Annotated in this window: 367 protein-coding genes, 5 tRNA genes and 1 riboswitch; of the genes, 144 read left to right on the plus strand and 228 right to left on the minus strand. The window is 63.9% G+C overall.

Annotated elements, in window-relative coordinates; genetic code table 11:
- From tuf to ftsH, 5 genes are all read right to left on the minus strand, one after another.
- The coding region (tuf, locus tag JJ896_12700) for an elongation factor Tu (GenBank protein MBO6780506.1) at nucleotides 1–128 on the minus strand (128 nt) is incomplete at its 3' end.
- Between the two features lie 43 nt (nucleotides 129–171).
- Nucleotides 172–2,268: an elongation factor G gene (gene fusA, locus JJ896_12705; GenBank protein MBO6780507.1), complete on the minus strand. Its 2,097-nt coding sequence runs from the start codon at nucleotides 2,266–2,268 to the stop codon at nucleotides 172–174.
- 36 nt (nucleotides 2,269–2,304) lie between these two features.
- Nucleotides 2,305–2,772: a 30S ribosomal protein S7 gene (gene rpsG / locus JJ896_12710; GenBank protein MBO6780508.1), complete on the minus strand. Its 468-nt coding sequence runs from the start codon at nucleotides 2,770–2,772 to the stop codon at nucleotides 2,305–2,307.
- A 52-nt stretch (nucleotides 2,773–2,824) separates the two neighbouring features.
- Nucleotides 2,825–3,193 carry a 30S ribosomal protein S12 gene (locus JJ896_12715; GenBank protein MBO6780509.1) on the minus strand — a complete coding sequence of 123 codons (369 nt, stop codon included), beginning with the start codon at nucleotides 3,191–3,193 and terminating at the stop codon, nucleotides 2,825–2,827.
- Nucleotides 3,194–3,484: 291 nt separating this feature from the next.
- A complete protein-coding gene (gene ftsH, locus JJ896_12720; protein ID MBO6780510.1) occupies nucleotides 3,485–5,608 on the minus strand; it encodes an ATP-dependent zinc metalloprotease FtsH in 2,124 nt (707 codons plus the stop codon).
- A 135-nt stretch (nucleotides 5,609–5,743) separates the two neighbouring features.
- On the opposite strand from ftsH, the gene JJ896_12725 reads away from it, so the two are divergent.
- Nucleotides 5,744–7,582: a hypothetical protein gene (locus tag JJ896_12725; protein ID MBO6780511.1), complete on the plus strand. Its 1,839-nt coding sequence runs from the start codon at nucleotides 5,744–5,746 to the stop codon at nucleotides 7,580–7,582.
- Here the strand turns inward: JJ896_12725 and JJ896_12730 are convergent.
- The 3 genes from JJ896_12730 to pyk are packed head-to-tail and all read right to left on the minus strand — an operon-like array spanning nucleotide 7,569 to nucleotide 13,260.
- Nucleotides 7,569–8,384, minus strand: a complete 816-nt coding sequence (locus JJ896_12730; GenBank protein MBO6780512.1) for a hypothetical protein — start codon at nucleotides 8,382–8,384, stop codon at nucleotides 7,569–7,571. The genes JJ896_12725 and JJ896_12730 overlap by 14 nt on opposite strands.
- The gene (locus JJ896_12735) at nucleotides 8,381–11,788 is read right to left on the minus strand and encodes a tetratricopeptide repeat protein (protein MBO6780513.1); all 3,408 of its coding nucleotides are present in this window, start codon (nucleotides 11,786–11,788) and stop codon (nucleotides 8,381–8,383) included. The genes JJ896_12730 and JJ896_12735 overlap by 4 nt, the downstream gene beginning before the upstream one ends.
- Before the next feature lie 56 nt (nucleotides 11,789–11,844).
- Nucleotides 11,845–13,260: a pyruvate kinase gene (pyk, locus tag JJ896_12740; protein MBO6780514.1), complete on the minus strand. Its 1,416-nt coding sequence runs from the start codon at nucleotides 13,258–13,260 to the stop codon at nucleotides 11,845–11,847.
- Between the two features lie 265 nt (nucleotides 13,261–13,525).
- On the opposite strand from pyk, the gene JJ896_12745 reads away from it, so the two are divergent.
- The 3 genes from JJ896_12745 (at nucleotide 13,526) to JJ896_12755 (ending at nucleotide 15,619) form a co-directional block, all read left to right on the plus strand.
- Entirely contained in the window at nucleotides 13,526–14,035 is a 510-nt protein-coding gene (locus JJ896_12745) for a hypothetical protein (GenBank protein ID MBO6780515.1), read from the plus strand.
- Between the two features lie 148 nt (nucleotides 14,036–14,183).
- On the plus strand, nucleotides 14,184–14,597 hold the full coding sequence (locus tag JJ896_12750; protein ID MBO6780516.1) for a hypothetical protein: 414 nt from the start codon (nucleotides 14,184–14,186) through the stop codon (nucleotides 14,595–14,597).
- Nucleotides 14,594–15,619: a serine hydrolase gene (locus tag JJ896_12755; GenBank protein MBO6780517.1), complete on the plus strand. Its 1,026-nt coding sequence runs from the start codon at nucleotides 14,594–14,596 to the stop codon at nucleotides 15,617–15,619. The genes JJ896_12750 and JJ896_12755 overlap by 4 nt, the downstream gene beginning before the upstream one ends.
- 1 nt (nucleotide 15,620) lies before the next feature.
- On the opposite strand, the gene JJ896_12760 is transcribed toward JJ896_12755, so the two are convergent.
- The 4 genes from JJ896_12760 to JJ896_12775 form a co-directional block, all read right to left on the minus strand.
- Nucleotides 15,621–16,655: a hypothetical protein gene (locus tag JJ896_12760; GenBank protein ID MBO6780518.1), complete on the minus strand. Its 1,035-nt coding sequence runs from the start codon at nucleotides 16,653–16,655 to the stop codon at nucleotides 15,621–15,623.
- Nucleotides 16,656–16,727: 72 nt separating this feature from the next.
- The gene (locus tag JJ896_12765; protein MBO6780519.1) at nucleotides 16,728–18,332 is read right to left on the minus strand and encodes a DUF1501 domain-containing protein; all 1,605 of its coding nucleotides are present in this window, start codon (nucleotides 18,330–18,332) and stop codon (nucleotides 16,728–16,730) included.
- 2 nt (nucleotides 18,333–18,334) lie between these two features.
- A complete protein-coding gene (locus JJ896_12770) occupies nucleotides 18,335–20,068 on the minus strand; it encodes a DUF1800 domain-containing protein (GenBank protein MBO6780520.1) in 1,734 nt (577 codons plus the stop codon).
- 98 nt (nucleotides 20,069–20,166) lie between these two features.
- Entirely contained in the window at nucleotides 20,167–21,573 is a 1,407-nt protein-coding gene (locus JJ896_12775) for a hypothetical protein (GenBank protein ID MBO6780521.1), read from the minus strand.
- 101 nt (nucleotides 21,574–21,674) lie between these two features.
- Between JJ896_12775 and JJ896_12780 the strand changes: the two genes are divergently transcribed.
- From JJ896_12780 to JJ896_12800, 5 genes are all read left to right on the plus strand, one after another.
- Complete coding sequence (locus JJ896_12780) at nucleotides 21,675–24,005, plus strand: DPP IV N-terminal domain-containing protein (GenBank protein MBO6780522.1); 2,331 nt, start codon at nucleotides 21,675–21,677, stop codon at nucleotides 24,003–24,005.
- Between the two features lie 3 nt (nucleotides 24,006–24,008).
- A complete protein-coding gene (locus JJ896_12785) occupies nucleotides 24,009–25,688 on the plus strand; it encodes a hypothetical protein (GenBank protein ID MBO6780523.1) in 1,680 nt (559 codons plus the stop codon).
- Between the two features lie 103 nt (nucleotides 25,689–25,791).
- The gene (locus tag JJ896_12790) at nucleotides 25,792–26,196 is read left to right on the plus strand and encodes a hypothetical protein (GenBank protein ID MBO6780524.1); all 405 of its coding nucleotides are present in this window, start codon (nucleotides 25,792–25,794) and stop codon (nucleotides 26,194–26,196) included.
- Complete coding sequence (gene rsgA, locus JJ896_12795; GenBank protein MBO6780525.1) at nucleotides 26,193–27,233, plus strand: ribosome small subunit-dependent GTPase A; 1,041 nt, start codon at nucleotides 26,193–26,195, stop codon at nucleotides 27,231–27,233. The genes JJ896_12790 and rsgA overlap by 4 nt, the downstream gene beginning before the upstream one ends.
- A complete protein-coding gene (locus JJ896_12800) occupies nucleotides 27,233–28,021 on the plus strand; it encodes a TSUP family transporter (GenBank protein MBO6780526.1) in 789 nt (262 codons plus the stop codon). The genes rsgA and JJ896_12800 overlap by 1 nt, the downstream gene beginning before the upstream one ends.
- 10 nt (nucleotides 28,022–28,031) lie before the next feature.
- Here the strand turns inward: JJ896_12800 and JJ896_12805 are convergent, their stop codons facing one another.
- Nucleotides 28,032–28,853, minus strand: coding sequence for an alpha/beta hydrolase (locus JJ896_12805; GenBank protein ID MBO6780527.1), 822 nt, complete (start codon nucleotides 28,851–28,853; stop codon nucleotides 28,032–28,034).
- A 71-nt stretch (nucleotides 28,854–28,924) separates the two neighbouring features.
- On the opposite strand from JJ896_12805, the gene JJ896_12810 reads away from it, so the two are divergent.
- Nucleotides 28,925–29,001 (plus strand) — tRNA-Arg (locus JJ896_12810).
- Nucleotides 29,002–29,067: 66 nt separating this feature from the next.
- Entirely contained in the window at nucleotides 29,068–29,529 is a 462-nt protein-coding gene (locus tag JJ896_12815; protein ID MBO6780528.1) for a hypothetical protein, read from the plus strand.
- 480 nt (nucleotides 29,530–30,009) lie between these two features.
- Here JJ896_12815 and JJ896_12820 read toward each other — a convergent pair whose 3' ends face one another.
- Nucleotides 30,010–31,173: a T9SS type A sorting domain-containing protein gene (locus JJ896_12820; protein MBO6780529.1), complete on the minus strand. Its 1,164-nt coding sequence runs from the start codon at nucleotides 31,171–31,173 to the stop codon at nucleotides 30,010–30,012.
- Nucleotides 31,174–31,308: 135 nt separating this feature from the next.
- Between JJ896_12820 and JJ896_12825 the strand changes: the two genes are divergently transcribed.
- Together JJ896_12825 and JJ896_12830 are read left to right on the plus strand one after the other, a co-directional pair.
- Nucleotides 31,309–32,343: an FAD-binding oxidoreductase gene (locus JJ896_12825; protein MBO6780530.1), complete on the plus strand. Its 1,035-nt coding sequence runs from the start codon at nucleotides 31,309–31,311 to the stop codon at nucleotides 32,341–32,343.
- An 86-nt stretch (nucleotides 32,344–32,429) separates the two neighbouring features.
- The gene (locus tag JJ896_12830) at nucleotides 32,430–33,509 is read left to right on the plus strand and encodes a class I fructose-bisphosphate aldolase (protein MBO6780531.1); all 1,080 of its coding nucleotides are present in this window, start codon (nucleotides 32,430–32,432) and stop codon (nucleotides 33,507–33,509) included.
- Between the two features lie 90 nt (nucleotides 33,510–33,599).
- Here the strand turns inward: JJ896_12830 and JJ896_12835 are convergent, their stop codons facing one another.
- Together JJ896_12835 and JJ896_12840 are read right to left on the minus strand one after the other, a co-directional pair.
- Nucleotides 33,600–35,096 (minus strand): hypothetical protein, encoded by a 1,497-nt coding sequence (locus JJ896_12835; GenBank protein MBO6780532.1) that lies wholly within the window; start codon nucleotides 35,094–35,096, stop codon nucleotides 33,600–33,602.
- A gap of 4 nt (nucleotides 35,097–35,100) precedes the next feature.
- Nucleotides 35,101–36,720, minus strand: coding sequence for a CotH kinase family protein (locus JJ896_12840; protein MBO6780533.1), 1,620 nt, complete (start codon nucleotides 36,718–36,720; stop codon nucleotides 35,101–35,103).
- A 103-nt stretch (nucleotides 36,721–36,823) separates the two neighbouring features.
- Between JJ896_12840 and JJ896_12845 the strand changes: the two genes are divergently transcribed.
- The gene (locus JJ896_12845; GenBank protein ID MBO6780534.1) at nucleotides 36,824–38,779 is read left to right on the plus strand and encodes an ATP-binding protein; all 1,956 of its coding nucleotides are present in this window, start codon (nucleotides 36,824–36,826) and stop codon (nucleotides 38,777–38,779) included.
- Nucleotides 38,780–38,782: 3 nt separating this feature from the next.
- On the opposite strand, the gene JJ896_12850 is transcribed toward JJ896_12845, so the two are convergent.
- Nucleotides 38,783–38,983 carry a type II toxin-antitoxin system Phd/YefM family antitoxin gene (locus tag JJ896_12850; protein ID MBO6780535.1) on the minus strand — a complete coding sequence of 67 codons (201 nt, stop codon included), beginning with the start codon at nucleotides 38,981–38,983 and terminating at the stop codon, nucleotides 38,783–38,785.
- A 117-nt stretch (nucleotides 38,984–39,100) separates the two neighbouring features.
- On the opposite strand from JJ896_12850, the gene JJ896_12855 reads away from it, so the two are divergent.
- From JJ896_12855 to JJ896_12870, 4 genes are all read left to right on the plus strand, one after another.
- Nucleotides 39,101–39,379, plus strand: a complete 279-nt coding sequence (locus tag JJ896_12855) for a hypothetical protein (GenBank protein ID MBO6780536.1) — start codon at nucleotides 39,101–39,103, stop codon at nucleotides 39,377–39,379.
- A 238-nt stretch (nucleotides 39,380–39,617) separates the two neighbouring features.
- Nucleotides 39,618–41,327 carry an amidohydrolase family protein gene (locus JJ896_12860; GenBank protein MBO6780537.1) on the plus strand — a complete coding sequence of 570 codons (1,710 nt, stop codon included), beginning with the start codon at nucleotides 39,618–39,620 and terminating at the stop codon, nucleotides 41,325–41,327.
- Between the two features lie 4 nt (nucleotides 41,328–41,331).
- Nucleotides 41,332–42,687 (plus strand): amidohydrolase family protein, encoded by a 1,356-nt coding sequence (locus tag JJ896_12865; GenBank protein MBO6780538.1) that lies wholly within the window; start codon nucleotides 41,332–41,334, stop codon nucleotides 42,685–42,687.
- 13 nt (nucleotides 42,688–42,700) lie between these two features.
- On the plus strand, nucleotides 42,701–44,029 hold the full coding sequence (locus tag JJ896_12870) for an amidohydrolase family protein (protein MBO6780539.1): 1,329 nt from the start codon (nucleotides 42,701–42,703) through the stop codon (nucleotides 44,027–44,029).
- Nucleotides 44,030–44,125: 96 nt separating this feature from the next.
- Here JJ896_12870 and mazG read toward each other — a convergent pair whose 3' ends face one another.
- Nucleotides 44,126–44,938 (minus strand): nucleoside triphosphate pyrophosphohydrolase, encoded by an 813-nt coding sequence (mazG, locus tag JJ896_12875; protein ID MBO6780540.1) that lies wholly within the window; start codon nucleotides 44,936–44,938, stop codon nucleotides 44,126–44,128.
- Between the two features lie 292 nt (nucleotides 44,939–45,230).
- Here mazG and JJ896_12880 point away from each other — a divergent pair, with 292 nt between their 5' ends.
- The 6 genes from JJ896_12880 to JJ896_12905 all read left to right on the plus strand — a co-directional run bounded on the left by JJ896_12880 (nucleotide 45,231) and on the right by JJ896_12905 (nucleotide 52,245).
- Nucleotides 45,231–45,707 (plus strand): single-stranded DNA-binding protein, encoded by a 477-nt coding sequence (locus JJ896_12880; protein ID MBO6780541.1) that lies wholly within the window; start codon nucleotides 45,231–45,233, stop codon nucleotides 45,705–45,707.
- 173 nt (nucleotides 45,708–45,880) lie between these two features.
- Nucleotides 45,881–47,248, plus strand: coding sequence for a sodium-dependent transporter (locus tag JJ896_12885; protein MBO6780542.1), 1,368 nt, complete (start codon nucleotides 45,881–45,883; stop codon nucleotides 47,246–47,248).
- A 39-nt stretch (nucleotides 47,249–47,287) separates the two neighbouring features.
- Nucleotides 47,288–48,661 (plus strand): HlyC/CorC family transporter, encoded by a 1,374-nt coding sequence (locus JJ896_12890; GenBank protein MBO6780543.1) that lies wholly within the window; start codon nucleotides 47,288–47,290, stop codon nucleotides 48,659–48,661.
- A 78-nt stretch (nucleotides 48,662–48,739) separates the two neighbouring features.
- Entirely contained in the window at nucleotides 48,740–50,242 is a 1,503-nt protein-coding gene (locus tag JJ896_12895) for an amidophosphoribosyltransferase (GenBank protein ID MBO6780544.1), read from the plus strand.
- A 402-nt stretch (nucleotides 50,243–50,644) separates the two neighbouring features.
- Nucleotides 50,645–51,862, plus strand: a complete 1,218-nt coding sequence (locus tag JJ896_12900) for a glycosyltransferase (protein MBO6780545.1) — start codon at nucleotides 50,645–50,647, stop codon at nucleotides 51,860–51,862.
- A complete protein-coding gene (locus JJ896_12905; protein MBO6780546.1) occupies nucleotides 51,859–52,245 on the plus strand; it encodes a co-chaperone GroES in 387 nt (128 codons plus the stop codon). The genes JJ896_12900 and JJ896_12905 overlap by 4 nt, the downstream gene beginning before the upstream one ends.
- A gap of 121 nt (nucleotides 52,246–52,366) precedes the next feature.
- Here JJ896_12905 and JJ896_12910 read toward each other — a convergent pair whose 3' ends face one another.
- Both JJ896_12910 and JJ896_12915 read right to left on the minus strand, forming a co-directional pair.
- Nucleotides 52,367–53,329, minus strand: a complete 963-nt coding sequence (locus tag JJ896_12910; GenBank protein MBO6780547.1) for a stage 0 sporulation protein — start codon at nucleotides 53,327–53,329, stop codon at nucleotides 52,367–52,369.
- The gene (locus JJ896_12915) at nucleotides 53,319–54,485 is read right to left on the minus strand and encodes a hypothetical protein (protein MBO6780548.1); all 1,167 of its coding nucleotides are present in this window, start codon (nucleotides 54,483–54,485) and stop codon (nucleotides 53,319–53,321) included. Before JJ896_12915 ends, JJ896_12910 begins: the two co-directional genes overlap by 11 nt.
- A 73-nt stretch (nucleotides 54,486–54,558) precedes the next feature.
- Here JJ896_12915 and JJ896_12920 point away from each other — a divergent pair.
- Nucleotides 54,559–54,632 (plus strand) — tRNA-Met (locus JJ896_12920).
- A 305-nt stretch (nucleotides 54,633–54,937) separates the two neighbouring features.
- Here the strand turns inward: JJ896_12920 and JJ896_12925 are convergent.
- The 4 genes from JJ896_12925 to JJ896_12940 all read right to left on the minus strand — a co-directional run bounded on the left by JJ896_12925 (nucleotide 54,938) and on the right by JJ896_12940 (nucleotide 61,185).
- Nucleotides 54,938–56,266: a T9SS type A sorting domain-containing protein gene (locus JJ896_12925; GenBank protein ID MBO6780549.1), complete on the minus strand. Its 1,329-nt coding sequence runs from the start codon at nucleotides 56,264–56,266 to the stop codon at nucleotides 54,938–54,940.
- 520 nt (nucleotides 56,267–56,786) lie between these two features.
- Complete coding sequence (locus tag JJ896_12930) at nucleotides 56,787–57,827, minus strand: rod shape-determining protein (protein ID MBO6780550.1); 1,041 nt, start codon at nucleotides 57,825–57,827, stop codon at nucleotides 56,787–56,789.
- A gap of 43 nt (nucleotides 57,828–57,870) precedes the next feature.
- On the minus strand, nucleotides 57,871–58,926 hold the full coding sequence (locus JJ896_12935) for an N-acetylmuramoyl-L-alanine amidase (GenBank protein ID MBO6780551.1): 1,056 nt from the start codon (nucleotides 58,924–58,926) through the stop codon (nucleotides 57,871–57,873).
- 135 nt (nucleotides 58,927–59,061) lie between these two features.
- Complete coding sequence (locus JJ896_12940; protein MBO6780552.1) at nucleotides 59,062–61,185, minus strand: elongation factor G; 2,124 nt, start codon at nucleotides 61,183–61,185, stop codon at nucleotides 59,062–59,064.
- Between the two features lie 135 nt (nucleotides 61,186–61,320).
- On the opposite strand from JJ896_12940, the gene tsaB reads away from it, so the two are divergent.
- The 4 genes from tsaB to JJ896_12960 all read left to right on the plus strand — a co-directional run bounded on the left by tsaB (nucleotide 61,321) and on the right by JJ896_12960 (nucleotide 66,898).
- Nucleotides 61,321–61,992 (plus strand): tRNA (adenosine(37)-N6)-threonylcarbamoyltransferase complex dimerization subunit type 1 TsaB, encoded by a 672-nt coding sequence (gene tsaB, locus JJ896_12945; GenBank protein MBO6780553.1) that lies wholly within the window; start codon nucleotides 61,321–61,323, stop codon nucleotides 61,990–61,992.
- Between the two features lie 18 nt (nucleotides 61,993–62,010).
- Nucleotides 62,011–62,865 (plus strand): acetyl-CoA carboxylase carboxyltransferase subunit beta, encoded by an 855-nt coding sequence (locus JJ896_12950; protein ID MBO6780554.1) that lies wholly within the window; start codon nucleotides 62,011–62,013, stop codon nucleotides 62,863–62,865.
- 562 nt (nucleotides 62,866–63,427) lie between these two features.
- The gene (locus tag JJ896_12955; GenBank protein ID MBO6780555.1) at nucleotides 63,428–64,855 is read left to right on the plus strand and encodes a SpoIID/LytB domain-containing protein; all 1,428 of its coding nucleotides are present in this window, start codon (nucleotides 63,428–63,430) and stop codon (nucleotides 64,853–64,855) included.
- 51 nt (nucleotides 64,856–64,906) lie between these two features.
- Nucleotides 64,907–66,898 carry a TonB-dependent receptor gene (locus JJ896_12960; protein ID MBO6780556.1) on the plus strand — a complete coding sequence of 664 codons (1,992 nt, stop codon included), beginning with the start codon at nucleotides 64,907–64,909 and terminating at the stop codon, nucleotides 66,896–66,898.
- Here the strand turns inward: JJ896_12960 and JJ896_12965 are convergent, their stop codons facing one another.
- From JJ896_12965 to JJ896_12980, 4 genes are read right to left on the minus strand one after another with little or no spacing between them, the layout of a single operon-like run.
- Nucleotides 66,899–67,777 (minus strand): GNAT family N-acetyltransferase, encoded by an 879-nt coding sequence (locus tag JJ896_12965; GenBank protein ID MBO6780557.1) that lies wholly within the window; start codon nucleotides 67,775–67,777, stop codon nucleotides 66,899–66,901.
- 8 nt (nucleotides 67,778–67,785) lie between these two features.
- Nucleotides 67,786–69,066, minus strand: a complete 1,281-nt coding sequence (locus JJ896_12970) for an MFS transporter (protein ID MBO6780558.1) — start codon at nucleotides 69,064–69,066, stop codon at nucleotides 67,786–67,788.
- Nucleotides 69,059–71,983 (minus strand): hypothetical protein, encoded by a 2,925-nt coding sequence (locus JJ896_12975; protein MBO6780559.1) that lies wholly within the window; start codon nucleotides 71,981–71,983, stop codon nucleotides 69,059–69,061. The genes JJ896_12970 and JJ896_12975 overlap by 8 nt, the downstream gene beginning before the upstream one ends.
- Nucleotides 71,976–73,475 (minus strand): family 10 glycosylhydrolase, encoded by a 1,500-nt coding sequence (locus JJ896_12980; protein ID MBO6780560.1) that lies wholly within the window; start codon nucleotides 73,473–73,475, stop codon nucleotides 71,976–71,978. The genes JJ896_12975 and JJ896_12980 overlap by 8 nt, the downstream gene beginning before the upstream one ends.
- An 82-nt stretch (nucleotides 73,476–73,557) precedes the next feature.
- Here JJ896_12980 and JJ896_12985 point away from each other — a divergent pair, with 82 nt between their 5' ends.
- Complete coding sequence (locus tag JJ896_12985) at nucleotides 73,558–74,193, plus strand: lysoplasmalogenase (protein ID MBO6780561.1); 636 nt, start codon at nucleotides 73,558–73,560, stop codon at nucleotides 74,191–74,193.
- Here JJ896_12985 and JJ896_12990 read toward each other — a convergent pair.
- Nucleotides 74,179–75,150 carry an isoaspartyl peptidase/L-asparaginase gene (locus JJ896_12990; GenBank protein MBO6780562.1) on the minus strand — a complete coding sequence of 324 codons (972 nt, stop codon included), beginning with the start codon at nucleotides 75,148–75,150 and terminating at the stop codon, nucleotides 74,179–74,181. The two genes, JJ896_12985 and JJ896_12990, sit on opposite strands and share 15 nt — an antisense overlap.
- 32 nt (nucleotides 75,151–75,182) lie before the next feature.
- Here JJ896_12990 and JJ896_12995 point away from each other — a divergent pair, with 32 nt between their 5' ends.
- Complete coding sequence (locus tag JJ896_12995) at nucleotides 75,183–75,923, plus strand: phosphatase PAP2 family protein (GenBank protein ID MBO6780563.1); 741 nt, start codon at nucleotides 75,183–75,185, stop codon at nucleotides 75,921–75,923.
- A 459-nt stretch (nucleotides 75,924–76,382) separates the two neighbouring features.
- On the opposite strand, the gene JJ896_13000 is transcribed toward JJ896_12995, so the two are convergent.
- The 5 genes from JJ896_13000 to JJ896_13020 form a co-directional block, all read right to left on the minus strand.
- The gene (locus JJ896_13000; GenBank protein ID MBO6780564.1) at nucleotides 76,383–77,318 is read right to left on the minus strand and encodes a threonylcarbamoyl-AMP synthase; all 936 of its coding nucleotides are present in this window, start codon (nucleotides 77,316–77,318) and stop codon (nucleotides 76,383–76,385) included.
- A 23-nt stretch (nucleotides 77,319–77,341) separates the two neighbouring features.
- Complete coding sequence (locus JJ896_13005) at nucleotides 77,342–80,389, minus strand: efflux RND transporter permease subunit (GenBank protein MBO6780565.1); 3,048 nt, start codon at nucleotides 80,387–80,389, stop codon at nucleotides 77,342–77,344.
- A gap of 2 nt (nucleotides 80,390–80,391) precedes the next feature.
- Entirely contained in the window at nucleotides 80,392–83,646 is a 3,255-nt protein-coding gene (locus tag JJ896_13010) for an efflux RND transporter permease subunit (GenBank protein MBO6780566.1), read from the minus strand.
- An 18-nt stretch (nucleotides 83,647–83,664) separates the two neighbouring features.
- On the minus strand, nucleotides 83,665–84,744 hold the full coding sequence (locus JJ896_13015) for an efflux RND transporter periplasmic adaptor subunit (GenBank protein ID MBO6780567.1): 1,080 nt from the start codon (nucleotides 84,742–84,744) through the stop codon (nucleotides 83,665–83,667).
- A gap of 150 nt (nucleotides 84,745–84,894) precedes the next feature.
- A complete protein-coding gene (locus JJ896_13020; GenBank protein ID MBO6780568.1) occupies nucleotides 84,895–86,262 on the minus strand; it encodes a polysaccharide deacetylase family protein in 1,368 nt (455 codons plus the stop codon).
- Nucleotides 86,263–86,348: 86 nt separating this feature from the next.
- On the opposite strand from JJ896_13020, the gene JJ896_13025 reads away from it, so the two are divergent.
- From JJ896_13025 to kynU, 3 genes are read left to right on the plus strand one after another with little or no spacing between them, the layout of a single operon-like run.
- A complete protein-coding gene (locus JJ896_13025) occupies nucleotides 86,349–87,626 on the plus strand; it encodes an HD domain-containing protein (protein MBO6780569.1) in 1,278 nt (425 codons plus the stop codon).
- A complete protein-coding gene (locus JJ896_13030) occupies nucleotides 87,626–88,321 on the plus strand; it encodes a cyclase family protein (protein MBO6780570.1) in 696 nt (231 codons plus the stop codon). The genes JJ896_13025 and JJ896_13030 overlap by 1 nt, the downstream gene beginning before the upstream one ends.
- Nucleotides 88,322–89,542, plus strand: a complete 1,221-nt coding sequence (gene kynU / locus JJ896_13035; GenBank protein ID MBO6780571.1) for a kynureninase — start codon at nucleotides 88,322–88,324, stop codon at nucleotides 89,540–89,542. It abuts the gene before it with no gap.
- Here the strand turns inward: kynU and hpt are convergent.
- The 8 genes from hpt to JJ896_13075 form a co-directional block, all read right to left on the minus strand.
- The gene (hpt, locus tag JJ896_13040; protein ID MBO6780572.1) at nucleotides 89,539–90,105 is read right to left on the minus strand and encodes a hypoxanthine phosphoribosyltransferase; all 567 of its coding nucleotides are present in this window, start codon (nucleotides 90,103–90,105) and stop codon (nucleotides 89,539–89,541) included. The two genes, kynU and hpt, sit on opposite strands and share 4 nt — an antisense overlap.
- Before the next feature lie 21 nt (nucleotides 90,106–90,126).
- On the minus strand, nucleotides 90,127–91,455 hold the full coding sequence (tilS, locus tag JJ896_13045; GenBank protein ID MBO6780573.1) for a tRNA lysidine(34) synthetase TilS: 1,329 nt from the start codon (nucleotides 91,453–91,455) through the stop codon (nucleotides 90,127–90,129).
- Nucleotides 91,452–93,263 carry a DNA mismatch repair endonuclease MutL gene (gene mutL / locus JJ896_13050; protein ID MBO6780574.1) on the minus strand — a complete coding sequence of 604 codons (1,812 nt, stop codon included), beginning with the start codon at nucleotides 93,261–93,263 and terminating at the stop codon, nucleotides 91,452–91,454. Before mutL ends, tilS begins: the two co-directional genes overlap by 4 nt.
- 16 nt (nucleotides 93,264–93,279) lie before the next feature.
- Nucleotides 93,280–93,480 (minus strand): hypothetical protein, encoded by a 201-nt coding sequence (locus JJ896_13055; protein ID MBO6780575.1) that lies wholly within the window; start codon nucleotides 93,478–93,480, stop codon nucleotides 93,280–93,282.
- A 114-nt stretch (nucleotides 93,481–93,594) separates the two neighbouring features.
- Nucleotides 93,595–94,389 (minus strand): phosphatidate cytidylyltransferase, encoded by a 795-nt coding sequence (locus tag JJ896_13060; GenBank protein MBO6780576.1) that lies wholly within the window; start codon nucleotides 94,387–94,389, stop codon nucleotides 93,595–93,597.
- On the minus strand, nucleotides 94,386–94,742 hold the full coding sequence (locus tag JJ896_13065; GenBank protein MBO6780577.1) for a hypothetical protein: 357 nt from the start codon (nucleotides 94,740–94,742) through the stop codon (nucleotides 94,386–94,388). The genes JJ896_13060 and JJ896_13065 overlap by 4 nt, the downstream gene beginning before the upstream one ends.
- Entirely contained in the window at nucleotides 94,739–95,683 is a 945-nt protein-coding gene (locus JJ896_13070) for a CPBP family intramembrane metalloprotease (protein MBO6780578.1), read from the minus strand. The genes JJ896_13065 and JJ896_13070 overlap by 4 nt, the downstream gene beginning before the upstream one ends.
- A 106-nt stretch (nucleotides 95,684–95,789) precedes the next feature.
- Nucleotides 95,790–96,605, minus strand: a complete 816-nt coding sequence (locus JJ896_13075; protein ID MBO6780579.1) for a hypothetical protein — start codon at nucleotides 96,603–96,605, stop codon at nucleotides 95,790–95,792.
- Nucleotides 96,606–96,750: 145 nt separating this feature from the next.
- Between JJ896_13075 and JJ896_13080 the strand changes: the two genes are divergently transcribed.
- A tRNA-Arg gene (locus JJ896_13080) sits at nucleotides 96,751–96,824 on the plus strand.
- A 359-nt stretch (nucleotides 96,825–97,183) separates the two neighbouring features.
- On the opposite strand, the gene JJ896_13085 is transcribed toward JJ896_13080, so the two are convergent.
- Complete coding sequence (locus JJ896_13085) at nucleotides 97,184–97,354, minus strand: hypothetical protein (protein ID MBO6780580.1); 171 nt, start codon at nucleotides 97,352–97,354, stop codon at nucleotides 97,184–97,186.
- A 65-nt stretch (nucleotides 97,355–97,419) separates the two neighbouring features.
- Between JJ896_13085 and JJ896_13090 the strand changes: the two genes are divergently transcribed.
- On the plus strand, nucleotides 97,420–98,382 hold the full coding sequence (locus tag JJ896_13090; protein ID MBO6780581.1) for a galactose mutarotase: 963 nt from the start codon (nucleotides 97,420–97,422) through the stop codon (nucleotides 98,380–98,382).
- Here JJ896_13090 and JJ896_13095 read toward each other — a convergent pair.
- The 11 genes from JJ896_13095 to JJ896_13145 all read right to left on the minus strand — a co-directional run bounded on the left by JJ896_13095 (nucleotide 98,349) and on the right by JJ896_13145 (nucleotide 116,736).
- Complete coding sequence (locus JJ896_13095; GenBank protein ID MBO6780582.1) at nucleotides 98,349–99,653, minus strand: dicarboxylate/amino acid:cation symporter; 1,305 nt, start codon at nucleotides 99,651–99,653, stop codon at nucleotides 98,349–98,351. The two genes, JJ896_13090 and JJ896_13095, sit on opposite strands and share 34 nt — an antisense overlap.
- Nucleotides 99,654–99,774: 121 nt before the next feature.
- Nucleotides 99,775–100,740, minus strand: a complete 966-nt coding sequence (locus tag JJ896_13100; protein MBO6780583.1) for a hypothetical protein — start codon at nucleotides 100,738–100,740, stop codon at nucleotides 99,775–99,777.
- On the minus strand, nucleotides 100,721–101,389 hold the full coding sequence (locus JJ896_13105; GenBank protein ID MBO6780584.1) for a TlpA family protein disulfide reductase: 669 nt from the start codon (nucleotides 101,387–101,389) through the stop codon (nucleotides 100,721–100,723). Before JJ896_13105 ends, JJ896_13100 begins: the two co-directional genes overlap by 20 nt.
- 1 nt (nucleotide 101,390) lies before the next feature.
- Nucleotides 101,391–104,726: a PD40 domain-containing protein gene (locus JJ896_13110; protein MBO6780585.1), complete on the minus strand. Its 3,336-nt coding sequence runs from the start codon at nucleotides 104,724–104,726 to the stop codon at nucleotides 101,391–101,393.
- Nucleotides 104,723–107,833, minus strand: coding sequence for a hypothetical protein (locus JJ896_13115; protein MBO6780586.1), 3,111 nt, complete (start codon nucleotides 107,831–107,833; stop codon nucleotides 104,723–104,725). Before JJ896_13115 ends, JJ896_13110 begins: the two co-directional genes overlap by 4 nt.
- A gap of 59 nt (nucleotides 107,834–107,892) precedes the next feature.
- A complete protein-coding gene (gene porV / locus JJ896_13120; GenBank protein MBO6780587.1) occupies nucleotides 107,893–109,074 on the minus strand; it encodes a type IX secretion system outer membrane channel protein PorV in 1,182 nt (393 codons plus the stop codon).
- 83 nt (nucleotides 109,075–109,157) lie between these two features.
- Complete coding sequence (gene porU / locus JJ896_13125; GenBank protein ID MBO6780588.1) at nucleotides 109,158–113,252, minus strand: type IX secretion system sortase PorU; 4,095 nt, start codon at nucleotides 113,250–113,252, stop codon at nucleotides 109,158–109,160.
- Between the two features lie 98 nt (nucleotides 113,253–113,350).
- Nucleotides 113,351–113,608 carry a hypothetical protein gene (locus JJ896_13130; GenBank protein MBO6780589.1) on the minus strand — a complete coding sequence of 86 codons (258 nt, stop codon included), beginning with the start codon at nucleotides 113,606–113,608 and terminating at the stop codon, nucleotides 113,351–113,353.
- A 20-nt stretch (nucleotides 113,609–113,628) separates the two neighbouring features.
- Nucleotides 113,629–115,197 carry a hypothetical protein gene (locus JJ896_13135; GenBank protein MBO6780590.1) on the minus strand — a complete coding sequence of 523 codons (1,569 nt, stop codon included), beginning with the start codon at nucleotides 115,195–115,197 and terminating at the stop codon, nucleotides 113,629–113,631.
- 61 nt (nucleotides 115,198–115,258) lie between these two features.
- A complete protein-coding gene (locus tag JJ896_13140) occupies nucleotides 115,259–116,104 on the minus strand; it encodes an MBL fold metallo-hydrolase (protein MBO6780591.1) in 846 nt (281 codons plus the stop codon).
- Nucleotides 116,101–116,736 (minus strand): LON peptidase substrate-binding domain-containing protein, encoded by a 636-nt coding sequence (locus JJ896_13145; GenBank protein ID MBO6780592.1) that lies wholly within the window; start codon nucleotides 116,734–116,736, stop codon nucleotides 116,101–116,103. Before JJ896_13145 ends, JJ896_13140 begins: the two co-directional genes overlap by 4 nt.
- Nucleotides 116,737–116,836: 100 nt before the next feature.
- Here JJ896_13145 and JJ896_13150 point away from each other — a divergent pair, with 100 nt between their 5' ends.
- Nucleotides 116,837–118,090, plus strand: a complete 1,254-nt coding sequence (locus JJ896_13150; protein ID MBO6780593.1) for a hypothetical protein — start codon at nucleotides 116,837–116,839, stop codon at nucleotides 118,088–118,090.
- 6 nt (nucleotides 118,091–118,096) lie between these two features.
- On the opposite strand, the gene nadA is transcribed toward JJ896_13150, so the two are convergent.
- From nadA to JJ896_13165, 3 genes are all read right to left on the minus strand, one after another.
- The gene (nadA, locus tag JJ896_13155) at nucleotides 118,097–119,086 is read right to left on the minus strand and encodes a quinolinate synthase NadA (GenBank protein ID MBO6780594.1); all 990 of its coding nucleotides are present in this window, start codon (nucleotides 119,084–119,086) and stop codon (nucleotides 118,097–118,099) included.
- 96 nt (nucleotides 119,087–119,182) lie between these two features.
- Nucleotides 119,183–121,810 (minus strand): ABC transporter permease, encoded by a 2,628-nt coding sequence (locus tag JJ896_13160; GenBank protein ID MBO6780595.1) that lies wholly within the window; start codon nucleotides 121,808–121,810, stop codon nucleotides 119,183–119,185.
- On the minus strand, nucleotides 121,807–122,142 hold the full coding sequence (locus JJ896_13165; GenBank protein MBO6780596.1) for a helix-turn-helix transcriptional regulator: 336 nt from the start codon (nucleotides 122,140–122,142) through the stop codon (nucleotides 121,807–121,809). The genes JJ896_13160 and JJ896_13165 overlap by 4 nt, the downstream gene beginning before the upstream one ends.
- A 164-nt stretch (nucleotides 122,143–122,306) precedes the next feature.
- Here JJ896_13165 and JJ896_13170 point away from each other — a divergent pair, with 164 nt between their 5' ends.
- Nucleotides 122,307–122,681, plus strand: a complete 375-nt coding sequence (locus tag JJ896_13170) for an arsenate reductase ArsC (protein ID MBO6780597.1) — start codon at nucleotides 122,307–122,309, stop codon at nucleotides 122,679–122,681.
- Here the strand turns inward: JJ896_13170 and JJ896_13175 are convergent.
- Nucleotides 122,661–123,458, minus strand: a complete 798-nt coding sequence (locus JJ896_13175) for a DUF1295 domain-containing protein (protein ID MBO6780598.1) — start codon at nucleotides 123,456–123,458, stop codon at nucleotides 122,661–122,663. The two genes, JJ896_13170 and JJ896_13175, sit on opposite strands and share 21 nt — an antisense overlap.
- Before the next feature lie 67 nt (nucleotides 123,459–123,525).
- On the opposite strand from JJ896_13175, the gene JJ896_13180 reads away from it, so the two are divergent.
- Nucleotides 123,526–124,875, plus strand: coding sequence for a DUF2254 domain-containing protein (locus JJ896_13180; GenBank protein MBO6780599.1), 1,350 nt, complete (start codon nucleotides 123,526–123,528; stop codon nucleotides 124,873–124,875).
- Between the two features lie 14 nt (nucleotides 124,876–124,889).
- On the opposite strand, the gene JJ896_13185 is transcribed toward JJ896_13180, so the two are convergent.
- The 4 genes from JJ896_13185 to rho form a co-directional block, all read right to left on the minus strand.
- Complete coding sequence (locus JJ896_13185; protein ID MBO6780600.1) at nucleotides 124,890–126,164, minus strand: glycosyl hydrolase 53 family protein; 1,275 nt, start codon at nucleotides 126,162–126,164, stop codon at nucleotides 124,890–124,892.
- Between the two features lies 1 nt (nucleotide 126,165).
- Nucleotides 126,166–127,602, minus strand: a complete 1,437-nt coding sequence (locus JJ896_13190) for a glycine--tRNA ligase (GenBank protein ID MBO6780601.1) — start codon at nucleotides 127,600–127,602, stop codon at nucleotides 126,166–126,168.
- A 153-nt stretch (nucleotides 127,603–127,755) separates the two neighbouring features.
- Nucleotides 127,756–128,424: a DNA repair protein RadC gene (radC, locus tag JJ896_13195; GenBank protein ID MBO6780602.1), complete on the minus strand. Its 669-nt coding sequence runs from the start codon at nucleotides 128,422–128,424 to the stop codon at nucleotides 127,756–127,758.
- Between the two features lie 62 nt (nucleotides 128,425–128,486).
- Entirely contained in the window at nucleotides 128,487–129,608 is a 1,122-nt protein-coding gene (rho, locus tag JJ896_13200) for a transcription termination factor Rho (protein ID MBO6780603.1), read from the minus strand.
- Between the two features lie 359 nt (nucleotides 129,609–129,967).
- Here rho and JJ896_13205 point away from each other — a divergent pair, with 359 nt between their 5' ends.
- From JJ896_13205 to JJ896_13220, 4 genes are read left to right on the plus strand one after another with little or no spacing between them, the layout of a single operon-like run.
- Entirely contained in the window at nucleotides 129,968–130,720 is a 753-nt protein-coding gene (locus JJ896_13205; protein ID MBO6780604.1) for an alpha/beta fold hydrolase, read from the plus strand.
- Complete coding sequence (locus tag JJ896_13210) at nucleotides 130,717–132,297, plus strand: UDP-N-acetylmuramoyl-tripeptide--D-alanyl-D-alanine ligase (protein ID MBO6780605.1); 1,581 nt, start codon at nucleotides 130,717–130,719, stop codon at nucleotides 132,295–132,297. The genes JJ896_13205 and JJ896_13210 overlap by 4 nt, the downstream gene beginning before the upstream one ends.
- The gene (locus tag JJ896_13215) at nucleotides 132,297–132,965 is read left to right on the plus strand and encodes a ribonuclease HII (GenBank protein ID MBO6780606.1); all 669 of its coding nucleotides are present in this window, start codon (nucleotides 132,297–132,299) and stop codon (nucleotides 132,963–132,965) included. The genes JJ896_13210 and JJ896_13215 overlap by 1 nt, the downstream gene beginning before the upstream one ends.
- Complete coding sequence (locus JJ896_13220) at nucleotides 132,962–133,981, plus strand: glycosyltransferase family 2 protein (protein ID MBO6780607.1); 1,020 nt, start codon at nucleotides 132,962–132,964, stop codon at nucleotides 133,979–133,981. Before JJ896_13215 ends, JJ896_13220 begins: the two co-directional genes overlap by 4 nt.
- On the opposite strand, the gene JJ896_13225 is transcribed toward JJ896_13220, so the two are convergent.
- The 7 genes from JJ896_13225 to JJ896_13255 form a co-directional block, all read right to left on the minus strand.
- Nucleotides 133,941–134,870 (minus strand): DMT family transporter, encoded by a 930-nt coding sequence (locus JJ896_13225; GenBank protein ID MBO6780608.1) that lies wholly within the window; start codon nucleotides 134,868–134,870, stop codon nucleotides 133,941–133,943. The two genes, JJ896_13220 and JJ896_13225, sit on opposite strands and share 41 nt — an antisense overlap.
- Nucleotides 134,867–135,274 (minus strand): DUF4293 family protein, encoded by a 408-nt coding sequence (locus JJ896_13230; protein ID MBO6780609.1) that lies wholly within the window; start codon nucleotides 135,272–135,274, stop codon nucleotides 134,867–134,869. The genes JJ896_13225 and JJ896_13230 overlap by 4 nt, the downstream gene beginning before the upstream one ends.
- Before the next feature lie 2 nt (nucleotides 135,275–135,276).
- Nucleotides 135,277–136,293, minus strand: coding sequence for an isocitrate/isopropylmalate dehydrogenase family protein (locus JJ896_13235; protein ID MBO6780610.1), 1,017 nt, complete (start codon nucleotides 136,291–136,293; stop codon nucleotides 135,277–135,279).
- A 111-nt stretch (nucleotides 136,294–136,404) separates the two neighbouring features.
- Nucleotides 136,405–136,854, minus strand: a complete 450-nt coding sequence (locus JJ896_13240) for a biopolymer transporter ExbD (GenBank protein MBO6780611.1) — start codon at nucleotides 136,852–136,854, stop codon at nucleotides 136,405–136,407.
- A 26-nt stretch (nucleotides 136,855–136,880) separates the two neighbouring features.
- Nucleotides 136,881–137,438: a biopolymer transporter ExbD gene (locus JJ896_13245; GenBank protein ID MBO6780612.1), complete on the minus strand. Its 558-nt coding sequence runs from the start codon at nucleotides 137,436–137,438 to the stop codon at nucleotides 136,881–136,883.
- Nucleotides 137,439–137,484: 46 nt separating this feature from the next.
- Nucleotides 137,485–137,757: a hypothetical protein gene (locus JJ896_13250; GenBank protein ID MBO6780613.1), complete on the minus strand. Its 273-nt coding sequence runs from the start codon at nucleotides 137,755–137,757 to the stop codon at nucleotides 137,485–137,487.
- A 30-nt stretch (nucleotides 137,758–137,787) separates the two neighbouring features.
- Nucleotides 137,788–138,489, minus strand: coding sequence for a MotA/TolQ/ExbB proton channel family protein (locus tag JJ896_13255; protein ID MBO6780614.1), 702 nt, complete (start codon nucleotides 138,487–138,489; stop codon nucleotides 137,788–137,790).
- Nucleotides 138,490–138,829: 340 nt separating this feature from the next.
- Between JJ896_13255 and JJ896_13260 the strand changes: the two genes are divergently transcribed.
- On the plus strand, nucleotides 138,830–140,287 hold the full coding sequence (locus tag JJ896_13260) for an SUMF1/EgtB/PvdO family nonheme iron enzyme (GenBank protein ID MBO6780615.1): 1,458 nt from the start codon (nucleotides 138,830–138,832) through the stop codon (nucleotides 140,285–140,287).
- A 19-nt stretch (nucleotides 140,288–140,306) separates the two neighbouring features.
- Here JJ896_13260 and JJ896_13265 read toward each other — a convergent pair whose 3' ends face one another.
- On the minus strand, nucleotides 140,307–141,950 hold the full coding sequence (locus JJ896_13265; GenBank protein ID MBO6780616.1) for a S41 family peptidase: 1,644 nt from the start codon (nucleotides 141,948–141,950) through the stop codon (nucleotides 140,307–140,309).
- Between the two features lie 102 nt (nucleotides 141,951–142,052).
- On the opposite strand from JJ896_13265, the gene JJ896_13270 reads away from it, so the two are divergent.
- Nucleotides 142,053–143,783, plus strand: a complete 1,731-nt coding sequence (locus tag JJ896_13270) for a penicillin acylase family protein (protein MBO6780617.1) — start codon at nucleotides 142,053–142,055, stop codon at nucleotides 143,781–143,783.
- 44 nt (nucleotides 143,784–143,827) lie between these two features.
- Here JJ896_13270 and pckA read toward each other — a convergent pair whose 3' ends face one another.
- Nucleotides 143,828–145,444, minus strand: coding sequence for a phosphoenolpyruvate carboxykinase (ATP) (pckA, locus tag JJ896_13275; protein MBO6780618.1), 1,617 nt, complete (start codon nucleotides 145,442–145,444; stop codon nucleotides 143,828–143,830).
- A 150-nt stretch (nucleotides 145,445–145,594) separates the two neighbouring features.
- The gene (acs, locus tag JJ896_13280; GenBank protein MBO6780619.1) at nucleotides 145,595–147,535 is read right to left on the minus strand and encodes an acetate--CoA ligase; all 1,941 of its coding nucleotides are present in this window, start codon (nucleotides 147,533–147,535) and stop codon (nucleotides 145,595–145,597) included.
- 236 nt (nucleotides 147,536–147,771) lie between these two features.
- Between acs and JJ896_13285 the strand changes: the two genes are divergently transcribed.
- The 9 genes from JJ896_13285 (at nucleotide 147,772) to JJ896_13325 (ending at nucleotide 155,630) form a co-directional block, all read left to right on the plus strand.
- Nucleotides 147,772–148,482 (plus strand): esterase family protein, encoded by a 711-nt coding sequence (locus tag JJ896_13285; GenBank protein MBO6780620.1) that lies wholly within the window; start codon nucleotides 147,772–147,774, stop codon nucleotides 148,480–148,482.
- A 29-nt stretch (nucleotides 148,483–148,511) separates the two neighbouring features.
- Nucleotides 148,512–149,462, plus strand: coding sequence for a hypothetical protein (locus tag JJ896_13290; GenBank protein ID MBO6780621.1), 951 nt, complete (start codon nucleotides 148,512–148,514; stop codon nucleotides 149,460–149,462).
- Nucleotides 149,463–149,468: 6 nt separating this feature from the next.
- A complete protein-coding gene (locus JJ896_13295) occupies nucleotides 149,469–150,827 on the plus strand; it encodes a hypothetical protein (protein MBO6780622.1) in 1,359 nt (452 codons plus the stop codon).
- 23 nt (nucleotides 150,828–150,850) lie between these two features.
- Nucleotides 150,851–151,687, plus strand: coding sequence for a hypothetical protein (locus JJ896_13300; GenBank protein ID MBO6780623.1), 837 nt, complete (start codon nucleotides 150,851–150,853; stop codon nucleotides 151,685–151,687).
- 114 nt (nucleotides 151,688–151,801) lie between these two features.
- Complete coding sequence (locus JJ896_13305) at nucleotides 151,802–152,059, plus strand: hypothetical protein (protein MBO6780624.1); 258 nt, start codon at nucleotides 151,802–151,804, stop codon at nucleotides 152,057–152,059.
- A complete protein-coding gene (locus JJ896_13310; GenBank protein ID MBO6780625.1) occupies nucleotides 151,990–152,256 on the plus strand; it encodes an ATP-dependent Clp protease adaptor ClpS in 267 nt (88 codons plus the stop codon). The genes JJ896_13305 and JJ896_13310 overlap by 70 nt, the downstream gene beginning before the upstream one ends.
- Nucleotides 152,257–153,006: 750 nt before the next feature.
- Nucleotides 153,007–153,225, plus strand: coding sequence for a hypothetical protein (locus tag JJ896_13315; protein MBO6780626.1), 219 nt, complete (start codon nucleotides 153,007–153,009; stop codon nucleotides 153,223–153,225).
- A gap of 66 nt (nucleotides 153,226–153,291) precedes the next feature.
- Complete coding sequence (locus tag JJ896_13320; protein MBO6780627.1) at nucleotides 153,292–154,824, plus strand: M28 family peptidase; 1,533 nt, start codon at nucleotides 153,292–153,294, stop codon at nucleotides 154,822–154,824.
- The gene (locus tag JJ896_13325) at nucleotides 154,824–155,630 is read left to right on the plus strand and encodes an ankyrin repeat domain-containing protein (GenBank protein ID MBO6780628.1); all 807 of its coding nucleotides are present in this window, start codon (nucleotides 154,824–154,826) and stop codon (nucleotides 155,628–155,630) included. The genes JJ896_13320 and JJ896_13325 overlap by 1 nt, the downstream gene beginning before the upstream one ends.
- 37 nt (nucleotides 155,631–155,667) lie before the next feature.
- On the opposite strand, the gene JJ896_13330 is transcribed toward JJ896_13325, so the two are convergent.
- Nucleotides 155,668–157,050, minus strand: a complete 1,383-nt coding sequence (locus JJ896_13330) for a Gfo/Idh/MocA family oxidoreductase (GenBank protein ID MBO6780629.1) — start codon at nucleotides 157,048–157,050, stop codon at nucleotides 155,668–155,670.
- Between the two features lie 101 nt (nucleotides 157,051–157,151).
- Between JJ896_13330 and JJ896_13335 the strand changes: the two genes are divergently transcribed.
- Nucleotides 157,152–157,829 carry a DoxX family membrane protein gene (locus JJ896_13335; GenBank protein ID MBO6780630.1) on the plus strand — a complete coding sequence of 226 codons (678 nt, stop codon included), beginning with the start codon at nucleotides 157,152–157,154 and terminating at the stop codon, nucleotides 157,827–157,829.
- Here JJ896_13335 and JJ896_13340 read toward each other — a convergent pair.
- A complete protein-coding gene (locus JJ896_13340) occupies nucleotides 157,771–158,541 on the minus strand; it encodes a nucleotidyl transferase AbiEii/AbiGii toxin family protein (GenBank protein MBO6780631.1) in 771 nt (256 codons plus the stop codon). The two genes, JJ896_13335 and JJ896_13340, sit on opposite strands and share 59 nt — an antisense overlap.
- Before the next feature lie 66 nt (nucleotides 158,542–158,607).
- Here JJ896_13340 and JJ896_13345 point away from each other — a divergent pair, with 66 nt between their 5' ends.
- Nucleotides 158,608–160,380: a Na+:solute symporter gene (locus JJ896_13345; GenBank protein MBO6780632.1), complete on the plus strand. Its 1,773-nt coding sequence runs from the start codon at nucleotides 158,608–158,610 to the stop codon at nucleotides 160,378–160,380.
- Entirely contained in the window at nucleotides 160,356–162,056 is a 1,701-nt protein-coding gene (locus JJ896_13350; protein MBO6780633.1) for a T9SS type A sorting domain-containing protein, read from the plus strand. Before JJ896_13345 ends, JJ896_13350 begins: the two co-directional genes overlap by 25 nt.
- Here JJ896_13350 and JJ896_13355 read toward each other — a convergent pair.
- A complete protein-coding gene (locus JJ896_13355; protein MBO6780634.1) occupies nucleotides 162,053–163,300 on the minus strand; it encodes a hypothetical protein in 1,248 nt (415 codons plus the stop codon). The two genes, JJ896_13350 and JJ896_13355, sit on opposite strands and share 4 nt — an antisense overlap.
- A gap of 56 nt (nucleotides 163,301–163,356) precedes the next feature.
- Between JJ896_13355 and JJ896_13360 the strand changes: the two genes are divergently transcribed.
- Nucleotides 163,357–165,048 (plus strand): D-aminoacylase, encoded by a 1,692-nt coding sequence (locus JJ896_13360; GenBank protein MBO6780635.1) that lies wholly within the window; start codon nucleotides 163,357–163,359, stop codon nucleotides 165,046–165,048.
- A 96-nt stretch (nucleotides 165,049–165,144) separates the two neighbouring features.
- On the opposite strand, the gene JJ896_13365 is transcribed toward JJ896_13360, so the two are convergent.
- Nucleotides 165,145–166,299 (minus strand): PQQ-dependent sugar dehydrogenase, encoded by a 1,155-nt coding sequence (locus JJ896_13365; protein ID MBO6780636.1) that lies wholly within the window; start codon nucleotides 166,297–166,299, stop codon nucleotides 165,145–165,147.
- 141 nt (nucleotides 166,300–166,440) lie between these two features.
- Here JJ896_13365 and JJ896_13370 point away from each other — a divergent pair, with 141 nt between their 5' ends.
- Nucleotides 166,441–166,878 carry a hypothetical protein gene (locus JJ896_13370; GenBank protein ID MBO6780637.1) on the plus strand — a complete coding sequence of 146 codons (438 nt, stop codon included), beginning with the start codon at nucleotides 166,441–166,443 and terminating at the stop codon, nucleotides 166,876–166,878.
- Nucleotides 166,878–167,090, plus strand: a complete 213-nt coding sequence (locus tag JJ896_13375; GenBank protein MBO6780638.1) for a helix-turn-helix transcriptional regulator — start codon at nucleotides 166,878–166,880, stop codon at nucleotides 167,088–167,090. The genes JJ896_13370 and JJ896_13375 overlap by 1 nt, the downstream gene beginning before the upstream one ends.
- A gap of 13 nt (nucleotides 167,091–167,103) precedes the next feature.
- Here the strand turns inward: JJ896_13375 and JJ896_13380 are convergent, their stop codons facing one another.
- Nucleotides 167,104–168,519: an MATE family efflux transporter gene (locus JJ896_13380; protein ID MBO6780639.1), complete on the minus strand. Its 1,416-nt coding sequence runs from the start codon at nucleotides 168,517–168,519 to the stop codon at nucleotides 167,104–167,106.
- A gap of 416 nt (nucleotides 168,520–168,935) precedes the next feature.
- Between JJ896_13380 and JJ896_13385 the strand changes: the two genes are divergently transcribed.
- The 9 genes from JJ896_13385 to JJ896_13425 are packed head-to-tail and all read left to right on the plus strand — an operon-like array spanning nucleotide 168,936 to nucleotide 178,469.
- Nucleotides 168,936–169,445 carry an NADH-quinone oxidoreductase subunit J gene (locus tag JJ896_13385; GenBank protein ID MBO6780640.1) on the plus strand — a complete coding sequence of 170 codons (510 nt, stop codon included), beginning with the start codon at nucleotides 168,936–168,938 and terminating at the stop codon, nucleotides 169,443–169,445.
- A gap of 10 nt (nucleotides 169,446–169,455) precedes the next feature.
- Complete coding sequence (nuoK, locus tag JJ896_13390; GenBank protein ID MBO6780641.1) at nucleotides 169,456–169,761, plus strand: NADH-quinone oxidoreductase subunit NuoK; 306 nt, start codon at nucleotides 169,456–169,458, stop codon at nucleotides 169,759–169,761.
- Nucleotides 169,762–169,766: 5 nt separating this feature from the next.
- On the plus strand, nucleotides 169,767–171,767 hold the full coding sequence (gene nuoL, locus JJ896_13395) for an NADH-quinone oxidoreductase subunit L (protein ID MBO6780642.1): 2,001 nt from the start codon (nucleotides 169,767–169,769) through the stop codon (nucleotides 171,765–171,767).
- Between the two features lie 18 nt (nucleotides 171,768–171,785).
- Nucleotides 171,786–173,387 carry an NADH-quinone oxidoreductase subunit M gene (locus tag JJ896_13400; GenBank protein MBO6780643.1) on the plus strand — a complete coding sequence of 534 codons (1,602 nt, stop codon included), beginning with the start codon at nucleotides 171,786–171,788 and terminating at the stop codon, nucleotides 173,385–173,387.
- Between the two features lie 24 nt (nucleotides 173,388–173,411).
- A complete protein-coding gene (locus tag JJ896_13405) occupies nucleotides 173,412–174,953 on the plus strand; it encodes a sodium:proton antiporter (protein ID MBO6780644.1) in 1,542 nt (513 codons plus the stop codon).
- Entirely contained in the window at nucleotides 174,940–175,248 is a 309-nt protein-coding gene (locus JJ896_13410; GenBank protein MBO6780645.1) for a 4a-hydroxytetrahydrobiopterin dehydratase, read from the plus strand. The genes JJ896_13405 and JJ896_13410 overlap by 14 nt, the downstream gene beginning before the upstream one ends.
- Nucleotides 175,249–175,259: 11 nt before the next feature.
- On the plus strand, nucleotides 175,260–176,744 hold the full coding sequence (locus JJ896_13415; GenBank protein MBO6780646.1) for an NADH-quinone oxidoreductase subunit N: 1,485 nt from the start codon (nucleotides 175,260–175,262) through the stop codon (nucleotides 176,742–176,744).
- Between the two features lie 3 nt (nucleotides 176,745–176,747).
- Nucleotides 176,748–177,326 carry a hypothetical protein gene (locus JJ896_13420; GenBank protein ID MBO6780647.1) on the plus strand — a complete coding sequence of 193 codons (579 nt, stop codon included), beginning with the start codon at nucleotides 176,748–176,750 and terminating at the stop codon, nucleotides 177,324–177,326.
- 42 nt (nucleotides 177,327–177,368) lie between these two features.
- Complete coding sequence (locus JJ896_13425) at nucleotides 177,369–178,469, plus strand: NAD-dependent epimerase/dehydratase family protein (GenBank protein ID MBO6780648.1); 1,101 nt, start codon at nucleotides 177,369–177,371, stop codon at nucleotides 178,467–178,469.
- Between the two features lie 36 nt (nucleotides 178,470–178,505).
- Here the strand turns inward: JJ896_13425 and JJ896_13430 are convergent, their stop codons facing one another.
- Both JJ896_13430 and JJ896_13435 read right to left on the minus strand, forming a co-directional pair.
- Nucleotides 178,506–179,588, minus strand: coding sequence for a PepSY domain-containing protein (locus JJ896_13430; protein ID MBO6780649.1), 1,083 nt, complete (start codon nucleotides 179,586–179,588; stop codon nucleotides 178,506–178,508).
- A gap of 25 nt (nucleotides 179,589–179,613) precedes the next feature.
- A complete protein-coding gene (locus JJ896_13435; protein MBO6780650.1) occupies nucleotides 179,614–180,564 on the minus strand; it encodes a DUF1460 domain-containing protein in 951 nt (316 codons plus the stop codon).
- Nucleotides 180,565–180,722: 158 nt separating this feature from the next.
- Here JJ896_13435 and JJ896_13440 point away from each other — a divergent pair, with 158 nt between their 5' ends.
- On the plus strand, nucleotides 180,723–181,334 hold the full coding sequence (locus JJ896_13440) for a superoxide dismutase (GenBank protein ID MBO6780651.1): 612 nt from the start codon (nucleotides 180,723–180,725) through the stop codon (nucleotides 181,332–181,334).
- Nucleotides 181,335–181,388: 54 nt separating this feature from the next.
- Entirely contained in the window at nucleotides 181,389–182,045 is a 657-nt protein-coding gene (locus JJ896_13445; protein MBO6780652.1) for a 4'-phosphopantetheinyl transferase superfamily protein, read from the plus strand.
- Here JJ896_13445 and JJ896_13450 read toward each other — a convergent pair.
- The 4 genes from JJ896_13450 to JJ896_13465 are packed head-to-tail and all read right to left on the minus strand — an operon-like array spanning nucleotide 182,012 to nucleotide 185,487.
- Entirely contained in the window at nucleotides 182,012–183,373 is a 1,362-nt protein-coding gene (locus JJ896_13450; protein ID MBO6780653.1) for a glycosyltransferase family 2 protein, read from the minus strand. The two genes, JJ896_13445 and JJ896_13450, sit on opposite strands and share 34 nt — an antisense overlap.
- Entirely contained in the window at nucleotides 183,366–184,253 is an 888-nt protein-coding gene (locus JJ896_13455) for a hypothetical protein (protein MBO6780654.1), read from the minus strand. The genes JJ896_13450 and JJ896_13455 overlap by 8 nt, the downstream gene beginning before the upstream one ends.
- Nucleotides 184,253–184,984 (minus strand): YaiO family outer membrane beta-barrel protein, encoded by a 732-nt coding sequence (locus JJ896_13460; protein MBO6780655.1) that lies wholly within the window; start codon nucleotides 184,982–184,984, stop codon nucleotides 184,253–184,255. Before JJ896_13460 ends, JJ896_13455 begins: the two co-directional genes overlap by 1 nt.
- Nucleotides 184,972–185,487: a DinB family protein gene (locus JJ896_13465; GenBank protein ID MBO6780656.1), complete on the minus strand. Its 516-nt coding sequence runs from the start codon at nucleotides 185,485–185,487 to the stop codon at nucleotides 184,972–184,974. Before JJ896_13465 ends, JJ896_13460 begins: the two co-directional genes overlap by 13 nt.
- A 76-nt stretch (nucleotides 185,488–185,563) precedes the next feature.
- Here JJ896_13465 and blaOXA point away from each other — a divergent pair, with 76 nt between their 5' ends.
- The 10 genes from blaOXA (at nucleotide 185,564) to JJ896_13515 (ending at nucleotide 199,247) form a co-directional block, all read left to right on the plus strand.
- Nucleotides 185,564–187,033: a class D beta-lactamase gene (gene blaOXA, locus JJ896_13470; protein ID MBO6780657.1), complete on the plus strand. Its 1,470-nt coding sequence runs from the start codon at nucleotides 185,564–185,566 to the stop codon at nucleotides 187,031–187,033.
- A 72-nt stretch (nucleotides 187,034–187,105) separates the two neighbouring features.
- On the plus strand, nucleotides 187,106–188,701 hold the full coding sequence (locus JJ896_13475) for an NAD(P)/FAD-dependent oxidoreductase (GenBank protein ID MBO6780658.1): 1,596 nt from the start codon (nucleotides 187,106–187,108) through the stop codon (nucleotides 188,699–188,701).
- A 121-nt stretch (nucleotides 188,702–188,822) separates the two neighbouring features.
- Nucleotides 188,823–189,311: a DinB family protein gene (locus JJ896_13480; GenBank protein ID MBO6780659.1), complete on the plus strand. Its 489-nt coding sequence runs from the start codon at nucleotides 188,823–188,825 to the stop codon at nucleotides 189,309–189,311.
- A gap of 26 nt (nucleotides 189,312–189,337) precedes the next feature.
- Nucleotides 189,338–190,132 carry a hypothetical protein gene (locus JJ896_13485; protein MBO6780660.1) on the plus strand — a complete coding sequence of 265 codons (795 nt, stop codon included), beginning with the start codon at nucleotides 189,338–189,340 and terminating at the stop codon, nucleotides 190,130–190,132.
- Between the two features lie 77 nt (nucleotides 190,133–190,209).
- Complete coding sequence (locus tag JJ896_13490) at nucleotides 190,210–190,578, plus strand: hypothetical protein (GenBank protein ID MBO6780661.1); 369 nt, start codon at nucleotides 190,210–190,212, stop codon at nucleotides 190,576–190,578.
- A gap of 61 nt (nucleotides 190,579–190,639) precedes the next feature.
- Complete coding sequence (locus JJ896_13495) at nucleotides 190,640–191,854, plus strand: amidohydrolase (protein MBO6780662.1); 1,215 nt, start codon at nucleotides 190,640–190,642, stop codon at nucleotides 191,852–191,854.
- A gap of 105 nt (nucleotides 191,855–191,959) precedes the next feature.
- A complete protein-coding gene (locus tag JJ896_13500; protein ID MBO6780663.1) occupies nucleotides 191,960–192,346 on the plus strand; it encodes a hypothetical protein in 387 nt (128 codons plus the stop codon).
- A 1,015-nt stretch (nucleotides 192,347–193,361) separates the two neighbouring features.
- Entirely contained in the window at nucleotides 193,362–196,805 is a 3,444-nt protein-coding gene (locus JJ896_13505) for a methylmalonyl-CoA mutase family protein (protein ID MBO6780664.1), read from the plus strand.
- Nucleotides 196,806–196,914: 109 nt separating this feature from the next.
- Complete coding sequence (locus tag JJ896_13510; GenBank protein MBO6780665.1) at nucleotides 196,915–198,639, plus strand: tetratricopeptide repeat protein; 1,725 nt, start codon at nucleotides 196,915–196,917, stop codon at nucleotides 198,637–198,639.
- Nucleotides 198,636–199,247, plus strand: coding sequence for a response regulator transcription factor (locus tag JJ896_13515; protein ID MBO6780666.1), 612 nt, complete (start codon nucleotides 198,636–198,638; stop codon nucleotides 199,245–199,247). The genes JJ896_13510 and JJ896_13515 overlap by 4 nt, the downstream gene beginning before the upstream one ends.
- Nucleotides 199,248–199,274: 27 nt before the next feature.
- Here the strand turns inward: JJ896_13515 and JJ896_13520 are convergent, their stop codons facing one another.
- Both JJ896_13520 and JJ896_13525 read right to left on the minus strand, forming a co-directional pair.
- On the minus strand, nucleotides 199,275–199,955 hold the full coding sequence (locus JJ896_13520) for an alpha/beta hydrolase (protein MBO6780667.1): 681 nt from the start codon (nucleotides 199,953–199,955) through the stop codon (nucleotides 199,275–199,277).
- 1 nt (nucleotide 199,956) lies between these two features.
- Nucleotides 199,957–200,490, minus strand: coding sequence for a DinB family protein (locus JJ896_13525; GenBank protein MBO6780668.1), 534 nt, complete (start codon nucleotides 200,488–200,490; stop codon nucleotides 199,957–199,959).
- A 57-nt stretch (nucleotides 200,491–200,547) separates the two neighbouring features.
- Between JJ896_13525 and JJ896_13530 the strand changes: the two genes are divergently transcribed.
- Together JJ896_13530 and JJ896_13535 are read left to right on the plus strand one after the other, a co-directional pair.
- Nucleotides 200,548–202,086, plus strand: coding sequence for a cryptochrome/photolyase family protein (locus tag JJ896_13530; protein ID MBO6780669.1), 1,539 nt, complete (start codon nucleotides 200,548–200,550; stop codon nucleotides 202,084–202,086).
- 131 nt (nucleotides 202,087–202,217) lie between these two features.
- Nucleotides 202,218–204,638: an ABC transporter permease gene (locus JJ896_13535; protein ID MBO6780670.1), complete on the plus strand. Its 2,421-nt coding sequence runs from the start codon at nucleotides 202,218–202,220 to the stop codon at nucleotides 204,636–204,638.
- Nucleotides 204,639–204,691: 53 nt separating this feature from the next.
- Here JJ896_13535 and JJ896_13540 read toward each other — a convergent pair whose 3' ends face one another.
- The 7 genes from JJ896_13540 to JJ896_13570 all read right to left on the minus strand — a co-directional run bounded on the left by JJ896_13540 (nucleotide 204,692) and on the right by JJ896_13570 (nucleotide 215,159).
- Nucleotides 204,692–207,139 (minus strand): ABC transporter permease, encoded by a 2,448-nt coding sequence (locus tag JJ896_13540; GenBank protein MBO6780671.1) that lies wholly within the window; start codon nucleotides 207,137–207,139, stop codon nucleotides 204,692–204,694.
- 96 nt (nucleotides 207,140–207,235) lie between these two features.
- Nucleotides 207,236–207,520 carry a hypothetical protein gene (locus JJ896_13545; GenBank protein MBO6780672.1) on the minus strand — a complete coding sequence of 95 codons (285 nt, stop codon included), beginning with the start codon at nucleotides 207,518–207,520 and terminating at the stop codon, nucleotides 207,236–207,238.
- A 12-nt stretch (nucleotides 207,521–207,532) separates the two neighbouring features.
- Complete coding sequence (locus JJ896_13550) at nucleotides 207,533–209,893, minus strand: ABC transporter permease (GenBank protein MBO6780673.1); 2,361 nt, start codon at nucleotides 209,891–209,893, stop codon at nucleotides 207,533–207,535.
- Between the two features lie 65 nt (nucleotides 209,894–209,958).
- Nucleotides 209,959–210,663 (minus strand): ABC transporter ATP-binding protein, encoded by a 705-nt coding sequence (locus JJ896_13555; protein MBO6780674.1) that lies wholly within the window; start codon nucleotides 210,661–210,663, stop codon nucleotides 209,959–209,961.
- The gene (locus JJ896_13560; GenBank protein ID MBO6780675.1) at nucleotides 210,664–213,078 is read right to left on the minus strand and encodes an ABC transporter permease; all 2,415 of its coding nucleotides are present in this window, start codon (nucleotides 213,076–213,078) and stop codon (nucleotides 210,664–210,666) included.
- The gene (locus JJ896_13565) at nucleotides 213,078–213,770 is read right to left on the minus strand and encodes an ABC transporter ATP-binding protein (GenBank protein ID MBO6780676.1); all 693 of its coding nucleotides are present in this window, start codon (nucleotides 213,768–213,770) and stop codon (nucleotides 213,078–213,080) included. The genes JJ896_13560 and JJ896_13565 overlap by 1 nt, the downstream gene beginning before the upstream one ends.
- A gap of 30 nt (nucleotides 213,771–213,800) precedes the next feature.
- On the minus strand, nucleotides 213,801–215,159 hold the full coding sequence (locus tag JJ896_13570; GenBank protein MBO6780677.1) for an HlyD family efflux transporter periplasmic adaptor subunit: 1,359 nt from the start codon (nucleotides 215,157–215,159) through the stop codon (nucleotides 213,801–213,803).
- A gap of 388 nt (nucleotides 215,160–215,547) precedes the next feature.
- Between JJ896_13570 and JJ896_13575 the strand changes: the two genes are divergently transcribed.
- Nucleotides 215,548–216,936, plus strand: coding sequence for a sigma-54-dependent Fis family transcriptional regulator (locus JJ896_13575; protein ID MBO6780678.1), 1,389 nt, complete (start codon nucleotides 215,548–215,550; stop codon nucleotides 216,934–216,936).
- Nucleotides 216,933–218,264, plus strand: coding sequence for a GHKL domain-containing protein (locus tag JJ896_13580; protein MBO6780679.1), 1,332 nt, complete (start codon nucleotides 216,933–216,935; stop codon nucleotides 218,262–218,264). The genes JJ896_13575 and JJ896_13580 overlap by 4 nt, the downstream gene beginning before the upstream one ends.
- A gap of 180 nt (nucleotides 218,265–218,444) precedes the next feature.
- Here the strand turns inward: JJ896_13580 and JJ896_13585 are convergent, their stop codons facing one another.
- On the minus strand, nucleotides 218,445–218,861 hold the full coding sequence (locus JJ896_13585) for a DUF1761 domain-containing protein (protein ID MBO6780680.1): 417 nt from the start codon (nucleotides 218,859–218,861) through the stop codon (nucleotides 218,445–218,447).
- 71 nt (nucleotides 218,862–218,932) lie between these two features.
- Here JJ896_13585 and JJ896_13590 point away from each other — a divergent pair, with 71 nt between their 5' ends.
- Both JJ896_13590 and JJ896_13595 read left to right on the plus strand, forming a co-directional pair.
- Nucleotides 218,933–219,994: an alpha-hydroxy-acid oxidizing protein gene (locus JJ896_13590; protein ID MBO6780681.1), complete on the plus strand. Its 1,062-nt coding sequence runs from the start codon at nucleotides 218,933–218,935 to the stop codon at nucleotides 219,992–219,994.
- Nucleotides 219,991–221,151 (plus strand): FAD-dependent oxidoreductase, encoded by a 1,161-nt coding sequence (locus tag JJ896_13595; GenBank protein ID MBO6780682.1) that lies wholly within the window; start codon nucleotides 219,991–219,993, stop codon nucleotides 221,149–221,151. The genes JJ896_13590 and JJ896_13595 overlap by 4 nt, the downstream gene beginning before the upstream one ends.
- 1 nt (nucleotide 221,152) lies before the next feature.
- Here the strand turns inward: JJ896_13595 and JJ896_13600 are convergent, their stop codons facing one another.
- The 6 genes from JJ896_13600 to JJ896_13625 form a co-directional block, all read right to left on the minus strand.
- A complete protein-coding gene (locus tag JJ896_13600) occupies nucleotides 221,153–221,872 on the minus strand; it encodes a response regulator (GenBank protein ID MBO6780683.1) in 720 nt (239 codons plus the stop codon).
- Entirely contained in the window at nucleotides 221,869–222,969 is a 1,101-nt protein-coding gene (locus JJ896_13605; GenBank protein MBO6780684.1) for a histidine kinase, read from the minus strand. Before JJ896_13605 ends, JJ896_13600 begins: the two co-directional genes overlap by 4 nt.
- A 68-nt stretch (nucleotides 222,970–223,037) precedes the next feature.
- Nucleotides 223,038–224,270, minus strand: a complete 1,233-nt coding sequence (locus tag JJ896_13610; GenBank protein ID MBO6780685.1) for an SMP-30/gluconolactonase/LRE family protein — start codon at nucleotides 224,268–224,270, stop codon at nucleotides 223,038–223,040.
- A 97-nt stretch (nucleotides 224,271–224,367) separates the two neighbouring features.
- Nucleotides 224,368–225,453 carry a hypothetical protein gene (locus JJ896_13615; protein ID MBO6780686.1) on the minus strand — a complete coding sequence of 362 codons (1,086 nt, stop codon included), beginning with the start codon at nucleotides 225,451–225,453 and terminating at the stop codon, nucleotides 224,368–224,370.
- On the minus strand, nucleotides 225,450–226,526 hold the full coding sequence (locus JJ896_13620; GenBank protein MBO6780687.1) for a DUF1611 domain-containing protein: 1,077 nt from the start codon (nucleotides 226,524–226,526) through the stop codon (nucleotides 225,450–225,452). Before JJ896_13620 ends, JJ896_13615 begins: the two co-directional genes overlap by 4 nt.
- Entirely contained in the window at nucleotides 226,523–227,626 is a 1,104-nt protein-coding gene (locus JJ896_13625; protein ID MBO6780688.1) for a dipeptide epimerase, read from the minus strand. The genes JJ896_13620 and JJ896_13625 overlap by 4 nt, the downstream gene beginning before the upstream one ends.
- Before the next feature lie 77 nt (nucleotides 227,627–227,703).
- Between JJ896_13625 and JJ896_13630 the strand changes: the two genes are divergently transcribed.
- From JJ896_13630 to JJ896_13665, 8 genes are all read left to right on the plus strand, one after another.
- Entirely contained in the window at nucleotides 227,704–228,924 is a 1,221-nt protein-coding gene (locus JJ896_13630) for an Nramp family divalent metal transporter (protein MBO6780689.1), read from the plus strand.
- A 77-nt stretch (nucleotides 228,925–229,001) separates the two neighbouring features.
- Nucleotides 229,002–229,844, plus strand: coding sequence for a hypothetical protein (locus JJ896_13635; protein MBO6780690.1), 843 nt, complete (start codon nucleotides 229,002–229,004; stop codon nucleotides 229,842–229,844).
- 98 nt (nucleotides 229,845–229,942) lie between these two features.
- Entirely contained in the window at nucleotides 229,943–230,491 is a 549-nt protein-coding gene (locus tag JJ896_13640; protein ID MBO6780691.1) for a hypothetical protein, read from the plus strand.
- Nucleotides 230,492–230,544: 53 nt separating this feature from the next.
- Nucleotides 230,545–231,708: an aminotransferase class V-fold PLP-dependent enzyme gene (locus tag JJ896_13645; protein MBO6780692.1), complete on the plus strand. Its 1,164-nt coding sequence runs from the start codon at nucleotides 230,545–230,547 to the stop codon at nucleotides 231,706–231,708.
- A gap of 72 nt (nucleotides 231,709–231,780) precedes the next feature.
- Nucleotides 231,781–232,416, plus strand: a complete 636-nt coding sequence (locus tag JJ896_13650; protein MBO6780693.1) for an outer membrane lipoprotein carrier protein LolA — start codon at nucleotides 231,781–231,783, stop codon at nucleotides 232,414–232,416.
- An 18-nt stretch (nucleotides 232,417–232,434) separates the two neighbouring features.
- The gene (locus tag JJ896_13655) at nucleotides 232,435–233,454 is read left to right on the plus strand and encodes a flippase-like domain-containing protein (GenBank protein MBO6780694.1); all 1,020 of its coding nucleotides are present in this window, start codon (nucleotides 232,435–232,437) and stop codon (nucleotides 233,452–233,454) included.
- Nucleotides 233,451–235,769 (plus strand): hypothetical protein, encoded by a 2,319-nt coding sequence (locus JJ896_13660; protein ID MBO6780695.1) that lies wholly within the window; start codon nucleotides 233,451–233,453, stop codon nucleotides 235,767–235,769. Before JJ896_13655 ends, JJ896_13660 begins: the two co-directional genes overlap by 4 nt.
- 169 nt (nucleotides 235,770–235,938) lie before the next feature.
- Nucleotides 235,939–236,199 (plus strand): hypothetical protein, encoded by a 261-nt coding sequence (locus JJ896_13665; GenBank protein MBO6780696.1) that lies wholly within the window; start codon nucleotides 235,939–235,941, stop codon nucleotides 236,197–236,199.
- A gap of 85 nt (nucleotides 236,200–236,284) precedes the next feature.
- Here JJ896_13665 and rlmB read toward each other — a convergent pair whose 3' ends face one another.
- Nucleotides 236,285–237,058 (minus strand): 23S rRNA (guanosine(2251)-2'-O)-methyltransferase RlmB, encoded by a 774-nt coding sequence (gene rlmB / locus JJ896_13670; GenBank protein ID MBO6780697.1) that lies wholly within the window; start codon nucleotides 237,056–237,058, stop codon nucleotides 236,285–236,287.
- Between the two features lie 85 nt (nucleotides 237,059–237,143).
- On the opposite strand from rlmB, the gene JJ896_13675 reads away from it, so the two are divergent.
- A complete protein-coding gene (locus JJ896_13675) occupies nucleotides 237,144–237,953 on the plus strand; it encodes a hypothetical protein (protein MBO6780698.1) in 810 nt (269 codons plus the stop codon).
- A gap of 2 nt (nucleotides 237,954–237,955) precedes the next feature.
- Here the strand turns inward: JJ896_13675 and JJ896_13680 are convergent, their stop codons facing one another.
- From JJ896_13680 to JJ896_13710, 7 genes are all read right to left on the minus strand, one after another.
- Nucleotides 237,956–239,134: an MFS transporter gene (locus tag JJ896_13680; protein MBO6780699.1), complete on the minus strand. Its 1,179-nt coding sequence runs from the start codon at nucleotides 239,132–239,134 to the stop codon at nucleotides 237,956–237,958.
- A 97-nt stretch (nucleotides 239,135–239,231) separates the two neighbouring features.
- Nucleotides 239,232–241,712: a zinc-dependent metalloprotease gene (locus JJ896_13685; protein ID MBO6780700.1), complete on the minus strand. Its 2,481-nt coding sequence runs from the start codon at nucleotides 241,710–241,712 to the stop codon at nucleotides 239,232–239,234.
- Between the two features lie 49 nt (nucleotides 241,713–241,761).
- Nucleotides 241,762–243,051, minus strand: coding sequence for a DUF5103 domain-containing protein (locus JJ896_13690; protein MBO6780701.1), 1,290 nt, complete (start codon nucleotides 243,049–243,051; stop codon nucleotides 241,762–241,764).
- Nucleotides 243,048–245,057, minus strand: coding sequence for a hypothetical protein (locus JJ896_13695; GenBank protein ID MBO6780702.1), 2,010 nt, complete (start codon nucleotides 245,055–245,057; stop codon nucleotides 243,048–243,050). Before JJ896_13695 ends, JJ896_13690 begins: the two co-directional genes overlap by 4 nt.
- A gap of 10 nt (nucleotides 245,058–245,067) precedes the next feature.
- Nucleotides 245,068–245,943, minus strand: coding sequence for a DUF3078 domain-containing protein (locus JJ896_13700; protein MBO6780703.1), 876 nt, complete (start codon nucleotides 245,941–245,943; stop codon nucleotides 245,068–245,070).
- A gap of 97 nt (nucleotides 245,944–246,040) precedes the next feature.
- A complete protein-coding gene (locus JJ896_13705) occupies nucleotides 246,041–246,214 on the minus strand; it encodes a hypothetical protein (protein ID MBO6780704.1) in 174 nt (57 codons plus the stop codon).
- A 135-nt stretch (nucleotides 246,215–246,349) separates the two neighbouring features.
- Entirely contained in the window at nucleotides 246,350–247,003 is a 654-nt protein-coding gene (locus JJ896_13710; GenBank protein ID MBO6780705.1) for a hypothetical protein, read from the minus strand.
- 115 nt (nucleotides 247,004–247,118) lie between these two features.
- On the opposite strand from JJ896_13710, the gene dnaE reads away from it, so the two are divergent.
- The 5 genes from dnaE (at nucleotide 247,119) to JJ896_13735 (ending at nucleotide 254,727) form a co-directional block, all read left to right on the plus strand.
- Nucleotides 247,119–251,954, plus strand: a complete 4,836-nt coding sequence (gene dnaE / locus JJ896_13715; GenBank protein MBO6780706.1) for a DNA polymerase III subunit alpha — start codon at nucleotides 247,119–247,121, stop codon at nucleotides 251,952–251,954.
- A 30-nt stretch (nucleotides 251,955–251,984) separates the two neighbouring features.
- The gene (locus JJ896_13720; protein ID MBO6780707.1) at nucleotides 251,985–252,731 is read left to right on the plus strand and encodes a phosphatase PAP2 family protein; all 747 of its coding nucleotides are present in this window, start codon (nucleotides 251,985–251,987) and stop codon (nucleotides 252,729–252,731) included.
- Between the two features lie 47 nt (nucleotides 252,732–252,778).
- Nucleotides 252,779–253,552 (plus strand): cell wall hydrolase, encoded by a 774-nt coding sequence (locus JJ896_13725; protein MBO6780708.1) that lies wholly within the window; start codon nucleotides 252,779–252,781, stop codon nucleotides 253,550–253,552.
- 412 nt (nucleotides 253,553–253,964) lie between these two features.
- Nucleotides 253,965–254,237 (plus strand): membrane protein insertion efficiency factor YidD, encoded by a 273-nt coding sequence (yidD, locus tag JJ896_13730; protein MBO6780709.1) that lies wholly within the window; start codon nucleotides 253,965–253,967, stop codon nucleotides 254,235–254,237.
- The gene (locus JJ896_13735) at nucleotides 254,221–254,727 is read left to right on the plus strand and encodes a molybdenum cofactor biosynthesis protein MoaB (GenBank protein MBO6780710.1); all 507 of its coding nucleotides are present in this window, start codon (nucleotides 254,221–254,223) and stop codon (nucleotides 254,725–254,727) included. The genes yidD and JJ896_13735 overlap by 17 nt, the downstream gene beginning before the upstream one ends.
- A 10-nt stretch (nucleotides 254,728–254,737) precedes the next feature.
- Here JJ896_13735 and JJ896_13740 read toward each other — a convergent pair whose 3' ends face one another.
- The 3 genes from JJ896_13740 to JJ896_13750 are packed head-to-tail and all read right to left on the minus strand — an operon-like array spanning nucleotide 254,738 to nucleotide 258,001.
- Entirely contained in the window at nucleotides 254,738–255,955 is a 1,218-nt protein-coding gene (locus JJ896_13740; GenBank protein ID MBO6780711.1) for an ABC transporter permease, read from the minus strand.
- Between the two features lie 2 nt (nucleotides 255,956–255,957).
- On the minus strand, nucleotides 255,958–256,707 hold the full coding sequence (locus JJ896_13745) for an ABC transporter ATP-binding protein (protein MBO6780712.1): 750 nt from the start codon (nucleotides 256,705–256,707) through the stop codon (nucleotides 255,958–255,960).
- Between the two features lies 1 nt (nucleotide 256,708).
- Nucleotides 256,709–258,001 carry an efflux RND transporter periplasmic adaptor subunit gene (locus JJ896_13750; GenBank protein ID MBO6780713.1) on the minus strand — a complete coding sequence of 431 codons (1,293 nt, stop codon included), beginning with the start codon at nucleotides 257,999–258,001 and terminating at the stop codon, nucleotides 256,709–256,711.
- 209 nt (nucleotides 258,002–258,210) lie between these two features.
- Here JJ896_13750 and JJ896_13755 point away from each other — a divergent pair, with 209 nt between their 5' ends.
- Together JJ896_13755 and JJ896_13760 are read left to right on the plus strand one after the other, a co-directional pair.
- Nucleotides 258,211–259,704 carry a cysteine--tRNA ligase gene (locus JJ896_13755; protein ID MBO6780714.1) on the plus strand — a complete coding sequence of 498 codons (1,494 nt, stop codon included), beginning with the start codon at nucleotides 258,211–258,213 and terminating at the stop codon, nucleotides 259,702–259,704.
- A 23-nt stretch (nucleotides 259,705–259,727) separates the two neighbouring features.
- A complete protein-coding gene (locus JJ896_13760; protein MBO6780715.1) occupies nucleotides 259,728–260,234 on the plus strand; it encodes a hypothetical protein in 507 nt (168 codons plus the stop codon).
- A gap of 122 nt (nucleotides 260,235–260,356) precedes the next feature.
- On the opposite strand, the gene JJ896_13765 is transcribed toward JJ896_13760, so the two are convergent.
- The 7 genes from JJ896_13765 to JJ896_13795 form a co-directional block, all read right to left on the minus strand.
- Nucleotides 260,357–260,590 (minus strand): hypothetical protein, encoded by a 234-nt coding sequence (locus tag JJ896_13765; protein ID MBO6780716.1) that lies wholly within the window; start codon nucleotides 260,588–260,590, stop codon nucleotides 260,357–260,359.
- A 116-nt stretch (nucleotides 260,591–260,706) separates the two neighbouring features.
- Nucleotides 260,707–262,209 (minus strand): potassium transporter, encoded by a 1,503-nt coding sequence (locus tag JJ896_13770; protein ID MBO6780717.1) that lies wholly within the window; start codon nucleotides 262,207–262,209, stop codon nucleotides 260,707–260,709.
- Nucleotides 262,209–263,561: a Trk system potassium transporter TrkA gene (gene trkA, locus JJ896_13775; GenBank protein ID MBO6780718.1), complete on the minus strand. Its 1,353-nt coding sequence runs from the start codon at nucleotides 263,559–263,561 to the stop codon at nucleotides 262,209–262,211. The genes JJ896_13770 and trkA overlap by 1 nt, the downstream gene beginning before the upstream one ends.
- A gap of 41 nt (nucleotides 263,562–263,602) precedes the next feature.
- The gene (locus JJ896_13780) at nucleotides 263,603–267,562 is read right to left on the minus strand and encodes a HAMP domain-containing protein (protein MBO6780719.1); all 3,960 of its coding nucleotides are present in this window, start codon (nucleotides 267,560–267,562) and stop codon (nucleotides 263,603–263,605) included.
- Nucleotides 267,559–268,047, minus strand: a complete 489-nt coding sequence (locus tag JJ896_13785; protein MBO6780720.1) for a DUF4783 domain-containing protein — start codon at nucleotides 268,045–268,047, stop codon at nucleotides 267,559–267,561. Before JJ896_13785 ends, JJ896_13780 begins: the two co-directional genes overlap by 4 nt.
- Before the next feature lie 7 nt (nucleotides 268,048–268,054).
- Entirely contained in the window at nucleotides 268,055–270,424 is a 2,370-nt protein-coding gene (locus tag JJ896_13790) for a Smr/MutS family protein (protein MBO6780721.1), read from the minus strand.
- Nucleotides 270,425–270,436: 12 nt separating this feature from the next.
- Nucleotides 270,437–271,435, minus strand: a complete 999-nt coding sequence (locus tag JJ896_13795) for a hypothetical protein (protein ID MBO6780722.1) — start codon at nucleotides 271,433–271,435, stop codon at nucleotides 270,437–270,439.
- 104 nt (nucleotides 271,436–271,539) lie between these two features.
- On the opposite strand from JJ896_13795, the gene JJ896_13800 reads away from it, so the two are divergent.
- From JJ896_13800 to JJ896_13820, 5 genes are all read left to right on the plus strand, one after another.
- On the plus strand, nucleotides 271,540–272,259 hold the full coding sequence (locus tag JJ896_13800; GenBank protein MBO6780723.1) for a TIGR00730 family Rossman fold protein: 720 nt from the start codon (nucleotides 271,540–271,542) through the stop codon (nucleotides 272,257–272,259).
- 223 nt (nucleotides 272,260–272,482) lie between these two features.
- Nucleotides 272,483–273,325 carry a tetratricopeptide repeat protein gene (locus tag JJ896_13805; protein ID MBO6780724.1) on the plus strand — a complete coding sequence of 281 codons (843 nt, stop codon included), beginning with the start codon at nucleotides 272,483–272,485 and terminating at the stop codon, nucleotides 273,323–273,325.
- 82 nt (nucleotides 273,326–273,407) lie between these two features.
- The gene (locus JJ896_13810) at nucleotides 273,408–274,211 is read left to right on the plus strand and encodes a hypothetical protein (GenBank protein ID MBO6780725.1); all 804 of its coding nucleotides are present in this window, start codon (nucleotides 273,408–273,410) and stop codon (nucleotides 274,209–274,211) included.
- A 54-nt stretch (nucleotides 274,212–274,265) separates the two neighbouring features.
- A complete protein-coding gene (locus tag JJ896_13815) occupies nucleotides 274,266–275,414 on the plus strand; it encodes a DegT/DnrJ/EryC1/StrS family aminotransferase (protein ID MBO6780726.1) in 1,149 nt (382 codons plus the stop codon).
- The gene (locus tag JJ896_13820; protein MBO6780727.1) at nucleotides 275,414–276,430 is read left to right on the plus strand and encodes a Gfo/Idh/MocA family oxidoreductase; all 1,017 of its coding nucleotides are present in this window, start codon (nucleotides 275,414–275,416) and stop codon (nucleotides 276,428–276,430) included. The genes JJ896_13815 and JJ896_13820 overlap by 1 nt, the downstream gene beginning before the upstream one ends.
- A gap of 42 nt (nucleotides 276,431–276,472) precedes the next feature.
- Here the strand turns inward: JJ896_13820 and JJ896_13825 are convergent, their stop codons facing one another.
- The 4 genes from JJ896_13825 to JJ896_13840 all read right to left on the minus strand — a co-directional run bounded on the left by JJ896_13825 (nucleotide 276,473) and on the right by JJ896_13840 (nucleotide 282,267).
- Complete coding sequence (locus tag JJ896_13825) at nucleotides 276,473–279,859, minus strand: type II/IV secretion system protein (protein ID MBO6780728.1); 3,387 nt, start codon at nucleotides 279,857–279,859, stop codon at nucleotides 276,473–276,475.
- Between the two features lie 43 nt (nucleotides 279,860–279,902).
- On the minus strand, nucleotides 279,903–281,258 hold the full coding sequence (locus JJ896_13830) for a type II secretion system F family protein (protein MBO6780729.1): 1,356 nt from the start codon (nucleotides 281,256–281,258) through the stop codon (nucleotides 279,903–279,905).
- A 6-nt stretch (nucleotides 281,259–281,264) separates the two neighbouring features.
- The gene (locus JJ896_13835; protein MBO6780730.1) at nucleotides 281,265–281,675 is read right to left on the minus strand and encodes a hypothetical protein; all 411 of its coding nucleotides are present in this window, start codon (nucleotides 281,673–281,675) and stop codon (nucleotides 281,265–281,267) included.
- 145 nt (nucleotides 281,676–281,820) lie between these two features.
- Nucleotides 281,821–282,267 carry a hypothetical protein gene (locus tag JJ896_13840; protein ID MBO6780731.1) on the minus strand — a complete coding sequence of 149 codons (447 nt, stop codon included), beginning with the start codon at nucleotides 282,265–282,267 and terminating at the stop codon, nucleotides 281,821–281,823.
- A gap of 281 nt (nucleotides 282,268–282,548) precedes the next feature.
- On the opposite strand from JJ896_13840, the gene JJ896_13845 reads away from it, so the two are divergent.
- The 3 genes from JJ896_13845 to JJ896_13855 are packed head-to-tail and all read left to right on the plus strand — an operon-like array spanning nucleotide 282,549 to nucleotide 284,689.
- Nucleotides 282,549–282,854, plus strand: coding sequence for a DUF4342 domain-containing protein (locus tag JJ896_13845; GenBank protein MBO6780732.1), 306 nt, complete (start codon nucleotides 282,549–282,551; stop codon nucleotides 282,852–282,854).
- A gap of 30 nt (nucleotides 282,855–282,884) precedes the next feature.
- Nucleotides 282,885–283,883, plus strand: coding sequence for a threo-3-hydroxy-L-aspartate ammonia-lyase (locus JJ896_13850; GenBank protein ID MBO6780733.1), 999 nt, complete (start codon nucleotides 282,885–282,887; stop codon nucleotides 283,881–283,883).
- Nucleotides 283,880–284,689, plus strand: a complete 810-nt coding sequence (locus JJ896_13855; GenBank protein MBO6780734.1) for a TIGR02757 family protein — start codon at nucleotides 283,880–283,882, stop codon at nucleotides 284,687–284,689. The genes JJ896_13850 and JJ896_13855 overlap by 4 nt, the downstream gene beginning before the upstream one ends.
- 245 nt (nucleotides 284,690–284,934) lie before the next feature.
- Here the strand turns inward: JJ896_13855 and JJ896_13860 are convergent, their stop codons facing one another.
- The 6 genes from JJ896_13860 to JJ896_13885 all read right to left on the minus strand — a co-directional run bounded on the left by JJ896_13860 (nucleotide 284,935) and on the right by JJ896_13885 (nucleotide 290,756).
- Nucleotides 284,935–285,456, minus strand: a complete 522-nt coding sequence (locus JJ896_13860) for a flavin reductase family protein (GenBank protein ID MBO6780735.1) — start codon at nucleotides 285,454–285,456, stop codon at nucleotides 284,935–284,937.
- Nucleotides 285,453–286,622 carry a molecular chaperone DnaJ gene (dnaJ, locus tag JJ896_13865; GenBank protein MBO6780736.1) on the minus strand — a complete coding sequence of 390 codons (1,170 nt, stop codon included), beginning with the start codon at nucleotides 286,620–286,622 and terminating at the stop codon, nucleotides 285,453–285,455. Before dnaJ ends, JJ896_13860 begins: the two co-directional genes overlap by 4 nt.
- Nucleotide 286,623: 1 nt before the next feature.
- A complete protein-coding gene (locus JJ896_13870; protein ID MBO6780737.1) occupies nucleotides 286,624–287,163 on the minus strand; it encodes a nucleotide exchange factor GrpE in 540 nt (179 codons plus the stop codon).
- 21 nt (nucleotides 287,164–287,184) lie between these two features.
- The gene (gene hrcA / locus JJ896_13875; GenBank protein ID MBO6780738.1) at nucleotides 287,185–288,282 is read right to left on the minus strand and encodes a heat-inducible transcription repressor HrcA; all 1,098 of its coding nucleotides are present in this window, start codon (nucleotides 288,280–288,282) and stop codon (nucleotides 287,185–287,187) included.
- A 155-nt stretch (nucleotides 288,283–288,437) separates the two neighbouring features.
- A complete protein-coding gene (locus JJ896_13880; GenBank protein ID MBO6780739.1) occupies nucleotides 288,438–290,120 on the minus strand; it encodes a hypothetical protein in 1,683 nt (560 codons plus the stop codon).
- Between the two features lie 174 nt (nucleotides 290,121–290,294).
- The gene (locus JJ896_13885) at nucleotides 290,295–290,756 is read right to left on the minus strand and encodes a hypothetical protein (protein MBO6780740.1); all 462 of its coding nucleotides are present in this window, start codon (nucleotides 290,754–290,756) and stop codon (nucleotides 290,295–290,297) included.
- A gap of 73 nt (nucleotides 290,757–290,829) precedes the next feature.
- On the opposite strand from JJ896_13885, the gene sppA reads away from it, so the two are divergent.
- Complete coding sequence (sppA, locus tag JJ896_13890) at nucleotides 290,830–292,602, plus strand: signal peptide peptidase SppA (protein MBO6780741.1); 1,773 nt, start codon at nucleotides 290,830–290,832, stop codon at nucleotides 292,600–292,602.
- Here the strand turns inward: sppA and JJ896_13895 are convergent.
- Both JJ896_13895 and nth read right to left on the minus strand, forming a co-directional pair.
- Nucleotides 292,599–294,116 carry a 2,3-bisphosphoglycerate-independent phosphoglycerate mutase gene (locus JJ896_13895; GenBank protein MBO6780742.1) on the minus strand — a complete coding sequence of 506 codons (1,518 nt, stop codon included), beginning with the start codon at nucleotides 294,114–294,116 and terminating at the stop codon, nucleotides 292,599–292,601. The two genes, sppA and JJ896_13895, sit on opposite strands and share 4 nt — an antisense overlap.
- The gene (gene nth, locus JJ896_13900; protein ID MBO6780743.1) at nucleotides 294,106–294,993 is read right to left on the minus strand and encodes an endonuclease III; all 888 of its coding nucleotides are present in this window, start codon (nucleotides 294,991–294,993) and stop codon (nucleotides 294,106–294,108) included. Before nth ends, JJ896_13895 begins: the two co-directional genes overlap by 11 nt.
- 107 nt (nucleotides 294,994–295,100) lie before the next feature.
- Here nth and JJ896_13905 point away from each other — a divergent pair, with 107 nt between their 5' ends.
- The gene (locus JJ896_13905; protein MBO6780744.1) at nucleotides 295,101–296,276 is read left to right on the plus strand and encodes a DUF4105 domain-containing protein; all 1,176 of its coding nucleotides are present in this window, start codon (nucleotides 295,101–295,103) and stop codon (nucleotides 296,274–296,276) included.
- A gap of 43 nt (nucleotides 296,277–296,319) precedes the next feature.
- Here JJ896_13905 and JJ896_13910 read toward each other — a convergent pair whose 3' ends face one another.
- From JJ896_13910 to JJ896_13950, 9 genes are all read right to left on the minus strand, one after another.
- A complete protein-coding gene (locus tag JJ896_13910) occupies nucleotides 296,320–298,728 on the minus strand; it encodes a P-loop NTPase (GenBank protein ID MBO6780745.1) in 2,409 nt (802 codons plus the stop codon).
- 19 nt (nucleotides 298,729–298,747) lie between these two features.
- On the minus strand, nucleotides 298,748–299,944 hold the full coding sequence (locus JJ896_13915) for an undecaprenyl/decaprenyl-phosphate alpha-N-acetylglucosaminyl 1-phosphate transferase (GenBank protein MBO6780746.1): 1,197 nt from the start codon (nucleotides 299,942–299,944) through the stop codon (nucleotides 298,748–298,750).
- An 11-nt stretch (nucleotides 299,945–299,955) separates the two neighbouring features.
- Nucleotides 299,956–301,179, minus strand: a complete 1,224-nt coding sequence (locus JJ896_13920; protein ID MBO6780747.1) for a glycosyltransferase family 4 protein — start codon at nucleotides 301,177–301,179, stop codon at nucleotides 299,956–299,958.
- A 268-nt stretch (nucleotides 301,180–301,447) separates the two neighbouring features.
- Nucleotides 301,448–302,437 carry a GNAT family N-acetyltransferase gene (locus tag JJ896_13925; GenBank protein MBO6780748.1) on the minus strand — a complete coding sequence of 330 codons (990 nt, stop codon included), beginning with the start codon at nucleotides 302,435–302,437 and terminating at the stop codon, nucleotides 301,448–301,450.
- Complete coding sequence (locus JJ896_13930; GenBank protein ID MBO6780749.1) at nucleotides 302,431–303,336, minus strand: polysaccharide deacetylase family protein; 906 nt, start codon at nucleotides 303,334–303,336, stop codon at nucleotides 302,431–302,433. The genes JJ896_13925 and JJ896_13930 overlap by 7 nt, the downstream gene beginning before the upstream one ends.
- Nucleotides 303,337–303,373: 37 nt before the next feature.
- Nucleotides 303,374–304,267: a glycosyltransferase family 2 protein gene (locus JJ896_13935; protein MBO6780750.1), complete on the minus strand. Its 894-nt coding sequence runs from the start codon at nucleotides 304,265–304,267 to the stop codon at nucleotides 303,374–303,376.
- Nucleotides 304,264–305,550, minus strand: coding sequence for a hypothetical protein (locus JJ896_13940; GenBank protein MBO6780751.1), 1,287 nt, complete (start codon nucleotides 305,548–305,550; stop codon nucleotides 304,264–304,266). Before JJ896_13940 ends, JJ896_13935 begins: the two co-directional genes overlap by 4 nt.
- Nucleotides 305,543–307,156, minus strand: coding sequence for an O-antigen polysaccharide polymerase Wzy (gene wzy, locus JJ896_13945; protein ID MBO6780752.1), 1,614 nt, complete (start codon nucleotides 307,154–307,156; stop codon nucleotides 305,543–305,545). Before wzy ends, JJ896_13940 begins: the two co-directional genes overlap by 8 nt.
- Complete coding sequence (locus tag JJ896_13950; GenBank protein ID MBO6780753.1) at nucleotides 307,153–309,414, minus strand: alginate lyase family protein; 2,262 nt, start codon at nucleotides 309,412–309,414, stop codon at nucleotides 307,153–307,155. The genes wzy and JJ896_13950 overlap by 4 nt, the downstream gene beginning before the upstream one ends.
- Before the next feature lie 115 nt (nucleotides 309,415–309,529).
- Here JJ896_13950 and JJ896_13955 point away from each other — a divergent pair, with 115 nt between their 5' ends.
- Together JJ896_13955 and JJ896_13960 are read left to right on the plus strand one after the other, a co-directional pair.
- Nucleotides 309,530–310,489, plus strand: a complete 960-nt coding sequence (locus tag JJ896_13955; GenBank protein ID MBO6780754.1) for a glycosyltransferase — start codon at nucleotides 309,530–309,532, stop codon at nucleotides 310,487–310,489.
- Nucleotides 310,480–311,742: an oligosaccharide flippase family protein gene (locus JJ896_13960; protein ID MBO6780755.1), complete on the plus strand. Its 1,263-nt coding sequence runs from the start codon at nucleotides 310,480–310,482 to the stop codon at nucleotides 311,740–311,742. Before JJ896_13955 ends, JJ896_13960 begins: the two co-directional genes overlap by 10 nt.
- On the opposite strand, the gene JJ896_13965 is transcribed toward JJ896_13960, so the two are convergent.
- Genes JJ896_13965 through JJ896_13975 form a run of 3 tightly spaced genes read right to left on the minus strand, consistent with a single transcriptional unit; the run spans nucleotide 311,648 to nucleotide 314,716 of the window.
- Nucleotides 311,648–313,156 carry a hypothetical protein gene (locus JJ896_13965; GenBank protein MBO6780756.1) on the minus strand — a complete coding sequence of 503 codons (1,509 nt, stop codon included), beginning with the start codon at nucleotides 313,154–313,156 and terminating at the stop codon, nucleotides 311,648–311,650. The two genes, JJ896_13960 and JJ896_13965, sit on opposite strands and share 95 nt — an antisense overlap.
- Nucleotides 313,153–314,025, minus strand: a complete 873-nt coding sequence (locus tag JJ896_13970; GenBank protein ID MBO6780757.1) for a glycosyltransferase family 2 protein — start codon at nucleotides 314,023–314,025, stop codon at nucleotides 313,153–313,155. The genes JJ896_13965 and JJ896_13970 overlap by 4 nt, the downstream gene beginning before the upstream one ends.
- Nucleotides 314,018–314,716 (minus strand): hypothetical protein, encoded by a 699-nt coding sequence (locus tag JJ896_13975; protein MBO6780758.1) that lies wholly within the window; start codon nucleotides 314,714–314,716, stop codon nucleotides 314,018–314,020. Before JJ896_13975 ends, JJ896_13970 begins: the two co-directional genes overlap by 8 nt.
- Nucleotides 314,717–314,925: 209 nt before the next feature.
- Here JJ896_13975 and JJ896_13980 point away from each other — a divergent pair, with 209 nt between their 5' ends.
- From JJ896_13980 to JJ896_13995, 4 genes are read left to right on the plus strand one after another with little or no spacing between them, the layout of a single operon-like run.
- On the plus strand, nucleotides 314,926–315,921 hold the full coding sequence (locus JJ896_13980; protein MBO6780759.1) for a hypothetical protein: 996 nt from the start codon (nucleotides 314,926–314,928) through the stop codon (nucleotides 315,919–315,921).
- Nucleotides 315,922–315,925: 4 nt separating this feature from the next.
- Nucleotides 315,926–318,202 (plus strand): TonB-dependent receptor, encoded by a 2,277-nt coding sequence (locus JJ896_13985; protein ID MBO6780760.1) that lies wholly within the window; start codon nucleotides 315,926–315,928, stop codon nucleotides 318,200–318,202.
- A gap of 22 nt (nucleotides 318,203–318,224) precedes the next feature.
- Nucleotides 318,225–320,486 carry a TonB-dependent receptor gene (locus JJ896_13990; protein ID MBO6780761.1) on the plus strand — a complete coding sequence of 754 codons (2,262 nt, stop codon included), beginning with the start codon at nucleotides 318,225–318,227 and terminating at the stop codon, nucleotides 320,484–320,486.
- Nucleotides 320,483–321,352, plus strand: a complete 870-nt coding sequence (locus JJ896_13995; protein MBO6780762.1) for a hypothetical protein — start codon at nucleotides 320,483–320,485, stop codon at nucleotides 321,350–321,352. The genes JJ896_13990 and JJ896_13995 overlap by 4 nt, the downstream gene beginning before the upstream one ends.
- 77 nt (nucleotides 321,353–321,429) lie before the next feature.
- Here JJ896_13995 and JJ896_14000 read toward each other — a convergent pair whose 3' ends face one another.
- From JJ896_14000 to JJ896_14020, 5 genes are all read right to left on the minus strand, one after another.
- Nucleotides 321,430–323,835: an FAD-dependent oxidoreductase gene (locus JJ896_14000; GenBank protein MBO6780763.1), complete on the minus strand. Its 2,406-nt coding sequence runs from the start codon at nucleotides 323,833–323,835 to the stop codon at nucleotides 321,430–321,432.
- Between the two features lie 79 nt (nucleotides 323,836–323,914).
- The gene (locus tag JJ896_14005) at nucleotides 323,915–324,919 is read right to left on the minus strand and encodes a Type 1 glutamine amidotransferase-like domain-containing protein (GenBank protein ID MBO6780764.1); all 1,005 of its coding nucleotides are present in this window, start codon (nucleotides 324,917–324,919) and stop codon (nucleotides 323,915–323,917) included.
- Nucleotides 324,920–325,783, minus strand: coding sequence for a mechanosensitive ion channel family protein (locus JJ896_14010; protein ID MBO6780765.1), 864 nt, complete (start codon nucleotides 325,781–325,783; stop codon nucleotides 324,920–324,922).
- 3 nt (nucleotides 325,784–325,786) lie between these two features.
- Nucleotides 325,787–327,085 (minus strand): M20/M25/M40 family metallo-hydrolase, encoded by a 1,299-nt coding sequence (locus JJ896_14015; GenBank protein ID MBO6780766.1) that lies wholly within the window; start codon nucleotides 327,083–327,085, stop codon nucleotides 325,787–325,789.
- 37 nt (nucleotides 327,086–327,122) lie between these two features.
- The gene (locus JJ896_14020; protein MBO6780767.1) at nucleotides 327,123–327,473 is read right to left on the minus strand and encodes a hypothetical protein; all 351 of its coding nucleotides are present in this window, start codon (nucleotides 327,471–327,473) and stop codon (nucleotides 327,123–327,125) included.
- 73 nt (nucleotides 327,474–327,546) lie between these two features.
- Here JJ896_14020 and JJ896_14025 point away from each other — a divergent pair, with 73 nt between their 5' ends.
- Nucleotides 327,547–329,295, plus strand: a complete 1,749-nt coding sequence (locus tag JJ896_14025; protein MBO6780768.1) for a T9SS type A sorting domain-containing protein — start codon at nucleotides 327,547–327,549, stop codon at nucleotides 329,293–329,295.
- A 17-nt stretch (nucleotides 329,296–329,312) separates the two neighbouring features.
- Here the strand turns inward: JJ896_14025 and JJ896_14030 are convergent, their stop codons facing one another.
- The 7 genes from JJ896_14030 to JJ896_14060 form a co-directional block, all read right to left on the minus strand.
- A complete protein-coding gene (locus JJ896_14030) occupies nucleotides 329,313–330,278 on the minus strand; it encodes an NAD-dependent epimerase/dehydratase family protein (GenBank protein MBO6780769.1) in 966 nt (321 codons plus the stop codon).
- Nucleotides 330,279–330,800: 522 nt separating this feature from the next.
- A tRNA-Glu gene (locus JJ896_14035) sits at nucleotides 330,801–330,873 on the minus strand.
- Between the two features lie 33 nt (nucleotides 330,874–330,906).
- Nucleotides 330,907–330,983: transfer RNA gene (locus tag JJ896_14040), tRNA-His, on the minus strand.
- 112 nt (nucleotides 330,984–331,095) lie between these two features.
- Nucleotides 331,096–333,423, minus strand: a complete 2,328-nt coding sequence (locus JJ896_14045) for a hypothetical protein (protein MBO6780770.1) — start codon at nucleotides 333,421–333,423, stop codon at nucleotides 331,096–331,098.
- Nucleotides 333,423–333,884 carry a 6,7-dimethyl-8-ribityllumazine synthase gene (locus JJ896_14050; protein MBO6780771.1) on the minus strand — a complete coding sequence of 154 codons (462 nt, stop codon included), beginning with the start codon at nucleotides 333,882–333,884 and terminating at the stop codon, nucleotides 333,423–333,425. The genes JJ896_14045 and JJ896_14050 overlap by 1 nt, the downstream gene beginning before the upstream one ends.
- A 125-nt stretch (nucleotides 333,885–334,009) precedes the next feature.
- Complete coding sequence (locus JJ896_14055; protein MBO6780772.1) at nucleotides 334,010–336,322, minus strand: choice-of-anchor B family protein; 2,313 nt, start codon at nucleotides 336,320–336,322, stop codon at nucleotides 334,010–334,012.
- Nucleotides 336,323–336,403: 81 nt separating this feature from the next.
- Nucleotides 336,404–337,225: a PHP domain-containing protein gene (locus JJ896_14060; GenBank protein ID MBO6780773.1), complete on the minus strand. Its 822-nt coding sequence runs from the start codon at nucleotides 337,223–337,225 to the stop codon at nucleotides 336,404–336,406.
- Between the two features lie 47 nt (nucleotides 337,226–337,272).
- Between JJ896_14060 and JJ896_14065 the strand changes: the two genes are divergently transcribed.
- Both JJ896_14065 and JJ896_14070 read left to right on the plus strand, forming a co-directional pair.
- Nucleotides 337,273–337,773, plus strand: a complete 501-nt coding sequence (locus tag JJ896_14065; GenBank protein ID MBO6780774.1) for an HIT domain-containing protein — start codon at nucleotides 337,273–337,275, stop codon at nucleotides 337,771–337,773.
- On the plus strand, nucleotides 337,770–338,840 hold the full coding sequence (locus JJ896_14070) for a DUF72 domain-containing protein (GenBank protein MBO6780775.1): 1,071 nt from the start codon (nucleotides 337,770–337,772) through the stop codon (nucleotides 338,838–338,840). Before JJ896_14065 ends, JJ896_14070 begins: the two co-directional genes overlap by 4 nt.
- 227 nt (nucleotides 338,841–339,067) lie before the next feature.
- Here the strand turns inward: JJ896_14070 and JJ896_14075 are convergent, their stop codons facing one another.
- The 16 genes from JJ896_14075 to JJ896_14150 all read right to left on the minus strand — a co-directional run bounded on the left by JJ896_14075 (nucleotide 339,068) and on the right by JJ896_14150 (nucleotide 354,055).
- Complete coding sequence (locus JJ896_14075) at nucleotides 339,068–339,439, minus strand: hypothetical protein (GenBank protein MBO6780776.1); 372 nt, start codon at nucleotides 339,437–339,439, stop codon at nucleotides 339,068–339,070.
- Nucleotides 339,440–339,487: 48 nt separating this feature from the next.
- Entirely contained in the window at nucleotides 339,488–339,844 is a 357-nt protein-coding gene (locus JJ896_14080; GenBank protein MBO6780777.1) for a phosphomannose isomerase type II C-terminal cupin domain, read from the minus strand.
- Between the two features lie 3 nt (nucleotides 339,845–339,847).
- A complete protein-coding gene (locus tag JJ896_14085; GenBank protein ID MBO6780778.1) occupies nucleotides 339,848–341,728 on the minus strand; it encodes a Na+/H+ antiporter NhaC family protein in 1,881 nt (626 codons plus the stop codon).
- A 1-nt stretch (nucleotide 341,729) separates the two neighbouring features.
- Complete coding sequence (upp, locus tag JJ896_14090; protein MBO6780779.1) at nucleotides 341,730–342,365, minus strand: uracil phosphoribosyltransferase; 636 nt, start codon at nucleotides 342,363–342,365, stop codon at nucleotides 341,730–341,732.
- A 3-nt stretch (nucleotides 342,366–342,368) separates the two neighbouring features.
- Nucleotides 342,369–344,090: a sodium:alanine symporter family protein gene (locus JJ896_14095; protein MBO6780780.1), complete on the minus strand. Its 1,722-nt coding sequence runs from the start codon at nucleotides 344,088–344,090 to the stop codon at nucleotides 342,369–342,371.
- A gap of 257 nt (nucleotides 344,091–344,347) precedes the next feature.
- Nucleotides 344,348–345,037, minus strand: a complete 690-nt coding sequence (locus JJ896_14100) for an ATP-binding cassette domain-containing protein (protein MBO6780781.1) — start codon at nucleotides 345,035–345,037, stop codon at nucleotides 344,348–344,350.
- Nucleotides 345,038–345,064: 27 nt separating this feature from the next.
- Nucleotides 345,065–345,832 (minus strand): class I SAM-dependent methyltransferase, encoded by a 768-nt coding sequence (locus JJ896_14105; protein ID MBO6780782.1) that lies wholly within the window; start codon nucleotides 345,830–345,832, stop codon nucleotides 345,065–345,067.
- The gene (pdxA, locus tag JJ896_14110) at nucleotides 345,829–346,761 is read right to left on the minus strand and encodes a 4-hydroxythreonine-4-phosphate dehydrogenase PdxA (protein MBO6780783.1); all 933 of its coding nucleotides are present in this window, start codon (nucleotides 346,759–346,761) and stop codon (nucleotides 345,829–345,831) included. The genes JJ896_14105 and pdxA overlap by 4 nt, the downstream gene beginning before the upstream one ends.
- Before the next feature lie 30 nt (nucleotides 346,762–346,791).
- Nucleotides 346,792–348,291 (minus strand): leucyl aminopeptidase, encoded by a 1,500-nt coding sequence (locus JJ896_14115; GenBank protein ID MBO6780784.1) that lies wholly within the window; start codon nucleotides 348,289–348,291, stop codon nucleotides 346,792–346,794.
- A gap of 9 nt (nucleotides 348,292–348,300) precedes the next feature.
- Entirely contained in the window at nucleotides 348,301–349,371 is a 1,071-nt protein-coding gene (locus JJ896_14120) for a bifunctional oligoribonuclease/PAP phosphatase NrnA (GenBank protein ID MBO6780785.1), read from the minus strand.
- 126 nt (nucleotides 349,372–349,497) lie between these two features.
- Nucleotides 349,498–350,310 (minus strand): SDR family oxidoreductase, encoded by an 813-nt coding sequence (locus tag JJ896_14125; protein MBO6780786.1) that lies wholly within the window; start codon nucleotides 350,308–350,310, stop codon nucleotides 349,498–349,500.
- Nucleotides 350,310–350,639 (minus strand): SCP2 sterol-binding domain-containing protein, encoded by a 330-nt coding sequence (locus tag JJ896_14130; GenBank protein MBO6780787.1) that lies wholly within the window; start codon nucleotides 350,637–350,639, stop codon nucleotides 350,310–350,312. The genes JJ896_14125 and JJ896_14130 overlap by 1 nt, the downstream gene beginning before the upstream one ends.
- A 5-nt stretch (nucleotides 350,640–350,644) precedes the next feature.
- Entirely contained in the window at nucleotides 350,645–351,301 is a 657-nt protein-coding gene (pdxH, locus tag JJ896_14135; protein MBO6780788.1) for a pyridoxamine 5'-phosphate oxidase, read from the minus strand.
- Nucleotides 351,298–351,984 carry an ABC transporter ATP-binding protein gene (locus JJ896_14140; protein ID MBO6780789.1) on the minus strand — a complete coding sequence of 229 codons (687 nt, stop codon included), beginning with the start codon at nucleotides 351,982–351,984 and terminating at the stop codon, nucleotides 351,298–351,300. Before JJ896_14140 ends, pdxH begins: the two co-directional genes overlap by 4 nt.
- The gene (locus JJ896_14145) at nucleotides 351,971–353,359 is read right to left on the minus strand and encodes a sigma-54-dependent Fis family transcriptional regulator (protein MBO6780790.1); all 1,389 of its coding nucleotides are present in this window, start codon (nucleotides 353,357–353,359) and stop codon (nucleotides 351,971–351,973) included. The genes JJ896_14140 and JJ896_14145 overlap by 14 nt, the downstream gene beginning before the upstream one ends.
- A 3-nt stretch (nucleotides 353,360–353,362) precedes the next feature.
- Nucleotides 353,363–354,055 (minus strand): tetratricopeptide repeat protein, encoded by a 693-nt coding sequence (locus JJ896_14150; GenBank protein MBO6780791.1) that lies wholly within the window; start codon nucleotides 354,053–354,055, stop codon nucleotides 353,363–353,365.
- Between the two features lie 265 nt (nucleotides 354,056–354,320).
- Between JJ896_14150 and gap the strand changes: the two genes are divergently transcribed.
- Both gap and JJ896_14160 read left to right on the plus strand, forming a co-directional pair.
- The gene (gene gap / locus JJ896_14155; protein ID MBO6780792.1) at nucleotides 354,321–355,334 is read left to right on the plus strand and encodes a type I glyceraldehyde-3-phosphate dehydrogenase; all 1,014 of its coding nucleotides are present in this window, start codon (nucleotides 354,321–354,323) and stop codon (nucleotides 355,332–355,334) included.
- Nucleotides 355,331–356,512 (plus strand): phosphoglycerate kinase, encoded by a 1,182-nt coding sequence (locus JJ896_14160; GenBank protein MBO6780793.1) that lies wholly within the window; start codon nucleotides 355,331–355,333, stop codon nucleotides 356,510–356,512. Before gap ends, JJ896_14160 begins: the two co-directional genes overlap by 4 nt.
- Nucleotides 356,513–357,057: 545 nt before the next feature.
- On the opposite strand, the gene JJ896_14165 is transcribed toward JJ896_14160, so the two are convergent.
- Nucleotides 357,058–357,549, minus strand: a complete 492-nt coding sequence (locus JJ896_14165) for a tryptophan-rich sensory protein (GenBank protein ID MBO6780794.1) — start codon at nucleotides 357,547–357,549, stop codon at nucleotides 357,058–357,060.
- Nucleotides 357,550–357,788: 239 nt separating this feature from the next.
- Between JJ896_14165 and JJ896_14170 the strand changes: the two genes are divergently transcribed.
- The 4 genes from JJ896_14170 to JJ896_14185 are packed head-to-tail and all read left to right on the plus strand — an operon-like array spanning nucleotide 357,789 to nucleotide 361,343.
- Complete coding sequence (locus tag JJ896_14170) at nucleotides 357,789–358,706, plus strand: ABC transporter ATP-binding protein (protein ID MBO6780795.1); 918 nt, start codon at nucleotides 357,789–357,791, stop codon at nucleotides 358,704–358,706.
- Nucleotides 358,707–358,708: 2 nt separating this feature from the next.
- The gene (locus tag JJ896_14175; GenBank protein MBO6780796.1) at nucleotides 358,709–359,578 is read left to right on the plus strand and encodes a hypothetical protein; all 870 of its coding nucleotides are present in this window, start codon (nucleotides 358,709–358,711) and stop codon (nucleotides 359,576–359,578) included.
- The gene (locus JJ896_14180) at nucleotides 359,554–360,456 is read left to right on the plus strand and encodes a hypothetical protein (GenBank protein MBO6780797.1); all 903 of its coding nucleotides are present in this window, start codon (nucleotides 359,554–359,556) and stop codon (nucleotides 360,454–360,456) included. Before JJ896_14175 ends, JJ896_14180 begins: the two co-directional genes overlap by 25 nt.
- A complete protein-coding gene (locus tag JJ896_14185; GenBank protein MBO6780798.1) occupies nucleotides 360,453–361,343 on the plus strand; it encodes a hypothetical protein in 891 nt (296 codons plus the stop codon). The genes JJ896_14180 and JJ896_14185 overlap by 4 nt, the downstream gene beginning before the upstream one ends.
- Before the next feature lies 1 nt (nucleotide 361,344).
- Here JJ896_14185 and JJ896_14190 read toward each other — a convergent pair whose 3' ends face one another.
- Both JJ896_14190 and JJ896_14195 read right to left on the minus strand, forming a co-directional pair.
- Nucleotides 361,345–361,965, minus strand: coding sequence for a VanZ family protein (locus JJ896_14190; protein ID MBO6780799.1), 621 nt, complete (start codon nucleotides 361,963–361,965; stop codon nucleotides 361,345–361,347).
- On the minus strand, nucleotides 361,965–363,344 hold the full coding sequence (locus tag JJ896_14195) for a hypothetical protein (GenBank protein ID MBO6780800.1): 1,380 nt from the start codon (nucleotides 363,342–363,344) through the stop codon (nucleotides 361,965–361,967). The genes JJ896_14190 and JJ896_14195 overlap by 1 nt, the downstream gene beginning before the upstream one ends.
- A gap of 220 nt (nucleotides 363,345–363,564) precedes the next feature.
- On the opposite strand from JJ896_14195, the gene JJ896_14200 reads away from it, so the two are divergent.
- Both JJ896_14200 and JJ896_14205 read left to right on the plus strand, forming a co-directional pair.
- Nucleotides 363,565–363,861 (plus strand): hypothetical protein, encoded by a 297-nt coding sequence (locus tag JJ896_14200; protein MBO6780801.1) that lies wholly within the window; start codon nucleotides 363,565–363,567, stop codon nucleotides 363,859–363,861.
- Nucleotides 363,858–367,283, plus strand: coding sequence for a S8 family serine peptidase (locus JJ896_14205; protein MBO6780802.1), 3,426 nt, complete (start codon nucleotides 363,858–363,860; stop codon nucleotides 367,281–367,283). Before JJ896_14200 ends, JJ896_14205 begins: the two co-directional genes overlap by 4 nt.
- 19 nt (nucleotides 367,284–367,302) lie before the next feature.
- On the opposite strand, the gene JJ896_14210 is transcribed toward JJ896_14205, so the two are convergent.
- The 16 genes from JJ896_14210 to JJ896_14285 form a co-directional block, all read right to left on the minus strand.
- On the minus strand, nucleotides 367,303–367,878 hold the full coding sequence (locus JJ896_14210; protein ID MBO6780803.1) for an RDD family protein: 576 nt from the start codon (nucleotides 367,876–367,878) through the stop codon (nucleotides 367,303–367,305).
- Between the two features lie 33 nt (nucleotides 367,879–367,911).
- Nucleotides 367,912–368,646, minus strand: coding sequence for an SIMPL domain-containing protein (locus tag JJ896_14215; GenBank protein MBO6780804.1), 735 nt, complete (start codon nucleotides 368,644–368,646; stop codon nucleotides 367,912–367,914).
- 90 nt (nucleotides 368,647–368,736) lie between these two features.
- Complete coding sequence (locus JJ896_14220; GenBank protein ID MBO6780805.1) at nucleotides 368,737–369,072, minus strand: hypothetical protein; 336 nt, start codon at nucleotides 369,070–369,072, stop codon at nucleotides 368,737–368,739.
- On the minus strand, nucleotides 369,069–369,701 hold the full coding sequence (locus JJ896_14225) for a hypothetical protein (protein MBO6780806.1): 633 nt from the start codon (nucleotides 369,699–369,701) through the stop codon (nucleotides 369,069–369,071). Before JJ896_14225 ends, JJ896_14220 begins: the two co-directional genes overlap by 4 nt.
- 8 nt (nucleotides 369,702–369,709) lie before the next feature.
- Nucleotides 369,710–370,132, minus strand: a complete 423-nt coding sequence (locus JJ896_14230; protein ID MBO6780807.1) for a hypothetical protein — start codon at nucleotides 370,130–370,132, stop codon at nucleotides 369,710–369,712.
- Between the two features lie 59 nt (nucleotides 370,133–370,191).
- Nucleotides 370,192–373,041 carry a hypothetical protein gene (locus tag JJ896_14235; protein ID MBO6780808.1) on the minus strand — a complete coding sequence of 950 codons (2,850 nt, stop codon included), beginning with the start codon at nucleotides 373,039–373,041 and terminating at the stop codon, nucleotides 370,192–370,194.
- The gene (locus JJ896_14240; GenBank protein ID MBO6780809.1) at nucleotides 373,038–374,036 is read right to left on the minus strand and encodes a ThuA domain-containing protein; all 999 of its coding nucleotides are present in this window, start codon (nucleotides 374,034–374,036) and stop codon (nucleotides 373,038–373,040) included. The genes JJ896_14235 and JJ896_14240 overlap by 4 nt, the downstream gene beginning before the upstream one ends.
- Nucleotides 374,036–376,069 (minus strand): TonB-dependent receptor, encoded by a 2,034-nt coding sequence (locus tag JJ896_14245; protein MBO6780810.1) that lies wholly within the window; start codon nucleotides 376,067–376,069, stop codon nucleotides 374,036–374,038. The genes JJ896_14240 and JJ896_14245 overlap by 1 nt, the downstream gene beginning before the upstream one ends.
- A 129-nt stretch (nucleotides 376,070–376,198) precedes the next feature.
- Nucleotides 376,199–376,591 (minus strand): hypothetical protein, encoded by a 393-nt coding sequence (locus JJ896_14250; GenBank protein MBO6780811.1) that lies wholly within the window; start codon nucleotides 376,589–376,591, stop codon nucleotides 376,199–376,201.
- Entirely contained in the window at nucleotides 376,588–377,253 is a 666-nt protein-coding gene (locus JJ896_14255; protein ID MBO6780812.1) for an endonuclease/exonuclease/phosphatase family protein, read from the minus strand. Before JJ896_14255 ends, JJ896_14250 begins: the two co-directional genes overlap by 4 nt.
- Before the next feature lie 187 nt (nucleotides 377,254–377,440).
- Nucleotides 377,441–378,019, minus strand: a complete 579-nt coding sequence (locus tag JJ896_14260) for an AAA family ATPase (GenBank protein MBO6780813.1) — start codon at nucleotides 378,017–378,019, stop codon at nucleotides 377,441–377,443.
- A 3-nt stretch (nucleotides 378,020–378,022) separates the two neighbouring features.
- On the minus strand, nucleotides 378,023–378,343 hold the full coding sequence (locus JJ896_14265; GenBank protein ID MBO6780814.1) for a hypothetical protein: 321 nt from the start codon (nucleotides 378,341–378,343) through the stop codon (nucleotides 378,023–378,025).
- Between the two features lie 43 nt (nucleotides 378,344–378,386).
- Nucleotides 378,387–378,860, minus strand: coding sequence for a metal-dependent hydrolase (locus JJ896_14270; GenBank protein MBO6780815.1), 474 nt, complete (start codon nucleotides 378,858–378,860; stop codon nucleotides 378,387–378,389).
- Nucleotides 378,861–378,867: 7 nt separating this feature from the next.
- On the minus strand, nucleotides 378,868–380,085 hold the full coding sequence (locus tag JJ896_14275) for a hypothetical protein (protein ID MBO6780816.1): 1,218 nt from the start codon (nucleotides 380,083–380,085) through the stop codon (nucleotides 378,868–378,870).
- A 100-nt stretch (nucleotides 380,086–380,185) separates the two neighbouring features.
- A complete protein-coding gene (locus JJ896_14280; GenBank protein MBO6780817.1) occupies nucleotides 380,186–380,485 on the minus strand; it encodes a hypothetical protein in 300 nt (99 codons plus the stop codon).
- Between the two features lie 11 nt (nucleotides 380,486–380,496).
- A complete protein-coding gene (locus tag JJ896_14285; GenBank protein MBO6780818.1) occupies nucleotides 380,497–380,889 on the minus strand; it encodes a hypothetical protein in 393 nt (130 codons plus the stop codon).
- Nucleotides 380,890–381,068: 179 nt separating this feature from the next.
- Between JJ896_14285 and JJ896_14290 the strand changes: the two genes are divergently transcribed.
- Both JJ896_14290 and JJ896_14295 read left to right on the plus strand, forming a co-directional pair.
- The gene (locus tag JJ896_14290) at nucleotides 381,069–384,257 is read left to right on the plus strand and encodes a PD40 domain-containing protein (GenBank protein MBO6780819.1); all 3,189 of its coding nucleotides are present in this window, start codon (nucleotides 381,069–381,071) and stop codon (nucleotides 384,255–384,257) included.
- A 71-nt stretch (nucleotides 384,258–384,328) separates the two neighbouring features.
- Nucleotides 384,329–384,523 carry a hypothetical protein gene (locus tag JJ896_14295; GenBank protein MBO6780820.1) on the plus strand — a complete coding sequence of 65 codons (195 nt, stop codon included), beginning with the start codon at nucleotides 384,329–384,331 and terminating at the stop codon, nucleotides 384,521–384,523.
- Here the strand turns inward: JJ896_14295 and JJ896_14300 are convergent.
- From JJ896_14300 to JJ896_14325, 6 genes are all read right to left on the minus strand, one after another.
- The gene (locus JJ896_14300) at nucleotides 384,520–384,942 is read right to left on the minus strand and encodes a hypothetical protein (GenBank protein ID MBO6780821.1); all 423 of its coding nucleotides are present in this window, start codon (nucleotides 384,940–384,942) and stop codon (nucleotides 384,520–384,522) included. The genes JJ896_14295 and JJ896_14300 overlap by 4 nt on opposite strands.
- 32 nt (nucleotides 384,943–384,974) lie before the next feature.
- A complete protein-coding gene (locus JJ896_14305) occupies nucleotides 384,975–386,072 on the minus strand; it encodes a VCBS repeat-containing protein (GenBank protein MBO6780822.1) in 1,098 nt (365 codons plus the stop codon).
- Complete coding sequence (locus tag JJ896_14310) at nucleotides 386,069–386,251, minus strand: hypothetical protein (GenBank protein ID MBO6780823.1); 183 nt, start codon at nucleotides 386,249–386,251, stop codon at nucleotides 386,069–386,071. Before JJ896_14310 ends, JJ896_14305 begins: the two co-directional genes overlap by 4 nt.
- Nucleotides 386,248–386,610, minus strand: a complete 363-nt coding sequence (locus tag JJ896_14315; protein ID MBO6780824.1) for a VOC family protein — start codon at nucleotides 386,608–386,610, stop codon at nucleotides 386,248–386,250. The genes JJ896_14310 and JJ896_14315 overlap by 4 nt, the downstream gene beginning before the upstream one ends.
- Before the next feature lie 63 nt (nucleotides 386,611–386,673).
- Nucleotides 386,674–389,034, minus strand: a complete 2,361-nt coding sequence (locus JJ896_14320; GenBank protein MBO6780825.1) for an ABC transporter permease — start codon at nucleotides 389,032–389,034, stop codon at nucleotides 386,674–386,676.
- A gap of 114 nt (nucleotides 389,035–389,148) precedes the next feature.
- Entirely contained in the window at nucleotides 389,149–389,448 is a 300-nt protein-coding gene (locus tag JJ896_14325) for a hypothetical protein (GenBank protein MBO6780826.1), read from the minus strand.
- 101 nt (nucleotides 389,449–389,549) lie between these two features.
- Here JJ896_14325 and JJ896_14330 point away from each other — a divergent pair, with 101 nt between their 5' ends.
- Both JJ896_14330 and JJ896_14335 read left to right on the plus strand, forming a co-directional pair.
- On the plus strand, nucleotides 389,550–389,888 hold the full coding sequence (locus JJ896_14330; protein ID MBO6780827.1) for a helix-turn-helix transcriptional regulator: 339 nt from the start codon (nucleotides 389,550–389,552) through the stop codon (nucleotides 389,886–389,888).
- Nucleotides 389,876–390,574, plus strand: a complete 699-nt coding sequence (locus JJ896_14335; protein ID MBO6780828.1) for a hypothetical protein — start codon at nucleotides 389,876–389,878, stop codon at nucleotides 390,572–390,574. Before JJ896_14330 ends, JJ896_14335 begins: the two co-directional genes overlap by 13 nt.
- Before the next feature lie 2 nt (nucleotides 390,575–390,576).
- On the opposite strand, the gene JJ896_14340 is transcribed toward JJ896_14335, so the two are convergent.
- The 6 genes from JJ896_14340 to JJ896_14365 all read right to left on the minus strand — a co-directional run bounded on the left by JJ896_14340 (nucleotide 390,577) and on the right by JJ896_14365 (nucleotide 395,741).
- A complete protein-coding gene (locus JJ896_14340) occupies nucleotides 390,577–391,545 on the minus strand; it encodes an aldo/keto reductase (protein ID MBO6780829.1) in 969 nt (322 codons plus the stop codon).
- A 103-nt stretch (nucleotides 391,546–391,648) separates the two neighbouring features.
- Nucleotides 391,649–392,290 (minus strand): YdeI/OmpD-associated family protein, encoded by a 642-nt coding sequence (locus JJ896_14345; protein MBO6780830.1) that lies wholly within the window; start codon nucleotides 392,288–392,290, stop codon nucleotides 391,649–391,651.
- Between the two features lie 44 nt (nucleotides 392,291–392,334).
- A complete protein-coding gene (locus JJ896_14350) occupies nucleotides 392,335–393,420 on the minus strand; it encodes an alpha/beta fold hydrolase (GenBank protein ID MBO6780831.1) in 1,086 nt (361 codons plus the stop codon).
- 101 nt (nucleotides 393,421–393,521) lie between these two features.
- A complete protein-coding gene (locus tag JJ896_14355) occupies nucleotides 393,522–393,890 on the minus strand; it encodes a DUF2200 domain-containing protein (protein ID MBO6780832.1) in 369 nt (122 codons plus the stop codon).
- A 136-nt stretch (nucleotides 393,891–394,026) separates the two neighbouring features.
- Nucleotides 394,027–394,995 (minus strand): hypothetical protein, encoded by a 969-nt coding sequence (locus JJ896_14360; GenBank protein ID MBO6780833.1) that lies wholly within the window; start codon nucleotides 394,993–394,995, stop codon nucleotides 394,027–394,029.
- Nucleotides 394,992–395,741 carry a crotonase/enoyl-CoA hydratase family protein gene (locus tag JJ896_14365; GenBank protein MBO6780834.1) on the minus strand — a complete coding sequence of 250 codons (750 nt, stop codon included), beginning with the start codon at nucleotides 395,739–395,741 and terminating at the stop codon, nucleotides 394,992–394,994. The genes JJ896_14360 and JJ896_14365 overlap by 4 nt, the downstream gene beginning before the upstream one ends.
- A gap of 175 nt (nucleotides 395,742–395,916) precedes the next feature.
- Between JJ896_14365 and JJ896_14370 the strand changes: the two genes are divergently transcribed.
- Both JJ896_14370 and JJ896_14375 read left to right on the plus strand, forming a co-directional pair.
- Nucleotides 395,917–396,252, plus strand: coding sequence for a PadR family transcriptional regulator (locus tag JJ896_14370; GenBank protein MBO6780835.1), 336 nt, complete (start codon nucleotides 395,917–395,919; stop codon nucleotides 396,250–396,252).
- The gene (locus JJ896_14375; GenBank protein ID MBO6780836.1) at nucleotides 396,249–398,834 is read left to right on the plus strand and encodes an ABC transporter permease; all 2,586 of its coding nucleotides are present in this window, start codon (nucleotides 396,249–396,251) and stop codon (nucleotides 398,832–398,834) included. Before JJ896_14370 ends, JJ896_14375 begins: the two co-directional genes overlap by 4 nt.
- A 75-nt stretch (nucleotides 398,835–398,909) precedes the next feature.
- Here JJ896_14375 and JJ896_14380 read toward each other — a convergent pair whose 3' ends face one another.
- The 6 genes from JJ896_14380 to JJ896_14405 all read right to left on the minus strand — a co-directional run bounded on the left by JJ896_14380 (nucleotide 398,910) and on the right by JJ896_14405 (nucleotide 402,960).
- Nucleotides 398,910–399,539, minus strand: coding sequence for a hypothetical protein (locus JJ896_14380; GenBank protein ID MBO6780837.1), 630 nt, complete (start codon nucleotides 399,537–399,539; stop codon nucleotides 398,910–398,912).
- A 226-nt stretch (nucleotides 399,540–399,765) separates the two neighbouring features.
- Nucleotides 399,766–400,290, minus strand: coding sequence for a GrpB family protein (locus tag JJ896_14385; GenBank protein ID MBO6780838.1), 525 nt, complete (start codon nucleotides 400,288–400,290; stop codon nucleotides 399,766–399,768).
- A gap of 14 nt (nucleotides 400,291–400,304) precedes the next feature.
- On the minus strand, nucleotides 400,305–400,727 hold the full coding sequence (locus tag JJ896_14390) for a hypothetical protein (GenBank protein ID MBO6780839.1): 423 nt from the start codon (nucleotides 400,725–400,727) through the stop codon (nucleotides 400,305–400,307).
- Nucleotides 400,720–401,391 carry an O-methyltransferase gene (locus tag JJ896_14395; protein MBO6780840.1) on the minus strand — a complete coding sequence of 224 codons (672 nt, stop codon included), beginning with the start codon at nucleotides 401,389–401,391 and terminating at the stop codon, nucleotides 400,720–400,722. The genes JJ896_14390 and JJ896_14395 overlap by 8 nt, the downstream gene beginning before the upstream one ends.
- Nucleotides 401,391–402,323, minus strand: a complete 933-nt coding sequence (locus tag JJ896_14400) for a hypothetical protein (GenBank protein ID MBO6780841.1) — start codon at nucleotides 402,321–402,323, stop codon at nucleotides 401,391–401,393. Before JJ896_14400 ends, JJ896_14395 begins: the two co-directional genes overlap by 1 nt.
- A gap of 55 nt (nucleotides 402,324–402,378) precedes the next feature.
- Nucleotides 402,379–402,960: a YdeI/OmpD-associated family protein gene (locus JJ896_14405; GenBank protein MBO6780842.1), complete on the minus strand. Its 582-nt coding sequence runs from the start codon at nucleotides 402,958–402,960 to the stop codon at nucleotides 402,379–402,381.
- 362 nt (nucleotides 402,961–403,322) lie between these two features.
- Here JJ896_14405 and JJ896_14410 point away from each other — a divergent pair, with 362 nt between their 5' ends.
- A complete protein-coding gene (locus JJ896_14410) occupies nucleotides 403,323–404,405 on the plus strand; it encodes a hypothetical protein (protein MBO6780843.1) in 1,083 nt (360 codons plus the stop codon).
- 22 nt (nucleotides 404,406–404,427) lie between these two features.
- Here the strand turns inward: JJ896_14410 and JJ896_14415 are convergent, their stop codons facing one another.
- The 6 genes from JJ896_14415 to JJ896_14440 all read right to left on the minus strand — a co-directional run bounded on the left by JJ896_14415 (nucleotide 404,428) and on the right by JJ896_14440 (nucleotide 410,242).
- Nucleotides 404,428–404,634: a hypothetical protein gene (locus JJ896_14415; GenBank protein MBO6780844.1), complete on the minus strand. Its 207-nt coding sequence runs from the start codon at nucleotides 404,632–404,634 to the stop codon at nucleotides 404,428–404,430.
- 68 nt (nucleotides 404,635–404,702) lie between these two features.
- The gene (locus JJ896_14420; GenBank protein MBO6780845.1) at nucleotides 404,703–405,575 is read right to left on the minus strand and encodes an alpha/beta hydrolase; all 873 of its coding nucleotides are present in this window, start codon (nucleotides 405,573–405,575) and stop codon (nucleotides 404,703–404,705) included.
- Nucleotides 405,576–405,578: 3 nt separating this feature from the next.
- Nucleotides 405,579–406,667: an alpha/beta fold hydrolase gene (locus JJ896_14425; protein MBO6780846.1), complete on the minus strand. Its 1,089-nt coding sequence runs from the start codon at nucleotides 406,665–406,667 to the stop codon at nucleotides 405,579–405,581.
- A 110-nt stretch (nucleotides 406,668–406,777) separates the two neighbouring features.
- Entirely contained in the window at nucleotides 406,778–407,809 is a 1,032-nt protein-coding gene (locus JJ896_14430; GenBank protein ID MBO6780847.1) for a T9SS type A sorting domain-containing protein, read from the minus strand.
- 14 nt (nucleotides 407,810–407,823) lie between these two features.
- Complete coding sequence (locus JJ896_14435; GenBank protein ID MBO6780848.1) at nucleotides 407,824–408,933, minus strand: SMP-30/gluconolactonase/LRE family protein; 1,110 nt, start codon at nucleotides 408,931–408,933, stop codon at nucleotides 407,824–407,826.
- 160 nt (nucleotides 408,934–409,093) lie between these two features.
- The gene (locus JJ896_14440; GenBank protein ID MBO6780849.1) at nucleotides 409,094–410,242 is read right to left on the minus strand and encodes an AraC family transcriptional regulator; all 1,149 of its coding nucleotides are present in this window, start codon (nucleotides 410,240–410,242) and stop codon (nucleotides 409,094–409,096) included.
- A 155-nt stretch (nucleotides 410,243–410,397) separates the two neighbouring features.
- On the opposite strand from JJ896_14440, the gene JJ896_14445 reads away from it, so the two are divergent.
- Together JJ896_14445 and JJ896_14450 are read left to right on the plus strand one after the other, a co-directional pair.
- Nucleotides 410,398–410,988 (plus strand): winged helix-turn-helix domain-containing protein, encoded by a 591-nt coding sequence (locus tag JJ896_14445; GenBank protein ID MBO6780850.1) that lies wholly within the window; start codon nucleotides 410,398–410,400, stop codon nucleotides 410,986–410,988.
- A gap of 6 nt (nucleotides 410,989–410,994) precedes the next feature.
- On the plus strand, nucleotides 410,995–412,398 hold the full coding sequence (locus tag JJ896_14450; GenBank protein ID MBO6780851.1) for a T9SS type A sorting domain-containing protein: 1,404 nt from the start codon (nucleotides 410,995–410,997) through the stop codon (nucleotides 412,396–412,398).
- An 11-nt stretch (nucleotides 412,399–412,409) separates the two neighbouring features.
- On the opposite strand, the gene JJ896_14455 is transcribed toward JJ896_14450, so the two are convergent.
- The gene (locus JJ896_14455; protein MBO6780852.1) at nucleotides 412,410–413,852 is read right to left on the minus strand and encodes a serine hydrolase; all 1,443 of its coding nucleotides are present in this window, start codon (nucleotides 413,850–413,852) and stop codon (nucleotides 412,410–412,412) included.
- 147 nt (nucleotides 413,853–413,999) lie between these two features.
- Between JJ896_14455 and JJ896_14460 the strand changes: the two genes are divergently transcribed.
- Nucleotides 414,000–414,440 carry a hypothetical protein gene (locus JJ896_14460; GenBank protein ID MBO6780853.1) on the plus strand — a complete coding sequence of 147 codons (441 nt, stop codon included), beginning with the start codon at nucleotides 414,000–414,002 and terminating at the stop codon, nucleotides 414,438–414,440.
- Between the two features lie 22 nt (nucleotides 414,441–414,462).
- Here the strand turns inward: JJ896_14460 and JJ896_14465 are convergent, their stop codons facing one another.
- Together JJ896_14465 and JJ896_14470 are read right to left on the minus strand one after the other, a co-directional pair.
- Entirely contained in the window at nucleotides 414,463–414,864 is a 402-nt protein-coding gene (locus JJ896_14465) for a VOC family protein (GenBank protein ID MBO6780854.1), read from the minus strand.
- 21 nt (nucleotides 414,865–414,885) lie between these two features.
- Nucleotides 414,886–416,625 carry a hypothetical protein gene (locus tag JJ896_14470; protein ID MBO6780855.1) on the minus strand — a complete coding sequence of 580 codons (1,740 nt, stop codon included), beginning with the start codon at nucleotides 416,623–416,625 and terminating at the stop codon, nucleotides 414,886–414,888.
- Nucleotides 416,626–416,775: 150 nt separating this feature from the next.
- Between JJ896_14470 and JJ896_14475 the strand changes: the two genes are divergently transcribed.
- Together JJ896_14475 and JJ896_14480 are read left to right on the plus strand one after the other, a co-directional pair.
- Nucleotides 416,776–417,150 carry a winged helix-turn-helix transcriptional regulator gene (locus tag JJ896_14475; protein MBO6780856.1) on the plus strand — a complete coding sequence of 125 codons (375 nt, stop codon included), beginning with the start codon at nucleotides 416,776–416,778 and terminating at the stop codon, nucleotides 417,148–417,150.
- A 2-nt stretch (nucleotides 417,151–417,152) separates the two neighbouring features.
- Complete coding sequence (locus JJ896_14480) at nucleotides 417,153–417,638, plus strand: SRPBCC domain-containing protein (GenBank protein ID MBO6780857.1); 486 nt, start codon at nucleotides 417,153–417,155, stop codon at nucleotides 417,636–417,638.
- On the opposite strand, the gene JJ896_14485 is transcribed toward JJ896_14480, so the two are convergent.
- From JJ896_14485 to JJ896_14530, 10 genes are all read right to left on the minus strand, one after another.
- Nucleotides 417,607–418,620 (minus strand): NAD(P)-dependent alcohol dehydrogenase, encoded by a 1,014-nt coding sequence (locus tag JJ896_14485; protein ID MBO6780858.1) that lies wholly within the window; start codon nucleotides 418,618–418,620, stop codon nucleotides 417,607–417,609. The genes JJ896_14480 and JJ896_14485 overlap by 32 nt on opposite strands.
- 50 nt (nucleotides 418,621–418,670) lie before the next feature.
- On the minus strand, nucleotides 418,671–419,129 hold the full coding sequence (locus tag JJ896_14490) for an RES family NAD+ phosphorylase (GenBank protein ID MBO6780859.1): 459 nt from the start codon (nucleotides 419,127–419,129) through the stop codon (nucleotides 418,671–418,673).
- Between the two features lie 5 nt (nucleotides 419,130–419,134).
- Nucleotides 419,135–419,593, minus strand: a complete 459-nt coding sequence (locus JJ896_14495; protein MBO6780860.1) for a DUF2384 domain-containing protein — start codon at nucleotides 419,591–419,593, stop codon at nucleotides 419,135–419,137.
- A gap of 104 nt (nucleotides 419,594–419,697) precedes the next feature.
- Nucleotides 419,698–420,087: a hypothetical protein gene (locus JJ896_14500; GenBank protein ID MBO6780861.1), complete on the minus strand. Its 390-nt coding sequence runs from the start codon at nucleotides 420,085–420,087 to the stop codon at nucleotides 419,698–419,700.
- On the minus strand, nucleotides 420,084–420,902 hold the full coding sequence (locus JJ896_14505) for a prolipoprotein diacylglyceryl transferase (GenBank protein MBO6780862.1): 819 nt from the start codon (nucleotides 420,900–420,902) through the stop codon (nucleotides 420,084–420,086). The genes JJ896_14500 and JJ896_14505 overlap by 4 nt, the downstream gene beginning before the upstream one ends.
- 78 nt (nucleotides 420,903–420,980) lie before the next feature.
- Nucleotides 420,981–422,465: an alpha/beta fold hydrolase gene (locus JJ896_14510; GenBank protein ID MBO6780863.1), complete on the minus strand. Its 1,485-nt coding sequence runs from the start codon at nucleotides 422,463–422,465 to the stop codon at nucleotides 420,981–420,983.
- A 183-nt stretch (nucleotides 422,466–422,648) separates the two neighbouring features.
- The gene (locus JJ896_14515) at nucleotides 422,649–423,509 is read right to left on the minus strand and encodes a hypothetical protein (protein ID MBO6780864.1); all 861 of its coding nucleotides are present in this window, start codon (nucleotides 423,507–423,509) and stop codon (nucleotides 422,649–422,651) included.
- Between the two features lie 175 nt (nucleotides 423,510–423,684).
- Nucleotides 423,685–424,359: a hypothetical protein gene (locus JJ896_14520; protein MBO6780865.1), complete on the minus strand. Its 675-nt coding sequence runs from the start codon at nucleotides 424,357–424,359 to the stop codon at nucleotides 423,685–423,687.
- A 31-nt stretch (nucleotides 424,360–424,390) separates the two neighbouring features.
- Nucleotides 424,391–424,870: a hypothetical protein gene (locus tag JJ896_14525; protein MBO6780866.1), complete on the minus strand. Its 480-nt coding sequence runs from the start codon at nucleotides 424,868–424,870 to the stop codon at nucleotides 424,391–424,393.
- Between the two features lie 67 nt (nucleotides 424,871–424,937).
- Complete coding sequence (locus JJ896_14530) at nucleotides 424,938–427,409, minus strand: TonB-dependent receptor (GenBank protein ID MBO6780867.1); 2,472 nt, start codon at nucleotides 427,407–427,409, stop codon at nucleotides 424,938–424,940.
- Nucleotides 427,410–427,452: 43 nt separating this feature from the next.
- Nucleotides 427,453–427,547: riboswitch (TPP riboswitch) on the minus strand.
- A gap of 394 nt (nucleotides 427,548–427,941) precedes the next feature.
- On the opposite strand from JJ896_14530, the gene msrP reads away from it, so the two are divergent.
- Together msrP and JJ896_14540 are read left to right on the plus strand one after the other, a co-directional pair.
- On the plus strand, nucleotides 427,942–428,976 hold the full coding sequence (gene msrP / locus JJ896_14535; protein ID MBO6780868.1) for a protein-methionine-sulfoxide reductase catalytic subunit MsrP: 1,035 nt from the start codon (nucleotides 427,942–427,944) through the stop codon (nucleotides 428,974–428,976).
- Complete coding sequence (locus JJ896_14540; GenBank protein MBO6780869.1) at nucleotides 428,976–429,791, plus strand: alpha/beta hydrolase; 816 nt, start codon at nucleotides 428,976–428,978, stop codon at nucleotides 429,789–429,791. Before msrP ends, JJ896_14540 begins: the two co-directional genes overlap by 1 nt.
- On the opposite strand, the gene JJ896_14545 is transcribed toward JJ896_14540, so the two are convergent.
- The 3 genes from JJ896_14545 to JJ896_14555 all read right to left on the minus strand — a co-directional run bounded on the left by JJ896_14545 (nucleotide 429,788) and on the right by JJ896_14555 (nucleotide 432,014).
- Nucleotides 429,788–430,852 (minus strand): alpha/beta fold hydrolase, encoded by a 1,065-nt coding sequence (locus JJ896_14545; protein MBO6780870.1) that lies wholly within the window; start codon nucleotides 430,850–430,852, stop codon nucleotides 429,788–429,790. The two genes, JJ896_14540 and JJ896_14545, sit on opposite strands and share 4 nt — an antisense overlap.
- 29 nt (nucleotides 430,853–430,881) lie before the next feature.
- Nucleotides 430,882–431,364, minus strand: coding sequence for a hypothetical protein (locus tag JJ896_14550; GenBank protein MBO6780871.1), 483 nt, complete (start codon nucleotides 431,362–431,364; stop codon nucleotides 430,882–430,884).
- Nucleotides 431,365–431,510: 146 nt separating this feature from the next.
- Nucleotides 431,511–432,014: an HNH endonuclease gene (locus JJ896_14555; GenBank protein MBO6780872.1), complete on the minus strand. Its 504-nt coding sequence runs from the start codon at nucleotides 432,012–432,014 to the stop codon at nucleotides 431,511–431,513.
- Nucleotides 432,015–432,479 lie beyond the last annotated feature (465 nt).

Below are 432,479 nucleotides of genomic sequence, written 5' to 3' on the forward strand. Positions count from 1 at the left end.
TTGCCCTCCACGCGCTTGGCGAGCACGGTCGTGATCGCCGCCGTCAGGGTCGTCTTGCCGTGGTCCACGTGACCGATGGTACCCACGTTCACGTGCGGCTTTGTACGCTGAAATGTCTCCTTTGCCATGGCTGTGTCTTAGCCTGTTTCGCTGTGTTTAGAGCCTGACGGGTCAGGCCGTGACGCCCCGTGCCGTCGAGATGATCTCATCTGCGACCGCTTTCGGAACGGCTTCATAGTGGTCAAACTGCATGCTGTAGATCGCGCGTCCCTGCGTGATCGAACGCATGTCGGTGGAATAGCCGAACATGTTCGAGAGCGGCACAAACGCCTTGATAACCTGCGCGTCCTGGCGCTGGCCCATGCTCTCGATGCGACCGCGGCGGCTATTCAGGTCGCCGATCACATCGCCCATGTACTCCTCGGGAGTCACGACCTCGACCGCCATGATGGGCTCCATGATCTGGGGCTTGGCCCGACGTGCCGCCTCGCGGAAGGCCATGCGGCCCGCGATTTCGAACGCGTTCTGGTCGGAGTCCACGTTGTGGAACTTGCCGTCATAAAGACGGGCGCGCACGGCCTCGACCGGGTAGCCGGCCAGCGGTCCCTGCTCCATGGCGGACTTGATGCCCTTCTCCACCGAGCCGATGAACTCACGCGGGATGGAGCCGCCCTTGATCTCGTCCACCCACTCGAGGCCCTGCTCGGCCTCCTGGGCAGGTCCGATCTCGACCCATACCTCGGCAAACTGGCCTTTACCACCGGTCTGCTTCTTGTGCGTGTAGCGCTCGTCCACTGCGGTGGTGAGTGCCTCGCGGTAGGCGACCTGCGGCTTGCCGACGTTGGCTTCCACCTTGAACTCGCGCTTCAGGCGATCCACGATGATCTCGAGGTGCAGCTCGCCCATGCCGGCGATGATCGTCTGCCCGGTCTCGTGATCCACGGAGACCTTGAACGTCGGATCTTCCTCGGCCAGCTTCTGGAGGCCAACGCCCAACTTGTCGTTGTCGGCTTTGGTCTTGGGCTCGATGGCAATCCGGATAACGGGCTCCGGGAATTCCATCTGCTCCAGAATGATCTGGTTGTTCGGGTCACAGAGCGTATCGCCCGTGTAGACCTCCTTCAGGCCCACGGCAGCGGCAATGTCACCGGCGCGTACCGTTTCGACATCCTCGCGGCTGTTCGCGTGCATGAACAGGATGCGGCCGATGCGCTCCTTCTTGCTCGTGGACGTGTTGATCACCGCCGTGCCCTTGTCGAGCGTGCCCGAGTAGACGCGGATGAAGGTGATCTTGCCGACGTAGGGGTCGGTGGCAATCTTGAATGCGATGGCGCTGAACGGGGCAGACGGGTCTGCCGGACGCTCCTGCTCCTCGTCCGTCTTGGGCACCACGCCGGTGATGGCGGGCACGTCCAGCGGGCTGGGCAGGTAGTCGATGACGCCGTCCAGAAGGCGCTGCACGCCCTTGTTCTTGAACGCCGAACCGCAGAAGACCGGGGTGATCTCCATCTCGAGGGTGGCTTCGCGCACAACGGCTTTCAGCTCCTCGGCGGTGATCTCCTCGCCCTCGAGGTACTTCATGAGGAGGTCATCATGCTTCTCGGCCACGGCCTCGAGCAGATTGATGCGCCAGTGGCGCGCCTCCTTTTTCAGGTCGTCAGGGATGTCGATCTCGTCCCAGGTGGCGCCTTTGGACTCATCGTGCCAGACAATCGCCTTGTTCTGGATGAGGTCGATGACGCCGCGGAACATGCTGCCCTCGCCGATCGGCACCTGCACCGGCACCGGATTGGCTTTCAGACGCTCCTTCATCTGGTTGATGGCCGCCTCGAAATCGGCGCCGGTGCGGTCCATCTTGTTGACGAAGGCGATGCGGGGCACGCCATACTTGTTGGCCTGGCGCCAGACCGTCTCGGACTGGGGCTCTACGCCACCCACGGCGCAGAAGAGTGCCACGGCGCCGTCGAGCACGCGCAGGGACCGCTCCACCTCCACGGTGAAGTCAACGTGACCCGGCGTGTCGATAATGTTGATCCGGTAGTCCTTCCAGAAGGCCTGGGTAGCGGCGGAGGTAATCGTGATACCACGCTCCTTCTCCTGCTCCATCCAGTCCATGGTCGCACCACCCTCATGCACCTCACCCATGCGGTGCAGGCGCCCGGTGTAAAACAGGATGCGCTCGGTCGTGGTGGTCTTACCGGCATCGATGTGGGCCATGATGCCGATGTTGCGCGTGCGCTCCAGGGCAAAACCGTTGTTCGATGACATCTATCTCTACTCTACTTTAGTCGTTCAGGGGTCTCCCTAGAAACGGAAGTGGGCAAAAGCCTTGTTGGCTTCGGCCATGCGGTGCGTGTCGTCCTTCTTCTTCATGGCACCACCCTCGCCTTTGGCCGCGGCCATCAGCTCGGCGGCAAGGCGGTTGGCCATGCTCTTGTCGTTCCGGGCCTTGGCATACTGGAGAATCCAGCGGAACGCGAGGGCCGTGCGGCGATCCGGACGGACTTCGACAGGAACCTGGTACGTGGCACCACCGACACGGCGGCTGCGGACTTCCACGAGAGGCGCAACATTGTTGACAGCCTTGCGGAACACTTCCACACCCGGCTCACTGGTGCGATCCTCGATGAGGTCGAAGGCCTGGTAGATCAGGTTCCTGGCCACGCTCTTCTTGCCGCTTTCCATTACGGCATTGACAAACCGGGTGACCAGGATGTCTCCGTAGACCGGGTCGGCAATCGGGGTCCGGCGTTCGGCTCTTTTCTTACGCATGTTCTGATCTCGCTCGGGGCGACGCGCTGTCGCCCGGGGGCTTGGTTAGTGCTTACGGGCGCTTGGCGCCGTACTTGGACCGCGACTGACGTCGGTCGGCGACGCCGGAGGTGTCGAGAGCTCCGCGCACGATGTGGTACTTCACACCGGGGAGGTCCTTCACACGACCGCCGCGCACCAGCACAATGGAGTGCTCCTGAAGATTGTGCCCTTCGCCCGGGATGTAGGCGATGACTTCGACACCGTTGGTGAGGCGCACCTTGGCGACCTTACGGAGTGCCGAGTTCGGCTTCTTCGGCGTGGTGGTGTACACACGGGTGCACACACCGCGGCGCTGCGGGCACGACGCGAGTGCCGGGGACTTGGTCTTCTTGACCTTGTCGTGGCGCCCTTTGCGAACGAGCTGCTGGATTGTTGGCACGAGGTTTTCCTTGGCTTTGCGACCCCCACGGGGCCGGCTTTCAGATGGACTCGCGACGGCCAGCCGCGAGTTGTTTCAGCCTTCCAATATAAGGGGTCAAACCGCCGTGCCTTTGCGGGCACCGTGAAGAAACCTAGATGGGCGATGGGCGGATCAGCGAAAACGGCCTCCTGAGGCCGGATCGCGGTTCCTTCACAAACTCAAGTCGTGTGAGCGATCTATAACGTTATATCGCGTTATATTCTGCTCACACCGCTCACGCCCTCCTCATGGCAGGCCGGCCCCGTTGAATCAGGATCCGGGATCCCGGGCGGCGTCAGTCCCTTCTGCATCGGGCGCCCCGGCCTCGGCCACGTCTGCGTCGGCAACGCCGGCATCGGCCACATCCGTGTCGGGCAACTCGGCTGCCGCACCGTCGCCTGCCGCCGTGCGCCCGTTGCTGTGGAAGTGATCCACCTGTACGTACTCCCCATGCGGGCGGGCTCCCAGAATCTCGATCAGGTCCCGGGGGCCGAGGATTTCTTTCTTGAGCAGCGCATCCGCCATGTCATCCAGGAGGTGTCGCTTCTCCTCAAGGAGGACACGAGCGCGGGCGCGCACATCCTCAATGATGGCCCGTACCTCTTCGTCGATGGCGCGTGCGGTGTCGTCCGAATACGGCTTCTCGAACATGGGGCTCTCCGAACCGTCGCGCGACATGTTGAACGAGACGTAACCAATGCGCTCGGACATGCCGTAATCCACCACCATGGCATAGGCCATTTTCGTGATGCGCTCGAGGTCGTTCTGGGCACCTGTCGATATGGCTCCGAAGATGATCTCTTCAGCCACGCGGCCGCCCATCGCCATAGTCATGCGGTCCAGCAGCGCCTCGCGCGTATAGAGGTAGCGCTCCTCCGGCAGGTATTGCGCGTAGCCCAGCGCCGCCAGTCCGCGCGGCACGATAGACACCTTGACCACGGGGTCGGTGTACTTCAGGAACCAGCCCGTGATGGCGTGTCCCGCCTCGTGGTAGGCGACAATCTTGCGCTCTTCCGGAGAGATGATCTTGTTCTTCTTCTCGAGGCCCGCTATCACGCGATCGTTGGCCTTCTCGAAGTCGGACATCTCGATGGCCTCCTTGCCGAGCCGAGCGGCCAGCAGGGCGGCCTCATTGCAGACGTTGGCAATCTCGGCGCCCGCAAACCCAGGCGTCTGACTGGCCAGCACGTCCACGTTGACGTCGTCTCCCAGGATGAGGTCGCGGGTGTGCACCTTGAAAATCTCGGCGCGCTCCCGGCGATCCGGCTTGTCGATCAGGATCTGCCGGTCGAAGCGACCCGGTCGCAGCAGCGCCGAGTCCAGCACGTCGGGCCGGTTGGTGGCGGCCATGATGATCACACCCTTGTCGGTGTTGAAGCCGTCCATCTCGACCAGAATCTGGTTGAGCGTATTCTCGCGCTCATCGTTGGCGCCCATCATCATCCCGCGTCCACGGGTTCGCCCAACGGCGTCGATCTCGTCGATGAAGATGATGCACGGGGCCTTTTCCTTGGCCTGCCGGAAGAGATCACGCACGCGAGCCGCCCCCACACCGACGAACATCTCGACGAAATCAGAGCCCGACAGTGAGAAGAAGGGCGTGCCGGCCTCCCCAGCCACGGCCTTGGCCAGCAGGGTCTTACCGGTGCCGGGCGGGCCCACCAGCAGAACACCCTTGGGCAGCTTGCCGCCGAGCTTGGTGAACTTCTTCGGCGTCTTGAGAAACTCCACGACCTCGGCCACCTCCTCCTTGGCCTCCTCCAGTCCGGCCACATCCCGGAAGGTCAGTTTCTGATCGGCCATCGCATCGAACAGGACCGCCTTGTTCTTGCCGATGTTGAGCACCTGCGATCCCGGATTCATGCGGCGAAGCAGGAAGACCCAGAGTGCGATGATGATTGCCAGGGGGAAGAGCCATGTCAGCAGGCCGCCGAACCAGTTCTCCTGCTGGTCCGCATCGAACGCCACGACCGCATCGCCCTGGGCGCGCGCGCGATCGTTGTAGTCCATGAGATAGGTTACCAGTTCATGATCCGCCGGCTTGGTGGTCAGAAACTGGTTGGCCGCTTCCTCCGGTGTGCCGCCGAACAGATCCTGGCGCGGCTGCCCCAGCTTGACGCGGTTGTCCTTGACGGCCGATTCCGTGTACGTGCCCTCAACGCGGGAGTCGTTGATGATGACGACCTCCTCCACGTACCCCTGGTCCACGTATTCCAGGAAGGTGGAGTACTCGACCTCGTTCGGCGTCTGGGCGCCGACAAAGAGGAAGATGTGGACCATGATGGCCATGAAAATGGCCAGATAGATCCACAACGCCAGACGCGGACGCCCCCCCGGGCCCATCGGGCCCTGGCCGGGCTTGTTGGAAGTGTTCTGCTGGTCGTCCTGACCCATAAACCCTGTACTCGGCGTGTCGCTGATGACGCGAAAGAGAAGCCAATCCCGTACAAAAGGGGATTCTGATGGTTCCTACGCAGGGCCTTGGCATGTGGATGCGCCGGTCGCCCCTCCAGGCATTAGTTTCATCGTATGGTCTCATCCCGTTCCCTCCTGCTCGCCGCGTCCATCGTCACCCTGACAGCCTGTGCCGGCTCGCACGAGTTGGTGCCCTCCGACGCAGACGTGGTGCTCGCAGAGCACCTGCTTGATGCTCCGGATCCGGCCCAGCCCGGCCCGTTCCAGGTGCGCGCGCTGTACTACGGATCCGGTGAGGACAAACGACGCCCGGAGTTCCGCGATTCGGTAGCCGTGGTCACCGACTCCGTGGACGCCAGCAAACTGGTGGACCTGGGCTCGTCGGAAGGGTCGAGGACACGGTATTGGGGATTCGGCGCGGAGGCGTTTCCGATCAACGGCCGGGTCTGGCACCCGGAGGGTGAAGGGCCCTTCCCGCTCGTGTTGGTGGTGCACGGCAACCACAACATGAAGGACTTCTCCGACCCGGGGTACGCCTACCTCGGGCGACACCTGGCGTCCCGCGGGTTCATCCTGGTCTCGGTGGACATGAACTTCATCAACGGGGGGGTGCGCCAGGAGAACGATGCCCGCGGCTGGCTGCTGCTGAAGCACCTTGCGGCCTGGCGGTCCTTCAACGAAGACCCGGAGCATCCACTGCACGGCCTCGCCGACCTCGACCGCGTTTCCCTGATCGGGCACTCGCGGGGTGGTGAGGCCGTCGGCCACGCCGCCGCGTTCAATCGCCTCTCCCACTACCCCGACGACGGCTCCGTCGAGTTCGACTTCAACTTCGGGATTCGCTCCATTGCGGCCATCGCCCCCGTGGACGGGCAGTATCTGCCCACCGGGCGGCATGTGCCGGTTTCCGATGTCAGCTACCTGGTGTTCCATGGCTCGCATGACGGAGACGTGACGAGTTTCCACGGACTCCGGCAGTACCAGCGCACGGAGCTGACTCCAGGGACGGATCAGTTCAAGGCTGCGGTGTACATGTACCGGGCCAACCACGGTCAGTGGAATGAGGTGTGGAACTCCAGGGACTGGGGTCCCCGAAGCGGCCGCACGCTGGACCTGTCGGTACTCATCGAGCCGGAGGCACAGCGGCACATGGCGCTGGTCTACCTGACGGCGTTCCTGGAGGCCACACTCAAGGACAACCCGGCCTGGTTACCCCTCTTCCGCGACCATCGTGTGGCCGGAGACTGGCTGCCCGACACGATCTACATCACCCGGTATCAGCACAACTCGTTTGTGCCGCTGGCCGACTTTGAAGAGGACATCGACCTCACCACAGGATCGACTGCGGGCGTGCACATCGCCGCAGACAGCCTGTCCACCTGGCGCGAGGAGCCCCTGGTACTGCGATCGCGCAACCGCACCTCGACCTCCAACCAGCAGCAGACCCAGGCAGCCCGGCTCTCCTGGGAGCAGGATTCGACCGATGTGGTCCCGGAATACAGGATTGCGTTCGACGATCCCCCTCGAGAGCTGCGTGCAGAAACCACGCTCGACCTGTTGCTTTCGCCTGACGGTGGTTCCGAACCGGACTCGCTGGCCACGCCGGGAGCCTTCACCGACCTCTCCGTGCGCGTGACCGATGCGCAGGGCAACCAAACGAGCGTTCCCCTCTCGGCGTACGGTCCCATTCGTGCTCCCCTGGAGATCGGCGTGATGCGGCGGAACATGGACAAGAGCCGCTTCGGCCGAACCTGGGAGATCGTGCTGCAGTCCTTTTCGATTCCCCTGGGAGATTTCCACGGGATCGATCCGGCTTCCATCCGGGAAGTGGCCCTGGTCTTCGACCTGCGCCCGAAGGGCACCGTCATCGTCGACGAGATCGGGTTTGCCGAACCCGGGCCGGCATTCCTTCGGGCTCGTCTTCCTCAGCCGCTGCCGGCTAGCGCCAACTGATTCCGAATCGGTGGGTCGTAGCGCCCAGGTACTCGGAGCGGGCCCAGGAAAACGTCAGCAGATCGCCTGTGTAGGAGGCGCCAAAGGTGGGCGCGTCCTGCCCGAACTGGCGCTGCCAGCCGCCAAGCACGCGGAACGTGCGCCCCCTGACGGGCCAGTAGGCGAGCTCCCCACCAACTCCACCGTGGAACGCATCCTGATAGCGGGCCAGGTGACCGGCAAAAGCCACATCGAGCGGGCCCACCTCACCTCGCAGACTGGATACGTTCAGTACGGTCGCTACCTCCCGCGGTACGACAGGTGGCACGATGGGCGCGTCCACACCCCGGCCCAATCCCACCACCGAAAGCCCGACATCCAGGGAACCCAGTCGCCGGGAGACGCCAAGATCAAGCCTCATGGCGCGGTCTTGCCCTCGCGCCGCGTCCTGCTCGACGAGGTGAAGTCCGGCACCGAGCCGGAAGCCCTTGAGTTCGTGCGATGCGGCCCCGCTGACTGCGAGAGCCGAGACGCCGTCGGCCGACGGGAGTTGGCGCGCGCCGAATACGAACCGGTCGACGGCCGCGGCCATGAAGATGTCCATCGCCAGGTCATCGCGATAACGCACAGAGACGGAGCCGCCGTCGGCCCAGGCCGCGGAGGCGGGATTGACCCAGGCCGCTTCCGGAGCACGCAGGCCGAGCGTGACTGATCCTCCCATCGCGGCCGCCCGTGGTCCCGGTGCAACCGAGGTGAGCCAGGACTGCCCCGAGGCCGGCCAGGCGATAATCCCCACGAGTACCACAGCTGCGATGCGCATCATGGATCCGGCGTCAGAATGTGTAGCAGAAAGGCGTCAAGAGGCAGATTCGTGCCGAGAGATGCCGCAAAGCGCACGGCTTCCTGACGGGTCTCGAAGCGTCCTGCCGTCACCAGGATACCGACCTGATCCTGCCAGGCACCTGTCCAGATTTCCGGCTCGGCCTGGCCCTGAAGAATCGGTCGGAGATTGTCACGCACTTCTGGTGCAGCTGCCAGGTCCCGCAGCTCCGACAGGGCGACCGTCCACCCGGACCAAGCGGTCTCCTCTTCCTCCTCGGTGGGCTCGAGCGGCTGCAGCGCATCCGTTTCCACGATCCGCATCTCCGTGGACATGCCCTGCACGGCGTCCCGTGCCCCGGCCATACCCACAGGCACCTGACGGACCAGCACCGTGTCCGCAGCGGCCTCTTCCACCTCGACCTCCAGGTCAGTGGCGGCTTTCAGGCTGTCTGCAGGCACCTCGGCCGGAGCGGGAGCGGCCAGACTGTCGGGCACCGCGGCGACGAGCGACGAATCAGGAAGCAACGCCGCAAGCGAGTCCAGTCGCGCCTGCTCGATGGCCGCTTCGATGGAATCGATGCGCGCCTGCTCCTCGGCCTCGATGTCCTCTATAGCGCCCAGGATGTCCCCTGCGCGCTGCGCGTAGTCACTTCCGGCATAGCGCTGTGAGATGTGCGCCATGAGTTCCTTGAGCGTGAGCTCATTCCACGCGCGCTCCGGCTCCACAGGGACCGGCTCCGGCTCTTCCACAGGCAGGGTGTCGGCTTCGGCAAGTGTGGCCTCGGGCTGCGCGGCCTCAGTCGGTGCGGCTTCAGTCTGTGCGCTTTCGGCCCCGGAGCCTTCCGGAAGGGCGCCGCCGGCCGCCGCCAGCGAATCGGCGGATGCCGCAGTCCCTCCTTCAGAAGCCACGCCCGCCCCAGACTCCAGGTCCACGGTCAGTGAGTCGTTCGACACCGGCTCCAATTCCGCCTGACCCGCTGCGGTCGAGTCCTGTGCTGCCAGGGAGTCTGCCGCCGCAGGCAGGCCCTCTGACGCCGACTCGTCGTCCTCGGAACCCGGCAGAAGCGCGGCTCCCAGCGAGTCCGCCTCCGCCGGCGTACGCAGGGAGTCGGCTGCGACCGCTCCGAGCGAATCGGGCACGATCTGCCCAAGCGAATCCAGTGGCACAGACATCGTGTCCGGCTCGGGCGGCGTTACCACACCGGTGCGGGCAAGCAGAGAGTCGGCCACGGTCAGCGGAAGCGGCGCACGCAGATTGAGCGTGTCCCGGTCCGCCCACTCGAGGAATATCGAACCGGCGGCGAGCAGCGCCTTGGGCACGATGGCCGTGCTCGGGTAGGTGCCTGCCACCTCGACCATGCCGTTCATGGCTTCGCGGTAGGCCTCGTCGTCCCAGCGCTGGAAGTAGCGGGCGTACAGCGATTCCGCAAGCGCCAGACTGTCGGGAACGACCTCGTCATCCTCCACGCCGAAAAGCTCCCGCACGCGGTCGGCGAACTCGGAGTCCGGGTACTGATCCAGAACCTGCTGATAGATGCCGTTGGCCGCCAGCGAATCTCCAAGCGCGCGCTGGATTTCGGCAAGCGCGTACAGCGCCCGGCGGGACACCTCTTCCTCAGGCGTGTCCTCGAGCACCATGCGGAACCAGGAAGCCGCCGAGTCAGGCCGACTGATGCCCAGAAAGAGTGCCGTTCCGACATCATAGCGGGCCAGGGCGAGCGCGGACGCCATCTCCGCCTGTGAAAGCGAGTCCCGTGGTACTGCGGACACATCCACCTCGGGCAGCTGGTCCTCGGCCAGCTCCACCTCAAACTCTTCTTCGGTCCCGTCTTCGCCGGTGAGTTGGGCACCTGCGACAGCTTCCATGCGCCGCCAGTTCGGGACCAGCGGCCGATCGCCCCACCGGCGCGCAAAACTCAGCCGTCCCTCCTGACGCATGACCGGATCATCGTGGAAGAGGAATCCTGACTCGCCGCCCGCCGCGTTTCGGGACGGGATGACCTTGCCCTCCGGCAGGCCCCTGTTGTCCAACGGACTGGCCCCGGAGTTCTGCTGGAAGGCGCGCTCGATCTGACGCTCCTCCTGCTGGCGCTGTCGCTCTGCGAGTTCTTCTGCCCGGGCGCGCCGCAACTCGAGCACCTTCGCGGCAAAGGTCGAATCATCCATCTGGCCCAACCAGAGCAACGAGTCCAGGCGATCGACTTCGCGGAACGCCCCGGCATAGGCGCCGAACGCTTCTTTCAGTTCCTGAGCGTCCTCAATGGCCTCCGGGGCGAGCATGGTCTGGTCGGGCGCAGTGGACGCTCCGGGCTGGGGCACGCCGATGCGCAGCCCCGAGGCCGCCGTGTCGAAATGCGCGGCCGCCATCACGTAGTTCTCGTCCAGGTCCCGGTAGAGCTCACCGAGCGCGTAGTGGATGCGCCCGCGCAACGACGACACCTCACTGGCAAAAACCGGGTCGTACAGCAGCTCATCGTACACGTTGAAGGCCTCATCGGCCAGACCTCCTGCCCGGAGGATGTCGGCCCGCAGGACCGCGAGCTCCGCGCGATAGGAAAAGTGCTTGTCGTCACGCTCCATGCGGCGCAGCAGCCTCAGGGCCTCCGCCCGATCGCCGTGCTGTCCTTCCAGGCGGATGGCGCTGTACTGGGCCGCATAGGACAGTTCGTAGTGGGGCCGGTAATCCAGTGTGCGCCGATAGGCCTGCACCGCATCATCCCACCGCTCGAGGGTTTCCAGTACCTGCCCCAGCAGGAACGCTGCCCGCGCACCGGTTTCGTTGTCCCGCACCACCTCGAGACCGGCCGCCAGCTCCTGCGCCGCGGCTTCCCAGTCCGCCTGCTTCACCCGAAGCTCGCCGAGGGCCAGCCGCAACGGCGCACGCCATTCCCGATCAATCTCGCCGGCAAGGGCCTCGCCGATTGTCGTCTCAGCCTGGTCGAAGTCACCGCTTGCGACAAACGTGCGGGCCAGCCAGAAGCGCGCCTCGTCCTCCAGGCCGGTTTCCAGATCAATGGCCTCTCGGAATTTCTGCTCCGCACCGACGTAGTTCTTCTGGAAGAAGTAGGACTTTCCGATGAGCAGGAGCGCATCGTCCACCCATTTGGAGTCCGGGTGCTCGCGCAACACATCGGCGCTCTTGAGCACGGCCTCTTCGAACTCCCGGCCTCCGCCGGCCGCGTCCGACTCGGTAAAGACCCCCATGTACCGGGTGCGGTCTACCTCTTCGTTGGTGCGCTGCCGGTTGTTGACGCCGTCTCGAAAAGAGCGCTTGGCGTTGTAGAAGGTGTTGTAGTACGCCGTGAAGTTGTCGTACCGCTTGCCCACGAAGGACGACGATTTACACCCCGCCAGCGAGACGGATACGACCAATACCAACCCTATGCCGAGGGCACGCGATCTCATAAGCAGCAACCTGTTCAGATTGTAGCGCGTGGTTCGGCGAGCAGATGCGGAGTTGGTTAGACGCGTGTGACGTGCACCATGTTGGTGCGGCCCCTTGCGGGGAGCGGCATGCCGGCAGTCATCACGACGAGATCGCCGCTGCGTGCCAACTTGTTCTCCCTGAGCACCTGGTGCACCAGGGTGATGCCGTTGTCAGTATCGGCCTGAAAAGGGATCGCAAAACCCTTTGTTCCCCAGGAGACGCCCAGTTGCCCCACCACACGATCGTCGTCGGTGAAGGCGTAGACGGGTACCCGTGGGCGGTGTCGCGCGATGCTGCGTGCGGTGGTGCCGGTGGCCGTCAGACAGACGATGGCCACCGCTCCGACTTCGCGGGCCAGCTCGAACGCGGTCTTTGACACCGCTTCCGTCACTTCATGCTGTCTGGGCTGCTCCAACTGCCAGGCTCCGCTCTCCCAGAAAATGGATTCGGCCTCCATGATGATGCGATTCATCACCTCAACCACGTGCACGGGATCGCGTCCCACGGCCGTTTCTCCGGACAGCATGACCGCGTCGGTCCCGTCCAGTACCGCGTTGGCCACGTCGGACACCTCCGCGCGGGTCGGCCGGGGGTTCGTGATCATCGATTCCAGCATCTGCGTCGCCGTAATCACGGGTTTGGCCGAGGTCCGACACTTGCGAATGATGCGCTTCTGGATGCCGGGCAGCTTGGACAGCTTCATCTCGATGCCGAGATCCCCCCGCGCGACCATCAGCCCGTCTGCCTTGCTAAGGATCTGATCCACCCGATCAACGGCTTCGGGCTTTTCGATTTTCGCGATGATCGACACGCGATTGCCGGACTCCCGCACCCGCCAGATGAGGTCGGCCACATCCGACTCGTCCCGGACAAAGCTCAACGCGATGATGTCCACGCCCTCCGACAGGCCGAACGACAGGTCTTCCAGGTCCTTCTCGGTCAGCGCAGGGGTCGAGGTCTTGATGTTCGGCAGGTTGACCCCCTTTCGCGACCGCAGCGGACCACCGACCACCACCTCGGTGACCACCTCCCGTTCCCGCACCCCCGTGATGAGCAGCTCCAGGGCCCCATCGTCCAGGAGAATGGAAGCACCCTCCTGCACGTCTTCAATGAGCGTCGGGTAGTTGATATAGACCCGGTCACTGGTGGATTGGGCGATGGGCTCGGTGGTCAGGACAAGCTCCTGCCCGACCTCGATGTCGACCGCATCGCCCTCCATCTGACCCACGCGGATCTTGGGACCCTGCAAATCCTGCAGAATGGGTACCACCCGGCCGGCCTCCTTTGCCGCGGCCCGGACGCGCTGAATCACCTGACGATGGTGTTCGTGTGTGCCGTGGGAAAAGTTGAGCCGGGCCACATCCATACCCGCCTGCACGAGGCCTCGAATGGCTTCTTCACTGGATGAAGCAGGCCCGAGCGTGCAGACAATTTTGGTTCGGCGTTCCATATGACGGGTTGGGTTGGCGGCGCTGCGGCAAACTACAGCCGCAGCCCGGCCGGACAAACGAATCCTGGGTTACTTCCGCGGTCGATTCACGGCAATATGGACACGGTTCGGCGCACGCACGACACCATCTGCGGTGCCACCGCATCCTGCGAGCGCTTCCATCGTAGGGAGACTCAGAAACCGGCAGCCACGCCCACCGCCGGCTTCAGGGTGCGTCCTCCCGCGATGCCCGATTGAGCAAGTCACACTATCGCAGGAGAACGTCATGAAGACCCTGACCGTATTGTCCATTCTGCTGGTCGCCGTTCTGGCCGCCGGCCCCGCGTTTGCCACCGACGATCCGCTGGCTGAACTGCAGCACCGCATGGAGGAAGCAAGGACTTCCGTCGTCACCGCCGAGGATGTCGCTGCCATTTCTGATGCCCTTTCGCAGGCGCTGACCTCCGACCACCGGGGACTCGAGTCGGCCGCGCTCCGCCTGGTGATTGCGTATGGCGGCGTCATTGAACTGAACAGGGCCGCTGTGATCGAAATGGTCCGCCTGTACCGTGATCACAAGGACAGTCGCGTTCGACAGATGGCCGTGGTTGCCATCGCAGCTACCGGGGACAACTGGGGTATCGACTTCCTGGAACGCAGCGAGGCCTACGAGGCCGACCCGGCCGTGCTGCGGACCCTGAAAGCCAGCCTGGCCGCGCAGCGCGCTGAGGTGGTGGCTGAGTCGGCCGCTGCCGAGCGGCCCCTCTGGGCGCGCGGCACTCCTGTGCAGGCATGATCGCGCCTGCGTGAGGTATTACGACACTCCCGTGCAGACATGACCGCCCCCTCCGAATCCGAACCGCAGTCGGTCGCCCCGCCCTTGCGCGGGGCGACCTTCCCTTTCGGGCATCGGGTATATTCCGGCACAGTCAGCCGATCCCCCCATGCCCTCCCGACTTGCTCTCCTGCATCGGATCATCGGAATCGCAGCCGTGATCATGTTTCTGGCCACAGGTCAGTACATGGACCGGGTGCACGCCCACCTCGAGGGCATGGCGGACGCGCAGCGCATGCTGTTCCGCTCAACCCACCTGTACATCCTGTTCACGGGCCTGATGAACCTCGGACTGGGGATTTACCACCAGCCTTTTCGCGACCGGCTCGCTCGACCCCTTCAGAACGTGGGATCGCTGCTGTTGCTGGCTGTGCCCGTGCTGATCACCGTCGGCTTCTTCACGGAGCCGTTTCTGACCGAGTTCGCCCGGCCCTACACGCGACCGGCCGCGTACATGAGTCTTGCGGGCGGAGTCCTGCTGACCGCCGGCTACGTCATCGACTGGGCCGGTCGGCGTTCATGAGACTCGGGATTGCGGCATGTGGCCTGATTCTGCTGTGCGGTGCCTTGCGCCCCGCCGCTGCGCAGCACCCGGACTTCGACGCGGTGGTGGAACGCGCCCGGGAGTTGGCCCCGATGAACTCCCTGATCATCTGGCATCGGGATTCCCTGGTTGTGGAGAGCTACTTCCGCGGCATGGCGCGGGATCGCCGGGCCAACATCAAGTCGGCCTCCAAGACCGTGCTCTCGGCCCTGGTGGGCATGGCCGTTGCGGACGGGGACATCCCGTCACTCGACACTCCGCTGGCCGAACTTCTGCCCGACTACTTCGACGACGTTCCCGAGGAGAAGCGAGACATCACGCTGCGGCATGCGATCACCATGCGCACCGGACTGGAGACCACCAGTTTCCGCAACTACGGGGCATGGGCATCGTCCCGAGACTGGGTAAGATTCCAGGTCGATCAGCCCATGGAATGCCGGCCCGGAGGCTGCTGGTCATACAGCACCGGGACGTCTCATCTGGTGGGGGTCGTGCTGGCCCGCGCCACCGGCGAGAGTCTGCTGGCGTACGCGCGCCGAAAGCTGTTTGAACCGCTGGGTGTGCGACTGGCGCCCTGGGATCGGGACCCACAAGGCAACTATCTCGGCGGCAACAACATGCAGCTCAGACCGCTGGACCTGGCGCAGTTCGGTCGCCTGTTTCTCGCGAACGGGCGGTGGCAGGGGGAGCAGCTCGTGCAGGCGTCCTGGATCGAGGAGTCATGGGACCGCTACGGCCGCTCGCCGTGGAACGGCAATGGGTACGGGTTCTACTGGTGGAACCGGCGAATCGCCGGCGAGAGCGCCTGGTTCGCCTGGGGCTATGGCGGGCAGTTCGTATTCGTGGTGCCCCGATTGGACCTGGTGATTGCCACTACCGCATCGCTCGTCAATCGGCCACGTGGCGTCAACCACAACAACGCGGTTTACCGATTCCTGGGGCAGTACGTGATTCCAACCGTGCGGGAGCGCGGCCCGAGCTACACCGCGCCGGCGCGGTAGGTCAGACCTTGCGCAATCCGGGGGTGCGACCCAGTTCGGGGGCCACGATCCCGTCGAAGTCCGCGAGCCAGCGATCCCGATCGGCGGGATCCATGATGGCGACCTCGAAACCTGCACGGGCGACTCTGGCCAGGCCTGCACGGTCGAATCCCATGGGCCCGGCCAGCATGCGGTATTCGTCCAGCAGCACGTTGCCGAACGAAATCGGGTCATCCGTGCTGACGGTGCAGCGAATGCCTGCGTCCATCAGCCGGGCGATGGGGTGGTCATCATACGCCGATGCGACCTGCAGCTTGACGTTGCTGATCGGTGCCATGTCCAGGGTGACGTCCCGGTCAGCCAGGAGCGCCATCACCTCCGGGTCTTCGGCCGCACGCGCCCCGTGCTGGATTCGTGTCACGCCGAGTACCTCGACCGCCCATCGCACGAAATCCGGACCTGCAAACTCGCCGGCGTGGGCCTTGGTGTATTTGCCTTCATCGCGGGCGCGCGTCCAGTAGGACTCGGCCCAGGGTCCGACGGGAGTGGTTTCCGTCCCGTGCAGATCGATGCCGTCCAGCGCCTGCCACGTCAGCGCATCGTCGATCCACCCCTTTGTGCCCTCGTGGTAGCCGTCATGGTGAATGCCCATGAACAGGCGCACGTGCAGGCCTCGGGGAGCCGCGGACTTGATGGCCTCGGCTACGGCCTTGCCGTCCAGACCAAGGGCTTCGACGACGCCGGAGGCAAAGCTCGTCTCGACGTAGTGCACATTCTGCTTGTACACCAGGCCCTCAAAAACCTGTTTGGCCGCATCGTGGTAGCGCTCGGGAGAGGTATACCAGAGGCCGGCCATGTGCAGCAGTTCGCGCTCGAAATCGGCAAATGACCCGAATCGAAAGTCCTGCCGCCAGGACGCCGGTGGATGCGCGAACTCCTCGGGGGCAACCTTCTGCAACAACTCCAGGGGCAGAGCGCCCTCCAGATGAAGGTGCGTTTCCGTTTTGGGCAGGTTGCGAATGAAGCGGAGCGTGCCGCTGTCGACGTCGAATTCCATGGGCTCCAGGTCGGGGCCGAAAGGTAGCCGATGAGCGCCTCTCGCGCGCGACCGCCGTCCCGGTGCGCGGCCCTAGATTTTCACGAACGTGCGGGTCTCCGTGTGTGCTCCCAGTCGGACTCGCATGAAGTACGTGCCGGCCGGCAGTTGGTCCACCCGGGCCTGCACTTCATGTCTTCCGACGACCGTAAGCGGCGTGCCCGGCGTGAGGACCCGGCGGCCGCTCGCATCGAACACCTCGACGCGGAGCTCGGCGGGAATCGGCGCCTCGAGCGCCACGCGCACTGCGCTTGCGGCCGGGTTTGGGAAGGCCGCTCCGAGCCGGAATCCCTGCGGGAGATCGGACCGCACCGTGGAGACGCTGTCCGAGAAGAGGCTGAGCCGCTCAAACGGTCTGCCCAGCGTCTGGTCGACCAGGCCTTCCGGAACGCGCAGCCACTCCTCGAGCACCGTGGCATAGACCCGGCGGAAGTCGATGATATGCTCGAGGTCGCCAAACTCGTTGACCACGTCGAGGTCAGGCATGATGCCTATGGACGACGACGCCAGACCACCACCGAACAGGAACATGGGGGCCACGGTGGCATGGTCCGTGCCCCGGGCGCCGTTCTCGGCAACGGTGCGACCGAATTCAGAAAAGGTCATGACCAGCACATCATTCGCGCGTCCTCCCGCCTCGATGTCGGCCAGGAAAGCCGTTGTGGCCGTAGCAAACTCGGACAGCAGCGCCGGATGTGCGTCGATCTGAAGTGCGTGCGTATCGAAGCCGCTCAGGCTGACGTGGTAGACCCGGGACCCCAGTCCGCCCTTGATCAGGCGCGCCACCATGGCCAACTGCTCCCCCAGTGATCCATCGGGATATCCAGCCTCATTGTTGCCGATTCCGGCAGCGTCCTGAAGCGCCGCGGCGTACCGGTAGGACTGGTTGGCGATCTCCCTTGTGAGGGACATCAGGCGTCCCGGGCGGGAGTCCGGAACGGCCGTGGGGTCGTAGTTCACCCCACCCTCAGCCAGTCGGGCGAGTTGCTCGGTGTTGCGGAAGCTGGCCCCCACGTTCGCCTGGTCGCCCCGGAACATCATGGCGGCTCCGCCGATCTGGACCGCCAGCGGGCTGGAGGGCGGATCGGCGATGATCGTGGGCCAGTTGGTCTCGACGGCCCGCCCCACCCACCCGGTGCTCAGCATCTGCTCCGAGTCACTGGCCGTGACCCAGATATCCGTGGAGCGAAAGTGCGAGAGATCGGGACTGTCGTACCCCACGGCGTGCACCACCTGCATGGTGCCTTCCGAGAGCCGATTCGCGAGCGGAGCCAACGCATTGTTGAGCCGGAAATCGAGTCCGACATCCAGCGCGTCGGTCTTGGGGATGGACAACACCGGCCGATTTCGGTAGTAGCGATCATCATCGACGGGGATGACCGTGTTCAGGCCGTCATTGCCGCCTTCCAACTGAATCAGCACCAGAACCCGGTCCGAATTTGCGGCCGCAAGCGGATGTATGACCGGCGCACCAAGCACGGCTCTGGCGGGAAGGCCGCCGGCCACGAAGGTGCCAAGGCCTGCGAGGCCCAGCGTGCTCATGAACTGCCGCCGGGTCCACGCTTCGTGATCCCGGGAGTGCGCCGATCCGTCTTCCAGCCGGGCGCCCGTGCGGAGATGCCTGTCGTGACTGCACATGGCTACATCAGCTGGTATTCAGGCCGCTGCACGACACCGCTCAGAAAAAACCGCACCAGGGCGAGCGCGCCCGGATTTGTGATGTCCCATTCGTACCACGGCAATCCGGAAAGCATGTCGGACGCGAGAGCAACCGCCTCCCGCGGCAGTTCCGAGCGCACCGTATCCGGAATGGGGAACTGGACGAGGTCGCCACCGAACCCGGACGGACGCGTGGGCAGGTTCAGATGCTGCCACGGCACGCCGATGAAGTGCTGCACCATGGCGAGTGGCAAATGGAACGCCTGGGTCGCATCCGTAGGCGGCGCGAGCCGATTGCACCACGCGATGAGCGCGTCGTTGGCCTCCTGGCCGCCGAAGTAGGTCAGCCAGGACGAGGAGTTCCAACGCGCCGGCAGCGAGCTTGTATTGAGCCAATCCTGGTGGCCGGTCCACCCCGCCACGTTCGGAGGGAAGAACACCTGTTGGCCTGCTTCGGTCGACTCCCAGTAGAGGGCCTCTGCCAGCGAGCCGCCCATCGGCATGTCGTATTCACGAACCTGCCCGACCAGCAGTTCAATCGGACTCTTGATTCGGGCCCCCACTGTGCCTTCACTGTCCCAGAAGTACTTGGACTGTAGCAGTGTGCGCAGCAGGTTTCCTGTGATCAGCCCGCCGGCCTGGAACTGTTGTGCCATCGCGGCCACCACGTCCGGGTCGGGCTCCTGGTGGGCAAACTCCCGAAAGATCTTCTCGGTGATGAAATGCGCCACCTGCCTGCCACGCACCGTGAATATCAGGTCGACTGCTGTCTTCGCGGTCCAGCCACCAGGCCTCCCGAAAATGGTCTTCGACTCGGTGTCGAACAGCGCCGGATAGAAGTCCGAGCTCAGCGTAGTAAGGTTCACCGTCCACCCCGTCATGGCCCGGGCCAATTCGCTGATGTCGTTCTCGTCGTAGTTCGGCGTGCCCTCCGGGCTGGTGCGTCCCATAGTGAACAGCTCCAGCAGCTCCCGTGCGTAGTTCTCGTTGGGCGCGTGCTTGTCATTCAGGAAGCCGTCCAGGTAGTAGAGCATCGCCGGGTCAATGGTGATGGCATGGATCATCACCTTGAGGTTGCCGAGCGCATGCGTGCGAAGCAGCTCCATGTGCCGCACTGCGAAGGCGGCGAGCTCATACTTGTTGTAGGAGGTCGCGAAGTGGTCGTGCCAGAACAGCATCATGCGCTGCCTGGGGCCGCCGATCGCCCACTCGTTGATGAGGGAGCCCACGTACAGCTCCATCCAGGCATCGTTGAGCTCGAAGAATGCTTCGAAGGCCGCGTCCGAAGCGTGCTCATGGGGAGGCCGCTCATCCGCCCAACCCGGGCGGCGGTAGACCGAGTCGTTGAAGGCATCGCCCAGAACCTGTGCAACGGCCTCGTTTGCGGGCGTACCAATGAGCTGTTCCACATGGCTGGCACGGGCTCCGAAACTGGTGCGCCGCAACAGATGGCGCGCCATGTCCGCCGTCAGCGGTTCCTCAACCGGGGTGAGGTCCGGAGGACTGACGGCCCCGCGCATCCCGATCTCCAGGCGAGCCCGGCGGCCGGCCGGGTCAGGGCCGACTTTCGCGCCGGTCGAACCTGCAGACTTTCCCGCGACCTGATCCCACGGTCTGGACGGAGCCGGCGCCGTGCGGCGCAGGTTGTCCGCCCGCTCCCTGGCGGTCTTGTCGGAGAATCGGCGCTCGCGCCGGAAGGAGGGCTCGTGGCTCACGCGCAGTCTGTCGGTTCCTGCATGAGGGTAGGCTGAAGGGCCCACCTTCGACGCGCGGGGTCAGCCGAGCGGCTGCAATACGAGTCCGAACCGACGATTTAGCGAATCAGAACGACCTGTTTCATTTCCGGCGATTTACCCACGTCCACAAGCAGGAAATACAGCCCGGCCGGGGCGCCGGCGCTCGTTCCCGCGCCCGGATTCCAGCGGAACTCGTGCGGACCCGCCGGAAGGCGCTCATGCAGGAGCGGCCCCCATCGGCGACCCAGCGCATCGATCACCTCGATGCGCACGTCGGCGTCCCGGTCCAGGTGAAACGGGAGGGTTACCGGGCCGGGCGACGGATTGGGATAGGCTTCACCGAGATGAAACGCCTCCGGGACCGGCGTGCCCAACACGGCGGTCGCGGCATCAGCTCCCGTCCATCGATACACCCGTTTTCCCACCGCAAGGGCGAGCGAATCGTGCACGACAATGAACCGGTTCACAGCGCCGTCCAGTTGACCTTCCGGCGAGGCGGTGACGGTACCGTCGTTTGACGATCTGACCTCCGGAGCCCAGTCCAGGAGCTGCGACCACGTGACACCTCCATCGGTGGTGATCGAAGTCACCCCCCGACCGCTGGCCCACCCTGTGCGCTCATCGAGGAATCCGATGCCCTGCAGGCCTGCGCGCGAGACACTGCCGTCCACGTCGATTTCCGTCCAGGTAACGCCAGCATCGTCCGTGCGCAAGACTCGGGCCGGGTGCCCATCGGAGTTGGAAGCGTACTCTATGGAGACGTATCCGGTCTCCGGAGTCGGAAAGGAGATCTTCCATCCCCACTCCCCGTCGGTGCCGGATCGCTTGTCCGACTCGTACACGCGGGTCCAGGTCTGGCCGCCGTCGGTCGTGCGAATGACCACCGCGTTGCCGCGAAGCGACTCGGACGTGCCGCCTACGGCGATGCCGGTCAACTCGTCAAAGAAGTGCACGTCAATCAGCGTGGCTGCTGCCGGCTTTACCGAGCGGCCGGTCCAGGTCTGGCCCCCATTGGACGTCTTGATGACCGTCGCACTGCCGTGGAAGGCGCCCACACCGTAGGCGACGCGGCTGTTGACCACGGACATGCCGCAGATGCCTACCGGCTTGGTTCCTGAAATCCGGTTGGTCACATCGGTCCAGGTGTCTCCTCCATCCGATGTGGCGAACAGCACGGAGCCTGGCGTTTGCACCGTACCTGTAAACACGTTTCGCGGGTCGATCACCGCCAGGGCCCGAAATGCATAGCGGGCACCGGTGTCGAGCTGCAGATCCCAATGGTCGCCGGCGTCGTCCGTGCGCCAGATCTGTCCCCGCGTGTTGACGAGCCAGCCGGTCTCCGCGGTCGCGAACTTGACGTCATCGTGTCTGCCGCGACCGCCCACGGCCTCCGGGCCGGAAGTCGCGGGCACCCAGCGGGCCTGCGCAGATACGTCGCAGGCACAAACGACGACGAGCAGGAACAGAGTGGACGATCGAATCATGCAAGGCGGCCGGTTGAACGGTGCGCATGGTACGGACAGCAAGACCGCATCGCCCGAAAATACCCCGTTTTTGCCCTTCGAGTCCCGCATTACCCCTGCCCATGAAGCGCTCCCTCATTCTCCTGTTGGCGGCCGTGACCGCTCTTCCGGTCCTGGCCCAGGACGTCACCGAAGCCGACTATATGCGCGCCGAGCGCATGCTGCGGCAGCATACGACCCCGATGGTGTACCGCAACGCGGTGTCGCCCAACTGGATGGAAGACGGCACCTTCTGGTACCGCGTTCGCTCCGCGGAGGGCGCAGAGTTTGTGCGGGTATTTCCGGAGGCTCGTCGCAACAAGCGGCGACCTGCGTTTGACCACGCACGGCTGGCGGAGGCGCTCTCGCAGGTGAGTGAGGCGGACTACGATGCCTGGTCCCTGCCGTTCTTCTCGTTCGAATTCCAGGATGGCGATCGTTCGATTGCCTTCACCGCGGAGGGCAGCCCGATGGTCTGCGATTTGCGCAGGTATCGCTGCGAGGCCGGCGAAGCGCTCGAGGAGGAAACCGCGGCCACGCCCTGGTGGAGAAGCACGGATATCGTCTCTCCCGATGGGGCCAGGGAGGCCTTCGTAAAGGATCACAACCTTTGGGTCCGGGACAAGGAGACCGGTGCCGAACGCCAGATGACCTTCGACGGCGAAGAGGATTATGCCTACGCGACCAACAACGCCGGCTGGACCAAGTCGGACCGCCCGGTGGTGCTCTGGTCACCCGACTCCGAGAAAATCGCGACGTTCAAGCACGATGGCCGCGGCGTCTCGATGATGCATCTGGTGAACACCCAGCAGGGTGCACCGGAGCTAGAGTCGTGGCGTTATCCGTTCCCCGGCGACTCGCTGATCTTCCGCATCGAGCGTGTTGTGATTCACGTGGACGATGCGCGAGTGGTGCGCCTGGACATGCCCGCCGATGATCATCGCTCGACCATCACCGACCACATCGTGGACGGCGGTCAATGGGCCGACATCGAGTGGAGCGACGATTCCAGCCGACTGTTCTTCGTGTCCTCCAGCAGGGATCACAAGCGTGCGCTTCTGCGGGAGGCCGACCCTGAGACCGGCTCGGTGCGCGACATCCACGAGGAGGTTGAGGACACCTTCTATGAGTCCGGGTACAACCAGATCAACTGGACCACCTTCCCGGAGGAGAATGAGTTCGTCTGGTACTCGCAGCAGGATGACTGGGGCCATCTGTACCGGCATGATCTGGGCTCGGGTGCCCTGAAGAATCGCATCACGTCCGGCCCCTGGAAAGTGCTCGCCGTACGGAATTGGGACCACGCGGCGGACCGGATTCTGTTTACGGGCGCGGGCCGAGAAGCCGGCGATCCGTACTTCCAGTACCTGTACTCGGTACGCTTCGACGGCTCCGATCTGAAGCTGCTCACCCCGGACAGCCTGAATCACAGCGTGACGTTCTCGCCGGACTACCGGTACTTCATCGACACGGCCTCATCGCCCACCATGCCGCAGGTAATCACGCTGCGTCGTACCGAGGACGGCAGCGCGGTCGTGGAATTGGAGCGGGCGGACATCTCGCAGCTGGTCGCATCGGGCTGGAAGCCGCCGATTCCGTTTCAGGTCAAGGCTCGGGACGGCGAGACGGATCTGTTCGGGCTGATGTACACACCCACCAACATGGATCCGACGCGCAAGTACCCGATTCTGAACTACCTCTATCCCGGTCCGCAGAGCGGGAGCGTTGGCAGCCGCAGTTTCGTGCCGTCCCGCAGTGACAAACAGGCCGTCAGCGAATTGGGATTCATTGTGGTGGAACTGGATGCGATGGGCTCTCCGATGCGCTCCAAGTCCTTCCATGAGGCCTACTACGGCAACATGGGCGACAACGGACTTCCGGACCAGAAGGGAGGCATCGAGCAGCTCGCGGCCCGCCACGCGTTCATGGATCTGGACAAGGTTGGGATCTGGGGCCATTCTGGCGGTGGATTCGCTTCGACGGCCGGGCTGCTTCGCTATCCCGATTTCTACAAGGTGGCCGTTTCCGGGGCCGGCAACCACGACAACGCCACCTACGAGGACGACTGGGGCGAAAAGTGGCAGGGCCTGCTTGAGCGCTATCCGGACGGCACCACCAACTACGACAATCAGGCCAACCATCTCCTGGTGGACAACCTGAAGGGAAAACTGCTGATCGCCCACGGCAGCATGGACAGCAACGTGCCGCCCAACAACACCCTGCTGCTGGCAGAGGCATTGATGAATGCCGGCAAGGACTTCGACATGCTCATCTTCCCGAACAGTCGCCACGGATTCCGGCAGGGTGAGTACTGGATGCGGAGGCGGTGGGACTACTTTGTTCGTCACCTCAAGGGTGTCGAGCCTCCGAAAGAGTTCCAGTTCGGACAGCAGCAACCACGCCAGAGCATGTAGCCTGTGCGTGCAGCGCTTCTTTGCTTGCTGATGATGGGGGCGGCGTCCTGTGCGCCGGCCCCCATCGTGTTTGACGGGGATCCGTATCCGCGGGTGGCCGGAGAGACCCGGGCGCTCGTCCTCTGGGTGCGCTTTGCCAGTGACGATACCGCCTGGCCCGGGGTCACTGCGGCCAATCGAGGATGGCAGGGGCCCGACGATTGGCCTGCGATAGCAGATTCAATCCTGTCGCCGTCCGTCGAACGGCCGACCGGCCTGACCCGCTACTTCCTCGATCAGTCAGACGGGGCGTTTCGCCTTACCGGACGTTCCTACCCGGAGGTTCTGGTGACCCGCGAGCCCGAACGCGCGTACCGGTCGGGCGATGGAACGCTGGATCAGGCGCGGCTGACGCGCGAGCTGCTCGAGAGCGTGGACGCCTCTGATCGGGTGGATCTCGACGACTTCGATGCGGACCGGGACGGCTACATCGACTATCTGTTCGTGGTGGTGCGTCGCATGCAGGAAACGCTGCTTTTCCGCACCCACGCCTTCGGCATCTCAGACCTGGGCTACTCCTCTGAGGTAGCCGAATTCGGCGCGAGCAAAGCGCGCCGGGTGGACCGCCACGCCAGCGGGTCCTATGTGCGCTACGACAACGCCGGAAACATCTTTCCAGAGGTGGACCTGGTCCGCCTGATGGCGCACGAGATCGGTCACGACCTGTGGCGGGGCTTCGTGCATCTGCAGCCGGTAGAACCCGCCGCCGGCATTCCGTCTTTCCCCGATCGCCGGGTGGGCTACGTGCTCATGTCGGGGCCGTCCGATGCTCGTGGCGATGAGACCATTTCGGCCTTCGAGAGGGACCTGCTTGGATGGATTGACTGCCGACCCCTGACCCGGGACACGGTGGTCACCGTGCAGGATCTCTATTCCGGAGACGCCGACCAGTGCTTTACGTACGATGCCGTGCGCCTGTCCCGAACCGGTGGACTTCGGCGCCTGTACCTCAGCAATCGCCAGCGCGTGGGTCCGTTCGACCGGCTCATGGTGGAGCGGCATCCCCAGGCGCGCAGCGAGCAGGGACTCATGGATACGGGCGTTCTTGTGATGGCCACGGAGGGCGACGGGCGCGTGGGCGTGGTGCCGGCGGACGGCAGCCTGGAGTTGTCCCCTCGGGCGGCGCCCTACCGGGGCGATCTCCTGAGGCCCGGCGACCGCCTGACACCTTGGACGCACCCCAACAGTACCGGCTATGTGGGATTTCCCGCGAGCGGACCGCGCGTGCACGAATCCCAGACAGACCTGTTGTACCGCGGTGTGCATGTGCTATCGCGCACGGGCGATGCGCTCACGGTCAGATTCACCACAGACGAGCGACACAACGCCCGTTTCCTGGACAGTGATGTCATTCCGGTGTTGCCGGACCTCGAGTTCAGCGGACTGGCTGTGGTCCGGGGCACCGTTCGGCTGGACGGCAGTGCCCGATTCGACTCTCTGCGTGTGCTGCCCCTGAGTCGCCTGATCGTGAACGGCGCACTCGAGACCGCTCATCTGTCTCTGGGACGTAACTCGATGCTGGTTGTGGACGGCGTGGCACAGGCCTCCGAGGGCGAGCGTGAATGGGGAGCCCGACTGGTGGTCGACGGCGGCCGCATCGTTGGCACACCCCTGGAAAACTGGCTGGCCGAAGACATCCGCTAGGACACCGGTGGCGCAAGTCTGGCGACGGTTTGCCTGCTGGAGCCCGGTAGCCACGTGTCGCATGCGCTACCTACCTTGCATGCACGATCTCTCTGCGAAACCCATGAGACTGCTGTTGACCCTGGCTGTGGCATTGGCCTGGCCGGGCTGCGACTCGAACCTTCCTCCCGTCGACGACGATCAGCCCGAAACCTACCGGGTGCTGTATCGCGTGGAGGGCGATGTGGTGCGCGCCGATTCGGTCAAGTATCAGCTCGGTACCGGCGAGGTGATGCACGCGGAGTCCGTGGACATCCCGTTCGCAGAGACATCCACGTTGCAGCCCGGCACTGTCGCCAACCTCTGGGTGAATGCTACCCCCTTCAACCCGTGGCAGCCCATTCCGAACAAGGAGGTCACCGTAATCGGGTCAATTCTGGTGAACAACGAGGTGGTAGCCTCAGACACCGTGCGGGGTTCGAGGTCCGAGAAGCTGGCCATTTCGCTGACGGCCACCATGCCGCAGTGAGCCTGCTGGAGACGTTCGGGAGGTCGACGTTCGATCCGGCCCCGGCCCCGGACCTGGAGCCCGGGCGGGTGCTCGCCGTGCATCGCACGAATCTGTCCGTGATGACCGAGTCCGGCCTGCGGCAGGCTGAGTTGACGGGCAGGCTGCGCTTCACCGCTGAGACGGAGGACGATTTTCCCGTAACCGGAGATTGGGTCTGGGTGCGCGCACTGGATGACCTGGCCATGGTCTCGGAGGTCCAGGCCAGGCAAGGTGTGCTGCGGCGCCGGAGGCCCGGTACTTCCTCCGGGCTTCAGATCATGGCCTCCTGGGTGGACGTGGCGTTGCTGGTGCACGGGTGCAATCTGCCGGTGAATGTGCGCAGGTTGGAGCGTTTTGCTGCTGCGGTACGGGACGGGGGCATCGAGCCTGTCGTCGTGCTGAGCAAGGTCGATCTACTGGACGATGAGGAGCGCAAAGAGTCCATCGCCCAGTGCGCACATATCGGCCCGGTGGTAGCTGCGAGTTCGGAAGTTTCCGGTGGCTTTCTGGAGGTGCAGGGTCTGCTGGAGGCCGGCCGCACGTTTGTACTGATCGGGCCGTCGGGAGCCGGCAAGACCACGCTGCTGAACGGGCTTTTGGGATCCGAGACGTTTGCCACCGGGGCGGTCCGTGACGTCGACGGCAAGGGGCGACACACGACGACGCGGCGGGAGTTGGTGCAGCTTCCGTCGGGGGCGCTGCTTATCGACACACCCGGGGTGCGCGAAATGGGCATGACCGATATGCAGGGTGGCATCGAAGACACCTTTGATGAGATTGCCGTGCTGGCGGAAACATGCCGGTTTGCCGACTGCCGACATCAGGAAGAGGTCGGGTGCGCTGTGCTGGCGGCCGTGGAGACGGGCGACCTGGCGGCCGAAACACTGGCGGCGTACCATAAACTTGAGCGCGAGGCGGCCCACTTCGAGCGCTCGATTGCGGAACGACGCCGACGGGATCGCGGGTTCGGCAAGATGGTCCGCGAAGTCATGAAGCATAAAAAGGACAGGCGCTGATGGAGTATGTAATCGTCGCGGTCGCGGCCGCTGTGGCCTCCGGGCTGACGATGTACTCCGGATTTGGACTCGGCACCATTCTCCTGCCGGTCTTTGCGCTGTTCGTTCCGGTGGAATGGGCTGTGGCGGCCACTGCGGTGGTGCACGCGGCCAACAATGTGCTGAAGGTGTCCCTGCTCGGCAAACTGGCCGATCGCGACGTGGTCATCCGGTTTGGTGCGCCTGCGGTGTTGGCGGCCTTTCTCGGTGCCTGGCTCCTGGCCGTGGTGGCCGAGATTCCGGGGAGTGTTTCCTGGCAGCTGGCGGGAGTTCAGGGCGAGATCACGGCAATCAACGCCGTCATCGGGGTGCTGATGCTGGGTTTCGCCGTGTTCGAATTGAGCCCGCGATTTGCGGGCGTGGAACTGGATGCCCGATGGCTGCCGGTGGGCGGCGTGCTCTCCGGGTTCTTCGGGGGGCTCTCCGGGCACCAGGGCGCGCTGCGTTCGGCGTTTTTGGCGTCGACCCGCATCACCGCGAAGGCCTTTGTGGGAACGAACGCGGTGATCGGACTGGCCGTGGACCTGATCCGCATCGGGGTGTACGGGGTGCTGGTCTTTGGGGCCGACGTTTCGGTCCTGTTGGGCGGAGCGTCCGGCAACCTCGTGCTTGTTGGCACACTGGCGGCGTTTGCCGGAGTGCTCGTGGGGCGGCGCTACCTCAACAAGGTGACGATGGACGGCGTGCGCAGACTCACGGGCGGCATGCTGCTTGTCATTGCAGTGCTCCTGATTGCGGGGGTGGTGTAGCCGACGGTGTCTACCGAAGCCGGCTGTGGAAGGCGCGGAACGCATCGACCACCTGCTCCGGATTCTCGACCTGGGGATAGTGCCCCACGTCGAGGCGAGTCACGTGCACGCCGGACTCGAGGGCCTCGACCGCATCGGCCACCGCCTCGCCTGACACGGGATCGTGCACGCCGCAGATGAGCTGCATCGGCACGGGAGGGTGCCGCAGCGGCTCCATCCATCGGTCCGCATGGCGTTTCCGTTCGTGCAGATAGCGGATCACGTAGGGCAACGACGCACGGCCGCCTCCGGCCAGCAAGGTCTGCCAGCTTTCGTGGAGAAACTGCTCCGATGGCGCCGTGTGCGGACCGAAGATTCGGTGCATGTTGCGCCGGAACAGGCGCTCGGAGGCGACGCGTGCCACCAGCGGACCAGCGGGCCCGGCAAGGAGTTTCTGGATGGGTCTGGGTCGATAGGCGCCCGGCACAATCCCTCCGTTGAGCATGACGAGCGACTGCCAGTCCCGGTCGCGGTGCAGGAGTTCCAGCGCCACCGTGTTTCCCAGGTCGTGGGCCAGCATGTGCGCACACGGGACACCGTGGCGATCCATCAGTTCGAGGGCGATGTCCGCGATCTGCGGGATCGTGACGTGCCGGCGGGGCTTCTCCGACCGGCCGAGTCCCGGAAAGTCGAAGGCGAGCACGCGGAAGTCCCGTGTCAGTGCCGACCAGATGGGATCCCAGTCCGCGGAGGAGGTCGGGAAACCGTGCAGCAGAAGCAGGCCGGGACCCTGGCCGCCGATGCGGAGGTGGAGGGTGAGGCCTTGCACGGTCACTGCCGCGTCAGCCGGCATGACTCCAGCGAACTTTCATTTTTCCAATCCAGGCCATCTCCGTATAATATGACTCTGCGCCCAGCGCACGTGTGCCCGTAGCTCAGCTGGATAGAGCGGCTGACTACGGATCAGCAGGTCAGGGGTTCGACTCCTCTCGGGCACGCCAAAAAAGGGCCTCTCATGGATCATGAGAGGCCTTTTTTCGTTTCAGCAATGACTAAGAAACATTGCGATGCCCATCTCATCAACCAAGCGCTGTGGCCGTTGCGCACGCATCAAGTCACGAGAGGAGTTCCATCGAAATCGTGCTCGCAAGGATGGCCTTCAGAGTGCCTGCAAGGAATGTCAGCGCTCATATGTCCAGGCGCATTTTGATGCAGATCCCGCGTACTACCGCAAGAAGGCATCCAAACGCAACCGGGTGGTCCGGGCCGATATCCGGAAGCTGATTCGGGGAGCGAAGGCCGTTCCGTGCTCGGACTGCGGGGTGCGGTACCCCTACTACGTGATGGACTTTGACCACGTACGAGGCAAAAAGCGCTTCAACGTTGGCGAAGGCCTTGCGACACACTCACCTGCCGTCGTTCGGCGTGAGATCGACAAATGCGATGTTGTCTGTGCCAATTGCCATCGCACGCGCGAACATGTCAAGCGCGTCCGCAAGCGGGCAGCACAGGGCTGGCCCGAGGACTAAGCGAGGCATCTGCGTTGGTGATCCGGAGACATTCAGCCTCTTCCATCGGTGGGATGGTGCCCATCCAAGGCTGAGCGTCATGCCCGCTGACAGGACCCCGCGCGCTAGGGGCCACGGCCCCGGCTCCGACATGGAATCGTGGGCGTCGTTTACACGTGTCGGCCGCTTCGATCGCACCCGACGTGGAAAAAGCAGCCCCAGTCGACTACCGACGTGCCTTTCGGGGGCTCGAAGTGGAAAACCGGCCCCTGCTTGCACTTGGCGGCGCAGGGGGCAGCCGCGAGGGCCGACGCGGGGCCCTCGACGCACCTCGCGGTCGCGGCTCCGGCCGGCTGCACATGGTCGCGCACCAGCGCCCGCGTCCCAGCGATCGCGGCTCCGGCACCAGCGCCCGCGGGCGGCCGCGGCTCCGGCGCGAGCGATCGCGCCCCAGCGCCCGCGGCCTCGCCGGCGGCTTCGATCACCTCCCCAGGTGCCCGCCTACCGCCGCACCACCTTCACCGCCGGCAATCCGGGGCCGACCAGGAAGTACACCCCGGCCGGCAGGGCCGACAGGTCCGCGCTGCGCGAAGCGGCGGGAATGCGGCCTCGCTCGCGTCCAAGCACATCAACGATAGCGAGTTCTACGGGGAGTGCGGCAAGCCAGACGCGGCCGGCCGTCGGGTTCGGGTACACCGCGAGATCCGGCAGCGACTCCGGCACGGCAACCGATACAGGTGCGACGACCGACAGATACACGGTCGCCTCATTGGAGACGGCCGATGCGGGTATGTCCCCCATCGCAACGATTTCTCCGGTGATATGCAGGTCTGCGGTATTTCCGGAGAGGTCCACCGACTCCTGAAGGTCCACGTTGAGGATGAGCCGCTCCTCCCCACCCACACCGGGCCCCAACAGCCCGGCCAGCTCCGTGGTGAGCGACGTATCAAACTGCTGGTCCCCAGTCGGCACGAGTCCACCGAGCGGACCAGAGCCCGTGACGCCGACCTGACCGGCGACGCCCACCTCGTTTCCGGCCTGCTCAAACAAACCGGCAAAGCCCGGCACCACCGCTGCGCCCGGGTGAGGCAGGGAAAGCCGAATGCCGCCGGCCGCCGCGTCCAGGGTCACGGTGAGCACAGTCAACCCCAGGTCCCCATAGTTGAAATCCAGGGTTGCCGCGGCCGAGTTCTGAAGATCCAGCCCCCGGACCTGGAGCGAATCAAACGGTGCGCGATCCGGCCAGGCTGCCGCCGCAACGGTCCCCTCGATGAACAGCTGCTCCTCATCGGACGCCGTGCCGACATTCGGCAAGGTCAAGTCCACCTGGAAGGTCAGCGAAGACGCGGCCGTGTCTACCGTCATCACAGCCTCCGGCACGGTGCTGAACCGGTAAATCAGGCTGTCCGGCCCGATGTAACCCATATCCGGCCGGTAGACCAGCGAGTCCTCTACCACCGTCAGGGTGCCGTGTCGCGGCCCTGAAACCACCTCGAGCAGCACGGGTCCGCCACCGGAATCGTCGTTCCGCAGCAGGTCTCCTGCGGCGAGCGCCAGCTCCACCCCCGTCTCGGTCTGCAGCGTATCGGACCGGGCCTCCTGAGCCCCCGCGTGCGGAGCGCAGATGCCCCACATTGCAATAACGGATATCCATATCCTTCTCATGGGGCTGCAATTGCCACCCGGTGGCCGCGTTCCCGCGCGCGCTGCTCTGCCACCCCGTTTCCGCATTCCCGAACGCCGATCTGCCGGTGCCCAAGGCCCGACCGCATTCTCCCCCGTCCACCCGATATTCCCGGTATGGAAGAACCCATGGTGGTCGTCGGCGGAGGGCTCGCGGGGCGTGCGGTGGCAAGCGCCATGACCGGACGGTGCCCGCTCATCTGGGCGGACAGCCCATCGCCCGAATCCGCGACTCCGGCCGCTCAGGCGCTTCTGGCGAACCCAATGATGTCCCAGAAAGCCAACCCGGTCTGGCGCGCCCGCGAGGCGATGGAAGCGCTCGGTGAATGGCACAGCGAGCACGGCGTGGAACCCGTGGCCCGAGGTGTCTTGCGGCCTGCCCGAGACTGGAAGCAGATGGACATCTTCCGGGGCCGCTCGGAACGCCACGCCGACCTGGCCAGCTATCACTCACAGGCCGAATCCCGGGAGCGATGGCCGTTCCTCCACGCCCCACACGGCACCCTGTTTGTCCCTTCCGGACTGGCATTCCGGCCTGAGGACTTCCGGAGCCCATCGCCCAGTCGAGCCTGGAAACTCACCGGATTCGCCGAGGCTGCCGGAGAGGTTACGTCCACCTTCGAGACGCCGGACGGCCCGGGCACGGTGCGCAGCGGCGTACTGGTTCTGGCGATGGGATCCGCGCTGGCCACGATGCCTGGTACCGCTTCCCTGCCATTGCATCCGATCAAGGGGCAAACGGCGCACACGCCCGTGCGTCTGCCGGAGCGCGCACCATGCATTTCGGGCGGTGGCTATACGGTGCCCGTGCCGGACGGGACCGTTGTTGGAAGCACATTTGAACACCAGTTTGAGGACCCCCACCCCAACCCGGCCGCTGCCCGGGATCTCGTGGCACGCGCCGCGAACAACCTTCCCCTGCTGGCCGATGCGCCCGTGGACCGTATGCGGGCAGGTGTGCGAGTCACGGTGCCAGGAACCAGGTTGCCGATGGTCGGGCCGCTTCCGGGGCACAGCCGGGTATGGATCGTCACCGGACTGGGCTCCAAAGGCCTGTTGATGTCGGCGCTCATTCGCCGTCATTTCGCCGATTGGCTCGCTGCACCGGACTCCATCCCGCACGAGATTCGCGTCCGGGAGAGATCGGCGTGAAGAAAGCGGTTCCACGCAGTGTTTTGGCTAGGCAGGGCCTGACGCTCCCGTTATTTTTGCCGGACACCACTCTGTGAGAATCCGCCATGGCCGAAGTCATCAATTCGAATACCGCAGAAATCCTGGGCAACGAGGCCGGATACCTGCTGGATCACTCCTGCAAGACGATTTCAAAGGACCAGTTGCACCTGCCGGGTCCTGACTTCGTCGACCGCATTTTTGCGCAGTCGGACCGCAACATCCAGACGCTGCGCTCCCTTCAGACGCTCTTTGGCACCGGTCGCCTGGCCAATACTGGCTACGTGTCGATTCTTCCAGTGGACCAGGGCATTGAGCATTCCGCTGGCGCCTCCTTCGCCAAGAACCCGATCTACTTTGACCCGGAGAACATCGTCAAGCTGGCCATCGAAGGCGGCTGCAATGCGGTAGCCTCCACCTACGGCGCCCTCGGATCCGTGGCGCGCAAGTATGCCCACAAGATTCCGTTCATCCTGAAGTTCAATCACAACGAACTGCTCACCTACCCGAACACGTTCGACCAGATTCTCTTCGCACGCATGGAAGAGGCCTGGAACATGGGCTGCGTGGCAGTTGGTGCTACGATCTACTTCGGATCGGAAGAGTCGAACCGGCAGATCCAGGAGGTCTCCGAGGCCTTCGCGGTGGCGCACGAAATGGGCATGGCGACCATCCTCTGGTGCTACATGCGCAACTCGGGTTTCAAGGTGGATGGCGTCAATCACGAAGGCAGTGCAGACCTGACCGGCCAGGCCGATCACATCGGAGCTACCCTCGAGGCTGATATTGTCAAGCAGAAGCAGCCGACGTCCAACTACGGCTACAAGGCGCTCAACTCCGGCGACTCCAGCTACGGCAAACTGGACGAGCGCATCTACAGCGAGCTGGCCAGCGATCACCCCATCGACCTCACCCGCTACCAGGTCGCCAATGCCTTCATGGGCCGCGTCGGCACAATCAATTCGGGCGGCGCCTCCGGTGCCAACGACCTGCAGCAGGCGGTGAAGACGGCCGTGATCAACAAGCGCGCCGGCGGCATGGGTCTCATCTCGGGCCGCAAGGCGTTCCAGCGTGCGATGGACGAAGGCGTCGGCATTCTGAATGCGATCCAGGACGTCTACCTGGACGACAGTGTCACGATCGCCTGACGCAACTCGAAGCACACCGACGGCCTGACAGCCCCGTCAGGCCCGCGTTCCACTCTCAGGGCCCGGCCGAACCTTCGGTCGGGCCCTTTCCTATTGCCCGACGAGCCAACCGACCAGCGCTGCCCGGCTCTCGGGGGCTGGATACTCCGCCGGAGTTCCGTCAACCAGGTCGCCCCATCCTCGGTCGGTTGCCCAGGCGAGCGCACCGCCGGTGCCGAACGTCTCGAGGCGGAATTCGTGCTGCAGCTTGGCCCAGAGCGAAGCGCCTTCCACGTGAATCTCTACGTTCTGCCAGCTTCCGTCTCTGGGTGTTCCGGGGGCATCGGTGACCCTCGCAGGCGTCAGCCCAGCCGCCACCCTGCTGTTGTTGATCAGTTCCACTCCCCGCGCGCCACTCCTCAGCAGGGCCTCCGCCTGCAGCAGATCCATTTCCGCCTTCACCATGTGCGGCATGGGACCGCTGGAGGTCACTGAATACTCCTGCCACCGCACAAACTGCACCCGGCTCACGAGATACGGCCCACGGGAGGCCGCGAAATAGTGGGTGTCGAGCTGCGCGAAGTACGCCCCCGGAGGTGAGTCGAAGCCCCGTCTGAACTGAATGCGCCGATCGTCCGTCTCGATGTCGAAGGGCCGGCGCTCCACGGCCGGTGCGGCCAGCCAGCGAGCGTATCGGCCACTGAGGTCCGCCGGGCCGACAGTGCGATAGTCGGCCATGGAGCGCTGGGGAATGTGGGCCCAGTAGGTCAGGTCTGTGAACTGGTTGTCCCGGTTGATGTCGCCGACAGGCGCAAAGTCCACCTCGATCCCGGACGCGGCCAGCCTTCGGATCTCCTGCCAGTCGGCGGCTTCCCGGCCGGCAGGGGTCCGGGGGACTGCCGCCATGTATCGGGCGGCGAAGCTGTTGGCCAGTCTGACAAGTCCCTCCGAATCCAGGTCGAGGCCGTAGATCCACTGCTCATCAGCCGGGAACGAGAGCCTGCTACTGGTGGCGAGTCCGATCGACTGATACAACTCGTCGACTGCCGCGGCCTGCAGCTGCTCCCAGTTGCGCTCACGCAGCGTGGAATCGGCCCCGACTTCGTAAGCGGTCTCGTACCGCATCGCCAGCGTGCCCAGACACAGGCCCCGCACGAAGCGCGAAAACGCCGCGATGCGCAACCTTGACTCGCCGGCCGCCTCGAAGACAGCCTCTGGCTGCAGCGTGGCCCGCAGCGCCACCGTGGCCGCCGCCTGACATCGATGGGCAAGGCGCCAGGGCTCCAGCGTGAAGTCATACCACGTGCTGGCCGAGTTGGGCACCCACCCTCGGGGCTCCTCCCCGGACACGCGGAGGCCGTAGGCAGAGCTGGTGGACGTGATCTCGTCCGCCTGCGCTGACCATCCGAGGCCTCCCCAGCCGCCCATGTTGGCCTGCCAGTAGTCGGCCCAGGCCGCCCTGGCCAGCTCAGCGGCCCGCGTCGGCGTCACGAGTGGCGGGAGTTCGGTGCCGGCAGGGGGATCCTCTTCGGGAATGCTGCCCGAGGGTTCCACGCACGCGGCCAGCAGGCCGGTCAGGAGCAGTGCGATGATCGAAAGCGGACGCATGGGATTATCGCACAATATGCAGCGCGTGCGTGATCAACCGGCCGGTAGACCTGATCCGAAGGAAATGCAGACCATTCGGCAGGCCGGTGGTATCCAGGATCAGCTCCTGAAAGGCATCGGACTCAGGAAAACCGCGAAAAACCTGCCTCACTTCGCGACCCAGGACGTCATGTAGCGTGACGACCATCCAACCGGACGGCGACAACCCCACCACCAACCGGGCGGTCCCGGAGACCGGATTTGGGTAGGGCCCGGTCACGGTGATCTGTCCGGCCACGAGCTGGGGTGCCCCGTCGGGCACGCCGCTCCCCGGATCCAGTGCGTCGTCCATCCAGGCCAGGCGGGCCAGCAACCAGCTCTTCAGATAGGCGACCTCATCGTCCAGATCCTGCCCGACGAATACGTTGGGCCAAATGTATCGACCGAATTGCCCCCAGCGGAGGCGGTCCCGCTCGTAGGCAGCGCGGATGGTTTCGGCGTGGCCATCGATGCGCGCCAGCAAGGAGTCCGTGTGCAGAAAGCTGTTCCGCAGTTCCGCCCAGCGCGTCCGGGCCAGGTCCTGAAACGAGTCCTGCCGAAACACGCGTCGAAAGAACGCGGGGGGCTGGAAGTCGCCGTCTGGCAGTCGATACTGCACGCGCCAGTCCCGGGTAATGCGCCCGTCGTAATAATCCGCATTTCCGAACGCGAGATTGAAGTCCCAGACCGGCCCCAATCGCAGCCGCGGTTCGTCGTCATCATCCCGATCCTTGTGCATGAAGGTGCTCAGGCGATACGAGTCCACATTGTGGGTCAGCTCGTTCAGGAGCAGGTAGTCGACCGCGGCAGACGGCTCGAGATACTCCTGCCAGCGCTCGGGTCGGGACGCCATCTCCTCCTCAAAGCGTGTCATCCACTGCTGGATCCAGGCCTTCTGCACGTCCACCAGGTCGGCGCCCTTGGGGTAGTGATACTGAAACACAACCCGATCAGCGGAGCCGATCCGTGGCGGCACAGCCGAGGTCCACCCGTCGTTTCCGGCGCCATCAAGCTTGTCCACCTTGATGATGTAGCCTCCGCTCACCTCGGGTTCGAGCACCTCCTCGGGCCGAAGCCGGGAGACGTCGACCCGCGCGGAGTCCCGCTTGATGCGCTCCATGAGCACGTAGAGTCCGTGGTAAGCGTTGTTCAGAAACACCTCCACGAACCGCGTGCGACTGGCATATTGGCCCATCGCCCGACTCAACTCCATCGCAAGCACATTGCGCATGTAGGTGCGATCCGAGTACGGACCGTGAAGCACCCAGTCCTCCTCCGGCGGAAGGCCCAGCAGCGAAGCATCGGTGTCTGAACCGTTTTCGTCCTTCAGCTCTATCGCAAAGGATTTCTTCGGGAACAGCACTCGGGAGGAGGAGCCGCGAAGCTCAATGGCCATGGGGCCGTCATAGGCGGCCGGGTCGGTGCGCCGATTCTCCGCGCCCGCCCCGCCATCGACGATGCGGATACGCCCCGGGACCTTGGGCTCATCCGGAATGTCGCCGCTGACCTCGATTTCGATGATCGGCAGGTTGGACCAGAGGAAGACCTGCGCCGCGGCCGTCGACGGCAGCGCCAGCACGACGAGTATGCCGATCACGGTTCGCATCGGCGCTCCCAACCGGGGAGTTCGCGTGCGGATCCACCTCCAACGAAACCCGAAGGCAGCCGAGCGTATACTGGCCCCATCCTCCCAGATCCCGACGCTGCTGATGTCCGAAAACGCGCCCAAAGACACCGCCGAAGCCACCGAAAACGGCACGGCCGCCGAGCAGGCGGCAACCGACACCGACACCGCTGCGGCGACGCCAGAAGTCGCACCGCCGGTCGCGGACACGGACGCGGAGAAAACCAGCCAGCCCGCAAGCTCCGACGGCGCATCGGGCGCGGCTACGCAGACCGTGCAGATGAGCGTGCCTTCTCCGGCCGCTCCCAGCCTGCTCGATCAGTACACGGCGCACTATCCGGAGTGGGCCCGCGAATTCGCGCGCAAGTACCTGACCAAGACCATGAACCAGTTCCTGCTGTACGGCAACGTGCGGGATCTGGTACCCACCGGCGACGAAGAGACTCCGTACTGCTCCCTGCACGAGTTCATGGTCGATGACCTCTTTGCGTCCCGGGACATCGTGCTCTTCTATGACCGCTCGCAGGGCATCCACTTTGCCGACAAGGCCTCCCAGAAGGACTTCAACCGCGCCCTGAGCGGGTACGACACGATTTTTGGCACCGACTACGCCAAGAAGCTGCCGAAGGACCCCGTCCGGGTCATGGCGGTGCTGCAGAACTACTTCCGCATCCGTCTCGGAGAGGGCAAGCGCATCGCCTGCATCTTCGATTACGCGGAGACGCTGATCCCCATGGCAGAGGCGTCGATGTACTCGGCCGAGGACCGCAACGCCATCGTCTTCCTCCAGAAATGGAGCCACGACCCCCTCTTCCTCGAGAGCGACTTCACGCTCATGCTGGTGGCCGAAAACCTGACGGAACTCAACCAGCAGATTGTGCAGAGCCCCTACACGGCGGAGATCAAGATCCCGATGCCGAATGAGGCCGCGCGCAAGAAGTACGTGGACTGGTTTCTGACGGATCAGGAGGACGATTTCCGGAAGCATTCGGAAGTCCCGCCGTCCGGTCTGGCCGCCAATACGGCCGGCCTGGGGTACATCCAGATGCGCACGATCCTCGCGGACGTGCTGGAGAACCGCACGGAACTCACCTACGAGGTGCTCTCCGAACTCAAGAAGGAGTTCATCGAGGCCGAGGCCCACGGCATGCTCGAGTTCGTGGAGACGGACTGGAGCCTGGACATCGTGGCAGGTCACAAGGAGGCCAAGGCGCACCTGCGTCAGGCGGCACGGGCCCTGAAAGCCGGCTACTCGGATGTGCTTCCGATGGGCTATCTGGTTTCAGGACCGGTCGGCACGGGCAAGACCTTTACGATTACCTGCTTCGCCGGCGAAATCGGAATCCCGATGGTGAAGCTGAAGAACTTCCGTTCTCAGTGGCAGGGCCAGACCGAAGCCAACCTGGAGCGCATTCTGGGACTGCTGGAAGCCATGACGCCGGTTGCGGTGATGATCGACGAGGCCGATGCGGCCCTCGGCAACCGGGACGCGCAGGGCGATTCCGGCGTGTCGAAGCGCGTTTTCGGGCAGATCGCCAGCTTCATGAGCAACACCAAGAACCGGGGCCGCATCATCTTCTTCCTGGTGACCGCACGACCCGACTACATGCCGGTCGACCTCAAGCGCCAGGGACGCGCCGAAGAGCACATCGCCCTTTTCTATCCGTCTGATCGGGAAGAGCGGGAAGAGCTACTTACCGTGATGATGCGAAAAACCGGTGTCGATCTTGCCTTGGAGGACGTTCCGGAGTCGCTGCTCAACGGGGACAAGACGTTCAGTGGTGCCGACATGGAGGCCCTCATGACGCGCGCCAAGTTCCGCGCGGCTGCCGAGGAGCCGCCGACCAAGGTAGACACACGCATCCTGCAGGAGGTGGTGGACGACTTCATGCCGCCCACCTACCCACTGGAGGTCGAGCTTCAGACCCTGACGGCCGTGCTCGAATGCACATCGCGCGCGCTCCTGCCGGAGAAATTCCGGAGCATGGACCGCGAGGCCATCGTGCGTCGGGTGGACGAACTCAAGCGACTCGTCCGGTAAGGCCTACTTCTTTTTGCCCCGCTTTTCCTTCAGGTTGAGCAGGCGGATGTACTCGTCGTAGCTGATCAGCACGGCGTACGGCTCGTTGTTCTTCTGAATCAGGATGCCGCGCTTACTGGTCCTGGCGTGTTCGAGCAGCTCTGACGTGTTGGAGCGCAACTCGGTAATCGTGGCGACGGCTTCGATGCCGCGGGTACTGTACATGGGCGCGATGGGACTCTTTCGGGGGCAGATCACTATAGGTTGCCCCATGTATTTGAGGCAATATTGTTTGTAGAACTCGCGACGCGCGGTCAGGCGAAATAGCCCTATCATCCCCCCATGCGTCTATGTCGCGTCACAGGAACGACGGTCGCCACGCGCAAGGCCGAGGCGTTTCGCACCAGCAAGCTGTTGATCGTGCAGCCCGTGGATCTGGACGGTTCCGATCTGCCTGAACGGGATAAGCTGGCGCTCGACCCCGGCTTCGGCGCCGGTGAGGGCGATGTCGTTCTGGTGGCCAAAGAAGGCGCGGTAGCCCGTCAGGTCACCGGCCAGGAGGATCTGCCGGCCAATCTGGTCGTGCTGGGCGTGGTCGACGCCTGGTCCGTGGACGAGTAGGCGCCCCGCGCGGTTAGCCGCCTGCCGGCTCGCGTGGTAAGCGGCCTGGCCGCCTGCCGCCGTGGATGCAGCCCGCCCGCCGCCGTGGATGCAGCCCGCCTGCCGCGCCGGGCCCAGCCCGCAGAGTCCCTGTGAATAGCCCGCGCCCGCGGTTGTGGCAGATACGCCCTGCAACTACTTTTTTCAGACTCCCCGGTCACCGGTCCTCACCGGCCCTACCCACCCTCTTCTTTTGGTTATGAGGCTTTCCCGCACGCTGCGCCTGACGGCGCTGCTCCTGCTGTGGGCACCCCTGGCCAACGCCCAGACGGGCGTGGCCCCGCCCACCAACGCACTTGCCATCACCGGAGCCACTGTGGTCCCGGCTCCCGGGCAGGTCATCGAAAACGCCACCCTGGTCATTCGGGATGGCATCATCACTGCCGTCGGCGCCGGCGCGGATATCCCCTGGGATGCCCGGGTCGTGGAAGCCGACTCCATGTTCCTCTACGCCGGCTTTATCGACCCACTCTCCTACGTCGGCCAGGAGCCGCCTCGTCAGGGGGGTGGCCAGCAGGAACCGGTTGCCGATCGGGACAACCCGCCCTTCGACCGGGCGGGCCTTGAGCCCTACCGCTCCGTGCGGAACATGCTCGACCCGGCGCATGCCAGCGTGAAAAGCATGCGCGAGGCCGGCTTCACGGCGGCCCACGCCGTACCGCGTGGCCGTATGCTTCCTGGCGCCGGCGCTGTGGTTCGCCTTGACGGCGAATCGGCCGACGACATGGTGCTCGTCGCCGATGTCTCGCTGTTTGCCCAGTTCCGCGGCGGCCAGGGCGTCTACCCAGGCACGCCCATGGCCATGATGGCCAAGATGCGCCAGCTGTATCGCGAGGCCGAGCGGCGTCATGCGCTCACCGAGGCCTATCAGGATGATCCTTCCGGGATGACAGCTCCGCCCGTCGACCCGGTTCACTCGGCGCTCTTCCCCCTCATCGAAGGCGACAAGCCTGTGTTTTTCCTGGTGGACGATGCGCTCGAGTCGCACCGTGCCCTCACGCTCCGGGAAGACCTTGGATTCCGCCTGGTCCTGGCCGGCCTGCCTCAGGGCTATGACCTGGCCGACAAACTGGCTGCGTCCGGCGTGCCTCTGGCAGTCACGACCGACTTCCCGCGCAAGCCCGGCTGGATGGCCAAACTGAAGCGTGACTCGCTGTTGACGGTCATGGACAACTACGATCCGGATGTGCGCACCGCCACCTGGCGTGACACGGAAGCGGAGGTGCGCAACCTGGAGGCCCGCCAGGCGCTGGCCCGGGAGGACTACCTGGAGAATGCAGCGACCCTCGCTGAGGCGGGAGCGCGGTTTGCATTCACCCACATCGAAACGTCGGCCGGGGACATCCACAGCAACATCGGTGAGATGCTGGCTGCGGGTCTGGACACGACCACGGCGCTCGCCGCCCTGACCACCAACGCCGCGGACGTCATCGGCATGTCGCGGGCGATGGGCTCCCTGGAAGCCGGCAAGCTCGGCAACGTGGTGATCACCTCAGGCCCCCTGTTCGCAGAGGGTACCGAGATTCGGCACGTCATTATCGAGGGCAAAATTTTCGATATCGAGAGCAAGGCGTCATCGCCCGGCGGCGGCGGTGATGGAGACAACTCCGACAGCATCGCAGGTCTCTGGGACATGGTGGCCAGCACACCGGACGGCGACATCGGCGGCACGATCGAATTTTCGGGATCGCCCGGCAGCATGACCGCCGTCGTGACCTACGACGGAGCCCCACAGGGCATCGACGTGAGTTCGGTGGAAGTGGACGGCAACTCCGTCGCCTTCTCGTTCCAGTCTCCGAACGGCTTCATCACCATCAGTCTGGAGCGCAATGGCGACTCGATGTCAGGCAGCGCCACCCTCGACGGGCTGGACTCCATTCCGCTCACCCTCACGCGCGACCCGAGCTAACACCATGAAGACACTACGTTTCACCTCGCTGATCGTCTGTGCGCTGCTGGTCCTGCCCGCGGCCGCGCAAGACGTGTTGATTCAGGGCGGCACGGTGCTGACCGTCACCAACGGCACGCTCACCGGCACGGACGTGCTGATCCGTGACGGGCGCATCGCCCGAATCGGTACCGGCCTCGAAGCCCCGGAGGGTGTCGATGTCGTCGATGCGTCCGGCAAGTATGTGATGCCGGGCATCATCGACGCCCACTCGCACATCGCCCTCACCTCTGTCAACGAGGGCACCTCACCCGTCACTGCTGAAGTCCGCATGGAGGACGTCGTCGATCCCTATGATCTCGGGATCTACCGCGCCCTGGCAGGCGGCGTGACGGCCGCACACCTCATGCATGGCTCCGCCAACGTGATCGGAGGCCAGAACGAGACCATCAAGCTGCGCTGGGGCATCACGGACCCCGACGGCGTGCGCTTCGAGGGCGCTCCGCGCACGATCAAGTTCGCCCTCGGTGAGAACCCGACTCGCGTGCACGGTCTTCGTGGCGCCAGCGGTGGCGGTCGCCCCGCCATTCGCCCGGCCAGCCGCATGGGCGTCGAAGCGGTGCTGCGCGAGACGTTTGAGGCCGGCAAACGGTACATGGAGGCCCAGGATGCCTACGAGGCCGAGCGCCGCCGCAATCCCCGTGCTGTGCCGCCGGTCTACAACCAGCGCCTGGAAACCATGGCCGAGATCCTGCGCGGTGAGATCCTGGTCCATTGCCACAGCTACCGGGCGGACGAGATCCTGATGCTCATGCGCGTGCTCAAGGACTACGGCGTCGACAAGATCACCTTCCAGCATGCCAACGAGGCCTTCAAGGTGGCGCCCGAACTGGCCGAGTTCGGCGCCTACGCCTCGGTGTTCTCGGACTGGTGGTCCTACAAGTTCGAGGTCTACTACTCGACGGCCTACAACGCTGCCATCCTGACCCGGAACGGCGTCACGACGTCGGTCAACTCCGACTCCGGAAACCTCATCAGGCACCTCTACCACGAGGCAGCCAAGGCGCAGCGGTACGGCGGTCTCTCGGACGATGAGGCCCTGGCGCTGATCACCATCAACCCGGCCATTCAGCTGGGCATCGAGGAGCGCGTAGGCTCCATCGAAGTAGGCAAGGACGGAGACATCGCAGTATTCGACGCCCACCCTCTGTCGATCTACGCGACGCCGCTGATGACGTTTGTGGACGGCGTGCGGTACTTCGACCGCGCCATGGACGTGGACGACATGCGCCTGGAGGTCAACGTGACCACGGATCCCTCCGACGAGCGCACCGAGGCCGAACGGCATACGCACGGGCACTCGCACTCACCGCACAACTAACCGGAATACCGCCATGAAACTGATAATCGGACTCATGATGATGGCTGCATTCCAGGTGCAGCCGCAGGAGGTGCCCAAAGCCAAGCAGGGCACCTACGCCATTACCAACGCCCGTATCGAGACAGTCACCAACGGCACGATCGAGAACGGCACCATCGTGGTTGAGGCAGACCGCATTGTCGCGATTGGCGCCGATGTCGCCATTCCCGAAGGTGCCGAGATCATCGACGCTGCCGGTCGCGAGTTGTACCCGGGCATGATCGACAGCGGCACCACGCTGGGCCTGACCGAAATCGGCTCGGTGCAGGAAACCAACGACAGCCAGGAGGTCGGTGACATCACGCCCCAGATGGAGGCGTTGACGGCCATCAACCCTAACGCCGTCGCCATTCCGGTCACACGCGTATCCGGTGTCACGACGGTCGTTGCCGAACCCAGCGGCGGCACGCTGCCGGGCCGCGCCGCGGTCATCAACCTCGTGGGCTACACACCGGAGCAGATGAGTGCCGGCGGCGCCAAGCTGCAGGTTCTAAGCTGGCCGACCAGTGGCCGCCGCGGCTGGTGGGACCAGCGTCCACAGTCGGAGATCGACAAGGCCGCCAAAGAGGCCATGGACCGCCTGAACGACGTATTCGATGACGCGGAGCTCTATGCCCGCATCGACTCGACCTACCAGGCCGGTGGTGGCGACAGGCCTCCCGCGTTCGCGCCGGAGATGGCTGCCCTGCTGCCGGTCGTGCGCGGCGAGATGCAGCTCATGATTCGCGTGAACGGCGCCAAAGACATCGAAAAAGCCCTGGACTGGGTCGACGAAAGGGGCTACCGGGCCGTGCTTTCGGGCGTCTCGGAAGGCTGGCGCGTGGCCGACAAGATTGCCGAGTCCGGAGTGCCGGTGATCGTCGGCCCTGTGATCTCCATGCCCACCCGCCCAGGTGACCGCTATGACCGTGCCTACGCCAACGCCGGATTGCTCGCGTCGGCAGGCGTTACGGTCGCACTGCGTTCCGGGGAGTCCGAGAACGTGCGTAACCTGGCGTGGAACGCCGGCTTTGCCGCCACCTATGGTTTGGGGCGCGAGGATGCGCTCAAGGCCGTGACCATCAACGCCGCGCGCGCCCTCGGAATCGACGCCGACTACGGCTCGCTCGAGGTCGGCAAGAAGGCCAATTTCCTCCTGTCGAACGGCGATCCCTTCGAGCCTGCCACGGAGATCACCGAGGTGTTCATCGACGGTTTCAGGGTGCCCATCGACAATCGACATATCCAGCTGTACAAGGAGTTCCTGAACCGGGACTCCGGTCGCCTGCAGCCCGTGGAAATCGTGCCTCCGGCGCGCAACTAGGGCGGACTGGCACCAGACTGCCAAACGGGCGGGGCCACCTCAGGCCTCGCCCGTTTTTTGTCGGGCGATTTGGTCCGGCGCTGGGCGCCCGTCGGCTTAGAGCCCCGCCGCTTTCGCCTCGTCCCAGTACCGGTCCATTTCTTCGAGATCGGACTCGTGCAGCCCGCGGCCCTGCTCGCGCAGTCGCTTTTCGATGTGCTGGAAACGGCCGGTAAACTTGGCATTTGTGCGGCGGAGCGCATTTTCGGCGTTGAGATCCGTAAAGCGCGCATAGTTCACGAGCGCGAAGAGCACATCGCCCAGCTCGTCCTCCAGGGCTTCCGCAGAGCCCCCCGAGCGGGCCAGGGCGCCGAACTCCCTGATCTCCTCCTCCACCTTGTCCCAGGCACCTGCGGCTTCCGGGAAATCGAAACCGACGCCGGCCGCTTTCTCCTGGATACGATGGGCTCGCAGGAGCGCAGGCAGCTGTCCGGGCACGCCATCCAGAGCGGACTTGCGCCCCTTCTCTTTCATTTTGATCTGCTCCCAGTTGGTGAGCACCTCACCGACGCCATCGACGCGGGTGTCGCCAAAAACATGGGGATGCCGCACGATGAGCTTCTCCGCTTCGGTCTCGATGACCTCCTTCAGCGTGAAGCGGCCGCCCTGCTCCGCGATCACCGCGTGAAACACCACGTGCAGGAGCAGATCTCCGAGCTCCTTGCGTAACTCGGGCCAATCCTCGGCATCGATCGCATCGACCGTCTCGTACGCCTCCTCGATGAGCAGATGCTTGACGGACTCATGGGTCTGCTCCCGATCCCACGGGCAGTCACGACGCAACTGCCGCACGATGGCCACAAAGTCGGCGTACGACTCGACGGCGTCTGCGGCCTCGGTGAACTGGGGATCGAAAATCTTCTCGGACATGCAGGTTCGGGCGATGGGTTCTGCGGCAGGCTTCGGTACACGGAATCGGCCGGTCCGGGTGCCTGATCGGCCTGCGAAAGTTGTCCACAGTGACACTGAGGTGTCACCTGGGCAGCGTATCATCTTCGTGTCAATGCTGCGGATCCGGTTGCAGAACGGGGGTCTTGGTCCTCTATCTGATGCAGCCGGCTCGCGACAGCGATTCCGTTACATCTCCTGGCTCACACGTGTGATATCGCCAGGGGTTCATGTACATCGGCTGCTTCAGCTTAACTACAGGAGGTGTAATTCCATGGCACGAGGCATTAACAAGGTCATTCTCGTAGGCAACCTGGGGCAGGACCCCGAACTGCGCTACACCGGCAGCGGCACGGCCGTCTGCAACTTGCGGCTGGCCACCAACGAGTCCTACAAGGACGCCAACGGAGACTGGGTCGAACGAACCGAATGGCACAGCATTGTGGCGTGGAGCCGGCTGGCGGAGATCTGCAACGAGTACCTGCGCAAGGGCTCCCAGGTCTACTTCGAAGGCTCCCTGCAAACCCGCTCCTACGAGGACCGGGACGGCAATACCCGGTACACCACCGAAATCAAGGCCCGCGAGATGATGATGCTCGGCGGCCGCGAGGAGGGTGGATTTGGTGGAGGGGCACCGCGCAGGCAGGCCGCCCCGGCCGCGGCGGCGGCTGCTCCGGCCGGCAATGGCAAACCTGCATCCACGTCAGGAGACGACTACACATTCGAACCAGACGACGACCTGCCCTTCTGAGGCAGGACGAACGTGACCGCATGCACAGGCCCGCTGATCGCCGCGCTTTCCGCGCCGGCGGCAGCGGGCCTGCCTTGCTTTTATTCGGTACCTTGAAGGTTATTCCCGTCCGTCTGTGCGCAGTGGTTTGCGCGCGCACTCCCCTCACCCTCTAGCACCAAACCCCTACCACCATGGCGATGGCGTCACGCGGCCAATGGAGCGGCCGCATGGGATTCATCTTTGCTGCCGCGGGCTCGGCAATCGGGCTCGGCAACATCTGGCGTTTCCCCTACAGTGCCGGCGAGAACGGAGGCGGTGCCTTCGTGCTCATCTACCTGTTCTTCGTCGCCGCCATCGGCGTACCTGTCGTGCTCTCGGAGTTGGCCATCGGGCGCCAGACGGAGAAAAATCCGGTCGGTGCCTTCAAGGCGCTGGTACCCAAGTCCTTCTGGCCCTGGGTGGGCGGACTGGGCGTGGCGACGGGCTTCGGCATCCTCGCTTTCTACGCGGTGATCGCTGGGTGGACGCTTTCGTATTTCTGGGGCGCGCTTACCGGGGTGTACGGAGGTACCATGACCGCCGAAGAGAGCGGAGCGCTGTTTACGCAGCTCATCGGTGACCCGGGCAAGGCGATTTTCCTGACCGGAGCGTTCATTCTGCTCACCGTGCTGGTAGTACGGGGTGGCGTCTCCAACGGCATCGAGCGGGCTACCAAGGTCCTGATGCCACTGCTCCTGGTGATCCTGATCATTCTTGCCGTTCGCTCGGTGACGCTGCCAGGCGGCATGGAGGGACTCGCGTACCTGTTCCAGCCTGACTTCTCCAAGATCACGGTGAACGTCGTGATGAGCGCCCTGGGCCAGGCCCTGTTCAGTCTGTCCCTCGGCATGGGTGCCATGATTACGTATGGCTCCTACTTCCCGAAGGACGAGAACCTGCCGAATGCCGCCGTTACGGTGGCGATCTTCGACACCGGCATCGCCATCCTGGCCGGCCTGATCATATTCCCGGCTCTGTTCTCGGTGGGCGTGGAGCCCAATGCGGGTCCGGGTCTGGTATTCGTCGTTCTGCCGTCCATCTTCGGCAGCCTGCCAGCCGGCAACCTGTTTGCCATCGCGTTTTATGCGCTACTCTCCATTGCGGCCCTGACGTCCACGATTTCCCTGCTTGAGGTGGTCGTTTCGTACTTCGTCGACGAGAAAAACTGGAGTCGCAACAAGGCGGCCTGGCTGCTCGGCGCGGTCTGCTTTGTGTTCGCAATTCCGTCGGCGCTCGCCAGCGGCGCGTCGGGAATGTTTACGGACTTCCTGGGGACAGGTGTGGACTGGCTGACGCTCAACAACAACATCTGGGGCAATTACTCGCTGTCGCTGGGAGCGCTTGCCCTGTGTCTCTTTGTGGGCTACAAGTGGGGCGTGCCCAATGCTCTGGCGTCGCTTGAGGCGTCCGGCCACAAAATGCCCGCTTCGGCTCTCTTTGGAATCCTGGTGCGGTACGTGTGCCCGGTGGCCGTAGGCGCCGTGCTCGTGTACGTCATCGTTACCGGCAATTACTTCTAGAAGCGCCCATCAACGTGGAGGTTTTCAGCCTGCCTGACCGTGGACCCCGACCCTAACTGGGCCCATACCGTCGGTTTGCTGTTGCAGGACGCGCCAGACCCGGGCAGCCTGCTGACAGGCCTCGGTGTTCTGCTGACACTGCTGCTGTTCTCCGCACTGTTTTCGGGGTCGGAGGTGGCACTGTTTTCACTGGAAGCCACCACGCGCGAGGAGATGGCGCTGGAGCCGGACCGAGCCGACCGGCGCGTACTCCGGCTACTGGAACGGCCCGGCGCCCTGCTCATCACCATCCTGATTCTGAACACGGTGGTGAACGTCGGGGCGGCGATTCTGGCTGCAGTCATCACGCACGACCTGGCACAGGCGTACGAGTGGAATCCGGCGCTCACAGTGTTCGGTGAGGTGATCGTGCTGACGTTTGTGCTCCTCATCGTCAGTGAGATCTCGCCGAAGCTCCTTGCCTCCACAAATGCGCGGGCGTTCAGCAGACGTATCTCGGGATTCCTGCTGCTCTTCCATCGCGTGCTGCTGCCGCTGTCCGGCTGGGTGGCGCAACGCATGCAGGCCTTCCATGGCCGATTTGAGTCGACAGGGACCCGGCTCTCCGCGGACGACCTCAAGACCATGGCCGAGATCGGAGAGGCCCATGGTACCATTCAGGAGGACGAACGCGAGTTGATCCATTCGATCGTCGAGTTCGGTGAGACGACGGTGCGGGAAATCATGATTTCCCGGCTCGACATCATTGCGATCTCGTCGGAGGCCTCGCTGGAGCAGGCCATCGAAACCATCCGCACGTCTGGCCACTCCCGAATCCCCATGTTCGCGGGGCACCTGGACAATATCCTGGGAATCCTCTACGCCAAGGACATCCTTCGCCTGCTGCACTCGGGCAGACGACCGCGCTCCATGGACTGGGCCCGGTTTGTTCGCCCTCCATTTTTTGTGCCCCAGGGCAAGAAACTGGATGACCTGCTAACGGATTTCCAGACGCGCAAGACCCACATCGCCCTGGTCGTGGACGAGTACGGCGGCACCGCGGGACTCGTCACCCTGGAGGATGTGCTGGAGGAAATCGTCGGGGAGATCCAGGACGAGCACGACGATGCCGAAACCGCGTTGTATGAGGCACTTTCCGACGGGTCCTACCTGTTCGACGCGCGCATTGACCTGGATGATCTCAACGAGGTGCTTGGGCTCTCGCTGGATACGGCATCGTTCGATTTCGAAACGTTGGGAGGCCTCATTTTCCATCTTGCCGGTGCCATCCCGGAGGAATCCGACGAACTGGTGTTCGAGAACCTCCGGCTGCGGGTCGAAACCGTCGAAACGAATCGCATCGGCCAGGTGGCGCTGAGTATTGATCCGGACTCGGGGGCGCTTCCTGCAGATCAGAGTGTGGAAGATCTGTGATGCCGCCCTCCTCGCCGAAACCTGCCCCGGCCGCCTCTATTCAAGCACACTCCCGTCCCAGCACCTCCGGGCCCTGACATGGCCGAAGAACTACGAGAATACTGCGGCGTCTTCGGCGTCTTCAACGCACGAAACGCGTCCCAGCTGACCTATCTGGGGCTGCACGCGCTGCAACATCGAGGCCAGGAGAGTGCCGGCATCGTCACTGCCACCTATGATGAGGCCCGCGGGAGACGCGTGATGCCCATGGTCAAGGGGCCCGGGCTGGTTCTGGATGTGTTCAAGGACTCCAGCGTGTTCGATACAAAGCTGCTGGGCACGGCGGCCGTTGGACACAACCGCTACTCCACCGCAGGGTCCGCGGACAACGCCGCGAACATCCAGCCTTTCGTGGTGCATTATCGCGGCGGTAACGTGGCCATTGCCCACAACGGAAACCTGTCCAACGCCCGGGAGCTGCGGGACTCCTTCTCGCAGCGCGGTACGATCTTCCAGACCACCAGCGACACCGAGCTGATTCTGCACCTGATTGCCCAGAGCCCGCGGCGCAAGCAGGTTGATCGCATCATCGATGCCCTGGGACAGGTGGAGGGTGCGTTCTCGCTGGTATTGCTGACGGACGAGCAACTGATCGCCGTACGCGATCCCAATGGATTTCGGCCTCTGGCGCTTGGCCGGAAGTCAACCGGCGGGCCGGACGGAAAGACGGCATGGTGCGTGGCGTCGGAGACCTGCGCGTTCGACCTCATTGGAGCCGAGTACGTCCGGGACATCCAGCCAGGCGAGGTGCTGGTCATCGACCAGGACGGCATCGACCGGGGCACGTTCAGCCATTATCAGCTCGCCCAGAATCACGGGGTCAGCCAGTGCGTGTTTGAGTATGTCTACTTCTCGCGTCCGGACTCCCGGATTTTCGGCGAGAACGTGGACAAGGTGCGACGCAAGCTCGGCAAACAGTTGGCGCACGATGCGCCGGTGCCGGAGGATCACACCGGCGGCAGGCCCATCGTGATCAGTGTGCCGGACTCTTCCAACACGGCCACCCTCGGATATGTGACCGAGTGCCGCAAACTCGGGAGAAAGGCCCGGTACGAAATCGGACTCATCCGCAATCACTACGTTGGGCGCACCTTCATTGCGCCGGGCCAGAGCCGCCGGGAAACGCGGGTGCGGAGCAAGTTCAACACCGTGCAGGGCGTGCTCCAGGACCGTGTCGTGGTCATGGTGGACGATTCGATCGTTCGCGGCACCACGGCGCGCCAGCTGGTTCGCATGGTCCGGGATGCGGGAGCACGCGAGGTACACTTCCGGGTGGCTTCCCCGCCCGTGATCAGCCCGTGTTTCTACGGGATGGACTTCCCTTCCCATGATGAGCTGCTGGCCAACAAGTTCAGGGGCGACATCGGCGCGATGGCGGAGTGGCTGGAAGTTGACAGCCTCGCGTATCTGACGCCGGAAGGCCTGATGAAGGCGGTACGCGAAGCCAACGAGTCCAAGGCGGGCTATTGCAACGCCTGTTTCACCTCGAACTACCCGGTACCCGTCGAAATGGGGGTGACCAAGGAGGAGAACGAGTGGTAGCCCGGTCGGTGAGTCGATCCGGGTCGTACCTAACGCCAGTTTGTGAAGAGACGATGAATTGCCCATAAACGGGCTTTTCGGGCGCACGAAGTGATTGTGAAGCCGCCCCGGCTGCGTTTCCTTCCGACAAACCCCCTCCCCCTAACCGACCCCCTTACAGCCAACGGATGCGCAATCCTGTAGACAGCGCGATCCGGGCGATGACGCTTGGGGCAGGCGTCGTCGGTCTGATCGTATTGACTGTCTTCCAACTGCTCTAGCCCCTGCGGTTTTTCCGGGTAAGAAAGGCTCACTCTTTCCCCGGATCGACAGCTCTTCAGAACACGGCCACTTCCGGGTGGCCGTGTTTTTTTGTGGGTTCTCTGCACGTGCGCTGGCGGTAGCGCGTATTGTTGGCGCGCCATGCGGTTGCTTGTCGTCGTCAATGTGTTTGACCCGGACCTGGGAGGAGGCGTGCTGTTTGCCGACTTCTGCCGTGGCCTGAGCACGCGGGGGTTCGAGGTGGAAGTCATGTGCGCCGTGCCGTACTACCCGGAATGGACGGACAAGCGGGGCCAGAACGGACTTGCGATACACCGGGAGCATGGACATCGGTCCGTACGCGTGCTCCGACATGGGCTATTCATTCCCCGGGATCCCGGATCAATGGTCCAGCGGCTGATCTACGAGGGATCGTTCTTCGCATCGCTGGTGCGCACGTTGCCGGCGCCGGGGTCGTACGACCTTGTGATGGCCTATTGCCCACTTGTAGGAGGTGTTGGTTATGGTGCGCTGGCGGCACGCCTGGCAGGGTGCCCCCTCTGGCTGAACGTGCAGGATCTGAGTGCCGAGGCGGCCGCGGCGGCTGGCATTGTTCGCAGCTCTCGAGCCGCCGAATGGTTTCGAGGGATACAGCGGTTCCTGTTCAATCGTGCGGACGTCTGGAGCACGATTTCTCCTGTGATGCAGACCACACTGGCTCCCCTGGCTCGGCGCGGGCAGACCGTACACATGCTGCCCAACTGGTTGCACGGTTCGCTGGCGGAGACGTTGGCGCACGCGCCGTCTCAGGCCCACCTCAACGGCGGCCCGGTGCGCCTGCTCTATTCCGGCAACATTGGTGGAAAGCAGGATCTGATTCGTTTCTGCAAAGCCCTGGCGCGGACTTCTGCGCGCTTCGAGTTCGATATCCGAGGCGGTGGCGCGGACGCGGAGGTGGTGGAACGTTGGGTCCAGGATACCGGCGATGCGCGATTTCGCTTCGGACCGCTTACGGATGAGGCGGAGCTCGCGGCCGGGTTGGCCGGGACGCACCTGTTCGTGGTCACCGAGAAAGAGGGCGCCGGGGGCTCGTTCATTCCGAGCAAGCTGCTGCCAGCCTACGGATCGGGCACCGCCATCCTGTCGGTGTCTGATGCCGGGTCGCCACTCGGCCGCGAGATGGCACAGTCGGGAGCCGGGCCCCGCCTGGGGTGGTCTGAAGTTTCCACACTGGGCAGCCTGATCTCCGGCCTTGAACCGGGTGTGCTGAACGGCTGGCGTCAGGCTTCGCGAGCGCGCTCCAGGGCTTTTGACCGGGAAGAGATCATCGACCGTTACGCCGCGTTGATGCGCGAAGCTGTAGACAGACACAGGGTATGAGCGAAATCATTCTTGTTGGCGACCGCATCCTGGTCGATCCGGACTCGGGAGAGCGGCAGACCGAATCCGGACTGGTGTTGCCGGCAAGCGTCGCTGAGCGGGACAAGGTGCGCGGCGGCCGCGTAGTCCGCGTAGGTCCCGGCTACATCATCCCGAATCCTGAGTTTTCCGAGGCGGAAATGTGGGCTCAGAAGCAGGCCGTGCGGTATCTGCCCCTGCAGGCCAAGCCAGGCGACTATGCCTTTTTCCTGCGCAAGGAGGCCATCGAACTCACCTTCCAGGATCACAACTACGTGATTGTGTCGCACGGCGCCATCCTGGCGTTGATACGAGAGGAGCCCGATGACCTGCTTAGCGGCATCAAGCCGGACGCGGAGGCCTGAGGGCGGGCGCGGGCTGAGGTCGGACGAGAGGTCGCGTCCTGAGGTCGGACGCTGAGGGCGCGGGCTGAGGTCGGACGGGAGGTCGCGTCCCGGCTCGCGGGCGCGGAGGCTGCTCTTTTGATCAGTTCGAGCGCCCTTTGCCCATCGAGGACCGCACCGATTCCAGATCTCGCTCGATCCACCCTCCGCGGTCCAGCTGCATCCACACCAGGTCGCGGAAAATGTCCACCTTGCGCACAATGGCAGAGCCCTCGGGCAAGGACACTCTGGAATCGATGCGGGGAAAGCGCCGCAGCGCCGTCATGTACTGCTCCAATTCGTAGTTGAGGCAGCATTTCAATCGCCCGCACTGTCCCGACAGCCGCACCGGGTTCAGCGGCAGGTTCTGGGTCTTGGCAGCCTGAGTCGAAACCGGCTTGAACTCCTGCAGCCAGGTCGAGCAGCAGAGTTCGCGCCCGCATGACCCGATGCCCCCGATGCGTGCAGCTTCATCCCTGGCTCCGATCTGGCGCAACTCGACCCGGGTCCGAAAGCGCCTCGCCAACCTGCGCACGAGCTCCCGAAAGTCGACGCGATGGTCTGCGGTGAAGTAAAACGTGACCTTCTTCCCATCGAACTGCCACTCCACATCCACCAGTTTCATGGGCAGGCCCATGCGGTCGATGGTGCGTCTGCCGATGAGAAACGTTTCGGTTTCCTTCTCCTTGTTCTCCTCCCAGCGCTGCAGGTCGTCCCCGGTGGCTCGGCGGACGACCTCAGGAAACTCGCCATCGGCATCCAACGACTTGGATCGTAGCCGAATGCGCACCATTTCTCCGGACAGGTGAATGGTGCCCAGATCAACCCCTCGGTCTGCCTCTACGATAATCTGTTCGCCGGTCTGAACGTCGAGCTCGGGGCTCTTGCGATAGAAGCCCTTGCGCCCGCCCTTGAACTGGACCTCCAGAATCGGGAAGTCGACCGTCGCCACAGGGGCGCCCATGTCGGTCAACCAGTCAGCCGGCTGATTGGACGGGCACGCGTCGGTGCCGCAGTCACCTCCACATCCCCCGGCGCCTCCGTTTCCACAGGACTCACACGCCATCGGTCAGAGGCTCGGTCAGGTGTCCGCGGTGCCGGCCGCGCATGGCGTCGCCCAGCGATTGCGCCAGCACGGTAAGCAGGAGCCGGGGGTTGGCATTTCGATCGATGCGCGACACCGCCTCTTCGACCAGGTCAGCCATGTGCTCCGGATCAGCGTGCTCGAGCCTCGCCGAGAACTTGCTGATTTCCGTCTGCTGATCCACGTTCACAATAGGGGCATGAGGGCCAAGGACACGAATGAGGGCAAGATCACGAATCCAGCCGAGCATCAGTTCCAGCGTGAACTTGATCTGCTCCCGGCCCTGGCGCGCCAGGCGCTCCACCTGATCGGCCATCTTGTCTGAGGCAGACCAGGCCTGGTACGCGTTGCGCAGGAAGGACAGCACCTCGCTCCGGGAAGCCATGAGTTCCTCGGACGCCGACAGATCCAGGGCACGCGCAAAGGATCCGTCTGCCATGCGGGCGATGGCCCCTGCGGCTGCCTGATCGATGCTCAAGCGGGCCAGCAGCCCCCGCTCGATCGTGTCGGTCGGCAGGCGATCGAACCGAACATGCTGACACCGAGACAGAATTGTCGGGAGCATGCGGTCGGCCCGCGCCGAGAGCAGCACGAAGACCGTCTGGGGCGACGGCTCCTCAAGCAGCTTCAGGAACGCATTCGCCGCCTCCTTACGAAGCAGATCCGCATCGGAGAGGACGGCGATTTTATAGCGTCCCTCGACCGGGCGAAAGCTCATGACCCGGCGCAACTCCTCGTTGATTCGGGCGACGCTGTACTGGACCTGCTTGTTGGAGGACGATCCGGGGTCGCTGAGCTTGGCCCGCCGGGTGTAGTCGATGGTCGCGTAGGGCTCTTCAACCAGGCGGTGAACGCGTTCCTGCACTTCGGCCGGCTTCGCGTCATTGGTCTGGGCGATGAGCACGTGCAAATCCGGGTGGATCAGCTTCGACGTCTTGTTGCAGGCCCCGCAACTACCACAGGGTGCGGCTCCGCCCGCCTCGCAGAGGAGCGCTTGTGCAAAAGCCAGCGCGGTGGCCCGCTTTCCCACGCCTTCCGGGCCATGGAACAGATAGGCATGCGCCACCCTGCCCCGCTCGATGGCCGACTGCAGGGTCTCGACGGCCCGTTGTTGTCCGAGAAGTTCGTCCCAGTGCATGTCCGTGAAGATACGGAAGGGTTAGCTGGGTACGTTGACGAAGGTTGGCGGGCGGGGTAGTTTTGCCGGTCTTGGCGCGGTAGCTCAGTTGGTTAGAGCGACGGACTCATAACCCGTAGGTCGGCGGTTCAAATCCGCCCCGCGCCACTGGGACGACGATAGCCGGCGCATTGCGGCGTTGGGCGTCGGACTCGGCTCCCTGCGGCGTACGGATGTACGCCTCAGTCGCCTCGCCTCGCCCGCCTTGCACTGCACCGACTCTCGTCGCCCCAGTGCCGGTGAGTGAGGCTTTTTTGTGTGGGGTCGACGGGGCCTTCGGCCCCTGGACCCGGGAGGCCGGGCGCCGCCTTCGGCGGCTGGGCCTCCCTCGGGCCAGGTTGGCGCAATTCTTTGGGCGCAGCGCCCTCCTCGTGGTGGGGGCATTGGGGCGTTCGCCCCTCGCCCCCCGGTGGTTACTTCAGGAGGGTGAGGGTATTGGTGAGCGTTGTGCCATCGAATGTGAGGCGGACTAGGTAGGCGCCACTTGGTGCGTTGGGGGCGCTCCAGGTTGATTCGAACTGGCCGGCGGGGGTGTGGGCGTCTCGGAGGACGGCTATCTCTCGGCCGGTCACGTCGTGGATGGACAGGCGGAGGTGGCCGGGGCGGCTCAACTCGTAGGGTATGGTGGTCTGGGGATTGAAGGGGTTGGGGTAGGCGGCTCCCAGACGGAATGACTGGGGCACGTCGGCCTCGGCCTGGTTGGAGGTGTTGGTCGCGGCGAAACCGAATTCGGAGACGGGGCGGGCGTAGAGGCCGTAGCCGGTGTGGATGCCCTGATTCCGGTCATTGCTGAGCAGGAGCAGGTAGGCGGTGTCCCCTGCGATTTCGAACCGGATTGCGGCGGATTCACCCGTGTCGTCAGGCACGATGCCGGCGCTGGCGTCTTCCCAGGTCACGCCATCATCCGTGCTGAGATAGAGCCGGTCATTTGCGCTGAAGAGCAGGTTCGGGCCGTTGACGTAGATGGCCGCCGCCATCCTCAAGGGAGACTTGCGACCCTGGAAACCCTTGTTTGGAGCGGCAAAGAGCTGCTCAAAGGTGGCCCCGCCGTCCCGGCTCCGGAAGAGCCCGTTTGAAGGAGTTACGACGCCGATGTTCACGTCTTTCGTGTAGTACAGATCTCCGTTGGGTGCGACAAACCCACCGGTTGGCCGGCCCTGACCAAGATTGGCCCAGGTCTGCCCGCCGTCCGTTGACAGGTGCAGCGCACCCTGTGTGCCGTTGTATCCGGTCAGCACGATGTCGCCCTGGGCGTGCACAAAGGTCAACTCGCTGTCGGACGACGAGAGCGGCGCGTTCACCCAGGTCTGGCCGCGGTCGGAACTGATGAGCAACACATAGTTCTGCGTCGTGGCGAAGACACGATCCGCAATCGGATCGTAGAACATCTGGGTGGTTTTGGCCACATCGTAGCCGCCCCAGTCGTTGGGGGTCCACGATTGCCCATCGGGCGTGCCGTCAAATTTGGTGTTCAGTTCCGCCAGGATGAACCCATCTGGCGTGGCCAAAACGTTTCGACCTTCAGCCGCAGACACCAGGGACCAACTCTGTCCGCCATCCGCGGACACGTGGACCTCGTGCGACGCCGCAGGAGAAATGGTCGACGCCCCCGACACCACGATCCGGCCGTCCAGGATGGCAAAATCGGTGGGCTCAAAGTCCTGCGACACGAAGGTCCACTGCGCGTGCGCCGAAAGAGCCAGAAAGCAGAAGGCAAAGAATACCGTAGCGAAACGATGCATGGCGATCTCGGGATGATTGGCAGTCTCATCCTAGAAATCCCCACGACCCGCGCATATACCCACCAGCGGGTATTCTCAGCCGTTGCTGCCGCTTTCTGCGGCCGGCCCGGGGCGTGTCGGCCGACAGGTTGCCCTCGAAGGTGGAATGCCGAGGCCCTATTCCACCTTGTGCCCACCCGGCAAGCGGAGGGACATGGGATACAGGCCCTCATTACACCTTAGCCTCCGTAATTCGGCGCTGTTAGTGTAATCCGGCGGTGCTTTTCCACCTTCAGGCTCTCGCGGGCACGAATCGGCGGCCCCGCAGCCGCCGCAGCGAGCCCGCAGTCGAAGGACAACGCAGCAATGCGCCGGATATCCAACGCCGCCCACCTCCAACCCCGAAGGCGTTGGAGAGGTAGTACGATGCAAGGCGTCCGAGGCGGCCCGAGGGAGGCGTACCCAGGTACGCCGCACTGAGTGGACGTCCGAAGGACAACGCAGCAGCGTGCTGCCTATCCGACGCCGCAACGCTCCCACCCTACATGTCTTCCCAGTACTCCTCCGGCATATCCTGCGCCAGCGCCAAAGCACCCTCTGCCCCCGCATACAACGGATCGTCGATGGGCCGGATCTTGAACGCACCGAACTCCTTGAGCTCCTCGGCGAGCGCATCGGGCAGGCCGCGGATCTGGCTGCCGCCACCGGCGAGGAAGACGTTTTGCTTGACCTCTTCCTGGAAATCGGGCTCGTAACGGGCGATGAGGTCCATGGTGGCCTCAGCCAGCACAGGCACGATGCCCTCGCACACGGCGCGCACGTCATTGGTCACGTCCAGCGCGGTCGAAACACCACCGATCGGCACCTTGACCTTCACGCGTTTGGTATTGCCGCCGACGAAGCCGTACTCCTCCTTGAAGGACCGCACCATCACCTCGCTGAATGAAGCGGTGGGGTGGTGCTCGTTGAGTCGGTCAAGCAGCTGCTGGTCCAGGTAGTCGCCAGCCACGGTAATCGTGCGCTGGTCTTCCTCGCCCGGCATGGTGCCGTGCATGATGCAGAAGTCCGCGGTGCCGGCCCCGATGTCGATGATCAGTGCGTTGTTCAGCGTTCCCAGGCCATAGGCCACAGCGAAGGGCTCCGACACCACCATGAGCGAGTCTGCATACTCCTTGACGGCATTCCGGATGGCGAGTTTGTTCACGCGCAGGGCTTCAGCCGGCACGCCCACCGCGGCGTAGATCTCGGTGGCCTTGCCGGGATTGACCTGTTCGATGAGATGGTGCACGAGCGCGCGCACGGCCTCTTCGTCGCGCTGGGTTCCGTCACGGATGACGCCCTGCTCGAGGGGCCGCGTAAGCCGGAGCGAAAGGCGATTTTCAAGCGCATCAGAGCCGAAGAGCACATCGCGCCCCAGCATCTTCTTGGCCACAAAATCCTTGGGCCAACCCACGTAGCTCTGCACCCACTCGCGCTTGCCGTTGCTGGCAACGATGGCGCTTCGTGACGTGCCCAGGTCGATCCCTATGTAGAGGGTGCGGTCCGCCGTACCGTTGGTCGACGTCTTCTTCTTGGCAGGCATGGTTGTCTATGTCAGGATGTCCGGCAGCTGCCGGTGGTGGGGATTACTGAGGGGATGGAGTTTGGGATTGGCCTCGAGCCACGAGGTAGTTGAGGATGCCTTCCTCGAGGTACACGGCCAGTTGCTCGCGATGGGCATCGGACCGCAGCCGATCCACCTGCCCCTGATTGCTGAGCACGGAAATCTCCGCAAGCACACTTGGAGCATCGGAGCCCAACAGCACCACAAACGGACCGGGCTTCACGCCCCAGTCCTGGATGCCGGGCTGCTCGACGCGGTTGCCGGCGACCATCGATTGCTGAATGGCCACGGCCAGACGGCGCGACTCCTGCAGCTTCACCGTGCTGGACAGGCGGCGAATCATGTCGTTGAAGTCTGCCAGGGTATAGTCCGACCCCTGGTTCTCAGCCTCTGCAAGCCGCAGCAGGGCCCGTTCCGTATTCGCGCCGAAGTAGTAGGTCTCCAGCGCATTGGCCCGGCGGTCCGGAAAGCTGTTGGCATGGATGGAGACAAAGAGGTCGGTCGGCTGCCGGTTGGCGAACTCGACGCGCTCCCGAAGCGTCAGCGTGGAGTCACCCTGCCTGGTCATGAGCACGGCATAGCCGCGCGCCTCAAGCCGCCGGGCCAGTCGAAGGCCGACGTCCAGCGTGACGTCCTTCTCCAGCACATCCGACAGTCCCACGGCACCGGGGTCTTCCCCGCCGTGCCCGGGGTCAATGACGATGGTGCGTACCTGCAGGTCGAACAGGTCCACGATCGGTGTGGGGCCGGCCAGCAGTCTCCGGAACTCGGCCGGATCCACGGCCGGTACATCTTCCTGGCCGGTGTCGATCACGGGCAGGTTTGCCCCAAGAATGGTATTCGCCCCTAGCGCGGGAGCGGCCGGCGCTTCCGCCTCGCCTCCGCCGGGCAGAAACTGGATCCCGACGACGACCAGAAGCGCAACCACCAGTGTGGCAACACTCCACACGGTAGCCTGTCGCCTGCGCCGTTCGGCGTCCGCCACACCGCCGTCCTTGATCTTGCGGTTGTCCTCGTAGACGCCGCGCAGCATCGAGGCTCTGGCCTTCTTGGATGGCTCAAACCGATCCGTTTCCACGCTGCCTATTACTACTCAGTAGTATTTTTCCGTCTGCACGAATCAACAAATGTAGTAAAAAGGAGGACTTTAGCAACGAAAACGGGCCGGCCCCCACCACGGAGACCGGCCCTGATCGCCAATTCCTTGAGGTTTCTAGGCCTCGGCCAACGCTTCCGCGTCTGCCACCACCTGCTCCTGAACGTGCCGCGGCATGGGCTCGTAGCTCGCAAAGGCGTTGCGATGCAGCCCCCTGCCCTGCGTCATCGAGCGCAGGGAGGTCGAGTACCGGTAGAGCTCGGCCTCGGGCACGGTCGCGATGATCTTCTGGAACGGACCTTCCGCTTCCATGCCCTGAATCCGGGCGCGGCGCGTATTCATGTCGCCCATCACATCGCCCGTGTAGTTGTCCGGAACGAGCACTTCCACGTGGTGGATGGGCTCCAGGATCACCGGTCCGGCCTCGCGGAAGGCGTCTCGGAAGCACATGCGCGCGGCCGTCTTGAACGCCGCCTCGTTGGAGTCAACCGAGTGCATGCCGCCGTCGAAGATGACGATGCGCACATCGCCCACCGGATAGTTCGCGACGGGCCCGTTCTGGAGCGCCTCGGCCACACCTTTCTGGATGGCCCCGAAGAAGCGCCGCATGTCGATCACGCCACCCACAATGGCGTCGATGAACTGGATCTTGGAGCCCCAATCCGTTGTGTGGTCGTCGACCGAACGCACCTTGATGTCATCCGGAGGCTGAAAGTCGCCCTGCAGGGGCTCGACCAGCATGCTGATGTCCGCAAACTGGCCGGCGCCGCCCGTCTGCTTCTTGTGTCGGTACTTGGACCGCGCGCGACGCGTCACCGTCTCGCGATACGCCACCTTCGGCTTCAGGAACTCAATGTCCACGCCGAACCGGTTCTTCAGCCGATACTGCGCAATCTGCAGGTGCATTTCACCCTGACCGCCGAGTGTCATCTGTGACAGATGCGGGTCGTGGGTAATGTTGAGCGACGGATCCTCCTCATGCAGTTGGTGCAGCCCCTGCGCCAGCTTGTCCTCCTCGCCCTCTCTCGCGGCCACAACCGCCGTCGTATATCGCGGCATGGGGAATCCGATGGGCTGGATGACAGCGTTTGATCCCTTGGGATGCAGCGTGTTGTTGGTGTGTGTGTTGCGCAGCTTGACCAGGGCACCAAGGTCACCGGCCACCATCTTCTGCACGCTGTCACGCTCGTGGCCGTTGATGGAATACAACTGGCCCAGGCGCTCCGTCGCTCCGGTGCCTGCGTTGACCAGGTCCATGCCGGGCTCCAGCGTACCCGAGTACACCCGGAAGAAAGAGTAGTCGCCCACGTGCGCCTCGGCCATGGTCCGGAATATGAGCGCAACCGGCTCGCCGCCCGGGTCTGCTTTCAGCGTGCCGCCGCCAACCAGCTCAGCCTCCGGCATTTCCGGCGGGCTGGGGCAGACGTTGTCGATGAAGGACATCAGGCGACTCACGCCGATGTTCTTTGTCGCGCTGGTCACAAAAATGGGGTAGAGCTGCCGCTTCAGCATCGCCACGTGCAGGCCCTTCCGCATCTCATCTTCTGAGAGGGTGCCCTTGTCGAAGTAGAGCTCCATGAGCCCTTCGTCGTTCTCGGCGATGTTCTCGATCAGCTCGTTGTGCAGCGATTCGGCCTCGTCCTTGAAGTCGGCAGCGATATCGCCGTCGGCCATCTTGCCGCTGCCCTCCTCAAAAGTGAGCTGCTTCATGCGCAGCACGTCCACAATGCTCCGCGTACCCGGGCCACCCGGAATCTGAACCACAGTCGCCCCGCGGCCAAAACGGTCCTGGATCTGCGAGATCACCCCCCGGAAGTCCGTGTCCGCCTTGTCCAGATGGTTGATCACGAACATGGCCGGCTTGCCCAGCTCCTGGGCCGTCTTCCAGGCCAGTTCGGTGCCCACCTGCACGCCCTCTGCGGCATTGATCACGAAGATCGCGCAGTCGGAAACCGTGAGGGACGCCACTACCTCTCCGACAAAGTCCGGGTATCCGGGCGTGTCGAAGATGTTGACTTTGTACCCCTTCCACTCGGCGTGCACCAGCGATGAGAAGACCGACATCTGCCGCTCCTTCTCCGAAGGGTGATAGTCACTCACCGTGGTGCCTTCTTCAATCGAGCCCATGCGCTGCAGGGCCCCCGACGTCAACAACATGGCTTCGGCCAACATGGTCTTACCTGCACCCTGATGGCCTACCAGCGCGACGTTGCGGATGTGCCCCGCGTCATACACCTGCATAAATCCTGCTCCTCGTTTGCTCTGTGAAGAATTGGAAAGGGCCGAAAAGATAACGGAGACCCTACCCTTGTCAAACCCTGTCGGCCTGCTGAAATCGCCGGAACAATCCCTTCAGGCCCCGTTATGGCAGCCGCGATGCCCCCCTCCGTTCTGGCCATAGAAACTTCCGGCGCCGTCTGCTCCGCGGCCGCTCTTTCGGGCGATGCGGTCTGTACTCGTTCCGTCCGTGGTGGCAGGCGACACGATGCCGAACTGATGGGCATGATTGACGCGGTACTGGCTGAGTCGGAGCTCGCGCGCGGAGATGTGCACGCCATCGCGGTATCGGCCGGCCCTGGCTCCTACACCGGCCTGCGCATCGGCGTAAGCGTGGCCAAGGCGCTTGCCGAGGCCCTCGGACGGCCGCTCGTGGCCGTACCGTCCCTGGTCGCCTGCGCACTGGCCTCCGAACTCGAAGGCAACCTGCTTGTGGCGTTTCCCTCCCGGCGTAAGGAGGTGTTCGCAGCCCGGGTGTTGGTATCCGAGAGGACCGCGCGGCAGGTCGGCGATACGCTCGCCGGCGAACCGGCAGCGATCCTGAGCAGCCTGGCCGATGGGCTCACTGCCGTCGTCGGACCGGGCGCGGACCGCATCGACCGTGAGCGGGCCCGCGTTTCTGAGTGCGATGCGGGCGCGGTGGCACGGGTCGGCGCGGCTATGCTGAGCATTGGTGAAGTCGTAGACCCCGAACTCTTCGAGCCGTATTATTTGAAGGAATTCGTCGCAGGCACACCCACCACCTCCGTGTTTGCACGACTGCCTTTCTAGGCACCATCCCGAGGAAGCATGGCCTGGTTTCGCCGCACAAAAGCGGGCATCAATACCGAGCTGAATGACCAGATCGACGTGCCCGAGGGGCAGTGGATCAAGTGCAACAGCTGTGGCAGCACGCTGAACCGCCGTGAGGTGCTCCGCAACCACCAGGTTTGCTCGGAGTGCGGTCACCACTTCTCCATGTCCAGCCTCGACTACTACCGGCTGCTGTTCGACAACGGGGAGTTTGAACTCGCGGACGACAACATCGTGTCGAAAGACCCGCTGGAGTTCACCGACCGCAAGCCCTACTCGCGTCGACTGACGGAAGCGCAGCGCAAATCCGGACTGATGGATGCAGCTACGGCTGCCGTCGGCAACATCGGTGGGCATCGCACCTCGGTCACCGCAATGGACTTCAAGTTCATCGGCGGCTCCATGGGCTCGGTGGTCGGCGAAGTCATCTCCCGCGCCATCAAGCGCGCCTACACGGAAGAGATGCCGCTCATTATCATCACCCAGAGTGGTGGTGCCCGTATGATGGAAGGAGCGCTCAGCCTGATGCAGCTTGCCAAAACGAGCGCACACCTGACCAGGCTTCACGAGAAGGGACTACCCTTTATTGTTATCCTGGCCAACCCGACCACGGGTGGCGTGACCGCATCGTTCGCCATGCTGGGCGATGTGCACCTTGCCGAACCCGGCGCGTTGATCGGGTTTGCCGGCCCGAGAGTCATTCGGGAAACCATGGGCCAGGATCTGCCTGAAGGGTTTCAGCGCTCCGAGTTCCTGAAGGAGCACGGTTTCGTGGATCAGATTGTGCCACGAAGCGAGATGAAGCAGCGCATCGCCGACCTGTTCGATCTGCTGCTCGAGAAGGAAGCATAGGCTTCTGCCCGCGCGGCGCCTGAGGCGTTCGCACCGACACGCCAACACGGCCACCAGAGGCGTCGCCCGGCCGCGCCAAGCCGGCGCCTGACGCGTCGCACCGACACGCCAACACGGCCACCAGAGGCGTCCCGCGGCCCCCGCATCCCCCGCGTCCTGTCTCCCGCTTCGTAGGCCAATCTGCGCACTGGTGACCACCGGACTGGGCACCCGATCTCCTGAGGGGGGGCGGCTGAAAACGCCGATCCTTAAGCGCGAACAGCCACGCTTCACACGGTCTTCACGCGACCAATTTAAGTTCTTAAGTCCCGTGGCCGATAGGGGAAGAGCCCCGCGTATGCATTGTCGGACAAAGCGGCTTTTCGGGCCCATTAAGGCCTGTTTTGCGGCTCCGGCGATGCGGACTCGGTGTTCTTTTTCAACCGGTGTCTCCGGGCGGAATGGCCGCCCGAATGCGGCCAATTCCGGCCCTGCGCACCGTGCAATGTTCTCCTATTGTCGCTCCCAACGGGCGTCGTGGCAGCACTGTTGCCAGGACACCTGTGCGACGCCACTGTAACTGATGACCAGAACGTCCCTCCGTTCGATAGCCCTGTTAGCCGCGATGCTTTTTTGCACCGCGGCTTCTGCTGCTTCCGGACCGGATCTCCGTGGAACGCTTCGCATCCGGCTGCTTGAGCCCATGACGCCCAAAGAGGCGACGGTTCAGGCCGGCCCCTACGGACTTGCCGTCTATCTGAACAATGAGCGACAACCACGCTACCAGATTGGTCCGGACGGCACGCTTTCGCTGAGCATGCGCCGCGACGAAGTCACGGTCTCCAGTCAACACGGCACGCAGGGGGTGAAGACCCTCCGGCTCATGCCTCTCGGACCCGGCGACATGACGCTGAACGTCAAGGGCACGACCCGCAGTTATTCGGGCAGCCTTGCCGTCACCGCTGACCGGGGTGAGGCGCTCAGACTCATCAATCACGTGCCGCTGGAAGACTATGTGGCGTCGGTCGTGGCCAGCGAATATGGACTCTCCGACCTCGAAGGCTCCAAGGCGATGGCAGTGATTGCCCGCACCTACGGCCTCAAGGTGATCAACAGCTCAGACGACAGCTACGACCATGTGGACCACACCGCCTCGCAGGTGTACCGCGGGTCGCGCGCCGTGACCTCGTTGGCCCGGCAGGCGGCCCAGGCTACCGCCGGCCAGGTGCTGACGTACGACGGTCGACTTATCGAGGCCGTGTATTCCTCCAGCTCGGGAGGTCACACGGCCAACAACGAAGACGTGTGGTCATCCGACCCACACCCCTACCTGCGAGGGAAGCCGGATCCCTGGGATCGCGTGTCCAAGTATCACCGATGGGAATACTCGGTCTCCGAGGATGATCTGCATCGAGCCATCGAGCAGTCGCTGGGTCTCAAGCCTAGGTCCATCTCCGTGGCAGAATCGGGGCCGGACGGTCGGGCGAAGCGCATCGCGCTGGAGCCGCACAGTGGCCGCACCCGCACAATCGCCGCGGACGAGTTTCGCAGGATTGTGCGCGGCGCCCTGGGCGAGGCGGGGCTGCGCTCTACCCGATTCACCATGAAGCGCAAGCGCGGCACGTACAGGTTTGAGGGAGGTGGCTTCGGCCACGGGGTCGGTCTGAGCCAGTGGGGTGCCCACGGCATGGCCAACGCCGGCAAGTCCTACGACGAAATTCTGAACTTCTACTACACCGGCGTTCGCATCGATCAACGGCGCGTTCAGGGAGCCTCGACGCCGGCGGCCGGCCTGTTGGCATCCGCGAGAGCCGCGCCTCCAACGGTGCGTCAGGTGAATGCGCCGCCGCCTGCATCGGCAGTTACGTCGGGTCGTTCGCAACCAGCCGACCGCGCTGCTCAGCCCGTGCCGGAGCACCGAGCCACTGAGCGAAAGACGGTGGCCGCCTGGAACGAGTCGAGCAATCGGCGAGCGGCCAAGCGGACAGGCAAAAAGCGAAGGGGTTGGTAGTGCGGCCTTGCGGGAGGGGCGATATTCCGGGCTCCGGAATGCCTCCTGCCCATGCGCGTCTTACTGCCCGCCTTTCTCAGCCTTCTGATTGTAGCCCCACTGCGGGCGCAGGACACCCTGGAGGTTGTTTTACCTCCTGTTCGGGTGGAAGCATCGCGCGGTTCGTTCAGCAGCGGCGATGCGCCTGCCGCAATTGCCGTGGAGGTTCGCGGACCCGAGAGGCGGGCCGTTGAGCCCGCCCTGGCTCTGGAGGACGTGCTCACAGAGCTGCCCGGACTCTGGATTGCGGACCGTAGCCACTTCGCCATCGGGGAACGACTGGTCGTGCGTGGCCTGGGCAGCAGGGCAGCGTTCGGCGTCCGCAGTGTCGCCGTCCTGCTCGATGGCGTCCTGCTGACCATGCCGGACGGCCAGGCCGTGCTGGACCCTGTCGAGCCCTCGGTCCTCGCCCGTGCCGAGCTGTTGCGCGGCCCCGCTTCCCGATTCTGGGGCAATGCCGCCGGCGGTGTGCTGGCCCTCGAATCCGAAGCTCCCGGCGAAGCCGTCAGTCAGTCGGTACGAATTCTGGCCGGCTCCCATGGCAGTCGCCAACTCACCGGACGCGTCGGAATCGCCGAAGGCCGGCAGAAAACCTCGGCCTTCGCTTCTGTCCTGGATCAAACGGGGTTCAGGGAGCATGCCGACGGCCGCATGGCGAGGGTCGGTCTCCGAACAACCCGGGCACTGGACTCTGGCGCCGTCGTGGCGTTTTCGATCGCAGCCTCGGACCTGGACACCCGTAGCCCTGGATCCCTGACCGCGGAGCAGTGGGAAGCCGATCCCGCTGCGGCGGACGCGCGGTACATCAACACGTCCTCGGGCAAGCAGGCCACCCAGATCCAGAGTTCACTGGGACTGACCGCACCCCTGTACGGCGGCATCCTGAGTACCAGCCTGTTTGCGCTCCAGCGCTCCCTCGACAACCCCCTCCCCTTCGCGTGGGTGGGGCTTGAGCGGCTCGCATTCGGAATGCGGGCGGACTGGCGGGTGGCGCGTGAAGGGCTCGAAGTCGGGGTGGGCGTTGATACCCGGCGCCAGGCAGACGATCGCATCAACACAAACAACGCCGATGGCGGGCGCGGAGACAATCTGCGCCTGGACCAGCGCGAAACCGTCACCGGTTCGGGGGCTTCGGCGCTCGCTACCTGGAACGGACCGATGACCGTGACTGCCGGTCTTCGCGTTGACCGGTTGACCGTGCGTCTGGAGGACCACCTGGTGTCCAACGGAGACGACTCGGGCAAGGAGGCTTTTTTTGCGGCGAGCCCGTCTTTGGGCGTGCGACTCGATAGAGGCGCCACCACGCTCTTCGCATCCGTGTCCACGGCATTCGAGATTCCTACGACTACCGAGTTGGTCAACAACCCGGACGGAAACGCGGGATTCAATCAAAACCTGGAGCCGCAGCGCATCACGGGACTGGAGTTCGGCCTGCGACATGTCCAGGCAGACCTCGACCTGGACCTAGCTGCCTACTCCCAGACACTGACCAATTTTCTGAGCCCATACCAGTTGGAGTCCGCCCCTGGACGCACGTTCTATCGCAACGTGGGCGAGGTGGCCTACATGGGTCTGGAAGGCAGGGCGCGCGTGCGGCTGACCAGCTGGGTGGCCATGGTCGGAACGGCGTCCCTGCAGCGCTTTGAGTTCGCTTCCGGAACGCTGGACGGCAACAGGGTCCCTGGCATTCCAATGCGATTCGGCTCCCTGCGGCTGGACGTCGATCGCTCCGGGACTCTGGCTTCCGTGCGCATCAGGGCAGCCGGTGCGCAGATGGCCGATGATGCGAACACCGTCGAGATTGACGGATTCGTATCCCTGGACGTACGTGTGGCCCGCACAGGACTCGTCATCGGCAACGCGACGGTCGCACCATTCCTGGAAATCCGGAATCTGGGCGATGCAAACTACGTGGTGTCGATCATCCCCAATGCCCGGGGCGGGCGGTACTATGAAGGACTTCCCGGCCGCAATCTGCGTGGTGGGTTCTCCCTGACGTTCTAGTCAATCCGGGGAGTCCTGACCCAGGACCGACTCGCGCTTGAGTCGAACGAACCGGCGGTCGACACGGGCACCGACCGCATCGGCATAGAATTCGATCGGGCCTACCCAGGGAATGACGGCCTGCTCCTGGCCTCCCCGCCTGAGGTCGAGCAGGCTCCGCACGAGCAGCTCCCTGCCCAGCCCGCGACCACGATGGTCGGGATCGGTACCCATGGGCCCGAACCATCCGGTACCCCGATTATTGGCGTCATGGGCGGAAAATGCTGCGACCGCATCGCCCGTCCACGCGAGAAACAGACCTGGGAGACTCCGACGCAAAGCGGCCTCCACTTCCCCACGCCAGGCCGGCCAGATCCGTTCGATGAGCTCCAGCACGGCCGCCCGGTCTGACGGCTGTGCTCGAGCCAGGCGAAAGCCCGGCACATTGCCGGCGCGGGGCAGATTGCCCAGGTCGACCCGGAGGTTGACCGTCCTGCCGAACTCACGGAACCCCAGCGTTTCGAGGAAGGCCTGGCTCCCCTCGTCCCGCACATCAAGCCCCGGCGTCAGATAGTTGGGCGCACTCTCGGCAACGCGTATTTCCCGGCTCCACCCCGCCAGTACGCGGTGGGCCAGCCTCGACCCTATCCCCTTCCGACGCCATTCCGGGCGCACCACGACCGACTTCAGCACGTCGAAGGCCGGCCTGGAAACGGCCTGCGCGAACCCCAGCACGGCTTCGCCTTCCCTCGCCACCACTGTGCGTGATTCCTCCAGTCCGGGGTCTTGCCAGACCTTCTCCTCCAGCAAGGCAGGAGTCAGCACGTCAAACAGGGAGCCCGCATTCCAGCAGTCCAGAATGCCATCGGAGTCTCGGGACTGTGCCTCGACCACCGTCATGCCGGTTGTCAGGTCGCCTCCTTCTTGCCGAACTCTGCGTCCAGCGGCACGAGACCGGCCACAATGAATCCGGGGATCGTGGCAATCAGCACCCAGACGAAGAACCAGTCGTAACCGATCCACTCCTGGATGGCACCGCTGAACATGCCGGGAATCATCATTCCGAGCGCCATGAAGCCCGTGCAGATCGCAAAATGACTCGTCTTCTGCGGCCCGTCTGCCACATAGATCATGTACAGCATGTAGGCAGTGAATCCGAAGCCGTATCCGAACTGCTCGATGGCCACCGCGATATTGACCGCGATGAAGCTGTCCGGCTGGGTAAAGGCCAGAAGTACATACACGATGTTCGGCAGGTTGATGGCTGCCACCATCCACCACAGCCAGGCCTTCAACCCGCTGCGGGAGGCCACGATGCCGCCCAGGATGCCGCCGACCGTCAGCGAAGCCAGACCGACCGTGCCATACACAAAGCCGAACTCCTGGGTGGAAAGGCCCAGTCCCCCCTCGGCCACATCGCCCACAAGAAACAGCGGAGCCACCTTTACCAACTGCGCCTCCGCGAAACGGTACAGCAACAGAAAGGCCAGGATGAGGCCGATGCCCGGCTTGCGGAAGAAGCTTGCGAACGTCTCCAGGAATCCGCGCCAGACGTTGCCGGCCGACTCCGCCTGTGTCGGAACGTCCTCGGCGGGACGCGGCATCGCAAAGAAGTGCCAGGCCGCCAGAGCCACGAATGAACCGGCCAGAATCAGAAACACGATGGACCAGGCAAGCGGAATGTTGCCGGTTGACTGCTCCAGGTACCCTGCCAGGATCACAAGCAATCCCTGGCCCGTCAGCATGGCCAGGCGATAAAAGGTCGAGCGGATCCCCACAAAAAACGATTGCTCGCCCTGCGAGAGGCCAAGCATGTAGAAGCCGTCGGCCGCGATGTCGTGGGTGGCCGAGCTGAACGCCAGCAGCCAGAGGAACGCCAGGCTGTAGCGGAAGAAGTTGTCTCCCGGCAGCGTCAGGGCCACGCCGGCCAGTCCCGCCCCGATCAACAGCTGCATGGACACGACCCAGAAGCGCTTGGTGCGGATCAGATCCACGAAGGGGCTCCACAGGGGCTTGATGACCCACGGCAGGTACAGCCATCCCGTGTAGAGCGTGACCTCGGCATTTCCGATGCCCAGGTTGCTGTACATCACGACCGACACGGTCATGACGATCACGTACGGGAGTCCCTCCGCAAAGTAGAGCGTGGGAATCCAGAACCACGGACGGGTCAGGGTGCGATCAGTCATGATGTCCGGTTGCTTGCAGGGCGGCTTGAATAAGGGCGATGCGCTCCCGCCGATCCGTCACCGATTCCAGCGGAAACCCGAAGACGGCCACACCGGTGGCGGCCACTGCCGCCGACATGTTGGAGTCTCCATATCGCAATACGGTGACCGTCTCCCTATCGCCCGGCATGATGGCTTCGGGAGCCTCCACGGCATAGACCGAGCCGCCCCTGTCGGTGTTGAAGCGGGCGCTCAAATCGGAAAACGGACCGGATACTCCTCGCAGAGTACCGCTTCGCGAGGCGCGTTCGGAGCGATGGACGGCGCGGAGCACCTCCCGGGCGAAGGCCTGTTCTTCCTCCGTGCCACGGGTGAGTTCCTCGGTGACGTAGGAGCCGGACACGAGCACGGTTCGGCCCCGCTCACGGGCGCCCCGCAGGGCTTGACGCAGTCCGGCGGAAAACGGCCGAAACGCCTCCCGCACGGGGTGCCCCGGCACGGCTGCCCGCTCCTCTCCCAGGAGGACGTAGATCACGTCATACCCGGTCGCGAGGCCGGGTTCCTCCGCCAGGCGCTCGTCGCTGATCACGTCGAAGGCCGACCCGGCCCCGGCAGCCAGCAGATCGGCGCCGGCCGAGGCCGCGAAGTCGAACGTGTTACCCGGCTCCACGCTGGTCTCCCAATCGGCATGGCTCGCGCCGTGCCCCGGTTCGTCGTCGTCGCGCCAAACCACGCGGGTATCAAACTGGTGCTGCGCGCCCACGTATTCCAGCGCCATGCCGTCCGGCACGCCGTGATCCAGATATTCAGGAAAGCCCCGCCATCCCCCCACGTCTACCGCCGCGGGAGGACCGATGCGGTCAAATGCACTCACTACCAGGACCCTCGCCCCCCCTCCGGCAGCTCGTGCCGTGACCACTTCCGACGGTCGACTTTCGCCGCCACCATTGAGAGCGGTCACTCGCATACCCGTGATCGTCGAGTCAGCCGGAATCACGGTGGAAAGCCCCTGAACGGCGCGTCCGTCGTCGAACCCGCGGATACCACGACGCAGATACACCCGAAAGGACTCCGGCATGGCGGACGGCTCGAGCGGGTCCGTGTTCGGCTGCCAGGAGAGTTCAATTCCGGCGGCCGTGGCAACTGCTGAGAGATGGGTCGGCGCCAGCGGCTGAATGACCGGCTCCGGCTCGCCGTACTGGAGGGCGACGAACCGCAGTACGGCCTTGTAGATGGCGCGACTGACATGAAAGCGGAACTGCGGATCCAGCGCAAAGCGCATGTCCGCGAAATTCTGGTGGCTCAGGAGTTCCAGCAACGCGGACGGCATGTTGGGCCGGTAGGCCTCGCTGTAGTCGCGGTCCCAGATCGGCCGGCGCGTCCAATCGGCGTCGTAGAGGTCGCGGAGATCGGCCACGATCTGCTCCTGGAGCAGATCCGCAAAATCTCGGTTGGCGAACCGGGACATGCCGTCGCCAAAGGTGCGCACTTCGGACCCGTCGTCCCCGAATCCCCTGGACGAGTAGATCAGCAGCGTGCCGATGGTGGTGCTGTCCGGCGTGATGCCTGCGTCCGTGTGGAAGGCAATGGAAACGTCCACAGGAACGCCCAGCCCGGGATTTAACTGATCCTTGTTTGGACCCAGCGGAGCACCGCGCAGGAAGTTGACCCATTCTCCGCGGTTGCGGTAGTCGTCCACGTAGTCGTTGGCCGGCTGCTCGGTGACGTTGTAGACGAGTGCCGCCGGCATGCCGTCGAACTGCAGGGCGTATCGCGCCCCTTCAAGCCAACGGGCCCGGCCCGATGGACGTCCTCCTCGTTCGATGAGACCCATGCCTCCCCCAAACCGCACCGCATCGGCAGAGATTGCCGCGCCAGTGGCGCCGGCAGTGGTCAGGGTCACGGCTGCGGAGGCGTCAAACTCAAAGTGCCCCAGGTATACCCACGTTCCCGGTGCCATGCGCTGGTCTACCACGACACGGGTATCACCGCCCGCATGAGAAACGGTGTAGGTCACCATGCCAGGGCCGGCGGAACGACCGTAGCCCACATACACCGCGTAGCTGCCAGCCTCAGGAAGTCGGGACTGCCAGGTTGCGGTGCATGGTCTGTCAGTAACGTCGATGCGGCGCGCCGTGCCGTCCTGCCACGGATTGTGGCCGGTTTCGTACGGCGGACTGCCCATCGCAAATCCGGACCCCCCGACACTCCAGTTACAGGTCTCCCGGTAGCCGGAGTTCGCGTCGTCGTTGTCGACCACCACCATGTGGGGTTGCACATCCCGTTCGCGTGGCATCCAGACGTGCGCTCCCGCCCGTTCCAGCATGGGTGCCAGGTAGGGCAGGACAAACGACGTCGGCAGCACATCTTCCACGGTCGTGAACAGCCGAGCGCGCTGCCACTCCCATCGATCAAGCGCGGGTTCGTAGTACCAGCCATGGCTGCCCCAAATGGCCACATGACGGCCGAACAAGCCGTTTGAGGGCGCGGGTGCGCGATCGGGATACTGCACCATGGGGCGTGGCCTCGGCGGTGCGGCGGGTCTGCGGTCTTCGTCCACGGCCAGTGCCGTCCTGAGGTGATTCGGCACGAGCTCCCGCACGGGCACCCCCAGCGCCGTGACCAGCACCGAATCCGCCTCGGGAAACAACGCCTTCAGGCCGGACTCCATGGCCAGCACGTCAGACTCGCGGGTGGGCTCTTGGGCGTAGGCCGCGTTGAGCCGAACCTCAACCAGGCCCTCCAGCGTGATCAACGTGTCCACGTCCGCCCCCGGGTCCATGGGGTAACCACAGCCCTCGTTGACGCAGTTCCTGACGAACTCAGAGGCCAGCTGCCTGGGTGTCGGCAGCGGTTCCTCGGGTTCGACCACCACCGGAGCAGCGGACCCGCAGCCCAGGCTGAATACCAGCGCCGCTATGCAGGTGCGCCTACTCAACGGGCACCCGGCGAATCGCCCAGGCTGGTGCCGACTCCAGGCCCAGCGGGGACACCGCTGACACGACCACGTAGGTCGGAGGAGTGCCGTCAAAGATCAGGCGACGGACGGCACCAGGCACCACGCGTATGGACCACGTGTCGCGCCACTCGCGCACATGCCAGACGGCGGGGTCGGTGGTGCCCGGATCCAGCAGGAGCACATCGCCATCCCAAGAGGGAATCGGCACGTCCGGGGTGGCGCCTCCCAACCAGGTGGTGGCCGGCACAAGGGCGGGACCGGTATACACACTGTCTCTGAGCAGGCTGCCCTGCCCGGTGCCGGGCATGAGGGCTTTCATGCTGAAATGCACGTTCCCCGTGGCCTGCTGTACTTGTCGTGTGTGCCTGACCTGACGCACCAGTTCCTCCGGCTCCCAGTAGGCCGATCCCTCGAGAATGACGCGGCTCGCATAGTTGCCGGGCCACAGGTGGCGGTTGTGGATGTTTTCTCCGGTCCACCAGTCCAGCAGCGCGGCGTATGGCTGGCCCTGCGAGTCCATCGCCCAGTACAGCTGCGGCGTGTAGTAGTCCACCCAACCCTCGCGCAGCCACTTCCTCGCGTCGGCGTACAGCCCTTCATACTGGTCGAAACCCGTCACACCTTCCGGATAGCCGGGACGCCAGATGCCGAAGGGGCTGATACCCACCTTGACTTCGGGGCGCACGGCCTTGACGGCATCGTAGAGCGTCTCCACGAACGTATCCACATTACTGCGCCGCCAGTCCGACAGCGAACCATTGAACCCGCTCGCCCGCCACGCGATGGAGTCCGGGAAGGGAATCTCGGCCCCGGTGGAATCAAGCGCGGCGTACGGGTAGAAGTAGTCGTCCATGTGTACGCCGTCGATGTCGTAGCGCCGCACGACGTCCAGCATCACGGACAGACTGTGATCCCGGACCTCCGGAATGCCAGGATCCATCCACTTGAAGACCCCGTAGTCGTGCACCCATGCCGGCTGCGTTACGGACACATGGGACGAATCGTAGGCTCCTTCATGCGTAGGATGGCCGGCCCGGAACGGGTTGAACCAGGCATGCAATTCCAGCCCGCGGGCGTGGGCCTCCTCGATGGCCAGTGCGAGCGGATCGTACCCCGGATCTCCCCCGGCCTGTCCGGTGAGATAGATCGACCAGGGCTCCAACCCGGACGGATACAGCGCATCGGCCATCGGCCTGACCTGAAACACGACGGCGTTCAGGGACAACTCGACTGCGCGATCGAGCATGCCTCTAAGTTCGGCGCGCTGACTGTCCGCCGAGAGGCCGGGTTCTGATGGCCAGTCGATATTGGCGACCGTCGCGATCCAGGCCGCCCTGAACTCCCGTGGCGCCTCCGGCGGCTCGACAGTCGGCATCGGTGCGGTCGTGAAGCGCATGACCTCGGCGGCGGGCGCACAGCCGGACCCCAGCACCACGGAGACGAGGGCCAGGCCGGCCAGGACACGCAGCATCACGAGATGGCCGCAGGGATAGAAGTGAGCTTCACCATGGAGCCGCCTAATTTATCCCGACCCCCCGCCTGCTACAACCCGAATGACCGTCCCTCTGCTTTCGATTCTGGCCCTCATGAGCCTGGTCGTTCTCCTGCGTGCGTACCGGATCGAATACGATGCCGTGGTCTACGCGGCAAAACCGCTGACGCTGCTCGCCATCGGCCTGATTGCCTACTTCAGCTGGCCGCCGGTCTCCACGATGTATCAGAAGGCGATTCTCGTTGGTCTCGCGGGGGCTCTTCTGGGCGATGTGCTCCTGATGCTCCCGAAGGATCGCTTTCTCGCGGGGCTGGCTGCGTTTCTGATCACGCACGTCGCGTACGGAGCCGCGTTCGTCTCCCGACTGGAGCTGATTCCTGTGCTGCCGTTCCTGCCGTACACGGTAGCCTCCCTGTTTGTGCTGCGTCTGCTGTGGCCGCACACCAAGGGCGTGCGCTTTCCGGTCGCGCTGTACACGATCGCGCTCGCCGCCATGGCCTCGCTTGCATTCGGAGTGGCCATGACCGTTGGTGGTGCTTCCGCCTGGTTCGCGGCGGCGGGTGCAGCCCTGTTTGTGCTGAGCGATGCGGCGTTGGCGTTCGACCGGTTCGTAGGGGCCTTCGGCGCGGCTCGTACGGTGATACTGACCACCTATTTCGCCGGCCAGTGGCTGATTGCCCTCTCAGTCGGTCTTTGAACGAAACTCCAGCTTGCTCCAGGCCCCGGATCCCGGAGACCAGCCTGCACGGGCCATGCGCGGCGTATTGTATGCCCAGGCCCCGTCTCCCTCCGCGGTCAGCAAAATGATTCCTGCGGTGGCGTGATCACCCTGGGGATTGCGAATCCGGTCCCTCAGCCGCGTCAACTCGTCCAGGACGGCGGCCTCCGGAGCTGCGCCGCGCGCGACCTGCTCCACGGCCCTCCCGCACAGGCCTGCCGCGGCGATGGCCTCACCCCACCCCGTGCCGCTGGCGGCAGCCGAGTGATCGGCGTAGTACCCGCTACCCGGAAGCGGAGAATCCCCAACCCGGCCCTCCGGGCGGAACGGCGTGCCGCCCGTGGACGTCGCGGCAGCCAGGCGGCCCTGGTGGTCCCGAACCACACAACCCACCGTGCCACGAGGCATGGGCGTCTGGAAGGCGTGTGAAGTGTGGAAACCCGCCTCCTCCCGAAGGCGGTCCCAGCGCTCTCGTTCGCGCGGGTGAACCAGCGACTCCGGGTCGCACACTTCGGCTCCGTGGGCTGACAGGAAGGTCTCGGCAAATGAGCCCGTCATGAGTCTCACCTGACCGTGTCCGGCGTCGCGCAATAGCGCAGCCGCGCGGATCGGATGCCGCAACCGGGACACCGCAGCCACCGCTCCAAATGCGAGATCCTCTCCCGTCATCACCCCCGCATCCATCTGGACGAGGCCGTTTCGTGTCAGGACGGACCCCGCTCCCGCATCAAACACGCCGCAAGCCTCCATGTGACTGACGGCCGCGACGGCAGCAGAGAGGGCATCGCCCGCCTCTTCCACAACGCGGCGAGCCTCCTGCAGCGCAGCTTCCATGCCCTGCAGGTGGGCCGTGGTTTCATCGGCGGGAATGTCCCAGGCACCTCCGTGCACCAGCACGGCGGGACCGGGATCAAGAGCAAATACGCCGGAATGCATGACCTTTCCTCGCACGGGGCTAATATATCGGCGTGCGTCTCGTTCTGCCGCTCATACTGCTGCTTCAGGTTGCCGGCCAGGCCCGCGGTCAGGCGCCCAACGATCCGTTTCGATTTGTGGTCTGGCCGGTCGAGGATGTGCGAGCGCTGACCGGCAGCGTGTCAACGCGGACGGTGATTGCGGTGACCGGAGCGGCAGCGATTGTCGGGGTGTCCGCACGATTCGACGATCAGTTTGCCGGACCCGCCCGGCGTTGGGACGGCAGTCCGGTGCTGCGCGTCGCGCAGGAACTCGGGCATGCACGTGCCATGCGACCCGCGCTGGCCGTCCTGTTTCTGGGGTCCCTGATGCAAAATGATACACGCCTCCAGGACGCCTCTTTCACCGGATTGGAAGCGGTGATCGTTGCCAACCTGGTCACCAACTCGTTCAAGGCCGCCTTTGGGCGCTCGCGGCCCTACGAGGGTGACGGATCGCGGCGGTTCGCCCCGTTTTCGGGCCACCGATCATTTCCCTCCGGCCATGCGACCACTGCATTCGCGGCGCTGACGCCATTCGCCAGGTATTATGGTGGTGTGCCGGCGGTGGTGCTGTACGGTGCGGCGGCGGCCACCGCATTCTCCCGGATGGCCATTGGTGTGCACTGGTTCTCCGACGTCCTGGCCGGCAGCGCCATCGGCTTTGCGACCGCCAGCGCACTGACGCGACTGCACCGTGGGCGGATCCGGCTGAGCGCGGGGCCGGGCGGAGCGGTGCTTGCGGTGCGACTGTGAGGCCTTTGGGCGAGGCACCAAAAAAGAAAAACCGCTGACCCCACGAAGGGAGCCAGCGGTTGATCTATCTATCTGAAGAGCGCCTAGCCAACCAGAGCGGCGAGGGCGGTCAGCACCACGATGGTGGTGCCGACATACGCCAGCTGCTCGGGACCAGTCTGCATGCGCTCGCGCTGTGATGCGGCGTGCATGATGTCCTCACTCGTTATATGTAAAAGAAATCGGGCGCACTTCCCTCCCCGGGAGCGCACCCGCTTTATGTAGATCACATGCCTGTGATACGCTCCGAAATCCGGGATGTAACAGGGCGATCCGAATGTTTGCCCGAATGCACGGACCCTTCATCCTGAGGCGTGAAGGGACCTGGAAGCGCTTTTGCACAGCGGCGCCGTCCGTGCCGGGCCAAAACAGCCGGCGGCCTCCGCGGCCCGAGTCAGCCCGCGGCCTCAGCGGCGCAACTCAACCCGCGGCCTCGGCGGCCCGACGTATCCGGTCCCGAAGTGCCGTGCCCAACCCGCCCTCGGGAGGAAGCTGACAGTGCACTTCGGCGAGGCCTGCCGCGTCCACCTGCCGGAAGAAGTCATATAGCTCGTGGGCGTACTGCCGCTCGGACTCGACGACGAGCTGCATGGCGTAGCCAGTCGGGGGAGTCACCATACCTACCCAGGCCGCGCTCGCATCGGGGCGCGCACCCTCGACGATCCGTACACGCGCACGTGGCGCGTAGTGGGGATGCCGTGTGCCCGGGCTGGCCTGTTCGCGATCCCCGCGCGCCTGGACACCTGCGATGACCGAACGCAGAGACTCCAGGCTGATGCCCCCGGCTCGAAGGATCGCAGGAGGATCCACGACGCAGTCCACCACCGTAGACTCAATACCCACACCGGATCGCTCCCCACGCAAAACGGCGTCCACCCGCCCGTGCAGTTCTTCGGCGGCGGCCTGCCACGTCGTCGCGCTCGGACGACCCGACCGGTTGGCGGACGGTGCGGCCACCGGCACCTGGGCCGCACGAATGAGAGCCAGCGCAGTCGGGTGAGCCGGGATGCGCACGCCCACCGTGCCCAGACCCGCCGTTACACCCGGAGCCAGCCGCTCATCGGCCGGCACCACCACCGTAAGAGGCCCTGGGGCAAAGACTTCCAATAGCCGGGATGCAGAGGCGGAATGACTGCGAGACACCGAGGCCAGGTCCGCCGCATCAGACAGATGCACAATCAACGGGTTGTCGGCAGGACGACCCTTCGCGGCAAAGACCGCATCGACAGCCTGCGCCTGCGTCGCATCGGCTCCAAGGCCGAACACGGTTTCCGTGGGAAAGGCCACAAGGCCACCGCCGCGGATGATTGCGGCGGCCTCCTGGACATCGTCCGTGATGATCGTCTTGCGTGACACGGGCGCATATACGCCCGGCCGGTTCAGCGGATGCCGCCCTGCTGGACCCGTGCTTCCCGCGCCGTCCGCACGCCCCAGCGACGCACATCGTCCAGGAAGACATAGATCGCCGGCAGGATGACCAGCGTGACGAGCGTCGAGAATGTCAGCCCACCCACAATGGCCCGGGCCATCGGGAAGTACGGCGGACCGTCACCTCCGATCTGGGTGGTGCCCAGGCACAAAGGGACCAGGCCGAGCACCGTAGTCGCTGCCGTCATGATGATGGGCCGCATGCGGTCCCGGCCGGCCTGCACAATGGCCTCGTGACGCTCCAGGCCCTCGGACCGCAGGTGGTTGATGTGATCTATCAGCACGATGCCGTTGTTGACAACCACCCCGATCAGTACCAGAATGCCGATCCAGGCCATAATCTGGAACGTGGTGCCGGTGGCCAGGAAGAACCAGAACACACCCACAATCGCAAAGATGATGGACGTCCAAATGGCTGCCGGGTGGATCAGGCTTTCGAACAGGGAGGCCATCACCAGATAAATGAGGACCAGCGCCATGAGCAGATTGACCAGCATGATCTGTTGGCTCTGCGCCTCGTCGTCGAAGCGACTGCCGTACCCCCAGCCGTAGCCCGGCGGCAGCTCCATGCGTTCCATGGTCTGACGAATGCGCGCGTACCCCTCATCCTGCGTGATGCCGTCCAGGAAGAGGATCACGCCCATGGAGGTCACCCTGTTCTCGCGGTTGATGCCGCGTCGCGCCTTCCGGGACTGGAAATCTGCGAGCGCCGCCAGACGAACCTGCTCCTGGTCCGCCGTCTGCAGCGGCAGATTCCGAAGGTCATCCATAGAGCGCTGGTCCCGGTCCTGAAACTCGATGCGCAGGTCCACTTCGCCTTCCGGCGTGCGAATGCGACGCAGGTTCTGCCCACGCATTGCCGTGGATACGGTCTGGGCCACCGCCTGCGTGCTCAACCCGTGAATGCGCGCCCGGTCCCGGTCCACGACCACCTGGATTTCCTGGTCGTCAATCTCGGCCTGCGAACGCACGTCCTTGAAGCCCTCCATGCGATCAAACATCTCCGCCACCTCGCGCGAGAGTTCGACCAGTTTTTCGCTCGACTCTCCGTGCAGCAGCACGCGGAGATTCTCTCCCGTGATGCCGGAGGACCAGTCGAAGGCCGGACGGGCCAGCGCCAGCTTGGGGAAACCCTCCCGGATGCGCTCTTCCAGGACCTCGATGTCCGTGTCGCTGTCCGGATCCAGCAGCAGATCTGACTCCGCGTAGTTGCCGGTGTAGAAGCTGTAGACATCCTTGATCTCGAAGCGCTCCTTGTTGGCAAAGAGATACTCCTCCATCTCGTCGACCACCTTCTCCACCTCCTCGACCGTGTACTGGCCCTGGATGTTGTAGATGATCTCGATTTCCCGCTCCCCTTCATTGTCGGGGAAGAAGTCCATGTTCACGAGCGATGCGGGGATCGCCACACTGAGCAGCGTACCCACCACCACGGCGGCGGCGAGCTTCGGCTTGCGCAGCAGGCGATCCAGCAGTGTGGCATAGCGCTCGGTCAGCCAGTCGATGGAACTCGCCTTGGCGGTTTCCGGCGGAGGCTTCAGCCGTGACGCTAGCAGCGGCACGACCGTCAGCGAAATCAACAGCGATACCACCAAGGACACGTTGATGGAGACCGCCACATGCTTGAGGAAGAGCGTGACCTCGTCAGCCTGACTCACAATCATGGGCAGGAAGACAATCGCCGTCGTCAGCGTGCCCGCCGTGACGGCGAGAGCGACTTCCTTCACTCCGCGCAAGGTGGCCTGCATCGGGTTGCCCGGGTCCATGCGTTGATGACGATGGATGTTCTCCGTCACCACGACGGCGTTGTCCACCAGCATGCCGACCGCCAGCATGAGGCCCATCATGCTCAGGATATTGAGCGAGAAGCCCAGAAAGTAGAGCGCGCCGACCGTCACGAGGATGGAGATCGGCACCGCCAGCGTCACCACGAGCGTGGTGGACAGACGCCGGAGGAAGAAGAAGAGCACGATGAGTGCAAAAAGGCCACCCCAGGCTCCGGACTCGAGCAGATCCGTCAGCGAAGAGGTAATGCCGTCGGCCGCGTTGCCCATGAAATAGATGGAGATCCCGGCCATGTCGGGATCTTCCCCAACCTCCTCGAGCGCGACCTTGATGCGATCGGATACGGCCACTGTGTTCGCACCGGCCTCCTTGCGGACGTCGAGCCCCACCGCGTACCGGCGGTTGAGGTGTCGACCGTGATCCAGTTCCGGATCATCCAGCGTGACCTCGGCCACATCGCCCAGTCGCAGACCGTCCCTGCGAATGACCAGGTCCCGAACCTCATCAGCCGTACGGATCTCTCCCAGCGGACGAATCAGATAACGCCTCGGGCCGTCCGTAATCCGCCCGGCAGTCACAGAGAAGTTGGCGGTCTGCAGTTGCCCCAGCAGCATCTGCAGATCCACGCGGTGCGCGGCTACACGGTCGGCAAGCAGCTCGATGCGGACTTCACGGCGATTCACACCGTACAACTCCACCTGTGAGACGCCTTCCACGCGCTCCAGCACCTGCTTCAGCTTGCGATCCAGGAGTTCGTACGCGCCGGAGAGGTCTCGTTCGGAGGACAGTCTCAGCTGCAGAATCGGAGCGTCCGCCATGTTGAAACGCTGCACGAACATGCGCTCCACATCGGCCGGGAATTGATCCCTGACCGCATCCAGTCGTTCGCGAACCTGGATCGCCTTCAGATCGGTGTCGGCGCCCCAGTCGAACTCCATGAAGATGTTCGCGCCGGACTGTCCTGAGTTCGAGTTCAGGCGCTTCAGGCCGGGCACCGTGGCCAGGACCTCTTCCGCCGGACGCGTGATTTCCCGTTCCACCTCCTCGGGTGTTGAGCCCGGGTATGGAATATTGATGTTCAGAAACGGCGCCGAGACCTCAGGAAACAGCTCCAGCGGAACCAATCGGCTCGAGATGAGGCCGATGACAACCATGCACACGAAGACCATCATGGTGGTCACCGGGCGCTTCATGGCGAGTTCTGGCAGGTTCATGGCTACCTCGTTCTGTCGAGCACCGCGTACATGGTCGGAATGACCAGCAGCGTCAGGGCCGTGGATACCACCAGACCGCCAATCACGGTGATCGCCATCGGTGCGCGGATCTCCGCGCCTTCTCCGAAACCGATCGCCAGGGGCACAAGGCCGAGCGTGGTCGTCAGGGTGGTCATCAGAATGGGCCGGAGCCGCTGGGAACCGGCCTCGATGATCGCCTCAACCTTCTCCATGCCACCCGTGCGCAGCTGGTTGATCAGGTCCACCAGTACGATGGCATTGTTCACCACAATGCCGGCCAGCAGGATGAGGCCGATAAAGACGACCACGCTTACCGTAGATCCGGTCACCCACAAGGCCAGGATGGCGCCGACAGCCGCCAGGGGGATGGAAAAGAAAATGACGAAGGGGTGCAGCAGGCTCTCAAACTGCGAAGCCATGACGAGATAGACCAGGAAGACCGCCAGCAGGAGCGCCAGAATCAGCGAACGGAAGCTGTCCGACATCTCCTGGTTCTGTCCTGCAATGCGCACCGAGGTACCGGGAGGCGTGCGCACGGACGCCATCGCGGCAGACAATTCCTCTGCGGCAGCGCCGAGATCGCCGTAGCTCAGATTGGCGGTGACCAGGGCCACACGCTGCTGGCTTACTCGGCGGATCTCACTCGGACCGAGGCCGACTTCGAGGTCGGCAATCGCGTTCAGCGTCACAGGACGCTCCGACTCGGGATTTACGATCAGGTCGCGCAGCTGATCGACCGAGGCGCGATCCTCCTCACGGGTGCGCACCAGCACATCGATCTTGCGATCGTTCCAGGAGTAGCGCGTCGCCACGGACCCGCGCACATTGGAGACCAGACGGTCCGCCACATTGGAAACAGATAACCCAAGTGCAGCCGCCCGCTCCCGGTCGAAACGGATCTGGACCTCCGGATGACCCACCTCCATGGTGGATTTGACGTCGGTGAAGCGGTCTGATTGCCGTAGCCGGCCCGCAAGCGCCTGAGAGACCAGTTTGAGGTCATCGAGGTCGTACCCGGTGACCTCCAGCTCGACCGGGGTACGGAAACTGAAGAGTGTCGGTCGGGCAATCTTGTACTGAAGCCCCGGAATGCGACCGAGCTCGCCGCGAATCGTATTGACCGCCTCGGCCTCGCCGAGCTCACCGGATCCGGTGGCCAGGGCCACATGCAGCTCACCCCAGTTCTCCCCGCCCTCTTCAGGGTTGGAGTCCATGCGGTTGCCGCTGCCCGATACGGAGAACGATGCGCGCACGTTGGGTGCGGCTGCGGCCACGCGCTGCACGCGAGCCATCGCCGCGTCCGTCTCGGTCAGGGGCGTGCCCGGGGCAAGCTGCATCTCCACATTGAACTCGTCCTGCGCGAGCTGCGGGATCAGTTCGATGCCCAGGCTTGGAATCAGGGCGATGGATCCTGCGAAGATGCCGATCGCTACCAGCAGCACGCCGGCCCGGTGGTCAAGCGACCATACCAGCGCGGGTTTGTAGCGCGCGGCGATCATATCGAAGCCGCGGTTGAAGCCGCCTGCAATGGGCTTCATCACAAAGCCGGACGCCTTGCCGATCCCCTTTCCGGCGAGGAAGGCGCCGCGTGCGATGTAGAACGGAATGCGATTGACCAGCACGTGCCGAACCTTGCGCACCCCCCGGCCGAACCGGGTCCTGGCCGGCGGCCTTTCCGGCACCTCGAACACCTTCTCGGCCCGGCCGCCGAGCGAAGCGAGCATGGGAATGAGAGTGATGGCGACGATCAGCGAGGCCAGAAGCGAAAAGGTCACGGTCAGCGCCTGATCGCGGAACAGCTGCCCGGCAATACCCTGCACGAACACCAGCGGGAAGAACACGGCCACCGTGGTCAGCGTGGAGGCGATGACGGCGCGACCGACTTCGCTCGCGCCCTTCCTGGCGGCCTCCAGTGGCGGCTCGCCGCGCTCCCGGTGTCTCGAAATGTTCTCGAGCACGACAATCGAGTTGTCTACCAGGAGGCCGATTCCAAGCGCCAGTCCGCCAAGCGACATGATGTTCAGGGTCAGGTCGTACCCGTACATCATGTTGAATGTGGCGATGACCGAGACCGGTATGGACACCGAAATGATCAGGGTCGCCGCGAGATTCCTCAGGAACAGGTAGAGCACCAGTACTGCAAGCAGACCACCGACAATGCCGGCATTGACCACATCGTCCACCGCACTGCGGATGAAGGTGGACTGGTCGTACACGTTCTCTATGCGTACCCCCTCGGGGAACAGGTTCTGGGTGCGATCCAGGCGTGACTTGACGGCATCAGCCACGGAAACCGTGTTCGCGTCACCTTCCTTGTAGACCGCGAGTTCCACGGCCTCCCGGCCGTTGATTCGCGTGATCGCTTCCCGCTCCTTGTAGCCCATGCGCACATCGGCCACGTCCCGCAGGTAGATCGGCCGGGCCTGCCGGGTCTCGACTATGACGTCGCCGATCTGGGAAACCGTCTGAAACTGATTGACCGTGCGCACCAGGAACTGCTGCACACCTTCCTCCAGCCTGCCCCCGGACAGGTTGACGTTCTCCGCGCGGATGACCTGGACGATGCGTTCGATGGGGATTCCGAGCTGGGCCAGCTTCTCTTGGTCCACCAGAATCTGCACCTCATCCTCGAGCCCGCCGCTGATCTTGACGGCAGCCACGCCGAGCGCAGCCTCCAGCTCTTTCTTCAGCTGCTCGTCCGCGAAGCGTCGAAGCACCTTTAGGTCCTCGGTGTCTTCGCTCGCATCCTCAAGTGCCACGGTTTGAACCGGGTTCTCTCCCGCGTCCGCCCGTCGCACGTCAGCCTCCATGTAGAGGGCGTAGCGCATCACCGGGTCAAACGAAGGATCGAACCGAAGCAGGACCGGCCGCGTGGCCTCCAGCGGAAGCAGCAATGCGTCCAGGCGCTCTCGCACATCGATGGACGCCATATCCATGTCCGTGCCCCACTCGAATTCGAGCACGACATCGGACTGACCGGTTCGGGAGACGCTGCGCATCTCCTTGACGTTCTTGACGACGCCGAGGGCCTCCTCAACCGGCTTGGTCAGGAGGTTTTCAATCTCGACCGGCGCGGCGCCTTCATACTCAGATCGAATGGTCAGCGTCGGATACGACAGATCCGGCAACAGATTCAGATTCAGCCGGGACAGGGAAACCGAGCCGAACAGGGCCACGGCCACCGTGAACATGGCAATGGTCACCCTTCGCCGCGTGGCGACGTCAATAATCTTCATGGCCTGCTGGGCTTCAGGTCAGCGAATGACCTCGACGCGCGAGCTGTCGCGCAAGTTGGTCTGACCGGTGGTGATGATCTCCGTGCCCGCGGTGACTCCGCTGAGCACTTCCACAAAGCGGTCATTCTCGAATCCTCGGACCACCAGCTGCCGGAAGGCAGTGTCATTCTGCACGACGAATACGGCGGACTCGTCATCCTGGGTGAGCACGGCCTGTTTGGGCACCAGTACGGTCTCTGCATGCGTGTCGTAGACAATGCCGATGCGACCGAACATGCCGGGTTTCAGGCTGCCGGAGCGGTCGCGAATCTCAACCGTGACCTTGAATGTGCCCGTGGACGCATCGACCACGGGGGCAATGCGCAGGATGCGGCCCTGAAATACCTGCTCCGGCAGTGCATCAACACGCACCGTAGCGTCCTGGCCCACCTGGAGTTTGTTCAGCTCGCGCTCCGGCACGTGCATTTCGGCCAGGAGCGGATTGAACGACGTAATGCGGAAGGTGGGCGAGAAGGTCTGCACCATGTTGCCCACTTTTACCATGCGACTGGAAACCACGCCAGCAATCGGGGCGCGCACCGTCGTGTGCTCCAGGGCCAGCTTCGCCAGATCGAAGGCGGCCTTCTGGGTGTCGAAGGCATACTGCGATCGCTCGATCTCTTCGGCGGAGATCAGCTGGCGCTCGAAGAGCAGCTTGTTGCGCTCCAGCTCTCCTTCCAGGCGCTTAAGCTCGGCCTCGGCGCGTGCAACCTCGATGGCCAGACGCTCATCATCCAGTTGAGCCAGCGCCTGTCCCTTGCGGACGTAGCCGCCTTCTTCCACATAGATGGCTGTGACGATGCCGCCACTCTTGGCGACCACGTCGGTTTCGTCATCGGCCGTCAGGGTGGCAGTGCCGGAGAAGAACGCAGAGATATCACCTACGGAAGCGGCGGTGGTCTCTACAGGAAGCGCCGGTACTTCCTCTTCTTCCTCGGTGGGGGCTCCTTCGGCGTCACCGTTGCAGCCCGAAATGATCAGCGTGGATCCAGCGAGCAGGGTGACCAGGAACAGGGAGAGCAGGGCCTGCGGGGCGGGCCGGCGAATGGGTTCGTTCATGGGGAGCGCAGTGCGTGGGTCGGTGTGCAAGGCACGTGGACTACGGGTGGCCTCCGCGAAGTGTTACAGAAGGGGTGTCCGCAAACGGGCACTTTGTGGTGCTCGAGGCGGCAATCAGCACCAGCTGTCGGCGCCCGTGCGACGGTGCCGTCAGCCCCAGACGGTCAGTGCTCCGGCAAGGGATTCGATGGTTGCCTCCTGCTGGATCGCCAGATCCAACGTTCCCAGAAAGTGACTCCCCCATCCGGGATAGTCCATCTCGTCCCAGAGCACATTGTGCCAGAGCGCCACGCACGCACCGCCGTGCAATCGCACACGATCGATGAGCTTCGCCGTGGCCTGGAGTGCATACTCAGCATTCAGGCCGCGGCGGTTGAAGAGGGCCGACTCCATGAGCGCCAGGGGCAGCTCCTGAATCGGCTCAGGCTCATTCCTGACATGATTCCAGGGCCGAAACGGCAGACAGGTTCCGTTCCTGAATCCGGCCGCGTCAGGAAAGCCCAGCGTGGAGTCCACCCCAAACCCGGCTTCGGCATAAGCAGCCGCCGTAGTAGCCTCCTGCCAGCGAAGATAGTGGGAGCGCACACTGCGCAGAGGCTGCTGCACGGCCAGCCGCAAGGCCTCCACCTCCCGGCGCAAGTATGCCGGATGATTGTAGGCGTGAAAGGATGGGTGCAAGCCGATGTCGTGGCCGCCGGCCTTCAGGGCCTGCACTTCTTCGAGCGCGAATGGGCTATCGAGCCGGTACTCCACGTCGTGTGCGCTCGTCGCTCCCGTCTTGAACAGGACCGAGAGCCTGCCTGATCGGGCCTCAACCTCCTGCCGCATGCGTCGCAGGGCACGCTGAAACGGATCCTGGCCCGGCAGACTCTCCCTCAGCCCCCGAACCAGACGGCCCGGTTGACGCCCTGGACCTCTCCCGAGCAGGAGGTACTCGACCAACTCGCGCCACCAGATGCCTGCCCTCCATTTGCGCAGGTAGTCGACATCCGTGGTGGGCACCAGGCACCAGCTGTTCGTTCCCCACCGCCGCCGCTGCACGGGCACACCGATTGCCCGCAGCCGCTCGGCCAACCAATCCCGCAGCTGATCCACCGGCGCCTCCTTTAGGAGACCGCGCTCCTCAAGCAAGCTGCCGGCTGCGGTCACCCGCCCAAACCGATCGCGGCTCGGGTTGGCCTGGTAGTCACATCCTGCCAACCAGTAGAATGCACTGGCGATGGGGTCTCCGGCAAATACCCACGCCGGAGCCCCGGCCGAATCGGTGCCTCGAACATTTGACGTTATGCGACCCGGCGTATCGGGGTCGAGAGGAATGTGGAGGTAGTGATCGCCGGGCGGCTGCCCGGTCCCGTACCAGATACCGCCGTCAAGGTCTGCGTCCGGCCTCAGGTCGAGCGGCAGCAGCAGGGTTTCCAGGGCGTACCAGGCCTGCGCCCTGTACGGCTCCCCGGCCTGCACTCGACAGCCGATGCGCTTTCTGGCTTGCAGTGGGGCTGTTGGGGCGTGTTTGGGCACTGAGGGCTACCTTCTGTCCGGGATTCGGCCGTTGGCCGGCCTGAGCCGGGGCGTAAAAATCCGTATAACAGTCCGCCACGCCAAACTTGTCGAGTCGAATCACGCTTTTCTCCGATCCGGTGCACGGTTTCGTCTCCGTGCCCCGTGGCGATCTGTTTGACCTGATACAGACGCCGGAGGTGCAGCGGCTGCGCCGCATCCGCCAGTTGGGCGTTGGGTACATGGTATTTCCAGGCGCGGAGCACTCTCGCTTCGGGCATGCCCTGGGTGCCATGGCGCTGATGCGGGACGCCCTGAAGACGCTGCTCGACAAAGGCACTGACATTCCCCCGGAAGAGATCTTTGCAGCCTCCGCCGCCGCGCTGCTGCACGACATCGGCCACGGACCCTTTTCCCACACGCTGGAGGACGTGCTCATCGAGGGCTTTGAACACGAAGCCATGAGCCGTGAGCTCATTGTGTCCCTGAATGAGCGCTTCGGAGGCAGACTGGGGCTGACGCTGCAGATCTTCGACGGCGACTACCACCGTCCCTTCCTGCATGAACTGGTATCAAGCCAACTGGACATGGATCGCCTGGACTACCTCAGGCGGGACTCATACTACACCGGCGTGGTGGAAGGACGCGTCGGCATCGGCCGGATCGTGAAATCGCTTCGCGTGACGCCGCAGCAGATGCTTGCCGTGGAGCACAAGGGCCTGTACGCGGTGGAGAGTTTCCTCATCGCGCGGCGCCTGATGTACTGGCAGGTATACCTGCACAAGACCGTGGTGGCCGGCGACCAGGTCCTTCGCTCGGCGCTTCGGAGAGCCCGGGATCTCGCCTGCGAGGGCCACCCGGATGTGCTCGACGCGGCCGCTCCGCCGCTGAGACCGTTCATCAGCACGACAGTGAACGCCGCCGATATCAAGGAGCCGGAGATTCGGGATGCGTATGCCTCCCTGGACGACTCGGACATCCTCTACTCGCTCAAGCGATGGGCTGACTCGCAGGACGCCATCCTGGCAGACCTGGCCTCCCGCTTCCTGGATCGCCGATTTTTCCGCACGGCCGTCATGCCGCGACAGCCCCGCCCCGCCCATCTCGAGGAGTACCGCGACCAGGTCCGCCGATGGATGTCGGACCAGGGACTACCGGTCGATTCGGAGCGTGATTGCGACTACTACTGCAATTCGGGTTGGCTGCGCCACAGGGCTTACGATGCTGAACAGCATCCCATCCGGGTTCGCATGGAGGAGGGCATTCAGGAGCTGACCGCTGCGGCCGACTCGGAGGCCATCGCCTCGCTGGCCAACGTGGAAAAGAAGGCCTTCGTATGCGGACCGAAGGAGGTCCCCTTCCGCACCAACAGGGTGCCGGCCTGATGCCGCTTTCGCTGGTCCGTTTCTACATCAACGGCGCCGCCTGGGTGGCTGACCTGACCCGACCCGCCGTGCTGGCGCGCCCCGTCGCGTTTGAGGGCGATCGGGAGACCTGGATGGGAGCCCATCCGGCCGGAAGTGAGCCGATGCGCTCCGGAGATTTCGTGGGCAGCGTAGCACAGGGTGGCCCGGTAAATGCCGCTGTACTCACGCTCACACCGCATGGCAACGGCACCCACACCGAAGGCATCGGGCATATCACGCGTCGAGCCGACCCGGTTCGCGTTCCCGCGGCTCCATTGCCTGCGTCCCTGGTGACGCCCCGGGGAGATCTGGTCGCAGCGCTGGACCGTGCCGAGTCCGGGTTTCTGGAGGCCGTCGTCCTGCGCACGGGCGCGCAACCGTTGGACCCGGACCACATGCGCACACTGCTCAAGGCAGGTGTGCGGCATCTGATCGTTGAAGCGCCCTCCGTGGATCCCGAGGATGACGGGGGTGCCTTGCTGGCCCATCGGGCCTGGTGGGGGGTTGAGCCGAGCGGGACGGCGACGCACTCGCCGCGGACCATCACGGAGCTCGCGGCGATTCCTGCTTCTCTGGCAGACGGGCCGTACCTGCTCAATCTTCAGGTCCCTGCCCTTGAGACCGATGCCGTTCCCAGCCGTCCCATCCTCTACCCCGTGGTGCGAAGTCGATAGATGGACCTTACGCTGGAATCGGCCTACGAACTCGATGCCGGGGATGCACTCTGGCGACAGCGAGCACGCTTCCTGCGTCCGGGCGACGACGTGATTTACCTGGCCGGAAACTCCCTCGGACTCCAGCCTAGAGGCGCGCGCGCACTCCTGGATCACCGTCTGCGGGAATGGGGCGAGGCCGCGGTGCTGGCCTGGCACGACTCTGACTGGATGGAGGTCGAAGACGCCGTTGCGGCGAGTATGGCACGAATCGTCGGTGCCCGCCCCCACGAAGTCGCAGTCACCGGCACGCTTACGGTGAACCTGCACCTCTTGATGGCATCGTTCTACCGCCCCGCAGGCACGCGGACGGCCATCCTCATGGAGCCAGACGCGTTTCCCAGCGACCAGTATGCTGCCGCAGGACAGGCCGCCTGGCACGGCCTGACTCCCTCGGAGCACGTACTGACAGCCGAGGCCGGTACGGACGAGGGACTGATTGAGGCACTGGACAGATTCGGAGACCGCATCGCCCTGGTGCTTCTGTCGGGTGTCAACTATTACACGGGACGGGTCTTTGATATGCAGCGCGTGACTGAGCACGCGCGTGCTGCGGGCTGCCTGGTGGGCCTGGACCTGGCCCACGCCGCGGGCAATGTGCCGCTCTACCTGCATGACTGGGACGTGGATTTCGCAGCCTGGTGTGGATACAAGTACCTGAACGGGGGCCCGGGCGCGCCGGCGGCGTTGTTCGTTCACGAGCGCCATCACACGGCGGACCTGCCTCGCCTGGCCGGTTGGTGGGGCCACGATCCGGCGTCCCGATTTCAGATGCCGGACAGATTCCTCCCGGCCCGCGGAGCATCCGGTTGGCAGGTCAGCACGCCCTCGGTGCTCGCGCTTGCACCCCTTCAGGCATCCATGGCCATGTTTGACGAGGTCGGCATGCCGGCACTCCTGGAGAAAAGCCGCAAACTGACGGGGTTTCTCTCGGAGCTCATCGTCCACAAGTCACCGGCTGTCGAGATCATCACGCCTCAAGCCCGAGGTGCACAGCTTTCCCTCAAGGTGCCCGGGGGACGCGCCACGTTCGACGCCCTCAGGGCGCTGGGCGTTGTCTGCGACTGGCGGGAGCCCGACGTGATTCGGGTCGCTCCCACACCCTTCTACAACGGCTTCGCCGAGATGGTGCGATTCGTCGATCGACTGGAGCGCGCGCTTTCCGAGGCCGGACGCCCCTAGTCGTCGTCCAGGATGTAGATGTCCGCCAGCTGACGACCTACCTGCGCATAGTCCAGGCCGTAACCGACGACAAACAGGTTGTCGATCTCGAAGCCGACGTAATCGAGTGACAAGGGAATGCGGGTGGCATCCACTTTGTGAAGCAGCACGGCCGTGCGTACTGAAGCCGGCTTCAGTTCCTGCATTTTGTCCATCAGGAACTGCATGGAAAGGCCCGTATCGACGATGTCCTCCACCAGGATGACATGACGCCCCTCGATATCGGCATCCAGTGACTTGAGTTCGTGCACCTTGCCACTCGAGATCTTCGCGGCACCGTAGGAGGACAGCTTGAGGAAGTCCACCTCACACTCGATCGAGAGCTCACGCATGAGGTCGGCAAGGAAGATGAACGCTCCGTTCAGCACGCCGACCAGGATCGGCACGGTGCCATCCAGGTCCCGGTCTATCTGTGCGGCGATCGCACGCACGCGGTCGGCGATCACATCGCGTGTCAGGTAGGGGCGGAACCGATCGCCGTTGATGACGACGGAGTCAGAGGCGGTCTTCAAAGTGGACTGCATGGAGCAAGGTATGAACAGCTGTTATTCGGCAAGCGCAGAGAGACGAACCCAGGTGGTGCCGGATTTCTCCGCGTCCGATAGCCACATGGCCCGAATTCCCGGAATCCAGACCACCTGACCGTTCACTTCGACCACCGGAAACGATGCGCGGGCGAACGAGGGTACCCGCGAGTCGGTCAGCACGTCCTTGACCTTGGTCGAGCCGTCGCGAATCGCGATGCGATCTCCCGGCCTCCAGGGGCGCACCAGAAACGGTCCCTGAAACGGCACCGCCGCCCCCCAGGAGACTGGCTCAAAGTAGTACGATGCGCTTTGCGCCCGGAACGCCAGGCGACCGAAGCTGGCACCACGACCCCGCTCGAAGAGAAGCTCGGAGTCGGGATGTGTTGCCCGCGAGAGAACGGCCAATCCCTCCCGCTCGCGCCACACCTCACCTGATCCGACCGTCACGCGGCGGCCCGGCTGCGCGTCCAGCAGGCCCAGCACGGACAAGGCGGTATTTTCGTCGCGAGGGCCATCAATACCGGCCTCCTGAAGAGCTTCAAGGACCAGACGGCCTTGCCATTCCAGGGATTGCGCCGCCAACCCGTCGAGGTCCAGCAAGACGCCTTCGGCCTCCAGATGGGTATCCGGAAGCGGCCGCATGACCTCGTTGAGCAGGGCTTCAGACATCGGGTTCAGGGTATCGTCGAGTAGTCCACGGAGCAGTCGCGCCGATCGGGCGACCGCTTCGGGTGCGTGCTCGCCGAAAATATCACGCACAACCGGCATGACGCGGGCTCTCAGGGCGTTTCTGCGGTAGCGAAGGTCGGAGTTCGACGGATCTTCGACCGTCGGCAACCCCAGCCGCTCCACGACGGCCCGCAATTCCGACTTCCTTGCCTCCAGAAGGGGACGAATCAGAACCAGATCAGGCGATCCGGGCAGGGGCGACACGGGCGCCATCCCGGCCAGCCCGTCCGGTCCGGTACCGCGGAAAAGGTTCAGCAGGACGGTCTCTGCCTGGTCCTCAAGGTGGTGTGCGGTTACGACATGGAATGCTCCGTGCTCGGCAGCCGCGTCGGCCAACGCGCCATATCGAGCATGCCTCGCTGCCGCCTGAGGCGACCCCTGGACGGGCACGTCGACGCGCCGCAGGTCAAACGGCACTCCGAGCGCGCGTGCAACCGCCTCGGCAGTCTGGGCGTCCGCGTCCGCGGATTCTCGAAGACCATGGTGCACGTGTACACACACAAGGTCCCGGTCGTCATCGGCCAGCAGGGCAGCCAGCGCCACCGAGTCCACGCCCCCCGAGAGAGCCACGATCAAACGCCCGCCGTTCGGCAGCGTGCTGCGGTCGAGCAGACTCACGCCCGTGAGCCGAACCGCCTGGCCAGCTCCTCAGCGGTGATGCGGATCAGGGTCGGGCGGCCGGCAGGACTCGTGTAGGGCTCCCTGCACTGGAAGAGCTGATCGATGAGCGAACGCATCTCGCGGGGATCCAGCGGTGCATCACTGGGCACCGCGCTGCGGCGGGCCATCGCCCGGGCCAGCATCTCCCGAGGCGACAGGCGCAGCCGCTGCACGAACGACTTGTACTGATCGAGCACCTCTCCCAACACACCGCGCTCATCGCCAGGCCGGATGTCTGCGGGCAAGCCACGCACCATCACGCTCTGACCGCTCAGGACGGCCAGGTCGAACCCGATGGCACGCAGATCAGGCAACAGACCCTCCAACAGAGCGAAATCCGCGGCGCTGAAATCCACCACCGTCGGGAAGAGGAGCTGCTGACTCAGCCCGAACCCATCTTCCAGCGCTTTCAGCGCACGCTCAAAAATGACGCGTTCGTGAGCCGCATGCTGGTCCACGATCAGCAGCCCGGATCTGATCGGCGCGACCACGTACGATCCCAGAATCTGCCAGACGAGGCGTTCAGGCTCGACGACGGCATGCTCTTCGGCCTGCTCGGCGGGCTCCGGGCCCGCTGTCGGGGCGTAGAGGGCCTCCGACACCGAACCGGGATCCGCAGCGCGTGGTGTCGTCGGCGACGACAAGGCCGGGTACCCATCTTCAGACGATTCAGAGCCGGCCAACAGATCTACCGCGCCGGCATCGTCAAAGCGCAGTACGCCTGCCCCCTCGGACAGGGCCCGGCCCACCACCGCCTTGAGCATGCTGTAGACCCCCCGCTCGTCATCGAAGCGAACCTCCGACTTGGTCGGGTGCACGTTGACGTCCACATGCCGGGTGTCGACGTCCAGCACTATCGTGAAGAACGGGAACGTGCCCTCGGGAATGAGGCCGCGATACGAGTTGTAGACGGCGTGCTCCAGATAGCGACTGCGGATGGGTCTGCCGTTCACCAGGAGGAACTGCTCTCCCCGATTGCGCTTCCGGACTTCAGGTTGCCCGATCCAACCGCGCACGCTCAGGTAACTGGTTCGCTCCTCGACCCAGAGCAGTGACTCCTGCTCGTGGGCAAACAAATCCCGAATACGTCCGGCCAGGGCAACGGGCCCATCGCCCGTGCAGGCCTGAAGGGCGAGCACCTCCCTGCCGTCCGCCGCCAGGCTGAATCCCACCGAGGGGTGCGCCAGCGCCAGCATTTGCACCGTATCGATGATGTGGCTGAACTCGGTAGCCTCGGATTTCAGAAAAGCCCGGCGCGCGGGCACATTGTAGAACAGCTGCCGCACGGCGACGGACGTTCCTGTGGGTTGCGCACATGGCTCGACGGCTCGCTCGTGACCACCCTCGACGCGCACCAATGTGCCCACCTCGTCCTCTGCACGTCTCGTTTTCAGTTCGACGCGGGCCACAGCGCCGATGGATGCCAGGGCTTCACCCCGAAAGCCGAGTGTGTGAATGCGCTCCAGATCGTCGAAGTCCCGGATCTTGCTGGTAGCGTGTCGCTGGAAGCACCGCACGGCATCCCCGGCCGACATCCCCGATCCGTTGTCGACCACCTGAACCAGCGAACGGCCGCTGTCTGCGACAATGATGTCGATGCGGGTGGCGCCCGCATCCAGGGCGTTTTCCACCAGTTCCTTGGCGACCGATGCGGGGCGTCCGACCACCTCCCCTGCGGCGATCTTGTTCGCCAGGACATCCGGCATCACCCGGATGATGCCTTGCTCGGAACTCGAAACGTCTTTCTCTTCGGTCTGCCCGGTCATCAAGGGCGGCGGAGGGTCAGAGGGTGAGGTACATCCAGACGGCAAGACCCAGCAGCAGGAGGAAGTAGATCAGCCCCGCAGGGCTGCGGCGACGCACTTTGGACTGAATCCTCATGCGACGTTTGAGGCGCTCCTCTTTCTCGGGGTTGTAGTACCGCGGCTCGTAGGAAAACTTGCGATGCCGGGCGCGTTTTCCGGGCGTAAACAGACCCATCATTCCCTCCCTGCAGGATCAGGTTCGGCTTTACCGGAAGACCCGCGCATCGTTCCGTAGTTGCCCCGCGATGTGGGTAAATCGGGGGTAACGCGGTTGTGGCGGCGAGCGCCGCTGCTAGCGGGCCAGCGTAAACAGGTAGGCCGCCGCTACCGGAGCAACAAACATCAGGGCATCAAACCGGTCCAGAACGCCACCGTGTCCTGGCAGGATGCTCGCGGAGTCCTTGCGGTTCGAAGCGCGCTTGAAGCCGCTCTCGAACAGGTCTCCGGCAGGGCCCAGCACCGAGACGATGGCCGCCAGCGCCAGCCAGTGCGGGTATGCCAGTCCTCCGCTCCATACCGTGGACAGCACTCCCGCGGTTATGAAGGCACCCAGGGCACCTCCGATGGCCCCCTCCCAGGTCTTCTTGGGGGAAAGCGTCGGGGCCAGAGCGCGCTTGCCGAACGCGCGGCCGGCGTAGTAGGCGGCTGTGTCGCCGACCCACATCAGAATGACCAGCCCCATCGTAACCGGGAACGGATCCCACGCGACCGGCGAATGCGGAATGCGAATGACAACCAGCGCCGCCAGGAACGCACACGGGTAGATGATGCCGAAGAGTGAGCCTGACAGGGTCGAGAGCCAGAGCGGACCCTGTGCGCGGTTGAGGTACCAGGTGAGGGAAAGGATGATGAGCGGCGGAATGAGCCAGATGGCGGGCGGCCATGCGGGCGCGAAGATCATGGACAATCCGGCCAGATAGGCCGGGAGGTTTCCGGGGGGGGACCCCTCCTCGGAGAACAGCGCGAACGCCTCTTTCTGCCCGGCGAGAGCGATGACCGCAATGAACCCTACAAACGGCCATCCCCCCAACCATGTCAACGCTACGAAGAGCGGAATGCCGATCAGGGCCGTGACGATTCGCTTCAAGCCGGGTCCTCCGGGGGACTCAGGTTGATGTGCTCGGCCCCGCTGTCAGCGATCACGTCTCCCTTGGGCGGGGATTCCGGATCGGCGGCCAGCGCGACCGCTGCCAGTTCGTCGTCTGTGAGCGGCTCCGCGGACATGACATGCCGCACGGCATCCACCTGGTCCTCCGGCACGTAGACGTGGACACGCGATAGGGAGCCGTGTGTCAGGTTGAAGGCGTGATCGCGCAAGGTCAGGACGACCGCCGGGATCCCCGAGTCATCGAGTCGATCACGAACCAGATCCGCCTCATAGTCCGTGCCCGAGTTGAATACGGACACCCACCCCTCGATTTCGCGCGTTCCCTTGCTCATGCGCCTTCCTCCGCTCTGCCCATGCGGTGCATGGTCCTGACGATCAGTCCGAACACCACGACGGCTCCGAGCACAATATAGATCGGCACGTCCATGGTTTCGATGTCCTCCAGGGACATCCCGTCAGAGGAAGAAATCCAGGCTCCAAGCGCTACGGCAAAGCCATTGTTCGCGAGGTGTACGAGAATGCCCGGCACCAGGCTGTTGGACCGCCAGACGACATAGGCCATGTACACGCCGAGCATCGAGAGCGGCAGGGCCTGCGTAATCCGGAAGTGATACAACCCGAACACTACACCGGAGAAGATGATCGCCGCGAGCCAGCCCGAAAACATGCGCTCCGCCTGCCGTTGGATATACCCCCGGAAGAACAATTCCTCGCAGAGGGCCGGCGTAATGGCCATCGTGAACAGGGTGAAGAAGAAGCCCAGGTTGGTCGCAAGGACCTGCTCGATCAAATCCATCTGCATCTGCTCGAACTCGCGGATCCCCTCCGGCCAGGGCAGGCCGTCCATGATGGAACCGGCCCACTGCACGATGGGAAACAGCGCAACAAGTCCTGCGAGCGAGAGCAGGGTGATTGCAAGACCAGACCCTCGCAACCTCAGCATGGCAGCGGGCCTGGAAGTGTGGAGTCGGGCAAACAGCCAGCCGAGTCCGAGCAGGCCGAGAAACTGGCCCACCGTGTTGGCAATCAGGAACTCTGAGGCAAAGGTGGCCACGAGCGTGGACGTGTCCATGCCCGCCATCTCGGTCAGCTGGCCGGTTGCCGCGAGCACGGCGACCAGGACCACGAGAGAAATGCCCTGAAAGGCGACAAACCCCAGGATGAGCCCGACCGCAATGGTCAGACCCGGCCCGATGCGATTGCGCTCAAGCACGCCGTCCAGGGGAAAGGCGCGGTCTTCGGAAACGGGAGCTACCTCCGGAATGGGCTGCATACGGGTTCGGGTTTGAGGCGCGAACATACGGACGCGCCCGACGGGAGGTCCCACCGGGCGCGTCTCACGTGGAGAGGCTCAGACCCCACGTCCATGGTAGCTGTTGTCAGGCCACGCCGTTGCGTACGCGGGTGTCGCTCATCTGGCGGCGCAGGCGATTGACGATGGTGCGCAGGCGGGTGTAGACGTATTTCTGGTTGTCGAACTTCATGACCTTGGCTATCTGGTTCGCACGCATGCCCTGCTCGTAGCGGAGCTGGATCAGGAGTTGGTCCTCGGCATCCAGACTGCCGATGGCGCGCTGCAGGTTGGCCAGGTTCTCTTCATCGACCCCGTCGCCCTGTGCGTCCAGCAGGGTGGACTTGTCGACAGGCTGGATGCCAGCCTCGGCCAGGTCCTCAAACGAGACCATGGGGCGGTTGGCTCGGAGCGCGGCGAGCAGGTGCCAGCGCTTGTTGACGGACAGGAGTTCATTGATCGTCTGCACGTCGCGGGAGACGTCCGACGTGGTGCACGGCATGCGGTGTTTGCTCTTGATGAGCTCCGCGATGTCGTCGTGCGGCATCTGCTCCTGGTAGTAGTATTTGAAGACGTGGCGCTGCCGCTCATTGAGCTTGGAGATCACCGACTGGGGAGCGGAGACCACACGCTGCTTGCGGAAACGGTCCCGGCAGGCGTTGGCGACAACCACGCTGAGCCACGGCGTGAGCTCGCTGTTGATGCGGAAGTTGCGCAGGGCCTGAAAGTCGGCGTTTCGCAGACGTTCGCAGATGGCCGTATAGGTTTCCATGATGTCGTCCGGATCCTTAAGGAACCGGCGAATCATGCGCAGGATGACGGGGGTGTACTGGTCCAGCAATTCGTGGTAACCAGTTTCAGGATCCGTCTTGAAACGCTGGATGAGGGCTGTATCGCTGCTCATAGACTGCGGAAGAGCCCCGCTTGCGCCGGCACCGGAATGCCGGGGTACATCGGCCGGTTGGTAACGCAAGTCGGGAACGGTTTCGGGTTTTGCTCACAATCCGCTCCTTGACCACCCTCAGTCGATCACGCTATTTTGCCCATCTGCGCTTGTAGCTCAGTTGGATAGAGCGTTGGATTCCGGTTCCAAAGGCCGGGGGTTCGAATCCTCCCAAGCGCGCATGGTGAAGCCCGATCCGCCGTAGGCGGGTTGGGCTTTGCCATATTTTGCTGGGCGGATGAGAACCCCAACCAGGGTTCGTGACGAGCGGCTGCGAAGCAGACGCGACTCACGAGCCGAAGGCGAGTAATCCTCCCAAGCGCGCTGCTAAATCCTTGTCCGCCATCGGCGGGCGAGGATTTTGCATTTTGTCTGGGCGGATGAGAACCCCACCAGGGTTCGTGACGAGCGGCTGCGAAGCAGACGCGACTCACGAGCCGAAGGCGAGTGGCCGAGCAGACGCGACCTGCAGCATGACGCAGGTCCCATCACCCGAGCCGCAGCGACCAAGGGCCGCACCCGGAATCCAAAAGGGTGTGTCAAGGAACTGCCCGATCCGTGACGAACTTGGTGCCAGCGTCCTCCCTTCCTCCCTCCGGGGCGCGGTCGTACCAGTATTTGTCGCTTTCCTGCTGCTCGACCTCCGATTCGTGACCGATGTCCGATTTCTGGTAGCCCGAATTCTCGCTTCGGGACCCAGATTGAGACATCTTCTCACCGCTCGATTTCGCGCCGGTCTCATGGCCGGCACCACGAAACCTCTCTGCGTCCCCAGGTGAGACTCGATCGTATCCAATTGCGGCTTCCGAATGGCTTCTGCGCAGAGCTGACCAGTCTGGGCGCCACCCTGATGGGCCTCTATGTGCCCGGAGTCTCCCACTCCCTGGTGCTGGGCCTGCCGGAGCCGGAAGACTACGCGGGGCCGCACCCTTTCATCGGTTCGACGGTCGGGCGATACGCCAATCGCATCGCACACGGCCGTTTCTCGCTGGATGGCAGGGACTATGTGCTGCCGACAAACAACGCACGGCACCATCTGCACGGCGGGCCGGAAGGATTTCATGCCCAGATCTGGCGCACGCTCTCCCAATCCGATCACGAGGTCGTGTTTGCTCACACCAGCCCGCACGGGCACGCTGGATATCCCGGCAGACTCGACGCCCGGGCCACGTATCGCCTCGAGGAGCCTTTTCGGCTTGTGATCGAATTTGAGGCACGCTCCGACCGGCCCACTCCGGTTTCATTGACGCACCATGCCTACTTCAACCTGGCGGGAGCCGGCGACGTACGCGATCACGAGCTGACACTGTCCGCCACACACTACACCCCGACGGATGAAGAACTCATCCCCACCGGTGAGCGGGCGCACGTGGCGGGCACGGTGCTCGACTTTCGTGAGCCGGCGGTGATCGCGGATCGCGTCGGCGCTGAGGGCCTCGACCACAATCTGGTGCTCCCTCCGGATGCCTGCGTTCACGCCCGGCTGCTTCACCGGGAATCCGGAGTGGGCCTCACTATCCGGACCAGCGAGCCGGCCATGCAGATTTACACCGGCCAGCACCTGGATGACCCGGCCGCCGGCGCCCACTTCCCGGCCTACGCCGGTCTGTGCCTGGAGCCGCAACAGTATCCGGACGCGCCGAATCAGCCCGCCTTCCCATCGCCCGTACTCAGGCCGGGTGATGTCTACCGAAGTCGAACGGTCTACGAGGCCTCAGCCAACGCCCCCGCGAACTGATCCTCGCTGGCCGCGACGACGGTCGCCACCGTCAGGTCACCGGTCACATTGGTCACCGTGCGACACATGTCCAGAATGCGATCGACCCCCAGGATGAGGGCAATGCCTGCTGCGGGCACGCTCACCGATTCCAGAATGATCACGAGCATCACGATCCCGGCACTCGGCACGGCGGCTGTCCCGATGGATGCGAGGACCGCCGTGAATACAATCGTCAGCTGCGCACCCAGGTCCAGGCCGAGGCCCAGTGTCTGTGCAATGAAGACGGCCGCGACCGCCTGATAGAGGCCGGTGCCGTCCATGTTGATGGTCGCGCCGAGCGGCAGCACGAAGCTCGATACTTCTTCCGAAACGCCGAGCTCCTTCTCGGCCGTCTCCATGGTCACCGGGAGCGTGGCTCCACTTGAGGACGTAGAGAAGGCGACCAGCTGCACCGGAGTAATCTTGCGCAGGAAGTCGCGCAGCTTGATGGGCGTCAGGAAGCGCACCATCGAGAAATAGGTCAGGCACATGTGCACCACAAGGCCCAGAAGAACCGCGATGCAGTAGTAGCCCAGCGCCGTCAGGAGCTCGATGATCTCCCTCAGGTCGTCGCCCGCAATCGACACGATGGTGTCGGCCATGAGCGCGAAGACACCAATGGGCGCCATGATCATGATGATCTCAACCAGCTTGATCACCAGGTCGTTGAACGCCTCAAAGACATCGTATAGCGTCTTGGCCTGCGCCGCCGGGATCATCAGCATGCCGATGCCCAGGAAGATCGCCACAAAGACCACCTGCAGCATGTTGCGGTTGTTGGCGGCCGAGCCGAAGAAGTTTTCCGGCACCATGTCCACGATGGGTTGCAGCGGCCCCCGCTCCTGAGCCTCCAGCGCGGCCCCGGTGCGACTCATGGCATCCTCGGCGTAGGTCTCCTGCAGCTGATCTCGCATTTCCGGCGGAACCGTGTCGCCCGGACGCATGAGGTTCACGACCGTCAGTCCAATGATCAACGCGATGACCGTCGTGGCAATGTAGATGGCGATGGTCTTTCCCCCGATCCGGGACAGCTTCTTCAGGTCCGACAGGGACGCCACGCCGGTCACCAGCGAGACGATGATCAGCGGTACGGCAATCAGCTTCAGCAGATTGATGAAGATGACCCCGAACGGCGAAATCCAGTCCGTGGTGAAGTCACCCCAGCCCGACGACGCGGCCACGATGCCGAAAAACACCCCCAGGACGAGACCGATGATGATTTGCCAGTGGAGCTTCTTGTACCAGGGCATGGTCGAGGGGCTTGGGCTAGAGTGGGACCGCGGAAACGGGTAGACCGGCCAAGAAACGTTGACGGGCCCCGTGAATCAACCCGTCTCCTTTCGGCGCCGGCGGACAGCACCAGGCGTTCCCTCAGAAGCGCAGGGTCAGCGAAACGCTGGGCTCCGGAGGTCCGTCGGGCACGTACAGCAACGCCATGTTCGCCCCGAGGCGATCGTTGTGCAACTTGGCGGAAACCGCCGCATCGATGGCTGCAACGAGGTGGTTCACCACAAACAGCGTGGACATGCGGGAAGCCGTACGCAACAGATCCTGCGCATGGGCATGATCCTCGGCGTACCGGTAGAAGGTGCTGGACACATTGGGCTTGCTACCCCCGTTTCCGGTCAACTCGGGGTCAATGGCCGCCGTGAAGTTGCCCTCGCCGTCCACCCAAGCGGGATAGTCCGCCCATCCGGGAGCAAACTGGAAGTACTTGCCGATCAGTTCGTAGTACTGTTGCTCACCGAATCCTGGGAGTTGGTGCGAGAAGGTCGCACCAGTTTCGGGGTGGAACACCTGACGCTCGATCGCCTGGATCTGGCGGAAGAAGCTGGTCACGGCAGCACGCTGATCTGCGGACCAGCCGTCCGGATTCGTGAAGTCCACCCCACTCGGGGCCTGGGCGGCGGGTGCGGACACCGCGTGCCCGAAGTCAGCCTGCAGATATGCCACGTAATCGTTCAACCAGCCCGCGTACTGCACCGGATCCCATTGTGCGTGGGCAAAGGCTCGGAAATCATCCTCAGCCGACAGCCCGTCCGAACGCTTCAGCGACCAGACCGTGAACACGGCGGCCTCGAGACCAATCGCGACGGCCGCCTTGATCCAGTTGCGGTTGTACGCCTGACCCGCTCCGGGAGCCAGGGCGGAGAGCCCGAACGCCAGCGGGATGCTGCGCTGATCGGCGCGAATTCCATTCGGGGCGACCGCTTCCGTGGGAGCCAGGAGCCCCGCGCGGATCTCTGCGTGCGATGGCAGCGCCTCCTGCGCCGAACTCGGTGCGGCGGCCAGCGCCCATGCGCCGACGAGGATCAGACTAGATATACGGCTGAACAAATCGCTCGAAGATGTCAAAGCTTCGCTGTCCGAGCAGGTAGCGGCGGACCACGCCTTCCCGGTCAATTACGAAGCTCGTGGGACGAATGTTGAACGCGTCGGAGAACGGCGCGGGAAGGGGTGATCCGGCTTCGACGAATGCCGAAAACGTGCGCAGTTCAAGGAATTCCTCAAAGCCCTGCAGCGTGGCCGGGTCCTCGTCACTGAGGGATAGCACCACGAGATCGTCGGGATACTTGTCCGCCAAGCGATTCAGTTCGGGGATTTCCTGAAGACAGGGTGCGCACCAGGTAGCCCAGAAGTTCAGCAACACCACCTTGCCCTCGAGACTCGCCAGATCCAGCTCATCGCCATCATCCACGCCCCGGAAGGCAAAATTGCCGGCCTCTGTGGACAGCGCCATGTCCACAATTTCCGGCTGCTCGGTGCCTTCTGCGACGAACATGACGGGGTCGTCGCCAGAGCGCTGCAGGGTGACCAGGATCAACGCAATCGAGGACAGGATCAGCAGCGACGACAGCACGGCCCCGGCCCACTCGGTCGGGTCCTGCGGTTTGAAGCCGGGCTTTCGGGAAAGCAATAGCCACAGGAAGACCAATCCAACCGTCAACATGAGGACGGCCGCCGCGAGGATGATGCTCAGGTCCATGTCAGAAGAGGTCGAAACCGAACAGCACGCCGACATGCCACTGCACGCCACCACCGTACTGCACGGTGCTCTGGCCGTCCGGCGTCACGAAGCCGTCGTCCAGTTGAAAGTCAAACGTATCCAGTCCGTACGTACCGCTTACAAAAACGGCCGTCGGCAGGAGATAAAACGAGCCCAGTCCAAGGCGAAGTTCCGCGCCCACATCCTTGCGGATGGACCCCGCCCCGGGGAACGCGCCGCGCCAGGCACTGACGGCGTCCGCGTAGACACGTGCGAACAGCTTGTCCGCGTAGAGGAATCCCATCTGCCGGTCGATGCGAGGCAGCAGCGGGAAGGTGTACGCCATCTGGGCCCACGCCGTACGGTTGCCGCCCAGCGCATAGAATGGATAGCCTCGTGCACCCGTCAAACCACCGATGTAGTCGTCGTAGAAGTCGTTCACTTCACCGCCAAGCACCATGCTGGTGCGTACGCGCGCTGAGATTCCGTGGGGCAACGGCCGCCGAACCAGATGCCTGGCCACTCGCGCATCCAGGGTCAGCCTCGTAATCGCGTCGGAGGTGTAGACCGGCGTGAGAATGCCGTCCTCCACATCGAACTCCTCAAGCAGCCGGCCACGCTCACGTTCGAGCGTAGCCTCCACCTTGATGCCCTCCGGCACCACGTCCATGTGGCGATGCGGCTCGAAGGCCTCGAAGTACGCCTTGAGGCGCACGGACCGGCCGATGAAGTAGCGTGACGAGGTCTCGGGAATGGCCTGCGCCAGCTCTTTCGAGAAAAAGCGCTCTGTGGTCACGCGGTACGGGCTGTATCGCACACCCGCCTCCAGGAGCAGCGCACGGTTGATCTTGCTGCGAGCCGCCAGATCCACCTCCCAGAGGTTGTAGGCAAGATCCGCCAGCGTAGTGTCCGGATAGCAGGCGGTACAGGGAAATTCCTCGATGCTGAGGCCGTTCTCCACATTCCGGCGCACGTTGAAGAGTTCCAGCGACCACTGCGGAGCCCATCGTTTGTCCAGGATGCCCAGGCTTCGCCGCAGTTCGAACTGCAGGAACAGGTCGCGCTCCAACTTGAGCAGCGACGACGGACTGAAGAAGTCCGCAGGCGACTCCGCAGCGCGCGATCCAGGCGCGAGCAGCAGCCCGCCGAACATGGTCAGGCCGTTCATGATCTCCCGGGAAGCCGCGTACGCCCCAATCTTGGTGTTGCGCAGCAGGGTCTCCCCACGCGTGCGATCCTTGATGCGCACGTCCGTCCTGCTCCGCTTGCGGGACACGTATCGGTCCAGCCGCAACACCGGCAGGAAACTGAACGACGTAAAGACGCTCGAATACTCGCTGAGCTCGGCAGCCCGATCCGAATCCGTGGACCAGGCCAGGCCGCTCAGTTCCACTCCAGAGCTGTCTGCCGCCAGATTCAGCGTCTCACGGGCGATGGGGCCCAGATCCGAGTCGTCGTACGAGTTCGCACTTGGCGTGTTGGCCTTGGTCAGCACGCGCGGCGGCGTGTAGGCAGGGGCCGATCCCACCACCTGGGGATTCTCCAGCAACGCGAGGCTGTAGCCGTCCCAATCGTATCGTGCGAAAGCCACCTGACCGCCTGGTGCCACGTCCGGCATGAAGGCTCCGCCAACCACGTTGGTCATGCGTTCCGGTGCCGAAGCGCCGTCTCGCAGTCGATACAGGTTGAAAATCCCGTCCCGATCGGAGGCAAACCAGACGCCGTCGGTCGAGGGCACAGGTGAGCGTTCGTCGGATTCAGTAGCAAGCACCTGCTCAACTGACCCACCCTGAGCCCGCACGCGCGCCAGGTCGTATCCGTGCCTGTCGAGCTGCGAGAAGTACACCCAGGCCCCATCGGCGGAGAACCGCGGTTCGGTGGCCTGCTGCCCGGACGCGAAAGCGGTCAAGGGCGCGACTTCCCCCGAAGCCGGATCCAGCAGCACGATGTTGGTTGTGCCATCTGACTGCCGCACCGCCGCAATCCGGTCACCATCGGGCGACCAGGCCGGATCCGAGAGGCGCTGCTCCCGGGTGATCCGTGTGCTCTTTTCCTCCTCCAGCGAATAGCTGTAGAGGTCGTTGAACAGGCGTCCTTCCGGCGTCTCGCGGGACCGCGTGTAAACCACGCTGCCGCCGTCCGGACTCCAGGTCACCGCGCCGGTGGCGGGGCCGGCCAGACGATGCCCCAGCGCACACACATGACCGGGCGCTACGTCAAAGGCCACTTCAGCGATCTCCTCGCCGGAGGCCACATCCATAATGTGCAGGTATTGGCGAGAGAAGTCCTCGCCCTTGTTGGAGAGCCACGCTATGCGCGAGCCGTCCGGCGAAAAGCGCGGGTACTGGTTGTAGAACCCATCGTCCTCCAGCACGCGACCCGCAACCAGCGTTTCCATGCGCTCCTGCATGGAGGCCGTGTAGTCCGCCTCCAGACTGGAAACCCAGTCCTGCCAGACGTCCCCTCCATCGCGACCGACGGCATCCCGCGCGGCGCGCTCGAAGTTCCAGTTGCTCCACTGCCCGAGACTGCGGGTCACATCCGCCAGCGCCTGCTCGCCATACGTGGCCGCCAGATACTGCGACAGCGCAAAGCCCTGATTGTAGACGGTCTCGCGCTCCAGGCTGGTGTGGGAGTAGAAGCCGCCCATCTCCTCGATGGTCAGGGTCTCCCCCGCAAGCACACGGGTGCGCAGGATCATGTCGCGATGGGCATCCCAGCGGTCGTAGTCCAGACTCGCCCGCTGGTACTGGGCTGTACCCTCGGCCAGCCATGCCGGATTGTTGAGCACGGGTACCGGGTACGAAGCGATCACGTTCGGATAGCCGTACAGCACGTCCGGCCTGCGCACGTCCTCGTAGTCCAGGTACTGGAGGTACACAAACGGCACCCGGCGGCCGGACTTCATGCTGGCCTGCACCTGCACGATATGCGCGAACTCGTGTGTGATCACATTGCGCAGCCACGCGTGTGCGCCGCGCAGGGGCGTATTCAGTGCCGGGGCCCAGATCTCAATCAGGTTGTCGAAAAAGTAGGCTGCGCCGTTGGAGTAGTCCTCAAAGTCCTTGAGCACGATGGAAACCTTCGTGTCCGGCTCCAGGCCGTACAGCTCGGTCATAGGTCCGTAGATCTCCTCGGCGATACGTGCCGTGACCTGGGCAGAGCGCGACGAGCCGCTCCCGTCCGGATCCGCGTGGAAATGCACCAGAAAGTGCTCCGTCTCGATGGTGTACCAGTCGAGATCGGAGCGCACATAGTCGTACAGGTTGGGAGAGACCTGTGCAGCAGCCGGCAGCGCGCTCCAGATGAGCGCCATGAATGCAAAGAACCGCCTCATCGCATCACCGCCACTTTGATCAGCTGGTCCTCGGTCCGGCCATCGGTAGAGGTGGCCCGCACGCGCGCGAAGTAGACGCCGCTTTCGGCGTCGGTGCGCCACTCCAGCTCGGACGGCACTTCGGCCGGGGCCATGTCCAGCTCCAGCGTATCGATCTCGCGGCCAGACGCATCGAGAATGCGCACTGAGATCGCGCAGTCGACGGTCGGAAATACGCGAAATCGCGTCACGCCGTCCCGGATCGGATTCGGCCAATTGTACGTTTCTCCGGGCACGAGCACCGCTTCCGTTTCGAGCAACGTGGTGGTAAACGGGGCGGTTTCGCCGTAGGACGAGTTGCCGAGATTGCCGAGTGCTCGCGGGCCTCGAAGCAGGCCAAATCGGTTTGTGCCGAAGCTCACGATCTGCCCATCGCCACTGAGCACGGCCAGATGCACGCGCTCCGGCGCTTCGTCGTTGAGCCGGAAGGCAGGGCCGGCGCCTGCAGCCGTGCCAACCGAAAGCGGGAATCCGTCCGGCTGCCGGTCTGTCCCGGGCTGGTAGGCGTCCAGCTGCCCATCGCGGGATACGGCAAGAATGGTGATCGCGTCTGCGTCCTCGGCTGATTCCAGAACGATGGGAAATCCGACAATCCCCTGCCGGAGCCGAATCGGGAATCCTCGGGCCACGGCGCCCGTGCGAGAGAACGCCCACAAGTGCCCCTCATCCGGCACCAGGGCGTCAAGAAGCCCGTCATTGTCGACGTCCGCAAGGGCTACGCGACCCGAGATCGGCCCCTCAAACCGGCCGTCCACCCGCACCGAGAAGCTGCGCGAAGTCCCGTCCGGCAGCAACATGCGTAGTGACGACGACTCCGGGTCCGGCACCACGCCCATCAGACCCTCCCGGTCGCTGGCAAATTGTGGCCGGAGCCCCGATTGCGGATTCACGGGCTCAAATGTCCACTGCACCTGATCCTCCAGGTCCCGCACCTCGGAGGTCAGCACACGCAGCTGGCGGGTGGCAGACAACTGGATGATGCCCAGGACCGGCGCGGGTTGTGGCTGCATGCCGTTGCTGGAAAGCACCAAGGGACCCATGGGCCCATCCACGCCTACGGCCAGACCTGTGCCACGGGGACCCACGAAACCCACCACGGGAGTTGTCGCCTCGGTATAGACGCCCGGGCCGAAGGTCGGGCCCTGGATCACGCCGCCGCCCCCGGTCACCCCGCGAAATGCCACGCCCCCGTCCACCGGGCCGAACGCCCAGATGGCATTGCCGGCGATGGCTGGCTCTGCGGCACTGAGCCCTTCGAGCCGACCGATCTCCGTGTTGTCCGCAAACAGGGAAAGCACTCCCTGTCGGGCAGACCACGCGAGCAGGCCGTTCAGCCCGACAAAACGCACCACCGAGGGCCCCACAAAGGAGGATTCGGGCGATGGGACCTGCACCGTACCCAGGGGCACCAGTCCACTCTGGGTCGGTCGCGCAAAAGAAACGGTCATCTCACGCCCGGGGGCACTAAACCCGGACAGCTCCACAAACCCCGGTCCGCCATCGTTGGCCGTAGCGGCAGGCTGTGTATCCGGCCCAAACCGGTTCTGGTACAGACTGACCTCGCGTCCGCTGGAGGTGATGGTGACGACCGGATTGCCTTCGTACCAGAAGTCGAACGGGCTGCCGAGATCGAAACTCGGTCCAAAGAGTCCGCCAACAGGGAATCCGATGTCCTGGGCCCCGTCGGCCTCCTCCAGGTCGACGCCCCGGCGCCCCGCGTCGGCGTTCACACTGTTGTCGGCCAGGTTGGCCGCGATGACGCGCTCGTCGATGTGCCAGATCAGCGCACCCCCAATCAGCGGCACGTTGTCTTCATCCTTCCCGCCCGGCAGCGCAAAATCGTACTGGTCCACAGACACCACCACGCCGCCGGGAAAGCCGCTTACCGTAGCGCTATTGAAGGTCTCATCGCCATTGGGGAAGCGCACCTCGGAAACGACGCCGTCCTTCCAGACCTGCATGCGCACGCCGTCCTGCTCCGGGTCGCGATGCCGGTTCTCGACCAGAAAGTACTCGGCGGGGGAAATGCTGGCCCGAGCCTGATCCGAACCCGAAGGGTCCCCGGCATAGCTGAGCCGAATCGGGAAGCCAGGCACCATCTCTACAGGGTCGGCCCAGCCCAGGTAGTATTTGGTCCAGGCCGTCGGCTCGGGAGGAAAGAGGCCCGAGAAGGCAAAAATTCCCAGGCCGTCCATGAGACCGAACGGACCGATGGCACTCTTGCCGGTCTTCGTGTCGAAGAGATCCGGAACGCCGAGATAGTTGAAGAAACTGGCGGCGAGCAGCCCGTTGACCGAGAACTCGGCCAGGAAGTTCTCTCCCGCCAGGGCATTGAACCCCTGCCGGGTCTCCGTGCGGGGTACGATGATGCCGTGATTCACGGGCACGCCCAGCACACTCGGTCGAGCGCGCGGATCCAGGCGATCCAGGGCGGCCTGGTCAAAGTACAGTGACGGAAGATCCTCCGGGGTTTTGTCCAGCGTGGTGCCGACCAGTTCCAGGTCCCTTCCAACACCGGCGTGGAGGATCAGGAAGGCCGTATTGTCCGCGCTCAGGGCCGGAAGTCCGGCGAACCAGGCCGGATCAGCCATGGACCAGGCTTCGGTGGAAAGTCTGGCCAGTTTGGCCAGTTCCGCGTCCGAGTCCGAATCGGGGCCCGTCGGGCTGTAGTCTCCCATGGTGCCGGAGACACGCACCACGCCCGGCAGCAGCCAGGTATCGACGACAGTCTGGCCGTCCGACACCCGCGCCACGTAGTCTTCCAGGAAGGCGAGGTGGGCCGAGAAATAGCCCTCGTTGTGCGGCAGGGGATCGATGGACGGGGTCATGCCGTCGGTAAACAGGGGGCCGGCGAAGGTCCCATCGCCTGTTGTGAACCGCGTGGTGTCCGGCTGAAACTCCACTCGCAGCGCTACCACGTTGTAGTGCGGCCTGGCGAGGCGGCGGAACGTGGTGCCGGCGGCCGCTCCCGCGGCCTCCACCCCCGCCGCGGCCCGCAGGCGGGCCGTGTCGGGCTGCAGCCGGGCCTGGCCGGAGGCGCCGGACACAAACGCGGTGCTGCTCGCCAAGGCAAGCAGCACCGGGATTGTCAGGCGCCTGAAGAGGGGACGTCGAAGACGCAACGGGCCTACCGGCCGAAGTTGATCAGCAGCGAGAACCGCATTGTATTTGCCAGCGGGGAGTTCTCCTCGAGGGCATAGATGTAGGAGAAGTCGATACCGATGATGTTGTATCGAACGCCGGAGCCCAGCGTCATGAACTTCCGATTCCCGTTGTACGGGTTCTCGTAGAAGTACCCGCCGCGAATGGCAAACAGGTTGTTGTACCAGTACTCGAGACCGGCACCGATGGTCATCTGGTCGAGAACGCCAAGCGTTTCCAGTTCGGCCTGCGACTCATTCAGTGCGTTGGTCTGGACCTCGATCGGGCTCCAGGAACTGAAGATGGCCTTGTAGAAGGGATCCGCCTCCCGGCCGGTGGAATCTGAATCCGAGTAGTGGATGAGGTCCTTGTTGAAGTCCGTCACCAGGGTCAGCGAGTTGTACTCGTCGAAGTCCATGGTGAACGCGTAACCGAGGCGCAGATTGGTCGGGATGGGGTCCGCTTGATCGTTGTCCGAATACTGGATCTTCGGGCCCATGTTGGCCAGGTTGAAGCCGAGAGACAGCTGACCTTTGGTGCTGCCCATGTTGAACTTGCGCGTCCTGTAGAGACCTGCGAGGTCGAACGACGTGGATACGCCGGCCTTGGTCTCCTGTGCACCTACCACCTGCCCGGGGGCGAGGTTGGAGTAGATGAAGCGCAGGCTCGTACCGAGGCCAAATCGCTCGGTGAGCTTCACGCCGTACGACGCGCCCAGCGCCAGGTCATACGACTTGAACGTGCCGGTCGGGTTGTTCTGCGCATCACGACCCTCATGCTCCCCAAGGAACAGGTAGGTCAGATGGGCGCCGAACGTGCCCCAACCCGGGACATGATGTTTGGCGGTCAGGTACTCGTAGAACAGACCGGCATTGAACTCCGGCAGCCAGTTCGAGTGCGTGATCGCGGCTTCGGTGCCTTCCTGGAAGGCAAGTCCGGCCGGATTCCAGAAAATTGCGCTGGCGTTGTCAGCGAGTGCGACGCCCGCGTTACCCATACCCGCGGCACGGGAGTCAGGCTCGATTTTCAAGAAGACCACCGCGGATCCGCCCACCTGGGCAGCAGCGGTGCCGGCAAGAACTCCGGCTGAAAGCACGAGGGCTACAGCAAGCAGCGTCAGGCGCACCGGAAAGGGGCGTTTGGCTGCTGTATGCTTCAAAAAGGACATGTCGTTCGGATCGACTGGTTGTTCACGTGGCCGAGGCGATCAGGGTCGCCTGTTCGTATCAAGCTCGATGCGTTTCCTCTCTCTTAGCGAATTACGGCCAGTTTCTCGACGACTTCGGAGGTCTGGGTCGTTCCGTCGGGTTGATCCACTTCCACGCGTAACTGGTAGAGGTAGATCCCCGTCGCAATGCGATCCAGGTCGTCGTCCATTCCGTCCCACAAGATCTGTACCGGTCCCGAGTTGAGAACACCGCCCGGCAAGGCGGTTTCTTCGGCGATTGTCTTGATGGGCGTACCGTTCAGGGTAAAAATCCGAACCCGAACCCGAGCAGGCGTGCCTGGCGCCTGGTTGTGTTCAAACACAAACCGCGTACGGCGGCTCATGGGGTTGGGATAGTTATACACGTTGGCGAGGCGCAGTACCTCATCCTGCCGAACCACAAAGTCGAGTTCGGCCGTTGCGGAATTGTTGAGTACGTCCCAGGCACGCACTGAAAGGCGGCCCGGACCTTCGCCCTCAAGCTCGAGCGGCCAGCGGATCTCGCCCTCCTGGTACGAATCCGGAGCACTCTCAAATGCCGCGCTGATGTCTTCGGCACCGGACTCGTCTCCGTTGACGACCAGCAGTACTTCGTGCCCTACTCCGGCCCCGACGGTATTGATGCCGCTTTCGTCGTAGAGCCTGACGATCAGTTCGGTGTCTGCCGGCGTCGTGGAGCCGGCCGTAAACGTCGTGTCGTTCAGGAACAGGCGCATGGAAGGCCCGGCCGCGTCATTTGGCGGGTTGTCCGATGTGCCCCCGACCAGCAGGCGCTCCGTAAAGCCGATGCCGTGTTCGGTGGCCGACCGCGCGTAGGTGGAAATGCGACCGGCAAGATTGCTGTACGAGATGTCCTTCGGCACCACAAACGTGGCGCTCCATCGGCCTTGCGTGGCAGTCACCTGACCGCGCCAGATCAGGTCCTCGCGGATCTCGTAGTACGGGCGCGGCATGCGGCGCTGCTTGACGAGCGGCACGTTGCGTTCGGCATCGAACACCGTTACCTGCACTAAACCGTCAAACGTGGGGTCCGGCGCGCCGAAAGCGTCGAGCACCGACCCTTCCACGGTCACCCGGTCCAGAGCGCGCAGACGCCCGTCGGTTGTGGCCAGCTCCGTACCGTTCAGTCGCTCCACAGCCACCTGCCGCGTCGGCAGGCCCAGGCGCATGGAGGGGTCACCAAGCAGGTTGAACTTGCGGCTGTTGCCCTGGAGGCCGACCGGCGTGTTCTTGGTCAGCTGGAGCGCATCGCCCAGTCGCCTCGGCAGTCCATCCTCGGCCTCTCGGAAGAGTTCGATGTTGAGGGCGCGGTTCAGGCCCGCGTTCAGCGATGTGGTATCTCCGCTGGTGTAGACCAGGCGCACCGTGGTAAGCAGCGCCACGGCGCCACCCTCAGGATTCAGCAGCAGCGCCTCAGCCCCTGACTGGTCGTTCTGCAAGTCCCACCAACCAAACGAGCACGTGGCGGTCACGAAAACGGCCAGCTTGTCCTTGTTGGTCAGGGCGATTGCGTCTTCCTTGGTGAAGATCTCTTCCTGCGCCAGGCCCTCCGGCCCGCCGTGGCCACTGTAGTTGAACAGGAGCGTGCCGCGGTTGAGCGCAGCGTTGATCTCCTCCTTGGCGTCCGGAATCCGGAAACCATTCAGAAAGACGCGGTCGAAGCTCTCCGCATACACCTTGCGCACGTTGATCTCTGGATAGAGCCCCCCGCGAATGAGTTCGGCTACCTGATCCACGTTCTGCACGTGCAGGTCGGCATCGTCCTGCTGACCAGTCTGTCCGGTCGGTCCGTCATCTGCCACGAATACGTACTCAGTGCGCCAGGATCCGAACGTTTCCGGGGACTCATAGCGGCGGATTTTGTCAACCAGCATGCGGGCTTCGGCCAGCGATTGCGCCGGCAGTCGACCCACGCCGATGTCCACGCGCTCGAACGACGAGGCGAAGTACGTGGTGTATCGCCAGATCCCCTCGTTCGGCGACAGCAGGCCGAAGTAGTCGTCACTGGAGTATGTGGCGTCCGTATTCAACGACTCCTCCGTCTCAAACGGGAAGACCCAGTTCTCCAGCGACCCCTCACGGGTCGCCAGACCACGGAAGTCGTAGTGTCCGTCACCAAACAGCAGGCCGTAGCGCAGCGTCTGGTCCTCGGTTGGTCCGCGGTCATACAGGAAACGGAAATAGTCCCGCACCGCCCGCATGTCCGGGATGCCTCCGGAAAACTCGTTGTAAATGTGGGCCGTCTGAGCAACGACCACCTCCAGCCCGTCCGCACGACGCATCTCCGCCAGCTCTTCGGCCGCCTCGAGGAATTCGGGAGGGGTCACGATGGCCAGGCCCGGGAATCCGGTAAGTCCGTGCAGATTCTGATTGGGCACGCCGGCGATCAGTTCGGCCTGCAGTGGACGCGCCGCGGACTCCACAAACGCGACCAATTCGCGTGGCCGCTCGCCCTCGGACCGATCGATGCGCACGTGGTTGACGCCCACAAAATCCTCCTGGCCGAGCTCTCGGATAAGGCGGGGATCGGTCACATCCCAGATGAACGGACGACCCGAAAAGCCCGAGAACTCCAGCACATGGGGCCCGGTGACATCGTCCGGTGCGGCGACTCGCAGGTAGCCGGTGCTGCCATCGAGCGCCTGCGGATAGAACGCCTGCACGTAGTCAATGGCGGCCTGCGGCTCGTTGATCTGATCCAACAGGCGCACCGTCAGGTCCAGAGCCCTCCCGGCTGACAGCGAGTGCGTGAACGTAGTCGTGGCCGGCGAAGCGGCGGGCTGCTCCGAGCGGTCCACAATAATGGAGGGAGCCAGCTGCTGCGCGATGACCTGGCCCCCGGACTCATAGTTGAGCATCGCTCGCGGATTGGACGCTATCGCCGAGCGTGCGCGATACACGACCTCTCCCGCTTGCAGGCCCGGAGGCGTCACGTTGTCCAGCAGCCGACGGGTCCCCTGCGCCCGAATGGCGTTGCTCATCCAGTCAGAACCGGATTCGTGGTCCCTGCTCCAGATCTGCTCCTCAAAATCGACGACGTGACGACCCGTGACTGAGGAAAGCACCGGCATGTTGCCGGCGGATACGAACGGAGCCGTGCTGATGCGGGCACCAGGACCGGAGCCGACTTTCAGGAAATAGGCATTCTCGACAGAGTATGGATGCACCGTGTGCTGCCATCCGGAGGCATCCCAGGACCAGGAAATCGGACCGGCGGCATAAAACAGGAGCACATCGCCCGAATCGAACCGGCCGTCCCCTCCGCCGCGCACCAGTACCGGATTTTCGGCCAGATCCGCAATGCGGGGATCGCTGTTCAGGGCCGGCACCGGTGCGCCTCCATTGCCGAAGATCTGCAGGTTGTTCGGCTCGATCTGATCCGGGTTGAGTCCGATCGCCGAAAGCAGGGCACGATCGATGCGGTAGATGCCCTCCTCCGTGATCGGGATGCGATAGACCGTGCCATCGGCCAGTACGCTGCGGGTGATCTGCAGATGAGGATTCGAGATGCCGCCCGTGACCCGCGCGGACGGTTGCTGCACGCCCGTTACGCGAATGGCGAGCGAATGGTAGCGACGTACGGTTCCGGTGCCAGGGTCATAGGTCGCGGCCGGTCCGATCACGGACGCCACGGCACGCTTGCGATACATGCCCGGGGCCTCGACACGCGCTTCGGTGGAAGGACCTGCAAGAGCCTCGGGGCCCGCAGGGAGCCGGATCTCGTCGAATCCCGCTCCGGTCACGCGCACGGATGGCGGCGTCAGCGACGGCAGATCCACGAGCTCCGTGACCTCCAGCATGCCCCCGGCGATGCGCGCCAGATCATGCCGTCCCATCACCTGGACCTCGAGCGAATCCACCGTCTCGCGCAGCGTGCGCGGCCAGGTCATGGAAAACCGCACCTCCAGTTCGGAATCCGACAGCCAGACCACTTCCGACGAGGCCTGCTGGGCCTGCGCCGGAATCGGGGCCATGGCCCACAGGGCTACCAGAAAAAAAACGGCCGTACGCAGCACGAGACGGATCGGGAGGTTGAGGTCCAGACGTAGTTCGGCGGGCTTCCGGAGACCCGGGCTGCCGAAATTCGTATCCGTTCGTGCTATAGGCTGCTGGTTCGTAGCGATGACGCTGGCGGGCATCAGATAATACGCGCGATTCCTGCTGGTTCGGGATTCAACGCGGCCGGTTCTAGCAGAGGCTGCGCGGTTGGTTCCTCCGTTCAGGCGAACGGATGCGCTCATTCAGGGCCGTTCTCCAATCGCTCGTCGATCAGTCGGCGGATGGTCATCAAATGCTGCATGGGCTGATGAAATCCGGCCAATGCTGCGTGGGCGTCGTCGATGGAGTCCAGCAGTTCCTCGGGCGGTGCTCCGGCCTTGCGGAGCTCGGCGATGAGCTCGAGGTTTCCCTGCACGATGGCGAGCGGATTGCTGATGTCGTGGTATGCGCGGCCCAGTTCGGCTTTCACGCGGCGCAGGAATTCGGAGTCAGTCACGGATCAGGTGTTCGTTGCCGTCAATCTACGTGCAAGCCTTCGTCCGTTTCCGTCTCCTCCCCGGTTTCACTCGGCTGCGTTTCTGCCGTCCGGTTGCGAAACAGATACCGTCGGCGTGCGAGCGATACGCGGCGCGCCGGCCGGTCTGGATCAGGCATGGGCGAGGCGATACCAAACAGGGCTCCGCCGACCACGCGGCCCTGGTGACGCAGTTCGCGTGCTGTCCAACGCACGCGATATACGCTCCCTTCGGCGGAAGCGCACTCTATCTCCAGGGGCTCCAGCTCGGGACGCGCATCCATCCAATCGTGGAACGCCTCCTGCGCCGAGGCCGTCGAGAACAGATGATCCACGGCCGATCTGAGATCCGGCACCTCATCGAGGCCCGCGCGACAGAAGCGCTCGGCAGCTGCGTTCCAGACCAGGGTCCGGGTATTGCCGTCGAAGGCGATGATAATCTCCTGGGCGCCCTGCAGCAGTTGCTGTTCCAACCCCTCCGCCTCGCGATCGATGGCCGTCGAATCTCCGGCGTCGTTGACGGCCTCGATGTGCGCCATGTAGGCGGGCACACCACGGAACGCTACCGCGCGGATCGAGGCCCGCATGGCAGGACGCTCGCCGTCTGCCTCGCTGACAGGCAAGTTGTCGAAGGTGACACCACGGGTCCGGGACTTCTCGGCAGCCGTGTGAACGCGGGCCAGCGGGAGTTCCGGCAGCAGGTCCTCGACGGAGCGCCCCACCTGCGACTCGGGACCAAGGCGCTGCCTGAGCAGGGGTCCGGCATACAGCAGCGCACCGTCATAGGAGGCCAGGTAGGCAATTCCGGGCAGCAGTTCCACGGCAAGGCTGAATCGGCTCTCGGCCTCGTTGGCGCGGATGGCTCGCTCCTGCATGCGCTCGACGAGCTGCAGCACCATGCCTGCGGGCCCAAACCCGTCCATGGCGGGCCGCAGCCGCGCCAGGGATGCGGGCGCGGAGACTTCACCCCGCAGCGCCCGGCTGGCCACGAGATCGGAGACATCGAGCGCTCTGCCCACCGTTCGGCGAATCACCGCTATCACGGTGCCGGCCACGATCAGCCAGATCGTGAGACTGAAGAGCAGCAGCGCGGCAATGCGGGCCGTTGCAGAAAAAATGGGACTGTCCAGATCGGCGATGGCCATGGCCCACGCCCCACGCTCGATGTCGTGGTAGGCCACCTGAACATACCTGCGCCCGCCCCAGGTCTGGCTACGCCTGACACGTCGCTGATCCGTCGGCAAGTCTTGCCACCAGATGTCGTCCACCAGGCCGTTTACTTCCGCCCCCCGGTTGGACGCCAGGATGCGACCTGTGGCCGAGACAATCCACAGCCGGTCGGCCTCCACCCACTCTGCCGTGCGCGTGAGCACGCCGCTGGCTGGAGGCTCGGACATGGCCAGCGCCTGCACCATGCCGTCCATACGGTCATAGGCCAGCTCGCCGGCGGTTCTGTTGGCCAGAATGACCAGGTAAACGGTCACCAGTATCTGGATGACCGACAGGGGAATCAGGAGGGCGCGAACGAGTCTGGAGGAGGGGCGGTTCAGCAGTCGGGTGAGACGAGACACAGGCCTTGGGGACTTCGATGGCGGGGGTGTCCTTCTCCGATCAAACACTATGCCGCCGGGCTCAGCCCGCCTCCACGAGATCGTCGAGCTGGGGCTTGCGGCCACCCTGCGTCACAACTCCGCTTTCGACAAACGGGTCGTGCTCGAAGAACAGGCGCCACCCGCCTTCCGCCGCACGAGCCAGAAACTGCTCCTTTTCGCTGATCGTGACCATGGGTCGGATGTCGTAGGCCATGCCCCATACCGGCGGGAGATGCGCGGAAGTCGGGATGAGGTCCGCTACGTAGACCAGGTGTTCATCCCCTGCTCCATCGATGTGCACAATCTGCTGCGCCTCGGTATGTCCGTTCACGGCCTCGACGGAGATGCCGGGAAACAGATCGACATTGCCGTCGAGCAGGTTGAGCTGCCCTTCTGCTTCCAGCGGTAGCAGGTTTTCCGGAAGGAACGACGCCTGCTCCCGGGAATTGCCGGCCTGGGCCCACTCCCAGTGTGCACGCTGCACATGATGCACGGCGCGGTCGAAAATCACGCGGGACGCCCCGTCCCTGAACGTTGTCGCCCCGCCGCAGTGGTCAAAGTGCAGGTGGGTCAGCACTACATCGGTGACGTCCGAAGGCGCAACGCCCATCGCCCGTAATCCGTCAACGAGCGACGGGCCCTGCTCCATCGCGTAGATGCCGCGGTGCTTGGCGTCAAACTTGTCTCCGATGCCCACATCGATGAGGATCAGCCGACCCTCCCCCTGCAGAAGCAGGCAGCGCGTGGACAGCGGAATGCGCCCGGCATCATCCGGCTGCGTTTTCCTGCTCCAGAGAGGTCGGGGAACGATGCCGAACATGGCGCCGCCGTCCAGGCCGAATCGGCCGGCCTCCACGGCACGCGCCTCATAGCTGGGTGCACTCATGCGTCGGGGGGAAAGTCTGGAAAATGTCCGTTTGAGGAGATCTTTCGACGCAGTGTTTCTGCCTCTTCCACGCGCGGAATGAACTCCGACATGTGCTTGATGAGGAAGGCAATGCGAGCCTCCTCATCCCCGAGTTCGAGCATCACCTGTTTCTGATCCAGCGACAGGCCCGCATTCAGAGCAATGAAGAACGAGAGCTCTGCGCGGTTCTGATATACGCTCGGGGAGGGCGTGCGGCCAGCCAGCTCGAGCAATTTGATGTGCTGGGTGATGACGCGCTCCCGGCCCGGCAGGTCCTCTGGTGGTGTGCGCTCAACGACCGGCTCGGCATCTGCCTGGAGATAGGACCGCTGCCGATTGATGTCCAGGACACGAAATCTGCCCTCGCCCGCGACCACAATATCCATGCGACCGTCTTCGTAGCGTCGAACAACCTCCCTGATGCGCGCCGTGCAACCGATTCGGGACATCTTGCCCTCCTGGAAGAGCACAATGCCGAAAGCGCTCTCGGCCTTCAGACAATCGCGCACCAGGTCCCGATACCGCTGCTCAAATATGTGCAGCGGAAGCAGCTCGTTCGGATAGAGCACCAGACCGAGCGGAAAGAGTGGAATCAGCTGGGAGGAGGTCATCGTCGGAAGAACGAATCGCAGACGCAGTTGGGTCCCCCGGGGCAGGAGCAGGTGGCTATCTTCCGGGATCCGGGTCTGCCCTCTCATAGCGCTCCTGCTCTTGCTGCTGCGGCCACCTGCCGGACAGGCTCAGTCCCATCTGTTCGGCAGTCTCGACGATCCGCTTGAGGTGCCGGCGGCAGCGTGGTGGGCACGCACATCACATGCCGAGGCGTTGTCCGGGCTTTCGCTGGTAGGTGCCCAGTGGCGTAGCGCCGCACGGCTGCGCGCCCGACTCGTTTCGCGCAGAGCTGCGGCTGAGATTGATGGTTCTTTTCGCGCCGGCATATACGGACGCTATGCGCCCGAAACGGACGAGCCATACGATGCCCTGCGCGCTTTGTCGTATGCGCGGGTGCAGACGGAAGGCGCCTATCTGAGGGCCGGCACGCCGACTCGAACCCGGATGGGATCGGGCCTGCTTGTCGACTTCTATCATGGAGGCGCCGCGTGGGACGAGCGGTCTGTGGGTCTGGAAGCCGCGCTCAGCGGGCGCCTGCTGGGGATTCGGGCGATGGCCTCTGATGCGCGCCTGGACGCGCTCGTATCCGGCCGCGCCGAGCTGTATCTGGGGCGGGTCACCCTGGGAGCGGGACTGACGGCGGATCGCCGGCTTTCGCTGGACGCGGAGAACGCGCCGACGGCGCGAGAGGCAGACCTGCGAGTGATCGCCGCGCGCTCCGGCGGGTTCACCCTGGAGCCGTTCGTCTCCGCTGCGGAGTTTCTGCGCTACGGGCGCGGGATGATGGTGGGTGCCGATCTGGGCACCCGGAATTTCATCGATCTGGCCCGATTCCACGTCCGCCTTGCGCTTCAGTACGCCGAGGACCGGTTTATCCCGGGTTACTTCGGCAGCTTCTATGAGGTGCACAACCCTCTGGCAGTGATCGCGTCGGGAGAAGGTATCGGCGAAACGGAAGGCGTGGCCCTGGCTGATGCCGCGGCTGCCACCTACCTGCTGTCGGAGCTCCGACTGATGTTCTTCGAGCGGTTCGAGCTGTGGTACGCCTTCAGGCGGCACTACGGCGCAGCGCAGCGGTCCACATTTCATCTCCGGGTGTTTCTGCGCAGTGAGCGCCTGCTCTTTGCGTACGGCGAGGACCGCGGTGGGCTGCGCAGCGTCTTTTCCCTGCTTGATGACGTCGGCCTCCAGTCCGTGATGTCCTTCCGCGTGGACTACCGTCTCACGGGCCCGCTCTGGATGCGCGTGGATGCACGGTACGGGTACACGCCGCTGTTCGAGTCCGAGGGCGTAACGCGCTACTCGGTGCAGCGGCGATTCGAGCCTTACGTGGGCCTGCGAGCCACGTTTTAGGCGATCCTAGCGAATGGCCGCGCTCATCTCCAGCATGCGCTCGATAGGAGCCAATGCACGGAGGCGCAACTCTTCATCCATGGTGATCTCCGGAGCCTCGTGCTCCAGGCAGAGGTAGAGCTTCTCGATCGTGTTGAGCCGCATGTGCGGGCACTGATTGCAGGAGCAGCCACTCTCCGGCGGTGCCGCGATAAAGGTCTTGGAAGGATTGTCCTTCCGCATCTGGTGCAGAATGCCTTCTTCGGTCGCCACGATAAAGGCCTCGTGGGCATCCTCGGTGGCAAATCGCCTGATCTGGGAGGTCGAACCCACAAAGTCGGCGTGGCGCAGCACTTCGGGCTCACATTCCGGATGGGCCAGCACGGGAGCATCGGGGTAGCGCACCTTCAGGCGCACCAGCTTCTGCTCGGAGAACGTCTGGTGCACAATGCACACGCCGTCCCAGAGCACCATGTCCCGACCGGTCTGTTTGATCAGGAAGCGCCCCAGATTGCGGTCGGGCGCGAAAATGATGCCCTGATCCTCCGGAATCTGGCGAATGATGTGCTCCGCGTTCGAGGACGTGCAGATGATGTCGCTGAGGGCCTTGGTCGCAGCCGTGCAGTTGATGTATGAGACCACAATGTGGTCGGGGTGCTGCGCCTTGAACGCCGCGAATTCGTCGGCAGGACAGGCATCGGCAAGCGAACATCCAGCATTCAGGTCCGGCAGCAGCACCTTCTTCTCCGGGCTCAGAATCTTGGCCGTCTCGGCCATGAAGTGAACCCCCGCAAAGACAATGATGTCCGCGTCCGTGCCGGCCGCCTGTCGGGACAAACCCAGCGAATCCCCGATATAGTCGGCGATGTCCTGGATGGCCGGCTCCTGGTAGTAGTGGGCCAGCAGGATGGCGTTCTTTTGGCGCTTCAGACGCTCGATCTCCTCGAACAGATCGAGGGACCGGTCTACCGGACGGTTGACGTAACCGATGGCGGGGTCCAGAACGGGTAGCTCCATGGGGGGGGGCTGAATGGTGCGTTGGCGATACTGCCGGCCGGGTGTGGCGTTCCGCGGAGTTCACGTGCAGGCTGCCCCCCCCCGGGGATCCCCGCCCTACTCGCTCCGCAGCGTGCGCACCGGATCCAGCCGCGCCGCCAGCAAGGCTTGCCCGGCCACGGTAGCCAATGCGACGATCAGCGCACCCGCGCCCGCGGCCACAAAGAACCAGGGTGACAGCGAAATCCGATATGCGAATGTGTCGAGCCACCGAGCCATGGGCAGCCAGGCGAGCGGGACGGCCAGTACCAGCCCGACGGCCAGCTGCAGGCTGTACTCTCTGGAGAGCAGTCCCACGATGCCGACCGAGCTGGCACCCAGCACTTTTCGGATTCCGATTTCGCGGGTGCGGCGGGCTGCCGAATGGGCGGCCAGCCCAAACAGGCCCAGGCATGCCACGAGTATCGCCAGCACAGCAAACACTCCAATGATGGCCCTCAGCGTGTCTTCCCTGCGATAGAGCGCCTCAATCTCTCCCTGCACAAACGAATACGAGAGATACTCTCCCGGCAACAGTTCGGTCATGGCCTGGCGCGCCGATGCGAGCAGATGCTGTCGGTCGTCGCCCGCAAATCGCAGCAACACGTTGCCCCCCTGACCCGGCCGGAGCGGAATAACAAGCGGCTCCACCTCGGCGTGCAGGGACGCAAAATTGAAGTTTCTCACCACGCCCACCACGGGGGCCTGGTAGTTACCCCAGATCAGCTCCTGCCCGACGATTTGGTTGCCCCCCAGCAGAGCTGCGGCGGATTCGTTCAACACCCAGGCGGCCGTATCCCTCGGGGCCGAGTCGCGAAAGCTCCTGCCCGCGACGAACTGCAAACCCAACGCCTCCGGGTACGCATGGTCGGCCCGCCAGGCCACTCGCATCAGGTGCGACTCATCGGAGCCACGGAGCCGCATGGGCTCGATGCTGTACCTGCTTCCCGGCGTATCAGAAGCCTGCGATACAGCCAGGATACCCGGAATCTGCTCCAGGCGGTCCCGAAATACTTCGGGGCCCTCCGTCATCGCTCTGGCCCCCGGCGTGGACAGGCCGATTCGCAGCACGTGCTCCTGATCAAAGCCAAGTTCAGCCGTTCGCAGATACGAAAGTTGACTCCAGACGACCGCTGAGCTGACAAGCAGGGTGACGCAGAGCGCGAACTGAACCGTTACCAGGGTTTTGCGCAGCGCCGTGCCGCCGACCGGTGTTGCGCCCTTACCCGCGGCCCTGGCCGGACGAAACCGGGCGAGCACCAGCGCTGGATAGGCGCCCGCCAACAACCCTACCAGCAGCGAGACACCCGCCAGGGTCAGAATGACCGGGGCTGCGAGCAGCGACTCAATGGGTACGGAGATGCCGGAGACCTGCTGAAACAGCGGCAGGACCGCCAGCGACAGTAGCACGGAGACCAGGAACGCGGCCAGCGCGAACAAGGCGCTTTCGATCAGAAACTGCCGCACCAGTTGCACCCTTCCGGCTCCGAAAGTTTTTCGTACGCCGATCTCCATGCGACGCAGGGCGGCCTTTGCCGTGGCAAGGTTTACAAAATTGAAGGCAGCGATCAAAAGCACCAGAACCGCCACCAGACTGAAGGTGCGCACGTAGCGCATGTCGCTCCCTGCCAGGTACTCCTTCTCAAGCCCCCGGGCCAGGTGGATATCCGGCACCGGCTGCAGGACCAGGCTGGCCGACTCGGAGGGTCGGCCCTCTCCCACGCCTTCGAAAAACCGATCGATGAAGGCCGGCAGGGCGGCTTCAAGCACGGGCAGATCCCCCGCCTCCTGCAGCCGGACATAGGTCAGAAACGCGGACCAGGTGCGCGCAGAGGCCAGCCACTCCTCGTTCCCCCGGTAGAACGTGGACATGGCCATCACCAACTCGACCGGCATGTGCGTGGTGGGCCGGGAATCCTCGATGACGGCGGAGATGCGAGCCGGCGGAAACCCTGCGAGGGGTAGATCCTCCCCAACCACATCCGTTCGGCCGAAGGCGGCCATCGCCACGCTCCGACTGATGACGGCTTCGCCGAACTCATCCAGGGCAGTGCTCGGGTCTCCGGCAACGAACTGGTGGGAGAACATCTCGAAGTAGTCCGCATCCGCGAAGCCCGCCAGGCGCACCTCAACCTGGCTGCCCGGCGGGCCGACAACGGCTGGCGATTCCGTCGGAAAGAACCGGACCATGGTTTCAATCTGGGGAAACTCGGCCTGCAGGGCCTCCCCCACAGGCGGGCCGATGGGTGCCCAGTGCCGGTCATTGCTTTCAAAACGAGCGGTGACGCGGTACATGGCGTCGGCACGCTCGTGATGTCGGTCATAAGCCAGTTCGTGGCGCACGTAAAGGCCGATGAACTGGGCGCAGACCAACCCGACGGCCAGGCCGCCCGCGTTCAGGAAGGCAAATCCGGCGCGCTTGCGCATTAGCCTGCCTGCAAACACAAACTCATAGCGCATCAGGGCTGCCTGGGCCGACACCCGCTGGCTCAGGGAACGGCGGCTGCGCCGCCAGAAGCGGGGCCTCATGCAGATGGAGAGCACGTCCCGTACATAGGCGCGCGTCGCCGCGGAACGCCCGGTCCGGTCAAGGCGAATGGCAAACAACTCTTCCAGTTCGTCCGCCATTTCGGCGGCGCGGTCACCGGCAACAATGGCCTCGAGCAGCCACCGGGCCCAGCCGGGAGGTCTCTCAGAGCGTTTCATAGGCTGTACCCAAGTCTGCCTGCCATCTCGGGCGTTAGCCGCGCCACGAGCCCTTCCCTGCTCGCCCGTGTTGTCGACAGCGCCGCCAGCCCCGTTCCGGTGGGCTCGTAAAACCGGCGAGCCTTGCCGCCGGGCCGGCCGAGAGACGGCCCCATGCGGCTTCTGAGCAGCCCCTTCTTCTCAAGGCGATCCAGCGTGGCATAGACCGATCCCATGGATGCCTCCCGTTTGCCGCGCTCCGTGATTTCCTGCTGGATGGGGACTGCATATGCCCCGTCACGCAGGCCGCACACCGCCAGCAGTACCAGTTCCTCAAACGCACCCAGGGTCATGGCAGACTATATTTTCGTGTTTGTAAGGAATACAGAGACAAGACGTGCTGGTAACACAAAGGTTACACCGGCACGCTAGCTTGAGTCATCCAACTGTCCCCCGTCCCGTTTTGAGCAAACCATCTGTCCTGTTTGTCTGCACACACAATTCTGCCAGGTCCCAAATGGCAGAAGGCCTCCTGCGCGCACGACACGGCGAGCGTTATGAGGCCTTGAGCGCCGGCACCGAGGCCACGCGGGTCAAGCCCGAAGCCGCCCAGGCCCTCGAGGAATTGGGGATCGATGCGTCCGGCCATTACTCCAAGACCGTCGATGACCTCGGCGATGCCGTGCCGGACTATGTCGTGACGGTGTGCGACGCGGCCAAAGAGGCGTGCCCCTACGTACCGGCGCGCAGTGGCCGCGTGCACCGGGCGTTCGCTGACCCGTCTGATGTCACAGAAAGCCGGGAGGAACGCATGCAGGCCTTCAGGGACTCGTGCGCCGAAATCCAGGACTGGATCGACGCAACGTTCGGCTCAGTCCCTCCCCGTTTTTGATCGCGGTGGCATGGGAATGAAGGCACTCGTGCGAGCCATGTAGTCGGCGTATCCCGGCTTGCTTGATTCCAGGTGCCGGTCCAGCATGGCGACGCCGGATACGCGGATCACCAGCCAGATCATCAGGGCCGGGGCGAACAGCAGCATCCATCCCCCGGGCAGATTGATGCTCCAGAAAGCCACGCCGAGCCAGATCACGCATTCACCGAAGTAGTTGGGGTGGCGACTGTATCGCCACAGGCCCGTGTCCAGCACTCCGCTGCGTTCAGGGTCGCTCTTGAACGACGCCAGCTGCCGGTCAGCCACGGCCTCGATGCCCAGGCCGGTCACGAAAATCAGCGCACCGACCAGGTCGAGTCCCGTCAGGACCGTCGGCATCTGCCACGTGACCGCGGCCTGCAGAGGCAGCGATACGGTCCACAGGATGCCCCCCTGGAGCAGGAATACCTTGAAATAGCTCCACCACCACCACTTCGCTCCAGACTCCCGCCGCCACTTGTTGTAGCGCGCGTCTTCCGGTTCGCCCAGATTGCGCCGGCCGATGTGCGCCGCAAGTCGCATCGCCCATACACCAAGTGGAACCAGCACCAGCCAGATCCGGGCCTCCACGCCGGGCTGCAGCCAGGCCGCCAGGCCGACCGCCAGCACAAAACCCGGCCCCCAGAAGATGTCCATGATGCCCGAGTCCTTCAGGCGCAGACTGAGCAGCCAGACCAGCGTCACGTAAAGCCAGGCTGCGGCAAGGCTCCAGAGGGCGGGTTCCAGGTAGAGAGGCATCCCGCAAGATCGTCGCCACTACCCATCGCGGCCACCCGTATTCTCACGGGTACCTGTTTGCGCGCCTGTGAATTTGCTCAAGTACTGGGACCGCCTGCGATCGAGCTTCTGGTTCGTGCCCGCCGTGATGACCCTGGCGGCGGCCGGCCTTGCCTCGGGCATCGTCAGCCTCGACCGATCGGAGAGCCTGGCGTGGCTGCACAGGCTGCCCATGATCTACACCGGCACGCCGGAGGGGGCCTCGTCTGTCCTGTCCGGGATATCCAGCGGCATGATCACGATTGCGGGCGTGGTGTTTTCCATGACGCTCGTGGCGCTCTCGCTGGCGTCCGGCCAGTTCGGTCCGCGCCTCCTGCGCAACTTCATGCGGGATACCACCAATCAGGTGGTGCTCGGAACGTTTGTCGCCACGTTCCTCTACTGCCTGCTGGTTCTGCGCAGCATCCGATTCGGTGAAGGCGACGCGGCTTTCGTACCCGACCTGGCCGTGACGCTGTCCATCGTCGGCGCCGTGGGGGCGATGGGCGTGCTGATCTACTTCATCCACCACGTGGCCATCTCCATCCAGGCGGACCACGTGGTGGCCCGGGTCGGCGAAGAGTTTGTGGACCAGGTGGACATGCTGTTTCCAGAGCATCTCGGCGATCCGGATGGGGACACCGATCCGGAGGAAGAGGATTTCGATGCGGTTGCAGCACGCTTCTCGGCGACCGGGGACCGGAATCGGTCCACCGTGTGCCTGGAACGGGACGGCTATCTGCAGGCGATTGATGCCGAGGAGCATCTTCAGATAGCACGTGAGGCCGACCTGCGCATCAAGCTCCTGACAGCGCCCGGAGACTATGTGATTGCCGGCGTTCCCGTTGCGGTAATCCATCCACGGCCCGATGACGAGACGCTGCGTGCCCTTCGGAAGGGGTTCATCCTTGGCCGGGAGCGCACGACCCTGCAGGACCCCTCGTTCCCGCTGGACCAGTTGGTGGAAATGGCCGTGCGTGCGCTGTCGCCGGGGGTAAATGACCCGTTCACGGCCGCCCGATGCCTGGATCGGCTGACGTCCGGGCTTGTGCGCGCCGGCCGAAGAAGGCGCCCGTCGGCAGTCCGGCTCGACGCGGAGGGCGTACCTCGTGTCTGGGCACCGCTCCGGGACTTCCAGCACCTCCTCCATCGGGCTTGCGACGGGATCCGGCCACACACAGCCGGAAGCGCCCAGACCATTCAGGATTTGATGCGCATGCTGGCTACCCTCGCCGGTGAGGTTCGACGAGCCGAAGACGCCCAGGCCGTTCGGGAACAGGCTGCAGCGCTTGTTCGGGTCGGTCGGGATAGCCTGACGGAGCCGCGGGACCTGGAACGGTTGGAGGGCCTGTATGCGGGTGTCAGCCAGACGATGCGCATACCGGCTGAGGTCGACTAACCGGTCAGCCCCGGCTACTGCACGACGAACAGTTTCCGGGGCAGGTTTCCGCACCGCGCCACATAGACCCCCGCCGCCAATGCGACGCTGGACACCGGTCGCCCCTGCAGGTCGAACACTTCCAGGTGCTCCGGACAGGTAGATTGCGGAAGTCCCGCAGAAGGGTTGGGATAGACGGACCAGGCCGGTTGCCCGGGCGTGGCCTCGACGCCCGTCAGTCGCTCGGCGTGGTGCCAGGCCCCATCCTCGTCAAACAACGCCAGGTTCTCCCAACTGCTTCCGAAACCCGGTGCCGCAATCCACTCTGGAGCCCAGTAGATCCAACCGCGCCCGGACTGCAAGGCCACAGTCTCATCCAACGCGACCAGGAAATCGCGCTGCCCGGCCGGCGTCGCCGGATATCCGTCCGGCAGGGACGCCCCGCTTCCGACCAGGTTGTGGGTATTGTCGTACCAGGAGAACGTCCAGGGGTAGGCGGTCTCCAGCACGATGGCCGGCACACCATACCGGGAGGAAACGCGCTGCAGGGTATCCCGCAAGTCCTGCAGGCTGCCGTGCCACCATGGGTAATATGACAGACCCAGCATGTCCGGGGTGTATCCGGCCGCCGTGAGATTGTCCATAAACCACTGGGTGCCCGCGGCATCACCACCGCGGTCAATGTGCACAATCACCGGGACATCCGGCAGAACCTCCCGCACGGCACTGTGCGCATGCCGAAGCACCTCAGCCAGTCTTGCCCAGGACGCCGGTGTGTCGAACGATCCGCCGACCCTTGCCACGTCCCAGAGCATGCCACTGGTGATCTCGTTCCCAATCTGCACCGCCGCGGGCGACACGCCCGAGGCGCTCAGGTGTCGCAGTACCCGGTTCGTGTACGCCAGAACACTGTCGGCCATGGTCTCGACATCGAGCCCCGCCCACGCCGCCGGTGGGGTCTGCGTGCCCGGATCGGCCCAGGAGTCCGAGTAGTGGATGTCCAGCAGCCAGGATCCGCCCGCCCCGACGATGCGCTGCGCCAGGGCCGTTGTGTAGGCAAGCCCGTTCGTGCCGCCCGCCGGCGTGTGCCACAGCCGAAGCCGGAAGGTGTTGAATCCCTCGGACACCATCTGGGCGATGGGATCCACGCCGGACCCCATCGCAGAGAAGGATGCACCGCCCTCTTCAACGCGGGTCAGGAAGGAGACATCCGCGCCGACCACATGCTCGGGCAACTGCGCGGTGGCGGAAGTCGCCAGCACCAGCATGCCGACCGCCAGAAGTCCAAGCGACTTCCGGACACTACGCACGTTAGTCGGCCTTCCAGGCACTCATGCGCTCCAGCACAAACCCTGCGACCTTTTCTGCCGGCATGCGGGTCTGCTCCATGGAATCGCGCTCACGCACGGTAACGGTGCCGTCTGCCGTGGAGTCTCCGTCCACGGTGACGCAGAACGGCGTTCCGACTTCGTCCATGCGGCGATAGCGGCGTCCCACGGCGCCTTTCTCATCGTAGGAACAGAGGAAGTGCTGCTGCAGGTCCGCCTCGATCCGATGCGCCATTTCCGGCATGCCGTCCTTCCTGACGAGCGGAAAAATGGCCACCTTGATCGGTGCAACGGCCGGGTGAAACTTCATCACCGTGCGGGTCTCTTTCTCCAGCTGCTCCTCTCGATACGCCTCACAGAGGAGCATGAGAACCGTGCGGTCCAGACCCACCGACGTCTCGACGACGTACGGGATGTACTTCTCGTTGGTGTGCGGATCCCTGTAGTGCAGGTTCTTGCCTGAGTGCTCCTCGTGCCCCTTCAGATCGAAGTCGGTGCGGGAGTGGATGCCTTCCACCTCCTGCCATCCGATCGGGAACTCGTACTGCACGTCAAATGCCGCATCTGCGTAGTGCGCCAGTTTCTCGTGTTCGTGCCAGCGCAGCTTGTCGGCACGAATGCCGTTGTCCAGGTGCCACTGCATACGACGTTCGCGCCACAGCTCAAACGCCTCCTTCTGCTCGCCCGGCTTTACGAAGTACTGCATCTCCATCTGCTCGAACTCGCGCATACGGAAGATGAACTGGCGGGCCACAATCTCATTGCGGAAGGCCTTGCCGATCTGCGCGATGCCGAACGGCACCTGCATACGTGCCGACTCGCGCACATTGTGGAAGTTGACGAAAATGCCCTGCGCCGTCTCCGGCCGCAGATACACCTTGTCGCTGTCGCCGGCCAGCGCCCCGAGCCGCGTCTCGAACATCAGGTTGAACTGACGCACGTCCGTCCAGTCGGCGACGCCGGAGTCCGGAGACTTGATCTCCTCGGCAATAATGATGTCGTACAGGGCCTTGGCGGCGTCATCCGCATGAAGCGCAGCCACCAGGTCTTCATAGACGCGCCCGGCTTCGGAGTCCTTGCCTTTTTTTCGCAGCCGCTCGATGTGATTCTCGATCAACTGGTCCGCGCGATACCGATTCTTGGACGTCCTGTCGTCGATCATCGGATCATTGAACGCGTCCACATGACCGGACGCTTTCCACACGGTCGGGTGCATCAGGATGGCGGCGTCCAGTCCCGCAACGTTGTCGTTCCGATAGACCATCGCGTTCCACCAACGCTGCGTCACGTTTCGCTTCAGCTCGACGCCGAGCGGCCCGTAGTCATAGGTAGCCGCGAGGCCGCCGTACACCTCGGAAGACTGGAAAATGAAGCCCTTCCGCTTGGACAGCGAAACGATTTTGTCGAGGACGTCGGCCATGTAGACTACTGCGCGTGGCAGCGATGCGGTTGCTGGATCGAGCGGCGGAAAATAGCCTCTCTGGCCCCGCATTCCGTTGAAATGCGGGTGGAAACGGGCGATGGGCAAGGTGCCTCGGCCTTATGCGACCGGCGCCTCCTCCCAGGCATGGCGCTATACCAGTCCCCTCCGCGCGAACGAAGTGAACGTGTCCCCCGCCACAATCACGTGATCCCGAACCGGAATGCCCACAATCGCTCCCGCATCCACCAGCTGGCGCGTCACCGCCACATCCTCCGCACTCGGCTCCGGGTTGCCCGATGGATGATTGTGCACGCAGATCACGGAAGCCGCCGACTGCAGGATGGCCTGCCTGAACACGGAGCGCGGCTCAACAATGGAGGCGGCCAGTCCACCACGGCTCACGAGGTACTCTCCGATGACGCGGGAGGCCATGTTGAGCAGCACGACCGAGAATTCCTCCTGGGTAAGGTCTCTGAGGCGGGGTGCCTTCAGGCGTGCGATGTCTTCCGGGCCGCGGATCACGGGCCGTTCGGCGAGCGGCTCCACCGCCACCCGGCGGCCGATCTCGAAGGCGGCACCCAATCGACCGGCAATCGCCGGTCCTATTCCGCGCACCTGCATCCACTCCCGGGGATCTGCGCCGGACACGCGGCGCAGCGAACCGAAACGCCGAAGCAACCGTCGCCCCACTTCGATGGCCGCCTGGCTCGCTGTTCCGGAGCCGATCTGCAGGGCGAGCAGCTCGGCATCGGACAGGTGTCGCGCACCGGATTCGAGCAGCCGCTCGCGTGGCAGGTCTTTGATGGCCGACGGGGTCATACCCCTTAGAGCCGGCTCGCGCGCAGTCTGTAACGCCCCGCTGTACGGCAGCAGTGGATGCCTCAGTCCATCTCGGCCGGAATCAGCTGATCCAGCAGGTCGTCGTTCGTGCGACTGCCCTGAATGTGTCGCAACAGGGCCTGCATGGCATCGATGGGCCCGCGGCTGTTCAGCACACGGAAGAGCCTGCGGTGCTGCTCAATCTTGTCCTTCGGAATGAGGAGCTCCTCATTCCGGGTGCCCGTCTTGCGCAGGTTGATGGCCGGATAGATGCGTTTGTTCGCCATCTCCCGGTCCAGCACGATCTCCGCGTTGCCAGTGCCCTTGAACTCCTGGAAGATCACTTCATCCATACGAGAGCCGGTGTCGATGAGCGCCGTCGCCACGATGGTAAGGGATCCACCACCCTCGATGTTGCGCGCTGCGCCGAAGATCTTGCGTGGGATCTTGAGCGAGTTGGCATCCAGACCACCCGAAAGCGTGCGACCGCTACCGCCCATGAACATGTTGAACGTGCGGCCCAGGCGGGTCAGCGAATCCAGCAGAATGACCACATCGCGCTTCATCTCGACCAGCCGCTTGGCGTAGGCCAGCGCCAGTGTGGCGACACGCACGTGGTTGTCCTCCTCCCGGTCGTTGGAGGATGCAAAGACGGTCGCCTTCGTGGTGCGCTTGATGTCCGTCACCTCTTCCGGTCGCTCGTCTACAAGCAGGGCCACAAGCTCCACCTCCGGATGGTTCTCCGTGATCGCCGCAGCCATTTCCTTGAGGATGTAGGTCTTGCCTGCCCTCGGGGGCGCCACAATCAAGGCGCGCTGGCCCTTGCCGAGCGGTGCGGACAGGTCGACCACGCGCATGGTAAAGTTGCGCGGACTGGTCACCAGGTTCAGTTTTTCATCCGGGAAGACGGTCTGCCCGGACTCGAACCGCTTGAACTTGGTCCAGGTCTCGAGAGGCACGCCCATGACGGTGTCAATGCGGGACACCTGCATGTCGCCTTTCCGGCCCGGCCGGAGATCACCGGTCATCAGGAGGCCGTCTCGAAGCCGCCACTTCTTGATGATCTGGGGTGCGACAAAGGGATCGGAGTCCCCCTTGGGCATATCCGATCGGAATTCGCGGATAAAGCCGAATTTCTTGTCCCCGATCAGTTCGAGGATCCCGTCGAATCGTTTTTCCGACATCTGTATCGGTTTTTGGCCAGTCCCACGCACCACATCGGCACGGAAGGCCTGCACGGGGTTGACCAGTTAGGGGTCGACTGTCATCGACATACCGGATTGCGGCTTCGTCATTCACGCAGGAATGGACAAAACGCTATCTTCCGCCTCGATCCAGGATCTGTCCGATGCCCGGCTGCAATCCCGACAACCTGTGTTCAGCCTGCGGGTAGCGAGGGGGTAGAAAGCGGACCCCACCGGGGGTCCTTGCCGCATCTCCACTGGTACGGCATTCAAGATAGACGGTTTCTAAACACACCACAATGCCCGCCTTGCGGGACACGCCTTTGCAGCAGGATCCGGCCGAGAGCCCGCTACATGTCATGAGTTCAGGCCCTTCCGGGGGGCCGCCCGTGCTGATCCTGCACGGCTGGGGTAGTTCGGCGGCTGTGATGCAGGGCTTTGCACAATCGCTGGAAGACCGGTACCGCGTGCTTAATGTGGATCTGCCGGGGCATGGTCTCGCGGCCGCTCCCCCGGAATCGATGGACATGGAGGCGCACGCCGAGGCGGTCGCCGGGCACCTCGTCGGGCCAGCGCACGTAATCGGTCACTCGAACGGAGGCCGCATCGCCCTGTACATGGCCGGTTCGGACCGCTACGCCCACCTCATCCGGTCACTCACACTGATCTCCCCTTCCGGTGTGCGTCGTCCCCGAACGGCGGCCTACCACGTGCGGCGCACGGTAGCCACCGTGCTCAAGGCGCCCTTCCGGCCGCTGCCAACCTTCCTGCGCGAGCCCGGTCTGGACTGGCTGCGGCACTCGCTGGTCTGGCGACTTCTGGGTTCGTCCGACTACCGCAAACTGGAAGGACCCATGCGGGAGACCTTCGTGCAACTGGTCAACACGTACGTCGAGGAGCGCCTGGACCGCATCGCCGCGCCCACCCTGCTCTTCTGGGGCGATGCAGACCAGGCCATCCTGAAAGCCCAGATTGATGTGCTCATGGCAGGTATCCCGGAGATCGGTCTGGTCACACTTGAGGGAGCCGGCCACTACGGCTTCCTGGACCAGCCGGCCACTGTCTATGCAGGCACCCGTCACTTTCTGGATCAGCTGGAGGAGACGGCATGATCCTACCCCTCGCACTGCTTGCGTCGGGCTTTGCCCTGTGGCGGATTGGCAGAAGGCTCCAGTTCTTTCTGCACATTCACCAGTTGGAGGGTTACAAGCGCTCTGGATTCCTGCGCTGGGTCGGAGCGCGCCCGTTCGACGCCTGGCTGCGTCTCTCCCACCTTCTGGGCGCCGTGCTGCTGGCCGTGCACTGGCTCGGTGGACTGCCTGTCTGGGCGCTCCTTCTACTGTGGGCTGCCTGCTTTGCGTCCAGCCGGCGGTACCGCAGAGACCGGCCCAAGAAGCCGCTGGCCATGACGCCCCGCATGACGCGAGAGGCAGTAACAGCCGGACTCCTGGCCCTGTTGCTGCCCGCGGTTACCCTGTCCCTCCTACAAACCGGTTTTTGGTCGGCCTGGCTGACCGGATTGCTGGCGGCAGATCTGCTGGCACCAGGTCTGGTGCTCGGCGGCGCGACACTGATGGCCCCCGTCGAGGCGTACATCCGGGAGGGCTTCAAGCGACAGGCCCGCCGCAAGCTCGCCTCCCGACCCGATCTGCGCATCGTCGCGATCACAGGCTCCTACGGCAAAACCAGCGTCAAATTTGCGGTCGCGGAAGTGTTGGCCCAGCGCTATCAGGTGCTGGCCACGCCTGGATCCTTCAACACGCCCATGGGCATCTGCAAGGTCATCAACAACGACCTGAAGCCTCACCACCAGGTATTGGTGCTGGAGATGGGCATTCGGCATCCGGGCGACATCGCCGAGCTCTGTGCCATTGCCAGACCCCACGTCGCCGTGATCACCGGTATCGGCATCGCCCATCTGGAGACCATGGGCAGCCAGGACGCCATCGCCCGCGAGAAGGGGTCGCTGCTCGATTTCCTGCTTCCGGGTGGTTCGGCTGTGCTCAATGCCGACGACCCGTACTACGAAGCGTTTGCCTCCAAGACTCGGCATCTGGCGGTATCCACGGGAGGAACGTCCGCCGATCTTGTGGCCTCGGAGGTGGACTACGGGGCTGAGGGCACCCGATTCACCGTGCGCGCGGACGATGAGGTCGTACCCGTCACCATGCGCCTGCTGGGCCGGCACAACGTGGGCAATGCGCTGCTGGCCCTCGCCGTCGGCAGGCAGATGGGCATACGGCTGCGCGCAGGAGCGCGAGCATTGTCTCGCCAGGACCCAGTGCCGCACCGGCTCGCCCTGCGCGAAGAAGGCGGCTTGCTGGTGCTGGACGATGCGTTCAACAGCAACCCGGTGGGGGCTCGCAATGCGGTGGAGGTGCTTGGGGCCTTCGCCCCGCGTACCCGATTCGTCATCACGCCGGGCATGGTCGAACTGGGTGACCGGGAATACGAAGAAAACCGGGCCTTCGGGGCCGCGATGCACGGGCACGTAGATCACGCAATCCTGGTAGGCCCCGCGCGGACCGTAGCGATTTCTGAGGGACTGCGGGACGCTGGCATGCCGGCCGAGCGCATTCATGTGGTCGGCACGTTGTTCGAGGCACGCGAACTTCTGGCTTCCCTTGCGTCCTCCGGAGATGTGGTTCTGTATGAGAACGACCTCCCGGACCAGTACACGGAGGCCTGATGCTGCCAGGCCTCGAACTGCTTCCCCTGGACGGGCCGCTCCCTGAATGTGCAGACGATGCCCTCGAGCGCGCCGTGCGCGACGCCGGCTACGGCGTGGTGGCCGGTGTGGACGAAGTGGGCCGTGGTTGCCTGGCGGGCCCGGTGGTGGCGGCGGCGGCGATCCTGCCGGCCGGCTTCGTTCTGGAGGGCCTGACCGACTCGAAGAAGATGTCCCTGGAGGCCCGAACAGCGGCCGATGCGGCCCTGCGGCAACAGGCAGCCGTGAGCGTCGGCATCTGCACGGTCAAGGAGATCGACCGGTGGAATATCCTCCGGGCCTCGCTGCAGGCCATGCAGCGTGCGCTGCAGGGGCTGGGCACGCAACCTGACTTTCTGTTGGTAGACGGCAACCAGACGCTTCCGGGGATGTCCTGTCCGCAACAGACGGTGATCAAGGGCGATGCCCGCTGCGTCTCCATTGCCGCCGCGTCCGTGGTGGCCAAGGTGGCCCGTGACCGCATGATGGCCGAGTTGGCTGCCGAGTACCCGGAATATGGCTGGGAGCGCAATGTCGGCTATGGCAGCGGCGAACACCTGGATGCCCTGAGACGGCTTGGGCCTACGCCGCACCATCGGCGCAGCTTTCGCCTGGGAATCGAGGACCAGTCCCAGACCTCCCTGTTTTGAAGCCGCAGGTCTCGGTCATCATCGTGTCGTGGAATGCGCGGCACCTGCTGGAGCGGTGCCTGCCGAGCGTGGTGGCGACCGCCTACGAGAACGTGGAAGTCGTTCTCGCCGACAACGGATCCACCGACGACTCAGTCACCTGGGTCCGGCAGCACCATCCGTCCGTGCGTGTCATCGAGCACGGCAGCAACCTGGGATTCTGTGCGGGCAATAACCGCGCGATTGAGCAGACCGACAGCCCCTACGTGGTGCTGCTGAACAACGACGTGGAGGTCGAACCCGATTGGCTGGATCACCTGATCGATGAGGCAGAAGCCCAGCCGAAGGTGGCTGCACTGCAGCCCAAGGTGCTCCAGTTTGACGAACGTCACCTGTTCGAGTATGCGGGTGCCGCCGGCGGTCATTTGGACCGCTTCGCGTATCCGTTTGCCCGAGGCCGCATCTTCTTCGATCTGGAGGAAGACCTGGGGCAGTATGACGAACCTGCCGATGTCTTCTGGGCCACCGGTGCAGCCATGCTCCTGCGCCGAAGCGCACTGGACACCGTCGGCCTGCTGGATGAGGCGTTTGAGTTCCACATGGAGGAAATCGACCTCTGCTGGCGGCTGCAGAGAGCAGGATTTCGGGTCCGTGCCGTGCCGGCCTCGAAGGTCTACCACATGGGCGGCAGCAGCCTCGCGCAAGGATCGCCCCGCAAGACCCGCTACAACTTCCGCAACAGCCTGCTGATGCTCTACAAGAACCTGCCTCCGGCGGAATTCAGACGGGCGTTTGCAGGCAGACTGGTGTTGGACTCACTGGCCGTGATCCGTTTTCTGCTGCGTGGAGAATGGCGTTCGGCGACTGCGGTGATCTCCGCTTTCGCCCAGGCTCACCGGATGAAATCATTCTACGAACCGGCGCCCCCGGGCCAGGCCCGGCCCTCATTCCACGGCAGCATCGCGTGGCACTACTACGCCAGGCGCAGGATCAGCTTCAGTCAGCTGCCGCCGGAGCGACTTCAGGTTTCTCGGTAAGGGTACTGCCGACGGCCACGAGAATGATCACCATGCCGACGACGGCCAGGGGTCCGGGCAATTCGTCAAACAGCAGCAATCCCAGCGCGGCAGCGCCAATCGGTTCGAGCAGACTCACAAGCCCCAGGAACGCGGCGGGGTAGAACTTCACGGCGTAATTGAACGAGCCGTGCCCGAGAATCTGTGGAAATACGGCCATGGCCACGCACAGCAGGTAGACGAGCATCGGGTAGCCGCCCAGCGGCGTGCCGCTGCCGACTGCGAAAGCCAGAGTCGTGAGCCCGGCGACCACGTACAACGGGAAGACGTAGGGCAACCAATCGACCCGCCGACGAACCACCCGTCCAATCAGCAGGTAAAGCGCCCACACCACGGCTGCACCCAGGGCCAGCGCATTTCCGAGCAGCGGGTTGCCGTCAATCGGTGGGTTGGACTTGCCGCCGGCCAGCCCCAGCAATACGCTCCCCGCCACGGCGGCGAAGATCGCCAGCGTGGTGCGCCGACTGATTCGTTCGCCGAGGAGCAGGAAACCGAACAGGGCCATGAAGATCGGGCCAGTGGCGACCAGGACCGCAGCGGAAGCGACGCTCGTGTAGTAGATCGAACTGATCCACATCACAAAGTGGATGCCCAGCAGAAACCCTGCTCCGAGGATCAGCCATACATCCCTCCTGCCCAGGTTGCGCCACACCTTCATGGTGGCGGGGATGCCCACAGGCGCCAACAGCAGGATCGCGAAAGACGTGCGCAGAGCCGCTACGGCCATACCCGGTGCTGCCGAAGCATACCGCACCAGAATTGCGCTGCCGGCAAAACAGAGCACCCCTGCCATCACCAGGGGCAGCACCCAAACCGGTTTGGCTTCGCCGTCCGGCGCGCCGACTGTCATCGCAGCCGGTCTACCGACTTGAGCAGCTTGATGTCGGATTCCACGCCGCGTCGCCCCTGGCGGAACAGCACAAAGCCGACCAGCGGGAGTGCCACAAAAACCCAGTCTGTGGTCGTGAGCGCCGCCATGTCGGCTGCCTGCGAATGCTGCCACAGACCAAATGCCGCCGCTCCAAGCGCCAGCAGCACCACATACTGCGCCCCCAGAGCGACCTTGCGCTGGGTATCACGGTTCTGATAGAGGAAAATGGCTGCCACTCCGAGCAGCCCCGCGAGACTGAAGCCTGCCAACGCAGCCGTGGCCACCCACTCCGCCGAACCAGGCGCGGTAGAGTGCATCCAGGCGCCGTAGGCGCAGGCCACGGCTCCCAGCAGAAGCCAGACTGTCTGTATACGCTGAATCATCGTCAGGCGTGTGTGGCTACGCGGTCGGCCAGCCGATCCGCAAATTCTGTGGTTGAAGCGGAGCCGCCGAGGTCACCGGTCAGGTGCTTGCCTTCGGTGTAGTGATCGATCAGGCCGGCGTGCAGGGCATCCGCTGCGGCGAACTCTTCCAGGTGCCGAAGCATCATTTCCGCGGACCGGATCAGCGCGGTCGGGTTCGCCTTGTTCTGCCCGGCAATGTCAGGCGCCGATCCATGCACCGCCTCGAACACGGCGTACTCGTCGCCAATGTTTGCGCCGGCGATAACACCCAGCCCGCCGACCAGGCCGGCCGCCAGGTCGCTCAGGATGTCTCCGAACAGGTTAGTGGTGACAATGCAGTCGTACTTGTGCGGTCGCACGACGAGCTGCATGCACATGTTGTCTACAATGCGATCGTTGAACTCCACAGACGGGTACGCGGGAGCCACCTCTCGCGCCACCCGCAGAAACATGCCGGAAGTCAGCTTGAGGATGTTTGCCTTGTGCACCACCGTCACCTGCCGGCGCCCCTGCCGCTTGGCATAGTCGAACGCGAACCGGACAATGCGCTCGGACCCGGCCTTGGAGATGCGGGCGATGGAATCGGCGATGTCGTGACGCTCGTCGTAGGACTCCAACCCGGAATAAAGCCCCTCGGTGTTCTCCCGGAAGATCACCATGTCCACGTCCTTGAACGGCGTATCCAGGCCGGGAAGTGACTTGGCAGGCCGCACGTTCGCGTACAGGTCCAGCTTCTGACGCAACTGCACGTTCACGCTCTTGAAGCCCTTGCCTACGGGCGTCGTGACCGGTCCTTTGAGGGCAACCTGGTTGGTGCGGATGGACTCCAGCACCGTTTCTGGAAGTGGAACCCCGTGGCTGTCCATGGCCGCGACACCCACCTGGTCCTGTACGTCCCAATTGAATGAGCAGCCGGTGGCTTCCAGAACCTTGACGGTGGCTTCGGTGACTTCCGGGCCGATGCCGTCGCCGGGGATGAGCGTGATATGATGCGCCATAAACGTGAGTAGCCGGGATTGAACCGAAAGCTATAACAAGAAAAGGCCCCGCCGGAGCGGAGCCTTTTCAATTCTGAACCAAAGTTTTTCAGCGGGGCGAACCCCGCCCGGTCAGGACACCTGACGTTTGGTCGAGTAGTTGATGCGCAGCGTGCCCGCCTCGCGCAGCTCCTGCTGCACGTCAAGCACCGAGCCCATTTCGGCTTCCTGGTCCACACGCAGCGACACAATCAATCGCGGCTGCTCGACGAGCTTCCGGTACATGATGGTGCGCACGTTGGTCAGTTCATCGATGAGGGCATCGTCAATCTGCACGGCCGTATCACCAACCCGGTTCGCTTCCAGCTTGCGGGGACCGATCCAGACGTACGACACGAGCCGTTTCTGGTCGATTTTGGTGATGGCTTCAGCCTGCGGAAGCAGCGTACGAACCTGAACCGTCTGCTCGCGGAGCACCGTACTGACCATAAAGAAGATCAGCAGCATGAAGATGATGTCCGGGAGCGAAGCGGTAGGGATATCCTGCTTCGTCGTGTTCTTTTTCTTGAAGTGACCCGACATAGGTAGCGCTGGTCAAAAGGTGAGGATTAGGCCGCGTCCGGCTCGGCGATGGAGATGGCGGGCTTGATCTTCTCCCGTATCTCGTTCTCCGCTCCGTTCTGTTCGATGGCTTCGACGTAGGTCGCGTAGTCGGCATAACCCAACTGACGCGCCTCCGAATCCCACATCTCGAAATAGGCCATCCAGACCTCGTCCAGCACCTCTACGTAGTTCTCGTAGGGTGTCTGTCGGGCGGTCTTGATCGACACGAGCGCCTTGCCCGGGGCTTCCGAGTAGGCCAGATCCGCCCCGTTGTTCAGGACGTGCTTCTTGACCTCGGCCCGCACCAGGTCAGCGGCGGACGGCTGATCCTCCATGAGGACCATGCCGGTCTCGTTGACCAGGATCTTGAGCACGTTGCGCTCCTTGATCGGCGGCGGCTCCACATCTTCCTCCAGCTTCGGCGGCAGCACCATGCCGATGCCGGTGTCGACATCGATGGTGGTGGTCACCAGGAAGAAGATGAGCAGCAGGAAGGCGATGTCCGCCATCGATGATGTCGGGATTTCCGCCTCTGTCCGCTTCTTTTTCTTTAGCAGTGCCATGATTGTGGTTTCGTTTTAGGGTTGTCGGGTGATTCGGCGATGCGAATCAGCCAAACAGACCCTTGACACCCGAGAGCAGCAGGGCCGCCGTGGTGAGCACGAGCGAGATGAGGAACGTGTACACGCCCGCAACCGCCCAGTCACCCAGCGCAAATCCGAGCACGACCAGCAGGACCATCGGGATGCCCGACAGCACGATCGTGGAAGGATTCACCTTGCCGTGGCTCAGGTTTCTGATACCAAACAGCACGATAGCCACCATGCCAAGCCCGACAAGCGCGAGCACGAGGTAGATGGCGTAGGGTACCATGGTTTCCATGAGAGACCTCCTAGATCAACAGTTGCAGGGTCAGGCGTTCTCCGATACCGGGCGGCCGGCCTGCAGGAGCACCAGCGAATCGATCAGCTCGATCGAGGCCTCCTCCATGTCGATGACGATGCGGTCAATCTTGGAAACGACGTAGTTGTAGAAGAACTGCAGGATGATGGCCGTGATGAGACCGAACACCGTCGTGAGCAGGGCAACCTTGATACCACCGGCCACGAGGGACGGGGAAATGTCACCGGCGGACTCGATGGCGTCGAAGGCCTCGACCATTCCAACAACCGTTCCGAGGAAGCCGAACATCGGAGCCAGGGAGATGAACAGCGACAGCCACACGAGCCCTCGCTCGAGGAAGCTCATCTCAATGGAACCATAGGAAACGACGGCTTTCTCTACGGCTTCGATTCCCTCGTCATGGCGAAGGAGACCAGCCTGGAAAACGGAAGCAACAGGGCCGCGCGTATTGGCGCAGATCTCTTCTGCTGCGGAGACGCCACCTTCTTCGAGGGCCCCCTTGACGTTCACGATGAACTTGCGCGTGTTGATGTCCGCGCGGTTGAGCGTGATGATGCGCTCAAAGGCGATCGCGAGTCCGATGATCAGCGAAATGAGAACCGGCCACATGTACTCGCCGCCCTCATTGAACCGCTGAACAAGTGCATTGACGAAACTGTCGTCGGCAGCCACTTCCTGCGGCAGCATGAGGAGCAGACTAAGAAGATTCATGGACGCTATTTCCTCCTGGAGCGTTGTTTGTTTTGCGTTCCGACGGCCAGCGGGCACGATGCCCGGCGACCGCTCGCCCGGCCAGATCCGGCCTCAGTTAAGGATCGGCTTTGTCGCGTTTGGTGGGTTTGAAAAGCCGATTCAAAATGATATTCAACGTTTCCGGCATTGTCAATCAAGGTTTCCGTCTCGGAGCAGACCTCACCGGTTATGCAAAAGACACGGCGCACACTGTGAAGTTGCCCCGCCCGGGGGACCCAAAAAACCCGCCCTCCTGCGGCGGCGGACAGCCCCTATGTTGGGCACACTCGCTCCCTCGCACCAGGACCCCATCGCCCGTATGTGCAGTCGAACAGACTCCCTGCTCGCCCCTCTTCTCGTTGCACTGGTTGCCGTTGCCCTGTCCGCCTCCGGCGTGCGCGCCACGGATATTCGTGTTGAGCATGTAGAGAGCGTGCGCAACCCGCTCGACGCCCGTAGTCCCTTTGTCGCTGTGACGGTGAGTTGGGACAACGCCTGGTTCAACGAACGCAACCATGACGCAGCCTGGCTTTTCTTCAAGGTGCTGCGTCCGTCCGGCTACCAACACCTGTACTTGATCCCCGAATCCGGCGTACTGCTTGCCAAAGGAGAGGTCGCCATGCCGGATGCGGACGTGCTTGTGGCGGACGACGGGACCGGGGCATTCGTCCGACCTGCCTCGACGTGGCGGGGTCGCCTGCAGTATCGCGTGCTTCTTCGGCAGGACGCCGAGCGCACACCGCTGAATGCGGGCACCGAGATTGCGGCCTACGCCGTGGAGATGGTGTACATCCCGGAGGGTCCCGTAGAGCTTGGGGACCCCGACCCTCGAGCGCTGGACTACGGGGCCTTCTTCCGCTCGGATGCAAGCGGCCGGCCGGCGGGCACTTTTCGCATCACGGCTGCCGACCAGGAAATTCCGGTCGGTCCGGACGCGGGCAGCCTGTACTACCAGGTGCGCCGGGACATTTACCAGGGGGACCAGTCAGGCCCCATCCCAGGCACGTTTCCAAACGGGTTCGCAGGGTTCTACCTCATGAAATACGAGGTATCCCAGGGGGAATATGCCGCCTTCCTCAGCAGCCTCGCGGGCTGGCCCGGGGCGGGCCACCGGGCGAACGTCGGGGATCCACTCTACCGTGAGCGCGGAGGCAGTATTCGCATGACGCAGGGTCGCTTCGTGGCCGACCATCCGGACCGGCGCAATGTGTTCTGGCACTGGGACGACATGATGGCATTCACCGACTGGGCGGGCCTGCGCCCCTACACGGAGTTTGAGTTCACCAAGGCAGCGCGCGGACCGCTCGAACCACAGCCCCTGGAGTACCCCTGGAATTCAGCGGACTTCGATGTCATGCAGCGGCGCATTCACCCGGAATCGCAGGACGCCGTCATGCTTAATGGCCTGGACGAGAGCGACATGACGGAGGCCAACCGGGCCCAGTTCGGGGCCAGCTACTACTGGGTGATGGACCTCGCGGGCAGCATGTGGGAGAAGGTCGTCACGGCCGGCGACGAAGTCGGTCGGGCATTTACGGGCAATCATGGCGACGGCACCGTCGATTCCTACGGAGACGCCGATGTGGCGGGATGGCCGTCAGGGTACAAAGCGTCCAAGGGCTATGGGTACCGGGGCGGCGGCTACTACGGTCGCGCCGTCAGTCAGTCCGACTTCAATCCGTTCAGCCCGATTGCGCTCCGCACGTATGGAGCCTGGAGTGGCGGCCCCAGGAACGCGGCCTACGGATTCCGGGCCGCTCGCACGGCCCCTCGCTAGGTCTCAGAGCGACCAGGAGCTAGCGCGTGGCGTAGGACTGCGCCAGATCCTCAGCGTGGTGCCACATCTCGCGAGCCTGGCGCAGGGTGCCGTCCACTGGGTGGAATGCGGGATACCACGCCGACTGGTCGTACAGTCGGCGGGCAATGCGGCCTTTCATCAGTGCCTTCAGAGCGGCCTCGTTGATCTCCTGCCGATCGAACGCCTCGCCATCCTCGTTGAGCACACCATTTTCCTCGGCAAACCGGTAGAGGTCCTCGAGGTCCTTGTCGCTGAGATCGAAGCCCGCATTGAAGGCCCACTGATCCTCGAAGCGGTTGCTGATGGCCTGACCGTTCTGGTCCAGCCAGCTGCGGACGAACTGGCGCTCCAGGCCGCCTCGCAACAGGCCGCGCGTGAAGTAGTCGAGCGTGTCGGCATGCACGATGAAGTCCGGCAGGATGCCGCCACCCGCGATCACCGTACGACCGGCCGTGGTCCTGAACTTCAGGGAGTCCGGCACCTCCGCGAGCAGATCCTCGAGCGCGAGTGCTCCGTCGCTGCGCTGGCGTTCCCGTTTCTCTTCCAGATAGGCGCTGCGATCTCCGTCGGCGTAGGCCGTCTGAATCAGGCGACCGCTGGGGGTGTAGTACCGGGCGACCGTCACGCGCATGGCGCTGCCGTCGTTGAGCATGAACTGGTTCTGAACCAGCCCCTTGCCGAACGTGCGGCGCCCGACTACCAGGCCACGGTCGTGGTCCTGCAGCGCACCGGCAACGATTTCACTGGCAGAGGCGGAATTCGCATCAACCAGCACCATGACGGGGCCCTCTTCCCACAATCCACCGTCGGTCGAGCTGTACGACTCGTTGGTGTCTCTCGTGCGTCCGCGCTGTGAGACAATCAGTTGGCCATCGGCCAGCATTTCGTCCGCCACCCGCACGGCCATGCTCATGTAGCCGCCGCCGTTGCCTCTCAAGTCGAGCACAAGGCGTTCCATGCCCTGCTCCTTGAGCTGGCCGAGGGCACGCCGGAATTCGGAGTGGGTGGTTCGGGCGAAGCGATTCAGTTTTACGTACCCGGTGCCCTCTTCGATCATGTAGGCGATGTCGACCGTCACGATCGGAACGCGGTCGCGGGTAATCTGCACATCGAAGGTGTCCTCTTCCCCTGGGCGCATGATGGTCACCGTCACATCCGACCCGCGCGGCCCCTTCAGGTGTGCCCGGACCTGTTCGTCGTTGAATCCGATGGACGATTTCCCGTCCACGGCCACGATGCGGTCGCTGGTGAACAGACCCGCTTCTTCGCTGGGACCGCCCGGAATGACCGACACCACGGCAATTGTGTCCTGACCGGACTCGCCTCGGATCAGGTCGTAGGAGATGCCGATACCCTCAAAGGATGCGTCGAATTGCTCCGTTTCCCGGCGCATGCGCTCGGCATCGAAATACATCGAGTGCGGGTCCAGGGCCTCCAGCATGCCGTAGATGGCGTCTTCGGCCATTTCCTCGTGGTCCACATCCTCCACGTAGCGCTGGGCGATGAGCACGAAAGCGTCCTCCACCTTGCGCAACGATTTCGAGATGTCGCTGTCAAGCAGGACGCCCCCCAACTGAACGCCGGCCAGGACCCCGGCTACCAGAATCAGTACCCCTGCGGAAACGAGCTTGCGAGTGGACATCAGGTCGAACGGTGTATTTGTGAGGGAACGGTTAATTGAGCACACCGGATCCCCGGCAAGGAGCGTGCCGCCCCCATGCCGACGATTACCTTTCCGCCGGCGATGCGATCCGTCCTGCTGACCATATTTTGGATTCTTGCTTCGCTGGTTGTCATGGCGGCTGCGGCGTGGCATCTGGCATTCAGACAGGGTGTGACCCCCCCTGCCGGCGTGCAAGCACCGACCTCCGCGCCGTGGACCATCCAGTGGCACGAAGGCGGTGACGCTGTCCTGAACGTGGCCTCCGGGGAAGACGTGGAAACTGCCCTGGGTGTTGCGCACGGACTCGGCCACCCGTGGATCATGGCCCTTTATCGGCAGGCAGCGCTGGGTCGGCTGTCGGAATGGTTCGGCCCGGAGACCATACCGTTTGACACGCACGTACGCACGCTCGGCGTCGCTCCGCCTGAGCACACACCCATTCCTGCGGCCCTGGATCGGTACGCGGCCGGCGTGAGGGCCGCCCAGGCCGGCGGTGAATGGTCGCTCCTTCCCGTGCCGACAGAACTGGGCCTGAATCCCGAGCCCTGGCACGCGCGGCACTCCATAGCCGTCGAGCGACTTGTGACCTGGTTGTCGACCACCGTCGGTCCGGAAGCACATCCGCTGGCCGTCGCACTCGATCAGGAGCGCCACGCTCTGGCGGAGTTTCTCGGCCTGCATGCGCTGAACCAGGCGGCCCTGTGGGTGACCGAACAGCACGGTCTTTTTGCCAGACTCACCCTGGGGAATTCCGGCGCTCCCGCACTCGCCACCTATCGCATCGTGCAAGGAGGCCGACAGCTGTATGCCGGAGCCACCATACCAGGACTGCCCTACCGCTTCTGCGGCAGCTCCGGGGCGGCAGCCTGGTGTAAACCGTTCAGCTCCTCGGCGCGAGTGGAGACGGATTCGACGGCGACCACCACCTCCTACTTCGCGGTCCAGGTGGCCGACGGTTCACAGGTCGCAGGAAGCCGCACCACCACGGACAACGGAATCTCATTCGACGAGGAGGTCCTGCGATGGCCGGGTTTGCGCGTACACACGGACGCCGAACAGTGGCTGTCCCTGCCAGACGCCAACGGGTTCGCGCTCGCCACCGGACTGGGACTGGCAGTGTCGCAGGGCACGGTATCGTTGTTGGGCGACACGCCTCTGGTGCGAAGTGGCTCGGTGGTTCTGCAAACGATGGGTCCCGAGGCCAATCTTCTGGCCGCGCGCATTGATGCCGTGGACGACACGCTGCGGTGGGCACCGGGCCTGTTCCTGGACACCGGAAGCGTGCTGACGGATTCTGTGGCCCTCTCCGTTGAGGACGAGGCTGTCGACTCCTATCTGCGAAACTGGGACGGACGCTTCGAAGGCTCGTCCATTGCCGCCTCGGTGTACGATCTCGCGACCATGTTCGGGCCGGACGCGGCACTCGACTCACTCCGGGCATGGTTCGGCACCGACACCAGAACCTGGCGCTGGGAACTGGATCCGGCCCTGCAGCTGCGCTATCCCGGCGCGCAGCCCGCCGGACTGTCCGGCCGCTATGGACCGGTCCAGTGGCTGCGCTCCGGGCATCCGTCCTCGCCGTCTTTTGCGCCCAGCCGAGCCTGGTCGCAGGACATGTCAGCGTATCGACCGGCCGCTGCATGGGAAAGCTGGCTGGGCAGCAGAGATGGCGCACTGGCCTATCGCCGGCCCTATGTCCCGTACGAGCGGTTCCTTGGGCGCTACCGAGTCGCGCCGGTTCGTGCCGACCTGCTCGAATTCAGTGAGGCACCCGGACCCACCACGCGGGTGAGCCCGGGTCCCCGGAATTGACCGTGCGGTCTGCGGCCGACCCCGAGGCCGGCCACCCGACTTGATCAGGCGTTCGCCGCCTCAGTATGAGGGCCGGCGTTGATAATGGCGTCGCTGGAGCCTTCCTCGAACTGCTTGAAGTTCTTCACGAACAGACCAGCCAGCTTGCGCGCCGTGGTGTCATATGCCGCCTTGTCCGACCAAGCGTTACGCGGGGTGAGGATTTCGGTCGGCACGCCCGGGACTTCGGTCGGCACGCCAACGCCGAACACGGGATCAGCCACGGTGGGCATATCGTCCAGCTTGCCCTCGTGGATGGCGTCGATGATCGCACGGGTATGCGGCAGACTCATGCGTTTGCCCACGCCGTAGGCGCCGCCGGTGAGTCCGGTATTGATGAGCCACGCCTTGGCGTCGTGCTTCTCCATCTTCTGTGCGAGCAGCTCCGCATACCGGCTGGGGTGCATGATCAGGAAGGCCGCCCCGAAACCGGCCGAGAACGTCGCCTGAGGCTCGGTAACCCCCATTTCCGTGCCCGCCACCTTGGCGGTATAGCCGGAAATGAAGTGGTACATCGCCTGTTCGGGAGACAGCCGCGAAATGGGCGGCAACACGCCGAACGCGTCGTAAGTCAGGAAAATGATGTGGTTCGGATGCCCGCCGACGCAGGGGATCTTGGCATTGTCGATGTACTCGATCGGATATGACGCGCGCGTGTTCTGCGTGATCGACACGTCGTCGTAGTCCACCTGACGGGTGGTTTCGTCATAGACCACGTTCTCGAGTACGGTGCCGTAGCGAATGGCGCCGTAGATCTCCGGCTCCTTCTCCTGCGACAGACCGATGGCCTTGGCGTAGCAACCGCCCTCGATGTTGAAGACCCCATCGTCCGTCCAGCAGTGCTCGTCATCGCCAATCAGATGACGATGGGCATCTGCAGACAGCGTGGTCTTGCCGGTCCCCGACAGGCCGAAGAAGAGCGACACGTTGCCGTCGTCTCCCTCGTTGGCACTGCAGTGCATGGAGAGCACATCCTGCTTGGGCATGATGTAGTGCATCACACTGAAGATACCCTTCTTCATTTCGCCCGCGTACTCGGTACCGAGGATCACGAACTCACGCCGCTCGAAGCACAGATCCACACTCGTCTTGGACGTCATGTAGCTGGTGTGGCGGTTGGCGGGGAAACGACCAGCGTTGTAGACCACGTAGTCCGGCTCCCCGAAGCTCGCCAGGTCTTCCGCGCTCGGCCGGATCAGCATGTTGTGCATGAACAACGCGTGGTACGGCCTGGTGCAGATGATGCGCACCTTGATCCGGTACTTCGGATCCCAACCCGCAAAGCCGTCCATCACGTAGATCCGGTCGCAGGTGTTGAGGTAGTCGATGGCACGCTCCCGATTGACGTCGAACGTGTGCTCGTCCACCGGGATGTTGACGTTGCCCCACCAGATGTCGTCGTGACTCTGCGGCAGGTCGACGATGCGCTTGTCGCTGGGGCTGCGGCCCGTCTTCTTGCCGGAGCGCATCATCAGCGCACCGGTGTTGGAAATGGCGCCCTGGTCGTACAGGACGGCATGCTCATACAGCGCCCCCACCGGAGCGTTGCGGATGATGTTCTGTACGGTGATACCGTACTGTTCCAGATTGAAATCGGCCATGGATGCGGAAGCAGGATTCATGTGCCCGGTGGACCGGAAGCGGTTCCAGCGGGAATGCAAGAACGGGCGTTTTCGACGGATCCGGGTAATCTACGGGGCTCAACACCGCTCTGGGTGAAGATGCCCGCAAAAGGCCGTTACGAAACCGTGCCCCCGGCCCAGGAGGCCGGCCTACCGCACCTTGCGGTTCTCGATGAGGGAATCCACCACGCTCGGATCCGCCAGCGTGCTGGTATCGCCGAGATTGTCGAAGTCGTTGGCAGCAATCTTGCGCAGGATGCGCCGCATGATCTTGCCACTGCGGGTCTTGGGCACCGCCGGAGAAAACTGGATGTGATCCGGCGTGGCGATGGGTCCGATGTGCTCCCGAACCTGCAGTTTGAGCTGCTTTTCCATGTCTTCGCTGGGCTCAATGCCCGCGTTCAGGGTCACGTAGCAATAGATGCCCTGACCCTTGATGGGATGCGGGCACCCCACGACGGCGGCCTCGGCGACCGCTGTGTGTGCTACCAGGGCGCTCTCCACCTCAGCCGTGCCCATGCGATGGCCGGACACGTTGATCACGTCGTCGACTCGGCCGGTGATCCAGTAGTAGCCGTCGGCGTCCCTCCGGCACCCATCGCCCGTGAAATACCTGTCCTGGAACTGCGAGAAGTAGGTATTGACGAACCGGTCGTGGTCCCGGTAGACCGTGCGAGCCTGGCTGGGCCAGGAGGCCTTCATCACCAGAAGCCCCTCAGCCTCTCCCTCCAGCACCCGACCGTCCTTGTCCACGATCTCCGGCTGGATGCCGAAGAACGGCACGGTGGCGCTGCCGGGTTTGGTGTCGATGGCACCGGGAAGTGGTGTAAGCAGGATGCCGCCGGTTTCGGTCTGCCACCAGGTATCGACAATGGGGCAGCGCCCATCGCCCACCACCTCGTGATACCATCTCCAGGCCTCCGGGTTGATGGGCTCTCCCACCGTGCCGAGCAGGCGAAGGCTCTTGCGGCTTGTGCGGGTCACGAAGTCGTCGCCCTGGCGCATCAGCGCACGAATGGCCGTCGGCGCCGTGTAGAACTGCGTCACGCCGTGCTTGTCCACCACGTCCCAGAATCGCGATGCGGTTGGGTACGTGGGCACGCCCTCAAAGAACACCTGCGTGGCGCCGTTGATGAGCGGCCCGAAGATCATATAGGAGTGTCCGGTGATCCACCCGATGTCGGCGGTGCACCAGAAAACGTCTCCCTCGTGGTAGTCGAACACGTACTGATGGGTCAGCGACGTATAGACCTGATAGCCCCCGGTGGTGTGCAGCACCCCCTTGGGCTTGCCGGTGGAGCCGCTGGTGTACAGGATGAAGAGCGGGTCCTCCGCGTCCATGGAGGCACAATCGCATTCGGGCGATGCGGTCTCGCGCGCCTCGTGGTACCAGATATCCCGGCCGTCGTGCCACTGGACTGATCCGCCGCTGCGCTCCACGACCACGACAGTGTGCACGTCCGGGCAACGCTCCAGCGCCGCATCAGCGTTGGCTTTGAGCGGGACTCGCTTGCCGCCGCGAATGCCCTCGTCCGCGGTCAGCAGCACGTGGGAGTCGCAGTCCAGGATGCGGTCCGCCAGGGCGTCCGGAGAGAAGCCTGCGAACACCACCGAGTGGATTGCTCCGATGCGTGCACATGCCAGCATGGCGGCCGCCGCCTCCACAATCATCGGCAGGTAAATCGTAACGCGGTCTCCCCGCCTGACGCCGCGAGTCTTGAGCACGTTGGCAAACCGGCAGACCTCCTCGTGCAGGTCGCGGTAGGTGACGTGACGCGCGGGCTGGTTGGGATCGTCCGGCTCAAAAATGAGGGCAGTCTGGTCGCCTCGGGCTTCCAGGTGGCGGTCCAGGCAGTTGTGCGCGACGTTCGTCTTGCCGCCGAGGTACCACTCGATGGAGACGTTTTCCGGCGAAAACGACACCTTGCGCACCGTGTGGAACGGCTCGAACCAGTCGATGCGTTCGGCCTGCTCTGCCCAGAAGGCATCCGGGTTTTCGACACTCCGGCGATACATCTCTTCGTAGGCGCTGAGGGAGCCAAGGTGGGCACGGTCAGCAAAGGTCGCGGCAGGAGGAAAGAGCTCGGACATGCGCGGGCGGGTGGGTTTTCCGCAGGATAGGGCAGTCGGCCCGCACGCTCAACGCGACTCCCCGGTGAGGCCTGCCGAAAGCGCTTTTAGAACGAATGACCTAGAGCGGTCGAATGTTCGTCGAATCCGCTCTCCGTGGCTGATCCGGTCAATTCTCCAGTGGTATAAGGGAGATTCCACACACGGATTTGCCCCCGGCCACGCGGGCAACGATCCATTTCCGGGTTTATAGATAGATGAAGCGCGAACACCTCTCCTGGTGGAGCCCCAGTCTCGGGCGCCACATGGAACTCCTGGCCTTCGGGCATGCCGGCACCCCCATCCTGGCATTTCCCAGCAGCATGGGCCGCTATTTCGAGTGGGAAGACTTCAAAATGGCGGATTCGCTCCGCTACCAGCTCGAAGGCGGACACAACCAGCTGATCCTGATTGACTCGGTAGACTCGGAGTCGTTCTACAACAAGCATGTCGACCCGTACGTGCGCATCAAGCGGTACCAGCAGTACGAGGACTACGTCATCAATGAGGTCGTGCCGTTCATCCGCACGCGCACCGGGTCGAGCTTCATCATTGCCGCCGGCGCCAGTTTCGGTGCCTACCACGCCGCCAACCTGGTATTCAAGCACCCGCATCTCTTCGGCAAACTGATCGCGCTGTCGGGAGCCTTTGACATCAAGTCGTTCATGGACGGCTTCTACAACAACGATGTCTACTTCAACAACCCCATCGACTATATGTCGAACCTGGGGGACTCCGGGCTCATCGACGCGATCAATCGCAACCACATCGTGCTTACCATCGGCGAAGGGGACCCCTGCCGCGACGCCAACATGAGCATGAGCGCTATTCTGCGCTCAAAGGGCATTGACCACAAGCTGGACGTCACCCCCGGTTTCGGCCACGACTGGCCGTTCTGGCGGGATCTCATCCGCAAGCACATCGCCTGACCAAGCTTCCTCCGCTCACCCACACGGACATGGCCAAGAAGAAGAAAACCAACCGACGCATCGGAATCCTGCGCGGGATGGAAACCACGTTCCCGGACGCACTCGTCCCGCATATCAACAACACCTACGGTCACCTTGGTGTAACCGCAGAGTTCGTGCAGCTCGACCACGTGCGCACGGATGCGGAGCCGGACTACGACGTCATCCTGGATCGCATTTCCCACGAGGTGCCCTTCTACCGCTCGTTCCTCAAGTGGTCGGCGATCAAGGGGACCTACGTGGTCAATGACCCCTTCTGGTGGAGCGCGGACGACAAGTTCATCGACAACCTCATCGCCCAGGAAGCGAACGTGGCCGTGCCGCGCTCGGTCATCCTGCCGCACAGGGACCACCCGCCGCGTACCGAATCGACCTCGTTTCGGAATCTCAAGTTTCCGGTGGACTGGGAGGACATCGTCGGATACGTGGGCTTCCCGGCCTTCCTGAAGCCGCATGACGGCGGTGGCTGGCGTGGGGTCTCCCGCGTGGAGACCATGGACGAGCTGTTCGAGGCGTACAACGAGTCCGGAGACGACTGCATGATGCTCCAGGAGGGCATCGAGTTCGAATCCTACTTCCGGTGCTACGGCGTGGGTCGGGAGCATGTGCGCATCATGCGGTACAACCCGCTGGCGGAGCCCCACCTGCGCTACAAGGACGTGCCGAGCGATCCCATCTTCCCGGATCTGTACAAGAAGATCGAGCGCGATGTCCTGGCGATCTGCACGGTGTTGGGTTACGACCTGAACACGGTGGAATTCGCCGTGCGCGACGGTGTGCCGTACGCCATCGACTTCATGAATCCGGCTCCCGACGCCGATTATCACTCTGTGGGCCACGAGAACTTCGAGTGGATCGTCAAGACCATGGCGGAGTTCCTGGTCAAGAAAGCCCGCCAGAGCAATCGCAAGCGGCAGTGGTCCGGCACGATCATCCCGTAGGCTGCCATGCGTGCTGAGATCAAACCGGCTGTTACCTACTTCAACAGCCTGATCGAGAAGGACCTGACGGCCGCGGATAATGAGCACGCCATGCTCATGGACCTGCAGCGGGACCGCCGTGCCCTGTTCGGAGACAGGCCGATGGCGCATTCACTGCGCCCCACGTTTCTGGGCGAGTCCATGTATGCCGAGGTGCAGGACACGGTATATCTGATTCGTCAGGCTGTGCTGCGCATCGCGGCGAGGTTTTTCGCGGATCCGGACCTGCTGCGCAATGAGCTCGGCCTGAAGGACTGGGAAATCGAACTGGCGGCCATTCCCACGAATGTCATCCGGCTGTCTGCTACGTCCCGGATGGACTCGTTTCTGACAGCGGACTCCTTCAAGTTCGTAGAGATCAATGGCGAGTCTCCTGCCGGCATCGCCTATCTGGACCAGCTCGCGGGCATTTATCGCGAACTGCCCACATTCCGGAAGTTTACCGAGCGGTATCCGGTCCGCTTCGTCAATCCCCTGCACCACACGGTCGATGGGCTCCTGCGGGTCTATCACGAGGAGTTCGAGGGCGAAGAGCTGCGGCCGACATTTGCCATCGTGGACCATCTGGATGTGCCCACGATCCATGAGTTTCACCTCGTCAAGGAGTACCTGGCGCGCCTCGGCATGGATTGCGAAATCTGTGACCCACGCGAATTGGAGTGCAAGGACGGCTGGATCTATGCCAACGGCAAGAAGATCGACATCCTGTACCGCCGGCTGCTGCTGAACGAGTACTACGCCATGAAGGACGAGTGTCCGGCGTTTCTGGAGGGGTACAAAGCGCAGAAGACGTGTTATCTGAACACGTTCAGAACCAAGCTGGTGCACAAGAAGGCCCTGTTCGCCATTCTGACGGATCACAAGTACACGGATTTTCTCTCTCCTGAGCAGAAGTATGCGATCGGCGCCCACATACCGTGGACCCGGCTGCTGAAGCCGTCCCGCACGTCGTTCCGCGGGCTGCCCATCGACCTGGTGGAGTTTGTCCGTGCGAACCGGCAGTTCTTTGTGATCAAGCCCAATGACGAGTACGGAGGTACGGGCGTGACGCTCGGCTTCGCGGCATCGCAGGGCGAGTGGGATACCGCCATCCAGACGGGTCTGGAGCACGGTCATGTTGTGCAGGAGACCGTGGACATTCATCGCGAGCCGTTCCTGATCAAGACCGGCTCGGACTGGAAATCGGTGCCGTCGGTCATCGACCTGGACCCGTACCTGAACGGTCCCCTTCTGGGAGGCTGCCTGACCCGAACGTCGGCGACAAACCTCGCCAACGTGACGGCCGGCGGCGGCACCCTTCCCATGTTCATCCTTCGCTACCACTAGCAGTCTCACCAGGCACCGGGCCCTTGGCGTCACCCCGCATCCGCGTCGCGGTCATTGATCTTTACAATCGCATCCAGAACGAAGGGATGCGTGCCATCCGGGAGTTGCTGGAGGCCAACGCGGACCTTTCCGGCCCGGACGGCTTCGAGGTAGAGGTCTTCGAGACCCGGTTCGACGGATCGGTGCCGGACACCTCGTTCGACGCCTACATATCCACCGGGGGGCCTGGCAGTCCGTGGGACGGCGAAGGCAAACCGTGGGAGGCGCGGTATTTCCGCTGGCTGGACAGCGTGCGTGACCACAACGCACGCGGGACTGAATCGCCGCGGAGCGTGCTCTTCATCTGCCACTCGTTCCAGATGATGGTGCGCTATTTCAAGCTGGGTTCGGTGATACCCCGCGGGAGCCGATCCTTTGGCATCTTCCCCGTTCACCTGACAGCTGCCGGAGCGCAGGACCCCCTGTTTGAAGGCCTTGAGGACCCGATCTACGCGGCCGATTTCCGGGACTGGCAGGTCGTGCAGCCCAACCACGACCGCATCGACGAATTGGGCGGCTCCATTCTGGCCCTGGAGAAAAAGCGGCCCCATGTACCGCTGGAGCGCGCCGTCATGGGCATCCGGATTTCAGAGCATATGGTCGGGGTGCAGTTTCATCCCGAGGCGGATCCGCCAGGCATGATCCGGCACTTCAGGAAGCCCGACCGCGCCGACAAAGTGGTCATGGAACACGGCATCGAGAAGTACAAGCGCATGCTGGCCCGCATGGAGGATCCGAGTTTCCTCAAGCGCACGCATGATGCGGTGATTCCGCGGTTTCTCGCCCGCGCCGTAGCGAAGGCCCGCCCGGAGCTGGTATGAGGCCGCGGCTGGCGGGATTCGGCGCTTGGGGTTCGCGTTCGGGGCTCAGGGCTTTTGGCGCGGCCGGGGCGTTCGCGCGGGCTGGGGCGCTCGGGGGCGCCGGGGCGTTCGGGGGTGCCGGGGCGTTCGGGGGCGCCGGGGCGTTCCGGGGCGCCGGGGCGTTCCGGGGCGCCGGGGCGTTCCGGGGCGCCGGGGCGTTCGGGGGTGCCGGGGCCGGGGCGACCGTCATTCCGCAGCTTGCCGTCGAGGAGCCGGAGGTCGAAGTCCTCATTGAGGAGGAATTCGAGAGCCGCACGTTTCAGGTGCCTCGGTTTCACGTCATCCTGTTTGATGACGATGCGCACACCTACGAATACGTCATCGAAATGCTGATGGACCTGTTCGGGCATCCGATGGCGACAGCCTTCCGCATGGCCCGCAAGGTGGACGCCAACGGCTGGGTCATTGTGGACACCACCACGAAGGAGCGCGCGGAACTCAAACGCGACCAGATCCACGACTACGGTGCGGACTGGCGCATCGAGACCTGCCAGGGGTCGATGTCCGCCACGGTGGAAGCCGCGGAGTAGGGGCCGGCGGCGCGGGGGCAGCGGGGCCCGGGCCGATCTCGTGCGGGGCGGCTGGCGATCTGGCGCAAACGTGGAATCGAGGGGGCTGAGTCCACCTTCGGATCGCGGCTCGCGATGTCGATGTGCAATCTGGGCGCGTATTCCACTTGTCGGCGGATTGAGAAGGTCCTGACGTGTACTCCAGGGCCGATTTTCCACGTTGGCGGCAAATCGGGAGCTGCTGCGCAGGGCCGATGACGCGGAGAGGCGGATCAGCGGCGGCGGCCGGGCTGCGGAAGACCTCATGCGGCGCAGCCCGCGATCTGGCGCAAACGTGGAATCGAGGGGGCTGAGTCCACCTTCGGATCGCGGCTCGCGGGGTCGATGTGCAATCTGGGCGCGTATTCCACTTGTCGGCGGATTGAGAGCGCCCGAACGTGTACTCCAGGGCCGATTTTCCACGTTGGCGGCAAATCGGTAGCTGGCCGCGGGCTTGCGCCCATCGCCTGCCCGGCACGGAGCCAATCGCCCGCCCCGGCGCGGAGCCCAGCGCCCGCCCCGGCACGGAGCCCAGCGCCCGCCCCGGCGCGGAGCCCATTGCCCGCCCCGGCGCGGAGCCCAGCGCCCGCACGGCGCGGAGCCCACCGCCCGGCCCCCAGACTACCGTCCCCCACCCACGCAACCCCAGCAGGATTTCACGGCCGCTGCACCCGGGAATGGCCGAGAGCAATTACGTTTAAGTCATTGTTTTCATTATTCCTGTTTGTTGTCATGAATGCTAAATCCATTGTTGGGGTAGTCCTGATTGTGATCGGTGTCATCGGATTCATCTTTGGCGGAATCCCTTACACCTCAAACGAGACGGTGCTGGACGCCGGCCCCATCGAAATCGAAGCCGAGCAGGAGAAGAGCTTCCCGATCGCGCCGGTCGCCTCGGGTCTGATGCTGGTCGGTGGCGTCTTTCTCCTCGCAGCCGGCCGCAAGAGCTGATCCGGGACCAGGGGCCCAATCACGGGCCCCTGAATCCTTTTCCCCGCCCGTCCGTCTTCATTGGGCATGAAGCGGATGATCCTGGTCTTTTCGCTGCTGTTGCCAGTCGCGGCCGCAGCCCAGTCCTCCCAGGTGGTGGATGCCATTCACCGCGACGGGATGGAGCGCTCCGAGGTCATGGCCATGGCCCAATATCTGGCGGACGTGATCGGCCCGCGCCTGACCGCATCGCCCGCCCACGAGCAGGCCATTGACTGGGCGATGGGCTCTCTGGAGTCCTGGGGCATCGCGTCCCGAAGGGAAGCCCAGGGCACGTGGCGAAGCTGGAAGCGCGGATTTGTCAGCCTCGATCTGATCGAACCGCGAACGCGCAGCCTGGAGGGACAACTCCTTACCTGGAGCCCCGGCACAGAGGGCTCTGCGGAGGGTCCGGTTGTGCTCCTGCCCGATCTGCGCGGCGCCGAGCAGTTCAGCAATTGGCTGCCGAGCGTGCGCGGCAAGTTCGTCATGCTCACGCCCTACGAGCCGACGTGTCGCCCGATGGAGGTCTGGCAGGACTACGGCGGCACGGCTACACGCAGTGCGTTCGAGACCTGGCGAAAGGCTGAGCGACAGGCCTGGGAGTCACGGGTCAAGAACCTCGGGCTCTCGCGTCAGGAGATCATCGATGCGCTGGAGAATGCCGGAGTGGCCGGCTTTCTGACCAACCTCTGGACCGGAGAACGCGGTACCGACCGCATCTTCCCGCTGACCTACTCTTTCCAAGCGATGAACCGCCGCGCGGCGGCGTTCAACCTGAGCTGCGAGGACTACGGTCTGCTCTACCGCCTGGCCAAGAACAATCAGGGGCCTGTGCTTCGCGCATACGGAGAGGCCGAGTCACTTGGTGAAGCTCCGGCACACAACCTCATCGCCCGAATCCCGGGACGGGAATTGCCGGACGAGTACGTGGTGCTGTCCGCGCACTTCGATGCGTGGGACGGAGCGAGCGGAATGACCGACAACGGCACCGGCAGCGTGGTCATGCTGGAGGCGATGCGCCTGCTCGCGATGCACTACCCGCAGCCACGCAGGACCATCCTCCTGGGCCTCTGGAGTGGTGAGGAGCAGGGCCTGAACGGGTCCCGCGGCTTTGTGGCAGACCACCCCGAAGTAGTCGACGGCCTGCAGGCGCTGTTCAACCAGGACAACGGCACGGGGCGCATCGAAACCATCGACATGCAGGGCCTGAGTGCAGCCCGGCCGTTCTTCGATCGCTGGTTCAACAGGATTCCGGCCCACCTCGTGGACGGCATCGAGTTGGTGGCTCCCGGCACGCCGGGCCAAGGCGGCAGCGACTACGTGAGCTTTATCTGTGCAGGGGCCCCGGCCTTCAACCTGGCAAGCCACGAATTCGACTACCGATTCGGTACCTGGCACACCAATCGCGACACCTTTGACAAGGTCTCGCCGGCCGATTTGCGCGCAAACGCGACCCTCGTGGCACTGCTGGCCTATCTCGCGGCCGAGGATGAGCGACTGCCCCGAATCCGCGCTGCCGAGCATGCCTGGCCGGAGTGTCGGCTGCCGGACCGCTCGACGGGAGACCGTTTCCGCTAGTGCACCACGAACTGGACTGGGAGTATCCCGGGGACGAATGGCTGCGCGGCCAGATTGCGGCAGGCGCCGACCTGGAGGCCCGTTACGGCCCCTTCAACGAGACCCCTCTCCTGGTCGCAACTCGAAGGCGCAGGCTTGAGGCCGTCGAAATCCTGCTTGAGGCCGGCGCAGACGCCGAGGCCCGCAACCATGGCGACAAGACGGCCTGGCAGCACGCGGTGCGTCGCGGGTTCACCGAAACGGCCGCGGCGCTCATGGTGCACGGAGTGTCTACCGCACTGACCCCTGCCGATCGGCTGGCGGTAGCGTGTTCGATGCGGGATTTGCAGGCCGCGCGGGACGTGCTGGCCGAGCACCCCGGCGCTGCGCGCACAGGCAATCCCGAGGAGGACCGGCTCCTCGCGGACATGGCCGGGCGCGACGCCGCCGCGTTCGTGACTCTGCTCATTGATGCGGGCGCCGATGTGGCGGCTCCCGGCCTGGACGGCGGCACCCCACTGCATCAGGCTTGCTGGTTCGGACAGCCCGAAATGGCGCGAATTCTCGTCGCCGCCGGGGCGCCACTCGACGTGTTCGACCCTGTGCATGAAGCCTCACCCATCGGCTGGGTCACTCACGGCTCTCGCTACTCCGGAGGTGCCGATGAGCGCCAGGAGGCGTACGTCCAGCTTGCAGAAATCGTCACCGGTGCCGGCTGCTCGTTCCGCTATCCCGGGGATGACACGGATGCCTACCTCCAACGGCTGCTGCGGGATGCAACGCCGCCGGTGGCGCGGGTGATTCGAGCCGCGGCGGACAAGGCGTAGGCGCCCCCCTCGGGACGAGCCGCGCCGCGGCGGCGTCCTAGTACTCGTCCCCCATCGCAAAGTCCTGCCGCCGTTTCATCCACAGCCCGCGCGTGAAGTCGGGAAACGCCTGCGGCGCATTGCCTGCAGCAATCGACATCTCGCTAAGTGGCGTTACGGCAGACCAGGCCGCCGCGTCATAGGCATCCAGCGGCGTCTGTTCGCCACGCTTGCAGGCCTCCACGAACGCGTGCAGCACAAAGAAGTCCATGCCGCCATGGCCCGCGCCGGTGGCGCGCTCTTCATAGCGCTGCCAGAGCGGATGATCATGCTCCGCCAGCAGGGGCGCCGCCTCCTGCCAGCGATGGGCCGGCTCCATGCCTTCCAGGTAGATGGAGCGATTGATGTCCATCCAGATTCCCTTGGTCCCCTGCACGCGAAAGCCCAGTGAGTACGGCCGGGGCAGGTTGGTATCGTGGCTCACGATGATCGACTCCCCGTTCTGCGTGCGGATCACGGTGGTGATCACGTCTCCGAGCTTGAACTCGACGCTCGCGTTCGGGTGGTCGGGTCCACCCTGCGGGTGATTGACGATGTAGTCATGCAAGCCCCGGGCCTTGGTTGCAGTCGACGTCAGGCTCACGAACCGGTTGCCGCGGTTGATATCCAGGTACATGCCCACCGGGCCCAGCCCGTGGGTCGGATAGATGTCAGCGTTGCGATGCACCGAGTGCGCGGTGCGCCAACGGGCCTCCGAGAAGCCCTTCTCCCCGAACTCGACGCCTCCGCCGTAAGCCTGTCTGCCGTCGTTGAACTTCACATGCCGCAGATCATGCTGGTAGCCGCACTCGCAGTGGATCATCTCGCCGAAGAGCCCCTTGCGCGCCATGTTCAGTACCGCCATCACATCGCGCCGGTAGTTCACGTTCTCCAGGATCATGACCGGCACGCCGGTCTCCTCATGCACGTTGACCAGGTCCCAGCATTCCTCCAGGGTGTTGGCTGCGGAGACCTCTACGCCGGCGTACTTGCCCGCCTTCATGGCGGCCACCGCCATACGCGTATGCCATAACCACGGCGTGGAAATGATCACCGCATCGACATCATTGCGCGCGAGGAGGTCCATGAAGGCGTAGTCCCCGTCGCCGTAGCTGGCCGGGGCCGCCCAGCCGGCATCAGACACCATCTTCTCCGCCGCCGCCAGCGCGTCCGAGTCGACGTCACAGAGCGCGGTCACGGCTACATCCTCCCGCCGCAGGGCCAGCCCCAGGTGCCCGCGACCTCGCAGCCCGGTGCCGATGAAACCAAGCCGGACCGTGTCGCTCGGGGTGCGGCGTTTCAGAATGCCGGGTCCGGATTCGGGCGATGCGCCCTGAGCCGTGCCTGTCGCCGCGGCCATGCCGGCCAGTGTGCTGGTTGCGATGAACTTGCGTCGATCCATGAGAACGTGGGATGATGGGCTGTCAGATTACGGTCGGGAGCGCAGTCACGAAACTCCGGCCGCCGACCTCCCGTCAAGCACCCAGCACATCGCCCCCCGCCATGCTGAATACCCTGGATCGCGCCTTTGTCTGGGTGCGCGAGCGCGCCTTCTTCTACCGGTTTGCCCTGTTCACGCGCCTGATGATGGCGGCGGCGTTCATCCCGACCGGCATGGTGAAACTGCTGGGCAGGCGGTTCACGCTGATCGGCCCCGGCAATCCGGTCGGCGACTTCTTCGAAGCCATGTTCCAGACGGGACTCTACTGGCAGTTCATCGGGCTCAGTCAGGTGCTGGCCGGGCTGCTACTTCTGACACCGCTGACCGCCCACCTGGGGGCAGCACTCTTTTTCCCGATCATCGTCAACATTGTGGTCATCACCGTCGCGCTGCCCTTCACGGGCACCCCGATGATCACGGTGCCCATGATGCTGGCCGTCACGTATCTCTGCTGCTGGGACTGGCACCGGTTCCGAGCCCTGTTCACCCTGCGGCCCATGGAGGCTCCAGTCCCGCAACCGCGTCTGGACCCCTGGGAACGGGTAGGGTTCGGGGTGTTTGCCGTCGCGTTGCTGGGATTCTTCGGCGTCACCCGCAGTCTGGTCCCGGGCTGGTGGAGCGCAGCCTTTGTGTCCCTGGGTCTGGCGGCAGGCCTGTTCACGCTGAGCCGATTCCTGTGGCTTACAGTCCGTAAGGATTTCCCGGCGGCGGATCCTTCTCCTGCGCCACAAGCTCCCTGAGCCGGTCCATCCGCTCCGGGTCTTCAATCATGGCAAGGAGGGGCGCCAATTCCTCCCACACGAGATCCCAGTCCATCGCGCGCCCGCTGCGCTGAATGATGCGCTTCAGGTCCACCCAGTCCTGACCGCGGCCTGCGCAGGTCTTGGTTATGGTCAGGTCCTCCGCAGAGCACACGTGGAGGGGCTCTTCGACGCCAAAGTCGACGTCGACCGCGCGGTTTAGAAGTCCGCGGGCATATGGCGTGGAGGCGAGGGCTACGTCGAGGTTGTGACCGGTATGCGTCCGACCTGCGAATGTGCGCGCAATCCGCGCCATGAAACTGGCACCCGGCTCACGTCTGCCGAACGCTGATTCCAGGTCACTGGTCACGTTTGACTCCTCGCCCAGCGGACACCAAAGGGTCACGTCCACATCGGTCGTGAACCGCACCTCCCCCCACCGCTGTAGCGCCACCCCTCCGATGAACGCAAACTCATAGCCGGCCTCCCAGATGCTGCGCTGCACGCTGAGGGCGGCCTGGAACAGCCACACGTCCGGTTCGCGCACCGTGTGCACCAGGCGCAGGGCGTTCTTCCACTCGCCGAGCTCCATGTGGCGCAATTCGTGCACGCGCATGGCCTCGACCATCTCGAAGCCCCGAACCTTCATGGCCCAGGCTTCCTTGTCCGTTTTTGGCCACCAGTCTTCCATCATGCAAATATAGAGTCGCACTCCGGCGGCCTTGTACGCGGCCGCCGCGGCCGCAGTACCTTCGGCGCGCACCCATCCCCTCGCCGCATGCAGCTGACCGGCATCGACTGGGCCATCATGGCCGTCTACTTCACGCTCTCGCTCCTGGTGGGCATGGCCGTGGCGCGCCGATCGGGGCAGAACTTCCAGTCGTTCTTCCTGGCGGGCCGGAGCATGCCGTGGTGGCTCCTCGGCATCTCGATGGTGGCGACCACCTTCTCCACGGACACGCCGAACCTGGTTACCGACATTGTGCGATCGAACGGCACATTCGGCAACTGGACGTGGTGGGCATTCCTGCTGACGGGCCTGCTGACTGTCTTTCTGTACGCCAAGCTCTGGCGACGGTCCGGGGTGCTGACGGACGTCGAGTTCTACGAATTGCGCTATTCGGGCCGCATGGCGGCGTTCCTGCGCGGATTCCGGGCGGCGTACCTGGGCATTCTCTTCAACGTGCTGATCATGGCCTCGGTCACGCTGGCCGCAATCAAGATCGGCTCGGTCATGCTGGGCTGGAGTCCACTGCGCACGGTGACGGTCGCGGCCACGGTTACCATGATCTACAGCGCCGCCGGAGGTCTGCGCGGGGTCGTGCTCACCGACCTGGTGCAATTCGGCCTGGCGATGGTCGGCTCCATCGGGGCTGCCTACTACGTGCTCGGACTGCCTCAGGTCGGCGGTCTGGACGGCCTGCTGGCCAACCAGGACGTGCAGGCGGCGATGGACTTCCTGCCTGACTTCGCGGAGATGTCCTGGGGTGAGATCCTCCCGGTTTTTCTGATTCCACTCGCGGTGCAGTGGTGGGCCTCATACTATCCCGGCTCCGAGCCAGGCGGCGGCGGGTATGTGGCCCAGCGCATGCTGTCGGCGCGGTCCGAGCGGGAAGCCGCGGGCGCCACCCTGCTCTTCAACGCGCTGCACTACGCACTACGGCCGTGGCCCTGGATTCTTGTCGCACTGGCCTCGCTGGTGGTGTTTCCGGACCTGGCTTCCATCTCGGCACAGTTTCCGAACGTGCCCGAGAACGTGGTGCGCAATGATCTCGCCTATCCGGCCATGCTGACGTTTCTGCCGGCGGGCCTCCTGGGCATCGTGGTGACCAGTCTCGCGGCGGCCTATATGTCGACGATGTCGACACAGGTCAACTGGGGGTCCTCCATCATCGTAAACGACATCTACCACCGCTTCTTCAACCGGGAGGCCACGGAGAAGCAGCAGGTCTGGGTGGGCCGGGTGTCCACCGTAGTGCTCATGGTGATGGCCTGCGCGCTGGCGCTGCTGCTCGAGAACTCGCTGCAGGTCTTCACCATCATCCTGCAGATCGGCGCGGGCACGGGCCTCTTGTTCATCCTGCGCTGGTTCTGGTGGCGCATCAATGCAGAGACAGAGCTGGCGGCCATGATCGTATCGTTCCTGGTGGCGGTCTACTTCCAGTTTGTGAATGACCACGGGCTGGAGGCCTGGGCACAGTTGACGCTGGGCGTCGGAATCACCACCGCCGCGTGGATGGTTGTTGCCCTGGTGACACCGAGCACTGCCAAGGACACCTTGATCGCCTTCTACGAAAAGATCCGACCGGGTGGGCCCGGCTGGCAGCCCATCGCCCGGGAAGCCTCCCTGCAGACCGGAGAATCTGCCGACACGGATTTGGCCGCCTCCCTCTTTGCCGTTCTGGCTGGTTCAGCGGCCATCTACGGGGTGCTGTTCACGACAGGCTTTGTACTGTACGGTCGAATCGGCCCGGCGGTATTCTCCGCACTTGTTAGTCTTGGGGGCGTGCTGTTGCTGAAACACCTGTGGCCAAGACTCTCCTTCTCCTGATCCGTCGCGGGCTGGCAATCTGCCTGCTCCTGTCGGCCCTTCCGCGTCTTTCGCACGCTCAATGTCGCCCGGCAGAAGGGCACGCCTTCCTGGAGAACGACCAGATTCGGGCGATGATGCTCAACGATGGCGGTTTGTTCTACCGTCCGGGACTGAACTCGCACCATGTCGTGCCCAAGAACGAAAACAAGCGTGCGATCTTCGCAGCGTCGTTCTGGATGGGCGGAATGGTGGACGGACAGCTGCGCACATCGGGCACACGCTACGTGCAACGGCATTTCCGGCCAGGGCCCGTGCCGCCCACCCGGGGCCGGACTGCCCCGGTCGACAGCCTGGCATGCGCGCCGTATGACCGCATCTACTCCCTTACCGAGGAGGATATCCGCGCGCTCAACGCCCGTGGTGAGCTCACGGACAATGTACTGGAGTGGCCCTGGGAGCTTGGGGCCGGAGTCGTGGATGGCGATGGGGTCCCCGGCAACTACAACCCCCTCGGTGGGGACCGGCCCGCACTCAGCGGGCAGCAGACGCTGTGGTGGCACATGAATGATGCGGCCGGCGAACGGCCGACCGAGATCAACGGCTTCCCGGTCCAGTCCGGGATTCCGCTCGGTGTCGAACTGAGAGTGCGCGCCGTCCTCTACCGGACATCGGGCGACATCGGAGCAACACCGCTGATCGAGGTCGAAGTCCACGCAACCGAGCCTGTGAGGGATGCGCACTTCGGGGTGTGGGTCGATGCCGACCTCGGCAATTTTGACGACGACTACCAGGCCTCCGACTCGCTGCTGCACCTGGGCTATTTCTACAATGCCGACGAGGCCGATGAGGGCGCCGAGGGCTACGGCAACCGGCCGCCTGCAGTCGGTCTCGTGTTCATGGAGGGCCCTGTTGCGGACGCCGATGGCCGCGACAACGACAGAGACGGTCAGGTGGATGAACCCGGCGAGCAACTGGGCATGTCCAGCTTTGTCTGCTCACCCAAGACCAGTGGAGAGCCCCAGAAACCGGAGGAATACTGGGCCAATCTGACCGGGCTACAGAAAGACGGTACAGCCCAGCGAGAAGGCGGCAGCTTCTACGACTTCGACCGAGGAGGACCCCCTACTCGGTTCTGCTACTCCGGAGACCCGACGCAGAGAGGGTTCTGGACCATGGAGAACTATGACGGGAACGGTACGAGCATGCCGCCGGCGGATATGCGGTTCCTTGCGAATATGGGACCGTTCGATCTGGAGCCTGGAGAGCCGGTGACGATCGCTTTCGCATTTCCCTTCTCACGAGGTGACAGTCGGCTCGATTCCGTCCGTCGCCTCAAGAGCCTCGCCGGCCAACTACGTGCAAGTGGGCCCGGGCTACTCGACCCTACCGTGCACGTCGGAGAGGGCGAATACATCCCCCCGGACACCGAACCACCACCCGGCTTCTCCACGCCCTTTCCAAATCCGGCAGATGCTCAAACGGTCTTCCAACTCTCCGTGCCTGTAACCTCTCAGGTCAGCCTGGAGGTATTCGACATCCTCGGCCGGTCCGTCGCCGTGCTCATGGACGGTGAAACCCGGCCGGGACCGTATCGCCTGACCCTGGACACCGTGGATCTTCCTACTGGTGTGTATCTGGCTCGATTCAGGCTGAACCACCTGCAGTTCACGCGGCGCCTGGTCGTGGCCCACTAGGCCGGCCAGACCTCGCGCCCATCCAGCATGAACGCTCCGGGGCCGGGTGCCTCGACGAACACACCGGCAGCGCACTGTTGACGCACGCGGTCGGCGAATGCTGCGGTGTCCTCCTCGGCGACCAGAGCCCAGACGGCACCGCCAAAACCGGCCCCGAAGGACTTCGCGCACAAGGCTCCTGCTTGCCGGGCCGCCCGCGCGAGCTGCACCGTCTGCGGTATCTGGTTGCCCAGCAGCCGCTCTGCTCCTTCCTGGCTCACGTTGATGGCGGCTGCAAAACCAGCCGTATCTCCCCGATCGAGCGATGCGCTTGCGTCCTCCACCGCCGCCATTTCCCACTCGAAGGCGCGCAGGCGCTGTAGCAGCACCCCGTTCACCTTACCTGCAAGCTCGCGACACTGCTCGGGGGTGAGAAACCCCAGCGCGGGCAAGTCCGGGAAGGATCGACGGGCGTTGTCGAACAGGACAGCTGAGAGGCGAGAGGCACGGTTGTAGTCCTCGAGGCGGTCCCCTGACTTCTCCGCCTGCACGCCGGAGTCCAGCACAACCGGCACGGTGCCTGAAGGCCAGGCCCACTGCCCCTCAAGCGCCGGCCGCAGATACCGATACCGCTTGATCTGCCCGGACTCGCTGCAGAGCACCGCTGTGTGGTCCTGGGACCCGCCCAGGGTGCCCACTCCCGGCTCGCCCGGCAGATCCTGGTACGGCCTGCCGTTTTCCACGGCGGACAGGTACTCGGCCAGGGTGCGCTTGTCCGCTGAGAGTGGCAGCGAGCGAATCCATCCGGCCGCGTGGCCCCATGCCAGAAACAGCGCGGTGACCAAGGCACTGGAGCTGCTCATGCCCGCCGCAGGCGGAAGGTTGCCCCTGATCACCACTTCTGCTCCCCCCACGGGACCTGGCACATTGCGAACCACGCGCCGAACCACGGTGATGGCATACTTCTCCCAGCCCGAACCGTGGGCGTTTCGGTTCAGGGGGATCTCGACGGTGCCCAGCGCGCTGCGCACGCGCACCAGGGGCTCCTGAATTGGACCCGCAACCGCGGCCAGACCGCGCCGCGTGGCCACCGTCAGACTGCTGCCTCCGGCATAGTCCACGTGTTGCCCGATGAGTTCGATGCGGCCGGGCACGAACACACGAACTCCATCGGATCGCATGCCCCGGAACAGGTCCGCGACCTGCCTCCGCTGCACCTCATCCGGCACTACCGACTCCGGGATGTCCAGCATTACATCCGGCATGCTGCGAGAATAGCTACCTCCCTCCTACTTTGCCCCACCAGATGTCTGAAAGCCCCATGCGACGACTCCTGCTGTTATTGACGCTTGCCCCCCTCGGATGTTACACGCCGGAGCAGACCGCGTTCGACACGGTCATTCTGGGTGGACGCATTATCGACGGGACCGGAGCCGCCTGGTACCATGGCGACGTCGGCATCCGCGGAGACCGCATCGCCCGGATCCTCCCGGCCGGAATCCTGGGCCCTGAGGATGGCGCGGAGGTCATCGATGCGGAAGGCCTGGTCGTGGCTCCGGGTTTTATCGACATCCAGAGTCATTCCCGGGGAGACCTGTTGAATGGCGATGGGCGGGTGGTCTCGAAAGTCACCCAGGGCATTACAACCGAGATTCTCGGCGAGAATGTGACCAACGCTCCGGCCAATGAGCGCACGCTGGCGGCGGCCGGCGTTGATCACGACCCGCAGGCCAGGGACCGGATCATGCGGTTCAGTGGTCCACGCGGATTCGACGCGTGGCTGCAGGCCATGGAGGACCACGGCATGTCCGTGAATGCCGGTTCGTTCGTGGGGGCAGCGACCATCCGGGTCTATGCCAAGGGAGAGGCTGAGGGTGCGGCGACGCCTGCCGAACTGGACACCATGCGCGCTGCGCTCAGCCGCGCGATGCAGGATGGTGCGTTCGGATTCGCGACGGCGCTGATCTATCCGCCCGGCGCGTTCGCGGATACCGATGAACTGTCCGCCGTTGCCGAGGCCATGGCGCCCTATGGCGGCCTGTACATCACGCACATGCGGTCGGAGGCGGACAATCTGTTGCCGGCCATCGACGAAGCCATCGAGATCGGTCGTCGGGCGGGTGTGCCGGTGGAGATCTACCACTTGAAGGCCGCCGGGCGTCGCAACTGGCACAAGGCGGCCCTGGCCGTCGCGAAAATCGATTCGGCGCGGGCTGCCGGACTGGACGTGCAGGCCGACATGTATCCCTACACGGCGGGCGGCACCGGCCTTACTGCCGCCCTGCCGCCGTGGGCATCGGCAGACGGTCAGCTGATGGAAAACCTTTCGGACCCGGAAATGCGCCGGCGCATTCGGGCCGAAGTGCTGAATCCCACCTCGGATTGGGAGAATCTGGCTGAGCTTGCTACTCCTGAGGGCGTGCTGCTGGCCGGATTCCGCAACGAAGCCAACAAGGCGCGCTGGACCGGGAAACGGCTTTCAGAGGCGGCAGCCGAACTGGACACCGACTGGATCACGGCCGCGATGGACCTGATCCTGTCTGACTCCAGTCGCGTCGGCACGATCTATTTCCTCATGAGCGAGGACAACGTGGCCTATCAGATGCAGCAGCCCTGGATGAAATTCGGTACCGATGCGGGCGGGTTCGACCCCGACTCGGCGACCGGCCTTGCCCACCCGCGAGCCTATGGCACGTTTCCTCGCATTCTCGGGCGCTATGTGCGCGAGCAGGGCGTGATGCCGCTCGAGGACGCCGTGCGCAAGATGACCTCCGCAGTGGCGACCCGCATCGGCCTGCAGGATCGCGGGCTGCTGAGGGAAGGCTTCTTTGCCGACATCGCCGTCTTCAACGCGGACACGATCATTGACCACGCCACCTTCGACGCCCCGCATCAACTGTCGACCGGAGTCGAACACGTTCTTGTCAACGGCACGGCCGTGGTGCGTGACGGAGCGCACACCGGCGCTCTGCCCGGACGTGCGGTGCGCGGTCCGGGCTGGTCGGGCCGGTAGCGCATGCCCCGGCCAGGGCGGCCGTTTGGGAGCCGCCGCCGGTAGTCCGCGCCAACCGCGCGGTGCCCCGGCCAGGGCAACCGCCGCCGGGGTAACCTAGTCGGTCCCGGTGACCGGCTCCATGCGCACCACGGAGCGCCCGCCCGCGGCGTCCAGCACAATGTAGACGTAGCCGTCTGGCCCCTGACGCACATCGCGCACCCGGCCTGCGCCCTGGGCCAGGGTCTCCTCCAGCGTTACCGACTGTCCGTCCAGCTCGAGCCTGGCTACCTGTGCACCGCGCAGGCCACCTGCGAGCGCATCGCCCTTCCATTCCGGAAAGACGTCACCGTCATAGATCACCAGGCCTGACGTGCCGATGGACGGCACCCAGAAATGCTTGGGCTGCTCCATGCCCTCGCGATGCGTGCTCTCATGGATCGCACTGCCGGAGCGGTAGTTGACGCCATAGCCGATGACGGGCCAGCCGTAATTGATCTCCGGCAGGATCAGGTTGAACTCGTCGCCACCCTGTGGGCCGTGCTCGGTGGACCAGAGATCACCGGTCTCCGGATGGAATGCCAGCCCCTGCGGGTTGCGGTGTCCGAAACTCCAGATGGAGGGCTGCACGCCGTCCACACCGACGAAGGGGTTGTCCTCGGGGATGCGCCCATCGTCATGGATGCGGCTGATCGTGCCGTGGTGGTTGGCGCGATCCTGCGCCGAATGCGCCTCCAGATCACCGCGCGGCGGGTCCTGCCGGTCGCCGACGCTGATGAACAGGTAGTTGTCCGCGTCGAATGCCAGACGGCTGCCATAGTGACCGCGGCCGCTCGAGACGGCTTCAAATACTTCTTCGACACCCGTCAGCGCACCGTCGGCGTACTGGCCTCGAATAACGGCGGTGGTCGATGCGGTCTCACCTTGGGGTTTCGAATAGCTGATATAGACCAGGCTGTTCGAGTCGAAGTCCGGATGCAGCACCACGTCCAGCAGTCCGCCCTGTCCGCGGGCAAACACATCGGGCACGCCGGATACCGGAGCGTCCTGCAGGACCCCATCCTTGACCAGCCGCAAGCGTCCCGGGCGCTCAGTGACCAGCATGTCGCCATTCGGCAGGAACGCGAGCGCCCACGCGTTTTCCAGGCCGGAAACGACCTCGGTCAGCCGGTAGTCATGTTTCGCGGAGTCATAGGACTGACCGCAAGCGGCCGGTGTCAGGGCCGTCAGGCTGACGGCGAAAACACTGAGGACAGAAAGAAAGGAGCGCATGATCGGGTGGGCTATGAGCGGGCAATCTACCCACACAGACGTTCTGCCCGGGCAGAGGTGTCCGGAGGTAAACTTTTTTGCACATCATGTAACTTATTTTTTACATCTCGTAAAGTACGCCAGACACCAACCTCTCCTTCCATGAACCTCGGTCGCAACGAACTCTACGCGATTGTCTCGGTGGTCTCCGCCATGGCGATCGCCGGTTTCTACCTCATCGTCATCGTCGGCTGGCCCGGCCCGGACGAGCCGGTCACGCAGGGACTCAAAGGTCCGCTGCTGAAAACCATCGGCCTGGCATTCCTGCTGGAAATCGTCATCGAGATCTCCCGAAGCGGCAAGGTCAGCATGGATGAGCGAGACCTGGTGATCCGCGGACGCTCATACCGGAACGCGTACATCTACCTGTCGGTAGCCGTTGTGGCCATGCTGGGCCATGCCGCGATCTATCTCTTCGTGATGCCCGATGCGTTCGAGCCCACCGGGGTGTACATGTTTCACTTCCTGGTCATGGCGCTGCTCACGGCGTCCGCGGTGAACCACGGTTCGCGGCTCTTCTTCTACCTGCGGGGAGCCTGATGAGCACGCCGGTTACCAACTGCATCCGTCACCTGCGTTTCCACCATAACGAGATGACCCAGCAGGAACTCGCCGACCTGGTGGGCGCGACCCGGCAGACCATTCACGCCATCGAAGCCGGCAAGTACGCGCCTTCGCTGGAACTGGCCTTCCGCATAGCCCGCGCCTTCGAAGTCAAGCTGACCGAGGTATTCGGATTCGAAGAGGACTGAGTGCCGGGCGGCATCACACCACCTTGCGCTTCCAGGTCCCGGCCCGGAACCAGATGGTCCCGACAATCGCCAACACGACCTGGGCGAATCCGATGGTGATGAACACGCCTGTGGGTCCGAAACCCAGCGGCACCGCCATAATCCAGGCCATGGGGATCTGCACAATCCAGTAGCTGATCAGGTTGATCCAGGTGGGGGTTGCCGTATCCCCAGCTCCATTGAATGCCTGAACGGTAATCATGCCCAGCGCCCAGACCGGATAAGACAGCGCCATGATCCACAAACTGCGGGCGCCGATGCGCAGCACCTCCGGATCACTGGTGAACGCCCGCATGATGGGCTCATTGAATATGATGATCGCGAGCCCCAGAAGGGTCAGGAAGACCGCATCGACCGCGACACAGATCCACACACTGCGTTCGGCCCGGTCCGGCTTGAGCGCACCCAGGTTCTGTCCGACCATCGTGGCCGCCGCATTCGCGACGCCCCATGACGGCAGGAGCGCGAAAATGATCACACGGATGGCGATGGTATAGCCCGCCAGCGCCTCGCTGCCGAACTCGGCCATGATGCGCATGAGCCCCATCCAGGACGCGGTGCCCACCAGATACTGAAGCATGCCCGGTCCCGATATGCGCAGCAGTCGGGCGATGAGCGACCAGTCGATCCGGAAATGGTGCCAGCGCACCTTCACGTTCCCGGCACCCCGGAACAGCACCATCAGCTGGTAGGCGACACCGATGCCACGACCGATCGCGGTGGCCACGGCCGCTCCCGTGGCACCCATGGCCGGCACCGGTCCCCAGCCGAAGATGAAGATCGGGTCGAGCACAATGTTGAGAATGTTCGCCAGCCAGAGCGCCCGCATTGCTGCCGCGGCATCGCCGGCTCCCCGGAACACCGAGTTGATCAGGAAGAGCAGCAGGATGGTGATGTTCGAACCGAAGAGCACCGCCGTGTAGCCGGTGCCGACTTCGATCACGGCCGACGAGGCGCCCATCAAACGCAGGATGTCGGGTGCCCAGAACCAACCGGCCAGCCCGATTGGAATCGCCACCGCCACACAGGAGAGAATGGCCTGGGCTGCGGTTCGCGAGGCCGCCTCGTAGTCCTTCTCCCCAACGCGGCGCGCCACCATGGCCGCAGCGGCCATCGCCAGTCCAAGCCCTATGGCGAATACGAGAATGATGGTGGACGCAGACAGACCGACCGCCGCCACCGCATCGGGGCCCAGTTTGCCCACGAAATAGATGTCGACCACCTCGAACACCGACTGCATGAGCATTTCGAGAACCATCGGGATGGCCAGCACCAGGATGGCGCGACCGATACTGCCGGTGGTGTAGTCCCTTCGGCTTCCGCGGATGGAATCGCGGATGTCGGACCAGATGGACGGCTCCCGTTCGGGTGCAGATATGATTTCAGACATTGAGCAGGCGGGGAAAGGGGAGCAAAACAGACCGCTCGACCCTTTCGGGGAGCGCAATCAGCCGACGGTGTCCGTCGTTACCTGACGCGTCTTCATGATGCCTGACCGCTGAAATTCGAGTGCTTCGGGCGATGCGGCGTGTGCTACAGGGACGGCCGCATACAGAGGGGATACAGCGCGAGTCTACGGAGCACCCAAGCCGGGTTGCAAAAAGGGTGTGCACTGCAATGCGACAAGTGGGCCAGAAAGGCCCTAAAATCAGCGTTTACGGCCCATTAGAGCCGGTTCTCTTTATGCGATCTTTTCTTGCCGGGGCATAGAGGGGTGCCTAGTTTCGGTTCTGTCTCGCGGTCTGTCGGCGCCACCCTGGGCCCCCCGGTCGCGCCGCTTCTTGCCTGTCATCCTCCAATCATTTCATGATCGGGCCGATCCTCTTTTTCGTGTTCGCCATTACGGCGATCGTCGGCGCACTGGGCATGCTCATCTCGCGAAACCCGGTTTCGAGCGCACTCTGGCTGATTCTGACGCTCTTCTGCATTGCCGGGCTGTACCTCACCCTGAACGCCACGTTCATTTCTGTGGTGCAGGTGCTGGTCTACGCGGGTGCCATCATGGTGCTCTTCCTGTTCGTCATCATGCTGCTCAACCTGGCCGAGCTGCCGCGCGTGCGTGATGTCGACTGGCGCCGGACCCTCGGGTTCATAGCGGGTGTCGGCCTTGCGGGCATGCTGCTTTTTGGCATCACCGCCGGCCTCGACGCCCTTCCCCAGCCAGCCAGTGTGGAAGCGGCGGCAGCCGCAGGCTCCGCGCTGAACCTGGCCAAGGTGCTTTTCACCCAGTACGCGCTGCTATTGGAGGTCATCGGCATACTGCTGCTGGTTGCCACCATCGGTGCCGTGATGCTGGCCAAACGACGCTTCGAATAAGCAGGAGCTCATGGAACTCGCCGTCAACTGGTATCTCTCCCTCAGCGCCGTGCTGTTTCTCATCGGCGTGCTGGGCGTGCTCTTCCGGCGAAACGTCATCGTCATTCTGATGTCGATCGAGCTGATGCTCAACGCCGTCAACCTGACGCTGGTCACGTTCGCCCAGTCCATGGGTGACGCCGCCGGGCAGATTCTGGTCTTCTTTGTGATGTCCGTCGCCGCCGCCGAGGCCGCCATCGGACTCGCCATCGTCATCGCGATCTTCCGCAACAAGCTGACGGTGGACGTGACCCAGATCAACCTCTTCCGCTACTAGACCCCATGGATCTGGATCTTGCAGTCCGGTTGATGGTCCTGCTGCCGCTAGTCGGCGCGGTACTCAACGGGCTTCTCCCTCTGTTCGTCCCGAGCCTGCGGAAGAATGAGACGCTGATCGCCGTCATCGGCACGGCCGCCGTGGCCATCCCGTTTGTGGTGGCGCTCACGCTGTTCATTCCCATGCTCGGCGGGCACGCCGAGGCCGGCGTCTCCACGCTGTTCACCTGGTTGGCCGCGGGCGACTTCTCGGTAGACTTCGCCTACCGAATCGATCAACTGTCCATTCTGATGACGCTCATCGTCACCGGAGTCGGCAGTCTGATCCACCTGTACTCGGCCGGGTACATGCATGACGATCCCGGCTACTGGCGGTTTTTCGCCTATCTGAACCTGTTCATCTTCGCGATGCTGAACCTGGTTCTGGGCGACAACCTGCTGGTGCTGTTCCTGGGCTGGGAAGGTGTGGGGCTCTGCTCCTACCTGCTCATCGGGTTCTGGTACACCGACCTCAAGAATTCGGCCGCCGCCAACAAGGCGTTCATCATGAACCGGGTGGGCGATTTCGCCTTCCTGATGGCCATGTTCATTTTTGTGCGCGAAATCGGCGCACTGGACTTCGCGACGCTGCTCGCCGAGGGCCCGAACATGGAACAGACCATGATCAACTGGGCCGTATTACTGCTCTTCATCGGAGCGACCGGCAAGAGCGCGCAGATTCCGCTCTTCACCTGGCTGCCGGACGCCATGGCGGGCCCGACTCCGGTGTCAGCACTGATTCACGCCGCGACCATGGTGACCTCAGGGCTGTACCTGCTGGCGCGCATGTCGCCGGTGGTGCTCGAGGCTCCGGGAATGATGGCGGTCGTCGCTGTCGTAGGTGCGCTGACGGCGATCGTCGCCGCGACCATCGCCATCACGCAGAACGACATCAAGAAGGTGCTGGCCTACTCGACGGTGTCGCAGCTGGGCTTCATGTTCATGGCCAGCGGCGTCGGCGCGTTCTTCGTGGCGATCTTCCACGTGATGACCCACGCCTTCTTCAAGGGCTGCCTCTTCCTGGGCTCGGGTTCGGTCATTCACGGCATGCACCATGTGGAGCATGAGCTGGAGCACGACGGGCACGGCCACCATCTGGATCCGCAGGACATGCGTACGATGGGCGGGCTGAAGAAGTACATGCCGCACACGCGCCGCACGTTCTTTGTCAGCACCCTGGCCATCGCCGGAATTCCGCTCCTTTCAGGCTTCTTCTCCAAGGACGAGATCCTGTTCAAGGTGTTCGAAGCCGGCTTCAACGGCGCGCCGATTGCGTGGCTGGTCTGGGCGGTCGGCGTGATCACCGCGCTCCTGACGGCCATCTACATGACGCGTTGCTACGTGCTGACCTTCGAGGGTGAGCCCCGCTGGCCGCACGCCGACACCCTGCACCCGCATGAGAGCCCGTGGCAGATGACCGTGCCGCTCTATGTGCTGGCCGTGCTTTCCGTCGGCGGCGGCTGGGTAGGCTTCCCTGCCGTGTTTGAAGCCATCGGTCTCGAAAGCTGGATCCACCACTGGCTGGGCGCCAACTACGGCGGACCGGTTGCGGAGGCCCAGTACGACGGTTACGTGCCGGCTGCCATCGAATGGGGGCTGTTGGGTCTCGGCTCCCTGATCGGCATTGGCGGCGTGCTGCTCGCCTGGCGCTGGTACACCACCGAGGGCCTTGCCCGCGACGAGAAACTCGCCGCGCAGTTCGGTGGCCTCTACCGCCTCTGGCAGGGCAAGTACTTCGTGGACGAGGCCTACCACCGCACGGTGGTTCGCCCGGTCATCGGCGGCGCCGAAAAGGCCTTCTCCCCCTTCGACAAGTATTTCGTGGACGGCCTGGTCAACCTGGTCGGCTATACCACACGCGGATTCAGCTATCTGCTCCGCTACCTCCAGACCGGCGTCGTGCAGTCCTATGCCGTGGCGCTGGTTTTCGGTGTGCTCCTCGTACTCGGACTTCTGCTCTTTGGCTGATAGCCGCATCGCTTCCTGATGAATATCCCGAACCTCACTTCTGTCGTCATCTTCCTCCCGCTTCTGGGAGCGTTGGTGACGCTTCTCGTTCGCGGTGACGCCATCAAGTGGTCGGCACTTGGGGTCACGCTGCTCACGTTCGTGGTGTCGCTGGGCCTGCTCATGGGCTTCGATCCCGCGGTCTCCACGGCCACGGCCCCGCAGATGGCGGACATGCTGGACGGCTGGTTCGGTGACCGGCTGGACATCAAGTACTTCGTGGGCATCGACGGGCTGAACATCCTGCTGATCCTGCTCACGACACTACTGGGCCCCATCGTGGTCCTGTCGTCCTGGAACTACATCGGCAAGAGCCACAAGGCCTACTACACGCTGCTGCTCGTGCTTCAGACGGGTGTGACCGGCGTGTTCGCGAGCTTCGACATTTTCCTGTTCTACATCTTCTTCGAGCTGACCCTGATCCCGATGTACTTCATCATCGGCATCTGGGGCGGAGAAGACCGGGTGTATGCCGCCGTCAAGTTTGTGCTGTACACGCTGGTAGGCTCGCTGCTCATGCTTGTGGCGCTGCTCTACCTGGGCTACGCGGCGGGCGATGCGGTCAATGCCGGGGTGTTCACCACCGACTGGTACAAGCTGGTCAGCTTCAACATGCCGCTGGACATGCAGGGCTGGTTGTTCCTGCTGTTTGCCCTTGCGTTCGCGATCAAGGTGCCGCTATTCCCGCTGCACACCTGGCTGCCGGATGCGCACGTGCAGGCGCCGACCGGCGGATCGGTCATTCTGGCCGGCGTGCTGCTGAAAATGGGCACCTACGGCCTCGTCAAGTTCTGCCTGCCGTTTTTCCCGGCGGCGGCACAGGAATACGCGATGACCTTTGCCATTCTGGCGGTCATCGGCATCGTGTACGGAGCACTGGTCTCAAGGGCCCAGACGGATGCCAAGAAATTGGTGGCCTACTCGTCGGTCAGCCACCTTGGTTTCGTGGTGCTGGGCATCTTCGCGTTTACCACGGAAGCCCTGCAGGGCGCCGTGATCCAGATGATCAACCACGGCATCTCCACCGGCGCGCTCTTCCTCCTTGTCGGCATGCTCTACGAGCGTCGCCATACGCGCGTCATGACCGACTTCGGTGGCATCGCCAAGAGTGTTCCGGTACTGACGTTCGTCATGATCCTGACCGTGCTGGCATCGGCCGGCCTGCCCGGACTCAACGGATTCGTGGGTGAGTTCATGATTCTGATGGGCTCCTTCAAGAGCACGGTCATCGGGTCGCCCCTGCTCATTGCGTTCGCAACGACGGGCGTCATCCTCGCAGCCGTTTATCTGCTCTGGATGGTCTACCGCATGTTCTGGGGATCCCTCGAGCGCGACGAGAACCGCTTTATGCAGGACCTGAACGCCCGCGAGCTGGCCCTGCTTGCTCCGCTGGTTGTGCTGATGGTCTGGATGGGCTTCGGCCCCAAACCCTTCCTGGACCTCAGCGAACCAAGCGCCGAGTTCCTGCTGGATACCATCGAGGCCAAACAGGCCTGGAATCCGGCCGAACACCCGCGCCTGGTCTTTGACGGCACGCGGTTTGTCCCGGCCGACGGCGATCTCGAACTCGCCACCCGATAGCTTCGCCCGCTCATGTCCGCCCGTATGAGAACCTTCCGTTATCTGCCGATTCTGCTGCTCCTTGCCGGCCTTGCCGGTTTCAGCAGTCCGGCCATCGCCCAGGAATCGCCCGCATCCCCTACGGAAGCGATTGCCGACTCGGCCGCCATTCAGGATGCCGACGCCGACCACGCCCAGGATGCCGACAATGCGCTGGACGCTGCCGCCGGAGCGGATACGCACGCCGCCGATGACCACGGCGACGACGGGCACGGCCCGCTCCCGCCGGTCTGGCTGGTCATCCCGTTTGCCGCCATCCTGCTCATGATTGCGACCGGGCCGCTGTTCTACTCCCACCACTGGCACCACCACTATCCGAAGTATTCTGTCGCGCTGGGCCTGAGCGTGGCGCTGTACTACGGATTTGTGCTGCACTCCTGGACGCCGGTCATCCACGCGATTCAGGAGTACGCGTCGTTCATTGCGCTGGTCGCGAGTCTCTTCATTGCGGCTTCCGGCATCTACGTGAGCGTGAACGCCAAGGGCAAGCCGGTCACCAACGTCGTCCTGCTGTTCTTCGCGTCCGTAATCGCGAACCTGATCGCCACGACCGGGTCGGCCATGCTCTTCATTCGAGCCTACATGCGCTTGAACACAGGCCGACTGAAGCCCTACCACATCATCTTCTTCATCTTCCTGGTGGCGAACGTCGGCGGCGCGCTGACGCCCATCGGCGATCCGCCGCTGTTCCTCGGCTTCCTGCGCGGTGTGCCGTTCTTCTGGACGATGGTGAACGTGTGGCACATCTGGCTCTTCGCCACGATTCTGATCCTCATCGTCTTCTTCGTGATCGACAGCCGCAACAAGGCGGAGGCACCGGATCCGGATCCGAACAAGTCGCTCATCGAGCTTGAAGGCAAGAAGTCCTTCATCTGGGTGGCCATCATCATCGGTCTGGTCTTCGTCGACCCGAACGTCTTCGACTGGGTGCCCAACCTGTACGCGGACTATCACATCCCCATCGGCATCCGTGAGATGCTGATGTTCGCGGTGGCCTTCGCGGCCTTCTTCACCGCCGACAAGACGGCGATGGAGAAGAACGAGTTCAACTTTGAGCCCATCCGCGAGGTGGGTTGGCTGTTCCTCGGCATCTTCGCCACCATGCAGCCCGCCCTGCAGCTGATTTCCAACTTCGCGGCCTCCAACGCGGACGCGCTCGGAGTAGGCACCTTCTACTGGGGTACCGGCGTTCTTTCGGGCATCCTGGACAATGCGCCGACCTACCTGAACTTCCTGGCAGCAGCCATGGGCAAGTTCGGCCTTGACGTGAACATGCCTTCAGCGGTCGTCGAGTTCGCCACGGGCGTCGACTCGGCCGTCTACCTGCAGGCCATCTCGGTGGCCGCCGTGTTCTTCGGTGCGATGTCGTACATCGGCAACGCTCCCAACTTCATGGTGAAAGCCATCGCCGAGTCAAACGGTGTCGAGACGCCCTCCTTCATGGGCTACATCGTCAAGTACTCGATCCCGATCCTGCTGCCCATTTACCTGATCATCTACATCGTCTTCTACAGTGGCTGGTTCTAGCACATCCAGATCGGCGCTGTCTCCTTCGGAGGTACGGGCCGGCCTTTCCGGGCTGGATGGCTGGTCCTACGAGGACGACAAACTGCACCGCACCCTCGAGTTCGGCACGTTTCGGGAGGCCATGGGCTTCCTGACCCGAATTGCGTTTGAGGCAGAGGAGCTCAACCACCACCCCGAGCTCTTCAACGTCTACAGCACGGTGCGCATCGGACTGACCACCCACGATGCCGGCGACAAGGTGTCTGCCATGGACCTTGAGCTGGCCCGGCGCATCAACCAGATCGCCTGGATCTAACCCGCTTCCCGATGGATCTGACCAACGCATACGCCGACCTGGCGGGCGACCTCATGGCTACCGCCCCCATCACGCTGCTGGCCGTGCTCGGCCTGATTGCCGTGGTGGTGGACAGCTTTCGTAACGACCATCGCAGCGTTCCGTGGATTGCCGGCGTCGGCCTGGGCGTGGCGCTGGTCTGGGAACTGACACGCCTGAATGATCCGGCGGGTACCGCGTTCTACGGCATGCTGCGCACGGGCGGCTTTGCCTCGTTCGTCAACGTGGTGATTCTGCTCGGAGCCGGCCTTTCTGTAGAGCTTTGCGGCACCTACCTGAAGCGGATCAAACACAACTACGGCGAGGTGTATGCCATCATCCTGTTCGCGACGGTGGGCATGATGGTGCTCGGTGCATCGAACAACCTCATCTCCGTGTTTGTGGGCCTGGAGACCATGTCGATCTGTCTGTATGTGCTGACGGGGCTGGTTCGGGATGACGAAGGGGGCATCGAAAGTGCACTGAAGTACTTCCTGCTCGGCGCCTTCGCCACGGGATTTCTGCTCTACGGCATGGCCCTAATCTACGGGGCAACGGGCACCTTCTACCTGCCCGAAATCGCAGCCGCGGTGGCCATCAACGGTGCCTCCATGCTGTTCTGGGCCGGCACCGGCCTCCTGCTGGTGGGCTTCATGTTCAAGGTCAGCGCGGTGCCGTTCCACATGTGGACCCCGGACGTGTACCAGGGCGCGCCGACCACGATCACCGGCTTCATGTCAACGGCCTCCAAGACGGCAGCCTTCGCATCGCTCATCCTGGTCCTGTTCCTGGCCTTTCCGGGCGATGAGCTCTCCTATCCCCTCGCCGTCATCGCCCTGATCACCATGGTGCTGGGCAACGTGCTTGCGGTGGCGCAAAACAATGTGAAGCGCATGCTGGCCTACTCATCGGTGGCCCATGCGGGGTATGTGCTCGTGGGCCTCGCGGCAGGCTCGCAGGCGGGGTATTCGGGCGCGCTCTACTACATGCTGATCTACACGCTGATGAACATCGGTGCGTTCGGCGTGATGGCCCTGCTGGAATGGGACGACAAGGAAGGCCGCGAACAGACGCTGGACTCCCTGGCCGGGGTCGGGCTGCGCAAGCCGCTGCTCGGATGGACGATGGTGTTCTTCATGTTCAGCCTGTCCGGTTTCCCGCCGCTGGGCGGCTTCATGGGCAAGGTGGCTGTGTTTGCACCTGCGGTCGAAGCGGGCATGGTGTGGTTGGCGATTGCGGGTGTGCTCACATCGGCGGTGTCTGCCTACTACTACCTGAGGGTGCTGGTCGTCTTCTTCATGCGGTCCGAGGATGAGGTACGCGTCCCGGTCGCAAACAATGCGTTTCCGGTTCCGCGTAGCGCAGCTGCCGTGCTGATCTTCTGCGCCGCGGCCCTGCTCGTGCTCGGCGTGTACCCGCAGTTGCTCGAACTGACAGAGTCCTACTTCGCGTCGACGGCCGTTGCGTCCCTGCCCTGAGCCGTGCGTTCGCTGGCCAAGGAGCTGATCCCGCACGCCCCGAAGCTGGGGCTGTACGTCGCGCCCCACATCCCGACGGACAAGCTGGACAACGCCATCAAGGATTATGCGCCTGATGTGCAGATTCCGGAAGTCCTTGCGCTCTATGACGGCACCCTACTGGGCAGCGCCAAGGACGGCGTAGTCTTCTGCAAGGAGCGGCTGGTATTCCAGAACACGGACCTGCAGGCTCCGCAGGAAATCCGCTATGACGACATCGTCCGGGTCAACGCCCGCAAAAAGCTCCTGCGTGGCACCAAGGTCTACCTGGACGTCAACCGCGGCCGAGCCACCACGGAGGTGGTCATAGATTTCTCCGCGCGCGATGGGGCGGCAGAGCATGTGGCCTCTTTCCTGGGAGAGGCCATGCTGAAGGACGTCGATTTCGGGCGGGAGCAGGCGGACCCGGCACCACCAGGTCGCCAGGACCCGACCACAGACCGGCACGCGGTCGAGGACGCGCTTGATCGGCTGCAGAAGGCCGGCAATTTGACGCGGGAAGACAAGTACCGCATGCTGGAGGCACTGGACCAGCGAGCGTAGGCGCGAGGCTGGTTATCTTTGCGGGCCCAACTCAGAGGCTCCATGCACTCTCGTCGACAGTTTCTCAAACAGGCCGCCCTGGGGACCGCAGCGCTTGCCCTGCCCCGCATGCCGCGGCGCTCGATGCGCCTGCTCATTCTCGGCGGTACCTCATTCACAGGACCACATCTTGTCCGATTGGCGATCGAGCGCGGGCATACGGTGACGACCTTCACCCGCGGCCTCACCGCTCCGGCCCTGCACGGCGAATGGTTCGCGGAGGCGGAGATGCTGACGGGCGACCGGGACGGCGACCTTTCTGCCCTGGAGGGCCGGAACTGGGATGTGGTGCTGGACAACTCCGGACGGAGCGAAGACTGGACGCGTGCCTCCGCCGAACTGCTGCGGAATTCAGCGGAGCTGTACGCCTACACGTCTTCGACCGGTGTATTCTATCCCTATCTCGGCTCCGGCATGACGGAAGCGACCCCGGTAGCGCTGGCCTTGCCGGAGGATCGTCAGGAGGACGGGGCGATGCGATATGGGGTCATGAAGGCGGCTTCCGAGCAGGTAGCCCGGGAGGTGTTCGGGCACGATCGCAGCCTGATCTTTCGCCCAACCTACATTGTCGGGCCCGGGGACCGCTCCAATCGGTTCCCGTACTGGCCTGCCCGATTGGCTCGTGGACGCCGGGTCCTGGCGCCAGGTCTACCTGACGACCCTGTGCAGTTCATCGACGTGCGGGATCTGACCCGCTGGATGCTGGATGCCATGGAGGCCCGGTTCGCCGGCACCTGGAATCTGGCCGGTCCCGGATTCGCGATGGGCATGCGCGCTTTCCTGCACGGCGCGCACGCCGCGTTCTCCAGTGCCGTCGAATGGGTCTATGTGCACGATCATGCTTTCTTCCAGGAGCACGGCATCGAAGCCTACGTGCCCTGGATTCTGCCGGTCGGTGACAATTACGGCTCCGCCCGCATCGACCCGGCGAAAGCGCATGCTTCCGGGCTGACCCATCGCCCCCTGGCCCAAACCGTTGCGGACACCTGGGCGTGGTGGCAATCGCCGGCGGTATCTCAACAGCGGCGCGACTCCCTGTCGGGAGAACGCTCGCTGATGGCACGGGAGGCGGAGTTGCTGGCGGCCTGGCAGGCCCGTAGCTGACGGCCTCGGCAGGCGTGTAACTGACAGCCCCGGAAGCTAGCTTCGGCGCGGTCCGGATTCCCGACGCTTGCGCCGAAGGCGCCATGCGGGGTACCACATGACCACTCCTGTGACAGGAAGCAGCACGGCCACCAGACAGGCCAGGGCCGCCAGGATGCGGCCACCGAGCCCCAGTATGCTTCCTGTGTGGATGGGGAGCATCAGCGATCTCACCCTGGTGCCCCCGGCCATGTCGTCAAACCGGTCCAGTCGGAGCAGCTCGCCATCGCCCGAACTCAGGAACGCGACATCTGCCGCATCATCATGCAACCTCTGTGGCAGAAAGGCGCGGATGGACGCCGGCCGCGACGAAGCTGCCGGGATGGAAAGGACAAAGCGCTCCGAATCCGGGAAGAGGTACTCGGCTCGTTCGAGCAGCTCCGTGTAGCTCCGCGTTTCCTCCCGCAAAGCCTCCGGAACCGAAGGACCGGGCTGCTGCCGCTCCCCACCACCTGCGGCGATGGCGGCTTCGCTGGCCCAGGAGTAGGCAAAAGGGAGCCCGGTAACAGCCAGTACAAGCAGCACAAGCACGGCGTACGAGCCCCAGACCTTGTGAAAGTCCGCAAGCAATCGGCTGAGGCGGCGTCCCCGGTAACGCATGGTGGCGACGTCGCGAAATCGCTGTCGCTTGCGTGGCCACCAGACGAATGCGCCCGTGAGCATTACCAGGATGAAGATCAGCGTGGCGGCACCGACCACTGTTCTGCCGATCTGGCCCGCGACCAGGCCGCGATGGATACGAAACAGGCTCATGTACCAGCCATGCTCCCGCTCGTACACAAATTGCTGCCGGGAGACGGGGTCGAACGCTATGTGTGCAGCACCGGCAGACGAGCGCCCCGCTATCAAAGGCAACCGAGACCCGTCGCGGTAGATCGTCACGGACCCCGAGCGAAAGCCCTGGGGCAGCGCAGCCATCCACTCATCCGGATCCAGGTCTGCAGTCGGCGCCTCGGCGAACCAGGCGGGATGCAGCACCCGGTTGATTTCGTCCTCAAAGGCCATGGGTATGGCGGTGGCGCACACCACAAGAATGACAGACCCCGACGCCAGGCCCAGCCAGCGGTGCAGTCTAACCATCCAGCCTCTCAGGCGGCGAGCCGGCTCAGCCATCGGCCGGGCGGGCCACCAGGATGCCCTGCTGAACTCGCACGCCCTGCACGTAGTCGGCGAGATCCTCTGAGATCTTCACGCCCCCGGACGTGGAGGCGTGAAGTAGACTTACACGCCCGTCTGGTTGTTTCAGGGCGATGCCGGTGTGCGTCACGTCGAGTCCTTCCAGACCGGCGGCGGTGGATACGATGTCGCCCGTGCGGATGCGATCGTAGTGCTGTCGAATCTCTTCCTGAGGTATGAAATGCAGGGTGAGCGTCTGGCGCAGGGACGCCTCCGCCTCCTGCACACAGGCGTACACTTGGTCATCTTCCAGGGCCGGATACGCCGAGCGGTGGGCCGACATGAAGCCGATCTCCTTCGGGAAGGGCATGCCTCCAACCTCGGCACTGACGTCCTCCACGAGTCCTCGCTCCTCATTGACCTGGATCCACTCGGTGAAGTAGTGCAGGCGATCGCAATACGCGTCTGCCTTCCCGTGCCGATAGCGCTGTTCTTCCGTGCGTCTGAGGTAGCCCTCCCAGGAGAGATCGCCTGACCTCAGCCCCCGAGCCATGGAGAGGAGTGCCTCCACGAACGTAAAGCAGTCGAACGCGTCCAGGCGTGCCACCACGACCTCGTGCCCAAATCCGTCCAGTGGCCCGACAACGTAGGGGGCTCCGAGAAAACGCGGACCCAGCGCGGCCATGATTTCGGCGATGGGCCTGTCTGGCAGCCCCTGCTGTACGGCCCACGCCATCAGCTCGTGGAATCGTTGCTCCGTGCTGTCGGTCGGGGCGTGCGCGTGCGACCCCGCAAATCGTGTCCCCGCGGCACCGGACTGCGCGTCAGTGTCGTGAGTGGGCTCGGTCTGGAGGACGGCAGCCTGGGCAGGCAGGTGTGCCGGAGTTTCGCGGCCGGAGCAGCCAGCGAAAAGGACCAGGAGTAACAGCAGTCGCAGCATGGGCAACAGACGCACGTAGCGGCCATCCGGTTCTGCCAGGTGCGACTTGCAGCACCAGACCGCGGGCTACCGACGGGGAAGCAACCTCAGGGCGGCCCGACCGTTCTCTGGAGACCGGTTTGCTCCGGTACCACCCACAAGAAATCAATAGTATCGACATGTCCCATTCGCTTCCTGACCTTCCGTACGCCCACGATGCCCTGGAGCCGCACGTTGATGCCCGCACCATGGAGATCCACCACGGAAAGCACCATCAGGGCTATGTCAACAAACTGAACGCCGCGCTGGAGGGCCACGATGCCCTGGCAGGCAAATCCATTGAGGAGCTGCTACGCGGCATCGACAGCGTGCCGGCCGATATTCGTGACGGTGTGCGCAACAACGGTGGCGGACACGCCAACCACTCGCTGTTCTGGAGCGTGATGTCTCCGTCCGGTGGCGGCGCTCCGCAAGGCGCCCTGGCCTCGGCAATCGACAGCGCTTTCGGATCCTTTGACGCGTTCAAGGAGAAGTTCGCCGCGGCAGCAGGCACGCGCTTTGGGAGCGGCTGGGCCTGGCTGGTTGTCACGGGGGACGGCGGCCTTGACGTCTACTCGACGGCCAATCAGGACAGTCCCTACATGCAGGGCCATACTCCCATCCTCGGGCTGGATGTCTGGGAGCACGCCTACTACCTCAACTACCAGAATCGCCGTCCGGACTATGTGTCGGCCTTCTGGAACGTCGTGAATTGGACGGCGGTCTCGTCGAATTTCGACGCCGCGAAGTAGGTCTCGAGTACGAACCTGGCGGGGGCGGCCGGACTCCGGTCGCCCCCTCTTTGTATGCGGCTGCCAGATCACATTTCGCTCCTGGAGCTCTCGGCACATTCCGTTTCGGATGAGGAGGCCGCCGGCTACCTGACACCGGAGGAGCGCACCCGTCGGATGAGTTTCCGACATGAGGGTCGGAGACGATCGTTTGCACTCGGTCGCATGGCGGCCCGAACGCTCCTGGCTGAACGGCTTGGGTGTCCGGCCCTGAAGGTTCCGCTTTCCGTGCGCGAGGACGGCTCGCTGGAGGTGGTGGATTCGCCTCTCAGAGTATCCATTTCGCACAGCGGTGCGCTGGCGGCCGCGACCGTCGCGCCCTGTGCCGTCGGCGTCGATCTGGAGGCCATGAAACGCCGGCCGGAAAGCCTGTTCAGGTTCATCCTCGGGCCCTCTGAAACGTCACTGCGGGATGCCGTGGAGTTGCCCGCCTGGCAACAGATCGTGCTCTTCTGGTCGTTGAAAGAGTCCGTACTGAAGGGACAGCGCACGGGGCTCAGAATGTCCCCAAAGGCGCTCCGACTGGAGGTGGATCTCGAGGACTGCGCGGCCGTGATTCACGGCGATCGGCAGTGGACCAGTCGGTTCGAAATGGATCAGGAGCGCGTGCTTGTGGTGAGCTGGTCACCGGACCAGGCCTACCAGGAGTGCTTCGCTCCAAACGCCCACTGAAAAAACCCGATTGAGCGCCACGCAGCATGCATCTGCCGGTAGCCCAGATTCTCCACGACGGCAGTCAGGCACAGGCGCACCACATCCCTGCCCGGGTAGATGCGCAGGGCTATCTCCTCCAGTAGCACCGATGCCACCGACAGGAGCATCGACAGACCCACGGCCAGGATAAGGAAGGCAACCACGGCCTCGTCCGAGATCCAGCCCATCGCCCAAGCCATCAGGGTGACGACGTAGCCCAGCGTCTCCAGGATGGCACTGAGCCATTCGAAAACGACCTGTGACGGAAAGGACAGCCACCCCAGTGCCCCGTGACGAAAAGTCGTGCCGCGGAACTTGGTCACAACCTCGGAAAGGCCGCGGTGCCAGCGAATCCGCTGCTGCCTGAGCACGGCGACCGATTCGGGTACCTCGGTCCAGGCCACCGGCGTTGCCACAAAGCCGATGTGGTACTCGGGCTGGTGCTCGCGGGCCCACAGGTGGAGTTTCATGGTCAGGTCCATGTCTTCTCCGATGGCGTCCAGGCTGTAGGCGCCTACCGCTACGACTGCCTTGCGGTCAAACAGGCCAAACGCCCCTGAGATGATGGTCAGCGCGTTGAACGGGACCCAACCCATGCGTCCGAACAGGAAGGCGCGCACGTATTCCAGCGTCTGGATCCGGGCCCAGAAGTTCCGGGGCACCCGCGCCTGCCGCACGTATCCGTCGGGCCCGAGTTCACAGCCGTTCAGGGGCAGGATGGTCCCCCCTACGGCGAGCGTGCCCGGTCTGCGCTGGAATTCGCGCACAGCTCGTTGCACGGTATCGCGTTCAAACAAGGTGTCGGCATCGATGATGCAGACCAGGTCGTGGCGGGCGTAGTTGATCCCCGCGTTCACCGCGTCCGCCTTGCTGCCGCCATTCTCCTTGTCGACGACGAGGATGTCGAAGGGGACGTCAGCGCGGTAGACGCCCCTTGTGGGCGCACTCGGCACGGCCGACCGCGGAGGCAGGAAGGCCGGCGTCAGCGACAACTCTGCCTTCAGGACTTCCAGGGTCCGGTCCGTGGATCCGTCGTTGACCACCACGATCTGGAGCGCCGGGTAGTCCTGTTGCAGCATCGTGCCCAGGGCTTGCATGATGAGGGCCTCCTCGTTGTAGGCCGGCATCACGATCGATACCGAGGGCGCGTAGGGAGCGGTCACCGGCGGCAGCGGGCGGAGACCCTTTCGAGGAAGCCGGCTCAGAATCTCGATGAACGCCACCATGACGAGGGCGAAGTACGAAACCTGCATCAGGCCGAAATAGCCCAGAAAGATCCATTCCAGCGTGCGGGCGACGTCAGCCATGAGCCTCCTCGTCCAGAGGCCTCCATACAAGGGCCCGTTGCCGGTAGCCTGCCGCCCAGGGGCCCGGGTTGGCTCCCGCATCCGCCTGGCCCAGCGCCCGCTCGATCAGCTCGATGTGTTCCGACCGCTGCACCCGGTACAGCAACTGGGCGATGTCGTCAAAATCACCTGCGGTCTGGAGTTCGTGCCGGATGAGTTGGGTGGCCCCCGCATGATGGGACGACTCCAGTGCGGCAACAATCCTGTGTGTGCAATCGAAGGCCGCTGCCTGGCCGATCAAAACGGATTTTGCCTGCTCACTCAGCGCGGCGACGGACTGCGCCACCGAGTGCTCAGGCCACTCCGGCCGGGCGCAGAGGGCCTGACCGACCTCCCTGAGGGCCCGTTCCTCGTCGATCCGCAGCAATGCCTGCCAAGCTGCCAGAGACAGAAGGGGATCGCGGGATGACACCAGGACACGCAGCCGGTCGAAGACCTCGGATCGGCCCAGATGACCTAGCGCCTGAAGACCGGAAACGCGCTCATCCCGACTGCGTCCCCGAAACGCCAGCGCGACGGCAGCGTGTCCCAGATCGCAGGCATAGGCGATCTCCCGCAGTCTCGCCAGGCGCTCGGGTCGGCCGCGCTGCGCCTCGGCAGCAAGATTCCACCCACGGACGAGGTGATGCATCTCATCCGGATGGAGCGACAGAAGGCGTGAACTGACCGGCCCCTTGTCCGACGCCAGGTAGTCCTGCCAGGCATCCACAAAATTCGCTCTCCGCATCGCCCAGAAGCGACCCCAGATTCGGGCCGCGACCATGAGCGCAACGAGGTAGAGGACCATCGCGCTGGTGGCGATGGCTGCCGCCAGGGCCAGCCGAAGCTCAAGGACCGGCATCACTCGAGTCCCAGCTGAAGGCCGATTCCGACCTCGAGCCGGGTACCGAGCAGCGAATCACCCTGCAAGCCTGCTCTGGGTGAGACGACTGCCCTCGCCCGGGCAATCGATGCGGATGCTCCGACCGACCACGTGCGAACAACCTGCAGCCGGACCGGCAATTCCACGGCTTCCCTGCCACCGGACACCTGCCACTGCAGCCAGTGGCTACCGACATAGCGCCGTGCGGACACGACGAGTGCCCCCTGGACCGGTCCGCCTTCTTCCGCTGCGAGCGGGACGGTGGCGCGCAGGTACCAGCGAGGTAGATATCGACCGATCCCCGGTGTCCAGATGGCAATATGGCCACCCGCAAACGCCATCTGCCTCAAGCTCAAGGACGGCTCCCACTCGCCTCCGGCATCAAGCCAAACACCCAGCGAGAGATCTCGGCGAGGATGGACCGCGGCATCCGGGGTGAACAGTGCGCGCAGATTCCAGTAGCCCCACGGCACCGAGAGATATGAATCTGACAGCACACGGACTTCGCGCGAATCGGCGCGCTCGGACAACCAGGCTTCGAGCCTGCTGGAAAAAGGCCCGCCGGAATAGCCCAGACCGGCCCGCGCCACGCGCCAGGAGGCACGATCCGATTCGAATGTCAGCTGACCAAGTCCGGCACTGACATAGGGCTGCGCGACAGCTGCTGACGCGCAGACCAGGACGAGAGCGAGGGGGGCTAGCTTGACCAGGGCGGCACCACCCCGTTAAAACGGGCGTAGGCTACCGCCTGGCCCACGTGTTCGTTCATGTGGGCAACCAACTGCATGAGCACGGCCCAGCTCGAAACCGCACGGCCGTACAGCGTCGTTTCCTCGGCCAGCGCCTCTTCGGTCATGGCCGGCACGTGCTTGCGCACATGCTCCACAGACTGGAGCAGCAGGTCCCGGACGACCTCCTTGTCGGTCTCGGACTCCATGGTGTCCAGGTCAATTCCCTCCGGAGCGGGGATGCCAAGGTTTTCTTCCAGATACATGAAGTTGTATCGGGCGATGTGGGCATACACCTCCGCGACGGTCATTGTGCCTTCGGACGGTGCCCATGAGTACAGTTCGGAAGGCATGGCTTCGCTCAGGCGCACCATCTTGCCCACTGAGCCGTTGAAATGATCCATGATCCGGTCGCGCACATCCGTCTGACCGGAGGCCGGCAGCGTGAGTCCCACGGCCAGCGCCAGGAGTAGAATTCGCTTCATGGCAGGTATCGCTGGTTTGCACCCAATCTACTGGTCGAACGGCGTAGGTTTCCCGAAACAAGACCAGAGACTACTGATGATGAGATGGGTGGCCGTACTGGTTTGCTTCCTCCCCTTCTCGGCGGATGCGCAAACCACCGAGCGCGTGGCTATCGCCAGTCATGGCTGGCAGATGATAGGAGACCTGGTCCTGCCAGCCGATACTCCCGCTCCGGCCGTGCTCATGCTGAACCAGGCCGCCGGCAATCGCGCCCCCTACCGAACACTGGCAGACGGGCTTCTGCTCGAAGGCATCGCTTCGCTCCGGCTCGATCTGCCAGGTCACGGCGAAAGCACAAACCTGGGCACATTCCAGCCTGGGGCGAACCGTCGGGACTCGCTGATCTGGCAGGCGGATCGTTTTGTGCAGGATGCGGTCGCGTGGCTCGGCGCGCATGGTGCCGTCGACGCAGAACGCATCGCCGTGGTCGGTGCGTCATACAGCGGCGAGGAGATGGCGGATGCTGGGCGAAAACACGGGTTTGCGGCGGCCTATGTGGCGTTGTCTCCGGGCTCGTTCAGCAACGATTCCATTGCCGGGATGGACTCGACCGGGGTGCCGTGGCTGTTCGTCGCCTCCAGGGAGGAGCAATTCCTGCAGGAAATCACGGCCGATGTGCTGGAGCGGAGCTCGCTGGCTGACGTGCTGCTGCTGCCAGGGCGTGCGCACGCCGCGAACCTCCTCCAGGAGCACCCCCGGCTTGCCGGTGTGGTGGCCTCCTGGCTCGCTGATTCTCTGGGCCCTCGGTGTGCGTTTCTGCCGTCCCGGCAGCTGGCTCCTTCTCCGGAGCTGGCGGCACTCTTCGCAGAGAGCGATGTGGACGGCACACTCGTTCTCTATGAGCCCGCAGCAGGCCTCCTGCGGGCCTCGGATCCGGACCGCGCCTGCCGCCGGTACATTCCCGCATCGACATTCAAGATCCCAAACTCCATCGTCGCACTGGAGTCCGGGGCCGTGCCGGACACGTCGACCGTCATTCCGTGGGATGGAGAGGTCCGCTTCTTTGGTCCGTGGAATCAGGACCACTCCATGCACTCCGCGTTCCGGTATTCGACGGTATGGTTCTACCAGGAGTTGGCCCGGCGGGTCGGAGACCCCGCCATGCGCCGCGCCCTGCGCAGGCTTGACTATGGAAATGCAGACACCGGCGGAGGCATCGACCGGTTCTGGCTCGATGGGGAACTGCGCATTTCCCCCGTGGAGCAGGTGCTGTTTCTCGAACGTCTTCGCGAGGGCCATCTCGATGCCGATTCGGACGTGCTGGAAACCGTGCGCGGGCTGATGATCGAGCGGGAATCCGCCGATTGGGTGCTCCGGGCCAAGACCGGCTGGGCGTCCCTCCCGGGCACGGATATCGGTTGGTATGTGGGTTGGGTCGAGCGCGGCGAACGGGTGGTCTACTTCGCGCTCAACGCTGATGCAGAAAGTGCCGAGGCCCGAAGCGCCCGCAGAGCCATCGTGTTTGATGCCCTGCGCGCGGAGGGGTTGATAGACGAGCGGAATTGATCAGGACTGGGGCCTGGCTGTAGGTTCGCGCATGCCATACACCACTATCTGGGAATAGGGCACTGCCGCCACATGGAGCCGAGTAGACGGGCATCTCAGCGTGATCAGGGAGAGGATGGTGCCCTGAGCGTCGCCGTCACCGAAGTCGAGGTCCTTATCGTCGGTGCCGGTGTGTCCGGAATCGGCAGCGCCTGGCACCTGGCCACGCGCTGTCCGGACCGCTCCTTCCTGATTCTGGAGGGGCGAGACCGCATCGGCGGCACCTGGGATTTGTTCAGGTACCCGGGCATCCGGTCAGACAGCGACATGTACACGTTCGGATACCGATTCCGACCGTGGACGGAGGGCAAGGTGTTCGCCGACGGTCCGTCGATCCGTCGCTACGTCGCTGATACGGCCTCGGAGCACGGCATACACCGCCGGATCCGGTTTGGGCACACAGTCACCGAGGCCCGATTCGACACCGCCTCCGCCAGATGGACCGTGCGGGCACAAACTGATGCTGGATTACGCGTTTTCCGGTGCCGCTTTCTCCTGATGTGCGCCGGCTACTATCGCTATGATCGGGGACATCGGCCCGCGTTCCCCAACGAGCACGCATTCAAGGGCCGCTTTGTGCACCCGCAGCATTGGCCGGAAGACCTGAACCTGCGCGGAAAACGGGTTCTGGTCATCGGATCCGGAGCGACGGCCGTCACCATCGTGCCGGCCATCGCGGATGAGGCGGCGCACGTGACGATGCTGCAGCGGTCGCCCACCTACATCGCTGCCTGGCCCTCCCGCGACAAGTGGGCCGACCGGTTGCACCGATTCCTGCCGGCCGGACTGGCTCATCGCCTCATTCGCCGCAAGAATATCCTGGGTGGCATCGGATTCTACCAGTTGTCCCAAAGGCTCCCCGAACGTGTCAAGCGGAACGTGATGGAGGCGGCGCGTGCGGCTATTGACGACCCGACCGTAGACGTGGATTTTCACTTCTCCCCGAGCTACAAACCGTGGGATCAGCGCTTCTGTCTCGCCCCGGACGGGGACTTCTTTGCCGCCATTCGAGACGGCAAGGCCAGTATTGCTACAGACCACATCGCCCGATTTACGGCCGACGGAGTTGAGCTGAAATCAGGTGAGCACATTCCGGCCGATGTCGTGGTGACAGCCACCGGATTGGAGATGCTCCTGTTCGGCGGCATTCCCCTGTATCTCGACGGGAAGAGGTTGAGGGCGTCGGAGCTTGTCACGTATCGGGGCATGATGCTCGGACACGTGCCCAACTTTGCGGTCGCGTTCGGCTACACGAACGCGTCGTGGACGCTCAAGGTGGACCTCACCGCGGAACGGGTCTGTCGCCTGCTCAACTACATGCGTCGTCATGGCTACGACCTCTGCGTGCCGACCCCGCCGGCGGATCTGGAACGTGCTCCCCTGCTGACATTTTCGTCCGGGTACGTGCAACGGGCGCTGGATGAACTGCCCCGGCAGGGCAGCCGGCCTCCCTGGCGCACGTATCAGAACTACGTGCAGGACATGCTCGCCATACGGTATGGGCGGCTTAGGGACGGGCACATGGTGTTCAAGCGTGCGCAGGAACCACCCGGACCAGCGGTTCAGGGCGACGGGATGGCGCGCAGCGATGTAGAACTGGCGGCGGCCTCACAGCCCATCGCCCAGTAGGCGCCGATCGCTCACTCGGGGGGGGGCTGCCAGGACTTGCACGAGGTGGCGGCTGCTCAGTAGCGTGGGGCAGCCTGACTGCCCGGGCGACTCTCCCCGATGCCGATCACTATCCAGTTGAATGATGTTTGTGCAACATGTCGAACGGCTCATGGTCCGGGAACTGACCACCATGATTGCCGAGGTCCGCGCCCTGAACGACGACGAACTGCTGTGGACCTGTCCATCGGGCATCACCAACTCGATCGGCACGCTTGGTCTCCACATGGCCGGCAGCCTCAGGCATTTCGTCGGGGCCGGGATGGGCACCACGGGGTATGTGCGGGACCGGCCGCATGAGTTTGCGGCGCGCGGACTCTCGGGCGATGCCGTCATCGCCACTCTTGAGGCGGCGATCGCGGACATTCGGGCGACGCTGCCCACCCTATCGGAGGCGAAGCTCTCCGAGGAGGTACTGATCAACGGCGTGACCATGAGCAACAGCCTTTTTCTGCTTCACATGTGCGCCCACACCGCGCTTCACGTCGGGCAGGCCGGCTACCTCCGGCGCATCCTCACCGGGCAGAACGAGTCCGTGGGCGTGGCGCTCATGTCGGCACTTGTGGGTTGAGCCGCGCCACGTGCGTTTTTCTGACGATGGCGCAGCCCGAGGGCTACGTCATCGATGATGACCTGGTAGCACCCGAGTTGTCCGTGCGAGGCATCGCCGTGCATTCGGTGCCGTGGCAGCAGGTCGGCCGCGAAGATTGGTCCCATGTCGACGGCGTCGTTGTTCGATCGACGTGGGACTATTACAACGACCCGGACGCCTTCCTGGAGGTGTTGGCCTCGGTACCGACCCGCATGATGAACCCGCTCGACACCCTGCGCTGGAATATCGACAAGCGCTACCTGCTCGACCTGCGTGACTCCGGGGTGCCCATCGTGCCGACCCGCCTCGTGAGCGACGGACGTCGTCCGGGACCCCTCGACTATCCGTCAGTCGTCAAACCTCGAGTCTCGGCCAATTCTGAGGGGGCCTGCGTGCTCCGGTCGCCGAAAGACCATGCGCGGTTGCCCGAGGGCCCGAGTCTCGTGCAGCCCTTTGTGGCGGAAATCCTCGGCGAAGGCGAACTCTCCCTTTTCTTTTTCGACAGGGAGTTCAGCCACGCCATTCGCAAAACCCCGGCGACTGGCGACTTTCGGGTTCAGGAAGAACACGGCGGCCTGATTCAGCCGTTCACACCGCCTGCGGAAGCACTGGAGACGGCCCGACGAGCCCTTCAGGCGGTCGATGGGCCGCTGCTCTATGCCCGCGTTGATCTTGTGCCATTCCAGGGTAGGCATGTCGTGATGGAGCTCGAGCTGATTGAGCCTTCCATGTACCTGCGCATGCATCCGGAAGCCCCGGCTCGCTTTGCCGCAGCGATCACCGCCTGGCTCAGGCCATAGGTCCGCTGCGACGACTCGCGTTGCTTCAAGGTCGGCGCAGGGGGCAGATTTGCGGGCAACCATCCCATCGCCCGTCCATGCATGCTTTTCTGATTGTCGCCCTCGTTGCTCTTGCCAATCCGGCCCCGGATGCCCAGGACCTGGTGGGCACGTGGCAGGTGGACCTGCGGCCGACCCCCGACTCCGGTCCGTACTATCAACCCTTTGTGGTGCGTGCGGTGGAGGGTGATGTCATAAACGGCACCTTCTACGGCTCGGCCGTGCAACTCAGTCAGGTGAATACCTCCTGGGGCGACGTGCAGATCGCATTTGTTACCACGGACGGATCGGCGCAGCGGTACGTGACCATGGCACGACTGGGTGACGATGGCGTGCTGCGCGGCTCAACGTATTCGCCGGATCGCGACCTGCTTCAGCCGTGGACGGCCGAGAGGGAGGACAAATAGCAGCACTGTTGCAAACCCGCCGGGCATTTCCGGGTCAAAGACCGGCACGAACTGCACGTCCATGTCTCGATTATTCCTTGTCCTGGCGACGCTCTGGGTCGCCGGACCGGCTTCTGCTCAGACCACCGAACTGTTTGCGGATGTGATGGCCTCCTGGCCGGACCTTGAGGCCGCGGTGGTGGAGGCGAGACATGACATTCACCAGCACCCGGAGTTGTCCGCGCAGGAGTACCGCACCGCGGAGAAGGTCGCTGAATGGCTCGAACGCTACGGCTGGGAGGTCCGTCGCGGGATCGCAGAAACGGGAGTCGTGGGCGTTCTGAATGGGGGGCTTCCAGGACCCCTGGTGGCATTCCGGGCGGACATGGATGCGGTGGAAAGCACGGCACCTGATCCCGTACCGTATGCCAGCCTGACACCCGGAATCCGCCATATCTGCGGTCATGACGTGCACACAGCCGTCGGGCTTGGTCTGGCCGCCGTGCTTGCAGAAGCACGCGACCGGCTGCCGGGGGCTGTGATGCTGATCTTCCAGCCTGCGGAAGAACGCGCCGATGGGGCATCCCGCATGCTGGAGGATGGCCTTTTCGAGGAGCACCTACCCGAGGCCGTGTTCGCCCTGCACACCGCGCCATATTCCGTTGGGCACGTTGCAACCATGCCTGGAGGCATGATGGTGTCGCGGTCGTGGGTGCATGTCGACATCACGGGCTCGGGAGATCTGGATGGTGCGGCAGCGGCTGCACGATCCCGTGTGATGGCCGAGAGCACGGTAGCGCCGATGGCGGCGTCCTTCCCATCGCCCCCGGATGCCGTGCTGGTTCAGCTGGCACCGACCCGAGGGAGCGGGGACTCACGCACGATTCGTGGGCAACTCATGACCGGGAGTCCGGTGATCCTGGACAGACTGGCACGCACGTTCGCAGCCATGGGCGACTCACTGAGTTCTGCTGACGTGCGAGTCGAAGCCCGCCTGATCCCCGCAGCCATTCCCGGCGTGCAGAACGATGCGACCCTTGTGGAACAGTCCAACGCGTCCCTTGCACGCCTGACGCCGGACGTGACCGTGCATGGCATTGAGTCTGTCGTACCTGCCTTCAGCGAGGACTTTGGTCACTTTCAGCGGCACACTCCGGGCGTTATGTATTTCCTTGGCGTCGGCCGTCAGGGTTTGCCGCACAGCGCGGGATACGTCGCGGACGACGCGGCGATCGGCGTGGGCGTGCGGGCGATGACCGCCGTAATGCTGGATCGGCTTTCCGTTCAGGACGGCTAGGGACCGCCGCTTTCGCGGCCTTTGCGAACCTCGAGGGTGCTGATCCGTCCCAGCATGGAGCGCCTGCGGTGAGTACGGCAGGCAGCTGGAGCCTAGGAGCAGGGCATGCCCGTCACGAGTACCAGACATGAGCGCGGAGTCATCTGGCTTTGCGATGGACTGGTCACCGGTGAAGAACTTCTTCTGGCGAACAGCGGAGACGCGCTGCTTTCACCCCTGCCGGAATTCGCGATCGTGGACCTGCGGGCAGTGACAGGTATCGACGTCTCGCACAGGGATCTCGCTTTCCTGGCCAGCCAGGACTCGCGCCTCACGCGGCTGCGACCGGGGTTTCAAGTTGCGTTCGTTTCCCCGAGTCCGGAGATCAGGGAGCTGGTGGAACGGTATGTGGACTACCTGTGCAAGCTGACGTTGCCCCCCGCAGACTGGGAGGTGCTCGTCGCAGATGCCATGGACGACGCCTGGGCGTCTGTGGGCTGCGCGGGGTCTTGAGGGCGCTTGGGGGGGGGCCGGCGGGGCGCAGCCTTGGGGGCTTGGCACGGGCTCGGCGCGGGCTCGGGGGCGCGGCGCGGGCCTCGGCGCAGGGGCGGGGCGCGGCCTTGGGGCGCACCCGACCGGTGCGGCACGCAGGGCGCGGCCTTGGGGGGGGCGCGGCGGCGGCCACTGGGGCGCCCCCGACCGGTGCGGGGGCCAGCTGGGCGCGCCGAGTGGAATGAGACCCCCGAATTCCACGTTTGGGCCGCCCAGAGCGCGCCCCGAGTGGAATACGCCCTCGGATTGCATGTTTGCGCCGACCCGGGCACGGCCAGAGTGGAATAGGGCGCCCGGATTACATTGCGCCCCCGAAATGGCGCTCCCCGACCATTCGAGCCGGCTCGGCGTGGCCGGCGCCGCGGCCTCCAGGGCGAACCGATCTCTGGCCGGCCAGGCCGCGTGAACCCTACCGGGCGGCGCGGCGCGGGGCGAGACAACCGGTGCGGCGCACATGGCGCGGCCGCGGCCACTGGGGCGCCCCCGACCGCCGCGGGGGCCGACTGGGCGCGCCGTGTGGAATGAGGCCCCCGAATTCCACGTTTGCGCCGCCCGCAGCGCACCTCGAGTGGAATACGCCCTCGGATTACATGTCTGTGCCGGCCGACGCAGGTCACAAGTGGAATCGGGCCCCCGGATTACACGTTTGCGCCTCCGAAATGGCGGTTCCCCGGCCGGCGGCGCCTGCTCGCCGTGTCCCGCGCCGCGGCCTCCAGGGATGAACTTCCCTCTGCCCGGCCGGCGGCGCCTGCTCGCCGTGTCCCGCGCCGCGGCCTCCAGGGTGAACCGCTCTCTGGCCGGCCTGGCCGCGGCCGCGGACGTGAACCCGACCGACCCGCCGCGCGGCCCCGGGGAGCGGGTCGTCCGGCGTCTGACGCACGGGCGTGCCGGGTGGAGTGAGGCCCCAGCCGTCTAGCGAACTTTCGCTGGACCGGGCGGTCCAAGCTGACTGCTCCCGCCCACCGCCCGCCTGACGATGCAGCCAGAGACGTACCAGACCAAGCACCCCGTACGATTCGTCACCGCCGCTTCCCTGTTTGACGGCCATGACGCGGCCATCAACATCATGCGCCGCGTGCTTCAGGCATCGGGCGCCGAGGTGATCCACCTCGGCCACAACCGCAGTGTGCAGGAGGTCGTGGACACCGCCATCCAGGAGGACGTGCAGGGCATTGCCGTCAGCTCCTACCAGGGCGGCCACATGGAGTACTTCAAATACATGCACGACCTGCTGCAGGAAGCAGGCTGCGGCCACATTCGCATCTACGGCGGCGGCGGCGGTGTGATCGTGCCGTCGGAGATCCAGGAGCTCCACAGCTACGGCATCGCCCGCATCTTTTCCCCGGAGGATGGACTGGCGATGGGCTTGCAAGGCATGATCAACGTCATGCTCGAAGAATGCGATTTCCCCCTCCCGGGCGTGAGGGACGGCTCGAGCCTCGGCACGCGATCGGCGAAGGTCATGGCCCGACAGCTGACTGCCGTAGAAGCGGAGGCAGCCGCTGAACCCGCGTTGCCGGCAGGCCCCGAAGGCGACGGAGGCATGTCCCTGGGCATCACGCTCAAGCCGGTCCCGGTGCTTGGAATCACGGGCACGGGAGGCGCGGGCAAGTCCACACTCACCGACGAGGTTATCCGCCGCTTCCTCAACGATTTTGACGATGTGGAGATCGCCGTCATCTCAGTGGACCCGACGCGCCGGAGAACCGGCGGTGCGCTGCTCGGCGATCGCATCCGCATGAACGCGATCTACGGCGAGCACGCAGACCGCGTCTACATGCGCTCATTCGCGACGCGCCAGGCCCACCGCGCCACCTCAAAGGCGCTGACGGACTCCATCGCAGTGTGCAAGGCCGCAGGGTTCGACCTGGTCATTCTGGAAACGGCGGGCATCGGCCAGTCCGATACCGAGGTCACCGAACTCGTGGACCTCTCGATCTACGTCATGACTCAGGACTACGGCGCCTCCACGCAGTTGGAGAAGATCGGCATGCTGGATGCGGCCGATCTCGTGGTGCTCAACAAGTTCGAGAAGCGCGGGAGCGCGGACGCCCTGCGGGACATCCGCAAACAGATGCAGCGCAATCAGGCGGCCTTCCACGAGGACCCCGATACCATGCCGGTCTTTCCGACCATGGCATCGAAGTTCAACGACTCGGGCGTGAGCCGGCTTTACCTCGCGATTCTGAGTCGTCTGAACGAGAACTACGCATTCGACCGCGAAACCCGGCTCTTCGAAGACGCGGACCTGCCGGAGCTACCCGCCGTAGAGACCGCGGTTATCCCGCCGCGTCGGCAGCGCTACCTCGGAGAGATCGCCGAAAGTTGCCGGACATACCGCGATCATGCGGAGGAGCAGGTGGCCATCGCCCGAAAATGGGGTCAGGCAACGGGCGCACTGCAGCAACTGAACGAGTGGGATCCTGAAGACCGGGACACACTGGTGGCCCGGCTGGACCAGATGGTCAAGCACTGGTGGGACCGCCTGGACGCCCGCAGCAAGGGCATTCTCGAGCAGTGGGATGACGTGGCCGCCCGATACACGGCGGAAACGTTCACCTACACGGTGAGGGGGCGCGATTTTGAAGTGCCCCTGTACCGAGAGTCGCTGAGCGGCACGCGCATCCCTCGGGTGGTACTGCCACGCACCGAGGACCCCGGAGAGCGCCTCCGGTTTGCGCTGCTGGAGAATCTGCCGGGCTACTTCCCGTTCACGGCGGGCGTCTTCCCGTTCAAGCGTGAAGGCGAGGACCCAACACGCATGTTCGCTGGAGAGGGCAACCCGGAGCGAACCAACCGCCGCTTCCATCTGGTCAGTGAAGGCATACCGGCCAAGCGCCTGTCGACGGCCTTCGACTCGGTGACCCTGTACGGCTTCGATCCGGACGAGCGGCCCGACATCTACGGCAAGGTGGGCAACGCGGGCGTCAGCATTTGCACGCTCGACGACATGAAGCGGCTCTACTCCGGGTTCGACCTGTGCGACCCGGCGACGTCCGTTTCCATGACCATCAATGGCCCGGCTCCGATGCTGCTGGCCATGTTCATGAACACGGCCATCGACCAGCAGGTGGAGCGCTACCTGCGCGAGGCCGATCGCTGGGAAAAGGTCGAGCGGGAGATCGAGGAGCGGCTCGGATCCCATCGCCCGAAATACCGGCCCACCGGACCGACCGGCCCCGAAAAGGAGCTGCCGCCAACCCATGACGGATCCGGACTCGGGCTGCTGGGCACTACAGGCCAGGAACTGGTCGATTGGGGGCTGCTCAGCCAGGAGGAACTTGACCGCATTGCCGCCGAGGCCGTCAGCCGTGTCCGTGGAACGGTGCAGGCCGACATTCTCAAGGAAGATCAGGCGCAGAACACGTGCATCTTCTCCACCGAGTTCGCCATGCGGCTCATGGGCGATGTGCAGCAGTACTTCATCGACCACCGGGTGCGCAATTTCTACTCGGTATCGATTTCGGGGTACCACATTGCCGAAGCGGGCGCCAACCCGATCTCGCAGTTGGCGTTCACGCTGTCCAACGGTTTCACGCTGGTTGAGTACTACCGCAGTCGCGGCATGGACGTCAACGCGTTCGCGCCGAACCTGAGCTTCTTCTTCTCGAACGGCATGGATCCCGAGTACTCGGTGATCGGCCGCGTGGCACGACGGATATGGAGCGTCGCGATGCGCGATCTCTACGGGGCCAACGAGCGCAGCCAGAAACTCAAGTACCACATTCAGACCTCGGGACGCAGTCTGCACGCCCAGGAGATCCAGTTCAACGACATCCGGACCACCCTGCAGGCCCTGATGGCGATCTACGACAACTGCAACAGTCTGCACACGAACGCCTATGACGAGGCCATCACGACGCCGACCGAGGAGAGCGTGCGCCGGGCGATGGCCATTCAGCTGATCATCAACCGGGAGTTGGGCCTGGCGAAGAACGAGAATCCGCTCCAGGGCGCATTCATCATCGACGAACTGACCGACCTGGTCGAAGAGGCTGTGCTCGTGGAGTTTGAGCGCATCAACGACCGGGGCGGCGTGCTGGGCGCCATGGAAACCATGTACCAGCGCGGACGCATCCAGGAGGAGTCGATGTACTACGAGCGCAAGAAGCTCTCGGGCGAGCTGCCGGTCATCGGAGTGAACACGTTCCTGGGCGCGGACGAAGATCAGTCGGGCGATGCGCCCGTCGCCCTGATGCGGTCTTCCACTGCGGAGAAAGACGCCCAGATTGCGTCTCTGCGCAGCTTCCAGGCACGCAACGCAGAACAGAGCTCGGCGGCGCTGGGCCGCCTTCAGGAGTCGGCGCGGGCCGGAGAAAACGTGTTTGCCGTGCTCATGGACGCGGTGAAAGTGTGCTCTCTGGGGCAGATCACTTCGGCACTGTTTGAGGTCGGCGGTCAGTACCGGCGGAATATGTAGGGCCGTTGGTCGGTTTTGGTGCCGGAGGGGCTTTCTCCGACACGGATCAGGTGTGATTTTGCGCTCTCGGGGATGTTGTTGCCCGAGTCAAATTTCCTGATCTACCTCTATGCGTCACGTCTTCCGGGCCCTGCTGGCGGTGGCCCTGTTCTGCGCTTCCGACCTGGCCGCTCAGTCCACGGCCGAACAAGTGACATCGCTGACCGACCAGGGTCGCGACCTGCGTGGCTCCGATCCCGCGCAGGCCGACTCCCTGCTTGCGAAGGCGATCCGCCTGGCCGTCGCGGCAGGCGATTCGGCCGGAGTGGCCCAGGCGTTGATTTATGTCGGCAATCTGCGCTACTTCGAAGGCGCGTTTGAGCAGGCGCAGGGGCTGTACTTCCGTGCCTTCGACGCCGCAGAGGCTGCCGGCGCGGGAGGGATCCGGGCCCACGCCATGAACGAGATGGGCACGCTCTATCGCCGGCAGGGCGATCTGGACAAGGCCCTCGAGTACTTCGTGCAGGGCCTGGAGGTGTCCCGCGCCGCCGCCGACAGCGTGCAGATCGCGAACTCCATGAACAACATGGGCATCGTGCACGACAACCAGGGAGATTTCGAGCAGGCCATGCAGCTGTTTTCGGAATCGGCGGATATGAAGCGCGCCATCGGCGACGTGAACGGATTGACATACAACCTGGACAACATGGGCATCACGTCGTCGCGCCTGGGCCGGTTCGCGCAGGCGGAGCAGTACTTCCGGGAAGGTGCGGCGCTTCGGGAGCAGCTGGGCGACCGGCTGGGCTACGCCATCATCCTCAACAATATGGCCGGCATGTTTCTCGAAAGGGGCCAAACGGGCCGTGCGCTGACCGAATACGAAAAAGTACTGCCGGTGTCACGTGAGCTCGCGTATGCCGACTTCGAGCGTCACATCCTCGAACAAATGGCCCGCGGATTTGAAGAGCAAGGTGATTGGCAGGCGGCACTCACCCACCAGAAACTCGAACGCACGCTGGCCGACAGCCTGTTCAACGAGGAGCGCAGTCGTCAGATTCTGGCGATGCGCGAGGAGTTTGAGACCGAGCAGAAAGAGCAGACCATCGTCCTCCAGGAGGCGCGACTGGAGCAGCAGTCGGCTGCCCTTCAGCGGAACTACCTGCTGCTGGGTTTTGCCCTCGCCGCACTCCTCGCACTGGGCGCTACCATCGCTCTCCAGCGTGCCCGTGCCGAGGCCCGGATCCGCGCCGCGCAGACACGCGCCACCATTGCGTCCGAAGACCGGGAGCGGCAACGCATCGCCGGAGATCTCCACGATGGGCTCGGGCAGCTGATCACAACCGCCAGGCTCTCCCTCGGTACTGAAACCGCCTCCCCCGCGGTCTTTGACGAGATGTATGACGAGATGCGCCGGGTGGCATTCAATCTCATGCCGGCCGCACTCGTCCGTGGCGACCTCCATGCCGCCCTCCAGGAGCTGGCTGCCCGCGTCCAGGCCGCAGGTGGTACCGTGCATGTGCATGCAGGAACCCTGCCTGACCTCGGGCCGGAGACACGGCACTCGGTCTATCGCATCGTACAGGAGTGGCTTTCCAATGCGCTGAAACACAGCGGAGCCAAGGAGGTCTTCGTACAGATCCACGCTGACGAGGGGGCGCTTGAGGTGACGATCGAGGATCAGGCCCCCGGATTTGATCCGGCCACCCTCGAGGCGGGTTCCGGTCACGGCTGGCCGAACATCCAGGCGCGCGCACGCGCGATCGGAGGCACGGTGCGCGTCGAGAGTACTCCTGGAAGGGCCGGCACCACCCTGCATCTCATGGCAACACTCGTCGAGGCGCGCGAAGCTGCATGACCGAGCCGGCGATTCGTGTGATGCTGGCAGACGACCACGGTGTTCTCCGTGAGGGTCTCGCCGCACGGCTGGGGGCAGAGACCGACCTGTCGGTCGTGGCTTCTGTGTCCTCGGGCCAGGGAGCGCTCGACGCGCTGGCCGGCACGCACGTGGACGTACTCGTGAGCGACCAGTCCATGCCTGAGATCGATGGGCTGACGCTGGCCCGGGAGGTCCGCAGGCTGTATCCCGACACGGCGGTGCTGATTCTGACCATGCACGAGGATGGCTATCTGCAGGAGGAGGCACGCCGGGCGGGAGCTCGCGGTCTGGTGCTGAAACGAGCACCGGTTTCTGAGCTGGCGTCCGCCATCCGCACGGTCAGCAGCGGCGGAGAGGTGTTTCCCGCGAAACCCCCGGACACGCCGACTGCGCTGCTGAGCCCCCGCGAGCGCCAGGTGCTCAAGCTGGTCGTCGCAGAGCAGTCCAACCTCCAGATCGCCGAGACGCTTTTCATATCGGTGCAGACCGTGGAGACACACCGGAAGAACATCTTCCGAAAGACCGGCGCGGGGTCGCTTGTGGGGCTGGTCAATTTTGCCCACGCGAACGGACTGCTGCAGGAGTAGGCCGGCGACATGGGTGCCGGGACCAACCTACCGGTGCGTTCGCGTGCTGGCCTCGGCGACTCCCGGCAAACCGGTCAGGGCCTGGAGAAACGATTCCGGAGCCTCCAGAAACGGCAGATGCTTCGTGCCCTCTAGAACCACGAGGCGGCTCTGCGGCACGGCGGAAGCCATGGCCTCCATCGCGCCCCGGTACCCGTCCGACTCCCCCGCGATGAGCAGCACCGGGCACTTCACCTCAGTGAGCCGATGGCCGACCTGCCATCCGGGCAAGATGTGCTGGAACCCCTGGTTGAAGGCGCGAGCGGAGAATTGCGAGGCGTCCAAGGGGCCCCAGACCGCATCGCCCGAGAAGAATCGAGGCCACCGCTCGCGATAGAAAGCGCCGACCGAGCGATCGTCCGGCAACGTTGGCGGCTTCATGCTCACCGGACCGGGGCCGGTGCACACCAGGACCAGAGCGCTGAGTGCATCCGGATGCCTCAGCGCAGTCTCCAGGGCGATGAATCCGCCGAACGAGTGACCGAGAAGGACCGGCGGATCCGGCTCGGTGGCCAGCGCCTCAACCGTGGCGTGCACCCAGGCGTCCATGCTCACCTCGTCCCCGGCTCGAGCGCCGTGTCCGGGCAGGTCGGGCACCTCGAAGCGAGCAAGCACGGAGTGACGCATGTATCCGCCGTCGATCCCCGGCCCGCCGTGCAGGCAGATCATGTCAATTGGACCAGGGAGGCACCACGCCATTCATCCTCGCATAGGCCACCAGCTGTCCGAGGTGCTCATGCAGGTGTGTAGACGTCAACATGAGGTAGCCCTGACCGCTGCCGGGAGTGCCGAACAGATCCATATCCTGAGCCAGGCGCTCGTCCGAGATGGCCTCGGTACATGCCCTCAGGTGCACAAAGGAAGCGGCAAGCACGGTCTCGGTCTCCGGCCTCCCGTGGGCGGTCTCAAACGCCACCACGGAGCTGTAGTCGCCGGTGAATCCGGTCTCGGCGGGCGGCTGGCAACCCATCTGCGTGAGCATCCAGTAGTTGGTGCCAGCAATGTGGCGAATCACCTCCTCGACCGACCGCACACCCTCCGCGGGCCGCCAGGCATACTGGTCGTCGGTGAGCACTTCGGCAAGCCCGATGACCTTGTTCTGGGCTATTTCGAAGGAGGCGATGGTCTCTTGCCGAAAGTCCATTTGCGCCATGGCGCCGTTTGCGACAAAGAGCAACAGCAATAGTCCGAAGGCCTGTTTCATGGGGCGGTCGTCTGTTTCTTCAGAAGACCAGTGTACACCACCCGCCTTCCCGATTGCATGCCCTTTGACGCCCCCCGCGTTTCCGGACCCGTCGAGCGTCTGTTCGTCGTCCTCGGCGACCAGCTGGACTACCAGTCCGAACTCATTCACGGACTGAGTGAACACGATGCGGTGCTGATGATGGAGGTTCGGGAAGAGTCGGAGCACGTGGTCACGCACCATCAGCGCACCGTGGTCTTCCTTTCGGCCATGCGCCACTTCTGCCAGCACCTGCAGCGCGAAGACATACGCGTGGAGTACGTGGCGCTGGACGACGACGACAATACGCATTCATTCGGCTCCGAATTGGAGCGGGCCATCGACCGGCTGGATCCGGCAAGCGTAGAGGTAGTGCGTCCCGGGTCGTGGCGTGTGCTGGACATGCTCAGTGATGCAGCTGACGACCTCAGCGTGCACGAGGACCCGCACTTCCTCTCCACTCCGCAGGACTTCGAGGACTGGGCCAGCGGTCGAAAGGCGCTGACCATGGAGTACTGGTACCGCGAGATGCGCAAGCAACACGGCATCCTTGTTTCCGGGGACGGCAAGCCCGAAGGCGGCGACTGGAACTACGACAAGGAAAACCGCAATGCGTTCAAGCAGGCCCCCAAGCCGCCGGCGCCGTGGACCGCCGATGCCGACGAGATCACGACTGAAGTGCACGAGCTGGTGGGCGAGATGCTCGAGCTCGAAGGTGCCGCTGAATTGCCGAGATGGCCCGTAACCCGCCAGCAGGCCCTGTACCAGCTCGATAGCTTCATCAAGGGCTCGTTGCCGGATTTTGGACAGTGGCAGGACGCGATGTGGACTGGCGATGCGCTCCTCTGGCACTCCCACCTCTCGCCGGCACTGAACCTGAAGCTGCTGACGCCGCGAGAAGTGGTGGATCGTGCCGTTGATGCCTACCACCGCGGCGATGCACCGCTGAATTCCGTCGAAGGCTTCGTGCGCCAGATCATCGGCTGGCGCGAGTTCATGCGGGGCATCTACTGGACGCAGCGCAAAGACTACCGGGATCACAACCGGCTTCGCGCCCGCCGCGAGTTGCCGGAGGCCTACTGGACGGCGGACTCCTCTATGCGATGTGTGCAGGAGGCCGTGCGTCCGGTTCTGACGATGGGCTATTCGCACCACATCCAGCGACTGATGATCACCGGCAATCTGGCCCTGACAGCGGGGGTGCACCCCGGCGCGGTTCGAGACTGGTACCTGGGCATGTTTGTCGACGGCGTGGATTGGGTGACGACGCCCAACGTGGTCGGCATGGCCCTGTATGCGGACGGTGGTGTGGTCGCGACAAAGCCCTACGCGGCCGGGGGCGGTTACGTCAATCGCATGAGCAACTACTGCTCGGAATGCCGCTTCAACCCCCGGAAACGGACTGGCCCCGACGCCTGCCCGCTCACCACCCTCTACTGGGATTTCCTCGCCCGAAACAGGGACGACTTCGAAGACAACCACCGGATGGGCCTGATGCTGAAGAACCTGGACCGCATGGAGGCTCCCGAACTCGAGAAGGTGCGGGATCGCGCCGGCGAGGTTCAGCGCGCCCTGTAGACTTGTCCGCCAGCGGACAGCGGGTGCCCGAAACCGTGCGTTATGCTGGTCAGAATGGGTGTTTTGTCGACGCCACGGCAATGGCACATGCCTTGCAACCGTTGTCCGGACTCACCTGACCGGGGAATACTGTGATCCGACACTACTTGCGCACGACCCTGCGCGTGCTGACGCGGCACGCCAGCTTTTCTGCCATCAACCTGACCGGACTCTCGATCGGCATCGCTTCGGCCCTGCTGCTCCTGCTGTTCGTGCAGAACGAGGTCACCTTCGACCAGGCGCATGACAAGGCAGACCGGATCTACCGGGCGTGGCTGCTGGAGGAATACGGGGAGGATCAGGTGCACTTCAATACGACCACGCCGGTCCGGCTGGCCACCGATCTGGCCACACACATTCCTGAGGTGGAGGCCGCGGTCCGCTTCGACCGGTTCAACGACACGGTGCGCCGGGGCGCGTTCAGTCAAAACGAGTCGCTCTTCCTGGTCGATGAGCAGTTCCTGCAGGTCTTCGATTTCCCGGTCGTGAGGGGCGAGCGCTCCTCCATGCTCTACGGCCCGGAAAACATTGTGCTTACCGAGAGCGCCGCAAGCCGCTACTTCGGACAGGCCAACCCACTGGGCGAGACGCTGTCCCTGGACTTCAGCGGGAATCCCAGACAGTTTCAGGTCTCGGGCGTGCTGGAGGACGTGCCGGAGAACTCCAGTCTGCAATTCGAATTCCTGGTGCCCTACCCGGTCGCGGATTGGTTCTACCCGGACGAGGTGATGACGGCGTTCATGATGGTCTCTCCCGAGACCTACGTGCTCCTGAGTCCCGGTACCACGCCGGCCGACCTGGAGGACAAGATCCAGGCGATGCTGAACTCGTTGCTCGGAGACCGGGTGGAGCCGGGTCAGTACCAGGTCGGCCTGCAGCCGCTGCTCGACATCCACACAAACCCCGAGTTTCCGCAGGGCTATTCCACCGTCATCAATCCGATGTACGTGCGGGTGCTGCTGGCCCTTGCCCTCCTGATTCTGGCGGTCGCGTCCATCAACTTCGTCACGCTGTCCGTTTCGCGGTCGTTGGCTCGGGCCAAGGAGATCGGCGTGCGCAAGGTCATTGGTGCAGACCGGGGTCAGCTGATGGTTCAGTACTGGGGCGAGGCGCTTGCGATCACGGGGCTCTCGCTTGCAGCCGGGGTTCTGCTGGCCCGACTCTTCCTGCCCGCATTCAATGGTCTGGCCCAGCGCGAACTCGTATTGGCAGCGACCCCGGGCACATTCGCCCTGCTGGCGGGCATTTTCGTGGTCGTGGGTCTGTTGGCGGGCCTCTACCCCGCCCTGGTGCTCTCCCGGTTCTCGCCCATCGATGCGTTCCGCGGCAAGGTCTCGGGCAACGAGAAGAGCGCTGTGCGACGCAGCCTCGTGGTCGCGCAGTTTGCCCTGTCCATCCTTCTGATTGCCTGTACGCTGGTGATCGGCCGGCAGTTGGACTACCTCCAGGAGAAAGACCTCGGCTTCGACCGTGAGTCCGTGCTTACGGTACCGACGCTGGTCGGAGCGGTCGACGGCAAGGCCCTCGCCGAACGGCTTCGTTTCCAACTCGAAGGCCGGTCGGACGTCAAGTCGCTGACCGCCGCGGCAGCTCTCTTTGATCAGAATGGCTGGGGTCGGGTGGGCTACACGGCGAACGACGGGAGCTACCGACGCCATTTCGTCAACGTGGTCGATCACGACTTCATGCGCACGATGGGGCTTCGGTTGGTGGCCGGCCGGGACTTTGACCGCAGCCAGCCGGCAGACGGGGAGCGCGCCGTCATCATCAACGAGGCGTTTGCGCAGGCCTACGGCTGGGACACACCGCTCCTGGAACGCCTTCCCGGCAGCGACTTCATCGATCACGAAATCATCGGCGTCGCCGAGAATTTCCACTATGCCTCCCTGCATCAGGAAATTCAGCCCGCGCTGTTTGTGCTCGGACCCAACGTGGCTTTCTCAGGGGCGTCCGATTTTGATTACGGCGGATCCTTCGCCGCAGACATCGCGATCCGCCTCGAAACCAACGATCTGCCGGCTACGATCTCTGCCATCTCCGACGTGTGGTCGGAAGCCGCACCGGAGATGCCGTTTGCCTACAGTTTCGTGGATGAAGCGCTGGACCAGCAGTACCGCCAGGAGGCTCGCCTCTCCAGCATGGTGACGATTGGCGCCCTGCTCTCCATCCTGATCGCCGGCCTTGGCCTGTTTGGACTGGCCTCGCTATCGGTAGCCCGTCGCACCAAAGAAATCGGCCTGCGCAAGGTGCTCGGAGCCTCAGTTGCCGGCATCGTTGGCCTCTTCACCAGGGAGTTCAGCACGCTTGTCCTGGCCGCCTTTGTGATCGCCGCGCCGCTGGCATGGCTGGGGATGGAGCGCTGGACCGAGTCCTTTGCCTACAGGGCGGACATCGGCCTGGTCCCCTTCGCCCTCGCCCTTGCGGCGGCGCTCGGCATCATGCTCGCTGCGGTGAGCTCCCAGGCCATCCGGGCCGGACTCGCCAATCCGGTTGACTCCCTTCGGGACGAATAGGAACTCCTGCGGGCGATGGGGTCTGCAGTGACCCCATCGCCCGGGAGATTGCCTTATTCGTAGCGCAATGACCTGACGGGATTGGCCCGGGCGGCACGCACTGCGTGGACGGCCACCGTGCCCAGCGCGATGGTCATCGCCATGGCGGCGGCACCGACAAACACCAGCGGGCTGATGGGTGCCCGGAAGGCAAAGGCCTCCAGCCACTGATTCATGGCGTACCACGCGAGCGGGGCGGCAATCACGCTGGCCACCGCGACCAGTACGGCGAATTCGCGGGAGAGCAGACCGGTCACTCCGGCCACCGAAGCCCCGAGCACTTTGCGAATGCCGATCTCCTTGGTTCTGCGGCCGACCGTCAGGATGGCCAGGCCGAACAGACCCATGCAGGCGATGATGATCGCCAGCAGCGAGGAATACGTCACCAGCTGCTGCCAACGCTGTTCGGTGGCGTACTGCGACGCCAGGTCTTCGTCCACAAACGAGTACGCGAAGGGGCTGTCAGGGACCAGGGCCTGCCATGCGTTTTCCACCAGCGCCAACGAGCCCTGCACGTCATCGGGCTGGATGCGCACCAGCAATGCGCCCATGAAATTGTAGTAGTTGGGGTGCATGTTCATCACCAGTGGCTGCACCTCGTTGCGCAGACTCTGGAAATGAAAGTCCTTCACAACCCCAATGACCGTCGGGGACTCCTCGTAGATGAAGCTCAACCAGTTGTCCATCACATGACCAATGGGGTCTTCGATGCCGAACTCGCGCACGAGCGCTTCATTGACCACAATGGAGCCGGTTGGGTCACCTGGAAACTCCTCCGAGAAGAAGCGCCCCTCGGCCATCTCCATGTCCAGCAGGTCGAGGTAGTCGTATCCGACTCCGAAATTGTAGGCTGAACGCGGCGTTCCGCTGGCGTCGGCCCAACCATTACGATCGGAACCGCGTGTGAACGTGTAGCCACTGCGTTCGACATGCGTCACCTGCTCGTACGGAAGCAGCTGGTCTTTCATGCCGGCCAGCACACCTTCGGCGGCCGAGCGTGGTACCCCGTTGGCGTTGATGGCAATCACAAAGTCCTCGTTGAAGCCAAGGTCCTTCTCCAGCATGTAGCGGAGCTGTCCGGTCATAATCACGGTGGACGCAATCAACCCGATGCCGATGGTGAACTGCAGCACCACCAGACCCTGAGTCAGCAGATTGTTGCGTGGCGACGAGACGGCACCCTTCAGCACCGAAGCGGGCATGTACCGGGAGAGAACAGCCGCTGGATACCCCCCTGCCACCGTTCCCACGACCATGACCAGCAGCACCAGGGCGGCCAGAATCAGGATGGGCGACACGTTGCCAACGGCTACATCCACTCCCGTCAGATTGTTGAAGGCCGGCAGCATGGCGAGGGCCACGAAGAACCCCAGCACCAGCGACACCGTTGCTGCCACGAATGACTCGCCCCAGTGCTGACGCATGATCTGGGAGCGATTGGCGCCGAGCACCTTGCGTACGCCTACCTCTCTGGCCCGAATCGTCGACTGGCCGACCGAGAGGGTCATGAAGTTGATGCAGGCGATCAGCAGGATGAGTGCACCAATGCCCATGAGCACAAAGGAATAGACCGGATTGTGCTGCTGGGCCTCATAGGGCACCCAGACATCCACGTTGCGGTGAACGTCTACCAGCGGCTGCAGTCTGAGCGCGTACGACCCGTCCGTCGTGGCCATGCGCTCTGCATTCCGCATGCCTTCCACGTAGGAGGCAAACTGTACGTCCGTGAACGGTGGGAACGCCGCCTCCAGGGAAACGGGCGTGGCCCCTTCGCCCAGCAACACGTAGGTGGAGGTACGGCCGCCCCAGTTGTTGCCCCCGACGTAGATGTTGTCATAGTTCTCGAAGCTGACCGCGATCTCGAAGCTCAGACTGGACGTGGCTGGAAAGTCCTCCACCACGGCCGCCACGTTGAAATCGTAGGTGCCGTCATCGGTGGAGGTCGAAATCACCTGCCCCAGGGCGAGCGACCAGTCTCCGTCTCCCGCGCCAAAAACCGCCTCGGCCACCTCGCGGGTGATCACCATGGAGGATGGGTCTGCGATGGCCGCACGCGCATCGCCCGCGAGCACCTCAAACGAGAACATGTCGTAGAAGTCGGGGTCGATTTCGGCAAACTCATACCGGAACGAGCGATCCCCTACCTCAAAAACTCGCCCACTGGCTACAAACCGCGTGGAGGCTTCGATCCCGGGAAAAGCGTTATCCAACTCGGGCGTAAAGTCAGGCGGCATCATCGCCTGCACCTCGGTGTCCCCGCCGGGCGTCTGGTACTCGAGGTAGACCCGGTAGATGTCGTCCTTCTGCTCGTGAAAGCGGTCGAAACTCCATTCGTGGTGCACGAGCAAGAAGATCAATGAACAGGTGGCCATGCCCACGGCAAGGCCAACGACGTTCAGAATGGCGTACGTGCCGCCGCGTCGGAATCGACGAAGGGCAACTTTCAGGTAACTCTTGAGCATGATTCTCGCCTGCCAGATATGAGGTTGGACCCGCAGGGAGGACGGGGTGAATACAACCTATGGAAGAAACAACGTTAGTGCTAATTTTTTAGCATTTCAGGCCGTGGGGGCCCTGGATTCGCCTACCGGCACCTCGCGCCGAAAGGTGATCGGCACCATTTCGCCATCCGGCGGCCCGATCTGCACCAGCTCCCAGTCTCCGGTTTCGTTGGCCAGATAACTCTTGAGCAGGTCGACCTTGTCCTCGCTTCCGAGCACGGCCGGCCACGGAAAGGATTCGATGCGATAGGTCATGGCTCGTTTCTCGCCGTCCACCGTCAACTCCAGGTCGACCGTTTTGTGTTTGTGCAGGTCGGGGATTGGGATGCAGATCGTGCTCATGGTCGATGGGGTTTATTCATAGCGAAGGGCGCGTACGGGATCGACAGTCGCCGCCCGAATCGCCTGGTAGCCGACCGCTGCCCAGGCAGCACCCAGCGTGATCGCGAGGGCAAGGAGAAAGCGGGTCCAGGGCATGCCCGGCGAGGCGGCAAATCCTTCGATCCACCATTGCACGCCCGCCCACGTCAAGGGAGTCGCGACCACAAAGGCGATGCCTACCAGGACCAGAAGGTCACGAGACAGGAGGGCCACCATGCCGGGCACGGAGGCACCCAGCACCTTGCGAATACCGATCTCCTTGGTGCGTCGCTCGGCGGCCAGCGCGGCCAGGCCGAAAAGTCCGAGGCAGGCGATCAGCATGCCCACGATGGAGAAGAGTCCCAGCAGCGTTGCCAGCCTGTCTTCGGAGCGGTAGAGAGCGTCAAACTGCTCGTCCAGAAAGCGGTATTCAAAAGGACGACCCGGATTGAAGGCCTTCCACGCATCCTCCAGGCTCGCCAGGGCTTCCGGGACCGGCCCTGGAGCAAGCCGGGCGGACGCCCAGTCGTAGTAGTACGACTCGGGCAGGATGTGGAACAGAATGGGGTCCAGGCTTCTGTGAAGCGAGTTGTACTGGAAGTCACGCACAACGCCGACCACTTCCCCTCGCTTGTCGATGTGGCCGTTGAACCAGACACCGAGATCGATCTGCTGACCCACGGCCTGCTCGGGGCTCCATCCGATGCGGGCTGCGGCAGACTCGTTGAGCAGGAATGCGGCAGAAGCGTCGGTCGGGTACTCCCAGGAAAAATCCCGGCCCGAAACCACCTGCAGGCCGTAGGTCTCCACGTAGTCCTGGTCAACCGTCAGGACCATCAGGTTCACGCTGTCCAGCGGTGCCTGGACGGGCCGCACGACCCAGTCGTGAATGCCGTCCCCCAGCCCGGGCATTCCAGACGACGCGGTCGCGTACTCGACCGCCGACAGCGCCCTCCAGGAATTCAGCAGAGACTGACTCTGGTACTGATTCTCCAACTCCCGGAACGGCACGATCACCACGCGCTCCTTGTCGAACCCGAGTCGTTCGCTGCGCACATAATCGAGTTGGCGCTGCACAACACCCGTGGTCACGATCAGTGCGATCGCAATCACGAATTGGGCCACCACCAGACCACGCCGCAGCACGGATGCCGAGTGTGTACTGTCTCCAACCAGGCCACGCACGGCCCTGGATGGTGCGAGCCGTGACAGCAACCAGGCCGGATAGGCACCCGCCGCGGTCGAGACGATCATCACCGTGCCCAGCGCAAGCAGGGGCATCCACGGCTGGAGTGCCAGCCCCGTCGCAATGTCCTTGCCGCTCAGCCTGTTGAATGCGGGCAGGAGTGCTTCCAGGAGAACCAGAGCGAGGACCACCGCCGCGGCCGACTGAATGGCGCTCTCCAGCCAGAACTGACGCAATAGCTGCCAACGGCCGGCTCCCAGTGCCTTGCGCGTGCCCACCTCGCCGGCGCGAACGAGCGTCCGTGCTGCCGCCAGGTTGGTGAAGTTGGCGCACGCCACGGCCAGGATGAGCACGGCGATGATCGAAAACAGGTAGACGTACGTGATGTCGCTGCTGGGCCCAAGCGTTTGCTGCATGGGTGCCCGCAGCCTGAGGTCACCCAGGGGCACGAGGTCGATGGTTCGGGTAGAGGCTCGAACCGGTCCCAGGCGACTCTCCGAGAACGCCGGCAGGCCGGCGCGAACGGCGCCTGCATCCCCCGAATCCCGCATCAGGCCGAAGGTGTAGAGCGGCGGATGGTCCCAATTGCGGGGATCCTCGATCCAGGTGCCATAGAGCGTGCGCATGCTCGAGAAGGAGGCAAGCACGCCGAACTGGAGGAGCGTTTGGCGCGGCGGGTCCTGGATAACGGCAGTTACCTCGAAGGCGTGCGTGCCCTCATCGTCCGTGCCAAGTAGGGTTTGTCCCAGTGCGTCTTCCCCCCCGAAATAGCGTCTGGCAGCCGACTGGGTCAGAACCACGCTGAACGGCCGCTCAAGGGCGGTCTGCGGTGATCCCTGCTCGAACCCGAACGTGAACACGCTGAAGAACGTGGAATCCACGAAGAGCATGCCCTCTTCCTGCACGGCTTCCCTGCCGTCGGCCTGGAGCAGCATGTCCTGAGGCAAGACCCGGACTGCGTCCTCCAGCTGCGCGAAGTCTTCCTTCAGCGCCAGCGCCAGCGGCCCGTAGGTGGTGCCTACGCGCAGCGGTCCATCCGCGGAGGGCCATTCCTCCACAAACTGCACGATTCGATCTGCGTGTTCGTGACCCCGCTCCCACCCCAGTTCATCCGTGACGAACAGCAGTATCAGGCCACAGCACGTCAGGCCGAGCGTAAGCCCGAGCACGTGAATGGCGGCGTTCCCCGGGTGTTTTCGGACCCGGCGAATGGCCGAACGTATCTCTGCGCGAACTACCCCATCGCCGTGTCTACCTCGTATTCGCGCTCCACGCGACCGTCAAGCAGCTCCACCACCCGGTCACCGTAGGCCGCGTAGTCCTCATTGTGCGTCACCTGCACTATGGTGACGCCCTCCTCCTGATTCAGCTGCCGGAGCAGCGTCATGATTTCGTCCCCCTGCGTGGAATGCAGGTTTCCGGTCGGCTCATCCGCGAGAATGAGTTTGGGTTGGATGACCAGGGCCCTGGCCACGCCGACCATCTGCTGCTGCCCACCGGAAAGCTGGCTTGGGAACAGATCCTTCTTGGCGACCATGTTGAACCGGTCCAGGGCGTCGGCCACGATGCTCTTGCGCTCGGCACCCTTGATCTTGCGATAGAGCAGGGGCGTCTCGAGGTTCTCGTAGACGGTCAGATCGTCGATGAGGTGGTAGGCCTGGAAGACGAAGCCGATGTGCTCCCGGTGCAGTTGGGTCTTCCTGCGCGCACTCATGCGGTGCACAGGCTCATCGAAGAAGTGATACTCCCCGCTGGTGGGCTCATCCAGCATGCCCAGGATGTGCAGCAGCGTGGATTTGCCGGAGCCGGACGGCCCCATGATCGACACAAACTCCCCCTGCCGGATCTCGACGCTCACACGACGCAGCACGTGGCTCTGGGTGAGCCCGTGGTCGTAGGACTTGGTCAGGTTTTCAGTGCGAATTACGGGGTCGGCCATCTATTCGTAGCGCAGGGATTTGACGGGGTCGGCAAGGGCAGAGCGCAGGGCGTGGTACGATACCGTCGACAGAGCGACGAGAAGCACCAGGGATCCGGCGATGGCGAACTGCCAGGGTGTGAGGTTGACCCGATAGGCGAATCCGTCGAGCCAGCCGCTCAGGGCCAGCCATGCGGCCGGCGCCGCCAACAGCGTTGCGATGGCCACCAGGACTGCGAACTCCCGTGAGACGAGACCGGCCAGACCCGGCACGGTGGCACCAAGCACCTTCCGGATTCCGATTTCCTTGCTGCGTCGGGTCACGGTCAGCGAAGCCATGCCGAACAGCCCAAGACAAGCCACCAGGAGTGCAATCAGAGCGGAGGCCTGCACCATCTGAGACCAGCGCTCGTCATTCTCGTAGGCGCGCGCCACGTCCTCGTCCAGGAATGTGTAGGTGAACGGCACTTCGGGGGCGAACGCCTGCCAGGCCCCCTCTGCAGAAGCGATTGCGTCCTGAACGCGGCCCGCGGCCGGACGGACAAGCACATAGGCCATCCACTCACCGGCCATGAAGAACATGGTCGGCTCCACATCGGAATGGAGCGACCTGAAGTTGGAGTCTCTCAGCACCCCGATGATCTCCGGGTCTCCTTCCTGGCCAACAATGCGTTTGCCCAGTGCTTCTTCGGCGGTCCACCCCCAATCCGCGGCGAACGCCTCGTTGATGAGCGCCGAAGACGAGTCGGCGGACCGGGCTGCGTCGAATCCTCGGCCGGCCACCAGCTCCATCTGCAGCAGATCCGTCAGCCAGGCATCGATGGCGTATTCGTAGGCCCGTTTTTCGACGCCATCGACCATCCAACTCGACGAGGAGGACCCGCGGTTCAGACTGAGCGAGATGCCGGCAACGCCTTCCACGTCAGACCGGGTCTCCAGGGTGTTCCTGAGGTGATCTCGAAGCGCGAACTCATCCAGCCCGGAGGTCGGCAGGACAAAGACCTGCTCGGCGTCATAGCCGAGGTCGCGGTCCTGGAGGAATCGGAGCTGCGCCTGCATGACGAGTGCTCCGGATACCAGAGCGACCGAGGCCGCAAACTGTACCAGAAGCAGTCCGCGTGACAGTGTGTTGCCTCCGGAGATCCTGAACCGACCCCGCAGGGCCTCCACCGGGCGATGCCGGGAGACTACCAGTGACGGATAAAAGCCCGCCGCGAGACCGGTAAGCCCGGCCACGCCCACCATTGCACCCAACAGCCAGGGTCTGGCCAACAGATCCAGATGCAGCTCCTTGCCCGACAACTGGCTGGCGGCAGGAGCCAACGCCTGCGCCAGCACCAGGCCTCCAACCAGGCCGAGGGCGGCCATGAACACGGCCTCTCCGCCGAACTGCGCGGCGATTTCCGCGCGACGGGCCCCAAGCGCCTTGCGCACGCCGATCTCCGATGCGCGGGTCGCGCTCTGGCCGATGGCAATCAGCGTGAAGTTGATGCACGCGAGAAGCAACACGAGGCCGGCGATGCCCAAAAGAATCCAGGAGTACCGCGGATCCGATGTAGGCACGAATGCGGCGCGCACGTCACTGCGCAGGTGCAGCTCCTTCAGGGGTGTCAGGGCAATCCCCGACGGATCGCCCTCCCCCGTCCACCATCCCACCTCACGGCCGCGCTGGGCGCGGTCCGGATAGAATGTGGTCCACAGGCCAGCGGCCCGGGTCTGCGCAGCCTGCAGATCGGTGCCCTCCTTGAGCAGAGCGTAGACCGGAAACGACGAAGAGCGCCAGTTATCCACCCGTGAGGCGATCCAGTCGTACACCAGTGGGGTCCGTTCAAACGGGAGGAGTACCTCAAACGGCAGATGCGTGCCGGCCGGAGCCGGGTACACGACCGCCGAGACAGTGGCCGTCTCGTACGATTCCTGGAACCGAATCTCCAGGGTCTCCCCGACGACATCGGTCCTGCCAAAGAAGCGGTCCGCAGCCTCGGTGGTCAGCACCACCGAACCAAGGTCTTTCAGGGCCGAAGGCAGCACCCCGGAAGCCGCCTGGTAGGTAAACACGTCGAAAAACGTGTCATCTGCCCACAGCACGGGCTGTTGGTGCATGACGCCCTCAACTCGGACCACGACCTGGGAGTCGCTGAACCGTACCGTAGCCTCAACATCCGCATGCTCGCGGGCGAACGCCTCCGCAAATGGATACGGATGTTGCGGCTGCTGCTCCGCGATGGACCCGTCGGGCTCGAAATCCACATCGTCGACCCGCACGATACGGTCGAGATGCTCATGCCAACCGTCATAGGAGAACTCGTCGGCCACAAAGAGCACGATGAGCGTCGTGACGGCAAGCGCCACGGACAATCCGAGCACGTTGATCGCCGCATACAGGCGCTGCTTGCGCACGACGCGCAACGCCTGTACCACATAGTGCCGAATCATCAGACCGCGTAGGTCTTGGACATGAAGTTCTCGGTCACCACGTGCCCGTCGAAGAGGTGGATGGTGCGATGACTGTATTCGGCGTCCGCCGGCGAGTGGGTGACCATCACGATCGTCGTGCCCGCCTCATTCAGTTCGGTGAGCAGCTTCATCACCTCCTCGCCGTTGGTCGAATCCAGATTTCCGGTGGGCTCGTCAGCAAGGATCAGCGCCGGGTTGGCCACGACTGCGCGGGCAACGGCGACACGCTGCTGCTGACCGCCGGACAGCTGCTGCGGAAAGTGGTCTTTCCTGTGCATGATCTGCGTGCGCTCCAGCGCTGCCGAAACCCGCTCGCGACGCTCCTGGGCCGACACGCCGAGGTACAGCAGTGGAAGCTCCACGTTTTCGTAGACCGTGAGCTCATCGATCAGATTGAACGACTGGAAGACGAAGCCGATGTTGCCTTTTCTCAGCTGAGCGCGCTGGCGCTCGGACAGGGTGGCCACTTCGGTGCCGTTAAAATCGTAGCTGCCCTTCGACGGGCTGTCGAGCAGTCCGAGAATGTTGAGCAGGGTAGACTTGCCGCATCCGGACGGCCCCATAATGGAGACGAATTCGCCCGGAGCGATGTCGATGGAGACGCCGTTCAGGGCCGTCGTTTCCACCTCATCAGTGCGGTAGGTCTTCGACAGATTCGAAGTCTTGATCATGGGTGTATAGGGTTGATGCCCCTCTGGGCGTTATTCCAGAATCAGTCGGTCTGCGTCTCCGAATGAGGCATAGCTGGATGTGATGACCCGGTCCCCTGGCTCGAGGCCGTCCATGACCTCCAGGAACAGCGGGTTCTGGCGACCTACGGTGACGTCCCGCCGAACGGCCTCCCCATCGGAAGTCAGGACGTAGACCCAGCTCCCCCCGGTCTGCTGGGCGAAGCCGCCGCGCGGAAGCAGCATGGCGTCTGCCGAGTCACTCATCTCCAGGCGGAGACGAATGGTCTGGCCACGGCGAATGTCGGGCGGCGCCGGACCCGAGAATTCGAGATCAACCTCAAACTCACCGTTGGCGACTTCGGGGTACACACGTGTGACCCGCATGTCGTACTCCACTCCAGCCACGGGCAGGGTGGTCGCGGATTGTCCAGCTTGCACGCGTGCGATGTAGAACTCATCCACCCCTGCACGGACGCGGAAGCTCGTGAGTTCGTCGATCTGGCCCAGCCTCGATCCGGGTGTATGGATCTCCCCGAACTCAACGTTCAGGGACGTCAACTGGCCCCCGATGGGCGCGCGCACGATCAGGTTGTCCAGAATGCGCTGAATGACGTCATAGTTGGCGTCCATGCGTTGCACCGAGGCCTGCATCTGCCCCAGTTGACTCGCCATGCGCAGCGAATCGGCCCGGTAGCCGTCCAGCGTCAGCTGCTTGGTGCGCAGGTAGTAGTTGTACTCGTCCGCAACCGTATCGAACTCCTGCTGCGAGATCAGCTGCTTCTCGAAGAGCTCCTGATTGCGCGCATAGAGCTTCTGCAACCTCTGGATCTGGTAGTCCATCTCAGCGATTTGCTGCCGCAGGTTGAGTGCATTCTGCTCCATGCGGAATTGAGTGTCCTGCACCCGGTTGATCTGCTCCATGCGCTGGGCGTCTGCGTTGATCAGCCGCAGCTGCAGGTCGTTGTTGGAGAGGGCCAGGAGCGGCTGACCGACAGTCACCTGGGTGCCCTCCAGAACGTAGATCTCCTCGACGCGGCCCCCTTCCACGGCGTCCAGGTAGACCGTGCGACTGGGCTCGACGTTGCCGGTGACCTGAGCGTATTCCTGGAAGGGCCCGATTTCGACGGTCGAGATCGTCAGCCGCTCTGCAGGAACGCGAAGCTTGCGCCCTCCCATGGACGACTGCACCGCGTACACGAGCAACAGAATGACCAGGAGTGCCACCACGGCGCCCGCGATCCGCGCCGGTGTGAACCGCTTGCGGGCAACACGGCGGTCTGACCCTTCGCCCGTCCCCCGGTCACCGGAAGGACGTCCAGGCCCTGGGTTGACCGGACCGGACCCCACCTTGCGGGTCAGGATCGAGGCAGATGAGGTGTTGGGCTCCATGAACGAGGGGCTAAGTGGTGATGAGACAGCACGGGTCCCTGTCCCGTTTGCAAGGCGTGTGCCATGTGGCCTGTAGGCCGTTCAGAGGGGGTTTGGCTGTCGCTGGTGATCGGCGCTGTACAGCCGGTGTCCGAATTCGGACAGACCTGTTCGTCGGCGAAGAGGATGCCGGCCGGATTCTCGGTGATCGGCAGCGATACATGAGGTGTCCGCTGCCGGACACTTGAGATGCCGGCCACCGATTCGTCTTTCGCCCCAGAGTGTCCGTTTTCGTACACTGAGCGCGATCCAGCGGAATGTGCCTGTGCATGGCACGGTCTTGGGGTAGTGCGCTGCCCGAACATCCTCGCGTGCCTTCAGCAGCGCGGGCCTGAACACTGCCCTGATCATGTCCAAAACACTCGGATCCCTGCTCATCGTCGACGACGACGAGGACGTACTTCACGCTCTAAGGCTCCTGCTCAAGCAGCACGCTCGGCGTGTGCACACCGAGAAGAACCCGGAGCGCATTCCCAGCCTGGTCCGGAACGAGGACTACGATCTGATCCTGTTGGACATGAACTTCAAACAGGACGTCACCAGTGGCCGCGAGGGCTTTCACTGGCTGGGTCAGATACTGGAATATGATCCCGGGTCAGTGGTGGTCATGATCACTGCGTACGGGGACGTGGATACCGCGGTGCGTGCCATCAAGGAGGGCGCCACCGACTTCGTGGTCAAGCCCTGGCAGAATGAACGGCTGCTGGCGACGCTGACGTCAGCAAGCCGCCTTCGGGAATCGCGTCGTGAGGTGGGACGCCTGCGTCACCGAGGGCGCCAGTTGGCGAGAGATCTCGATCATCCGTATCAGGAGTTCGTCGGAGGCGCGGCACCCAGTATGCAGCGGGTGTTCGAGACGATCGACAAAGTGGCCGGTACCGATGCCAATGTGCTGGTCCTGGGTGAAAACGGCACCGGCAAGGAACTGGTGGCGCGCGCGCTGCACCGAGCCAGCAAACGGAACGAGGAGGTCTTTGTCACGGTCGACATGGCGGCGATCGCCGAGTCCCTCTTCGAGAGCGAGCTTTTCGGACACCGGAAGGGCTCCTTCACGGACGCCAGGGAGGATCGCGCGGGGCGTTTTGAGGTCGCTTCCGGGGGCACCCTCTTCCTGGACGAAATCGGCAACCTGTCGGCACCCCTGCAGGCCAAGCTGCTCACCGCCCTGCAGCGGCGCGAGGTGATTCGTGTCGGGTCCAACAAGCCGATTCCATTTGACGTGCGGCTCATCTGCGCCACCAACATGCCCATCTACGAGATGGTGCGTGAGAAGTCCTTTCGCCAGGATCTTCTCTACCGAATCAACACCGTGGAAATCCGCTTGCCGCCGCTTCGTGATCGCGTCGCGGACATTCCGTTGCTGGTGGACTTCTTCCTGGAGCAGTACCGCCAGAAGTACCAAAAACCGGTGCGCGGAACTACTCCCGGCGCTCTGGCCAAGCTCGAGAAGTACCGCTGGCCCGGCAACGTGCGCGAACTCCAGCACATGATCGAACGGGCTGTGATCATGACCGAGAGCCCGCTCCTTCAACCGGAGGACTTCTTCTTTGCCGGCGAACACAGTCTCGACCCGTCCTTTGACGGTTTTGTGTTCGACTCCTATGATCTGGCGGAGGTAGAAAAGACGGTGATCCGGCGCGCCCTCGAGAAACATGGTGGTAACATCAGCCAGGCGGCGGATGAGCTCGGCCTTACCCGGGCTTCCCTGTATCGAAGGCTGGAGAAGTACGGACTGTGATTTTCCGCCGCTTCCGGGTTCAGGTCGTTCTTCGCGTCGCGGCTATCGCCGGCACGCTGACGGTCGCACTCTATCTGGCATTGACGTACGCCTCGTATGCCGGAGCCGGGCTGCTCGGCCTGGTAGTCGTCTGGCAGTGCATCGCCCTGGTGCGCTACATGGAGGTCACGGCCAGGGACCTTGCCCGGCTCCTCATGTCCATCCGGTACTCGGACTTCACCCAGAACTTCGGTGGTGCCCTGCGGGGTGGCGCGTTCCAGGACCTGGGGGGAGCGTTCAAATCCGTGATGGAGGACTTCCGTGCTGCTCGCGCCGAGAAAGAGGAGGGCTACCGATATCTGGAGACGGTCATGCAGCATGTGGGCATCGGCCTGATCTCGTTTCGCCAGGACGGCACGGTGGACCTGATCAACACGGCCGCCAAACGCCTGCTCCGCCGGCCGTTGCTGAAGAACATCAACGATCTCGCTGAGCTCAGCCCGCAACTCGTGGATACGCTGCAGAGTCTGCGTTATGGCGAAAAGGCGCTCGTCAAGGTGGTGGACGGGGACGACATCCTCCAGCTTTCGATCTATGCCACCGGATTCAAGGTGCGGGAGGAGCTCTTCAAACTGGTTTCCCTGCAGGATATCCAGGGCGAACTGGATGAGATGGAGGTCCAGGCCTGGCGCAAGCTGACGCGCGTGCTGACTCACGAGATCATGAACTCCGTGGCACCGATCTCTTCCCTCGCGTCCACGGCAGCGGGCATGCTCGATCACGTGGAGGCGGACGGCGAGGACTTGGAAGACGTGCATGGGGCCGTTCAGACCATCGCGCGCAGGAGCGAGTCGCTGCTATCGTTTGTGCAGGACTATCGGCGTCTGACGCGCGTGCCGGCACCGGACTTCCAGATCTTCCCGGCTACCGAACTCATCGAACATGTGCAGGGCCTGCTGCAGGCCGACCTGGATGAGCGCAGCGTACACCTGCAGGTTTCGATCGAGCCGCCGACGCTGGAGCTCACCGCTGACCGGAACATGATCGAGCAGGTGCTGATCAACCTCGTCAAGAATGCCATGGAGGCGGTCCAGGGGATTGACCATCCCGAAATCGGGATCGAGGCTTTTATCGACTCGAGGGCGCACGCCGTGATTCGGGTAACCGACAACGGGCACGGTATCGTCGAAGAGGCCCTCGACAAGATCTTCGTGCCCTTTTTCACCACGAAGAAAGAGGGCTCGGGTATCGGTCTCAGCCTTTCGCGAGAGATCATGCGCCAGCACGGCGGCTCCATCAGCGCGTCGTCGCGCCCCGGAGAACGCACGGTCTTCAGGCTGCGCTTCTAGGGCGCAGCACCCGGGCAGCGCACATGCCGCGCCCCCCCCGGCTTCTAGGACGCAGCACCCGGGCGTCACACATGCCGCGGCCCCGGCTTCAGGGCGCAGCACCCGGCCAGCCAACATGCCGCGGCCCCGGCTTCCTGGGGAAACCGGGGCCGCACGGTGCCGGGCACATCTGTCTGGCTATCAGGTCCAGAGTGCCAGGATGCTGCCCATGATCAGCAAGCCGACCAGTGCGGCAGCAGTGTCGAGAATCATGTGACCCAGTTCCTTGGCCTCAAAGGCGACCGCATTCCAGTGGGTGGTCACCACGAAACCGAGCCATGACCAGAACCCCGCCTGCAGCCCCAGCATCAGGCCCGATTCTCCGGTTGCGGCACCGAAGGCCCAGACGACATGCGAGAGCACGTAGGCGGTAATTATGGACATCAAGACGGTCACGCCGTAGGTCTTCGGCGGGTTGATTTCCTCCTGGAGTTCCTCTTCCGTTTTTCCGCGGTAGGCCATCCACTTCTTGCCGAAGAGAGGGCCATACCAGAGAAACCCGATAAACATCGGGACGAGGCCAGCCACGAGGACTGCGAGGTAGTTCGGGGATTCCATGATGGGGGAGGTTGGGTGATTCATGATGGTACCTCTCTCCCGCCGTTCGTCGCAAGCAACTACCTTTCGTCATGCCCAGAACCAACATCGAGGCGTTCCGACGCGCCGCCCGGGATCGGCTGGAGCCGATGGTCTTCGACTACTATGACGGTGGCGCGGACGATGAGCTCACGCTGGACCTGAACAGGATTGCCTGGACGAACCGGTACCTGGTGCCGAGGGCCTTTCGGGATGTCTCCCGGATCGACACCTCCACCACGCTCTTCGGGCACGATCTCGCGTTCCCCCTGCTGACGGCGCCCTGCTCGTTCAATCGTCTCGCCCACCCGGACGGGGAGATCGCCGTGTGCGATGCGGTCTGTGATGCCGGTATCGGCCAGATCCTCTCTACGGCTTCGACCACCTCCCTGGAGGATGTGGCCCGGCACCGCCCGGGGGGCCACCGCTGGTTTCAGCTCTACTGCTACAAGGACCGGGGCCTGACGCTCGACTTGGTGCGTCGCGCCGAAGAGGCCGGGTACCGCGCCATTTGCCTGACCGTCGACGTGCCCGTCGCCGGCAACCGCGAGCGGGACATCCACAACAGTTTCCACCTGCCGGATTCCATTCGTTGGGCCAACCTGGATCATCTCATGGGCGCCGACTACCAGGGATCTGCGCTGACCCGCTACATCCACGACCGCTGGGAGCAGAATCTTTCATGGTCCACGATCGACTGGCTCAGGTCCGAAGTGCGCATTCCGCTTGTGGTCAAAGGCGTCATGGATCCACGCGATGCGGCAGCTGCCGCAGCTCACGGCATGGATGGCGTGGTCGTCTCGAATCATGGCGGCCGACAGCTGGACGGCGCTCCGGGCACAGCCGCCATGCTGCCTGAGGTGGTTCAGGCGGTCGATGGGCGCATTCCTGTCCTGGTCGACGGCGGCATCCGTCGCGGTGCCGACGTGGTCAAGGCGTTGGCGATGGGCGCCGCAGCAGCCCTCATCGGACGGCCATATCTGTGGGGCCTGGCGGCCGACGGGCGAGCGGGCGTGACCGATGTGCTCGACCTGTTCCGTTCCGAAATAGAGCGCACCATGGCGCTCTGCGGCTGCACGGCGGTCTCTGACTGCCCGGACATCCTGTTGCGATGAGCAGGAGCTCCCATTGCATCGTTGTCGGCGCCGGCGTGTTTGGCGTGACCAGCGCCCTGGAACTCCGCAGTCGGGGGCACGCGGTGACGCTCATCGATCCGGGGCCCCTGCCCCATCCCCTGGCTGCGTCGACAGACATCAGCAAGGTCGTGCGCATGGAATACGGGCCGCAGGAGCAGTACATGGCCATGGTCGAGCAGGCCATCCCGGGTTTCGAGCGCTGGAACGACGAACTCGGAGAAGTGCTGTACCACGGAGACGGCGTGACCATGTTCACGCTGCATCCCATGCAGCCGGGAGGGTACGAATTCGAGAGCCTGCGCATGCTCGCGCGACGGGGACACCACGCGGAGCGCCTGCAGGGCAGGGCCATCCAGGATCGGTTTCCGGCGTGGTCCGAGAACTATGTGGATGGATTCAGTCACGACATCGGTGGGTATGTCGAAAGCGGGCGCCTTATCGCAGCGCTTGTGGCGAAGGCGCGGGAATCGGGCGTCGTCCTGCTTGAGGACCGGGCTACGCGAGTCGCCGGCGGATCCGTGTCGCTCGCGTCCGGCCGGCAGCTCCAAAGTGACCACGTGGTCGTTTGCGCTGGTACGTGGACGCACCGGCTTGTGCCCGAGCTCGCGCCCTATATGCGTTCCACCGGACACCCTGTGTTTCATCTCCGCACCGACGACCCCGGCCCATTCTCGGTGCCGCACTTCCGCACGTTCATGGCGGACGTGTCTCGCACAGGCTGGTACGGGTTCCCCTACAACCCGCGCGAAGGGGTGATCAAGGTGGCCAACCACGGTGTCGGCAAGCTCGTAGATCCGGAGCATGGCGAACGCGTGGTTTACGAGTCCGATCACGAAAACCTGCGCACGTTCCTGGCCCTGGCGTTCCCCGATCTCCTGGATGCGGAAGTCGTCTACACCCGGCGCTGCCTCTACTGCGATACGCTGGACGAACACCTGTGGATAGACCGGCATCCCGAGCAGCCGGGCCTGACGGTCGCGGCGGGAGGCAGTGGCCACGGCATGAAGTTCGCCCCTGTGCTCGGTCCGTTAATCGCCGACTGCGTCGAGGGCGTCGCGAATCCATGGCTCGACCTGTTCCGGTGGCGCCACCTGGAGCCGGATACCCCTGGCGAGGAGGCAGCCAGACGCCACTAGATCACCTGCCAAGCAGTCGCCGAAGCAGTGATCGCCCCCTCCTGCTGACAGGAAGCACCACCCCATCGCGCATCTGAAGCTCCGCACGCCCCCCTTCCAGCGGCCGCAGGGCAGCCATGTGCTCCAGATTGACTAGGTGCGACCGATGGATCCGCACGAAGCCGGCAAGTCGCTCTTCAAGATGCTTCATGCGCACGCCGGCCAGATAGACGCCAGAGTCGGTGTGCAACTCGGCGTAGTCATCACACGCCCGGACCCGCGAGATGCCCTGCACATCCACCGGTACCAGTCGTCCGCGATGCCTCACGACCAGGCGCTCGGGGTGATCCCGGACGGCCTGCTCCCGACGCATCGGGTCCTGCCGTTCTGTCAACGCTTGTCGGATGCGGTCGGCCGTCTGCCGAAATCGCTTGCGGCTGAAAGGCTTCAGCAGATAATCGAGAGCCTGGAGTTCGAAGGCAGCAACAGCATGGGCGTCATACGCAGTCGCAAAGACAACCACCGGCACCGTTTCCATGCGACGGGCCACCTCGAGGCCGGACGGCCCGGGCATCTGAATGTCGAGAATGGCGACGTCCGGGCGCAGTGATACAGCCAACTCACAGGCCTGTGCGCCGTCCGTCGCTTCCCCGACGACTTCCATGTCGGACTCAGCCGTTATCACGGTTCGCAATAGCTGTCGCGCCAGCGGCTCGTCATCGGCGATGAGCACCCGGATCATGTCTGCTCCGCAATTCGGACCCGGACTACCGCCCCGCCGGCATCGGAGTGCCACTTGACAGCGGCGCCGGCGCCATACAGGGCTCGCAGCCGCTCCGCCAGCGTCGCCAGACCGGACCCACCGGAGGATTCGTCGCCGAATCCAGGCCCATCGTCACGCACCTCCAGAAGCAACGCACGGTCCTCGTCCAGCAACGCCGCCATGGTGATGTGTCCCCGACCGCCACGCGCCTCAACTCCGTGGCGCACCGCGTTCTCCACCAGCGGCTGCAGCACGAACGCCGGCACGCGACGAGCGGCGGCCTCATCGGCACAGCTGGCATCGACCACCAGGCCTTCACCGAAACGCACTCTCTGCAGGGCGAGGTAGTCGAGGGTGAAAGACCATTCCTCCTCGAGGCGCACAAATTCGTCGCCGCGGTCTCGGATGGCATACCGCAGCAGCTGGCCCAGCCGTTCCAGCGCCTCCTCCGCGGCATCGGCGTTCGCATGCACCAGCGCGGTGACGGCGTGCAGGGCATTGAACAGAAAATGGGGCTGCAACTGACCTCGCAGGGCATCCAGCCGAGCCTCTGCCGCTTCCCGGGCAGCCTTCGCCGCACGCTGCTCCTGGTCGCGCAAACGACGCTGATTCCGCACGGCATAGGACAGTCCTGCAAGGATCACGTACAGCCAGAAACCCATGAGCAAGCGCCAGCTGTTCACGGGGATGGCCCAGTCTATCTGGGCGATGGGCTCCCCATGCAGGACGGCCCAGGTCAGCGGCCCCAGCGCCGTCCACAGCAGGGAAAACAGCACCGCGAAGAGCCCGTGCAGGCCCAGAAAACCTGCAAGTCGGCCGGAGGGCCACGGAAACCGTCCGGTAAGGTGCCAAACGGCCCAACCCCCTGCGGCTGAGAGAAACGTAGCCTCCGCACCGGCCGTGACGGCGGCCTCCGCGTTGCCTTCCGTGTAGCCCAGAATGAACAGGCTCCACAGCACGAAAAAGACGAGCCAGCCGAGGAGCACGGCGCCCAGTTGGCGCCCGACGCGGTGTGATCGTTCAGCCTGCTGCATGTCGGAATCTCGCGCCGCAGTCGGCGTCGAACCAACAGCCATGGTCCTTGGCGGCCTGGACTGCCGCAGGTCGGCATCCACCGGGGCCAGGGGCTGTCGCGCTACTGCGACTACTGATCGCCCTGCATACGGGCAATCATGTCCCGGGCGTTCTGATTGTCGGGGTTCAGCGCGAGCGACCTTTCATAGGCCTCGATGGCCTCCTGCGTACGCCCGGCATTCATCAGACCCTCCCCAAGACTGTCCCACGGATTGAAGGCCTGCGGATAATCCTGCACGTTGAGTTCGAAAACGGTAACGGCCGCCTCAAGATTGCCAGCCTGCATGAGCTGATAGCCCAGCACGTTGAGCTGGATCTGCGTGAATGCGCCGGCCGTGGCAGGATTCGCCCGCCAGGCAGCGTGGGTGGCCTTCATGTCCTCGACACCTCCCTCCTGCAAGGCCTTTGCCATCGTCTCGGCGAGGTTGGCGAGCTTGATGAGCCGCACATTCGCGAGCGGCACGGGAGGGATGTCCAGCGTCGGCGGCGAACGGTTGATGTAGTCGTTGACGAACATGCGATCCCCTGACGGCGCGACCGCGATCCCGTTCGGGAATATGAACCTTGCCTGCTCGGGCGGGCCGTCCACCTCTCCCGGGTTGGCGCTGCCGGCTACGAGATCCACCTCTCCTTCCAAACTCACGCGGTAAATGCGGTGACTCTGGAATGCGGTCACGTACAGCGCACCGCGGGCAAAGGTGATGTGCCCGTTGCCAGACCCCGGAACCGTGGCATGAACGCGAGCCTCGCCGTCTTCGGAGATCCTTATGACGTTGCCGTCGCTGAAATTGACTACCCAGATGTCGCCGTCCGGCGTGGTAGTAATCCCGTTTGGGCATCGGAACAGGTCCCCGGCGGCAAATTCCTTGGCTACGCGGTCCTCCGTGACCCGTGCGATAGAATTGCTGGAGCAGTTGCAGACATAGGTCGTGCCGTCGGCCGCGAGCGTAAGGCCTACGGGCCCATTGAGACCGTTCTCCACCCACACCTCATGGCTTCCGTCTCGCGCGATTTTGCTGATGTAGTTCCCGAAGAAGTTGGACTGCAGCAGATTGCCTTGCGGGTCGAAGAAATTCCCCGAGGGCCCGTACAAACCCGTTGCAAAGCGGTCCGTGCGACCGTCGGGGCGGATGCGCCAGACGGTGTCCATGAAGTCGGCGGAGTACACGTTGCCAAGGCGGTCGACGGCGATTCCTCCCACTCCTCCGACAAGTGAGTCCGCAAGCGTGACCACCCGGGCCACCTGGGCGTTCGCGGGTGCAAGAGACGCCCCGATCAGGGCGGCCAGTAGCAGGTGTTTCATGGCTGCTTGGTAGAGTTCCAGCCAACCTAGCTGAATGCGGCCGCGGCCCCCGACACGTCCACCGAAGGTACCTGTTGGTTCGCCGACCGCCCGCGGGCTAGCCGACGGCCGGTTTGAGCAGACGCCGCAGACCCACCACCAGCACCGGCAGCACGAACACCAACCAGTATGCCCAGGTCAGTGCACCATAGCCGCTGGCAATCAGGGCGATCAGACCGACCGCGTCCGCGACGAATAGTGCCACGACCAGCATGCCGGCCGCCACCGCCATGCGCTCCGATCGCTTCAGGCTTCGTCCCCGCTCGGTGAGCATGCCGTCCAGCCGGAGATTGAAACCGTGCACCAGGCTGATCCCGGTCTCGACAAATGTGCCGAAGAGGATTACCTGGAACACGAGCCGAGGCAGCGGCAGATCCAACGTTGCCAGTACGAAGTCGGAAGGAACGGGCTCAGTCAACACGGCCGGATACACCCCAAGCATGGCCAGGTAGATCAGCACGCCGGGCAGCATCGCCAGCACGCCCGCGAGGCCACCTGAAATCAGGGCAGCGCGTCGTGAGGGCAGGTGCCGTGTGACGAATAGAATCGCCGGCACAAGCCCAACGTTGTAGGCCGCGTACCGGGCACCCGCACGAAGCGAGGAGCCTTCATTCGGCGCCTCGGTGAGGGCGGCGCGCACGCCATCGCCCAATTCGGAAAGGGCCACCAAAACGACCGCCGCAAACACCGCGTACAGAGCGACGGACCACACGCTGAGTACACGCTCGATGAGGCCTGTGCCGTAGAAGGCGAGCACGCCCACCAGCGCGATGACCAACGCGTTGCCGACCAGGTCCGGCGCCCCGGTCATTTCAGCCGCAATGCGTCCGGCTGCGGACCCGAGAACCGATACCACCAGGACGAGGCCGATCAGATACACCACCTCGTAGGAAGGCCACCAGCGTCCCAGGAGGCCTCGCAGGAACGAACGGTAGTCGCGATGTCCGCCCAATCGGCACAGCTCGAAGGTCAGCGCAATCACTACGCCCCAAATCAGCGTGGCGATGCCCATTCCCCACAGCCCGACTACCGGTCCCTCCTGCATGAAGAACTCCACCAGTTCCCGACCGGTGCCGTAGCCTCCGCCGATCACCAGGCTCTGAAATACCAGACCGGGAAGCAGGTACGTTCGGTAGAAGCTCACGACAACACCTCGGTGCGAAGCACGTCTACCAGCCTGGCGACGCCGTCTCGCAATGGCTGTACGACAGGAACGTCCAGTCGGGACTGCAGGTCGTTGTGATACGCATCAAGCTGGGAGGAGTCCATGCCTTCGCCGTTGAGCGTGACGGCAACTACGCGGGAGCCGTAGGCAGCAATAAGCGCCATTTCCTGCTCGACGGTAGGCAACCGGGTGCCCAGCGCCTCCTGGTCGACAAATGTCGAGCGGCCGGGCGCATGCTGCAATACGATGTGGCGGGCATTGCCGGACAGCATGATTTCTGAGCCGCATGGACCGCTCGGATTGCGAAGCGCGCCCTGCCCTTCGACCAGGATGAGCTCTGGAGAGGTGGCCTGGTCGCATGCTACGATCGCACCCTCGAGTTCGCCGCCCACGAAGTCATTGAGCGTGGCATCGAAAATGAAGCCGAAGGGGTATCCCTGCATCCACCCGGTTTGTCCGGTATAGATCATCTCCGCGCGTATACCGGCCTGATTGCAGGCTTCCCAAAGGAACCGGCATGTGGTGCGTTTGCCAACCGCGCAGTCGGTACCGAGCACGCCGACTACCTGCGCGCCGATGCCGTAGATGGACCCGGTCCAGAAGCGCAGATGGGCAACGGGTTTCGGACGGCGGATATCGACCAGGCGCCCACCGCCTGCGCGAGCGGCCGCAGCAAGCTCGGGATCATCGCCCAACAGCTGGTGCAGGCCGCAGACCACGGTCATGCCCCGGGCCAGCGCATCCAGGATGTCGGGCCTACAGGAGGCCGGAAGGCGGCCACCGGAAAACGCCACGCCGACTACGAAATAGGACGGATTCGGATTGCCTTCGCCCAGCCATTCTTCCAGAGTAGCATATACCGGTACACCGCGGGGACGTCCGTCCATGACCTCCCCCGCGTCCCGACCGGCAAACTTCCGGTCCAGCACCACCAGCGGACGAAACCGTGCACTTCCTCTCAGTAGACCGTGGCACGTTTTGGCAAAATCCCGGTCCAGCAAGCCGTTGGTGAATACGGCAGCCGCGGCGGGGATTGGGGGAAGATCCATCATGAGGCGAGCGTCTCGGTCGGGCACGAGGCGACAAAATCCGGGTCCAGCGTGGCCCCGATGCCTGGTGAATCCGGCAGCTGAACCAGTCCGTCCTCAATGCGCATGCCGCCGACCACCGGGTCGGTAATGTGATCCACGTGGCTGTCCAGGTCGGCGAACCGAACGATGCGGTGCGCGGAAATGAAGTGTGCTGCCGCGGTCAGACCCAGGCGGGTCTCGGACATGCAGCCCAGCATGCACGGAAGTCCTGCCGCGTGTGCCACGGCGGCGATACGCCCCGCAGTAACGAGTCCTCCGGACTTGGAAAGCTTAATGTTCAAGAGGTCGGCAGCATCCGCCTTCACCAGTGCCAGCGCATCCCGATGGTCGAACACCGACTCGTCCGCCATGATGGGCACGAGATTGTGTTTCTTCAATGTGGCTAGGCCGGGCACATCATGGCGCGGCACGGGCTGCTCGAAGTACTCGACGTCACACTCTAGCGTAGCCGTCAACACCTCCAGCGCTTGCGGTGCGCTCCAGGCCTGGTTGGCGTCCACCCGCAGGGGCACGTCCGGTCCGATGGCCTCTCGCACGGCTCGGATGCGCGCGACATCCTCATCGACGGCAGTGCCGACCTTGATCTTGATGGCCCGGAATCCCTGCTCGAGGAAACGCCGTGCGGTATCCGCCATGACCCCGGGACTGTCCAGGCTTACGGTGTTGTCGGTGGGAAACGACTCCCGCCGGCCACCGAACCAGGCATACAGCGGCATGCCTGCCTGTTGAGCGGCCAGGTCGTGCATCGCCATATCGAAGGCGCTGCGCAGGGTGGTCTGTCCGGGCACGGCCTCCGTCATGGCCGCATCGGCCCCGCGCACGTCATGCGCAGGCCGACCCAGGATCACAGGCGCCAATGTGCGGGCTGCCGCAGTCATGGACTCCACCGTGTCTCCCGTGATGGCGGGCGATGGGCTGGCTTCGCCCAGGCCGACCATGCCCGTGTCGCTGGTCAGGCGAACGAACAGATTGACCGTTCCTGCGGACTCGGTCAGCGAGATCCGAAATGGGGCGTGGAACGGGAGTTCCGCGCGAATCAGGTCAACGTTGGAGACGACCATGGCGGGTGCTGGTAGGCGCCGCGAATCTAGCACAGCGCATGCTTGCGCGCCGAAGTCCGCACCGGCGACCTTACGATATGTCCAGCCGTGTCTCCCGCCTTCTCACCGTGCTTGCCCCGGGGCTGCTGGTCGCTGCGACCGGCGTCGGGGCGGGCGACCTGGCGACCGCCTCGTTCTCTGGCAGTCAGCTCGGGACCGCTGTGCTGTGGGCCGTTGTGGTCGGGGGCGTGTTCAAGTTCGTACTCAACGAGGGACTGGCACGCTGGCAACTGGCCACAGGTACCACCTTTCTCGCCGGGGCTGTCACGCACCTGGGTCCGGCCGTCGCCTGGGTCTTCATCCCGTACCTGATCCTCTGGAGCTACTTCGTGGGTGCCGCGCTGATGGGAGCGTGCGGCGTTGCCCTGCACGCCCTCATGCCTGTCATGGAGGCACCCACCGCCAAGGTCGTCTTCGGGCTGGCGGCCAGCGCTGCAGGTCTGCTTCTTGCGCGTCGGGGCAGCTTCCAATTGTTTGAACGCACCATGGGCACGCTGATCGCCGTGATGTTCGTCACCGTGCTCCTGACTGCCGCGGCCCTGTGGCCAGGGTGGCCGGCCGTGCTTTCAGGTCTGTTTGTCCCCCGGATTCCGGAGGCGCAGGGCGAGGGTCTGGCGTGGACGGTCGGGCTGATTGGCGGGGTGGGCGGCACCGTGACCATCCTCTGCTACGGATACTGGATCGCTGAGAAGGGTCGCCGAGGGCTGTCATTCCTGCGCACGTGTCGACTGGATCTCGCCGTGGGCTATGGCGCGACAATCCTGTTCGGCATCGCGATGGTGATTATCGGCAGCACAATCACCACGGAAGGAGGTGGTGCCGATCTCCTGGTGCGACTTGCCGATTCGCTGGAGTTGCGCCTGGGGCCCATCGCCCGTGTGGTCTTCCTTATTGGCGCGCTGGCCGCCGTGTTCTCGAGCCTGCTGGGGGTCTGGCAGGCCGTGCCGTATCTCGCCGCTGATCTCTGGACGCGCATGCGCCGCATTCAGTACAGCGACCTGCGCACCACGCGTGCCTATCGGTGGTATCTCTGGGGCCTCGCTACCGTGCCCGCGTTCGGTCTCCTGACGCCCTTTCGCCAGGCCCAACTGCTGTATGCGGTCGTCGGCGCAGCGTTTCTGCCCCTGCTGGCGGTGGCGCTCCTGCTCCTGAATGGACGCGGCGCGTTGGTCGGCGAATCCCGAAACGGGCCCCTGGCCGTGTCGGGACTGGCGGTGACGTTGCTGTTTTTTCTGTGGGTAGCGGCCCGCAGCCTGTAAACTTTCCCGGATTTGAGGTGTCACTTTTTTAGCGGGGGGTCGTAGCCCGAGTCTCCCCGCAACCAACCGCTACCGCCATGCGCATCCTGGTCCCCGTACTCATGCTTGCCGTCGCCCTCAGCGGCTGCGCCCAGGACAGCCACTCCCAGGAACGCGATCTCGAACGCGCAGAAAAGGAACTCGCCGAGGCCCGCAAGGAAGCGGAAGAGGCCCTCCGCGATGTGCGGCAACGCACCGAAGACGACCTGCGCGATGCCCGTCGCCAGGCGGAAGAAAAGCTCGCCGAGGCCCGTGAGCAGCTGGATCGTGCCCGCGAACGAATGCGCGACGCCTCCGAAGACCTCGAGCGGGAGTGGTCGGACTCCTATGAGCGCGAAGCGGAACGCTCCCTCGAAGAACTCGGCGTCGCCGAAACCATCGGACGCGTCATGGAGGATGTCGGCCGCGCTCTTCAGGATGAGGAGACTGCCGTCGTTGCCGACGCAGAGGCGCTGCGCGACCTGCTTCCGAACGAGGTGCTCGGCCTCGAGCGCTACAATTCGAACATGGACCAATCGGGCAAATGGGGGCTGCATGTCTCCCAGGCCGAAGCCAAGTACGCCGACGGCCACAAACGCATTGAGCTCAAGATCATCGATCTGGGCACCCTGAAAGGCTTTCTCTCTAAGAGTGAGAGCCTGCTGGACTCCATCTCTCCCCGCTATCGCGACAACCATCACTCCCGCACCACGCGCATTGCAGGCTATCCTGCACGCATTTCGCACCGCGAAAATCACGGCACGGACGAATTTGATGGCATTCTGGTCGTGCGGGAGCGTTTTGTCATAGCCATGGACGCACGCGGACAATTCGATGAGGACGTCTTCTCCGAGGTCATCGACGATCTGCCGCTGCGCCGACTCGAACGCATGGCGCAATGACCCATTTTCTCGCCCTTGCGCAATAATGAGACGCCCCTCTCGTCCCTGACCCATCGGAAGTCGCCCGAAGCGCGAATCTCACAAGACCCGAATCAGCCATGGAATTCCCGACGAACCGCCGCGATCAGATTGTAATGGGACTGAGCATCTGCGCGCTCATTCTTTTCATGGCCAACATTGCCTCGTTCGTCAAGCAGCGCTTCTTCGAGGATCGGCACACCGTGCACCACGCCTTCCAGGTTCAGGGCCTGGGCCAGAGCGGAGGCTGGGACGTGCACGTGCATGAGGGCGATGGGAACTACTGGAGCGAGGACAATTGCGACGACGATCGCAAGCGCTACCACGAGCATTTTCTGGTCGAGAAGCTCCAGAACCACGCCCGCCATCAGCGGGGCCGCTTCGCATGGCGATTCGAGGACGGCGACGTCACCCGCATCGAGGTCGATGAGGCCGAACTGGTGGATATCGACCGGTTGCTGGAGGAGGCCCGCCGCGCAGCGCGCAATATCGAACGCGATCTGGACTTCGAGGCCCCGCGCCTGCACGTGGAGTCCCTGTTCGACGGGGATGTCGAGGTGCTCGAATCGCAGGACGAGACCGGTCGCCACCGCTACCGCATCGTAGTCCGCCCGGACGACAACCAGTAGCGCGCGCCCGGAGCGCCGCCACCTATCTTGGCTTCGACCCAACCCGCGGAGCCATGCTCGAATGCCAGCGGCAGGCATTTTTCCTGCCCGATGAGCACCACTACCTGAATTGTGCCTACATGGCGCCCATGGCGCGCCGTGTGGAGCAGGCCGGAATCGAGGGCATCCGCATGAAGCGGGTGCCTTCGGGCGTTTCACCGGAGGACTTTTTTCGCACGGGCGAGGCCATCCGCCGAGAATTCGCGCGGCTCATTGGCTCCGGGCAACCCGACCGCGTTTCCCTGATTCCGGCGGCATCCTACGGGCTGGCCACAGCCGCTCGAAATCTGCGCGTCGCCCGGGGCGGCGAGATTCTCACGCTGCGAGAGCAGTTTCCCAGCAATATCTACACGTGGTCACGACTGGCGCGCGAGAATGGCGCCACGCTCATTCACGTGGAGCCCGGACCAGGCCCCGGACGCGGCCGCCGTTGGAACGAGCGGCTTCTGGACGCCATCGGCCGCGACACGTCGGTGGTGGCGTTGCCCCACGTGCACTGGGCCGACGGCACTGTGTTTGATCTGGAGACCATTTCCAGACGCTGCCGGGAGGTCTCTGCCGCGCTCATCATAGACGGAACGCAATCGGTCGGCGCGTATCCCATCGACGTCCAGCGCATCCGCCCCGATGCCCTCGTGTGCGCCGGGTACAAGTGGCTGCTCGGGCCCTACAGTCTGGGTGTTGCGTGGTTCGGCCCGCGATTCGACGGCGGCGTACCGCTTGAGGAGAACTGGATTTCCCGAAAGAACTCCGAAGACTTCGCCGGTCTCGTGCGCTACCGCGACGAATACGGCCCGTTGGCCACACGCTACGACGTGGGTGAGCGCAGCAACTTCATCCTCGCCCCCATGCTGCTCGAGGCACTGCGCCTGCTTGGCGAATGGCGCATTGACCGGATCCAGGCGTACTGCGATGCGCTCTCAGACCCCATCGTTCGGGCCGCCCGCGACCTCGGTTGTGAGGTAGAAGACGATGCCTGCCGCGCGGGCCACCTGTTTGGCCTGCGACTTCCGGCCGGATCGGATGCGGCAGCCCTCAAGGAAACCCTCGCGAGAAGGAACGTGTCCGTTTCTCTCAGGGGCGATGCGGTCCGGGTGTCGCCAAACGTGTACAACACGCAGGAGGACGTCGCGGCACTCATCGAGGGACTCCGGGTTCATCATGGCGTGGCGGCCTGACGAGCCTTCGGCTCATATGGGGCACGCACCTTGCATCACGTCCCCTAGCCACTTGAATTGACCGATTCAGACGTGAAAAGACCGATTACGACTGCTTTCCTGCTGCTGATTGTCCTCCTGACCGGACAGCCGTCCAGCGCGCAGTCCACAGACATTGTGCCGCGCATACTCGAACGGTACGCGGAGTTGGAAACGCTGCAGGCCAGGTTTCGCCAGACCATGACCTCGACCCTGTTCGAGGATGAGACCGAAACGATCACCGGCTCCATATTCCTTCGCGGGGATGCCTACAGGGTGTTGACCGGCAGCCGCACCGTCGTCACCGACGGCGTCACATCCTGGATCTATGATGCCCTCGAGAATCAGGTGCTGATTGACAACCGCCTGGAGGACGAGTTCAGTTTTTCCGTTCACCAGTTTCTGTACGACTTCGATGAACGTTTCGAGGTGGCGGGCACTGTGCGCGATGCTGACATTTGGCGGGTAGCACTGACGCCGCTCGACCCGGATGACTACTTCCGCTCCGTGGAGCTCATCGTGCGGGACCGCGACGCCATCATCACGGAAATGCGCATCGACGATGCCAACGAGGTCAATCTGCACATCCGCCTTTCGGAGATCACGGAGAACCCGGACCTGCCGGCGTCCACCTTCCGGTTCGACATCCCGGAAGGCGCCGATGTCGTGGATCTGCGCGCGGATCAGTAACCAGCCCACCGGATCGGCTTGAACAAGCGGCTGCGCGAGATTCTGACCCGCCTGGGCAGCTTTGCGCTTGCGGGGCTACTGCTTTGGCTGGCCCTGCGAAACGTGGAGTTCTCTCGGGTCATGGAGGACCTGCGGAGTGCCAACTACTGGTGGCTCCTTCCGCTGACGGCCGTCACCCTGGGCGCCCACTGGCTCCGGGCGTGGCGGTGGACGTTCCTGCTTCACGCCTTGCCTGCCGAGGACTCCAGAAAGCCTGTCGATGTGCTGGGAGCGTTTGGTGCACTCATGATGGGCTACATGGCGAACTACGTGGCCCCCCGCGTTGGAGAGTTGGTCCGCAGCGCGAGCGTGTCCCGGCGATACCGCACGGACTTCGTGCCCGTGTTTGGCACAGTGATCACCGAGCGCGCCCTGGATGTGGTTACCCTGGCCCTGGCTTTTGCGACGCTGCCCCTGGTGTTTGCAGGTCGGCTGGGCGAGATCGAGGAACTGCTTTGGCGACCTCTGGCCGACCGGATTCCGGAGGTCTCACCGCTGCTGGTGGGGCTCGGATCGCTGGTACTGGTCGTCGGTGGCGTGCTGGCCATCAGCTGGCTGCGCCGCGCCCGGGACGGCCGTTTGGCAGGAATGCTTTCTGCCCTCCGGGACGGACTGATGACGGTGGCCCGCACCCCGCGTCGCGCCGAACTGCTGACAAGTACCGTACTGATGTGGCTGGGCTACGGGCTCATGGCCTTCATCCCCTTTGTCATGTTCGGTTTCCACGAGACCTTTGGGGTGGACCTCGTTGACGCCTGGGGTTTGATGCTGCTGGGAGCAATTGGCGTGCTGGTGCCGGCGCCCGGAGGCATCGGCTCCTACCACTACATTACCATCCAGTCCCTGGTGGTCCTGTATGCGTTTCCGTCAGACGCCGCCGCCTCGTACGCCATCCTCACTCACACGGGCCAACTGTTGATCTACGTCGTGACCGGTGCCGTCTTCGTATTCGGCATGGGCTTCCACGTCGCGGGCCCGGGAGATACTCACGGGCGATGAGGAACGGGCTCCTGCTTGCCCTTCTGGGCGCGGCTACCGCGGCATCTGCGCAGACAGAGCCGCCGGTCCGGGGCTATCCCGACCGTGTGGTGGACATCCAGTCGGTTACGCTTTCCGTCGACGCTCGCGGAGCGGAGCTGCAGGCGCACCTCCGTGCGGCCTTCTCCGCGACAGAGCGCGGCGTGCTTCAGTTTGCCTGGCCCACACACGGCCTCACGATTGACTCTGTATTCGTCACTCCAGCGGGGGGGGATACGGCGCTCTCGGTCGTGCGCGGCGACTCGCTCATCGTCAGTCTGTCCGAAGGCCTGGATGACCTGCGCACCTCCTTCCTGGACGTTTGGTATCGAGTATTGCCTGGAGCCGGTTTCGCCCCACCCGACCCCGACTGCTGCCTGATCACAGAACGTCGATGGCTGCCGATCCCGGACGACCCTGGAGACCGGTTCCGAGTCCCTGCCCTGGATATCGCCGTGCCGGATGGATGGTCCGTACCCACGGCGCAGGCGCTCGCGGACACCAGCAATGTGTATCGCATCACACCGGCCCGTGCGGTCCACCTGCAGCAGCTCGGCTTTGTGGCCGGCCCCTTCGAGGCGCAGGGAGAAGACGCGGTCGTCCTGCATCTGGCGCCAGGGACTGATGGGGATGCGGATCGCCTGCGAGACGACATCGCCCAGGCCCATGCCTTCTTTGAGCGCCGTACGGGATTTCGCCTGCCGTGGCAGGGTCTCGCCGTGGCCCTGGTCCCCGGGTCTTCAGAACGCGTCTTGCCAGGCCTGCTGATTCTGAGCCAACAACGTGTGCGCAGCGCCCGCTCCGGACTGACAGACCAGGACCTGGAGTTGGCGGCAGCCACCGCACGGCAGTGGACCCACATTGCGTTGGCACCGGACTGGTGGGCTGAACGCTGGGTGGGCGAGGCGCTCGCGGGTGCGATGGCCCTCAGCTACCTGGCGGATAGCGTGGGGCCGGCAGCGACAGTTGAGGCTCGATTCGCCCTGATGGCGGCGTATCTCCAGGAAACGCGTTCCTTCCGCCGGCCCCTGGTGTGGGACCGCTACGTGCAACCGGAGGACCTGCTGGACCTGCATGCGCTGGCCAAGGCCCCTCTGGTCATGTACCGGGTACTGGAGTTCGTGGGCGAGTCCGCATTCTGGGCGGATGTCAGACGTCTGCTGGCGCGGCACGGCTTTGAAGCGATTGACTCGGGCATCCTGCTCGAGGTCCTCGAGCCGGACGGGCCCGGACCGGTTGCTGCGCTTTTTGACACCTGGGTCTTCGCGGCCGGTCACCCTGAGCTGCAGGTCGCCTATCGGTGGGACGCGGACGCCGAACACACCGTGGTCGAAATCACACAGACACAGGAAGGCCCGCTGGTACCCTCCAGATTTCCGCTGCAAACGGAGATCGAATGGCTTCCCTTTGGGGAGCCGGATCGCGCAGCCGCCACGCTGGACGAGCGCGAGGCCACGGTGGCCCTGAACACCGGTTTCGCGCCTCGGTACGTGACGCTGGACCCTGACGGACTGCTCATCGCCGAGGTGCACCCCCCGCCCGGAGATATTGCGGACGTTTCTGCGCGACTGCGCTACGGCGGGTTGGGCGTGCGACTGCGCGCAGCCGCGGACCTCAGCCGTGTTGCGGCGGATCCTGCGGCGGGCATTACGCTCCGCCTGGCCCTCCAACAGGAAGAACGCGCATCGGTCCGGGCGCGGCTGGCGGCAGCGGCGGCCTCTCTCCCGCCCTCGGCGTCCCTCACCAGCTTGCTGGCCACGCTGCTCGAGGATTTCGACCCTGCAGTGCGTCATGCGGCTATTGGCGCCCTCGTTTCCCGGTATCCGGAAGGGGATGCCGATGGCCTGATCGAGGCGGTCGCGCAGCGCGACACAGCCTTCGCGGTCCAGGCGGCCGCCGTGAGCTCCATGCGCGGACCGGGCGCGGAAGGCCTGGCCCGGGCTGCCCTGATCACGCCGTCCGAGGAGGGCGTAGTCAGGGCAGCAGGCCTGGCCCAACTCGTGCGCCTCGGGGTCGCTACAGCGGCCGACTTCCTCACACATACTGCGCCGGAATCGCCCGCCGAGTTCGTACGCGATGGACTGATGCTGGCCGACGGTCTAGAGACGACCAGGCCGCTTCGCATCCGTGTGCTCGAATTGCTCGGCGCCAGGGCCTGGACTGTCAGGTGGAACGCATGCCGACAAGCGGGACATCTGTTGATTTCCGGCAATCGGCCTGCCGTTGAACGACTGGCAGAAATGGAATCCCATGCAGGCGTGCGCGGGTGTCTGGAGGATCTGGCGGCAGGGCTCTGAGACTGGTTTGTTGCCGCTCGGACCGCCCCGGCGTGACTGCAACTCGCGCCATGGGCCGCACCATTCAGGTCAATTCACTTTGCAGGGGTCAGGGGCTGCCCTACCCTCTTTTTGCGAAGTCCCCCGACGGGCGCTTCCGTCCCAAACGTTCCATTTTCAGCGAAACGATATGCAAGCCGTGGCTGATACGGACCTCAAGAATCCGCTTTCCGGCCTGATAAGCGACGAGGTCTACAGCGTCCTCGAAGATCACAATCTCCTTAGCGAAAAGGGCGTGCGTGATTTCCAGATCCGGCAGCGTTTCCGAAGGATGCGTGACCAAAACGTCACCGCCTACGACGCCATCGAGAATCTGCGAGAATCCTACCCCTACCTGCAGTTCGATACGATCCGGAAGATCGTCTACAAACTGAACGGCAAACGCCACTAGAAGCCCGGTCGACGGCGTCCCACCGCCCTGTCAAAGGGCCCTCTCTCGGACGACGCACTTCCCTCCCTTGGGACGCTCTCGACTTTCAAGGCTTGTCGCGGCCACGCACCGCGGCGAACAGGAGAATCCCGGCCGCAACCGACACATTGAGCGACTCGGCTGGACCGCGCATGGGGATTGACACCCGATAATCGCATGCCTTTGCGACACCTGCGCGCATGCCTTCCCCCTCGCTGCCCATGACCAGCGCTGTGGGACGGTCCCAATCCATAGTCCAGACCGTTTCCTCTCCTCCTCCGTCCGCGCCGGCGACCCAGTAGCCTCGCTCCTTCAGCTGCTGGATCACATCCGTCACGTTGTCCACCCGGGCGATGGGGATGCGGCGTGCCGTGCCGGCACTTGTTTTGATCACCGCCGTGTTCACTCCGGCCGATCCACGGGTCGGCAGGATGACACCGCTGACGCCTGCGGCGACGGCAGAGCGCAGAATGGCTCCGAGGTTATGCGAATCCTGGACCCCGTCCAGGATGAGGACCAGCGGCTTGCTGGACTTCACCGCATCATGATCCGGCGCAATCTCCCGCAGCATCTCGTCGACGTCGCGGTACGCGACTTCGGCGACCACGGCGGCACAGCCTTGATGGTTGACACCGGGAGCCAGCCGCTCAAGACGCTGTCCGGGGACCGACTGCACGGGGGTGCCCGACTGCTTCGCCAACGTGCGCAGCTGGGCAGCCACCCTCCCGTCCATGCCGTTCTGGAGGTAGAGCTTCTCCAACTGCTGACCACGCTCGAGGGCTTCCCGCACCGGGTTTCTGCCCGCGATTACGGTGGCTTCAGGCTGCTTTTTTCGGGCCACGATGGGGCTCGTATACTGGTTGATGCTGACCGATCAACTTACGATCTCCTGCCGCTCGAACACCGCCCCGCTCCGCGAGGCACTGATGAAACATCCGGACGCGGCATGGACCCAGGTCCACCGGGACTGGCAAACGCTGGGTTTCGTATCGGAGCCGGACCTACAGGCCGCCGGCCGGGAGTTTGACGCGCTTGTGGCGCTCCTCGAGGCGGAAGGCGTGCGGGTCAGCCTTCTGCAGGGCAATGACTCCACAGATGCGGACAGCCTGTACACGCACGACCCCGGAACGACCATAGGTCACGGCCTGGTACTGGGAAGCATGGGAAAGCCCAACCGGCGTCACGAGCCGGCTGCACTGCTCACCTGGGCACGGGAAGCAGGGGTCGATGTACTGGGCGCCGTTGAAGCTCCAGGACTGTTGGAAGGAGGTGATCTGATCTGGCTCGACCACAAGACCGTTGCACTTGGCATCGGATTCCGGTCCAACGAATCCGGGGCGCGACAACTCGAGGAACTGACCGGACTGAAGGTGATCCGCGTGCCCTTGCCGTGGTTTCAGGGACCCGGCGATGTGCTTCACCTCATGTCTCTGATATCGCCTCTGGCCGAAGACCTGGCGCTGGTCCATCGCCCGTTGCTGCCGGTCCCGTTTCTTCAGGAGCTTCAGGCACGAGGAATCCGCACCGTAGACCTCCCGCCTCACGAATACGACTCACTGGGCTGTAATGTGCTCGCGCTCGCACCGCGGCGCTGCCTGATGGTGCACGGTAATCCAGACACGAGAGCCGTTCTGGAATCGGCCGGGTGTGAGGTGCTGACTTTTCAGGGGGATGAAATCGCTCGAAAAGGATTGGGTGGCCCCACCTGCCTCACTCGGCCGCTGGTGCGGGGCTGAGGCTACCGGTTTCCGCCGGCCATGCGCGCGGCAGCGGGCAGACGGCGCAGTCTGAGCATGCTGGCCGTACCGAACAGGGGACCCAATGCCAGGACCGCCAGAGCGATACCCCATCCCGGCCCCTCGGCAAGTACCGGAGTCAGACGCAGGGTCACCAGGGTCAGCAGAAATCCGATGCTGGTCTGTACCGTCAGCGCGGTACCGACGTAACGCCGGTCCGCCAACTCGCTGACCGCGGCGGAAAACTGGGCTGAATCGGCTATCACGGCGAAACCCCAAACCATGGCGACCGCCGTCAGCAAGCCGGGCGCGGCGAAGAGGAATCCAGCCACCAGTGCACAGGCGCCAGACAGCACCATGGCCGCCGACGTCACGCGCGTGCGTCCCCATCGATCAGCCCATCGCCCGGCCAACGCACATGAAATGCCACCGGACGCCATCATGAAGAAGGCGGCCAGCCGCGCCGCGCCCGGCGACCATCCGGCTGCCGCGTAGCTCTCCAGCAGCAGGACCGGGACCCAGGCCCAAACCGCGTACAGCTCCCACATGTGGCCGAAGTAACCAAAGTTCGCCAGTCGTGTTGGGCGATGGGTGAGTCCGGCAAGCGCCTGCGTCCAGTCGAAGGGGGCCGATCGCGCGACGTGCGGCCCCATGCGCACAAAACCGAAGCACAGGATCGCTGCGACCACCGAGCATGCGGAGGTCGCCCACATCACGGAGCGCCACGGCGGCAGCCCCCCTCCGACGGCATTGAGAAGATGAGGGGCGGCCGAGCCGACCGCGAGCGCGCCGACCAGCACTCCGATCCACAATCCCCGGTCAAGTCTCGTCCACGACGCGACGATTTTCATTCCGGGCGGATAGACAAGCGCCAGAAACGCTCCCGTCAGAAATCGGAGGCCTATGGCACCCCCGGCCGCGCTTGCGACCAGGGGTATGAGGCCATTGCTCACCGCCGCACCAAGCGCACCCACGGCAATGACTCGGGGAGCCGGCCAGCGATCCGGCAGGTTTCCGAACGCCGAGAGCACCGCGCCCACCACGAACCCCAGCTGCACACTCATGGTCATCCAGGCTGCTCCGGACGCGTTCAGGTTCCACTCGACCTCCAACTGGGGAACGAGCGCGGACGCGGAGAACCACACGCCCATCGCCAGCAGTTCGGCGCCGGCAAGCAACATGAGTTGTGGAGTTTTCCCAGACATCTGGCAGCAGGGGCAAACGAAAGCGGGGTCGCCGAACAGTTCGGCGACCCCGCAAACTCGGCAACAGGCCTGATCAGTCGTCCGTATCGAGGATCGCCTCGATACGGGCTTCCACGTCCCGGAGATGGAGCCTCGTCGTGCGATCGCGCGTCCGGGTCAATGCCCGGCCCACGTCCCGATTGATCTCCTCGAGCTCGCCGCGCACGTAGGCCCGGATGTCGCTCTGGCTGACGGAAATGGGTGCAAACCCGAAGGACGCGAAGAAGCTCGGCACCGGCGGAGCCTCATTCTCCATCAGGTACTCGAGACGCGCCAAATGGCCCCGCTGCAGGTTGCGACGGAACGTCGAGATCGGCTCGCCTCCGTCCAGCTCACGCCAGATGGAAGTCCGGAGGTCGCCGAACATCTCGCCGACGGTGTAGGTGTCGTCCATCATCACCTCAGCCTCGATCATGCGACCGAGCCGCTGCGGATCGAGTAGACGATTGACCGCGCCGACCTGAAAACGACGGATCCGGTCGACCGCACCCACGCCCTCGACGCGGCGCAGCACGTCCTGGTTCAGCATCCAGTCCGGAGTGGTGAACACCTGGCGATCCAGCCAATCCATGGCGGCACGCTGCTTGTCCTCCGCGGCCATCTCGTGCACGGGACCCTCCTGATCGTACGTCTTGGGCGTGGTCAGCATGCCGCCGACCCAGGCACCTACGTGCCCCACGTAGCGGTTCCACTGGCCCGCCACATTGCCGTACAGTTCGTTCAGGTCTCCGTAGTCCTTCGCCTCTTCCTCGGTCCATTCCACGAGGTTGTCGAGAATGCGCTTGAGGTTCTCCACGCCGAGGTCGGACGCATAGACCGCATCGTCGCCGAGGTCTTCGTTCTGATTGCGTGGATCAATGCGCGGTCCCTGAGCGCCATAGAAGTAGCGCGGATCGTCTGCGCGCTCCACCACCCAGTCGTTGAGAAACTTGCGTTCCTCGTCCGGGTCGTCCATGCCGGTCCATGAGTACCCCCACTTGGCATTCCAGTCATCGTACTCGCCGAGCTTGGCGTAAAAATTGGTCACGCCGTCCCCCGGCTGAGCGATGTAGTTGAACCGGGCATAGTCCATGATGGACGGGGCGGTGCCGTGCGTCGCCGTAAAGGTCGGGGAACGCAGGGAGTCCACCGGGTAGCCGTAGCTGACGCCCCAGTTGTGTGGGAAGCCCAGCGTGTGTCCGACTTCGTGCGCCGACACGAAACGGATGAGCTCGCCCATCACCTCATCGTCAAACTCCACGCTGCGGGCATCAGGATTGACGGCTGCGGTTTGCACAAAGAACCAATTCCGCAGCAGGTTCATGACGTTGTGGAACCAGCCGATGTCGGACTCCAGGATTTCGCCCGTGCGGGGATCGTGCACGTGAGGGCCGTAGGCATTCTGCACGTCCGATGCGAAGTACCGGATCACCGAATAGCGCACATCTTCCGGGCTGAATTCGGGGTCTTCCTCTTCCGTCGGTGGGTCCATGCCCATGATGGCGTTCGAGAAGCCGGCGGCCTCGAAGGCACGCTGCCAGTCATCCACGCCCTGCTTGAGGTAAGGGCGCCACTTCTCGGGGGTGGCCGGATCGATGTAGTAGACAATCGGCTTTACCGGGTCTACCAGTTCGCCGCGAGCGTAAGCCTCAGGATCGGAGGGCTCGAGGCGCCAGCGCGTGATGTAGCAACGCTGCTCGGCTTTCTGGGCATCGCGGCCGTAGTCGGTCAGCTGCACGCTGAAGAACCCAACGCGCGCATCGCACAGACGCGGAGTCATGGGGTCCTCCGGCAACTCGATCATCGACTGGTTCATCTCCAGGGAGATGGCACCTGTCGAGGACTGGCTGGGAGGCTGGCTGGCCTCGTAGGTCAGCACATGCCGCACTTCGATGTTCTGCGGGTACGACTTGGCCGACACCAGGTACGTGCGACTGCCGTCTACCCGTCGCACCTGGTAGTTGGAGCGCCGTCCCCGCTGCAATCCGAGCGAGGGCACATCGGACGTGAACAGGTTCGACACGTCGATCACAACGCCGGTGGTATCCTCATTGTAGGCCTTGATGTCGAACGACATGATGATGGGCTCGAAATTCGAGTTCAGCACCGCCTGGTAGATGGGCTCATCCTCGCTCGCCACGTTCTGGTAGGCCACCGTGCGCAGCAGCACATTGTCGTCCACGCGCTCCCAGCGAACGACCTGGGTGTTTGCCTTTTCGCCACCGTACCCAATGTTGTCCGCGGTCTTGGCGATTCGGGTTACGAGCAGCAGTTCGCGCCCCAGCAGGTCGTCAGGAATCTCGTAGTACAGGGTCTGGTCATCCCGGTACACGTTGAAGAGGCCTTCGTCAGAGTCGAAGTCGTCCTTGATGACGTCCTTGAAAGCCTTGGGACCGTCGCCGTTGTCACCACCGCGGGTCGGGCGCTGGGGCGTCGTCTGCTCAGCGGCCGCCGTATCCGGCGTGGCTGACTTCTGAAACGTGCTACAGCCTGCCATGAGAAAGATGGTCAGGCAGACTGCTGTCAATCGCGTCATGTCTGGTTCGTTTGGGATCTGGATGGGAGTTAGCGTACTAGAATAGCCCTCAACGAGCTACAACGGAAACGGCTGAAATCAGGCGGTCGCTGCCCACTCGGATGTCGTCGAAGTAGACGAAGGCCGTAATGGTATTGTCAAAGCGTGGGGATGCGCCGCGGGAGGCCCGCGCGGTGGCCGGGTCGGAAAAGGCGTAGCGGTACTCGTAGCTCCCCTGCTTCAGCAGCAGAGTCGCTTCATACCGGCCTCGTTCGGGTACCCAGGTCATGCGGTTTTCGTCCCGGGCCTGCCAGGCGGAGAAGCCGCCGATCACCGTCACGCTGCCCGATACCGGCAGTTCGTTCTCCGGCACCAGCGAAAAGGTGACTTCGACGTATTCCGCCCCGGTGCCCGCCTCCGGCAGATTGCGACTCGCCTGGTCCACCACGATCTGGCCATTCTGCAGGGGTGCGGTGGCCGTGCCGGGAAAGCGGAAATAGTCGGGTTCCAGGAGAACGTGATAGGGCACGTCCAGCAGGTCCACGCGCTCGATCCGACCGCCGGGCCGCAAGTCCGAGACATCCACGAAATAGTCCGAAGCATCGGCAAGAAAGGACTCTCGCGGCTCCAGGTAGTAGCGCAGGGCGGGCTGGTAGTCCAGAGCGGGATCATCCGTGCAGCGCGCTCCGGGAATCTGACCGTTCCTCAGGAAACACACCGAGTAGTCGAAGGCGGAGGTGGCCGCGGCATTCGGCGGCGTAAAGCGAACGGCGGGCTGTACCGCTGGAAACGGCTCCCCGATCACGCGGACCTCATCCAGCACGAAGTCCAGCGGCGTGCTTTGTTCGGTCACGTGGAACGGCCGCTCAAACAGTGGCTGCTCTTCCATCCCCTGCTCCGTGACCCGAATGACGTAGTTGCCGCTGAGGCGGAAGTCGATGGTCTCGTTCGGGAAGACGTAGCGGTAGTGCACATAGGGCACGTGGGTAGCCCGCGAAGACTGGTAGTCGAACAACTGGTCTCGCTGAAACGACGTCAGATACTCCGCCGGTACCAGATCGCGCCGCCAGGTGCGGTCCGCGTGGTAGAAGTAGACCGATAACGGACGGGGGTCATTGCCCATCACGTCGAAGGCCAGGGTCAGCGACTGCCCCCTCCCCATGGGCAGGATGGGCAATCCGGACTCGTCGCCCGTGCGATACAACTGCACGGTGCGCACCGAAGACGCTTCCGGAGCAAGCTGCAGGCCGGGAGCGTCCACCCGAGGAGGCGATCTCCTTTCCTCACCGGCCCTGCCTGCCTCCTCCGCGGAGGCGCAGCCGGAGAGCAAGAGGACGACCAGAACCAGACTACGCGTCATGGGAGGAGTTCGGTGTGGCGGACGGCGGCGAAGCGGTAGCGATCAGCGAGGTACCGAACGTGCCGTGCCATGGTCAGGTCCCCGATTCGTCTATAGGCTGCGACCGCTCGCAGTGCGGAATCTGCGGCCGCCTGATAGGCACCGGCCACGAATGCTTCGTGCGCTGCCTCCCGTGCGTCATAGGCAGGCTTTCGCAGCTCCAGCCATACGGGCAGGTCGCCGCCTGCGGCCAGGCGGGCGCGTGTACGCTCCGGCCGGGCCCATCGCGGAAGGCGGTCGGCGACTTTCCTGAGCTCCTCTACGGCCTCCGGTCCCGGGAGCAGGCGTGCGCGCAACCAGGCGAGCTCGATGGTCAGGCTGTCTGCCGCGAATTCGGCAAGCCGTGCCTGCACCAGGGCCGTATCGCCAATCGCCAGACGCATGCGACTCCAGACAGCCAGGATCTCCGGCGCTTCAGGCGCTAGTTCCAGGGCCCGTTCTGCCCCGGCAAGGGCGCGCGAGGAATCGCGCTCCGCCCAGGCCCGGGATGCCTCAGACAGATTCTGAAGTGGGGGCGGCAGATAATGCGGGCAGTCTCGCTCAAACAAGGATGGACTTCCCAGCCGTCGAGCCGACCGGATGCGCGCGTCCGCATCCACCCAGGTCCGCTCGACCAGGCTGGCCCGCCACCCGGCCGTCAGGTCGGCCACCGGAGCGCCGTAGTTACCTGCCAGACGCCCCGTGCGGTAGGCTTCCTGCAGCACGTCGGTCCCTGCCACCCTGATGAGATACCGGGTGAATGCGCCCGTGATGGTATAGGACACGCCGCCCCTGCCTGTCCAGAAGCCCCACGGGGAGAGTGCCGCGGGTAGCGCCTTTTCGACATCCAGCCCCGTTGCAGCCAGAGCAGCAGCAGACAAGTCCTCCTCAGATGGTCGAGGGCCCGGAGGCTCCAGGGCCACGGCCAGGCCTTCCACGAGTCCGACAGCTGGTGAGGCGCGCAGGACCGGCATGCCGAACTCGCGTGAGAAGGCGTGCACCAACTCGTGCGGCATGATCTGCTCCAGGCTGCCCTGCTCCACGTGGATCTGAGGGCGCGCGAGCCAGACCGGAGCGACGCTGGTGACCCGCGCCCCGGTCATGTCCTGACGCGCCCAGGGGTGGGGGTAGATGTAGGACGTTACCCTGGTTGCGGGCACCACCCCAAGGATCCCTGCGATGCGCTCAAACTCGTGTTCGTGCAGAATAACCGCGCGATCGAGCGCATCGGGCTCCAGATATTCCGGATCGAAGCGGATGTCGAAGTGCGGTGTCTGGACCAGACCCGGCAGTCGATGCTCGAGGGCGTCATAAGTGGTGTTGATGCCCAGCCGGCCGGAAAATGCGTACAAGCCACCCAGCACAAAGGTCAGTACCACCAACGCCGCCGGCCTCCTGCCTGCCAGGGCGAACCCCCACAGGGCCCAGACCAGCGTCATGCCCCGAAACCAGAACAGACCCGGCCTGATCGCCAGTTCCTCGTCATACACGGGTCCCAGCACGCCACCGAATACGTGATTGTAGGTGTAGAACTGGGGATGCAGGCCAAGGTCGTACACCACTCCTGCGACGATGACGCACACGCCAACCCCCACAAGGGTCCGGCCACCCAGGCCCAGACGTGTAAGCGCCGCCGCCACCCCGACCGCGAGCACACAGGTCACCACCGGAAAGAGCACAAAGAAGCCGAGGCCCGTCAGCCAGCCGCAGTTCGGCGCCCACAGCATGGGCAGAAGCATCAGCGCAAGGGGCAGCACCAAAGCCAGGAGTCGCCCCTGCAGCACTTCGGTCGGCTTTCCCCGGCGCAGGCGTGACAGGGCCGCAATCCCAGCAATGAAAAAAGTGGCCGCGGCCAGCACGGCCGCCGACTCCACGTGCAGCCGGTTGAGCAGCGGCACAGGCCACATCGCCAGGGAAATCACCCCATAGGCCAGCAACTCTGCCCGCCCAGGCGTGCTTCCCTGACGCGAAGCGACTCGCCCGTTCATGGGCGCTCGTCTACAGGAAGATGTACGACAGGCCTACCGAAATGACTTCCTTCGCCTGCAGATCGTCCGTCACGTCCCGGTCGTAGAGCAGCGTCCATTCCACGTTGACGTTAAGGAAATCGTTGACCTTCATCGCGACAGCATTCTCCCAGATCAGGTCTGGAGCATCCTCGCTCCCAAAGGCTGCAAACAGGCCGAGGGTCGACGTGTAGTGCACATTCTCGGCAAGCTTGCGATCTATCTCCGAAAACGCCTCGAGACCGATCTCCGTTCTCATGCTCTTGTCGGGGTCGACTCCATAGAGCGGCCGCAGGCGTTCAATCATGACCACCGTCTCCTTGGCCGCCAGGCCAAATCGCTGGGTGAACCAGGATGACGGGACGTACGTCAGGCCAACAGTCTGCGTAAACGTGGCCGGCGAGAAGAAGTCAGATACCTTGACCGGAGGCGTTCTGCCCTCCTCGAACGGGTCCTTCTCAAAGTTCTTGCCCGGGGCGAACTGACTGCGAAAGCCCGCCGCGACCGTGGGTTGAAACGTGCCCAGGAAGCCGACCCCGCCTGCGTACTGGAAGTTGGACCGGAAACGGATCAGATCTTCGGCTTTTCGGACTTCCAGCGTGTCCTGACGCACGACCCCAAACGTGAGCCGCATCGTATGCTTTTGATGCCAGGTGCCCACAACTTTCTCCGCCGAGCCTTCTGCCCCGACTGTCGCGGCCAGGGTGTTCACGCCGCCTTCAGCCCAGTTGCTGAAGCCCGCCTGCGCGCCAGACACACGTCCGATCAGCGAGCGAGTCCACGTCGGCGTTTCCGTCGTATCCGCGTCCTGAGCCAGCGTCACGGGCGCAGTCAGGAAAGCGGCGAGCAAAATCAGGGTAGCTCTCATCGTACATCAGGGGTGAATCCGTTCGGCAATATGGCCCAAAAAGAAGAAAGGCCACACCCCAGGGCGCGGCCTTTCCAAGCTCGTGGAAAGCCGGAGACTAGTTGTTCTTCATCTCCTGGACCTGGACGCGAATGTCCTGGGCCATGGCCTTCAGGTCCTGCATGGCTTTGCGGACACGCGTGCCTGCAGCTTTGTTGCCTTTGTCGAAGAACTTGTTGAAGTCCTCTTCGAGGCCGTCTACAAAGCTCTTCAGCTCACTGAACTTGCTCATACCACGAATCCTCCGTGATTGGGTTTGCTCGGAAGGTAAAAGATGGGCCTTGTTGCCCTGGGAGACGCCCAACTTACGGTGCTCGATTCCGGGTAGTCAAGAAAAAATCGGCCCAAACGCCCTTAAAATCGCAGATTAAGCCTCTGCGAATACGAGTTCCGCGCCTCTGTCCGGGTCCACGGAACCCACCTCGGAAACTCCTAAAACGCGCAGACTTAGGTTCGGGAATGAGCTCGCTTTCGGAAGCGAAATTTCGCCACTGAGTTCCCTGACTTGTGCGGCCGATATTTTTCCGGCAACGCGGCTGTTTGTGACCCAAATCAACCGGAAATGACCGGAATCGGACGCCGCGAGCGCCTCGCAGGCGTCGGCCAACGCGGGGATCGACAGCTTGCCGGGCTCTCCCATCGCGACTCCGAGCACCGGTACGGCCCCCATATCGGCGCTCTGCCGGAGCAATCTCACGCGCGCAGTGCCCGGCGTCAGCAGTTCGCGGTCGACCCCAAGGAATCCAACCGCCGGCAGTCCGTTGTCCGTCAGACCCTGCACCGCCTTGCGGTTTTCCTGACGCAGAGCGGCGATGATGGCCCGGTCGGTGACCGCATCCCGGCCCGCAAGATCGGCCGAGAGTCCATCGCCCTCGAGAATGCGCTCGGTAACCTCTCCGGCACCATGAAGCAGAATGGTCGGGTTTTCGGGCGATGCGGTCAGTGCCCGACCCAACCGGTCCCAGATCATGAGATCGCCGGTCAGTCGGGAGCCTATCACGAGTACGCGAAGGGGTCGCATGTGGTGTCGTTCAATCGATCAGCAAGATATCCACAAGGCCCCTCCGGACCGAACTCGCGGCCGATCTTGACCGTTGGTATTTGCGTTCCAACCCACTCCCCGAGCCCCCTGCCGCATGGCGGATTTCTGCCACCTCCATTGCCATACCCAGTACTCGCTCCTTGACGGCGCAGCCCGCATCGAACGGCTTGTCGCGAGTGCCGCTGAAATGGAGATGCCGGCCCTTGCCATCACCGACCACGGCAATCTGTTCGGGGTCCCGGAGTTCTATACCAAGGCCCGTCGCGCGGGCGTCAAGCCCATCATCGGCTGTGAGTTCTACGTCACGCCGAGTGGCATGGATGACCGCTCCGACCGCACGCGGTATCACCAGGTGTTGCTTGCGCGTAATGAGGAGGGATATCGCAACCTGATCAGGCTCTCCAGCCTGTCATACACGGACGGCTACTACTACAAGCCGCGCCTGGACCTGGAGGCCATTCGGGCGCACTCGGGCGGTCTCGTGGCGACGACCTGCTGCCTGCAGGGGCACGTGCCACAGATGATTCTCAAGCAGGGCGAAGCGGCGGCACGACCGGTCTTTGAGACCTATCTGGAGATCTTCGGCAAGGACTACCTGATAGAAATCCAGGACCACGGCATCGAGGATCAGCACCGGGCAAACGCTGTCCTGCTGAAGTGGGCCAGGGAGTACGACGTCAAGGTCGTCGCGACGAATGACGTGCACTACGTCGAGCGCGAGGACCATGCGGCCCAGGACGTGCTGCTCTGCCTGCAGACCGGCAAGGATCTCTACGATCCGAACCGGATGCGTTTTGAGAACGACCAGTTCTTTCTCAAGACCAGCGCTCAGATGGAGGCCGCGCTGGGTTCGCTGGAACCGGACCAGCGCACGCAGAGCCTGGTGACCACGCTGGAGGTCGCGGATCGATGCGACCTGGAGCTGGAGATGGGCAAACTGCTCATGCCGCACTACCCCCTGCCGGAGCAGTTCGGCGGGGACATGGACGGCTACCTGCGCCACCTGGTGTACGAGCGGGCACGTTCCCGCTACGGTGAATTGACCCAGGCGGTGACCGAACGGTTGGACCTGGAGCTCGGCATCATTCGCGACATGGGCTATGCCGGGTATTTCCTGATCGTGCAGGACTTCACGACGGCGGCCCGGGATCTGGGTGTGTCGGTCGGTCCCGGTCGAGGCTCGGCGGCCGGCAGCGCCGTGGCCTACTGTCTGGGCATCACCAACATCGACCCGCTGGAGTACGATCTCCTGTTCGAGCGCTTTCTGAATCCGGAGCGCGTATCGATGCCGGATATCGACATCGACTTTGACGATCGGGGACGGTCGAAGGTGATCGACTACGTGGTGCAGAAGTACGGCAGGCAAAATGTCTGTCAGATCATCACGTTCGGCACAATGGGCGCACGCAGCGTGATCCGGGACGTTTCCCGCGTGCTTGGCGTGCCCCTCCCCGAGGCGGACCGCATCGCCAAGATGATTCCGGAGGGACCTGGACAGTCGCTGGCGAGCGCCATCAAGGATGTGCCCGAATTCCGGCGGCTGCTCACCGATCAGAACGAGCAGATCCGCAACCTCATGCACTACTCGCAGGTGCTGGAGGGGTCGGCCCGGCACACCGGTGTGCATGCTGCCGGGGTGATCATTGCCCCCGGCGAGGTCAGTGAGTACGTGCCGGTGGCGGTGGCCAAGGGCAAGTCAGGCGCGGACGATGTGGTCACGACCCAGTATGACGGCAACTGGGTGGAGTCCTTCGGTCTGCTGAAGATGGACTTCCTGGGGCTGAAGACCCTTACCGTGCTGGACGATGCGCTTGCGGAGATCAAGCGCAACCACGGAGTGGAGATCGACCTGGACGCCATTCCGCTGGATGATCCGGCCACGTTCGAGCTGTTCCAGCGGGCGGACACGGTGGCCATCTTCCAGTTTGAATCCTCCGGGATGCGCGAGTGGCTTCGCAAGCTGAAGCCCACATCGATCGACGATCTGATCGCGATGAACGCCCTGTACCGACCGGGGCCGATGGATCTGATTCCGAACTACATCGCCCGAAAGCACGGGCAGGAGGACGTCGATTTCCCCCATGAGATGCTCAAGGAGGTGCTGGAGCCCACCTACGGGATTCCGGTCTACCAGGAGCAGGTGATGAAGATGGCGCAGGTCATGGGCGGGTACTCGCTCGGCGGCGCCGACCTGCTCCGGCGGGCGATGGGGAAGAAGAAGCAGTCCGAAATGGACAAGCAGCGCGGCATCTTCGTGACCGGCGCGCTGGATCGTGGGGTGGACGAGAAGACGGCGAACGACGTCTTCGACATGATGGCGAAGTTCGCCTCCTATGGCTTTAACAAGTGCGTCGTGGGGTCCACGGAGATCCATGACGCAGACACCGGGCGACGCACCACTGTCGCGCAGCTCTTTGCGCAGAAGCGGCCCATGCGCATCCATGCGCTTGGTGAAGACGGCAAGCTTCGTCCCCGACGCGTCGAGGACGTGGTGTGGAACGGGGTCAAGCCCGTGTTTGAGCTTCGCACGCGCCTCGGAAATCGCATTGTTGCGACCGGAAACCACCCGTTCAAAACTTTCGGCGGCTGGACCAATCTGGAAGACCTCGAGCCCGGCACGCGCATCGCCGCGCCGAGGCGGCTCTCGTTTGGTGCCGAGGAGTCGTGGTCGGACCACGAACTGATTGCGCTGGGTGGGCTGCTCTCGGAGGGGAATACGTGCCATCCCACAACACTATACTTCTACAACAATGATCTCGCGGCGTGCGAGGACTTTGCTCAATCTGCTGAGCAATTCCCGAACTCGATAGCTCGCATATACCACAGGGGTGATGGGCGACATGAGGTCGCCGTCAACACCGGCAAGGGTGGCCGCTTTCACGCGGGCCAGGTGCCCTGGAACAAGCATGGAGTAGCCGTTCGCAAGCGCGTGAGATCCGGCGCTTTCCTGTGGGCTGAGGGTCTCGGCCTGATTGGTGCCACCGCCCGGGACAAGCGCGTTCCGGATGGTGTATTCCGGCTATGCGATGACAACATCGCCCTGCTGCTGGGCCGCATGTGGGCGGGAGACGGCTATATCTACGGCAAGAGCTCGGCAACGCCCTACTACGCCACGTCCAGCCGCCAGCTGGCTGAAGACGTGCAGCACCTACTGCTGAGGCTGGGCATGCTCTCCCGGGTGTCGGTGAAGCGGTTCAAGTACCGGGGAGGAAAACGCACCGGCTACACGGTACACCTGCTGGGCACGGGTACCCTGCGACGGTTCCTCGACAGAGTCGCACCCCACATCGTCTGTCGGGACGCCCAGGTGGCGGCGCTTGAAGACTATGTCGCCTCAACGGACCGCGACTCCACAGCGTCCGATACGCTGCCTCGCGAGGTGCGAGACTGGGTGGCGGCAGAGCGCGAGACGGCCGGCTGGACGTGGAAGGAACTGGGTCGCCGCGCAGGAGCATCGGTGCGGGAGTTTTATGGGTCGGGGTCGTCTGGAAAGCGCGGATTCCGTCGGTCGACTGTCGAACGGTTCGCCTGGGCCCTGGGCAGCCAGCGCCTCCTCGACGCGGCACGCTCCGACATTTACTGGGACGAGGTGGTCTCCATCACTCCCCTCGGCGAGCAGGACACCTATGACCTGACTGTCGAGCAGGACCACAACTTTGTGGCGGACGGGCTGATTGTGCACAACAGCCACAGTGCCGCCTACTCCGTGGTCGCCTATCAGACGGCGTACCTCAAGGCCAACTACCCGGCTGAGTTCATGGCGGCGGCGCTCACGAACGAGATGTCCGACACCAAGAAGTTGTCGGTGGTGCTGGATGAGGCGAGGCATCTCGAAATCGAGATCCTGCCGCCGTCCATCAACAAGAGCCTGGCTCAGTTCACGGTGGAGAACGGGGCCGTGCGCTTTGGACTCGGCGCCATCAAGGGCGCCGGTCTGGGGGCGATCGAATGCATCATCGAGGCGCGGGAGGAAGAGGAGGCCTTCACCTCGCTCTTCCACCTGTCGGAGTCGGTTGATCCCCGTACGGTCAACAAGAAGGCGCTGGAGTCGCTCATCCGGGCCGGTGCGCTGGACGAACTTGAAGGCCACCGCGCCCAGCTGATCGAGGCGCTTGACGGCGCCATCCAGCATGCCCACAAGGTGCAGGCAGACAAGGCGGCTGGTCAGAACTCGCTCTTCGGCCCAGCCGGCGGGGACGGCTCGGTCCTGATGCCGCCTCAATTGCCGGTCATCGATCCGTGGCCCAAGGGCCGCACGCTGAAAGAAGAGCGTGAGGTGATCGGCTTCTACGTCTCCGGGCATCCCCTTGAGGCCGTCTTGCCGGAGATCCGGGCGTTCGCGTCCACGCGCGTGGCCGACATCCCGGGCTTGTTGGCTGACGCGCCGCCTCGGGAAGACGAGCGCGGATACACGCGCGGTCCGACGCACACGCTGTGCGGCATCGTGACGGACGTCAATCACCGTCGCACAAAGACCGGCAAGCCAATGCTCACCGCCACGATTGAGGACTTCACCGGACAGGCAGAACTGGTGGCCTTCTCAAACTCCTACGACCGGGTGCAGCGCTACCTCGAGCCCGACCAGATCGTGTTCGCTCGGGGCGAGGTCGAAATGCGTGGCGGCGCCGTGAAGATGGTCGTGCAGGATGCCACCCCGATCTGGAAAGTCCGGGATTCGATGGTGAAGTCCGTGGTGCTGCACGTGAACCCCTATGACCTTGACGAAGACTCGGTAGAGGAGCTGCACAAGCTCGCAGATGCCCACCGCGGCCACGCCAAACTCTACTTCGCGGTCGCTTTGCCCGGCATGGCGGAGCCCCAGCGCATCCTGAGCCGCACCTGCGTAATCGAGCCGAACGGCGAGTTTATGAAGGGTCTGGCACGAATCGTCGGGCGGGATGCAGTTCAAGTTGAGGGTGACAAGGCTTAGGTCTTAGGTTTTCCGCGCGATACGAGTGTCATGCGCGCTTCCTGTTTTCTGATCCTCAGTCTGACCTGTCTCACCGCGGACGGGCAGTCCCGCTTTGTCGAGTGGGCCGTTGATGACGCCCGGGCTTTGGGCGTCACCGCCTTCCGATACGCCCCGGCTGCCGGCGGCACGGCCGCCACCTACCTGCTGGCCACCCGCAACCTGGATCCCGCGTTCAACCAGACCATCCAGACCTGGGCATCCGGCCCGGTCGATGGGTTTCTGGAGCGCACGAACCCGCTCGGTGGCCCTTCGATGACGCGTCATGCTGCGGCGATCTTCGCCGGAACGCTGCTGCTGGGTGACGAACGCTCGCAGGACGCCGCCTTTACGGCGCTGGAGTCCATCCTTTACGCAGGTGGGCTGTCCTACGCGCTCAAGTACGCCTTCGGCCGTGGCCGCCCCGGCGAAGGCTATGCCGCAGATCATTTTCAGCCGTTCTCCGGCCACTCCTCGTTTCCTTCGGGCCACACCACGACTGCGTTCGCCTTCATCACTCCATGGGTGCTCTACTACGACACCCCCGCGGCGCGCGCCCTGCTGGTGCTGCCCATTGGCACAGCGCTGGCCCGAATGGATCGCGACAAGCACTGGGTCAGCGACATCCTGGCGGGCGGCACACTCGGCATTCTGACGGCGCGGTACCTGACCAGACGGCATCAGGGACGCAGCACCGGTGGCTCCCGTCCGCGCGTTCGCGTGTCGCCCACCAGCGCATCGCTCGCCTGGTCCTTCTGACGGAACGCCCTTTGCGGCTGGTCCGGGACGAACCAATCCCCGGCCCGATGCGGAAGCTCCTTCCCCTAGTTGCAGTTTTGATCACGGCAATTCCTGCCTCAGCGCAGGATGACGGCACCATCCTCGATGAGGTGCAGGCACTGGACCCGCTTGAGATGGACGAACTCCTCTGGATGGCGCGCGGGGTTTACTCGGAGAGCGATCGGGCCAATGAACAGGAACTCGTCGCGTGGGTGATTCGCAACCGTGTGGAAACCGGCTTTCGCGGCGACAGCTATCGCCAGGTGGTGCTTGAACGCAAGCAGTTCAGCGCCTTCAACGAGCCATCGAAACGGCGCACCTACATCCTGGGTCTCGACCAAACGGATGTCGTGCCCAGCTGGATGCGTGCCCTCGAGGTGTCGATGAAGGTCTTCCAGGCCAGCCCCACCGAGCGGCCCTTCGCCATCGATACTCGCCACTTCTACAGTCCCGTCTCCATGGTCGGTCGGTCGGAGCCCGTGTGGGCCAAGGCTGGCGTGCCGATCTCTTCCGTCTCGCTTGGTGTGGACCCGGACCGTTTTCGGTTTTTTTCCGGCATCGACAAGTCTCAGGACATGGTCGCGGCCACCGTGAATCCGACCACCTTTGCCGAGGGCGCGAGTGTCGAGGAGCGCATCGACCAGCAGAAAAGCGCGTCCGAGAAGATTGACGAGCAGCGCATCGAGCAGCAGCAGCGTGCAGCGGATCGCGCCAAAACGTTGCGGCGGAGCACCCGTGTGCGCCGCTTCAGCGGCAGGGTCCAGCGGCCGAGTCGGCCCAAGCGCGGCACCGGCGGGTGAGGCCGGAGCGTCCCGGCGGGTGAAGCCGGAGCGCTGAGTCCCGAGTGGGTCCAGACTACTTTACCGGCCTCGGGCCACCGGCGAAGGCAACTTTGCGCCAGGCTGCTTGCAAACCCGGCACAATTCGCGACCTGGGTTACGCTGGCTCCGGACAGCCCAGGGAGCGGAATCTGGCACCTGTTTTCCGCATGGAGCCAACTCTGGCGTTGTCACATGTGGAATCCGAGCGTCTACTCCACTCGAGGTCCGTTCCAGACCAGCGATGAGTGGAATCTGGGGGCCGTTTTCCACTCGGCGCGCCCTCGACCGAGCGCGCCAGCCCGAACCGCGCGCCACCCACGCGCCAGCCCCGCACCCCGCGCACCCACCACGCCCCCAGGAACCGCACCGCATCCCCCCGCTTCAACCGCGCATGGTGCAGCATCTGATCGCCTTGCCCAAGCGCGCGCTGATTCTGCTGGTACGTGGCTACCAGCTGATCCTTTCCCCGCACCTGGCCACATCCTGCAACTTCACCCCCACCTGCTCGGGATACGCCATCCAGGCGCTGGAGAAGTACGGCGCGGTGAAGGGTTCCGTTCTGGCCGCGCATCGCATCCTGCGCTGCCACCCCTGGGGCGGTCACGGCTACGATCCACCCATCTGGTACTCCGAACGCAAGGAACTCCATGAGCACGGTTCCTGACGCCCACCGGCAGGCGGCGGGCGCCGCCGGGCTGCCCTGCGCGATCATCACCTGCAGCGACACCCGGTCCGAGGTGGACGACCGCAGCGGGCCGATCATGAAGTCCCTGCTCGAACTCGCCGGCCACGAGATCGTCAGCTATGAGGTTGTGCGCGAGGACCCGGCGTTGATCCGGAGCGCGCTCGAGCGGGCCGCCGCCAGGGCCCGCATTGTGCTGCTGAACGGCGGCACCGGCGTATCTCCACGCGACAATACGGTCGATGTGGTCCGCGCCTTTGTTGAGCGGGATCTGCCCGGATTCGGCGAGCTGTTCCGCACGCTCTCGTATCAGGAAATCGGGGCGGCCGCGATGCTGTCACGCGCCGTTGCGGGCACGCGCGGCGCCACCGCGGTATTCGCGACGCCGGGCAGTTCGGCAGCCGTCACGCTGGCCATGGAAAAACTGATACTGCCGGAAATTCGGCATCTGGCGAGCCTGCTGGACGGGTAGCCGCCCCGGTCTACTCGTAGCGCAGCGCCTCGATCGGATTCAGCGCCGCAGCCTTGCGCGCCGGGTAGAACCCGAAGAAGATGCCCACGGCACCGCTGAAGACGATGGCAACGAGCACGGTATCGCTGTTCACCAGCGTCTGCCACCCCATCACATCGCCCAGCACCTGAGCGCCCGCAAACCCGAGTCCGACACCGATGGCGCCGCCCAGGATGCTCATCACAATGCTCTCGATCAGAAACTGGGTAAGCACATCACGACCACGGGCACCAATGGCCATGCGGATTCCGATTTCCCGCGTGCGTTCGGTCACAGATACGAGCATGATGTTCATGATGCCGATCCCGCCCACGAGCAGCGAAATCCCCGCGATCGCCGCCAGCAGCAGGGTCATGACCTCGGTGGTCCCGGCCGCCGCCTCGGTCAGCTCAGCCTGGTTGCGCACCTCAAAATCGTCTGCCTCCCAGGAGGCGAGGCCGTGCGCTTCGCGCATGATCGCCTTGATCTCATCCTGGGCCGCCGGGATGTCATTCGGGGATGAAGTGGAGGCCAGGATCTGCGACACGAAATTCCATCGACTGAGGCGGGTGCCTACCGTCGTGTACGGCGCCAGCATGACGTCATCCTGGTCGTTGCCCTCGGCCGTCTGTCCTTTCGGGGCAAGCACGCCGATGACCTGAATGGGCACATTGCGTACACGAATGGTCTGGCCGATGGGGTCATCGCTGCCAAAGAGCTGCTCTGCAACGGTTGCACCGATCAGGGCGACCTTCTTGCCCTGCCGTACATCGGCAGCCGTGAAGAACGAGCCGCTCGAGACGGGCCAGTCGCGGATGAGCGGATAATCGACGTCCACGCCGTTGATGCGTGTGCGCCAGTTGCCGCGTGGGCCGACCGCCTGCGTAAATGTGGTTACGACCGGGGAGATGGCCGACAGAAACATGCTTTCGTTGCGCAGTTTCTCGGCATCGTCCAACTGCAACCGGTTGAAACTGCCTGCGCCCCGGCTGACGCCTCCACTGGAGCTTGCCCCCGGGGTGATGACAAGCATGTTGGTGCCCAAGTTCTGGATCTGCCGCTCGATCTGGCTCTTGGCACCGTCGCCGACGGCAACCATCACGATTACGGCACCCACGCCGATGATGATGCCGAGCATGGTGAGCAGGGTGCGCATCTTGTTCTTGATGATGCTCTTCCCGGCTACCTTGATAAGGTTGGAAGCTCTCATGGTCAGGCCAGCACGCTTTCAGTGGGCAGGGACTCCATGACGTGCGCGGCGCGGCGCGGCGTCTGGGTCTCGTCCCGGATGATGCGACCGTCGCGCAGTTCCACTACGCGCTTGGCGTACTCGGCGACGTCGTGTTCGTGGGTTACCAGCAGAATCGTGATCCCCTGATCGTTCAACTGCTGGAAGAGGTCCATCACCTCGACGGATGTGCGAGAATCAAGGTTGCCTGTGGGCTCGTCCGCCAGCAGGATGGCAGGTTTGGTCACCAGAGCGCGGGCGATGGCCACGCGCTGTTGCTGACCGCCCGACAGCTCGCTGGGCACATGGTCCAAGCGTTCTCCAAGTCCGACCATCTCCAGTGCCTCGCGGGCCAGCGCCTTGGTGTCTTTCTTGCCGGGCGTACGGTCGTAGAGCAGCGGCAGCTCGACGTTTTCAACCGCCGTGGTGCGCGCCAGCAGATTGAAGCCCTGGAAGACGAATCCAATCTTCTGGTTGCGGATGTCGGCCAGCTTGTTCTTGCCGAGGGTCTCTACGCGCACACCATCAAGCTGATAGGAGCCTCCCGTCGGGTAGTCCAGGCAGCCAATGATGTTCATCATGGTGGACTTGCCGGATCCCGACGCGCCCATGATGGCAATCATTTCTCCGGGGTACACATCCAGATCCACGCCGGCAAGGGCGTGCACCTTGTTGGTGCCCATTTCGTAGGTCTTGCGCAGGTCGCGGACCTGAATGACAGCGTCTTGCGCCATGCTAGAACCCGCCTCCGCGGAAGCGCCCGCCACTCTGGTTGTTCTGCTGGAACGGATTGGCCGTGGAGCCGCCCTCGGTGATCGTCACCCCTGCGATGATCTCCATGCCGGCCTCGATGTTGCGACCCTGCACTTCCGTCATCGTGCCGTCGGAAAGCCCGGTGCGTACAAACGCCGCCGAAAGCTGTCCTTGCTCGTCAAGGTACCAGAGCATGCCCCGGTTCGCGGCACCGAAGCCGCCGCCACCAAATCCGCCGCGTGCCGCGGCCCCGGCGGCCTGGCCGCCTCCCTGTCCGGCTGCTCCGCCACGACGAGTGGAGTCCGACGGCGCGCCCTGTGCTTCCCGGGCCGCCATCATGCGCTCTCTGAACTCCGTCATCATCTCTTCCGTCGGGCGGAAGCGAAGCGCCGCGTTCGGCACCTTGTACACGTCGGAGACCGTCTCCACCAGGAACTCCACGGTGGCCGTCATGCCTGGAAGCAGACGACCGTCGGTATTGTCGACGTCGACCACGGCCGTGTACGTCACCACGTTGTCTTGCGTGGCGGACTGCAACCGTACCTGTCGCACGCGTCCCTCAAAGGTCTCGTCGTCGTAGGCCTGGACGGTGAACCGCACCTGCTGTCCTTCCTGAATCTGGCCAATGTCGGATTCGTCGACGGAAGCCAGGATTTCCAACTCGGAAAGATCGTTGGCCAGCAGAAAAAGTTGTGGCGTCGACATACTGGCTGCCACGGTCTGGCCCTGCTCCACACTCCGCTCGATGACCACGCCGCTCATGGGCGCGTAGATGCGGGAGTATCCGAGGTTGCGCTCGGCTCGTTCCTGCGCGATCTCGGCAGATTCAAGGTTCGCCTCGGCAAGCTCCAGATCATACTTGGCCTGGTTGAGCTCCACTTCGGTTGCGAACTGCTGATCGGCCAGTCGCTGGATGCGAGCCAGTTCGGTGGCTGCAAAGTTGCGTTGAGCTGTGTTGCGACGCAGCGTGGCGCGGGCATCCTGCACAGCCGAGACCAGCAATGTGGTGTCGATCAGCGCCATAAGCTGTCCGCGACGCACCGTGTCGTTGAAGTCCACAAATAGCCGATCGATACGACCGGAGACCTGCGTGCCCACCTGCACGGTGGTAACCGCATCCAGATTACCGGTGGAGGTCACGACGGCCTCCAGATCTCCGCGCTCCATGGTCACGAACCGGTAGCTGGTGGTGGGCTCACCCTGTCCGCTGGTGAAGCGCCAGATCGCGGCTCCCGAGAGCACGACAACGACGCCGATGGCAACAATTTTTTTCATGGGGTACCCCACCTGACGGGGTTGTTCTCTAGGGAACGCTCTATGCGTTTGGGGCCCCGTACGCGAGGCCGGGTGGGCCGTTTCGCACGCTATAGAGTTGGAGCAGAAGCGTGACAGTTCCGTGACCAGCCGCCGGGACCGCCGGATGCGCCCGTATGGCGAACCGGCCGCCGCATCAACGCGTTGTGGGCGGGCCAAGCCTTTTGCCCATGCCCCACCCCTCCATCCGGCTCTACAACACGCTCACGAATTCCCCCGAGGAACTGCAGCTGATCGAGCCCGGACATCTGCGTTTCTATTCCTGCGGCCCCACGGTGTACTCCTATGCGCACATTGGGAATTTCCGGTCGTTCTTGACAGCTGACCTGATTTTCCGGCTGGGGCAGGCCGTCGGTCTGGACGTGACGTACGTCACCAACGTCACCGATGTTGGGCACCTGACGGAGGACGATGCGGCCGATGCGGGCGGAGAAGACCGCATGGCCAAGGCGCTCAAGTCCAAGGAAGGCGAACGATTCGCCAACGTCTGGGACCTTGCGCGCTATTACACGGAATCGCTGCTCGGCGACTGGCGCCGACTGAATCTGCTCGAGCCCACCGTGCGGCCCCGCGCAACCGAGCACATGCGGGAGCAGATCACCGCAGTGAGCGTGCTGCTCGAGCGCGGACACGCCTACGAAACGGAGCAAGGCATCTATTTCTCGGTGGCCTCCTTCCCTGAGTACGGCAAGCTGTCGGGCAACCTCAACGCCGACGCCCTCGACCAGGAAGTGCGCGAGGTGGTCTCCGATCCCGGAAAACGGGACCCCCGCGACTTTGCACTCTGGAAAAAGGACGAAAAGCACCTGATGCAATGGCATAGCCCGTGGGGGTGGGGGTTTCCCGGCTGGCACATTGAGTGTTCCGTGATGGCCTCCGCATACCTGGGAGAAACCATCGACCTGCACGCCGGGGGTGAGGATCTCATTTTCCCACACCATGAGTGCGAGATCGCCCAGGCGGAGGCCCTTTCCGGTGAGCCTTTCGCCAGGCACTGGGTGCACACTCGCTTTCTCCAGGTCGAGGGCGAGAAGATGTCCAAGAGCAAGGGCAACTTCCTGACGGTGCGACGGCTCACGGCCCCTCGCGACGACGACGGCTGGGGTGTCGATCCCCTGGCGCTCCGCCTGGCCTTGATGTCCGGGCACTATCGCAAGCCGTTCAACTTCACAAAGGCCACGCTGAAGGCATCGGGCAAGCATCGCGAGCGCATCGCCAGTGCAATCGAACTGTTGCGCACAGCCGACGGCGACGGGCCTGATCGCATCGGTGAGCGACTGGACGCCCTGTATGACCGCATGCTGGCGGCCCTTTGCGACGACCTGAACACCCCGGAGGCCATCGCCGCACTCATCGAGGGTGTCAAGTTGATCCACGGGATGTCCCGCGGCCTGAACGCCGAAAGCGCCCGGTCCGGTCTGGCCTGGTTTGACCGGGTAAACGCACTGTTAGGCGTCATCGAACCCGACACGGACGAACCGGCCTCGGACGCGGACGATCCGCATGTAGCCCGCATCGACGGTCTGCTCGCGGAGCGGCAGCAGGCACGAGCCGACCGCGACTTTGCCCGCGCCGACGCCATCCGCGATGAACTTGCCGCCGAAGGCATCGAAATCATGGACACTCCCGAAGGACCCCGCTGGAAACGCCGTCAGGACCTGTGAGCAACGCCCCTCCAACGCAACCCATGGACTACGGCACCCTGGACGGGGGCCTGGTTCGCATGATGAACCGCTTTTGGGCGGAGGGCACCCTGACTGGAGAGCCCGAGGAAGACCTGTATCTCAGGTCGAATGCCAACGCCGTGCTGTTCGGCATGCTCTACGACCAGCGCATGCTCGCGGAGCAGGCCTTCATGGGCGCCCGGCGTTTGCACGAGCGGCTTGGCCACCTCGACCCGGGAAAGATCGCACAGCATGATCCGGACGAGTTCCGCACGCTCTTTGCCCAGACGCCTGCGGTCCATCGTTTCACGAACAAGATGGCCGCCTACACGCAGCAGGTAGCGCAGGTCCTGGTCGACCAATATGACGGCGATGCCGGCAACATCTGGGCCGAGGATCGTTCGGCCGATGAGGTCGCAAAACTCCTGGAAAAACTGCCAGGATTTGGCAAGATGAAGGCCTACAAGATGCGCTTCGCCCTGCACTACTTCGGGTGGCGGGACTTCTCGGACGTGCCGGCGAAGGTCTGACCGGGGGTGCCCGCAGCTCATGCGGCGGCCTGACGGCCGGCGACCGCCAAGGGGGCGCGGGCTGACCGCTCGCGGCGCAAAGCGTTCAGGCGCGGTCGGCAGTTCGGGCTTCGGCCCGAAGCTCAGGCGCGCCCGCCCAGCCGAAAGACGAGCAAGCGCCCTTCGTTGTTGATCGCAAGATTCCTGGTAGCCACGGAGGCACCCTGAATCAGACGCTCCCAGGCGATATCTACCGCAGCGTCGAGCAGTCGGCTGGAATCGTGATCCTGGGAAGCGTTGAAAATGGAGTTTTCCCAGGCGATGCCTCCTCCCGGCACGCGGCGGGCAAAGCGCTCCATGTGATCCTTCGCAGTCATGACAGAGGGGGGTGAGTGATGACTGCAGGCCTTACAAGCCGTGTGCCGCCGCAAAACAGCCCCAAACGCACGCCCAGGGGCCCTGAAGCCCTGACCGACCCGGCAAAATCTGCCGGTCACCGCCTCCAGAACGAGGGTGCGAAGATGATCAGCATGGTGAAAATCTCCAGACGACCAGCCACCATCAGGAAGGAAAGCACCCACTTCCCTGCGGCGGGTATGTGCGCGTAGTTCTCTGCAGGCCCGAGCGTTCCAAACGCCGGCCCGACATTGCCCACGCTGGACAGGGCGCCTCCGAATGCAGTCAGGATATCCGCGCCGACGACCGTCATCGCGAGCGTGCCAAGGCCGATAAGCGCAAAGTAGAGCACAATGAAGCTCAGGACATTGCGCATCACTTCCTGCGGCACCACACGGTCATTCAGCCGCACATTGAGAACTGCCTGCGGGTGCACGAGCTGCTTCACTTCCTTGAAGGAGTTCTTGAACAGCAGTACATGCCGCACCACCTTCACTCCGCCTCCGGTCGAGCCGGCCATGCCCCCGACGAAAAACAGCACGAACAGCACGCCGATAGCCACCGGGGGCCACAGTTCGTAGTCCGCCGTGGCGAAGCCGGTCGTCGTGACGATGGCGGTGGACTGGAACGCACCAAACCGCAGGGCTTCCGTGAAGTCGGCATATCCCTGGCTGACTCCGCCCCCCGGCATCGCCAGGCGAACAGGGTCCCAAAGCGCCAGAGCAGTCACAACCGAAGCGACCAGCACGATTAGCGTGTAGACGCGGAATTCCGTGTCACGGAACACCGTGATGGCCTGCCCGCGCAGCAGCCGAAAGTGCAGGGCAAAGTTGACGCCCGCCACATACATGAACAGCGTGATCACCCAGTCCACGTAGGCTGATGAAAAGTGGCCCACAGAAGCGTTTCGGGTAGAGAAGCCGCCAGTCGCCATGGTCGCGAAAGCATGGTTCACGGCCTCGAACAATCCCAGCGCGGGGGCGAGAACCGCCACCTGAACCGCCGTGATGCCCACATAAATCAGCCACAATCGCCGGGCCGTCTCGCGCACTCGCGGAGTGAGCTTGTCGGCCGTCGGTCCGGGCACTTCAGCCTTGAAGAGCTGCATGCTACCCACGCCCAGGATCGGCAAAATGGCCAGCGTCAGCACAATGATGCCCATACCTCCCAGCCAGTGGGTCAGGCTGCGCCAGAACAGAAAGGCGTTGGGAAGCGATTCGATATCCGGATTTCCGCCCCCGCCCAGAATCGTCGCGCCTGTGGTCGTAAACCCGGAGACGGTCTCGAAAAAGGCATCCGTAAACGAAGCGGTCACCCCTCCCAGCAGGAGCGGAACGGCACCGGCCAGCGAGATCACAATCCAGGCAAGCGCGACAATGGCGAAGCCCTCCCGAATGCGAATCGCGTCCCCTTCGCCGCGGCCCCATCGCAACCACACGCCACCGCCTACTCCCATGGCTCCGAGCGCCGTCACGAGGAACGGCCACCAGGCCTCCTCCCCGTAAAAGGCCGCAACGCCGACGGGCGCCAGCATCGCAACTCCGGCAAACCCGACCAGGGCAGCCAGCGTGCCCAGCACAGCGCGCAGGTTGAGTACCATCAGGGCCGCGAGAAGAAGGACTCGACTTCTGCAAGCGCCGATTGACGCGCAAACACGAAGGCACGGTCACCCGCCGCAATGCGGGTCGAGCCCGTGGCGATTTCTACCGACTTGCCGTGATGCACACCCGCTACCAACATGTCTTTCGGCAGCGTCAACTCCTCCAGAGGGGCGCGCGTCACGGCTGACCGGGGCTGGGCTTCGATCTCCAGGATCTCGGCATCCAGCCCAGGCACCGACGCCACGCTCATGACATGCTGTCCTCGCAGGCTGCTGATGACCTCGCGGGATACCGTCAGCTTCATATTGACGGCTGAATCAAGACCAATCGACTGGCTGATGGGGATGTAGGCCGGCTTCGACAGGAGCGCGACCGTCTTGCGCACGCCCAGGTGTTTGGCCAGCAGACACGACACCAGGTTGGATTCCTCATCGTCCGTAAGTGCCACGACGGCGTCCATGTCCGGCATGCCCTCCATGACAAGCAGGTCGATGTCCGTGGGGGCGCCATGGATCACCAGTACCCCTCCCAGCAGCTCGGAGAGGTTTTGTGCCCGCTTTCGGTCCTCCTCCACCAGTTTGATCTGCCGATATCGCCCTGCCGACAATCGCTGGGCAACGCGCGCAGCCACCTGCGAGCCACCGATAATCATGATGTGTTCGATCCGGTGGTCCTTCTTGCCCATCACCTCGAGCACATGCGGTACGTGCTTCGGCTGCGCCGCCACAAAGACCACGTCGTTCTTGCGCAGCGTGTCTGCCGGACCCGGCAGAATGGTGCGAATGCCGCGGGTGATGGCCATCACGCCGATGTGTGGTGACGGATGCTCCTGCTGGAGCTGCTCGAGCGTGTAGCCCAGCACCGGAGAGTCCTCATCGAGCCGCAGCCCGACCAGATGCAGCTTGCCTTCGGCGAGCGTCACCACATCGGAAGCCCCCGCCCGGCGAATCAGGCGCTCCACTTCGGCTGCGGCGGCCTCCTCAGGGTGGATGACCGTGTCGATGCCGAAGTCCTCGTTGCTCAGCACCGACTCCTGGTGAGACAACTCTCCTGACCGCACGCGGGCGATGGTCGAGCGCGTGCCCAGCCGACTTGCCAGCATGCAGGCGACAATGTTCACCTCGTCGATCGTGGTGACTGCAATCAGCAGCTCCGCCGACGGCGCACCAGCCCTCTTGAGAATGTCCGCAGACGTGCCATTTCCGGTCACGGTCATCACGTCCAGCTTCTCGCGAACGACCGCCAGGGCGTCATCGTCCTTGTCGATGACCACCACGTCGTGCTCCTCCATCGCCAGCAGCCGGGCTACGTCGAATCCTACTTCGCCGGCACCGACGACAATTGCGCGCATGGGGATGGAGATGGGGACCTGAGTCGGTCCGCAAAATACGGCTAGTCGCTCTGCCCGGTATGGGAAAGCAGTGGGAATCGCGCCCAGAACACGGACCCCTCTCCCTCTTTGGTGTCGAATCCGATGCGGCCTCGAAGCTCCTCCACCGTGTTCTTGGCGATGGCCAGGCCCAGGCCGGTTCCACTTGTCTTGGTGGAAAAGGACGGGTTGAAGATCCGGTCCCGCAGCTCCTCCGGCACGCCCGAACCGTTGTCCGAGACCTCCCCCACTGCGACCTCGAGTTGCAGGTCCGTGTCGAATTCCCGCCGCGTGCAGACTTCGATGTGACCCGGCCGGTCGCCGTCGAGTGCCTCCAGCGCGTTCTTGATAAAGTTGATGTACAGGCGCCGCACGGCCTCGTGATCCGCCTCGATGAGCAGTGCCTCCTCCGTCAGACGCAGTTCGATCTGCACGGATGCATGCTCCTGCATCAGGGTGACGGCCTCGCGCACGATGTCGTTCAGATCCTCCCGCTCCGGCTTCTGAAGCGGCATGCGCGCAAAGCTCGAGAACTCGTCTGCAATGCGCGCGAGGCTGTCCATCTGCTCGATCAGTGTCTTGGTGATGCGGTCCAGAGTGTCCCGAAACGCCGAGCCTCCTCCGTCCCGATCGAACGCCCGCCTCAGGTGCTGCACAGACAGACGCATCGGCGTCAGCGGATTCTTGATCTCGTGCGCGACCTGCTGTGCCATCTCGCGCCACGCCAGCTGCCGCTCCTGGTGCGCGAGCAGGCGCCGGCTGTCCGCCAGCTGGTCCTGCATCGTATTGAAGGTGCCCACCAGATCTGCGATTTCGTCGCGGGATTTCAGGGGGCCGATGCGCTCGAACCGACCCTCCGCCACGCGTTGCAGGCCACGCTGGAGCCGGGCCACAGGCCGGGCCAGCGTGTCCGCAACAATCGAAGCGGTGACCATAACCACGATCATCAGCAGGAGGAGCGCACCGAAGAGGTACGCCGCGGTACGCGCGCGTTCCTCTTCGATGCGCTCCTGCTCGGGCAGGGTCGGCACAGACACGACGTACCGGGGCACGCCCTGCTCGTCGGGCAGGGCGCGGTACCCGGCCGTGTAGACAAAACGGCCCAGCCGCTCTTCCACCGACGCGAACCGGAAACCGGACACAAAGAGGTTCTCGTACGCCTCGATGGGGATGCGCGAAGAGATCAGCCGGTCGCGGACCAGCTGTGGGCGACTCGTCGATTCCAGCTCGACGCCGAGATACACGTTCAGGTCCAGGCCCACCTGGGCCGCCAGGGAGTCGACGTCCAGCCGTTCCAGCACCCGGTACGGCATCTCGTTCGGTCCAGCGCGCAGGGCCAACGTGTTCTCGACTCGGTCCAGGTGCTGCCGCAGCCAGCTTTCGACGGCCCGGTCGGTTTCGCCCGTGACCACACGCAGGCCTACCCAGCCCATCGCCACAACGACGACAAGGCCCACCGCAAAGAATGCATTCACCACCTTGTCGCGGAAACGCACCTTGCTTGCCGGCAGCTCACCCCGCCGCAGACGTGTCAGCGCCCCTGCCAGATACAGCGGAATGCCCAGCAGCAGTCCGGCGACCGTGAGGCGCAACAGGTAGTAGAGCCGGTCAAACAGGTTGACCGCCGAACGGCGTACGGCGATTACGGAGCGGTCGAACACGCCGGATCCGGAGGTTACTCCCGCTGTCCTCCCCACGCGGGTATATAGCGTCAGGTAGCTCCGGTCGCGGATGGTTTCCGAGGCCCAGAACTGCTCGCGCACCTGCATGCGGTCCGCGATGGCCTGGTCCAGAAAACTTCGCCCGAAGGCCGAACCAAAGCTGCGAACGAGCACGTCCTCCCGGAACTCCGCAATCGACAGATCCGGGTACAGGCTGCCGTAGTACCCGGCAGGCACCAGGACCCTTGGAAACGGGGTGTTGCCGGAGGGCAGGTGCTCGTGCTGGGAGGCCCGAACCAGCGCCCATCCACCAGCACTGGTCGGCCCGATTCCGATATAGTCGAAGCGGTCCAGCTCCACCGCGCTGGTGATCTTTTCGATGGTGACGCCGGATTCCGACTTGTCGGAGCGAATCCCGCGTAACAGGTCCAGATCCTCCTGGTCCTGTTGGATCGCGCGTGCGACGGCGGTTGGGGTGCGCGCGGCCGAACTCCGGGCAACCAGCTCATCGTCCGGACCAAATACGGTTACCGAGACCTCATAGGTGCCCAGTGAGGCGAGCAACGACCCGCGAAGGCCGGCTTCCAGGCGGCCGGGTGCCTCAAGGTTTTCCATGGCCCCGAGGCCGGTAACCACCTGGGAGATGGCCAGCAGAACCCGGGGATCCCGCTCCTCCACAAACGAGACTGCGGCGTCTTGCATGCGCAGTCTCTCCTTGGCATCGACGCCACGGTCTACCAGGGGATAGAGGACCATGGCCAGCAGCACCACAAACAGCAGGATGCTGCGCAGGTAGAACCCGGCTGCCGGCCACCGTACGCTGTAGGGCAGCGTCAGGGCAGCCAGGAAGGAGAGCACTGTAAACAGTAGCAGGGCCGTCCATTCGGCCGGGCTGATGGCCACCGGCCCAAGTCCAAGGAGGACCCCCATGCCGAGCATGCCCAGTCCAGCGCCCCCGAGCGCCAACAGGGTGTCGCGACGGCGCAGGCCCTCCAACTCCCGGACGACCGGCAGCCACACGGAGCCGATCCCGATGGAGATCAGCGCCGCCGCCAGCGTGAGCAACAAGAGTGCGCCAAACACAACGGCAACCAGCCGGTCCGGCAGGAGACCCGATCGGGCGAAATAGTCCAGCGTCGAGTCCATGACCAGGGCGCGCACCGTTCCGGCCAAAACCGCAAACAGTAGTGCGGCGCCCACGCCAAACTGAATGCCTGCACGAAATGCCCCCGGCCGTGACCGAGCCACCCGGGCACAGCGCACCGAATTGCGCAGAATCAGCACCGCCGCAACGAGGGCGGCAAGCGCAGTCAGCACGAGGTCTCCGGTTGTGGAGAACAGCCCCCACCCCCACCCGGATGCCAGGTGTACCGGATCGAACAGCGGAGAGAGCGGGTCCTTGCCGGTCTGGTAGCGCCCGGGGACCCGGATGAGCAACCACACCAGCCGGACGGCCAGAACCAGAGCAACGATTCCCAGCGAGCGTTGCCAGCCGGGGCGCAATCGAGGCAGCACCACCTGCCCCGTTCGCAGCGCAGCCAGGAACGCCAACAGGCTCAGCCAGAGAGCCGCCACATGATCGTATCGCAAGCGGGTGGAGCGTATCAACTCCTCCTGGGAGGGCGGAATCGCGGCCACCGAGATCAACGCGGTGCCGTCCGTGTCGGAAATCACTGTTCGGCCAGGGGCCGCCGCGGCACTGTAGTCGACCTGCATCGTCAGGCCGGTCTTCCTCCGCCAGTCGTCCGCAAGCGAGACGTCGCTGAGGTATTCATTGCGCACCGGCATGCGAACCCGCACCAGCTCCATCACGCGCACGGCCCCTACGGCCCGACCACTCTCCAGGACCGGATGCCACGCCACAAGCGCAGCGCGACGATCTCCGTCCAACGCCATGCGCACCTGGGGCTCGCTCAGGAATGACGGATCCTGCGGCGCCGAATCCATCGGCATGGATACGCCGTGCCACGCCCGCAGGCGCGGCGCCGGATCGTAGATCTCGATGGAAATGAGCTCGGGCGTGGAGGCATCCGCCATGAGCTGCACCAGCTCGGAGACCGCCGCCTCCTCGTCGTCGCCAAGCCGGGCCAGGGCGCGAGACAGTTCGGGATTCGACGCCTCGGAGCGCGCTCGTCTGGTGAGCCGGTCGATGCGGTTCTGGAAGTCTGCAGAGGCGTCGGAGAGGGCGGCCTGCACCAGTTCGTCCTGCTGCCTGGGAAGCGCGTCGTCAACCAGCCCGCCTCCCATCTGCCGGAGCAGGAGGGTGCCCGCAAGCAGCAACGCCAGGGCCACGAGCAGCCAGTTCCAGGACCGCGTACTCATGAATCCGGGGCGTCGAGCACGACGATCTCGCGAACCACCCAGCTGCCGTCGCGCAGCGCACGCAGTCGCAGATAGACCCTGAGTGGCGAGCGACCGCCCAGCCGGTAGTAATCGCCGGCGGCAAACCAGCCGGTCTCCGTGGACACCGACTCCCCGATCTCCAGACGCTGCGGCGGATGCTGCCGAAAGAAATCCGACAGCACGTAGGCCGCCTGGGCACGACTGAACAGCCGGGCCGCCCCGAACAGGCCTACCTCGATACGCCCCTCACCCAGCGCCAGAAGCGACTCAACATCCGCTGCGTCCACGGATGAGCGTACCTGCTCCACCAGAGAATCCGGCACCTGGCCGGAGGCCGTTGGCGCCATCGCCCAAACAAGAAGGCCCAAAAACAGCATGCGCAGCATGAGGCTGGCGGCGGCAAGAACCGATCCATCGGCCGTCAGGCATCGTGGATCACGGCGGCCGTGCTGCATTGTGGACATGAAGGCGTCAGAAGGAGACAATGGTGACGCCCGCCCCTCCCTGGTCGATGGGCGCCTCGTCAAACGTAACGTCCCGACGTGCTTCAAGGTAGTCGTGAATCGAGGCGCGCAGCGCGCCCGTGCCCTTGCCATGCAGAATCTCCGCCCGCTCCAGTCCGGCAGACAGGCCCTCGTCCACAAATCGCTCCACTTCAGCCACAGCCTCGAGTGCTCGCTTTCCACGAACGTCAATGCGCAGCCGTGCTGCCGACGGTTCGAGCCTGGCTTTGACGAGCACCTTCTGTGCTGCCTTCCCGCCGACCTTCACAAGACGGGCGAGCTTTACGCGGCTGTGGGCCGGACCAATTGCCACCACGGCCTCGGAATCCTTGATCTCAAGTACTTCCCCGACCGGACCGTCCCTTCCCACGCGCACCTGATCTCCAAGACCGATGGGCCCCTGCCTCGCAGGTGCCTTCTCGCGCTTCCTGGACTGCTTGCGACGTGAGCTCTTGCGCTGCGCCTTGCCCACCTTCTCCCGCGTGGCGTCCAGACGCTGACGGGCCTTTCGCACGGTCTCGGGATTGGCCTGGGACTCACGGATCTCCCGGATGGCACGCTCGACCTCCGCATTGACGCCGCCTAGAAGGTCCTCGGCCTCCCCGAGCGCCTTCTCCCTGATATCGTCGCGCGCACCGGTCAGTGCCTCCAGCCGATCCTCGAGGGTCCTGCGCCGATCGGCGGCCTTGCGGGCCTCAATGACTTGCCGGTCCACCTGCTCCTGGAGCTGCCGATTCCGTTCTTCCAGGTCGGCGAGCAACCGCTCGAAGGAAACATGGTCGCTGCCCAGCAGCTCCCGGCTGCGCCCGACAAGCGTCGCCGGCAGCCCCATGCGATCCGCAATCTCGAAGGCATACGAGGCCCCAGGCAGGCCGGGCTCGAACTCATAGGTCGGGCGCAGTGATGCCTCGTCAAAGCGCATCATGGCGTTCACAGCACCCTCGGTCTCATGGGCAAAGCGCTTGAGTGCGGCATGATGCGTGGTCACCACTACCCGCGCGCCGACGTCATGCAGAAGTTCGAGCGTCGCCTGGGCCAGCGCCGAGCCCTCCTGGGGATCCGTGCCCGTCCCGGCCTCATCGATGAGCACCAGCGTGCGCGCGTCCGCCTGTTCGACCATCACCCGGGTGCGCGCCAGTCGGGACGAGAACGTGGACAGGTCATCCTCTACCGACTGCTCGTCCCCGATATCGGCAAGCAGGCGATCAAATCGGTCCAGGCGGGAGCCCGCTTCGACGGGTATCGGGACTCCGCAGGACAGCATCAACGCAAACAGGCCCACCGTCTTCATGGCAACAGACTTGCCGCCTGCGTTGGGGCCCGAGATGACCAGCATGGAGGCACCCGAATGCAGATCCAGGCTCAAGGGCACCACATCGCGGGCGTCGTCCCTGGCCAGGAGCATCAATTCGGCATTGCGCGCCGTCACCAGTCGAATGACCCCATCGTCCGCACGCTCCGGAACGCGGGCATCCAGGGCGTGCGCCAGCAGAGCCTTGGCTCTTCGCGCGTCATAGTGCGCCAGCAGCTCCACATTCCGGGCGATGTCGTCTGAGTGAGCCCGAACCATGTCAGATACCAGTGTCAGGAGACGGACCACCTCCCTGCGCTCGGCGGCCTCCAGTTCGCGCACCTCGTTGTTGAGTTCGACGGACTCGGCCGGTTCTACGAAGGCCGTCTGGCCCGTGGCGGATACGTCGTGAACGATGCCGCCAAGTTGACGCTTCGCCTCCGCGCGCACCGGAATCACCATGCGGCCGCCACGCAATGTGGGTTGATCCTCGGTGGCCCACCCTTCGCCCGTCGCCTTGCGGAGCGCATCCATCAGCGAGCGCCGCACATGGGACTGTGCCGTGCGCATGCGGCGTCGGATGTCACGCAACTCCCTGGAGGCGGAGTCCTTGACGGACCCGTCCGCCTCGATGAGGTCCTCGATGGCGGTCCGCAGGTCGTCCAGCGGCGCGAACCGCGCTCCTTCTGATCGCAGCGCGCGCGGGGCCGATTCCCTTACCAGGACGCGGGCCACATCCGTGGTCGCGACGCACACGCGACGGACCTCCAGCAGGCCGTCCGGATCGAGGAAGGCTCCGCGCGGGCGCACCGAGGCCAGCAGGTCGTCGACGGGATCGAACAAGGCTTCCGGCAACAGATCGCCGGCCTGGAGCAGGCCCTGAAGACCGGAAACCTGGTCCAGCTCAGCTGTGGCCACGTCGAACGGAAGGGGCTCAAGTCCTTCCAGTACCGAGCGGCCCACATCACTCGCAGCACGTTTCAGCAGGTGCTTGCGAATGACATCGAAGCCGAGGCGCTCACCGATATGCGATGGATACAGGTCCATCGCGCCCAAACGTTAGCCGATCGTGGAGTGATCCCCCACATTTGCCGAGCCGGAGAAGCCCCGGACCTCGGCGTTCTGGCCGACCAGGCTATCGTCCAGGCGGGCGTGTTCCACAACCGCATTGGCAAACAGGATGGAGTTCGTCACCACCGAATCCCGAACCACGGCACCGGCCTCCACGGACACGTTCGGCCCCACCACGGAGTTTTCGACACGGGCCCCCTCCGCGAGGAACACCGGCTCGATTACGGTGGAATTCAGCGCCTCGCCACCGCCCGGCTTCTCTTTCTCGTAGTCGAGCACGAACCGGGTGGTGTCCTTCAGAGCCGGGATGGTTCCGCAGTCCAGCCACTCGGTAACGTTGGCCGTGCGAAACAGGTCACCCTGCTTGAGCATCCAGTCAAAGGCGTCAGTCAGGTAGTACTCGCCGCCTTTGCCGTGAATCTTGTTCTCGAACAGGTAATCGATGCCCTGCTTCATGCGGGCCAGGTCCTTCACGTAGTAGATGCCGATGAGGGCCTCATTGGAAATGATCGTATCGGGCTTCTCCACGAACTCGACCACCCGATCTCCCTCCCGCACGGCCACGCCAAATCTGCGGGGGTCGTCGACATGCTTGACCCACGCCACGACATCGGCCTCGTCGAGACTCACTCCGGGCTCCATGTAGAACAGCGTGTCTGCGAACACGACGATCCCTTCTCCTTCAAGCGCGTCACCGGCCACTCCGACGGCATGCGCCGTGCCCAGCGGCGGATCCTGCACGGCGAACGAGGCAGTCATGCCGTGTCGTTCGCAGATTCCGGTGAGGGTGTCTCGGACCGCATCGCCAAAATCAGGGCCGAGAATGAACACTCCGGAGTCGAGCGGACGCGGCAACACGGCATTGAACGTATCGACAATGCGCTCCACCATGCTGGTGCCCCGAACGTTGAGCAGGGGCTTCGGCGTGACGTGGGAGTGAGGCCGCACGCGCGTACCGCGACCGGCCATGGGAATAATGAGCTTCATGCGTCAGAACTACTGCTGAGGCGGCAAAATAGATCGGGGCCTTGCGACACGTGGGAACTTTGGGTCAAACCTCCTATCGTGTCGGCCAACCCGATCGATTGTCCATGGACCCCCGCAAACGCTCCCAATTTCTACGGTCGATGAGCCCGACCGAAATCGACACCTGGCACGAGACCCGGATTCGGGACCTCTGGCGGGTCTTCCGGATCATGGGCGAGTTTGTGGACGGGTTTGAGAAGCTGTCGGAGGTCGGGCCGTGCGTATCCATCTTCGGCTCTGCCCGCACCAAGCCCGACCATCCGGAATATCAGCAGGCCGTTGACCTGGCCAAGGAACTGGTCCGCCGCGGTTTCGGAGTCATCACGGGCGGCGGTCCCGGCATCATGGAGGCCGGCAACAAGGGCGCGAACGAGGCCGGAGGCGTGTCGGTGGGCCTCAACATCGTGATCCCCCATGAGCAGTCGGGCAACATCTACGTTGACTCCGACAAGAGCATCGATTTCGACTTCTTCTTCGTGCGCAAGGTGATGTTCGTCAAGTATGCGATGGGCTTCATCGTGATGCCGGGCGGTTTCGGGACGCTCGACGAACTTTTCGAAGCGCTCACCCTGATCCAGACGCAGAAGTCGACGCGATTCCCGGTGGTACTGGTCGGCAGCTCATACTGGGGCGGCCTGGTGGACTGGCTGCACGAGACCATGCTGGCCGACGGGAAGATCTCCCCGGGCGACCCGGATCTGTTCCACGTGACGGACAGTGTGTCCGAAGCAGTGGACATTGTGGAGCGGTTTTACCGCGAACATTCCATGGTTCCGAATTTCTGACCACCGAAATGGGAAACCGGCGCACTCCTTGCGTGTCCACCTTGTACGGGTGACCGTTCGCTTCCGGAACCACGCGTTTCGGAGTCGCGTAATGACACGCTCTGCAGCAAGTGCGCTGCATAAGTGACTGGCTTTCCTACGCATGGTTAGTCCGGCAGGTGGAACCCACCCGGTCACTGAGCCCGTCATCCCCCCGACTGCAATCAAACCAACATCTACCGTTATGACCGGCACTAGCACCCTGAGGATGCTGACGCTGCTCCTGCTGGCCGTAATCCTGGCCGTTCCCGCTACCGCGCAGGACTACAAAGAGGCTTACAACGCAGGCCTCGTCGCTGCTGAGGCGAAGAACTACACCGAAGCGCTGAAGAAATTTACCGAGGCAGCTTCAGGTGCCCGGGCTGAGGGGGACTCCGATGTGGAATCCCGCGCCAACCGCATCATCGGACAGATCGAATACTCGTTTGGTGTTCGTCAGACCCGCGCGGAAAATTTCGACGCTGCACTGGCCCACTTCGAGAACGGCATTACGCGCCACCCCACGTACGCCAAGAACTTCCTTGGCAAAGCGCTCGCTCTGAAAAAAATGGAGCGCATTGACGATGCGATGGCCGCCTTTACCCAGGCCGTCGAAGTTGGCAACGCCAACGCGGATCGGGCGACTGCCCGCAAGGCCGAGAGTGCCGTGCGCGAGCATTTTGTCTATGTCGCATCCACAGCGCTGAGCCGGAACGCCAATGGTGCCACATCTGCCGATGCGGATGAAGCCATCGCCGCCCTGGATCAGGTTGCGCAGTACGTCGAGCCTGACGCCGACGTGCTCTATTACCGAGCCGTCGCTCTGCACGCCAAAGGCCAGACGGCCGATGCCGTGGCAGCCGCGGACCAGGCGCTGGAACTGCACCGCGGTTCTCGCACCGACAAGGCCAAGATCTATTTCGTGAAAGGTGAGGCGCTGATGCGTGCCGGCGACGCCGACGGCGCTCGCGCCGCCTTCCAGAGCGCCGCCGTGGGCAGCTACCGCGCTTCGGCCGAGCACTTCCTTGAAGTTCTCGGGACCAACTAAGCGCGACGCGTTCATCGCGTAGATTTGAGGCCCGCACCCGTTTGGGGTGCGGGCCTTTTTTTGTCCCTCAGGTTTCTACACCATGCGTCACATAGATCCCAGCGCATCGCTCGCAGACGGAGTTTCCACAGGAATCGGCACCATCGTCTCGTCGGGTGTGCGCATCGGCCAGGGCACCCGGATCGGCCACCTGTGCGTTATTCATGACGGAGTAAGCATCGGCGAGGGTTGTGAGATCGGCGATCAGGTGGTTCTCCACCCCGGCACCACCATTGGAGATGCCGTCCGGATCGACGAACACAGCAGTGTCGGCAAACAGCCCATGCGGGCGCCGAACTCCGCCGTCACGAAGGATCGTCAACTCGCGCCCGCACAGATCGGCGACCGCTGCCTGATTGGGGCAAACGTGGTGGTATATGCCGGCTGTGTGCTGGGCGAAAAGGTGCTGGTCGCCGACCTGGCCACGGTACGCGAGGATGTCACGGTGGGCAGCTTTACCATTGTCGGCCGCGGCGTGGCCATCGAGAACCACTGCGCCATCGGCAACTATGTCAAGCTCGAGACCAACGTCTACATCACGGCCTATTCCACGGTGGAGGATCGTGTGTTCGTAGCGCCCGGCACGCTGACCTCGAATGACAATTACATGGGCCGCACCGAGGAGCGCTTCAGGCACTTCAAGGGGGTGCACATCAAGCGTGGTGGCCGACTTGGTGTTGGCAGCGTGATTCTGCCGGGCAAGACCATCGAAAAGGATGCGGTGGTCGCTGCCGGAGCGCTTCTGACACGCGATGCCGAACAGGCTCAGATGTACGCCGGCCTGCCAGCTCGCCGCTTCCGAGCCGTACCCGACGACCAGCTGCTCGACAACCAGGGCTGGGACTGAACACCCCCCGCCGCCCCGCGTTCGCCCCCCACCAATCATTCGGGAGCACACACTTTGAAGACTGACGCGACCTCCGTGCCGGCCAACCTCACGATGGTTGACCTTGCCAGCCAGTATGCCCACATCCGCGACGAAGTCAACGCGGAGATCCAGGCCGTACTGGACAATACCGCTTTCATTCGCGGCCCGGTCGTCGGCGAGTTCGAATGCAAACTCGCGGGCTACCTGGGAATCCCCTACGTGCACGGCGTGGCCAACGGCACAGACGCTCTCCAGGTGGCCATGATGGCGCTGGACATCGGTCCGGGCGATGAGGTCATCACCACGGCCTTCACGTTCATCGCGACGGCCGAGGCGGCAGCGTTGCTCGGCGCGGTGCCGGTGTTTGCCGATATCAACCCCGAGACGTTCAACATCGACGCGGCATCCATCGAGTCGCTGATTACCGAGCGCACCAAAGCCATCGTTCCGGTGCACCTCTTCGGCCAGCCGGCTGACATGGATGCCATCATGGACGTAGCCAACCGGCATGGCATCCCCGTGATTGAGGACAATGCCCAGGCCATCGGCGCGCACTATAAGGGCACGCGAGTCGGAGCCCTCGGTGCCTGCGGCACCACCAGCTTCTTTCCTTCCAAGAATCTCGGCTGCTACGGCGACGGCGGTGCGGTGACCACGGCGGACGAAGCGCTCTATCAGCGCATGAAGCTCATCGCCAATCACGGCTCCGCAAAGAAATACCACAACGAAGTGGTCGGTATCAACTCGCGCTTGGACGCCATGCAGGCCGCCGTGCTGAAGGTGAAGCTCAAGCACCTCGACGCCTACAGCGCTGCCCGAGTGGCCGCCGCGGACCGGTACGATGCGCTCCTTGCCGACAATCCGGCCGTGGTGACGCCCTTCCGTGCGGAAGACCGGGACCACGTCTTTCACCAGTACACGCTACGCGTTCGGGGAGGGCGCCGTGACGCGCTGGCCGTGCATCTGAAGGAGCGGGGTGTACCGCACGCGACCTACTACCCCATCCCGCTCCAACGTCTGGAGGTGTTTGCCGGAGGGGGCTGCCGCACGGGCGATATGACGCATACGAACCAGGCCGCGGCAGAGGTGATCAGTCTTCCGATGCACACTGAACTCACCGAAGAGCAGCAGGCCTACGTCGCCGCCGCCGTGAACGACTTCCTGCTCGAGGTGCACGCCTGATGCAGCGGGTCGGCCTTGCGCAGGTAGGCATCGGGTACTGGGGCAAAAACCTGCTCCGCAACTTCGCGGCTATTCCGGGGGTGGACCTCGTGATGGCCTGTGACCAGCGGCAGGACGTGCTGGACCGGGTGGCGGACTCCCATCCGGGCACGCAGACCACGTCGATCTACGATGACCTGCTTTCCAGCGACGATGTCGATGCGGTGGTTATCGCCACCGAGACCCCGCAGCACGCCCCCCTGGCCAAGCTGGCGCTGGCAGCGGGCAAGCACGTGTTCGTGGAGAAGCCGATGGCGCAGACCACGGACAATGCCCGCGAACTCGTGCGCCTGTCCGAGGAAAAGGATCTACGCCTGATGGTCGGGCACCTCCTCCTCTACCACCCCGCGTTCCGATACGTGGAGGACCTGGCGCAGTCGGGCGAACTCGGAGACGTTTACTACCTGTATTCCCAGCGGGTGAACCTGGGCATCATCCGGCAGAACGAAAACGCGTTCGAAAGCCTGGCCCCGCATGACCTGTCGGTGGCGCTGCAGCTCATGGACGCGAAGCCGGTCGGCGTCTCCGCCAGCGGCCAGGCCTATCTGCAGCCGGGCGTTCAGGACGTCGTGTTTGCCACGGTGCACTTCGAGGGAGGCAAGATGGCCCACCTGCACACCTCCTGGCTCGACCCGCACAAGACGCGCAAGGTCACAGTGGTGGGCAGCCGCAAGATGGCCGTCATCGACGACGTGGCGACCTCCGAGAAGGTGCGCCTGTACGACAAGGGCGTGGACATCGCCGAAGCCGGCTACGCCGATTACACGCAGGCGATGACCCTGCGAAGCGGCGACATCCACATCCCCAAGATCACCATGGCCGAGCCACTGCGGCTGGAGTGCGAGCACTTCATCGACTGCGTGCGCACCGGCGAGACGCCACGCTCGGACGGACGAAACGGACTCGCTGTCGTGGAGATGATGGATGCTGCCGCGCGTTCCCTGGCGGCAGGCGGTGTGCGGGCAGACTTGCCCTGACCACGCTCAGCGGCGCGCGGCCGCCTCAGGGCCCATCGCCCGTTACTCGGAGGCCGTGACCCGCATCATTTCCTCGATACTGGTCTCGCCGTCCTTGACGAGTTGCCGCGCACAATCCTGCAGCGACAGCATGCCTTCCTTCTGGGCCTGCTTCATGATGGCCTCCTCGTCGATGTCTTCGCCCGACTCGGCCACCAGGTGGCGGATTTCCTGGGAGAAGTACAGGGTCTCCGAGATCGCGCGGCGGCCCTTGTAGCCCGCCCCGCTGCACTTGGGACATGCCTTCTCCCGTGCCGGCTCCATGATTTCGAGGTTCTCGATCTCGTCATCGGTGAAGCCGAGCCGCTTCATCATGACACTGTCCTTCTTCGCGGCAGGCCGCTTGCAGACCGGGCACAACTTGCGGATCAGACGCTGGGCTACGACCAGATTGATGGCGTATGCCAGCAGGAAAGGCTCGACTCCCATTTTGTACAGTCGGGAGACGGCACTCGGCGCATCGTTGGTGTGCAGTGTCGAGAACGTGAGGTGACCTGTGTTGGCGAGCTTGATGGCGAGATCGGCGGTCGCCTTGTCGCGCATCTCACCGACCATCACGATATCGGGATCGTGGCGCAGGACGGCGCGAATGGCGTCCTCCAGCCCCAGCTTGTGCGAGAGTTTGATCTGCCGGACCCCGTTGATGATGTACTCCACCGGGTCCTCAATCGTGAGCACGTTAACCTCGGGGGAAATCACCTGGTGCAGCGCGGCCACGAGGGTGGTGGACTTACCCGAACCGGTCGGACCGGTCAGAATCACCATGCCGTGCGGCTGGCTGATGGCGTGGTTCACGCTCTCCAGAGCGCTGGGCAACATGCCGAGCTTGGAGAGGTCGGTCAACACCTTCCTGTCGTCCAGCACACGAATGACCACACTCTCTGCCCGAATCTCCTGGTTAGCGGAGGCGATGGGCAGCACGCTGACACGGAAGCGGATCAGCACATCGTCAATCCGGCGCTGAATGAACCCGTCCTGGGCCATTTCACGCTCAAACCGGTCGACGTTGGTTGAGTTGTCCTTCACCACGGCCAGGAAGGCCTCGGCGGCCACCTTCTCGTCCACATGCCACCGTCGCAGACGACCGTCTACGCGGAAATGGATTTCGATGTGGCGCTTGGGATTCGGGAAGACATGGATGTCCGAGGCTCCCTGTCGGACCGCTTCGATAAGCGAGGCCTCGAACAGGTTGATGAGTACGGACCGGCTCATCTCCGCCTCGAGGGCGGTTTCGTCTACCAGCTCGGACTCGTCAGCTTCAAAGTCGGCTCCAAAATCAAACGCCGGCTCGTCGCTCGCCGTCATGCGGTCGAGATACTCGTTCCGCTTCGGGAAAATCTCTGTGATCACCCGGGTGAGCTCGGCTTCCGAAGCGTAGCGCAGCTCGAAGCGACCGACCTTCAGCTGAGCGAGCAGGCGATGCACGTCCGAGCGCGCCGGGTCGTGCGTGACGAACATCAGACGAGCTCCGCCCGTCTCGGCATCAATCGCGTACTCGAACGGAAGAAGATTGAGGCGCAGGAGATCCTCCCGGCGCTCCTCAGCAATCGTCTCCATGATGAGCATCACGAACTCGTGGTCCGGACGCCCTTCCCCGAGTTCCACGCGGGGGAACGCGTACACCTTCGCCGCCATGGAGAAGACGCGTTCTCTGTCTACTCCCGGCACGGCGGCCAGAATGCGCCAGATGGCTTCCTTGCCGCCCTCCTGACCGTATTTGGTCAGGGCCTTTTCCACCTGTTCGATGGAGATGCTGCCCTCCTTGAAAAGGGCTGCCACCACGCGATCCTTTTTGGCGCGGCGATCCAGGAGCGAAATGTCCTGCTCTACGCCCGGTTTCTCCACCGGAACCACGGGTTCGGCAGGCGGCGCGGCAACGGGCTCCGCCGGGGCAGCCTGCTCGCCCTGGGTGTCTCCTTTCTTGGGCCAGGGTCGATTCCGCGCGCGCTCTTCGGCGCTTGCAGAAGCCGCGGGACCGCGGTCAGACCTGGGCGATCCGTCGTCTGGCGCCTCCTGAACCTCGGGCTCACGATGTGTGCGCGGAAGCCGATCAGGGTGTACCTCGTCCAGGTACGCATCGATCGCCGTGGTCGGCATATACCGCAACTCGGTTTCCACCGGAAGCGCGGCCGCGGCCGCGGCTACCCGGCGGGAAACCGGGTCGTCGGTGGCAAGAATGAGGCGATAATCGAGCGTCTCCGGGTTCAGGCCGATCTCTACAGGTATGGCGCCGGCGTCCAGAACAGCATCCAGTGCTTCCGGAGTGACGGTTTCCCGCATGTTCTCGACGAGGTTCTTGACCGGCAGGTCTTCCCTGTCCTCGTACGCTTCATATCCGGACTGCCGGGCGACCTCGGCCAGGAGCACGCCACGGTCCACTTCTTCCACCTCCAGCATCGCCCGCCAGAGCGGTTCGCCGGGGCGGCGGTGCCGCGACGCGTCGTAAACCTGTGCCACCCGGATCACGCCCGCGTGCATCAGCGCCAGCACGATCTCGTCGCTGACGACGCCCGAGGTGGCGGCGTCCGGCTGCGAGGGTGCATCCGGCACCGGTCCTTCCTGCGGGGTTGCATCAGGCTCTTCCTCATGGAAGTTGCGCAGGATGTCTCCCGCGAGTTCCATGCTGTCCTTCACGAGCGTGCGCTCGGTTTCGGTCGGCTCGTCTCTTGGACCGCCCGAATCCTCTTCCATCAGATCGTTGAGCAGGTCGGCCGCCGCCAGCATGGCGTTGTTGGGCTGCTCCACCGGCACGTCGGAGGATACTCCGGTCGGGCCAGGAGCCGGCTCACCTGCGGCGCTGCCCTGCTCCAGGGCCTGCAGGGTGGCCAGGAAGGCGTTCTCGTCAAAACTCTCGGGGTCGAATTCAGCATCGGCCGCCGCATAGAAATCGTCGGCCCCGGGTAGTTCTTCTACGGACTCATCCTGGAAAGCGGCGGCGGCATTCGCGTCGAAGTCGTGACTCGTGCCGTACTCGTCCTCATCCTCCGCCGCGTTGGATGCCCCGATTGGCTCCTGACTGTGCGCGTCAGAATCGGCCGAGCCTTGAGCTGTGTTGCCGTGTGCCGTCTCTGCGGCGCGCGAATCGCCGGTGTAGGCATCGACCAAGGCCTTCAGGGCCTCCTCGTCCTCTGCCTCGGCCCACTCCTGGAGCTCGGCCGCAATCTCGGGGGCCTCCGTTAGCTGGTCCTCCAGCTCGTCCAGGCTGAGTTCGTCAATCTCCTCCGCCAGCGCGTCCCAGAGGTCGGTCAGATCCTCGCCGGTCAGCGGTGCATTCTCCGACTCGTCCACCACCACCTGCGGTTCTTCCCTCGCATCAACGGAAACAGCATCCGGAGATTTCTCCGGATGCCTGTCGCGTTTCCTTTTGAAGTCGAAGAGTCCTAGTCGCATTCCTGGCGGTGGTGATGCGGAGGCGCTTGGGGTGTGATTTCGTCTATCCCATGAAGTCCGTCGAGGACGGCGAGATCATGGCGATCTCAGACGAGATCAGGGTGAGAATCATGATGGCGATGGTGATGAATACGGCCACCGCCGTCTGGATGAGCTCCACCGTCGAACGCAACTTCATGGAGGTCTCGTTTTCGTAGTAGTCCGCCATCTGGCGTGCTGCGTTGCGCACGTTACCAGTCTCTGCACCCGAGCGGAATCGAGCGAGTGCCATGCCCGTGAACACCTGTGAGGCTTCCATGGCCTTCACAAGCTCGGCGCCCTGGGCGACCATCATCGGCACGGTGACCGTTTTGATGCGATGCTCCATGTAGGAGTTGCCGCAGGCCTCGGAGGCCACCTTGATAACGGAAATATTGTCGCCGCTTCCGGAATAGAGTACGGCGAACACCCTGCAGAAAATCTCGATGTTGAGCTTGTGCAGCAGGCTTCCGATCACGGGAATGCGGATGAGGTAACGATGGATGAGAAATTGGCCCCTTTGGGACCGAACAAACAGGAAGCAGGCAAGGAACATGCCGAAGAGCAGTGCCCCCAGCCACATCCAGTTGCCGTCCAGCCATCGTGAAAAGTTGAGCGTTGCCTGCGTCATCGGGGGCAGCGCAATGTTGAAGCCCTCAAACAGTCCGGCGGTCTCGGGGAAGATCCACCAGATGTACCAGATGAAGGCGGCCGTCAGCACCGCGATGGTGAGCGCCGGTGTGGTCATCGCACTCTTGACGCTCTTCTTGAACTCGTCCTGGCGCTCGAGAAAGCGGGCAGTGGCCTCGTAGATCTCAGCCATGTTGCCGGACTTCGAGGCGATGCCGAGCATGTAGGCCGTAAACTTGCCCAGCATGTGCTGGTGCTTCATGAACGCCTGCTGCGCCTCCATGCCGCCTTTCAGGTCCGCATTCAAGTCACGGATGACCTGCTTCAGACTGCGAGACGACACATCGTTGACAAGCAGGTTCAACACCTCGTCAAAGGGCAGTTTTTCCTTGAGCAGGTTCGCCGACAGCCGCACGAACATGATCATGTCCGTATTCGGCGGCTTGCGCTGAAAGTCGAGCAGCTTCTTCTCGACCTTGACCACTTCCAGGCCGAGGTTGCGTAGCGCTGCCGAGATTTCCTCTGCCGAAAACGCTTTCTGCTCCCCCTGCTGCAGCTTCCCGTTGGGGTGCTTGACCTTGTACAGGTAGACGCGTCGCTGCAGGACGTCCTGCTTGCGGAATCCGTGTTTGTCCGCCAGCGCGTCGACCTTTTTCTCTGCGGCGCGCTGTCCCTTGGCGAAGACCGTTCCCTGGACGGGCTGGCCTACGCGACTGATACCGGAAAACCGAAACTCCTTGACGGATGCCATGGCTGCCTACTCGAGCGTGATCGAGCCGTCGAATCGCACGATCGTGGAGTCGATGCTGTAGTTGTTCACGTAGGTCCGCACACCGATGTTGGCGTTGCGCTTGGAGACGCCTGAGATCTCAATCGATGTGGCCGTGGCGTTGGTGATCGCCCAGTTTGCGAGCTCGGTCTCGGTATCCATTGCGAGAGTCGCCAATCCGTTGGAGCCCAGCAGTGAGTAGGACTGGTTGCCACCGGCGAACGGGTCCGACTTGGTTTTCCAGAACACTGCGTTTGAAGCGATAGCGAGATTGCGGCTCATGATGCCGTCCGCTTCGCTCTTCCCAAAGCCGTCTGTAGCGGCCTGGATTCCGGCGATAACGGCAATCCCAACGAGGATGACACCGATTACCAGAAGAAGAAGTTGTTGCTGACCCATGGTTCGGGGCTATGGGTAGATTGCGGGGGTACCTCCTCCGGTATCGCCCCTTTTTGGTGGGCCTAAAGCCCTGTAAAACAGAAACGGCGGCATGCCGTGAGGCATGCCGCCGTTCGTAGTCTCGTGCGACTACTGGTTGCCCGACTTAGGAGCTCGGGTTGACCAGCGTGGTGATGTCGCTCGGCTCCGTGCCCGTTACCGTGACGCGGACCGTGTTGAACGCGGTAGAGCCGTTATAGCCCGTGCCGAGAATCGTCAGGGTCGCGCCGGAGGCGGACATGTCAAAGATGCCATTCAGATTTTCGTACTGATCATCATCGGCTTCGCCCTGCGTGGACGTGTTGTCGCCGACATCATAGCCAAGCTGCAGCAGGGTGAGACCGGTCCAGTTGGTAGCGCTTGCGCCTCCACCAAATGCTGCCGGCTTCAGTTTCCAAGCCTGTGCGTCGCTTGCAATACGAATCGCGTCGTTAACGAGTGCGTCGGCATTCGCCTTTTTCTGGTTCTCAGAAAAGGCCTGGATGCCTACCACCACCGCCAGACCGACGATGACGATACCCAGTACGAGAAGAAGAAGTTGCTGCTGACCCATCGATCAACCTCCGTGGTGTTTTCCTGTTCGGTTTCCTGTGTGATTCAGGCTGCTCCGCGGACTGTATCGGACAGACCCCGGATTGACTTGAGCTATGCTTATGTCAAGATCCCGTGAAGGAACCGCCTGGTCATCTCCACGGACTCACTCTGTTTCGGCTCCTTGGCAGAGCCACTTAAGCGAAGAACCAAACTTGTGCCGAAAAACCGCCTCGCAACCCGGTCAGCGCGGTCGCGTATTAGAGGTGTCAGTACTCTTTTTTTAACCAACTGGTAAGAAATATGACCAAGTGGGAATCCACCGTAGAAGAAGTCAAAGTCAAGGGCAATCAGCTCGTTGACAAGGTCAAGGAACTCATCGAAGAAGGGAACGCCCGTAGCGTCAGCATCCGTAAAGATGGCCGTACGCTGCTTGAATTCCCCCTTTCGGTCGGTGTCGGCGGTGCAGCTGCAGCCGTCATCTTCACCCCGATCCTGGCTGCTGTCGGAGCCCTCGCCGCCCTCGTCACGGATGTCTCCGTGATCGTCGAACGCGAGCCGGAAACCGTGGCCGAAGTCGTCGAGGAGATCGTCGAAGACAAGGCCTGACCGGACCCGAATATTCCTTCGCCCGCGCCCATGACAGGGAAAAACGATTCCGTGGCGGAGGCAATTCATGCCGTGACACATGCTGATGTAGTCGCGGCGGCAGAACGCATCGCAGGCGTCGCTCATCGCACGCCTGTGATGCGTTCTCGTCATTTGGACCAGGAGGTAGGAGCGCGCCTCCACCTGAAGTGCGAGAATCTGCAGCGAACGGGCGCCTTTAAATTCCGAGGCGCCTACAACGCACTGAGTCGGCTGTCGCACGTCGACAGAGCACGAGGCGTGCTCACCTACTCGTCGGGGAACCACGCCCAGGCCGTTGCGCTGGCCGGAAGGCTGACAGGCACCCCGGCGACGATCATCATGCCTGAGGACGCGCCCTCGGTGAAGCTTCGGGCCACCGCAGGCTACGGGGCGGAGATCATCACCTACGACCGCTCACGCGTTACCCGCGAGACCCTTGCTGCCGAACTTTCGCAGGACCGCGGCCTGCCCATCGTGCCCCCCTACGATCATCCGGACATTGTTGCGGGTCAGGGCACTGCAGGACTGGAGCTTATGCGGGCGGTGCCTGACCTGGACGTCCTGCTGGTCTGCTGTGGAGGGGGCGGCCTCCTGTCGGGCTGTGCCCTGGCTGCCAAGGGCATCAACCCTCATGTCAGGGTAGTAGGCGTCGAGCCCGAAAATGCTGACGACGCCACCCGCTCCTTCGCAACAGGGACCCTGCACACCGTGGAGAATCCCGACACCATCGCGGACGGAGCCCGCACTCCGTTTCTGGGAACTGTGACATTCCCGCTGGTGATGCAGCATGTGGACGCGATGGTGACCGTCCCTGACAGCGCTCTCATCGATACCATGCGGTTTGTCTGGGAGCGCATGAAACTGATCATCGAACCTACCGGCGCCCTCGCTCTTGCCGCCGCGAGAACGGGGGCTTACGACGTGCGGGGAGCGCGCGTCGGAGCCATCATCAGTGGTGGCAACGTGGACATCCGCACGGCCGCGACCTGGATGTACGGAAACGGATGACCTCGGGCGTGCTTGCCACACCTGGGCTGGCGGATTATCTGGACAAACTTGTCGCGAGGTATGAGTCGCCGGCGTTCATCAATGCGGACCCGATCTCGGTCCCACTGGCCTTCGACGACCCCCGTGACCAGGAGATCATTGGTCTGTACGCTGCGCTGCTGGCCTGGGGCCGCAGAGAGACCATCCTGAAGAAGATGGCGGAGCTTTGTGCACGCATGGAGTATCGGCCGCACCGGTTTGTGCGCGGATTCGATCCGGCACGCAGCCGGGCCCTGGAAGGTTTTGGGCACCGCACGTTTCGTCCGGACGATGCGGTCTCGCTTACCGCAGCCCTTTCTGTCCTTCTCGACCGATTCGGGTCCATCGAAGGAGCGTTTCAGGCCGGCATGGACGATGAGGACCAGGATGTGGGCCCGGCGATTCAGCACTTCTCGACCGCCGTCATGCAGGCCCGCCCCGACACACCGCCGCGACTGCAGAAGCACCTTGCGCGCCCCGCGGCCGGCAGCGCCTGCAAGCGGCTGTGCATGTATCTGCGCTGGATGGTGCGCACGGGCCCTGTTGACCTGGGAATCTGGACGGGGCTCCGCGCCAGTCAGCTGGTTCTGCCGCTGGACGTGCACTCGGGCAGACAGGCCAGGGCGCTCGGACTGCTCAGCAGACCATCGAACGACTGGAAAGCGGCGATGGAACTGACGGCAACCTGCCGTGCCCTTGACCCCGATGATCCGTGCCGGTACGACTTCGCATTTTTCGGGCCGGGAGCATTCGCGGATCCGCTGGACCCGCGATTCGTGGTGGAGTAGGAGGCAGCGCGCGGGGGCCGCCAGGGTCGCGCCGGGGCGGGACGGGGCGGGACGGGGCCGGGGCCTGCAGGCCCCGCGGACGAACGCTTTACCCCCCACGTGGGATCAAGGGCCAGTATTCCACTTCCCGGGCCGAAACAGACCGCTGCAACGTGGAATCGTACCCCCCAATTCCGAGCCGACGCCCCTGCCGAGCAGGGCGATATGGAATCCAGGTACCAGATCCCACCTGCGTTCAGGACCGCTTACTCTTCGGCGTCTACATCCACGTCGAGGTGGTGGTAGTCGCGATTGAGATACAGCAGCGCGTGGCCGCTCGTCCGGGAAGACAGCTTCTCCACGCGACCTAGAACCAGCGTGTGGTCGCCGGCGGGAAAACTGGCTTCGGGTCGGCACTCAAACCGCACCAGACACTCCTTCAGCATCGGCACGCCGTGTTCGTCCAACACGGCCCCTCCGGCAGTCAGCTGCGCTTCCGCATCCAGGTCAGGATCCGCGAAGACTTCCGAGATACGGTCCTGCCCCTCCATGAGCACATGCACCGCAAAGCGGGTCGAATCCAGGAGGAGGTCATGCACGCGTGCCGAACGCTGCACGTTGAAGCTGACCAACGGCGGCTCAAGCGATACCGTCACGAAACTGCCGATGGTGATGCCACGGGGCTCTGCCCCACCCACCGTAACAACGGTCACCGCAGACGGCACTCGCCGCATGGCGGCGCGGATCGCATCGCCCGTCACTGCGGGGAAGGATGCCGCGCGCGTCACGAAAAAACGTCCTTGACGCGGCTGAAGAACGACTTGCGATCCTCCACAGAGTCGGGGTCGGGAGTGAACGAATCTGACTGACGGAGGGACTCCAGCACCTCCCGCTCGTCGTCAGACATGGATCGAGGCGTCCACACCTGAATGCGCACAATCTGATCTCCGCGTCGCGACGACTCGATGTCGGGTATACCGCGCTCCCGCATGCGGAGCAGCTTGCCGGATTGAACGCCGGCATCGATCTGCAGGCGAGCCCGACCCTTGAGCGTCGGCACCTCGACTTCGGTGCCGAGTGCCGCGTCCGGGAAGGAGAGATAGAGGTCGTAGACCACGTCGAGTCCATCGCGTGAGAAATGCTCATGCGCTACCTCTTCAATCTCAACCCGCAGATCCCCGGATACACCACCGCGGATCCCGGCGTTGCCGGCCCCACGCACGGTCAGGTAGTGGCCCTCCAGGACTCCGGCGGGCACGGAGATTGAAATCGTCTCCTCATCCTTGAGCCGACCTTCGCCGCGACATTCGGCGCAGGGATTTCGAATCACGCGCCCTTCTCCCCGACAGGTCGGGCATGGCTGCACGTTGACAAACTGCCCGAAGACGGAGCGGCTGACCTGGCGGATCTCGCCAGACCCCTGGCACGTCCCGCAGGTGTCATAGCCGTCGGACTCGTCCTCTACTCCCCTTCCTTCGCACGTGTCGCAGAGCCCGAACTTCTTGACCTTGATCTTCTTGTCGACGCCCTCGGCGATTTCTTCGAGGGTGAGCGGCAGCTTGATCCGCAGATCGCTGCCCGGCCGCCCACGTCGACGCTGACGGCGGCCTCCGCGGGCTCCCCCGCCGAAAACCTCGTCGAAGATGCTGCCGCCTCCGCCAAAGATGTCGGAAAACGCGCTGAAGATGTCGTTGATGTCCTGGAAACCCGCTCCACCCGCGGCGCCGCCGTTGCCACGCACGCCGGCATGGCCGAACCGGTCGTAGCGCTGCCGCTTCTCGGGACTGGAGAGCACCTCGTAGGCCTCCGCCGCCTCCTTGAATCGATTCTCGGCCTCCTCGTCGCCAGGATTGCGATCCGGATGGTACTTCAGGGCCAGCTTGCGATAGGCTTTCTTCAGGTCGTCCGCGGAAGCGGAACGGTCCACGCCCAGTATTTCGTAGTAGTCGCGCATGTCAGGCTGTCACCACCACCCGCGCGTGGCGGATGACGCGATCTCCCATGCGGTACCCGGCCTGAATCTCGCCGACCACATGCCCCGGCTCCTGGCCGTCCGATACCGGCTGGGACATGAGTGCCTCGTGCTCGGCCTCATCAAAGGGTTTTCCTACCGCATCGATCTGCTCGACACCCAGCTTCGCCAGTTCGCCGAGCAGCTTGCCGTAGACCATGGCAACGCCGGTATGCAGCGACTTGAAGGCTGCCTCGTCCACCTCACCGTTCTCCACCTGTCCGGCAGCATCCAGCGTGCGGCGGAAGTCGTCCAGCACGTCGAGCAGTTGCGTGACCACGTCCTGCCGGCCGTAGTCTGCCATCTGCACTTTCTCCTGCTCCGTGCGTCGGCGGTAGTTCTGGAACTCCGCGGCCTGTCGCATCACCTGATCGCGCAGGGTGCCGAGTTCCTCTTCCTGTCGCGCAAGACGGGCCTCGAGGGACTCTTCCTCGGTAGCAGCGCCGTCCATGGCGTTCTCTATTTCCTTATCCAGTTCTTCCATGTGTTGCATTCGTTGAGCCGCCTAGACGGCAGGCGCGTCGTCATCCGGAGACCAGGACAGCAGCGCCGCCATCCCCTCTACCAGCGATATGACGCGGGCGTAGTCCATTCGGGTGGGGCCAATCACACCAATCGTGCCACGCATGTTGTGCCGCTGATAGGGCGCCGTGACCACAGAGTATCGTGTTGCCGATTCGGCATCGGCCGTTGAAAAGTTCTCACTGCCGATGCGCACACGGGCGGACCCGACGCTTCCCGCATCAGCATCCGTTCCATTGAGCAGTCCCAGCACGGCGGTCTCGTCATCTACCAACTTGATCAGATCCCGCAACTCGTCCGGTTGCTGGAATTCCGGCTGCGCGAGGATCTGCTCGGTTCCGCCTACCTCGACCCGGCGATCCGCAGGCGGCTCGCTGAACAGCATCGAACTCGAATCCATGAGCAGCTGCACAATGCCTGTGTCCTCCTGCTGGAGGTCTCGCACACGCTCGCGACACGACTTGCGGATTTCCTCAAGGGTCAATCCCGCCAGGCGTTCGTTCAGCAGTTGAACCACCCGGTCCAGGGCCTGACGCGACAGATCCGACTCGATATGCAGAATGATGGTGCGAATCAGGCCTCCGCGCACGCTGATCACGAACATCGCACGGCTTGAGGAGAGCGGCACGACTTCGAGCCGTTCGAGGATGCCCGTCGACAGCCTCGGACTGATTGCCACACCCAGCAGGTTGGCAAACTGGCCCAGCAGCCGCGAACTCTCCCGAACCAGCCGTTCGGTATCGGTGACCGATTCGTTGAGCTGGCTTCGAAGCACCGTCTTCTCCTCCTCGGAGAGGCTGATCTGCTCCATCAACTCGTCCACATACGCGCGATAGCCCCGGTCAGTCGGGACCCGGCCCGCGGACGTGTAGGGATGATCCAGAAAGCCGCGAGCTTCCAGGTCACTGAGCGTATTGCGAATCGAAGCCGGACTCAGCCCAAGCTGATACTGCGTGGACAGGAATCGCGAACCTACCGGTCCAGCCGTGCTGATAAAGCTCTGCACGACCAGCCGCAGGATGCTGCGATCCCGCTCGCTGAGCCCGTAAATGCGATTCTCTGATGCTGACGCGCGATCCATTGCCGGCATGGCGATTGTAGCCGCTTTCGTACAGGATCCTGCTGGTCGGGTTTCACTCACGGAGCGGCCCGGAGTATTGAAATAGGCCGAAAAAAGACCACGCCGAACCCCCGAAAGGGTCCGGCGTGGCTCCGCGCGTTCGGATTGAGGGTCCGTTATTGAACGCGCTGGATATGGCTCTCGCGCTTGAAGCTGACGTCGGCACCGTCGCGCGACCAGGTCCACTGGTCCTCCTGCCGGTATGGTTCCGTGGAAAGCGTGCGCGGCGCGCGACTTCCGTAGGCACCGTAGTACCAGTCGTAGTCGTCCACGGCAGCAGAAATCGCGTCCACGCCGTAGTCCCACAGCCAGCCCTCGTCCGACGGCAAGAGGGAGATCGGCACATGCGCCTGAGACCTGTGCGGCTTGAAGAGGCGGGAGTTCTTCTTGGTCGTCACCTTGTGACGCCGCAGGTCCACGCGTCCCACACGGTACCCGTCATCGTAGTGATAGTCGTCCAGCACGTACCCGTCGTACGCGTGGGTCGAGAGGACCTCAAACCCCGAGTAGGTGTCACCCAGGATGAAGATCTCCCGGTCGAAGTACACTTCGCCATTCCGATAGACGGTAGCCGTCATCTCGCTCAGGCGCGCCGGCAGCCGGTCCACATAGCCGAGGTAGCGACCGTTTTGGTACAGATCGAAACGTTCGATTTCGATGTCGATCTCGGCATAGTCGTCGTTCGCGTAGACCAGATTGTGGCTGTACACGGTCTCGACTTCCACCTGGGCACGGGACGGTCTGCCCCGAACCACGGTTTCCACATAGACCACCTGCCGGTACCGGTAACGCGGGGCCCAGTGGCGCTGATAGCGCACCACCCACGGCCAGTCGATGTGCACGTAGATGTTCGGGCGATGGACTCTCAGCAGACGCGGCGTGTGGTAGCGGATGCGCGGGTAGTGCGGCCGTCTGTAGACCCAGCGTCGACTGGGAGCAATCAGGCGTCGGCCGTTGCGGTGCTTGAGCTTGGAGCGCCGCCCGTCGATGCGCACACCGTGCCGGTAGTCGGCCCCGTGGCGAGGCCGGCGGCTCTCGATGCGGCCGCCATAACCTGATCCGCCCCGGCGATTGTTGTTCAACCTGCCGTCTCCGCGGCGCCGATCGTCGTCCCCGCGGCGGGTGCCCTGGCCGCGGCGGTCGTCGTCGTTCCCGCGGCGCGTGCCCTGGCCGCGGGCGTCGCCGCGCCCACGGTTGCGATCCACGGCCGTCCCGCCGGTGCCTCGATTGGGGGTTGCCCGCGTGCGGTCGTCGCGACGTGGCACCGTGGCACCACGAGAGCCACGCTCCTGCGGCGTGCTGCGCGTACGACTGTCCCGCTGCGGCGTGCTGCGCGTACGACTGTCCCGCTGCGGTGCGCTGCGCGTACGACTGTCCCGCTGCGGGGTGCTGCGCGTACGGCTATCCCGCTGCGGGGTGCTGCGCGTACGGCTATCCCGCTGCGGCGTGCTGCGCGTACGGCTGTCCCGCTGCGGCGCGCTGCGCGTGCGGCTGTCCCGCTTGGGCGCGCTGCGCGTGCGGCTGTCCCGCTTGGGTGCGCTGCGCGTACGACTGTCCCGCTGCGGTGTGCTGCGCGTGCGGCTGTCCCGCTTGGGCGCGCTACGCGTGCGGGCGCTGCTGCGCCGCTCGACGCGAGGTTTGGATTTCCCGGTGCGCTGCTCGCGCTTCTCGACCTTGGAGCCCCGTGAGCTCGTTGTTCCAGCCCGCTGCGCCACCGCATCGCCCGCCGTGGCGAGCATGAGGATCAGCGCCAGGACGAACCCGAACGCGGGTCTCGCTGCGTGTACCATCTTCGTCATGCTGACTTCTCCTTGTTGTCCGTAGCGGACCCTCGGCAAGTCGACAAGACAAACCTGTGCCATGACGGGCGATCGCGCCTGAGGCGCGCTGAGCGCACATCGCCCCCTCCGGCCTGTCCATCATCCTGGACAGGCGCGGCCAGTCCCTCGGGCGACCTCGACGCCGCCGCCCGGTCAGACTGGCGTGCCCCAGACCATGACGCCCCCGATGTGGCCGGTCCACGCCACCAGCAGCGCGGCGACCAGCGCCAACAGTGCCATCGAAATCCTTACTGGACGCGGCGTACCTGCACGATGCGGCCAGAGGCGATCCCCCAACAGGAAGGTGAGCAGCAACACCGCCAGGGCGACTGATACCAGCACGGTCCAGTCCGCCGCGGACTCGTGCAACTCGACAAAACGCTCCACCATCGGGGCGCCTTCCGAGTGCTCTGCCATTTTCTCCCCCGTGCGCTCGGCGAACACCGCCGCCGTCGCGCCCAGGACGGCAAGCGCCGCAGCCCCTCGCAGAGTGCTCTGGCGATCATTCCAGGCCCACACCGCCACGACCAGCGCCGCAACAATCAGCAGCGCAATCGGGAAATGCACGGCAAGCGGATGCAACACCTCGATCTGGTACTCGAATACCTCGTCCATCAATTGGATACTGTTCGGCTGCTGGGCGTATCAGCCCCTTTGATCGCATCACCCCCCCACCCTTGTTCCCTCCATGCGCTTCTTCTCGACGCTGCTGGCCAGCTTCCTCGGCACACTGATCGGCCTGGGGCTTCTTGTCTTTTTCGGGCTCATTTTTGTTTTCGCGCTGGCCTCCTCGGCTGAACAGGCCCCTTCCGTCCGACCCGGCACGGTGGTCGTCGCCGAGCTGTCCGGCCTGGTGCCCGAGCGGGTCTCGGGCGATCCCGTCGCCCAGGCCTTTGGAGGCGAACCTGCCCTTGGGCTGCACGACCTCACGCGAGCCTTGCGAATGGCCGCAGCCGATGACCGCGTCGATGGGCTCTGGCTGCAGTTCGGCGATGTTCAGGCATCCTGGGCGGACCTCCAGACGCTCCGCCGCGAGATCCAGGCCGTGAGGTCCGCGGGCAAGCGTGTGATTGCCTCGTCTGACCTCTACTACATGAGTGAGGACGAGCTTTTCCTTGCCTCGGCCGCAGACTCGGTTCTCCTTGACCCCGAGTCCATGTTCGAGTTCAACGGCTTTGCGCTCCAGGTGGCGTTCTTCGCCGACCTGTTTGATGACCTCGGTATCAACCCGCAGACGGTCCAGGCCGGTCGCTTCAAGAGCGCCAACGAGCCTTTCACTCGCAGAGACCTCTCCGAAGAAAACCGGGAGCAGCTCGCAGCGATGGCGCAGGACATTCACGCCACGTTCGTGTCCGCCATCGCCGAAGGACGAGGCCTCTCGGAAGCTGACGTGGACGGACTACTCCAGGAAGGCACCATCATGACGGCTCGCCAGGCGCTTGATGCCGGCCTGATCGACGGGCTGGCCTTCCCGCCCCAAATGGCTGAGGCCTTTGGGGAAGACCCTCGTCGCATCAGCATGAAACGCTACGCGCGCTCTTCGGCCACGGCCGCCGGTATTCCGGCCGGCAGAGACGGCGTCGTGGCTGTCGTGCACGCGCAGGGAACCATCATGCCCGGTGGAGACGGCGGGCTGGCCGGAGGCGGTGCTGCGATGATCGGCTCGGAGACCTTTGCCGCCGCAATGACGCAGGCCCGGGAGGACGATGACGTCGACGCCGTGGTTGTGCGCATCAATTCTCCCGGTGGATTTGCCCCCGCAGCGGACGCGATGCGACACGCCATCGAGCGCACGCTCGAGGAAAAGCCTGTCGTGGTTTCCATGGGCAGCCTCGCGGCCTCCGGCGGCTACTGGATGGCTGCTCCCGCGGATACCATCGTGGCCGAGCCGCTCACCATCACAGGCTCGATCGGAGTGTTCAGCCTGTTCCTGGATGTCTCCGGGCTGCTGGAGGATCGGCTGGGCATTACGATCGACGAGGTCAAGACGGCCCCCGGCGCTGACATGATGTCCGGCGTTCGCCCTCTCCGACCGGCAGAGCGGGAGGCGTTGCAGGCGTCGACGGACCAGACGTATCAGCGGTTTCTCGAGGTGGTCTCTGAAGGCCGCGGCATGACGACCGCCGAAGTCGATGCTGTCGGCCAGGGACGCGTCTGGACCGGGATGGACGCGCAGGAACTGGGTCTTGTCGATGTGCTGGGCGGCCTTGAGACGGCGCTCGATCTGGCAGCCGAACGGGCCAGCCTCGGCGCAGGCACGTACCGCGTGATGGAGCTGCCACGGCAGAAGACCTTTGTCGAACGGCTGAGCGCATCCATGGAGGCCCGCATTCAGGGTCCAAACGTGACGAGCGTACTGCCGCAGCCACTGCGATCAGTCGTTGAGGCCCTTCAGGCGGTAGCAAGCACGCCGTCCCGCGGCGTGCAGGCGCGTCTGCCCTTCGAACTGCTGCTCCGCTAGATGAGGACCTCACCGGTCATTTCCGCCGGCTGATCTTCGCCGAGAAGGGCCAGGATCGTCGGGGCCACATCGCCCAGTTTTCCGTGCCGTATGGGCCCGGTAACCCCCGGCTTGATGATCAGATGCGGCACCGGCACCGTGGTGTGCGCCGTGTGCGGGGATCCGTCGGGGTTCTGCATGCGGTCCGCGTTTCCGTGGTCCGCGATGATGCTGACCCCGTAGCCATTGGCAAGCGCAGCTTCGACGACCACCCGAGTCCCGGCGTCGACAGCTTCGACGGCCTTGACCGCAGCCTCAAATACGCCTGTGTGACCGACCATGTCCGGATTGGCGAAATTCAGGATGGCCAGATTCGGCCCATGCTCCCGCAGCGCCTCAGCTACGCGCTCAGCCAGTTCCGGAGCGCTCATTTCGGGCTGCATGTCGTAGGTGGCCACTTTGGGCGAAGGCACCAAGACGCGTGCTTCCCGCTCGAACGGAGCCTCCTGACCGCCGCTGAAGAAATACGTGACGTGTGGGTATTTCTCTGTTTCCGCGGCCCTCAGCTGGCTGCCACCGCGCTCCTCGATGACCTGCCCAAGCGTTCGTGTGAGGTTCACTTTGGGGAAGGCGATGGGGAAATCGAATTCCGCATCGTACGGGGTAAAGGTGCTGAGATTGATATCGAGCAGCCGGCGGTCGAAGCCCTCGAAGTCCGCGTCGGCAAGCGCCCGACACAGCTGGCGCGCCCGGTCTGCCCGGAAGTTATAGAACACGATCTCATCGCCGTCCTGAATCCGGGCACCGCCCTCGAGAGCGACCGGCTTTACGAACTCATCGGTGACGCCATCCTTGTAGCTGGCTTCAAGTGCCTCGGCGGCCTCGCTTGCGGAGGCACCCTCACCGTGCACGAGCAGGTCGTAGGCCAGCTTGGTGCGCTCCCACCGGTTGTCGCGATCCATGGCGTAGTACCGGCCGATTACACTGGCGATGCGGCCGACGCCGACCTCGGCCATGGATGCCTCGAGCAAGCGCACATACGCAGCCCCTCCCTGGGGATCGGTGTCGCGACCGTCAGTAAAGGCGTGGATCCAGACCTGATCCTCGGCCAATCCCTGGGACGCAGCGAGTCTGAGGAGCGCCACCAGGTGATTGATGTGGGAATGCACGCCGCCGTCGGAAAACAGGCCAAGGAGGTGCAGCCGCGTTCCGTTTTCCTTTGCGCGTCGGGCCGCAGCAACAAGCACCTCGTTCTCCCCAAACTCCCCGTCTGAAATCGCCTTGTCGATGCGGGTGATGTCCTGGTACACCACGCGACCCGCTCCCAGATTCATGTGACCGACTTCGGAGTTGCCCATCTGCCCCTCCGGCAGTCCCACTGCCAGACCGGACGCGTCCAGCGTACCGTGCGGACAAGTCGCAAAGAGGTGATCCAGGTACGGTTTTTCCGCCGCGTGGATGGCGCTCACGTCAGGATTTTCGGCGATCCCGTAGCCATCCAGGATAATGAGAATGTGGCGCTGATCAGGCCGCATGGGTTCTGTCGTCGGGCCGACCATACGCCATGTCTCCGATGCGGGCATCGAACACGCGGCGCAGGGTGCGGCCGGTCTTGGTGTCGAATAGATTGAAGCTGCCGCAGCGCGGACAGGATTCCTGCCGCACGCCGGATCGGTCCTCGCGCGGCACGGTGTGGTCCACGTAGTGGCCGCGTGTACCGCACCAATACCGTGCACGACTGGTGTTCAGTTCCGTCCGGGGCTCGGGCAGGCGTTGCAGCGCCTGCCACTGTGGGCACAGGTCGGCCAACACGCAGGTACCGCACTTCGGCGACCGTGCGGTGCAGGTATACCGGCCGTGCAGGATAAACAGGTGGTGGGCCTCCGAAAGGTCCTCGCGGGGCACGATGCGCCGCAGATCTGCCTCGACCGCGTCCGGGGTGTGAGACGCACGACGCACGAGCCCCAGCCGATGCGCCACCCGGAAAACATGGGTGTCGACGGCCATGGCACTGGCCCCGAAGGCCGCACCGGCTACGACCAGGGCTGTTTTCCGACCTGCGCCAGGTAACTTTTGCAGTTCGGCCACCGTGCTCGGAATTTCACCGGCGAAGTCAGCCACCACCATGCGCGCCATGCCCGCGAGGTGCCGTGACTTGTTGTTCGGAAACGTGATGGACTGAATGAACGGGAAGATGTCGGCCGGAGCGGCCTTTGACAGCGCCTGCACGTCGGGATACTGCTCAAACAGAGCCGGAGTAACCAGGTTGACGCGCTCGTCGGTGCACTGGGCAGACAAAATGACGGCGACCAGCAACTCGTAGGGATCACGATGCTCCAGTTCAGTCACCGGTTCGTCAATCACTTCCCGAAGGCGTTGTATGATGGCCGATGCGGCGCGGGCGCGTGCCAACAGGCTTCGTCGGAATTTCTGAACGGGTTGTTGTTTGCCGCGTTTTCTTGCGCTGCGACGGCCGAAGTATAGTCTGCCCTGCGAACCGCTTCGTTGAACTTCTTCCAATGATCCGTTCGATTCTCCCCCTCCTCGCTGCCCTGCTGGTCGCGCTGCCGGCCTCGGCACAGCTGCCGGACACACTGACCAGCTCCGGCAGGATCTATGTGCTGACCACCCTGCCCGGTGACCAGGTGCACAGCCGATATGGGCATACCGCCATCCGGGTGTTCGACCGCAGGCAGGGTATGGACGTGGTGTTCAATTTCGGCACGTTTGATTTCCAGCAGTCTGGATTCATATGGCGCTTTGCGCACGGCGAATTGGACTACATGCTGGATTTCGGGTCGATGCGGCGTGCCGCACAGAATGCCAACCTTGAGGAGCGCACGCTGCGTCAACAATTGCTCGACATCAACCGCGAGCACCGCGACGCCATCTATGCGGCCCTGCTGGAGAATGCACGGCCCGAGAACGCCACCTACCGGTACGATTTTCTGTTCGACAACTGCGCAACCAGGCCCCGGGACGTGATTGCCGAGGCCATGGGAGACGCCCTGAAGTGGGATTCCACAACGGTACTGGGCCAGACGTTTCGGCAGCTGCTTGACCCCTATCACGCCGACGCTCCCGAACTGGATCTGGGCACGGACCTCGTGATGGGCGCGGAAATCGATCGCGTGGCGACGTTCGCCGAAGAGGCGTTTCTGCCGCTGCGATTCGAGGAAATGCTGGCCGCCGCCAGTGTCGACGATCAGTACGGCCTGAGGCCCCTGGTGCTTGTCGCGGACACGGTCATCTGGTCACCGCGACCGGCTTTTCCCGAAAAGGCGTTCCCCTGGCCACTTGTGCTCGGCATTGTTGTCGCGGTGGGCGGACTGTGGGCCTCCTTCCGCAGAAAGTCGATGCGGATCGGTGCCGGTGATCGCTGGCTGCTCGCCGCGCTGGGTGTGCTGGGCCTCTTCCTGCTCTACATGGGCACGATGACTGCGCACCAGGTCACCGAGAGCAACTTCAACATGTTGTGGGCCGTGCCGGCGCACATCGTCGCAGCGGTTGTGCTCCATCGCCTCTCGAACAGACTTGCAGCCGGATATCTGCTACTCTCCGCAGCACTTGCTGCGCTATCCCTGACCGGCGGCTTCCTCCTGCCACAGCCGCTGCCTGAAGCCCTGGTTCCGATTGTCATCGCGCTGACGACGCACTGGGCCCGACTCGGCTTCAGCCTCCGGCAGGCAGACTAGCGGCAGGCCGCTTGGGCGCGCTGTTCAGAGGGCGAGCAGCCCGTCAGGCCGGCCGGTAGATGCCGGCCTGGGCCGGGGCACCTGGCTGCGGCGCGGCATGCGCGCCACCGTTGCCGTTCTGAAACACCGGCCGGAAAGGCGCAGGTCGGGACCGCATCACCGCGCGTCCGGCCGCAGGACCAAGGCGCTTCTCGCGACCGCTGCCGAATCGGCCGTAGTAGCTGCGATCGTTGAAATATCCGTACGCCTGGCGGGCGTTGAAGCCGTTGAGCACGGCATACGTGTTCCCTGCCCGGGCCTGATCCAGCAGATCCATGGCCTCGCGCAGGTCAGCCTGCTGGGTCTCACCGGCCCGAAGCACGACCAGAACGGCATCGGCCAGATGAGACAGTGCGACGGTCCGACCGGCTGTGAGCAGCGGTCCCGCGTCAATCACAATGCGTGAGAAGCTCTTGCGCAGGTAGCCGACCATCGCACGCAGATCCGGCGAAGCCAGAAAATGTCCGTTGGACACGTCAATGTCTCCCAGCGGCAGCACGTACAGTCCATCGACATCGGTGCCGTGCACGCTTTCCCGAACCAGTCGCCCTTCATACAGCACGTTCGAGACGCCCGGTACGGCGGGAGTGCCCAGCATGCGATGCGCCGAAGGGTTCCACGCATTCAGGTCCAGCAGGAGCGTGCGGTGCCCGGCGGCCGCCATGGTGACCGCCATGTTCGAGGCTACCACCGACTTGCCGTCTCCGTTCGTCCCGGAAGTCACCAGCACCGTTTGCACGGGACGACCATTGGAACCCATCTCGACGCTCATGGCGACGCGGGCAAAGGCGTCGGCGGCGGCCGACTGGGGAGCCGTAATGGTTACCACCTCGGGTGCGGTCGCCGATCGCATACGCCGACGCTCGCCGGAAACCCGCTTCAGGTCCGGTATCACGCCGGCTACCGGCACGCCCAGGCGGCGCAACTCGTCGGGCTGGCGCAGACGCTCGTCCACGACCTCCCGGCCAAATACACCGGTCAGGCCCACGGCGAGCCCCAGCAGGGTAGCAAGCGCGAGGATGTAGATCGGCCGAGGCTCGACCGGCTCGTCCGGCAACTCCGCCACGTCAAGCACACGCACAGTGCCGAACTCCGAGGCCTCTGCGATACGCGCCTCCTGGTAGCGTTCCTGCAGCCAGTCATACGTCAGCTCCTGCGAGCGGCGAGCCCTCTCCAGACCGGCCAGCGCCACAGACTGTCGGGGAATACGATTGAATTCCTGCTGATCCCGGCCAATTCTCGAGTCGAGCACGCGGATGCGAGCCCGCAGCCCGGAGGCCTCGATCGTCTTGTCGGCGATCTGCTGGCGGAGCCGACTGACGTTGGCCAGCGCTCCGGTCAGACCCGCTCCATCTCCAAGACGCCTGGCCATGTCGGGATCCAGGCCGCCGGTGGCGAGCACCTCATCGACCAGACGACGCGCCCGCATGGACACCTCGGTCCGAAGGGCCTCAATCTCGCGGATTTCGCGGGCGAATTCGGGCACCGTCTGCTCATTGCCACGCAGTTCGGGATTCCGGGCATAGCGCAGTTCAACCAGCGCTTCGCGCTCGGCGATCTCCCGTTGCAGCGCCACAATCTCGTTCTCCACACCGGAGGCAACACGCTCGTACAGGTTCGGCTCGATCTCTTCGACCTGCCTGCGCAGCGAAGCCAACTCTGACTGCACGACCTGCAGCTCCACGGCGGCCTGATCGCGTCGGGCCTGGGTGTCGGCCATGCGGCGAGTCAGTGCGGCGACCTCTTCGTCCAGGGCGATGGCCCCTTCGCGCTCCTGATAGTCCCGCAATTCCTCCTCGGCCTCGGTCAGGTCGGCCTGCCGGGAGTCGATCTGTCCTTCCAGGAACGAGCGCACGCCGGTTGCCTGTTCGCGCGCCCTCTCCAGGTTGCGCGCGGCATACTCGGCAGCGTACGCGTTGGCGATATACTGTGCCTCCCTGGGAAACTCGCTGCGGGCGAAAATGCGCACCACTCCGACCTCCCTCCGGGCCTGCTCGACATCAATGCGATCCTGCAGTTCCTGGGCCAGCGCCACCTGCGTCAAAACCGGATCCGAAGCCGCAACTACGGCGGGCCAATCGGCACGCGGTGCCTCGATGCCACCGGCACCCAGGTCCTCGAGCATCGTGGCAGCCACCCGCTTGGCCAGGTCCAGGGACTCGAGGATTTCGACCTCCACGAGCACGTCCTGGTAGGCACCGACCGGCAGACCCATTACCTCGCCACCCGCATCGCTGTCGATGATCACGGTGGTCTCGGCCCGAAAGACGGGCTCTTTCCAGTACAGGTAGGCCACCGCGAGCCCAATGAAGAGCAGCAGGCTGGCGACAAGGATCCACTTGCCACGCAGTCCGGTCTGGACCACATGACGGACCAGGACCTTGTTCTCGGCCGGAGGAGCAGTCTGAGTCACGCTGAGGACGGCTTGCTGGTTACTGGGCAGTGACGCCGCGGCGCATAGGGCTGCGGAAGTTGCGGGCACGGGATCCGGTCGCAGCCGGTGCGCGGCGCTGAACCTCGCGGGGTTTCGCGTCCACACCCTTGCCCACATTGGCGTAGGTCGTGATGTCGAAGTAGCCCAAATCCCAGAGCACAATCATGGCGAGCGCTCCGACCACACCGACGATGATGTTCGCACCCACGGTGTCGGCAAAGGCAATCAACAGACCCAGCAGACCCAGCGTGCAGCCGATCAAATAGAAGATGGTGACCGCGCGGGCGTGGATGCCCCGTGCGCGCTTCAGCATGCGGTGATGCAGATGATCGTGATCGGCCTTGAGCGGGTTGCGCCCCAGGGCCAGACGGCGCACCACCGACATGGCGGTATCAAGACCGGGAATTCCCAGGATGACCAGAACGGCCATCGCACGATTCGTGGTGGGCTCAGCCTGCACCACGACCAGGGCCAGCACCCCGAGCACATATCCGATGAGCAGGCTGCCCGTGTCGCCCATGAAGACGCGGGCAGGCGGCAGATTGTAGCGGAGGAATGCCAGGACCGCGCCCATCAGCGACAGGGCCAGCAGCAGCGGACCACCCGTCAGGCCACCCAGGATCACAAAGAAGGAAATCGCGATCACCGTGAGGCCGCCAGCGAGACCGTCCAATCCGTCAATCAGGTTGATGGCATTCATCACGAACACCATCCAGAAGACAACAGCCGGGTAGGCCACTACCTGAGCCACCACGCCACCGCCGAGCAGCTGGGTAACGGCGCCAATAAATTCGGGAGAGGCTACCAGCGGAGTAGCAGCGACGATCTGTGCGAAGAGCTTGATGGGGGCTCCGAGGGGACGCGTATCGTCATAAAAGCCGACCAGAGCAGCCACCGAACCTCCGGCGAGAATCGCCAGGGCCGTGACCAGGTTGAACGGCAGGGCAAGCAAGCCGACACCAGCACCGGCGCCCGTTGTGAGGAACAGCGAAACCAGAACGCCGGCCACGATGCCGAACCAGATGGCCACACCGCCGGTGCGGGGCGTGGCGGAGGCGTGCTGCTTGCGGCCGCCATCCGGCTCGTCCACCCAGGCGCGCTGACGAGCGTAGCGCGTGATGGAGGGCATGAGCAGGTAGGTGACGCCGAAAGCCGTGAGGCCTGCGAGAATGGCGTTTCCGTCTGGGATGTTCATCTAGGTGCGGCTTAGCCGGCAAACGCCACGGGGGCGATCGCCTCGTTTGAACGAAAGTCTTTGTCGGCGCGGTCGATGACCACGCGAAGCATGCCCGGCTCGAATCGGATACCGGACAGCACATGCTCGATGACACGGAGGGTCTGCTTGGCGACGGTGGTCTCGCTGAAGCGACTCTCCACAATGATGCGGCCCTGTCGACCGAACTGGCGCCGACGCTCGGCGCACGTGATCAGGGGCTCGAGTGCATCCGCGAGTGCCGCGGCGCTCCGTACCGGCACCAGGGTGCCGTTGACGCCGTCCGCGACGATTTCGCGGCAGCCCGGCACATCCGTGGCAACCACAGGGCGGGCGCATGAACCCGCTTCGGCGATCACCTTGCCCAGTCCCTCGCGGTACGAAGGCAGGGCAACCACGTGGCTGTTCGCATAGACCTCAGGCATGTCGTGGCGGTAGCCCCACCACTCGACGACGCCTTCCGAATTCCATGCACGCAGCTGGTCACGACTGATGCTGGCCAGGTTGCCGGGATCCTCGTCGCCAACCAGTGCAAAGCGTGCGTCGATGCCCCGGGCCCGAATCAGCCGCGCTGCATCCACGAACTCCTGAACGCCCTTGTGCCAAAGCAAGCGTGCCGGAAGGACCACGATGGGAGTGCCATCCTGTTCGGAAACGGGGTGAAACTCAGCGGTATCCACTCCCGGGCCGTTGATCACGGCGCTAAGGCTGGACTCGGTCAGTCGGCGATCGAGAAAGAGTTCGCGGTCGTCCTGATTGAGAAACAGGTCGACCCGATTGCTGTGTCGGATGGCGCGACGATAGATCTTCTCGAGCAGACCGCGCAGCGTGCTGGTGGTCAGCGAGTCATCTATGAATGCGTACCCCAGCCCGGTGTTTGCATTGACTACGCCAGGAACGCCTGCAAGCCGCGCCGCTACCGTTCCGTACAGAATCGGCTTCAGCGTGATGTGATAGACCAGGTCCGGAGCGGCGACGCGATACACCCGCACGAGTTCGCGGATGGAACGCACGTCGGCGATCGGCCTCAGTCCACCTCGCGCCATGTGGATGGGCAAGAACGCGAATCCGGCTCGGCGGATGCGTTCTGCGCCCGGCCACTCGGGAGCCGCAACAAGCACCGTATGGCCGGCCGCGCGTGCGGCCTCTGCCAGGTGCATGTGCTGGTCCGCGAAGAACGCGGGGTTGTTGCAAACGAACAGCAGTTTTGCAGTCATGCGGAAACGAAGGGGTGGCAATCCGCATCCTTTTTGTCAAAGGCAGTGCCAGTCCCGATCCGATACGCGATGCAACCGCCGGATCTGCCCTCAAGCCGCCTGAGGGGCGATTCGGCAATCGGTCATCTAGTCTCACTTTCAGACAAGGGGCGCTCACCTGTAGTGAGAAACGATGTTTTTCTGCGATTTCGGGCGATGGAGCCTTGCCGCAATCACCCCGGTTGCACACGACCTCTAGGTCCGCATGCGCGATGGGCGTACTCCTTCTCTATCCGCGCAGCCCGCGCCTGATCAACTGGCGCATCCGGGGCCAGCTCTCCAGCAACCGGACCCGCACCGCACCCCGCGCCACAACCTGCGTCTCCACGTGGGGAAAGTGGTCCGCCCAGGCCCGCTTGTAGGGCTCATCGCCCACCAGAAAATCGAACGTGCTGCGACCGCCCTCGGTAGCCTGCTGCATAAGATGGATCAGCAGGTGTTCTCCGGGAGACCAGCGTGCCAACCTGGATCCAGGGTCGAAGGCCAATCCGTACAGGTAGTAGGTGTCCGGATCGTTGATGCCGAACGTGAACGCGGCCGGATGACTGCCGACCAGCAGCACGGCCAGATCCAGCGCCCCTTCATCGGCCAGCCTGAGCATCCAGTTTCGCAGGAAGCGCTGTCCGGGCGCTGTGGTCCACAGCAGGCCCCGCCGCACGCGACTGGCCCGTGCCCGATACAGGGCAAACGCGGCGGGCAGCCATTGCCGAAGTTCGGCCGCGTCCCTGACGTGTACGATCTCGAGGCGCCCCTCCTGCTCCAGCTTCCGCCGCTTTCTGCGGATCGACGACCACGTTCGGGCAGAGCGCCGGTCTGCAATCGTCTGCCACCCCGGCCGGAGGTCCAGCATGGGATTGACGTCGTAGGGCACGGATCGCGCATCGTTGGCCGTGCACCATGCGTGCAGAGCCGTGCCCTCGAGCACGCGCGGGAGAATGAGTCCGCGGTTCGCGGCGGTGTCCAGCGCCGCCTCCAGGTGGTTCCAGTCGGGGGTGGCGTAGTCGGCGGCACCAAACCCTGCCGCAACTCCAAAAACTGCCTGACCCAGGGCATGGTGCGCCGGATCAGGATTGAGCCAGCCCGGAGCAACATACTTCCACCAGGGCTGCAGAAAAGAGGTGCGCCCGAATGGTCCGGGCCATGCCGGGGTCTCCGTCACCTCGCCGTGGTTGCGCGGGCGACGAGCCGGTGCGAGTCGAAGACCAGCTGCGCTCACCATGGCGCTACGCGATGTACGGCGTTCTTGACCGCGCCCATCCAGTTGTACCAGCCTTCCACCTTCGCCGCGAGGGTAGCGCCGGTGTCCTGCTCCACGACCTCAAGACGTGGCCATCCGAACGGCGAGGCTCCGGGTCGAACCAGCCCAAGTGTGGTGGTCAGGGCACAGGCCATGCCCTCCTCTCTCGCTATGGTGAGCAGCCCTCGATCCACCTGCCCCAGGGACGGATTTCCATAGGGCACCGCAAACAGACGCCGGGGACCACCAAGGTTCTTCTGAAACTCCTCGCGCGCCGCGGCGAGATCTGTACGGAAGGCTTCAGGCTGCCCGGTATAGTTGTCGTGGGCATGCGTGTGACATCCGACCGTGATGAGTCCGGTGGACTCGGCCTCGCGACACTCCTCCCACGTCATCGATCGCCAGGTCTCGGTCGGGGCTTGCGCATGGTGGGTCATGCCCCACATGTCGAAGTGCATGGGCTGCACCGAACCGGCGTACCGGGTCACGAGGAAAATGGTCGCAGGAATGCCCAGACGCTCCAGCACAGGGACTGCCCAGCGATGCACACCGGCAAAGGCGTCGTCGAAGGTCACCGCGACGGCCCGTCCGGGAAACGGACGGCCGGACGCGTGCAGATCGAGCAGTTCCTGAAGGGAAACTGGGTGGAATCCGCGCTCCAGCAGGCCCTCCATCTGAAGCCTGAACTGCGATGGCGTCACGTTGAGTCCGGGCGCTGGAAGTCCTGTGATCTCCGGGGCGATGCGGTGATAAAAGAGGATGCCGGCACCGCCCTGCACCCTGCTTCCCATCATGGCCGACATGCCGGCGCCAACCAGCCCTCCTGCGGCCTTGGCGCGGTCTGCCAGGCGTTGACGAAAAGGAGGAACGGGACGTCTCACGGGGCTCGGATGCAGGTATACACCCCGTGTATCGACCTCAACCCGTGCGGGATAAGGGGCCGCCCACCAGTTCCCGTGCCTTGCGGACGTGACTCTCGTACACACGCACAAGCTCAGGACTCACCATTTCGTTGTTGCGGTGACCTGTGACGAGACCGGTCAGCCCGAGCGCTGCGGCACCCCGCTCAGCCGTGCCCTTGGCGATCTGCGCCGGGATTCCGTACAGCAGGCGCACGTCCCGGCTTCGCACGGCCTCCCGCGACAGCGACCGCATATAGTGACTGCGAGCCGTCCAGACTGCTTGAGCGTCCAGAGGGCCCAACCGGTAGGCGTAGTGCACCTCGCGCAGCCGATGAAACCGGCTGGTGCGGTAGGCGCGCAGAATCAGATCATCATCCTCGCAGCGGTGGGCACGTACGTCGTAGGCAAAGCGTCGAAAGAAGCCTGCCCGCCCCATCCAGGTGGCGTGGTTCAGGTGAAACCCACCCCACGGTTTTGCGGTGATGCTGCGGTGATCGGCCCCACGCCACCGCTCCCGCCCTGCCGGGGTACCGTCGCAGCCGATGATCAGCATGTCGGTGGCTACCAGGTCAACCAGAGGGTGGCGCAGCAGAAACCCTGCCTGGCGTTCCAGTCGCCCCGGGAACGCGATGTCGTCTCCGTCCATGCGCGCCAAGAGAGAACCTCGGGCTTCCCGAACCGCCTGATTCAGGCGGGCGGGAAGCCCGAGGTTCTCGGTATGCCGCAGCAGTCGGATTCGCTGGTCGGCGATCGCGGCGACGCGATCCGCCGTGTTGTCCGTCGAGCCGTCGTCAATCACGATCAGCTCCCACTTCCTGTAGGTCTGCGCCAGCACCGACCCGATCGCCAACTCCACAAACGGAGCGGCATTGTAGACCGGCATGAGCAAACTGACCAGAGGGCGAGTCATGTTACCAGCCGGTCCAGTTCACGGGCGAGCAGTTCGGCTCCATTTCGCCGCTCGAGCCCACGCACAAACGCTTCGTCACTCTCGGCAATCAGGGTGCCGACCCGCTTGGCCTTGAGACTGTCCCGCAACAAAGCCGCCAGTCCCTGCACGTCACCCGGCCGCACCAGGCGACGGATTCCGGCGCGCTCCGCCAGTTGCCGCGCGGCCCCATCGCCCGCAATCAGGAGAACGGGACGACGCGTACGCAGGTACTCAAACAGCTTGCCGGTCAGGGCGGCAGGCACGGAATCGCCCGGAATGGCCACCAGCATATCCGCCTCCAGCATGCGCCGAATGGCCTCTTGGTGGGGCAGCTGGGCGTGCACGGCGGTCGGGCACGGGCAGTCGGCCAGCAGCTTTGCCTGGGCAGGATCTATGAGTCCGAACTGATCAATCTGAAGCTGCGCGCGCGTATCGCGGTCCAGGCACGCGACGGCCTCCGTAAGGGAGCCGATCGAGCGAAAGTCTCCCAGCCAACCCAGATGGACCAGTCGCAGCGGTCCATCCTGGGGCACGCTGCGGGCCCGCCAGGGTACATCCCTGAAGTGGGCCTCCACGTATCCGTTCATGACAAGGCGGGCGCGCAAGCCGAGGGCGTGGAGCCGGTCTTCCGTCACCGGACTCACCACTGAGATGCCCTGTGCACGGCGCAGGCAGGCATGTCCGTACGCGTTCAGCAGCGCCTGATAACTTGCCGTCACGGGCTCTACCAGACGGCGGTCCGCAAAGTCGTCCCGCAGGTCGATGTGGTGCGGCACTCCCAGTCGCCGTGCGATTGCATGGCCGATGGGCATCATCACGTTGGGAGCCACCACGGTGACAAGCGCCTCGACTCCGGCCGCCCGGAAGATGCGGAATGCGGCCCGCCACAGGCGCGGATACCAGGACAATTGCCGTTCGATGGGCAACAGCCCTTTCACGGCTCCCAATGCCTTGAGCCAGGGTGGATTCGCGTCGAGCCGGGAGTCGGCTTCCGTGCTGATCCCTCCCCCGAGTTTGCGCTCGGGCGACGGCACGTGATGCACGCTGACGCCCTCCGGCATGTGTGGCCACTCCGCCGGCGGGGATGCCGTGACGACCGTCACGTCCCAACCATGCCCGGGCAGATTTTCCGCAAACGACATCGCCCGAATGGAGCCGCCTATCAGGCTGGTAGACCATTCGTAGACCAGCAGCCCCACCTTTCGACGGGACTGCCGGGAGGGTCCAACTGGGGGCGACGAAGGCAGGACGGCATCAATCACGATGCAACCTCAACGTGTCGCCGGGAGCGGGTGGCGCTTGCTCCGGGTGGTGTCCTGTGGACGATGGGACGCTTGCAGTGCTGCCACCCCATCCCGGAGGCTCCCGGCGCAAGGCTTCCGGCATCCGGTCGTCGGAGAATGCCGGGGGGTGCCTCTTTTTCGATGGGGGCACGCCGGCAATGCGGCGATCCAGCAGCCGAAGGACATACACCATCACCAGCGGGATCAGTGCGTACCAGAGAATGGGCCGTGTGATGCTCAGGGATTCGCCGCGCGTGAAGAAGATCAGGATGGGCAGAAAGGCCGCAATGAAGGCCACCCTTGCCGGGTCGATCGCCCGGTCTGCCCACTTCTGAGCTCCGGCGACCAGCGCACCGATGAGGCCTACCATAACGGCCCCTCCGAGGAATCCGAAATTCAGGTAGGCTTCGGCCATGAACGAGAATCCCAGCCCGAATCCACCAACTGCGAGCTGTGGGGTCACATGCCACGCCAGCCAGCTTCCGGCATACCCGTACGCGTCCGGCATCTCCCAGATGGGGATCGCGTTGACCAGCGCCTGCAGGTAGCCGTAGCCCCACTCGAATGGACGCACGTCCGGTACCAGTTCGATGGTGAATGCGATCGTCAGCACCGAGCCCGCGAGCTCGGCGATCAGTGACAGTACGGGGTTGTCGGCGCCGGTGTACGCCTGCCAGATGCTCTCCAGGGACATGCGGTCCGCGCCGGCCATGTCGCGCACTCGGCGCACCAGAGGTGCAACGATCAGAAACAGACCCACGCCAGAAGCCACCACCGGAAATACAGGGAGACGGCGAATGCAGCGGTGCCAAACCCATACGAATGCCGCAATCGGGATCAGCGAGAACGCCCTGAATCCGAGGAAGAGATAGGTCCCCGAATACAGGACCAACGCTGCGAGGGCGACTACCTGACCAAATCGCCGATTCTGACTGCCTGCCAGCAGAAACATGACACCGGGCAGATAGAACTCGGAGATCAATGCGACAATGCCGGGCATGCCCGAGGGGTCGCGGCCGCCGCCTTCAAACAGGGAGGAGTAACCGCCGGACATCACGGTATCGATGCTGCCTTTGAGGCGAATCAACAGCGGCACCAGCGAAATGGCGAGCAGCAACCAGCCCACCTGGTAGACCCGCGTGCCGTCGAACACAGGCAGCGGCAGCCCGTCACGCTTCTGGCCGGCTGCGCTGACCGCAAGCGCGCCGAAATGCAGCAGGGCATAGCACCCGGTCACGAATGCCAGGGTTACGAGCAACTGCGCTTCGGTCACGCTTCCCCGCAGCCAGATCAGGTGGTCCTGATTGATGAGCCTGAGGAATGCGTAGCCCACGTGGAAGGGCATCGATCCGAGAAGGAAGAGCCCGTAGGGGTTCAACAACTCACCTTCGGCCAGCCACCAGGACAGCGCCAGCCAAACGGACAGGCCCACCAGAATGGCGCTTATCAGGGACAGGGACTCCTGCACACCAAGCGCGCGCGAGTCTACACCCATCCAGGCCGCCGCCAGGGCGATCAATACGATGATGTGCACCAGCAGCGCCAGAATGGGCTGTCCGCGGCGTGTGGGAATGTGGCGTGTCATGCGGTTGATCGGTCTCCGCTGGATGTCTGCCGGCGCGTATTGCGCTCGTCGTCGGCTGCCCGATCGGCCCGATGTCGCCGCGATACCCGCTCGAGATCGTCCACCGGCCGGTTGGCGGCCTGGTCCGACTCAAACGCAGTCAATCGGCCGTAGCCGGGAGACCACCACGGAAGCGGCTCAACATGGATCGGCTGCCCGTTCTCGGACACATCCGTGACCACGACCTCCCGGTCGCGGATCTCAATGAGTCGAAACACCCTGCCCTCCGCAGTCTCTCGCAAACCCACCAGCCCGCATCCATCGAGGGCGAGCAGCCGGCTTTCCTGGTCCAGCGGCGCAAAGACGGCAGCGCCGTCCTCAGCCGTGCTTTGACCGCGGAGCCGCGGGGTGCCATGGGCAGCCTCTGACCGAAACTGCGCCCGGCGCCAGGGTAGTGAGGTATACACGTACGCGCCCGGGTCGACGCGCAGGGTCTGTCCATCAAGATGGAGTTCAAAGGACAACGCGTCGGCGTGGGCATGTCCCCCGTCGCTGCGCCCGGTCCCGCCGCATCGCACGGACAAAAAGAGTCTTTGGGAACGAAACACAGCCAGGCCGGCATCCGGGAAGAAGTGCTGGTGCACGCCGTCGCGAAGCGAACCCGGGCCGGCCGCTGGAAAGCGCTGGGTGTGCGTGCGGGCCCCCGGGATGGACTTGAGCCGGCGGCTCTCGGATTCACTGCGTCCCCGGGTAGAGGTCTCAAGGCCATCCAGCGGCGGCGCATGGGGAAGAGGTCCGGACACCAGTTGGCACATGGCCGCATGGCTGGCGCTCCCGCCCATGGGGGACGGCAGGTTGCTGACGGCAGCAAGCGTTTCGACGGTACTCCGGTAGTCCAGCGGGTGCTCGTCCCAGAACACGGAATCGTCTTCAGGCAATTCCCGGAGATTCAGGTAGCGTCTGCGAATCGCTGCGAGCGATGTGGCCTCCGCCATACAGTCCAGTCGCAGCAGCCGGCCGCTGTCATTGTCCCCCACCTGAAGCAGGAGTCCATCCGGCCGATGCACCGCCAGCAAAAACTGAAGTAGGGGACGGCAAGCCTTCTGAAGCCCGATCCAACTGCGAGGCTCCACGGCCTCTGCCCTTCTGCGTGCCTCCCGCGGAATGGTCTGCATGGGCGCATCAGAGGGCGCGTCTGCTGCCTTCAGAATTGCCAGGGTCCAGGCCACCATTTCGGCCGAGAACGCGTGGTACGCCGTCGAGCCTTCAAAGTGGCTGCCGTCTGCGTTGAACTGATGTGCCAGCTCCCGGTCCAGCTCACGGCGTGCAAAACACAGCATGGCCCTGGCCTCTGCTCCATCCGGGAGGAACGCCCCGGCGAACGCGAGACCGGCCAGGTTGGCCAAATAATGATTGTTGCGTCCATCCAGGTCCCACCAGTCCAGGTGCTGCAACACGTGATGCGCGTGCTCCAGGACGGTCCGATGCATGACTTCCTCGAACGCCTCCTCAAACTGCGCTCCCGCCGCGCGGAACAGATCATGGGCCACCAGCAGGTTCACCAATCGGATCCCCACGATCATCGCAGTGGACCAGTTGGCGCCATAACGAGGTGGATTCATCGCCAGGAAGTCGCAGACCTGGTTGCGGAAGGCCCGGTGGTATTCGGAGGCCAGACAGAATCCGTCTGCGCCCTTGCGCGCAAGTCCGAATGCGACGGCCAGCCTGGGCAAGTGGTGAAGTCGGGCCAATTCCCACGGCAGTTTGACGTCGGCGCCGCGGCGCCTGCCTATGGGAGTGTCGAGCGTGTGGCTGGCCGCGTGCCACCGTGCGCCGGACCTGGCGTCCAGTTGCCAGTCAATGGGCTCGTAGGGTCCCGAGACCATCCGCCACAACTTCCTGGCCGCGGGAAGATTTTTCGTGCTGATGCGGCCGGCCATCCAGTCTCCATCCTCGTCGGCCCGGACCGGGGGCCCGGAGTCATAGCGATGACCTTCCCTTCCGGGTGGTGCCGCACCATACGTCCACGAAAGCCACCCCGAACCCAGTAGATCGAACCGGCCTGCCATGTAATTGGCCGTCATGCCGGCAAGCGGGATGTACTGATCCTGCGGCACACTTTCGCTCAAATCGGGCAGGTAGCGCCGGATTTGTCCCGTTTCCCCCACCCGTTCGTGGGTGCTGGAAACCGAGTCCCGGAGCCGGGCGGCGCGATGCCGGATTCGGCGTCGGAGGGCCCGGGGCACCTTGCGCGCGAACTGGCGAGGCGAGAGGGACATGCTGGGTTCGTGGGAGGATGGAGTTCGGGGGCACGCTTTGTGCATCCACGTGGGTCAACAACAAAGAACGCGCCATTACATGCCCCCCTACGGGCACCGCTTTATCCTGGGGAACATGCCGCCTCCCATTGGCGGCGTGTCCACCTTCATGCGTCGCCATGTGGCGCAGCTGGAGCGCGATGGCGTACCCCATTCGGTCCGGGATTGGACCAAGATGTCCGGCCGCCGCCGCCTTGCCTGGATGCTGCGTTTGCTGTTGGACCCCAGGCACATGCACGTGGAGTTCAACGCCTATGAGACCTGGACCATGGTTGCGGTCGTGCTGCGACCCTGGCCGGCGCACGTGCTCCTGCGCGTACACTCGGGAGGGCCGGAATCGCGACTTAACTCCTGGCAGAAGTGGATCTTCGCCCGGTTCCTGAGGGGCGTGGATCAGCTGGTGCTGGTCGGTGCCCACGTCGAGTCGGTTCTCCGCACTGCGGGCTACCTGCTCCCGGACAGCTGGGCGGTTCAACCAGCCTTTCTGCCACCACCTCCGGAGGACCGCCCGTCGGTACTCGCCACCTACGGCGAATCGGGCAGGCGATTCCTGGATGCACACCATCCGCTGCTGGTCTTGCAGGGTTCCAATGCTTTCCGGGACGGCGTCGATCTGTACGGGTCGGACATGGCGGTCGATGCGCTCATCGCCCTGCGCACCGAGTTTCCCCGGTTGGGACTGGTGGTCGGCCGGCCGACTCGTGGAGGCGCAGCTTTCGAGGCCTACTGCGCGGGCCTGGATCGCCGACTTGCAGCCGCAGGCGCTTCAAACCACATGTGGATTCTGGACGGCGAACGCGAACTCTGGCCGGTCATCGAGCGGGCCGACGTCTACCTGCGTCCGACCCTCTCTGACGGGGACTCGATCGGCGTGCGTGAGGCCCTGCATCTGGGCACCGCCGTGGTAGCCAGCGATGCCGCACCCCGCCCCGCCGGCGTGCGCACATTTGTCTCCAGAGACCAGCAGGCGTTCAACGAAGCCATCCGCCGCGCCCTGTCGGACGCTGAGCAACCGAGGGCCTCCGCATGCTCCTGAGGCTTGCACGCAAAGGCCTGGTCGAACTGATTTCGGCCAACTTCCTCATGCAGTTCGTGGGGTTCGGATTACTGATCCTGCTGCCGCGCCTTGTAACCGAAGCGGAGATCGGGCAAATCAAACTGCTTCAGACCTGGACCGATCTGCTCGTTATTGTAGCGGGGTTGGGCATGAACACGGCGATCCTGAAGCTCTGTTCGGACCGCCGTCCTGTGGGCGAGAAGCAGGCCCTGCTGAGATTCGCGTCGGTACGCACGGCAGCATGGAGCGTGGCAGTCGTCGCGCTGGTCTGGATGATCGCACAAACCGGTTTGCTCTCCTCCGACCCGGTCGTATCCCGCTGGCTCCCGGTATACGCCGTGATTGTGCCGTTCTCTGCGCTCGCGCTCCTTGCCGCAGCGTACCTGCAAGCCCTGAAGGAAATCCGGGCGATGGCGCGCGCGCAGGTCCTTGTCCGCCTGCAATCGGTAGCCATCATCCTGTTGGCCACCTGGCAGTTTGGTCTCCCGGGGTTTGTGTATTCCAGCCTGGCTGCATTTGCGGCCGCGCTTTGGCCGTACGTGCGGCTCATCGGCCTGGACTTCCTGCGTATTCCGGCTCAGAAAGCCTCGGCGACATTCCGGGCGATCGCCGGCTGGAGCGTGTTGGGCAACGTGACGAACACCATCGGCAAGTACGCGGACATTTACGTCCTGGGCCTGTTCGCGTTGGACCCGGTGCAGCTGGGCTACTACTCGCTGGCTACCATCTTCGTGATCCCGGCCTCGGTCGTGACGAGTTCCATTCAGACTATCGTCACGCCGTACCTGTCGGAGGGCTCGACGGACAGGACGTGGTTCACCAATTCGCTGGTGCGCACCCAGCTACAGACCGTGCTTGTGGCCGTCGGCGCGGCACTGCTGGCACGGGCGGCCGCCACCGTGGTCGTATTCACCTTGTACGACCCGGGATACCAGGCGGTGCTCCCGTTCCTGGATGTGCTTTTGGTCTTTTTCGTGCTGCGCTCCGCGTATTCGGTGGTTGCTTCCGGACACATCGCCCTGGGCCTGACCCGATACAATTTCATTGCCAGCGCCATCATGGCCGTGGTGGCCCTCACGCTGACCTACCTGGCGTTGCAGCGCTTCGGCTTCGAAGGCGTCGCCTGGGCCAAGGTCATTACGGCTGCGTTGATGATCGGCGTGTACGCGCTTCTGGCGCGGCGCGCCGTTCGGCGGATGCCGGAGGCACCGATGGACGGAGGGCCAGCCTGATCCGATCCCGGGTGCGCCCGAGCGCGGCGCGCAGCGCGGCGCGGTGGCGCCACCAGTCGGCGGCATCCGAGGGCGTCGTCACCCAGATGTCGCCCCGGGCACGTACCGCATCAAGTGCATCGACGAGGGCCGGCCCTGCTCCATGCAGCCGGGTAGGGTTCGACTGCTCAAGATGCCAGTCGAGTACCGCTGCCCCTCCGAGACCAAAAACCGTTTGGAGATGCCTTCGGATGGCCGCGCGGCCCTCTGCAGGTTCCGGACCCGTGTAGAACAGGCCGCCGTCCATCAGGGTTGGGGGCACCTGCAGCAATCCCGTGCCGTTTGGGATAAACGGCCACGCGAGGCCTCGACGGAATCCCGGGGCATCGTTGCTGCCCAGGCTCGAGTCATAGGCGAACCCGGCGGCATCCTGTGCCCGCCACGTGTGCTCCGGCGCTCCGGGTCGCAGGGCCCAGAAATGATGCCGCACTCCGCGGACTGGAACTCCAATGAGTCGCTCAAGCATCGCCCGCTCCTCAAGAAAGCGTTCCGGCTCGGCCTGGCACGCGATTGACGCGTGCAGGCCGATCTCCCAGCCGGCCTCGACGGCGGTCCGCATGGCGGCGACCACTTCAGGGTCCTGCGCGCGATAGGGCACGTCCTGCGGATGTCCGTCCCGAGCGCAAGCCGAGCGCACAGCCACGTAGAAGCAGCCCCGGCCACCCAGACTGCGCTCCAGGTCCTGCCAGAATCGGAAGCCGAAGTTGGCGTCTTCTCCTACCGGAAGACTGCGGCCATGTCGGCGGCGCGCATTCAGCCACCCGCCCATCGCACGCACACCGTCCGAAATGGAGGCCCCGCGCACGGATCGCGCAAGCCGACGCAGATAGAAATCAGAACGAGGACGCCGGTACGGCATGTCAACATCATGCGTCAGCATGAGCGCGGCCGACTTGCCGGCAGGCCATCGTGGGATACGGGCGGAAAAATCCCTCACCCGTGACTGGAGTGCATGCGCAAAGGCCTGGGCCAACTCGCTCAGCACGGGCCTGCGAAGCAACCCTGCAACGGCCTCGGGGCCGGCCAGAAGCGGCACCCCATGCCTGTTTGCCGGAAGGGCGCGTTCGGCGTCTCCGTCCAGGATGGCTGCAGCTACTGCCAGCACGTCGTCGTGGAGTACGATAGTGCGGCCGTCCTGCGCCAGCTGGTGAACGGCTCCGTCGATAACGGCCTCGAAGTGGTCCACTGGCGGCAGGCTGTCGGCGCGACGAACCCAGATGCCCTGCATCCACTCCGGCCGTCGCGCTGTGTGAACCAGCACCGCTTCGGCCAGATTCTCCACAAGTCGCGCCTGGGCGCCAAGCGCATCGGCCAGGAATTCGATGGCACGGGCGGCGGAGGGCGTGACGCGGTCGGTATACCAGCGCAGAATCATCGGCCGTCTCCCTGAGCACGGATGCGTACCAGCAAATCTCTCAGCGTGGCCTCATCAGTCCTGGACAGCGTCAGGGACCGATGGGCCAGAATGTCTTCCTGTTTGCCTGCGGCGACCGCAAGGCCTTCGCGGAGCAGCTTGGCTCCGTGAATCGCGATGCCGGCCATCGGCCGCACGTCGCGCTGCTGTTTCGCGGCCTCAAACAGGCTGCGCACGTGATCCCGGCGCATGCGCCGCGCCTTGGACCACGACCAGCGGTCGATGCGGTACGCCAGAAGCAGTTCAGGCAGGGCAGCGAAACGGGAGTCCTCCACCGCACGAAGCAGCAGGTCCTCGTCTTCGGCGGCCCTGAGGTCCTCCCGGTACCGATACCGTTCAAACCACTCCGTGCGACCCAGCCAGGTGGGAGAATTGAAGTGGAAACCCAGCCACGGAGTGCGGGCAATCTCCTCGTGCTCGGTCCGCATGCGACGCCATCGTCCCACGTTGCCCTCGCCGTCGAAGGTCGCCATTCCGGCTGCCAGGAGGTCAACCTCCGGGTGCGCCTCCATGAACGCGACCTGTTTCTCGAGGCGGGTCGGATAGGCGATGTCGTCCGCGTCCATGATGGCGAACAACGGTGCCCGTGCCGCCCGAATCATCTGGTTCATACGAACCGGCTTGCCGCGATTGAACCCATCCTTCAGTACACGGATACGCGGGTCCTTCCAGCTCTGGGCCAGCGCCGGCGTGCCGTCGCTCGACCCGTCTTCCGCGATCAGGAGTTCCCAGTCGCCGAGCGTCTGCCAGAGAATGCTCTCGACGGCCTCCACCAGGGTGGTTTCGGCGTTGTAGGCGGCCATGGCGACCGTGACGCGGGGACTATGCATGGACGACCGTGGCGGGCTCGCCGGTGCGCTCGCGCCTGTACGCCGGGCGGTCCGGTGCGTGCGGTGCTATCGGGCGTCTCGGTGCATCGCGCCAGATGCGCATCAGGGCTCGTGGCGTGATCTCGCGCGCCATCGTGCGAAGCAGGTAGGTGCGCAGCGACTCAGGCAGTGTCTGCACGCTGTAGGCGCGCTCCCAGAATCGGCTTGCCACAAGATCCAGCGCCTCGTCTCTGTCGAAGGACAGCTCACCCACATCCAGGACCACGACGCGTCCGTGCCGATCCATGCCGTGATTGACGGTAAAGTTGAAGCTGGTTTCTGCCATACCCGACTGCCAGCCGGACTTGATGGACTGCACGTACCGGTCCAGAACCCATCGCGCATCGAGTCGGCTGAGGGCAAACACATCCTCAAGGGTTGTCACGCGGTCCTGCGTGTACACACCCCTCTCATTCCTGAAGTTGGCCAGCAGATAGTCGTGGAGCTGACGACGATCGAGCTCCTTCAGCACGGCAGTGCGCTCCGCCGTCAGTTTGCGCACCTTGGCAACCAGTTTATGCGGACGCAGGAGCAGGCCGGGGTAGCTCCTCAGCACCCGGATCGCCATGCGAAGCGGGGTGACCGGCACCTTGCGCACTCGCTCTCCTGTGGCGTAGACGTCGAACTGCCAACCGCTGCCAATGTGCTCCATTCGAGACTCAATCGGATACGTGAAACCGTGAATCGACCGCCCGGCCCCGATTTTCGGGTGTTTGACGGACTGCACACCCTATTCCCAACAATGGTGCCCGTCCCGTGGCGGGATCGTGATACATTCGTGACACGCCGGCCCTAGTTTCGGCGGCTTTGGGACCCTGCCCGTCGCCGTCCGCTCCCTCAAGGACCCCTTACTCTCAGCCCATGCGTGGACTCTTCGTGCCGGCAGTGCTATTAGGCGCTCTGCTGCTGGCCGCTTGCGAAACCAGCGTCGCCCCTAGGGCCGGCGCGGATCGCCATTTCAGCCTTTACGGCGTGCTGAATCCGACCGCGGACAGCCAGGCCGTGCTCGTATTTCCCATAGAAAACGAGTTGCGTGCCCTTCCCGACGAGCCGCTGGGAGTACGCGTCACCACTACAGACCTCGCAGCCGGCCAGCAGGTGGTTTGGCAGGACTCTACCCGCATGACGGATGAGGGCGCCGTGCATGTGTACTGGTCGCGATTCCGGGTTGAACACGACCGCTCATACCGCCTGAACGTGGTCTCGGAGGATGGATCGCGGAACGCCGAGGTCACGGTGCATGTGCCTCCGCAGGCGGAGATCGTGCCGGGGACCATCGTCGACGGCCTGTGGGTCACGCAGGACATCGAGGTCACGGCGCCCATCGACCGCTTGAACTTTCTCAAGATCCAGTATGTGATCAAGGCCAAGCTGCCGGCCTCCAACTTGCCGTTTCCCGTGTTGAGCCCCGATCAGCTTCCGCCGTTCGGCACACCCCCTCCTCCCCCCTCGGATGACGACCCGAGTCCGCCGACGGATACCCTGATCGTGCAGCGCCTGTTCGTGCCGATCGAGTATTCCGACAAGGCAACCGTGGATGGTGCGGGATGGAAGATCCCGATCAACTACTCGGACGATTTCCGGGAGATCAGGCGGCGCGTCTCCCAGCGCGGCAACGCCGATCCCATGTTCGGCATCCAGCTTGAGGCCGTGGAAGTGTCCTTTGTGGCGGCCAACGCCGAATGGCAAGCCCCGGAAGACGTGTATGATGCCGAGGTGCTCGTGCAGCCGGGCACCATGACCAACGTAAGCGGTGGCTTCGGATTTGTGGGTGCCGGCTATCCCCTCTCGCACTCGTTCGTGCTCCCCGATGACATTCTGGTCCGCATTGGATTCCGTCTTCCCACCAGCAACTGACGCCGTGAAGTTTTTTAGCCTCCTGGCGGCCATGTTGCTGGCCGCACCGCTTGCCTCCGCCCAGTCCGGGTCCATCCGTGGTTTTGTGACCGATGCCGACAACGGTGAATCCCTGGAATTCGTGAACGTCGTGGCTCGGGCCGACGGAGAGCTCAGGCGCGGGTCCGTCACCGACCTGAACGGGTTCTTTGTGCTTACGAGCATGGCGTCCCGCTCCTACGAGCTGACGGCGACCTTCATCGGTTACGAGACCTTCATTGACACCGTGTTTGTGCCGACAGGCCAGTCAATCACGGTCAACATCGCTCTTGTGCCCGACCAGGAGGTCATGGATGAGATCCTGGTTGAGTCCGAGCGGAGCACCGGTGCCGCGCGCGTCACGGCGGGGCAGCAGACGGTGCGCCCGGAAGACATCGACCTGATCCCCGCGCCCGATGTTTCGGGTGACCTGGCGACGCTGTTGCGCACGCTTCCCGGTGTGGTCTCCTCCGGTGACCGGGGCGGACAGCTCTTTGTGCGTGGAGGAGAGCCGTCCCAAAACCAGGCGCTGCTGGACGGAATCCTGCTCTACCAACCGTTCCACATCCTCGGATTCTACAGCGCGTTTCCGGCGGAAATCATCAATCGGGCGGACATCTACGCCGGCGGATTCAAGGCCAAGTTCGGCGAGCGCATCTCGTCCGTAATGGACGTCTCCACGCGCAACGGCAATAACCGCCAGTTCGAAGGTTCGGCCTCCGTCTCTCCCTTTGTCAGCGCGGCCCATCTGGAGGGACCGATCGTGCCCGGCAAGCTGACGCTGTTGACGTCCGTGCGCAAGTCACTCGTGGAGCAGGCTGCAGCCGACCTTGTGGGCCAGCCGCTGCCGTTCGACTTCGGCGATGCGTTTGCCAAACTGAGCGCGGTGTTCGACTCCAACCAGCGCGCCTCCATTACCGCTCTGTCCACTCACGACCGGGGCACGCTCGGCCAGGACCTGGGTTCAGAAGTACAGCCTGAGGAGATTCGCTGGGAGAACCGCGGAATCGGCGCTCGCTATGTGATTTTGCCAAGGCGATTCCCCGTCTTCTTTGAGGCGAACGTCTCCTATTCCAGCCTGGAGAGTTCGCTTGGCCCGGCAGACGATCCGTCCCGTTCCACGTTCATCGAGAACGGGCACGCCATGATCGATCTGCAGTTCTTCCGTGAGCGAACCACATGGAACGGCGGAGCCAGCCTGCGCACCGTGCAGCTGCAGAGCGATATGGGCGGGTTGTTCCAGAACTTCGAACGCAGGAGTGACCGGCTGCTGCATTTTGGCCTGTACCTGGAGCCTGAATACGCCGTCAACCAGCACCTGAAGGTCCGGCCGGGCCTGCGTGCCCAGTTCTTTGACGTGCGTTTTCAGCCGTTTCTGGAGCCACGGCTCCGGATTCTGTACGAGCGTGGAAACCACGAATTCAGCCTGGCAGGCGGGTACTACGAGCAGGCCGAGATCGGGCTGTACGACCGTCGAGACGCTGCAAGTGTCTTTATGGCATGGACCAACGCCATTGCCCGCAGCGAGCGGTTTGAAGAGGTCTCCGAAGGTCGCGTGCAGACCGCCATCCACGGACTGCTTGGCTACCGCACGTCGCTGCCGGCTGGCATCGAGTTGTCGGCCGAAGCATACGCCAAGCGTCTGAACAACCTGTTTATTTCCGAGTGGACGGCATATCCGCGGTTTACGACCAACCTGCAGCCGGCAACGGGCCGGAGCTATGGCTTCGATCTCCGGGCGGAGATCCGACGACCCCGATTCTACGGCTATCTGACGTACGGCCTGTCCAACACGCGATATGCCGCCGAACAGGCGCAATTGCGCCTCTGGTACGGCACGGAGTCGCTCGAATTCAGGCCTCCCCATGACCGCCGGCACCAGGTGAACGCTCTGGCCTCGACCACGGTCAAAGAGTTTGACGTGAGCGTGCGATGGGAATTCGGCTCGGGCCTGCCCTTCAGTCGCGTCGTCGGGTTTGACGGGTTTGCCCTGGTCAACGGCGTCATCAACCCATTCGAGGTGGACGTCAGTCGCCGTGTGATCTATGAGCGGCCTTTCTCCGGCGAGCTTCCTGCGTATCATCGCATGGACGCATCGGTGGCCCGCTCCTTCGAAGTCGAGCGTGCCGAAGTAACCCTGCAGGCGTCCGTCATCAATGCGTATGACCGGGCCAACCTGTTCTATCTTGACGTGTTCACGCTTCGCCGCGCCGACCAGCTGCCGTTCGTGCCCAGCCTGGGCATCAAGGTCGCCTTCAGGTAGCCGCCCTCTCCCGCCCGAGCACTTGCTTCGAGAACACGTCGCCCTCAGGATCAGCTGCATCCTGCTCCTGTTCGGCCTCGTTCTGTTCGCGGCCCCGGCGACCGCCCAGACTCACGCGGTCAGGGGTCTTGTGACGGACGCCTCGGACGGACGGCCCCTCCCCGGAGCCAACGTGCGGCTGCTCCAGCAGGGCCGGCTGGTTGACGGAGCGGTCAGCCGGGGAGACGGGCTCTATCAGGTGTCGAATCTTTCGGCCGGCCCCTACCGGGTAGAGGTCACATTCGTCGGTTTTGTAACGCACGTGGATACCGTGCGCCTCGGGGACGCCGACTTCTACACCCTCAACGTGGCCCTGCGTCCCGCCACCGAAGAGCTGGAAGAAGTCGTTGTTTCCGCCGAGGCAGGCATGGCCGCCACGGACGCCGGTTTACAGGTGGTTCGTGGCTCGGATCTGCAGCGCATCCCGACTCCCGACGTGTCCGGGGATCTTGCTTCGTACCTGCAGGCCATGCCGAGTGTGGTGTTCCTGGGTGATCGTGGCGGGCAACTGTACATCCGTGGCGGAACTCCATCGCAGAACCTGGTGCTCATGGACGGGCTGCAGGTGTACCAGCCCTTTCACATCGTCGGGTTCTTTTCGGCGTTCCCGGAAGAGCTCGTTTCCTACGCCGACGTCTACGCCGGGGGGTTCGGGGCACGCTATTCCGGGCGCCTGTCGGCCGTGGTTGACGTCAAGACCCGTTCGGGCGATGTGAACAACAGCCGGTCCTCACTGGCCTTCAGTCCATTCCTGATGTCGGCCACGTCCGAGGGCCCGTTGACCCGGGGTGTGACCTCCTGGCTGGCGTCGGTGCGCAAATCCGTTATCGAGCCTGTCTCTGGCACCTTTTCCGATCAGGCGCTTCCGTTCTCATTCGGCGACATTTTCCTCAAAGTCAACCGGGCGGACCGCAGCCGGGCCACCTGCTCCTGGACCACACTGCACACCTGGGACAGAGGCCTGATAGATCCCGACGACGAGTCCGATGACGTATTCCGCTGGAACAACACCCTGACCGGCGGTCGCTGCCTCACGTTTCCTTCGGCCTCCCCCTACCTGTTTGAGCTCACGGGTGGGGTCTCCCATGTGAGCAATGAAGTCGGGAATCGCGACGATCCGGAGCGCAGTTCGTCCGCGCTTCGAGCGCATTTCGGCATCGACCTCACGCGCTTCCTGAACGAGTCTGAGTTGGGCATGGGGTTCCACACCTCCATGAGCTGGCTTGGCTTCCGCCTCGGGGAGCAGTTCGGCGTCTTTGAGGAGGAAAACGATCTCCTGTTCGATGTCGGGGGCTACGTCTGGTCAACCATCGCACTGGGACCAAGGACCTCGGTCAGCCCGGGCCTTGCGGTGACGTTTCGCAAGGATCAACCCGCGTCGTTTGAACCACGGCTTCGCCTAGCCTGGAACGCACCGTTTGGCGGCGAAGTGACCGGCGCGCTTGGGCGATACACCCAGACTCTCGTAGGCATTTCGGACGAACGCGATGCCGGCAGTGCATTCATCGCCTGGATGTCGGATCCGTCAGGTGGGGCGCAGGCGCGCGCCATCCATGCATTGGCGGGCTACAAAACCCGACTGGCGTCGCGCTGGCACATCGCATCGGAAGTCTTCCACAAGCGCATGCGGGAGCTCCCGGTGCCGATCTGGAGCACGATTGCGAGGTTCACAACGACGCTGGACCTGGTCAAGGCAACGTCTTCCGGGGCTGACCTGCGGCTTGAATACACCGGTCCCCGCTGGTACGCCTACACCAGCTACGGATTCTCACGCACGCTCTACCGCGCCGAGCAGGAGCAGTTTTTTGAGTGGTTTGGCGAGCCGGTTCAGGAATACAACCCGCCTCACGACCGGCGCCACCAGGTCCAGGCACTGATCGGATACTCGCTTTCGGGCTTCGATCTCAGCGTGCGGTGGCAGTACGGTTCCGGACTGCCGTACACACGGCCCATCGGTTTCGACGAGCAGTTGCAATTCGACCCCCTGGCAGATCCGCGAGAAGACTTCGGCACGACTCGCATCCTCTATCGCAAGCCCTATCAGGCACGCCTCCCGGGGTACCATCGTCTGGACGTTTCCGTCGAGCGCCGGGTAACCGGCCGCAAGGCTCAGCTGACGCTGCGTGGCGGGGTCATCAATGCCTACAATCGCGACAACCTGTTCTATTTCGATCTCTTTACCGTGCGCCGGGTGGACCAGCTCCCTCTCATCCCGATTCTCGGCATCAAGTTGGACCTGCTGTGAGGTGCATATTCCTGATAGCATTCCTCGGGCTTGCGGTCGCCGCGTGTGACACGGCAATCGACCCATTCGATCGGGACGGACTGCAATTCTCGATCCAGGGATACCTGGACGCTCAGGCGGACACACAATACGTGCGGGTCACCCCGCTCAGGGACTCCCTTGCTCTGAATCTGTTCGAATCGCCGGACTACACCGTGGAGCTCCATCACGAAGTCGATGGGCGCACGGTGCGCATGCAGGACTCCCTCTTCCGTTTCGTCGGCGGGCGTTTCGCCTACAACTGGTGGGCTTCTGGAGAATTGGAGCACGGTCGGGGCTATCGGCTAACCGTGCAGGGTGCGGACGGGGCCACCAGCTCGGTCCGGGTCCAGATTCCCGAGTCTATTCCCGAGATGGAGCTGATCATTCCGCGCGACCCCTTCACTCCGCTGCGATTCCTCACGCAGGCCATCAAGATCCGCAAGGTCGAGAAGCTGGCCGCCCTGCAGCTCAAGTATCGCGTGGTCTTTCCGCCGCAAGTGGAGGCGGAGCCACAGATTGTCAACATGTCAATTCTGCAGCGCGTCGGACCTATCGGGCCCGACCTCGGAATCGCCTTTTTCCCCTACAAGGACCTCATGGCCCGGTTCGACGGAGCCTGTCCGCTGGTCCTGTCTACAGAAGTCATTCTGGCGGCCTCCACGGATGACTGGCCGGACCTGGAGGGCATTGATCCTGAAACCCTCGCGCGGCCGGACGTGATCTCGAATGTGGAGAACGGAGTGGGATTTCTCGGCGGCCTGAGCATCACCCGAGAGGACTGGGGCGAGCTCACGCAACTGGCCCAGGGCCTGCAGTTCCAATGTGAACGGGGTACGTACTTCTAACGGCGTTTCAATCGGAAGCGGATCGCACCTCGCGCATCTCCGGGGTTAACCGCAGACAGCGCATGGCTTGTCGGGCCTCATGTCTGGAAAAGCGAGCCCTGGGACGCCGGGTACGCACTCAGGCGCTGGTCCCGAAGGAGAAAGCCTGCCGCCGCGATGCCGCTGAGCCAGGCCCCTTCGACCCGGCCACCATTCAGCCAGTCGCCGGCAAATGCCAACCGATGCTCGGCGTCGTAGTGGGCGCCACCCGAGAACTCGTCGGCCGATCCCAGCGCATAACGCCACCGGTGCACAAACCGGTCGTTGACGGCGGGCCAGGGCTCGCCGAGCACGCGTGCTCCGGCCTGCATCAGATGGGTGGCCACCGCTTCGGGGTCGTCCTCCAGGTGTGCGGAGGACCACTTCGGGCCCGCCTGAAGTACCCACACAGCCTCGCCCGGCCGCTCTGGTTTACTCGAATTTCTGGCGATCCAGGACAGGGGGCCATCGTTGACAAAGACCCCGTCAAACTCCGATGCGTGATCTGCCTCCAGTCGGAGTACCACTGTCCAACAAGGATGCATCCTGGCATCCGGAACGAGGCGCTGATCCAGCCCCGAAGCCTGCATGAGCGATGAGGCCTGCGGCTGCGGAACGGTCACTATCAGTGCATCAAAGTCCGAACGCGACTCACTCTCGGCGTGCACGGTCCACCCGCTGACGGACCGCTCCACACGCCGCACGGTGGAGCCGGTCACTACGTGAAGATCCGCCGCCAGATGACCAGCTACAGCATTGTTGGTTGGTGTGCCGACCCAGCGCCTTGGTCCGCCTTGCTTGTCAGTCAGGGTGCCGTTTTCGAACGCGCCGAGGCGTCCCTTCCAAAGGGCCACCACGCCCGCCTCCTCCCAGATACGCACCCATCGCTCGAATCGCGGGTCGCGCGCCGTGAAGTATTGAGCACCATGATCGCAATCCGCGCGCGACGCCAGGCGCCCGCCCGGCCGGCTGCCCTTGTCAAAGAGGCGCACTTCACATCCATTGTCCTGAAGGGTGCGCGCAGCAGCAAGGCCCGAGATTCCGGCTCCGATCACCGCTACGGTCGGTCGGACAAACCGGGTTCGGATGCGCTGCGCGTAGGCTTCCATGTCCAGCCGGCGCGCGTGCGCCGCGCTGCTTCGCGGGCGCAGCAATCCCAGGACCGGCTTCTCCGGCGGGAAGGGACGGTCAAACAATCCCATGCACCACAGAAGGCCACCGTAGGAGTTCGGGTCCGAGCCGTCGAGGGCATATCGATTGTTCAGATCGAGGAGGTAAGCGAGCGCTTCCTCTGGTGTGCGACCCCACTCGACCAGCTTCTTCCCCCACGTCATGCGCAGATTGTTGTGTAGCTCGCCGTTTCGCAGTAGTGAGGTCTGGGCGAGATTCCAGAGTTCATCGCCCGTACCGGCCCGCTCGATGGCCTCGGCGCTGTACGTGTCGCGAGGATCGTCTCTGTGCTTCTCTAGCGTGTCAAGGGCCCAGTCAGGCAGTGCCGTGAGGCCCCGCAGACCCCGCGTGTGGTAGCAATAGTTGTGGGCCAACTCCCGCCACACGAACAGCTCGTCCAGATACTTCTCGGCCCCCTTCCCACCGGCCGCAGCTGCCTCCCGGGCAAGGCGCATAGGGGACACGCAGCCATAGTGCAGGTAGGCGGACATCCGGCTCACGCCTTGGGGACTCGGGACGCCAGCGTCATTGCGTTTGCGGGCGTAGCCGCTCAAGCCTTCCTTCAGGAAGCGGTTCCAGCGGCCATAGCCAGCGGCTGACCCTCCGGGCGTATCCGGGACCGGGCCGACGGAGTGGTCGATGCGGCACCGGCTGACCAGTTCAGGAATCGGCACTGCCCAATCCACGAGGCCTTCTCCCAGTTCGAGCCCATCGGCCTCCCGCGGCCGATGGCTCGTTTCAGGCCACTGCATGCCCACACGGCGATCGAATTCGGCGCCAACGGCTTGCCTGAACTTGAAGGCCCGGTCGAATCGTCGGCCGGCAAGTTGCATCGGCACGATGCAGTGGCCGTCCACAGCGACCACTGGTCCCGAAGCGTCATCAAGCAGCCCATCCGTCCACCTCGGAAACGGCGGCACCGGAAAATCCTCCACGACGGTAAATGCCGCGCGTCGGAACAACCGCCTCAGCGGCGACGGCTCGGAAGGGTCTTCAGGCAGGAAGAATGCCGCGCAGATCCCGTCGCGGGTCAGCGCCGAATGTACTTCCCGCGCGCTCTCGAGGATGAAGGTGAAGTGCCGGTCATTGTTGTGCGGGTGCTCCCCTGCAAGGCCCGACCACACCACAAGGGGTTTACCCAGGGTCGCCGCCGCCACCCGCGCGACGTCCAGGGCCGGGTTCTCATGATCCCGCATCGCATGATGCATCCAGTACAGCACGAACTCTCCGGTGGAGGCATGACCATCCTGGAGGATGCGCGTTCGTTCCTTGAGATGAGGCGGAAGTTCGATCATTGCAGGGGTATGCCCACCGGACCGGTCCGTTGCGCGAGCCGTCTGCACAGCCGGCCGGTTGCCGGCGGCTTCCGGCCGGTCAGCGAATGGCACCTCCGATCACACGAAGGGTGTCGGGTGTGGGCGATGCGGGATCCGGCGGCCACACGCCCTCATAACCGCCCGGTAGCTCCTGACGGAGAACCAGCGGGAATTCGAGCGGCCCCGAATCTGTCGTACTGCGCGACGCCGCCCGATAGAACCAGGCCGCGCCACCCGAGGAATGCACGCCCAAGGAATCCGCCGAAATAGTGACGGCCACGCCTTCGTCCAGCCCCAGCCCGTGAATCTCGTCGCGGCTCACCAGGGCCTGGAAGCGCGCCATGAACGCGAGCAGGCGCCCCTCTCGATTGCGCTCGGAAAAATGCGTGTCCACAAGGATTCCAGCCAGCTCATCCTGCGCCACGGGCGACCGCATAATGGTCACGCCAAGCCCGTCCGGGTCCGCGAGGGCTTCCTGCGAGGTCACGCTGGCGTTGCGGGCGTCGAATGCGGCCTCTCCCAACACCATCGCGCCGGCAGAAGTACCCCCAATGGCCGCGCCACTGTCGGCCCTGGCCGATATCGCCTCGTGCAGGGTGTCCGGCCAGCCGCCCAGGTAGCGCCACTGGTCTCCACCAGCGAGCCAGATGGCCTCCGCCCCCCGAACCTTGCACAGTACGCCCGCGTCGCCGCCCGCCGCGCCGACGGCCTTGATGGTGCGCACCGTGCGCGGCGCGGGGTCCGCGTCCAGTTGCTGCCCGAAATATTCGGGGTAGGAAGTGAGCGAGCCGGATGCCCGCAGCACCAGCACATCGCCCGCGTTTGCGGCCTCTACAAACCGCCGCGAGGCCGTGTCATGCTCGCGCCCGCCTCCCATGAGCACTATGGTGCGATGCGGTGCTCGGCGTGCATCGGCCAAACCTCCCGCCAGATCGAATGTCTCCGCGCCGCCGGAAATGGCGGGGCACTCTCGAGGCACCGGGGGATCTGTGCTCTCCTCCGGAACGACCGGGCTCGAGCCGCAGCCGATCAGGACCGCACCGAGAAGCAGGGCTGATCGCATCTAGCCGACTTGTCTGACCTCAACAGGGGCAAGCTGAATGGTCTCATACGGCATGTTGATGCCTGCCTCATTCAGCGCCTCAAAGATGCGCTCCCTCAGTTCAAACCGCATTTTGATGTGCTCCCGCTCATCCTCGATCCAGGCCTGCAACATGACCTCCGTGTTGTAGTCATTGAGGGCCGTGACGACCATGCGGGGCGGCGGCTCCGTCATGAACCCGTCCTGCTTTCGGACCAGGGCCAGGAGAATCCGTCGCACGTGGTCCAGGTTTTCGCTTACGTCAACCGTGACTGCTACGTCCAGCCGCAGATGCGGGAAGTTGGTGTACGATGTCACCGTACTGTTGATGATCGTTGTATTGGGCACCGCCAGCATCTTGCCGTCCACGGTCACCACACGCGTGCTGCGCAGGGTGATTTGATCCACGCGGCCGTAGTGACCCTCGACTTCCACCAGGTCGCCGATCACGAAGGGGCGGTCCCAGAAAATCAGAATGCCCGAAATCAGGTTGGAAAGGGCATCGCGAGCCGCAAAACCGATGGTCAGGCCGGCCAAACCGAGACTGGCGACCACGGCACCAGTGTCGATCCCCGTGGCCGCAAGCGCCTGGACAACGCCCAGAGTCAGCACCAGGAATTTCAACGCGGTCTTGAGGAAGCTGGCGGAGGTTTCATCGATCCGGGAGGACCGCTTGATGATGGACCGAAGCACCAGATCCAGCAGGCGCCAGACCAGATAGAAGGCCGCAAAAACCGCCATGCCAACCACCAGACTTGCGGCCAGCACGCCGAGTGCCTCGGCGATGGAATCGAGCTGAAACTGCTCCTGGAGCCGTGTCAGCACACCGTCAACGAATTCGCCCATGATCTATGAGTTGTCAGATCCGGCCAGGCGCCAGATCAGGATGGCTGCACGCCGGGTCTGCATTTCGAGCGTGGGCAGGTCAATCCATTCGTCCACCGTGTGGTCGTCTCCCCCACCCGGACCGAGCCCATCGATGGCCATCTCCACGAGCCCGGCGGTAAAGGACACGTCCGCCGCACCGGCGTTCCGAGGGTTCACCGGGGCCACCGGTCCGTGGCCGAGGTCACGGCTCACCTCGTCGAACAGGGCCAGCAAACGGTAGTTGCCCTCCGTCGGTGCCAGCGGCGGATAGCCGTCGTCAAACTCGATGGTGGCCTCGGTCCCCGGTAGATTGTGGCGCGCCACAAAGCGCATGCGCTCTCTGGTGCGCTCAAGCTGCTCAAGAGAAATAGCCCGCAGGTCCCCGGTGACGATCGCGTGCTCGGCCACCACGTTGTTCTTGCCGAACGCCGTGCCGTCGGCCGAAAATGCGTCGTGACTGACCTCGGTACCGCCGACAATAAACCCCGGGTTGAAGGTCAGATTCTGCTCCCCGGCCAATGCCTCATAGAACCCGGCCAGTATGCGCGAGGCCTCGTAGATGGCTCCAGCGCCCACCGTCGGCTGAAACAACTGACTCGAATGCGCAGGTGTGCCCTTGACGGTGAGCTTCCAGCCGGTAGAGCCCCGACGTGCGACCACGGCTGTACGCGGATTTGAATCTCCGTTTTCGAATGCCAGCGCGATGTCGGCATCTCGGGCCGCATCGATCAGGTCCTTACGGGCCGCATCGAGCGGACGGCCGCTGCGCTCTTCATCGCCCGTCAACACCACGGTAAGCGTGATGCCGTCGAGCACCCCTGCTCGCCGGAGTGCTCCGAGGGCGTGCACAATTACCGTGTTGCCGCCTTTCATATCGACCACGCCCGGTCCGTCCGCACGGTCCCCATCACGTTCAAATCGCTGAAAGGGACTGTCGGGCTCGAACACGGTATCCAGATGCCCGATCAGAAGCAGATGTGGCCCTGATCCGCTACCCTGGTGGCGGGCAATCAGGTGGCCGGCGCGATCGAACCCGCTGCCGTCGACCCACTCGGTTTCCAGACCGATCGCGTCGAACTCGCGGGCGTAGAGCTCACCGACGGCACGCACGCCATCAAAGTTCATGGTGCCCGAGTTCAGGTTGACGGCCGTTTCCAGCAGATCGATGGCGGCATCGGCCCGACTGGCGACTTCGTCTAGAATGCGGTCTTCGGTGGCCGTTGTCTGGGCGGCAACCGGAGGAGCCAGGAGGAGAATCAGGAGGGGGATCAGCAGGCGCATGGCAGCAGGGAAGGTGAGTCGGGAATATCGGGCCTGACTAGGCTTGCTGACGCGTCAATCTGCCGTCAATCAGGTTGACGACCGCCAGGATGGCCACGGCGATTCCCAGGGCCACCGCACCTTCCTGCGCGAGGTGCGCAGGCACACCATCAGCAGGCTGCGGACTCAGCCCGGCGTTGTGGATATACAGGTGGTGCACGACACCCAGGGCCAGTCCGATGATGGTGCCGACGACCAACCATCCCATCGCCCCGGCCCTGGTGGTCCACAGCGCGATCAGCCCCCCGAAGACAGCGGTTGCCGCTGCGATGGGCACCGGGTCCATCAGCTTGTTTGCGACGGCCAACAGCACGAACGCGGTCAGCAGGCCAACACCAAAGCGCTTCATGTCATGCAGGAGTTTCGTCCACCGACCTCATTATACGCGCGCACTCCTGCCCGCAGCCTGCTTTTTCATTGTCATGCGTGTCGCCCCCATTCTGCTCCTCACGCTTCTGATTGCCGCGCCCACCGCGCAGGCACAGAATGCTCAGTACACCGCCGAAGAGTGGCGATCCGCCATCGATGCACAGTGGGGAGCGGGAGACGAGACCTCACTCAAGCTGCGCGTCTTCGACGCCTGGTGGAATGAGATCAACCTGAGGTTCGGGGGATTCCACGGCATCGATCTCGATATCCAGGAGATGCGCTCTCGCTACCGGCCGGAAGTTCAGGCCGGTGTCAGCGCCGGCAGGTTTTCGGGGATCATGACCCACTTCACGTTCGGCCTGAAGGAGCTGCACACCTACCTGTGGGACAACCGGGTGCGCAACACCCCCATGAATCGTGGGGTGCCCATGATGGTGGTGGGTTCGTACGGCGACAATCGCCGCTTCGGGGCCAACCTGTCTGTGCTGCCAGACTCGACCCTGCTGGTCTATGAGACCGTCCCCAATCATCCAGCCGGTCTGGTTCCGGGCGATGTGGTCATCGGCTTCGACGGCGAGCGCTGGGTAGACATCTACCCGCGGCTGTTGGATGCCGAACTGCCCCTGTTTCTGAACCCCGTGCACGGCAATACGGACGAGGTCAACTACTACTACATCATGCAGGCAGCCGGCCTGAACTGGCACCTGTTTGAGACCATGACCGTGGTCAAGTACTCCAGCGGAGAAACGGTTCAGATTCCGACCTCTCAATTGGCCGGGCAAACCGCGACCATCTGGGGCAAGGACCAGATCGCTCCTCCCGGTGTGCCGTGGCCGGATCGCGGCGCCGGTGATCGGGTCGGCTGGGGCGTGATCGACGGCACCAACATCGGGTTGGTCACGGTGACCTCATGGGCGTTCGACGCACAGTTCGATATCCGGGCCCGGTTTGAGCAGGCTGTGGACGAGATGATGCATGTGCATGACGTGGACGGCATCATCTTCGATTTCCGGTTCAACACCGGAGGCGGTGCGCTGGCACGAGAGGGGCTGCAGCTCCTCTTCAATACCGAGGTGCCCACGGTTGGCTTCGACCGGCGAGTGGCGGGCGGCGGGCACCTCGAGATGGAGCCCGATCCCAGCCGCAGGGAGTTCAACCTTGTGATTCGGGGCGATCCTGCTACGTACTTCGACAAGCCCATCGCCATTCTGATCGGACCCGGATCTATTTCGGCCGGCGAACTGGAGGCACGGCGGATGTCGTTTCATCCGGAGGCGCGGGTCTTCGGATTACCGGCCGCGGGCGGCAACACCGGCTCCGACTTCATCAGCCTCGGGCATACTCAGTGGTTCGTTTCCCGGGCCAACAGCGCCCAGTACCTGGTGTCGAATCACGAGTACCTCACACACTCCCCCCTCCTGCCCGACGAGCGAGTCTGGTTTACGCGGGAAGACGCTGCCAACGGAGTCGACACCGTGATCGAAGCGGCAAAGGGCTGGATACTCACTGAGATGACTGCGATAGAGTTGCCGGCGGACCTGGACATGGACCTCACCGTGTATCCCAACCCCGCGTCGTCGGTGTTTACCGCGACTCTATCGCTGGAGCAGGCGAGCCGGGTTCAGATGACTCTGTTTGACAGTCTGGGGCGTCGCGTCGGAGAGTCCTGGAGCTCGGTGTTTCCGGCCGGTGTGCAGCGCCGCGTCTGGCGCAGTGATGTGGCTCTCGGCCCGGGCGTGTATTTCCTGCACCTGGAGACGGAGCAGGGGCGGGTTGTGCGGTCCGTGGTGGTTACGCGCTGAAGCGTAGTTCTCGCCGATCAGGCCCCGCCGAACGTCTGCCGAAACCCCGTGTCGATCGGCCGCGGATCGTAGCCCAGATCCCGGCGGGCTTTGCTGTTGTCGCCGAAGTACGTGACGCCGGCCGAAGCACGGAGTGTCTCTCCAGCCATTTCCGTCGGTAGCGGAATTACGGAGCCGATCACATCCATTACCGGTGCCATCACCCGCAGCACGGTCGGCGGCACCCACATGGCTCGCAGCTTTGCGTCGCCGACTTTGGCTGCCGTCCTGACCGCCTCTTTGAAGGTGTGTATCGGCCCGTTGATGTTGTACGTCTCGCCCGCAGTGCCCTTCTCCATCGCCAGAATGTGCGCCTGGGCCACGTCTTCCACGTGACTCCAACACCCGCCTGAGGGCTCATCCGGCAGGGCCACCGGTTTCCCGCGAATGGCATCCTTTAGGATCTGCCCCAGCTGGCTGGTATCGCCCGGCCCGTAGATGATCCCGGGATTGACGATGACCAGAGGGAGCCCGGCCTTCATCATGGGAATCGCCACTTCGTAGTGGGCACGCCACTTGGTCTCCTCATACACGCTCAGGAAGTCCCCGCCCTCGTATCGGTACGACTCGTCCCGAATGGCGCCCTTGGTATCGGAGTTGACGCCAAGCGTGCTGGTGTAGACGCCCTTCGGAATGCCGAGGTCGCGCATGGTTTCCAGCACATTCCGGGTCCCGCCGACGTTGATGGCGTGGGCGCGGGAGCTGTCGGTGCCGACCGCGTACCAGGCTGCGCAGTGGAACACGCCGTCGCAACCCTTCATGGGGTCGTGCAGCGACGCATGGTCCGTGATGTCCCCCTGGGCGATGTGCACTCCGATCTCCCTGAGCGGCCCGGCCTTTTCAGGCGAGCGGACGAGGGCGATGACGTCGTGGCTTGCGGCGCGAAGTTGGCGGGCCAGTTCGCCGCCGAGGAAGCCGGTGGCGCCGGTCAGGAAGTAGCGCATGGGTCTGGGTGTGAGTGCGGGGACGGCCAATATCGTGTGCGATGAGGAAAGCGCCTCCCCTGATCAGGCCTCCTCGCCCCTCTTTGGAATGGCCCGGTCGTGGCGGCAAAGGTTCTAAAACGGGGGCGTTGTGAACCTTTCAGCGCCCGAAACGCGGGCAGAAGTTCTAAATCGGGGGCGTTGTGAACCTTTCGGCGCCCGAAACGCGGGCAGAGGTTCTAAATCGGAGGCGTTGTGAACCTTTCAGCGCCCGAAACGCGGGCAGAGGTTCTAAATCGGGGGCGTTGTGAACCTTTCAGCGCGCCTCGGTTCCGATGGGCGGAGGGAAGCGTGCTTTCGGGGTGCGTCACGCTGGAGTCACCCCGCGTACGGGATTTACTCCGGGCCCAAGGGGCCCTCCGTCAGTCGCATGCGCACGCTGCGCGTGCTTATAGCTCGTGTGAACCGCTACGGGTTCGAATCCCCCCATTCCCGAAAATAGCGCGCCCCGATCCAGGTTTAGCTGGATCGGGGCGTGCAGAGTACCGCGTACGGGATTTGAACCCGTGTTACCGGCGTGAAAGGCCGGCGTCCTAGACCCCTAGACGAACGCGGCATTGAGCCAGCTCCTGTCGGCGGCATGACTCATTGGGGTGACCGAGGGGATTTGAACCCCCGACCTCCAGGGCCACAACCTGGCGCTCTAACCGACTGAGCTACGGCCACCGTGGAGCAAGACTGATAATATATCGTCCGTGAACCCGGAGTCTCCACCTCCTCGGGTTGAGGATTGTTGAAATTGATCCGCCGGGCCCGCAGCCAGACCGGGCCGAAACCGCTATCGAATCACCGCCAGCCTGCCGTAGGAAGCGCCCTGCCCATCGTCCCCGACGGCGATGACGAGGTACATGCCCGTCGGCACCGGGCTTCCGTCCATCGCGCGCCCGTTCCAGCGCGCGCGCCCCCCGCGGGAGGCGAACGCGGCCACGGTGTCTCCACTCGGCGTGACGATGCGCACCTGCGCAGACTCGACGAGACCCTCGATGACCACCTCTTCCCCTCCTCGCGCCGGATTAGGGTAGACGAACAGGTCACCGGCGGACTCGACCGGCGCAATGGCCCCGCCGTCATAGCTCAAAAGCCCCCTGTCTGTCGCAAAGAACACGCGTCCGCTGGCAGGGTCCACGGAAACAGACAGCACGTTATCGGAAAACAGCGGCGACGAGTCGGTTGAGAAGTGGTCCACCAGGTCGTACCCACGCTCGACCTCCTCGATCAGCCAGGCGCCCTCATTGGTCGCCACCCAGAGCCGGTTGGCGGGATCCACGGCCAAATCGTTGACCTGCAGCCCGAAGAGCACATACCCACCCCGACTCCGATCTGCCCATCGAGGCCATTGAGCGAAAGCCAAGGGGTCCCGTGCGACCACGCCGGTGTTGACGAAAAACGCCAGGCCCGTGTCAGTGCCGATCCACACACGCCCGTCCCGATCCTCAACGACCGCCGAGACACGCGGTGAAGGCAGACCTGAACCGTCGGCTCCGGGTGCATCAAAGAACTGGAACGAGTCGTCGGACTCATCATCCGGCGTGGACCCGGTGTCCAATACCATCAGGCCGCGCACCGCGTTGAAGTTGTTCTCGCTGCGAACAATGATCCATTTCTGATCAAAGGCGTCGACGAAGATGTCTGCATAGGCCGTCGCCCGAACCGAGAGCCCATCGCCCACATAGGGCCCAAGCGCCGTCCATTCACCATCCGCGCTGCGCACGTGCAGAGGGCGCGCACTGGCGCGCGTGGTGATCCACATATTGTCCTCCGAGTCAGCTGCCAGGCCTCCGACGATCACGAAGTCCGTCGACCCGCTGCTCGGGAGGAGAGACGAGTTCGAGGGACCGAACCGATCGAGACTTCCGTCCGGAGCAACACGCGCAGCCCCCGCCCCCTCGGACCCGATCCAGCCGTTGCCGGCGGCGTCGGTGGCCACGTTCAGCCAACTCCCCGTTCCTGCCAGCTCTGCGACCAACGCGGGCGTGAAGGCCGTCCACGAGCCGTCCGGGCTCAGTCGGTGAAACCCGCTCCCCGCCTCCGTGGAGCCGCCTGCGAAGAGCGTCCCGTCCGGGGCAATGGCCAGATTTGAGAACTGCGTCTCCCCCGGCCCGTCCGGCACGACAACCTGATCCACGCTTACCTGCCCCGCGCCCCCCACCGAAACCCGCAGCAAGCCGCCGAACTCGTCGCCGACCCAAGCCGAGGAGGCACCGGTCACGACCACGCCGGTCGGGTCAATGAACCCGGGGATGGCGAGGATCTGGCCCTGGCCACCGGCCGAAATCTGGAACATATTGAAGCGCTCCACACCGAAGAGGCGATCGCCCAGTACGTCCATGCGACGAATTCCGGACGACGACACAAACTTGCGCTCATAGGTGTCCGGCCCGCGACGGGCGTACAGGTCCACCGATGAACCGACGTACAGGAGTCCATCGAAATACGCCAGCGCGGTCGCGTCATCCCGCGACCCCATGAAGGCGGACGCTTCGTTTCGCCAGGACGCGGGGTCCTGCAAGTTGAGACCCGCCGCGAGCGGCGCAAACGCCAACCCTTCATCGGTCGCGGCCCAGATGTGCGCTACACCGTTCTCATCGGGCGCCACCAGCACATCGTTCACCGAAATTGCCGCCGAGAACGATCCCAATCGCGTGAACGAGTCCCGCACTTCATTGCGCGCCGGGTCAAACACCACGATGCCGAAATCGGTGGCCACCAGCACGGAGTCTCCCAGTACGCTCACCCGGTTGATGCCTCGAGCGGCGAACTGGTCGGCCCGTTCGATGTCGCGGAAGGTGGTGACTGCGCCCGTTTCAGGGTCCAGCTTGTCAAATACCCCACTCGAATATCCAACCCACACCACGCCGCGCACCGCATCGGCTTCGATGGTGCGGGTTTCCACGCTCGCCAGCCCATCGATCACCGAGTATCGCACGACCTCGCCCGACTCGGAAAAGCTGAATACGCCACCTTTGGTCGCAGCCCACAGCGTACCGCCGTCCGCATCAACCGCCAGAATCGAACGATAGGATGTGTGGGCCTGCCAGCCCGGGCTGACCTGGGCACCGGCTGGAAGCACAACCAGTGCCAGAAGCACCAAGAGGATGGATCGCATCAGCCGTCCAGTTGGCGAAGCAGGTCGACCATTTCAATTGCCGCCACGGCGGCCTCAGCACCCTTGTTGCCCGCCTTGGTCCCGGCGCGCTCGATGGCCTGCTCGATTGTGTCGGTGGTGATCACGCCGAAGATGACCGGCACATCGTCGGAGGCGGAGCCCACTCCCTTTGCGGCCTCTCCGGCCACGAAGTCATAGTGCGACGTGGCACCGCGGATCACGGCGCCCAGTGCAACGATCGCATCAAAGTTGCCCGAGCGCGCCATGCGCTTGGCTACAAACGGGATCTCGAATGCTCCCGGGCATCGCACGACGGTCACGGCGTCCATGTCCGCTCCGTGTCGCCGGAGTGCATCCAGTGCACCCTCCAGAAGGCGATCCGTGATGAACTCGTTGAACCTGCTGACTACGATGCCGAAACGGGCATCCCCGGGAGCGAGCCGGCCCTCGATCTGCTGCATGCCGTGCGCGATTGGTGACCGCGCCCTCACGCGGCCCGGCTCAGCGATGTTCCACGGCTCAACCAGCAAAAAGGCCCGTCCCGCCAATCGGCGAAACGGGCCTTCTGCATGAGAGCATGAGCAGACTAGGTGTCGATCTCCTTCTGCTTGAGCACAAACAGCCCGTTTGAGCCGCCGGTCACGATGATCGTACCGCTCTTGAAGTACGGGTAGTTGCTCCACGAACCGCCTGCGCCCCCGACCGGGGAGGTGTCGAAGTAGGCAATCTCCACCGGTGCCGTGGGATTCGAAATGTCCAGCACGCGGAAGCCCGCACCGTAGTTGGACTGGTACATGATGTTGCCACGGATGTAGAGGTTGTGATCCGTCTCCGTGGTCGTCGCGATGTGCTCGCCGACCAGCACAGGCTCGTCGAGATCGGCCAGATCCCAGATCAACGTGCGCGTCCCGTCGACAAGGCCGCGGGGCTCATCGCCCTCATCATTCATGTAGAAGTAGCGATGATCTTCCGTCAGCCAGCCCTGGTGGGCGTACGCCACGTTCGGGTAGGAGGCGATGGAAATCGAGGTCGGATTCGACTTGTCCGTCACATCCGAGATGGACAGCGCCGTCTCATTGGAGCCGAGGCAGATCTCACGGCCTGCGTAGTCCGCATCCGGGCCGCGGTAGACCACACACTGTGCGTCGTGCGAGTAGCCCGTGCCGCGACGACCCGAGTTGCCGTCTGCGAAGCAGCCCGCAAACTGCGGATTGGCCGGCTCGCTGATATCAATCATGTGCAGACCACCGCCGCAGGTTTCGCCACCGGAGCTGTTGCCCACGGCGTACGCAAACCCGGTCTCCTCATTGATCACGATGTTGTGTGAGCTCGCGATGCCGTCGTAGTAGGCGGTCATCTCGTACTCGATGGGCGTGCCCTCGAAGTCGCGCAGCTGCCGCAGGTCAAACACCTGCATGCCATGCTGATTGGCACCGTCTGCCACGATGTACGCGTGGTCCATGTACACCTTCATGTCACGCCAGACGCTCGGGCGTGCCGTGTCCGTGAGCATGAGGGTTCCAATCAGGACCGGATTCTCCGCGTCAGTCACGTCAACAAATGACGTCTGGTTGGTCAGCCCAACCAGCGCGTACTCGCGACCGGTTTCCGGGTCTTCCCAGCCCCAGATGTCGTTGGTGCGGATGCCGCGCTGGGCTCCGAGGTCTTCCATGTTCATGAAGGACAGCATGTTCACGTCCTTGCACGGGAACGCGCCAGCCTGGTCCTCCTCACACTCCACGGTTCCGCCGTACACGGACGCGTACCCCGGCGGGTCATGGTAGAAGTAGTTGCCCTGGTCCCACTGCCCGTCGGCAATCGCATACGGCACGGCCACACCGGAACGGTTCTCCTGCCCCAGCGCGCCCACAACGGCGACCTGGTCATTGACGGCGATGGTCGAGCCGAACCGTGCGTTCTCGTCCAGTCCCATTGGACCGATCGTCGTGGAGCCTACGATGTCCTCGTTCTCGACCTTGAATGCGTAGATGGTCCCGCCACCCGGCTCACGCGGCGCGCCGATCAGCACGTGATCAGCCCCGTAGGCGATCGTCGAGCCGAACTGCCCACGCGGACCGGAGATAAACGGCGCAAACCGGCCGCCAAACTGCCAGTTGCCTTCCGGGTCGAGTGCAAAGAACGCTGCCGAACCCATGCCGCCATCGTGCCCCGGCATGCCGACCGTCAGATAGGAGTCGGTCATCATCAGCGCTCCGCCGACACCGGAGCCCTCGCGGGAGAACGGAACCTCGAGGGTGCCCGGATCGCCCCAGGACTCACCGTCGAACTTCCAGGTCCAGACCATGCCCTGCTGGCCGTTCGCGAACGAGGCGCTGATGGCCAACTGACCCTCCGTCAGCGCAATCGCCGTCGGGAATCCGCGCAGCGGCTCCTCCCCTTCGTACGCCGGCACGAGTTCTCCAAGCGCCGTCCAGCCATTGTCGTCGCTCCAGCGATAGGCCCAGGCACTGCCCGCGCTGCGGAATCCGCCGGAGACAGCGACCACAAGGTGGTTGCCGACCATGGTGACCTGCCCGCCGAATCCATCGACCTCCTCGGTCAACGAGCCCGCCTGGGTCCACATTCCGTCGGCACCTTTCTGGAAGAAGTGCACGGAGTTCGCGCCTGGGGCGCCGACCGCCATCCAGTCGCCGGTTATCGAGACTGACCGGCCAAACCGGTCACCATCGGCTGCTTCGCTGGCGGAAAGTGCCTGGAATTGCGTCCAGGTCCCGTCATCTGCCTGGGTGTAGGCATAAAGCATGCCTGGGGAAAGATCGTTTGTCGCGCCGCCGGCGATCACCTGATCGCCGGAGACCGCAACCGTGGCTCCGAACTGCCCGAAGGCCGGGGCCGCAACCAGCGCTACCAGCGCCAGCAGAGAAAAAAGCCGCTTCATTGGGTGGGTGCGGTTTAAAAGTGATAAGCCCAGTAAGGTAGCCACTTCCGGGCGATGGGTACAGAGGCAATCCCACGCCTCTCAGGCCCAGATCTGCACCGGGTCCATGAGACGCTCAAGCCTCGGCGGTGGCGGTTGAAACTGGCCCAGTCGTTCGGCCTCTTCCTCGAACCGCCCGTGGAAGTCGGACCCGCCGCCGCACATCAACCCTTCCCGATCTGCCAAGTCCTGGTAGTACACCTCCAGATCGACGTCGTGTGAGGGGTGCCTGACCTCGACGGCATCCAGGCCCTGCTCCATAAGTGCAAGGACGGTGCGATGCGGGGTCCAGTGGCCCGGGTGAGCGAGCACGGATACGCCGCCTGCAGCCCGAATCGCGGCTATCCACTCTTCGGCCGATGGGGCCTGAAGGCGCACGAACGCCCCGGCACCGCGGGCGAGATACAGGTCAAATGCCGATCGGATATCCGGCACGTGTCCCCCATCCACCAGCGCCGACGCCAGATGCGGCCTGGTGACCACGCCACCAGCCTGCGCCTCGACCGATTCCCAATCCACGCCGACTCCGAGCGCGCCCAGCCGGTCCAGAATGGCCTTGGCCCGCTCCTGCCGGCGGGACCGCATCGCCCGAATCAACTGCTGCAACTCCGCGCTCTCCGGGTCAATGCCCAGGCCCAGAAGGTGCACGTCATCGGTGCCGACCGAGGCAGAGGTTTCGATCCCCGCGATCACCCGTACTCCTTGCGCCGCGGCCGCCTCTTTGAGCGCCGAACCGAACGCTCCGGTCGTGTCGTGATCCGTAATGGCCAGGGTGCGCACGCCCCGACCCGCGGCCGTTCGGACCAGCTCCTCCGGCGAAAGCATGCCGTCCGATGCCGTGGTATGAGCGTGCAGTTCAATCAATTAGTCTGGGCCCGTGGCTACCTTGACGCCAGGCAATCACACCCGGAATGGAGCATCTCTGGAGCCCCTGGCGCACGCAGCATGTCGAGGAGTGGTCGCGGAAGCCGGCCGGTGAGAAAGGATCTCTGTTCGAGCGGCTGGCCGCCGAGGATCGTGACGAGGAGAATCTCATCCTCTGGCGCGGCGAGACCTGCTTCGTCATCATGAACCTGTACCCGTACAACAACGGGCACTGCATGATTGTGCCCTATCGGCGTATTGAAGCGTTCAGGGAGATGACGGGCGATGAGCGCCGCGAAGCGTTCGACACCGTCGACCGTGTGATCGGCTGGCTCGAACAAGCGCTATCGCCGGACGGGTTCAACGTGGGCGTCAACCAGGGCGAGGCGGCCGGAGCGGGCATCCCGGACCATCTGCATGTGCACGTGGTGCCGCGGTGGCAGTCGGATACCAACTTCATGCCCACCACTGCGCAGACCAAGGTCATCCCGGAGGCCTTGCGCAGCACCTACGCCAAGCTGCGCGCGGCGATCGCGGAGGAGGCATGAGCAGTGAATCGGTCGATGCGCGCCGCGAGCGCATCGCGCAGTTCGACTTCCGGGAGCTGGCGCCGTTTGTGCGATTCGGCACAGCGAGTGATCGTTATGCCGGCTGGATCGGGCAGATCTACCCGGAGGCGGAGTACGCCACGCGCACTCGAGGCCGAAACCGCAAACTGGGCGGCAAGACCTTTCGCGAAGAGCAGGTGCCCATCGATTCGGTGCGGCACTACTTCGAGCACTTCGAGGTGCTGGAGCTCGACTTCACGTTTTACAGGCCTCTGCTGGAAGCGGACGGCACGCCGGGCAATAACCTGGGCGTGCTGAGGGAATACGCGGACAACGCGCCCGAACATGCGCGCTTCCTGCTGAAGGCGCCGCAGACCTACTTCGTGCGCAAGCTCCGCCGGGGCTCCCCGCCGGTGTGGGAGCCGAATCCGGACTACCTGAACGCCGAGGCGTGCAACGCCCATTTCATCGACCCGGCCATCCGGGTCCTGGGGAGTCGGCTGGAGGGATTCATTTTCGAGCAGTCGTACGTGAAGCAGTCGGAGAGCCCATCGCCCGAGGGCAATGTGGCGGAGTTGGCTGAGTTCTTCGGGGCGCTGGATCGCCGTGTGCAGGCGCATCTGGAGCTCCGGTCTTCGCATCTTCTGGTCGATGCCTACTTCGACTGGCTTGCGGCCGAGGGTCTCGGGTTCGTCTTTAGCCACTGGTCCTGGCTGCCGCCCATTCGCGAGCAGTGGGCCATGTGCGGCAAGCGATTCAGTGCGGCCAACGAGCGCGTGGTGGCCCGCCTGCTGACCCCGTTGCGCATGAGCTATGCAGACGCGTACGCGCTTTCGCACCCGTTCGACAAGCCCGCCGAGAAGCTCGAGGGCTCACGCGGCACGCACCGCATGGTCATGGATGCGACCGCGCTGGCGTATCAGGGGCTCCTGCAGGGGCACACCGTGGACCTGATCCTGAACAACCGGGCCTACGGCAACTCGCCGATGCTCGGGCAGCTGATTGCAGGGAAGATCCTGGACGAGGAGGTGCGGCGGTTCGTGGAGGGCTCGGGAGGCGCGTTGTAGAAGAGCCCCGCCCGATTCCACTCAGGCCCGCCTTATCACCCGCCGCGAAGTGGACAATGGCGACCGTTTTCCACCCCACAATTGGCGCGAACCAGGGCCGGGTGGGATAGTCCCGCCCGATTCCACGTTGACAGCTGGTTGCACCCCGCGGCGACGGTGGGGGGCAACTCTCCCCGAATCACCGGGACCGAAACGTCACCGGCATGGACATCACCGTCTTTACCGGCTCACCGGCCATCCTGCCCGGTTGGAAGTTCTTTCTGGTATTTCCTATACGATGCCAGAGAGGTCTCCCACATCAGGTAGCCGAACAGCACGCCGCCGATGGGCCAAATGGCCAGCGAGACGGATAAGTCGCCCAGAACTTCCGTCACCGAGGGGGGCCACGTTCCCAATTCCAGACGCCACGTGCGCTGACGCCACAGGTCCCAGGCAACCGTAATCACGCCCATCGTGCCGCCCCAGGCGACCATGCCGACCCAGACGATGAAGTGCAACCTGCCCCGCTCGATCCGGCGTTCCATGCGCTCGATGTTCTCGGGCGTCCATTCCCCGCGCCAGAACCGATCCCAGCGGGACATCTGCTTCTGCTGTGTCATGCCAGGATGCTACCGAGCCCCCGCCCTGCCGTCAATGGCAGTTTGACACTATTCCCGCCCGTAGTCGTCCTCAAGCCGCACAATGTCATCCTCATCACACACGCCCAGCTGCGTCTCGATGATGATGAGGTTCTCATCGCCGTCATTCTGGATACGGTGCACACCGCCCAGGGGAATGAAGAGCGCATCGCCCGGATTGACCCGGGTCACGGAGTCGTCCAGCGTGAACAGCCCGGTGCCGATCGCAATCGCCCAATGCTCGCTGCGCTTGTGGTGCTTCTGCAAACTCAGCCGCTGGCCGGGGTGCACGATGATGCGCTTGACGCGGTAGCCGGGTTCGTTGAGATACTCTTCCCAACGACCCCACGGGCGGTCGTCGGCGTCGAGCGGAGTCGATGCGCTCATCAATCAGGCCGGGATTTCAGGGACGGGCTTGCCGACAAACCGCATGAGGGCAACCAGCAGACCGGCCCCAAGCACGAGACCAATCCAGGGAGGCATACCGTAGCCGGCTGGCAGGGTACCGAGCAGAATGGCTACGGCACCAACCGCGCCGGCGTACGGCAACTGCGTGCGCACATGGTCGATGTGGTCACAGCCGGAAGCCATGGAACTCAGAATGGTCGTGTCGGAAATGGGCGAGCAGTGGTCGCCCCATACGGACCCTGCCAGTACACAGGAAACGGTCGAATACAGGATGTGATAGTCGCTCGAGTCCGTCATGCCGTTGATGGACATCACGGCCCAGGCAAGCGGGACCACCAGAGGCAATAGAATGCCCATCGCCCCCCAGGAAGACCCGGTCGCGAATGCCGTGGCCGCTGCCAACACGAATACAATCAGCGGCACAAGCTGCGGAGCCAGCGAGTCACCCAGCACCGACACCAGGTAGCCGGCGGTGTGCAAATCTGTGGTGACCTCGGACAGGGCCCAGGCCAGGATCAGGATCATCATCGCGAACAGCATGGACTTGAGCCCTGCGTACCACGCCTCCACCGTCTGCGCCAACGTCAGAATGCGCTGGCCGATGGACAGACCGCCCGCCACGAGCACGCTGAGCAGACTCGCCCAAAGCAATGAGATGTAGGAGTCGGATTCCCCGATGATCTCGCGCAGTGAACGGCCCTCCTCATAGCCGGTCACGTAGAGGCCGATCAGCACGCCGAACACCAGCGTCGCCACCGGCAGCACCGCGTTGATCATGCGCGTGGGCTTGTCCGGATCCGGCTGCACATCCTTGCCTTCGACGGCCTCCGAATCGATCTGCGCATCCGGGTCCAGGACCTGTCCGGTGGTGCGCGCGCGCGTCTCCGCTTTCAGCATCGGGCCGAAGTCTCGCCCGCCGCGCGCGACCACGAACACGAAAAAGATGGCCAGCAGCGGATAGAAACTGTACGGAATGGAGCCAAGGAACATGCCGTACGGCGACTCCTGGATCTCAGGGATTCTGGCGAGCACATCGCCAATCAGACCCACTTCGTAACCAATCCACGTGGTGACCAGCGCCAGACAGGCCACCGGCGCAGCCGTGGAATCCACGATGTAGGCCAGTTTCTCCCGTGAGATCCGCAGCCGGTCGGTGACGGGCCGCATGGTGTTGCCCACCACCAGCGTGTTGGCATAGTCGTCGAAAAAGATCGCCAGGCCCAGGCCGGCCGTAGCCGTCTGACCGCGCTTGGGATTGGAAGCCCAGCCGACGATGCGATTCACAATGCCCTGCATGCCGCCATTTCTGGAGACGATGCCCACCATGCCACCGATCAACAAACTGAACAGGATGATCGATGCGCGGTCCGCATCGGTCATGGCCTCCAGCACGTAGGTATCAACAGTGTCCAGCAGCCCCTGCCACACCCCTCCGACCGAGAGCGAGGCCGCAAAAACAGCCCCCACCCACACACCGGCAAACAGCGACGGAATGACCCGCTTCGAGACAAGCGCCACGCCGATCGCGATCAGCGGCGGCAGAATCGACAGCCACCCGGGAATCATCCGGAATGGCAGGGACGCCACAGGGCTGCCCTGCCTGAGAAGGTGCACGCTTCCGGGCTCAGCCGCAGTGACGGTTGCCACCCAGTCTCCTTCGGACGCGTCGTACGAAAGCGGAAACTCCTGGCCCCCGACCTCGACTGAAAAGCCTCCCGGCCACAACGAATCGTAGACAATGGCGCGGACCTCAAACGAGACCCCCGGCAACGCAGTCTCCGGAGCCGAGAAGGAGTGAACCTGTGCCGAGGCCGGCAGGGCCATGAACACCACCAGCGCGAGGGAAAGCAGTCGTGTCGTCATGTCAGTCCTGGGTTCCGAATATGCGATCACCGGCATCGCCGAGGCCGGGACGAATGTAGGCGTTGCCGTCCAACTGACGATCCAGCGCCGCCGTGATGATCGGCACGTCGGGATGCGCCTCGTTGAGACGGGTCACGCCTTCGGGGGCCGCCACAAGGCAGATGAACCGGATGTCGCGCGCGCCGCGTCGCTTCAACACGTCGATCGCGCCGACCGCGGACCCTCCGGTGGCCAGCATGGGATCCACCACCAGTACGCGGGCCCGCTCAATGAAGCGTGGCGTGCGCTCGTAGTAGCTCACCGGCTCCCGGGTCTCCTCATTGCGATACATGCCCAGATGCCCGACGCGGGCGTCCGGAATCAGCCTGAGCACCCCATCGACCAGCCCGAGCCCTGCCCTAAGGATGGGCACCACGATCACGGATCCGCGCAGCGTGTGCCCCACTGTCTGCTCGAGCGGGGTCTCAATGGTGACCTCGCTCTCCGGCATATCGCGGAGCGCCTCGTAGGCCAGGTGCCCCGAAATATTCGACAGTGTCGCGCGAAAGGTGCCGTGCGTGGTCTCCTGCCGCCGCAGAATCGTGAGATCGCGGCGGACGATGGGGTGATCAATAACGGTGACCTTGGGCGCACCCACGGATCAGCCCCGCCGCTTCTTCTCCTCCACGTGGCGCTTGTGCACCTCCGCGTTCTCAACCCACGGCTTCCGCTCGAAGTACGAGTCGGTGATCTTCTTCAGCAGTCCGCTGAGCAGGATCAGCGTGATGACGTTGGGAAGAGTCACAAGGGACAGCGCCACATCGCCCAGATCCCAGATGGTCGTCACCGCAAGCACGGCGCCCAGGAAGTGGAAGCCGAGGAAGACAATCTTGTACGGGATGATGGCTTTCTTGCCGAGCAGGTAATTGGCACACCGGTCACCGTAGTAGCTCCACGAGATCGCCGTCGAGATAGCGAACAGGAATACGCAGACCAGCACCAGCCAGCGGCCAAGCCAGCCCAGACCAAGCGGCTCCAGGCCGCGCTCAAAACCAAGCTGCGTCATCGGCGAACTGTTTCGCACCGCGTTGCCGAAGACCACCTCATACTCCTGACCCGAGTCGCTGACGGCCACTGCTCGGTCCGGGAAGACCGTTCCCGTGAAGAGCTGCGTCTGGTCTTCGTCCGTGTAGAGCTGGTCCACGGCCACATCATAGTACGCGACCTGAATGCCCTCGGCCGAAGTCACGGCGCCGTCCGTGTACGTGATCTCCGCCGGCGGCGACATATCCACGTTTGAGCCGAATTCGTCAATCATGACGTAGGACGTATTGCCGTCCGTCAGACTGATCGTCGTCGGAATCTTGGCCTCGAATGCACCCGTGGAGACAATGACCAGACCGGTCATCGTGCAGATCACGATCGTGTCGATGAAGGGCTCCAGAAGTGCCACAACACCCTCGGAAACCGGCTCATCGGTCTTTGCAGCAGAGTGGGCGATGGGCGCCGAGCCCTGTCCGGCCTCGTTCGAGAAGAGACCGCGCTGCACGCCGTACTGGAGCGTGAAGAGGAAGACACCTACGCCTGTGCCGGCCACGCCTGCCGTCGGGTTGAAGGCCTCTGTGATAATGCGGCTGAAGGCCGGCAGGATCTCGCCAGGGCTCGAGAACAGAATGAGCAGCGCGCCGAGCACGTACAGGCTGGCCATGACCGGAGCGAGCACGCCTGTTACGGCGCCGATGCGGCGGATACCGCCGATGATGACCGAGCCCACGATGCCGGCGCTTACGAGGCCGGTGATCCACGTGGCGATGCCGAAGTTGTCGGCCATCTGGGTGGCGATGGTGTTGGCCTGGATCGCGTTGCCCGTCATGAACGACGTCATCATGAGCATGATGGCGAAGAAGACCGCGACCGGCTTCCAATTCCAGCCGTAGACCTCCTTGATGCCTCGCTCGATGTAGTACATCGGACCGCCGGCCACAGAGCCTTCCATGGCGGAGTTGCCGTCCATCTGCACCCGGAAGTGCTGCGCGAGCGTCACTTCCGAATACTTCGTGGCCATACCCAGAAGGGCAGTCATCCACATCCAGAACAGGGCTCCGGGGCCGCCCCAGTGGATGGCCAACGCCACGCCGGCAATGTTACCGATGCCGACCGTAGCCGACAGCGCCGTCGTCAGCGCCTGGAAGTGGGAGACATCACCCGGCTCGTCCGGGTCGTCGTACTTGCCCGAGGTCACGGCAAAGCCGTGTCCCAGCCTGCGCAACTGGATGAAACCCAGACGGAGGGTCAGAAACGCACCTGCGCCAAGAAGACCGATGACGAGAATCGGCCCGAGGAAGTTGTTGGCGATCGAAATAAAATGTTCTAGGGCTTCCATCCGATGGAGTTGTGCTGGTAGAACGGGCTGAGGGGATCAGGCCGCCGCGCTGAAGAGAGTGGGAGGCGCGGAAAAGGCCAGCCGCGAATATAAACCTGTGTGGAAGGGGCGACAAACCACCGGCAGATGCACCGCCCGGCATCACCGGGCCGGCGGGCACCTTGTCGCGGCGGGCACGTCGTCGCACCGGGCACCCTGACGCAGCGGCCCCTTGTCGCCCGCCGCCTAGTCGCAGCGGCACCTCGTCGAAGTGGCGCCTACTGGTGCAGCGTCTCCGGATCCACCTCCGTCACCGCGCCCTCAGCCACAGCCAGCGTGCGCGCCGGGTACTTCTGTACCAACCGGTAGTCGTGCGTGGCCATCAGAATCGTCATGCCCTGGCTGTGCAGGTTCAGAAACAGCCGCTGGATATCATCCGCGACGGCGGGGTCCAGGTTGCCGGTAGGCTCGTCTGCCAGAATGACCCAGGGCTCGTTCACAATCGCCCGGGCAATCACCACCCGCTGCTGCTCCCCGCCCGACAACTCGTGCGGGTACCGCCGTCGCTTGTGGCTCAGACCCACCCAGCTCAGCACGTGCAGCACGCGATTGCGCACCTCACGACCCTTCTTTCCGGTCACATACAGCGCAAACGCCACGTTCTCATACACGTCGCGGTCCGGCAGCAGCTGAAAATCCTGGAAGACAATGCCGAGAGAGCGCCGCAGGAACGGAATCTCGGCGTTCTTGATGCGATCGCTGCGGAAGTCCGCAACGCGCACCAGCCCTTCCTCCGGCTTTGCGTCCATGTACAGGAGACGCATCAGCGTGGTCTTGCCGGACCCAGTGGGCCCGACCAGATACACCATCTCCCCGCGCGAGATGAACAGATTCAGCCCCGTGAACACCTGCCTGCACTCACCGCCCGGGAGCGGGTAGGAGGCGGATACGTTGCTGAGTTCGATCAAGGACGGTACGGGCTGACTGCGCGCAAACTACGGTCGACGCAGCACCCAGTGAACCCGCTCGGTGCGCTCGGTCACGGGATCCCTGCCAAAGTCCTCAAAGGAGGCGGCCACTTCGAAGCCGGCCCGGTCGGCGGCAGCTCGGACCTCATCGACCGTATACGCCCGCTGCCTATGCTCCTCCCGGAACTGCTGGTCGAGGGCGTTGATCTCGAAGACGGTCGTGTGAATGCGGGATTCCGAGTCGTAGCGCGAGTGGCGCACGTAGCTGAAGCCTTCGGCCTCCCCGGAGTCCTCGAATAGCGTCTCGTTGTTGATGGAGTTGGCCGGCGTGGACTGATCAAACACAAAGAGTCCTCCGGACCCAAGGGCTCGAAATGCGCACCCGAACAGCTTGTCGAGTTCCTCCTCTTCCAGCAGATAGTTCATGCCGTCGTAGAGCAGAAGGACCACATCGACGGCCTGATCCACCGAGAAGTTGGTGAAGTCGGCGACTACCCACTGGATGTCATGGGCGCCTTCCATCTCCGCCTTGGCCTCGGCCACACGCACCATCTTGGGCGAGCCGTCCGTGGCCAGGTACCGGAACTGCTCGATCTGCCGCAGCGAAAGCGCAAAGGAACCGGTGCCGCACCCCAGCTCCAGCACGGTTTCAGCCTCCGGATGAAAGTCCGTAATCAGCCCGTGCACGTACGCGGCCCACAGATCATAGTCCACGTGCTCCATGACCACGTCATAACCGGCCGCCAGAATGGAGTAGGCCCCGACCTCCTGTCCGGGCGATGGGCTCTTGCTCATGCCATGGCCTCCCGGCGCACCGCGGCCACCTCGATGGCCACTTTCAACGCGTTCATCATCGAGTCCGGCCTCGCCCTGCCGGTGCCGGCAATGTCGTAGGCCGTGCCATGATCCGGCGAGGTCCGCACGATCGGCAGGCCCGCCGTGAAGTTGACCCCGGAGTCGAAAGCCAGCGTCTTGAAGGGAATCAGGCCCTGGTCGTGGTACATGGCCAGTACCGCATCGAACAGCTCCCACCGACGCTCGGCAAAGAACCCGTCGGCTGGAAACGGCCCAAAGGAGGCCACCGGCTGGGCGGCCTCCATGGCCGGCATGATCACATCCAGCTCCTCACGCCCCAGCACGCCCCCATCGCCCGCGTGCGGGTTCAGGCCAAGCACGGCGATGCGGGGTTCGGCGATTCCGAAGTCCTGCTTCAGCGAGCTATCCAGCCTGCGCAGACGCCGAATGACCGACTCCCGTGTGATGGAAGCCGCAACCCGGCCGAGCGGAATATGGCCGGTGACGACGCCCACGCGCAGCGTGCCCGCCACCATCATCATGATGTGGTCGGCGTCGTCACAAAGACGCGACAGGTACTCGGTGTGCCCCGGCTCGCTGTAGCCGGCCATGCCGATGGCTTCCTTGGAGATCGGGGCCGTGACCAACGCCGCACAGGTGCCGGACCGGCACAGTCGTACGCCTTCAGCCACGGCGCGCATCGACAGGTCCCCGCCGCTGGATGTGATGGCGCCAAATCGCACCGTATGCGGCGCCGCACCGCGCACCTCCAGCACGTCAGCCGGCAACTCGGACATGCCGAGCACCCGCGCGTGCTCCGACAAAACCGCCCTGCTGCCGACGATCACAGGCTCACACTGTGCGCGCAGATCCGGATCCGCCAGACACTTCAGGGTTACTTCGGGGCCGACCCCGTTGGGGTCGCCCATGGAGACGGCGATACGAGGCCTCTGCAACGATCAGCCGCGCTTGCGGTCCGAGTAGTCTCTCAGGTACTCCACCAGCAGACGCACACCAAACCCGGTGCCACCGACCGGCTTGTAGGGCTTGGCCTCTTTCAGGAAGCTCGGCCCGGCGATGTCCACGTGGATCCACGGATAGGACGTGAAGTGCTCCAGGAACTTGGCAGCAGTGATCGAGCCGGCAGCCCGCCCCCCCACGTTCTTGATGTCGGCCACCGTGCTTTTGATCTGCTCACCGTATTCGGCAAACATCGGCAACTGGTGCACCCGCTCCCCGGAGCGCTCACCCGCATCTTTCAGGGGCTGCAGAAGCTCGTCCGCGTCGGGCCCTTCGGGCGTCATGACGGCGGCCGCGTGGTGCCCAAGGGCAATCACGGCTGCACCTGTGAGCGTGGCAAGGTCAATGCAGACCTCGGGGTTGTACATCTTGGCGTACGACAGTGCATCCGCCAGAATCATGCGCCCTTCTGCATCGGTGTTCAGCACCTCGACGGTCTTGCCGTTGTGCATCTTGATCACGTCGCCGGGCACGTAAGCGTTCTCTCCCGGGCGGTTGTCCGTCGCCGGAATGAGGCCGATTACATAGAGCGGAAGCTCCATACGGGCGATGGCCTCCACAGCACCGATAACCGCCGCTGCACCCGCCATGTCCGACTTCATCGCGTCCATGGAGTTGAGCGTGGGCTTCAGCGAAAGGCCGCCCGTATCGAACACTACGCCCTTGCCGACCAGCACGACCGGTCGCTCGTTGCGGCGGTTGTCCGGCATCCACTCCAGCACCGTGAAGGTGGGGGGTTCCTGGGAGCCCAGGTTGACGGCCAGCAGGCCACCCATCTGCTCTTCTTCGATGAGCTCCTTGTCCCAGACGGAAGCGAGATAGTTGTACTTCTTGGCGCTCTTCTCCATGGCCTTTGCCAGGAGCGTCGGCGTCTTGTCGTTGGGCGACGTGTTGACCAGATCGCGGGCCGTGCCGACGGCCTCGGAGATGATGCGACCCCGCTCGGCGCCGCGGCGTACGGCCTTGTCGTTTTCGCCCGTCTGCAGCACCAGGCGACTCACGCCGGCCGGCGGCTCCTCTTCGGTCCGATAGCGGTCAAAGCGGTAGGCACCCAGCAGAAACCCCTCCACCAGGGACTGGGCGGTGTATTCGACCTCCAGATTCTCCCAAGCGCCCAGGGCGATGCCCACGGTTTCCACCTTGGCCTTGGCCGCCAGGCGTGCACCTTCGGCAGCTGCCTTGCGCAGCGCCTCGCCGTTCAGCTTCTCGCCGGCTCCCAGGCCCAACAGCGCCACGCGCCGTGCCGATCCGGTCTCTGGATACAGAAGCACGGACGCGTCGGACTCACCGGAAAAATCGGGAGCTGCGCGACGAACCGAACCGCCGAAACCGGTGGCCAGATCGGCCAGCGTTCCGTCGGCCTGTTCCTGCAGCAGAGGGATCAGCAGCAGGTCTACGTCCAGTTCGGAAATGGAAATGGTGGTTACAGATACTTTCATCGTGATTGTTTAGGCCTGGCGCCTTCCCGGGCCGGCCTGAAGCATGGATAGATATTCCTGGTCCTCGTCGGACAGGCCCTGATCGGCGTCCTGGTCCGACATGTCGAGGTGGCGAGGCGCCTGGGCCATCACCATCTCTATGGTCTCCTCGAGTGGCTTTCGAACGAACGCCCCCGAAGCATTCGGGTGACCGCCGCCACCCAGCGACTGGGCCCACTTGTGCACGTGATCGTCTCCGCGCGAACGAAAACTGACCTTCGTACCGCGCTCGGTCTGGGTGAAGAGCATGGTGATGCGCACGCCCTCTACCGCCAGCCCCCAATTCACGTAGCCTTCGGTCTCTTCGATATGCGCACCGGTCTCCTGCAGCATCGCATTCGTGATCACCGTATAGGAGACGAGCCCGTTCCACTCGATCTGCAGACCCTGCAGCAGGCGAGCGAGCAGTTTCAGCGAGCCTTCGGATTTGCGGTCGTAGATGGCCGTGTGGATCGCCGATGGGTCAATCCGGCCGTATTCCAGAATCTCCGCAATAGCCCGGTGTAGTTCGGGCGTGACGTTGGAATACCGGAAACTCCCGGTATCCGTCATGATCGCCGTGTACAGGCACTCGGCGGTGGCGTGATCAATCAGTGCAGGGTCATCGGCGCTAATGATCTCATACACCAGCTGCCCTGTACTCGAAGCGCTCTCGCGGGCATACGCCAGATCAAACCAGCCCTCGGGATCTGTGTGATGATCGATGAGCAGCCGGGTGGCCGTCGCGTTCCGCACACTCGCACCCATGGGGCCCATGCGATTCTGCGCGTTGAGATCCATCACGGCAATCACGTCTGCGTCCGCGATGGCCTGCATCTGACGCAACGAGCCGTCATAGACTTGAATGTCCAGAGCGCCGTGCAACCATTCCAGATTGAACGGCGGCGGATCACACGTAATGATGGTTGCCGACTTCCCTTTTTGCTGCAAATAGCGCGCAAAGCCCAGCACCGAGCCGATGGCATCGCCGTCGGGCTTGGCATGGGTGGTCAGAACGAATCGTTCCGACCGATCGATAAGAGCGCAGACTTCTTGAAGCATAAAGAGGCGTTTGCCGGTGGTCGCTCAAAATGAGCACAAAGGCAGCCTCAATTGAACGGGTCCGCGCCAGCATTGTTCGGCGCTGCGGTCGGCCCTGGCGCCGCCGGCACCGGGACGGGATTCGGCTCAGCCCTGCCCCATCATCAGCGCTGTGAAAAGGCCCGATCCCTGCAGGTTCATGCCACCGTCCACCACCAGGCGCGTGCCCGTGATGTAGGTCGCGAGCGGCGACGCGAGGAAGACCGCAGCCTGCCCGATGTCGTCCGGCGTGCCATATCGGCCGGCCGGAATACTGCGCTTGAACTGCTTGTGGAACGTCTCGCTGTCAGGAGCCAGGCGTGCCATGCCCTCGGTGCCTTCGATCGGTCCCGGGACGATGCTGTTGGAACGGATCCCGTGCCGCCCCCACTCCAGCGCCAGATTCTGCATCAGGTTGTCCACGCCCGCTTTGGCCGCTCCGGCGTGCGTCTGCGCCATGTACGGGATGTAGGCCTGCCCGGCGCTAATGAACAGGATCGTGCCGCCGCCATCGGACAATTGCTCGAACGATGCGCGGGCTGCGTTGAACGAACCCAGCAGATCGATATCAACGACAGACTTGAACCCGTTGGCACTGAGCATCTCGGCCGGCGCAATGAAGTTGCCCGCCGCCGCCGCGACCAGGTGAGTCACCCTTCCCAAGGCCTGCCCGGCCGCCGATATGGCCGCCTCCAGCGCGTCGTAGTCCCGCACGTCCGCGGTCTGGGCGAACGTCTCCGCCCCCAGCCCCTGCAACTCCTCGCAGGCCTGGTCCAGTTTTTCCTGGGTGCGGCCGCACATGGCCACCGACGCGCCGTGACGGGCGAAGGCCTTGCAGATGCCGAAGTTGATGCCGCTTCCGCCACCGGTGACAAAAACCGTCTGGCCGGAAAACAGGTCTGAGGGGAGCAGATCCTTCATTACCGCCCCTTGAACAGGCTGTTGAACTTGGTGGCAAGGGCAATCGAACCCTTCATCTTGAGCTTGCCCGTCATCATCATGGCCATGGGATTGGCGTTGCCGACCGACATGTCGATCCAGTCCCTGGCATCGGCCATGACACGCACGGTCGGATCTTCGGTCGATCCCTCACGCGTGCTGAACGTCTGATCCTTGAATTCCAGAACCCACTGTCCGCCGCCGTCCCCGGAGAGATCCAGCTGCACCGTGCCGTTCACGCCGGCGGCGCGCTCTGGTACAAAGTTGCGCTCGTAGGCGGCGAGAAGCTCCGGAATACTGTCGATGGGCATGGTGCTCAGGGATATAGTCTGTGGGTGGTCCAGTCGTCGCCATCCGGCTCGAAGATCAGTCGGTCATGGAGGCGGCTGGCGCGTCCCTGCCAAAACTCAATACGTGAAGGCCGAATCCGGTAACCGCCCCAATGATCGGGAAGCGGGACCTCTTGGCCGTCAAACTTGCCGGTGAACTCGGCCACGCGATCCTCCAGGGTTCCGCGTTCGGGCAATTCGCGACTCTGCCGGGATGCCCAGGCACCGATTTGGCTTCCGCGCGGTCGACTGTGGAAGTAGGCCTCGGACTGCTCGCGGGACACGCGCTCCACGGTGCCCTCCACGCGGACCTGCCGCTCAAGGGGCGCCCAGTGGAAGGCCACGCTGGCGTGCGGATTCGCATCCAACTCGCCCGCCTTGCGCGACTCGTAGTTGGTGTAGAAGACAAAACCCCCGGCGTCGACCTCCTTCAGCAGCACGATGCGCACCGAGGGCTGCCCGTCCGCCGAGGCCGTCGCCAACGCCATCGCCTCAGGATGAATCAGGCCCGACTCCTCGGCCTCCCTGAACCACGCCCGAAAGAGTGCATAGGGATCGCCTCCGCCGGCCAACTCGGGATCGATGCCCCGTGCCACGCCCTTGCCCAGGGTCGTGATGTGTTTGGCGACAGTCTTCAGTTTCATGAGAGCCGGCCTTGCTCCAGCCGCAACACCCGGTCGGCACGCTCGGCCAGACTCGGGTTGTGGGTTACGATGACGAACGCCTGTCCCATATCCCGGCTCAGGGTCACCAGTTCCTCGTGCAGGCGGCCGCTGGTCTCCGTATCCAGGTTTCCCGTCGGTTCGTCCGCCAGCACAAGCGCAGGCTGGTTCATGAGCGCCCGAGCCACGGCCACACGCTGCTGCTCACCTCCGGACAATTCAGAGGGCATGTGCTCGGCCCTGGCATCGAGGCCCATCAGCTGCAGCAACTCCATCGCCCGCGCCCTGGCCTCGGCCATACCGACGCGCCGAATCAGCGCCGGCATCGCTACGTTTTCGACCGCGGTGAACTCCGGCAGCAGGTGGTGAAACTGGAAGACGAATCCGATCGATTCGTTGCGGAATCGGGCGAGATCCGCGTCCGAGCGGCCAAAAACTTCGTTTCCCCGAAACAGCACCGAGCCGTTGTCCGGGCGATCCAGCGCGCCGATCAGGTGCAGCAGCGTGGACTTGCCGCTCCCGCTCTGACCGACAATTGCGACCACTTCACCTTCCTGCACATCCAGATCTACGCCGGCCAGCACTTCCAAGCGGCCGCCTCCGGCCGTCGGGTACGCCTTGTGCAGGTCCCGTACCGAAACCAGCGGTGCGTCAGTCGTCGGCACGCTGGATATCGTACTTGTTCATCTTGTTGTAGAGGTGGCTTCTCTGGATGCCGATGGCCTCGGCCGTCTTGCTGATGTTCCAGTCGAAGTGGCCCAGCTTGTGTTCGATGAACAGCTTTTCGGCCTGGTCGCGGAAGTCGCTGAACTGGTCGAAGCGGTCCAGCAGGCCGGCCACGGGGTTCGCCCCACCACTTCCGGGACGCACGTAACGATCTACGTCGGCAGCGCCGATCTGATCGCCGTCTGCCAGAATGGTCAGCCGCTCCACCACGTTGTAGAGTTCGCGCACGTTGCCGCGCCAGTCGAATCGGGACAGGGCTTCCAGCGCTGCCTCCGAGAAGGGGCGCGGCTCCACGCCATTTCTCCGGGCGATGCGGTCTGCAATGTGCTGCGTGATGATCGGCACATCGCCGCGGCGCTCGCGGAGCGGCGGTACGTGGATAAGGATGACGCCCAATCGGTGGTAGAGGTCTTCCCGGAATTCGTTCGCGTCGATCTGCTCCAGCAGGTCCTTGTTGGTGGCCGCAACCACGCGCACATCCACGGGCAGGCTGCGATCGCCGCCCACACGCGTAATGCGGTTCTCCTGCAGCGCGCGTAGCACCTTGGCCTGTGCGCTGAGGCTCATGTCACCGATTTCGTCCAGAAAGAGCGTGCCCCCATGGGCCTGCTCAAACTTGCCGATTCGCTGCTTGGTCGCACCCGTAAAGGCACCTTTTTCGTGCCCGAAGAGCTCGCTTTCGATCAGCTCGCTCGGGATCGCGGCGCAGTTCACCTCGACGAGCGGGCCGTCCTTGCGAAGCGAGCCGCGGTGGATCCACTTGGCTACCAGTTCCTTGCCGGTGCCTGCCTCACCCGTGATCAGCACGCGTGCTTCGGTGGGTGCCACCCGGTCGATCGTGGCCTTGATGCGACCGATGGCCGGGCTGTCTCCGAGAATGGGCGTGATGCCCTCCTCATGACGCTCGGCAATGGCCTGCCGCATGCGCCGGTTCTCGTTCTCCAGCTGACCCCGATCCAGACCGTTCCGGATGGTCAGCAGCAGCCGATTCAGATCCGGCGGCTTCTCAATGAAGTCGTAGGCGCCCAGCTTGGTCGCCTCAACGGCCGTGTCCACGGTGCCGTGGCCGGAGATCATCACCACCGGGACTTCCGGTTGGGTGTCGGACAGCTTGGCCAGGACCTCCAGGCCGTCCATCTTCGGCATCTTGACGTCGAGCAGGATCAGGTCATAGGCCGAGGACTTGACCTTGTCCAGCGCGTCGTGCCCGTTCTCGGCCTCGTCGACCGCAAAGTCTTCGTACTCGAGGATTTCGCGCAGCGTGCGACGTATCGCCGCCTCGTCATCGACTACGAGGATGGAGGGCACTGCCATGGCCTAACCGCTGACGCGGGCCAGGTAGAAATCGATGTCGCGTGCTTCCTGCGATTCAGGGTAATCGTCGCGCACGCGCTCGTAGGCGCGGCGGGCGTCGGACGTTTCGCCGGCTGCCTCGAAGGCGCGGCCGGCCGACATGAAGTATCCGGGCGATGTGGCATCGCTCGGGTACATCGTCGCGGCACGGTTGTACAGCGACGCGGCGCGATCATATTCGCCCTGGCTCTCCAGAATGGCGGCTTCTGCAGCCGTGGCGGAGGCGCCCAGCAGGTTGCCGTCCCGGTCGAACTCCCGGAAGAGCGGCAGGGCCTCTTCGTAGTTGCCCAGACGGAAGTAGGAGTCGGCCGCGTAAAAGCGAGCCAGGTTGCCGGCATCGGTGCCGCCGTACTCGTCCACGACATCCAGTAGACCCAGGAAGTTGCCGGTGCCGTCAAGCGCGGTCTGGTAGGAACCGTCTTCGTAGGCATTCACCGCGCCGGCCATCGCATCGAGTGCCTCACGCTGGTTGGCGGACTGCATGAACGTCCATGCGATCGTCGCCAGGACCAGAAGCACGATGGCAGCACCGGCTCCAATGAAGTAGGTCCGGTACTTCTCCGACGCCTCCAGCAGGCGCGCGTAAACGGTGACGACCTTGTCCTCGCGGAGCTCCTGCTTGCGAGAAATCTTGCGGGTCGGGTTCAGGGTCGACATGAGCGGGGTTCGGTTGCCGTGCGCGGTAGATGCAGGTGTGCAAAGACGTTCAAACTACCTGCGTCGGAGACGCCGTTCAATCAGTCGCCGGGGATTGACGAACTCTTCCCACGGGGCGCGTGGTGAGGGCGTGTCTCAGGTCGCATCGCCCGCCTGGGAAACGCTTTCAGGACGGGTTTATTCAATCTTTGCAGCACGTTGCAGCCCTCGGATCGACATTGGGGACTGCAGAGTTCCTCCGCCCACATCCAGAACGCTTTCTGACATGGCCATCCGCCTCGGTATCAATGGTTTCGGCCGCATCGGCCGCCTTGTATTTCGTTCCATCCTGGAGCGTGAGTCCAGCGACTTCAACATCGTCGCCGTCAACGACCTGACGGATGCCGACACCCTCGCCCACCTCTTCAAGTACGACTCCGTGCACGGCCGCTACCCGGGTACCGTGAAGACATACGGAGAGGGGTTGGAAGTGGACGGAGACCGGTTCAAGGTGCTCTCCGAGCGCGACCCGGCCAACCTTCCCTGGGGCGACCTGGGCGTGGATGTCGTCATTGAGTCGACCGGGTTCTTCCGCACTCGCGAGAAGGCCGGCCTGCACCTCGGCGCAGGTGCCAAGAAGGTGATCATCTCGGCTCCCGCCTCCGGGGCCGTGGACGCCACGGTGGTGATGGGTGTCAATGACGACATCCTGACTGGCGACGAGGAGGTCATCTCCAACGCCTCCTGCACCACCAACTGCCTGGCCCCGATGGCCAAGGTGCTGGACGACGCGTTCGGCCTGAAGAAAGGTCTCATGACCACGGTGCACGCCTACACGTCGGATCAGCGCATCCAGGACGCGCCTCACAAGGACTTGCGTCGTGCCCGCGCCGCTGCGCTGTCCATCATCCCGACCACCACCGGCGCCGCCAAGGCCGTCGGCCTGGTATTGCCGCATCTGCAGGGCAAGCTGGACGGCTTCGCGCTGCGCGTGCCGACCCCGGACGGCTCCCTGACCGACCTGACCGCCGAGTTGGGCAAGGAAGTCAGCGTCGAAGAAATCAACGCTGCGTTCAAGGCTGCAGCCGACGGAGCCATGAACGGGATTCTCGAATACTCGGAAGAGCCGCTCGTGTCAGTGGACATCATCCACAACCCGCACTCGAACATATTCGACTCGCTCTCGACCATGGCCTTTGGCAACATGGTCAAGGTTGTGGGCTGGTACGACAACGAGTGGGGCTATGCCAGCCGCACCGTGGACGTCGCCAAGAAACTCTGGGATCTGCACTCCGCGTGAACAAACTCCGTCTGAAGGATCTGGCTGTCGGGGACCGCAAGGTCCTCGTCCGGGTCGATTTCAACGTGCCGTTGGACGGCACAACCGTCACGGACGATACGCGCATACGCGCCGCGCTCCCGACCATCATGTCGATCACCGAGCGGGGCGGGGCGGCAATCCTGTGCGCCCACCTCGGTCGACCAAAGGGAGAGCCCGATCCGAAGTACACCCTGGCGCCCGTCGCCTCGCACCTTGCGGGGCTGCTCGGGCGTCCGGTGCATTTTGTGACCAGCCTGACCGGGGAGAGCGCCCGGGCATACGCCGAGGATCTCCAGCCCGGTGAAGTGCTGCTGCTTGAAAACACCCGCTTTGATGCGCGGGAGACCAGCAACGACCCTTCGCTTGGCCGCGAATTGGCCGCGCTGGCGGATGTCTACGTGAACGATGCGTTCGGTGCCGCGCACCGGGCGCATGCGTCCACCGAAGGCGTGACCCACTTTCTCGAGCAATCGGCGATGGGCCTACTGGTCGAGAAGGAAGTCGACTACCTGGGGCAGCTTCTGGGCGAACCCGAGCGACCGTTCGTGGCCGTAATCGGGGGAGCCAAGGTGTCCGACAAGATCGGCATCATCGAAAAGCTCCTGGAGCGGGTAGACACCCTGCTCGTGGGCGGCGGCATGGCCTACACCTTCCTGCGGGCGCAGGGGCTGGCTACCGGCAACTCGCTGGTCGAGGAGGACAAGATCGATCTGGCGCGCGAGTTGCTGGACCGTGCGGGAGACCGCATCCGGATTCCTTCGGACCACGTGATTGCCAACCGGTTTGCGGCGGATGCTGATCGGCAGGTCGTCAGCGGAGCGATTCCCGACGGCTGGATGGGGCTGGACATTGGCCCCGAAACCGTGGCCGCTTACTCGAAGATCGTCGAAGACGCGAAGACCGTGGTTTGGAACGGGCCGATGGGCGTGTTTGAGATGGAAGCGTTTGCCGGCGGCACCAACGCCATCGCCGATGCCCTGGCCGCGTCGACCGACAGCGGCTGCCTCAGTGTGGTCGGCGGCGGGGATTCCGTGGCGGCCGTTACGCAGGCGGGGTACGAGGAGCGGTTGTCGCACGTGTCCACGGGCGGCGGCGCAATGCTCGAGTTTCTCGAAGGCAAGGTGCTGCCGGGGATTGCGGCGCTGACTGAGGCGTAGGGGGTCGCGCGGTTCTGGGGCGCAGGCGCGGGCCGGGCGGTTCTGGGGCGCAGGCGCGGGCGTGGCGGCCAATCGGCATCGTCTGGCGCCGCCGCGGGCAGGGCGGTTCGGGCCTGGTGCGAGCGCCGGGCGCGGGCGCGGGCGCGGCGGCCAATCGTCCCTGTAAGGCTCCGCCGCGGGCAGGGCGGTTCGGGCCTGGGCGAGCGCCGGGCGCGGGCGCGGGCGTGGCGGCCAATCGTCCCTGTAAGGCTCCGCCGCGGCCACGAATCCCCCCCTTTGTGGAATATGGGCGCCGCATTCCACCTTTGACCCACCGCAGGCCCCTTGATAGTCGGAAACGGGGGGTCATTTCCACGTTCGCACAAATTGCCGCGGCCTCGAGGGTGTAAAACCGCCCCTCGATTCCACGTTCGCGGAAAACGCGGCGTTTGCTGACGCTGAGGGACTCCCCGGACACACCAATCAGCCCGGCACAGGCACCAACCGGGCCACCGCCGCCTCGGCCCAAGCGTCTCCCACGCGGCCGCCGCCCAAGCGAGACGGCCCTACCCGCCCAGGAGCTCTGGATTCAGCCGCCACATCGCCCAGCAAAGCGCTGTCGCGAACGTCACCCACGCCAAATAGGGCGCCAAGAGCCACCCGGCAAGCGGCCGAACACGCCCGAACGCCCGGATGGTCAGGGCGATGAGCGCCCACAGCAGCAGGATCTCGACAAACGCAGCCGCACCCATACGCCACGCGAAGAAAAGCCAGGACCACAGCGCGTTCGCAACAAGTTGAGCCCCGTAGAGAACCAAAGCGGTGCGGTTCTGCCGCCAGCCGCCCTCCTTCCACACCAGCCAGGATGCAACGCCCATCAGCGCGTATAGCAGCGACCACACAGGGCCGAAGAGCCATCCGGGCGGAGCCCAGTCGGGCCGAACCAACTCGGCATAGAACGAACCTGCCGAAGCGGATGCCCAGCCGCCGACGGCCGCGGCGGCAAAAGCCACCCCCAGCGCCACGACCAGGCCGATTATGGTGCGAGTGCGATTCATGGTCGCATGCTACCCCGCCGCACGCGGCTCGGCAAGGGAGCCGCTTCAAGGCTGCGGTAACCGGGCAAGGCCCCTGCCGCAAAGGCCCCGACCCAAAAACCGGCCTCCCCACGCCTCTGCGCGCACCCACCGACCGCGCGCCGGACCTCCACCGAATCCGGCTGCCCTCCCACCCTGCATCCAATCCAGCCGGGCGCCGTAGGAGGGCACTCGCGCGTACCCCCGACCCCCCTTTCTGCATGTCCGATGTTGTCGTGCACGCCGATTCCCTCGGGAAACGGTATTCCAGTTTTCGCAGCCGGCCGGTGCAGGCGCTGCAGGACTTCTCACTGACGGTGTCCCGCGGCGAAGTGTTTGGTTTGCTCGGCCCGAACGGCGCCGGCAAGACCACGTTCGTCAAGGCACTGCTCGGCATCATCAGGCCAACCAGTGGCCGCGCACACTTGCTCGGCCATGCGGCCGGCCACCCCGCATCCCGGGCCCGCGTGGGTTATCTGCCGGAGCAACACCGGTTTTCCGGACACCTGACGGCCAAGGGCGCGCTCGACATCTACGGTCGCCTGCACGGCTTCGACGCCTCAACACGCGGGGCCGAAATCGAGCGCCTTCTCAACCGCGTCGGCCTGAAGGACTGGGGGGACGTCAAGGTGAAGAAATTCTCCAAGGGCATGATGCAGCGTCTCGGCCTGGCCCAGGCGCTCATGGGCGACCCGGAAATCGTATTCCTCGACGAACCCACGGACGGCGTTGACCCCATCGGCCGTAAGGAAATCCGTGAAATAGTGACGTGGCTCTCCGGCACGGGCACGACCATTTTTCTGAACTCACACCTGTTGAGTGAGGTGGAGATGGTCTGCACGCGCGTAGCGATTCTCAACAAGGGCAAGCTGGTGAGCCTGGGCAGCGTCGCGGACCTCACCAGGGCGCCGGCGGCCTATGAAGCCGTCGCAAGTCCCATCGCCAATCCTCCGGAAGGTGTGAGCCACGACGGGGGCGATCCCTGGGCGACCTACCGAATCGAAGCCGACTCGCCCGAGGCCCTGACCGAGAAACTGCGCGCATTGATCGGCGCCGACGCGGTCATCAAGGAAGTGCGCGAAGGAAAACGGTCGCTGGAGCAGGCCTTTGTCGAAATCGTGACGGAGGAAGCAGCATGAGCATGTCGACCAAACTCTCCGGCTCCCTGCTGCTGACGTTTCGCGAACTCTGGTCCACCTACGTCACGCTGGGCCTGTTTGCGGTCACGACCCTTGCGTGGGTCCTCGCCTCCTTCGCGATGAACCTGGATGTGGTCGAAGGCTCCATCGCCGGCCTGCGCATTTTCGGCCTGGACGCTACCCCCAGCGACGCGGTCCAGGATCAGGCCACCGGCGAGTGGTCGCGTGTGGCCATGTCGCTGGACAATTTCGTCGTGGGCATCCAGAGTTTTGTGGTCGGGGCCGCCTACATGCTCGGCACGCTGCTCGGCGTCTTCGCCACGGCTCCGCTGACGGCCAACCTGATGAAGGAGCCGCGCATCGGCCTTCTGCTCTCCAAGCCGCTCTCGAGGCATTCTTTCCTGGCCGGCCACGTGCTCGGCGTAATGCTCACCGTGCTGTCGCTGGCCTCGTACCTGGTGCTCAGCGTCTGGATCGTGCTCTCCCTGAAATCGGGTCTGTGGCACTTCGAATTCCTGCTGTCGATCCCGCTCATCACCATCATGTTTCTGGTGATGTACAGCGTGGTTCTACTCGCAGCGGTGACCACCGGCAGTTCCGGATTCGCGCTGGTCGGCGCGTACGGACTCATCTTCGTGAGCATGATTCTGGCCGGACACGAGGGCATTCTGACTCAACTGAACGAGGTCGGAACAGCCATTTTCATGACGTTCTACTACGTGCTGCCCAACTTCATCGAGTCGCTCGTGATCACCGTGCAACTCGTCGGAGAACAGTCCGTTGAGTCATGGACCCCCTTCATAGCGTCGGTCGGGTTTGGCCTGGCCGTCTATTTCCTGGCATTCCGATGGTTCGCTCGAAAAGACTTCTGACCCCCGTCCTGGCGCTGGCACTGGCCGGCTGTGTGTTCAACGCAGACCAGACCCTGCCCAAGCGTGTCACCGATGCCACGGACCTCGTTCCGGCGAACGCGCAGGTGGTCGCCTTCGCAGACATGTCGAGTGCACTCGGCACCTTCCAGGAGCTGGTGGCGATGGACAATTCCGGGGATTTCCCCGAGGCATGGGCCAAAATGCAGGAAGCATTCGCTCAGGTGAACATGGACCCCGAGCGCGACATCGACTTTGTGGTCATGTACGGCTCGGAGGGCTCCCAGCCCGTGGCCACCGCAGTCGGCCGGTTTGACGTGGATGCCATCGCAGACTTCATCGAGGCCGAGATGCCGGAACTCCAGCGGGTTGAGGGCGATGGGCTCACCGCGTGGACGCACGACTTCACTGCGATCGCCCTGTCGAACGACGGCACGAGGGCCCTGGCAGGTCGCGATGTCGCGGCACTTGAAGCAGCCCTCCAGGTGCGCGGAGGCGCCAATCTCGCTTCCGTCGGCGGCCCCGCCATGCAGAAAGACTCGTGGATGATCATGCGTGATCTTCCGTCCATGCAGGGCGACGGGGAATTCCCCATTCAGGAGTTTGAACTCCTGGCACGGGCGGTGTCCGACGCCGCACTGGGCGGATCCCTGACGACCGATGAAGCAGCCGGCACGATGGTGCTGCACCCGCGGGAAGGCGTATCCGCAGACGATCTCGCGGCGCTGGTACGCGGCGTGATCGGGGCGATGCGCATGCAGGAGATTCCTGACGAGGTTCGGGAGCGTCTCGAGGCGGTGGACGTTGAGGCGAGCGCCGGCACCGTCGTGGTGACCGGTTCCGTCACGCGAACCTTCCTCGAGCAGATAGCCCGCTCATGATCTATCGCACAGCGTCGGAGATCGACTTCGCGATCTCCGACCTGCCCCGTGTCGAGGGGCCGCGCCGGGTGCTGATGACAGCCCCGACGCACTTTCAGGTCCACTATGTGATCAACCCGCACATGGAGGGCCATATCGGCAGCGTGGACACCACTCGTGCCCAGAATCAGTGGCTGGCCCTGAAGGATGCCTATGACCGCATCGGCATCGAGACCCATGAGATTCAGGGTGCCGAAGGCCTGCCGGACATGGTGTTCTGTGCGAACCAGACCCTGCCGGTCCCGGCACTGGATGCCCGACCGCCGAAAGTCGTGCTGAGCCGCATGAACTCAGAGCATCGCATGGCCGAGGTGCCGGCGTATGCGGAGTACTTCGGCGAACAGGGCTACGAGCTTCTCGACCTGCAGGAGAACAAGGGCACGTTCGAGGGAATGGGCGATGCGATCTGGCACCCCGGCCGCTATCTGCTTTGGGGAGGCTTTGGATTTCGGACGGATCTGGAGGTCTACAAGCGCATGGCCAAGGCATTGGACTTGCGCATCCTGATCATCACGCTGGAGGACCCGGACTTCTACCATCTCGACACCTGCTTCAGTGTGCTGGACGATCAGTCCGTGCTGATCTACCCGGGCGCGTTTGACGATGAGGGACTCGGACTCGTAAACGCACTGTTCGAACGGGTCATCGAAGCACCTGAGGACGAGAGTCGCCGCCTGTTTGCGTGCAACGCCCACTGCCCGGATGGAAAACACGTCATCATCCAGGAAGGCTGCACGGAAACGGTGCGGCTCGTGGGCCAGGCGGGATTCACGCCGGTCGAGGTAAACACCGACGAGTTCCTGAAGGCCGGCGGCAGCGTGTTCTGCATGAAGCAGATGTTCTGGTAGGCTAGTCGGACTCTTTACGTCTCCGCATCCAGGTGATCACCAACCCGATTCCGATCACCATCCCGGCTGCCACCGCGTTGAATCCGATGTCCACAGGGTCGAACACGCGGTTCGGCAGAAACCACTGGATGGCCTCATCCACGGCACCCACTACGACCGACACGGCAAAGCCCGCTGCGGCCGGAGCAAACAGCCCGTAACGACCGCGCCAGCGCTCGGAGAACGCCTGGTAGATCAGCATCGCCACCACGCCGTACTCGAACAGGTGCGTGCGAAGCTCAATCGAGTCCACGCGCATAACCGCCATCGCGGCAGCGGCCAGCGCCCCCAGGACAAATCCCACCTGTTGAAGGCCGGGCTTTGTGCGGAGCCACGCCGCCAGCGCTACCGCTGCGAACGCGCCGACTCCGATCGTCACGGTGTTCAGGAGCATCGAACGCTCCCGCAGCCACTCGTTGATAATCTGCGCCGGCCCCAGCGTGGTATAGATGATCAGCACCACCACGCCCGCCCAGATCCAGAGGCGCCCCTCGCGATCGGGATCCGCCGGGGCATCCGGAGGCGGCACCAACAACCACGGCACTACAAACAACACTGCCAGGAAGAGCGCAAGCGGAAGCATCACAAGGCTCCCCGAATGATCTCCAGGGCCTCCTCCACCCGGTCCCGGTGGGTGCGAAAGCTCAGAATGGCGATGCGCAGCCAAACCTGCCCCTGGATCCGAGTACTCGAGAGCAGCACGCGACCGCTGCTGTTGATGCGCTCAAGCCACTCCAGCTGCTCCGCGTCCGACCCGCCACGCTTCCTGAACACAACCACGGTGAGATCAGGCCGCCACGGCACCTCCAGCCTGGGATCCGACAACAGCGCGCGCCACGCCTCATTTGCAAGATCCAGCTTCTCATTCAACTGATCCCTAAACGCCTGCACCCCGTGCAGATGCAGCGGCAACCAAACCCGCAAGCCGCGGAAGTCCCGTGACAATTCCGGTGACAGCAGGTCGAAGTCCGGCAGCACGTCCTGCTGGCCGAGATCCTGGAGGTAGTCCGCATCCTGCGAAAACGCCCTCCTCAACGCGTCTCGACTTCGTACCACCAGCGCACCCGTGCCAAACGGGAGGAACAGCGTCTTATGGGGATCCAGCGTGATTGAGTCCGCCCGTTCGATGCCGTCGAGCAAACCCCGTCCGCGATCGGTAAGCTGAAATAGACCTCCATACGCTCCATCCACGTGGTACCACACCCCGAATTCGTCGGCCAGGGCTGCGATCTCGTGAAGGGGGTCCACCGCCCCGGAGTCTGTGGTCCCCGCGGAGGCACATATGCAGGCGGGAATAAGCCCCCCTTCGAGGTCAGCCTCCACGAGACGCCGAAGGTGCTCGGGCCGCATGCGGAGCCCATCGTCCGAGTCTACCATGCGGATATGGTCCCGCCGTATCCCCGCGGTACGCGCCGCCTTGACCATGCACCCGTGGCCGTGCTCGCCGACATAGACCCTAGCCCGATCCACGTTACCCTCCGCATGGCGCGTCCGGGCTGCCACGATCGCAATCAGAGAGGAAATGGAGCCCCCGGTGGTCAGCAATCCCTGCGATTCCGGCCCCAGCCTGAAGAGGTCGCACATCCACCGCAGCACACTCTCCTCCAATGCTACGAGGGCAGGCGCGGGCGTCACCTTGCCGGTATACCGATTCCACACGTTGGCCATCAGGTCCGCCAGCGCGGACGCATAGAGGCCACCTCCCGGGATGTACGCCAGATACGAGGGCCCGGAGGTCAGAAAAGACTTCTCCGCGGCCTCCGTGGCCAGATCCAGGAGCCCCGAGAAGTCGCCCGGCGTGTCGCCTGGCGGCTGGGCCAAACGCTCCAGAAGCTCCTTGGACGGATTATTCTCGCGCGATGGGGCCTGTGGCAAGCCTTCAATCGCCGCGACAGCCCGCTCGATCACCTCCGCGCCCTGGGCGCGCATTTCGTCCGAGGACGGCTCAAGCGGATGGGACAATCGAACGGACGGGGTAGGTTGCGGGGCGCAACCTACGAATCACCCAACCCTTGACCACAGGCCCCTCAGTGCCGTTTATGGGTGTCCCCCTCCCTGCCTCGGGAGGATTCGCGCTCCGATCCCCGTGGGATGAGGCCTTGCGCCCCACCATCGCGGGACCCGCTCTATGAGGTGTGGAACGATCATATTGTTTGCCCTCTTGCTGGGCTGCTCGGCACCCGTGACTGAGCCGCAGCCACCTGTCGAGCCGGCGCTGGAGAAAATGGATCTCCAGTTGCGGCGGCAGCTGGCCTCTGCCGCTTCCAATCAGGTTCTGCCGGTTCTGGTCAGACTCAAGGGCAGCGCTACGGACGAACACCTGATGCGCGTCACTGAGACGGGCGTGCGATTCTCCCAGGTCTCGGAGCTCATTCTATCAGTGCGGGGCGTGCCTCGCGAAATTGGCGCCCTCTCCCGCCTGGATTTCGTTGAACGAATGGAAGGCTCCAGGCGGGTGACGCCTGGAGTCCGACGATGAGGTCCTTCGGCCTGCTTCCCCTTGTTCTACTGAGTTGTCTGACGGTCGCTGCCAGCGCACAGACCGCATCGCTCGACATCGGGCTGAAAAGAATGCTGGCCGATCCGGATCGCTATCTCGCAGCCCAGCAGGCCGGACCCGAGCGATTCCTGGATGCGGAACTCCGAGCTGGAAAGACCTCTCACGGCCCCGTACATCTCAAGATCCGAGCCCGGAACCCCGCGCTGGCCGCGAGCGCGGTGGCACAGGTGGGCGGCAGTTCAGCGCTCGTTCCAGGGACGGACATCCTCACGGCCATTGTGCCCCTCGCCGCAGTCCGCCGACTAGCCAGCACCCCCGGCGTCGTGCGCCTGGAATTGGCCAGAAGAGTACGCCCGATGGGCACAGCGGCCCGCCGAAACGATCTCGCAGTCGCCTCCGTGAACGCCGATCAGGTCCATGCCGGCACGGGATTGTCGCAGGGTTATGACGGATCGGGGGTCATATTGGGCGTGATCGACACCGGCATAGACTGGCGGCACCTCGACTTTACCGACCCGGACGACCCCACCCAATCGCGCGTATGGGCCATCTGGGACCAGAACGACACGCAGGGCCCGCCCCCCGCAGGTTTCTCCTACGGCACTCTGTGGACGCGAAGCCAGATCGAGGCCGCGCTGACCGGCGGCGCGGCGGTGCGCCAAAGGGACGAGGACGGCCACGGCACCCACGTGGCCGGATCGGCGGCAGGCACTGGAGCGGCAAACGGTCAGCACGCAGGTGCCGCCCCGGGCGCGGACATCATGATGGTGGCCACGAATTGGCTGGACACCGGCATTGTGGACGGTGCGAAATGGATCTTCGACACCGCCACCTATCTGGCCCGGCCAGCCGCCGTCAATGCCAGCCTGGGCACGCATGCTGGCCCGCATGACGGTACAGCACTCATGGACCAGGCGTTGGACGCGATGCTGGCAGCCGAGCCCGGTCGCGCGTTCCTCGCTGCGGCCGGCAATGAAGGCGCATCTACCATCCACTGGGGCACGAGTGCGCTCGCCTCCGCCTCGGCATACGTCGAGGTGTTCAACTTCTGGGACGTGTTCGGGTATCCGGAGGGCATCGTCTCCCTGACCGGCGTTGTACCCACCTCAGAATTGCAGAACATCGAGGTCTCGTTTTCGGCAGACAGTGCCGGGTCGTTCCTGAACCCCATGTCTGCTGCCAGACTGGGCACTACCCCGTGGAGGTCGTTGACCGACGTCGCGGAAGAGGTGTTCGGCACCCTCGATACACTCCGGTACGGCTCCGGCCAAATCGCCGGTCTTGGCCAAATCGCCGTGTCACGCATCGACGACAGAAACTCTGAGATCTGGATCGGCATCTCGGATTCCCTCTGGGCAGACGGGGAAGACCAGTTTGGAGACCCGGTGCTTTTCGGCGCCGAGCTGTGGCGGATCAGGGTGCGCGGATCGGGCTTCTTCCACCTTTGGAAGGACGATGGGACCATCATCACGACAGATCCTGGCAGCTATGGGGCAACCCCAGACCCTGATTTTTTGCCCGGCAACAATGACTACTCGGTGGGCTCTCCGGCGGGAGGCAACCTGGTGATTGCCGTCGGAGCCTCAACCAACCGCGCATACTCAGATGACTGTGGCAGCCTTTCCGCGGGGGATCTCGCCTGCTTCTCCAGTCGAGGCCCGACCGTGGACGGCCGAGTCAAACCAGATATCACGGCACCCGGACACCGTGTCACGTCTACACTGTCCCAGGATGTAGACCAGTTCGCCCTGGATGACGTCTCCTCCGACGGCATGCACTGGACCATCAGCGGCACAAGCATGGCGACCCCTGTGGCGACAGGGGCGACTGCCCTACTTCTGCAACAGAGACCGAATCTGAACATCGACCAGATTAGGAGCCTGCTCTTGAACACGACTTCTCGCGATGCCCAGACCGGGACCGTGCCCAACAACGACTGGGGCACCGGAAAGCTGGACATTCTGGCTGCCATGCAGGCTTCCACCCCGGCCGCCAGCGCCCTCAACTCGCCCCCGCGTTTCGTCACCGCGCTCCCCGACACGACCATCGAGTCGGCTCCGAACGTGCTCGCGTTTCAGTTCGCGGGCACCGACCCGGAGGGTCAATCGCTGACGTTCCGCTCGCCGGACCTGCCTGCGGGTGCTACACTGGACGCTTCCACCGGACTTCTCCGCTGGCAGCCCGCCGCCACCGATGTCGGTACGTGGATCGTAGGGTTCTGGGCATCTGACGGCGTGATGTCGGCTACGCACACGGCAGCCATCACGGTGCAGGCTGCCGCCAACCTCGCACCAGCGTTCACCAGCGTGCTTAGCGACACGACGGTCGCGCCGTTCAGTGAGGTGAGCGTGACATACCGCTGGGTCGACCCCAACCTGGACTCGCTCTCGCTGACCACCCCTGAACTGCCGACGAGCGCCACTGTCTTCGAAAGATTCGACGGCGGAGCCGCCGACCTGCTATGGTTTCCCGATGACTCCGAAATCGGAGAGCATCGCATCACACTCACTGTGAGCGATGGCCAGGAAGCAGTGTCCACCACGGCCGTGGTTACCGTCGAGGCCGCCACCGGCGGCGCCCCCGTGTTTACCGCTTTGATGCCCGACACCACGGTCACAGCGGGAACCACCCTCGGCTTTCAGTACGAGGCCGGTGACGGCTCCGGTTTTTCGCCGTTCTTTGTCGTTGACGATGCCCCCCTGAATGCCACACTATCCGAGTCGGGGGCCTTCGCCTGGACGCCGGATGAGTCAGAAGTAGGCACCCACACCGTTGCCGTCACCGCCCTGGGCACGTTTGGAGCGACCAGCACCGAGTCCATCGTCACCGTCGTCTCCGGGATCAACGCGGCACCGACGTTTGCCAGCGCGTTGCCCGACACGACCATCAATACGGGCTCGACGCTCACGTTCGCTTACACGGCCACAGACATCAACCGAGATCCCCTCACGTTCACCCTGACCACAGGGCCAGCCGGTTCGACCCTGTCGAGCTCCGGCGCTTTCTCCTGGACGCCAACCGGCAATCAGGTGGGAAGCCACACGGTCTCGGCACAGGTGTCGGACGGCAATCTGAGCGATGCCCACTCAAGCACGATCACCGTGGTTAGCGGGGTAAACATCGATCATATGGAAATACCGCACCGATTCTCATTTCAGGGCGCGTTCCCGAATCCAGCCGGGGATCAACTGGACTTCGCGTTCGACATTCCGGCCGCAGAGACGATCCGCCTGCTCGTCTTCGACTCGCTGGGAAGAGCCGTACACAATCAATCCTCCCAGTTGCCGGCAGGGCGCCATCGTCTGCCGCTGGATGCGTCGGGCCTTGCCGGCGGGTTGTATCACTTCGTGCTGGCAACGTCCACGGATCGAATAGGCGGACAGTTCGTGCGCCTGCGCTAGCCGATTCGCGGTCCGCCCTTCAGGCATCCTTGGCGAACGCCTTATAGATCACAACTGTACCGCCAATAAGGTCGTGCAGGGCGCGCTTGCGCTTGTTGAAAAGCAGGGTAACCAGCTCGCCGAACGCCCAGACATACTGGAGTCCCAGGAGAACGCCCAGGACGATCAACACGACTCCCGAGGGCTCCGCGGCGCGAGGCCACGGAAGCGCATTGAAGGCGCTCGGTCCCACTTGAATCAAGATCCAGATCTGTAGCAGTGCGTGGCAGAATGCAATACCCACATCGACACATGAACGTAACCAGGCCTCGCGCCAGCCGATTGCGGATCCGTCCGGGCAGGTAATGCGCAGTCCCATGAGCAGCTTGCCCGGAGTGCCGCCCAAGACGGCGTTGAAGCTCACGTGGTACATGGCGAAGAACCACGTCTGAGGAAGTACGATTGCGAGCGAGAGCCACCAGTTGACCGTGCTGGCCAGGAAATACAGCAGGGCGATGGGGACCAGAATCAAGCCATCAACCGTGCCGGCCAGGAAACGACTCCAGAAGCCGACATGCACGCGCCGGCCGTCAATTGTGAGGGGGAGGAACTCCATGCTTTAGCAGATTTGGCTTGAGTGCCGGGACGCTTACCGATCAGTGTTTGTTGGTTTCGCGATCAACCACGCCGCGGTGACCTGGGCACGAATGGTGACCCTCCTCGGCGAGACCGCCGCGCTGGTAACCACCACCTCGTCGAGGCCGGGCATATCCAGAGGGCGTCCCAGCGCGACCTGTTGACGGCGGCGTGAGTCCGTGGTGATGCTTACCAACGCGCCGAGAGCCAGGTCGTGGGCTTCGGCGATGGCCGCTGCGTCCTTTCTGGCTGAATCCACTGCCCGCTCCAAGGCCACGCGGCGCAGCGAGTCTTCTGCCACCGTGTGGAAGGTTACCCCTGAAATGTCGGTGGCACCGTGCTCAAGCGCTGCCGACAGCAGGGGTGCCAGGGCATCCACTTCCGCGCTGCGAATATGGAGCGTCGTGGACGCCCGGTACCCCACCACCTCGTTTCCACGCTGGTAGTCGCGGTTGGTGCGCAGGCTGAATGTGCGATCGGGCACATCAGAGTCTCGCACCCCTAGGTCCCCGAGCGCATCCATGATCGCGTCGATCCGCCTCGACATGACCCGGGCCGCGTCTGCAGGCGAGTCTTCCTGCACGTCCACCTGGACGGCCAGCATGGCGTAGTCCGGGTCCACGGTTACCGAACCGAGGGCGGAGACCTCAACCTGGGAGCCGAGGGCAAAGTCGGCCGCTGGCTGGCCCGAGGCCCCTGTAGCCAGCAGCCCGACCAGGACAATTGAAAGAATGGCTTGTCTGTGCATTAAACGTCTTCCAGAACGAACAGGCGTGGAGGCCCATCCTACCTGTGGGGCCAGCTCCGGTCAATGGCAGTTTAACACCAATCTGTGCTGCTACATCCAGCAGTCCAGACCGTCCAGGACCATGTGGATCACGAGACCCACGCCCACCAGATGAACCGCATCCAATGCGCGTTTCCACCGCGAAAAGCCACGTCCGACCCACGGCGCCAACACCATCATGCCGTACATCACGATGGCCGGCGCCCTGTGCAGGGGATGGAAGCCGATGGAACAGCGGTCCGGGTCGTAGATCGGATCGGCCAACAGATGGTCGAGATCAACGGCCATCGTCGCGATGAGTACCAGAAACACATACCCCCATCGCCGACGATACACGACGGCCGCAACCAGCAGCGGGACCAGGAAATGAAGGGCGATGTGGATCATGCTCCCGGTTCCGCGAGCGCTTTTTCCAGCTCCTGATAGAAACGGCCCACGTGCAGCCCGTCCATCAGCGCATGGTGGACCTCCACCGAGACCGGGATGCGCACACCGGAAGCGTGCTGCTCAAACCGTCCGAACGTGATTCTGGGGATGGAGTCCTTATTTCCGAGGCGTCGCGCATGAACCAGGCTGGTGAAGGTCACCCACGGCATGGTGGAGAAATAGATCACATCGTCTCGCCCCGGCTGATCTCCGGTGTCACGACCACCAGCCGCGCGCTCCCTGGCAGCGGCCGCATCGCTCAGGAAGGCCTTCAGATCGGACTGAAAGTCGTAGTAGGTGAACACCATGCGCTCATCGTGCAGGAGTGCCGTACTGGACGCATGGATCGTGTCGTGCACGAGCACGCGCTCCCCATCCAGTCGGTAGCGGAAGGGCTCGAGGTGATTGACCACTCGCAGCGCGGCATGTATGCAGCACTGCGTAAACGAATACCCTGCGCTGCGGGCCAGTTGCAGCGTGGGTCCAACCTCTACAAAGGCAGTTCCTCCGAAGTGCGGGCTCTCGAACTCACGGAAGAACTCGAAGACCGATTTTCTCGGCCAGCTTTTCAGATCCAGGTAGCCGGGCATACCCCAACCTACGCCCGGTCCAGCCACGCACGAAAGGTGTCGTGATGCGGGGACCACGCGTCCCAGACGGATCGTGCCCAGCTCCAGACCAACGCGGAGTGCTCATCCGCATTGGCGGCCTTCACCACGTCCAACACCGTGATAGCCCCCAAGCTATCCGGCGGGGTGAGCCACGTGAACTCTGACCGCACCGCGGCCTTTTGCTTCATCACCTCGTTGGCGTCGCGGAGCGCCAGGTCGCGCTCCAGGATCGCACAGAGCCTGATCCCATGCAGTGCAACCGAACGTATGCTCTGGGGCGATGGGGTCCCGGGGTGTTGCACGGCATAAGTGTCCACGGTCAGCCTGTGCACCTCGTGGTAGTCCAGGTCCGAGTATTCGCGCGCCAGGATCTCGCCGAAGCACGCCCAACATCCCGGTGAGGACGTCATGTACCGGTGGATGGGGCCTTCCGATTCCGGAAACAGCGCCCCGCAGCCGACGCACGCGCTCACCGAACCACCCACATCTTGGCGTTCATCGTACCCCGATGCCCCGGGAACGTGCAGAGCACATCGTATACCCCCGGCTCGGTCGGAGCGGTGAACGTGATGACCTCATGCGCCTCATGCTCCAGGAGCTGCGAGGCAACCAGGATTTCGTCGTGGTCCGGAATGAACTGCGCCGCAAAGCCGTCTGCACCCATCGTGTCAGCGGCCGTGCCAATAGACTCAAACGATCCCGGCGTGCCGATCACAAGATTGTGCGGCATGAAGTCATCATTCTGGAACCACAGCGTGACCTGCTCTCCGGGCTTCACCTGGAAACTGGGTCGGTCATAGCGCATCTCCTCGGTGACCGTGCGCACCACGATGGCACCCTCCGGCGGGGCCGCTACCTCTCCAGTTTCGGGCGATGGACTCTCTGCTGCGGCCTGACCCAGCGGCGGCAGCCCTTCGCGATAGCGCGCGGCCTGACCGGTGTCCCACATGATCTGCGCACGCCGAGCCGCGATCCGCGCATGCGGGTTCGGAGAGGCCAGCACCGCGGCCAGCAGCTCACGATCCATCTCGCCCAGCCGCTGATGCAGCCACAGGGCCTCGAGGAGGTGGTGCGCATCAGCCTCCTCGGACGGGTCCAGGCCTGCCACCCATTCCCGCGCAGCGTCAAGCACTGCTGCGTCCGGGCGCGCAGACAATTCCACGCGGGCGCGCCGACGAACGCCGTTCACGGGATGCTCCAGCGCCTCAAGCAGCTCCGCCACCGACGCGCCTGCGAGGCCCGGAGGCTCGGCCAGCGCACGCTCAGGATTGGCAAACCGATAGATCCTGCCGTGCTCGTGATCGCGGTTGGGATCCCGGATGTTGTGCTGCATGTGGCCGATGATGGCGTTCGCCCAGTCTGCCACGTACAGTGCCCCGTCATCCCCGATCTCGAAATCCGAGGGCCTGAAGTTCAGGTCGTCGGTGACCATCAGATCCGCGGTCTCGGTGCCCGTCACGTGTCCCAACGCGGTGTCAAAGGCCAGCGTGTACTGTTTGATGCCCAGGAACGCGATTACGTTGAGGATCACGAAGTTGCCCTCGAACTGCGGGCCCAGGTGCTCACTCGACAGGATGCCGCTGGACGGCACCGGTCTCACCGTGTGATCCAGCAGCTTGCGCATGCTGAAGGTCCCATCGTCCGCCGCCATGACTTGGTAGGCCCGTCCGCCGGTTGCGTCGGTGGCATAGTGGTAGCCCCAGTAGTCGAAGTCCGTGCCGTGCGCATTGGGCGGGTTCTCGGCATGGTAGCTGAACTCGTGCGTGCGCGGGTTGAACCGATACATGGCGCTCGCGTCCGACGTCTGCGGCCCCTTCCAGGGCGTCTCTACATTGGACACGTTGAACACGCCCCGCTGGTAGTACAGCCAACCGTCCGGTCCGTAGATGAAGTTGTTCGCGGAGTGGTGCGTGTCTGCGGAACCCAGTGCCGCCATGAGCAGCACCTTCTCGTCCGCCACGTCGTCTCCGTCGGTGTCCCGGAGGAACCACAGATTGGGCGCCGAAGCCACGATCACGCCGCCGTTCCAGAACTCGAATCCGGTGGGATTGTGCACGAAAGCAAACGTGATCAGCGTGTCGGCCACGCCGTCCCGGTCCTCATCCGGCAGGATCACCAGTCGGTCATCCATCTGCTTGTGCGGCTCCCACTTGGGATAGGTGGCCCACGTCGCAGCCCACAGCCGGCCGGCCGGGTCCACGCCCAACTGCACCGGGTTCACCATCTCGGGAAACATCTCCTCGGACGCAAACAGGTTCACTTCGAGCGGCTCCTGAATGCGCATCTCGGCCATGGCCTCCTCCGCCGTCAGGTACTCGGGCGTGCCCACCTTGCTGACGCCGTCCTGCAACTGCTCCTCGCCCAGGTTGGTCTCGACCGGCACCGGCGGAGGCACATTCGAATCGTCCGGCTCCAGCACCTCCCCGCGCGCTGCAGCCCAGATTACCGGATCGCGGTTGGCCGTCATGTGATCCAGCTGGATCAGCTCGTTCTGCAGCACCTCAAAGTTCGTCTGATCGTTGAACGTCAGCGTCGACCGACTCCCCCACACGTCGTTGCCGTCCGTCGCCCGGAAGCGATTGAACCAGTGCCAGTTCTTGTCCAGTACGGCCTGGCGCACGCCTTCCAATCGGGCATCGTCGGCAGGGACGCGTCCCAGCAATTCCTCCACGATCTCACGGGCGATGGCGTGGTTGCCCTCCTCGGACAAATGCACACCATTGATGGTCTGCTGGCCGCGCCGATACAGGCTCCGGCTCGCAGCGAAAAGGTCCACGAACGGCACGTCGCGCGCTTCGGCCACCTCCCGCATCGCCCGTGTGTAGGCTTCAAGTCGCCTATTGCTCTCGCGGCCATTCGGGAGGTCCGCCTGCCCCAGATCCTCGTGGGCAATCGGCGAGAACAGCACCATGCGCGGCGCACCGCGGCCTGAATAGTCCCGTGCCCGGGTAGAGTCCACCCAGTTACCGAGATCGCGGGCAAAGCCGTGCGGATCGTCGTCGAATGACTCATTGTAGCCGAACATGGCGAAGATGACCGTCGCGCCGGACAGGTTCAGGTAGTCTCCCGCCGTCGGAAAGCCCTGGCTGCGTGGGCGATCGTCCACCCGGTCTCCGGTGAAGCCCTGGTCGCGATACACCAGCCGGTGGTCCGGGTGGGCCGCCTGCAGATAGGCCTCGAGATAGCCGTCGTGCTGCATGCGGTCCGCGAGACTGTTGCCCACCACCACCACGTGGTCGCCCGACTCGAACGTGAACAGCGGGTCCGAGGAGCATCCGGCGAGCGCCAGCAGAGCAGCCGCTGTGAGAAGTCGTCTCATTGCTCGGTGGGTCTGTCCGGAGGCAGGATAGGCGAGTCCCAGCCGCGCAGTTCGGAGGGCCGCACACCGAGACGATATCCGTCAAAGGCGAATTCGACCGGGTGATAGGGACCGACGAATTCGATGGGCCCGTCGGCATGGATCTCACCCTCGAGTCCTGCCGCCCACAGGGTAGCGTTGACCAGAAGCCGTCGAAAGCCCGGATCCAGGAAGTCCTCGGACGCGCCGTGCGTGGTGGTGAAGACCCGGGCATCGTCGCCGTGCGTGCGCGTCCATGCCACCGGCATCAACTCCTTGGTGGTGTCGGGAGGGGCATCTGCCGTCATGCCGTTCAGCACCTCTCCCCGCACGAGCACCGTGAAGGGCGGCTCCGGGAGGGCCTCGTAGCCCCCGGAAACCACGTGCCCTCCGGTGACGCCCCGGAGGATCGGGTGCTCGATTTCCTGCACCAGAAGGCGCGAGGCCTGCTCGTGGTTGGTCCCGTAATGGCCGGCCCAGGTCTCTCCAAGGACTTGTCGCCCGAATCCCAGGTGGTAGTCGTCTCCCTGATAGTTCCAGGCGTAGTGGGCATGAGGGCCGTCTTCGATGGCGAAAGCATGGGTGGAAGTACGAATTCCGATTACCGGTCCCGATCGGTCCAGGTAGTCCACGATGTGCTGCATCTCGGCCTCGGGGAAGTCCTGGAAGCGCAGGCCGAGAACCAGCAGATCCGCATCGCCCAGAACATCCAGTCCCGCGATGCGCGAGCTGCCTGGTTCAATGAACCCCTCCTCATCCAGCGTGAAGAAGACGCTGGTCTCGAATCCGTAGTGGCGGGCCATGATGCGTGCCCAGGCCGGCAGGATCTCCTCGGAGCGGTACTCGTGATCGCCGGCCAGGAAGACGATGTGCTTGCCGACGCCTGGCCCTTCCGAGCCCTCGTATTGAACCAGATGCGGATTGTCCGGCGCGGCGGCGCACCCGGCGAGGAGGGCGGTAATCAGTAGGAATCGCATCAGAACGTGAACTCGATGCCGATCACGGCCGAGCGGCCGGCGGCGGGGAACCGGAACTGCACGTCGGATCCGGCCGGGTCGCCGAATGCGGTGCTGTAGTACGTGCGGTCCAGCAGGTTATAAAGATCCAGGCTGACCTGCGCGCGGGGACTCTCCCAGGCAAGACGGACATCCAGCGTCCAGTAGTCCGGAATGTCCTGGGTATTGGCGTCGTCGACCCACATGCCGGCGTGACCACGCGCCATGAGACCGGCCGAGTATTCCCCGCGGTTCGCGTGTCCGCCAACGGACCAGGCATGACGCGGGATCGCTTTCACCGCATTGCCGGCGTGCTCGCCGGCGCTGTGCGTGACGTCCTGCAGGGTGTAGTTGGCCAGCAGCCGCCCGGTCGGCGCCTCGGCGGTCACTCCCAATTCCACACCACGGTGCCTGCTCTTCCCGATGTTGACGTTGGAGAAGGTCTCGAAGCTGAAGTCAATCTCGTCCGTCATGTCCATCGTATAGGCCGCTCCTGAGACCGTTAGCCCGTGGTGGGTGTGGTAGAATCCCGCCTCGTAGCTGGTGCCTTTCTGCGGGGTCAGGGCCGGATTGGCGATTCGGATTGAGAACGGTGGAAACGGCACCGGAAAAGCCCGGAGGTCGTAGCGTTGATCCAACGTGGGGGCCTTGAAGGAGCGGCCCGCGCTGAGGTAGAGGTTGCCGACTCGGCCTGGCGCGGAGTAGTAGCGGTAGTTGAGGCCGGCCTTCGGGCTGAAGGCCTTGTCGGAAGCATCAAGGTCGGAGGCGAAGGCCGCGTCGCGTGCCCGTGGTTCGAATGGGTCCACGATCCCATCCAGGCGACTTCCCAATGTCAACTTCAGGCGTTCGGTTGCGGAGATATCGGCATGGACGTAAAGCGCCGCCGAGTAGCGGGAGGCCTTCCCCTCGGATTGCAGCTCCCCGCGCGTGCCGCTGGCCGCGGCGTACGAGACTTCGTCCCCTGTGTGCACAGCATAGTACCGGGTATCCAGGGCACCCCGCGATGCGTCGAACCCCACGGTGAGGCGCACCTTGCCGGTCGAGAGATCCGTCAAAAGTGCAGAGACGCGCATGGTGTTCGCGTCAGCCAGCCGCGTCTGCGTGTCAGCAAACTCGGCGCTCAACGGAAGCGTGCGGGTCAAATCCAGTTCGCGACGTTGCACACTCAGGTCGGCCGTGAGACTCCCCCCTGCAAGCGGCCAGTCTCCCGAAAGTGCCGCGTGGGCCACGCGCTCGTCCAGGCGGTCGAACCGGAAGAAGTCAAGGCTGGAAGTGTTTTTGGCAGTATCGCTGGACCTGAGCGGCCCTGGCGTTCGGACGTCTCGATCCGTGAACCCGGCTGAGACGGTGAGTGGGCTGCCGGGCACATCGCCCGAGCCCTGCAGCGTCAGGGATGAGCGCTCCGCGTGGTCCCGAAATCCGCCCGAGTCCGAATACCGGCCGGCAGCAGAAAAACGCTCTTCGGCGATGGCGGCAGTGGCCGTAACCAGACCAAACCCACCACCCTGAAGCCGGAGCGTGCGTTCGTTCGGAACGTGGTCCGAGATCACGTTTACGACGGCGCCCAGGGCGGCATCGCCGTAGAGGCTCGAGGCGCCCCCGCGCAGCACTTCGATGCGGGTGCCCGGCGTCGTCGCCAGTCGATCCCAGTTTATCAGGCCATTTTCCAGGTTGTTGACCGGGCGGCCATTCAGCAGCAGCACCACGTATTCAGCCTCGCCGCCACCGTAGAATCCCCTCGTCACGGCTTGCGGCTCGAAGCCCAATCCGTCGACGCGCAGGAAGGTGAGCCCCGGAGCCATGGTCAGCAGGTCGACCGGGTGCCGAGTCGGTATCAGCCGAAGCTGATCGGGCTCGATGACGGAAACGGCCGCGGTGGAGCGCGCCAACTCCGAGGGACTACGCTCAGCCGTTACAATGACGGTCGGCAGGGCCGCTTCCAGCGTGTCCGCAGACTGCGCGGCTACCTGACACACGCCAAGGATCAGGACCAGGAGGGGGATCAGGTGTCGCATGCGCCGCCAAGGTACGCGGTTGGCTTGTCATTGCGGGAGTGCAGCGCACACTCGTACGGCGCTGGAGCCACACCCAGATGCCATCGCGGGTGACGTTGATGACATCCACGAGATAACCTGGCAGGTGTGCTAGCCGTCTCGCCAGGCCCTCCAGATCGCGACCCCCACCGCCAAGTCAAATCCCAGGCACGCAAGCACGTACCAGCGGGGCGCGACCAGCGCTCCCCCGCCGGCCAGATGTAGGCCCGCATCCCAGAGCGTGTGCAGCATCCAGCCCACAGCCAAAATCCGCAGGTCTCGCATCAGTCCAAACCAGGCGAATGCGGCGAACACCGGCACTCCGAGCAGTTCGATCAGCAGCCACAAGTCCTGGCCGGCCATGAAGCCGAAGATGACATAGACCTGTGCGGCCACGAACAGGCCCAGTGCCAGCCAGCGGTCCCGCTCCTCAGGACGCGATGCTGCGACCCTGAAAAAGCCTGCGCCCAGAAGCGCTCCGAGAATCACCCAGACTGCCGTCATTCTACCGGTTTCAGATCAACCAGCAGACCAAAGTGATCGGAGCCCGGTAGTTCCACGCGCCGGGCGCGCGTGCAGGTCAAACCACTGACGAAGCAGTGGTCGATGCGGATCAAGCCGCCCAGCCCAAGCGCCGGCCATGTGCGCGGCGGTGGGTCTCCGGACAGCAGAACCGCGTCTTCGAGCCGGGAGCGCATCGCCCGATAGAAGGGCCAGATGGGCGAAGCGTTGTAGTCTCCCAGCACGGCACGCGGCATCTGGGGATGTTGCCACATCCATTCATCCAGTTGCCTGAGGTGTGCGCGGCGGGTGTTCGGGTTCGGGAAGTATGGCCAGGTGTGTGGACCCATCACGTGCCAGTTGATGACCTCCATGGGTCGGGGCAGCCCGGGCCAGTGCGCAGGGTCCAGAAGCGCAGAAACGCCGGGTCTCTTTGGGATCGGGACGCTGGCGATTTCTACCGGATGCCGCGTTGCGATGCCCAGGCCGCGCGTGGCCTCGTTGGGAAACAGTCCGCCATGTGGAAGGACGGAGGCGATAGGGTCGGCGAGGCTGGCACCCAACTCCTGCACGCACGCCACGTCTACCTCATTCGAGATCAACACCTCCACGAAGGCAGCCGGGTCGGTCCGGTCGCTGAATAGATTGGCCGTCAGGACGCGCATGTATCACGGAAAGGCCGACGTGGAATATCGCGGCCTGATTCTACTCTGGAGGCGATTCGGCGCATGCTGGAGTGGGATACCCTACCCGGATTCCGCTGCCCCCCGCTCCGGCCCCGACCCGATGTGGAAAACGGGGGCCGGATTCGACTCGGCGCACGCGACACCGACGCGGTGAGCAACATGTGGCTCAACCCGCCACCCGCTCCAGTCCAAAATGCCGGGCGATGCGCTCCGCAGCCTCCGCCGGCTCCATTTCGGTGGTGTCGATCCTGACATGCGGCTGCATCGGGAAGTCTCCATCACTCCACAGGCGGTATTTCACATCCACCTCCAGCAGGTGCTTGCGGGAGGCCTCGATATCGCGTTTGACCGGTTTGGCCAAAAGGCGGGACTCACCCTCGTTCCGTTCCAGTCGGGTGGCCTGGTCGGCCCACAGCTCCGGATAGATCACCCGTCCTCCTCGGGATTCGAACAAGCCGGTAAGGTGCCGCACGTAGTCCGTGTCCTCAGGCACGTTGTGCGCCCACACATACGTGAAAACGAGCCCGGGCAAGTCGCTCTCTGCAGCCTCAGAGATGACGCTCTCCCGGATCTGCTTGACGATGCGGTTGAACGCGGGATGGCCGAACGGAAAGACCGGCAGGATCGCGTCGATAGACAGGTGGTTGTGGAAGAGCGGCATGCCGGTCATCCGGCTCAACTCCTCCCCAACCGTCATCTTGCCTACGGCAGGCGGTCCGGTCAGGAAGACGAGGGTCTTCTGCATGGACTACCAGCCGCGGGTCTTGCTGAAGGCACGCGGGTCGACGGGCTCGAGCTTGCTGGCGAGTCCGCAAAGGAGCCCAAACAGCGAGACCGGGAGCAGAAGCCACGACACCCACCAGTCCTCGAGATCGAGGGCCAGGCCTAAGGCACCAAGCACGAGGCCGATGGTGAAACCGATGGGCGCAAGGATGTCCAGTCGCAGATGCTGCTGACATTCGGCACAACGCACAATAGGCCTGAGCTCCAGGGACCACTTGCCCTTCTCATACACCTTCACCTTCGCCGAGCATTTGGGGCAGTATTTCGAGAAGGGGTCCTTGGCCATCGTGCGAGTCTAATGCCTGAAGCGCGCGCCGGCAACGGGTGTGCTACGGCGCCAACCTGCGACGGACGACAACTGCGACCCCGCCAATCACCAGCCCCCACCCAAGGAGCGCGTGCAGCAAATCCAGCTGCACCATCCCCAGCAGCGCGTTGGATTCACCCAGTGGCCACCAAGGCTCCATGTCCGCGTGCATGAACGCATCCAGCAGCACATGCGAAAGCGTGCCGACCATCGCCCCTGACCAGGCCGCCAACTTGCTCACCTTCCCGCCATCGACAATGTCCATCACAAACTGCGTGACAGGACGGCCGATGAGCGCTGCAACGGCCCCAATGACCAGTGCCCCCGGCACCGTGTGGCTCATCCCGTGCAGGAGCTCTGTACCCTTCACCATGCGAATGGCCACTTCAAGGTCCATCAGGACCTGCGACCCGGCGAAGATCAGAAAACTGAACCGGTGGGGTGTGGCCGCCTTGATGACGGCGGCAAGGCCCAGGTGGAAGGGGGTGAAAGGCATGCGGTTGTCAGTGTGCGCCCCCAGACTCAAATCTCAACGACGCCACCTCCTTCCAAGGCACATACTCGGCGTCAACCTGGCCGTCGACAAAGACCAACACGCCCAGGTTGTAGTCAGCCAGATCGCCCTCGCGCTCCAGGCGCAGCTCCTCACCGCTGGCCAGGGTCGCAGCAACGGTCGCGACCTCCACCTCCAGAGAAGCGATCATCGAAAACGGCACCGTGTAATCCACGCCGCCGATGGGCGCATCCAGGGTCGCAGTCGACTCTGCCTCATCCATATCGAACACAACACGGCCGGTGATCCGGTTGCCGGCAGCGGTCAGCACCGTGCCGCGCAGCTCGTGGCCGCCCGCGAACTCGTGGAAGGCAGGACCGCTTCCGGCCATGCTGAACTGCACGTCCTCGAGGGCTTCCCAGGATACCAGCACGCGCCCAAAGCGCTCGTCATTGACGTAAATGCCCCGCTTGCCCGCGCTCGGCTCGCGCCACTCGGTCATAAGGAGGTCCCGTCCGTCACGTGTCGTCACAACGCCTCCATCTCCGCGTCGGGCAATGGATTCGATGCGGTCGAACCGCAGGCTGACCTCCCCCCGATCCGAAATGCCGTGCAGGTAGTCGTCGCTTACGCCCTTCTCGCGATTCCACTGGACATACCCGGAGAAGGTCTGACCGTCGGCTTTTACGACCCCATACATGCGATGCGGCAGGTTCTCGAGCACCGGAGTCGGCAGAAACTCGATCAGTTCAATGTCCCACTCTCCGATGTCGACGATGCCCAGCTTGGAGTCCCAGACACGGACCCCATCGGCCAGGTCATCCGCCTCGAACCGATCCAGAACGGCCACCGAACCACTCTTCATAACCACACGAATCTGCGTGCGGGAGGGCTGGATTCGGGCGATGTCCCCAAAAGGCACCATAAACGGTCTGCTGAGGTCTGGCTCGCTGGTCCAATCGAAGAGTTCGTAGCCAAAGACGCTGAGTGCGCGGCGCTCCTCAATGGCCTCGTCCGAAACGAACTCTCGCCAGGGGTTGGCGACGCGTCGCCCGTTGAAATACTCACTCCAGAATGCCTCCTCGTCACCACCGAATCGGAGCCGACCTTCGTAAGTCTGACCGTCATCCGTGGTCACACGGCCGTAGAGAAACCCCTGACTTGCCGGGTCCTCGGCCTTGGCCGGAAGCGTCAGGGCTATGAGGAGGAGAATGGAGAGTGCGCGCATTGTGGTCCTTCAGTTGGTTTGCGCAGCCTAGGTAGCTCTGGAAACCATGAGCGCCTTGAGCAAACCATGAGGGATTGATGAGCAAGTTCTGAGCAGGTGCTCATACCCTCTCGATTGCGTGCAAACGGTCCCGGATTTCAAGAACGACGGCCGTCAGCTTTCCAAACGCGACCAACAGGACTCCCGTCAAAAAGAAGCTGATCGCGTAGACCCCCACGGCGATAATGAGCCCGAAGTGGAAACCAAAGCCTGCCATCATCGGCGACACGATTACCCAGATCGTGCCTATGACGAATCCGGCGGCGCTGAGGACCATCACAGCGAGGCCCGACAGCTCGATGAGTCCTCCAAGTGTCTCCAGGGAAAGGACTGATTTGGGTACGATGTCTTGGATCGACATGGGCAGGGTGACTAGTTGTGGGCGAACGGGTCTTCGACGGGCTGGCCCCAGTTGTTGAGCACCTTGCCGCACTCGCAGGTCCATCCCCCCCGCAGGAACTGTTGCAAAGACTGAGGACGCCGGATGCGCGGAGGCGGAGTTTGGCAGTAGGGACACACGACAGGGCGATGAGGGGTCTCCCAGGCCGGCTTGCCGGTTACGGGGTCCCTCAGCACGGTCCTGAGCACAAGACTTGACGCGAGCAGCACCGCGAGAGCGATCGACCCCGTCAACCAGATGGTCAGGGTCAACTGTGGCTCCACCCAGAGAAACGGCAGGCCCAGCAGCATTCCCACCGGAACCAGGATCCAGCCGGCCCGGAAGGCCGGAGGCACCCAAGCGAGAAACCTCTTCAGCAACGACATGCCGGAGAATGCTCCGCCCTGACCAACCTGTCAATGGCAGTTCGACACTAAATGTGCTGCGCCCACGCACCAGGAAATCGGGCCAGGCCGATCCCTCGCACGATGGGGTCACCGCTTCACCCTGTGCGGATCCAGTGTCGTCCCGATATTCGGCGATTCCCTCATCGCCCTCCCCTGCCATGTATCGCCTCGCGCTTCCGACACTGCTGATCGCCGCCCTGCTGGCACCCACCGCCCTCGCCCAGGTAACGGGGTACTATCGACATCCTGACATCCATGGGGACACGGTGGTGTTCGGCGCAGAAGGCGACCTCTGGACCGTCTCTGCTTCAGGAGGCACGGCCGTCCGACTGACCACACACGCGGGGCAGGAATCCTTCCCGGTGCTTTCCCCTGACGGGTCCCGCGTGGCGTTCCTCGCCTCGTACGAAGGCGGACCTGACGTGTACGTCATGCCGGTCGCAGGGGGCACGCCCGAGCGAGTCACCTGGGCGGCGCGGGGCAACCTGCGCCCGGTAGACTGGACGCAGGACGGACGCATTCTCGTTCGCGGATCCTGGACCGCCGGTCTGCCGGACTTTCGACTCGCGCTCGTGGACCCGACCTCGGGTGATGTGGAGTATGTACCGCTCTCCCAGGCCGCCGAAGGATCCTTCACCGCCGACGGCTCCCTGGTCTTCGCCCGCATGCCACGCCAGGGAAGCAACAGCCGCTGGTACAAAGGCGGTACGGCGCAGCAGCTGTGGCGATTCGACGGCGCCGGCCGGGAAGCGGTGGCACTGACCCGGGATTATCCGGGAAGCTCCCGCCAACCCAATGTGTTGGCTGACGGACGCGTCTACTTCCTCTCTGACCGGCAGGACGCGATGAACGTGTGGTCCATGCTGCCAGACGGCACGGACCTCACGCGTCACACCGAGTTTCTTGAGTTCGATATCCAGGAATTGGCTTCGGACGGCGAGACGCTCATCTTTCGCATGGGCGCGGATCTGTGGACGCTGTCTCCTGGCGGCACGCCTCAGCGGCTGGACGTAACCCTGCGCAGCGACATCCAGCAGGCGCTGATCGAGTGGGAGACGTCTCCGATGAGCTACCTCTCGGATGCGGCGCTCTCGCACGACGGGAAGACGGTAGCCCTGGTGGCGCGGGGAGAGCTGTTCACGGCTCCGGTCGGCACCGGCCGCTGGGTGCACGTATCCCGCGCGTCCGGCGTTCGGTATCGCAACGCGGTGTTCACCAGCGACAGCCTGCACGTCTTTGCCCTGTCGGACCGGAGCGGTGAACTCGAATGGTGGAAGGTGCGACGCGACGGTACGGCCCCGCCTGAGCAGGTGACGGACGGCCCGCCGATGCTCCGGCAGGGCGCGACGCCATCGCCCGACGGAAAATGGCTGGCCCATGGCGACTACGATGACCGCCTGTGGTTGGTTGATCTCGGGTCCGGCGAGACGACGCTGCTCGCCGACGCGCCGGCATTCGGCCCGTCCTGGACGCCGGACAGCAAGACGGTGGTCTACGGGCGCAACGACCCGAACATGCTAAGCGTGCTCTGGGCGCATGATCTGGATTCGGGCGATGCGGTCCAGCTTACGTCCAACCGCTTCAGCGACTACAGCGCGCAGGTGTCGCCCGACAGCAGCTGGATGTATTTCGTGTCTACCCGGACCTGGAATTCCAGCGTCGGCAGCCCGTGGGGCGAGCGGGCTCCGATGCCCTATTTCGACGACCGCGCGAAGATCTATGCCATGCCGCTGCGCGCCGGCGCGGCGTTTCCGTTTGCCGCTCCGTCTGAGGTGTCCCCGTCCAAGGCCGTCGGTGACATGCGATGGGACCTGGCGGCCCAACTACGCGAGGTGCCCGTGCCGGCCGGGTCCATGGGCCTCGTCGGAGTGACCGACAAGCGCCTCCTCTACGCAGAGGACGGCAACCTGAAGGCCATCGATCTCAAGCATGGCGCGGAGCCGGTCACCGTCGTCGAATCCGCCGGCTCATTCGAACTGTCCGGAGACGGCAAGAGTGTGTTGCTGCGCAAAGGATCGGCCTGGCACGTGATCCCTGCGTCCTCCGGAGCCGGTGCAAGGCTCAACGACGAGAACCGGGTGCAGCTGGGTGACTGGGAGTTCGCCGTCGACAAACGCGCGGAGTGGAATCAGATCTACATGGACATGTGGCGACTGCATCGCGACTACTTCTGGGATCCAGACATGGGTGGCGTGGACTGGGAGGCCATGCGAGAGAAGTACGCCCCACTCCTGCCGCGCGTGGGTTCGAGGGAGGCGCTGGCGGATCTCCAGGGCATGCTGGTATCCGAACTCTCGCTGCTGCATTCGAATGCAGGTGGCGGCGACAATCGCCGGGGCGAAAACCGGGCCTCGCCGGCGTTCCTGGGCGGGGACTTCGAGCGCGATTCGGCCACGGGCGGATTCCGGCTCGCGCACCGTCTGGACTATGACCCGGACCTGTTGGATTACCAGGGTCCGCTGGCCCACCCGGATGCCAATGTGGAAGTAGGCAGTGTCATTCTGGCTGTCAACGGTCAGTCTACCCGAGGCGCAAAGTCCATCGGCCAGTTTCTGCTGGACCAGTCCGGCAAGCAGGTACGCCTGCGCGTGCAAGACCCGGACGGCAGCCAGCGCGACGCCGTCGTTACGCCGGTTTCCGGCGGGCAGGAGTACAACCTTCGCTACCACGAATGGGAATACACCCGCCGCCTGGAAGCGGATCGGCTGTCCGATGGGCAGGTCGGCTATCTCCACCTGCGTGCCATGGGCCGCAGCGACGCCGGCCAGTTCACGCGCGAGTTCTACTCGCAACTGCGCAAACAGGGCATGATCATCGATGTGCGCCACAACAATGGCGGCAACATCGACTCGTGGGTGCTGACGCAGCTCATGCGTCGCCCATGGGCATGGTTCAAGCCGCGCTATGACTACGCCTACCCCAACATGCAGTACAGCTTCGGGGGGCATCTGGTGATCCTTGTGGATGAGCGATCGGCTTCGGACGGTGAGGCCGTGGCCGATGGGTTCCGTCGCCTTGGACTGGGCGCCTCAATCGGCGTTAGGACATGGGGCGGCGAGGTGTGGCTTTCGTCCTCCAACCGGCAAGTCGACGGTGGCGTCACGCGCGCGTCCGAGACGGGCGTGCATGCCGACGGCGAATGGCTTATTGAGGGCTGGGGTTATGTACCGGACATGGAGGTGGACAACCCGCCACACGCCACGTTCAACGGCACCGACACCCAGCTGGAGGCGGCGGTTGCGCACCTGCTTGGCCTCATCGACCAGGATCCTCGCCTGTGGCCGGAGGCGCCCCCATATCCAGAGCTTATTCCGGGCTACGGATTCCCGACGCCCTGGCGCCGGTAGGTCCGGGCCGTCCGCTCACGGGCGACGGCCGATGCCCTGCGTATCATCCACCCTCAACAAAACCTGCCCCCATGAAGACCGTCAAGTGTGACCTGTGTGACGCCACTGCCTCCGGCGAAACGTTCGAGGAGTGGATGAAGGCCCTGTTTCCGCATTACCAGCAGGCGCATCCGGAGATCGTAAATGACCCGAGCAAGACCAAGGCAGACGGCGAGCGCTGGATGGCGGAGAATCGCGTGCGCTTTGACGCGGCGCCGATGGACTAGCCGTCGGGGAGCCGCTTCTCGTCAACGAGCTTGCGGAGCGCGGCGAGATCGTCTCGGCCTTGCATGCGACCGAGCCACGCTGTTCGAGTGCAGATGGACGTTGAGGCCCGGACTTGTCCGCCAGCAGACTCCTCGCCGCTGGCCCACACCAGATACTCACGACCGAAGGCAAAGGGAAATCCGCAGCTCCCTCCTCCGAGGCTGGTGCCGACGATGATCGAATCCCGCCTCGGGCCTTTCCATACGTGGGATACATCCAGCGTGTAATCGACCCAATCGCCGGATGCCGCCAACCTGCCTTCTGTGACCTTGCCTCGGAAAACCAGGTCAGTGTTCACCCACGCACGGAGAACTTCTTCTTCCCTATTCCCATCGGTGGTCACCACGCAGGTACAATAATCCGCGTCAGGAGGGGACATCGGCCCCAGGAGTAATACAAGTAACCACCACATCATCGATGTCCGCCCGCTAGGAACAGCACATCAGACGCCCCGGACCTCGCCACCGCGACATCCGCCCGGCCGTCTCCGTTGACGTCACCGACCCCGAACCCGTAAACGGTGCCAAGACTGTCCCCGAGCGACAGCTCAAGGACGGGGTCTCCATTGAAAAAAACGCGAGTGGGCGCCTGGCGGTAGCCAACCAGCAAGTCCAGGAGCCCATCGCCATCAATGTCCGCCGACTCCAGCGCGTAGGGCATGTGGTCTCCGCTGTCCACTCGGACGCCGGCCGCAAAGGAACTGTCCTCCTGCTGGAGAAAAACCGTCGTGGTGCGCTTTCTGTCGTCGATGGCCACGAGATCCAGACGGCCGTCGCGGTTCCAGTCCAGGGCTGCGGCCGCCCTGAATGACGCATCCGCAGGCCCGAATCCGACGCGGCGGGTGAACGTGGCACCGAACAGCACGAGGCTTTGCCCCTCGTCCCGGTACGGCACGACCAGATCCGGGCGGCCGTCCTGGTTCACGTCCGCCACGGTGACGGTAGTCGCCGGTCCCGACGCGATGGGGCTGCAATCGATCTCGAAATCGCCCCAATTCATGCAGGTCCAGTTGTTGCCGGTGGGCGAATTGTCGCGGTTCGCCACCACAATGTCCGGCCAGCCGTCATCATTCAGGTCGGCTACAGTGCTGTTGCGGGTATGCCAGGCCGGGTCTCCGAAGGTGACCCGGGTCGGATACCGACCGAGCCCGTCATTGATCAGCACGTAGTTGGTGTCCGGCCGGTCATTGGAGACCACCAGATCGACATCGCCGTCGCCGTCCATGTCGGCCGCCGAGATGGAATACGTGCGATCCTCCGGGAAGGGCAGCGTATCTGCCGCTGCGAAGCCTCCTCGCCCATCGCCCAGAAGTAGAAGATTCGGACCGGGCCAGTGACGGCCGATGGCCAGGGCGATGTCATTGAAGCCGTCTCCGTTGGCATCGAAGACTTCCGCGTTCGCGCTGAGCAGGTCCCGCCCCTCCAGCACGGTGGCATCACCAAACTGCGGCTGCTCCAGCGCACAGGCGGTAAGCACGAGCAAGAGCGCGGGCAGGCCCCGACAAATCACGATTCTGCCGGAGGCTCCGGCTCCCCCGCGCGGTCGCGCAGCTTCCGGTCATAGAGCAAGCCAAACACCATACCGAGGGCGATTCCCACAGCGAGGTTGTCTAACGCAATACCGACACCGGCCCCGATGGCCAGGCCAATCGCGACTCCTCTGTTTTCGTCCATGGTTCCTGTACTCATGTGTGAGGCTCTCCGTCTGACCAGACTGCAAGCTCGTTACCGCTTGGATCCCGAAAATGGAACCGCCGCCCTCCGGGGAACGAGAAGATTTCCCTTGAGATACGTCCGCCGGCTTTCCTGACCGCATCCAGGGAGGACTCCAGATCGTGCGAATACAGGATGACGAGGGACCCGCCTGAGGACACGGTCTCCGCAGCGGCGATGCCTCCGGTCTCCCCGTCCCCCTCCTGCTTCCTGATGCCGCAGTAGGCGGGACCGTAGTCCGTGAACTGCCAGTCGAACGCCGCGGAATAAAAACGCTTTGCCTCCGACAGATCGGTGGCGTAGAACTCGATGTAGTTGATCTCGTGATGGATCATGGTCAGCGGCGATGAAGGTCGGCCGAAAGGTAACTCAGCCGGGAGGCGCGGTTCGAGGCCAAACTATTCCGACCTGAGCGTTGCCACTGGATCCATGAGCGCACATCGAATGGACTGGTAACTCACCGTCAACCACGCGATCAGGAGCGTCGCGACACCGGCGGCAGCCAGGATCCCGAGACCCATCTCAACGCGGTACTGAAACTCGGCGAGCCAGTTGTTCATGACCAGGTACGCAATGGGAGCCGCAATCACAAAGGCAGCGCCTACCAGCAGCAAAAACTCCCGGGACAGCAGGAGAGCCATCTGGGGGACCGATGCACCCAGCACCTTGCGGATGCCAATCTCCTTGCCGCGTTGCTCGGCGGTAAACGAAGCCAGCCCGAACAGTCCAAGGCAGGCGATGAAGATGGCTACAAGCGCGAACACATTGGACAGGCTGCCGAGCACCGCCTCGCTGCGATACGATTCGTCGAACTCCTCGTCCATGAAGCGCACATTCAGCAGGTAATCGGGATTGAACTGGGCATACAGCCGCTCCAGGCCGGCCAGCGCTTGTTGCGTCCGGTCTCCCGATATCCTGACATACATCTGGCCGAACGTCTCCGGTCTGTGCCGGAAGATCACTGGGCGAATGGGGTTGTACATGGACTCCATGTGGAAATCCTCCATGACGCCCACGATGGTGCCGGGCCGGTCCCAGAAGACAATCTCCTGGCCCACCGGATTCTCCATGTCCATCGCCTCAGCCGCCTGCCAGTTGATGATGTAGTTGGTGGTGTCGCTCCCGTACTCTGGCGCGAAATCGCGCCCCTGGGCAATGGTAATGCCCAGGGTCTTCGTGAAGTCGTACCCTACGTTGCCATTCCAGAACAGCGTGTTGTTCTCTGGATCCTTGCCGTCCCACTCAACGCCGATGGTATCGTTGCCGATGTTCATGGGGTTGATGTTCGAGGTCGAGACAGCGACCACCCCATCGACCTGGAGAAGCTCGTTCTTGAAGGTCTCGAACTGGTCCTGCATGGCCCCTTCCAGACGCACCATGGCCACATTCTCCCGGTCGAGGCCCAGGTCCTTGGTGCGGATGTAGTCCAGCTGCCGGTACACGGTGAGTGTGCCGACAATGAGCACAATCGACATCGCGAACTGGGTGACGACCAGCCCTTTGCGCAGAGCCGCGCCCCCGCCCGTGGTCGCGGACTGCTTGCGAAACACACTCGTAACCGAGAACGCCGACAGGTAGATGGCCGGATAGGTGCCTGCCAACAGTCCGGTGCCCAGAGCAATGACCAGGAACAGCACCATGTTCGAGCCCAGGCTGGCCAGAGATACCGACTTCCCTGTCAGCTCGTTGAAACTGGACATGAACGCAGCGACCAGCAGCGTAGCGATCAGAAAAGCCAGCGCGGCCTTCAGCAGTGACTCACCCATGAATTGGGTGGCCAGCGACTCGCGTGTGGCTCCGATGGTCTTGCGCACGCCGATCTCGCGCGCCCTGGCCGAACTGCGAGCAGTGGCCAGATTCATGAAGTTGATGCTCGCGATGAGAATGATCAGCAGGCCCACCAGACCGAACGCCCGCACATACTCGATACGCCCCCCCACCTGCACGCCCGATTCCCAATCGTTGTGCAGGTACTTCCGGCTGACAGGGTAGAAGAAGAGATCGGTCTGGTAGGAGTCGACTCGCTGGTCAATCATCCCGATGATCTTGGCGTTGAATGCCTCGAGATCTGTACCGGCTCGCAGCCGCGCAAACATGCGGAGCCCGTTGTTGTCCCACTGCTCAACCCACTGATTGCGGGAGACGAACTCCTCAATCGGGATGACGAAGTTGAAGTTCAGCTGCGTGGTCGAAGGCGGGTCTGCAGCCACACCGGTCACCGTCATGTCGATGCGGTTGTTGACGGTGATCACCTGGCCGAGAACCTCCCGGGAGCGCCAGTCTGTGCCGAAAAAACGGGCCGCCACCGACTCTGTCAGGACGATGGAATCTGGCGCATCCAGCGCGGTCTGTGGATTGCCCACCAGGAGCGGGAAGGAGAAGACCTCGAAGAAGTCGGGCCCTGCCCATCGCCCGTTAATGCGCATGCGTTCCTGCTCATGGTTCAGGAGCATCCAGGTGTCCCAGCTCCAGAGCACGGTATTCTCGACCTCGGGGTATTCGTCGAGCAGCGCCTGTGCCAGCGGCTTGGGGATAGATTCTGTTGTGCCTTTGACGCCGGAGAACGTGGAGTGACGCATCACGGAGTAGATGCGATCCCCATCCTCATGGAAACGGTCCGTGGACAGCTCGTCCTGGATCCACAGCGTGATGAAGAAGGCGCACGCGAGGCCCACGGCAAGGCCCGCAATGTTCAGGGCCGCATAACCTTTGTGCCGAAGCATGGTGCGAAAGGCGATGCGGAGGTAATTCCGGAGCATGGGATTCGGGCGATGGACTCTCGTCGATAGACACCGGACCGGGGAGATCCGTTTGCGAGTTTTGCGAAGAGTCGGGCCTCAGGTTGCGCCGGACCACGAAATGCCCGCCGCCGATCAGTCGACGTGCCCGCCCCTCTTCTTGCTGGACGCAAGCCAAAAGCCCCAGGCGGCCAGGACCAGGGACCCCGCTCCTACCGCACCCGAGGTGCTTGCGAGTCCATTCCCCACCGTCAGAGCCAGGGTAATCGCCACAACCCCGGCCAGGAGAAAGAACCAGGCGACGCCCCGATACAGGGCACCTGCCACGCGACGGCCGCCCGCGGTGGAGAGCGGGGGGATCAGGCACGGTCCGGGCTCGTGGTACCGGCCACAGATGCCGCAGTACCGATCGGCAGTAGTGGTGTCTTCGTGCATGGCGGTCGCTGGGCGGAGATTCGAGTCCAAGATAGCCACATCGGCCTTGACATACCTCACACTATGAGGTATAGTGATACCTCACACTGCAAGGCATAGACATGCTCAGCAAGGACTTGACGGCCGCGACACTCCGCCCGGCGGTGCTGTCGATTCTCGCAGACGGCGAGAGCTACGGCTACGAGATCATCAAGAAGGCCTTCAAGGCCTCGGATGGCCAGATCGAATGGGCCGAAGGGGCCATCTACCCGATGCTACACCGGTTTGAGCGACAGGGCCTGATCGCTTCTCGCTGGAAGACCGCTGAGAACGGACGCCGCCGCAAGTACTACCGACTGAAACCCAAAGGTCGGGAATCGCTGGCGTCCGAAAAGGCCCAGTGGAAGACGGCGGCCAGTCTCCTGAACACGTTATGGGGTCCGGAACCATGTTTGACCTGACGTCGGCCGTAACAAGGTGGCGAACGGCGTTTCTTGTCAGACGCTGGTATTCGCGAGGCGATGTCGCCGAACTCGAGTCGCACCTGCTCGATGTCATCGAAGAGCTGCAGGCCTCCGGTGTCTCCGAGTCGGAGGCCTTCGAACGGGCCGTGAGGGACGTGGGCGATGAAGCATGCCTGCGGGCGCGCTACCAAGCGGAGTGGCGCGAGAAACACTTTCTGATCAGGTATTGGCGCAACCTGGCGGCTGAGAATGCCGCATTGCCCGATCGCCGGCATCGATTGGCCTACCGGGCGCTGCGCTCCTATTCGTTCTGGGTGGGAGCGGGAAGCTTCTCGTACCTCTACTTCTTTGGCTGGCTCTGGTCGTCGGGCGTGTCTCCATTTGCGCAGGGCCTCTCGCTGGACGGACAGGGCATGCCGTTTCTCCTTCTCTGGGGCCTGGGCAGCGTCTTCAACCTGAGCCCCTTCTCTCGCTGGTCGGGCTCGCGGGGCGACTGGACCCGAGTCGGCTACACAGCCCTCCTCGTAGTCTCGACCATAGCCGTTTTGATGACCGGAAACGGCATCGCAAACATCGACGCCGTGCCAGGCGTGGCGATCTTCGTCTTCTCGCTCCTGTGCGGCCCGCTGCTTTGGGGAGTGCAGGTCCTGGCGCGGCGTGAGCCCATGCTCTCGGACGCCTGAGACTAGCCGTCAGGCAGCGAGTCCACGAGCTCGACCATGCGCTTGAGGTGCTCCTCCGAAGGAAGCCGTCCGCGGCCGCCCCCGAGGTTGTCCACCATATGCTCGGGGTCTCCGGTGCCGGGCGCCGCCACGGTCACCGCCGGGTGAGCGACTACAAACTTCAGCATGAACTGCGCCCAGGTGTGCGCATCAAATTCCGCGGCCCACTCGGGGAGCGGCCTGTCTCCAATTCGGCTCCACATTCGGCTCCGGCCAAATGGCAGGTACACCATCACGGCGATGCCCCGGTCCTGGGCCAGCGGGAAGATCTCCTCTGCCGCCGCGCGGTTGTCGATGGCGTAGTCGATGCCGATGAAATCCAGCGGGTACTCACGCATCACATCCATGAGGTCGCCGTACCGCCGCGAACTCGTGGTGGTCATGCCGATGTGCCGAATCTTGCCCTCCTGCTTGTACTCCTGCAGGATGCCGAGCTGGGTAGGCGGGTCTCCCAGGTTGTGCACCTGGTTGAGATCGATGACATCGACTCGCAGGCGATCGAACGAGCGTTCAATCTGCTCTCGTACCGCCGTTGGATCCGCATCGCCCCCGCCACGCGGCGCCACGTTGACCTTGGTAGCCCAAAAGATGTTTTCGGCAAAGCCGTCCGCCTCGGCCCACTCTCCTGCGTACGTCTCGGAACCACCCCGGCCATATCCGGCCGCGCTGTCGAACAACCGTCCGGCGCCCTCTGCGCCCTCGGCAAGCGCATGAAGCACCGCCCGGTGATCGGCCAGTTCTTCTTCGGTCGAATTGATATTGATCCAGCGTCCGCCCAGACCAATGATGGGGATCTCGACACCCGTTGACGGTATGGCCCGCGTACGTACCGCGTCCGTCTGCAGGGCAAGAAGATCACGGGGTGAGAGTCCCAGCGCCATGCCGGCGCCGACGCCTCCGGTGAGTCGAAGCCATTCTCGTCGAGTGATCATTGTCGCGATGGGGGTTGGTTCAGGCCCCTAATAAACGAAGTCGCAGTCAATGCGGGCAGCGAACTCGCATTCTGAAAGTATGGCGATTCTGTGGTGACCCGATTCAGGGATTCCATCGCTCGAGCGCCCCTTTTCCGGCGAGAATGCGATCCCGATATTTGGCGATGCGGGCAATGCGTGTTTCCGACTTCTTGGCCGAATTCAGGTTGATGACATAGCTCTTCTGGCGTCCCGGCGTGAGCTGGGAGAACGCTACAGCGAGTTCGGGATCGGACTGGAAAGCCTCCAGGAGTTCGTCCGGAAGCTCCAGTTCCGTTTGCACCTTGGGCGCCTTGATACCGGCCTCGGCGTAGCGCATTGCTTCCTCGAGGTAGGCCTTGATCAACGGCTCTTGCGCTGCAGGCTGCTCGTTGCTAGTAAAACGAATCATGTCCGCGTGCTGACTGTTAGGCCCGGATTTTTGCAGGATCCCGGCCTGATCCTGCATCAGCGCCGCGTTGAAGAAGCTGAGCCGATAGTCAGCGCGGAAGGCCCCGATGATCGCAATGTTGCGGTCCGCGTGCATGTAGCACGGGTGTCCCCACTTCACCGTCTCGGTCAGTCCGGATTCAATGCACAGGCGGCGCAAATCCAGCAGCCCGGCCTCCCACCGTCGCGTCGAACAGTCCGGCGTGGCGAACCGCTCGCACCGGCCGCATCCCACGGTGAAATAGTCCTCGATGTTGGTGATCATGGTGTTCGGCATGACAACTCCGAACATACCACTCAGGGAGCCAACACCCCGAGCGGTCATGGCGCCAGCGCCCAGGCAAACTCATGCTCAATCAACCATGCCGCCATGGCGTCCAGGTACCCGTGCACATAGGGCAAGTCCCCTGCCTGGGAGCGCATCTCCCGAACGCTGCCAGTCACCGCGTCCCGCATGTTGTGATTGGCGTCGGGAAATGTGCGAATGGCCAGGGATGCCTGCGGATTTCGGCCGATGGTCTCCCGGTACAGGGCAGCGGTGCGACGCCAGTTCACGTTGGTGTCTTTCTCGCCGAAGAGGGCCAGCACGGGCATATCCAGGGCGGAAAGCAGTGAATCGAATCCGGGCACATAAACAGCGAGACCCTCTTCGCTGTCGCGCACCATGGTCCCTTGCTTAAACTGCGCCTGGTAGGCCACAAAGTCAGCCTCAGAGGCGGTTTGGGCCCAGCCCAAGTATTGCATGAACGGCTCCTCCGCCAGCACAGTCGCGGCCTCCAGGTAGTCCTGATACGAGCCGCCCAGTGCGGCCGCATCAAACGCCTGTTGCCAGGCCCGGACCACGCGCGCGGTCTCCTCCTCAGATCGGCCCTCGATGGGCAAATTCGAGGCGATGAGGTAGCGGGCATTCTCCATGGCATCCACCCCGCTGACCGAGATCCAGAAGGCGATCTCAGGGGCGTCCCGCATGGCCAGTGGAGCGATCCAGCCTGCCCTGCTGACGCCCCATAATCCGACTCGCTCGGTCCCGGGACGGCCGGAGGTCTGGAGCGCTCGCACGGCCGCCACGACCTCGCGCGCGCTTTCCTGTACGGGCTGATTGATGTCAAAGTCGCCCTCACTCAGGCCCATCCCCGGCTTGTCCCAGACCAGCACATTCAGACCGAGTGAGGCAAAGTGGCTACGAAGGCCCCAGTACCAGTTGCCGGCCACAACGTCGGTCTCTCCATAGCCATGGACAAGGATGATGGTGGCCGCCGGCTCGCGCTCGGTGGGCGTATCGAGCAGTCCGACCAGGCGGATTCCGTCCGACACAAAGTCGTAGTGCTCAGTGTTGATCGGTGCCTCAGGGCTGCAGCTTGTCAGCGCTGCGGCCAGAAGCAAAGGGGCCAGCAGATGCGATCTCATGGGGGAGGGGGGGATTCTGATTCGATGGGCTTATCGATCAGATTCACCCCGAGTTGCAGTATCGTCGGGATGGAGTCGCCTCGGCAGCGGAAAGCGCAGTCCTACGGCTCCCGAAGGATCTTCTCCATTTTCCGGCCCTTTGCCAACTCATCGACCAACTTGTCCAGGTAACGCGCCTGGCGCGTAAGCGGCGTCTCAATGTCCTCGATGCGGTAGCCGCAGATGACCCCCTTGATGAGGGTTGCGTTCGCGTTGAGGTCCGCCTCCCGAAAGAACTCCTCAAAGGTGGACTTGGCGTCGATGTGGCGCTGCAGGTCGGCATCGTCAAAGCCGGTCAGCCACTCGATCACGCGGTGCAATTCCTCTTTGCTCCGTCCCTTGTTCTCAACTTTGGTGACGTAGTGCGGATACACGCCGGCGAACGTCAGCTTGGCAACGCGCGCGTCGTGTTCGGGGGTCGTGGTCGGCATGAGGGTTCAGCTTTGCGGGAATGTACGCCGGGCTCTTTGACGTGTTGCTCGATTCGAGGCCGCCCGGGCGCGTGCGCATATGGCGACGGCCCGCAGGCCGCATGGCCTAGCACACCGCCGAGTCCTTTTCGCCGGACTACGGGATTACCCTGAATCCAAGTCGTTCCTGCTCGCTTTCACCGAGATGAAGCACCGCACTTAGAGCGTACCCGGACCCGACAAATCCAAATCCTCCCTCCACGTTGGACATGGTGCCCGGCTGAATCAGCACCTCCCGGTCAAACGTGCCTCCTGGCGGGACCCAATCGGGACTGCTGACCGTCAGCGACAATTCGATTCCGAGAAGCCGCACGCCGAAAGAACGGTCGCGGCGCCCCCTTAGCTCGAGTCGCCTCCAGATCTCAGCGGCATCGGAGTGGTAGTCGATCTGGAACTGCATGCCATCCGCTGCCGGCTCGACCGCGTGGTCGTACGAAATCGGGACAAACAGCGTCTGGACCACCAGGCTGTCCCCCGGCGGTGGATCAACCGGCTGCAGGCCGGATTCTCCCGGCACCAGCGTGGGATACACCCGCCAGGCTGCAGGAAGCTTGGCTTGCACCACATAGCGGACCGTGACGGCATTCAAGCGCTCCGTATCCGGACCGACGAATACCGTTTGGGTCAGGTGGAGATTATCCTGGAGTGGTCGCACATCGATCGCCGCAAGACCGGGCACGGCCACCAGGACCTCCGAGCGACGACCTTCGTGGCGCTCCGAAGCAACCGTGAGTCGGTAGTCCGTGCCAAACTTTGCCCTGAAATCGCTCCAGAAAACATGCACCGGACCGTCTGGTGAACTGACCAGCGAGTCCGTCCAGGTCGTCCGCACGCTCGATCCGAGTTCTTCCGAGACAACCAGAACGCCAAGGTCCGTTGGGACCTCGGCCAGCGTGGATTGAACCGGAAACACGATGACGGCCTGCGTATCCGCGTGCGGGTTGAATACCCCGTAGAGGCTGAAGAAGTAGTCCCCTCCCGCTCTGGGAGCTACATCTGAATCGCAAGCCGTCAGGAGGGCTATCAGAAGCGCAATGGCGGCAGAGGAGCATGTTCGCGATGTCATCCGTGACCTTTCTGGGCGTTGCGCTGGGCGACGTGTGAAAGGCCTTCGGCCACGCTGTGGTCGCGGCTGAAGTTCATCGACTCCTTGATTCCTCGCACCGTCGCCGGGGACTTGCCGGCGATGGTACCGGCCAGTCCCATCACCGTCGTCATCATGGTGTCCCGATCCTGGAAGGCCTGGTTGAGCAGGCGCATGGACCTGGCCTCCTCGCCATCGAACTCCCGGCCTGTATACGCCAACTCGCGCGCGAGCCCATCGCCAATCAATCCGGGCAAGCGCTGGAGGGTGCCCAGGTCCGCCACGATGCCCAAATCAACCTCCTTCACGGAGAATCGAGCACGCTCGGTGGCGTAGCGCATGTCACAGGCGGTGATCACGTCCACCGCTCCCCCGATACACGCGCCGTGGACGGCCGCGAGCACGGGTTTGTGGCATGCCTCAATGGCGCCGACACAGTGCTGGAGGTCGAGGATGAATGCGAGCAACTTCCGCACACGTCCTTCCGCCGGCAGACCTTCGACCTCCGCCTGCAACCGGCCGAGCAGCGCGAGATCAATCCCGGCGCTGAAGTGCTTGCCGCGGCCTGAGAGCACGCCGACTCTGGCTGAGCTTTCGTGCAGCCACTCGAACGCGCGGCGAAGATCCTGCCACATCGTGCCGTTGAACGCATTGGCCTTTTCGGGGCGATTGAGTTCGATGTGGGCGATGCCGTCGGATTCGCTGACGGCGATGGTTTCGAGATTCATGCGCGGTGCTGTGACAGGTCAGCGGTCTTCGGGAGCAGGACGGGGTCGTTCACACGGGTTGCAAGTGGGTGTCCCGCGGCCCTTCCGCGGTCATGGGTGAATCTAGTCGAAGGGCCGGAAGAGAGTTATTTTTACTACAATTGCAACATTATCAATCGCAACCGTATCGCCCGTCATGGAAAAGTCCCCACTAGGCGAGTTTGAGGAGCTGGTGCTGTTGGCCGCCCATGGGCTGGGAGGTGATGCCTACACGGTCTCGATCCAGGAGCGCATTGAACAGCATGCCGGCCGAATGGCAGCGCTTGGAGCCATCTACACGGCCTTGCGGCGCCTGAAGGACAAAGGCTTCCTCACTTCGGAGATGGGCCCGTCCACCCCGCAGCGCGGCGGCAAGCGCAAGCGAATGTATACGGTCACTCCCAGCGGCAAGGAGGCCCTGTACCTGGTGCGCCAGACGCGAAACCGCCTGTGGCAGGAAGTGAGCGGAAGACCCGCCTGGATCCTCTCATGACGCACCCCTCGAAAGCCGGTGGCTGGCTTTTTCGCCTCCTGACTGTTGGCCGACATCCGGTGGACACCGACCAGGTCGAACGGGACCTCCTGGAGGCGTTCGAGCGACGCTGCGAGCGCATCGGAATCAGGGAGGCCCGTCGAGGCTACTGGCGCGACCTCATCAGCATTTCCCTGAACACTGCGTGGCGCGATGCCGAGCGCGATGCCCGCATCCCCCGTCCGATCATGCTCCGCGACTTCCTGATCACCGCTGTGCGAAGCCTGCGACGAAGCCGCTGGCTTACCGCATCCAACCTTCTTGGACTGACAGTGAGCATTGCGTGCTGTCTGCTGTTGGTGCGACATGTGCTCAATGAGATCGCTGTCGATGCGCACCTGCCGGAGGTAGACAGGACCTACCGCGTTGTACGCGGCGGCGAGCAGCCCACCCAGGCATCGACTTCCGGGCCAACCGGCCCAAGACTGGTCGAACTGCTTCCCGAGGTCGCTTCCTCGACAAGGGTCTTCCGCTACTGGAACACGCCGTTCATCTCGCAGGGCGACATCGGCTCCATTGAACACGGCTTCCTGTTCGCAGACGCAAACCACTTTGAGTTCTTCCAGGGCGAGTTCGTGGAGGGCTCAGCGGCAGGCGCATTGCAAACCCCGAACTCGGTCGTCTTGACAACCGAGAAGGCCGCTGTCTACTTCGGAGACGAGCCCGCGCTGGGCCAGCGGCTGCTGTTCAGTGGCGACCGCGAATTGGTGGTCACTGGCGTGGTACAGCCGTCGGAGCAACGATCGCATCTGACGTGGGACTTCCTGGCCTCCTTCTCCACGATTCCGGACATGCTCTGGCCCGGGGCCGTGACGTCCTGGGGCTTCAATGCGTATCGCACCTATGTCCGGCTGGAGCCGTTTGTTTTGCCGGAGAGCGTGGCCCCCAAGCTCACCGATTTTCTGGAGCGCGAGACCGACGAGCTCACGGCCTCCCTCTTTCTCGAGCCGGTGCGGGACATCTACCTGCACTCCTCCGTGGACGGCCAGATCGGCCCGGTGAGCGACATCAACTACGTCTACATCCTGGCGTCGATTGCGCTGCTGCTGGTGCTCCTGGCCTGCATCAACTACACCAATCTCGCCACCGCCCGAGCCAGCGTGCGGGCGCGAGAAGTTGGCGTTCGAAAAGTCCTCGGCGCGTCTCGCTCTCAGGTAGCGCTGCAATTCCTCGGCGAGTCCCTCGCCCTCGTGACCGTGGCCTCCGTTCTGGCGCTTTGCGTTGCCTGGCTGGCCGTGCCCGTGCTGCAGGACATGGTCGGCCTTTCGCTCACGCCAGCGTCGTTGCTGGCTCCGGAGATGCTGCTCTGGGCAGTCCTGATTCTGGTCGGAGTCGGCCTGCTGGCCGGGACCTACCCGTCTGTGGTGATGTCCTCGGCGCAGCTGCTTAGCCTCGTGCGCGGCGGCGACACCTCCGGAAATGCCCGACTCAGACGGTCGCTGGTGGTGTTCCAGTTCACGATGTCGATCGTGCTCATTGTCAGCGCAATCGTCATCGCCCGTCAGTTGGAGTACGTCGAGCGTGCACGCCTGGGATTTGATCAGGAAGCCGTGCTCGTCCTTGAGATTCGAGACCCTGAAGTAACCCGGAGCATGGAGGCCTTCAAGGGTGAGCTGACTCGGCACGCGTCCATATCGCGAGCCAGTGCGGCTTCGTCCATCCCCGGCGGCACCTTCCCGACCGGAAATGTCTATTGGGAAGGCGCGGGCGATGGGGAAACTGCCATGATGGGCGGAATCAACACAGACGCGGACTACGCGGCGGCCCTGGGCCTCGAGCTGGCTGCCGGCCGCTTCCTTACTGGGCGCGAGGCGGACTCCTCGGCGGTGGTTGTGAATGAGACCGCCCTGGCCCGGTTCGGATGGGGAGGCCCCGAAGAAGCATTGGGACGACGCGTATCGTGGGGCGGCGGCTCAGATGCGCATGTCGTTGGCGTGCTCCGTGATTACCACGTCAAGTCGCTTCACGAACCGATTACCCCGATGCTGCTGTTTCCGGCGCGGACCGGCGCACACCTGGCGTTGCGTGTGGATCGGGCCGCGGTTTCTGAGGCGCTGTCACACGCACGGGAGACCTGGGATGCGATTGCGGTCAATCAGCCGTTCAGCTACAGCTTCCTGGACGAGCAGCTGGCCGGACAGTATGAGACCGAACGAACCAGTGCCCGCCTGATTGCAGCATCTGCGCTGCTGACGGTGCTGATTGCCTGCCTTGGCCTGCTTGGACTGGCTGCCTTCACAGCGGAACGCCGCATTCGGGAGATCGGAATTCGCAAGGTGCTGGGCGCTACTCAGGGCCAGATTCTGGGGCTCCTGGGACGGGAGCTTCTCTCCCTGGTGGTGGTGGCTTTTGTACTTGCAGTGCCCGTGAGCTACGTGGCGATGTCGCGCTGGCTGGACCGATTCGCGTTCCACACAGAGTTGGGCGTCGGGCTGTTTCTCGTGGCTGGCATCGGCGCGTTGGTGATTGCCGGCGGTACTGTTGCGTACCAGGCGTTCTCGGCCGCCCGGCGCGATCCTGTGGTCAGTTTGCGGACCGAGTAGCCGCGTCAGGCGGAAGGCGGGTCCCAGGGCTTCAGCCGTGGTCGTGCGGCAGGGCAGCTATCGCGATGAGCGCCCTTACTGCGAGCACGGCTTCGCGAAATGATAGGCGAACCCGAATCGCAGTGCGCCACTGAACGGGGACCTCCCCCAGTTCTGCTGACTCAGCCGGAACGGCAATTCCATGCCTCCCTCGAGCTGAATTCGACGCGACAGGGGGACCAGCAACGATGCCCCGGCTTCCAGGCGGGTAACCGTAGAAGCGAAGTCCAACTCGTCGGACTCTGCTCTCCATGGACCAGATTGGTATCGTGCGCGCATACGGTGGGTGCCAACGCCCGCGAAGTAACGAAGCGGTAGCGGCATACGCCCTGTTATTGCCTGCAGCTGCGCTCCGATCGTCCAGGCCCGGTAGTCGTACGACGAACAGTGCAGGCACTGCTCACTGCTCGGTCCGCCGGCCCAGAACCCCATGGCGAAGGCAAGGGATGCATTGCGTGCAGCGCCCAGGTGACCGATGGGAACGCTAGCCACTACCTCCGGATGGAGGACCGCGGAGTACGGGGTGATTGATGGCCGCAGCAGCCCGACGCTGGCGCCTAACTCTGGGCCTGATTGCGCCTGGACGTGGGTGGCGCCGAGGCAGAGAGTTGCGATGATCAGCAGGAAGCGCAGGGCGATGGGATGCAGGAGTTTGGGGGGCTTCAACGGCCGCTGGAACCGACAAGTTTAACTTTGATAAAGCCAGCCAATTCAACAAACGAAGCGCTCTCCTGGCCATCAGGGCCTTCCTGTTCATGAACTGGTTCCGATTCGCGCCTGGGGAGATCGAAACGGTCACGATGATCGAAGGCCTGGCAGCGGGAACCGTTGACGAGACCGCCCTGGGCAAGTGGATCGAGGCAAACCTAACTCCTCGAGCCAAATGAGGTGCTCAGCGCGGCTTCTCTACACCGCGTGCTTCCCGCGCGATCGTCGCGTACGCGTCAGCCTTTCTCTCGATATACTCGTCCTTGCTGCCTGAGGCCCCGTCCGCCCGGAGTTTCTGCTCGGCCAGCCAATCTGCCCGATCCGGGTGTGCACGCAGGTAGTCCCTGAACGCGAGGTGGCGCCGCAACTCCTCCGCTCCGGCTTCCGAAGCGTAGAGGTGATGCCTTGGGAGTGCGGCCACCGCAGCCGCTGCCTCCGGTTTGAACACTTCTCGACCGGGGATCCCCTGATCCCCGTGATGCCGATACCCGGCCTGCTCCAGCGCTGCGGTCACGGACTCCAGGCCTCCGCTCTGGTGCTCGACGTGGACGTCCACGATATCCTTTGCCGGCATCCCGGGGATGGACGTGGACCCAATGTGGTGCACGCGCGAGCCCTCAGGCAGAAATCGACCGAGGTATCCGGCCAGCTCCGCAAACCGCTCAGGCCACGCCGACTGGTAGGGCACAATGTGTCTAGAGTAAGCCATGCGGGCTGCGGCACCTACGAATGCCGGGGCCACAGGTGGGACCGCCGCACCTTCCCTTCATCCAGATGCGCCGATTGCTGAAGCAGGCGCTCGAGCTCCTCCCAGGGCGTGTCGTCAAACGAATGCAGGTCCATGAAGCGCATGTACTTCTGATCACCCTGGAGCAGGTCGCACGGATCGTCCAGAAACACCCCGCGCCCGAATCGCACCCGGACAAAGCCGTTGTGGATGTCCACGAAGCAGATACCGCCCGTGACTGTGCCACCCTTTTTCGGGTCGAACAGCGTGATGCCCGTGCGTCGGATGCGCTCTTCGGCCCAGGGCTTCACGCCGAACGCCAGTCCGCGGACCTCGAGCATGATCTCGAGCAGGTCCGGCGGCGCAGAGCGGAACGCGCTCTCGACCGCCTGGAGGGATGCGATGAAGGAGTCACTCATGCTCCACAACCCGCGCGATGGCGAGTCCATCGTATCCCTTGCTGCCGACGGTCTGAATGCCAGCAGCGTCCAGCAATGGATTGTCGGCCACGTCCTTCAGGAAGGTGCGCAGTCCATCCAGGTCGGGGTCGGACTCCGTTTCGTCGAATACGGCCCCGCCCTTGACGATGTTGTCGGCAATGATGAGCGTGCCTGGTCGGGAGAGTTCGAGGCTCGCTGCCAGATAGTCGGGATAGCCTTTCTTGTCGGCGTCCAGGAAGATCAGGTCGTAGGGTTCGGCCTCTTCGCTCTGGAAAGCGCGGAGGGTCTCGGAGGCCGGGCCGACGCGGATGTTCGTCAGGTGATCAAAGCCGGCGGCCTTCAGGTTTTCGCGCGCGACCGCGGCGTGGGATTCCTCCAGCTCCAGACTCGTGATGTGCCCATCGGCCGGAAGACCCTTTGCGAGCCAGATGGTGCTGTAGCCTCCAAGCGTGCCGATTTCGAGCACGCGCCGAGCGCCCGAAATGCGGACCATGAGGGTGAGCAGTTTACCGAGGTTCGGAGAAACGGCAATCTCCGGAAGACCGGCTTCTGCGCTGCGCCTGAGGCACGCTTCCAGCGACGGGTCCGGCGCGACGAAGAGTCTCTCCAGGGCGAGATCAATGTGATGCCATTGCTCGCGCATCAGGGTCCGCAACGCGCCTCCAGCGCGAGCATGGCTTCGGCGAATGCCGTTCCCATCGCCACGAACCCGTCGGAGTCATAGTGCCAACCGTCGTCGAGATAGGCATAGCCATCCGTGTCCGTCATGTAGGCGGCGCACGCGTCGTTTTCGACCCAATCCTGTTGGGCTTGCTGCACCGTGCCGATGTAATCCATCACCGTGCCGTCATCGGCCATGCCTGAGTCCGTGATCTTTCCGATGACCACCGGAAGGTCGTCGACCCGGAGTGCCGCCCGCAGGAGGTCCATCAGGCGGGCGATGTTGTCGCGGTAGGCATCAGCCGCCTGCTGGCTGTCATAGGCGTCCGCTTCCCCCTGCATCCAGAGAATGCCTGAGGGGATGAGGCGATCGGGCAACCCGTCGCCGTCGACATCGCTGTGGGAAAACGCGTTTCGAAGGGTTTTGAGCGCGTGGTCGTACTGGTTCAGTCCGGCCCCATCGGAGAAGTCCGGATGCCAATTGCCGAAGCCGACCCCATCGGCCAGCCCCGAGCCCCCAAGCGCATACTTGATGAGAGCGATTTTTGCGTGCGAGCGCTCGGCCATGGTGTGGCCGAAGTACAGTTCCGGCCCGAATCGGTCCGATAGCGCGTTGCTGATGCCGTCGGACCGGAAGCCGGTGCCGAATCCGGGCTCCAGCGGTTGCCAGACGCCCACTCCGCCGGTCGTATCGTTATCCGAGGCCATCTGCCCCGCGTAGATCATCACCTCGGACGATGGGGTCTTCATGCCGTCCGGCAGGTCGGCGTTGTATCCGAAGCCCTCCATGTTCGATTGGCCACCGAGGTAGTAGACCTTGTAGGTGGAGCCTTCGCCTGACGAGGCCTGGCCCGCACAGCCGGCGGCGACGAGGCCTGCGATCAGGATGAACAGCGAGTTGAGGAGGTACTTCATCTTGGCGAGACGAGGGTCGGTTCAGCACGCATGGTAGGCATCTCGCCGAGTCGTGTCATCCCCGACGCAGCTGCTTGATGCGGAGGCCGTTGCCGGAGTCCTCCATGAGCGTTGCGAGCCTGCTCTCGCGCGTCGCCTCCCGCTTGGCCGCCATCACCCATCGGGCAGTCTTTACCCGATACCCGTCTGGCTGAGCCTGGTAGAATTCCCAGGCGCCTTTCGCGGCCTTGAAGCGCGTGATCATATCCGGTGTCAGGTCGGCGGTGAGGTCCTTGACCCGGTATCCACTGTCCGGGTGCAGGTCCTTGTACGCGTACGCCGCGAGACCCTCGGGCCTCATGCGCCCCTCCTTCTTGAGCCTCTCAACTTGGTCAATGTTGCGCTGACTCCACACGCTCTTGCGCTTGCGGGGCGTAAAACGGATGATGTAGCTCTCGCTGTCGCGCGACTTGCGGATGCCGTCAATCCAGCCGAAGCAAAGGGCTTCGTCGACGGTGTCCTCCCAGGTGACAGAGGGTTTGCCGGTGGCCTTCTTGTAGTAGCCGACCCAGAGGTGGTCTTCGTTGGCGTGGTTGGCTTCGAGCCATGCGCGGAAGTCGGCCGGGGTTGGGAAGAATGTCGGGTCGGTTGCGGACATTTGGCTGCTCTGGGGAGGTGGCAGCCTAGCACACCCGGCGGCTTGGCGCAATGGCGCGGGGCGGCGCTGGAGTCTGTGGCACGCCTGGCCGGCCGGCGCTGGAGTCTGCGGCAGGCCTCGCCGGCCGCAGCGGCGCTGGCGCTCACCGAAATCGCCGCGACATGGAATCCGGTCCCGCCACTACACCTTGGTGCCGTCTCCGAAGGCTCCGATGTGGAATCCGGCCCGATATTCGACTTCGGCCACGACGCGGACGGAGGCCACGTAGAATCGGACCCCTGTATTCCACATCGGGCGCCGAACCGACCCAAAACCGGAGCTCCCGCTTGACCCGAAGCGCCGGTTGCGCAGAGCTTCACTGCATGACCCGGGTCCTATCGGCCACAATCCTCGCGCTGGCCCTGGCCGCGGCGGCCGGCGCCCAGGCCCAGCCCTTCGTCGAAGTGCAGGCCGGGGAGAGTGCCGTCATCATCTCCGCCCCCCACGGTGGGTACCTAACGCCCGACTCCCTCGCCGACCGTTCCTGTGCCGGTTGCGTGACGGTGCGAGATTCCAGGACGCAAGAGTGGGCCCGGGCGCTCGCTGATGAACTGGCGATGCGCACCGGGGTACGCCCCCACGTAGTCATTAACCTGCTGGCTCGCACCAAGCTGGATGCCAACCGCGAGATCGTGGAGGCAGCCGATGGCGATCCCTGGGCGGAAGTGGCGTGGCAGACCTATCACGATGCCCTGGAGGTCGCCTCCGATGTGGCCGTGGCCGAGTGGGGATACGGCCTGGTACTGGACCTGCACGGTCATGGCCACGCCAATCCCCGGTTTGAGCTGGGCTACCTGCTGTCGGCGAGTGCGCTCCGGGAGAGCGATGCCGCACTGGACGCCCGCGGTGCGCAGACCAGCATGCTTGCGCTGCTTGCCCGGTCGTCCGCAGCCCCATCGGCACTGATCAGGGGCCAGGAAAGCCTGGGTGAGTTGCTCGTGCGCGAGGGCGTGCCCGCGACACCCTCTGCCACAGACCCCGCCCCCGCGGAAGGAGAAGCCTTCTTTTCCGGGGGCTACATCACTCGACGTCACGGCTCACGGGACGGCGGGCAGGTGGACGCCGTTCAACTCGAGGCCCACTTTCCGGGCGCTCGAGACTCCGAGGCCAGCATCGCCCGCCTCGCGACCGATGTCGCTGAGGCCGTCGCGAACTTCCTGGACGCCTGGTACGAACAGTCTGTCGGCGTACGGCAAGAACTCCCCCGGCGCTCATCGTGCGTCGAACTGCGTGCCCGAATGGTGCGACTGCTCTGCGAAGGACCGGCCACGGTCTTCGATCCGCTCGGTCGCCTACTCGGCCGGGTTGGGGCCGGCACTTCGTGGCACGTGCCGGGACACATCGCCCCCGGAGTCTACTTCATCCGGTACGGCTCGACCATCGAGCCGCTGGTGCTCGGGCACTGAGCCCATCGACCGCGCAAGAGTGCTACTTCTGCGCGCTCTGCTGAATCAACGCGGCGAGACCGAACAGCACCATGGCACACGTGACCGATACCATCAGAAAGCCGAGGTAGGATACGAGGTGCTGACTGCCGGCCGGATTGCTCAGGTGGTAAATCGTCCCGAAGGCGAGGTAGGCTACGCCGGGGGCAAGCAGCCAACCTGTCGCGCGCAGTGCTTTTGCAGTGGTCATGGTCCTTGTCGCTGATCGGATCGAGGTAGTTCCTCTCGTATCGACCTCCGGAGGCGCGACGAAAGTCGCTACGAACGCAGGGCCGTCTCTATCTGCTCCACAATAGACGGCCTGGCGGCAAGCAGGTGGCCAAGGCCATCGACGATCCGAGCCCGACAGCAGGGAATTTCCAGAGCGAGATGGGCCGCCATGTGTACCGACACGAGCGTGTCCTCCCTGCCGTGCCACGAGAAAACCGGAACCGGGATCTCACGCAGGCTGAACCCCCAGTCGTGGTTTGCCATGGCCAATCTGCCATCCTGGGCGTTGGCCTGCCCGCCTTGTCGGTACGCCTCGGCCAGATCGCGCTTGATCGCTGCCCGAACAGCGCCATCTGCCAGCATCGCCCGATCCGGTTCGGCCATCCGCCTGGAAAGCATGTTTATGAAACCGTCCGGGTTTCTCTTGAAACTCGCGGCGTAGCTCTCGACCAATCGTTTGGCCAGCCCGGGGGCCACGCGGTCCAACCAGAGTCCCAGCCTGCTGCCCAACTTGGCTCCGCTGGTGGCACCCGGCAGGTTCGCCGGGCATGGCGAACTCAGGATCACCGCTTTTGTCACCCGATCCGCCAGCCGGTAGGCGCACGCCAGCGCATGCGGCCCTCCGCCTGACTCCCCTCCCACCAGGAAGGACGTGTACCCAAGATGGTCGGCCAGTTCGCGCACATCCTCGGCCCAGTCCAGAAGGGTGCGCCCGGGATGGGGATCGGAAAGTCCGTAGCCGGGTCGGTCGGGAAGCACCAGACAGATGCCCGGCATCTGGGCGATGCGGTCTTCCTGGCTGAAGCCCAATCGAGAGCCCGGCGTGCCATGGAAGAAGAACAACGGGTCGCCTGCGGGATCACCGAGCGTCTGATACGCCAGCGCGCGCCCATCGGACAGTGTCATGGTCTGGTCGCTCATCGCCTACCCTGCCCTTCCGGACACCCGGGCAAGGATCCAGCCCGTCATGTGATTCAGGAGTGCCGGCGCAACCTGCATCTCGCCGAATTGATGTTGGTCCAGGCGGCGCCCCTGATATTCCAGGAAGAAGTGGTCCTGCTCCGGCAGGACATTGACGCTGAAATCAGCGTTTCCGGCTGCGAGCAGCGCCTCCGTGAGCGGACCCAGATGCGCATTCGGCACCACTTGGCCGTCCCGGGACCCCACCAACACAAGAGTCGGCATATGCACGCGACCAAGCGTTTCACCCGGATCGTAGGTGAAGAAGAACCGATGCGCCTCCGATCTCAGGCCCCCCAGGAGTTGATCGACCATCCCATCGGTGATTTGATCACGCTCTACCCCATGCGCCGCCACGAAGTCATGACCGATCGCATAAAACGAGGCATCGTCTGAGTAGTCGTCCCGGATGAGATCAACCACGCGCCGAAGCTCCCCCTCGACGGCTGGGATCACCTCCGGCGCAGCGCCTAGCCGCTTGAGGTTGGCTACTTGCTGCGCCATCCAGACGGCACCGCCCGGGATCGCGGTGGGTGCCAGTAGGACCAGGAAGTGCAGGGTGGTGTCCTCGGCGGCCAGCATGGGCCCTACGATCGCTCCGGCGCTGTGCCCTACCAGACCGATGCGACCAGCGTCGATCTCCGGCCGCTCCCGCAGAAAGCGAACGCAAGCGCGCATGTCCGCAGCACGCTCCAGCAGCGTGGCTTCTTCCACGCTGGGCCCGGTGGACGCACCGACGCCTCGGTCGTCGACCCGCAGCACCGCGATCCCGCTGCGGGTCAGGTGCTCTGCAATCTGCCTGAACATGGGCGTACCGGAGATCACCTGATCGCGAGTATGCTCGCCGTCGCCGGTTATCAGGAGTGCCGCGGGATACGGACCTGACCCGGGCGGAAGGCTCAATGTGCCCGCCAGCCGCGTATCCGGATTCTGAGTTTCTATCCGGACCTCGATGCTGGAGAACTCCGCCGGAGGATCCTGCGCGGCGCAGGCGGCCGGCACCAGGCTTGTGATGCATAGAGCGAACGCCGGCAAGAGGCGGACCAGAGTCATGGTGATGACGCGTCAAGTGCAAGGGGCCCCCAATCTTGGCCCTGCACCTGGCAATTGCGGTGACAATCATCTGACAAAACCCTGACAAATCACCTTTCACCCGGGCAGGCCTATCGCACCACGACCGTGGTCCAGCCGAGCACTCCGTCACCAACCAGCCGCAGCGAGTACACTCCCGAAGTCAGGAACCCCACATCAAGTTGCAGCGCGTCACCGTCGATCAAGTGCGTGGCCACACGGCGTCCCAGCAAATCGAAGAGCTCTGCGGTGACGGGACCGGCAGGTGCGGGGAGGTCGACGCGGACCACCGAGTCGGCTGGGTTTGGGTAGACGGTGTAGCGCTCCGGGCGAGGAAGCTCTTCAGCCTCAAGACCGATCTGCGTACCGCTGCTGGTCGTGTCCAGCCAGGCAAACGCATCCGTCAGGATCTGATTCCTGTTGGCGAAATCGATGGTGTGTGTAACGCCCTCCAGGACCAGAGAGTTGACCACGGCACCCGCCTGGACAAGCGCATCGCGGATCGGAAAGAATCCGGTGGCGAGATTGACCACACCGTCGCTGTCTCCGTGCATGATGTAGAAGGGCATGCCCGACGCGTTGTCAAGCAAGGCCTGGCTGACCTGGTTGAGGCCCTGCACAAAGGCGCCGATGGTCATGATGCCGGCAAACCTGTCGGCATTGGCAAGCCCGTACGTGTAGGCCGCCCGGCCTCCCCAGGAGAACCCCAGCACAAACTCCTTGTCGAGGTCGACGGTGTACCAGGTCTCCATCGAGTCCAGCAAGGCGGTCGAAAAGGCCTTGTCGATGGGGTCGTCCACACGCCCGTTCGCTCCGCCATCAGGGCACAGCATGAGCAGGTTGTTGGACTCGGCGAAATCCGTCAGCGTCGTGCACCACTGCGTGGAGTTGCCCCAGAAGTTGTGCAGTGGATGGAACGCGATGATGAGCTTGTTCGGAGTTCCTTCTGTGTACGCAGACGGGACGTAGACCGAATATTTCTTGGCCGGATCACCCTCGAAGGGCATCGTGCCGTTGATGCGCGTTTGCGCGTCCGCCGGAGGGGCCAGGATGACCATCCCGACCACAAGGACCAGGAGTCCGGTGCAAGTCGGGCGCCGCGTGATGATTGTGAGTCTTGTCATGGTTCTTCGCCTCATCATCGTCGGATAAGGAGCCGACTCTCTACGAGATCTCCGGACCGCATCGTATAGAGATAGGTCGCCGGAGGTACGCGTTGACCCGCGTCATTCCGGCCGTCCCACTGCATGGACTGCACCCCGGCAATCGATTGCGCGGTGAGCGTGCGCACCCGCTGGCCCAGCATGTTGTAGATCTCGACCGATACCTGTCCGGGTTCGCCCAGCGTGTAGGTTATCGTGGTCGACGCGGTGAACGGATTGGGGTAATTCTCCAGGCTCAGCAGTCCCCCTCGGGGCACTTCGGCTGCGTCCGCGTGGGTCGGCACCGATGAGACCAGCATGCGCAGCGTGCCGGTGTTGAACTCGGAGACATAGAGCGTATCGCCCGTTGACGAGGCCACAATGCCGTTTGGGCCGTCAAAGCTCGCGGCCGTGCCGACGCCATCCGCCTGCCCCTTGGCGCCGCTCCCGGCGATGACCTCCACGGAGGAGCCATCCATCGAGATGCGATACACCTCATTCCGGTTGTAGCTCGTCGCATAGAGGAAGCCGTTGGACAGCACCAGAAATCCCAAAAACGACTGGATGCTGGCCAGTTCGGTGATGTCACCGGCGGGGGAAATCCGGAAAATGCGGCCGTTGTTGTAGTTGCCCACGTACAGATTGCGGTCCGCGTCGAAGGCCATTCCGATGGGCCCGTTCAGGGGCGCGCCGGAAACCCAGGTGGTCACATTGCCCGGGTCGGCGATGGCCACCTTGCTGATCCTCGAGGTTCTGTAGTGGGCGATGTACAGGGTGTCTCCAGCAGCATTGAACAGCACGTTGCTGGGGTTGGCCACGGAGATGAAATCCTGGGTGACGGTACCACCCGGCGTCACACGACTGATGCGCCCGCCGAAGACGTTGGCCACGTAGAGATTGCCGGCACCGTCCACGGCCAGTCCGTTGGGAGTGTCGAAGCCCTCCGCGAAGACCGACACAGTGCCGTCAGGCGTGATGCGACGCACCACAGCCCCCTGGTACTGGGAGATGTAGAGGTTGCCCGATTGATCAAAGACCATCCCATCGTCCAGACCATTGGCCGACGGAACGGGAGTGCTGACTTCCCACTGTGCCAGGAGGGGCATGGGGGATGTTGCGAACAGAAAGAGCGGCAGGACGACGCGCAGTAGCAAGCTTTTTTGCATAGAGGCTTTCGGGGTTTTGCGATGTCCCGAAGCCTAGCTGCGCAGGCCGCATTCGTCGGTGCATCCGTGCGGATGGCACGCGTGTGTATGCAGAACTACCCTATCGCGCGCGCACTCTCGCGTATTGCGATGGCGTCATCTGGGTATGTCGCTTGAAGATGCGATTGAAGGATGTCTTGCTATTGAATCCGACATCGTGAGCGATGGCCAGCACCGAGAAGTCCCGGTAGCTCGGATCGGTCAGGCGCCTGCAGGCCTCCTCTACCCGATAGGCGTTGATGAACGCGTGAAAGGACTTTCCGACCTGCTGATTTAGCAGTTGGGTCACGTGATGCCGACTGATGCCAAGCATGTCTGCGAGGTCCGACAACTTCAGGTCGCTGCGGAGGTGCGGCTTCTCCTCCTCCATCAGCTCCATCAGTTTGGCCAGGTTCTGTTCCACATAGGGCTCCGGAAGCGCGGACCGGTCATACTTCCGTCCGTGCAGCGGCGGCGACTGGAAGACCTGAGGGTTCCTGAATGCCGTATAGATGATCAACAGCAGGAACGACGAAATGAAGAGCGCGGAGATGTAGTAGTAGTGCACCTCGGCCGTGCCCGTCACCAGCAGTCGCAGCGAGAAGACGGTCTCGTAGGCCATGTAGGCCAGAAAAACAGTGACCAGCCGCCGAAACCACAGCAGGTACTGGGCGATGTGGTCCGAGGACCTCTCACGGTGGGCCCGCTCGAACCGACGCAGAAGCCGCACGCTGAGTCCCAGATACACGATCATCTGCATCGTGAAGAGGTACGTGTAGAGCAGCGGGAAGAAACGCAGGCCTCCTGCCTGCGAGAGGTAGAGGTACTTCCCGTATCCGAGGGCGGCGAAGTGCTGTGGCCAAAACGTGCTGTGCAGAGTGGGCACCAGATAGACCAGAAAAGGGACCAACTGCAGGGCGACTCTCCAGGAGAGACGCAGCGAATGCCCGGTGAGGAGCCACAGGTACGCATAGAGCGCAGGACCGAGGAGCAGCCAAAACGGGCCGAGAAGAAAACCGAGACCTGAAAGCGAGCGGTTGAGCCCGGACGTTTGCACGACGTAACCGGTCGTGATTACGGCGATGAGCAGCGCCACGGCGGCCAAAAACCGGTTTGCAGCCGGCTGTCTGCCGGGATTGAAGCTGAGGATGCCCGCAAGAACGAATCCCTGCAAGGCGCAGAAGCTGAACAGGATGGCCCAGAGGCTCAGGAAGGGATCGGCAGTCGACACGCGGCTGGGGTTCGTTGCAATGTGGTGTCGAGGATACCAGCCTTTCCCTGCGCCCGGAATGCCAAAGCTGGTACAGGGGCAGATGCGTGACTTCGCGGGGCAACCTCACCTGGCGCCGGACGTAGCGGTCCGAGAGCGTCCAGCCCCAAGGAATCATGAGAACACGCCCCCTGGAAAAGCGAGAGACCGAGTGGCGGCTCGGCACATGGTGCGTACAGCCGCACAATCACCGACTTGTGGACCGGGCCGGCAGCGTGCGCATCGACCCCAAGCTCATGGACCTGTTGGTGTGCCTTGCAGACGCTCCGGGCGAAACGCTTCAGCGTGCAGAGCTGCTGGGCCGGGTCTGGACCGGCGTCGTGGTGAGCGACGATACGCTCAATCAGGCGATATCGCGCCTTCGTCGGATCCTGGGTGACGATTCCAGGGCTCCGAGATATATCGAAACCGTCCCCAGAGTCGGCTACCGGTTGATTGCACCTGTCTCCCGAGGTCCGGCCAAACCTCGGCAGTGGGCACGGAGACTGCCGCTGTCGGTTCGGCTGTTAGCCGCGGCGGCGGTGTTGGTCCCGCTACTCTGGATGGCCGGGCAGACGAAGGAGCTTGCCCAGAGCGCGCTTGACCCGCCGATCGAGATTCTTGGCGATCCGTTTGAAGACCCGCCGGACGTGGTCTTTCTCGACCCCGACGAAGCGGTCCGGGTCATCGTGATGGGAGTGATGAGCAGGGTGTGGTCTCAACCGTAGGAGGCGATGGCGCGCATTCATCAGCTGGTTTTCCTCTCGATTCTGGCGTGCAGCAGTTCCGCCAGAGCGCAGCCATGTGCACCCATTCAGCCGCAGTCCCTGGTCGAACAACCGTGGACGCAGCTCTTGGGGTTCGGCACCGCGGTGGATCACGAGGGATCGCGGGCGGTGATCGGTGGACCCGGGAGATCCGGGGCCTGGATGGAGGGAGCCGCCTGGGTCATGGAAGAGGAACTGGGCACATGGCGAGAGCGGGCGTTTCTGCAGCCATCCGAGCGGGCCATGCAGTTCGGGTATGCAGTTGCGCTTTACGAAGACTATCTGGCCGTCGGGGCTCCCGCATTCTTCCCGCAGGGTCAGACAGGCAAGGTGTTCCTGTACCACTTCAACGGCACTGAGTGGATCGAGCGCGCTGTACTCACTTCACCAGCCGAAGAACCGGGCGACAGTTTTGGATACTCTGTCGCGGTTTCCGAGTCCGCGCTGGTCGTCGGTGCACCTGGGGCGTCCGGCCGTTCGGGAAATGCGTACCTGTTTCCTCTCCCAATTCAGGAACTGGAGGGGGGCATTCTCGGGGTCCTTTCGCTACGAGACCACATCACCCAATCCCTTGAAGAGTTCGGACACTCGGTGACGGCGTCCGGAAGGTTTGCCGCAGCAAGCGGGACCCGCTTCGGTCCGGTGGCCATATTCGAACGGGGCGTAAGCTGGCATTTGGTCCGGACATTGCAGTCCCCGGAAGGCTGGCAGAGTCTCTACTTCGGACGGTCCATCGCTCTGCACGAGAGTCAGCTTGTAGTAGGCAACTACAAAGGCGGCGCGGGCGGCGTTGCTCACGTCTTTTCGCGACACGACTCAGGAGTCTGGCAGGAGGTCGCCGTACTTGAGTCGCCCGATCCCGAGCACACAGACCGGTTTGCATGGACGGTCGATGTGGCCGAGGGGCGGATCGGCGTGGCCCCAAGAACGGGGCAAATCAGCGTCTTTCGGGGAGAAGGGTCCACATGGGACCCCGCACCTCGGCTGGTCGAGCCGTGCGACGGGGGTTTCAGGCGAGATCTCTCTGTGGGGCAACATTCCGTGCTTGTCGGCTCGGTGGCTGCGAACGCGATCTTCGCACTGGACGAACGTGGAACGTCGACCCTCGCCGACCCGGCGGCCGTCACTCGTGACTTCGGCGTCGAGGCCTTTCCAAATCCCTCAACGGGCGGGCTGACGCTGATCGCCCGCTCTCCGTCCGCTGTCGGCAGTACCGTGGAGATTCTGGACGTGCTGGGTCGTCGAGTGGGGCGCGTGACGCTGAGTGGGAGGCAGACTCGGGTCGAAACGCAGGACTACGCCCGCGGACTGTACCTCCTGGTCGTGACCGGCCGTGACGGCGCCCAACTGACAACCTGGGTCAAGCGCTAGTCGCCGCCGCCCTACTCCACGGCTGCGAGCACCCGCCTGAGCACCTCGAGCGAGCGACTGTGCCCATAGCGGGTGTTGTAGGCCGCGCTCTGGGTGACGACAACCAGCCGCTGTTCCGGAAACGCGTAAATCTTGTTTCCCCCGTTGCCGGACGCGAGGAAGTAGGGGAACGGCTTGTCGCCAATCGTAAGTGTATGTGTGTACCAGGAGTACCCGTATCCGTCATAGTTCTCCCATGGAACCGGATACAGGGGTTCGACGGAGGCCCGAACCCAAGCCTCCGGAAGCACTCGCTGGCCGTTCCAGAGGCCTCCGTCCAGGTATACCTGGCCCAGCTTGGCCATGTCCCGTGCGCGGAGTGACAGGTTGCCCTGACCGACCGTGCGCCCGTTGGGGGTTTGCAACCATCGGTAGCGATCAATGCCGAGCGGCCCGAACAGCCGCTCCTCCGCATACGTCGCAAGTGACTGTCCCGACGCCTCTTCGACGGCCGCTCCCGCCAGGAACGAGCTGGCCGACGAGTACATCCAGGCGCTTCCGGGTTCATGCGACATGGGCAGGTCAAGCACGAATCGCACCCAATCCTCCGACTCCCACATGTGATCCTCGTACCCCGGTGAGGACGGGTCGTCAGCGTCCGCGTGGAGACCGGATGTCATGGTAAGGAGGTGTGCCATGGTGATGGCTTGCTTGCCTGCTCGGTCGTGCAGCACCGGCGCATAGGACGGAAAGAGTGGCAAGACCGGTGCGTCGACGCCCTGGATCAGGCCTTCAGCGATTGCGATTCCGACCAACGCGGACGTGACGCTCTTCCCTGCCGACCGCATGTCCTGCAGGGAGTCGGGGCCGTGGCCATGGAAGTAATGCTCGGCCACCAGTTTGCCGTTCCGTGCGACGACCAGGCTGCGGAAGTCATCGTGTTCGTCCTCTTCGATGAAGGCGACCGCTTGTGACAGAAGGTCCGGATCCAGGCCTTCAGCCGCGGGGTGTGAAATCGCCCAGCCCTCCGGCGCGTTCGCGCCCTCGGTGGGGATTCGTTTCATCCTGCTGAAGGGAAATCCATTGCATCCGATGCGCGGCGTCTCTCTCTGTGAATCCGGCGCTGCCCGCGCCTCCTCCAGCGAACCGGCGTCGTAGACCGCGTAGCAGAACGCCCACTCGAATTCGGAATCTTCCAGTGCCACCCAATCGATCCGGGTCCACAAGCCCGCCTCCGACGGGTTGTCGGCGCCATTCTGCGCGAGCAGGTACTTCCCCTCTGGGTTCCATTCGACAACGTGGTAGCGCGTCGAGGGGCGTTGCAGCCAAAGATCAGGTGTGACGCTGTATTCGATGCCGTAGTCGTCAGCAAAGAGACCAGTGAACCCGTCCGGCGATCCCGGGGTCTCCGGGGCAGGTCGGCCGCAGCCGAGACAGAAAGCGGCCAGGCAGACTGAGAATGATGTTCTGATCACGACGAGGACTTCATTTGCTCTTGCCACGCAAGATAGACCCGCCTGGACGGGGTCCGTCGCGGCCTGGCTTAAAGCCGATGTCCCCGGTGCCGAAACCCAGGGCCGGGGCAGTTGCCCCATCGCCCGTTCCATGTGGAGTCAGTTGAGATGAAATCGAAGAAGGTCCTTATTGGTTGTGCCATTGTGTTGGTTGCGCTTCTCGGCGCTGACGCCATGGATCCCGGGGGTAGCCAGGTAGACGACCTCTACCTGAAGGCCCACCGATTCGTTTACCCTGATCACGTGCCTGTTCGGCAGGTAGATGGCTCCGTCACATGGCGCCATCGGGATCACTTCGTGAACAGCGCGGATCACTTCCTGCAGCTGGTCGAAGAAAAAAGGTTTCACGCCGTGCATGCGTACGCGAAGCTGGTCTTGGAGGAGCGGCCCCGAGAGGCGGATTCGCTTGCCTCCCTGTACATCGCGCGCGAGGATGCTCGCATGATGGCAGTGGCAGGCCCTCTGCCTCACGAGAGCGCAGCGGAGCATGCGGACCGCGTCAGACGTGGCCGGTCTGCGCTGGGGTTTGAAGGGGACATCGGACCCTGACAACCGCTTGTCTCCGCGGCGTCTACGAGACCTCGCTGATCTCCAGGAGGTGCCCGTCCGGATCACGAAAGAAGCAACGGATCTCGCCACCCCGGTCATTCGGGGGCGTCAGGAACTCGGCGCCGCGACCCTTCAGCACCTCGTAGGCCTTCCGGCAATCGGGCACGCGCATGGTGAGCTGATGGCTCACAGAATCCGCATCCCGGGGCGGCTCGAACGTCACACCTGGTTTGTCCACTGTCGGTCCTCCCCCAGTGACCAAAAGCAGCCAGACACCCTGGAACCGGAGCACGCAGGGGGTCCCTCCGTACTCCCGGTAGACATCCGCGCCCAAAACATCGCGATAGAAGTCTCGGGAGCGGTTTACGTCGCTGACCACGAGGAGCTGCGTGAGCTCAACGTCGGGAGTTGGGAATTCAGGCATCCGGGGTCACGGGGCTGGTGCCTACAAGCTAAAGACTCCTGCTGCCGTGCGCGCGTAAAGCTTGCCTCGCCAGGCGATGATCTCCAGGGAGTGCTCCGGCGAATCCGCGAGATTCACCCATCGTCCGCCTTTCCACTCGGCCGCCTCCGGGCCTGTAAGGAAGAGGCGACCGGAGAACGGGTCCGCCGACGGGAAAGCCAGCGATCGATCCGAGGGACTCCATCGACCATCCTTCCACCGAAAGCTGGCCACATCGTGATACGCAAAAGCAACCCCGTCGGCCGCGACCACGAAGCGCCCACCCGACTTCAATGTGAGCGACCCGAACACGTCGGTCCAGCCTGAGTCGGGACTCCACTGCACGAAGTCGGTCCCAGAGTGACCGTACAGGTGCCCGTCAAGGCCAAACACCACGGAGGTCAGTGGTTCAGGCGCGGCAAGATCCACCCACAACGCGTTGTGAGTGTCATACCTCCAGACGCCGCCTTCAAGATCAATGGCCACCGGGAACACTCCCTGAGGCACGTCCACGAGTTCCTTGAGGGCGAACGGCAGGCGCTGGTCATGCCATGTTGAACCGTCGGCCGAGACCGCCAGAGAATTGCGGATAGGGATGGCGAGCGAATCGCCGAATCGTTGGAGGCGTTCGCCGCGCTGTGTGCCTACCGCAGTCCAGCGCAGACCGTCCGTCGTTCGCATGACGACGCGCGAAGGAAGCAGCGCGTACAGGGCGCCCCGAGTGGGCACCAGGTTGTCCACGAAGCCAGGCAGACCGTCTGCGCAGGCGGTCGCCCGGGCGCCGACTTTACCACATAGCGGCCCCACCTCGGGTGAGGCAGCGATCCAGTCGTCTCCGAGTGCCGCCAGGGCTTTCATGCCGGATTGCGCCACTGGCATGGGCTCCCAGGTGCCTCCACCATCTCCCGACACCAGAAAGGCCTCTTCCGCCCAGGATACTCCGGTTGATTCCGTGCCGCTGGCGTAGAGCAGGCTCCCCTTTCCGGCAGCGAGCCTCGTTTCCTTTCTGACGCTCCGGGGCAGCGTTCCGGCCTCGGCCCACGAGCCGCCCCCATCGACCGAACGCCAGATCGTGTCATTCTGGCGCGCGTAGAGGGTGCCGGATTCTCCAGATACCAGCGCCGTCACGTTGCGGTCGAGGCTCCCGGAAACGCCCCACTGGCCCGCCGACTGCATGTACAGGGTGCCGTCCACCAGCGCAACCAGCCCGTTCTGCCCAGCGGCCAATCGGCTAACCACCTGTCCCTCGAAAGCGACGCGCTTGATGGGCGATGGGACCTCAAACAGCCCGCAATGCGTGCCGGCGTACGCACGCTCCCCGGTTTCAACGACCGATAGCACCTCGCCACCGATGTTGGCAAACCGGCTGCATCCGGCCGGGGTGCGGAACGCCTCGGCCTCATTGTGCCAGCGCCCGCGAGAGTCCCTCCAACGCAGTCCTCCCCGTGAACGCCCGGTATAGAGCCGTCCGGACGGGCCCGCGTACACAAAGTGGCTTCCTTCGTCGAAAACCTCCAACCACTCGGATCCAGTCGAAGGTCGTTCATAGACCTTGGTGTGCCCCCCGTACGGGGAGGGCTTCGAAAGGGCCAGGGCGGATCCGTCGGGACTCAGGTGGAGTGCGGTTGCAAAACCCGTATACGGCCCTGTCTGCTGCCAGGAAGAACTGTTGTTCGGCTCGACGGCGTCGCAGCCGGAGATGAGCAGAAGGAGGATCGCGGCGGTCAGGATAGCTCGATGCACATCGAGGAGTCAGTTGGGAATGGGGTCCGGGCACTAGCCGCTCGACCGTCGGCAATGGTAACACTACTCACCAGTCACGAGAGATCGTGGGCGCTGGGGTGTTGTGGGACTTCGCAGTTGACATACAACCAATCGGTTGTATATTGGCGCATGCTCACCACGATCGAAGACCGAAGAGACCGCGTGTTTCACGCCCTGGCTGACCGAACCCGTCGGGATATCCTGCGCCGGTCGCTGACGGAGGAGCACTCCATCACGGAACTCGCAGGTGCCTACGACATGAGCTTCGCAGCCGTTCAGAAGCACGTGAGCGTGCTTCACGGGGCCGGTCTGCTGAAAAAGCGTCGCGCCGGGCGCAGGGCGATGACCTCCGGAGACGTGGAAGGCATTCGCTCTGCCGCGGTGCTCCTGCGCGAACTGGAAGACCTCTGGCGCGGCCGCATCGCCCGAATGGAACAGCTTCTGGAGGCTGACGCCGTCGACCAGAACAGCCTCTCTCCTCATCCCCTGAAATCCCTCAAGTAGCCATGCCCGTCCTCAACGTTTCGCACGACCTGGAGACACTTCGCCTGACCATTGTTGCCGAGTTCGCTGCGTCCAAGGAGCGACTTTGGGCCATGTACAGTGACCCTCGGCAACTGGAACGCGTGTGGGGACCTCCCTCGCATCCGGCCACCTTCGTCGACCACGAACTGAAGGTGGGCTCCCGTTCTACCTACTTCATGACCGGTCCCGAAGGAGAGAGGTACCATGGCTTCTGGGAGATTACCGGTGTCGACGAGCCCCACGGATTCTCGTTCGATGACGGATTTGCGGATGCCGACTTCAACGCGAATCCCGATATGCCCATGGCGCGAACTGACTTTCGGTTCGAGAGCGTAGCGGGCGGAACCCGCGCCACCTTTGTGAGCACTTATGCCAGCCGGGAGGCACTCGAGACTGTGCTCAAAATGGGGGTCGTGGAAGGGGCTACCGCAGCGATCAATCAGATTGACGGCCTGCTTGCGGAGTAGTGTCGAGGGCTGCCAGTTCGAGCACGATCGATCCCAGACGCGCTTCGGATTCCACCCGACGGTGCGCCTGCACGGCCTCTTCGAGGGGCAAGCACTGATCGACCACGGCGGTCAGGCTGCCTTGCTCGATCATCTCTGTCAGTGCGTTCAATTCGTCCAGGGTCTCCCGTGCAAAGGCAAAGCCGGCCTTTTTCCCCTCACGGCTCGGCCAGAGGCTCGCCCGGAGCATGTCCGACAGTTTTGGATTGGCAGTCAGGTAACGCCCTCCCGGTTTCAGCGTGGCCATGCATGAGGAAAAGGAGCGCGTGGCGACCATGTTGAGGATGACGTCGTAGCGCCTGCCGGACGCAGCGAAATCGTGCGTGCTGTAGTCGACAAAGTGCTCCGCGCCCAGCCTCCGCAACATCGCCTCTTTGTGGGCAGCATCCACGACAGTCACTGAAGCGCCCATCGCCCTTGCAATTTGTACTGCGAACGTGCCGATGCTGCCGCCGGCGCCGTTGATGAGCACCGTTTCTCCCGGCTGAATCTCCGCCCTGCGCATGAAGTGCAACGCGTTGAGTCCCCCCAATGGCACTGCGGCGGCCTCGAAGTGGCGCATGTTACGTGGTTTCGCAGTGACCGTGTAGCTGTCAGGCACGCACAGAAACTCGCCGTACGCGCCCATGCGAAGCTGCGCAGAGCCGTAGACCGCATCGCCCGGATCGAATCGAGTCACCTTCTCTCCTACCGCCTCCACGACGCCCGAGAAATAGCCGCCCAGGATGGGGCGGCGCGGGCGGCGCACTCCCAGCGCGAATCGGAGCGGCAGCCAGAACCACTTGACCGGGAAGCGAAAACTTCGGAGCTCGCAGTCGGACTTGGTGACTTCGGTCGCGCAGACCCGGACCAGGATCTCGTCTGGCCTCGGCTCGGGTGCGGCGACCTCTGCCAGGTGCAAGACCTCCGGTGGACCATACTGCCTGTAGATGATCGCTTTCACAGTCGCGTCGGTTTCATCCGGGGCCTGGTGAAAACCCGCCTTGCCTATCGCTAAACCAACAGGCGTGGGTCGAACGCCGCTGGCGCAGGCGGACTGGGGGTCAACTTGCTGAAATCCGGATGATCAGGATTAATGAGGTAGTTCCACTCAACAGGGACGATAACACTCGGCACGGCGAGTGCGAGAGATTTCAGGCTGTCGAGCCACTTGTCTCCTACCTGTTGTGTCGCGGACCGGTACGGCAGCGCCTTCCAATCGCTGGGGAGATCTGATGGGGCCAGGCGCGTGATGTCGTCTTCTTCCAGAGCTGCCCAGAGAACAACGTGATTGAGCAATCGCGAACGGTCTCCAGCTTGCACGAGCATTTCCAGCATTGCCAACGACAGCGAACCGGATGCATATACCACCTTCCTTCCGACGCTATTGAAGCGTCCGCCCGTGCGCTGCGCCCCCAGACCGGAAAAGGCAGTTGTCGCGTAGGCTTTGGCCGTGATTCTCCAGATTCGCACCGGCCCTAGGAGGGGACTCCGTGGGCTATTTGGCCCAGCAGCCGCTCCACCAGTTCCGCTCCCGGTTCTGTGCGGACATACTCAAGTGGAGTCACTCCCCCAAGGGCGTAGTTGGACTCCTTCATCCAGGACCTGGCAGCATCCTCGCCACCCAGCACGGAGGCCGCATATTCGAGGAGTCGGCCAACGCGATAGACCCGCTCCGACTCGTCCGGGGGCAATTTCTCCTCACTCTTCCTTCGTGCCAGGGTCCGGACGGACACGTGGATGACGTCGGCAAATTCCCTTTTCGTCAAGTCCAGGACGGATCGAACCGCCTCCAGAGATCCGGTTGGCAATCCCTCGGAGACCTTGCGCGCCGCCGTCGGCAGATCCCAGGCGAGATACGCGTACGTGCCCTTTGAAGCCGCTGCCCCGCTCGTGCCGGCCGTCGAGGATCCAGGCTTTGCCTTCACCTTACCCATGATTGTGCCTTTTGGCGTATTGACAGATGCCTTTTGGCTTTGTACGGCGGGTGTAGGAGAAGGTTCTGGTCTTCCTCGGCAGGGGTCGGCGTTCAACGCGCACGCTACTCCTCGAAGGCGTCGAGCTTTCTGGCCCCGTCGAATAGCGTTACGCTCTCCTGCAGGGCACTGACCCGAAACATGGTGAATATGGCAGCCGCGCCGATGACAAGCAGCGTGCCCAAGCCTCTGGATTGCGTGGGATCTGCGGCCCCGGAGTCGATCAGTCCGAAGCCCATCGCCCAGCTGAACAGGCCGGCAACAAAAAGGACACCACCGATGAGCCCGGCGGTCGCGCGCCCCCATCGAACCTGGTTCCGGAGTCGATCGATTCTGGCTGAAACGACGTCCTGGTGACCTCCTTCCTGGAGCAATTGCTTGTCCGCGTAGCTCAGGCCCGTGGCGATGTCGGGTTGGCTGGCCAGCCAGCGGGCTGCTTTTTCGGTAGTAGTCATGGGCTCAGGCGACGGGCAGCTAGTGGGAGAAGGAGGAGAGCCGACCCGGCCAGCCATTGGCCGGGTGTCAGTCCGAGGTAAGTGACATCGGCCACCCGGAGGAAATCGAGACCGAACCTGACGGGCATGTACAACGCGACAAACGCCAGCGCGAACGGGAAGTCTGCCCCAAACCGCTGTCGGAGGATGACAAACACCGGGCAGACGATGAGCGCCAGGAAGATCAGTTCGTAGAGCCCAAGGTCATGAAAAGCCTGTTCGGGAATCGGGACGGACGCCAGTTCGGCCTTGGAAAACGTCGAAACGGCGTACGCTTGCCCGGCCTCACTTTCCAGGGATACCGCCAGCGGAAAGTCGCTCAGCGATCCCGGGTGGTCATGAACGACGGCGCAGCCTGCGCGGCCGATTGCGAGTGAGAACGGGAACACGAAGGCGATGAGGTGGAGGTATTTCAGTGCGTCGCCGCGGCTAAGGTCGCGGGAGACGTATCGCATGAACACGGCCATGGCCGTGAGCCCCCCGATCATCCCGCCAAATGAGCTCAGGTGTTCCCAAAATCGCAGGAGGATCAGCGGGTCTCGCCGGATGGATTGCGGGAAGTAGAGCAGGACGGCCACTAGGTGCGCGCCGACGAGCCCGCCGACAAGGACCCAGGTCATGAGGCGGTCCAGGACCGCTCGGTCCAGACCCATCTGCCCGGACAGGCGACGCGCCATCCATACTGCAAGCGCGACCGCGGCGGCGACGAGCACGCCGAACGGCTGAATGGCCAGCGGTCCGAGGGAGAGTGGCGGGATGTTGATGAATGGGATCACGGGCGATGGGGTGGTTGCTACGTCCGGCGCGGGGCGCCACACCGACGATTGCGTGCAGCCGCCGGGGCAGCTCCTTGCTCACTCACGGTCGAGTATAAACTCGGGCGCCGATCGGTCCCTGAGGCACGCTTCCGCCTCTGCATCGCCGGCCGAATGATCGCCGATTGAGACGAATTTCGCCGCGACGCGCATCGCACAACCATCTCCACCCCAGTCCTGCGTGGGCGTGTGCCCCGCGCCGCGGACGACGACAACCCTGCTGTTCGAAAGAGTCTCCGATGCCTGCAAGGCCCACTTTGGAGGTGTGGCTGCATCATACTCCCCGGCAATGAGCAGCGTGGGCACGTCGCTGGCGACCGCCATCACTTCCCGTTGTGGGCGTTCAGGCACGCCCCATGCGTCACAGACGGATGGGACTACGACGGCCGACTCAAGGCCAAACAGCGCGTCGCCCGGTGAGGCCTCGCGGTTCCGCTCGGAGAATGGCAGGAACTCGCTGCACCAAACAGAAAGGCGCATTCCCCACGCAAAGCTGGAAGGACCGATAGATCCGGCCACTCGCGCTCGGATGACACTCGTATCCCGCCTGGCGATGGCGTCGAAGAGGAAGGGGGCTTCGGCGATGGCCGATCGGGAACCCGTTGATACGAGAGTCGCTAGATCCGCACCTCGCAGCGAAATCCCACGGGGCCCATTCTGTCCCCTGATCGTCACCGGGATCGGCTGGCCTTCGGCGTGCTCGAGCGCGGCGTAGAATCGCGATCGCAGTTCGGGAAAGGCCGAATCGCAAGCAGGGGCAGCGAAGCAGTCTCGAAAGATCAGGTCGAATGCCTGCTGGAGGTTGTCTGCGCTCTCGTCGTCATAGCGCGCTTGTGGCGGGAGGATCGAATCCAGGACCGCCGCCCGGACTGATTCCGGGTATTCCCGGACGAGCGCCAGCGCCAGCCGGGTACCGTAGGAGACCGCGTAGAGTGTCCATTGATCGATGCCGAGCACCCTTCGCAGGTCTTCGATGTCTTCGACGCTCGCCGCAGTCGTGTAATCGGCAGGGTCGATACCCTTCACGGTGAACTCCGCCTTGCAGCGGGCTGCCGCCGCGCGCTGCGAGGCTCTGCTCGCAGCGGCGAGGTCCGAAAACTGACCACCTGCCCGCGCGGCACCAAATTCGCGACAGGTCAGCGCCGGTTGGGCAAAGTCCGTCCCGCGCTGGCCGATAACAACGAAGTCCCGTTCGGATGTCCAGGGGTAGGCTCCTGGATATGCGGCCGCATTGAGCGCACTACTGCCAGGTCCGCCGGCCAGGTACAGGACCGGGCCCTCGGCGCTGGCACCACTTCTGGCGCGAAGCACGGCAACCGGCAGGCGAATCGTGGGACCGTCAGGATCCGCACGGTCCTCGTAAACGACAAGGTATCCGGTCAGCGCACGGAACGCGGACGGAACCGAAACAGGAAAACTGGTCGAGTCTGGCTCAAAACGTGGGATTTGTTGGTCGTGGTGCTGCGCTGAGGAGGGATGGACCAGCAGGAGCGTTGCGAGCAGGGCGGTCGGGAAGCGAGTCATTCACAAATCTGAAGATGACTATGAGATATCCACCTCGGGACGGAGGCGTTGAGAGAAGCTAACGCCGCCTGAAGGGCCTGCCGCTCCGCCCGTCGAGCACATTCAACCTTTATGCCCGGTCCCGATGTCGGACACCAGGTTGAAGGGGGCCTCTGCCGGTGATATCGCTCCAACGAAAATCGCTCACCACTCCCGGTACTTCAGCATCGCGTTGGCTCTGGATAGCGTCCGACGGACGGAGAGTCTTGCACCCTTCCGATATCGGCTCCATTTATACGCGTACGCGCGGAACTGGTCGTCACCGGTGAGCTCGTAGAGCGCCCAGGTTAGCTGCACGTGGTAGGCGTGGTACTCGTCGCCGGCAACGCGACGGATGGGGCCCGTCAAGTCGTACGCGGACCAGTAACCCAGATCGTATAGGGCAAAATTGCTGGACAGACTCTGAGTCGCGCGCGCAAAGAGTTTGTCGGCCTTGGCGTGTCCACAAGCGGCAAGGTCCAGCACGCCGAATAATGACGTGATAAGTCCGTTGAGGACGATGTTGGTCTCCTCGCGGGGGTATTCCTCGAACGCGACTCCGCCATCCGGAAATGCCGTCTGCACGCCCCCGTCTGCAACGCGGTGGAAAAAAGGCTGCAGAGCCTTCTTTGCAGCTGTCAGGTATATGTCCCGACCAGTCGCCTGCCAAGCTCGGGTCAGAACGGAAATCGCTCGCCCCTGACCCAAGGCGGATATCCACGGGGCTGGGAGCTGCGGCAGGGGCATCGTGTATGGGAAATGCAGCGCCACAGCCGTCTCATCGCCATGTCCAAGGAGCCAATCTGCCAGGTGCAGGAAGCGATTAAGGCGTGCGCCAACACCGGTCTTTTGATAGAGCCCCAGCTCGTACAGGGCTTCGTGACAGACGAATGTGACGTTGTAGTGCAGTCCCGAGGGGTACCGGTATCGTGGGATTCCGTCGTCGTCGTAGTCAAAGTCTCCATACATCCCCGAGAGCACATCCTTCACGCCCAGATCGACGGGATAAGCACCGATTCCGGTCATGCCTGCAAGGTCAGGGGCGGAAGAAGGAGACAGATGGCAATCCGGGCGATGGGCCCTGCGCCGCCGCATCCTACCAGCCGCGACGACCACCGTCAATGGCAGTTTTGCACCAATCGAAGGGCACAGCGTCTCCTCAGGACGGACACCCCAACGAGGGGCAGGGGCGCGACCTCACTCAGTTCTCCACCAGGTAAAGCTGCAGGCTCGCTGCGTTGTCTTCGACCCTGGCGAGGTAACCTGCGGCCGTGACGCCCTCCCCATAGGAAAGCACAACCCGATCCGCCGACGCAGGATTTCGATCTATCCACTCCTGCAGGATGATCTCGTACGCCCGGAGGTTGAGGAGTGCCTCTCGGGCAATCTCCTGCTTCGCAGTACTCGCTACATCCAACCTGAGCAACGCTTGCGTAACGCGATCCAGGTCAGGACCGAATCCTTCCACGGCATGCCGCACGTAGTAGAGCTCAATCGAATCCACGTTCGCGGAGCGGCTCATCCACGCCAGGCGCAGCATCTCTTCAGCGACCGCGGTCCGGATTACGTGGTAGTATTTGGAGCCGGAGGCCCTGTCAAGAAACTCTTTGGTAAGGGCATGGCGGTACAGCAGCCTGTTCCGCTGCCGCGTTAACTCGTTGGTCCCGCCGGTGTCCGGAGTCCCGGCTTGCATAATGCCAAACCTGAAGGCCTCGATCGTTTGCTGGGCCTCGGAAAAACCCTCGGCGTCGTCGAACTCAAGCTGCTTCAGTGATCGGATGGCCTCGACCCGGGCATCCAGTCCACTCAGACTTGGTTCCTCGGCAGCGTCCGGAGCATAGGCACAGCCAGACACCACCAAGAGCAGAAGTGACACTCTGCCGGCCCGACTCGCCGCCTGAGTTCGCTCAACCGCCACCCGCCGCTCCCCTCACCAACTCGTACGTCACTCCGAACTCCCGTTCGAACCACTCCGTCAGCGGATCGCCAGCATCCCTCAATAGCGCCGACAACATATCCCGGGGATCGATACTGGGCGCAGCGCCTTGCATTTCCGCCAGGACCGAGCCGTCCGGCTCTTTATTTCGCGGGACACGCAAGACCTCGAGGCACGCGTTCTGAAATACGCGTTCAGCGCGCTTCGTCAGCCGAAGCCCATGCGCCTTGGTGCGCTCCGCACCTGGCGGGGGCAGCACCTCTCGTACAGAGGCTCCAGCCCTCTCTACAGGGCAGCCCACGGATTCAAAAACGTGGACCACATCGTTTCCGGGCTCCGATAGGAGGTACAGGAGAATGTGCTCGGCATCCAACTCGCTGTGGCCCATTTCGGCTGCCGCCTCGGCGGATCCGCGGACAATGCGAGCTATCTCGGTGTTGGAAGGATCCATGGTGGGGGACGCAATTCAAACCTCTGCAAGGTCAGCGACCGCCCCCACCGATTCAAGCCGAATCGCCCTACCGCACCGTGTACCTCACCCCCACGTACCCATGCCGGGTCGCGGCCGGGAAGAATTGCGGGGCCCCGAATCCGGCGTTGCCGAACATCAGCACCTTCTTATCAAGCACGTTGTTGACGTCGGCAACCAGTTCCAGCCCCTCCAGCGCGCCACCAAAATCGTAGCGCAGCGACAGGTTCAGCAACCGGTAGGCATCAACGACGTGCTCATCGCTCGTACTGCCGTCAGGCAGCGTGCCGTTCGAGTTGTCGACATACTGCTGGCCCACAAAGGTGCCGAAGAGCGACGCCGTGAGACCACCGCGCGTGTAAGACAGCGCCAGGTTCGCCATGGCGTCCGGAAAACCGGCGATGGTGTTTCCGCTGCGATCCAGCACGTTGCCCTCGAAGTCGAACTCGGTGAACTCGATGAAGCGGTTGCGTGACAGGGTTATGTTTCCGGACAGGTCCAACCCCCGAGCCACACGCACGCCACCGTCTACCTCAATCCCGGCGTGCCGGGTTTTGGGCGCATTGCCGGTGCGTGGCACGCCGAACTGGTCCAATTCCCCGCTCGGCACTATTTCATCTCGGAACGCCATCACGAACAGGTTGCCGTTCACGTAGCCCCGCTCACCCCGCAGCGTTCCGCCCAGTTCGAGATCAATCAGCCGCTCCGGGCTGACGAAGGGCTCATCGGTGTTGATCGAACCGTCCGCGTTGACCGCAAACTGGGGTTCGAAACCAGCACCTGCCTCTTCGCCGTCGTACAGGGTCTTCATGCGCGGCTCTCGATTGGCCAGTGCCACGGATACATATGCGCTGCGCGCTTGCTCAGGATTCAGCGTCACGCCGATGCGCGGGTTCACGAACACGTACGACTTGCTGAACTCCGTGCCGAAATAGGCCTCGTCATGGATGCGATACCGGCGATGCGTCACCTGAACATCTGCCTGCACAGCGAGCCGGTCCGATGGCCTGGCCAAGTGGGTAGCGTACAGGGATCGAATCGCCTTCTCGCCGCGGAAGGAATACACACGCTGACCCTCATCTCCGATGAGCGCCGGGATGGGCAGATCCGATTCCTGCGTGCGCCCCCAGCGCAACGAGCGATGCAATCGCGCTTCTCCGCCCAGACGAGTCATCCCCTGTCCGTGCTCGAAGGTCAGGGACGGCTGCCAGCCTACCTGCCACTGGTCCAGGTACGCACGAAACAGGATCGTCGCTCCTGGCCGCGATACGAACAGTGGCAGGTCCTCGGTGCCCTCCGGGACGAGCACTTCGGGCAGGCGCAGGTAGTTCAGCGAGCGGAAAGTCCCATCGAAGTCAAAGTACCCCTCGCCCTTTATCCAGAAGAGACTCTGGTCGAACTCGACCGCATCGCGCACTTCAAGGTTGTGGTGCAACTCGACATGGGGCTGATGGAAGTCTTCCACCTCATCATTCAACGCGGAGAAGTTGTAGCGACGGTCAATCGTGCCGCCGAACCCATCGTCCACCGCCTCATCATTGGCGGCTTTGGGAATTCCGACGTACGCCAGACCGTCCCGCTGCGGACCGCCGTAGGCCTGCAGGGTCAAGGTTGAGCGGTCTCCATAGCGGGTGATACCGGCAAAGAACCGGGTGAACTCGGTCCAGGACCAATCGCGGTACCCGTCTGATTCGAGGCGCGAGAGTCTGCCGTACGCCACATACCGATCGCCCAGGAGGCCGGTGTTTCCGGAAATCGACATCCTTCGCGTGCCGAACGCGCCGAGTCCGGCTTCCACCCGGGCGTACGGATACGGCTTGTAGGGCATCGCCCGAATATTGATGGCCCCACCGATGGCAGCCGGCCCATAGAAGCTGGAGCCCGCACCGCGCTGCACCTGGATGTCATCAATCACCCCCTGGATGTCGAAGAAGTTGATCCAGAACACGTTGAATTCCTCGGGGTCATTCTGGGGAATGCCGTTGATGGACACAGCCACGCGGCGCTGGCCGAAGCCCCGCATGCGCAGGTAGCTGTAGCCGACGCCGTTGCCGTTTTCCGAGTACCAGGTGATTGACGGCAGGCTGGACAGATGTACCGGCAGGTCCTTCATTTCGGGCCGCCGGTCGAGTTCGGCGCGCTCCAGGTTCGACGCGGTGACCGGTGTCAGCTGAGGGCGGGCCCGGTTACCCGTCACCACCACTTCTGGCGCGGTCAGGGTGGCATTCCGAACGATGAGGGCGATGGTCTCATCGCCCGATACATCCAGCGGGATTTCCGCTGCTGTAAATCCCAGGTGGGTCGCCCGCACCGTGTAGGTCCCCGCCCGGATCACCAGGGAAAACTGGCCATCGTTGTCGGTGACGGTGCCGTATCGCTGGAGGCCGGTTGCAGCATCGAGCAGCACCACCTCGGCGCGAGCCAGGCGCTCGCCGTCTGTAGTCTCGACCGTGCCGCTGACGCTCTGGGCCGCGGCGGTTGCCGGCACCAGAATCAGGGCCAGCAGGAGAATTCTGAACATTGTTCGCTACGCGATTGGCGGCGCCGGTGCATCCTGGGGCCGCCTTCGCGAGGCGCTGTTTCCCTCCGCCGGTACGAGCCGGTTCAGGTTCCAAGGGTATGATCTCAGCCCGGGTTTCGGGCACCCCCAACAGGACGGTGGTCAGCCGCGTGAAAGAACGGGGGGTGTACTGCGGGCGTGGTGGGAGGTTCGGGGCGCGGCGTGAGTTCGCGAAGGCTCAACGTTACGCGAGTGGCCTGGCTGGGTCGAGGGGATGTATTGAGGCATCCCATGCGCTGACGGAAAGCGAGATCGGTCTCCGCCAGGCAGCGCGGATGCTTGGCACGTCCCCCACCCAGATCTACCGGCTGCTCGACACGACCGTACCTGGAAAACCTGTTGGCCAGCTCCTGGCGTTGCTGGCGCTCCTAGACCGAAAAGTGGAGGTGAGCGTGCGCAGGGCCGGATGAACCCGCTCAACCGTTCCCCCTCCGCGCCAACCGGCTGAACTCGCGCACAGCCCGCCCGTTGGCCTCCTAACCAGGAGGCACCAATGGCCAACATCATCATTCCGCCGGGCTGGCGGATCCACGATCGCGAAGCCACCGACCGAGGCGGCTACACGAACCGTCGGCAGTTCATGAAGAACACCGGCATGGCCATCGCCGGGCTGGCTGTGGCCCCCGGATGCATGGCGCGCAGCAAGCCGTCCATCGTCCCGGCCGGTCCCCTGGATACCATCCCGGACGATGCGCCCCGTGCCGGCCTCCCAGCCGCGAGGAATGCCCGGTATACGGTGCCCGAGCGACCGCTGACAGACCGTGTGACCGCCTCCAGCTATAACAACTTTTATGAGTTCATCTCGACGGGTGATCTCAAGAACGTGTGGCCACTCGTCGGCGACTACGACCCGTTCCCTGAGACGATCAAGGTGCGGGGCATGGTTGAGGAAGACCTCGACCTGAATCTTTCCGAGCTCATCGAAGAGATGGATCTCGAGGAGCGATTGTACCGCTTTCGGTGCGTCGAGGCCTGGTCCATGACCATTCCCTGGACAGGCTTTCCCCTCGCGAAGCTCATCGAGAAGTGCCGCCCGACATCGAGGGCCACGCACGTCGCCTTCATTTCGGCCAACAAACCGCAGGAGATGCCCGGCATCGTCAATGCGCCCTGGTATGACTGGCCGTATTTCGAAGGCCTGCGCCTGGACGAGGCCATGAACGAACTCGCCTTCGTCGCCACCGGCATGTATGGCGAGCCGTTGCCAAAGCAGAACGGCTCTCCGATTCGCCTCGTGCTGCCCTGGAAGTATGGCTACAAGGGCCCGAAGGCCGTCGTCGAGCTGCGCTTTGGAGATCGCGAGCCTGCGACGTTCTGGAATAAGCTGCAGCCGGCCGAGTATGGCTTCCTTTCCAACGTGAACCCGTTCCTGCCGCACCCGCGATGGACCCAGGCGTCCGAACGCTTCATCCGAAGTGAGTCGGACATCGAGCGCCGGCAGACGGGGCTCTTCAACGGGTACGCGGAGTTTGTGGGCGACCTGTATCCGGATGAGCCGAAGACGCTGACCCGCGGCGTGGTGCGGTGATGGCTTCCGCCGCAGCGCGTGCGGCGTGCTTCCTCCTGGCGATTTGCTGCTCTGCCGATTTGGCAATCGGCCAGGGGCGCTGCGAGCAAGCGGCACAAGTTCACATCTGCAAGCATCAGGCTGTCGGGCCGACGCTCGTACTCGCTGCCGGAGCAGGACAGGATTCCAGGACATGGGACACGGTTCTGGACAGCCTGGTGGTGCTCGGTAGCGTGGTCACGTTTGACCGACCTGGCCTGGGGCGGAGCCCGCTTGTTCAGGGGCCGCGCACGCCCACGGTGATCGCGCTGGAACTGCGCGAGGCTCTGTCGTCGCTCGACGTGTCAGGTCCTCTCGTGCTCATCGGCCACTCCATGGGCGGCGTGCACATGCTGCGTTTCGCCGATCTCTTTCCGGACGATGTCGCGGCCGTCGTTCTCATTGACACCCCGCCTCCGAGCTTTGAAGAGGACCGCCTTTCACTCCTCACCCCGGAGGAACAGGAGCGGCGCGCCGAAGCACTGGCGGCAGGCCGGTCCCGGGCTCCGGTGGTGGTAGGGCTCGAAAGGGACGGGGCGAGGTCCGAGCCGTGGGCTTTTGAGGGGCTCCGACCGGACCTGCCAGTGACGGTTGTTGTCGCGGACAGCCAGGATTTTGGGGACCTGGGCAGTCTTCAGGCCCACCGCGATCTCTGGATGGAGCGGTCTTCTCAGTGGCTGAAGCTTACCGACAAAACCGAACTTGTCGTCGCGCACGGCAGTGGACACATGGTGCATCGCGAGCAGCCGGAATTGATCGCGCGGATCGTGGCGGGGATTGTTGCCGACCTGGATTAGGGCGTCGAGGTCTGCTCGCCGTCGATGAACCGTGAGAGCGTTTCCACCAGCACCGCCGGCTGCTCCCACCAGATCACGTGCCCCGCATCGGTTACGAAAACGTACCTACCCAGCGGCGCGAGGGCCGCATGCTCGTAGGTCGCTGAAAAAGGCAGATAATCACACGCACCCTGCACCACCAGGAGCGGAACCGGCGACTCGCTCAGCGGCTGTCGCCAGTCGTCCACGCCCCCGTACCAGTTGCTCCACCCGTGTGAATAGAATCCTCCACCTCCTTCCTCCGGTTGTACGGCCTCCGGATCGCAGACCATGTTTCGCGTAATTCGGGTGGCGATGGAATTCAGCACACCATCCGCCTCCGTGTCAGGCATGAGCTTGACGTTGAAGGTGGTAGCCAACGCCACGGAGGCAATGGCACGGACCGGCCATGCTGAGAGCCCCATCTCGGCAACCCTCTCCCGGGGCGGCCTGAATACCAGGGAGTCCGGCACCGGATAGCGGACTTCATTCACCCACGCCCCGGACTCGTCAAACAGAGGCGGCTCGATCCCGCCGGGTGAGACCAGTATGGCGCTCTCGACAAGCCCGGGGTGCGTGGCCATGAAATAGGACGCCAGCTTGCCTCCGTAGGACTGCCCCACCAGGACCACCGGGCCCTGGGCGATGTGCTCCTCGACAATCTCCACAAGATCTGCCGCATGTCCCAGGAAGGTGTAGTCCTTGGGGTTGGGCAGCCGATCGGAGAGTCCGGAGCCAACCTGGTCGTAGAGGAACACGTCACGCCCCAGCTGGGAAAGCCTGCCAAACGTCTCTGTGTATGACGAATGGATATAGCCGCCGGGACCACCGTGCAGCACCACGATCGGAGCTCCGCTCGCCGATCCCTGCGCCTTCACGTGCACATGGGCGATGCGGTATCCGCCGTCCATGTCCCAAAAGGCTCCCCCATCGCGAGAAGCCATTCCGGGGATCGTGGGATCGACCGGTATTGCTATTAGCACCAGCAGCACGAGCAGGCCTGCGAGCAGGCCCAGGCCCAGCAGCTTGCCGATCTTCTTCATAGAGCCGAGAGGACGTGGAGGGCCTGGCCCTACGGCAGCGCCGTCCCCGCAGTTGCGGAACCTGCCCGCCCCACCTGCCGATTCCACTCGATCGCCCCTACCAGCGTGATCAGGAAGGCCACGAGCGCCATCGCCATGTTGCTCAGGGCGATGCTGCGCTGCGTACGCCCGATTTCCGTTATCACCACCTCTTGCGGCGCTCCAAGATTCACGCGGACCGCCAGACTGTCCGAATTGTCCACGCGATGGGCAATCGAGTACGGCAGCGCGAGCTGCTGCCACGTGCGTTCGGTGCCGTCTTCGAGCACCACGCGGAGGTCAATTTCCGCATGCGTCACGTCTTTGCGATCCGAGCGGAAGTACCGCAGGACTTCTGCCTGCGCGGCCTCACCATTCGTGAGTGTCGCACCGAGATTCTGATACACCATCGCCTGCTGCGTGGTGAGCGCGGCGAGTGCCAGCGGCACGATCCAGAACAGGCGGGCAATCAGGCGGGACGTCTTTGATTCCATGGCGCGAGCGGTCGGGGTAGCGGATCAACCGCTGCCCCGATTGGGTGTTCGACCCGCCGGGCGCGTTCCGGCAAGACTTCACGCTTGGGGCTGCCAGGGTGTGTCGCGGGCCTGCAGTTCCGTCCACCGGACCCCATCGCCCGAACTCAGTTCAGGAAGAGGTACTGCTTCCACTCCTCACCGAGCGCGCTGCCCACGTAGTCGCGGATGTACATCACGTGACTCGGACGGAACGGTTTGCGGCGGAGCTGCATGCGGGCCTCTTCCGGCGTGCGATTCCCCTTTCGGTTGTTGCAGGGCACGCAGGCCGTTGCAAGGTTCTCCCATGTGTCTCGCCCGCCACGGGAGCGCGGCATGACGTGGTCAATGGTGAGTTTGTCTCGAGAGCCGCAATACTGGCACCGGTTGCGATCACGACGCATCACGTTCTTCCGAGTAAGCGTGACCTTCTTGTACGGGATCCGCACGTACGTGCGCAGGCGGACCACGCTCGGCCAGGGCACCTCCGTGCTCGGGCTTCGGATGAAGCGACCATCCTCCGCGGAGACCAAATCCGCCTTTTGCAGCAAAATCAGCACGGTTGCGCGCTGAACGCTGCAGATGGTAATGGCTCGATAGTCCTGATTCAGCACGAGGACATGTCCACTCATGGGTGCACCTCCCATGCGCGGACCCTGGGGGGTTCGGTGGTTATTCCGAAGGCGACCTCCTTGGGTTTGCGTTACTGCCTGACGGCGGTTGCAATAACGGTCTCAGAGCGTCCGTGCCCTGCGAACGCATCCATAGAATACGTATGCGGGTTTACAGAGCAAAGGCCATAACGGCAGCCTGCGGGGTTTGGGTCGCTTGTCGTGGCTTGGGCCTCCGGGGCGGCTGGGCGGCGGGGCGGCGGGGCGGACCTGCCGGATGCGCGGCGGGCGCGGACCTGCCGCGGCGCAGCCTGCCGGCCGCCCCCGGGCCGGGCGGCCGGACCTCTCGATTTTCCCGCAACGTGGAATGCGGGGTCGCTTTTCCACCCGGCCCGAGTCTCCCAGGGAAGGGACTGTAACGTCTTTTGTGTAATTGGTCGTTGAGCACATCCGTAAGATGAAGGATGGACTCAGAGAACAACCCCA

The organism is Rhodothermales bacterium, assembly GCA_017643395.1.
Lineage (GTDB): Bacteria > Bacteroidota > Rhodothermia > Rhodothermales > UBA10348 > JABDJZ01.

What these genes read in the sequence shown, in the direction of transcription:
- JJ896_14225 (MBO6780806.1), bottom strand. Translation starts at nt 369,701, where the DNA reads ATGCCCGGCTACCTGGATCTGAAAAGCTGGCCGAGAAAATCGGTCTTC.
- JJ896_14465 (MBO6780854.1), bottom strand. Translation starts at nt 414,864, where the DNA reads ATGCCTGAATTCCCAACTCCCGACGTTGAGCTCACGCAGCTCCTCGTG.
- JJ896_14390 (MBO6780839.1), bottom strand. Translation starts at nt 400,727, where the DNA reads ATGAGTGACTCCTTCATCGCATCCCTCCAGGCGGTCGAGAGCGCGTTC.
- JJ896_13880 (MBO6780739.1), bottom strand. Translation starts at nt 290,120, where the DNA reads ATGACGAAGATGGTACACGCAGCGAGACCCGCGTTCGGGTTCGTCCTG.
- JJ896_12955 (MBO6780555.1), top strand. Translation starts at nt 63,428, where the DNA reads ATGACCAGAACGTCCCTCCGTTCGATAGCCCTGTTAGCCGCGATGCTT.
- JJ896_14255 (MBO6780812.1), bottom strand. Translation starts at nt 377,253, where the DNA reads ATGCGCGTCCTGACGGCCAATCTATTCAGCGACCGGACCGACCCGGCT.
- nuoL (MBO6780642.1), top strand. Translation starts at nt 169,767, where the DNA reads ATGGATCTGGATCTTGCAGTCCGGTTGATGGTCCTGCTGCCGCTAGTC.
- msrP (MBO6780868.1), top strand. Translation starts at nt 427,942, where the DNA reads ATGGCCAACATCATCATTCCGCCGGGCTGGCGGATCCACGATCGCGAA.
- JJ896_12965 (MBO6780557.1), bottom strand. Translation starts at nt 67,777, where the DNA reads ATGACGGTGGTCGAGGCACAGTCCCGAGACTCCGATGGCATTCTGGAC.
- JJ896_13790 (MBO6780721.1), bottom strand. Translation starts at nt 270,424, where the DNA reads ATGGACCTGTATCCATCGCATATCGGTGAGCGCCTCGGCTTCGATGTC.
- JJ896_12950 (MBO6780554.1), top strand. Translation starts at nt 62,011, where the DNA reads ATGGCCTGGTTTCGCCGCACAAAAGCGGGCATCAATACCGAGCTGAAT.
- JJ896_12860 (MBO6780537.1), top strand. Translation starts at nt 39,618, where the DNA reads ATGAGGCTTTCCCGCACGCTGCGCCTGACGGCGCTGCTCCTGCTGTGG.
- JJ896_14295 (MBO6780820.1), top strand. Translation starts at nt 384,329, where the DNA reads ATGAAGACCGTCAAGTGTGACCTGTGTGACGCCACTGCCTCCGGCGAA.
- JJ896_13740 (MBO6780711.1), bottom strand. Translation starts at nt 255,955, where the DNA reads ATGAGAGCTTCCAACCTTATCAAGGTAGCCGGGAAGAGCATCATCAAG.
- JJ896_14370 (MBO6780835.1), top strand. Translation starts at nt 395,917, where the DNA reads ATGGAAAAGTCCCCACTAGGCGAGTTTGAGGAGCTGGTGCTGTTGGCC.
- JJ896_12765 (MBO6780519.1), bottom strand. Translation starts at nt 18,332, where the DNA reads ATGTGCAGTCACGACAGGCATCTCCGCACGGGCGCCCGGCTGGAAGAC.
- JJ896_13485 (MBO6780660.1), top strand. Translation starts at nt 189,338, where the DNA reads ATGGCGCAGCCCGAGGGCTACGTCATCGATGATGACCTGGTAGCACCC.
- JJ896_14385 (MBO6780838.1), bottom strand. Translation starts at nt 400,290, where the DNA reads ATGGCTTACTCTAGACACATTGTGCCCTACCAGTCGGCGTGGCCTGAG.
- JJ896_14320 (MBO6780825.1), bottom strand. Translation starts at nt 389,034, where the DNA reads ATGCTCCGGAATTACCTCCGCATCGCCTTTCGCACCATGCTTCGGCAC.
- JJ896_12835 (MBO6780532.1), bottom strand. Translation starts at nt 35,096, where the DNA reads ATGCGTCCGCTTTCGATCATCGCACTGCTCCTGACCGGCCTGCTGGCC.
- dnaJ (MBO6780736.1), bottom strand. Translation starts at nt 286,622, where the DNA reads ATGCGCGACTACTACGAAATACTGGGCGTGGACCGTTCCGCTTCCGCG.
- JJ896_13445 (MBO6780652.1), top strand. Translation starts at nt 181,389, where the DNA reads ATGCGGCTGCCAGATCACATTTCGCTCCTGGAGCTCTCGGCACATTCC.
- JJ896_13825 (MBO6780728.1), bottom strand. Translation starts at nt 279,859, where the DNA reads ATGCGACTAGGACTCTTCGACTTCAAAAGGAAACGCGACAGGCATCCG.
- JJ896_13765 (MBO6780716.1), bottom strand. Translation starts at nt 260,590, where the DNA reads ATGACTGCGAAGGATCACATGGAGCGCTTTGCCCGCCGCGTGCCGGGA.
- JJ896_13015 (MBO6780567.1), bottom strand. Translation starts at nt 84,744, where the DNA reads ATGAACGAACCCATTCGCCGGCCCGCCCCGCAGGCCCTGCTCTCCCTG.
- acs (MBO6780619.1), bottom strand. Translation starts at nt 147,535, where the DNA reads ATGTCCGAGCTCTTTCCTCCTGCCGCGACCTTTGCTGACCGTGCCCAC.
- JJ896_14355 (MBO6780832.1), bottom strand. Translation starts at nt 393,890, where the DNA reads ATGCCGACCACGACCCCCGAACACGACGCGCGCGTTGCCAAGCTGACG.
- yidD (MBO6780709.1), top strand. Translation starts at nt 253,965, where the DNA reads ATGGTGCAGCATCTGATCGCCTTGCCCAAGCGCGCGCTGATTCTGCTG.
- JJ896_12805 (MBO6780527.1), bottom strand. Translation starts at nt 28,853, where the DNA reads ATGCCGGCTGACGCGGCAGTGACCGTGCAAGGCCTCACCCTCCACCTC.
- JJ896_13565 (MBO6780676.1), bottom strand. Translation starts at nt 213,770, where the DNA reads ATGATCAAGACTTCGAATCTGTCGAAGACCTACCGCACTGATGAGGTG.
- JJ896_13160 (MBO6780595.1), bottom strand. Translation starts at nt 121,810, where the DNA reads ATGAAACGCTCTGAGAGACCTCCCGGCTGGGCCCGGTGGCTGCTCGAG.
- JJ896_13780 (MBO6780719.1), bottom strand. Translation starts at nt 267,562, where the DNA reads ATGAGTACGCGGTCCTGGAACTGGCTGCTCGTGGCCCTGGCGTTGCTG.
- JJ896_14095 (MBO6780780.1), bottom strand. Translation starts at nt 344,090, where the DNA reads ATGGAAGCCCTAGAACATTTTATTTCGATCGCCAACAACTTCCTCGGG.
- JJ896_14435 (MBO6780848.1), bottom strand. Translation starts at nt 408,933, where the DNA reads ATGCCCCTCCTGGCACAGTGGGAAGTCAGCACTCCCGTTCCGTCGGCC.
- JJ896_14220 (MBO6780805.1), bottom strand. Translation starts at nt 369,072, where the DNA reads ATGATCCACATCGCCCTTCATTTCCTGGTCCCGCTGCTGGTTGCGGCC.
- JJ896_14235 (MBO6780808.1), bottom strand. Translation starts at nt 373,041, where the DNA reads ATGAGACGACTTCTCACAGCGGCTGCTCTGCTGGCGCTCGCCGGATGC.
- JJ896_13010 (MBO6780566.1), bottom strand. Translation starts at nt 83,646, where the DNA reads ATGAAGATTATTGACGTCGCCACGCGGCGAAGGGTGACCATTGCCATG.
- JJ896_13620 (MBO6780687.1), bottom strand. Translation starts at nt 226,526, where the DNA reads ATGATGGATCTTCCCCCAATCCCCGCCGCGGCTGCCGTATTCACCAAC.
- JJ896_14430 (MBO6780847.1), bottom strand. Translation starts at nt 407,809, where the DNA reads ATGACAAGACTCACAATCATCACGCGGCGCCCGACTTGCACCGGACTC.
- JJ896_14290 (MBO6780819.1), top strand. Translation starts at nt 381,069, where the DNA reads ATGTATCGCCTCGCGCTTCCGACACTGCTGATCGCCGCCCTGCTGGCA.
- JJ896_13645 (MBO6780692.1), top strand. Translation starts at nt 230,545, where the DNA reads ATGCTCGAATGCCAGCGGCAGGCATTTTTCCTGCCCGATGAGCACCAC.
- sppA (MBO6780741.1), top strand. Translation starts at nt 290,830, where the DNA reads ATGCGCTTCTTCTCGACGCTGCTGGCCAGCTTCCTCGGCACACTGATC.
- JJ896_14340 (MBO6780829.1), bottom strand. Translation starts at nt 391,545, where the DNA reads ATGATCACTCGACGAGAATGGCTTCGACTCACCGGAGGCGTCGGCGCC.
- JJ896_13545 (MBO6780672.1), bottom strand. Translation starts at nt 207,520, where the DNA reads ATGAGCACGATCTGCATCCCAATCCCCGACCTGCACAAACACAAAACG.
- JJ896_13345 (MBO6780632.1), top strand. Translation starts at nt 158,608, where the DNA reads ATGCAGCTGACCGGCATCGACTGGGCCATCATGGCCGTCTACTTCACG.
- JJ896_13850 (MBO6780733.1), top strand. Translation starts at nt 282,885, where the DNA reads ATGACAGGGAAAAACGATTCCGTGGCGGAGGCAATTCATGCCGTGACA.
- JJ896_13075 (MBO6780579.1), bottom strand. Translation starts at nt 96,605, where the DNA reads ATGAGCAGCGATACAGCCCTCATCCAGCGTTTCAAGACGGATCCTGAA.
- JJ896_13095 (MBO6780582.1), bottom strand. Translation starts at nt 99,653, where the DNA reads ATGCCCTGGTACAAGAAGCTCCACTGGCAAATCATCATCGGTCTCGTC.
- JJ896_12820 (MBO6780529.1), bottom strand. Translation starts at nt 31,173, where the DNA reads ATGAGAAGGATATGGATATCCGTTATTGCAATGTGGGGCATCTGCGCT.
- JJ896_14050 (MBO6780771.1), bottom strand. Translation starts at nt 333,884, where the DNA reads ATGCAGCAGATCGAGGGCCGGCTCGCTCCCGGGGATGCCCGTTTCGGC.
- JJ896_12895 (MBO6780544.1), top strand. Translation starts at nt 48,740, where the DNA reads ATGGCCGAAGAACTACGAGAATACTGCGGCGTCTTCGGCGTCTTCAAC.
- JJ896_14030 (MBO6780769.1), bottom strand. Translation starts at nt 330,278, where the DNA reads ATGCGCTACTTCCTGACCGGCGCCACCGGCTTCCTCGGCGGCGAACTG.
- JJ896_13455 (MBO6780654.1), bottom strand. Translation starts at nt 184,253, where the DNA reads ATGCCGGTCCTTGAGCTTCGGCTGGCCCTGGCGGCAGCCATCGCCACC.
- JJ896_13575 (MBO6780678.1), top strand. Translation starts at nt 215,548, where the DNA reads ATGTCCAAAACACTCGGATCCCTGCTCATCGTCGACGACGACGAGGAC.
- JJ896_13515 (MBO6780666.1), top strand. Translation starts at nt 198,636, where the DNA reads ATGACCGAGCCGGCGATTCGTGTGATGCTGGCAGACGACCACGGTGTT.
- wzy (MBO6780752.1), bottom strand. Translation starts at nt 307,156, where the DNA reads ATGACACGCCACATTCCCACACGCCGCGGACAGCCCATTCTGGCGCTG.
- JJ896_12730 (MBO6780512.1), bottom strand. Translation starts at nt 8,384, where the DNA reads ATGATGCGCATCGCAGCTGTGGTACTCGTGGGGATTATCGCCTGGCCG.
- JJ896_14260 (MBO6780813.1), bottom strand. Translation starts at nt 378,019, where the DNA reads ATGCAGAAGACCCTCGTCTTCCTGACCGGACCGCCTGCCGTAGGCAAG.
- JJ896_13285 (MBO6780620.1), top strand. Translation starts at nt 147,772, where the DNA reads ATGAAGCGCGAACACCTCTCCTGGTGGAGCCCCAGTCTCGGGCGCCAC.
- JJ896_12905 (MBO6780546.1), top strand. Translation starts at nt 51,859, where the DNA reads ATGAGCGAAATCATTCTTGTTGGCGACCGCATCCTGGTCGATCCGGAC.
- JJ896_14005 (MBO6780764.1), bottom strand. Translation starts at nt 324,919, where the DNA reads ATGCGATCAGCCCTGCTTCTCGGTGCGGTCCTGATCGGCTGCGGCTCG.
- JJ896_14015 (MBO6780766.1), bottom strand. Translation starts at nt 327,085, where the DNA reads ATGCGCCTGCTGATCCCCCTCCTGATTCTCCTCCTGGCTCCTCCGGTT.
- JJ896_12880 (MBO6780541.1), top strand. Translation starts at nt 45,231, where the DNA reads ATGGCACGAGGCATTAACAAGGTCATTCTCGTAGGCAACCTGGGGCAG.
- JJ896_14335 (MBO6780828.1), top strand. Translation starts at nt 389,876, where the DNA reads ATGTTTGACCTGACGTCGGCCGTAACAAGGTGGCGAACGGCGTTTCTT.
- JJ896_14330 (MBO6780827.1), top strand. Translation starts at nt 389,550, where the DNA reads ATGCTCAGCAAGGACTTGACGGCCGCGACACTCCGCCCGGCGGTGCTG.
- porV (MBO6780587.1), bottom strand. Translation starts at nt 109,074, where the DNA reads ATGTCCTTTTTGAAGCATACAGCAGCCAAACGCCCCTTTCCGGTGCGC.
- JJ896_13465 (MBO6780656.1), bottom strand. Translation starts at nt 185,487, where the DNA reads ATGAAGCGAATTCTACTCCTGGCGCTGGCCGTGGGACTCACGCTGCCG.
- JJ896_14085 (MBO6780778.1), bottom strand. Translation starts at nt 341,728, where the DNA reads ATGACGACACGACTGCTTTCCCTCGCGCTGGTGGTGTTCATGGCCCTG.
- JJ896_14010 (MBO6780765.1), bottom strand. Translation starts at nt 325,783, where the DNA reads ATGGGCGAATTCGTTGACGGTGTGCTGACACGGCTCCAGGAGCAGTTT.
- JJ896_13965 (MBO6780756.1), bottom strand. Translation starts at nt 313,156, where the DNA reads ATGATTCTGCGCTGGTATACCGACCGCGTCACGCCCTCCGCCGCCCGT.
- JJ896_13065 (MBO6780577.1), bottom strand. Translation starts at nt 94,742, where the DNA reads ATGAGCAAGGGAACGCGCGAAATCGAGGGGTGGGTGTCCGTATTCAAC.
- JJ896_13745 (MBO6780712.1), bottom strand. Translation starts at nt 256,707, where the DNA reads ATGGCGCAAGACGCTGTCATTCAGGTCCGCGACCTGCGCAAGACCTAC.
- JJ896_14165 (MBO6780794.1), bottom strand. Translation starts at nt 357,549, where the DNA reads ATGAATCGCACTCGCACCATAATCGGCCTGGTCGTGGCGCTGGGGGTG.
- JJ896_13530 (MBO6780669.1), top strand. Translation starts at nt 200,548, where the DNA reads ATGCCCTTTGACGCCCCCCGCGTTTCCGGACCCGTCGAGCGTCTGTTC.
- JJ896_13675 (MBO6780698.1), top strand. Translation starts at nt 237,144, where the DNA reads ATGAAACATCCGGACGCGGCATGGACCCAGGTCCACCGGGACTGGCAA.
- JJ896_13950 (MBO6780753.1), bottom strand. Translation starts at nt 309,414, where the DNA reads ATGTCCCTCTCGCCTCGCCAGTTCGCGCGCAAGGTGCCCCGGGCCCTC.
- blaOXA (MBO6780657.1), top strand. Translation starts at nt 185,564, where the DNA reads ATGATGAGATGGGTGGCCGTACTGGTTTGCTTCCTCCCCTTCTCGGCG.
- trkA (MBO6780718.1), bottom strand. Translation starts at nt 263,561, where the DNA reads ATGCGCGCAATTGTCGTCGGTGCCGGCGAAGTAGGATTCGACGTAGCC.
- JJ896_14425 (MBO6780846.1), bottom strand. Translation starts at nt 406,667, where the DNA reads ATGACTCTGGTCCGCCTCTTGCCGGCGTTCGCTCTATGCATCACAAGC.
- JJ896_14325 (MBO6780826.1), bottom strand. Translation starts at nt 389,448, where the DNA reads ATGCACGAAGACACCACTACTGCCGATCGGTACTGCGGCATCTGTGGC.
- JJ896_13490 (MBO6780661.1), top strand. Translation starts at nt 190,210, where the DNA reads ATGCATGCTTTTCTGATTGTCGCCCTCGTTGCTCTTGCCAATCCGGCC.
- JJ896_13450 (MBO6780653.1), bottom strand. Translation starts at nt 183,373, where the DNA reads ATGGCTGACGTCGCCCGCACGCTGGAATGGATCTTTCTGGGCTATTTC.
- JJ896_13560 (MBO6780675.1), bottom strand. Translation starts at nt 213,078, where the DNA reads ATGATTCGGCACTATGTGGTACAGGCGTTGCGCGTCGTGCGCAAGCAG.
- JJ896_14460 (MBO6780853.1), top strand. Translation starts at nt 414,000, where the DNA reads ATGAAATCGAAGAAGGTCCTTATTGGTTGTGCCATTGTGTTGGTTGCG.
- JJ896_13570 (MBO6780677.1), bottom strand. Translation starts at nt 215,159, where the DNA reads ATGGAGCCCAACACCTCATCTGCCTCGATCCTGACCCGCAAGGTGGGG.
- JJ896_14515 (MBO6780864.1), bottom strand. Translation starts at nt 423,509, where the DNA reads ATGACCGGAATCGGTGCTTATCCCGTCGATCTGGGCGTGAAGGATGTG.
- JJ896_13230 (MBO6780609.1), bottom strand. Translation starts at nt 135,274, where the DNA reads ATGATTCAGCGTATACAGACAGTCTGGCTTCTGCTGGGAGCCGTGGCC.
- JJ896_14500 (MBO6780861.1), bottom strand. Translation starts at nt 420,087, where the DNA reads ATGACTACTACCGAAAAAGCAGCCCGCTGGCTGGCCAGCCAACCCGAC.
- JJ896_12815 (MBO6780528.1), top strand. Translation starts at nt 29,068, where the DNA reads ATGCCCATCTCATCAACCAAGCGCTGTGGCCGTTGCGCACGCATCAAG.
- JJ896_13820 (MBO6780727.1), top strand. Translation starts at nt 275,414, where the DNA reads ATGCAGCGGGTCGGCCTTGCGCAGGTAGGCATCGGGTACTGGGGCAAA.
- JJ896_14450 (MBO6780851.1), top strand. Translation starts at nt 410,995, where the DNA reads ATGGCGCGCATTCATCAGCTGGTTTTCCTCTCGATTCTGGCGTGCAGC.
- JJ896_13330 (MBO6780629.1), bottom strand. Translation starts at nt 157,050, where the DNA reads ATGGATCGACGCAAGTTCATCGCAACCAGCACACTGGCCGGCATGGCC.
- JJ896_13755 (MBO6780714.1), top strand. Translation starts at nt 258,211, where the DNA reads ATGCCCCACCCCTCCATCCGGCTCTACAACACGCTCACGAATTCCCCC.
- JJ896_13555 (MBO6780674.1), bottom strand. Translation starts at nt 210,663, where the DNA reads ATGGCCGACCCCGTAATTCGCACTGAAAACCTGACCAAGTCCTACGAC.
- pdxA (MBO6780783.1), bottom strand. Translation starts at nt 346,761, where the DNA reads ATGGGCGACCCCAACGGGGTCGGCCCCGAAGTAACCCTGAAGTGTCTG.
- JJ896_14410 (MBO6780843.1), top strand. Translation starts at nt 403,323, where the DNA reads ATGACCCGGGTCCTATCGGCCACAATCCTCGCGCTGGCCCTGGCCGCG.
- pyk (MBO6780514.1), bottom strand. Translation starts at nt 13,260, where the DNA reads ATGGAACGCCGAACCAAAATTGTCTGCACGCTCGGGCCTGCTTCATCC.
- JJ896_13920 (MBO6780747.1), bottom strand. Translation starts at nt 301,179, where the DNA reads ATGACTGCAAAACTGCTGTTCGTTTGCAACAACCCCGCGTTCTTCGCG.
- JJ896_13225 (MBO6780608.1), bottom strand. Translation starts at nt 134,870, where the DNA reads ATGACAGTCGGCGCGCCGGACGGCGAAGCCAAACCGGTTTGGGTGCTG.
- JJ896_13625 (MBO6780688.1), bottom strand. Translation starts at nt 227,626, where the DNA reads ATGGTCGTCTCCAACGTTGACCTGATTCGCGCGGAACTCCCGTTCCAC.
- JJ896_14185 (MBO6780798.1), top strand. Translation starts at nt 360,453, where the DNA reads ATGATCTATCGCACAGCGTCGGAGATCGACTTCGCGATCTCCGACCTG.
- JJ896_14495 (MBO6780860.1), bottom strand. Translation starts at nt 419,593, where the DNA reads ATGGGTAAGGTGAAGGCAAAGCCTGGATCCTCGACGGCCGGCACGAGC.
- JJ896_12780 (MBO6780522.1), top strand. Translation starts at nt 21,675, where the DNA reads ATGAAGCGCTCCCTCATTCTCCTGTTGGCGGCCGTGACCGCTCTTCCG.
- JJ896_13840 (MBO6780731.1), bottom strand. Translation starts at nt 282,267, where the DNA reads ATGGGTCAGCAGCAACTTCTTCTTCTCGTACTGGGTATCGTCATCGTC.
- JJ896_14555 (MBO6780872.1), bottom strand. Translation starts at nt 432,014, where the DNA reads ATGAGTGGACATGTCCTCGTGCTGAATCAGGACTATCGAGCCATTACC.
- JJ896_13695 (MBO6780702.1), bottom strand. Translation starts at nt 245,057, where the DNA reads ATGAACGGGCGAGTCGCTTCGCGTCAGGGAAGCACGCCTGGGCGGGCA.
- JJ896_14240 (MBO6780809.1), bottom strand. Translation starts at nt 374,036, where the DNA reads ATGCGATTCCTACTGATTACCGCCCTCCTCGCCGGGTGCGCCGCCGCG.
- JJ896_13915 (MBO6780746.1), bottom strand. Translation starts at nt 299,944, where the DNA reads ATGAACATCCCAGACGGAAACGCCATTCTCGCAGGCCTCACGGCTTTC.
- JJ896_13495 (MBO6780662.1), top strand. Translation starts at nt 190,640, where the DNA reads ATGTCTCGATTATTCCTTGTCCTGGCGACGCTCTGGGTCGCCGGACCG.
- JJ896_14395 (MBO6780840.1), bottom strand. Translation starts at nt 401,391, where the DNA reads ATGCGCGAGCAATGGCATCACATTGATCTCGCCCTGGAGAGACTCTTC.
- JJ896_14550 (MBO6780871.1), bottom strand. Translation starts at nt 431,364, where the DNA reads ATGGAATCAAAGACGTCCCGCCTGATTGCCCGCCTGTTCTGGATCGTG.
- JJ896_12915 (MBO6780548.1), bottom strand. Translation starts at nt 54,485, where the DNA reads ATGCACTGGGACGAACTTCTCGGACAACAACGGGCCGTCGAGACCCTG.
- JJ896_13785 (MBO6780720.1), bottom strand. Translation starts at nt 268,047, where the DNA reads ATGTCCACAATGCAGCACGGCCGCCGTGATCCACGATGCCTGACGGCC.
- JJ896_12745 (MBO6780515.1), top strand. Translation starts at nt 13,526, where the DNA reads ATGAAGACCCTGACCGTATTGTCCATTCTGCTGGTCGCCGTTCTGGCC.
- JJ896_13660 (MBO6780695.1), top strand. Translation starts at nt 233,451, where the DNA reads ATGAGGAACGGGCTCCTGCTTGCCCTTCTGGGCGCGGCTACCGCGGCA.
- JJ896_12845 (MBO6780534.1), top strand. Translation starts at nt 36,824, where the DNA reads ATGTCCGAAAACGCGCCCAAAGACACCGCCGAAGCCACCGAAAACGGC.
- JJ896_13295 (MBO6780622.1), top strand. Translation starts at nt 149,469, where the DNA reads ATGCGTGCTGAGATCAAACCGGCTGTTACCTACTTCAACAGCCTGATC.
- JJ896_13800 (MBO6780723.1), top strand. Translation starts at nt 271,540, where the DNA reads ATGGACCCCCGCAAACGCTCCCAATTTCTACGGTCGATGAGCCCGACC.
- JJ896_13680 (MBO6780699.1), bottom strand. Translation starts at nt 239,134, where the DNA reads ATGTTGCTTGCCGGCGCCGAACTGCTGGCGATGGGCGTGTGGTTCTCC.
- JJ896_13480 (MBO6780659.1), top strand. Translation starts at nt 188,823, where the DNA reads ATGATGTTTGTGCAACATGTCGAACGGCTCATGGTCCGGGAACTGACC.
- JJ896_14105 (MBO6780782.1), bottom strand. Translation starts at nt 345,832, where the DNA reads ATGAGCAAGAGCCCATCGCCCGGACAGGAGGTCGGGGCCTACTCCATT.
- JJ896_12840 (MBO6780533.1), bottom strand. Translation starts at nt 36,720, where the DNA reads ATGCGAACCGTGATCGGCATACTCGTCGTGCTGGCGCTGCCGTCGACG.
- pdxH (MBO6780788.1), bottom strand. Translation starts at nt 351,301, where the DNA reads ATGAAACTGAAGACTGTCGCCAAACACATCACGACCCTGGGCAAGGGC.
- nadA (MBO6780594.1), bottom strand. Translation starts at nt 119,086, where the DNA reads ATGGAGCTACCCGTTCTGGACCCCGCCATCGGTTACGTCAACCGTCCG.
- JJ896_13415 (MBO6780646.1), top strand. Translation starts at nt 175,260, where the DNA reads ATGGATCTGACCAACGCATACGCCGACCTGGCGGGCGACCTCATGGCT.
- JJ896_14310 (MBO6780823.1), bottom strand. Translation starts at nt 386,251, where the DNA reads ATGAGTACAGGAACCATGGACGAAAACAGAGGAGTCGCGATTGGCCTG.
- JJ896_12970 (MBO6780558.1), bottom strand. Translation starts at nt 69,066, where the DNA reads ATGACTGATCGCACCCTGACCCGTCCGTGGTTCTGGATTCCCACGCTC.
- fusA (MBO6780507.1), bottom strand. Translation starts at nt 2,268, where the DNA reads ATGTCATCGAACAACGGTTTTGCCCTGGAGCGCACGCGCAACATCGGC.
- JJ896_13475 (MBO6780658.1), top strand. Translation starts at nt 187,106, where the DNA reads ATGGAGCCGAGTAGACGGGCATCTCAGCGTGATCAGGGAGAGGATGGT.
- JJ896_13885 (MBO6780740.1), bottom strand. Translation starts at nt 290,756, where the DNA reads ATGGACGAGGTATTCGAGTACCAGATCGAGGTGTTGCATCCGCTTGCC.
- gap (MBO6780792.1), top strand. Translation starts at nt 354,321, where the DNA reads ATGGCCATCCGCCTCGGTATCAATGGTTTCGGCCGCATCGGCCGCCTT.
- JJ896_13895 (MBO6780742.1), bottom strand. Translation starts at nt 294,116, where the DNA reads ATGCGGCCTGATCAGCGCCACATTCTCATTATCCTGGATGGCTACGGG.
- JJ896_14405 (MBO6780842.1), bottom strand. Translation starts at nt 402,960, where the DNA reads ATGTCCGCAACCGACCCGACATTCTTCCCAACCCCGGCCGACTTCCGC.
- JJ896_13215 (MBO6780606.1), top strand. Translation starts at nt 132,297, where the DNA reads ATGCTGCCAGGCCTCGAACTGCTTCCCCTGGACGGGCCGCTCCCTGAA.
- JJ896_12885 (MBO6780542.1), top strand. Translation starts at nt 45,881, where the DNA reads ATGGCGATGGCGTCACGCGGCCAATGGAGCGGCCGCATGGGATTCATC.
- JJ896_13505 (MBO6780664.1), top strand. Translation starts at nt 193,362, where the DNA reads ATGCAGCCAGAGACGTACCAGACCAAGCACCCCGTACGATTCGTCACC.
- JJ896_14230 (MBO6780807.1), bottom strand. Translation starts at nt 370,132, where the DNA reads ATGACGTCCTCACCGGGATGTTGGGCGTGCTTCGGCGAGATCCTGGCG.
- JJ896_14265 (MBO6780814.1), bottom strand. Translation starts at nt 378,343, where the DNA reads ATGGCCAAGGACCCCTTCTCGAAATACTGCCCCAAATGCTCGGCGAAG.
- JJ896_13105 (MBO6780584.1), bottom strand. Translation starts at nt 101,389, where the DNA reads ATGGACCTGAGCATCATCCTCGCGGCGGCCGTCCTCATGTTGACGGTT.
- JJ896_13970 (MBO6780757.1), bottom strand. Translation starts at nt 314,025, where the DNA reads ATGCATAGTCCCCGCGTCACGGTCGCCATGGCCGCCTACAACGCCGAA.
- JJ896_13590 (MBO6780681.1), top strand. Translation starts at nt 218,933, where the DNA reads ATGCCCAGAACCAACATCGAGGCGTTCCGACGCGCCGCCCGGGATCGG.
- JJ896_14045 (MBO6780770.1), bottom strand. Translation starts at nt 333,423, where the DNA reads ATGCGATCCATCCTCTTGGTGCTTCTGGCACTGGTTGTGCTTCCAGCC.
- JJ896_13425 (MBO6780648.1), top strand. Translation starts at nt 177,369, where the DNA reads ATGCACTCTCGTCGACAGTTTCTCAAACAGGCCGCCCTGGGGACCGCA.
- JJ896_13640 (MBO6780691.1), top strand. Translation starts at nt 229,943, where the DNA reads ATGGAATTCCCGACGAACCGCCGCGATCAGATTGTAATGGGACTGAGC.
- JJ896_12940 (MBO6780552.1), bottom strand. Translation starts at nt 61,185, where the DNA reads ATGCAGGTGTATGACGCGGGGCACATCCGCAACGTCGCGCTGGTAGGC.
- JJ896_13955 (MBO6780754.1), top strand. Translation starts at nt 309,530, where the DNA reads ATGCCGCCTCCCATTGGCGGCGTGTCCACCTTCATGCGTCGCCATGTG.
- JJ896_12990 (MBO6780562.1), bottom strand. Translation starts at nt 75,150, where the DNA reads ATGCATTCCGGCGTATTTGCTCTTGATCCCGGTCCCGCCGTGCTGGTG.
- JJ896_12900 (MBO6780545.1), top strand. Translation starts at nt 50,645, where the DNA reads ATGCGGTTGCTTGTCGTCGTCAATGTGTTTGACCCGGACCTGGGAGGA.
- JJ896_13720 (MBO6780707.1), top strand. Translation starts at nt 251,985, where the DNA reads ATGCGCGCTTCCTGTTTTCTGATCCTCAGTCTGACCTGTCTCACCGCG.
- JJ896_13725 (MBO6780708.1), top strand. Translation starts at nt 252,779, where the DNA reads ATGCGGAAGCTCCTTCCCCTAGTTGCAGTTTTGATCACGGCAATTCCT.
- JJ896_14075 (MBO6780776.1), bottom strand. Translation starts at nt 339,439, where the DNA reads ATGACACAGCAGAAGCAGATGTCCCGCTGGGATCGGTTCTGGCGCGGG.
- radC (MBO6780602.1), bottom strand. Translation starts at nt 128,424, where the DNA reads ATGACCCCGTCGGCCATCAAAGACCTGCCACGCGAGCGGCTGCTCGAA.
- JJ896_13585 (MBO6780680.1), bottom strand. Translation starts at nt 218,861, where the DNA reads ATGGAATCCCCGAACTACCTCGCAGTCCTCGTGGCTGGCCTCGTCCCG.
- JJ896_14115 (MBO6780784.1), bottom strand. Translation starts at nt 348,291, where the DNA reads ATGAAAGTATCTGTAACCACCATTTCCATTTCCGAACTGGACGTAGAC.
- JJ896_13760 (MBO6780715.1), top strand. Translation starts at nt 259,728, where the DNA reads ATGGACTACGGCACCCTGGACGGGGGCCTGGTTCGCATGATGAACCGC.
- JJ896_13835 (MBO6780730.1), bottom strand. Translation starts at nt 281,675, where the DNA reads ATGGGTCAGCAACAACTTCTTCTTCTGGTAATCGGTGTCATCCTCGTT.
- JJ896_13270 (MBO6780617.1), top strand. Translation starts at nt 142,053, where the DNA reads ATGCGATCCGTCCTGCTGACCATATTTTGGATTCTTGCTTCGCTGGTT.
- JJ896_13245 (MBO6780612.1), bottom strand. Translation starts at nt 137,438, where the DNA reads ATGGCACTGCTAAAGAAAAAGAAGCGGACAGAGGCGGAAATCCCGACA.
- JJ896_13665 (MBO6780696.1), top strand. Translation starts at nt 235,939, where the DNA reads ATGCAAGCCGTGGCTGATACGGACCTCAAGAATCCGCTTTCCGGCCTG.
- JJ896_13520 (MBO6780667.1), bottom strand. Translation starts at nt 199,955, where the DNA reads ATGATCTGCCTGCACGGCGGGCCGGGGATCGACGGCGGATACATGCGT.
- tsaB (MBO6780553.1), top strand. Translation starts at nt 61,321, where the DNA reads ATGCCCCCCTCCGTTCTGGCCATAGAAACTTCCGGCGCCGTCTGCTCC.
- JJ896_14205 (MBO6780802.1), top strand. Translation starts at nt 363,858, where the DNA reads ATGAGGTCCTTCGGCCTGCTTCCCCTTGTTCTACTGAGTTGTCTGACG.
- JJ896_13055 (MBO6780575.1), bottom strand. Translation starts at nt 93,480, where the DNA reads ATGATGGGTCTGTTTACGCCCGGAAAACGCGCCCGGCATCGCAAGTTT.
- JJ896_13600 (MBO6780683.1), bottom strand. Translation starts at nt 221,872, where the DNA reads ATGATCCGGGTGCTCATCGCCGATGACGAGCCGCTGGCGCGACAGCTA.
- JJ896_12865 (MBO6780538.1), top strand. Translation starts at nt 41,332, where the DNA reads ATGAAGACACTACGTTTCACCTCGCTGATCGTCTGTGCGCTGCTGGTC.
- JJ896_14350 (MBO6780831.1), bottom strand. Translation starts at nt 393,420, where the DNA reads ATGAGATCGCATCTGCTGGCCCCTTTGCTTCTGGCCGCAGCGCTGACA.
- JJ896_13320 (MBO6780627.1), top strand. Translation starts at nt 153,292, where the DNA reads ATGAAGCGGATGATCCTGGTCTTTTCGCTGCTGTTGCCAGTCGCGGCC.
- JJ896_13610 (MBO6780685.1), bottom strand. Translation starts at nt 224,270, where the DNA reads ATGAAACACCTGCTACTGGCCGCCCTGATCGGGGCGTCTCTTGCACCC.
- JJ896_13175 (MBO6780598.1), bottom strand. Translation starts at nt 123,458, where the DNA reads ATGCCTCTCTACCTGGAACCCGCCCTCTGGAGCCTTGCCGCAGCCTGG.
- JJ896_14210 (MBO6780803.1), bottom strand. Translation starts at nt 367,878, where the DNA reads ATGGAGTTCCTCCCCCTCACAATTGACGGCCGGCGCGTGCATGTCGGC.
- JJ896_13235 (MBO6780610.1), bottom strand. Translation starts at nt 136,293, where the DNA reads ATGGCGCATCATATCACGCTCATCCCCGGCGACGGCATCGGCCCGGAA.
- nuoK (MBO6780641.1), top strand. Translation starts at nt 169,456, where the DNA reads ATGGAACTCGCCGTCAACTGGTATCTCTCCCTCAGCGCCGTGCTGTTT.
- JJ896_13265 (MBO6780616.1), bottom strand. Translation starts at nt 141,950, where the DNA reads ATGTCCACTCGCAAGCTCGTTTCCGCAGGGGTACTGATTCTGGTAGCC.
- JJ896_14170 (MBO6780795.1), top strand. Translation starts at nt 357,789, where the DNA reads ATGTCCGATGTTGTCGTGCACGCCGATTCCCTCGGGAAACGGTATTCC.
- mutL (MBO6780574.1), bottom strand. Translation starts at nt 93,263, where the DNA reads ATGACCGGGCAGACCGAAGAGAAAGACGTTTCGAGTTCCGAGCAAGGC.
- porU (MBO6780588.1), bottom strand. Translation starts at nt 113,252, where the DNA reads ATGCCCGCCAGCGTCATCGCTACGAACCAGCAGCCTATAGCACGAACG.
- JJ896_12750 (MBO6780516.1), top strand. Translation starts at nt 14,184, where the DNA reads ATGCCCTCCCGACTTGCTCTCCTGCATCGGATCATCGGAATCGCAGCC.
- JJ896_14190 (MBO6780799.1), bottom strand. Translation starts at nt 361,965, where the DNA reads ATGCTTCCGCTTGCGCTCTTCCTGGCAGTGTTGTTTGTAGTGCCGTGG.
- JJ896_13805 (MBO6780724.1), top strand. Translation starts at nt 272,483, where the DNA reads ATGACCGGCACTAGCACCCTGAGGATGCTGACGCTGCTCCTGCTGGCC.
- JJ896_13380 (MBO6780639.1), bottom strand. Translation starts at nt 168,519, where the DNA reads ATGTCTGAAATCATATCTGCACCCGAACGGGAGCCGTCCATCTGGTCC.
- JJ896_13735 (MBO6780710.1), top strand. Translation starts at nt 254,221, where the DNA reads ATGAGCACGGTTCCTGACGCCCACCGGCAGGCGGCGGGCGCCGCCGGG.
- JJ896_14530 (MBO6780867.1), bottom strand. Translation starts at nt 427,409, where the DNA reads ATGTTCAGAATTCTCCTGCTGGCCCTGATTCTGGTGCCGGCAACCGCC.
- rho (MBO6780603.1), bottom strand. Translation starts at nt 129,608, where the DNA reads ATGTCGGAAAAACGATTCGACGGGATCCTCGAACTGATCGGGGACAAG.
- JJ896_13685 (MBO6780700.1), bottom strand. Translation starts at nt 241,712, where the DNA reads ATGACGCGATTGACAGCAGTCTGCCTGACCATCTTTCTCATGGCAGGC.
- JJ896_12930 (MBO6780550.1), bottom strand. Translation starts at nt 57,827, where the DNA reads ATGCCTGCCAAGAAGAAGACGTCGACCAACGGTACGGCGGACCGCACC.
- JJ896_14545 (MBO6780870.1), bottom strand. Translation starts at nt 430,852, where the DNA reads ATGAAGAAGATCGGCAAGCTGCTGGGCCTGGGCCTGCTCGCAGGCCTG.
- JJ896_13255 (MBO6780614.1), bottom strand. Translation starts at nt 138,489, where the DNA reads ATGAATCTTCTTAGTCTGCTCCTCATGCTGCCGCAGGAAGTGGCTGCC.
- JJ896_13370 (MBO6780637.1), top strand. Translation starts at nt 166,441, where the DNA reads ATGAACCTCGGTCGCAACGAACTCTACGCGATTGTCTCGGTGGTCTCC.
- JJ896_12910 (MBO6780547.1), bottom strand. Translation starts at nt 53,329, where the DNA reads ATGGCGTGTGAGTCCTGTGGAAACGGAGGCGCCGGGGGATGTGGAGGT.
- JJ896_14400 (MBO6780841.1), bottom strand. Translation starts at nt 402,323, where the DNA reads ATGAAGTACCTCCTCAACTCGCTGTTCATCCTGATCGCAGGCCTCGTC.
- JJ896_14125 (MBO6780786.1), bottom strand. Translation starts at nt 350,310, where the DNA reads ATGAAGGATCTGCTCCCCTCAGACCTGTTTTCCGGCCAGACGGTTTTT.
- hpt (MBO6780572.1), bottom strand. Translation starts at nt 90,105, where the DNA reads ATGCAGTCCACTTTGAAGACCGCCTCTGACTCCGTCGTCATCAACGGC.
- JJ896_13810 (MBO6780725.1), top strand. Translation starts at nt 273,408, where the DNA reads ATGCGTCACATAGATCCCAGCGCATCGCTCGCAGACGGAGTTTCCACA.
- dnaE (MBO6780706.1), top strand. Translation starts at nt 247,119, where the DNA reads ATGGCGGATTTCTGCCACCTCCATTGCCATACCCAGTACTCGCTCCTT.
- JJ896_13375 (MBO6780638.1), top strand. Translation starts at nt 166,878, where the DNA reads ATGAGCACGCCGGTTACCAACTGCATCCGTCACCTGCGTTTCCACCAT.
- JJ896_13975 (MBO6780758.1), bottom strand. Translation starts at nt 314,716, where the DNA reads ATGGAGCACATTGGCAGCGGTTGGCAGTTCGACGTCTACGCCACAGGA.
- JJ896_13440 (MBO6780651.1), top strand. Translation starts at nt 180,723, where the DNA reads ATGTCCCATTCGCTTCCTGACCTTCCGTACGCCCACGATGCCCTGGAG.
- JJ896_14120 (MBO6780785.1), bottom strand. Translation starts at nt 349,371, where the DNA reads ATGCTTCAAGAAGTCTGCGCTCTTATCGATCGGTCGGAACGATTCGTT.
- kynU (MBO6780571.1), top strand. Translation starts at nt 88,322, where the DNA reads ATGGACCTTACGCTGGAATCGGCCTACGAACTCGATGCCGGGGATGCA.
- JJ896_13085 (MBO6780580.1), bottom strand. Translation starts at nt 97,354, where the DNA reads ATGTCTCAATCTGGGTCCCGAAGCGAGAATTCGGGCTACCAGAAATCG.
- JJ896_14360 (MBO6780833.1), bottom strand. Translation starts at nt 394,995, where the DNA reads ATGACATCGCGAACATGCTCCTCTGCCGCCATTGCGCTTCTGATAGCC.
- JJ896_13770 (MBO6780717.1), bottom strand. Translation starts at nt 262,209, where the DNA reads ATGGTACTCAACCTGCGCGCTGTGCTGGGCACGCTGGCTGCCCTGGTC.
- JJ896_12725 (MBO6780511.1), top strand. Translation starts at nt 5,744, where the DNA reads ATGGTCTCATCCCGTTCCCTCCTGCTCGCCGCGTCCATCGTCACCCTG.
- JJ896_13870 (MBO6780737.1), bottom strand. Translation starts at nt 287,163, where the DNA reads ATGGAAGAACTGGATAAGGAAATAGAGAACGCCATGGACGGCGCTGCT.
- JJ896_14245 (MBO6780810.1), bottom strand. Translation starts at nt 376,069, where the DNA reads ATGCGACACCTGATCCCCCTCCTGGTCCTGATCCTTGGCGTGTGTCAG.
- JJ896_14270 (MBO6780815.1), bottom strand. Translation starts at nt 378,860, where the DNA reads ATGCCTTTCACCCCCTTCCACCTGGGCCTTGCCGCCGTCATCAAGGCG.
- JJ896_12870 (MBO6780539.1), top strand. Translation starts at nt 42,701, where the DNA reads ATGAAACTGATAATCGGACTCATGATGATGGCTGCATTCCAGGTGCAG.
- JJ896_13960 (MBO6780755.1), top strand. Translation starts at nt 310,480, where the DNA reads ATGCTCCTGAGGCTTGCACGCAAAGGCCTGGTCGAACTGATTTCGGCC.
- JJ896_13165 (MBO6780596.1), bottom strand. Translation starts at nt 122,142, where the DNA reads ATGACCCTGGGTGCGTTTGAGGAACTGGTACTGCTGGCGGTGTGCGGC.
- JJ896_13595 (MBO6780682.1), top strand. Translation starts at nt 219,991, where the DNA reads ATGAGCAGGAGCTCCCATTGCATCGTTGTCGGCGCCGGCGTGTTTGGC.
- JJ896_13830 (MBO6780729.1), bottom strand. Translation starts at nt 281,258, where the DNA reads ATGGCATCCGTCAAGGAGTTTCGGTTTTCCGGTATCAGTCGCGTAGGC.
- JJ896_12800 (MBO6780526.1), top strand. Translation starts at nt 27,233, where the DNA reads ATGGAGTATGTAATCGTCGCGGTCGCGGCCGCTGTGGCCTCCGGGCTG.
- JJ896_13845 (MBO6780732.1), top strand. Translation starts at nt 282,549, where the DNA reads ATGACCAAGTGGGAATCCACCGTAGAAGAAGTCAAAGTCAAGGGCAAT.
- JJ896_13005 (MBO6780565.1), bottom strand. Translation starts at nt 80,389, where the DNA reads ATGAACCTGCCAGAACTCGCCATGAAGCGCCCGGTGACCACCATGATG.
- JJ896_13905 (MBO6780744.1), top strand. Translation starts at nt 295,101, where the DNA reads ATGATCCGTTCGATTCTCCCCCTCCTCGCTGCCCTGCTGGTCGCGCTG.
- JJ896_13630 (MBO6780689.1), top strand. Translation starts at nt 227,704, where the DNA reads ATGTCCAGCCGTGTCTCCCGCCTTCTCACCGTGCTTGCCCCGGGGCTG.
- JJ896_13110 (MBO6780585.1), bottom strand. Translation starts at nt 104,726, where the DNA reads ATGAGGCGGTTCTTTGCATTCATGGCGCTCATCTGGAGCGCGCTGCCG.
- JJ896_13710 (MBO6780705.1), bottom strand. Translation starts at nt 247,003, where the DNA reads ATGCGACCCCTTCGCGTACTCGTGATAGGCTCCCGACTGACCGGCGAT.
- JJ896_13525 (MBO6780668.1), bottom strand. Translation starts at nt 200,490, where the DNA reads ATGAAACAGGCCTTCGGACTATTGCTGTTGCTCTTTGTCGCAAACGGC.
- JJ896_12735 (MBO6780513.1), bottom strand. Translation starts at nt 11,788, where the DNA reads ATGAGATCGCGTGCCCTCGGCATAGGGTTGGTATTGGTCGTATCCGTC.
- JJ896_13355 (MBO6780634.1), bottom strand. Translation starts at nt 163,300, where the DNA reads ATGCCGGATGTAATGCTGGACATCCCGGAGTCGGTAGTGCCGGATGAG.
- JJ896_14300 (MBO6780821.1), bottom strand. Translation starts at nt 384,942, where the DNA reads ATGTCCCCTCCTGACGCGGATTATTGTACCTGCGTGGTGACCACCGAT.
- JJ896_13855 (MBO6780734.1), top strand. Translation starts at nt 283,880, where the DNA reads ATGACCTCGGGCGTGCTTGCCACACCTGGGCTGGCGGATTATCTGGAC.
- JJ896_14540 (MBO6780869.1), top strand. Translation starts at nt 428,976, where the DNA reads ATGGCTTCCGCCGCAGCGCGTGCGGCGTGCTTCCTCCTGGCGATTTGC.
- JJ896_13605 (MBO6780684.1), bottom strand. Translation starts at nt 222,969, where the DNA reads ATGGCTGTTGGTTCGACGCCGACTGCGGCGCGAGATTCCGACATGCAG.
- JJ896_13240 (MBO6780611.1), bottom strand. Translation starts at nt 136,854, where the DNA reads ATGTCGGGTCACTTCAAGAAAAAGAACACGACGAAGCAGGATATCCCT.
- hrcA (MBO6780738.1), bottom strand. Translation starts at nt 288,282, where the DNA reads ATGGATCGCGCGTCAGCATCAGAGAATCGCATTTACGGGCTCAGCGAG.
- JJ896_12960 (MBO6780556.1), top strand. Translation starts at nt 64,907, where the DNA reads ATGCGCGTCTTACTGCCCGCCTTTCTCAGCCTTCTGATTGTAGCCCCA.
- JJ896_14280 (MBO6780817.1), bottom strand. Translation starts at nt 380,485, where the DNA reads ATGTCGATCCAAGACATCGTACCCAAATCAGTCCTTTCCCTGGAGACA.
- JJ896_13500 (MBO6780663.1), top strand. Translation starts at nt 191,960, where the DNA reads ATGCCCGTCACGAGTACCAGACATGAGCGCGGAGTCATCTGGCTTTGC.
- JJ896_13635 (MBO6780690.1), top strand. Translation starts at nt 229,002, where the DNA reads ATGCGCATCCTGGTCCCCGTACTCATGCTTGCCGTCGCCCTCAGCGGC.
- JJ896_12985 (MBO6780561.1), top strand. Translation starts at nt 73,558, where the DNA reads ATGACCGTCCCTCTGCTTTCGATTCTGGCCCTCATGAGCCTGGTCGTT.
- JJ896_13705 (MBO6780704.1), bottom strand. Translation starts at nt 246,214, where the DNA reads ATGAGCAAGTTCAGTGAGCTGAAGAGCTTTGTAGACGGCCTCGAAGAG.
- ftsH (MBO6780510.1), bottom strand. Translation starts at nt 5,608, where the DNA reads ATGGGTCAGGACGACCAGCAGAACACTTCCAACAAGCCCGGCCAGGGC.
- JJ896_13070 (MBO6780578.1), bottom strand. Translation starts at nt 95,683, where the DNA reads ATGCAGCCCATTCCGGAGGTAGCTCCCGTTTCCGAAGACCGCGCCTTT.
- JJ896_14000 (MBO6780763.1), bottom strand. Translation starts at nt 323,835, where the DNA reads ATGATCGAACTTCCGCCTCATCTCAAGGAACGAACGCGCATCCTCCAG.
- JJ896_13980 (MBO6780759.1), top strand. Translation starts at nt 314,926, where the DNA reads ATGCGTGGACTCTTCGTGCCGGCAGTGCTATTAGGCGCTCTGCTGCTG.
- JJ896_14150 (MBO6780791.1), bottom strand. Translation starts at nt 354,055, where the DNA reads ATGTCGACCCTGAACCCGACCCGCAAGATTTCTCGCAAGCAGGAGCTC.
- JJ896_13145 (MBO6780592.1), bottom strand. Translation starts at nt 116,736, where the DNA reads ATGACCTCCTCCCAGCTGATTCCACTCTTTCCGCTCGGTCTGGTGCTC.
- JJ896_14475 (MBO6780856.1), top strand. Translation starts at nt 416,776, where the DNA reads ATGCTCACCACGATCGAAGACCGAAGAGACCGCGTGTTTCACGCCCTG.
- JJ896_13315 (MBO6780626.1), top strand. Translation starts at nt 153,007, where the DNA reads ATGAATGCTAAATCCATTGTTGGGGTAGTCCTGATTGTGATCGGTGTC.
- JJ896_13210 (MBO6780605.1), top strand. Translation starts at nt 130,717, where the DNA reads ATGATCCTACCCCTCGCACTGCTTGCGTCGGGCTTTGCCCTGTGGCGG.
- JJ896_13385 (MBO6780640.1), top strand. Translation starts at nt 168,936, where the DNA reads ATGATCGGGCCGATCCTCTTTTTCGTGTTCGCCATTACGGCGATCGTC.
- JJ896_14215 (MBO6780804.1), bottom strand. Translation starts at nt 368,646, where the DNA reads ATGCACAGACAAGCCATTCTTTCAATTGTCCTGGTCGGGCTGCTGGCT.
- JJ896_12830 (MBO6780531.1), top strand. Translation starts at nt 32,430, where the DNA reads ATGGCCGAAGTCATCAATTCGAATACCGCAGAAATCCTGGGCAACGAG.
- JJ896_13290 (MBO6780621.1), top strand. Translation starts at nt 148,512, where the DNA reads ATGGCCAAGAAGAAGAAAACCAACCGACGCATCGGAATCCTGCGCGGG.
- JJ896_14020 (MBO6780767.1), bottom strand. Translation starts at nt 327,473, where the DNA reads ATGAAGCGCTTTGGTGTTGGCCTGCTGACCGCGTTCGTGCTGTTGGCC.
- rpsG (MBO6780508.1), bottom strand. Translation starts at nt 2,772, where the DNA reads ATGCGTAAGAAAAGAGCCGAACGCCGGACCCCGATTGCCGACCCGGTC.
- JJ896_14420 (MBO6780845.1), bottom strand. Translation starts at nt 405,575, where the DNA reads ATGAGCGACCAGACCATGACACTGTCCGATGGGCGCGCGCTGGCGTAT.
- JJ896_13250 (MBO6780613.1), bottom strand. Translation starts at nt 137,757, where the DNA reads ATGGAAACCATGGTACCCTACGCCATCTACCTCGTGCTCGCGCTTGTC.
- JJ896_13400 (MBO6780643.1), top strand. Translation starts at nt 171,786, where the DNA reads ATGAATATCCCGAACCTCACTTCTGTCGTCATCTTCCTCCCGCTTCTG.
- JJ896_14345 (MBO6780830.1), bottom strand. Translation starts at nt 392,290, where the DNA reads ATGCCGAACACCATGATCACCAACATCGAGGACTATTTCACCGTGGGA.
- JJ896_13030 (MBO6780570.1), top strand. Translation starts at nt 87,626, where the DNA reads ATGCCGCTTTCGCTGGTCCGTTTCTACATCAACGGCGCCGCCTGGGTG.
- JJ896_14315 (MBO6780824.1), bottom strand. Translation starts at nt 386,610, where the DNA reads ATGATCCATCACGAGATCAACTACATCGAGTTCTACGCCACCGATCTG.
- JJ896_14250 (MBO6780811.1), bottom strand. Translation starts at nt 376,591, where the DNA reads ATGACGGCAGTCTGGGTGATTCTCGGAGCGCTTCTGGGCGCAGGCTTT.
- JJ896_13335 (MBO6780630.1), top strand. Translation starts at nt 157,152, where the DNA reads ATGCTGAATACCCTGGATCGCGCCTTTGTCTGGGTGCGCGAGCGCGCC.
- JJ896_13700 (MBO6780703.1), bottom strand. Translation starts at nt 245,943, where the DNA reads ATGAGAGCTACCCTGATTTTGCTCGCCGCTTTCCTGACTGCGCCCGTG.
- JJ896_13690 (MBO6780701.1), bottom strand. Translation starts at nt 243,051, where the DNA reads ATGACGCGTAGTCTGGTTCTGGTCGTCCTCTTGCTCTCCGGCTGCGCC.
- JJ896_13935 (MBO6780750.1), bottom strand. Translation starts at nt 304,267, where the DNA reads ATGACTCGCCCTCTGGTCAGTTTGCTCATGCCGGTCTACAATGCCGCT.
- JJ896_13190 (MBO6780601.1), bottom strand. Translation starts at nt 127,602, where the DNA reads ATGGCCGACGTCCTCGACAAAATCGTTTCGCTGTCCAAGCGGAAGGGC.
- JJ896_14365 (MBO6780834.1), bottom strand. Translation starts at nt 395,741, where the DNA reads ATGAATCTCGAAACCATCGCCGTCAGCGAATCCGACGGCATCGCCCAC.
- JJ896_12850 (MBO6780535.1), bottom strand. Translation starts at nt 38,983, where the DNA reads ATGTACAGTACCCGCGGCATCGAAGCCGTCGCCACGATTACCGAGTTG.
- JJ896_14525 (MBO6780866.1), bottom strand. Translation starts at nt 424,870, where the DNA reads ATGGATCCTTCCAACACCGAGATAGCTCGCATTGTCCGCGGATCCGCC.
- JJ896_13360 (MBO6780635.1), top strand. Translation starts at nt 163,357, where the DNA reads ATGCGACGACTCCTGCTGTTATTGACGCTTGCCCCCCTCGGATGTTAC.
- JJ896_14445 (MBO6780850.1), top strand. Translation starts at nt 410,398, where the DNA reads ATGAGAACACGCCCCCTGGAAAAGCGAGAGACCGAGTGGCGGCTCGGC.
- JJ896_12775 (MBO6780521.1), bottom strand. Translation starts at nt 21,573, where the DNA reads ATGATTCGATCGTCCACTCTGTTCCTGCTCGTCGTCGTTTGTGCCTGC.
- JJ896_14480 (MBO6780857.1), top strand. Translation starts at nt 417,153, where the DNA reads ATGCCCGTCCTCAACGTTTCGCACGACCTGGAGACACTTCGCCTGACC.
- JJ896_12825 (MBO6780530.1), top strand. Translation starts at nt 31,309, where the DNA reads ATGGAAGAACCCATGGTGGTCGTCGGCGGAGGGCTCGCGGGGCGTGCG.
- JJ896_14180 (MBO6780797.1), top strand. Translation starts at nt 359,554, where the DNA reads ATGGTTCGCTCGAAAAGACTTCTGACCCCCGTCCTGGCGCTGGCACTG.
- JJ896_12790 (MBO6780524.1), top strand. Translation starts at nt 25,792, where the DNA reads ATGAGACTGCTGTTGACCCTGGCTGTGGCATTGGCCTGGCCGGGCTGC.
- JJ896_12925 (MBO6780549.1), bottom strand. Translation starts at nt 56,266, where the DNA reads ATGCATCGTTTCGCTACGGTATTCTTTGCCTTCTGCTTTCTGGCTCTT.
- JJ896_14025 (MBO6780768.1), top strand. Translation starts at nt 327,547, where the DNA reads ATGCGTGTCGCCCCCATTCTGCTCCTCACGCTTCTGATTGCCGCGCCC.
- JJ896_14415 (MBO6780844.1), bottom strand. Translation starts at nt 404,634, where the DNA reads ATGACCACTGCAAAAGCACTGCGCGCGACAGGTTGGCTGCTTGCCCCC.
- JJ896_13170 (MBO6780597.1), top strand. Translation starts at nt 122,307, where the DNA reads ATGGCAGAAGGCCTCCTGCGCGCACGACACGGCGAGCGTTATGAGGCC.
- JJ896_14080 (MBO6780777.1), bottom strand. Translation starts at nt 339,844, where the DNA reads ATGAGCGCATCGACTCCGCTCGACGCCGACGACCGCCCGTGGGGTCGT.
- JJ896_14055 (MBO6780772.1), bottom strand. Translation starts at nt 336,322, where the DNA reads ATGAAGCGGCTTTTTTCTCTGCTGGCGCTGGTAGCGCTGGTTGCGGCC.
- JJ896_13435 (MBO6780650.1), bottom strand. Translation starts at nt 180,564, where the DNA reads ATGCTGCGACTGCTGTTACTCCTGGTCCTTTTCGCTGGCTGCTCCGGC.
- JJ896_13365 (MBO6780636.1), bottom strand. Translation starts at nt 166,299, where the DNA reads ATGCGCTCCTTTCTTTCTGTCCTCAGTGTTTTCGCCGTCAGCCTGACG.
- JJ896_13430 (MBO6780649.1), bottom strand. Translation starts at nt 179,588, where the DNA reads ATGGTTAGACTGCACCGCTGGCTGGGCCTGGCGTCGGGGTCTGTCATT.
- JJ896_13205 (MBO6780604.1), top strand. Translation starts at nt 129,968, where the DNA reads ATGAGTTCAGGCCCTTCCGGGGGGCCGCCCGTGCTGATCCTGCACGGC.
- JJ896_13540 (MBO6780671.1), bottom strand. Translation starts at nt 207,139, where the DNA reads ATGCTCAAGAGTTACCTGAAAGTTGCCCTTCGTCGATTCCGACGCGGC.
- JJ896_12980 (MBO6780560.1), bottom strand. Translation starts at nt 73,475, where the DNA reads ATGCTGCGTGTCCTGGCCGGCCTGGCCCTCGTCTCCGTGGTGCTGGGG.
- JJ896_12760 (MBO6780518.1), bottom strand. Translation starts at nt 16,655, where the DNA reads ATGGAATTCGACGTCGACAGCGGCACGCTCCGCTTCATTCGCAACCTG.
- pckA (MBO6780618.1), bottom strand. Translation starts at nt 145,444, where the DNA reads ATGAATCCTGCTTCCGCATCCATGGCCGATTTCAATCTGGAACAGTAC.
- JJ896_14145 (MBO6780790.1), bottom strand. Translation starts at nt 353,359, where the DNA reads ATGGCAGTGCCCTCCATCCTCGTAGTCGATGACGAGGCGGCGATACGT.
- JJ896_14065 (MBO6780774.1), top strand. Translation starts at nt 337,273, where the DNA reads ATGGAGCATCTCTGGAGCCCCTGGCGCACGCAGCATGTCGAGGAGTGG.
- JJ896_13405 (MBO6780644.1), top strand. Translation starts at nt 173,412, where the DNA reads ATGAGAACCTTCCGTTATCTGCCGATTCTGCTGCTCCTTGCCGGCCTT.
- mazG (MBO6780540.1), bottom strand. Translation starts at nt 44,938, where the DNA reads ATGTCCGAGAAGATTTTCGATCCCCAGTTCACCGAGGCCGCAGACGCC.
- JJ896_14510 (MBO6780863.1), bottom strand. Translation starts at nt 422,465, where the DNA reads ATGACTCGCTTCCCGACCGCCCTGCTCGCAACGCTCCTGCTGGTCCAT.
- JJ896_14070 (MBO6780775.1), top strand. Translation starts at nt 337,770, where the DNA reads ATGAGCAGTGAATCGGTCGATGCGCGCCGCGAGCGCATCGCGCAGTTC.
- JJ896_14375 (MBO6780836.1), top strand. Translation starts at nt 396,249, where the DNA reads ATGACGCACCCCTCGAAAGCCGGTGGCTGGCTTTTTCGCCTCCTGACT.
- JJ896_12755 (MBO6780517.1), top strand. Translation starts at nt 14,594, where the DNA reads ATGAGACTCGGGATTGCGGCATGTGGCCTGATTCTGCTGTGCGGTGCC.
- JJ896_14175 (MBO6780796.1), top strand. Translation starts at nt 358,709, where the DNA reads ATGTCGACCAAACTCTCCGGCTCCCTGCTGCTGACGTTTCGCGAACTC.
- JJ896_13925 (MBO6780748.1), bottom strand. Translation starts at nt 302,437, where the DNA reads ATGGTGAGCGCAGCTGGTCTTCGACTCGCACCGGCTCGTCGCCCGCGC.
- JJ896_14275 (MBO6780816.1), bottom strand. Translation starts at nt 380,085, where the DNA reads ATGCGCGCACTCTCCATTCTCCTCCTCATAGCCCTGACGCTTCCGGCC.
- JJ896_13795 (MBO6780722.1), bottom strand. Translation starts at nt 271,435, where the DNA reads ATGAAGCTCATTATTCCCATGGCCGGTCGCGGTACGCGCGTGCGGCCT.
- JJ896_12855 (MBO6780536.1), top strand. Translation starts at nt 39,101, where the DNA reads ATGCGTCTATGTCGCGTCACAGGAACGACGGTCGCCACGCGCAAGGCC.
- JJ896_13140 (MBO6780591.1), bottom strand. Translation starts at nt 116,104, where the DNA reads ATGAGTGCACCCAGCTATGAGGCGCGTGCCGTGGAGGCCGGCCGATTC.
- JJ896_14285 (MBO6780818.1), bottom strand. Translation starts at nt 380,889, where the DNA reads ATGTCGTTGCTGAAGAGGTTTCTCGCTTGGGTGCCTCCGGCCTTCCGG.
- JJ896_13260 (MBO6780615.1), top strand. Translation starts at nt 138,830, where the DNA reads ATGTGCAGTCGAACAGACTCCCTGCTCGCCCCTCTTCTCGTTGCACTG.
- JJ896_13750 (MBO6780713.1), bottom strand. Translation starts at nt 258,001, where the DNA reads ATGAAAAAAATTGTTGCCATCGGCGTCGTTGTCGTGCTCTCGGGAGCC.
- JJ896_13510 (MBO6780665.1), top strand. Translation starts at nt 196,915, where the DNA reads ATGCGTCACGTCTTCCGGGCCCTGCTGGCGGTGGCCCTGTTCTGCGCT.
- JJ896_14130 (MBO6780787.1), bottom strand. Translation starts at nt 350,639, where the DNA reads ATGCCCATCGACAGTATTCCGGAGCTTCTCGCCGCCTACGAGCGCAAC.